At 36.0% G+C, this 461,373-nt stretch carries 399 protein-coding genes, 10 tRNA genes, 1 other RNA gene and 1 pseudogene (1 of these 411 only partly in view); 232 read left to right on the forward strand and 179 right to left on the reverse strand.

Annotated features, from left to right (window positions below; translation table 11 throughout):
- The 3 genes from priA to G7050_RS06185 all read right to left on the reverse strand — a co-directional run.
- A protein-coding gene (priA, locus tag G7050_RS06175; RefSeq protein ID WP_166112696.1) for a primosomal protein N' crosses the window boundary here: on the reverse strand, positions 1–1,095 show its 5' portion. 1,368 nt of this gene lie to the left of the window's left edge; the window shows 1,095 of its 2,463 coding nt (coding positions 1–1,095); its start codon is at positions 1,093–1,095; its stop codon lies beyond the left edge, outside the window.
- Entirely contained in the window at positions 1,092–1,694 is a 603-nt protein-coding gene (locus G7050_RS06180; protein ID WP_166112699.1) for an outer membrane beta-barrel protein, read from the reverse strand. The genes priA and G7050_RS06180 overlap by 4 nt, the downstream gene beginning before the upstream one ends.
- Positions 1,695–1,776: 82 nt before the next feature.
- Positions 1,777–1,848, reverse strand: a tRNA-Arg gene (locus G7050_RS06185).
- 208 nt (positions 1,849–2,056) lie between these two features.
- On the opposite strand from G7050_RS06185, the gene dxs reads away from it, so the two are divergent.
- The 5 genes from dxs to trpS all read left to right on the forward strand — a co-directional run bounded on the left by dxs (position 2,057) and on the right by trpS (position 9,597).
- Complete coding sequence (dxs, locus tag G7050_RS06190) at positions 2,057–3,991, forward strand: 1-deoxy-D-xylulose-5-phosphate synthase (protein ID WP_166112702.1); 1,935 nt, start codon at positions 2,057–2,059, stop codon at positions 3,989–3,991.
- Positions 3,988–5,325 (forward strand): Trk system potassium transporter TrkA, encoded by a 1,338-nt coding sequence (trkA, locus tag G7050_RS06195; protein ID WP_166112705.1) that lies wholly within the window; start codon positions 3,988–3,990, stop codon positions 5,323–5,325. Before dxs ends, trkA begins: the two co-directional genes overlap by 4 nt.
- A gap of 80 nt (positions 5,326–5,405) precedes the next feature.
- Entirely contained in the window at positions 5,406–6,860 is a 1,455-nt protein-coding gene (locus tag G7050_RS06200) for a TrkH family potassium uptake protein (RefSeq protein WP_166112708.1), read from the forward strand.
- A gap of 45 nt (positions 6,861–6,905) precedes the next feature.
- The gene (locus G7050_RS06205; RefSeq protein ID WP_255499269.1) at positions 6,906–7,991 is read left to right on the forward strand and encodes a CapA family protein; all 1,086 of its coding nucleotides are present in this window, start codon (positions 6,906–6,908) and stop codon (positions 7,989–7,991) included.
- Positions 7,992–8,607: 616 nt separating this feature from the next.
- On the forward strand, positions 8,608–9,597 hold the full coding sequence (gene trpS, locus G7050_RS06210; RefSeq protein ID WP_166112711.1) for a tryptophan--tRNA ligase: 990 nt from the start codon (positions 8,608–8,610) through the stop codon (positions 9,595–9,597).
- Positions 9,598–9,785: 188 nt separating this feature from the next.
- Here trpS and G7050_RS06215 read toward each other — a convergent pair whose 3' ends face one another.
- The 3 genes from G7050_RS06215 to G7050_RS06225 form a co-directional block, all read right to left on the reverse strand.
- Positions 9,786–10,928, reverse strand: coding sequence for an acyltransferase (locus tag G7050_RS06215; RefSeq protein ID WP_166112714.1), 1,143 nt, complete (start codon positions 10,926–10,928; stop codon positions 9,786–9,788).
- 163 nt (positions 10,929–11,091) lie between these two features.
- On the reverse strand, positions 11,092–11,655 hold the full coding sequence (locus tag G7050_RS06220; protein ID WP_166112717.1) for a Crp/Fnr family transcriptional regulator: 564 nt from the start codon (positions 11,653–11,655) through the stop codon (positions 11,092–11,094).
- Between the two features lie 162 nt (positions 11,656–11,817).
- Entirely contained in the window at positions 11,818–13,296 is a 1,479-nt protein-coding gene (locus G7050_RS06225; protein WP_166112720.1) for a glycoside hydrolase family 10 protein, read from the reverse strand.
- A 253-nt stretch (positions 13,297–13,549) separates the two neighbouring features.
- Between G7050_RS06225 and G7050_RS06230 the strand changes: the two genes are divergently transcribed.
- The 3 genes from G7050_RS06230 (at position 13,550) to G7050_RS06240 (ending at position 17,056) form a co-directional block, all read left to right on the forward strand.
- Positions 13,550–15,217, forward strand: a complete 1,668-nt coding sequence (locus tag G7050_RS06230; protein WP_166112723.1) for a formate--tetrahydrofolate ligase — start codon at positions 13,550–13,552, stop codon at positions 15,215–15,217.
- 30 nt (positions 15,218–15,247) lie between these two features.
- Positions 15,248–16,096 carry an N-acetylmuramoyl-L-alanine amidase-like domain-containing protein gene (locus G7050_RS06235; RefSeq protein ID WP_166112726.1) on the forward strand — a complete coding sequence of 283 codons (849 nt, stop codon included), beginning with the start codon at positions 15,248–15,250 and terminating at the stop codon, positions 16,094–16,096.
- Between the two features lie 69 nt (positions 16,097–16,165).
- Positions 16,166–17,056, forward strand: coding sequence for a CPBP family intramembrane glutamic endopeptidase (locus tag G7050_RS06240; RefSeq protein WP_166112729.1), 891 nt, complete (start codon positions 16,166–16,168; stop codon positions 17,054–17,056).
- Between the two features lie 200 nt (positions 17,057–17,256).
- Here the strand turns inward: G7050_RS06240 and G7050_RS06245 are convergent, their stop codons facing one another.
- Positions 17,257–17,505, reverse strand: coding sequence for a hypothetical protein (locus tag G7050_RS06245; protein ID WP_166112731.1), 249 nt, complete (start codon positions 17,503–17,505; stop codon positions 17,257–17,259).
- A 307-nt stretch (positions 17,506–17,812) separates the two neighbouring features.
- Between G7050_RS06245 and G7050_RS06250 the strand changes: the two genes are divergently transcribed.
- Positions 17,813–19,225: an undecaprenyl-phosphate glucose phosphotransferase gene (locus G7050_RS06250; protein ID WP_166112734.1), complete on the forward strand. Its 1,413-nt coding sequence runs from the start codon at positions 17,813–17,815 to the stop codon at positions 19,223–19,225.
- A gap of 5 nt (positions 19,226–19,230) precedes the next feature.
- Here the strand turns inward: G7050_RS06250 and mltG are convergent, their stop codons facing one another.
- Entirely contained in the window at positions 19,231–20,262 is a 1,032-nt protein-coding gene (gene mltG, locus G7050_RS06255; protein WP_166112737.1) for an endolytic transglycosylase MltG, read from the reverse strand.
- A gap of 226 nt (positions 20,263–20,488) precedes the next feature.
- Here mltG and G7050_RS06260 point away from each other — a divergent pair.
- Positions 20,489–20,575: transfer RNA gene (locus G7050_RS06260), tRNA-Ser, on the forward strand.
- 143 nt (positions 20,576–20,718) lie between these two features.
- On the opposite strand, the gene G7050_RS06265 is transcribed toward G7050_RS06260, so the two are convergent.
- Positions 20,719–20,791: transfer RNA gene (locus G7050_RS06265), tRNA-Lys, on the reverse strand.
- A gap of 144 nt (positions 20,792–20,935) precedes the next feature.
- Between G7050_RS06265 and G7050_RS06270 the strand changes: the two genes are divergently transcribed.
- The gene (locus G7050_RS06270; RefSeq protein ID WP_166112740.1) at positions 20,936–21,415 is read left to right on the forward strand and encodes an RNA polymerase sigma factor; all 480 of its coding nucleotides are present in this window, start codon (positions 20,936–20,938) and stop codon (positions 21,413–21,415) included.
- 11 nt (positions 21,416–21,426) lie between these two features.
- Positions 21,427–22,020, forward strand: a complete 594-nt coding sequence (locus G7050_RS06275; RefSeq protein ID WP_166112743.1) for a hypothetical protein — start codon at positions 21,427–21,429, stop codon at positions 22,018–22,020.
- A gap of 14 nt (positions 22,021–22,034) precedes the next feature.
- Here G7050_RS06275 and G7050_RS06280 read toward each other — a convergent pair whose 3' ends face one another.
- Positions 22,035–23,129, reverse strand: a complete 1,095-nt coding sequence (locus G7050_RS06280; RefSeq protein ID WP_166112746.1) for a glycosyltransferase family 4 protein — start codon at positions 23,127–23,129, stop codon at positions 22,035–22,037.
- Positions 23,130–23,175: 46 nt separating this feature from the next.
- Entirely contained in the window at positions 23,176–25,914 is a 2,739-nt protein-coding gene (locus G7050_RS06285) for a putative LPS assembly protein LptD (RefSeq protein WP_166112749.1), read from the reverse strand.
- Between the two features lie 372 nt (positions 25,915–26,286).
- Here G7050_RS06285 and G7050_RS06290 point away from each other — a divergent pair, with 372 nt between their 5' ends.
- From G7050_RS06290 to queG, 5 genes are all read left to right on the forward strand, one after another.
- Positions 26,287–27,186 carry a bifunctional 2-polyprenyl-6-hydroxyphenol methylase/3-demethylubiquinol 3-O-methyltransferase UbiG gene (locus G7050_RS06290; protein ID WP_255499270.1) on the forward strand — a complete coding sequence of 300 codons (900 nt, stop codon included), beginning with the start codon at positions 26,287–26,289 and terminating at the stop codon, positions 27,184–27,186.
- Between the two features lie 30 nt (positions 27,187–27,216).
- On the forward strand, positions 27,217–29,742 hold the full coding sequence (locus tag G7050_RS06295) for a YfhO family protein (RefSeq protein WP_166112752.1): 2,526 nt from the start codon (positions 27,217–27,219) through the stop codon (positions 29,740–29,742).
- On the forward strand, positions 29,739–30,647 hold the full coding sequence (locus G7050_RS06300; protein ID WP_255499271.1) for a glycosyltransferase: 909 nt from the start codon (positions 29,739–29,741) through the stop codon (positions 30,645–30,647). Before G7050_RS06295 ends, G7050_RS06300 begins: the two co-directional genes overlap by 4 nt.
- A gap of 38 nt (positions 30,648–30,685) precedes the next feature.
- Complete coding sequence (locus tag G7050_RS06305) at positions 30,686–31,258, forward strand: hypothetical protein (RefSeq protein ID WP_166112755.1); 573 nt, start codon at positions 30,686–30,688, stop codon at positions 31,256–31,258.
- 69 nt (positions 31,259–31,327) lie between these two features.
- Positions 31,328–32,266, forward strand: coding sequence for a tRNA epoxyqueuosine(34) reductase QueG (gene queG / locus G7050_RS06310; protein ID WP_166112758.1), 939 nt, complete (start codon positions 31,328–31,330; stop codon positions 32,264–32,266).
- A gap of 9 nt (positions 32,267–32,275) precedes the next feature.
- Here the strand turns inward: queG and G7050_RS06315 are convergent, their stop codons facing one another.
- Positions 32,276–32,926: a response regulator transcription factor gene (locus tag G7050_RS06315; RefSeq protein ID WP_166112762.1), complete on the reverse strand. Its 651-nt coding sequence runs from the start codon at positions 32,924–32,926 to the stop codon at positions 32,276–32,278.
- A 397-nt stretch (positions 32,927–33,323) separates the two neighbouring features.
- On the opposite strand from G7050_RS06315, the gene ndk reads away from it, so the two are divergent.
- The 8 genes from ndk to G7050_RS06355 all read left to right on the forward strand — a co-directional run bounded on the left by ndk (position 33,324) and on the right by G7050_RS06355 (position 39,877).
- Positions 33,324–33,785, forward strand: coding sequence for a nucleoside-diphosphate kinase (ndk, locus tag G7050_RS06320; protein ID WP_166112765.1), 462 nt, complete (start codon positions 33,324–33,326; stop codon positions 33,783–33,785).
- Positions 33,786–33,814: 29 nt separating this feature from the next.
- Positions 33,815–34,795: a peptidoglycan DD-metalloendopeptidase family protein gene (locus tag G7050_RS06325; protein WP_255499272.1), complete on the forward strand. Its 981-nt coding sequence runs from the start codon at positions 33,815–33,817 to the stop codon at positions 34,793–34,795.
- A 194-nt stretch (positions 34,796–34,989) separates the two neighbouring features.
- Positions 34,990–35,541, forward strand: a complete 552-nt coding sequence (locus G7050_RS06330) for a DUF1599 domain-containing protein (protein ID WP_166117659.1) — start codon at positions 34,990–34,992, stop codon at positions 35,539–35,541.
- A 17-nt stretch (positions 35,542–35,558) separates the two neighbouring features.
- Positions 35,559–36,893, forward strand: a complete 1,335-nt coding sequence (locus G7050_RS06335; RefSeq protein WP_166112769.1) for a BT_3928 family protein — start codon at positions 35,559–35,561, stop codon at positions 36,891–36,893.
- Positions 36,894–36,984: 91 nt separating this feature from the next.
- Positions 36,985–37,740, forward strand: coding sequence for a triose-phosphate isomerase (tpiA, locus tag G7050_RS06340; protein WP_166112772.1), 756 nt, complete (start codon positions 36,985–36,987; stop codon positions 37,738–37,740).
- Between the two features lie 246 nt (positions 37,741–37,986).
- Positions 37,987–38,511, forward strand: coding sequence for an SPOR domain-containing protein (locus G7050_RS06345; RefSeq protein WP_166112775.1), 525 nt, complete (start codon positions 37,987–37,989; stop codon positions 38,509–38,511).
- A gap of 198 nt (positions 38,512–38,709) precedes the next feature.
- Complete coding sequence (folE, locus tag G7050_RS06350; RefSeq protein ID WP_166112778.1) at positions 38,710–39,285, forward strand: GTP cyclohydrolase I FolE; 576 nt, start codon at positions 38,710–38,712, stop codon at positions 39,283–39,285.
- Between the two features lie 64 nt (positions 39,286–39,349).
- The gene (locus G7050_RS06355) at positions 39,350–39,877 is read left to right on the forward strand and encodes an alpha/beta hydrolase (protein ID WP_166112781.1); all 528 of its coding nucleotides are present in this window, start codon (positions 39,350–39,352) and stop codon (positions 39,875–39,877) included.
- A gap of 34 nt (positions 39,878–39,911) precedes the next feature.
- On the opposite strand, the gene pdxB is transcribed toward G7050_RS06355, so the two are convergent.
- The 4 genes from pdxB to G7050_RS06375 form a co-directional block, all read right to left on the reverse strand.
- Positions 39,912–41,024, reverse strand: a complete 1,113-nt coding sequence (gene pdxB / locus G7050_RS06360; protein ID WP_166112784.1) for a 4-phosphoerythronate dehydrogenase PdxB — start codon at positions 41,022–41,024, stop codon at positions 39,912–39,914.
- A gap of 41 nt (positions 41,025–41,065) precedes the next feature.
- Positions 41,066–41,755: an ABC transporter ATP-binding protein gene (locus tag G7050_RS06365; RefSeq protein WP_166112787.1), complete on the reverse strand. Its 690-nt coding sequence runs from the start codon at positions 41,753–41,755 to the stop codon at positions 41,066–41,068.
- Between the two features lie 8 nt (positions 41,756–41,763).
- The gene (locus tag G7050_RS06370; protein ID WP_166112790.1) at positions 41,764–46,233 is read right to left on the reverse strand and encodes a translocation/assembly module TamB domain-containing protein; all 4,470 of its coding nucleotides are present in this window, start codon (positions 46,231–46,233) and stop codon (positions 41,764–41,766) included.
- An 80-nt stretch (positions 46,234–46,313) separates the two neighbouring features.
- Positions 46,314–46,673 carry an arsenate reductase family protein gene (locus tag G7050_RS06375; RefSeq protein ID WP_166112793.1) on the reverse strand — a complete coding sequence of 120 codons (360 nt, stop codon included), beginning with the start codon at positions 46,671–46,673 and terminating at the stop codon, positions 46,314–46,316.
- A gap of 502 nt (positions 46,674–47,175) precedes the next feature.
- Between G7050_RS06375 and hemG the strand changes: the two genes are divergently transcribed.
- From hemG to G7050_RS06390, 3 genes are all read left to right on the forward strand, one after another.
- On the forward strand, positions 47,176–48,537 hold the full coding sequence (hemG, locus tag G7050_RS06380) for a protoporphyrinogen oxidase (RefSeq protein ID WP_166112796.1): 1,362 nt from the start codon (positions 47,176–47,178) through the stop codon (positions 48,535–48,537).
- 122 nt (positions 48,538–48,659) lie between these two features.
- Positions 48,660–49,316 (forward strand): uracil phosphoribosyltransferase, encoded by a 657-nt coding sequence (gene upp, locus G7050_RS06385; RefSeq protein ID WP_166112798.1) that lies wholly within the window; start codon positions 48,660–48,662, stop codon positions 49,314–49,316.
- 69 nt (positions 49,317–49,385) lie between these two features.
- The gene (locus tag G7050_RS06390; RefSeq protein WP_166112801.1) at positions 49,386–50,198 is read left to right on the forward strand and encodes a ThiF family adenylyltransferase; all 813 of its coding nucleotides are present in this window, start codon (positions 49,386–49,388) and stop codon (positions 50,196–50,198) included.
- A 206-nt stretch (positions 50,199–50,404) separates the two neighbouring features.
- Here G7050_RS06390 and G7050_RS06395 read toward each other — a convergent pair whose 3' ends face one another.
- A complete protein-coding gene (locus G7050_RS06395; RefSeq protein ID WP_166112804.1) occupies positions 50,405–51,073 on the reverse strand; it encodes a hypothetical protein in 669 nt (222 codons plus the stop codon).
- A 520-nt stretch (positions 51,074–51,593) separates the two neighbouring features.
- Here G7050_RS06395 and mutS point away from each other — a divergent pair.
- Positions 51,594–54,176, forward strand: coding sequence for a DNA mismatch repair protein MutS (gene mutS / locus G7050_RS06400; protein ID WP_166117660.1), 2,583 nt, complete (start codon positions 51,594–51,596; stop codon positions 54,174–54,176).
- 15 nt (positions 54,177–54,191) lie between these two features.
- A complete protein-coding gene (locus tag G7050_RS06405; RefSeq protein ID WP_166112807.1) occupies positions 54,192–54,719 on the forward strand; it encodes a GNAT family N-acetyltransferase in 528 nt (175 codons plus the stop codon).
- A 9-nt stretch (positions 54,720–54,728) separates the two neighbouring features.
- Here the strand turns inward: G7050_RS06405 and G7050_RS06410 are convergent, their stop codons facing one another.
- From G7050_RS06410 to G7050_RS17970, 7 genes are all read right to left on the reverse strand, one after another.
- On the reverse strand, positions 54,729–55,841 hold the full coding sequence (locus G7050_RS06410; RefSeq protein WP_166112810.1) for a glycosyltransferase: 1,113 nt from the start codon (positions 55,839–55,841) through the stop codon (positions 54,729–54,731).
- Complete coding sequence (locus G7050_RS06415; RefSeq protein ID WP_166112813.1) at positions 55,838–56,902, reverse strand: glycosyltransferase family 9 protein; 1,065 nt, start codon at positions 56,900–56,902, stop codon at positions 55,838–55,840. The genes G7050_RS06410 and G7050_RS06415 overlap by 4 nt, the downstream gene beginning before the upstream one ends.
- A 43-nt stretch (positions 56,903–56,945) precedes the next feature.
- Positions 56,946–57,557: a DUF4254 domain-containing protein gene (locus G7050_RS06420; protein ID WP_166112816.1), complete on the reverse strand. Its 612-nt coding sequence runs from the start codon at positions 57,555–57,557 to the stop codon at positions 56,946–56,948.
- Between the two features lie 188 nt (positions 57,558–57,745).
- Complete coding sequence (locus G7050_RS06425) at positions 57,746–59,287, reverse strand: YifB family Mg chelatase-like AAA ATPase (RefSeq protein WP_166112819.1); 1,542 nt, start codon at positions 59,285–59,287, stop codon at positions 57,746–57,748.
- Positions 59,288–59,430: 143 nt separating this feature from the next.
- Positions 59,431–59,979 (reverse strand): hypothetical protein, encoded by a 549-nt coding sequence (locus tag G7050_RS06430; RefSeq protein WP_166112822.1) that lies wholly within the window; start codon positions 59,977–59,979, stop codon positions 59,431–59,433.
- A gap of 58 nt (positions 59,980–60,037) precedes the next feature.
- Entirely contained in the window at positions 60,038–60,433 is a 396-nt protein-coding gene (locus G7050_RS06435; RefSeq protein ID WP_166112825.1) for a C10 family peptidase, read from the reverse strand.
- Between the two features lie 241 nt (positions 60,434–60,674).
- The gene (locus G7050_RS17970) at positions 60,675–61,787 is read right to left on the reverse strand and encodes a DUF4369 domain-containing protein (RefSeq protein ID WP_166112828.1); all 1,113 of its coding nucleotides are present in this window, start codon (positions 61,785–61,787) and stop codon (positions 60,675–60,677) included.
- A 234-nt stretch (positions 61,788–62,021) separates the two neighbouring features.
- Between G7050_RS17970 and G7050_RS06445 the strand changes: the two genes are divergently transcribed.
- The 4 genes from G7050_RS06445 to G7050_RS06460 all read left to right on the forward strand — a co-directional run bounded on the left by G7050_RS06445 (position 62,022) and on the right by G7050_RS06460 (position 67,981).
- Positions 62,022–64,181 carry a S9 family peptidase gene (locus tag G7050_RS06445; protein WP_166112831.1) on the forward strand — a complete coding sequence of 720 codons (2,160 nt, stop codon included), beginning with the start codon at positions 62,022–62,024 and terminating at the stop codon, positions 64,179–64,181.
- A 495-nt stretch (positions 64,182–64,676) separates the two neighbouring features.
- Positions 64,677–65,789 (forward strand): hypothetical protein, encoded by a 1,113-nt coding sequence (locus G7050_RS06450; protein ID WP_166112834.1) that lies wholly within the window; start codon positions 64,677–64,679, stop codon positions 65,787–65,789.
- Between the two features lie 21 nt (positions 65,790–65,810).
- The gene (locus tag G7050_RS06455) at positions 65,811–66,878 is read left to right on the forward strand and encodes a hypothetical protein (RefSeq protein WP_166112837.1); all 1,068 of its coding nucleotides are present in this window, start codon (positions 65,811–65,813) and stop codon (positions 66,876–66,878) included.
- Positions 66,879–66,910: 32 nt separating this feature from the next.
- Positions 66,911–67,981, forward strand: a complete 1,071-nt coding sequence (locus tag G7050_RS06460; RefSeq protein WP_166112840.1) for a hypothetical protein — start codon at positions 66,911–66,913, stop codon at positions 67,979–67,981.
- 55 nt (positions 67,982–68,036) lie between these two features.
- Here the strand turns inward: G7050_RS06460 and G7050_RS06465 are convergent, their stop codons facing one another.
- The 4 genes from G7050_RS06465 to G7050_RS06480 form a co-directional block, all read right to left on the reverse strand.
- Positions 68,037–69,098, reverse strand: coding sequence for an endonuclease/exonuclease/phosphatase family protein (locus G7050_RS06465; protein WP_166112843.1), 1,062 nt, complete (start codon positions 69,096–69,098; stop codon positions 68,037–68,039).
- A 185-nt stretch (positions 69,099–69,283) separates the two neighbouring features.
- Positions 69,284–70,738 (reverse strand): aminoacyl-histidine dipeptidase, encoded by a 1,455-nt coding sequence (locus tag G7050_RS06470; protein WP_166112846.1) that lies wholly within the window; start codon positions 70,736–70,738, stop codon positions 69,284–69,286.
- 12 nt (positions 70,739–70,750) lie between these two features.
- The gene (locus G7050_RS06475) at positions 70,751–71,275 is read right to left on the reverse strand and encodes a hypothetical protein (RefSeq protein WP_166112849.1); all 525 of its coding nucleotides are present in this window, start codon (positions 71,273–71,275) and stop codon (positions 70,751–70,753) included.
- A complete protein-coding gene (locus G7050_RS06480) occupies positions 71,272–72,285 on the reverse strand; it encodes a lysylphosphatidylglycerol synthase transmembrane domain-containing protein (RefSeq protein WP_255493342.1) in 1,014 nt (337 codons plus the stop codon). Before G7050_RS06480 ends, G7050_RS06475 begins: the two co-directional genes overlap by 4 nt.
- A gap of 290 nt (positions 72,286–72,575) precedes the next feature.
- Here G7050_RS06480 and rsmA point away from each other — a divergent pair, with 290 nt between their 5' ends.
- Together rsmA and corA are read left to right on the forward strand one after the other, a co-directional pair.
- Positions 72,576–73,391 carry a 16S rRNA (adenine(1518)-N(6)/adenine(1519)-N(6))-dimethyltransferase RsmA gene (rsmA, locus tag G7050_RS06485; protein ID WP_166112852.1) on the forward strand — a complete coding sequence of 272 codons (816 nt, stop codon included), beginning with the start codon at positions 72,576–72,578 and terminating at the stop codon, positions 73,389–73,391.
- Positions 73,392–73,469: 78 nt separating this feature from the next.
- Complete coding sequence (corA, locus tag G7050_RS06490) at positions 73,470–74,414, forward strand: magnesium/cobalt transporter CorA (RefSeq protein ID WP_166112855.1); 945 nt, start codon at positions 73,470–73,472, stop codon at positions 74,412–74,414.
- A 339-nt stretch (positions 74,415–74,753) separates the two neighbouring features.
- On the opposite strand, the gene G7050_RS06495 is transcribed toward corA, so the two are convergent.
- The 12 genes from G7050_RS06495 to ribD form a co-directional block, all read right to left on the reverse strand.
- Positions 74,754–76,061 carry a tetratricopeptide repeat protein gene (locus tag G7050_RS06495; protein ID WP_166112858.1) on the reverse strand — a complete coding sequence of 436 codons (1,308 nt, stop codon included), beginning with the start codon at positions 76,059–76,061 and terminating at the stop codon, positions 74,754–74,756.
- A gap of 29 nt (positions 76,062–76,090) precedes the next feature.
- A complete protein-coding gene (locus G7050_RS06500; RefSeq protein WP_166112861.1) occupies positions 76,091–76,297 on the reverse strand; it encodes a hypothetical protein in 207 nt (68 codons plus the stop codon).
- 226 nt (positions 76,298–76,523) lie between these two features.
- Complete coding sequence (locus G7050_RS06505; protein ID WP_166112864.1) at positions 76,524–77,705, reverse strand: ABC transporter permease; 1,182 nt, start codon at positions 77,703–77,705, stop codon at positions 76,524–76,526.
- On the reverse strand, positions 77,702–78,346 hold the full coding sequence (locus G7050_RS06510; RefSeq protein ID WP_166112867.1) for an ATP-binding cassette domain-containing protein: 645 nt from the start codon (positions 78,344–78,346) through the stop codon (positions 77,702–77,704). Before G7050_RS06510 ends, G7050_RS06505 begins: the two co-directional genes overlap by 4 nt.
- 78 nt (positions 78,347–78,424) lie before the next feature.
- Positions 78,425–80,041: a DUF4836 family protein gene (locus tag G7050_RS06515; RefSeq protein ID WP_166112870.1), complete on the reverse strand. Its 1,617-nt coding sequence runs from the start codon at positions 80,039–80,041 to the stop codon at positions 78,425–78,427.
- Between the two features lie 206 nt (positions 80,042–80,247).
- Positions 80,248–80,745, reverse strand: coding sequence for an OmpH family outer membrane protein (locus tag G7050_RS06520; protein ID WP_166112873.1), 498 nt, complete (start codon positions 80,743–80,745; stop codon positions 80,248–80,250).
- Positions 80,746–80,807: 62 nt separating this feature from the next.
- Complete coding sequence (locus tag G7050_RS06525) at positions 80,808–81,323, reverse strand: OmpH family outer membrane protein (RefSeq protein WP_166112876.1); 516 nt, start codon at positions 81,321–81,323, stop codon at positions 80,808–80,810.
- 94 nt (positions 81,324–81,417) lie between these two features.
- Entirely contained in the window at positions 81,418–84,069 is a 2,652-nt protein-coding gene (locus tag G7050_RS06530) for an outer membrane protein assembly factor (protein WP_166112879.1), read from the reverse strand.
- Between the two features lie 22 nt (positions 84,070–84,091).
- Positions 84,092–84,829: an isoprenyl transferase gene (locus G7050_RS06535; RefSeq protein WP_166112882.1), complete on the reverse strand. Its 738-nt coding sequence runs from the start codon at positions 84,827–84,829 to the stop codon at positions 84,092–84,094.
- Positions 84,830–84,908: 79 nt separating this feature from the next.
- Positions 84,909–85,631, reverse strand: a complete 723-nt coding sequence (locus G7050_RS06540; RefSeq protein WP_166112885.1) for a DUF6089 family protein — start codon at positions 85,629–85,631, stop codon at positions 84,909–84,911.
- 111 nt (positions 85,632–85,742) lie between these two features.
- Positions 85,743–87,134 carry a DUF6242 domain-containing protein gene (locus tag G7050_RS06545; RefSeq protein WP_166112888.1) on the reverse strand — a complete coding sequence of 464 codons (1,392 nt, stop codon included), beginning with the start codon at positions 87,132–87,134 and terminating at the stop codon, positions 85,743–85,745.
- A gap of 78 nt (positions 87,135–87,212) precedes the next feature.
- On the reverse strand, positions 87,213–88,280 hold the full coding sequence (ribD, locus tag G7050_RS06550; RefSeq protein WP_166112891.1) for a bifunctional diaminohydroxyphosphoribosylaminopyrimidine deaminase/5-amino-6-(5-phosphoribosylamino)uracil reductase RibD: 1,068 nt from the start codon (positions 88,278–88,280) through the stop codon (positions 87,213–87,215).
- A gap of 81 nt (positions 88,281–88,361) precedes the next feature.
- On the opposite strand from ribD, the gene prmC reads away from it, so the two are divergent.
- The 3 genes from prmC to G7050_RS06565 are packed head-to-tail and all read left to right on the forward strand — an operon-like array spanning position 88,362 to position 90,359.
- Positions 88,362–89,207, forward strand: coding sequence for a peptide chain release factor N(5)-glutamine methyltransferase (prmC, locus tag G7050_RS06555; RefSeq protein ID WP_166112894.1), 846 nt, complete (start codon positions 88,362–88,364; stop codon positions 89,205–89,207).
- Entirely contained in the window at positions 89,204–89,698 is a 495-nt protein-coding gene (locus G7050_RS06560; RefSeq protein WP_166112896.1) for a regulatory protein RecX, read from the forward strand. The genes prmC and G7050_RS06560 overlap by 4 nt, the downstream gene beginning before the upstream one ends.
- Positions 89,667–90,359: a ComF family protein gene (locus tag G7050_RS06565; RefSeq protein ID WP_166112898.1), complete on the forward strand. Its 693-nt coding sequence runs from the start codon at positions 89,667–89,669 to the stop codon at positions 90,357–90,359. Before G7050_RS06560 ends, G7050_RS06565 begins: the two co-directional genes overlap by 32 nt.
- On the opposite strand, the gene G7050_RS06570 is transcribed toward G7050_RS06565, so the two are convergent.
- From G7050_RS06570 to G7050_RS06600, 7 genes are all read right to left on the reverse strand, one after another.
- Positions 90,356–91,534: an MraY family glycosyltransferase gene (locus G7050_RS06570; RefSeq protein WP_166112900.1), complete on the reverse strand. Its 1,179-nt coding sequence runs from the start codon at positions 91,532–91,534 to the stop codon at positions 90,356–90,358. The two genes, G7050_RS06565 and G7050_RS06570, sit on opposite strands and share 4 nt — an antisense overlap.
- Before the next feature lie 69 nt (positions 91,535–91,603).
- Positions 91,604–92,479 (reverse strand): carbon-nitrogen hydrolase, encoded by an 876-nt coding sequence (locus tag G7050_RS06575; RefSeq protein ID WP_166112903.1) that lies wholly within the window; start codon positions 92,477–92,479, stop codon positions 91,604–91,606.
- Between the two features lie 19 nt (positions 92,480–92,498).
- Positions 92,499–93,560 (reverse strand): agmatine deiminase family protein, encoded by a 1,062-nt coding sequence (locus G7050_RS06580; protein WP_255499273.1) that lies wholly within the window; start codon positions 93,558–93,560, stop codon positions 92,499–92,501.
- Positions 93,561–93,725: 165 nt separating this feature from the next.
- A complete protein-coding gene (locus tag G7050_RS06585; protein ID WP_166112905.1) occupies positions 93,726–94,922 on the reverse strand; it encodes an acetate kinase in 1,197 nt (398 codons plus the stop codon).
- A 102-nt stretch (positions 94,923–95,024) separates the two neighbouring features.
- The gene (locus tag G7050_RS06590) at positions 95,025–95,990 is read right to left on the reverse strand and encodes a 3-hydroxyacyl-CoA dehydrogenase family protein (RefSeq protein ID WP_166112907.1); all 966 of its coding nucleotides are present in this window, start codon (positions 95,988–95,990) and stop codon (positions 95,025–95,027) included.
- Positions 95,991–96,098: 108 nt separating this feature from the next.
- Complete coding sequence (gene pta, locus G7050_RS06595) at positions 96,099–97,109, reverse strand: phosphate acetyltransferase (protein WP_166112909.1); 1,011 nt, start codon at positions 97,107–97,109, stop codon at positions 96,099–96,101.
- 304 nt (positions 97,110–97,413) lie between these two features.
- Positions 97,414–98,148 carry a hypothetical protein gene (locus G7050_RS06600; protein WP_166112911.1) on the reverse strand — a complete coding sequence of 245 codons (735 nt, stop codon included), beginning with the start codon at positions 98,146–98,148 and terminating at the stop codon, positions 97,414–97,416.
- 464 nt (positions 98,149–98,612) lie between these two features.
- On the opposite strand from G7050_RS06600, the gene G7050_RS06605 reads away from it, so the two are divergent.
- From G7050_RS06605 to G7050_RS06630, 6 genes are all read left to right on the forward strand, one after another.
- Entirely contained in the window at positions 98,613–100,001 is a 1,389-nt protein-coding gene (locus G7050_RS06605; RefSeq protein WP_166112914.1) for a C10 family peptidase, read from the forward strand.
- Positions 100,002–100,022: 21 nt separating this feature from the next.
- Positions 100,023–100,535: a hypothetical protein gene (locus G7050_RS06610; protein ID WP_166112917.1), complete on the forward strand. Its 513-nt coding sequence runs from the start codon at positions 100,023–100,025 to the stop codon at positions 100,533–100,535.
- A gap of 17 nt (positions 100,536–100,552) precedes the next feature.
- Complete coding sequence (locus tag G7050_RS06615; protein ID WP_166112919.1) at positions 100,553–101,017, forward strand: hypothetical protein; 465 nt, start codon at positions 100,553–100,555, stop codon at positions 101,015–101,017.
- A gap of 91 nt (positions 101,018–101,108) precedes the next feature.
- On the forward strand, positions 101,109–101,378 hold the full coding sequence (gene rpsO / locus G7050_RS06620) for a 30S ribosomal protein S15 (protein WP_050709170.1): 270 nt from the start codon (positions 101,109–101,111) through the stop codon (positions 101,376–101,378).
- Between the two features lie 133 nt (positions 101,379–101,511).
- Positions 101,512–102,930 (forward strand): MBOAT family protein, encoded by a 1,419-nt coding sequence (locus G7050_RS06625; RefSeq protein ID WP_166112922.1) that lies wholly within the window; start codon positions 101,512–101,514, stop codon positions 102,928–102,930.
- Between the two features lie 110 nt (positions 102,931–103,040).
- Positions 103,041–103,940, forward strand: coding sequence for a hypothetical protein (locus G7050_RS06630; protein WP_166112925.1), 900 nt, complete (start codon positions 103,041–103,043; stop codon positions 103,938–103,940).
- Here G7050_RS06630 and G7050_RS06635 read toward each other — a convergent pair.
- Entirely contained in the window at positions 103,933–105,570 is a 1,638-nt protein-coding gene (locus G7050_RS06635) for a mechanosensitive ion channel family protein (protein ID WP_221412826.1), read from the reverse strand. The two genes, G7050_RS06630 and G7050_RS06635, sit on opposite strands and share 8 nt — an antisense overlap.
- Before the next feature lie 509 nt (positions 105,571–106,079).
- Here G7050_RS06635 and G7050_RS06640 point away from each other — a divergent pair.
- The 9 genes from G7050_RS06640 to G7050_RS06680 all read left to right on the forward strand — a co-directional run bounded on the left by G7050_RS06640 (position 106,080) and on the right by G7050_RS06680 (position 117,041).
- Positions 106,080–107,924, forward strand: a complete 1,845-nt coding sequence (locus G7050_RS06640) for a 4-hydroxy-3-methylbut-2-en-1-yl diphosphate synthase (protein ID WP_166112931.1) — start codon at positions 106,080–106,082, stop codon at positions 107,922–107,924.
- A gap of 151 nt (positions 107,925–108,075) precedes the next feature.
- Complete coding sequence (locus G7050_RS06645; RefSeq protein WP_166112934.1) at positions 108,076–109,011, forward strand: type IX secretion system membrane protein PorP/SprF; 936 nt, start codon at positions 108,076–108,078, stop codon at positions 109,009–109,011.
- A 126-nt stretch (positions 109,012–109,137) separates the two neighbouring features.
- Positions 109,138–110,562: an SUMF1/EgtB/PvdO family nonheme iron enzyme gene (locus G7050_RS06650; RefSeq protein ID WP_166112937.1), complete on the forward strand. Its 1,425-nt coding sequence runs from the start codon at positions 109,138–109,140 to the stop codon at positions 110,560–110,562.
- Positions 110,563–110,628: 66 nt separating this feature from the next.
- Positions 110,629–111,744: a gliding motility protein GldL gene (gene gldL, locus G7050_RS06655; protein WP_166112940.1), complete on the forward strand. Its 1,116-nt coding sequence runs from the start codon at positions 110,629–110,631 to the stop codon at positions 111,742–111,744.
- Between the two features lie 63 nt (positions 111,745–111,807).
- A complete protein-coding gene (gene gldM / locus G7050_RS06660; RefSeq protein ID WP_166112943.1) occupies positions 111,808–113,346 on the forward strand; it encodes a gliding motility protein GldM in 1,539 nt (512 codons plus the stop codon).
- Positions 113,347–113,389: 43 nt separating this feature from the next.
- On the forward strand, positions 113,390–114,460 hold the full coding sequence (gldN, locus tag G7050_RS06665) for a gliding motility protein GldN (RefSeq protein WP_166112946.1): 1,071 nt from the start codon (positions 113,390–113,392) through the stop codon (positions 114,458–114,460).
- 116 nt (positions 114,461–114,576) lie between these two features.
- Positions 114,577–115,737, forward strand: a complete 1,161-nt coding sequence (locus G7050_RS06670; protein WP_166112949.1) for a hypothetical protein — start codon at positions 114,577–114,579, stop codon at positions 115,735–115,737.
- Positions 115,703–116,284 carry a non-canonical purine NTP diphosphatase gene (locus G7050_RS06675; RefSeq protein WP_166112952.1) on the forward strand — a complete coding sequence of 194 codons (582 nt, stop codon included), beginning with the start codon at positions 115,703–115,705 and terminating at the stop codon, positions 116,282–116,284. The genes G7050_RS06670 and G7050_RS06675 overlap by 35 nt, the downstream gene beginning before the upstream one ends.
- A gap of 70 nt (positions 116,285–116,354) precedes the next feature.
- Positions 116,355–117,041 (forward strand): helix-hairpin-helix domain-containing protein, encoded by a 687-nt coding sequence (locus G7050_RS06680; protein ID WP_166112955.1) that lies wholly within the window; start codon positions 116,355–116,357, stop codon positions 117,039–117,041.
- A gap of 721 nt (positions 117,042–117,762) precedes the next feature.
- Here G7050_RS06680 and G7050_RS06685 read toward each other — a convergent pair.
- Positions 117,763–119,592: a DEAD/DEAH box helicase gene (locus G7050_RS06685; protein ID WP_166112958.1), complete on the reverse strand. Its 1,830-nt coding sequence runs from the start codon at positions 119,590–119,592 to the stop codon at positions 117,763–117,765.
- Between the two features lie 509 nt (positions 119,593–120,101).
- Between G7050_RS06685 and G7050_RS06690 the strand changes: the two genes are divergently transcribed.
- Positions 120,102–121,145, forward strand: a complete 1,044-nt coding sequence (locus G7050_RS06690) for a bifunctional transcriptional activator/DNA repair enzyme AdaA (protein WP_166112960.1) — start codon at positions 120,102–120,104, stop codon at positions 121,143–121,145.
- A 72-nt stretch (positions 121,146–121,217) separates the two neighbouring features.
- Here G7050_RS06690 and G7050_RS06695 read toward each other — a convergent pair whose 3' ends face one another.
- Together G7050_RS06695 and G7050_RS06700 are read right to left on the reverse strand one after the other, a co-directional pair.
- On the reverse strand, positions 121,218–121,967 hold the full coding sequence (locus tag G7050_RS06695) for an N-acetyltransferase (protein ID WP_166117663.1): 750 nt from the start codon (positions 121,965–121,967) through the stop codon (positions 121,218–121,220).
- A gap of 77 nt (positions 121,968–122,044) precedes the next feature.
- Complete coding sequence (locus tag G7050_RS06700; RefSeq protein WP_166112963.1) at positions 122,045–122,683, reverse strand: hypothetical protein; 639 nt, start codon at positions 122,681–122,683, stop codon at positions 122,045–122,047.
- A 233-nt stretch (positions 122,684–122,916) separates the two neighbouring features.
- Between G7050_RS06700 and G7050_RS06705 the strand changes: the two genes are divergently transcribed.
- From G7050_RS06705 to G7050_RS06720, 4 genes are all read left to right on the forward strand, one after another.
- The gene (locus tag G7050_RS06705) at positions 122,917–124,284 is read left to right on the forward strand and encodes a glycosyltransferase family 39 protein (RefSeq protein ID WP_166112965.1); all 1,368 of its coding nucleotides are present in this window, start codon (positions 122,917–122,919) and stop codon (positions 124,282–124,284) included.
- Between the two features lie 182 nt (positions 124,285–124,466).
- Positions 124,467–125,480 carry an FKBP-type peptidyl-prolyl cis-trans isomerase gene (locus G7050_RS17975; protein ID WP_166112968.1) on the forward strand — a complete coding sequence of 338 codons (1,014 nt, stop codon included), beginning with the start codon at positions 124,467–124,469 and terminating at the stop codon, positions 125,478–125,480.
- Positions 125,481–125,622: 142 nt separating this feature from the next.
- Positions 125,623–128,283, forward strand: coding sequence for a transglutaminase domain-containing protein (locus G7050_RS06715; protein ID WP_166112970.1), 2,661 nt, complete (start codon positions 125,623–125,625; stop codon positions 128,281–128,283).
- 217 nt (positions 128,284–128,500) lie between these two features.
- Positions 128,501–129,565 (forward strand): tyrosine-protein phosphatase, encoded by a 1,065-nt coding sequence (locus G7050_RS06720; protein WP_166112973.1) that lies wholly within the window; start codon positions 128,501–128,503, stop codon positions 129,563–129,565.
- 29 nt (positions 129,566–129,594) lie between these two features.
- On the opposite strand, the gene G7050_RS06725 is transcribed toward G7050_RS06720, so the two are convergent.
- Entirely contained in the window at positions 129,595–130,023 is a 429-nt protein-coding gene (locus G7050_RS06725; protein ID WP_166112976.1) for a bacteriophage CI repressor, read from the reverse strand.
- Between the two features lie 113 nt (positions 130,024–130,136).
- Between G7050_RS06725 and G7050_RS06730 the strand changes: the two genes are divergently transcribed.
- The 6 genes from G7050_RS06730 (at position 130,137) to G7050_RS06755 (ending at position 134,066) form a co-directional block, all read left to right on the forward strand.
- Positions 130,137–130,382, forward strand: a complete 246-nt coding sequence (locus G7050_RS06730; RefSeq protein WP_166112980.1) for a hypothetical protein — start codon at positions 130,137–130,139, stop codon at positions 130,380–130,382.
- 94 nt (positions 130,383–130,476) lie between these two features.
- Positions 130,477–130,788, forward strand: coding sequence for a hypothetical protein (locus tag G7050_RS06735; protein ID WP_166112983.1), 312 nt, complete (start codon positions 130,477–130,479; stop codon positions 130,786–130,788).
- A gap of 218 nt (positions 130,789–131,006) precedes the next feature.
- Positions 131,007–131,678 (forward strand): response regulator transcription factor, encoded by a 672-nt coding sequence (locus G7050_RS06740; RefSeq protein ID WP_166112986.1) that lies wholly within the window; start codon positions 131,007–131,009, stop codon positions 131,676–131,678.
- A gap of 2 nt (positions 131,679–131,680) precedes the next feature.
- Positions 131,681–132,949 (forward strand): cell wall metabolism sensor histidine kinase WalK, encoded by a 1,269-nt coding sequence (locus G7050_RS06745; RefSeq protein ID WP_166112989.1) that lies wholly within the window; start codon positions 131,681–131,683, stop codon positions 132,947–132,949.
- Positions 132,950–133,106: 157 nt separating this feature from the next.
- Positions 133,107–133,544 (forward strand): PepSY-like domain-containing protein, encoded by a 438-nt coding sequence (locus tag G7050_RS06750; RefSeq protein WP_166112992.1) that lies wholly within the window; start codon positions 133,107–133,109, stop codon positions 133,542–133,544.
- Between the two features lie 54 nt (positions 133,545–133,598).
- Positions 133,599–134,066, forward strand: a complete 468-nt coding sequence (locus tag G7050_RS06755; RefSeq protein ID WP_166112995.1) for a PepSY-like domain-containing protein — start codon at positions 133,599–133,601, stop codon at positions 134,064–134,066.
- Positions 134,067–134,250: 184 nt separating this feature from the next.
- Here the strand turns inward: G7050_RS06755 and G7050_RS06760 are convergent, their stop codons facing one another.
- The gene (locus tag G7050_RS06760; RefSeq protein ID WP_166112998.1) at positions 134,251–135,750 is read right to left on the reverse strand and encodes a helicase HerA-like domain-containing protein; all 1,500 of its coding nucleotides are present in this window, start codon (positions 135,748–135,750) and stop codon (positions 134,251–134,253) included.
- Between the two features lie 84 nt (positions 135,751–135,834).
- Here G7050_RS06760 and G7050_RS06765 point away from each other — a divergent pair, with 84 nt between their 5' ends.
- Positions 135,835–136,296, forward strand: coding sequence for a GNAT family N-acetyltransferase (locus G7050_RS06765; RefSeq protein WP_166113001.1), 462 nt, complete (start codon positions 135,835–135,837; stop codon positions 136,294–136,296).
- Between the two features lie 4 nt (positions 136,297–136,300).
- Here the strand turns inward: G7050_RS06765 and G7050_RS06770 are convergent, their stop codons facing one another.
- Positions 136,301–137,491 (reverse strand): hypothetical protein, encoded by a 1,191-nt coding sequence (locus G7050_RS06770; RefSeq protein WP_166113004.1) that lies wholly within the window; start codon positions 137,489–137,491, stop codon positions 136,301–136,303.
- Between the two features lie 158 nt (positions 137,492–137,649).
- Between G7050_RS06770 and G7050_RS06775 the strand changes: the two genes are divergently transcribed.
- The 6 genes from G7050_RS06775 to G7050_RS06800 all read left to right on the forward strand — a co-directional run bounded on the left by G7050_RS06775 (position 137,650) and on the right by G7050_RS06800 (position 141,841).
- On the forward strand, positions 137,650–138,342 hold the full coding sequence (locus tag G7050_RS06775) for a NigD-like protein (RefSeq protein WP_166113007.1): 693 nt from the start codon (positions 137,650–137,652) through the stop codon (positions 138,340–138,342).
- A gap of 267 nt (positions 138,343–138,609) precedes the next feature.
- A complete protein-coding gene (locus G7050_RS06780) occupies positions 138,610–139,221 on the forward strand; it encodes a hypothetical protein (protein WP_166113010.1) in 612 nt (203 codons plus the stop codon).
- Positions 139,222–139,270: 49 nt separating this feature from the next.
- Positions 139,271–140,044: an acetylglutamate kinase gene (gene argB / locus G7050_RS06785; RefSeq protein WP_166113013.1), complete on the forward strand. Its 774-nt coding sequence runs from the start codon at positions 139,271–139,273 to the stop codon at positions 140,042–140,044.
- A 50-nt stretch (positions 140,045–140,094) separates the two neighbouring features.
- Complete coding sequence (gene def, locus G7050_RS06790) at positions 140,095–140,706, forward strand: peptide deformylase (RefSeq protein WP_166113016.1); 612 nt, start codon at positions 140,095–140,097, stop codon at positions 140,704–140,706.
- A gap of 77 nt (positions 140,707–140,783) precedes the next feature.
- Positions 140,784–140,856: transfer RNA gene (locus tag G7050_RS06795), tRNA-Pro, on the forward strand.
- A gap of 370 nt (positions 140,857–141,226) precedes the next feature.
- Complete coding sequence (locus G7050_RS06800; protein ID WP_166113019.1) at positions 141,227–141,841, forward strand: TetR/AcrR family transcriptional regulator; 615 nt, start codon at positions 141,227–141,229, stop codon at positions 141,839–141,841.
- A gap of 59 nt (positions 141,842–141,900) precedes the next feature.
- Here the strand turns inward: G7050_RS06800 and G7050_RS06805 are convergent, their stop codons facing one another.
- A complete protein-coding gene (locus tag G7050_RS06805) occupies positions 141,901–143,067 on the reverse strand; it encodes a VWA domain-containing protein (RefSeq protein WP_166113022.1) in 1,167 nt (388 codons plus the stop codon).
- 153 nt (positions 143,068–143,220) lie between these two features.
- Here G7050_RS06805 and G7050_RS06810 point away from each other — a divergent pair, with 153 nt between their 5' ends.
- Together G7050_RS06810 and G7050_RS06815 are read left to right on the forward strand one after the other, a co-directional pair.
- A complete protein-coding gene (locus G7050_RS06810) occupies positions 143,221–145,014 on the forward strand; it encodes a histidine kinase (RefSeq protein WP_166113025.1) in 1,794 nt (597 codons plus the stop codon).
- A 26-nt stretch (positions 145,015–145,040) separates the two neighbouring features.
- Entirely contained in the window at positions 145,041–145,790 is a 750-nt protein-coding gene (locus G7050_RS06815) for a LytTR family DNA-binding domain-containing protein (protein ID WP_166113028.1), read from the forward strand.
- A 111-nt stretch (positions 145,791–145,901) separates the two neighbouring features.
- On the opposite strand, the gene G7050_RS06820 is transcribed toward G7050_RS06815, so the two are convergent.
- Both G7050_RS06820 and G7050_RS06825 read right to left on the reverse strand, forming a co-directional pair.
- Positions 145,902–147,206: a lipopolysaccharide assembly protein LapB gene (locus G7050_RS06820; protein WP_166113031.1), complete on the reverse strand. Its 1,305-nt coding sequence runs from the start codon at positions 147,204–147,206 to the stop codon at positions 145,902–145,904.
- Between the two features lie 36 nt (positions 147,207–147,242).
- On the reverse strand, positions 147,243–147,434 hold the full coding sequence (locus G7050_RS06825) for a hypothetical protein (RefSeq protein ID WP_166113034.1): 192 nt from the start codon (positions 147,432–147,434) through the stop codon (positions 147,243–147,245).
- A gap of 332 nt (positions 147,435–147,766) precedes the next feature.
- On the opposite strand from G7050_RS06825, the gene G7050_RS06830 reads away from it, so the two are divergent.
- Positions 147,767–148,843 (forward strand): glycosyltransferase family 2 protein, encoded by a 1,077-nt coding sequence (locus G7050_RS06830; RefSeq protein ID WP_166113037.1) that lies wholly within the window; start codon positions 147,767–147,769, stop codon positions 148,841–148,843.
- Here G7050_RS06830 and wzx (G7050_RS06835) read toward each other — a convergent pair.
- Positions 148,840–150,273, reverse strand: coding sequence for an O-unit flippase-like protein (wzx, locus tag G7050_RS06835; RefSeq protein WP_166113040.1), 1,434 nt, complete (start codon positions 150,271–150,273; stop codon positions 148,840–148,842). The genes G7050_RS06830 and wzx (G7050_RS06835) overlap by 4 nt on opposite strands.
- A 44-nt stretch (positions 150,274–150,317) precedes the next feature.
- Positions 150,318–151,154: a class I SAM-dependent methyltransferase gene (locus tag G7050_RS06840; protein WP_166113043.1), complete on the reverse strand. Its 837-nt coding sequence runs from the start codon at positions 151,152–151,154 to the stop codon at positions 150,318–150,320.
- A 316-nt stretch (positions 151,155–151,470) separates the two neighbouring features.
- On the opposite strand from G7050_RS06840, the gene G7050_RS06845 reads away from it, so the two are divergent.
- From G7050_RS06845 to G7050_RS06875, 7 genes are all read left to right on the forward strand, one after another.
- The gene (locus G7050_RS06845; protein ID WP_166113045.1) at positions 151,471–152,370 is read left to right on the forward strand and encodes a class I SAM-dependent methyltransferase; all 900 of its coding nucleotides are present in this window, start codon (positions 151,471–151,473) and stop codon (positions 152,368–152,370) included.
- A gap of 105 nt (positions 152,371–152,475) precedes the next feature.
- Positions 152,476–153,000, forward strand: a complete 525-nt coding sequence (locus G7050_RS06850; protein WP_166113048.1) for a hypothetical protein — start codon at positions 152,476–152,478, stop codon at positions 152,998–153,000.
- A gap of 623 nt (positions 153,001–153,623) precedes the next feature.
- A complete protein-coding gene (locus tag G7050_RS06855; protein WP_185154948.1) occupies positions 153,624–154,673 on the forward strand; it encodes a tyrosine-protein phosphatase in 1,050 nt (349 codons plus the stop codon).
- A gap of 131 nt (positions 154,674–154,804) precedes the next feature.
- The gene (locus G7050_RS06860; protein ID WP_166113051.1) at positions 154,805–155,290 is read left to right on the forward strand and encodes a hypothetical protein; all 486 of its coding nucleotides are present in this window, start codon (positions 154,805–154,807) and stop codon (positions 155,288–155,290) included.
- 314 nt (positions 155,291–155,604) lie between these two features.
- Positions 155,605–156,708, forward strand: coding sequence for a redox-regulated ATPase YchF (gene ychF, locus G7050_RS06865; RefSeq protein WP_166113054.1), 1,104 nt, complete (start codon positions 155,605–155,607; stop codon positions 156,706–156,708).
- Positions 156,709–156,769: 61 nt separating this feature from the next.
- Complete coding sequence (locus tag G7050_RS06870) at positions 156,770–157,183, forward strand: hypothetical protein (protein ID WP_166113057.1); 414 nt, start codon at positions 156,770–156,772, stop codon at positions 157,181–157,183.
- Positions 157,184–157,260: 77 nt separating this feature from the next.
- Positions 157,261–158,052, forward strand: coding sequence for a M48 family metalloprotease (locus tag G7050_RS06875; protein ID WP_166113060.1), 792 nt, complete (start codon positions 157,261–157,263; stop codon positions 158,050–158,052).
- Positions 158,053–158,151: 99 nt separating this feature from the next.
- Here G7050_RS06875 and G7050_RS06880 read toward each other — a convergent pair whose 3' ends face one another.
- The 7 genes from G7050_RS06880 to polA form a co-directional block, all read right to left on the reverse strand.
- A complete protein-coding gene (locus G7050_RS06880; RefSeq protein WP_166113063.1) occupies positions 158,152–158,784 on the reverse strand; it encodes a SagB/ThcOx family dehydrogenase in 633 nt (210 codons plus the stop codon).
- Between the two features lie 21 nt (positions 158,785–158,805).
- Positions 158,806–159,369 (reverse strand): NAD(P)H-dependent oxidoreductase, encoded by a 564-nt coding sequence (locus tag G7050_RS06885; protein WP_166113066.1) that lies wholly within the window; start codon positions 159,367–159,369, stop codon positions 158,806–158,808.
- Positions 159,370–159,513: 144 nt separating this feature from the next.
- Positions 159,514–160,110, reverse strand: coding sequence for an LURP-one-related/scramblase family protein (locus tag G7050_RS06890; RefSeq protein ID WP_166113069.1), 597 nt, complete (start codon positions 160,108–160,110; stop codon positions 159,514–159,516).
- Positions 160,111–160,175: 65 nt separating this feature from the next.
- Positions 160,176–160,955, reverse strand: coding sequence for a radical SAM protein (locus G7050_RS06895; RefSeq protein ID WP_166113072.1), 780 nt, complete (start codon positions 160,953–160,955; stop codon positions 160,176–160,178).
- Positions 160,956–160,972: 17 nt separating this feature from the next.
- Complete coding sequence (locus G7050_RS06900; protein WP_166113075.1) at positions 160,973–161,428, reverse strand: YqaA family protein; 456 nt, start codon at positions 161,426–161,428, stop codon at positions 160,973–160,975.
- A gap of 3 nt (positions 161,429–161,431) precedes the next feature.
- Positions 161,432–163,003, reverse strand: coding sequence for a hypothetical protein (locus G7050_RS06905; protein ID WP_166113078.1), 1,572 nt, complete (start codon positions 163,001–163,003; stop codon positions 161,432–161,434).
- A 118-nt stretch (positions 163,004–163,121) separates the two neighbouring features.
- Positions 163,122–165,890: a DNA polymerase I gene (gene polA, locus G7050_RS06910; RefSeq protein ID WP_166113113.1), complete on the reverse strand. Its 2,769-nt coding sequence runs from the start codon at positions 165,888–165,890 to the stop codon at positions 163,122–163,124.
- A gap of 101 nt (positions 165,891–165,991) precedes the next feature.
- Here polA and G7050_RS06915 point away from each other — a divergent pair, with 101 nt between their 5' ends.
- Together G7050_RS06915 and G7050_RS06920 are read left to right on the forward strand one after the other, a co-directional pair.
- Positions 165,992–166,963: a polyprenyl synthetase family protein gene (locus tag G7050_RS06915; RefSeq protein WP_166113116.1), complete on the forward strand. Its 972-nt coding sequence runs from the start codon at positions 165,992–165,994 to the stop codon at positions 166,961–166,963.
- 140 nt (positions 166,964–167,103) lie between these two features.
- Positions 167,104–167,547 (forward strand): hypothetical protein, encoded by a 444-nt coding sequence (locus G7050_RS06920; protein ID WP_166113120.1) that lies wholly within the window; start codon positions 167,104–167,106, stop codon positions 167,545–167,547.
- 70 nt (positions 167,548–167,617) lie between these two features.
- Here G7050_RS06920 and deoC read toward each other — a convergent pair whose 3' ends face one another.
- From deoC to mnmG, 7 genes are all read right to left on the reverse strand, one after another.
- Positions 167,618–168,490, reverse strand: a complete 873-nt coding sequence (gene deoC, locus G7050_RS06925; protein WP_166113124.1) for a deoxyribose-phosphate aldolase — start codon at positions 168,488–168,490, stop codon at positions 167,618–167,620.
- The gene (locus G7050_RS06930; protein WP_166113127.1) at positions 168,487–168,819 is read right to left on the reverse strand and encodes a nucleotide pyrophosphohydrolase; all 333 of its coding nucleotides are present in this window, start codon (positions 168,817–168,819) and stop codon (positions 168,487–168,489) included. Before G7050_RS06930 ends, deoC begins: the two co-directional genes overlap by 4 nt.
- Positions 168,820–168,834: 15 nt before the next feature.
- Positions 168,835–169,287, reverse strand: coding sequence for a D-aminoacyl-tRNA deacylase (gene dtd / locus G7050_RS06935; protein WP_166113130.1), 453 nt, complete (start codon positions 169,285–169,287; stop codon positions 168,835–168,837).
- Positions 169,288–170,218: 931 nt separating this feature from the next.
- Positions 170,219–170,818, reverse strand: a complete 600-nt coding sequence (locus G7050_RS06940; protein WP_166113133.1) for an HdeD family acid-resistance protein — start codon at positions 170,816–170,818, stop codon at positions 170,219–170,221.
- A 164-nt stretch (positions 170,819–170,982) separates the two neighbouring features.
- Positions 170,983–172,797, reverse strand: coding sequence for an excinuclease ABC subunit UvrC (uvrC, locus tag G7050_RS06945; protein ID WP_166113136.1), 1,815 nt, complete (start codon positions 172,795–172,797; stop codon positions 170,983–170,985).
- A 132-nt stretch (positions 172,798–172,929) separates the two neighbouring features.
- A complete protein-coding gene (locus G7050_RS06950) occupies positions 172,930–173,469 on the reverse strand; it encodes an adenine phosphoribosyltransferase (protein ID WP_166113139.1) in 540 nt (179 codons plus the stop codon).
- Positions 173,470–173,565: 96 nt separating this feature from the next.
- Positions 173,566–175,440 (reverse strand): tRNA uridine-5-carboxymethylaminomethyl(34) synthesis enzyme MnmG, encoded by a 1,875-nt coding sequence (gene mnmG, locus G7050_RS06955; RefSeq protein ID WP_166113141.1) that lies wholly within the window; start codon positions 175,438–175,440, stop codon positions 173,566–173,568.
- A gap of 235 nt (positions 175,441–175,675) precedes the next feature.
- On the opposite strand from mnmG, the gene G7050_RS06960 reads away from it, so the two are divergent.
- The 5 genes from G7050_RS06960 (at position 175,676) to G7050_RS06980 (ending at position 181,785) form a co-directional block, all read left to right on the forward strand.
- Entirely contained in the window at positions 175,676–176,425 is a 750-nt protein-coding gene (locus G7050_RS06960; protein ID WP_166113144.1) for a copper homeostasis protein CutC, read from the forward strand.
- 1,299 nt (positions 176,426–177,724) lie between these two features.
- On the forward strand, positions 177,725–178,441 hold the full coding sequence (gene dapB, locus G7050_RS06965) for a 4-hydroxy-tetrahydrodipicolinate reductase (RefSeq protein ID WP_166113147.1): 717 nt from the start codon (positions 177,725–177,727) through the stop codon (positions 178,439–178,441).
- 114 nt (positions 178,442–178,555) lie between these two features.
- A complete protein-coding gene (gene lepB / locus G7050_RS06970; protein WP_255499300.1) occupies positions 178,556–180,094 on the forward strand; it encodes a signal peptidase I in 1,539 nt (512 codons plus the stop codon).
- 74 nt (positions 180,095–180,168) lie between these two features.
- Positions 180,169–181,122, forward strand: a complete 954-nt coding sequence (lepB, locus tag G7050_RS06975) for a signal peptidase I (protein ID WP_166113153.1) — start codon at positions 180,169–180,171, stop codon at positions 181,120–181,122.
- A 27-nt stretch (positions 181,123–181,149) separates the two neighbouring features.
- Positions 181,150–181,785, forward strand: a complete 636-nt coding sequence (locus G7050_RS06980) for a WbqC family protein (RefSeq protein WP_166113156.1) — start codon at positions 181,150–181,152, stop codon at positions 181,783–181,785.
- A 41-nt stretch (positions 181,786–181,826) separates the two neighbouring features.
- Here the strand turns inward: G7050_RS06980 and G7050_RS06985 are convergent, their stop codons facing one another.
- From G7050_RS06985 to G7050_RS07000, 4 genes are all read right to left on the reverse strand, one after another.
- Positions 181,827–182,396, reverse strand: a complete 570-nt coding sequence (locus G7050_RS06985) for an outer membrane beta-barrel protein (RefSeq protein ID WP_166113159.1) — start codon at positions 182,394–182,396, stop codon at positions 181,827–181,829.
- A gap of 264 nt (positions 182,397–182,660) precedes the next feature.
- On the reverse strand, positions 182,661–183,884 hold the full coding sequence (locus G7050_RS06990; protein WP_166113162.1) for a pitrilysin family protein: 1,224 nt from the start codon (positions 183,882–183,884) through the stop codon (positions 182,661–182,663).
- Between the two features lie 76 nt (positions 183,885–183,960).
- Positions 183,961–185,430: a glycosyltransferase family 39 protein gene (locus G7050_RS06995; protein ID WP_166113165.1), complete on the reverse strand. Its 1,470-nt coding sequence runs from the start codon at positions 185,428–185,430 to the stop codon at positions 183,961–183,963.
- Positions 185,431–185,533: 103 nt separating this feature from the next.
- Positions 185,534–186,235, reverse strand: a complete 702-nt coding sequence (locus G7050_RS07000; protein ID WP_166113168.1) for a DNA alkylation repair protein — start codon at positions 186,233–186,235, stop codon at positions 185,534–185,536.
- A 271-nt stretch (positions 186,236–186,506) separates the two neighbouring features.
- Here G7050_RS07000 and G7050_RS07005 point away from each other — a divergent pair, with 271 nt between their 5' ends.
- On the forward strand, positions 186,507–186,833 hold the full coding sequence (locus tag G7050_RS07005) for a hypothetical protein (protein ID WP_166113171.1): 327 nt from the start codon (positions 186,507–186,509) through the stop codon (positions 186,831–186,833).
- A 125-nt stretch (positions 186,834–186,958) separates the two neighbouring features.
- Here G7050_RS07005 and cysS read toward each other — a convergent pair whose 3' ends face one another.
- From cysS to G7050_RS07030, 5 genes are all read right to left on the reverse strand, one after another.
- Complete coding sequence (gene cysS / locus G7050_RS07010; protein WP_166113174.1) at positions 186,959–188,434, reverse strand: cysteine--tRNA ligase; 1,476 nt, start codon at positions 188,432–188,434, stop codon at positions 186,959–186,961.
- Between the two features lie 222 nt (positions 188,435–188,656).
- Positions 188,657–190,195, reverse strand: coding sequence for a glycosyltransferase family 39 protein (locus G7050_RS07015; RefSeq protein ID WP_166113177.1), 1,539 nt, complete (start codon positions 190,193–190,195; stop codon positions 188,657–188,659).
- 239 nt (positions 190,196–190,434) lie between these two features.
- On the reverse strand, positions 190,435–191,910 hold the full coding sequence (guaB, locus tag G7050_RS07020) for an IMP dehydrogenase (protein WP_166113180.1): 1,476 nt from the start codon (positions 191,908–191,910) through the stop codon (positions 190,435–190,437).
- A 122-nt stretch (positions 191,911–192,032) separates the two neighbouring features.
- Positions 192,033–194,318: a BamA/TamA family outer membrane protein gene (locus G7050_RS07025; protein ID WP_166113183.1), complete on the reverse strand. Its 2,286-nt coding sequence runs from the start codon at positions 194,316–194,318 to the stop codon at positions 192,033–192,035.
- Positions 194,319–194,739: 421 nt separating this feature from the next.
- A complete protein-coding gene (locus tag G7050_RS07030; RefSeq protein WP_166113187.1) occupies positions 194,740–197,052 on the reverse strand; it encodes a two-component regulator propeller domain-containing protein in 2,313 nt (770 codons plus the stop codon).
- Between the two features lie 237 nt (positions 197,053–197,289).
- Between G7050_RS07030 and G7050_RS07035 the strand changes: the two genes are divergently transcribed.
- From G7050_RS07035 to G7050_RS07095, 13 genes are all read left to right on the forward strand, one after another.
- Entirely contained in the window at positions 197,290–198,609 is a 1,320-nt protein-coding gene (locus tag G7050_RS07035) for a UDP-glucose/GDP-mannose dehydrogenase family protein (RefSeq protein WP_166113190.1), read from the forward strand.
- 45 nt (positions 198,610–198,654) lie between these two features.
- A complete protein-coding gene (locus G7050_RS07040; protein WP_166113193.1) occupies positions 198,655–201,066 on the forward strand; it encodes an SLBB domain-containing protein in 2,412 nt (803 codons plus the stop codon).
- A 1-nt stretch (position 201,067) separates the two neighbouring features.
- Positions 201,068–202,153: a Wzz/FepE/Etk N-terminal domain-containing protein gene (locus G7050_RS07045; RefSeq protein WP_166113195.1), complete on the forward strand. Its 1,086-nt coding sequence runs from the start codon at positions 201,068–201,070 to the stop codon at positions 202,151–202,153.
- 326 nt (positions 202,154–202,479) lie between these two features.
- Positions 202,480–203,610 (forward strand): non-hydrolyzing UDP-N-acetylglucosamine 2-epimerase, encoded by a 1,131-nt coding sequence (gene wecB / locus G7050_RS07050; protein WP_166113197.1) that lies wholly within the window; start codon positions 202,480–202,482, stop codon positions 203,608–203,610.
- 23 nt (positions 203,611–203,633) lie between these two features.
- Positions 203,634–204,743, forward strand: coding sequence for a glycosyltransferase family 4 protein (locus G7050_RS07055; protein WP_166113200.1), 1,110 nt, complete (start codon positions 203,634–203,636; stop codon positions 204,741–204,743).
- A 35-nt stretch (positions 204,744–204,778) separates the two neighbouring features.
- Complete coding sequence (locus G7050_RS07060; RefSeq protein WP_166113203.1) at positions 204,779–205,831, forward strand: glycosyltransferase family 4 protein; 1,053 nt, start codon at positions 204,779–204,781, stop codon at positions 205,829–205,831.
- An 8-nt stretch (positions 205,832–205,839) separates the two neighbouring features.
- Positions 205,840–207,345 (forward strand): hypothetical protein, encoded by a 1,506-nt coding sequence (locus G7050_RS07065; protein WP_166113206.1) that lies wholly within the window; start codon positions 205,840–205,842, stop codon positions 207,343–207,345.
- Positions 207,327–208,760 (forward strand): O-unit flippase-like protein, encoded by a 1,434-nt coding sequence (gene wzx / locus G7050_RS07070; RefSeq protein ID WP_166113209.1) that lies wholly within the window; start codon positions 207,327–207,329, stop codon positions 208,758–208,760. Before G7050_RS07065 ends, wzx (G7050_RS07070) begins: the two co-directional genes overlap by 19 nt.
- On the forward strand, positions 208,757–209,857 hold the full coding sequence (locus G7050_RS07075; protein ID WP_166113212.1) for a glycosyltransferase: 1,101 nt from the start codon (positions 208,757–208,759) through the stop codon (positions 209,855–209,857). The genes wzx (G7050_RS07070) and G7050_RS07075 overlap by 4 nt, the downstream gene beginning before the upstream one ends.
- 26 nt (positions 209,858–209,883) lie before the next feature.
- A complete protein-coding gene (locus G7050_RS07080) occupies positions 209,884–211,053 on the forward strand; it encodes a glycosyltransferase family 4 protein (RefSeq protein WP_166113215.1) in 1,170 nt (389 codons plus the stop codon).
- Between the two features lie 6 nt (positions 211,054–211,059).
- A complete protein-coding gene (locus tag G7050_RS07085; RefSeq protein WP_166113218.1) occupies positions 211,060–211,824 on the forward strand; it encodes a glycosyltransferase family 2 protein in 765 nt (254 codons plus the stop codon).
- A 207-nt stretch (positions 211,825–212,031) separates the two neighbouring features.
- Entirely contained in the window at positions 212,032–213,090 is a 1,059-nt protein-coding gene (locus G7050_RS07090; protein WP_166113221.1) for an acyltransferase family protein, read from the forward strand.
- Between the two features lie 89 nt (positions 213,091–213,179).
- Positions 213,180–214,040 carry an NAD(P)-dependent oxidoreductase gene (locus G7050_RS07095; RefSeq protein WP_166113224.1) on the forward strand — a complete coding sequence of 287 codons (861 nt, stop codon included), beginning with the start codon at positions 213,180–213,182 and terminating at the stop codon, positions 214,038–214,040.
- A gap of 58 nt (positions 214,041–214,098) precedes the next feature.
- Here the strand turns inward: G7050_RS07095 and G7050_RS07100 are convergent, their stop codons facing one another.
- Both G7050_RS07100 and G7050_RS07105 read right to left on the reverse strand, forming a co-directional pair.
- Positions 214,099–214,809 (reverse strand): type 1 glutamine amidotransferase, encoded by a 711-nt coding sequence (locus G7050_RS07100; protein ID WP_221412827.1) that lies wholly within the window; start codon positions 214,807–214,809, stop codon positions 214,099–214,101.
- Positions 214,810–216,126 (reverse strand): YihY/virulence factor BrkB family protein, encoded by a 1,317-nt coding sequence (locus tag G7050_RS07105; protein ID WP_166113227.1) that lies wholly within the window; start codon positions 216,124–216,126, stop codon positions 214,810–214,812.
- A 725-nt stretch (positions 216,127–216,851) separates the two neighbouring features.
- On the opposite strand from G7050_RS07105, the gene G7050_RS07110 reads away from it, so the two are divergent.
- The 4 genes from G7050_RS07110 to G7050_RS07125 all read left to right on the forward strand — a co-directional run bounded on the left by G7050_RS07110 (position 216,852) and on the right by G7050_RS07125 (position 218,915).
- Positions 216,852–217,034 carry a hypothetical protein gene (locus tag G7050_RS07110; RefSeq protein WP_166113230.1) on the forward strand — a complete coding sequence of 61 codons (183 nt, stop codon included), beginning with the start codon at positions 216,852–216,854 and terminating at the stop codon, positions 217,032–217,034.
- Positions 217,035–217,102: 68 nt separating this feature from the next.
- The gene (locus tag G7050_RS07115) at positions 217,103–217,282 is read left to right on the forward strand and encodes a hypothetical protein (protein ID WP_166113233.1); all 180 of its coding nucleotides are present in this window, start codon (positions 217,103–217,105) and stop codon (positions 217,280–217,282) included.
- Between the two features lie 83 nt (positions 217,283–217,365).
- Positions 217,366–217,563 carry a hypothetical protein gene (locus tag G7050_RS07120; protein WP_166113235.1) on the forward strand — a complete coding sequence of 66 codons (198 nt, stop codon included), beginning with the start codon at positions 217,366–217,368 and terminating at the stop codon, positions 217,561–217,563.
- A gap of 44 nt (positions 217,564–217,607) precedes the next feature.
- On the forward strand, positions 217,608–218,915 hold the full coding sequence (locus tag G7050_RS07125; protein ID WP_166113238.1) for a lipopolysaccharide assembly protein LapB: 1,308 nt from the start codon (positions 217,608–217,610) through the stop codon (positions 218,913–218,915).
- A 67-nt stretch (positions 218,916–218,982) separates the two neighbouring features.
- Here the strand turns inward: G7050_RS07125 and rnpB are convergent.
- An RNA gene (gene rnpB, locus G7050_RS07130) (RNase P RNA component class A) lies at positions 218,983–219,348 on the reverse strand.
- 208 nt (positions 219,349–219,556) lie between these two features.
- Between rnpB and G7050_RS07135 the strand changes: the two genes are divergently transcribed.
- The 5 genes from G7050_RS07135 (at position 219,557) to G7050_RS07155 (ending at position 224,173) form a co-directional block, all read left to right on the forward strand.
- Complete coding sequence (locus tag G7050_RS07135; RefSeq protein ID WP_166113241.1) at positions 219,557–220,789, forward strand: nucleoside recognition domain-containing protein; 1,233 nt, start codon at positions 219,557–219,559, stop codon at positions 220,787–220,789.
- Between the two features lie 60 nt (positions 220,790–220,849).
- Positions 220,850–221,278, forward strand: coding sequence for an rRNA maturation RNase YbeY (gene ybeY, locus G7050_RS07140; RefSeq protein ID WP_166113244.1), 429 nt, complete (start codon positions 220,850–220,852; stop codon positions 221,276–221,278).
- 5 nt (positions 221,279–221,283) lie between these two features.
- The gene (locus G7050_RS07145; RefSeq protein ID WP_166113247.1) at positions 221,284–222,264 is read left to right on the forward strand and encodes a glycosyltransferase family 2 protein; all 981 of its coding nucleotides are present in this window, start codon (positions 221,284–221,286) and stop codon (positions 222,262–222,264) included.
- 22 nt (positions 222,265–222,286) lie between these two features.
- A complete protein-coding gene (locus tag G7050_RS07150; protein WP_166113250.1) occupies positions 222,287–223,123 on the forward strand; it encodes an alpha/beta hydrolase in 837 nt (278 codons plus the stop codon).
- Between the two features lie 195 nt (positions 223,124–223,318).
- Entirely contained in the window at positions 223,319–224,173 is an 855-nt protein-coding gene (locus G7050_RS07155) for an alpha/beta hydrolase (RefSeq protein WP_166113253.1), read from the forward strand.
- Positions 224,174–224,208: 35 nt separating this feature from the next.
- On the opposite strand, the gene G7050_RS17980 is transcribed toward G7050_RS07155, so the two are convergent.
- Positions 224,209–224,733 carry a methylated-DNA--[protein]-cysteine S-methyltransferase gene (locus G7050_RS17980; protein ID WP_166113256.1) on the reverse strand — a complete coding sequence of 175 codons (525 nt, stop codon included), beginning with the start codon at positions 224,731–224,733 and terminating at the stop codon, positions 224,209–224,211.
- Positions 224,734–225,575: 842 nt separating this feature from the next.
- Here G7050_RS17980 and G7050_RS07165 point away from each other — a divergent pair.
- From G7050_RS07165 to recG, 10 genes are all read left to right on the forward strand, one after another.
- On the forward strand, positions 225,576–226,397 hold the full coding sequence (locus G7050_RS07165; RefSeq protein ID WP_166113259.1) for a helix-turn-helix domain-containing protein: 822 nt from the start codon (positions 225,576–225,578) through the stop codon (positions 226,395–226,397).
- Positions 226,398–226,493: 96 nt separating this feature from the next.
- On the forward strand, positions 226,494–226,862 hold the full coding sequence (locus tag G7050_RS07170) for a VOC family protein (protein WP_166113262.1): 369 nt from the start codon (positions 226,494–226,496) through the stop codon (positions 226,860–226,862).
- 443 nt (positions 226,863–227,305) lie between these two features.
- Entirely contained in the window at positions 227,306–228,070 is a 765-nt protein-coding gene (locus G7050_RS07175) for a ParA family protein (RefSeq protein WP_166113264.1), read from the forward strand.
- Positions 228,071–228,192: 122 nt separating this feature from the next.
- On the forward strand, positions 228,193–229,101 hold the full coding sequence (locus tag G7050_RS07180; protein ID WP_166113267.1) for a ParB/RepB/Spo0J family partition protein: 909 nt from the start codon (positions 228,193–228,195) through the stop codon (positions 229,099–229,101).
- Positions 229,102–229,282: 181 nt separating this feature from the next.
- Positions 229,283–229,993 carry a DUF5683 domain-containing protein gene (locus G7050_RS07185; RefSeq protein ID WP_166113270.1) on the forward strand — a complete coding sequence of 237 codons (711 nt, stop codon included), beginning with the start codon at positions 229,283–229,285 and terminating at the stop codon, positions 229,991–229,993.
- A 104-nt stretch (positions 229,994–230,097) separates the two neighbouring features.
- Positions 230,098–232,167 carry a LysM peptidoglycan-binding domain-containing protein gene (locus G7050_RS07190; RefSeq protein ID WP_166113273.1) on the forward strand — a complete coding sequence of 690 codons (2,070 nt, stop codon included), beginning with the start codon at positions 230,098–230,100 and terminating at the stop codon, positions 232,165–232,167.
- A gap of 138 nt (positions 232,168–232,305) precedes the next feature.
- Positions 232,306–234,549: a bifunctional (p)ppGpp synthetase/guanosine-3',5'-bis(diphosphate) 3'-pyrophosphohydrolase gene (locus G7050_RS07195; RefSeq protein WP_166113277.1), complete on the forward strand. Its 2,244-nt coding sequence runs from the start codon at positions 232,306–232,308 to the stop codon at positions 234,547–234,549.
- Between the two features lie 42 nt (positions 234,550–234,591).
- On the forward strand, positions 234,592–235,611 hold the full coding sequence (gene ruvB / locus G7050_RS07200) for a Holliday junction branch migration DNA helicase RuvB (protein WP_166113280.1): 1,020 nt from the start codon (positions 234,592–234,594) through the stop codon (positions 235,609–235,611).
- Positions 235,612–235,675: 64 nt separating this feature from the next.
- Positions 235,676–237,220 carry a glycosyltransferase family 39 protein gene (locus tag G7050_RS07205; RefSeq protein ID WP_166113283.1) on the forward strand — a complete coding sequence of 515 codons (1,545 nt, stop codon included), beginning with the start codon at positions 235,676–235,678 and terminating at the stop codon, positions 237,218–237,220.
- A 65-nt stretch (positions 237,221–237,285) separates the two neighbouring features.
- Positions 237,286–239,382: an ATP-dependent DNA helicase RecG gene (gene recG / locus G7050_RS07210; RefSeq protein WP_166113286.1), complete on the forward strand. Its 2,097-nt coding sequence runs from the start codon at positions 237,286–237,288 to the stop codon at positions 239,380–239,382.
- Positions 239,383–239,456: 74 nt separating this feature from the next.
- On the opposite strand, the gene G7050_RS07215 is transcribed toward recG, so the two are convergent.
- Positions 239,457–239,837 carry a GntR family transcriptional regulator gene (locus G7050_RS07215; protein WP_166113289.1) on the reverse strand — a complete coding sequence of 127 codons (381 nt, stop codon included), beginning with the start codon at positions 239,835–239,837 and terminating at the stop codon, positions 239,457–239,459.
- Positions 239,838–240,125: 288 nt separating this feature from the next.
- Here G7050_RS07215 and G7050_RS07220 point away from each other — a divergent pair, with 288 nt between their 5' ends.
- From G7050_RS07220 to G7050_RS07235, 4 genes and pseudogenes are all read left to right on the forward strand, one after another.
- Positions 240,126–241,193, forward strand: coding sequence for a lysylphosphatidylglycerol synthase transmembrane domain-containing protein (locus G7050_RS07220; protein WP_166113292.1), 1,068 nt, complete (start codon positions 240,126–240,128; stop codon positions 241,191–241,193).
- Positions 241,190–242,032 carry an alpha/beta hydrolase family protein gene (locus tag G7050_RS07225; RefSeq protein WP_166113295.1) on the forward strand — a complete coding sequence of 281 codons (843 nt, stop codon included), beginning with the start codon at positions 241,190–241,192 and terminating at the stop codon, positions 242,030–242,032. Before G7050_RS07220 ends, G7050_RS07225 begins: the two co-directional genes overlap by 4 nt.
- A 642-nt stretch (positions 242,033–242,674) precedes the next feature.
- Entirely contained in the window at positions 242,675–243,115 is a 441-nt protein-coding gene (locus tag G7050_RS07230; protein WP_166113298.1) for a WG repeat-containing protein, read from the forward strand.
- Positions 243,116–243,405: 290 nt separating this feature from the next.
- Positions 243,406–244,425: pseudogene (locus G7050_RS07235) on the forward strand (dipeptide epimerase); the annotation flags it as partial.
- A 41-nt stretch (positions 244,426–244,466) separates the two neighbouring features.
- Here the strand turns inward: G7050_RS07235 and G7050_RS07240 are convergent.
- Positions 244,467–245,558 (reverse strand): DUF6340 family protein, encoded by a 1,092-nt coding sequence (locus tag G7050_RS07240; protein WP_166113304.1) that lies wholly within the window; start codon positions 245,556–245,558, stop codon positions 244,467–244,469.
- Between the two features lie 261 nt (positions 245,559–245,819).
- Here G7050_RS07240 and xseB point away from each other — a divergent pair, with 261 nt between their 5' ends.
- The 10 genes from xseB (at position 245,820) to G7050_RS07290 (ending at position 254,695) form a co-directional block, all read left to right on the forward strand.
- Positions 245,820–246,017 carry an exodeoxyribonuclease VII small subunit gene (gene xseB, locus G7050_RS07245; protein WP_166113307.1) on the forward strand — a complete coding sequence of 66 codons (198 nt, stop codon included), beginning with the start codon at positions 245,820–245,822 and terminating at the stop codon, positions 246,015–246,017.
- Positions 246,018–246,028: 11 nt separating this feature from the next.
- Positions 246,029–246,691, forward strand: a complete 663-nt coding sequence (locus G7050_RS07250) for a 2-C-methyl-D-erythritol 4-phosphate cytidylyltransferase (RefSeq protein WP_166113310.1) — start codon at positions 246,029–246,031, stop codon at positions 246,689–246,691.
- Positions 246,692–246,696: 5 nt separating this feature from the next.
- A complete protein-coding gene (locus tag G7050_RS07255) occupies positions 246,697–247,113 on the forward strand; it encodes an HAD family hydrolase (RefSeq protein WP_166113313.1) in 417 nt (138 codons plus the stop codon).
- Between the two features lie 646 nt (positions 247,114–247,759).
- On the forward strand, positions 247,760–249,220 hold the full coding sequence (gene rpoN, locus G7050_RS07260; RefSeq protein WP_166113316.1) for an RNA polymerase factor sigma-54: 1,461 nt from the start codon (positions 247,760–247,762) through the stop codon (positions 249,218–249,220).
- 292 nt (positions 249,221–249,512) lie between these two features.
- The gene (locus G7050_RS07265) at positions 249,513–249,956 is read left to right on the forward strand and encodes a hypothetical protein (protein WP_166113320.1); all 444 of its coding nucleotides are present in this window, start codon (positions 249,513–249,515) and stop codon (positions 249,954–249,956) included.
- 104 nt (positions 249,957–250,060) lie between these two features.
- Entirely contained in the window at positions 250,061–250,567 is a 507-nt protein-coding gene (gene purE, locus G7050_RS07270) for a 5-(carboxyamino)imidazole ribonucleotide mutase (RefSeq protein ID WP_166113323.1), read from the forward strand.
- 114 nt (positions 250,568–250,681) lie between these two features.
- Complete coding sequence (locus tag G7050_RS07275) at positions 250,682–251,287, forward strand: SIS domain-containing protein (protein WP_166113326.1); 606 nt, start codon at positions 250,682–250,684, stop codon at positions 251,285–251,287.
- A gap of 62 nt (positions 251,288–251,349) precedes the next feature.
- Positions 251,350–252,291 carry a glycosyltransferase family 2 protein gene (locus G7050_RS07280; RefSeq protein ID WP_166113329.1) on the forward strand — a complete coding sequence of 314 codons (942 nt, stop codon included), beginning with the start codon at positions 251,350–251,352 and terminating at the stop codon, positions 252,289–252,291.
- Positions 252,292–252,444: 153 nt separating this feature from the next.
- The gene (locus G7050_RS07285) at positions 252,445–253,542 is read left to right on the forward strand and encodes a carbohydrate-binding family 9-like protein (protein WP_255499274.1); all 1,098 of its coding nucleotides are present in this window, start codon (positions 252,445–252,447) and stop codon (positions 253,540–253,542) included.
- Between the two features lie 70 nt (positions 253,543–253,612).
- Entirely contained in the window at positions 253,613–254,695 is a 1,083-nt protein-coding gene (locus G7050_RS07290) for a family 10 glycosylhydrolase (protein WP_255493345.1), read from the forward strand.
- Positions 254,696–254,783: 88 nt separating this feature from the next.
- On the opposite strand, the gene G7050_RS07295 is transcribed toward G7050_RS07290, so the two are convergent.
- Together G7050_RS07295 and G7050_RS07300 are read right to left on the reverse strand one after the other, a co-directional pair.
- Entirely contained in the window at positions 254,784–255,791 is a 1,008-nt protein-coding gene (locus G7050_RS07295) for a glycosyltransferase (protein ID WP_166113331.1), read from the reverse strand.
- A 21-nt stretch (positions 255,792–255,812) separates the two neighbouring features.
- Positions 255,813–256,685, reverse strand: coding sequence for an alpha-1,2-fucosyltransferase (locus G7050_RS07300; RefSeq protein WP_166113334.1), 873 nt, complete (start codon positions 256,683–256,685; stop codon positions 255,813–255,815).
- A gap of 855 nt (positions 256,686–257,540) precedes the next feature.
- Here G7050_RS07300 and G7050_RS07305 point away from each other — a divergent pair.
- Positions 257,541–258,980: a lipopolysaccharide biosynthesis protein gene (locus G7050_RS07305; protein ID WP_166113337.1), complete on the forward strand. Its 1,440-nt coding sequence runs from the start codon at positions 257,541–257,543 to the stop codon at positions 258,978–258,980.
- A 9-nt stretch (positions 258,981–258,989) separates the two neighbouring features.
- Here G7050_RS07305 and xseA read toward each other — a convergent pair whose 3' ends face one another.
- The gene (gene xseA / locus G7050_RS07310; protein ID WP_166113340.1) at positions 258,990–260,225 is read right to left on the reverse strand and encodes an exodeoxyribonuclease VII large subunit; all 1,236 of its coding nucleotides are present in this window, start codon (positions 260,223–260,225) and stop codon (positions 258,990–258,992) included.
- 93 nt (positions 260,226–260,318) lie between these two features.
- Entirely contained in the window at positions 260,319–261,938 is a 1,620-nt protein-coding gene (locus tag G7050_RS07315) for a S8 family serine peptidase (protein WP_166113343.1), read from the reverse strand.
- A 192-nt stretch (positions 261,939–262,130) separates the two neighbouring features.
- Between G7050_RS07315 and G7050_RS07320 the strand changes: the two genes are divergently transcribed.
- On the forward strand, positions 262,131–263,984 hold the full coding sequence (locus G7050_RS07320; protein WP_166113346.1) for an ABC transporter ATP-binding protein: 1,854 nt from the start codon (positions 262,131–262,133) through the stop codon (positions 263,982–263,984).
- Between the two features lie 142 nt (positions 263,985–264,126).
- Complete coding sequence (locus G7050_RS07325; RefSeq protein WP_166113349.1) at positions 264,127–265,158, forward strand: rhodanese-related sulfurtransferase; 1,032 nt, start codon at positions 264,127–264,129, stop codon at positions 265,156–265,158.
- A 316-nt stretch (positions 265,159–265,474) separates the two neighbouring features.
- Here G7050_RS07325 and G7050_RS07330 read toward each other — a convergent pair whose 3' ends face one another.
- Complete coding sequence (locus G7050_RS07330; RefSeq protein WP_166113352.1) at positions 265,475–265,996, reverse strand: hypothetical protein; 522 nt, start codon at positions 265,994–265,996, stop codon at positions 265,475–265,477.
- A gap of 145 nt (positions 265,997–266,141) precedes the next feature.
- On the opposite strand from G7050_RS07330, the gene G7050_RS07335 reads away from it, so the two are divergent.
- From G7050_RS07335 to G7050_RS07350, 4 genes are all read left to right on the forward strand, one after another.
- The gene (locus G7050_RS07335) at positions 266,142–267,524 is read left to right on the forward strand and encodes a transporter substrate-binding domain-containing protein (protein ID WP_166113355.1); all 1,383 of its coding nucleotides are present in this window, start codon (positions 266,142–266,144) and stop codon (positions 267,522–267,524) included.
- Positions 267,525–267,590: 66 nt separating this feature from the next.
- Positions 267,591–268,589, forward strand: coding sequence for a M28 family metallopeptidase (locus tag G7050_RS07340; RefSeq protein WP_166113358.1), 999 nt, complete (start codon positions 267,591–267,593; stop codon positions 268,587–268,589).
- Positions 268,590–268,699: 110 nt separating this feature from the next.
- The gene (locus G7050_RS07345) at positions 268,700–269,683 is read left to right on the forward strand and encodes a GSCFA domain-containing protein (protein ID WP_166113360.1); all 984 of its coding nucleotides are present in this window, start codon (positions 268,700–268,702) and stop codon (positions 269,681–269,683) included.
- Positions 269,684–269,793: 110 nt separating this feature from the next.
- The gene (locus G7050_RS07350; protein WP_166113363.1) at positions 269,794–272,265 is read left to right on the forward strand and encodes a bifunctional UDP-N-acetylmuramoyl-tripeptide:D-alanyl-D-alanine ligase/alanine racemase; all 2,472 of its coding nucleotides are present in this window, start codon (positions 269,794–269,796) and stop codon (positions 272,263–272,265) included.
- Positions 272,266–272,366: 101 nt separating this feature from the next.
- Here the strand turns inward: G7050_RS07350 and G7050_RS07355 are convergent, their stop codons facing one another.
- A complete protein-coding gene (locus G7050_RS07355; RefSeq protein ID WP_166113366.1) occupies positions 272,367–272,933 on the reverse strand; it encodes a porin family protein in 567 nt (188 codons plus the stop codon).
- Positions 272,934–273,308: 375 nt separating this feature from the next.
- On the opposite strand from G7050_RS07355, the gene G7050_RS07360 reads away from it, so the two are divergent.
- From G7050_RS07360 to G7050_RS07385, 6 genes are all read left to right on the forward strand, one after another.
- Entirely contained in the window at positions 273,309–274,730 is a 1,422-nt protein-coding gene (locus tag G7050_RS07360) for a TolC family protein (protein ID WP_166113369.1), read from the forward strand.
- Positions 274,731–274,761: 31 nt separating this feature from the next.
- Positions 274,762–275,751, forward strand: coding sequence for an HlyD family secretion protein (locus G7050_RS07365; RefSeq protein WP_166113372.1), 990 nt, complete (start codon positions 274,762–274,764; stop codon positions 275,749–275,751).
- Between the two features lie 74 nt (positions 275,752–275,825).
- Positions 275,826–276,995: an ABC transporter permease gene (locus G7050_RS07370; protein ID WP_166113375.1), complete on the forward strand. Its 1,170-nt coding sequence runs from the start codon at positions 275,826–275,828 to the stop codon at positions 276,993–276,995.
- Positions 276,992–278,212 carry an ABC transporter permease gene (locus G7050_RS07375; protein WP_166113378.1) on the forward strand — a complete coding sequence of 407 codons (1,221 nt, stop codon included), beginning with the start codon at positions 276,992–276,994 and terminating at the stop codon, positions 278,210–278,212. Before G7050_RS07370 ends, G7050_RS07375 begins: the two co-directional genes overlap by 4 nt.
- A 123-nt stretch (positions 278,213–278,335) precedes the next feature.
- Entirely contained in the window at positions 278,336–278,761 is a 426-nt protein-coding gene (locus G7050_RS07380; RefSeq protein ID WP_166113381.1) for a MarR family winged helix-turn-helix transcriptional regulator, read from the forward strand.
- Between the two features lie 47 nt (positions 278,762–278,808).
- Positions 278,809–279,306, forward strand: coding sequence for a hypothetical protein (locus G7050_RS07385; RefSeq protein WP_166113384.1), 498 nt, complete (start codon positions 278,809–278,811; stop codon positions 279,304–279,306).
- An 84-nt stretch (positions 279,307–279,390) separates the two neighbouring features.
- Here G7050_RS07385 and G7050_RS07390 read toward each other — a convergent pair whose 3' ends face one another.
- A complete protein-coding gene (locus G7050_RS07390; protein WP_166113387.1) occupies positions 279,391–281,676 on the reverse strand; it encodes a family 20 glycosylhydrolase in 2,286 nt (761 codons plus the stop codon).
- 171 nt (positions 281,677–281,847) lie between these two features.
- Between G7050_RS07390 and bglX the strand changes: the two genes are divergently transcribed.
- Complete coding sequence (gene bglX, locus G7050_RS07395) at positions 281,848–284,082, forward strand: beta-glucosidase BglX (RefSeq protein ID WP_166113390.1); 2,235 nt, start codon at positions 281,848–281,850, stop codon at positions 284,080–284,082.
- A 60-nt stretch (positions 284,083–284,142) separates the two neighbouring features.
- Here the strand turns inward: bglX and G7050_RS07400 are convergent.
- Together G7050_RS07400 and G7050_RS07405 are read right to left on the reverse strand one after the other, a co-directional pair.
- Positions 284,143–284,216 (reverse strand) — tRNA-Asn (locus tag G7050_RS07400).
- A gap of 32 nt (positions 284,217–284,248) precedes the next feature.
- A tRNA-Asn gene (locus G7050_RS07405) sits at positions 284,249–284,322 on the reverse strand.
- Positions 284,323–284,412: 90 nt separating this feature from the next.
- Between G7050_RS07405 and G7050_RS07410 the strand changes: the two genes are divergently transcribed.
- Positions 284,413–285,384, forward strand: a complete 972-nt coding sequence (locus tag G7050_RS07410) for an adenosine kinase (protein ID WP_166113393.1) — start codon at positions 284,413–284,415, stop codon at positions 285,382–285,384.
- Between the two features lie 231 nt (positions 285,385–285,615).
- On the opposite strand, the gene G7050_RS07415 is transcribed toward G7050_RS07410, so the two are convergent.
- On the reverse strand, positions 285,616–286,878 hold the full coding sequence (locus G7050_RS07415) for a DNA recombination protein RmuC (RefSeq protein ID WP_166113396.1): 1,263 nt from the start codon (positions 286,876–286,878) through the stop codon (positions 285,616–285,618).
- Between the two features lie 190 nt (positions 286,879–287,068).
- Between G7050_RS07415 and G7050_RS07420 the strand changes: the two genes are divergently transcribed.
- The 4 genes from G7050_RS07420 (at position 287,069) to G7050_RS07435 (ending at position 289,817) form a co-directional block, all read left to right on the forward strand.
- Positions 287,069–287,410, forward strand: coding sequence for a hypothetical protein (locus tag G7050_RS07420; RefSeq protein WP_166113399.1), 342 nt, complete (start codon positions 287,069–287,071; stop codon positions 287,408–287,410).
- A 7-nt stretch (positions 287,411–287,417) separates the two neighbouring features.
- The gene (locus G7050_RS07425; protein WP_370521865.1) at positions 287,418–288,383 is read left to right on the forward strand and encodes a bifunctional methionine sulfoxide reductase B/A protein; all 966 of its coding nucleotides are present in this window, start codon (positions 287,418–287,420) and stop codon (positions 288,381–288,383) included.
- A gap of 207 nt (positions 288,384–288,590) precedes the next feature.
- Positions 288,591–289,103, forward strand: a complete 513-nt coding sequence (locus tag G7050_RS07430) for a DUF5606 domain-containing protein (RefSeq protein ID WP_166113402.1) — start codon at positions 288,591–288,593, stop codon at positions 289,101–289,103.
- A gap of 183 nt (positions 289,104–289,286) precedes the next feature.
- Positions 289,287–289,817 carry a hypothetical protein gene (locus tag G7050_RS07435; protein ID WP_166113405.1) on the forward strand — a complete coding sequence of 177 codons (531 nt, stop codon included), beginning with the start codon at positions 289,287–289,289 and terminating at the stop codon, positions 289,815–289,817.
- A gap of 83 nt (positions 289,818–289,900) precedes the next feature.
- Here G7050_RS07435 and G7050_RS07440 read toward each other — a convergent pair whose 3' ends face one another.
- The gene (locus G7050_RS07440; RefSeq protein ID WP_166113408.1) at positions 289,901–291,070 is read right to left on the reverse strand and encodes a hypothetical protein; all 1,170 of its coding nucleotides are present in this window, start codon (positions 291,068–291,070) and stop codon (positions 289,901–289,903) included.
- A 139-nt stretch (positions 291,071–291,209) separates the two neighbouring features.
- Positions 291,210–291,503, reverse strand: a complete 294-nt coding sequence (locus G7050_RS07445) for a helix-turn-helix domain-containing protein (protein WP_166113411.1) — start codon at positions 291,501–291,503, stop codon at positions 291,210–291,212.
- Positions 291,504–291,678: 175 nt separating this feature from the next.
- Between G7050_RS07445 and G7050_RS07450 the strand changes: the two genes are divergently transcribed.
- Together G7050_RS07450 and G7050_RS07455 are read left to right on the forward strand one after the other, a co-directional pair.
- Positions 291,679–292,053 carry a hypothetical protein gene (locus G7050_RS07450; protein WP_166113414.1) on the forward strand — a complete coding sequence of 125 codons (375 nt, stop codon included), beginning with the start codon at positions 291,679–291,681 and terminating at the stop codon, positions 292,051–292,053.
- Positions 292,054–292,143: 90 nt separating this feature from the next.
- A complete protein-coding gene (locus G7050_RS07455; RefSeq protein WP_166113418.1) occupies positions 292,144–292,776 on the forward strand; it encodes a DUF4919 domain-containing protein in 633 nt (210 codons plus the stop codon).
- A 310-nt stretch (positions 292,777–293,086) separates the two neighbouring features.
- Here the strand turns inward: G7050_RS07455 and G7050_RS07460 are convergent, their stop codons facing one another.
- Positions 293,087–293,227, reverse strand: coding sequence for a hypothetical protein (locus G7050_RS07460; protein WP_166113421.1), 141 nt, complete (start codon positions 293,225–293,227; stop codon positions 293,087–293,089).
- A gap of 177 nt (positions 293,228–293,404) precedes the next feature.
- Complete coding sequence (locus tag G7050_RS07465; protein ID WP_166113424.1) at positions 293,405–293,776, reverse strand: hypothetical protein; 372 nt, start codon at positions 293,774–293,776, stop codon at positions 293,405–293,407.
- 370 nt (positions 293,777–294,146) lie between these two features.
- On the opposite strand from G7050_RS07465, the gene G7050_RS07470 reads away from it, so the two are divergent.
- Complete coding sequence (locus G7050_RS07470; protein ID WP_166113427.1) at positions 294,147–294,875, forward strand: GntR family transcriptional regulator; 729 nt, start codon at positions 294,147–294,149, stop codon at positions 294,873–294,875.
- A gap of 472 nt (positions 294,876–295,347) precedes the next feature.
- On the opposite strand, the gene G7050_RS07475 is transcribed toward G7050_RS07470, so the two are convergent.
- Together G7050_RS07475 and G7050_RS07480 are read right to left on the reverse strand one after the other, a co-directional pair.
- Positions 295,348–296,283, reverse strand: coding sequence for a Fic family protein (locus G7050_RS07475; protein ID WP_185154949.1), 936 nt, complete (start codon positions 296,281–296,283; stop codon positions 295,348–295,350).
- A gap of 615 nt (positions 296,284–296,898) precedes the next feature.
- Entirely contained in the window at positions 296,899–297,303 is a 405-nt protein-coding gene (locus G7050_RS07480) for a hypothetical protein (protein WP_166113433.1), read from the reverse strand.
- Positions 297,304–297,457: 154 nt separating this feature from the next.
- Here G7050_RS07480 and G7050_RS07485 point away from each other — a divergent pair, with 154 nt between their 5' ends.
- The 6 genes from G7050_RS07485 (at position 297,458) to G7050_RS07510 (ending at position 305,067) form a co-directional block, all read left to right on the forward strand.
- Positions 297,458–297,853, forward strand: coding sequence for a helix-turn-helix domain-containing protein (locus G7050_RS07485; RefSeq protein ID WP_166113436.1), 396 nt, complete (start codon positions 297,458–297,460; stop codon positions 297,851–297,853).
- Between the two features lie 69 nt (positions 297,854–297,922).
- A complete protein-coding gene (locus G7050_RS07490; RefSeq protein ID WP_166113438.1) occupies positions 297,923–299,854 on the forward strand; it encodes a site-specific DNA-methyltransferase in 1,932 nt (643 codons plus the stop codon).
- Entirely contained in the window at positions 299,851–300,942 is a 1,092-nt protein-coding gene (locus G7050_RS07495; protein ID WP_166113441.1) for an AAA family ATPase, read from the forward strand. Before G7050_RS07490 ends, G7050_RS07495 begins: the two co-directional genes overlap by 4 nt.
- Positions 300,939–301,631, forward strand: a complete 693-nt coding sequence (locus tag G7050_RS07500; RefSeq protein WP_166113445.1) for a DUF4276 family protein — start codon at positions 300,939–300,941, stop codon at positions 301,629–301,631. The genes G7050_RS07495 and G7050_RS07500 overlap by 4 nt, the downstream gene beginning before the upstream one ends.
- Entirely contained in the window at positions 301,628–304,411 is a 2,784-nt protein-coding gene (locus G7050_RS07505) for a DEAD/DEAH box helicase family protein (RefSeq protein ID WP_166113448.1), read from the forward strand. The genes G7050_RS07500 and G7050_RS07505 overlap by 4 nt, the downstream gene beginning before the upstream one ends.
- A 2-nt stretch (positions 304,412–304,413) precedes the next feature.
- Positions 304,414–305,067, forward strand: a complete 654-nt coding sequence (locus tag G7050_RS07510) for a GIY-YIG nuclease family protein (protein ID WP_166113451.1) — start codon at positions 304,414–304,416, stop codon at positions 305,065–305,067.
- Positions 305,068–305,588: 521 nt separating this feature from the next.
- Here G7050_RS07510 and G7050_RS07515 read toward each other — a convergent pair.
- The 6 genes from G7050_RS07515 to G7050_RS07540 all read right to left on the reverse strand — a co-directional run bounded on the left by G7050_RS07515 (position 305,589) and on the right by G7050_RS07540 (position 309,243).
- Positions 305,589–306,053 carry a hypothetical protein gene (locus G7050_RS07515; protein WP_166113454.1) on the reverse strand — a complete coding sequence of 155 codons (465 nt, stop codon included), beginning with the start codon at positions 306,051–306,053 and terminating at the stop codon, positions 305,589–305,591.
- Positions 306,054–306,086: 33 nt separating this feature from the next.
- Positions 306,087–307,328, reverse strand: a complete 1,242-nt coding sequence (locus G7050_RS07520) for a phage integrase SAM-like domain-containing protein (RefSeq protein WP_166113457.1) — start codon at positions 307,326–307,328, stop codon at positions 306,087–306,089.
- 154 nt (positions 307,329–307,482) lie between these two features.
- Positions 307,483–307,565: transfer RNA gene (locus G7050_RS07525), tRNA-Leu, on the reverse strand.
- Positions 307,566–307,573: 8 nt separating this feature from the next.
- A tRNA-Gly gene (locus G7050_RS07530) sits at positions 307,574–307,646 on the reverse strand.
- A gap of 191 nt (positions 307,647–307,837) precedes the next feature.
- Entirely contained in the window at positions 307,838–308,290 is a 453-nt protein-coding gene (locus G7050_RS07535) for a Rieske 2Fe-2S domain-containing protein (RefSeq protein WP_166113460.1), read from the reverse strand.
- Positions 308,287–309,243, reverse strand: a complete 957-nt coding sequence (locus G7050_RS07540; protein ID WP_166113463.1) for an aldo/keto reductase — start codon at positions 309,241–309,243, stop codon at positions 308,287–308,289. Before G7050_RS07540 ends, G7050_RS07535 begins: the two co-directional genes overlap by 4 nt.
- A gap of 208 nt (positions 309,244–309,451) precedes the next feature.
- Here G7050_RS07540 and G7050_RS07545 point away from each other — a divergent pair, with 208 nt between their 5' ends.
- The 3 genes from G7050_RS07545 to G7050_RS07555 all read left to right on the forward strand — a co-directional run bounded on the left by G7050_RS07545 (position 309,452) and on the right by G7050_RS07555 (position 311,229).
- The gene (locus G7050_RS07545) at positions 309,452–310,291 is read left to right on the forward strand and encodes a sulfite exporter TauE/SafE family protein (protein ID WP_166113466.1); all 840 of its coding nucleotides are present in this window, start codon (positions 309,452–309,454) and stop codon (positions 310,289–310,291) included.
- 5 nt (positions 310,292–310,296) lie between these two features.
- On the forward strand, positions 310,297–310,707 hold the full coding sequence (locus tag G7050_RS07550) for a DUF1634 domain-containing protein (protein ID WP_166113469.1): 411 nt from the start codon (positions 310,297–310,299) through the stop codon (positions 310,705–310,707).
- A 63-nt stretch (positions 310,708–310,770) separates the two neighbouring features.
- Complete coding sequence (locus G7050_RS07555; protein WP_166113472.1) at positions 310,771–311,229, forward strand: hypothetical protein; 459 nt, start codon at positions 310,771–310,773, stop codon at positions 311,227–311,229.
- A 98-nt stretch (positions 311,230–311,327) separates the two neighbouring features.
- Here the strand turns inward: G7050_RS07555 and G7050_RS07560 are convergent, their stop codons facing one another.
- Genes G7050_RS07560 through G7050_RS07570 form a run of 3 tightly spaced genes read right to left on the reverse strand, consistent with a single transcriptional unit; the run spans position 311,328 to position 313,685 of the window.
- Positions 311,328–312,515, reverse strand: a complete 1,188-nt coding sequence (locus G7050_RS07560; protein WP_166113475.1) for a class I SAM-dependent rRNA methyltransferase — start codon at positions 312,513–312,515, stop codon at positions 311,328–311,330.
- Between the two features lie 4 nt (positions 312,516–312,519).
- On the reverse strand, positions 312,520–313,113 hold the full coding sequence (locus G7050_RS07565; RefSeq protein ID WP_166113478.1) for a 3'-5' exonuclease: 594 nt from the start codon (positions 313,111–313,113) through the stop codon (positions 312,520–312,522).
- Positions 313,107–313,685 (reverse strand): DUF5063 domain-containing protein, encoded by a 579-nt coding sequence (locus tag G7050_RS07570; protein WP_166113481.1) that lies wholly within the window; start codon positions 313,683–313,685, stop codon positions 313,107–313,109. Before G7050_RS07570 ends, G7050_RS07565 begins: the two co-directional genes overlap by 7 nt.
- Before the next feature lie 432 nt (positions 313,686–314,117).
- On the opposite strand from G7050_RS07570, the gene G7050_RS07575 reads away from it, so the two are divergent.
- Entirely contained in the window at positions 314,118–315,107 is a 990-nt protein-coding gene (locus tag G7050_RS07575; protein WP_166113484.1) for a WG repeat-containing protein, read from the forward strand.
- Positions 315,108–315,176: 69 nt separating this feature from the next.
- Here the strand turns inward: G7050_RS07575 and G7050_RS07580 are convergent, their stop codons facing one another.
- Entirely contained in the window at positions 315,177–316,055 is an 879-nt protein-coding gene (locus G7050_RS07580; protein ID WP_166113487.1) for a beta-1,6-N-acetylglucosaminyltransferase, read from the reverse strand.
- Positions 316,056–316,180: 125 nt separating this feature from the next.
- Complete coding sequence (locus tag G7050_RS07585) at positions 316,181–317,584, reverse strand: DUF6056 family protein (protein WP_166113490.1); 1,404 nt, start codon at positions 317,582–317,584, stop codon at positions 316,181–316,183.
- Positions 317,585–317,791: 207 nt separating this feature from the next.
- Here G7050_RS07585 and G7050_RS07590 point away from each other — a divergent pair, with 207 nt between their 5' ends.
- Both G7050_RS07590 and G7050_RS07595 read left to right on the forward strand, forming a co-directional pair.
- The gene (locus G7050_RS07590) at positions 317,792–319,219 is read left to right on the forward strand and encodes an OmpA family protein (protein WP_166113493.1); all 1,428 of its coding nucleotides are present in this window, start codon (positions 317,792–317,794) and stop codon (positions 319,217–319,219) included.
- A gap of 114 nt (positions 319,220–319,333) precedes the next feature.
- Positions 319,334–320,311, forward strand: a complete 978-nt coding sequence (locus G7050_RS07595) for a Gfo/Idh/MocA family protein (RefSeq protein WP_166113496.1) — start codon at positions 319,334–319,336, stop codon at positions 320,309–320,311.
- A 60-nt stretch (positions 320,312–320,371) separates the two neighbouring features.
- Here G7050_RS07595 and G7050_RS07600 read toward each other — a convergent pair whose 3' ends face one another.
- Complete coding sequence (locus tag G7050_RS07600) at positions 320,372–321,709, reverse strand: dihydroorotase (RefSeq protein WP_166113499.1); 1,338 nt, start codon at positions 321,707–321,709, stop codon at positions 320,372–320,374.
- Between the two features lie 663 nt (positions 321,710–322,372).
- On the opposite strand from G7050_RS07600, the gene G7050_RS07605 reads away from it, so the two are divergent.
- The 6 genes from G7050_RS07605 (at position 322,373) to G7050_RS07630 (ending at position 328,162) form a co-directional block, all read left to right on the forward strand.
- Positions 322,373–323,269 carry a DMT family transporter gene (locus tag G7050_RS07605; protein WP_166113502.1) on the forward strand — a complete coding sequence of 299 codons (897 nt, stop codon included), beginning with the start codon at positions 322,373–322,375 and terminating at the stop codon, positions 323,267–323,269.
- A gap of 191 nt (positions 323,270–323,460) precedes the next feature.
- Entirely contained in the window at positions 323,461–323,901 is a 441-nt protein-coding gene (yiaA, locus tag G7050_RS07610; RefSeq protein ID WP_166113505.1) for an inner membrane protein YiaA, read from the forward strand.
- A complete protein-coding gene (locus tag G7050_RS07615) occupies positions 323,898–324,839 on the forward strand; it encodes an alpha/beta hydrolase (RefSeq protein ID WP_166113507.1) in 942 nt (313 codons plus the stop codon). The genes yiaA and G7050_RS07615 overlap by 4 nt, the downstream gene beginning before the upstream one ends.
- A gap of 96 nt (positions 324,840–324,935) precedes the next feature.
- Positions 324,936–325,883, forward strand: a complete 948-nt coding sequence (locus tag G7050_RS07620) for a nitronate monooxygenase family protein (protein WP_166113511.1) — start codon at positions 324,936–324,938, stop codon at positions 325,881–325,883.
- A 54-nt stretch (positions 325,884–325,937) separates the two neighbouring features.
- Positions 325,938–326,765 carry an MBL fold metallo-hydrolase gene (locus G7050_RS07625; RefSeq protein ID WP_166113514.1) on the forward strand — a complete coding sequence of 276 codons (828 nt, stop codon included), beginning with the start codon at positions 325,938–325,940 and terminating at the stop codon, positions 326,763–326,765.
- Between the two features lie 635 nt (positions 326,766–327,400).
- Positions 327,401–328,162 (forward strand): hypothetical protein, encoded by a 762-nt coding sequence (locus G7050_RS07630; RefSeq protein ID WP_166113517.1) that lies wholly within the window; start codon positions 327,401–327,403, stop codon positions 328,160–328,162.
- A gap of 58 nt (positions 328,163–328,220) precedes the next feature.
- Here the strand turns inward: G7050_RS07630 and G7050_RS07635 are convergent, their stop codons facing one another.
- Complete coding sequence (locus G7050_RS07635) at positions 328,221–329,066, reverse strand: GNAT family N-acetyltransferase (protein ID WP_166113519.1); 846 nt, start codon at positions 329,064–329,066, stop codon at positions 328,221–328,223.
- A 33-nt stretch (positions 329,067–329,099) separates the two neighbouring features.
- A complete protein-coding gene (locus G7050_RS07640) occupies positions 329,100–329,993 on the reverse strand; it encodes a DUF2156 domain-containing protein (RefSeq protein ID WP_166113522.1) in 894 nt (297 codons plus the stop codon).
- A 272-nt stretch (positions 329,994–330,265) separates the two neighbouring features.
- Here G7050_RS07640 and G7050_RS07645 point away from each other — a divergent pair, with 272 nt between their 5' ends.
- The 5 genes from G7050_RS07645 (at position 330,266) to asnA (ending at position 336,436) form a co-directional block, all read left to right on the forward strand.
- On the forward strand, positions 330,266–330,613 hold the full coding sequence (locus tag G7050_RS07645; RefSeq protein WP_166113525.1) for a translation initiation factor: 348 nt from the start codon (positions 330,266–330,268) through the stop codon (positions 330,611–330,613).
- On the forward strand, positions 330,591–333,854 hold the full coding sequence (locus G7050_RS07650; RefSeq protein WP_166113528.1) for an exodeoxyribonuclease V subunit beta: 3,264 nt from the start codon (positions 330,591–330,593) through the stop codon (positions 333,852–333,854). Before G7050_RS07645 ends, G7050_RS07650 begins: the two co-directional genes overlap by 23 nt.
- Positions 333,855–333,861: 7 nt before the next feature.
- Entirely contained in the window at positions 333,862–334,659 is a 798-nt protein-coding gene (locus G7050_RS07655) for a polymorphic toxin type 23 domain-containing protein (RefSeq protein WP_166113530.1), read from the forward strand.
- Positions 334,660–334,661: 2 nt separating this feature from the next.
- Positions 334,662–335,243, forward strand: coding sequence for a hypothetical protein (locus tag G7050_RS07660; protein WP_166113533.1), 582 nt, complete (start codon positions 334,662–334,664; stop codon positions 335,241–335,243).
- A 155-nt stretch (positions 335,244–335,398) separates the two neighbouring features.
- Entirely contained in the window at positions 335,399–336,436 is a 1,038-nt protein-coding gene (gene asnA, locus G7050_RS07665; RefSeq protein WP_166113536.1) for an aspartate--ammonia ligase, read from the forward strand.
- A gap of 212 nt (positions 336,437–336,648) precedes the next feature.
- Here asnA and G7050_RS07670 read toward each other — a convergent pair whose 3' ends face one another.
- Both G7050_RS07670 and G7050_RS07675 read right to left on the reverse strand, forming a co-directional pair.
- Positions 336,649–337,077 carry a hypothetical protein gene (locus G7050_RS07670; RefSeq protein WP_166113539.1) on the reverse strand — a complete coding sequence of 143 codons (429 nt, stop codon included), beginning with the start codon at positions 337,075–337,077 and terminating at the stop codon, positions 336,649–336,651.
- 142 nt (positions 337,078–337,219) lie between these two features.
- On the reverse strand, positions 337,220–337,462 hold the full coding sequence (locus G7050_RS07675; RefSeq protein ID WP_166113541.1) for a GlsB/YeaQ/YmgE family stress response membrane protein: 243 nt from the start codon (positions 337,460–337,462) through the stop codon (positions 337,220–337,222).
- A 198-nt stretch (positions 337,463–337,660) separates the two neighbouring features.
- Between G7050_RS07675 and uvrA the strand changes: the two genes are divergently transcribed.
- Together uvrA and G7050_RS07685 are read left to right on the forward strand one after the other, a co-directional pair.
- Positions 337,661–340,456, forward strand: coding sequence for an excinuclease ABC subunit UvrA (gene uvrA / locus G7050_RS07680; RefSeq protein WP_166113544.1), 2,796 nt, complete (start codon positions 337,661–337,663; stop codon positions 340,454–340,456).
- A 64-nt stretch (positions 340,457–340,520) separates the two neighbouring features.
- Positions 340,521–340,997: a hypothetical protein gene (locus G7050_RS07685; protein ID WP_166113548.1), complete on the forward strand. Its 477-nt coding sequence runs from the start codon at positions 340,521–340,523 to the stop codon at positions 340,995–340,997.
- Between the two features lie 84 nt (positions 340,998–341,081).
- On the opposite strand, the gene G7050_RS07690 is transcribed toward G7050_RS07685, so the two are convergent.
- The 4 genes from G7050_RS07690 to nadA all read right to left on the reverse strand — a co-directional run bounded on the left by G7050_RS07690 (position 341,082) and on the right by nadA (position 345,743).
- A complete protein-coding gene (locus G7050_RS07690; RefSeq protein WP_166113551.1) occupies positions 341,082–341,927 on the reverse strand; it encodes a hypothetical protein in 846 nt (281 codons plus the stop codon).
- Positions 341,928–342,230: 303 nt separating this feature from the next.
- Positions 342,231–343,091 (reverse strand): carboxylating nicotinate-nucleotide diphosphorylase, encoded by an 861-nt coding sequence (gene nadC / locus G7050_RS07695; RefSeq protein ID WP_166113553.1) that lies wholly within the window; start codon positions 343,089–343,091, stop codon positions 342,231–342,233.
- Complete coding sequence (gene nadB / locus G7050_RS07700) at positions 343,088–344,668, reverse strand: L-aspartate oxidase (RefSeq protein WP_166113555.1); 1,581 nt, start codon at positions 344,666–344,668, stop codon at positions 343,088–343,090. Before nadB ends, nadC begins: the two co-directional genes overlap by 4 nt.
- A gap of 67 nt (positions 344,669–344,735) precedes the next feature.
- The gene (gene nadA, locus G7050_RS07705) at positions 344,736–345,743 is read right to left on the reverse strand and encodes a quinolinate synthase NadA (RefSeq protein WP_166113558.1); all 1,008 of its coding nucleotides are present in this window, start codon (positions 345,741–345,743) and stop codon (positions 344,736–344,738) included.
- 301 nt (positions 345,744–346,044) lie between these two features.
- Between nadA and G7050_RS07710 the strand changes: the two genes are divergently transcribed.
- Positions 346,045–348,903, forward strand: a complete 2,859-nt coding sequence (locus tag G7050_RS07710) for a TonB-dependent receptor (RefSeq protein WP_166113560.1) — start codon at positions 346,045–346,047, stop codon at positions 348,901–348,903.
- A 75-nt stretch (positions 348,904–348,978) separates the two neighbouring features.
- Positions 348,979–350,457, forward strand: coding sequence for a hypothetical protein (locus tag G7050_RS07715; RefSeq protein WP_166113561.1), 1,479 nt, complete (start codon positions 348,979–348,981; stop codon positions 350,455–350,457).
- A gap of 114 nt (positions 350,458–350,571) precedes the next feature.
- Here the strand turns inward: G7050_RS07715 and G7050_RS07720 are convergent, their stop codons facing one another.
- The 5 genes from G7050_RS07720 to G7050_RS07740 all read right to left on the reverse strand — a co-directional run bounded on the left by G7050_RS07720 (position 350,572) and on the right by G7050_RS07740 (position 357,129).
- Entirely contained in the window at positions 350,572–351,660 is a 1,089-nt protein-coding gene (locus G7050_RS07720) for an AMP-binding protein (RefSeq protein WP_166113562.1), read from the reverse strand.
- A 2-nt stretch (positions 351,661–351,662) separates the two neighbouring features.
- Positions 351,663–352,718 (reverse strand): o-succinylbenzoate synthase, encoded by a 1,056-nt coding sequence (locus tag G7050_RS07725; protein WP_166113563.1) that lies wholly within the window; start codon positions 352,716–352,718, stop codon positions 351,663–351,665.
- Between the two features lie 793 nt (positions 352,719–353,511).
- Positions 353,512–354,336: a 1,4-dihydroxy-2-naphthoyl-CoA synthase gene (gene menB / locus G7050_RS07730; protein ID WP_166113564.1), complete on the reverse strand. Its 825-nt coding sequence runs from the start codon at positions 354,334–354,336 to the stop codon at positions 353,512–353,514.
- 1 nt (position 354,337) lies between these two features.
- Positions 354,338–356,008, reverse strand: a complete 1,671-nt coding sequence (gene menD, locus G7050_RS07735) for a 2-succinyl-5-enolpyruvyl-6-hydroxy-3-cyclohexene-1-carboxylic-acid synthase (protein ID WP_166113565.1) — start codon at positions 356,006–356,008, stop codon at positions 354,338–354,340.
- An 8-nt stretch (positions 356,009–356,016) separates the two neighbouring features.
- Positions 356,017–357,129 carry an isochorismate synthase gene (locus G7050_RS07740; protein ID WP_166113566.1) on the reverse strand — a complete coding sequence of 371 codons (1,113 nt, stop codon included), beginning with the start codon at positions 357,127–357,129 and terminating at the stop codon, positions 356,017–356,019.
- A gap of 344 nt (positions 357,130–357,473) precedes the next feature.
- Here G7050_RS07740 and G7050_RS07745 point away from each other — a divergent pair, with 344 nt between their 5' ends.
- Complete coding sequence (locus G7050_RS07745) at positions 357,474–357,863, forward strand: helix-turn-helix domain-containing protein (protein WP_166117669.1); 390 nt, start codon at positions 357,474–357,476, stop codon at positions 357,861–357,863.
- A gap of 156 nt (positions 357,864–358,019) precedes the next feature.
- Here the strand turns inward: G7050_RS07745 and G7050_RS07750 are convergent, their stop codons facing one another.
- Positions 358,020–358,478 carry a low molecular weight protein-tyrosine-phosphatase gene (locus G7050_RS07750; RefSeq protein ID WP_221412828.1) on the reverse strand — a complete coding sequence of 153 codons (459 nt, stop codon included), beginning with the start codon at positions 358,476–358,478 and terminating at the stop codon, positions 358,020–358,022.
- Positions 358,479–358,641: 163 nt separating this feature from the next.
- Here G7050_RS07750 and G7050_RS07755 point away from each other — a divergent pair, with 163 nt between their 5' ends.
- Genes G7050_RS07755 through G7050_RS07770 form a run of 4 tightly spaced genes read left to right on the forward strand, consistent with a single transcriptional unit; the run spans position 358,642 to position 362,366 of the window.
- Positions 358,642–359,613, forward strand: a complete 972-nt coding sequence (locus G7050_RS07755) for a PIG-L deacetylase family protein (RefSeq protein WP_166113567.1) — start codon at positions 358,642–358,644, stop codon at positions 359,611–359,613.
- Positions 359,614–359,629: 16 nt separating this feature from the next.
- On the forward strand, positions 359,630–360,637 hold the full coding sequence (locus tag G7050_RS07760; RefSeq protein ID WP_166113568.1) for an ATP-grasp domain-containing protein: 1,008 nt from the start codon (positions 359,630–359,632) through the stop codon (positions 360,635–360,637).
- Positions 360,638–360,677: 40 nt separating this feature from the next.
- The gene (locus G7050_RS07765) at positions 360,678–362,174 is read left to right on the forward strand and encodes a glycosyltransferase family 2 protein (protein WP_166113569.1); all 1,497 of its coding nucleotides are present in this window, start codon (positions 360,678–360,680) and stop codon (positions 362,172–362,174) included.
- 3 nt (positions 362,175–362,177) lie between these two features.
- The gene (locus tag G7050_RS07770; protein ID WP_166113570.1) at positions 362,178–362,366 is read left to right on the forward strand and encodes a hypothetical protein; all 189 of its coding nucleotides are present in this window, start codon (positions 362,178–362,180) and stop codon (positions 362,364–362,366) included.
- Between the two features lie 18 nt (positions 362,367–362,384).
- On the opposite strand, the gene G7050_RS07775 is transcribed toward G7050_RS07770, so the two are convergent.
- Together G7050_RS07775 and G7050_RS07780 are read right to left on the reverse strand one after the other, a co-directional pair.
- Positions 362,385–363,230: a hypothetical protein gene (locus tag G7050_RS07775; protein ID WP_166113572.1), complete on the reverse strand. Its 846-nt coding sequence runs from the start codon at positions 363,228–363,230 to the stop codon at positions 362,385–362,387.
- A gap of 102 nt (positions 363,231–363,332) precedes the next feature.
- Positions 363,333–363,698: a hypothetical protein gene (locus G7050_RS07780; protein ID WP_166113574.1), complete on the reverse strand. Its 366-nt coding sequence runs from the start codon at positions 363,696–363,698 to the stop codon at positions 363,333–363,335.
- 1,436 nt (positions 363,699–365,134) lie between these two features.
- Between G7050_RS07780 and G7050_RS17910 the strand changes: the two genes are divergently transcribed.
- The gene (locus G7050_RS17910) at positions 365,135–365,323 is read left to right on the forward strand and encodes an ATP-binding protein (RefSeq protein ID WP_255499277.1); all 189 of its coding nucleotides are present in this window, start codon (positions 365,135–365,137) and stop codon (positions 365,321–365,323) included.
- Between the two features lie 466 nt (positions 365,324–365,789).
- Here the strand turns inward: G7050_RS17910 and G7050_RS07790 are convergent, their stop codons facing one another.
- Together G7050_RS07790 and G7050_RS07795 are read right to left on the reverse strand one after the other, a co-directional pair.
- Positions 365,790–366,491, reverse strand: a complete 702-nt coding sequence (locus G7050_RS07790) for a response regulator transcription factor (protein ID WP_166113576.1) — start codon at positions 366,489–366,491, stop codon at positions 365,790–365,792.
- A complete protein-coding gene (locus tag G7050_RS07795) occupies positions 366,463–367,791 on the reverse strand; it encodes a sensor histidine kinase KdpD (protein ID WP_166113578.1) in 1,329 nt (442 codons plus the stop codon). The genes G7050_RS07790 and G7050_RS07795 overlap by 29 nt, the downstream gene beginning before the upstream one ends.
- 409 nt (positions 367,792–368,200) lie before the next feature.
- Here G7050_RS07795 and G7050_RS07800 point away from each other — a divergent pair, with 409 nt between their 5' ends.
- The 8 genes from G7050_RS07800 (at position 368,201) to G7050_RS07835 (ending at position 376,752) form a co-directional block, all read left to right on the forward strand.
- On the forward strand, positions 368,201–368,353 hold the full coding sequence (locus G7050_RS07800; protein WP_166113580.1) for a hypothetical protein: 153 nt from the start codon (positions 368,201–368,203) through the stop codon (positions 368,351–368,353).
- 94 nt (positions 368,354–368,447) lie between these two features.
- Entirely contained in the window at positions 368,448–369,680 is a 1,233-nt protein-coding gene (locus G7050_RS07805; protein ID WP_166113582.1) for a DUF6625 family protein, read from the forward strand.
- A gap of 269 nt (positions 369,681–369,949) precedes the next feature.
- Positions 369,950–370,120: a hypothetical protein gene (locus tag G7050_RS07810; RefSeq protein ID WP_166113584.1), complete on the forward strand. Its 171-nt coding sequence runs from the start codon at positions 369,950–369,952 to the stop codon at positions 370,118–370,120.
- A gap of 158 nt (positions 370,121–370,278) precedes the next feature.
- Positions 370,279–370,449, forward strand: coding sequence for a hypothetical protein (locus G7050_RS07815; RefSeq protein WP_166113584.1), 171 nt, complete (start codon positions 370,279–370,281; stop codon positions 370,447–370,449).
- 157 nt (positions 370,450–370,606) lie between these two features.
- Positions 370,607–370,777 carry a hypothetical protein gene (locus G7050_RS07820; RefSeq protein WP_166113584.1) on the forward strand — a complete coding sequence of 57 codons (171 nt, stop codon included), beginning with the start codon at positions 370,607–370,609 and terminating at the stop codon, positions 370,775–370,777.
- Positions 370,778–371,150: 373 nt separating this feature from the next.
- Positions 371,151–372,188, forward strand: a complete 1,038-nt coding sequence (locus tag G7050_RS07825; protein WP_255499301.1) for a radical SAM/SPASM domain-containing protein — start codon at positions 371,151–371,153, stop codon at positions 372,186–372,188.
- 26 nt (positions 372,189–372,214) lie between these two features.
- Positions 372,215–374,410 carry a peptidase domain-containing ABC transporter gene (locus G7050_RS07830; protein WP_166113588.1) on the forward strand — a complete coding sequence of 732 codons (2,196 nt, stop codon included), beginning with the start codon at positions 372,215–372,217 and terminating at the stop codon, positions 374,408–374,410.
- A gap of 26 nt (positions 374,411–374,436) precedes the next feature.
- Positions 374,437–376,752: a TonB-dependent receptor gene (locus tag G7050_RS07835; protein WP_166113590.1), complete on the forward strand. Its 2,316-nt coding sequence runs from the start codon at positions 374,437–374,439 to the stop codon at positions 376,750–376,752.
- 183 nt (positions 376,753–376,935) lie between these two features.
- On the opposite strand, the gene G7050_RS07840 is transcribed toward G7050_RS07835, so the two are convergent.
- The 29 genes from G7050_RS07840 to G7050_RS07980 form a co-directional block, all read right to left on the reverse strand.
- Positions 376,936–377,009, reverse strand: a tRNA-Ile gene (locus G7050_RS07840).
- Between the two features lie 153 nt (positions 377,010–377,162).
- The gene (gene ilvC, locus G7050_RS07845) at positions 377,163–378,209 is read right to left on the reverse strand and encodes a ketol-acid reductoisomerase (protein ID WP_166113592.1); all 1,047 of its coding nucleotides are present in this window, start codon (positions 378,207–378,209) and stop codon (positions 377,163–377,165) included.
- A gap of 65 nt (positions 378,210–378,274) precedes the next feature.
- Entirely contained in the window at positions 378,275–379,006 is a 732-nt protein-coding gene (locus G7050_RS07850) for an acyl-[acyl-carrier-protein] thioesterase (RefSeq protein ID WP_166113594.1), read from the reverse strand.
- 22 nt (positions 379,007–379,028) lie between these two features.
- Positions 379,029–379,571 carry an acetolactate synthase small subunit gene (ilvN, locus tag G7050_RS07855; protein WP_166113598.1) on the reverse strand — a complete coding sequence of 181 codons (543 nt, stop codon included), beginning with the start codon at positions 379,569–379,571 and terminating at the stop codon, positions 379,029–379,031.
- A gap of 19 nt (positions 379,572–379,590) precedes the next feature.
- Positions 379,591–380,109 carry a hypothetical protein gene (locus G7050_RS07860; RefSeq protein ID WP_166113601.1) on the reverse strand — a complete coding sequence of 173 codons (519 nt, stop codon included), beginning with the start codon at positions 380,107–380,109 and terminating at the stop codon, positions 379,591–379,593.
- 3 nt (positions 380,110–380,112) lie between these two features.
- On the reverse strand, positions 380,113–380,781 hold the full coding sequence (locus G7050_RS07865) for a trans-aconitate 2-methyltransferase (protein ID WP_166113603.1): 669 nt from the start codon (positions 380,779–380,781) through the stop codon (positions 380,113–380,115).
- Between the two features lies 1 nt (position 380,782).
- Positions 380,783–382,483 carry a biosynthetic-type acetolactate synthase large subunit gene (gene ilvB / locus G7050_RS07870; protein ID WP_185154959.1) on the reverse strand — a complete coding sequence of 567 codons (1,701 nt, stop codon included), beginning with the start codon at positions 382,481–382,483 and terminating at the stop codon, positions 380,783–380,785.
- Between the two features lie 10 nt (positions 382,484–382,493).
- Complete coding sequence (locus G7050_RS07875) at positions 382,494–383,483, reverse strand: zinc-binding dehydrogenase (RefSeq protein ID WP_166113607.1); 990 nt, start codon at positions 383,481–383,483, stop codon at positions 382,494–382,496.
- 12 nt (positions 383,484–383,495) lie between these two features.
- Positions 383,496–385,325 carry a dihydroxy-acid dehydratase gene (gene ilvD / locus G7050_RS07880; RefSeq protein ID WP_166113609.1) on the reverse strand — a complete coding sequence of 610 codons (1,830 nt, stop codon included), beginning with the start codon at positions 385,323–385,325 and terminating at the stop codon, positions 383,496–383,498.
- A 271-nt stretch (positions 385,326–385,596) separates the two neighbouring features.
- Complete coding sequence (locus G7050_RS07885; RefSeq protein ID WP_166113611.1) at positions 385,597–386,184, reverse strand: hypothetical protein; 588 nt, start codon at positions 386,182–386,184, stop codon at positions 385,597–385,599.
- A gap of 80 nt (positions 386,185–386,264) precedes the next feature.
- Positions 386,265–386,852 (reverse strand): Crp/Fnr family transcriptional regulator, encoded by a 588-nt coding sequence (locus tag G7050_RS07890; RefSeq protein ID WP_255499278.1) that lies wholly within the window; start codon positions 386,850–386,852, stop codon positions 386,265–386,267.
- A 116-nt stretch (positions 386,853–386,968) separates the two neighbouring features.
- Positions 386,969–387,724 (reverse strand): succinate dehydrogenase/fumarate reductase iron-sulfur subunit, encoded by a 756-nt coding sequence (locus G7050_RS07895; protein ID WP_166113613.1) that lies wholly within the window; start codon positions 387,722–387,724, stop codon positions 386,969–386,971.
- A gap of 25 nt (positions 387,725–387,749) precedes the next feature.
- On the reverse strand, positions 387,750–389,708 hold the full coding sequence (locus tag G7050_RS07900) for a fumarate reductase/succinate dehydrogenase flavoprotein subunit (RefSeq protein ID WP_166113615.1): 1,959 nt from the start codon (positions 389,706–389,708) through the stop codon (positions 387,750–387,752).
- A 27-nt stretch (positions 389,709–389,735) separates the two neighbouring features.
- The gene (locus G7050_RS07905) at positions 389,736–390,413 is read right to left on the reverse strand and encodes a succinate dehydrogenase cytochrome b subunit (protein ID WP_166113617.1); all 678 of its coding nucleotides are present in this window, start codon (positions 390,411–390,413) and stop codon (positions 389,736–389,738) included.
- 337 nt (positions 390,414–390,750) lie between these two features.
- On the reverse strand, positions 390,751–392,073 hold the full coding sequence (locus G7050_RS07910) for a hypothetical protein (RefSeq protein ID WP_166113619.1): 1,323 nt from the start codon (positions 392,071–392,073) through the stop codon (positions 390,751–390,753).
- Positions 392,074–392,257: 184 nt separating this feature from the next.
- Positions 392,258–392,602 (reverse strand): 50S ribosomal protein L20, encoded by a 345-nt coding sequence (gene rplT / locus G7050_RS07915; RefSeq protein WP_050708470.1) that lies wholly within the window; start codon positions 392,600–392,602, stop codon positions 392,258–392,260.
- Between the two features lie 113 nt (positions 392,603–392,715).
- Complete coding sequence (gene rpmI, locus G7050_RS07920) at positions 392,716–392,913, reverse strand: 50S ribosomal protein L35 (RefSeq protein ID WP_050708469.1); 198 nt, start codon at positions 392,911–392,913, stop codon at positions 392,716–392,718.
- Between the two features lie 70 nt (positions 392,914–392,983).
- Positions 392,984–393,649, reverse strand: coding sequence for a translation initiation factor IF-3 (gene infC / locus G7050_RS07925; RefSeq protein ID WP_370521866.1), 666 nt, complete (start codon positions 393,647–393,649; stop codon positions 392,984–392,986).
- 79 nt (positions 393,650–393,728) lie between these two features.
- Positions 393,729–395,675: a threonine--tRNA ligase gene (thrS, locus tag G7050_RS07930; protein WP_166113622.1), complete on the reverse strand. Its 1,947-nt coding sequence runs from the start codon at positions 395,673–395,675 to the stop codon at positions 393,729–393,731.
- 653 nt (positions 395,676–396,328) lie between these two features.
- The gene (locus G7050_RS07935; RefSeq protein WP_166113625.1) at positions 396,329–396,919 is read right to left on the reverse strand and encodes a DJ-1/PfpI family protein; all 591 of its coding nucleotides are present in this window, start codon (positions 396,917–396,919) and stop codon (positions 396,329–396,331) included.
- A gap of 56 nt (positions 396,920–396,975) precedes the next feature.
- Positions 396,976–397,770, reverse strand: a complete 795-nt coding sequence (locus G7050_RS07940) for a HEPN domain-containing protein (protein WP_255499279.1) — start codon at positions 397,768–397,770, stop codon at positions 396,976–396,978.
- A gap of 106 nt (positions 397,771–397,876) precedes the next feature.
- Complete coding sequence (locus G7050_RS07945) at positions 397,877–399,943, reverse strand: tetratricopeptide repeat protein (protein ID WP_166113628.1); 2,067 nt, start codon at positions 399,941–399,943, stop codon at positions 397,877–397,879.
- Positions 399,944–400,034: 91 nt separating this feature from the next.
- On the reverse strand, positions 400,035–402,425 hold the full coding sequence (locus G7050_RS07950) for an exopolysaccharide transport family protein (protein ID WP_166113630.1): 2,391 nt from the start codon (positions 402,423–402,425) through the stop codon (positions 400,035–400,037).
- Between the two features lie 15 nt (positions 402,426–402,440).
- Entirely contained in the window at positions 402,441–403,205 is a 765-nt protein-coding gene (locus G7050_RS07955) for a polysaccharide biosynthesis/export family protein (RefSeq protein ID WP_166113633.1), read from the reverse strand.
- 2 nt (positions 403,206–403,207) lie between these two features.
- Complete coding sequence (locus G7050_RS07960) at positions 403,208–403,987, reverse strand: polysaccharide biosynthesis/export family protein (protein WP_166113636.1); 780 nt, start codon at positions 403,985–403,987, stop codon at positions 403,208–403,210.
- A 5-nt stretch (positions 403,988–403,992) separates the two neighbouring features.
- Positions 403,993–404,556: a peptide deformylase gene (def, locus tag G7050_RS07965; protein ID WP_166113639.1), complete on the reverse strand. Its 564-nt coding sequence runs from the start codon at positions 404,554–404,556 to the stop codon at positions 403,993–403,995.
- Entirely contained in the window at positions 404,553–404,984 is a 432-nt protein-coding gene (gene ruvX, locus G7050_RS07970; RefSeq protein ID WP_166113642.1) for a Holliday junction resolvase RuvX, read from the reverse strand. Before ruvX ends, def (G7050_RS07965) begins: the two co-directional genes overlap by 4 nt.
- Positions 404,985–405,019: 35 nt before the next feature.
- Entirely contained in the window at positions 405,020–405,766 is a 747-nt protein-coding gene (gene lptB, locus G7050_RS07975; protein WP_255493350.1) for an LPS export ABC transporter ATP-binding protein, read from the reverse strand.
- Positions 405,767–405,827: 61 nt separating this feature from the next.
- A complete protein-coding gene (locus G7050_RS07980; RefSeq protein ID WP_166113648.1) occupies positions 405,828–406,847 on the reverse strand; it encodes a branched-chain amino acid aminotransferase in 1,020 nt (339 codons plus the stop codon).
- A gap of 316 nt (positions 406,848–407,163) precedes the next feature.
- Between G7050_RS07980 and G7050_RS07985 the strand changes: the two genes are divergently transcribed.
- The 17 genes from G7050_RS07985 (at position 407,164) to G7050_RS08065 (ending at position 424,257) form a co-directional block, all read left to right on the forward strand.
- On the forward strand, positions 407,164–407,514 hold the full coding sequence (locus tag G7050_RS07985) for an NADH-quinone oxidoreductase subunit A (protein WP_166113651.1): 351 nt from the start codon (positions 407,164–407,166) through the stop codon (positions 407,512–407,514).
- Complete coding sequence (locus G7050_RS07990) at positions 407,505–408,068, forward strand: NADH-quinone oxidoreductase subunit B (RefSeq protein WP_166113653.1); 564 nt, start codon at positions 407,505–407,507, stop codon at positions 408,066–408,068. Before G7050_RS07985 ends, G7050_RS07990 begins: the two co-directional genes overlap by 10 nt.
- Before the next feature lie 113 nt (positions 408,069–408,181).
- On the forward strand, positions 408,182–409,810 hold the full coding sequence (locus tag G7050_RS07995; protein ID WP_166113656.1) for an NADH-quinone oxidoreductase subunit D: 1,629 nt from the start codon (positions 408,182–408,184) through the stop codon (positions 409,808–409,810).
- Between the two features lie 143 nt (positions 409,811–409,953).
- Positions 409,954–411,075 carry an NADH-quinone oxidoreductase subunit NuoH gene (gene nuoH, locus G7050_RS08000; RefSeq protein WP_166113659.1) on the forward strand — a complete coding sequence of 374 codons (1,122 nt, stop codon included), beginning with the start codon at positions 409,954–409,956 and terminating at the stop codon, positions 411,073–411,075.
- 2 nt (positions 411,076–411,077) lie between these two features.
- A complete protein-coding gene (locus G7050_RS08005) occupies positions 411,078–411,713 on the forward strand; it encodes a 4Fe-4S dicluster domain-containing protein (RefSeq protein ID WP_166113662.1) in 636 nt (211 codons plus the stop codon).
- A 25-nt stretch (positions 411,714–411,738) separates the two neighbouring features.
- Positions 411,739–412,239, forward strand: a complete 501-nt coding sequence (locus G7050_RS08010; RefSeq protein WP_166113665.1) for an NADH-quinone oxidoreductase subunit J — start codon at positions 411,739–411,741, stop codon at positions 412,237–412,239.
- Positions 412,240–412,313: 74 nt separating this feature from the next.
- Positions 412,314–412,652, forward strand: a complete 339-nt coding sequence (gene nuoK / locus G7050_RS08015) for an NADH-quinone oxidoreductase subunit NuoK (RefSeq protein WP_166113668.1) — start codon at positions 412,314–412,316, stop codon at positions 412,650–412,652.
- A gap of 45 nt (positions 412,653–412,697) precedes the next feature.
- Entirely contained in the window at positions 412,698–414,632 is a 1,935-nt protein-coding gene (gene nuoL / locus G7050_RS08020) for an NADH-quinone oxidoreductase subunit L (RefSeq protein ID WP_166113671.1), read from the forward strand.
- A 64-nt stretch (positions 414,633–414,696) separates the two neighbouring features.
- Positions 414,697–416,166 (forward strand): NuoM family protein, encoded by a 1,470-nt coding sequence (locus G7050_RS08025; RefSeq protein ID WP_166113674.1) that lies wholly within the window; start codon positions 414,697–414,699, stop codon positions 416,164–416,166.
- A gap of 11 nt (positions 416,167–416,177) precedes the next feature.
- Complete coding sequence (locus G7050_RS08030; protein ID WP_166113677.1) at positions 416,178–416,672, forward strand: hypothetical protein; 495 nt, start codon at positions 416,178–416,180, stop codon at positions 416,670–416,672.
- 115 nt (positions 416,673–416,787) lie between these two features.
- The gene (locus tag G7050_RS08035; protein ID WP_166113680.1) at positions 416,788–418,221 is read left to right on the forward strand and encodes an NADH-quinone oxidoreductase subunit N; all 1,434 of its coding nucleotides are present in this window, start codon (positions 416,788–416,790) and stop codon (positions 418,219–418,221) included.
- Between the two features lie 143 nt (positions 418,222–418,364).
- Positions 418,365–419,075: a MotA/TolQ/ExbB proton channel family protein gene (locus G7050_RS08040; RefSeq protein WP_166113683.1), complete on the forward strand. Its 711-nt coding sequence runs from the start codon at positions 418,365–418,367 to the stop codon at positions 419,073–419,075.
- Between the two features lie 61 nt (positions 419,076–419,136).
- Positions 419,137–419,544 carry a biopolymer transporter ExbD gene (locus G7050_RS08045; protein ID WP_166113686.1) on the forward strand — a complete coding sequence of 136 codons (408 nt, stop codon included), beginning with the start codon at positions 419,137–419,139 and terminating at the stop codon, positions 419,542–419,544.
- A 247-nt stretch (positions 419,545–419,791) separates the two neighbouring features.
- On the forward strand, positions 419,792–422,521 hold the full coding sequence (locus G7050_RS08050) for an outer membrane beta-barrel protein (RefSeq protein ID WP_166113688.1): 2,730 nt from the start codon (positions 419,792–419,794) through the stop codon (positions 422,519–422,521).
- Between the two features lie 266 nt (positions 422,522–422,787).
- Positions 422,788–423,237 carry a DUF3836 domain-containing protein gene (locus G7050_RS08055; RefSeq protein WP_166113691.1) on the forward strand — a complete coding sequence of 150 codons (450 nt, stop codon included), beginning with the start codon at positions 422,788–422,790 and terminating at the stop codon, positions 423,235–423,237.
- Between the two features lie 104 nt (positions 423,238–423,341).
- Complete coding sequence (locus tag G7050_RS08060) at positions 423,342–423,770, forward strand: DUF3836 domain-containing protein (RefSeq protein WP_166113694.1); 429 nt, start codon at positions 423,342–423,344, stop codon at positions 423,768–423,770.
- A 37-nt stretch (positions 423,771–423,807) separates the two neighbouring features.
- Positions 423,808–424,257 (forward strand): DUF3836 domain-containing protein, encoded by a 450-nt coding sequence (locus G7050_RS08065; protein ID WP_166113697.1) that lies wholly within the window; start codon positions 423,808–423,810, stop codon positions 424,255–424,257.
- A 108-nt stretch (positions 424,258–424,365) separates the two neighbouring features.
- On the opposite strand, the gene G7050_RS08070 is transcribed toward G7050_RS08065, so the two are convergent.
- Both G7050_RS08070 and cysK read right to left on the reverse strand, forming a co-directional pair.
- Positions 424,366–425,661: an O-acetylhomoserine aminocarboxypropyltransferase/cysteine synthase family protein gene (locus tag G7050_RS08070; RefSeq protein ID WP_166113700.1), complete on the reverse strand. Its 1,296-nt coding sequence runs from the start codon at positions 425,659–425,661 to the stop codon at positions 424,366–424,368.
- A 116-nt stretch (positions 425,662–425,777) separates the two neighbouring features.
- Entirely contained in the window at positions 425,778–426,725 is a 948-nt protein-coding gene (gene cysK, locus G7050_RS08075; protein WP_166113703.1) for a cysteine synthase A, read from the reverse strand.
- Positions 426,726–426,967: 242 nt separating this feature from the next.
- Between cysK and murF the strand changes: the two genes are divergently transcribed.
- The 4 genes from murF (at position 426,968) to G7050_RS08095 (ending at position 432,247) form a co-directional block, all read left to right on the forward strand.
- Complete coding sequence (gene murF, locus G7050_RS08080) at positions 426,968–428,257, forward strand: UDP-N-acetylmuramoyl-tripeptide--D-alanyl-D-alanine ligase (protein WP_166113706.1); 1,290 nt, start codon at positions 426,968–426,970, stop codon at positions 428,255–428,257.
- A gap of 52 nt (positions 428,258–428,309) precedes the next feature.
- Positions 428,310–429,104 carry a S1/P1 nuclease gene (locus G7050_RS08085; RefSeq protein WP_166113709.1) on the forward strand — a complete coding sequence of 265 codons (795 nt, stop codon included), beginning with the start codon at positions 428,310–428,312 and terminating at the stop codon, positions 429,102–429,104.
- A 100-nt stretch (positions 429,105–429,204) separates the two neighbouring features.
- Positions 429,205–431,004 (forward strand): translational GTPase TypA, encoded by a 1,800-nt coding sequence (gene typA / locus G7050_RS08090; RefSeq protein ID WP_166113712.1) that lies wholly within the window; start codon positions 429,205–429,207, stop codon positions 431,002–431,004.
- A 175-nt stretch (positions 431,005–431,179) separates the two neighbouring features.
- The gene (locus G7050_RS08095; RefSeq protein WP_166113715.1) at positions 431,180–432,247 is read left to right on the forward strand and encodes a hypothetical protein; all 1,068 of its coding nucleotides are present in this window, start codon (positions 431,180–431,182) and stop codon (positions 432,245–432,247) included.
- A 79-nt stretch (positions 432,248–432,326) separates the two neighbouring features.
- On the opposite strand, the gene floA is transcribed toward G7050_RS08095, so the two are convergent.
- From floA to G7050_RS08110, 3 genes are read right to left on the reverse strand one after another with little or no spacing between them, the layout of a single operon-like run.
- Positions 432,327–433,319: a flotillin-like protein FloA gene (gene floA / locus G7050_RS08100; protein ID WP_166113718.1), complete on the reverse strand. Its 993-nt coding sequence runs from the start codon at positions 433,317–433,319 to the stop codon at positions 432,327–432,329.
- Between the two features lie 13 nt (positions 433,320–433,332).
- The gene (locus G7050_RS08105; protein WP_166113721.1) at positions 433,333–433,839 is read right to left on the reverse strand and encodes a hypothetical protein; all 507 of its coding nucleotides are present in this window, start codon (positions 433,837–433,839) and stop codon (positions 433,333–433,335) included.
- 29 nt (positions 433,840–433,868) lie between these two features.
- Positions 433,869–435,287, reverse strand: coding sequence for a tetratricopeptide repeat protein (locus G7050_RS08110; protein ID WP_166113724.1), 1,419 nt, complete (start codon positions 435,285–435,287; stop codon positions 433,869–433,871).
- A 421-nt stretch (positions 435,288–435,708) separates the two neighbouring features.
- On the opposite strand from G7050_RS08110, the gene G7050_RS08115 reads away from it, so the two are divergent.
- The 6 genes from G7050_RS08115 (at position 435,709) to G7050_RS08140 (ending at position 442,430) form a co-directional block, all read left to right on the forward strand.
- Positions 435,709–436,392 (forward strand): class I SAM-dependent methyltransferase, encoded by a 684-nt coding sequence (locus G7050_RS08115; protein WP_166113727.1) that lies wholly within the window; start codon positions 435,709–435,711, stop codon positions 436,390–436,392.
- 96 nt (positions 436,393–436,488) lie between these two features.
- Complete coding sequence (locus G7050_RS08120) at positions 436,489–437,049, forward strand: cob(I)yrinic acid a,c-diamide adenosyltransferase (RefSeq protein ID WP_166113730.1); 561 nt, start codon at positions 436,489–436,491, stop codon at positions 437,047–437,049.
- Between the two features lie 63 nt (positions 437,050–437,112).
- A complete protein-coding gene (locus tag G7050_RS08125; protein ID WP_026626020.1) occupies positions 437,113–437,334 on the forward strand; it encodes a DUF2795 domain-containing protein in 222 nt (73 codons plus the stop codon).
- A gap of 495 nt (positions 437,335–437,829) precedes the next feature.
- Complete coding sequence (locus tag G7050_RS08130; RefSeq protein WP_166113733.1) at positions 437,830–439,629, forward strand: hypothetical protein; 1,800 nt, start codon at positions 437,830–437,832, stop codon at positions 439,627–439,629.
- A 12-nt stretch (positions 439,630–439,641) separates the two neighbouring features.
- A complete protein-coding gene (locus G7050_RS08135) occupies positions 439,642–441,429 on the forward strand; it encodes a hypothetical protein (RefSeq protein WP_166113736.1) in 1,788 nt (595 codons plus the stop codon).
- A gap of 104 nt (positions 441,430–441,533) precedes the next feature.
- Entirely contained in the window at positions 441,534–442,430 is an 897-nt protein-coding gene (locus G7050_RS08140) for a DMT family transporter (RefSeq protein ID WP_166113739.1), read from the forward strand.
- Here G7050_RS08140 and G7050_RS08145 read toward each other — a convergent pair.
- From G7050_RS08145 to G7050_RS08170, 6 genes are all read right to left on the reverse strand, one after another.
- Positions 442,411–445,389, reverse strand: a complete 2,979-nt coding sequence (locus tag G7050_RS08145) for a xanthan lyase (protein WP_166113742.1) — start codon at positions 445,387–445,389, stop codon at positions 442,411–442,413. The genes G7050_RS08140 and G7050_RS08145 overlap by 20 nt on opposite strands.
- Positions 445,390–445,535: 146 nt before the next feature.
- The gene (locus G7050_RS08150) at positions 445,536–446,708 is read right to left on the reverse strand and encodes an acyltransferase family protein (protein WP_370521879.1); all 1,173 of its coding nucleotides are present in this window, start codon (positions 446,706–446,708) and stop codon (positions 445,536–445,538) included.
- A gap of 500 nt (positions 446,709–447,208) precedes the next feature.
- Positions 447,209–448,510, reverse strand: coding sequence for a SpoIID/LytB domain-containing protein (locus tag G7050_RS08155; RefSeq protein ID WP_166113745.1), 1,302 nt, complete (start codon positions 448,508–448,510; stop codon positions 447,209–447,211).
- A gap of 542 nt (positions 448,511–449,052) precedes the next feature.
- Complete coding sequence (locus tag G7050_RS08160; RefSeq protein ID WP_166113748.1) at positions 449,053–449,544, reverse strand: DUF4251 domain-containing protein; 492 nt, start codon at positions 449,542–449,544, stop codon at positions 449,053–449,055.
- Between the two features lie 100 nt (positions 449,545–449,644).
- The gene (locus tag G7050_RS08165) at positions 449,645–450,037 is read right to left on the reverse strand and encodes a diacylglycerol kinase family protein (RefSeq protein ID WP_166113751.1); all 393 of its coding nucleotides are present in this window, start codon (positions 450,035–450,037) and stop codon (positions 449,645–449,647) included.
- A 102-nt stretch (positions 450,038–450,139) separates the two neighbouring features.
- A complete protein-coding gene (locus G7050_RS08170) occupies positions 450,140–451,330 on the reverse strand; it encodes an MFS transporter (protein WP_166113754.1) in 1,191 nt (396 codons plus the stop codon).
- A gap of 139 nt (positions 451,331–451,469) precedes the next feature.
- Here G7050_RS08170 and G7050_RS08175 point away from each other — a divergent pair.
- The 3 genes from G7050_RS08175 (at position 451,470) to G7050_RS08185 (ending at position 453,486) form a co-directional block, all read left to right on the forward strand.
- Positions 451,470–451,542: transfer RNA gene (locus G7050_RS08175), tRNA-Lys, on the forward strand.
- A gap of 292 nt (positions 451,543–451,834) precedes the next feature.
- Positions 451,835–453,064 (forward strand): site-specific integrase, encoded by a 1,230-nt coding sequence (locus G7050_RS08180; protein WP_166117674.1) that lies wholly within the window; start codon positions 451,835–451,837, stop codon positions 453,062–453,064.
- Between the two features lie 5 nt (positions 453,065–453,069).
- The gene (locus tag G7050_RS08185) at positions 453,070–453,486 is read left to right on the forward strand and encodes a hypothetical protein (RefSeq protein ID WP_166113757.1); all 417 of its coding nucleotides are present in this window, start codon (positions 453,070–453,072) and stop codon (positions 453,484–453,486) included.
- Positions 453,487–453,765: 279 nt separating this feature from the next.
- Here G7050_RS08185 and istB read toward each other — a convergent pair whose 3' ends face one another.
- The 3 genes from istB to G7050_RS08200 form a co-directional block, all read right to left on the reverse strand.
- Positions 453,766–454,512, reverse strand: a complete 747-nt coding sequence (gene istB, locus G7050_RS08190) for an IS21-like element helper ATPase IstB (RefSeq protein WP_166111946.1) — start codon at positions 454,510–454,512, stop codon at positions 453,766–453,768.
- Between the two features lie 35 nt (positions 454,513–454,547).
- Positions 454,548–456,071, reverse strand: a complete 1,524-nt coding sequence (gene istA / locus G7050_RS08195; protein ID WP_255499085.1) for an IS21 family transposase — start codon at positions 456,069–456,071, stop codon at positions 454,548–454,550.
- A gap of 351 nt (positions 456,072–456,422) precedes the next feature.
- A complete protein-coding gene (locus G7050_RS08200; protein WP_166113760.1) occupies positions 456,423–457,310 on the reverse strand; it encodes a HEPN domain-containing protein in 888 nt (295 codons plus the stop codon).
- A 274-nt stretch (positions 457,311–457,584) separates the two neighbouring features.
- Between G7050_RS08200 and G7050_RS08205 the strand changes: the two genes are divergently transcribed.
- From G7050_RS08205 to G7050_RS08215, 3 genes are all read left to right on the forward strand, one after another.
- Complete coding sequence (locus G7050_RS08205) at positions 457,585–457,977, forward strand: hypothetical protein (RefSeq protein ID WP_166113763.1); 393 nt, start codon at positions 457,585–457,587, stop codon at positions 457,975–457,977.
- Between the two features lie 215 nt (positions 457,978–458,192).
- On the forward strand, positions 458,193–459,014 hold the full coding sequence (locus tag G7050_RS08210; protein ID WP_166113766.1) for a helix-turn-helix domain-containing protein: 822 nt from the start codon (positions 458,193–458,195) through the stop codon (positions 459,012–459,014).
- Between the two features lie 93 nt (positions 459,015–459,107).
- A complete protein-coding gene (locus G7050_RS08215; protein WP_221412829.1) occupies positions 459,108–459,566 on the forward strand; it encodes a VOC family protein in 459 nt (152 codons plus the stop codon).
- A gap of 525 nt (positions 459,567–460,091) precedes the next feature.
- Here the strand turns inward: G7050_RS08215 and G7050_RS08220 are convergent.
- Positions 460,092–460,382, reverse strand: coding sequence for a helix-turn-helix domain-containing protein (locus G7050_RS08220; RefSeq protein ID WP_166113772.1), 291 nt, complete (start codon positions 460,380–460,382; stop codon positions 460,092–460,094).
- Positions 460,383–460,385: 3 nt separating this feature from the next.
- Entirely contained in the window at positions 460,386–460,703 is a 318-nt protein-coding gene (locus G7050_RS08225) for a helix-turn-helix domain-containing protein (RefSeq protein WP_166113775.1), read from the reverse strand.
- Between the last annotated feature and the right edge of the window lie 670 nt (positions 460,704–461,373).

Below are 461,373 nucleotides of genomic sequence, written 5' to 3' on the forward strand. Positions count from 1 at the left end.
GAAGCGAGAATGATACACCAGCAGTTTGTTTCCGAAGACCGATTTCAACCTTTCGGTTATTTGAGTAGTCAATGCTATTTCGGGTAAAAGATACAGAACCCGTTCACCCTTTTCGATAGCATCTTTTATCAGTTGAATATATATTTCGGTTTTACCCGAAGAAGTCACACCATGAAGTAAAACAACCTGCTTTTCTTTGAAATGAGCATATATTTCATCGTATGCTTTCTCCTGAAAAAGGTTCAAAGCATTAGACGAGAGCAAATTTGCATCACCATAATCGAAACGTCCGATTTCATTCTGAAAAGACTCCAAAATACCTCTTTCGATAAGTGCATCAAGCACGGACGGACTAATACCACATTGCTCGAACAATTGTTTTTTTCTAATGAAAAACTCATCTAAATCCCCAGATTTATTTTTTAGCTCTAAAAACAAAAGTAAGGCCTGTTCTTGCTTTTTAGCCCTTTTCAGATTTTCTAGAATGCTAGACAATTCGATTTCGGAGTAATTTTTCGAGAGCCTTATCGAAGTTTCGGTTTTTGCTGAATATCGATTTTGTATATTTTCATTCAGATAGGCAGCCCCCTTATCCGTAAGGGCTTTTATATACGGAATTACATTAGATATTCCGGTTAATTTTTCAATTTCGGCAATACGAAGGGGTTTAGAATCGGAAAGAACATCGAACACTTTTGTTTCATTGGCGGTAAAAGGTTCTTTAGCCTCAAAAGAAGCATCTAAAAAGACTAGCGTTTCGCTTTCTAACTTTAAGGCTGAAGGCAAAGCTGCTTTATATATCTCGCCCAAAGTACACATATAATAAGAAGCAATCCACTCCCAGAAACGCAGCTGCTCGGGCAAAACAATGGGGTGAGTATCTAAAACTGAAATTATTTCCTTTATTCCCGTTTTCTCTTCATCCGATTGATATATCTGATGCACAATAGCTGTGTAGAATTTCTTCTTTCCAAATTGCACAATAACCCTACTACCAACAATAACCCGATCTGCAAGCAGATCGGGTATCTTATAAGTAAACACTCCCGACAAGGGCAGTGGAACTATCACATCAATATAAAGATGTTGCGTCAAAAGAAATAAGTTAAGTTCACACTCCAGTTAGAAGGTCTTTTTTCTAAACGACCTTCAGAACTACTTGAATAATTATCAGTCAAAGCTTTTCTATAATACATACCGATTTCAAGATGTTTGAGAAGTTCAACTCCTGCTCCTGCATCGAATCCCATCCCAAACGATTTCGATTTATATTGTTCTACTATGCTTCCTTTCGATTCAAGATCGCCTCCACTTAGTCTAAATTCGGCATACGGACCAACAATAATGAAGACTCCGAAAAGACCAACTATACTAAATTTCTTCTTCAAACTCACCGGAACCCTCAAATAATTATAATTGGTAAGATTATAATTTTCATTTGTAACATCAAATTTCTGGTGTCCGTAAAGCACAGCGGCTTCTGCTCCCCATCCAACGATAGGAGCCATTACTTCGACAACTCCGCCGACTTGAAATCCTAAGCGGTTGTTTGCATTTAAGATATCTTTGTTGATACGATTATTGCTAACATCAAAACCTCCACGAAGACCAAATCTGACTTGTGATGACGCAAGACCTACATTTAATAATGCAAGAGATAGAATAAGCAGAAATCTTAAGCTTAATTTTTTCATTTTGTAATATTTTAAGTTCTTATGGAATAGAAACAAAGAATGACCTAAAATTGTTTAAGATAAAAGGAAAATAAAAAAATAGTAGCACGACCGGGAATCGAACCCGGATCTAAAGTTTAGGAAACTTCTATTCTATCCATTGAACTATCGCGCCAACTCTGGTATCTGCAAAAGTAATTGATTTTTGTTAATACAGCAATATACCACAGTTCATAAATTTTATTTATTGTTTATTTATAAAGCTATGTAACTGATACTTTTTTATTTTACGCACTAAACATAGGATAAGATATAATTGTTTTATAATTTTGCTCTCTATTTTTCGTTTCTTAAGAAATGATCGAATATTTATACTCACTAATATGTCCGAAAACCAAAATAACAATATATCATTGCTTCAAAGCATTGACTACCCGAAAGACCTTAAAAGTCTTACTTTAGACCAACTGGAAACTCTTTGCAAAGATCTTAGAACTTTCATCATAGATCAACTATCGGCAAATCCGGGTCATTTTGGGTCTAGCTTAGGTACAGTAGAACTTACTGTAGCTCTGCACTATGTATACAATACACCTTTCGATCGTATCGTTTGGGATGTAGGCCATCAGGCATATAGCCACAAGATATTAACGGGACGTAGAGACCAGTTCCACACAAACCGCAAGTTCGGAGGATTGGCAGGATTCCCTAATCCGGAGGAAAGCGAATATGACACTTTCTCGGCAGGGCATGCTTCAAATTCGATATCAGCTGCACTGGGAATGGCTGTGGCATCAAGCTTGAAGCACGAAAACAAGCATGTAGTTGCTGTTATCGGTGACGGATCGCTTACGGGAGGTCTGGCTTACGAAGGTCTGAACAATGCAAGTTCTCAGCCCAACGACTTACTTATTGTACTCAATGACAATGACATGGCAATTGATGACAATGTAGGAGGATTGAAAGATTATTTGGTAAAAATGACAACTTCGCAAACTTATAACAGGATGCGTAATGACGTTTATCAGAAATTCAAAAGAAAGAATCTTATTACCGAGAAAGGCAAAAACTTCATCCTTCGATTCAATAACAGTTTGAAGTCGCTAATCACCAAGCAACAGAATATTTTTGAAGGACTCAACATAAGGTATTTCGGACCTATAGACGGACATGATTTAAAAGGCTTAATCCGTATCATTCAAAATATTAAAGACTTAAAAGGTCCTAAACTCCTTCATATACATACCATAAAAGGAAAGGGTTATAAACCTGCCGAAGAATCGGCTACCGAATGGCATGCCCCCGGCAAGTTCAATAAAGATACCGGTGAAAGAATTATCAATCAGGCAAAAGACCAACCTCAGCTTTATCAGAATGTTTTCGGTCATACACTTGTTGAATTAGCCGAAAAAGATACCCGCATAGTAGGTGTTACCCCTGCCATGCCATCGGGATGCTCTATGACTTTTATGATGAAAGCATTTCCCGAAAGAAGTTTTGATGTAGGTATTGCCGAAGCTCATGCTGTTACTTATGCAGGCGGTTTGGCAAAGGAAGAACTGATTCCGTTTTGTAATATATATTCATCGTTCATGCAACGCGCTTATGATCAGGTGATACACGACATAGCATTACAAAAACTTCATGTGATATTCTGCCTCGACAGGGCTGGGCTGGTTGGTGAAGACGGACCTACGCATCACGGAGCTTTTGACCTTGCTTATATGCGCTGTATACCTAATCTGATAATTGCATCGCCATATAACGAACATTATTTACGCCACTTAATGTATACGGCTACGTATGGCAATGAGGGACCGTTTGTAATACGCTATCCGAGAGGACAGGGTGAATTAAAAGACTGGGAGTGTGAAATGAAGATTCTGCCCATAGGTAAAGGTCGTAAGTTGAAAGACGGCTCCGATATGGCTATAATATCAATAGGCCCGATAGGAAACACGGTCACGGCAGCTATCAAAGAACTCGAAACTCTTGGTTACAATATTGCTCATTATGATATCATATTTTTAAAGCCGATAGATACAGACCTGCTCAACGAAGTTGCTTCGAAATTTACGAAAGTGATGACGGTAGAAAACGGTGTAATAGCAGGTGGTTTAGGATCGGCTATCCTAGAACATTTTTCGGAGAACAATTTTAACAATATAGAAGTTACACGTGTCGGATTACCTGACGAATTTGTAACACACGGTTCGATTGCCGAATTAAACAAGTTATGCGAAATAGACGTAGCGGGAATAAAGAAACGCATCGTAAACGTCCTGACAAACGCAAAAGTTGAAACCCCTATACCATGAGAGTAGTTATCGCAGGTGCAGGTGCTGTAGGAACACATTTGGCTAAGCTATTATCGGGAGAAAATCAGGATGTTATCATCATGGATCCCGATATTGAGAAATTGAATTTCTCGAAAAGCCATTTCGAAATAATGACGATGGAGGGATCATCTACTTCTCTGAAAGATTTGAAAGAAGTAGGAGTTGAAGAGGCCGATTTATTTATCGGTGTAACCCCCGAAGAATCAGTCAACATTACTTCTTGCATGCTTGCCTCTAAGATGGGTGCGAAAAAAACGTTTGCACGTATCGATAACTTCGAGTATTTACTACCCAAAAACAAAGAGTTTTTCGAGAGCTTAGGTGTCGACTCGATGGTTTATCCTGAGATGTTGGCAGCCAAAGAAATTGTATCAGCTATAAAAAGACCGTGGGTAAGACTTTGGGTCGAATTATTTGGTGGTGCTATCATTTTGGTGGGTGCCAAGATCAGAAGTAACTCGGAACTGGTAGGTAAATATCTGCATGAAATATCTGTAAATCCTAAAAAATTTCACATTGTAGCCATAAAACGCAACAACCGGACAATTATCCCCAAAGGATCTGATCAGATAATATCGGGAGATATTCTCTTTTTCACGACAACAAAAGAATTTATAGACGAAATTCCCGCTATTACAGGCAAAAAGAATTTCGAAGTAAAAAATATAATGATAATGGGAGGAAGCCGGATAGCAATCCGCACCTGCCAATATCTACCCAGCGACATGAAAATTAAGCTACTTGAGTCAGACAAAAACAAGTGCTATCAGTTGTTGCAAAAACTACCCAAGAATGTGACGGTCTTCCATGATGACGGTCGTAATTCCGAATTTCTACAAGAAGAAAGTATCAAGGACACAGATGCTTTTATAGCCGTAACAGGAAACTCCGAAGCAAACATACTGGCTTGTCTGGCTGCGAAAAGATTCGGTGTGAGAAAAACTGTAGCCGAGGTTGAAAACATGGATTACATATCTATGGCCGAAAATCTGGATATTGGTTCTATCATCAACAAAAAATTAATTACAGTCAGTAATATATATCGTGTTTTATTGAGTGCAGACGTTTCGAATGTGAAATCTCTAACATTTGCCAATGCTGATGTTGCAGAAATTATTGCACGTCCCAACTCGGCAATTACCAAAAAAGAAATAAAGCGCCTATCTTTGCCAAACAATATGACATTGGGAGGCTTGATACGTAATGGCGAACCCATGCTAATAGAAGGGGATACACAGGTAGAACCTTATGACAATGTTGTTGTCTTCTGTCTGGATGATGCTTTACGTGATGCTGAGAAACTTTTTAATTAGAGTCTCAGACTTATTTTATTACTTTTTTTAAGGTCTAAAGACCCTAACTTTATAACTTTGCTCTGGCTATAATCGTTAAGATGGGAAATTTTAATTTTCGGTTCATCTTTAAAACCATGGGATTCTTACTTATTATAGAATCCATTTTATTGATGATTTCGGCTGCTGTATCATTTTATTACCATGAAATAAGTGGAGATGCTTTTCTTATAAGTGCTTCTATTGCGATTGGTGTGGGGGTGATATTTCGCCTTGTAGGTGCCGAAACCAGAGAACAGTTTATCGGAAAACGCGAAGGATTTCTGGTCGTGGGTCTTTCGTGGGTTATATTATCTGCCTTCGGAATGCTTCCCTTTATCTTTAGCGGAGTTATTCCCAAAGTAAGTGATGCATACTTCGAAACCATGTCGGGCTTCACAACTACGGGCTCTACCATCATTCCCGATGTAGATGTCGTTCCTCTCGGTTTATTATTCTGGCGTTGCCTTACCCAGTGGGTCGGAGGTTTGGGTATTGTTGTATTTGCACTAGCCGTCCTTCCAATAATCGGCGGAAATGCTTCTTTTCTTTTCGATGCCGAAACTACAGGTATAGCCCGCGATCGTTTTCAACCGAGAGTTACTCTAGTTGCCAAAAGATTACTTCTTACTTATGTTACCATAACCGCAATTATAGCCACTCTACTTTGGTTAGGTCCCATGAATGCTTTCGATGCCATTTGTCAGGCTATGTCTACTGCCTCAACAGGTGGTTTCTCTACCAAACAAGATAGTATTGCTTACTGGAATTCGGCATATATCGAGTATGTAATCAGTATATTTATGTTTATAGGGGGAATCAACTTCTCTTTAATTTACTTCTTATTTAAAGGCCAATACAAGAAACTATTTCATAACGAAGAGCTGAAGTGGTATTTTCTTATCTATATTACATTTACCGCTGTTATAACGGCAGGTTTGATATATTCAGGGAAAATAAACATCGCAGAGGATGCTTTCCGAACTTCACTCTTTCAGGTGACATCGGCTATAACCACCACCGGATTTTCGACTGCTGACTTTACCAGTTGGGGACCTTTCTATATGTTCCTCATATACTGTCTGATGATGATTTGTGCCTGTGCCGGCTCTACCTCGGGAGGGATTAAAGTAATCAGGATAGTTGTACTCTTCAAGAATGCTATCAACGAATTTAAACGTCAGGTACACCCCAATGCTATTCTGCCCGTACGTATCAACGATCAGGTACTTCCCGTAGATATAGTAACTAAGATACTTGCTTTTATATTCCTGTACCTATTGATTCTATTTATCAGCTTTTTGGTATTATCGTTTACAGGTATAGATTTTGAGGATTCTATTACAGCTTCTGTATCGTGTTTGGGTAATGTAGGACTAGGAAGCTTAAGCGATAGCGGACACTTTGGTCACCTTTCGGATACTGCCAAATGGTATCTGTCATTCTTAATGTTGACAGGACGTTTGGAGTTGTTTACTATCCTGTCGCTATTCATGCCTGCTTTCTGGAGAAAATAAAATCTCAAAACTTCTGATCAGAACTGACTTCTAATAAACATACTTATGAGAAAATATACTATATTCTTTCTCTTTCTAACTTCAATGTGCTTTTACGGCTTTGGACAAAAGCAGACGGTCAGTTTATTGTTTGCAGGCGATGCCATGCAACATCAGTCGCAAATAGACGCAGCCAAAACAAAAGACGGGTATGACTACTCTTCGTACTTTACTCAAATAGAAGATCAGATAAAAGATGCGGATATCGCAATTGTCAACCTCGAAACAACTCTTCCCGGCAAAGGATATACAGGGTATCCGTGTTTCGGGTCTCCCGATGCTTTTGCATATGCTTTGAAAGATGCCGGATTTGATGTTTTTCTCACCGCCAACAATCATAGTCTGGATAAAAGAAAACAAGGGCTCGAAAGGACTATCACCATGCTCGATTCTATGCATGTAAAGCATTTGGGGACTTATGTTGATCAGGATAAAAAGGATTTGTATTATCCTTTGATGATTATTAAGAATGGCATCCGCATTGCTATGCTCAATTATACTTATGACACAAACGGAATCAGGCTGCAAAAACCCAATATCATAAACCTCATCGACAAAAAGCAGATATTAAACGATATTCAGTGGGCGAAGATGATGAAACCCGATATTATCATTGCCAATATGCACTGGGGTATCGAGCATAAATTATCACCTAATGCCGAACAGAAAGAGTTGGCTCAATTCCTTATAAAAAACGGGGTAAGATTAGTAATTGGCAGCCATCCTCATGTTGTACAGCCTATTGACATACAGAGACAGAATGATTCTATTCAAAATATTATCGTCTATTCACTAGGAAATTTCATATCGGGAATGAAAGGCGATAATGTAGAGGGTGGTATGATGGCTAAAATAGACCTAAGCAAAGATAACGCAGGTGTTGTTCGGATCGACAACTGCTCTTATTCTTTGGTTTGGGTAAATAAACCGATAGAGAACGGAAAACCGAATTTTCAGCTTATACCTGTTGAAAAATATCAAAACGAGGAAGGAAAGTTAAAATTGGGTGAAGAATCTTACCATAAAATGATTCGGTTTTCGGACACAGCCAAGAAAACAATCGAAAGCCTTTGGGGGATTACTGATAGATAATTAAAATCAACTATTTAATGATACGAATCAGTAGTTGATCTGTTATGTTTAATGTTCAATTATTCTAACGCACCCTATTGGGTTTGTTTTTCATTTTGTCTTGATACAAAACGAAACAAAAGATCAAGACTGTGCCTTTTGCTCGACCCGCTACGGTCTCGAAAGCTAAAACAAAAGAAAACATTTATCCTTGATATCCTTTTGTTTCTTAACGCTTTCATTCGCCCTACGGGTACCCCGTGCAACCGTCTAGGTCGGGAAGCCTGACGGGCGAAAGCCACTTACGTGCGTCAGCCCAAGTGCATCAGTGCCACAGCCGTTGGCTGACAAGCGAAGCGGGCGTAAAACTAAACGTGCCGTAAGGCAGTAGGTTTAGTTTAGCCTGTAAGCTTAAGTCAGATAGGCGAGCCACTCAGCACAAAGCCTTTTTGATTCCTTTTGCGGATTTGGGCAAAAGGAATACAAGCAATCTCTGATTGCGCGTAGTAAAAGACAATTTAATAGAATAAACAGTTTCACCCCTACAGCCAAAGCAATAAATAGTTCTGTGGACCTAAAAAGTGCTTAACTCCTGAAAAAATCGCTAACTTTGTATATAGAAACAAAATGATATAGTATGGAAACAGTAGTGAGCGGTATTCGCTCGACCGGTAATCTCCACTTAGGCAATTACTATGGAGCCCTGAAAAACTTTATAAAAATGCAGGAAGAAAACAAATGTTTCTTCTTTATTGCAGATTATCATTCTCTTACGACTCATCCGGATCCGAAGATATTACATGGAAATGTAAAGAATGTGCTAACCGAATATCTGGCTGCGGGTATCGACCCCGATATATCGACTATATACGTACAGAGTGATGTACCCGAAGTATGCGAACTGTATCTATTGCTGAATATGCATGCATATATGGGCGAATTGGCTAAGACCGTATCTTTCAAAGAAAAGGCTCGTAAGCAGCCCGAAAATGTGAATGCCGGTTTACTTACCTACCCTACTCTTATGGCTGCCGATATATTGATGCACAATGCCGACAAGGTACCTGTGGGAAAAGATCAGGAGCAACACCTCGAAATGACTCGCAAATTTGCACGCCGTTTCAACAATTTCTATGGTGTCGAGTATTTTAAAGAACCGATTGCCTACAATTTTGGCAGCGAATTAATTAAAATACCGGGACTGGACGGCAGTGGAAAAATGGGAAAATCGGAAGGTAACTGTATTTATCTTTTTGATGAGCCTAAAGTCATAGAGAAGAAAGTAAAAAGGGCATTAACAGACGAAGGACCTCAAAGCCCTAATTCTCCAAAACCCGATTGTATCGAAAACCTGTTTACTATTCTGCGTGTGGTTTCAACCGAAGAGGTAGTGAAACATTTCGAAGATAAATGGAATTCATGCGAAATACGTTACGGCGATCTTAAAAAGCAATTGGCTGAAGATATTATTGCGGTAACATCACCTATTCGCGACCGTATTCTTCAAATTCAGGACGATGAGGCATACTTACACAAGGTAGTAACCGAAGGTACTGAAAAAGCCCGTGAAAGTGCCCGTAAAACATTACGGGAGGTACGTGAGATAATGGGATTCAAGAATTTCTAAAAAACAATCACGATATATATAATAAAAGGCTGATTTCTTGCGAAATCAGCCTTTTGTATTATTTGGTAGCGTTAAATATTTAATGATATATCTTTATTGGTAGAGGCAGACCTATGTGTCGGTACTAAATAGGTGAACACACAGGTTCACCCCTACAGCCAAAGCTATAAAAAGGTCTGAGACTTTAGTTACATATTGTTTTTGGGCTTTAAAAACCGGTTTGTCAAATATCTTCGTACCGGTATATCGTAAAATTTCAAACAGATATAGGCTACAATAATACTTCCTGCAACAACTCCTGCTGCACCAGGCAATGATTCTTCAAATGTGAGATCATTATTCTTCACCCAAGCAAAATACAGATAAATAAAGGGGTAATGTACCATATACAAAGGATAAGAAATATCTCCCAAGAACTTGCATACACGAGTCGTGTACTTATCGGTAGTATTTCCTGAAGCTCCCAAATAGACTAGAAGCGGAAAAAATACAACACAGCATACAGTATCATATATACCGTTCATCCATAAATATTCGGCTCCACCTATACGTGGTACAGCTAAAAGAGCTACGATAAACAAACTGCATATCCAAAAAGCTCCTTTTATATTAGCAGGCTTGAAGATACGAGAAAGAAGTAGTCCGGCAGAAAATGAGAATAACAAGCGAAAAGAGCCTCCGGTAAATTCTTCTCCTGTCAGTGAAAACCCTACACATATATCACCTAATGGTCCCCATACAGCAAATGAAGCCAAGCCGCATCCGGCAACAAAAACCAATACTGCAAGAGCTTTAGTTGAGAGCTTACGAATAAACAACACATAGAGAATATTACCGATATACTCAAAAAACAAAGACCAACTGGGTCCATTCAATGGGAACATCTCCCCTACACCTCTTATTTCGGTTCCTGTAGTAGCCGGAATCAAAAACATATTCAACAATGTGGCAATAAGCAAAGCCACAACAGGTACTACCGATACATCCCATACAGAGCAGCCTTGGGTATAGAACATGATGGCCCCTATGATAGCTCCCATTACAACCATCGGGTGAAGACGTATAATCCGGCGTTTGATGAAATCTTTGGGTTTCATTGTACCCCAACGATCGTCGTAAGCATAACCGACAACAAATCCTGACAGTATAAAGAAAAAGTCGACTGCTAAATAACCGTGATTGATTCTTTGGTCTAAATGACTGGTCGCAAAGGCTTCAAATATGTGGAAGCATACAACCATGATAGCCGCCACTCCACGTAATCCATCGAGTATGTTGTAATGTGGCTTGGTATCTGCAAATGCAGCGTCAGAGATTTGAGTTTTCAGCATTAAATTTAGTTTTTGAGGAATAAATAACTTTAAAGACATAACAACCTATCGCTGTTTTGCTTTCCAAAGCAATAAATAGTTATGCGAACTTAATGCGGCAAAAATACAACGTATTTCTTTGCAAAAGTTTGTCCTAAATCAAAATTGGCAATCAAGCCTGAAATTAATCATTGGCTCGAAGTCGGCTGAGTGTAGAAAGGGTAATCCCTAAATAGGAGGCAATATATCTTAAATTGGTTCGCTGTTCCACATAAGGAAACTGCTTTTTGAATTCTTCGTACCGTTCTTTGGCAGGTAAAGTCAGACGTTCTTTGTGACTGCGATGCAAGCGTCTGTATTCATTCTGATGAATGATTCGCCCCCAATTACTCAATTCAAGGTTAGTTTCGAAAAGGCGGGTCAGATCAGTTAGCAATATACTGTAAACCTCCACGTCTTCGAGCGTTTCGACAAACTCTTCACTCACTTTTTTATAATACAACTCATCCATACTGAATACAATACCTCCTTCACAGGAAAATGAAGTTGTTATCTCTTCACCATCGACCAACCAGAAAGAGCGTGTCATTCCCTTTTCGAGGAAATAGGCATATTTACAATATATATCTTTCTTTATCAACTGATGCCTTTTAGGAAAATGACACAAAGTGACGCAGGTTTCCAATTCCCCTATGGTTTCATCGGAAATAGGATATAAAGATTTCATATTGTTTATAATATTTTCCATGTTCAATAGCATTTTATCTCTCAATACAAACCTGCATGATATCACATCATATAACAGCACAGAACTTTCCAGAATAGGTTTTGACCTACATTTCAAAGATACAAGTTTTCGATATCAGATCAATTCCTATTTTAACATTTCTGTTTTTCAATAAGGATATCGTTATTTTTCCAAACTGTGGGAAAGTACATAATAAACAGGAAAACAAGGTACACTCTCGTTATGAAAACGGTCGGAAGCTGTTACCGAATAATAAATTCCTTCCTCTATATCGGGGGTCTGAAGTTGTATCTTATTACCTCTTATTCCTGTGGCTACTATGCTTTTAACATTCCTGATATCAAAATCCTCAGTCGATGATTCGTAAACGGTATACACCTGACCTTCCGAAGGATTAGATGATTCCCATTCTAAGGTGGTTGTACCATCGGCAGCACGATAAACCTGCATATTCAGAGGCGAAAGAGGGGCTGTATCATCCAGCCATTTCATTGAAGGTAATTTTGCCGGATAAGTATAATAATGCGTCAAAGCATCTTTCAAACCTTTTGTATTGCTCAACACATTGCCTACCCTGTAATAGGCTGCTCCGGCAGCTTGGCTGGTACGGATAAAATCAACCTGTTGAGTTATATCTTTTAATGGCCAGTTACCTTCTGTAGACATCAACCGATATACTCCAAGACCGGGAACTACAAAGCGTCCGTTACTTGTTTTGACCCACTCATCTACATAGGTTCCAAATTTAGCCTCATTGTAATACATCATCGGGTATATTGCATCCATCTTTCCGTCCATCATCCATTTACCGGCATCCTGATGTACGCTTGAATAGGCTGTCCATGTACCTTTCATCGGATCAAGGTCTTTGTATCTGCCTATCGGGCTGCAACTAACCTGCACCCAAGGTTTTTTCTCTTTGGTCTGATCGTATATATCCGATACTAAGGCATTTATATTCTCGCGTCTCCACTCTTGTAATGACTTTCCACGACCATACTTGGAAAAAGTATCACTATCGGGAAACTTTCCGGCTGCCTCTGGGTAACGGATATAGTCGAAATGAACACCATCGACATCGTAATTGGTAACAATTTCATCGACAACTTTCAGGATATGTTTTCTCGCTTCAGGGTTTCCCGGATCAAGATACCATTCGTCTTTATATAATTTGCAAAGTTGGGGGTATCGCGATACAACTGATGAACGTCCTTGATCTTTGACTTGTTTTTTTGAACCGAGCGGAAAGGTCACAATCCACGCATGGCACTCGAGTCCTCTGCGGTGGCATTCCTGTATAGCATAGGCCAATGGATCGTATGCTGTAATAGCTCCAATGGTTTTATCTTTGGAAATATAAGGGCTCCAAGGTTCTATTTTTGATTGAAAGAAGACATCTCCACGAATTCGCACCTGAAAAAGTATGGTGTTAAAATTTGCCTCCTGTAACTGATCCAAAATCTTGCTCAATTGCTTTTGCTGATTTTCGGGCGATAAAGAGGGCGAAGGCCAGTCGAGATTCCAGTTAGTTGTCAGCCAGGCTGCACGGACTTCCGTATCGGGATTTTGAGCTGTTAATGGTGCTGAAACTAGTCCGCACATAAAAATTAAAAGAAGTGAAAGTATTTGTAGTGGCTTCATATTTCGAAAAAGTATCAAAAATACACATTTTACTGTTTAGTTCACGATTAAGTATCGCAATTTTTTTTGCTCCATCCGAATCTGTCGGAATATACCTATATATCTGTCCTATATTGGCAAACAGGCAAGTTCCCTTTTACTTCAAAACAATAAAAATGCATGTGAGCTTAAACAGCAATTCAATAACAATAAAACATCCTAAAAGTTTACTTATCTTTGTAGAAACCATGATAAAACTACTGAATTTTATTTTATGAAAACAGATATTGAAATTGCCAGAAGTATCAAACTTGAGCCTATCAGTAAAATTGCTCAACAGATAAATATAGCTGATGAACACATCCATAATTATGGGAAGTACATGGCCAAAGTGCCGGCATCGCTTATCGACAATAACAAAGTAAACCAAAGTAATTTAATATTAGTAACTGCCATAACACCGACTAAGGCAGGAATCGGTAAAACAACGGTTTCGATAGGTCTAACTTTAGGCTTAAACAAAATAGGGAAAAAAGCGGTTGTAGCCTTGCGTGAACCCTCTTTAGGTCCTTGCTTCGGCATGAAAGGCGGAGCTGCAGGCGGAGGTTATGCACAGGTTCTCCCTATGGAGGATATTAACTTGCACTTTACGGGAGATTTTCACGCCATTACCTCGGCTCACAATATGATATCGGCTTTGCTTGACAATTATTTGTATCAAAACCGAGCAGCAGGAAAAGGGTTGAAAGAAATCCTTTGGAAAAGAGTACTTGATATTAACGATAGAAGTTTACGATATATAGTTTCGGGATTACATGGTTCTGCAAACGGAATACCCACTGAATCGGGATTCGACATTACTCCTGCATCCGAAATTATGGCGATCCTCTGCTTATCGAAAGATATTGAGGACTTGAGAAGGCGTATCGAAAAAATCATCTTGGGGTATAACTATGACAACACTCCTTTTACCGTAAAAGATCTGGGTATTGCCGGATCGATAGTTGTATTGCTTAAAGATGCCATCAACCCAAATCTGGTACAGACTACCGAACACAATGCGGCGATAGTACATGGTGGTCCTTTTGCCAATATTGCTCACGGATGTAATTCTATTATTGCGACTAAGGTTGCGATGAGCCATGCCGATTATGTAGTTACAGAAGCGGGATTTGGTGCTGATCTGGGTGCTGAAAAATTCTTCAATATAAAGTGCCGGAAAGCAGGATTAACACCCAAATTAACAGTTATAGTGGCTACTGCACAAGGGTTAAAAATGCACGGTGGTGTTGCCATTGAAGATATTAAGAAAGAAAATATCGAAGGCTTGAGAAACGGATTGGCTAATATAGAGAAGCATATCTCGAATATGCAATCGTTTGGTCAGACGGTAGTTGTCGCCTTCAATAAATACGCACAGGATACTCAGGCAGAGCTGGATATCATCACAGATTTCTGTAAGAGCAAAAATATAGGATTTGCTATCAACAATGCTTTTTCGGAAGGCGGTGAGGGTGCTGTGGAATTAGCGAATCTGGTAGTCAAAACAATTGAAAACAGTCCTTCGAAAGCGCTTACATTTACATACGAAGACGACGATTCTATACAACAAAAGGTCGAAAAGATAGCTAAAAAAATATATGGTGCGGATGCTGTTGAATTCAGTGGTAAGGCTCTCAAAATACTACAACTGATTAAAGGTACGGACATGGAAAAATACCCTGTGTGTATTGCCAAGACACAGTATTCGTTTTCGGAAGACCCGAAAGCTTACGGTGTAGCCAAAGGTTTTACTTTGACTATAAATGATATGGTAATCAATAACGGTGCTGAGTTTATTGTAGCCATAGCAGGCACTATAATGCGTATGCCGGGGTTACCCAAGGTACCGCAAGCAAATCATATTGATATTGTTGACGGTTTAATTGACGGTTTAAGCTAAGGTTGCAGACCTTTTAAGACATTATTTCTTATGAAAAAAGTATTCGCCTTGTTTTTACTTCTTGCAATGGTACTCAATACCCGTGCTGCGGTGGTGTATACAAAACAGGATTCGCTTATATATGAGAAATATATTAGTCAATTAAAAGCGGAGGTAACTTTACCAATTGGTGAATTGATTGTAAAAACTGCTTTATTTTTTCGGGATACTCCTTATGTAGCCTCAACTCTCGACAATAATCAAGAGGAACAATTAGTTGTTAATCTGCATCAATTCGATTGCACCACTTTTGTCGAAAACTGTATTGCACTAAGCAGAACGCTTAAAACAGGGAATTATTCATTTTCAAACTTTTGCAACCAGTTGAAATCGATCCGATACAGGGATGGAGAAATAGAAGATTATACTTCGAGACTTCATTATGTAACGGATTGGATATACAATAATTCAAAGAGGGAAATACTGGAAGATAAAACTTTTTCGTTAGGGGGGATAAAAGATACTAAAACAATCCACTTTATGTCTACGCATACCGATGCTTACAAACCACTGCGTAACAACCTGAAACTACAACAGAAAATAGAAGGTATTGAACAGCAGATAAACAATAGAGCTGAGTATTATGTTTTAAAAAAGAAAGACATCAATATAGTCAGCAGTAAAATAAACAATGGTGATATAATAGCTTTTGCAACTGGCATCGAAGGCTTAGATTATACGCATATTGCTATCGCATATCACGACCAAGGAACATTGACTTTTATACATGCTTCAAGTAAAGCAATGAAGGTCATTATAGAACCTCAGTCGCTGTATGATTATTGCCTGAAATCGACAAAATGTACAGGCGTAAGTATTTTCAGGGCAATTGATTTCTAAAAGAAAAACTGATATAACTACCAAACTTTTATACAGACCTAAATAGTAAACAGGTATTAATTTTGAAAAATGAATAAAGAAATATTCCTAAGAATGAGTAGTTGGTCACAACTCTTCTTCCTTTGTCTTTTTAGCTTTGTCGGCTTGATGATAGCCGCTGTTCTTACGGTTGTAATAGGCCAATCGACAGGCACTCTGGGGTCGTTAGACTTTATGAAAGCCATGCAAGTAGTTCAGGTTGTTTTAATCTTCTTAATTCCTTCTTTGTTATGTGCTCATTTATTTCACAAATCGGCTCCTCGATTTCTGAAAATCAATAAACCCATTGATGTTAAGTTCTTACTGCTTTCGATTCTTCTTATTTTTGCAGTTCAGCCTTTTATAGCTTTCACAGGACATTACAACAGTATGATAACTTTACCTGAATCTCTGGCGGGAGTAGAGAAAGTGATGAAGATGATGGAAGAGCAAGCTCAAACATTAATCGAAAAAATGCTTACTACCAATTCGGTTCTTGTCTTATTGATAAACTTGTTCGTTATTGCCATTACTGCGGGTGTCACAGAAGAATTTTTCTTTAGAGGATCTATGCAGCAAACCATCCGGAAAATTTGTAAGAACAGACATCTTGCTGTTTGGATTACCGCCTTTATATTTAGCTTTATTCACCTCCAGTTTTACGGGTTTGTTCCCCGTTTGCTTCTGGGGGCTTTATTAGGATATATTTTTCTTTGGTCGGGCAATTTATGGATTGCAGTAATTGTACATGCCATAAACAATACAATAGCTGTCTTAACTTTTCACTTCTTTCACAATACACCTATGTACGAGAAGCTCGAAAACTTTGGGGTAGGTAATACAATCTGGGCTACAGTTGTAAGTATTATTTTAACGGGAACTATATTGGCAATTCTTTCACGAGAGTATCAAAAAAATAACCCGCAGGATTTTACGATATAATATCTTAGTATTTTGTCCTTAGACAATTTAGTGGGTTTATCTATATATAAAGCGAATGAGGATTAAGATATATGTTCTATTTTACTGCGCGTAATCAAAGATTACTTGCATTCCTTTTGCCCTAAGCCGCAAAAGGAATCAAAAAGGCTTTGTGCTGCATGGCTCGCCTGCCTGACTTAAGCTTGCAACCTAAACTAAACCTACTGCCTTGCGGCACGTTTAGTTTTACGCCTGCTTCGCTTGTCAGCCAACGGCTGTGCCACTGATGCACTAAGGCTTACGCCCGTCAGGTTATTGGCATTACCGATTGTGCGGGGTACCCGTAGGGCGAAAAAAGCGTTAAGAAACAAAAGGACATCGTCGGTTAAACGTTTTTCTTTTGTTTTAGCTTTTAGTCCGTGACGGGTCGGACAAAAGGTACAGCCTTGATTTTTTGTTTCGTTTTGCATCAAGGCAAAATGAAAAACAAACCCATAAGGGTGCGTTAGGAAAAATAGAACGTATAAATTCAGCTACTAATTAGTATAAATAAACAAGTTGAGTAAAGAAAAATAATAAAGCAGAAAAAAGTGTCACTTTTGTAATGTTTGTAATGTTTTTCACAATAAATAACTAACAAACAACGCATTAACAAATCATCAAAATATACACTAAAAGACATATTTTGTAACCTTTGTCCCTCTGAATATACAAGATTGTTACTTAAACGTAACTTTACTCAAGGGCATAAGAATCGACATAATACAATTGTTCTGGATGGAATTAACAGGAAAAAAAGATGGTTTCGGATATCTGATAAAGTGGATTATCAGACTAGGGGATCTGTTGGTTATTAATTTCACTTTAATTCTCTTATCCAAGCTTCTGTTTGCGGACGACGCTTTCACTTCATTTATCAATAATGTCCGTTTAGTTGAAAAACTGCTTCTGATTAACCTCGTTTATTTTGTTGTTGCAAGTATTATTCCGATAAATCTGTCGTCTAATATTATCTTCTTTGACAAGATTGTTCATAGAAGCTTCTCATTTATATCGCTTTACTTCATATTGCTTACAGCAGCAATGCTATTGCTTGGAATAGACAGAATCACTTGGATCGATTGGTCGGTTTATTACATAGGTCTGTCTATTATCTATATAATCTGGCATATAACGGTACGGATCATTTTAAAATGGTATCGCAGCAAAGGCTACAACTACAAACGGATTGTAATAATCGGGAGTGGCAACAGGGCGACGGATGTTTTCAATGAACTAAAGTCGAGCGACTACGGATATAAAATACTAGGGGCTTTTGATGAGATTCCCGACTTATCAAATCCATCCATTAACTATTTAGGGACACTGTCTCAGGTTGAAAAATACTGTATCGAAAACAAAGTAGACGAGATCTATTGTACTTTGCCCAACAGCGAAGAATCGGTTATATTACGTCTGGTGAATTTCTCGGAAAGAAATATGATACGATTCTTTCTGGTTCCCGAATTTTATGAATATATAAAGCGAAAACTTGTACTCAACTCACTTCAATCGATACCTGTTATAGGGATAAGACCCGAACCTCTTCAGCTACTCTATAACAGGGTATTGAAAAGAATATTTGATATCGTTTTTTCCTCTATTGTCTTAATATCAGTCTTTCCTGTTATCTATATCATATTTGGGGTTATTATTAAACTGACATCACGCGGCTCTATTGTTTTTAAACAAAGAAGAACCGGTTTACAGGGTGAGGAATTTACATGTTACAAGTTTAGAACCATGTATGTCAATGATAAATCGGATTCTCTCACAACACAGCAGGTTGATCCACGAATCACGCCCATCGGGAAGTTTATGCGTCGCACAAGCATCGACGAGCTACCTCAGTTCTTCAATGTTTTAATCGGTAATATGTCTGTCGTAGGACCTCGTCCGCATATGATTAAACAGACGTCTTTATACAATGGACTTATCGACAAATTTATGATACGCCACATCGTAAAACCCGGCATTACGGGTTGGGCTCAGATATCGGGATACAGAGGCGAAACCAAAACCATCAAACAGATGGAAGGTCGGTTCAGACGCGATGTGTGGTACATCGAGAACTGGTCTTTTATGCTGGATATTAAGATAATCGTTGTGACTACCCTTCAATTGCTAAGAGGCGATAAGAATGTTTATTAAGCGGTTTAATAAATCTTCCTCTGATTAAGTGCCGCCCGATAACGGTTCGCATTTTTGACATGCTCGGTATGTGTAACTGCAAAGTTATGTCTTCCCGAAAAATCCTCTTTCGCACACATATAAAGATAGTCATGCTCTGCCGGATTCAATACAGCCTCTATTCCTTTGATTGAGGCAACTCTAATCGGCCCGGGAGGTAATCCCAAGTGTTTATATGTATTATAAGGAGAGTCCACTTGTAAATGCTCAAAAAGAATACGTTTCAAGGAGAAGTCTCCTACTGCAAATTTAACCGTAGGATCAGCTTGCAGCAATTGTCCTAATCTCAACCGATTCAGGTATAATCGTGCAACCACCGGATATTCGTCTGAGAAATAACATTCCTCCTCTACGATAGAAGCCAGTATGGAAACCTCAACAGGAGTAAGTCCCACCTTTTCTGCCTTTACTTTTCGCTCATCTGTCCAGAATTTAGAATATTCATCTTTCATCCTTTTCAGAAAACTATCCAATGAGACATCCCAATATACTTCGTAGGTATTCGGTACAAACATACAAAGTATCGTTTCGGTGGTAAAGCCTAATTTAGAACAGCTTTCTTCATTATTAAAGGTAGCCATCAGTTCCTCTTCGGTTATCATCAATTGAGAAGCAAGTCTCTTGGCCAGATCTTCCTTAGTTCGAATATTATTGAACTTCAATTTAACCGGTGCCTGATGCCCTCCTTTCAAGTCACTTATTACTTCTTGAATACTCATATCCGGTGTAATTGCGTATCGCCCGGTTTTCATATTATCTGGATACTTCATATAGGCAGCAAGCCTCTTAAAGGCATTGAGATCCGAAATATGAGCAGTCGTGTCCATCTGTGTGAGTACTGCATCAAAACTTTTCTGCTTATCAACATAAATATAAACAGTACCTTTTATTCCGAACTCGGCATCCAGAAAACTTTTAATATATACAAAGATACCTCCTGCTGCAAGAATTACTACAGCAAGGATTATAAACAAAACATTGCGCTTAGTTTTAGCCATTTTCTTAATTATGATCGTAGACCGTCTTTATTATTCACAAATATGGTAAATAAGCCAGCTAATACTACAATAGGTTAGCTATAACTATTTTACGATATCTTGTGATCAAATCTTCGCCAAAATTAATCATATTATTTAGAAAAAATGAGAGAGTGATCTTGTAAAATCAAAACAAACAGCTATATTTGCATCGCAATTCAGTATTGCCTACGTAAAACCATTGATTGGAAGTGTGGGTGAGTGGCTGAAACCACCAGTTTGCTAAACTGACGTACGGGTAACTGTACCGGGGGTTCGAATCCCCCCGCTTCCGCAAACAAAGCACAATGAATAGAGACTTTCAGAAATGATCGTCTCTATTTTTTTATATAGAACTATCCACTGGACGCATTTATTTTTCACCCATACAAAAAAGAGCAATTACTTACATATAATGTAGATAACTGCTCTTCTAAGTGACCCCGGAGGGGCTCGAACCCTCGACCCATTGATTAAGAGTCAATTGCTCTACCAACTGAGCTACGGAGTCTTTTATTTGGTGGTACAAAAGTAAAACAAAATATTTATTTAAGCCATATTTAATCTGTAAAAATACAGATGATCTTCTATTTTTAAATTCGACTTGTGACTAAATTTACACTTTAGCGACTAATAAATCAATCAAGTAGACGAAATGCATAATAAAGATTTAGAAAAAGATTTTATGAATATGATAAAGCTTCATGAGCGTATCATATATAAAGTCGCATCTTTTTATGCAGATATAGACCAAAGTATTAACGATCTGTATCAAGAAGTCATTCTTAATCTTTGGAAAGCATACCCATCTTTCAGAGGAGAAAGCAAAGTGTCAACATGGATATACCGGATAGCTTTAAATACTTGCATCACTTTTTTTCGTCGTAACAAACGAAAGCCTGATCACACGGATTTAGTAGGTGATATTGCAGATATACCGGATAATAATGAAGAAATAACAGAATTATATAATCTCATAAATAGATTAGGTAAAATCGAAAAGGCTTTGGTTCTTCTCTATTTAGACGAAAAACCTTATAAGGAGATATCCGAAATAACAGGCTTAACGGTAACTAATGTATCTACGAAGATAAGCCGAATCAAAGAAAAATTAAAGAAAATGTCTAATGAATAAAGTTATAAACTATGGACTTGGATAATATAAAAAAGACATGGAATGATAACCTATTCACTCCAAGTCTTACAGACGACAATATACGGCATATAATATACAAGAAAGGCAAAACAGCCCTAGGGCGCCTACTCTGGTTTGAAGTAATAGGACTTATAGTTGTACTGCCTTTTATAGCAGCTCCATATATTCATGCATTGTATCTCCCGAGAGTTCCTTACCCGGCTTTCACAAAATATTTCTTTATTGTTTGTTGTATTATTAGCTTCTGCTGGCAGATATATAAAGTACAACTTTTAAACAAAATTGACCTTAAGCAAATGGATATATTATCAGGACTCAAAATTATTTCCAGATACAAACTTTTTATAAAAAGGGAGCTTTTTGTCGGAGTCGCTTTTGCTTGCATTATTTTAGGGTCATTCTGCTATGAATATATAGACATAATATCCGATCAAGGAAAGGTTCTTTTCTATTTATTCAATATGGCAGTATTAATAATCGTATGCCTTATTATGCTTGTATTCTACAAGTTTTTTTATAAAAAAAACATTGAGAGTATAGAATCTTCGTTGAAGGAGGTAAAGGAAATGGAAACCGACTCATAAGAGACAAGAGAAGCCTATTTACTAATCCAGAAGTCAAGGTATTGTTGTGCTACTTTCATATAATCATGGTGCTTTTCAATAAAAATTCGCCCATCCTTAGCACGTTCTGCAATTGTATTTTTATGGAGGACTAAATCTTCTAATTTCTTATAAATATCCTGTTTTTCGGGATATACATTTACAATGGGACGAAGTTCGGATTCTTGAAGCAAATTATACATATCGGGCTCTCCTCCTCCCACAAGAACTTTCCCTAATGCCATCGTAAGCAAGCCGTTCATTGCAGGCGAATAGGAGTACAACTGATCTAAAACAACGTGTGCATCCTGAATACGGCTTAAGTATTCGGAATACATAACTGATTCAACTTTAGTCACCCGTGCATCATTAGGATAGGTTCGGGCTAGTTGCTGAACAACTTCATACAAGATATCAGTGCCTTTAAATTCATTGCGAGCCTTATTTATACCAATAAAGAAATTTATTTTATCTATAGGAGGAAGCTCTTTCTGTTTAACCTCTCCAATATTTACAGGCAGAGGTATATATGCCAATTTTTCGCTGTAAGATTCTTTATAAGCTTCGTAATATTCGTATAGGCAGGCTATAATACCATTGCATGATTCTGCTATCTCGATGTTAGCATCCTGACGCTTCGTTCCAAGCCAATTCTCTTCCAGATATTCACTCTTGGTTCGCACATTCTTTACATCGCCTATATAAAATTCCGAATATTTATACTTTTGATCCAAGCAAGCCTTTATCCAGAAATAATCATCACCAAAAGCGCCCAGAAAAATTTTCTTATTATGTCGCTTCAGATATCGGTATAGCTCGATATTGACCCGGATATTTTGTGTAGTAAAGCACGGATTGGTTATTTGAACAATATCGTAGCCTTTAAAATTCTTAAGATTAGAGTAAATTGTAAGTAGATTAGAAAGCGTATCTTTCAGGTTAGAACTTTTACGTTTCAGGTCTATATCACGATGATAGTTCTTAAAACCATCTCCATCAGATGCAACTGTTACATCATGTCCCATAAGCCTTAAGCCTTCGGACAATGTGAGGTGTAAACCACTATAATCTCCTAATAACAGTATTCTCATCTAAAACCAGATATATAGGTGAGTCGAGAGACTTCCTTTGATTTGATTAGTTCCATGCCGGATCGTAGCTTGACAAACGGCTACGTTGCTCATATTTAAGATCCTGCAACATAGACGAATTAACCCGCAATGACACATAATATGTCGCATAAGGTCCTATCGGATTAAAACTAGCCGTTATGTTCCAACAGTGTAGATTTCTAGACAAATTACAAGTCATAAAAGAAATCCGGTTATTCGGTACATCATAACTCGCATTAAAGGAAAAATTCCAATTTTTGGTTGGTTGTATCGAGCCGTTAAAACTCAAATTGTGAGTGATAACACCCTTGAAACCTTCCCTCTTCTGATCAAACTGCGAGACATAACTCATATTGTAGTTGATAGACAGGTTCCATTTTATTTCATTCTTTAAGAATCCGTCTTCATCGTATGTACCCCCGTCCTGCTTTTTATTAAAAAGACTTTGACGAGGTCCTCCTTCTTCGGGAATATCTCCATCAGCATCCGACAAATCGGCTTCCGGGTCATCTTTTTTCTTATCATCGGATGTGCTATCCCCTCCTTTGCCAAACCATTTTTTGAACGTATCCTGATTAATCGAAGGCGATATGGTATATCCCGTAGTTACGAGCCGTGCCAGTCCCCCTCCATTTCGAATAAGGAACTCGTTCTGCTTTATCCCTTTCTCATTATATACATACGGGTCCCATACAGCATTTAAATTGACTGTTAAGTTTTTACTTAATTTAAGACGCATATTAGTTCCGATATCGCTTAATTTAAGTGAATCAGCCATCATATTATAGCTGAAATTTATACCTAAATTATCAATCAGACTAATAATCTTAGTAGAATCATTAGCGGTACCCACTTTCATTTCGATGTTATTCTCGAAACTAAAGTTTATGTTACCCTGCCTGCCTGCACTCGAAGGTGTAAATATTTCATTCGCAAAAGGAGAGTATAAATGAGTCTGCAATTCCCCATTGGCATCATAGTACGAATATTTCTTATATGAACCAAAACGAGGATCAGTAAAGTCGGGATTACCGCCAAAGCTAATTGCAGGAGTAAAAACATGTCTTATCTTCTGTATTTTTCCTATTTTAAAAATCGGTTCATAGAAACCATATAACCGTGTTTGGAAGCTTACATTATAATTAAAATCATACGATCGGTTAAAGGAGTAGGTCGTGTCCGCCAAAACATGTTTATTTTGAGCAGGATCCCATTTTTGAGTAATTGATCGTGAGTACCACCTTTCATTATAACTAAATGTAGGTGTTATATTCAAATAATTCAACGCATTGAAAGTAGCAGCTGTTTGTACTCTATGCTGCACTGCATTACGCCAATCTTTTACCAGATTCGACTTAAACAACATATTATCTTTCGTTGTAATACTATTTTTTAATTCACCGGTATAATTCAGAGAGACTTTCTCATACCATTTTTCAGGTCCTATAGCATCTTTTCTTTTGAAAGGAAAAATACGGCTCATCGTAGCCGTGAGGTTGGGCAATGTCAATGCAATAGTTGAATCTCTCATAACCTGATTGGCATTCACGTTGGCTGACAATGTAAATGGCGAATTAGGAAAACGCTGAGTTAAGTTGATAGAAGAACTTCTAGTATTATCTGTTCCGGAACGCGTAAATGCAACATCCAAACTATTGGTATTATATGAGGAAGTACGATAGTTAACACTGGCCGAAAGCGTCCTGTACATATTTGCTTTAGGGTCTTGGGAGTGTTGCCAGCTTATTGACATATCTCGGGACTCACTGAATGTATCGGGTATATCACGATCCCCTCGTTTTGTATATATATAGTTTATATCAAAGGAGCCGCTATATCTATAACGCTTTTTGTAGGACGATCTGGCAGCAAGCCCCCATGATCCTTTCGTATATATTTCTCCTGTTAATGCCAGATCTATATTATCATTTATAGCAAAATAATATCCACCATTACGAAGATTAAAACCACGATCCATATCATCTCCATACGATGGCATTATAATACCTGACGAGTATTTTTCACTAAATGGAAAAAAGCCAAAAGGTATTGCCAATGGTAAAGGCAGATCTTCGATTACTAAATATGCAGGACCTGTTACCACATTTTTTTTAGGACGCACTTTTGCTTTTGTAAGCATCATATAGAAGTGAGGATGCTCGTGATCATCGCAAGTAGTGTATTTTCCGTCACACATAAAGAATGTATCATCAGCATTCTTTTTCGCTCTATCGGCTACAATATAACCTTCGCCTTGTTGGGTTATGACATTTCGGATATAGCCTTTCTTGGTTTTGAAATTATAACTTACCGTTTTCATTTCATATTCGCCGCCATTATCCTTAAATACCGGAAAACCAAATTCCTCCCCTATCGAGTCTAATCCATAGCTCGCATGTACAATGCTGCTATCCATACTCATTGTAATATTCTCCGCCTTTATACTCATTGTCTGATAGTCAACTTTACTATCTCCGTATAAATACCCTCTATTATCGGAAGTAAATACAATAGAGTCATTAGCTGCATAATCAACCGGAGCATCCAATGAAGCTTTTTTACTTTGAGCAGTATCTTGTGCTATTGTATCGTTCGATTGAGGGCGCAAAGTATCTGTCGTAATAGCACGACCGGAGGTTACCGAATCCTGCAAAAACGAGATATTAGAATTACTCCCCATTTGTTGATGTAATTGAGCTCCCCAAAACGGAGATGAGAACAATACAAACAGGAAAGTATATATACAGTAATGAGTCTTCTTCATCAAAAAGGATTCGACCTGATAATTCAAACTGCAAAACTAAGCATTTAATAAAAAAGGAAAAGCTAAAAAAACGAAAATCTATCCCGATTAAGTATCCTTATGAAGAAAAAGATAAACTTTTTAGCATTATTAGTGTTGTTTCTAAGATTCAAGACGTTTTTTGGTATTCGAAATACAAGATTCGCTCTATACCTATCATTTGCAAATAACAATTATTTTAGCCTTCTATTGTAGTTCAATTTTATATTTTTGATAATTACTTTATATCCTGAAATAAGCAACATATAACATTTTTAGTACCTTTGCGAACTATGCGGAGAACTCCGATTCTCAGCATATCTAAATTCAAAGGCAAGAGTATATTAGTTATTGATGATGAATACAGTACACATAGATTTATGTCCGGTCTGCTCCAATGGTGGTTGTACAGAGACTCTTATTTGCAAAGATCATTTGGCTACAGGCGAACTGTTTTCAATATACCAATGTCCGGGTTGTGGTTTTGCTTTTACTCAAAACTTCCCTTGTGAAAACGAGATCGGTAAATATTACGATGCCCCCGAATACATTTCACATTCCGATACCCATCAGGGAATTATCAACTCTTTATACCATTGGGCGAGAAAAATAGCATTAAAATCGAAGACTAAAATAGCATCGAAATATTCTTCGAAGAATGCAGAAACCTTACTCGATATTGGTTCGGGAACAGGGTATTTTCTTCAGGCTATGCGTCTTAAAAAATGGATTGTCACAGGTATTGAGAAATCGAAACCAACACGCGAATATGCACATAAAAAATTCGGACTGAATATTCAGGATGCCGAATACCTATTCGATATGCCTGATAAGATTAAGGATGTAGTGACCATGTGGCACGTTTTGGAGCATATCGAAAAACTCAACGAAACGATGGCAAACCTACATCGAATATTGAAAAACGATGGTGTTTTAATTATCGCATTACCCAATAAAAAATCAGCAGATGCTTTAGCTTACAAAGAAGAATGGGCTGCCTATGACGTACCTCGTCATCTATGGCACTTTTCTCCTGACGATTTTACTTATTTTGCTGAAAAACATAATTTCAGAATCGAAAAGACGAAAGCTATGTATTTCGACCCTTTTTATATAGCCATGTTAAGCGAAAAAAACAAAGGGACATTTGCAGCTAGTTTAGTCGGACTCATAAAAGGAACTGTATATTTTATCCAAAGTCTGTTCAGTACCCGCAGATGTAGTTCTATTATTTATATCCTAAAGAAAAAGTAGGTCTACAGACCTTTTAAATCCATACACAATATGATACAAGAAGAAAAGCCAATACTGAAAAAATTACTACAACACGTTATAGCTATTGTTTGCTTCTTAGCGGTTACCTTCATATACTTTAGCCCTTTGTTAGAGGGAAAGGTTCTCCCGCAAAGTGACGTTCAGCAATACAAAGGAATGTCGCGGGAGTTGGCTCAATATTACGAAAAAGAAGGCCAATCTTCGGCATGGACAGGTTCTATGTTCTCCGGAATGCCTGCTTATCAAATCGGAATCTGGGGTGGATCACCTAATTTCCTTGATTATCTGGAAGCCCCTGTAAAAGCTTTAGGAAGTAGTAGTGCAGGAGCAGTTTTTGCCGGTATGCTTATGGCTTACATCTTATTTTGTGTGATGGGCGTTGGATTTTTTCCTGCCATATTAGGAGCTGTAGCTTATTCTTTATCCTCTTATAATATTATCATACTTGATGCAGGCCACGTTACCAAAGCATGGGCAATAGCCTACCTCCCTCTCATCGTAGCAGGGTTGGCTGCATGCTTTAAACGAAAATATCTCATGGCTGGACTTCTTATGGCTTTGGGACTCGCTTTACAAATAAAGAATAATCACTTACAGATTACCTATTATACAGGAATACTATGTGTATTCTTATACATAGGTCTGCTTATTAATGAAATTCTGAAAAAAAACATATCCGGATTGTTTAAAGCAACAGGTGCTTTGGCCGTTGGTGTCGCAATAGCTGTGCTTTGTAATTTGGGGAATATATACGCCAATTACGAAATGTCGAAAGAAAGTACTCGCGGACAGTCGGAATTAACTCAACCTACACAATCGGAAAAGCAATCATCAGGTCTTGATAAAGAATATGCCTTTGCGTGGAGCTACGGCAAAATGGAAACTTTATCTCTCTTAATCCCTGATATACATGGCGGAGCTTCGGGTGGAATGTTATCACCATCGTCTAACCTTTACAAGGCTATCAGAGCAAATGCCCCTCAGGCTCAGGTTGACTCAGCCGGAATACAGGCACAGACTTATTGGGGAGATCAGCCATTTACTTCAGGCCCGGTTTATTTCGGGGCAATCATTTGCTTCTTGTTTGTGTTAGGACTATTTGTTATCAGACATCCCATGAAATGGGTATTGCTCATCGCAACAGTATTCTTTATATTCTTATCTTGGGGACATAATTTCGAATTGTTCAATGATTGGTTCTTCTACCATTTCCCGATGTACAATAAATTCAGAGCCGTATCCACAGCTCTTGTAATTCCTGCTCTCACCATGCTTATTGTAGCCGTGTGGGGACTGAAAGACTTTTTCGGAGGAGAGATTAAAGAAGAAAAACTAAAAAAATCACTTTATATATCGGCAGGAATAACAGCCGGAATAAGCCTTTTATTATGGTTAGCTCCCGGAATTTTCGGCTTCGAGTTTACTACTGCTGCCGATAGCCAGTGGATGTCTCAAGTACCCGATTGGTACTACTCGGCACTTCTAGCCGATCGTAAAGATTTATTATCTTCTGACGCTATACGCTCATTTTTCTTTATCCTATTAGCAGCAGGAATCTTGTATTCTACCATCGCTTTAAAAGGTGATAAAAACAAGATTACCGTATACTGCTCGGTTGCACTGCTATTATTGGTAATTACCGATCTTTGGGGAGTAGACAAACGCTACCTGAACAACGATAAATTCCAAAGCAAGTTATCATATGATTCAAACCGTCCATTCCCTCAAACGGAAGCTGACAAAGCGATCTTACAGGATAAACATCCGTCGTATCGTGTTTTGAATCTGAATAATCCATTCAATGAAACTAAAACCTCTTATTATCATAAATCTATAGGCGGATACCATGCTGCTAAATTGAAACGTTATCAAGAATTAATTGACTATCGCCTACAAGGAGAAATCAACTCGATAATTAAGTCTTTTGATACTCAGAATATTGACAGTATAATCGGTGCTCTTCAAAAAAATACAGCATTAAATATGCTTAATGCTAAATATATTATATTCCATCCCGAACAAGCTCCATTGCAAAATCCATATGCTATGGGTAATGCCTGGTTTGTGGATAATTACACCTTTGTAGATAATGCCGATAAAGAAATAGCTGCATTAAATACACTTGATGTAAAAACTACCGCTGTTGTAGACAAGAGATTCGAGGATAAGCTAACAGGCTTCTCTATTACTCCTGATTCTACGGCAATTATCGAACTGACCGAATACAAACCCAATGCGTTGAAGTATAAGTCGTCAGCTCAAAGTGAACAATTAGCTGTCTTATCTGAGATATATTACCCTAACGGATGGGAAGCATATATCGACGGAAAGCCTGCTGAATATTTTTGTGCCGACTGGACATTGCGTGCCATACGTATTCCGGCAGGACAACACGAAATAGAATTCAAGTTTGAGCCTCACGGATACAATACTGCCCGTGGTATAGCCTCGGCCAGTAGCGGTTTATTGGTATTATTACTGATTGGAGGTATAGGTTCTATTTTCTACAGAAGAAAAGATAAGCATTTGAAATGATAAGATTTTCGTTCATAACCTGCACCTATAATCGGGATAAATATATTGCACAAACTCTTGAGTCTGTTTGCAAACAAACATTTAGTCCTTTAGATTACGAAGTAATTGTTGTTGACAATAACAGCACTGATTCTACAGCAGGTATATGTGAGGAGTTCAGACAAAAATACTCTGATCGTCAATTCAGATACTTTAAAGAGATTAATCAAGGATTGTCTTTTGCTCTCAACAGAGGAATAAAGGAAGCTCGAGGCGAATATATTATTTTCGTGGACGATGATGAAACCATTATCGCCCAACATTTGGAGCGTTTGGACAACTATCTGAAAAATTATCCGGATGCAGAGCTTGTTGCATCGCCCGTTATCCCTGTATACGAAGAAGCACAACCTAAGTGGATGTCTCATTATACACAACGCCTTATCGGAGGATACTTTGATCAGGGCAATCAACCCAAAAAGTTAGAAGCAAAAAATTATCCGGGTACTGGGCATACCATTATCAAAAGAGAGCTTTACGAAAAGTACGGATATTATAACACCGAACTTGGTCGTAAAGGAAATTCATTGATAGGAGCAGAGGATAAAGACATGTTTAGTCGTCTGAAGAAAAATAATATCGACTGTTATTATTTTCCCGATATTCCGATATATCATCATATACCCGCTCAGAAACTGACTGATGAGTTTTTTCAGAAACTGACTTATTCCATTGGTAAGAGCGAGCGAATACGCACCCTTTCCGTATCAAAAAAAGAATATCAAAGGAGGTTGATGAACGAAAGTATAAAATGGGTGGCATCCTTGGTTTTATGCTTCGGATATACGGTTACTCTTTCGCCTCAAAAAGGAATTCGTTTGCTACAATTCAGATGGAATGTAACTAAAGGTTTATTAGGTAAGTAAATCCAACGACCTACAACAAAAATCAAACTATGTGATTTATGAAAAAGAAGTCCAATAATCGTTTTGCAAAAATATTTCTAATCATTGTCCTCATTCTTGGAGCATTATTTGTTTTTAGAGGAAGTGTATATCGCACAATAGCTACTTATAAAGAAGATGGCAGCAGAAAAAACTATAAAGTAAAAGATAAAAATCTGGCAATTTTTATAGAAAACAATATAAAGAGCAGTCAAGCCGGAGATATAGAATCTATTGTAGATCTTTCTCAGGAAATTACTGACGCAGCCTTATCTTATGATGAAAGTGCCAAGGAAAACGACCCGAATAAAACTGTTTTACTACGCAAAGCAAATGCTGAGGGATATGCTGCTTTTGCTGCAAGTGTAGGAAATTATCTGATCGACAGATATAAGCTTTCGGAAGTATGGGAAGCCAAACCGGTGAAAGGAAAATTACATTTATTGGGTACAGATATGCATTCCCGATTTAAAAATAAGAGTTTTAAAGAATACGATTTCGTTATATTCAGAAACAAAATCACCAAAAAGGAGATAACTATTGACCCTTCCCTATACGCCCGCCGTGGTATAGAGCGTATAACCAAGCAGTAAGATCCGGGTGAAAGGTTATAATTATGTTACAATCTTCGAACACGTTTAGTTACTCAAAACAGATTGGGTATGCACGATAAAAATACAATTTCTCAACAAATTAAAGACTATGCCCTGTCCATAGGATTCGATGCGTGTGGCATATGCCAAGTTGAAGAAATTGAAGTTATAGAAAGCAATCATTACCAAGAGTGGATCGACAAAGGCTATCAGGCTGATATGGACTATATGGCTCGCAATGTCGAAAAGAGATGCGACCCTACCCTATTGGTAGATAATGCCAAGTCGATCATAAGCCTTGCCTTAAATTACTTTCCACACGAGCGGCAACCCGAAACAGCTCCTCAATTTGCATACTATGCATATGGCAAAGATTACCACGATGTAATGAAAGCAAAACTACAGCTTCTGTTTGAATATATAAAGACTCTTATCTCAAATGTTAACGGACGGGTATTTTGCGATACTGCTCCTGTTTTGGAACGATATTGGGCTGCAAAAGCAGGGTTAGGATTTATCGGAAAGAACACTTTACTTATAATTCCTAAACGTGGCTCTTACTTCTTTTTAGGGGAGATTATTATAAATACAGCACTATCGTACGACACGCCTCTCAATCTATCCTGTGGCAAGTGCACACGCTGTTTAAGTGCATGCCCGACCAATGCTATAGAGAAGCCTCATTTGTTAAATGCAAACAAATGTATCTCTTACCAAACTATAGAGAATAAAGGGGAAATAGATAAAACCATAGTCCCTCTACTCAACAACAGAATGTATGGTTGCGATATTTGTCAACAGATATGTCCGTGGAACAGATACGCTCGTCCTCATTCAACGCCTGAGTTTACGCCAAGTCAAGAATTTTTATCGATGGATTATGAAAAGATTGCCTCTATGGCAGTAGAAGATTATCAACGGATATTTAAAGGCTCGGCAGTAAAAAGGGCTAAATATTCGGGACTGATGAGAAATTTTAGGGCATTACAAAATACTTCTGAAGAATAGATTGATTTCTCAAATATAATACTCCGATACATCAACAATTCCGGCCTTCATTGCATATTTGGTTGCCTCATGTACGTTGTTTACTTCCAATTTTCGGAATATATTCTTCCGGTGGGTTATAATGGTGTGAAAACTCAGATTCCTTTCAGCAGCTATCTCTTTGGTTGTTCTTCCTAAAGCTATTTCTTTAAGAATTTCTCGTTCTGTATTCGTCAAATTATGATCAGAGGCTGACTCCAAAGAACGGGTCAAACTTTTGATATGATTATCGACTCTTTTACAAAAATAACTCTCACTAAAAAGAGCCGAGCGAATAGCAGCATCTATTTCATCCAATGAGCTTGATTTCAAAACAACACTAAAAACCAATCCGTTAGCTTGCATCTGCTTTAGAAAAGAATCGCTCAATTCGTCAGAAAAAAGAATCCAGTCTGATTTTGGATAACGTTCACTCAACATTTGCAAATCGTTAATAGATGTGAAATCAAACAAAGTATAATCCAAAACAATCAATCCGTCTTCGTTCTCAGACAACAACTGTATCAAGGCAGATTTAGTATCAACATCATAGATATGAGAGATTTGTTCAAAATCTTTCACCAGATATTTAATCCCTAAACGTGTTATATCTTGCGTATCTGCGATGATCAGGTTTCTCATTTTTAATATCTAAATAGATTATATTACAAAAATAGGAAAAGTCACGATATATATATCCATTAAAATACTTAAAGTAAAAATGACATAAATAAAATACTAATAAACAATTTTTTACAACATAAAATTAGGCAACCGAGACTCTACAGATTAAATAATTCGATACAATAGACCGCTAAAAATAGTTAAGGTTATCAACCTTTTGTTTAATCAGTAAAAATGACGAAATCACAGACGCCTATATATCAATCAATTACATCAATAAGCCATTTTTTAAATTTGTTAAATACATGAAAGCAAAGCACTTTTGACTTGCTATTAACAAAATAATTATGTTATCTTTGAAAAATGCACTTCCAAAATAAAGTGCTTTTATCGTTCAATTTTATCATTTTTATTTATGGAAAAAACCCTTGTTATACTAAAGCCTTCAGCGATTCAGCGAGGACATATCGGAGATGTTATATCTCGATTCGAACGCAAAGGACTACGATTGGCAGGGATGAAAATGATACAGTTGGATGATGCTATTCTAAGTGAGCATTATGCGAACTTAAAAGACAAACCCTATTTTCAACGTGTTAAGAATTCGATGATGGTATGCCCTGTGATTGTTCAATGCTGGGAAGGCGTGGAGGCAATAAAAGTTGTAAGGAGTATTACCGGAGCAACAAATGGACGTGAAGCTGCAGCAGGCACAATCAGAGGAGACTTTTCAATCAGTTCTCAAGAAAACATTGTACATGCATCCGATTCAGCAGAGTCTGCTCAGATTGAACTTGCACGATTCTTTAATGAGAACGAACTATTCGACTACAAACTTTGGGTTCTACCTAATCTGTATGCGAATGATGAGATATAATTCAGTTACAAATCAAAAAGTTATTGAACGTGAATTTAAAAACGATTAAAGCGTACTCCTTAGCGACGCTCTTATTTCTACCCTTGTGCGCTTTTGCCCAAACGCCGCAAGATGACAAAAACGACAGTCGAGTCGAGCTTACCTATAAGCAAAGACACAGTAAACCAGCAAACGATCTCTATGCTGATGGTATAAAAATCAAAAGAGATCTATCCCTTATCAAAGAAGCTCAGGAAGAGCGTATAATGGATATGGATGAAATCCCACAAGACGAGCTATATGGTGGAGTATGGAATAACCGTTATGTAAATGTTTATGGTTCTGTAGAAAACGTGCCAGAAACATTTAAGGTCGACTTATCCAATTTCACAATGCCGACTATGGGTTACACCACATCTAATTATGGACGCCGTGGCAGACGTACTCATCACGGAATCGATCTGAAGGTACAAGTTGGAGATACAATATACGCCGCCTTCGATGGCAAGGTTCGTGTTTGCGAATACGAAAGAAGAGGCTACGGATACTATGTAGTAATTCGCCATCCTAATGGACTTGAAACTGTTTACGGTCACTTATCTAAATTTTTGGTATCAGACAATGATGTTGTAAAATCAGGAGATCCTATTGCTCTTGGAGGAAATACAGGAAGATCTACAGGTTCACACCTACACTTCGAGACCCGCTTTTTAGGCAGATCAATCAATCCGATAGATATTATAGATTTTGAGAATAAAGTATGCCATCGCGATACATACATGGTGCATACTAGCACTTTAGGTACTCCGGGGAGAGCAGCCCGTTCTGTTGCTAATACATCAAGTCGGTCTTCGGCTAAAAGCACAAACAAATATGCCACCGGTACTGTTTCGTATTACCGCATAAAGAAAGGTGATACTTTAGGCCGAATTGCCAAAATACACGGAGTTACAATTAAACAATTGTGTAAGCTTAATAATATGTCGACAACAGAAACTTTGAGGTTAGGAAAAAGCCTGAGAGTATCTTAAAAGTCACGATGTTATAATATACAGAAAAGCATAAGGTAAATCCTTATGCTTTTGTTTTTTTTCATACCTTTGTATATAGCAATTAAAGATAAGTATCTAACCCTGTGTTATAATTATAACCCTCTGTTGGTTTTACACTTACAAAAGCAATAAAAGGTATCAGTCCTAAAAAAGAATTTCAGATAATGACAGAAATGCCAAATACGGAACAACAGTTCAAACATATTATATCGATTTGCAGAACCCTTTTTGAAAAGAAGCTTACCGACTATGGTGCATCATGGCGCATTCTCCGCCCACAATCGGTAACAGACCAGATATTGATAAAGGCAAAACGGATAAGAAGTCTCGAACAAAAAGGCGTAAGCAAAATTGATGAAGGTATAAACTCGGAGTTTATAGGCATTGTCAATTATGGCGTTATCGGGTTGATTCAATTACATCTTAAGGCTACCGACATGGTTGATTTAAACACTCACGAGGCCTTGGAATTGTATGATAAATATATAAACGAGACTACTAATCTTATGTTTGCCAAAAACCATGATTATGGGGAAGCCTGGCGCAGTATGCGTATAAGCTCGTTTACTGATTTAATATTGGTAAAACTATACAGAACGAAACAAATAGAGAACAACGAAGGACAAACATTGGTATCGGAAGGCATTGATGCCAATTACATGGACATGATTAATTATTCTATTTTCGGATTAATTAAACTCGAATTTCCGACAGACAGCGAATAACTTTATAAAATGGGTTAATGGGAAAGACAAAAGATATTATATTAAAAACGGTTGTTGAAATTTCGCGCATTTTACTCGGAATTACATTTGTTTTTTCGGGTTTTGTAAAAGCCATAGATCCACTTGGCACAACCTATAAGATACAAGATTACCTGACCTCATTCGGATTGGTCAATTTCCATGATATTGCATTGCCCATATCAATCATATTATGTGCGGGTGAGTTTTGCCTGGGCATATTTATGCTATTTGGTCTTTACAGGAAATGGACATCCCGCCTTCTGTTTCTAGTGATGCTTTTTATGACTCCCCTCACTCTTTATCTGGCAATAGCTAATCCTGTAAAGGACTGCGGATGCTTTGGAGATGCCCTCATAATAACTAATTGGCAAACTTTCTTCAAGAATATTGTACTATTGGCTTGTGCGATAGTTGTACTCATCTGGCATCAGAAAATTACAAATCTGTTCACGGGAAAATTCTACTGGTTCGTAGGACTCTACATCATTGCATGCAGTATTGCTTTTTGTGTATACAGCATTCTGAATGAGCCCATCATCGATTTCCGACCTTATAAAGTTGGAGCCGATATTCCTAAGCTAATGACCGTAGAAGAGGATAAAGCCCCAGTCTTTGAGAATGTCTTTATTTACGAAAAAGATGGTGTGAAAAAAGAGTTTACAGAAGATAACTATCCTTGGGAAGATTCAACATGGGTATTTGTAGATAGACAAAGTAAGCTGATAAAAGAAGGTGAAGAACCTTTGATTCGTGATTTTTCGATCACACGTTTATATTTAAATCAAGACCGAACCGAAATAGAAGGTGAAGAAGATATTACTACAGAAGTATTAAGTGATAGCAGCTATACTTTCCTTATGATTGCATATTCTCTTTCAGATATGCAAGAAGATTATTTAAGTTCTTTTGAGGATGTGAACAACTATGCAAAAGACCATCAGTATAAGTTTTATTGTCTCACCTCATCTCCTCGCGATCTTATTCTTCAACTGGAGAAAGAAAATATTACTAACTTTGATTTTGCTCTATCGGATGAGAGAAGCCTAAAAACAATTGTACGCTCCAATCCGGGTTTAATTTTACTAAAGAACGGGGTAGTTATCAATAAATGGTCAGACAGAAATGTTCCTACCGAAAGTTATTTAAACAAACCGATAGAGGAGCTTTCGATAGCCAATATGCCCGATACAAAACAAGAAAGCAAAAGGTATTTGTATATTGTTGCTATCATATTATTTACACCATTAATTGTAATTAAATTACTGGATGCATTATTATATCATCGAAAGAGTGTTACAGATAATAATAACACCAACGAAAAGATAAATTAAACAGGTAAAAAGAAATATTAAAAAGGGTAAAACTATCTATCGTTGTTTTGCGAACTTACTAATTTTTTAAACTAAATAATATCATTTCATTATGAGAAAGAACATTGTTGCAGGAAACTGGAAAATGAACAAAACTCTTCAAGAAGGTTTAGCTATAGTGGATGCTCTTAAAACAGCATTAGCAGGTAAAACAATCAATTGCGATGTAGTACTTGGTACTCCATTTATACATTTGGCTAGTGCTTCTGCTGCTATTGGCGATCAAAAAATCGGAGTTGCCGCACAAAACTGTGCTGACAAAGCTTCGGGCGCATATACAGGTGAAATATCTGCAGCTATGGTAGCTTCTACCGGTGCTAAATATGTAATATTAGGCCACTCTGAACGTCGTGCTTATTATGGCGAAACAGATGCTATCCTAAAAGAAAAAGTACTTTTGGCTCTTGCTAACGGACTTACTCCTATTTTCTGTATCGGAGAAGTATTGGAAGAAAGAGAAGCTAATAAACAAGAAGCTGTAGTAAAATCTCAAATCGAGAATGCTCTTTTCGACCTTTCTGCTGCTGATTTCTCTAAACTTGTATTGGCGTACGAACCAGTATGGGCAATCGGAACAGGTAAAACTGCATCTTCGGAACAAGCTCAGGAAATGCACGCATTTATCCGTAAAACTCTTCTTGAGAAATATGGTAAAGAAGTTGCCGACAATACATCTATCCTTTACGGTGGAAGCTGTAATGCATCGAATGCAAAAGAACTTTTTGCAAATGCTGATGTAGATGGTGGTCTTATTGGTGGAGCTTCTCTTGAAGTAGACAAATTTATGCCTATTATCGAAGCTTTTTGAATTGATTCTAATTTAAAATAATATTACACGGGGAGACATTTTAAATCTCCTCCGTGTTTTTCAGTTATAAGTAATTTGTCATCAACGGACTAATTTTATTATCTTGGCAAGTATAATAACCGTAAATAGAATTGTTATGTACAGCAATAAAGACCTGTATTTATCCGGTTCGACATTCTGAACCAAACGATCTCTTTGATTGTTAAACCACTAACACTCCGACAATTATTTATATTTCAACACATTATGAGAAAATCATTTTATATATTTCTATGCCTTTCTGCTATCTGCTTCTATTCGAATGCACAAAGCAGATCTATTGTTGACGACCTTAATACAACTAAGGCGGGACAAGGAAAAATTGTTATATATCAAGACGAAGGTATAAGAAGCCTCATTGGTGCAAATATGATGACTGCCAGCATATCCACCAATCCGACCGCTGTTGCCAGTCAATTATCAACCACAACAGACGTAACCGATGCTCCCAAAAACTTTATAAGAGCAAGAGGATACCGTATACAGGTTTACTCGGGTAATGATCAAAAAGTGGCTAAAAACGAAGCCAATTCGAGAAAAGGAGCCATACAATCATCATTCCCCAACATGGAAGTAACTGTATCGTATAATTCTCCCGTATGGCGTGTCAGAGCAGGAAATTTCAAAACACAAGAGCAAGCTAGTCAAGCGTTAAGTGAATTGAAAGCCAAATTTCCGGGATTCAAGGAAATGCGTGTCGTTGACGATGTCGTTAAAATCCCTGTAGATTAAAGTCTCAAACTCTTTTATTGCTTTGATAAACAAACCTGAAATTGGGCATTTAAGCAACAGATAGTATTTAATGTCGCATCTCAAAACGATAACTCTAAATAAGTTTTATACTTGAGTAAACAACAAATGATCTGAAATCTTGCAGCTTAACGGGCAGCAATAAATAGTTTAAATAACATATTACTAAATTCGAAAAAAATGTCTTCAACAAATAACGAAGAAAACAATATATCGCTACTAGCCAGTCACTATAAATCTGTCATCGATTTATTAGGAGAAGATGCAACCCGGGAGGGTTTACTTGATACTCCGGTGAGGGTAGCCAAAGCAATGAAATTCCTGACTAAAGGTTATAACGAGAGTCCGGAAGATATTCTAAAGAAAGCTCTTTTCAAAGAAGATTATAGCCAAATGGTTATTGTAAAGGATATCGACTTTTACTCACTATGTGAGCATCATATGCTACCATTTTGGGGAAAAGCACACGTTGCCTATATTCCTAATGGGTATATCACCGGATTGAGTAAAATACCTCGTGTAGTAGAAGTTTTTGCCCGACGTTTACAGGTTCAGGAAAGATTGACTACTCAAATAAAGGATTGTATCCAGAAAACTTTAAACCCAATGGGTGTAATGGTTGTAATAGAGGCACAACACATGTGTATGCAAATGCGTGGAGTTGAAAAGCAAAACTCAACAACTACAACTTCCGATTTTACAGGGGTATTCAATACGGCTAAAACACGTGAAGAGTTTATCAATCTGATAAGATAAAGGATAATACCTTTCTTTAATTCTGATATACATATAATCAGACACTTAACTTAATACTCTCTTTATGAATAACTATTTCATTATACCGGGGCTTGGAAACTCAGGGGCAAACCATTGGCAAACTTATTTTGAGAACTCAGGCGAGAATTTTCAGAGAATAAACCAACAGGAATGGAATGCTCCAAACTGTGAAGAGTGGATGAAAAATATTGATGATACAATCAGTAAGTACGATTTATCCACAGTTATTTTAATCGGACATAGCTTGGGATGTGTAACCATCGCCAATTGGGCAAAACAATATGGAAGGAAAATAAAAGGTGCTTTGCTTGTTGCTCCAAGTGATATAGAATCTCCTCTATATACCTTCACTTCCAGTGGATTTACTCCTATCCCTTTAGATAGGATAAACTTTGAAACCGTTGTTGTGGCTAGTTCCAATGATCCTTGGGTATCTATTGAAAGGGTAAAACTCTTTGCTGATAGTTGGGGAAGTAAACTTATCAACATAGGTGCTGCCGGACATATAAACGCCGAATCTGGCTACGGCGAGTGGCAAGAAGGGCTTGATATTTTGAAAGAACTCGATTAACCAACCTCTTCCCGTTTCTTTACTTATTCAGTATTTATTTGAGTATAAAGCCTAATTTCTGCAACAGAGCTTTATCTGTTTCGTTATCTACATTCTTAACTGTATAACTTAAGTACTCCCGACGAAGAGGATAATTACCACGCAAGGTACTAAAGGCATACGGGTTGCTTATTAACCGATTGTGATCGTCTGTGGGATCATAGGTAATCAAAATAGCTTTTTCTAGCTTATTTCCATCTAAAACAGCCCAATCTATAACAGGATTTTCGACCTGAGGTATGACTATTTTACTAAGGGGTTCTTTAGATAAAGCCCAAAAGTCGGCAATAGACGCTAAAGACATTCGGGTAGCATTCCCTTTTCCATCAGCTGAGTAACCCGCAATATGAGGAGTTGCAATATCCACCATATTCATGTAATCAAGATCAATAGAAGGTTCTTTTTCCCAACAGTCTATAATGGCTCCTGCTATCTGCTTATCGGTTAATGCCTTTTTTATAGCAGTTGTATCAATAATCGCACCACGGGCAGCATTTATTATTATGGGAGTTTTACCCAAGCTTTCGAAAAACAGCTGATCTGCCAAATGATAAGTAGCGTGTTCGTCTTCGCGAGTAAGCGGTGTATGAAATGTAATTATATCTGCCTCTTTTTTGATAGTATCCAGATGTACGAATTCATTGCTTCCTTCAACTTTTTCGCGAGGTGGGTCATTTTTTAAGACACGCATTCCTAAAGCTTCACAGACTAAAGCGACTTTTTTACCAACATTGCCTACTCCTACAATCCCTATTGTTTTATCTTTCAATAAGAATCCTTTCCGCTGAGCCATAACAACCAAAACTGAGGCAATATATTGTTCAACCGAACCGGAATTACAGCCCGGAGCATTTGTCCACTTGATATTATGTGCATCACAATACGCTGTGTCGATATGATCATAACCTATCGTTGCAGTACAAATAAGCTTCACACTAGAACCTTCAAGCAAATCCTTGCCAAAGTGTGTTACTGTACGCACAATTAAGGCATCTGCTTCTTTAATGGCTTCTTTGGTAAAGTCGGCTCCCGAAAGATAGGTTACCTCTCCATACGACTCGGCAACGCCTTTTAAAAACGGTATGTTTTTGTCTGCTACTATTTTCATTTTTTTCACCAAGGTCTCAGACCTTTTTATAATTTATTAAATCATTTACAATGGCTATAGAAAAGGTCTCTGATGGATGACACCTCTTGGGCTTTACCATCAAAAACCAAACTCCCTTTATTCAGAATAAGATAACGGGAGGCAATATCGGATACATCATCAAAGCGGTGAGATGAATATAAAATCACTTTTGATTTACCCAACTCAGCAATAAACTCTATCATTTTAGCATGTTGGTTAGGATCCAGTCCGTTAGAAGGTTCATCCAGAATCAAAATATCCGGATTATGGATAAGGGCTTGAGCAAGTCCCACACGACGCTTATTTCCATTGGATAAAGCGTGTATCTTCTTATGATACTCCGATTCGAGACTTACGGTTTGAATCATTTCGTCGACGCGCTCTTTAACCTTCGAATGGGCCAGGTAAATAGAAGCTGCATATTCAAGGTATTCACGCACATACATATCTTCATAAAGGGGATTGTATTCGGGTAAATAGCCTATGTTCTGCTTTACCTCTTCCGGCTTCGCTAAAATATCTTGTCCGTCAATTAATACACAACCTTTAGTCGCAGAGAGAACTCCTGCAATAATATTCATTGTTGTACTCTTGCCTGCTCCGTTAGGTCCCAGAAAAGCAGCTATCTCTCCTTTCTTCAAACTAAAACTCACATCATGAAGAGCCTCAGAGTTTGCATAACTTTTAGATATATTTTGAACTTCTATCACTTCAATAATTATTTGGTACTTTCGGTATGTACTTCCTGAGCAGGACGTTTTCTTCTCTTCTTAAATACTTGAAATAGTTCTTTTATTCTCTTGGCTTCTTTGGTATAAACAAGACCTATACCTTGGGTTGTAGGAGCTTGTCTATAGAGTCGCTCATTGGTTCTATTAAAAACTTTAGCCTTTATATTACGAGTCAGGGCGTATGCAATATCGAAGTCTCCAATAAATGAATTATCGGCGTTTGACTGATCTGTCCGATACCCCACATTACTGTTAAATTCTAATTTGTCTTCCAGAAATTTACGGGACAAACTAACGGTCATATCCATATCAGAGAATGATCCGTCATTCGAAGAAATATTGGTTCCGATAGCCCATTTATCACCCAAGGCATTTCCTAACAAAGCATTTAAGCCGTTAGACAATGCACTCGAAGCTACACTGGTTAGAATTCCGTCAGCCATGTTTCCTCCTACTGAAGAGCCTTCTGAATGGAATGAACCTGTAGCCACAAGGAAAGCAAATTGTATCGTTTTCTGGTTATCGGTAGCAATCATACTCCTTACACGCTGCCTTGTCTCATCAGGGGCATCGGGTAAAGTTATATTATAACTGACATCCATCTTATCCATATTCCCCTTAATAATCAACTCACAATCGACGTTTACACGTGACGGGTTATTCGCGTCTTCACCAAAGCTTCTATCTAACGTAGTAAGGTCAGCTCTTACTCTCCGATATGCTGTAATGTCAAAATTAGTTTTCAAAGGATCTCCATTAAATACCAGCTTACTACCCTCTCTGATTTTAAACTCAAGGGTTTTTATATTCTGTAGCCTCAGTCTTACAAAACCATCCGAAACCGTGTAATCTCCAAAAGCATTCATTGCTTCAGACCTCATATCATATGAGAATTTAATCAGTCCGGAACCTTTTACCTGCATAGCATCTCCTGTGAGCGGGTTAATTATAACACCCATCTGAAAATCGGGCGTAACTGTCAAATCGACTGACAAGCGTAGAGGTAATGTCTTTTGAATTTCTGTTACAACATTGTCCAGATTATCCTGTTCAGGGACATTTATATAAACAATACTCTGATAAACGGTAGCTTGAGAAGTTTGAGGAATTTGTACATTCAGAACTGAATTACGTCCATTTCTGATCTTCATCTTCACATCAATCAGATCATCGGAGCCATTTACATTCACCGTCCCACTTGCAAATACCTTCCCATAGAATAAACTATCGGTTCTACTCGCTGTATTTAGCACCAACAGATTATTTAAGTTCATATCTAATGAGTATCGCATATCTTCAAAATTCGTATGCGTCACCAGTGCATTTAGCGTCCCTTTATTCTTATAACTATCTTCGATAATAAGATTATCAAAACCAATCTTATTAGGTTCGATTTGTATTGTATCCGAAATATGATATGTTACATTGGTGTAATCAATACCCACATATGCATCGTTTACACCCAACCAACCATCAACTAAAGGTGCAGTAATACGTCCCTTAATATTCAAGCCGGTACTGATACTACCCGAAGCCTTATTCAGCATATCTGCAACAAATGGCTGTACCCAGGCAATATCCAATCTATCTAAATTTAATTTTAAATCCAATGAATCACGGGTCGGATATACCCAGCCCCGCAATTGGCTTTTAGAGCTAACTTTCTGTAAATCGGCTTGGAGACCAATCGCCCCAACCTCTTCACTCCAATAGCTTTTTACTGAAAGATCTCCCAGAGTATCATTGAATATGATAATATTCGAGAGAGCCATATTATTGGTATATAACTCAGGTGTCCCCAAGATATTCATTACCCTTATATCTCCATCGGCAATTGCACTCACATTCTTGACATCAAATGCTTCAAATATATCTCCAAGATGAGCATTAAAGAATGATACATTCAGCGTATCGGTTTTCTGATCGGAGATAACGCCGTCAACTCCGAAAAATCGACTTAACATCCTGTTATTACCTACTGTAATTCCAAAGTTCGAGATTGTAGTTTTGACTCCTTCATTTACAATTTCGGCATCCATCAGAGACATTTTGAGTTTGCCTACATTCAAATCGCTAGGCAATAAATGAAGATAAGAGATAAGTTCTCCGCTTTCAGACATTCGCAGGTTTGCCAAGGCTTTTACACTGCCGTCGAAGCTAAAGCTTCCGGTATCTGTTTTAGCTCTTAACAGGGCATTAATAGTATCTGATTCTATATTTGTATTAAGACCTACTTTTATTCTTTCTGAACCATTATAAAGAATTGTGTTACCCACCAGATTCATCAATGTATCGCTATTCCCAATATCAATCCGTGTATTTTGAATACTTAACTCTCCGTATTCAATGAGTGGCACATCTGCCGTAGCTTTAAATATATTTTCTTTCGTATTTACCAATCCGCTTATTATCATCGGCTTAACAATATTAGCCGGAAGATCGAAAGTACGACTCAGATTTTCAGTATTATCTAATGTAAGACTAAAGCTGAAATCATTTTGCATACTTCTTTGACGATAATATTTGGGCTTAGGAAATATACCCGGTAGGTATTGATTCATTATGATACCAACTTCATCCGATAATGTCATAAAATTATATTGCCCCTCAATACTTGCATTCAATAAAGATGAATTCAGGGTTATAAATTTTCTGGACTCATCTGTAAAGCCGGCCTTCAATTCTATTTTACCCGGAATAAAAGATAAGCTATCTCGTGAAAATACAAAGTTTTCAACGATCACATCTCCTTGTATTTTTGCAGGATCTAATCCGATGATATTACCTTTCAATTCGAAAGAGAGTAATGGATTCTTCCATTGTAAGCTGTCAATAAACCGATCGACCTGTAGCTTCTCGACACTCATATCAATATCAATTTTAGGAATCCTATCTTGAGTCATATCGGCTTTTGCCTCAAACTTTCCGGCAGGGAGGTCGGCTTTTATCCATGCTCCCATTTTTGCCGCATTATAATAGGCTGTGAAGGGAATATTATTATAATTCTGCCTATGATATTGCAATGAGTTTACCTGCCCTTTCACGTCCGCACGTAACGACTGTTTGGGTGTTTGAGATGCAGTCAGATTCAAATTCATAGACAAACGTCCCAATTCGGGATTAGCTAATAACCCTCCCAGATTAAAGTTTTGAGTTTGTAATCGGGCTTTCACATTATAATTTTGGAAAGTAGTATCAACCGAACCTGTGGCTAACATTTGTATAGAGCCTTGTTTAGCCCATGCCTCAGCTTTTATATTCAGATCGCTCAGTTTACCATGAAGATTTCCGGTAAGCCTTATATCTCCTAAAGTTTTCAACATATCGGGTGCTGTGAATGTTGAATCGCCTAACTTGGCAAAATCAACAATTGCATCGGGAGTAATCTGGAAACTAGTTATATCCAAATTCAAATCTGCCAGATCGTAACGTTCGTAATTTGAAATCGAGCCATTAGCTTTTATATTCGTCTCATCACCATAACTCAGTAATAGGTTTTCGATATTCACCAAAGGTAGTTTACCTTTGATCGAAGCCTCCAGTATAATATCATTTTGTAAATACTTCAAACCGGGCATAAACGGATACAAATCGAGCTTCGATAATTTCGACTGTTCAGTTACAAGAGCTACTTCATTTGTTGACAGATTATAATGTGCCGATGGTATTTTCAATACTGAATTAGGGAGGCTCAATGATGCATCAGATAAATAATAGGTAGTCTTATCTGAAGTCAAATGTGCTTTCAGCTCCGTAATCTCAATACCTGTTTGCTCTTTAAGTGCGAGTGATACTAATGTTATATTAAGATTTTCGGGGTCTATGGAAGGTAATTTCAAATTGGCATTAAGCTCTGATATATTTATATGTGAAGCATTAAATATTCCCGGCGTTATTGTATCTGAAAGAACATCGTATTTAAGCTTTGCATTTTTAAGAGTGACATCAACAATGTCTATAATCAAACTACTTTTTGTTGTATCGACTACCGTTGTATCACTGCTGCTAAAGGCATCTATTATAAATTGAAAGTTAAAATCAGAACTCGATGTTTGTTGCGATAAATTAGCGGTAACATCCTCCAGTTCTATTTCATTAATCAATAATTTGTTTCTCAACAAAGACCATGGGCTGATATGAACATCTAAATTTCCGGCATAAATAAGAGTATCTTTTGCCTGATCTTCGACATATACCCCTTTTAAGTTCACATGATTGAAAAGCCTGAGACTAACAGCATCTATCCTAACCTCGGTTTTTAAAATTGTTCTTAGTTCACCCAAAGCAAAATCAACCAGTTTACGCTGAACTGCAGGGATGGATAAAATACCGTATAATATGATGATTAATGCAATAAAGCTTAATATTATATAAGTTAAGCCTTTGAATGCTTTCTTTATATAATTCTTTTTCTTTAGAGGCTTATTAATCTCTGTTCCTTTCTCTTCCTGATCCATACTTTAAGGTCTGAAGCCTATTTTTCCCTTTGGCGAATATTTCCCCTAGGCTGTTATAACTCAATAATATTGAGAAAATCTCATTTCAAACGGTCTGCCCACTCATCTTCTTTAAATCCGACAAGTACATAATCATCACCGATGACCAGAGGGCGTTTTACAACCATCCCGTTAGAAGCCAATATTTTAATGAGCTCTTCGTTGGATGCTGTTTTTACCTTTTCTTTTAGATTCTGTTCTTTATAAACATTTCCGGATGTATTGAAAAACTTACTTATAGGTAACTTACTTCTATCGATCCAAGTGGTTAGCTCTTCGATTGTCGGATTATTTTCCACTATATGCCGACTTTCTACTTCTATATTATTTTCCTTAAGCCATTTTGCCGCTTTCTGACAAGTACTGCACTTTGGATATTGTAGAAATAAAATTTTGTTCATATCTGTATATTTTATTAATCAAATTGTCAATTGTATTATATAACCGGGCTAAACACTATACGCAAAGTTAAATTTTCTTTCTTATTTTCTCTCAAATGTAAGTTAATAAGTACGAGGAAAATTTATCGTTAGAGCATCGGATATCAAAAAAAGAGACCGGCTTATAAGTAATATATTCCGGCTTATTACGAATAACTAATCAGTGCATTTTCAGCATTCAAGTAACAAAAGAATATACGACTCTAAATCACTATATCTGGTGATTGTCTCATTCTCTTTATTTCATTACTTTTACTAACACTTTTAGCGAGCGTATTGTTTGCATAAGTAAGCAAAACAGCTATAAAAACTTGTAATCTGAGAATTTAAGTTCTGAGAACTAATTATTAGTTTGATAAGTAAAGCAAAAATAGAGAATTATACTCTTTACATGTTTCATCAATTATTTTCTTTTACTTATCATTAAAAAATTACTTTTGTTTAAAGATCAAAAAACTGTCAAATGAAATACGATGTCATTATAATTGGTGCGGGATTAACCGGACTAAGTACTGCTTTTTATCTGAAACGAAAAGGACTCAATATTGTTGTCCTCGAAAAGGAAAATCGTACAGGAGGATCTATCCGTTCGCATAACGAAAATGGATTTGTATTTGAGGAGGGACCCAATACGGGAGTAATAGGTAATCCTGAAATTGCTGAGCTTTTTGAGCTTTTAAACATTGAACCCGAAATTGCTAATAGTGATGCCGAAAAACGACTTATACTAAAAAATAATACATGGCATCCGCTACCTTCGGGAGCTGTGGGTTTTCTGAAAACACCCTTATTTTCATTGGCTGATAAGATTAAGATTGCGTTTGAGCCATTCAGAAGGAAAGGTACTGATCCGGAAGAAACTATTGCATCACTTGCTTCCAGACGAATTGGTCGGTCTTTTGTTGACTACGCAGTTAATCCTTTTATATCAGGGATATATGCAGGTGATCCAAAAAAACTTGTCACCAAATATGCCCTTCCTAAGTTGTATAATCTGGAACAGAATTACGGCAGTTTTATAGGGGGAGCCTACAAAAAAAGTAAAGAGATTAAAACCGACAGAGAAAGAAAAGCGACTCGAAAAGTTTTCTCAAGTAAACAAGGATTCAGTTCCCTCATTGAAAAATTAGTGGAAGAGATCGGTGCTGAGAACATTATTTGTTCTGCTGAAAAAATACGGATTATACCGAACGAAAAGCAATATGAGGTTACTTTTCTCCAAGAGGGAAATCCCTCTATTTTTACAACAGATAAAGTGGTATTGACAGTGGGGGCTCATGCTCTTCCTCAGATGTTGCCTTTTGTTGATGATTCGGATATGCTGAACATCTCAACGCTCACCTATGCCAAAGTTATTCAGGTAGCAGTTGGGGTAAACAATGAAGCAATTGATGATAAATACATTTCATTTGGAGGATTGATTCCTGAAAAAGAAAAACAGAGAATACTCGGTGTATTGTTTCCTTCTTTTTGTTTCGAGAATCGGGCCCCCGAAGGATATTCTACTTTGGCCATATACATGGGAGGGATTCGAAACCCTGAAATATTTAACTTGAATGACAATGCTATTAAGAATATAGTAAAGGAAGATTTGGATAAGTTATTTAATATTCCACCATCTTCTATTCAATTTATGAAGATATTCCGCCATCCATATGCTATTCCTCAATATGAAAAATCGAGTGGGAAAAGATTCGAAACTATCGAAAAAATAGAAACACAATATCCGGGTCTAATCATAGCCGGTAACTTACGTAATGGCATCGGAATAGCCGACAGGGTCAAACAGGCATATGATATTACCGAAAATATCGTAAAGGCTTAGAACTATTTATTCCTTATAAGAGGTCGCAAGATACTTAATAATGAAGAACTCTAATCTTAAAAATACTTCTCACAAAGAGATTTTCATTTTTTCGATATATCTTTGTCGCCAAAATAATTGGAATGAAAGTAATAAACCTATCTGAGCAAAATTCTATCCTAAATCGTTTTGTCAGCGAAATTCGAGATGTAAATATACAACAAGACAGCATGCGCTTCCGTCGAAATCTGGAACGTATCGGAGAAATAATTGCGTATGAAATTAGTAAGAACCTTTCTTATGAAACGCAAGAAGTTCAAACACCTTTAGGCAGTGCTCCGGCTAACTTGTATCAAGATCAAATCGTATTAGGAACCATACTTCGTGCCGGACTGGGTTTTCATCATGGATTTCTTAATTATTTCGATAATGCTGAAAATGCTTTTGTATCTGCTTATCGTAAATATCGTGAAAATCACGAAAGCTTTCATGTCAGTATAGAATACATTGCTTCGCCCCGTTTAGACGATAAAGTACTTATACTTACCGATCCTATGCTTGCAACAGGAGGTAGTATGGAGCTTTCGTACCATGCTCTTCTAACAAAAGGCTCGCCTAAACATGTGCATGTAGCAACTGTTATTGCCAGTCAGGAAGCAATAGATTATTGCAAAGCAAAATTCCCCGATGCGACTACCACTATTTGGGCTGCTGCTATAGATCCGTTATTAAACGAAAAGGCATATATAGTTCCCGGATTGGGAGATGCAGGCGATTTGGCTTACGGTCAGAAAGATTAAAGTCTGTGACCTTTTCGGTAATCTAAAATAGGATTACGTTACTACAATTTATTATACGAAACTCTAGAAATGGGTATAGAAAAAGGAATATTCAAGCGTACGGAACTTCTTCTTGGTGATACGCTTATGAATAAAATAGCTTCACAACGGGTTATCATATTCGGTGTTGGAGGAGTAGGCAGTTGGTGTGCCGAAAGTTTGGTACGTTCAGGTATCAGAAATATTACTATTGTTGATTCGGATCGTGTCTGCATTACCAATATAAACCGCCAATTACTGGCTACTACAAAAACTGTAGGTAAGGTAAAAGTAGAAGTTTTAAAAGAACGCTTATTGGAGATAAACCCAAAAGCTGAGATTAATGCTCTTCAGCAAATATACAGTCCTGAGACATCGGAATCTTTCCATTTGGACGAATACGATTACATCATTGATGCCATAGACAGCCTTACCAATAAAATGGATTTGATACGTACGGCAACTAAAACTAAAGCTGTACTATTATCATCGATGGGAGCTGCCTTAAAAATAGATCCTACCAAAATAAAGGTTGCCGAATTCTGGCAGGTAAAAGGTTGTCCTTTAGCAGCAGCATTACGCCGCAAATTCAAGAAGAGCGAAAAACCATCCCGTAAATTTCTTTGTGTATATAGTGAGGAGGTTTTAGAAAACAAAGGAGCCAATGAATCGTGTGGAACAGAGAAGTGTCTTTGTCCAAAAGCAAAGAATGGCCCCGGAGATCCTGATCTGGTTAATCACGAGTGGTGCAGTATGAAAGCTCAGATCAATGGAACTTTGGCACATGCTACTGCAATATTCGGTTTTACTTTAGCCGGATTAGTGATGCAAAACATATGTAAAGAAGAAAAAGTATCTGCTTAAAAGTAGGTAATCTAAAGACATCATACATGAAAGACCAACACCTGGCAGGGTATTGGTCTTTTCTATTTTTTTAAAATAATCTAAGTTCGCAAAACTATTTATTGCTTGGGCTGTAGGGGTGAACCTGTGTGTTCACCTATTTCGGACAGACAAACAGGTCTGCCCCTACCAATAGAAATATATCATTAAGTATTTTCTTTTACCGATTATAGAGCGGCTTTGAAAGAAAACCACTTCCACCAGCTATTCTTCTTTTCTTGTACAGGGGTGTTACCATGCATTATATCATAATAAACCGCATCACTGACTACTTTTGCATCGGAAGAAAGATTCTGACCGATAGTAAGTAAAGAAGGCAAGCCCAATATTGAAGTTACACCGGAAGGAATATAACCCAGAAAAAAGTTCCTCTCAGCATGTATTTGTCCCAAAAGACCAGTGATCGTATACTCATCCGTCAGCAACTTTCGCCCCAAATCTAAACCAAATGAGTATGTCAGTGTAGTCAGCAATTTGTCAACCAGCACCACATCTACATTCATATGGTCTGATAAGAAAGAGGCAAACTCTTCTCTCTTACCAAACAAAACTGCACCGCCCAGAGCTGTTGCCGCTTCAATTTTATTAATGTCTGCGTCAGAGTCTAATAAATAAACTCCACACGATTCATTATCATCTGTTTTCGAGATAAAATCCTCAAACATTCTTTCTGTTTCGGCATTATCCCCTTGTGTTAAAAGTCCCCCAAATAATCCGGCAATAATCGGGTCAGATAATTTTATCAATGTTGCTTCATCTATCTCCAATTTAGTAAAAACTTCTTCCAGAAATTGAGGAGTGATTAATTGCTTAATATTTTTAAATATAAGTTCCATAAATATCACTTATTGTATATTTTGGGAACAATATTAAAAAATAATACGATGTAATTTTTATCGTCATTTGTGAATAATATATTTATTATCTGAATTTGTGTGTAAATGACACAAAAATTAAAAACACAAATAAACGCCTGATAATATGTGCAGATAAGGTTTTCTACACAATTATGGATAATAATCAATAGATAAAAAAACTTAACTTTTTTCTCTTTAAAATCTCACCGTCAAACTTTTTGTTGGAATAATTCCCTCCCAAAAAGGAATTTAATTGTGTTTAATTCTAAAAAATTATCTCGGATGACTTTACTTTCGGATAAGTCGAATTTGCATATTTTTTCTAACTTTGTTTACTGAATAAGATATAAGATCTTATTATTGCCTGGGCAAGTATAAATACAACTGACAGTTATAATTAAATCGTGTTATATTAAATACTCATTGCCACTTAAATAGAATAGTTCTAAATAACAAAAACTATACAACCGTGTCGAAAAAAATAGCCGAAACCCCTTTAATGAAGCAATATTTTGAAATCAAGAGTAAACATCCTGATGCAATACTTTTATTCAGGGTCGGCGACTTTTATGAAACATTTTCACAAGATGCAATCGATACTGCCGAAATAGTAGGTATCACTCTTACCCGCAGGGCTAATGGGGCTGCTCAATTTGTAGAGTTAGCCGGATTTCCTCATCATGCGTTAGATACTTATTTACCTAAACTTGTTCGTGCCGGCAGACGTGTTGCTATTTGCGATCAGCTTGAAGATCCTAAGCAGACCAAAAACCTCGTAAAAAGAGGTGTCACCGAACTGGTTACTCCGGGTGTATCTATCAACGATAACATACTTAACCATAAAGAAAATAACTTCGTTTGTGCCATACATTTTGCCAAAAAGAATTTCGGAATATCATTTCTGGATATATCCACAGGGGAGTTTATGATTGCAGAAGGCACAAAGGAATATATAGACAAGTTACTTGCTAATTTCTCTCCGAAAGAGATATTGATAGAACGTGGTAAAAAGAAGTTATTTGACGAATACTTTGGTGCCCGTTTTTTTACATTCGAGTTGGATGACTGGATTTTCACACAAGATGCAGCAAAAGACCGTCTTCTTAAACATTTCGAAACCAAAAACCTAAAAGGGTTTGGTGTCGAACATTTGTCGGATGGCGTAATATCCGCAGGAACAATCCTGCACTATCTCGATTCTACACACCACACACAGATAAGCCATATCACCTCTTTATCGAGAATTGAGGAGGATAGATATGTACGTCTCGATAAATTTACCGTTCGCAGTTTAGAGTTAATCTCGACAATGAACGAAGGAGGTAAATCGCTCTTGGATATTCTTGACAAAACAATATCACCGATGGGTGCACGTATGCTTCGGCGTTGGTTGGTTTTCCCTCTGAAAGAAGTGAAACCGATTAATGACCGCTTGGCTGTTATCGAATATTTTTTCCGTGACCCCGGCCTTAAGCAAGTGCTAGAAGAACAATTGTCTCTTATTGGCGATCTTGAACGAATTATCTCGAAGGTGGCTGTTGGACGTGTTACTCCTCGAGAAGTAGTTCAGCTAAAAGTTGCTTTAAAAGCCATTGAACCGATCAGGGATCTGTTCTTATCTTCGGATGAACCCAGCTTGAAGGAAATAGGAGAAAGGCTCAATCCGTGTCCTATTATTCGTGATAAGATAGAAAAAGAAATACAAAATGACCCTCCTGCTCTACTCAACAAAGGGAGTGTTATCAATAAAGGAGTAAATGAGGAATTAGATAAGCTTAGGGCAATTGCTTATTCGGGTAAAGATTATCTTTTGCAGATACAACAACGCGAAATAGAAACAACGGGCATATCATCTCTTAAGATTAGCTTTAACAATGTCTTCGGGTATTATATCGAAGTCCGCAATTCACACAAAGACAAAGTGCCTGCCGAATGGATACGCAAACAAACGCTGGTAAATGCAGAACGATATATTACTCAAGAGCTTAAAGAATACGAAGAACAGATTCTGGGTGCAGAAGAAAAAATTCTTACGCTCGAAACCACTATATACAATAATCTGGTAGCCGACTTAATTGAGTACATACCGGCCATTCAAGTAAATGCGAATCTGATTGCACGTACTGATTGCCTGCTTTCTTTTGCTAAAACAGCACAAGAGAATAAATATATTCGCCCTACGATTGAAGACTCTGATGTACTTAACATAAAGAATGGACGACACCCTGTTATTGAGAAGCAGCTACCTTTAGGTGAAGCATATATTGCCAATGATGTTTTTCTGGACAGTAATTCCCAGCAAATAATAATCATCACGGGACCTAATATGGCGGGTAAGTCGGCTTTACTACGACAGACAGCATTAATTACCCTGATGGCACAAGCGGGAAGTTATGTACCTGCCGAATCGGCTCAGATAGGTATTGTTGATAAAATATTCACCCGTGTAGGAGCCTCCGATAATATTTCATTAGGAGAATCTACTTTTATGGTTGAAATGAACGAGGCTTCGGATATTCTAAACAACTTATCCGATCGCAGCTTAGTGCTATTTGACGAATTAGGACGCGGTACAAGTACTTACGACGGTATATCTATCGCTTGGTCCATTGTCGAATACATACATGAACACCCTAAAGCCAGAGCAAAAACATTATTTGCAACTCACTATCACGAATTGAATGAGATGGCTAAATCCTTTAAGCGAATCAAGAACTTTAACGTATCGGTAAAAGAGGCTGATAATAAAATTATATTCCTTCGTAAGTTAGTAAAAGGAGGTAGCGAACATAGTTTCGGTATCCATGTCGCTAAAATGGCCGGTATGCCTCAAAGCATTGTGAAACGTGCTGATATTATACTGAAACAATTAGAGACCGATAACCGCAAACAAGGTATTGCTAAGCCTATTGCCGAAATAAACGAGAAGAGAGAAGGATATCAACTTAGTTTCTTTCAGCTCGATGATCCTGTACTTAGTCAAGTCAGAGATGAGATACAATCGTTGGATGTGAATAATCTCACACCGATGGAAGCTCTTAACAAGCTAAGCGATATAAAGAAAATAGTATCGGGGAAATAAAAATTATAGAACGATATGGTCAAAAATACTCTTTCGTCTGACAGAATTTTATTACGAAGTTTTCAAGAAACAGATACTGATGCCATTTTCGCCTATCGTTCATTGGAAGATATTGCTAAATATCAATACTGGGAACCTTATAATCACGAAGATGCCCTGAATTTTATAAAAAGCAACCTCAACTCAGACCTAAGCAGTAAAGAAAAATGGGTTGGACTGGCAATTATTCTCAAAAGTGATCAAAAACTTATTGGGGATTGTGCTATCAGAATTAATAAAAATGATGCAGAAATCGGATGTAATATTTCTCCGGAGTATCAAAAATTCGGATACGCAAAAGAAGCACTCCACTTACTTATAGACTATTGCTTCCAAAATAATGCTATTGATGAAATATTCGGCATTACCGATTCCCAGAATACTGCTTCTATTCAACTAATGCAATCCATGCAAATGGTAAAATCAGATGAATTTGAAGAACAAATAGTTTGCAAAGGAAATATAAGTATAGAGCATAAGTATTTTATAAAACGACCAAGATAAAATACTTATTTAGCGGATAAACTCCTGAAATGATTTCACAAAGGACGACCACGATAAGCGTTTCTTCTCGATCTTTACATTATCAAAGTAATGTTGCTTATCATTATCAAAATAAGTCTTAATACCCTCTGCTATTGATTCCGGAGAAACTTCAACAACAATACCTGTTGAAGAAGATAAAACAGTTTGTCCCAAGGCTCCCGCATTAGTAGCGATTATGGGCACTTCCATCTGATAAGCCACCGCTACAACTCCACTTTGGGTAGCATCCCTGTAAGGCAACATCAATACATCTGCAGCCGAGAAAAGGGTAGATACCATATCATCGGGAATATATTGTTCGAATACTTTTATATTATCCTTAAGAGGAGACGCATCAATTAACTCCTGATATTTTTGAAAATCACCATAGCATTCCCCCCCTATTATCAGTTGGTAGTCTTCATCCAGATGAGACATAGCCTGTATAAGCAAGTCTAACCCTTTATAATCACGAATAAGTCCAAAGAAAAGGAGATTCTTTTTTCGGGAATCTATATTTAATAACCGACAAGCCCTAGATCTATCTATACGCTCCTTATACTGATCATAAATTGGATGTGGGGTTACCAAAATTTTCGCTTTAGGTATAAGCTTCTGTAAATCATCTTTTACAGACTGGCTCAAAACAATAAAACTATCGCATTTTTTAAAGAAGTACTTGGCAAAAACCTTATCAAAAAAACGCTTTTCGTGAGGAATCGCATTATGGATAAGAGCAACAACCTTTGTTTTTTTATTCACAAGGCTGCATACCATACCCAATGCAGGTGCCACAAATGGCATCCAGTAAGCTACAATCAGAATGTCGGGATTATATGCATTAATCGCCTTAGCTGTAGATATCCACGAGAGTGGGTTAATGCTACTAAGAATACGATTCGATTGAGCCGCAAGAACAGGCTCTTCGTCTTCCACATACTGAGTTTTACCGGGAAAAAGGAAAGAAGGATATAACAAAGAGAAAGAAAAAGCCTCGATTTCTATATTTTCCGTTTCACTCAACTCCTTATAAAGACGATTGCTAAAAGAAGCAATTCCTCCCCTATAAGGGTAAAACGGTGATAGAATAGCGATTTTCATTGTTCAACTTCGTCTGAATTATTTACAGATTTTCTATTATATAGAATTTCATCTACCTTTTTCAGGATTACGTCTTCTTCAATCCGATTCAGGCAGGCGATATCTTTTCTAAAGCAGGGTACTTCACCAAAGACCGAGCATGGACGGCATTCAATTTCAGTCTGTACTGCATTTTCGGGGTCTTGTTCAAAGCCATAAAATCCTAAATTGGGATGTGTGGCTCCCCATATCGAAATAGCAGGCACTTGAACTAAAGATGCTAAATGCATATTGGCAGAATCCATAGAAATCATAACATCTAAATAAGATATAAGCAGAAGTTCGTTCTCTAGATTTAATTTGCCTGATATAGTAATCACATTAGAGTATTTATCTGCCCATTTTTGCATCAAAGTACGCTCTTCAGTTCCTGAACCAAAAAGAAATAAGGTAGTATCTAATCGCTGAGAGAGTTTGGCAATAACATTTTCCATTTTCTCTAAAGGATATACCTTTTCTGCATGCTTCGAAAAAGGTGCAATACCTATCCATCGTCCCCTCTTTTCGGTCACGACTGCTCTAAGAGGATATAAGGAGCGCTCTTTAAATACAAAGAAGTTTGTAAACACCATCTCCGCAGGAAATCCTAACTGTTCAAAGACTTCCATATAACGCTCTGTTGTGGGCTTTAATGCAGGAACAACCTCTTTGGTCGAGATCATTCTTTTCTTCTCTTTACGTCCCTTGTCGATATGTGCGACTTGCTTACCTAAAATTGACATATAAGATCGTACAATTTTAGTTCTCAGCACATCGTGAACATCTGCTACATGCGTATATCTATAGCGAGTAACACTTCTCAGTAACCTGAATATTCCGAAGAATCCTTTATGCTGTTTATTTACATCAATAGTAACTGCACCGATATTAAAACCTAAATTCTCAAATAATGGAGCAAAAGATTTACGGGTTAAAACTACAAAACGATCTTGAGGATATCTTGCCGCAACCGAAAATACCACCGGAACCAGCATCGCAACATCGCCAAATGAAGAAATACGAGTAATTAAAACTCTTGCCATTATTATATTAAAAAATTATTGTCGTCATTTATTAAGAGTATTCCTATTTACTCTTCTTTTCGTATAAAACAGGATTTAAATCGGGATCATTATACATTTTCATTTGTTTGTATACTTTCATATACTTCGATCCGTTTTCAATATCTTCCATCAATTCATCTATTGCTTTTGAAAGATCTTTACGTTGCTCCAGCAGAATAGCGAGTTTTTTGGCGCATTGTTCGTGATGCTCCGGGCTTACATCTTTTCGATCAACCTCCTGTTGCATGTGATATAGCTTTAATGCTAATATCGATAAACGGTCTACTGCCCAAGCCGGACTTTCGGTATTTATCTTTGCATCAGCCTTAGGTTGTATGCCCTTATATTTATCCAGAAAATAACTGTCAATTAATTCAACCAGATCAGTACGGTCTTGGTTAGACTTATCAATACGACGCTTTAAATCCAAAGCAGCAACCGGATCAATCTGAGGATCTCTTATTATATCTTCGAAATGCCATTGAACAGTATCAATCCAATTTTTTAAATATAAGTAATATTCTATTGTCTTTACCTCATATGGATTAGAAATAGGTGTATCAACATTATCCGTTATGTGATAATCTTTAATAGTCTGATCAAAGATTGAATTACACAGGCTTGTAAATTTCATCTTAATAATTTTATTGTTAATTTAAAACAAAAAAAGGCACTTTTACTATTCACCTATATTGCATATAACAACAATATCTGCGAAATAAAAATACCTCCAACCAATAACTTACAAATATATATTTTTATTTCTATTTCCTGTTATTTTCTAACAAGAAATATGAAAGTGACACATTAGTATCCATCTTTTCACCTTGTTGCCCAATTTTCTCTATCCAAATTTCTATAATTTATGGCTTCCGCAAGATGTTTTGATAATACTTTGTCCGAATTGTCTAAATCGGCAATGGTACGTGAAACTTTAAGAATCCGATCATAGGCTCTGGCTGAAAGGTTAAAACGATTCATTGCTGTTTTCAATAACTGTAATCCCTCATCATCGGGAGTTGCATATTTACGCATCAATTTAGATGTCATCTGAGCATTGCAATGAATTGAATCCTCATCCTTAAAACGTTTGTCTTGAATCTCCCTGGCTTTAATAACCCTTTCTCTTATTACCGCACTATCTTCGGCAACTCCCGAGCTTGAAATTTTATCGAAAGGAACGGGAACGATTTCTATCTGGATATCAATACGATCGAGTAATGGCCCTGATATTTTATTCAGGTATTTCTGAACAACGCCTTGCGAACATACACACTGCTTTTCTGGATGATTGAAATAACCGCAAGGGCATGGGTTCATAGAAGAAATCAACATAAAACTGGCAGGATATTCTACCGTAAATTTAGATCTGGAGATGGATATCGACCGATCCTCCAATGGTTGCCTCAAGACTTCAAGTACACTTCTGTTAAATTCGGGTAGTTCATCCAAAAACAGCACTCCATTGTGAGCCAAACTTATTTCTCCAGGCTGAGGATAAACACCTCCTCCAACCATGGCAACATCTGATATGGTATGGTGGGGCGAACGAAAAGGACGGGTACACATCAGCGAAGTATCTCCTCCGATCTTACCTGCAACACTGTGTATTTTGGTGGTCTCCAAAGCCTCGTGCAGAGTAAAAGGAGGCAGGATAGAGGGTATCCGCTTTGCCATCATCGATTTTCCGGCTCCGGGAGGACCTATCATTATAATATTATGACCTCCTGCAGCAGAAACTTCAATTGCACGTTTTACATTCTCCTGACCTTTTACATCCGAGAAGTTAAATTCAAAATTCTGATGATTGTTTAGGAATTCGGTTCGGGTATCTATAACAACAGGCTCTAAGTCGGCTTCGTTGTTATAAAAATTTACGACTTCTGTTATATTTTCAACACCATACACCTCCAGATTATTAACTACTCCTGCTTCTTTGGCATTTTTCTTTGGCACAATCAACCCCTTAAAGCCCAGTTCACGAGCCTTAATTGCCATTGATAAGGCTCCTTTTATCGGTAGGATGGATCCGTCCAAAGACAATTCACCCATCAGCATATATTCTTCCAGCTTGTCAGTTTTCAGACTGTCCGAAGCGGCCATAATACCTACAGCAAGAGGTAAATCGTATGCTGATCCTTCTTTTTTTATATCCGCAGGGGACATATTAATAACAACCTGTTGTCGGGGAAATTTATATCCGTTTACTTGTAATGCAGAAATAATACGCTCATGACTTTCCTTTACGGATGCATCGGGAAGTCCGACCAACATAAATTTTATGCCTTTTGAACAATTTACTTCTATCGTTATTTGTGTTGCATCAACTCCTTGTACGGCTGCGCCAAAAACTTTTACTAGCATCGTTTTGTGTTATAAATAATAGATATAAGATTCCTTTTATGTATTTTAAAAACTTAAGGCACAAATATAAAATAAAAAACAGGAAGACTTGACTGATCTCCCTGTTTTCCGTAAAATTGCATATTTTTTACAGCTATATATTACTATAAACATTTATTAATGACCGCTGTCTTTCCATCAAAATAAAATGACCCTTTTGCATTTCGAACTTTATTATTCAATAAAATTTTTGCATGAAAAGAACCTTTTATTTGCGAATCAAAATAAGGATAAGATTCATTTGACGCTTCAAAGTGTTGGACACAGACCAAACCTTTAGTCACCGAATCTTTAACCTGTCCAAAATAGAAAATAAATATAGTATCTGCCTGATTTGTATAATTAATTTGATTAACCCCAAGTGTATCCGGTTTGATTTCAAAATCATTTACATCCCATGTTAATTGAAACTTTGCACTATCATTTTCTGCTTCAATCATCAAAAGCCTTGAACAAATATAAGTTAGCGTAACCCTTTTGTTTAAAACTAGGTTTATTCCATCGACATTCAATACTATAGCATTAGAATCTAAATCTTTATTTAATGTCAAATCATATATTTCTTGTGACGTTTCCTCTTGTTCATTATCGCATGCTATTATAGCCACTAAAAAGAGTATTAAGAATGGCATTGCAAATATTACTTTTCTCATTTTCCTTTATATTTAATTTGTGTAAACAAGCCAAAACCCTTAAACGTATAACCTTCATTTACGGGAGTAAACAAATGATACCACCCAAGTCAGAACTTCCACCCCATCCCCAGTTATTATGTGATTGTGCAAAATTTTGACGCCATTTCTCTATTTCCCAAAACCTTCTTCCTGTCCAGTCAGTCGTCGCTGAAAATGTATATCGATTACGCGATTTCCGATAAAGCCCATCAATAACCCACATATGACCTGCATTTAATTTAATATTTTCAATATTATAGACATATTCACACTCAATTATAACAGGCTGACCTTTAACCCAGTTATTATATAAGTTATCAATTGAAACTTTCTCTCTTCTGTCAAAAGCGTAATTGGCAGCATAGCCCAAACTTTGTAAAGGAGAACAACATTGTATGATTTTATAACGCCTGATGACTTTCCATCTACGCATTTGTAAGTTATTCAAGAGAAGTTTCCAACTGAACTTCGTTGCTACATGAATAAAATATAACAATGCTTGTAAAAAATAAATAAATGGATTTTCTCATAATTAAAACATTTGTGTAGTTTATGCTAAATGCTAAATTTGTATCTGAGGTAAAGATAGTATACAATAAAAAAACGAATAAAAAAAATTTATCCGTTTATTCATAATTTTAGCATATTGCTGATCCTCCCAGAGAGTTATACTATCAGTCTTTTTCTTTATCTTCTTTATATTTTTCAACCAGACTTTCTAACGTCACATTCCTCTCCTCAATCACTCCATCGGGAGAAATAAGTATCATGTAGGGAGCCTCGGTTACATTGTATTTTTTTACAGCTTGCGAATTCCATTTTCTTCCATCCAACAAAACAGTCCAGTCCAAAGAATTAGCTATTTCTACAATTTTGGGATCAGGTGATTTATCATTCTCATCAATTACAATGGCTATAAATTCGACTTTGCCTTTTAATTTCTGCTGAGCTTCTTTCAGTTGATTAAAGTATCCTTCGTTAGATGGAGCATCTTTTAAATCAAAAATCAACAAAACTCTTTTTCCTTTAAAGTCGCTAAGATTGACAGTCTTTCCGCGTGTACTTTTCAGTGTAACATCAGGAGCAACAGATCCTACCATTGAGATTCTGATTCTATCATAGTATTCTCTCAAAGGTGTTGTCAGGTAAAAATTAGCAGCCTCTCCTTTTAATTGGTCAATATCATTTCCTAATAACTCAATAGAAATATTATTAATCGAAAATTCATTCATTAGTATTACCGATGATATTTTAGCCGGATTGCTTTCTACACATTCTCGAACGCATCTAGCCAACTGAAAATTGACATTTTTAAGTTCCGACACATCCATATTTTCATTTTTAGCTAAGATCCGATATCTGGACTGTAATATATTAGCATTCTTTGTTTTAAATTCAGTTAAATCATCATTCACCCTACCACCCCTTATTTCTACCAGATCAGCTTCTAAAGCATTGCCTTTAATACTCACTTTATAATTAGGCTCGAGAAAAAAAGTAATCGGCTTTAAACCTTCTCCTGTAAATAACGAAACTAATGCCTGAGTCTCAACATACCCTTTGTATGTAAATTTACCTCCTTTATCTACTTCAATAGTATCAATAGTCATAGAGTCTTGTGATATTTGTTTTATCGCATAAAGACTCGACACTGACAGATTTTCAAGCTTACCTTCGACAGTAAAATTAATGTCAGATGTATTTGTGCAACTTATGGCAGTAAATAGGATAAGACTGAATACTATCAGCCCTTTTATCATTACAGAAGAGATTTTCAACGTTTTCAATTTCTTGATTTTTTGTATTCTTAATAGGTACAAATATTATACCTATTTTTCTTTTGATTGTTATCTTTGATTAGTTTGACGCAAAGATAGCATTTACGTTTAATTCATTATTGCATATTTTTGTTATTTTTAACAAAAACAAACGCTTTTTGTTCACATAAAAAGACCTTTTTTTGATGTGCTGCAATATGGGATAATAAGTATCTTTGCTTTTCATTTAAATGAAGTGTAACTATGAAGATCCTAAGAGTCTGTTTTATCACAATTTGTACATTATCATCGTTTATATCAATGGCACAAGACGCATCCATTCCACTCACCTTAGAAGATTTGATTCCGGGAGGCAATTCGTATGCTAAATACAGAATTTCATACCCTCAACAGCTACAATGGTGGGGTGATACGCCTGTATATGTCAAGGGAGATTCTATAATGACTGTGGCAAAATCAGAAAAAGAAACAGATATCCTTCTGATTGACAAAAAAACAATCAACTCCGGTTTAGAAGCAAATGGAAAAGGCTCAATAAAGTCTTTAACATCGGTTAGCTTTCCTTATGCCAAAGAGAAAATCGTTATTCTCAATAATGGAGGTGAAACTTTTCTGTACAATATAGAAACGAATCAGATCATTGCCACATATAATTTACCCAAAGGTACTGCCAATCACGATTTCTCCAATGTAAGTAAGACTTTTGCTTATACCAAAGATAACAACCTGTATGTATCGCAATTGGGTAATGAAATTGCAATTACATCAGATTCAGACAAAGGTATTGTAAATGGACAGGCGGTACACCGTAACGAATTTGGGATCAAGAAAGGCACTTTCTGGTCACCTTCGGGCAAGCAGCTTGCCTTTTACCGAATGGATGAAACCATGGTCACCGATTATCCTCTTGTAGATATATCTACACGTATAGCAGAACTAAAAGATATTAAATACCCGATGGCCGGAATGAAGAGCCACCATGTAACGATAGGTATCTTCAATCTCGAAACTCAAAAAACGATATTCTTAAACACTGGAACACCAAAAGAAAAATATCTAACGAATATCGCATGGAGCCCCGATGAGAAATACATCTACCTAGCTGAGCTAAACAGAGGGCAGGATACTTGTAAAGTTATCCGTTACAACGCCATATCAGGGAAGCAGGATGCTACCCTGTTTACCGAAATCCACTCCAAATATGTAGAACCTGAGAATCCGGTATTGTTCTTAAAAAACGATCCTCAGTCATTTTTATGGCAAAGCAAAAGAGACGGGCATAATCACCTGTATCAATATGATGTAAACGGGAACTTAAAAAAACAACTGACATCAGGCAATTGGGATATTACCGAAGTTCTGGGTTTCGACGAAGCAGGCAACAATTTATACTATATCTCAACAGAAGTATCGCCAATCGAAAAGCATATTTATCAGCTTAATCTGAAAAGTGGAAAAAGAACTCAATTATCTAAGGAGGAAGGCACTCACTCGGCAAAGGTAAGTACCTCGGGAAAGTATATCTTAGATCAATACACTTCGCAGTACAATCCGGGAAAAATAGCTATAACTGAAACCAAATCCAACAAGAGCCATACTTTCTTTCAAGCTAAAGATCCTTATGCTAAAATTACAATGCCCGAAATCGTTATAGGATCAATAAAAGCCAATGATGGAAAAACTGACCTGTATTATCGATTAGTTAAGCCTATGAATTACGATTCGTCTAAGAAATATCCTACCATTGTTTATGTATATGGAGGTCCTCACTCTCAGCTAGTAGATAATTCATGGATGGGACAGGCACGCGGATGGGATATTTACATGGCAGAAAAAGGCTACGTTGTTTTCACAATTGACAACAGAGGAACTTCGAACAGAGGGATCGACTTTGAAAACATCACACACCGTCAATTGGGTGTAACAGAAACCCAAGATCAGATGACAGGGGTAGAATTTCTTAAATCATTGCCATATGTTGACACAAATAGAATAGGTGTGCATGGATGGAGTTATGGTGGATTTATGACATTAAATTTGATGCTCCGTCACCCCGAAACATTCAAAGTCGGTGTAGCAGGAGGGCCTGTTACCGACTGGAAGTATTATGAAATTATGTATGGAGAACGCTATATGGATTCACCAAAAGAAAATCCCGAAGGCTATGCTGAAACAAACATGGTAGATCGTGCAGGAGACCTAAAAGGCAGATTACTGCTTATTCACGGAGATGAAGATCCAACGGTTGTATTACAACATAATTTACAGTTTGTAAAATCAGCTATAAAGAAAGGCACACACCCCGATTTGTTCATCTATCCGGGACACGGACATAACATGACGGGCCACGATCGTGTACATCTTCATGAACATATCACACGCTATTTTGAAGATTATTTATAATTTTCGCTACCCAATTAATGATTTTGCGTATTTATTTTCAACAAAAAAATAAGAAAAAAATAAGTCTACGCCTTAAGATCCATACGGGATTTTAAGGCGTAGATCATATTATAGTCCCAAAATTATCCTCCTTTTTTAGTATTTCTTAAAAAAAAAGTTATCTTTGCACATATCAATATAACATTTTATCAACCAACAGCTTATAAACGGAGTTTCTGTTCAAAGAAAACCCGACTGATAGGCGTGTCTTTATTTTAACTAAAAAAGTAAACTAAAAGCAATTTTCCTATCTTTTCTCAAACTTATTTTAAGTTTTCTTGTTTTATTTATTGTACAATTTGCGTGTGATTATTATTTAGAGATAGAATCAATATCATCTATTAAAATTTTATCAAATAGATTATACACTAAATTAACTACTGAACAAATAGGATCCAGATTTACAGAAAGGCTAATAGTATCATATTCTATTACCGCTTATAAAAGTATTAAACTATGGTAAAAAAAATCTTACCTTTGATTATCGTTTGTATCTATGCGATAAATTTCACATATGCCCAAACAACTCATGGAGTTGGAATCGGAACAGCAACAGTTGATCCATCCGCCATTCTTCAAGTAGTAAGCACTAATAAAGGAGTTCTTTTTCCTAAAATCGGCTTAACATCGACTACAGACATAACTACCATTGCCAATCCGTCTGTCGGGCTTCTCATCTATAATACAGGAACGGGAGGATTAGATACGCCCGGATATGTATATTGGACAGGTACAGAATGGGAAAAATTAACCCTTACAACTGTTGTCAATCCTGTTATAACCGGCTTACTCTGCAACAGAGCCGAATTTTCTCCGGCTACGTTTACGGCCGGTGTGCCTTATGATGGTATAATGACTATTCCATATACAGGAGGTAACGGAGGAGCATATAACACAGGTACACCTATGACTTCGTTAGTCAATACAGGGCTGACTGCAACACGTGAGACTGGTGTATTGGCAACAGGTAGCGGACAGTTGGTGTATCGGCTTACAGGGACGCCCGCTTACTCTTCGCCCACAGCAGCTTTATTCAATATTAACGAGTTTGGTTTTAACTGTATAGCTGCATTAAGTGGACAACAAATAGAAGTTGGACAACAGCTATCATTTATAGCGAGTTTAACTCAAGCACAGAATGTAAACGGAACTATTTTATCAACTTATTATCCAACGCAATTGCCTACTGTTGATGGCTTACGTATGGATCTTATCTCAAATGGGGCAGCAACTTATTACCCTAGAGTATATAATGTAAGCTCCGAACAAAAAATTGTAAGTTTCCAAACTTTCTCTGTTGTAGGTCTTCAGAATGTAACAAATCTAAATAGAACTATTTATAGAAATACAGAAGTAACAGCCAGTGATTGGGATTATGTAAATGTAACTGCAAGAACTACCACCCCAAACTTTACGGTTGCCTGGAGCTCCTCAACATCTTCAACCGTTGTTACCGATCTACAGGTACAGGTAAGTCCATCAGTCTGGCGCTGGTATGAAATGACCTGGTGGGCAATGGAGATAAACACTGTGAAAATTATTTTTATGTCATTAGTCAGAAAATCCTAACGGCTATAATCAGTTTTACTTATGAAAAAAAGAATTTTATTTTTTACTTTTTATAGCTTATGGCTATCAACAAGCCTGATATATGCCCAAGTAATAGGAATCGGAACGGAAACACCTAATGCTTCAACAGTACTTGATATAAGCAGTAGTAATCAAGGAGTGTTGTTTCCCAGAATAGCTTTAATATCAGATACCGATCAGACAACGATACCTAACCCCGAAGAAGGGCTTTTAATTTATAATACCGGAACCGGAGGCCTAGTTTATCAAGGACTTGTGTGCTGGGATGGGACAAGCTGGAAAAAGATTAATCTTACAGCTACTGCGTCGCCTGCCATATCATCTTTACAATGTGAAAATGCAAAAATAAGTCCGGCTGTTTTTCAAGCCGGAGTACCTTATAACGGAACCATGACAGTACCCTACACTGGAGGAAATGGAGGTATTTATCCTGCCGGAACCGCCATACCATCAACCGGATACAATACAGGGTTGACGGCAACTTTACAAGCCGGGACTCTTGCATATGGGGCAGGTGAACTAACTTTTACTCTATCGGGAACTCCTTTATACGACTCGCCCGTACCTGCAATGTTTAACATTAACTTTTTAGGACAAAGCTGTAGTGCTGCCGTAAGTGGAGCAACTTTGGGTGTTGGATTATCCCAGACTCTTATTACATCCATACCTACTACAGGTATAACTACCGGAACATACTTATCATCTCTAAAAACCGGTCTGCCGCTTATAGACGGTCTAAGAATGGACTTGATATATTATGATGCCACTTTTTACAGACCCAGAATTATCAATACAAATGCGACCAGCCAACTAATAAGCTTACAATCATTTGCAACACAAGTAAATGAATACAGAAGCAATCTGAATCAAACCGTTACATCTGGAGCCAGCATGCAAGTCGATAATAACGATCTCGTTTATTGGACAACTGCTGCTGCTGAAGTGATAACTGCCAATGTACAGGTACAAATTGTTCCCGGTGTATGGCGTTGGTATGAAATGAAATGGTGGGCAATGCAAATCGGCACTCAAAAAGTAATATTCATGTCAGTTATCCGAAAAGCATAATGTGTTGTCAACCTAATTATAAAACATTACACATGAACAAGAAAATTTTAACATCCATATTATTTCAACTATGCATAGTGGTTATCTATGCACAGGTAGGGATTGGCACCACAAATATTTCCTCTTCGGCGATGCTTGAAGTTACCAGCACAAATAAAGGGGTACTTTTCCCCAGGGTAGCACTAGATTCCAATACAGATCAAACAACAGTTCCTAACCCTGCAGTAGGTCTCACTGTTTACAATACAGCTGCCGGAAATTTCAAAATAGAAGGCTATTTAACGTGGGACGGATCAGTATGGGTAAGACTGGCTTCCGAAGAAATACTGGCTCCCGGTATATCAGGGATACAATGTACAGGAGCAACAATCAACCCTACGACATTCAATGCCGGAGTACCTTATGACGGGATTATGGAAATACCCTACATAGGCGGTAACGGTGCATCTTATCCTGCAGGCTCACCAATCCCTTCAACGGGTAATACAGGGCTTACAGCTACGCTGCAAGCAGGAGTATTACAACAAGGCAACGGCGTATTAAGATATACTTTATCAGGAACTCCTCTTCTTGATTCTCCGGCAACAGCCTATTTTAATATTGATGTCCTCGGCAATACATGTACTGTGGGCGTAAGCGGAAGTTTGGAGTTAAGCATCGGAAGTTTTATTACATTTTCGGGAGTATTCAATACAACAGGGCTTGCAAACGGGGTTCTTTTATCGAGCCAGTTTCCAACTCAGTTACCTATTATTGATGGTTTAAAAATGGACTTGGCATATTATGATGCCACTTTCTATAGTCCACGCATATATAACGTTTCAACACAAAATCAGCTTATCAGTTTACAAACATTTGCGACAGAAGTAAATGAAAACAGAACAGCATTAAATCAGACCGTTACCCCCGGTAGTTTTTTGCAGGTAGATGTTAACAATATCGTTTACTGGACAACTGTTTATGCCGAAGTTATAACTTCGAATGTACAAGTGCAAGTTGCAGCAGGTGAATGGCGCTGGTATGAAATGAAATGGTGGGCTATGCAAACAGCTGTAGGCAGTACCTCAAGAACCGTATTTTTATCGGTAGCACGTAAAGCATAAATAGATATAAAAAAGCAGCCTAAAACTGCCTTTTTCATCAATCAGATTAATACTTTCACTTCTTCTTATTTAATGTAAATGATGCTAATACCGCTTTATGGTCGGTAGGCCAAATTCCCTTGCCTATTCCAAAAGGATCCTGCGTATTGTCTTTTACTCTTTTACTGTATGCAATAGAACCATCAGGTCCCCATATGATAGCATTATCCAATTCCAACCCATCGAAAGGTGCGTAATAAATAAAATCGACACGCTCACGTTCATCGGCATCGGGTGTCCATGTCAGCTTGCTTATATCTACTAATGGATTATCGGCAGGAAAAGTTATACCGGGATGAGTAGCAGGATCAGGATGAGCTTTACGATATGCATCTACATATCCTTCATCAGCAAGCATAGTGCTTACAGTCCAGGGGACAACGACTCCATGTCGGTCAAACATATCTTTTGTGCTTTCAATCCAGTCCTGATGCGATGGTTCATTAAAATCTCCGCCTATAATAACAATCCTATTCTTTGCCCTGTCTTCCTTTGCCTTTTCAAGAATCGCTTTCATACCATCGTCTCTTTTAGATAATACATTATCGGCCAGAATCGAATCTACATCAAGCATAGGGGTACGTTTTTTCCAAGTAGATCCATTATAGCCTTTTACGTCATAATACGTATCATTCAGATAATCCAAGTGAGTAGTATAAACGGCAACTTCCTGTCCATTCATATCCACTAATGCCCGATAGGCACTCCCGTGATCATCTACACATGGATATACGGTTGTTGAATCTATAATCGGATAACGGGAAAGAATACCCGAATCATAACTATAAAAAGAATAGAACACTTGCCCGCTATCTTTTAACGACTGAACAATTCTATCACAGAATCGGGTATCGTTATAATTCCGGACTTCGCTCAATGTCACAAAATCGGCTTTCGAATCGAGTATCTGCTGAACAATAGCCTCGTATCCTCCCGGCACCACGGTACCTTCCTGCCATATATTAAATTGAAGAACTTTAAAGGTTTCAGTATCAGAAACAACATCCGTCTTGTTTGTTTTTCCTACGCAACTGAGTAAAAGAAAAAAAATACAGAATAGATAAATAATCTTTTTCATTAGAGATATTTTTAAGGTTTGCAGAAGTTTGGGACTTCGTTGCATATCTAACAAAGATATCGAACTTAAAAACAACAGTCGAATTTGATCAAAAAAATAACCGTAAAAAATATTTTTTTACGGTTATTAAGGCCTCAGCCTTTTAATATTTTGAAGTTTAAACAACAGTCATTTAAACCAATCTCTTATTTCAATTCTTCAAGAATAGTAATCAGATAGTCATAAAATTTCGCTACTGTATCAATTTCCACAAGCTCATCGGGTGAATGAGGATTCATGATAGTCGGGCCAAATGAAACAATATCCAATCCCGGAGTACTGTCTAAGATGATTCCACACTCAAGACCTGCATGCACAACCTGAACGATAGGGTCTTTTCCGAATTTAGCATTATATACATCCTTCATTACCTGCAAAGTCTTAGAATGTATATTAGGCTGCCACCCCGGATAAGCATTTACTGCTTCAACCTTAGCATCTGCTAAAGAAAATAAGCTTTGGATACTGGAATCAAGTGCCTGTTTTTTAGTTTCGGACGAACTGCGTGTCAGGAATTTTATCTCGACTTTTCCTTCACTTGATTTTACAGAAGCTATATTTGTTGAAGCCTCTACTGTTCCCGGAAATTCCTGTAACATACTTATCACACCATTAGGGCATGCTTCTACAGCATTGATAAGATCGTCTTGAATTTCTTCAGGAATCAACGTTTTGGGCAAGTTGGTTTTCTCTGCTTTTAAGGTCAGATTATTCTCTATATCTCGATACTCTTCATTGTAAATATCATTATATTCATCAACCAAGTCTAAAAGATCATCCACATTTTCGGCAGGAACTGTTACAATTGCAAATGCTTCTCTAGGTATTGCATTACGCAACGAACCTCCGTCTACAAATGAAAGGCGAGCTTCAACTTCGGCTACTGCCTTTTTAAGCAAGCGAAACATCAGTTTATTAGCATTACCTCTTCCTAAGTGAATCTCACCACCGGAGTGACCGCCTTTAAGCCCTGTAAGGCTTATTTTGACAGCAACATCACCTTCGGGAACTTCAACCTCTTTGAACTGCCACGATACATTTTCGTCAATACCTCCTGCACAACCAACACAAAGCTCACCTTCTTCTTCTGTATCCAGATTCAAAAGTATACTTCCTGTTAAGAATCCGGCTTCGAGACCAAATGCTCCTACCATACCTTCTTCTTCGTCGATAGTAAAGAGTCCCTCTATTTTACCGTGCTTAAGGCTATTGTCTTCCATAACAGCCAGAATAGCAGCTGCACCAATACCATTGTCGGCACCTAAAGTGGTAGAACGGGCTTTCACCTTATCTCCGTCAATATAAGCATCAATGGGATCTTTTAGGAAATCATGTTTTACATTCGAATTCTTTTGCGGTACCATATCCAAATGTGCTTGCAGGATTACAGTCGGAGCATTCTCCATACCTTTCGACGCAGGTTTTGTAATAAGTACATTACCTACCTTATCCTGCTTAACGTCTATATTTAGTGATTTAGCAAAATCAACTACATATTTTTCGACAGCCTTGGTATGTCCGGTCGGACGAGGTATTTGAGTCAACTCATAAAAATGTTTCCAAACACTTTCAGGTTTCAGGTTTAATATTTCTTTTGCCATAATAAGTATATTTTATTGTTTTATTTTTCCACTTGGCGACACCAGAACTTTTTTTATAGTTGTATCGGGAGTTCCATAAGCATCATATTGAGTTAATTCAATCACGTGCTGCTTCCGGTATATCTTAGCCGTTGTTGTCCAGGCTCCTTCCGCATTATCATAATAGACTTCCAGAAAGTCGATCAAGTTATAATTTTTATCATAATTGGCTAACCATATAGCAGATTCCGATTCATAGTCTTCATAGATCAAAAAAGACTTGAAAGAGTCTCCCCAATTTACTTCTTCAAGAATATAATATGAGAATTGATCCTGTCCGTCTTTGAGCCTCGTGAAGGCTTCCAATTTATATAAATCTGTATCTGCAATCTCTTTCTTCTTGTTCAGCATATCCCAAACTTGAATATAACCGTAACCAACAAGCAGGGGTTCATCCGTATCCTTTTCTATAGAGTTAAAATCAAGAGATAAAAGATTTTCACTAAATACAGGAAAAAGAAATCCTATACATAAAAATATGCATATTAATCTTTTCATTTATGCCTGCTCTTTACGACCAATGCTCCCATTCCAAATAGTCCACATAATACAATCCACAATGATTGGATCGCAAAAACAGCAAAAGCAAATGCCTCTCCCGAATCTTTAGCAACACCATACAATCCCAGAGATAGCACCACTGCAGCATGCCAAACGCCCATACCTCCATTTGTAGGAATGGCCATACTTAAGCTACTTAGAGCAAAAGCAATGAGACCTGCGGTAAGACCTAAATCTCTTGTGAAATCAAATGCGTAGAAAGTAATATAGAAATATAAAAAATAAGACAGCCAAATGCCAACACTATAGATTACAAAGCGAGACTTTTTCTTCATCTTAAACACAGCCTTCATATCTTGTCCTATCGATTTGAAGAAGCCTTTAACTTTAATGATAGGGGCTGTATTTTTAAATACTGTGAATACAATTATAATGAAAAGAATAACACCAATAATGCTTCCGATAGTCCACAGCGATGAAAACACATTATGTATAGATTGCGATAATGCCTGATTTTCCTTTATATAAGAAAGAAAGAAATCAACATTAAAGCAGCATGCCAACAAAATAATACAAGCAACCATTACAGTATCGCTAACTCTATCAAGAAGCATAGTTCCAAAGAGTTTTGTAAAAGGTATTTTTTCATCTTTCGAAATAACCGCACATCTCCAGACCTCTCCACCACGTGGTATTGCAATATTGACAGCATAGCTACCCAATACAGAATACACTAAGCTTGATGTTGGAGGATGATAGCCCAGTGGCTCTATCAACAACTTCCATCTGAAACCCCGTATAACGTTGCCTAAGGCACCAAAAATAAGGGAAAACAAAAGGATAGCAAAGTTAGCATCCTTGATAGTGATCCACATTTTACCAAAATCCGTGTCACGGTATAAAAGCCACAACACTGCTACCCCTAGAGCTAAAGGGATAAGTACTTTCAAAAATTTACTTATTACTGATCCTTCTTTCTGAGGTTCGTCGGTTTGATTAATATCCATTATGTTTACTTATTCGGTGTAAATGAATAGCATTGATGCGTATTACAATGATAAATTCATTAACTTTGTTCGTTGCAAATATAAGGATATTTAATAAAATGAGGTCTCAGACCTTTTTATTTCTTTAAGTAAGGGTGACGCTGTGTGTTCGCCGATAGACTACAGCCACACATGTACAACCTATAAGTATAAAATATAGCATTAAATAATTTGCATTACTGAATAATAACAAGCTTTGATTGTTACACCAGCCAAAGCAATAAACGAGTCTTAGACTTTAAGATATATAGATGGGAGACGTAAGAGCAAAGAAATTTCTGGGACAACATTTTTTGAAAGATTTGCAAATAGCTAAGCAAATAGCTGATACTTTAGACGATTTTTCGGATGTTCCCATCATAGAAGTTGGTCCCGGAATGGGGGTGCTGACCCAGTATTTGCTCGAAAAAAATCGCGATCTTACCGTTATAGAAATTGACCGCGAATCGGTTCCATATCTCAACCAACATTTTCCTGCTCTAAAAGGACATATCATCGAAGGTGACTTCCTGCAACTGAATCCAACGGATATTTATCCCGATCAGTTTTGCATTATAGGTAACTACCCTTATAATATCTCTTCTCAAATATTCTTTAAAGTTCTCGATTACCGAAAGCATATTCCATGCTGCTCGGGGATGCTTCAAAAAGAAGTTGCCGAACGTATTGCATCGAAACCCGGTAAAAAAGCATACGGAATACTTAGCGTGCTCCTACAGGCATGGTACGATATCGAATATCTGTTTACGGTAAGCGAAACTGTTTTCGATCCACCTCCCAAAGTAAAATCGGCTGTCATACGATTGGTACGTAATAACAGAGAAAGCTTGGGTTGCGACGAGAAACTGTTCAAGACAGTTATCAAGACTTCTTTCAACCAACGCCGCAAGACATTACGTAATTCGATGAAACCGTTGTTGGGCAAAGACAATGCTATATATACAGACCCTATTTTTGAGAGACGTCCCGAACAATTGTCAGTGGAAGAATTTGTATATTTGACAAACCTTACACGTGAACACATGCCGCAAGGTGCAGAAGACGCCGGCATCAGACGTAAAGAATAGGGGTCACAGACCCTGTTTATTGCTTTGGCAAGACAACAGAACAGTTAACAACCAGTAACTCATAACTAAATACTTATTATGTCTGAAGTAAGATTATTCTATCACAAAGACAATGTAATTCGTATCAGTCGCAGTATCGAGTTCTTGAAGACTAATCCAATTAAGAATTTTCTGTGGATAGACTTGAACAACGTTGATGAAGAAATAGAGAACGAATTAGAGGATTATCTGAAAATATATATTCAGGAAGAGGAAGAGATGATAGAGATCGAGATGTCATCCCGATATATAGAAACATACGATTCGCTGGTTGTCAATTTTAACTTCTTACGTCCCAATTTCGAGAAAGAATTGGTCTCATTCATTCTCAAGAATAATATACTGATAACTGTTCGCGACGAGGATCTTACTTCGTTTCAGGAAACAGTAAAGAAGATATCAGCCAACCCACGAAATTACCCTACAGGCTATCATGTGTTTGTTGCATTACTCGAAACACGGGTAGAGGTAGATGCTGATATGATTGAGGAAATGACTCAAAAGATTACCACCCTGAGTAATACGCTGACTATGGAAGAAGCCGACGAAGAGCTGTTGATGGAAATCAAAGACCTTCAGGAAAAGACTATGATGCTGCGCGAAAATATAATCGAAAAGCAACGAGCTGTATCGAGCATGTTAAAGAGTGAATTAATCAACAGAGAGCTGCATGGCAAACTCACCATTATCGTAAAGGATATAAACTCACTACTCGAACATATCAAGTTTAGCTTCGACAGACTTGACTATCTGCAAGATACATTCCTCGGATTTGTTAATATTGAGCAGAATAAAATCATCAAGATATTTACCATTATTTCGGTAATATTTATGCCCCCTACCCTTATTGCGAGTATCTACGGAATGAACTTCGACATCATGCCCGAACTCAAATGGGACTATGGATATGTTGTAGCCATAGGTTTGATGTTAGCTTCATCGGGAGGTATACTTGTTTTCTTCAGGCGGAAAAGGTGGTTATAGAAACAACAGAATATAAGTAGTGACAAAAAGGTTACATCAGTAAATATATTTGTCACTTTTGACCACAAGTTAATCCTCTATAATTAAACACTTTAAATCGAAAAAGATTACAAAAGTGACAAAAGTGACACACAAAATACGCTTTTCAATCCCCACTAATATATTCAGTTAATTTACAAATAGATAGACTATAATAAAAATATAAAAGTGACAGGTATTGTCACTTTTATAATCTTTGTCACCTTTCTATTATCTTAAGGTCTGCTTCAAAGACCGCTTTGTCTATAGATAAATTATGCTACACATCCGTTCAGGCTAAAAAAACAATTGCCATCCTGTTTAGTCATCCGCCAGCATAGACTTGATTTCTGCTTCTATTTGGGGATATTCTTTCCCCATCGAATATATCAAGCCTCTGAGTATTTCATATTTATCTGCACATTCTCTTATTTCAGCTTTATCTTTCTTATGATTCCTCCAAATAAATAGGACAAATGCAAATAGAACACAGAAGACAATTAAGCCGATTATAAGCAAGAAATTAATATGCGACTTGAATTCTTGTACTTCTCTTTCCTTTTTTACTAAGTAGTAGTTTTTGTCAGCAGCTAATAAAGCCGGTGCATCTGCTTCTTTTGCGATCTGCTCTTTTGTTATTTTTTCGAGTTCACTATATTCGAATGCCTGTTTGTAATCGCCTAATTGTTTATAATACTCAGTAAGAGCGGCATACATCTCTTTAGCTGTATATTTATATGTTACTTCGGGAAGATCGGCAATTACCAAATCTGCATATTGTTTAGCTGACTTAGTATCTCCTTTTTTGTTATAAATATCCAAGAGACTGATTCTCATTTTTCGAATATTTTCTTCATCAGTAAAAGATAAGTTTAAAGCCGATTCAAAATATTTTATAGCTTTTTCATACTCCTTTATTTTATAACACAACACCCCTAAGTTTTGCAAAGAAAAGCTTTGATACTTTTCATTATTTACATCGACTGATTTATTTAAAGCTTTATTATAGTAAAAATAAGCACTATCAAATTTATTACTTTCTTCATACGACAGACCTACATTAGTAAATGTCTCTATCTCCAATTGACTTATATTTTCCAACTTACCATAATACGTCAAAGCTAATTTGTAATTACAAATAGCACTATCCAAAAGATTCTCTTTATAATAAATATATCCTACATTATTAAAACTCTTGGCTGCCAATAAATAATTCTGTGATTTGTCGGCTGCGTTGGCACTATACATAAAAGATTCTAAGGATTGAGGTAATTTATTATTCACATAATATACCCATCCTGAATAATAATTGGCTAGTGCCGAGTTCTGAGCATCTCCTTCATTATTAAAATAGCTCTGAGCCTCAAAAATCAAGGTATCTTTGGTTATATCAGCTTTAGTTTCCTTTTTTGCTCCTACATAAGCCACTATATATTTCATATAATCATCCTTATCCATTTTCTCAGGATTCTTAATAGAGTCAAGCAAATTAAGCGTTATATCAGGCTTACCAATAACTAAGCTATTCTGAGCTTGTTCCAATAATTTCTCTTGAGAGTCATCTTTTTGGCAAGAAAACAAGGATAGTCCTATCAATAGACAGAATAAGTATTTAAGTCGTAGTTTCATTAAGGAAAGTTTGAAGTGTAAGAATAAAATTACTGTTTATCAAGGTTTTCATCAACCTTCAAGATGGTATCAGTAACAGGAATAATCCCATTGTCTTCTTGAGGGAGAGTCGATCTTGTGATAGTATTAGCATCCTGCATGCCACCTCCGGCTCCAACTCCTTTATCCATTTCATCTTCACACGAGGTAAATAATAATAAGATAGTTGTACTAATTGCAATCAGTAAAGTTTTCATAGTTTATATTATTTCATGCGTATTTTTGTAATTGGTCAAAAATAAAATAATTATTGTTTCTATCCCAACCTTCTCTTGCGATAGAGTCTTTTTTATAAATTTTCATTTCAATTATTAGATTAATATTAGATTTTAAGAGCAAAATAAAAAAACTTCGCCAACAAGTATCCTTAGACTGCTAAAGAATACCTGTTGGCGAAATATATGATAGTAAAATAGAATAAGCTTATTTCACCTTTCTTCTAATTATCAAAATATTCAACAAAGAGAGTAGTACGAAAATAGTAATTCCTATAAGTAGTGTATATACCGAAAACCGAGCCTCAGCCAAAGGAAGCAGTTTTCCTATAAAATGAAGGTATTGTGCCCTGACAACAAAAGTTATAGCTAAAGACAGAGCCAAAATGACCAGATTGAGACCTACAGCTAACCATTCGTAGGGCTTTACAACAATAGATTTACTATACCCTATCAATCGTAAAGTCCTTAACTTATTCATATTTTTTTCGAGTAACAAATAGATACTCAATACCAATATAAAGAAAGACAATACACATATTAATACACCTACCGAAACCACAATTCCAATTATAATTTTCAGGAAGAAAGACATCTTACTGGCAGTTGTATTGTCTCCACTAATCTCAAAACCTTTATCCTTAAAATACCCCGAGAGGTTAGGATCTGCTATATTAGAAACCTCAATAATCAATCGGGCAGGCTCCGATGGAGTACCTCCATATTGCTGATTTGCCCAAGTCATAAATGTTTCGGGAACCAATATCGAGTTTATCCGGTTCGAAAAACCCACGATACGCCCTTTCATCTGCTGCCTGAGACCGTTTTTTCCTGTTATAGATATATCAAGATTAATCAATCCTATTAATTGTTCCGAAATTCTCGGCATAGAACTAGCTTGTGCAAAGCCGAAATTATACAGGTCTAAATAATTTTTAGGAAGAATAATGGGAACTGTATTGTCAACAGGAGAGAACCTCCAATTGTCGGATGTTACATCGATAAACTGATCGGGAACCGATTCGAAAAACATTTCGGTATTAAATGCAATACCAAGCTTCTGGCTATTAAATCCACCGAATACATTAAATTGCGACGGTGTAAAAGCCCCTACATTTTTCACAAACGACTGTTTCTTCAGATCGTCTATTTCGTTTTGACTAAATCCATTGGATCGTGACGATAAACCGCCCAGAATTCCTACTTTTTTAGTTATCGTCAAATAGTCCTCTTTAAGAAGTTTGTCTTTTCCGGTAAAGAGTGGATTGATATCAAAATAAAACTGAAAGGCCAGTAAAACAATACTCATCCCGATAAGGCTGGCAACTGCAAAACCGATTAACTGGGGTTTACTTATATTTTCCCGCAATAATTTCCAGATCAATTTCATAGAGCAAAAGTTTTAATGTACTCCAATGGCAGATTTTTCCCGATTGATGTTGCTATTATAGCTGCTCCCTGTTGCCATGCCTCTCTCTGAAGCAATACGGCCGCAATAGACGCATTTTCGTCATCCAGATGACTAATGGGTTCGTCCAGTATCAGAAAATCGAATGGTTGACACAAACAACGGATTAATGCAACACGCTGTTGTTGTCCCCAAGACATCTTGCCGACTAAAGAATGTTTTTTATTGGATATGCCCAACATATGGAACATCTCATCAATCTGATTATTTTCTTTATAATGGGTCAGATTATTCTTTAGTTGTACATTTTCAAGTGCTGTCAACTCAGGAAAAAGACAAAGCTCCTGAAAAAGAAGGCTGATATTTGTACAACGAATATTATCCCACTGTTTGGTCTTTAATTTGCGTATGTCTGTATCATCAAACAGTATTTTTCCCGAATAATCATCCCGGTAGCCATATATATAGCTGCAAAGCGAACTTTTCCCTGTGCCCGAGTTGGCTTCGACCAGATAATATTGCCCTTTTTCGAAGCTAAAGTCTTGCAACCAGACATCCGATTGCAAATCTCTTTCATTAGAGAAGATCTTAGGAACTGTATTATGGAAGACTATTTTATCCATCTTAATTTAAATCAGGTAACAGTCAGCAGTGACCAGCCAGCCAGAGTCTTAACCGATCACTGTGTATTGTTTGTTGTTTTATCTGAACATGCCTCCAAAACTGGATATTAACTGATCCAATTGTTTGCAAATAACGGCTAAGCTATTTTTATCTTTAGTAGCCAATTCGAGTCTGCCCACTCCTGTCAAATCTCCGGCACTGGCAAATTCATATTTTCCGAATTCACTCAAGAAGGGCCCGAAAGCCTGAAACGCCATATTATTTGTCATATACGATTGCAATACCTGCAAATCGCCCAACATCACAATAGACTTATCCTTGATAACATTCGAGTAGTTACTAGTCAGATCAGATGCTTTGAGGTTATTGTATACCACTTGGTTATTGGTAAAGAAAAACGTATTGCCGTTTGCTCCCCAATAAACATCTACATTGTTGCTGCTTATTTTAAAGTTGGTTGGCGATAGTTCTGTATATTTCATTTCACCATTAGCCAATTGTTGTTTAATAAAGCCGATCACCTCTTCAGGGTTAGTTATATCGGCAAAGAAAACAAATTCGGGAGTAGGTGCTCCCATGTCGCTAAAGATATCATCTTTCTGCTTCGTGGCAGTTTTAGAAGTTACCGCAAAAGTGATATCTCCATTCAAATCTTTCAAAATTTTCTGGATTTCATCCGATTCAACACCTTCGGGAAGTTCCTTAGTGAGTAATTCGATAAACCCTAATTTCTCTAAATAAGAATATGCACCCTCTCCTTTTACATTGGCTGAAGCCAGAAATAAAGGATCATTGGTAATATATTTCAGTTGATCGCCTTTAATGTTACCACTCAATTGAGCCAACAGGTCTTTAAATTTTTTCTCACTTTCAGGCGAATCATAAAAATATTTATTTTCAAATCTGACCTCTCCATTTTCGAAAGAAGTATATATACCTGTAGATACACCATCAATATCAGATAAGAATTTCTTAAACGGAATGGTTACATCTGTTGCCTTTGCTAACCCCGCTAAATCAGGAAGAGTCTTATCCATGCCTTTCATCGAAAAGAAAGTCGAGATATCTTTTTTGCTTTTCAGAAATTCAACAAATTCCGGATTCGAGTTTATACTTTTATCGGCACCTTGCTTCAATTGTACTCGAGCCAATTCTGCCAGATTAGGAGTTTCCTTCACATCACTTGCATTACCATAGGCTGATGCAATATCAACCAACAGCAACAGTTTATTACCGTTCCATGCTACACAGGTCTGCGATTCGGGAGCAACAGTATATATGCCTCCTTCTTTCTTTATATCTTGTTCTTGTACTAATGAGAATTTCACCAGTGCCTCTTTCACCTTATCGGCATTATTAACACCTGCCACTACTCCATAAACCTTGTAGTTTGTGTAGAAATACAAGTCGCCCTTCAGGTCTAAGCCCAAAGAGTTTGCATCATTCAGAAAGCTATCGAGCAACTTTATTGCAGCTTCGTCTTTCAACGTCACTTTATACATGCTTATAGCTTGTTGAATCATGGGGTTACTGAATATATCATATTCGGATTTTGTAACCAATGATTTGGCATCAACGCAAACAACATAGTTGGCGTCTGCGGGAATAGCATCTTTTGGATCTTTGGAATCGCTGCAAGAAGTGAAGATAAACAATACTCCTAAAAAAAATGAAAGTAATTTTTTACTAGTCATCTTAAGTTTTAATTTAAAATTCTTATTTTAAAAATAAGGCCTCAGACCTTTTTGTTGTTTGGGTGTAGGAGCGAGCCTATCTGATCGACCATCGAAGACAGAGAAACAAAGCTACCCCTCGAAATTGATATAAAACATTAATAGACGAAAGGATGGCATAATCAATAAGCCATCCTTTCTATATTCTGAGATAATCAGTATCTAAATTATTTGATGCCTAATTCAGCTTTCACTAATTTACCTGCATCTACCGCACTTGTCGAAACGTAAGGAATTGCTCCTACTTCGATAATATAAGTATAACCATTTTTATCACCTACAGATTTAATTGCAGCTTGCATTTTTTGTTGTAGTGGAGCTAATAGTTGTTGACGCAAATCTTGGAATTCTTTATCGCTGTTTTCAAGATAAGTTTCATATCTTTCTTGAATTTGTTGTACTTGTTTTTGACGGTCTGTCAATACAGCTTCAGTTGGCTCAGCTGTAGAAGCTTTAAATTCTTCCATTTTTTTGTCGTACTCAGCTTGTATTGCAGCCAAATTCTTTTTAATTTCTTCTTGCTTTGTAGCTAATTTAGTTTCTACATCCTTAATTTCAGGCATTTGAGTGAATACTTCCTGAGTGTTGATATAGGCTAGTTTATCTTGTGCGTATACTCCTATCGGAGCAACAATAAGAAAAAGGATAAATAGTTTTTTAAACATAATGCTTTGGTTTCTTTGTTTTTATTGTTTTTTTTAATTCTTTGATCGCAAATGTATATAATTTATTTTGAATATCCGAGCTTCGATAATACTTCATTACTGATATCAATACGAGGAGATGCAAAAATCACACTACTCGCTGATGCTCTGTCTAATACTAATTGGTATCCTTTAGTATCCGAAATTTCTTTAACAGCATTGTAAATATCATCTTGTATAGGCTTAATCAACGCTTCACGTCTTTTAAAAACTTCACCTTCGGGTCCAAAATATTTACGTTTCAATTCTTGAACTGCTTTTTCTTTCTCAACGATCTCCGCTTCTCTTTTTGCTTTTTGATCTGCTGATAGGAATACAATTTCAGATTGATAAGTTTTATACATGTTTTGAACTTCCTGTTGAGAAGTTTCTACTTCTGTTTGCCATTTCTTTGATATAGCTTCCAACTGTTGATTGGCTGTTTCGTAACTGCTTATATTTTTTAAAATATATTCCATATCAATCAATGCGAACTTCTGAGAATAACCACTTGCTGTAAAGGCAAGGAATAATCCAAAGAATAGAATAAGCTTGTTCATAATGACTGATGTTTATATCTTATATATAAATAGACAACTATTTCGTCAATTAGTTTACTCTATAACTAGTAAATAGTGTTAAAATCAACATTTATTAAAACTCTTGACCGATAATAAAGTGGAATTGGCTACCTCCATATTGGCGGCTACCGTTTACTTTATCGAATCCATAAGCCCAGTCAATACCAATAAGTCCGATCATAGGCAACATAATACGTGCACCAAATCCGGCAGAACGTTTTAAGTCAAATGGATTAAGATCTTTAATATCGCTCCAAGCATTACCTGCCTCTACAAACGATAATATATAGATTGTTGATGAAGGCTCAAGTATCAGTGGATAACGAAGCTCCAAAGCTAAACGAGTATATGCACTTGCATAATATCCGATAGATCCGTTTTCATATCCACGTAATCCTACGATTTCGGTTGCATATCCGGAAGAAGCTCCCGACATACCGTCTCCCCCCATATAGAATGTTTCGAAAGGCGATTTCTTGTGTTTGTTATAATAGCCGACTAAACCATATTCGGCACGTGTCATCAATACAGGAGTCTTCTGTATAGAAGGCATCAGTGACGTAAATGTTTTAGATTTAAATTTCCATTTGTGATATTCTACCCATCTGTATTTCTCTCCTGCATCTAAATCGGGGTTACTGTAATCAACTCCATTCCATGCTGAATAAGGAGGTGTTGCTTGTACGCTCAATGAAAACTGAGTACCTCTACGAGTATAAATCGGATTATCGATAGAGTTACGAGACAAGGTTACAGAAGCACTGATGTTATGACTTTGTCCGTTACGAACCAAGAAATAATCCCAGTTTTTCATGCTATATAATTGGTACGATAAACCTCCTTCTAATTGGAAGTAGTCATCCGGCCAATTCAAACGCTTTCCATATCCAACCGATACACCAAAGGTTTTGATCGATTTATCAGGATCCAGAGAGTTATTCAGATATGATTCTTGAAAACCCGAACTATACTGATTATTATAGAAGTTATTCAAATAGCTATTGTTAAAGAAGCTACTGTTTACACCTGTCTGGATAGAATAGTATGCTCCTACAGATAAGAAGTTAGGACGTTTTCCTCCAAACCAAGGATCTGTAAACGATATTGAATACGATTGGTAGTATTTACCATTCGTTTGTCCACTCAATTGTAAAGTTTGTCCCTCACCTTGTGGTATAATTCCTTTATATGATCCCGGATTTAATAAGTTTTTCAATGAGAAGTTAGTAAACTTCAAACTTAAACGACCCAATATACCTGTTTGTCCCCATCCTGCAGAGAACTCAACCTGATCATTTGCTTTAGACACCAATGGATATCCTATATCTACAGTTCCTGATTCAGGATCTGGCTGAATATCGGGTTGCATTTTCTCCGGATCGAAGTGCCCCATTTGAGAGATTTCACGTAACGAACGCATCAGGTCATCACGACTAAATAGTGCTCCCGGTTTGGTTCTAAGTTCGCGTCTGACAATATCTTCATACAGACGATCATTACCCGAAATCATTACTTTTCGAATTGTAGCCTTAGGACCTTCAACGATACGTATTTCCAAGTCAACCGAGTCTCTGTCGATATTTACTTCTACAGGGTCTGCCTGATAAAATATATAACCATTATTGTAATAGTAGTAATTACCTACGGCATCTTCATCTCCTGTTAAACGAGCTGATAGTTTCTTCTGGTTATAAATATCGCCGGCTCTCATATTCAACACATTGTTCAATTGATCTGTAGAGTATTCAGTGTTACCCACCCAGTTGATACGACGTATAAAATATTGTTGACCTTCGTCTAACTTAATATCTATTTTTACTTTCTTATCATTGTATTTATATACTGTATCCCATAAGATTCGTGCATCACGATATCCTAATTCGTTATATTTTGCAATTAAATTCTCTTTATCCAGCTCATAGCTTTCGGGAACATAGTTTGTAGAACGAAGGAAGTTACGAACTTTGGCAGACATAGTATGTTTATGTCTTGTTTTCTTCATTGCTTTCTCTAAAGCATCATCAGAAACTTCTTCGTTACCTTCGATACTGATGTCATATACTTTAATCTTTTCTTTCTTGTCTATTGCTATATTAAGAATTATCTGATTTTCTTTTGATAAATCGGGATTCTGAGTAACAGTAACTACAGCATTATTAAAACCTTTGTCATCAAAATATTTTTTTATGATACTTTTTGCTCTGTCAACCATATTAGGGGTAATCTGATTACCCTTTACCATACCGATTTTGCTTTCAAGATCTTCTCTTTCTCCTTTCTTTACCCCTTCATAGGATATATCGGAAATACGGGGACGATCTTTTAAATCGATATTCAGCCAAATTTTATCGCCTGATATCTTAGTCGCAGTAATTTTTATATCAGAAAAAAGTCCCTGTTTCCAGAAACGTCTTACAGCATTTGTTACTTCCGTACCGGGTATCTCAATCTTATCTCCTACGGATAAACCTGAAAACCCAATCAGAACAAAATCTTCGTACATCGAATTTTTCACGCCCGTTACTGTTATATCGGCAATCTCATACTTTTTAGGAGTAAGAGTATAGGTTATAACAGGAAGTGGACCATTATCCACAGAACTAGTTGAATTCGCTATTGCTTCATTCACCGCTTTCACCGCCACACTATCCGTCGCTTGAACTTGTGCGTCAATCTTAAATATAAAAGATGATAATAATAAAGCAAATAAACCTCTTTTGAGCATATTCTTTTTTTGTTTAATTCGATTAACGGTTGATTTGTTCGCTTGTCTTTCCAAAACGTCTCTCGCGGCATTGATAATCAACTACAGCTTCATACAAAGATTCCTCACGGAAGTCAGGCCATAACGTTTCTGTAAAATGGAATTCTGCATAAGCAGCCTGCCATAAAAGAAAGTTACTTATGCGGATTTCGCCCCCTGTACGAATCAATAAATCGGGGTCGGGTATACCTTTTGTTGTCAAAAAATCACTTACCGTAGACTCATCAACGTTAGTCAATTCACCAGAGTTTATAGCAGCGGCAATCTTTTTAGTTGCTTCTGTTATTTCCCATCGTGCCGAATAGCTTAAAGCCAAAACCAACGTAAGGCCTGTACTCACAGAGGTTTCCTGAATACATCCGTCAAGTGCCGCACGAGTAGGTGCTGGCAAACGATCCAAATCGCCTATCGCCTTAAGTCTTATATTATTTTTAAGAAGATCGGGAGTTTCTCTTGCTACAGATTCAATCAATAAAGACATCAGAGCCTCAACTTCTTCAGCAGGTCTGTTCCAGTTTTCCGTCGAAAAAGTATATAATGTTATATAAGAAATTCCCAGTCTTGCTGCAGTTTCTATTACATTACGCACAGACACGGCACCTTCTCTATGCCCAAATGTCCTGTCAAGATTGCGTTGCTTCGCCCAACGACCATTGCCATCCATTATAATAGCAACATGGTTTGGTAACTGATCTTTATTTATTTTTTCTAAAAGCGACATCTATTTTGTCTTTTATATATGAATTAAGGTCCAAGACCTTTTTATTGCTTTCGTAAGTATTCATTAGAACCTAAGGTACTCAATAAAGACTATCTACACATGATTTGCTACGTACTCCAAAATCCCAGGTAACAGAAAACATAGTCAAAAGATACCAATCTTTATTCTTGAAAAAACTACTTTCTATTTTATAAGGATCATCCAACGACAAGCCTCCTGTTTTCTTGGTTACATCGAACGAATCTCCAAAAAGCTTTCTGAACGAAAACTCAAAACCCAGATTCAAACGGTCTTTCCATTTATATTTTAGTCCGATTCCTAAGGGTAAATTCATTCCCATAAATGTTTCTTCGCCGGAACCGATTGTCATTCCCAATCCGGTAAAGATATAAGGTGAAAATCGCCTCGTTCCCAGATACTGATACTTATCGCTATAATGAAAGAAATTATATTCAATCTGCCCTCCTACTTCATAAAACGTTCTGCTGAACGAAGTATTTTGTCCATTAGGAAAAACATTTCCCGATTTACGTGTATCGCCCGAAACTCCTCCAACTACAAAATTGGCCTTATAAGCCCATCTGAAGTTGCGATTATATCTTAATACTACCCCCATTGCAAAATTAGGACTCATAAACGGGTTGTTTTTATTAGCATCTCCCATATAGGTCGAGATACCTGTCATTCCTCCTATTTCATACTCATACTCTTGAGCAGATATATTTACAGAAGAAATCAACCCCATGAAAATTAACAGGAGAACATATATCTTGTTACTATTTTCATGTTTGTTTTTTGTCATCAAAATATTTTTGTTCTGCAAATAAGGTCTAAAACCTTTTTATTTTCGATTTAACATAACATCGAAGCACTTTAGACAGTTAAATTACTGATGTGTTACTGCTCAAAGCGATTAGGGGATAAGGCTGTTTAAACGTCCTTTCCATACATCACTCACACCTTTACCACCGGACACTCCTCCGAATATCCAGATATAGTTACTGTCATCAACAATTGCTGTTTGCCCCGTTCTTGCCGAAATCTTAGGGTCTAATTTTTGCTTATTGGGAGCTACTATCCATGACTCTCCCCATAAAGCTGAGATATAGAATTTATTATTACTTAAAGCATATAACTTATCGCCATATACAAAATTAGAAAGCCCGGCTCCTTTAAAAAGTGTATTTTTTATAAATGGAGACATCTCTAACCCGTCATCCGAATCTTTTATAAGCCATGTATAGCTCAATTCTGCTCCTGCGGTATTGACTCCACCGGTTAAAATAAGCATTCTTTTATTCTTATTAGTGCTTACGCTTGTAAAAGATGCCGCTTTCTGCAAAGGAAAGTTTGAGGGAACCTGGTTATCTGTAGGTGAAACACTTATAGTTGAAACCTCTGTGATAGTAACTAAGTCCTTCGTTTTTCCAAAATAGTATTTACCACCATTATTGTATGTAACTAATAACTGATCATCAACCCTATTGGCTGCAGGCAGAACACCTAAAATAGAGATTACCGTTTTGCCGTTCGTTAATTTAGTCCAATCCTTACCATTTACTGACGAGTATGAATTGCCTGTTTTATCTAAAGCATAGAAAACATCATTCCTTAAGAATATACTCTCTGCTTTTACCGCAGCAGGAAAACCTGATAGTGTTTGTTTAGCCCAATTTACAGACCCTTTATCGGCTGTATATAAAAGAGGTGTACTTCCATTGAGACCATAAGTGTAAAATACACTGCTTTTTAGTATCGTTTTAGATTCCCCAAACGTGCTTGGATAAGAAGTCATTTGCTTCCAGAGCATGGTGTCGGGATCTATTTTGTGAGTGCGGATATCAATGTTATAAGATTTAAGAGTTCCTCCCTGTGATGTTACCGTGAACTTTACAGGTAGTTTTCCGAAACTGACAGAATCCGTCAAATTCCAGATATAACCATTAATAGAATCCGGCGTTGTGATCAACACCTGACTTGGTGATGAACTTGGATTAAAAGTTATTGCCACTTTAACCGTATCTAACACTGTGCCAAAAGGCAAAGAATCCGGATTATAAATAACTCCGGCTACCTGATCAATGGCAAATCGAGTCTTGTTTACCTGTATAAATCGAATAGAATCCTGCGCTCTCTTCACCGAGTCTTTGCTTATTGGGGCTATGGCACTAATTCCAAACGAATAGATTTGAGCATCCTTTGATGACGAATTATAGTTAGTAGTAGTGTCATTATCACTGCAAGATGGAAATAAGAGAAAAAGAAGTAAACCCGATAACAGGTAAGTTATATACTTTATATTCATTTTGTTTATACGGTTTTATACAGTATCAGTGTGCAAAAATAGAAAGATTTTCCACTAAAACCCGAAGAAACCTAATATTTATAATATTTTATAATTCTGAGTGTTTACCAAATGTATGGCTTGTGAGTCAATGATTTTTCGATCATCAACAACTTCACCCCGTATGTTGGGGGCTTTTGTTCCCTCTACAAAGCGTCTGTCGGCTATTTCTATATAGGCTTCGTCCCAAGCTCCGAGGTCAATAAAACTCTGTAAAAGAGTTGCTCCACCCTCAACAAGTAACGAATTTATCTTTCTTTTATTTAACTCTTTTAAAACCGAAGGAATCAAATGTTCATCAAACTTAAGAGGAATAAAATTGGTTTTATCGTTTACGATTTTGCTCTCGACTTTTTCGGTAAACAGTATTGTGTTTACACTGTTGTCAAAAAGGTGATAGTTCTCAGGGATTCGCCTGTTTCTATCGAGAATTATCCGATGGGGATTTTTACCAAACCATAAACGGGTAGTAAGTGACGGATTATCGTTTACTGCCGTATTGGTTGCAATCATGATAGCCGAAACCTCTGACCTCAATTTATGAACCAATGTCTTCGTTAAATTATTAGAAATGGGAGTAGGTTCTATAGCCTCACCCTCTTTTCTTTTTTTATCAATAAAACCATCGCTTGTTTGTGCCCATTTAAGGTATATATAAGGTCTGTTTTGAGTTTGCGAAACAAAGAACTCCTTGTTTTGAAACCTTGCTTGCTTTTCCAGTACCCCTATTACAACTTCAATCCCGGCTTCCTGTAACATCTTCACTCCACGTCCCGATACTTTATGGTAGGGATCGAGAGTGGCAATCACAACCCGGGGAATCTGCATATCAATAATTAATTGCGAGCAGGGAGGTGTTTTCCCGTAATGAGAGCAGGGTTCTAAAGAAACGTAAATGGTTGATTCTTTCAACAGATTTTTATCTGAAACACTGTTTATTGCATTCACTTCAGCGTGAGCTTTCCCATACTGACGATGATAGCCCTCTCCTATTATTTTACCATCGTGTACCACTACAGCTCCTACCATAGGATTGGGCGCAACATGACCTTTTCCGTTGGAAGCCAACTGCAAGCAACGTTGCATATATTTTTCGTCTGTTAGCATTTTATTCCTGTTTCTTTACCTTCCGGAAGAAAGATTCAAAGTAAACTTGTCCTTTCCTCTAATTTATTTAATTTTGCCGATATGCAAGATATACTCCAAAATATCCGAAAATCATTATCCGGATTTTATCCAGACAATGAAATATCGGGACTTGTTAGATTATTGATCGAACACGTCACTAAATCTTCTATGCCGGCACTTTTATCTGACAAAAATACGAAAATAACGTCAGAAGAGGTTCTAAAAATAGACAAGATTGTAGAACGTCTTCAAAGATTCGAACCTATACAATACATATTAGGAGAAACCGAGTTTTACGGATTGCGATTTACGGTCAATCAAGATGTCCTTATTCCAAGACCCGAAACCGAAGAATTAGTAGAACTCATTTTGAATGAGAATAAGGGAACCCAACCCCACATATTAGACATTGGAACAGGCAGTGGATGCATTGCCATCTCTTTACAAAAACACCTCCCGAAAGCCTCTGTAAAAGGCTGGGATATATCAGAAAAAGCCTTAGCAGTTGCCACACTTAACAGCAAAAGCAATTCTGTGAATGTATCATTTGATCAGGTAGATATACTCTCTGATTATCCGACTGATCAGCATTTCGATATCACTGTTAGTAATCCTCCCTATGTTTTGGATTCCGAAAAAACGGATATGCACGCCAATGTATTGGATTATGAACCTCATACCGCCCTTTTTGTTGCAGATAACGATCCACTTCTATTCTACAATCGAATTGCCGATGTTGCTATTCAATTATTGACAAACGGAGGTAAGTTATATTTTGAGATCAACAGAGCTAAAGGACAGGAAACCATAAAAATGCTCGAAGACAAAAACTTCTCAGAAATCCGATTGATCAAAGATATCTCAGGAAACGACCGCATGGTAAGAGCCGAATACCACCGCAAATGAAATACTCCGAAACCCAAGCTTTGCCGAAGATTGCCGCTTACTGCTCCAAAGCAGAAAGGGCTGAATCTGATGTACACAAGAAACTGCTAGGGTGGGAATTGGATGGAGAAAGCTCTCAACGAATTATCACCCGCCTGAAAAAAGAGAACTTCCTGAATGAAGAACGTTATTGCAGAAGTTTTATAAAGGATAAAATACAATTCAATAAATGGGGAAAAGTAAAGATTGTCTTTGAATTAAAGAAAAAACGCATTCCGGAATCCATAATCAATTCTTGTTTCGAAGAAATAGAGAGTTCCGATTTTGAAACACCCCTAATGAAAATACTGGTAAACAAGGCAAAAAGCGTGAAAGCCTCCAATGATTATGAGAGGTGGACTAAATTAGTCCGCTTTGGAATGGGGAGAGGATATTCACTGGATCAGATAAAGAAATGCCTCTCAAAAATATTGGATACCAATGGCGAAGACTATTTTGAATCATTTCCTTGAACTGTTTTTCCCCCGATTATGCGTTTGTTGCGAAGACAGACTCATCGAGAATGAAAAATCTATCTGTCTAAACTGTTTACACAAACTCCCCAAAACAAATCATCTTAGCACTCGGGATAATAAACTTGAAGTATTTTTTGCAGGACGCTTTCCCTTCGAACGCATAGCTTCCTTTGCCTATTTCATAAAAGGAGGAAGTATTCAAAAAATTATACACGAAATCAAATACAAGAACAATCCTCAATTTGCCTTATATATGGGTGAGATTTGCGGAAAAGAAATTATAAAAAGTGGATTTTTCGGAGAGATTGACTACATTGTGCCTATACCTTTACACAAGAAAAGATTAAAGCAGAGAGGTTATAACCAGGCTTTGATGATTGCCAGAGGAATATCAGGCAAAACAGGTTTTGAGGTAAGTGAAGACAATCTTATTCGGATTATAAACAATCCGTCTCAAACAAAAAACTCGAGGTTCGAACGCTGGAAAAATACAACAGGTATTTTTGATATAAGCGACAAAAACCTCTTTCAGGGCAAACACATTTTACTTATTGATGATGTAATCACAACAGGCTCTACTATCGAAGTATGTGCAAAACTCATTCTATCGTGCCCCGAGGCAAGGATAAGTGTATTTACGATAGGAGTAGCGATTTAGCGAAGATCCGATTCTTCAAGGATTTGTTCTCTTTCAATTTCGATCTTTTTCTTCTCTACTACAGAAGGTTTAGATATTTGAATTTGCCTTGTACGTCTATATATAAACATATTTATAAGCACCCCCATGCCCAAATCAACTATCAGGACAATATTACAATTGAAATAATGAAGTAAAATCCAATTACTCACAATAAGAGCAACACCTGTTACCACAACAGCAAATACGGTTCTTTTTTTAGAAAGACCGAGATCTATCAGTTTATGGTGTATGTGATTTCTATCAGGAGAAAAAGGAGCTTTCCCCATAGATATGCGAACACACATCACCTTTAATGCATCAAATAAAGGTATAAATAAGGCAACCAAGACCAATAGCAACAAGCCACTCGGAACAACCTCTACACTTGGAGGGTATTTAACCAACCGCAACATCATGAAAGCCAACATATAACCTAGAGTTAATGACCCTGTATCTCCCATGAATATTTTGCGTGTGGGGTGAAAAAAATTATAGTAGAAGAAAGGCATAAGCAAGCCTATCATTATAAATGCAATTCCCGCATATGTCCACATTCCATAAAGCCCAAATAAGATACCATACATCATTAAAGCTACAAGACTTATACCCGAGGCCAAACCATCAGCTCCATCAATAAGGTTTATAGCATTGGTTGTAAACATAATCAGACCAATACTTAACAAGACTCCTATTACAGCAGGAATCTCATGTATTCCCAATAGGCCGTACAGGTTATCGATGTATACACCACTACCTACGATGCAGAGTGAGGCGAAAAATTGTATTACAAATTTCTTTTTGAAACCTACACCAACCAAATCATCCTTCGCTCCTAATAAGTATATGACTAATAATCCACAGACCAAAAGTAAGATTTCGGGTATTCTATAAAAGAATAGCTCCTCATCCCAAATTTGAAATCTGAATCTTAAAAAGAGAGAAAATAAAGCAACTAAAAGAATTACCGGTGTAAACGTAATTCCACCTAAACGAGGTATAGGGCAACTGTGTTTTTTCCTTTTATCGGGTAGATCAAATAATCGTTTTTTCTTAGCAATATAAATGACTCTAGGTAAAAGCATCATTTCAATAATTATTGAAATTACACATGCAATTCCTATGATCAGTACATTATATAGTTTTATTTCTTCCATGACATTATATTAACCTCTGCAAAAAGAAGAACGCAAAGATTTTATAATTATTGTACTAAATCTCAATTTTTAATCAATAAATCTTTTCGTGATCTCCGAAAAGGCATCTATGCGACGGTCTCTAAAGAACGGCCAGATACGGCGAACATCCTCAGATCTTTTCATATCAATTTCAACCAATTGATTTTCCTCCTTGTCATCCGAGCCTCGCCAAAGAATCTCACCTTGAGGTCCGGCAACAAAACTGCTTCCCCAAAACTGAATACCATTAGTTTGATTCGATGGATCAGGTTCATATCCAACCCTGTTAACCGAAATTACGTGTAATCCGTTTGCGACAGCATGCCCTCGTTGAGAAATAGTCCATGCATCTCTTTGTCTGGTCTTTTCATCATCCGAATCAGTTGATTCCCAACCGATAGCTGTGGGATATATAAGAATGTCAGCTCCGGCCAGAGCCATAAGACGTGCAGCTTCAGGGTACCACTGATCCCAACAAACAAGAATACCCAGCTTACCTAAAGAGGTTTCAATCGGCTGAAAACCGAGGTCACCCGGAGTAAAGTAGAATTTTTCGTAATATGCAGGATCATCCGGAATATGCATTTTACGGTATTTACCGGCTATAGAACCATCCTTTTCGAGAACAACTGCCGTATTATGATACAAGCCTGGAGCCCTTTTCTCAAACAAAGAAAGTACAATTACAACGCCCAGTTCCTTAGCTAACAAACCAAACTGATCAGTCGATTTCCCTGGGATTGGCTCAGCCAGATCAAAAACATCCGTATTCTCTGTTTGGCAGAAATAAAGTGAATTGTGTAATTCCTGTAATACTACAAGATCAGCTCCTTGAGAAGCAAGGTCTCTGATATTCGTTTTTAATTTATTTATATTAACTTCTATATCCGAAGTATTTGATTGCTGTACTATTCCTATTTTCATTTTTCTAAATATTAAAAGATTAAAGAAATCCTTCGGGATATTGCATGGTAATACAATGCAACGATCCATGTTGTTTAATTATAGCAGAACAATCTATACCAATTACTTTTCGTGTGGGAAAAGCTTTCTGCAACTGCTCCTGAGCCACTAAATCTTTCGGAGTATTGTAGAATGGAAGGAGAACAATCTCATTCATTATTAAAAAATTGGCATAGGTCGCAGGAAGGCGTTGACCATCTATTATAACCTTATCCGCCATAGGCAGTTTTATGAGTTTATAAGGATTACCTTCGAAATCACGAAATTTTTTAATTTGTTTCTCCATTTGTAAAAGAGCATCATAATGCTCATCAGCCTGATCTTCACACTTTACATAAGCAATAGTATGCTCATCACATAAACGGGCCAATGTATCGATATGGCTATCCGTATCATCACCTGCCAAGTAACCATAGTCTAACCATAAAACCTTTTTTAAACCAAAAACATCCATCAGATAGTTTTCGATCTCCGATTTTGTAAGAGCTGAATTCCGGTTAGGAGACAATAAACATTCAGAAGTCGTAAGCAGTGTGCCTTTTCCGTCCGACTCTAATGCGCCTCCTTCAAGAACAAAGTCTTTCTTATTTACATATTGTACATCTGATTGAAAAACCTTAGAAGCAAAAAGTCCTCTGTTTATCTGATTATCATAATTAGATGGGAACTTAAGTCCCCAACCATTAAATGTAAAATCCAATATGTATTTCTTATTGTCTTCGTCAAAAACTGAAATTCCGGCATGATCTCGTGCCCAAGTATCATTAGTAGGCAACTCTACCAAAACCAAGTTTTTAAGCAGGTTTTCATCCACATTCAGCATCAGCTTAACAGCTGCATCATCGCGACAAACAATGATCAATTTTTGGTATTGAAGAATTATGCGTGCAAGATTGATATAGCACGTAGTTATCTCTTCAAGCATATAATCCCAATCCGTACCATAGTGAGGCCATGTCAATTGAATAGCACTTTGTGGATGCCATTCGGAAGGAAGGGCAAATGATTTATTTTGATCTTTTTTCATTGCTTCTAACATCATAAATTAGAATGTAAAATTACATATTTTACATCATCTTACGCAAACAAGCCGCAATTAAATCGTTAATTGCGGCTTGTTTTAAGGTCTCAGGCCTATTTATTGTTTTGGTAGGTAACAACTAAAAATAACTGATACCTATTTTTTCGACTTAAAGCATATGCTAAATTAAGCACTTACTATTTCCATTGTATCGGAAGCGATCATGAACTCTTCATCGGTCGGAATTACTACGATCTTCACTTTCGAATCGGGAGTACTTATTACAGCCTCATCTCCATGAATTTCGTTATTTTTATCAAAATCAAGTTTCACGCCCATAAATTCCAAGTCCTTACAAACTACTTCTCTTGTTATAGAATGATTCTCACCGATACCTCCTGTAAAGATAAGAACATCCATACCTCCTAAAGCAGCTGCATAAGCACCTACATATTTCTTGATACGGTAAGTAAACATATCGAATGCCAGTTCGGCTCTCTTATCTCCTTTATCCACACCTGCACGTATATCTCTCATGTCTGATGACAATCCCGAAATACCTAACAAACCACTAAATTTATTAACGATAGTAGACATGGTTTGAGGTCCTACATTTTCTTTTTCCATGATGAAAGACAAAACGCCTGCATCAACATCACCCGAGCGGGTTCCCATCAACAGACCTTCAACAGGAGTCATACCCATGCTTGTGTCAACCGATTTACCTTCTGCTACGGCAGCCAAAGAGCCTCCGTTGCCGATATGTGCCGATACTATTTTTTGATTTTCATAAGGCACTCCTAAGAATTCGCAGGCACGACGGGTTACATATCTGTGGCTTGTTCCATGAAATCCGTAACGGCGTATCGCATATTTTTCGTATAATGAATAAGGCACACCATACATATATGCTTTCGAAGGCATAGTTTGATGGAATGCCGTATCGAATACTGCCACCTGAGGAATATCACCCATCAGATCTTTAACGGCATTAATACCTGCCAAATTAGGTGGATTGTGAAGCGGTGCGATATCAATACATTCCACAACCTTTGCCATCACATCGTCAGTGATAAGCACACTCTTGTTGAACTTTTCACCACCATGCACTACACGATGCCCTACAGCATCAATCTCACTAAGAGATTTTATACAACCATACTTCTCGCTGGTCAGAACACCTAATATATATTCTATACCCGATTTGTGTTCTAGAATTTCACCTTCGAGAATAACTTTATCGTTTTTGAAAGGAAATTTGAGAAAAGAACCTTTTAATCCTATTTTTTCGATGGCTCCCTGGGCAACCACATCTTTGCTTTCCATATCGAAAAGCTTATATTTTATGGACGAACTTCCGCAGTTCAATACTAATATTTTCATGATCTTTTACTTAGGTAATTTCAACTATTTATCGCTATACTTCATAGCTATAACCAATTTATTGCCGCCATACCTGCCTAAGCAATAAAAAGGTTTGAGACCTTATATTAAATTGTTAGGTGTCACACGTTTTCCGGCTTCATCATAGATGTAGAAACCTCTTCCTGTTTGCACTCCGTATTGTTTTGAGTGATACAGTCTCCACAAAATGGGTGATGCTTTGTACTTACGGTCTCCATATTCATTGAACATGTCTTCCATCAGCATAACAATTTTCTCAATACCCAAAAGATCCGCTAATTCAAATATGCCATAACGTTGTCCATAAATCACGGTGAATTCTTTATCGATATCTTCCATCGAAGTCAGGTTCTCCATTAATATATGACATGCTTCATTTAACATAACTGTCATCAGACGCATACTAACCAAACCGCTACTTTCGCGAACTTCTATCGGAAGGTGCTTAATAAGATTAGAGAAACGGATTACTTTTTCGACTACCTCGGGAGAAGTAAATGTTCCTTTTACGATTTCGAGTAGTTTTGCATCACTGTGAGGAATAGGAAAATGTAAACTCACGCAACGTTCTTTATACTTGAGGTCTGCCGAAAGTTCACTTATAATTACTGTTGTTGCATTGGTTGCAATAATAGCATCGGGAGATAAAACCTCTTCTAATTTTTTGAATACTTCTTTACGCAGCGATGTACTGCGTGCTCCATTGGCTTCGTAACGAATACATTCTATTACGAAATCACAATCTCTAAGGTCCGAATAATCCAAGGATCCTGTAATACGTCCCATCGTACCGCGTTTTTCGCCTTGAGTCAACCCCCAGTTTTCTATTTTTGTATCTAAACTCTGCTCAATTTCTTTCAGAGCATCTTGTATTTTATCTTCCGATATTTCGATAAATACTACCTCCATACCCGATTGTGCTGTCAGATTAACAATACTGCGTCCATCACGCCCGCAACCGACAACACCTATTTTCGAGAATAATGCTCTCTCCTGATCTTTTTTACTTAATCCGTAACCTTCTATCGGTTCTACTATTTCAGCCATATTTATATTATTTAAACTTCAATAAATTTAGTGTCAGATTAGATTATTAAGTGATAATAAGCTTTGAATTATAACACCTTTCCAAAGCAATAAAAAAGGTCTGAGACCTTATTTCTTTTTTGCAGCTATTGCCTGATTAGCAGTTACAGCTACCATTTTATATATATCGTCTACAGAACAACCTCTCGACAAATCGTTAACCGGAGCAGCCATACCTTGAAGAACTGGACCTACTGCTTCGGCACCCGCCAAGCGTTGTACTAGCTTATAACTGATATTACCCACTTCTAATGTAGGGAATACAAGCACATTGGCTTTACCGGCAACCGAACTTCCGGGTGCTTTACTGTTTCCTACGGATGGAACCAACGCCGCATCGGCTTGCAACTCTCCGTCAATTTCTACAGTCGGGTCTAATTTTTTCGCCAAAGCTGTAGCTTCAACCACTTTGTCTACCATCGGGTCTTTAGCGCTTCCTTTTGTAGAAAAACTTAGCATGGCAACTCTAGGCTCTTCGCCAACCAATGCTCTTGCCGTGTGTGCAGAGGCTATTGCTATTTCTGCCAATTGAGGTGCTGTAGGATTAGGTGTTACTGCACAGTCTGCAAATACGAGTACTCCATTAGGTACATATTGGTTGTTCTCCACAAACATCATAAATGCTCCTGAAACTACACTAATTCCGGGTGCTGTTTTTATGATTTGCAGAGCAGGACGCAAGACATTTCCGGTTGTATTTTGAGCTCCGGCAATTTCGCCGTCAGCATCTCCGTTTTTAATCATCAAACAAGCCAGATACAAAGGGTCTTCAGTCAATGTTACAGCTTGTTCGGGTGTCATACCTTTTGCTTTACGCAATTCGAAAAGCAAATCGGCATATTCTTGTTTTTTAGCATTATTTTTAGGATCAACAATATGAGCCTTATCTATATGGCTTAAATTAAATTTTTCTGCCAGATTTTTAATTTCGGTAGGATTTCCTATCAGAATAATCTCTGCAACTCCATCAGCAAGCAATTGGTCTGCTGCTTTTATTGTTCTTTCTTCTGTTCCTTCGGGCAATACAATGCGTTGTTTGTTTGCTTTAGCTCTGGCAATAATTTCATTAATAAGATCCATAATCTACTATTTATTATTTTACAAGATCGTCTTTAACTTCATTTTAAGTGTTATAACGGCAATCTTTTTATTTAGTTTTTTTATTAACACAAATATAGTAAATTGTAACATGGACTTTACAATTTTAAGCAATAAAAATATCTTGTATTTTAAATAATTATATATCCTCCCACCAAACACACAAAACAGACAAAGTATCTTAACACTCTGCCTGTAGCATATTCTTAGCATAATTTATTCAAAAAACGTTTTTAGTTCCTTGAAATAAATAATTGGCGAAGGATTGGAATCAATCCTTATTCCTTTAGTGATTTTCGAGCCAATATATATATGGTTTTATCCAAAGTTGAATTGATGCTTGAGTATCTTGTTTAAGAAAATCCAGTGCTCCCCGAGAAAACGCATATTGCTTTTCGATCAAAGGGTATACAGTTTCATCAAACAATATATTTTCACGGATTTGTTCAATCTTCAATAAATCTGTTTCTGTAGGCTCATCACAGTATTCTAAATCGGGACTCACTAAATAAATCATTGTATCATACCATTGTGCACTAAGGTCAGTATTCTTTTGCTCTTTTGCCGAACATACTACAATATCTACCATATCCAGCCAAGGCAATTGTGTTACCCCCTGCTTCTCTTCCCCTTCAATTACACCACTATCTACTAGTTTTTGCCAAATCGAACTACCCGCCACTATGTGAAATAAAGGTTTTCCGTTACCCTCTTTTCCTATATCTTTAATTAAAGATTCGTTGTCTAACCAAAACCATGTTTCATTATTTCTTTTAGCCTCTTCTATCTTAGGTTTTAATTTCTCATAATCAGGATGCTTATCTATCGGAATACTTATCAAATAATGATATTTCTTTAAAATATCATATACTCTAAAATATGTATAACCAGTATCAAACATTTTCTGAAACTCATATAAACTATGTATAATATTACGCTTATCCTGCAATTTCAAATCTTTATTATTGTCTATACAAGATACAGAGTCTATTACAACTCCTTCAATTTCGTACATTCCCATCGTGAATTTATTTTTTTGTTAGTGGATTGTAAATATAAGATATTTAATTCTTCTTTTATTTTGACTCTAGCTGTTTGTGATTAAATCTGAACTAAAAAACAGCCAGGCTAAAGTATCACCTCACTATACAGAAACCTTTTATTTTCTGAATACACTTACTACTCGTATTATACATGCCTCCGTTTAACCCTTTTGGTATGTGAATAAAATTCTTAATACATTAAAAAACCTCTTGACATATATCTAAATTATGAATTAAACGAGCGAAAATTGTAAATGAGATTACTTCAATTCAAATTAATTTTGTAATAATTTCTTTCTAAGAAGATCTTATATCATTCACACACAAAAGTGATTGACAATAAAGATTTAGAGCAACACGCTTAACACGAAGAATTATTACTATTAAGATAAGATCCTGTATTTGATATTAAAACAGGACACAAACTTTAAAACACAAAATTATGACGAAATCTTTCTTTTACATGACACTATGTCTTTTTATTTTACTCACTTCGTGTACTGACAATAGCGATTTAGATAGTAATCTATCATCCCACAAGCTAAAACTAGATATGGGAGAAACAAAAATGAAAACACAAGAAGAAGCTATTGATATACTATATTCTTTTATAGATGATTTAAACGCTCAAAATGGGGTATACACCAAAAGCAGTAGGAATAGTATAAAAATAAACGGAATAAAATCGGTTTCCGCATTGTCTTATTCCGGCAAGAGCCAAGTAGCTCTAAACAAGCTTAGATCTGTAGATTCGGCAGACAGTATTCCTGTATATGAATTTAATATTGAAGAAGCTAATGGCAAATCGGGATTTGCAGTGATGCTTGCAGACAAACGATTTGATGATGTGTTAGCATACTCAACGGATGGTTCATTGTCTGACACAACATTTAATGTTGGATTATCCTTGTTGTTATCCCGAATATCCGATTATGTCGAGATTTTAAACGGTGAATCAGTACAAGAATATGCAGATTGGTTATGCAATAGTGTTTCCGGAACAGAAAAATACATCAAGCGATTTGCCAGTGAAGCCGACTACAAGAGCTTTTTTCAAAATAATGGTTATTACGGAGAATGGGACAAAAGAGAATACCAAGCACGCTTTATCCCAGTTAAATGGAAGCAAACAGCCCCATATAACAGTATGGTTTTTACACCTGAAGGTCAACCTGCTAAAGCCGGATGTGGGGCAGTAGCTTTAGGCCAGTTGATGGCATATTATAAAAAGCCTCAAGGATATGACTGGAATTTACTTACTCAAACGCCAACCATAGAAACTGTTGCAAATGGAGGTAGCCAAGCTCGCATAAATGAAGTTTCTCGTTTATTATATGATATAGGTAAAGATGGGGTTGGTTATATAGATTATACTCCTACGGGGAGTAGTATACAAGATTATAATATTTGGAATGTATTAAAGTTATTTGGTTATGTATATGCATATGATTCTTCGGGGAGGTATGCTAATTTTCCTAATGCAACTACTATTTTAACAGAATTAACCGATGGATATCCCGTATTAATAGGGGCTGATGAATATTATAGCAGGATAGATCCAGCTAAAAAGGAATTAGGTCATGTATGGATTATTGATGGAATATTCCGTAAAGAACGGGATCGTTATTTTGTGGAAGATATTTTACCTACTAACAATAATCCATTTTATAGAGAACTCTGGTCTTACAGAGAGCGCTTTACGCAAGTGCATTGTAATTGGGGATGGGGTGGCAGCTCCGACGGATGGTATAGCCACAGGTTGTTTACTCCGATTAATGAACCTTACAAATTCGATAAAAGCTTTGTATTATTTCTTTCAAATCCTCGATAAAACCATTTAAAAGATCAAAAAATGAAAAAAACAATAATATCATTGACGATAGTCGGCTTTCTTATGAGTATCATTTCTTGCAGTAAGGATGACGATATTCAAACAGACCCAAAAGTAGAGAATCCGAATTACTTGAGAGATGTTGCAGGTAATTTTGAAATTAAGAATGGTCTTTATCTCAAGATACGTGGAACCTTGGGTGCTTCCCATACCTCTTATATATTTTCAGCTCAGGAAAATAATATCGGGATATACCTCTGCTGGGAAATACCAACTAATACATCCCAAATAGGAACATTCGATATTAGTTCTGGTTTTTATATAAATCCGAATGAAGTTCTCTTTGGTCAGAGTATAGAAGGTACTGTAACAATAGATAAAATAGATTATTCAGGAATAATACCAGATAAAATAGGTGTACGTCCTGTTCTTTTGGAAGGATCCTATTCTTTTCAGGTTCGTAGCTACAATTTGGTGATGCTGGAGCGAGGCGGTACATTTCATTATGAAGGGGAATATCCTCGCGAATATTGATGATAGTCGGTTTTCTTATGAGTATTATTTCGTGTAGTAAAGATGACGATCTTCAAATAGAGCCAAAAGTAGAGAATCCCAATTATTTGAAAGATGTCGCAGGTCGTTTTGAGATTAAGAGTGGTTTCTATTTTATGAGAACCGGAATTCTGGGGTCTCCTTATACCTCTTACATGTTTTCAGCACAGGAAAATAATATTTGGATAAGCCTAGACTGGGAAGTACCGGATGGCTCTCCTCAAACTGGGACGTTCAATATTAGCAACTGTCTTTATATAAACCCCAATGAAGGTTTCTTTACTCAGGAGATAAGAGAAGGTACTATAACAATAGATAAAATAGAACAAACAGACATATCAGATCAAGGTGTACGCTATATTCTCGTGGAAGGATCTTATGCCTTCAGTGCCCGTAGATATGACTCGTTAATGGGGAAAGCTGGTAAATTTCATTATGAAGGGAAATCCGATTTTTATAGGTAGTTCAAAATCAAAAAACAACATAAACATTTGTTCGTCAGAAAATAACTCTTATCTTTGCAGCGAATTTTTAATCAAAATAAAAAAACGAATTATGTATTTAGATTCGCAAAAGAAAGAAGAAATCTTCGCTAAATACGGAAAGTCTAACACTGATACTGGCTCACCTGAAGCGCAGATTGCATTGTTTTCGTACCGTATTTCGCATTTGACTGGTCACTTAAAGTCAAATCACAAAGATTATAACACTGAACGTGCTCTTAAAATGTTGGTAGGTAAACGTCGTCGTTTATTGGATTACCTGATCGAAGTAGATATCAACAGATATCGTGCTATCATCAAAGAGCTTGGAATCAGAAAGTAAATTCTTTTCCAAAAGAACAAAAGTTACTCCTAAGCAATTAGGCAGTAACTTTTTTTTCTTTTAACATTATTTCCTTCCCCGAATATTAACATTCGCACTACTCTTATATCTTAATTAATTAGCAATCAGTTCAATGCTATTTACAAGTATTCCATTTCTCATTCTATTTATTATAACTTTTACCCTGTATTATTTACCTAAGGTATCTAAGCATCAGGTATCTATATTAGTAATTGCCAGTTTGATCTTTTATGCATACGATCAACCTTGGTTTACACTCTTACTCCTATTTTCTGCCGGAATTAACATTGCTGCCAGTTATTATGTAGTATATGGAGACCCGAAAAAAAGAAAGCTTGTGGCAACAACGGGCGTTGTCCTCAATGTTATCGGTCTGGCTTTCTTCAAATATAGCCCGTTAATATCGGCTACTTTTTTCAATCCGGAAGGTTCAATAGGACATTTTCTCTTAATGATACCGTTACCTATAGGTATCTCATTCTTTACCTTTGAAGGAATCAGTTTATTAATTGATGTATGGAGGGATAAAGAAGCCAATGAGAAAGCTAAAAGTTTTATTCCTGTTTCTTTATCACAACACGCTCAACGGACCTTGTTCTTCATTTCGTTTTTCCCACACCTTATAGCCGGTCCTATATTGAAGGCTCATGACTTTTATCCTCAAATAATGGATAAATATTTCAAAGAAATAAACTGGGAAAGTGCCTTTAAAAGCCTGACTGTAGGATATTTCTTAAAAATGGTTGTAGCGGATAATCTGAAAAATTTCACATTCTGGATCAGCTATCCATTTTTTGAAGCCTATTCATCCATGGACTTACTGGTAATTCTGTTCGGATATACCATGCAAATCTTCTCCGATTTTGCAGGCTACTCACTTATTGCAATAGGGCTTGCCAAACTATTCGGTTACGATTTTCAAACAAACTTTGACTTTCCATACATCTCGACTTCTTTTAAAGAATTCTGGAGACGCTGGCATATATCGTTATCTACGTTTTTGATGCAATATTTATACATACCGCTCGGAGGAAGCCGTAAAGGTAAGTTTATGACTTACTTCAACTTAATGCTCACTATGACATTAGGAGGTATATGGCATGGAGCAGGTTGGGGATTCGCTCTTTGGGGATTCGTTCAGGGAAGCTTACTTGCTATTGAACGTCTGGCAAACGATAATTTCAAACTGAAACGCAGGTTACCTAAATTTTTCGACCCGTTCAAAATATTCATTGTGGTAGGTATGTTTACCTTATCATGGCCATTATTTGTATTACCCAAGTTTGAATATACACTTGGCTATTTTCAGGCAATAGCACATAATATATTTCTCCAGAGTAATGTAAAACTCAATATGTATATATTCTTATATTCTATTCCTGTAATCATTTACCATTTATTGTACCTTTCGAAAGGCACAAAATTTTGGGACGCATTTAAAAAGAAAGAATATATATTTTACGGAATCCTGTTGTTCTTTCTTATAACGAATGCCGGAACCAGCGGTTCATTTATTTATTTTCAGTTTTAAGGTCATGTACCTTTTTGAATTTTAGGAAGCACAACATATACCGACAGGATATTTATGCCACTAAAATATAGTATTAAATATTATTGCTTACTTAATATATTATTCCGATTATGATAAAAAAGGCTTTACTGTCATTCTTTATTATCTTCATGACATATACGATCATAGTCACCTATGTGGTAAATCCACACAAATTTGTTTCGGAGCACCAATGGCAAGACAACCAGATAAAGGCTCAGGAGTACTTGTATTCCAATACCGATTCTATTAAGCATATTATTGTAGGCTCTTCATTGGCCGACAGGCTTGTAGTGGGTTATCTACCTGACATATATAACCTCTCGATGGGAGGATTAGGAGCTTTTGACGGATTACAAACAATAACGAAAAAAGGAGTATATCCCAAAACGGTTTTCATCGAAATGAATAAGCTCGACAGAAAAGCTTCAACAGACTTTACAACATCGTTAAATAATCCGATAATGACTTTCCTGCGCAAGTATTTTATATCTATACGTGATGGAAAACAGCCTATGGGATTCATTGCCATACCTTATGGTGAGAAAGTTACAGCTTATGGATTATACCTTGCACAGACAGCGGTTCATACTATAGCTGGAAAGATCATTGCAAGAGAAAAAGAAGGGTTAGAAGAGGTGGATATGGTTACTAAAATCTTACCCCGATTATTGGAGGAAGAATCACATATACCCAATGCAGCAGACCTGGAAAAAGATGCTCAGAATTTAAAGAAGTATGTTGATATTCTTGAGAAGAATCATGTAACCGTGGTATTTTTCGAAATGCCAATACAGCATCAGCTATGCGGCCTAAGCAAGCCCGAAGCGATACGAAATCAGTTCTACAAAACATTTCCCCGCGATAAATATCAATATATAGATATGCCTGAATGTAACGATTACACAACAACGGACGGACTGCATCTTGACAAAGCATCAGCAGAAAAGTACACGTTCCTTTTTAAGGACGCAATGAGTAAACTTAAGTAGTTTCAGATTCGTCCTCCTGATCGTTAAATTCTTGTGGTACAGGTTCTGTATCATTATTTTTCGGATTAGTACTTCCCTCAAAATTAGTATTGACAACATAACGAGGTGATAGAAGATTAACACCGGCTTGCCTGAAAACCTCTTGTGCATTTTTTCGTAAATCAGAATATATAGTAGCCATTTTATCAGCCTCTTTCGTATACACATTTAGCTGGTATTCGACATCAAAATCATCTAACGAATTCTGCAAAATGAAAGGCTTCTGCTTTTTTAATAAATTGTCAGTACGCGAAGCTACCTTCAATAATAAATCGTGAACCTTTTGCCAAGGCACATCATATCCCACTGTTACTGATATATAGAGAATAAGACCGTACTCGCGGGCTGAAACCGAATAGTTAAGGGTCTTAGAATTCATCACACTGGAGTTGGGAATTGTTATTATTTCATTTTTAAGCGTTCTGACCCTTGTAACAAGAGCCGTTTTTTCAATAACATTACCCACACAATCATCCATCTTAATACGGTCACCTATTCTAAAAGGACGCATGTACGTAATTACCAGCCCGGCAACAAGATTACCTATTATTGAAGTCGAACCGAGCGAAAGCATGATACCGGCAAAAACCGAAACTCCCTGAAAAACAGTCGAGTTTGATTTAGGCAGATACGGAAAGATCAATATAAACATGAATATATACAATACCACATTTAAGATATTATAGGTAGGCGTAGCCCAATCGGGATAAAACCCCTTAATGGTAATCTTACTTGTTGCAATCTGGTCAGCAAAAAATCGGAAAAATTTGCGGATATACATAAAAATTACCATAATAACCAAAATGGTAAAAAACTCTGGCATATAATCAACCACACTGCGTGCTATCGATCTTACAGGAGAAAGAACATATTCCAGTAGCTGGTCTGAAAGACTCATTGTATTCGGAAACACTTTGAATAATGCCCATATACACAGATATAAGGTCATTATTATCAACACAAAACGAATAAACTTAAGCAAAAAGATAAAAAGATTTACCTCGCGGTCTGCATCAATAAGCCCGAATATACCTTTGATCGACTTTCCTCTTTGAAGCCTTATAAAGATCCTAGCTCTTCTAAATAAAAAGAAGATAAGTCTAAAGACTACAAAACCGACAATTAAAATCAAAGCTACCCACCCCGCTTGTATAGCAAGCCGCTTAAGACTATTTTCATCACGATGTTTATTTATTGCATTTACAATCTCATCTTTGAAAATTTTGGCTGTTTCGACTTTCGACTTTCCACCCAATACTGCCTGCATAGTATCTATGCTGGCTATTAATTCTTTCTTATAAACAAGTTTGATGTTATCCTCTATATCCATAAGTTTTATGGAATCTTCATTAAAAAGAGGATCGTCATACAGACTTCTTATGCGCTCACTAATAGCATGAGCCCTTTGCTCCGAGGTAAATGACCCCATGCTCCCATATATGTAAAATATAGTATCATGGAAGGGAACAACAGGTGCTTTTTTAGGAAATAACTTTGCAACCTGAATGGTGTCTATCTTAACAATCTCGACCGGCTTTTTTGGGGTTTTATTCTTTTTTTGCGGTAAAGCAGAATCTGTCGATAATATCATTAACGCAATCAAAATAAATACACGATATCGTATTGAAAATCTTTTATACATATTCTTGAAAAAATAAAGGTCTGATACTTATTATTATTTTATTAAATGTCAGAATAAAATAATATCCGAAACAAATATACTTAAATTCATAAATCTAAAAATCAATCACCCACAGAACTTTTTTAATTATAATATCAAAACATAATACACTGTAAATAAGAACAATAAAATCGACAAATATGTTTACTACTCATAAATATGCTATATGCATCAATTTTGCATATATTTATCCGTTTAATATACAACAATAGAGTATATAATACTGTTTTAGAAAAAGAGAATCATTTATTTAGTATAGGATATAAAATACAGAGAACAAAAAATATCTACCTTTGTTAAGATTTAAGGAATGCAAAATTTTTAATGTCATATTTGAATAATTAAAATTTGCTTTCGTTTTATAATAATCAAAGCAATAAACAGGTCTTAGGCCTTAGTTCAACTAATTAAAACTTCAAATGGATTTTTTCAATTATAAAAGACGAAATTCGTCTATCGCAAAAATAGGGAATACCCCTCTTGGTGGTGACAATCCGATCAGAATACAATCGATGACTAGCACCAACACTAATGATACCGAAAATAGTGTAGAACAAACAATCCGTATCATTGAAGCCGGTGCAGATTATGTTCGCTTAACGGCTCAAGGTGTGCGCGAAGCCGAAAATCTTAAAAACATAAAAGAGGAACTACGCAAAAGAGGTTACAATACCCCACTTATTGCCGATATCCATTTCAACCCACGAGCTGCCGAAGCTGCTGCCAAATACGTAGAAAAAGTACGTATCAACCCGGGAAATTTTGTAGATGGGGCAAAGGTATTTGAAGGTAAAGAATTTACTGACGAAGAATATGCCATTGAAATAGAAAAAATACGAACTAAACTAACTTCGTTCCTCAACATCTGTAAGGAACACAATACAGCCGTGCGTATTGGTGTGAATCACGGATCATTGTCGGATCGTATCCTTACCCGTTACGGAGATACTCCTGAGGGAATGGTAGAATCGTGTATGGAGTTCCTTCGCATCTGCCTCGAACAGAATTTTACGGATATAGCCATATCAATGAAGGCATCCAATACCATTGTTATGACTAAAGCTGTACGATTATTGGTACAGAAAATGGAAGAAGAAGGCTTGTCTTTCCCTCTTCATTTAGGCGTAACCGAAGCCGGAGACGGAGAAGACGGACGTATCAAATCGGCTGTCGGTATCGGTGCATTACTTTCGGATGGAATTGGAGACACTGTACGTGTTTCATTGAGTGAAGACCCCGAATTTGAGGTTCCTGTTGCTAAAAAGATGGTAAACTACATTTTGGAAAGAGCAAACCATCCCGAAATAAAAGCAACCCTCAACCCAAGCTTCTCTCCTTTTTCAACTGTTAAACGCAAAACATATACTATAGAGAATATAGGAGGAGATAAACTACCGATTGTTATATCGAACAGATCGAATGGTAATTTCGAATTTAACGTACATTTCTTACCCGATTACATATATGTAGGTAAAAGCTTACCTGCCGAAGCTCCTCGCTCTATTTCTGCGATAATAGATTTTGAGGGTTGGAAAGACGAAAAAAACACTTATCCCCTATTTAACAAGAACAATTTCGATAAAATAAAGGATAATAAAGCTGCTGTCAAGTTTCTTCAAATAAGCTATCCTGAACTGTCGGATGACGTAATCTCTCTTTTGAAATCGGATAAAAACATTGTAGTAATTATCTCAACCAATCATAAAAACGGTGTGGGAGAACAACGTGCATTTATACATACGTTAATGAATAACGATTGTGCAACTCCCGTTATCCTTAACCGGAAGTATACTGAAAACGAGGCAGAAGACATACAGATAAAAGCTGCTATTGACTGTGGAACCATACTTCTCGATGGCTTTGGTAATGGTATCATGCTCGAAAACGAGGGAAATATTCCTCAAAAAGATATTGATTCTTATTCATTTGGCATCTTACAGGCTGCCAGAGTCCGCACAACCAAAACAGAGTATATCTCTTGCCCCAGTTGTGGACGTACATTATTTGATCTTCAATCGACTGTTGCACGTGTAAAAGAGTCAACCTCCCACCTAAAACATCTGAAAATAGGTGTAATGGGTTGCATTGTTAACGGACCGGGTGAAATGGCTGATGCCGATTACGGATATGTAGGAGCCGAGAAAGGTAAAATCTCATTGTACAAAAGACAAGATCTTATCGAGAAAAACATCCCTTCGGAGCAAGCTGTCGAAAGGTTAGTTCAACTAATAAAGTCTCATGGCGACTGGGTAGATCCTGAGTAAACTGAGCTATAAACCCTTTATTCGTTTACCATATCTGATTATTTAACACAGATATTGTGAAAAAGAATTAAGATTTATTCATATTTTTGGGGGGTACTAAATATTAAATGTACTTTTGCCGAGCTAAATATTTGATTTATAAAAGGTATTGATGAAATTTGGTTACTACTTACTGGCTTTACTTATTAGTTTTTGCTTCTCTTTGGATCTAAAAGCTCAATGGGATGCACAAGTAAGTCAATATTGGAAAGTTAAAACCTTCTTTAATCCTGCCTTTGGTGCCGAAAAAGATTCTATACAAGCAACCTTGCTGCATCGTCAGCAATGGGTCGGAGTAGATAACGCTCCCAAAACATTTATTGTATCGGCAGATATGCCTGTCAATTTTATGGGACGTAAGCACGGAGTCGGTATATTGGCCATGTCAGAGTCGATTGGTTTATTTAAGAATACGTCAATTGGCGCTCAATATGTATATAAAAAACGCTGGAAAAAGAATATCCTGAATGTAGGCGTACAATTAGGATTTACAAGTATCGGATTTGATGCATCACAAATAGACAAAGCCGGACAGGAAGATATTGAAGATATCGGTGCAACTGATCAGACAAAAGTCTTCGACGGTAACATCGGTATAGCGTGGGTAGCCCCGAAGTATTACATTGGGATATCATCCACTCATATCACTCAGCCTAATTTTGACATAGGTGATGATATTACAACATATATTGCCCGTGCATATTACTTTACGGCAGGATACAATATGAGACTGGGCAAGTCATCGTACGAATTACAACCTTCGGTATTGATAAAAGCCGATAATACAGTTGTACAATACGACGCAACAGCAAGACTGGTCTATAAAAAAATGTTCAATGGCGGTGTCTCGTGGAGAAAAGATGACGGATGGGTGTTTTTACTCGGAATAAATATTTTTGGTATTGATGCAGGATATGCTTATGATCTTTCAACATCGGAAATATCCGTAAAAAGTAAAGGGTCGCACGAATTTTTTGTTCGCTATGCAATGCCTATCAAGCTTTCGAAGAATGGACAAACCAGCCATAAAAGCATAAGGATACTTTAAGATCGCAGATCTTTTTATTTTTATTACTTTGGCAAATATGCAACAACCTATTTTTATAGCAATTACAACGAATACAGAAACAAAACTTTTATGATAATAAAGAGATCCGGACTCTCAATAAATTATATGAAGAATTTACTTTTTGCTGCTATCGCTCTTTTAATGCTGACTACCTCTTGTGGAAAACCCGGAGGAGCGGGAAGCGTCGGAGGTGAGCTGACAGGTGTGGGCAGTTCGTCATGGGCAGAATCGAACCCTTACGGTATGGTTATGGTATCTCGCGGCTCTATTGCCATGGGACCGGCCGACAGCGATTCTCTATGGGGAATTACCGCCAATGCCAAAGGTGTATCGGTAGATGCTTTTTGGATGGACGATACCGAAATTACCAACTCGGAATATCGTCAGTTTGTTTATTGGGTACGTGACTCTATTCTTCGCGAACGCCTTGCAGACCCTGCATACGGAGGTGATGAAACGTATAAAATAACGGAAGACCGTTACGGTGATCCGGTAAAACCTTATTTAAACTGGAAGAAGGCAATACCTAAACGTCCGAACGAAGACGAGGAACGTGCTATATTAAGCTTGACTGAAGTAAATCCCATTACAGGCATAAGAGGTCTTGATCCCGAACAATTTAATTTCAAATACGAATGGTTTGATCATACAGAAGCGGCCAAACGCAGAAACAGATTAAACCCTGCTCAACGTATTTTAAATACGGATATTCAGGTTGATCCGAATGAAATAGTGATGATATCAAAAGACACCGCTTTTCTGGACGAAAACGGAAAGCCTGTGAATATGACTATCAACCGTCCGCTTAGTTCACTATTCGATTTTCTAAACACCAAGATTGTTAATATCTATCCCGACACCACGGTTTGGGTAAACGATTTCAATAACGCTTATAACGAACCTTATATGCGTATGTATTTCTCACATTCGGGTTACAATGACTATCCCGTAGTAGGAGTAACATGGGAGCAAGCCACAGCTTTCTGTGAGTGGAGAACCATGTTCTTTAAAATGGGAACGGGAACCAGAGGACGCAATATTGAGCCTTACCGCCTGCCTACAGAAGGTGAGTGGGAATTTGCAGCCCGTAGTGGTAGATCGGAAAACAAATACCCATGGGATTCGGAAAGTACTCAATCCGAAAAAGGTTGCTTTATGGCTAACTTTAAACCGGGAGAAGGTAACTATACCAAAGATGGTAATCTTATAACCTCACGTGTAGGAAGTTATTCGCCCAATGCTTTTGGTTTGTATGATATGGCAGGAAACGTTTCGGAGTGGACATCTACAACATATACCGAAGCAGGAAGCGCGGAAATGAACGACCTCAACCCTCAATACAGATACAATGCAGCCAAAGAAGATCCTTATGCAGCCAAGAAGAAGGTAATAAAAGGTGGTTCTTGGAAAGACGTAGGACGATTTATCCGTGGCGATATGCGTGAGTCTGAATATCAGAATCAACCCCGCTCGTATATCGGGTTCCGTTGTGTAAGAACTCAAATAGGATTTGCCAAATCAAAAAGATAAAACAATAAACAAGCAGACTGGTAAACAAGTAAATATATAGCACTTGTAACTAATATATAAGAAACCATGGGTAAAAAGTACAGACGATATAAAAACTTTCTTGAGAAATATCTGGATAGCAACAGCGGTAAACGATTCTTTAATGTTGTTTATAGCGTAGGAGCAGCCATTGTAATTCTGGGTGCCATGTTCAAGATTCTTCACCTTCCTTTCGGTAATCAGATGCTTATGATAGGTATGATCACCGAGGCTATCGTATTCTTACTGTCAGCGTTCGAAAAACCTGCCAAAGAATACAAATGGGAAGAAGTGTATCCTGCTTTAGTGGACGAAGAAGGCTTTATCCCCAGAGCTGAAAGAGTACAGATGCAACAACAGAATAGCGGACCTGCTATACAACAAACTTCTGTACCTTCGCAACAAGGCAACGCAGGTGCTTCAACCGGAAGTGCCGGTAAAAATAATACGAATACTAGCAATACAGGTAACAACTATGCCAACCAAGCCGGAAACAACGGCGGAGGTGGCTCTACCGGTGGTGGAGGTGGTACAACCATTATAGGAGGAGGAAACTCATCGTCGGGAAGTTCAGGTTATTCGGGAGGCAACCAAGGAGTATCAACAGGCTCAGCAGGCGGAGGAACATCTGTTTCAGGAGGAACGGTTGTTACAGGCGGTGCTGTAGTAATAGATGGTGCCAATGTGGTAGAAGCATCCGCAAAGTATGTAGATCAGATGTCTCACATGTCCGAAAACATGGCTAAGTTTGCTCAGGTAACCGAATCACTTGGAAAAATTTCAGAATCTCTATTAGGATCATTCCAAACCATTATTGATAATTCGGATGGAATAGGTACCAATACTCAAGGATATGTCACTCAAATGGAAACTCTCAATCGTAATATTTCGGGATTAAATACCATCTATGAAATACAATTGAAGGGTGTGAGTGGTCAGATTCATACTATTGAAGAGATTAATGCAGGCTTAGACCGCATCAAAAAATTATACGGAGGATCGCTTGTGGATAGTTCTATCTTCAAAAATGAGACCGAGAAAATGGCTCAACAGCTTACCGAACTCAACAAGGTATATGCTCGTTTGCTGCAAGCTATGACAAGTAACATGAATATGGGCGGAGGCTTTAACCCGAATCCGATAGGAAACGAACCTCAACCTTGATTTGAGGGCTTTACCCTCTAAGAAACAGATTTGTAACTTGTAACTATTAACTTGTAACTACTAATGGCTTCAACTAATCCAAGGTCTCCAAGACAGAAAATGATAAACCTGATGTATCTGGTGTTTATCGCTATGCTTGCTATCAATCTGCCCGAAGAGGTACTTGATGGCTTCGACATGGTAGACGAAGGATTGAATCAAACAATAAAAAGTTCGGAGGCTCAAAACCAACTGACTTTTAAAAGTCTTACAGATATAAACAATCAGAACCCCGTAAAAGCCGAGCAATGGTATGCTCCTGCTGCTCAATTCTCGAAAGCATCAGACGAATTATACAATTATATTCAAGAACTGAAAACTCGTATTGTAAAAAAGGCTGACGGAGAGAAAGGGGATGTAAACAATATCGAAAACAGAGAGAATATTGATGCCGCAACCGATATTATGTTGGTAGGGATCAATAACGAAGCTAAAAAGCTGAAATCTTCCATCGATGTATATCGGGAACAAGCTATCAACCTGATTACAGGTCCATCGAGAAAAGACATTATTAAAAACAGACTGAATACCGACAATCCCAAAAGAGGAAATAAGGATAATAAAAACTGGGAAGAGGCTTTATTTGAACAAATGCCAACCTCTGTAACGGTTACCATGTTAACCAAGATGCAAAGCGACATACGTGCCACTCAGGGTGAAGTATTAGCTGATCTTTATAACCAGATAGGAGCAAAAGACTTTCGTGTAAACAGCTTACAAGCCGAAGTGGTTCCAAAGTCGGAATTTGTAATGGAGGGAGGAGTATACGAAGGGCGTGTAGTACTTACTGCTGTGGATACCACCAAACGTCCAAGCTTTAGCCTACCTTCGATCAACGCAAACGGAGAATTCAAAATCGGAGCAGGAGGCGTAGGAATCAATAAAGTATTTTCGGGAATGGTTACACTCAGTACTCCCGATGGCGAAGTTATTACCCGTCCGTTTAAAAGCGAATACCATGTTGTTCCACGTATGACTACCATACAGGTAAGCGATGCCAATGTATTGTATCAAGGTGAAGATAATAAACTGACTATATCTGTTCCGGGATTGTCAAACGATCAGCTTCGAGTAACTGCTACCAACGGATCTATTACTAAGTCGGGTCAGAACTGGATAGCTAAGCCTACAAAAGCAGGTACTAATATGAAAATATCGGTATTCAACGGAACAAATTTTGTGAGCGATCAGGAATTTAAAGTACGCCTCCTACCCGACCCTGCACCTTATATAGAATATGCTGATGGTGACGGTAATCTTAAAAGATACAAGGGCGGAAGAGTTGCCAAGGCTGTCATAGTTAATGCTACGGGCGTAAAAGCTGCTATTGACGATGGATTAATCGACAGGCAGTTTCCTGTCACCAGATTTACAACTGTATTTTTCGACGGTATGGGAAATGCAATTCGTGAGGTATCTGATGGCAGTAATTTTTCGGAAAGACAAAAAGCTCAAATCAGACAATTGGCCAGAGGAAAGAGTTTCTTTATATCCGAAGTAAAAGTAAGAGGAAAAGACGGTGTGGAAAGAGACCTTACAGCTATAGAAGTAAGAATAAACTAATTTATAAAAAGGTCTGTGACCTTCGATTAGAACAATATTATATATGAAAAGATTATTTCTAACAATTACAATAGGGCTATGTGGTTTGCTAATCACTCAAAATCTCTTTGCTCAACAAGATCAAGGAGAAGCTTTGCGTGAACGTCTTACCAGACGACAAAACCAACAGAACAATTCAGGTGGAGTACCTCCCTTGACTGTTAGAGCTCAAATAATGAACGAATCGCAATCGCAAACTCAGGAAATAGGTAATGCTCCCTGGATACGCGAAATATATCGTTTTATTGATTTGGAAAAAGAAAAAAATGCTACTCTATATTATCCGGTGACACCTATAGGAGATCGCACCAATCTTTTTACGTTGATATTCAGGCTTCTTCAAAACGGAGATATTACCGTTTACAAATACCAATTAAATGATATGGAAGTCTTCAACGAAGATAATAAAGAAACCTTCAAAGATGTATTGGAGCGTTTCGATATTATGAATCGTCAGGAGAACGGAAAATATATCGTAGAAGACATAGATGTTCCAAGCAACGAGGTATTGGGCTATTATGTAAAAGAAGCATGGTACTTCGATAAAAATAATTCGGTTGTAGATATCAAAACACTGGCTCTATGCCCTGTAATTATCAGACAAGATGATTTTGGTGTGGACAGAAGCCGTTATCCGATGTTTTGGGTTCCTTACGAAAACATACGCCCTTATACATCGCGTATGCCTATAATGATATCGAGTTTGAATAACGCTACGACAATGACTATCAACGATTATTTCGTAAAACATTTGTTTCAAGGAGATATCGAAAAAGCAACCAATGTACGCAACCTAAGTTTAGCCCAGCAATATCCGGATGAAGCTAAGCGAAAAGCAGCTCAAAAGAAAATTGAAGAACAGCTAAAGGCATTCAATGCTAATCTTTGGGTGTATAATGACTCTATTGCTGCCAATACCGGAGCAGCTCAGGCAAACAACAAAGGCAAGGGTCCGAGCATAAAGAATGCACCGACAAGCAATAGTACAAATACAACAACCAGAGCAGCAGTACAAAAAGAAGCTAAATCTCAATCGGCACCATCGCGCAGTATGAGAAACCGAAAGAGAAATTAAGGTCTCAGGCTTTTTATTGCTTTGGCAAGCATCACAACTAGGGATAGTTATACTGATAGAATATTGCATTAAATATTTAACGCTAGTTAGGATAACAGACATCAATCTGCAGATTAATGACGAAAAAATATATTTTCGATAATAACTCCCAAAAGGTATTACTATGCCTTTTGGGAGTTATTAATATGTTGTTTGTCGTAAAATACTGCCCTGCCTATTCATTTTTAGCAGCAGCAATTTATGGTATTGTTCTATCTTCATCCTATTGCTATTACAAATACTTCTTACAAGACAAACTGCAAAAGCGACACGTATACATTCTCCTTTTTGCATTAATCGTTTGCGTTACTATTTCTTTATTACTGCTGGTTGATCCATACAGCGTTACTGTAGATCGTTGGTCTGCCTTATACAACTGGTCTGATACACTTTTTCAGGGTAAATATCCCTATGATACACTGACTCATACACATATTCCCGAAAACTACCCGTCACCATTTCCCATATGGCAAATAGTACATATCCCTTTCTACTTTCTTGGCGAAATGGGTATCGGACATTTAGTTACTCTCACATTGGTATGCTATGTCTTATATAAATATCAGAAATCGTTTAACCTGACTCTGTTTCTATTCTTAATACTACTATCACCCTGCTACTGGTGGGAGATAACTGTTAGAAGCGATTTAATGAACAATATGTTCATCTGCCTGCTCTTTATCACCATATTCCATTTTAGCTTTAGAGAGACAAGATATATGCTTCCGTTGGGTATCATTATAGGATTGCTGTTATGCACCCGTTTATTTACAGGAATACCTCTGGCTGTCTATTTTATACCCTATTTTATTAGAAAAAGTACAACAAATAAACTCAAGCTTATTGTGGGTTGCCTCTTAGGTTTTGTTTGCCCGTTTATACCTTTCATGATTTGGGATTTCGACAGGCTGTTTTTTTTCGAGTATAGCCCTCTTATGCTCCAAACCAAACAGGGAAGCATCTATACATTAATTGTAGGACTGATATTTATCGGGATTTTCTCTTTTTGTTGGAAAAACTACAAAGAATACCTTCTCTATATTTCGGTTATACTCTTTAGTTTTATACTTTTGAATTTTATAAAATTCATCTATCACGATGGTTTTATGGCAACTCTTACAAACGATCTTTTCGACATATCTTATTTCAACATTACTATTCCATTTGTTGTTTTAGGTTTATGTCTCTCTAAAACAGACAACAATGAAAATGAGAAAATTAGTCTTTTCGACAAATAACGAACATAAACTCGAAGAAGTCAGAGCCAAACTAGGCAAATACTATCAGGTCATAAGCCTAAAAGATTTAGGTGATGATACTGATGTTCCCGAAACAGGTGATACTCTAGAGGAAAATGCCATGATAAAAGCCGACTATTTGTGGAACACCTATCAGCTAAATTGCTTTGCGGATGATACCGGTCTCGAAGTAGAAGCTTTAGATAATGCTCCGGGAGTATATTCGGCAAGGTATGCAGGCGAACACAAAAGTTCGGAAGATAATGTAGCCAAACTTCTTAAAGAACTCGAAGGTAAAGAGAATCGCAGAGCCCGTTTCAGAACGGTTATCGCTCTTATTATGGGAGGAAAACGTTATCTGTTCGAAGGTAAAATCGAAGGAGTCATAACAACTTCTCCAAAAGGTACATCCGGCTTTGGATACGATCCGGTTTTTCAAGCTGACGGTTACGATAAAACATTTGCAGAATTAACTCTCGAAGATAAAAACAACATAAGCCATCGGGCAAAGGCAGTAGAACAGTTGGTACTATTCTTAAGAAAATAAGGTCTCAAACCTTTTTATTATTTATTTAGAGTGCCATCCAAAACTAATTAACCGTCTAACACAAACTGGTATGTGGAAATGGAAGAAGGAATTCTTTTATTTTTCGAAAGGTGATCGAATTGCCATTATTCTGCTATTAAACTTAATAGTAGTGAGTGGGGGCATCTTTATTTTCATGAATAAATTTACGTTTACGGACGCTGTTTACCGTGATCAGAACGAAGAGGTTCAGAAAGATTTTGTACAATTCGAAAACAACCTTGAAGTTATAGAGCCTCTTAAAGAGGAATCAGCCGATAATAATGAATCGCCCGCAACTCCCCACAGATCGAAAAAAGAAAATAAGCAAAAACTGCAATTGGGTCAAACTATAGATATTAATCTGGCATCTGCCTCAACTCTAACCCGTATTCCCGGCATTGGAGATGTGTTTGCAGAGCGTATAATCGAATATCGGAATTCGCTGGGAGGATTTGCTTCGCTTGAACAATTATACGAGATAAAGGGTATTACAGTTAATAAATTCAGCAAAGTATTGCCTTATTTAGTATTACAGAAAAAACACAAGCTAATAAGAATAAATAAAGTCTCCGCAGATCAACTTATAAGTCACCCTTACTTCGAAGAAAAGCAAATTGAGGCTCTTGCTGAACTAAGAAAAGGCGTAAAAATCAATGATATTTCAGATTTATCAAATAATGAGAGCTTCACCTCAAGAGATATCGATAGGTTGGCTCCTTATTTAAGTTTCGACTAAGGTCAAGGTCACAGACCTTTTTATTACTTTGGCAAGTATATGAGTAAACAAGTATACAAGCCTTGTTTACTTGTCAGCCTGTTTACTCGTTTACTTAAAAAAAGATATACCAATAAATTTTATTCTTTATGCGAATCTGTAGTTGATCTGTTATGTTTAAATGTTCTATTTGATTGTCTTTTTATTCTACGCGCAATCGAAGATTGCTTGTATTCCTTTTGCCCAAAGCCGCAAAAGGAATCAAAAAGGCTTTGTGCTGCGTGGCTCGCCTGTCTGACTTAAGCTTGCGGGCTAAACTAAACTTATTGCCTATCGGCACGTTTAGTTTTACGCCTGCTTCGCTTGTCAGCCAACGGCTGTGCCTCTGATGCACTGGGGCTGACGCCTGCAAATGGCTTTTGTCCGTAAGGCTCCTCGACCTTGGCGTTTGCACGGGGTACCCGTAGGATGAAGAAAGCGTTAAGAAACAAAAGGATATCAACAATAAACGTTTTTCTTTTGTTTTAGCTTTCGAGTCCGTAGCGGGTCGGGCAAAGAGGCTCAGTCTTGATCTTTTGTTTCGTTTTGCATCAAGGCAAAATGAAAAACAAATCCATAAGGGTGCGTTAGAATAATTGAACATTAAACAGATCAACTACTGATTGATATTCTTTACTCAAATACAAAAACGGTTGCCCAAATTGGACAACCGTTTTCTATTTTATAGTCTTTAAGCTTCTAGTTACGAAAACTTTGGTTTGCGACCACCTTTACGGTGTTCTTTTTTGTCTCCACCACCAAAAGAAGAACTGCCTCCTTCGCGTCTTTTAGGAGCTCTGTCGCCACCACCTCCGTAAGAAGATGGTCTTCTGCTGGCACCTTCACGACGTTCTGCAGGAGCACCGCCTTGAGCTTCTTCTACTGAAATACGGCGTCCGTTTTGCTCTTGACCTTTCAGTCCGCTGATTACACGTTGAGCATCACCTTCGGGTACTTCAAAGAATGAGAAGTTAGGAAGTAAATCAATACGACCGATTCTCACTTTTCCCGGAACGAAATCGTTAATCAAGCCCATCAATGTAGCAGGATTTGCATTATCTGTACGTCCTAAATTGATGAATAAACGGGCATATCCTTTTTCTGCTGAACGAGAACCTCCGTTACCTCTTGATTCGAAGCGGTCTTCGCCTCTTCTGCTGTTACGAGATGGCATACCTCTGTCATCACGACTGTTATATCTGTCAGATGGAGCTTCTATTTCGTCTGCTTCGCGGTAATAATCGATCAAACGATTAAATTCCATTGAAACAACACGTTTGATGATATCTTCTTTTTCAAGCCATTCCAAACGACGGTATATCGAAGGTAAAAGACGGGCAATTTCTTCCTCGTTTACTTTTACTTTTTCTATTTTGTCTGCAAAGCTTAACAATTGTTTTTCGCAAATCTCATCTCCCGAAGGAACTGTAGCTGCTTCAAACTTTTTGTTCATTATTTTTTCGATCTCACGGATTTTACCTTTTTCTTTCACGTGTGCAATCGCAATCGAGATACCTGTTTTTCCGGCACGACCTGTACGACCACTACGGTGGTTATACGATTCGATATCGTCAGGTAAACCGTAATTGATTACGTGAGTCAAGCTATCCACATCCAAACCACGAGCAGCAACGTCTGTTGCAATCAATAATTGGATATTGTGCATGCGGAATTTTTGCATTACATAATCACGTTGTGATTGAGATAGATCTCCGTGTAATGAATCTGCACTATAACCGTCTTGTATCAGTTTGTCTGCAATCTCCTGAGTCTCGCGACGGGTACGACAGAAAACGATACCATATATACTTGGATTGTAGTCAGCGATACGTTTCAACGCCAGATATTTATCTTTAGCGTGCACCATGTAATACACATGCTTTACATTGCTCGAACCTTCATTTTTACGACCAATGGTAATATCTTTGGGTTCACGCATGTATTTTTTCGTAATTTTTGCAATTTCGTTAGGCATAGTAGCCGAGAAAAGCAACATAGAACGAGTATCGGGCACTTTGGAAAGAATCTCATCGATACTCTCAGTGAATCCCATATTCAACATTTCGTCAGCCTCATCCAATACTACGTATTTGATGTTTTCAAGATCAACTGTTCTTCTGTTGATCAAGTCGATCAGACGACCGGGAGTAGCCACAATTACTTGTACACCACGTCTCAATGTTTTAATTTGGCTGTCAATACTTGAACCTCCATATACAGGAAGCACTCTCAAGTTGTCAATATATTTAGAATAATCTGCCAGATCACCTGCTATCTGCAAACATAGTTCGCGTGTAGGAGCTAAAATTAATGCTTGTGGTACATTTTTCTTTACATCTACTTTTTGTAGAAGAGGAAGCCCGAAAGCTGCTGTTTTACCTGTTCCTGTCTGTGCTAATGCTATAACATCTCTAACCTCGTCCAATAAATAAGGAATCACTTCCTCTTGTACGGGCATTGGACTTTCATAACCCATTTCTTCGATCGCTCTACGGATTTCCGGAGCAACACCTAATTCTTCAAATGTCTTCATTAAATATTTTTAGAAAATTTGCTGTGGAAGCAATTATTCTGTCCTCTGCCACCATTTTTACACTACGACTAAGAAAAGAGAGAAATAATTGATCCCCATGTTTTAATTCATATTCCTATCAGGAAAGCCTTCAACTCTCACAAGTTTAAAATTTTCCCTCAATTACGTTCTTAACGGAATATAGACCCTTAGCCCTGTTATCTCTGTGACAGATAATTTTGTTTTACGATTCTCTTTTGTAGTAAATTGAAAGAATCTTTATTCGTCTAAAACGCTGCAAAGATAGTAATTTATTTTTGATAACTGCATAACTTTGATATATAATCGTATACATACTCCTAAAAATAAACAACAGGAGCAAAAAAACATACATCCCACAATAATAGCTCATTATCATTACTACATTTAACAAAGTAACAAAAAGGTCTGTGACCTAAAAATAGTTGTCAATTTTTCGGTTGTGGTCTTCATTTTCTAATTATACTTTTGAAGCAGAAAAAATTACAATCATGAAAGACGATACTATATATTACAAGGCTTTGGTAGAGAAAGATAAATCTTTCGAAGGAATATTCATTGTCGGAGTAAAGACCACAGGGATATTCTGCCGCCCTACCTGTACAGCCCGTAAACCCAAGCAGGAGAATGTAGAATTTTTTGCAACCACCAAAGATGCCATACTGAAAGGGTATCGCCCATGTAAGGTTTGCCATCCGATGGAGAATCTCGGCGATACACCCGAATACATTAATAAGGTGATAGAATTATTGGATAAAAACCCATCCATCAAACTAAAGGATTATGATCTGAGACAAATGGGAATCGAACCGAGTACCATTCGCCGATGGTTCCAGAAGAATCACCAGATTACTTTTCACGCTTATCAAAGATTGCATAAGTTAAATACTGCATTTAAGAAATTTCAAACGGGCACAAGTGTTACTGACACAGCGTTTGACTCAGGCTATGAGTCCTTGAGTGGTTTTAACGATTCATTCAAGAAAGTCTTCGGGGTTTCCCCCTCAAAAAGCAAGGCTCAAAACATTGTAGACCTTATGCGACTCGAAACTCCTTTAGGTACTATGGTTGCCTGTGCTACCGACAAGGGTATTTGCCTTCTGGAATTTACCGATCGCAAAATGCTGGAAACCGAACTTAAACATTTAGCGAAATCTTTAAATGCAACCATAGTACAAGGACACAACAAGCATTTCGATTTACTTAAAGAAGAACTCGGAAAATACTTCGAAGGGAGTCTTACTGAATTTACCGTCGCCCTTGATACAGTGGGTACTGATTTTCAGAAAAAAGTATGGGAAATGCTTTTAAAGATACCTTACGGGACAACAGTATCCTACCAACAGCAGGCACATGCCATCAATAATCCGGCAGCGGTAAGAGCCGTTGCCAATGCAAACGGAATGAATAAAATCTCCATTATTATTCCTTGCCACAGAGTTATCGGAACAGATGGCTCTCTTACGGGATATGGTGGTGGTTTATGGCGTAAAAAACGACTATTGGATTTAGAGAAAAAGAAGTTACTACAATAAAAAAGAAGTGTCTCCTAAAGACACTTCTTTTTTATTGTATAAGCCTAATGGATTTTACATTCATATCTAGTTTCACTTTTTGAGTATCCTTTCTAAGTAGGCAACATCCAACAAATTCACGGTCTCAAAATTCCCTTTATAAAATACTCCATAGTTGTTGAAAACACAAGGTAATTCCTTTGCTTTTTGTAGTGTATCCACTTGAATTAAAGATGCACGAACGTCATTCGCGTCACAATACTGTTTGATCATCTCCATATTTTGATAGACAAAAGGGCATTGCATATCATAATAAATTGTCAACTCTTTGCCTACAATTTTTGGGTTCTTTGCATTTGGCGTGAACTTTGGCGTTGTTCCATCAAAAGAAAGGGCAAGTAATTCGTAGCCATAATCAGTACTATCCACAACTTCAAAACCGTACTTCTTCGCAAATGATTGGTCGGAGAGCCATGATTTTTGTTTTTTTGATCCAAGCATACAAATGCCCGATTTACCTTTTTCTTTGGCATCAGCCAAACAATACTCCATCAGCGATTTCGCATACCCCTTTCCTTTGTGATCACCTAAAACCCATAAGCAATACACATACAAATAGTTGTCACCGATTATCGGAACCCAAGCTGTTTCAAGAGGAGCATATTCAATAAAAACAGTAGCTTTTTCATTTAACTTTCTAAAGACATGACCTTCACTGAGTCGGTCAGAAAGCCATTGTCGCTTTGCTTCAACACCGGGATGGGGCTTTTTGCTGCGGATAATGCAGCATAAATGCTCAGTGGCAAGATTTTCGGCTGTTAAGTTTATAAAATCAGTATTCATGATCATTGTGGATAGATTATGAAGTACAATATAGTGAATTGTTCACTTTGTTTCGTCTAAATACAGCACGGGTAAGCTTAATATTTCAGCTCTATACGTATAATATCGTCTTGTATTGTAAGTGAAGAATTAGGGAATCCGCTATTTAGTATTAAAGATTCTAATTCTTTTATCGACGGATAGTCATTCTCACCATTAAATTCTCTGGCATCATCAATTAAAATGATATGCTCGTATTTTGATTTGAATATGGTATTTAATTCTTTAATTATAGGACATTCCGTAGATCCTTTTGCTGTAAAGCCGCCCGAATAATGTCCATCCAACCAGAAAATCGATTTGTTATTTAAGTTCTTTATAATAGAGTCGAGAACCACTCCACTGTCTCCCTGCAAAATTTCTATGCTGGAATATTTTTTGAATCTTTTTACAGCTCTTTCGTGTAATTGCCTACTGAGCTCTATCGAATAAATTTTTTTAAATACTTTTCTCTGAGCATAAACCATATCTCCCAGATAAGTACCTGTTTCGATCAATGTATCAACATGATGTGTTTTTTGATACGATTTTATAACCAACTGCTTTACGATATGAGGGGTCGTAAGAGGGCATCCCTTACTTTTCCACGCATCCAGCTGCTTTGTATATTTGTAGTTAAGATAGCAATCGCTTATAGGTTCCGGAAGAATTGACAGTATATGTTTTAGTGTACTCATTGCTTTATATGAAAAAATTTAGTTTAACTTCCGGATTTTAATTTTGCAAAATTAATTAAATTAGTCTGATTCGTAGAGTAATCGATTAAAAAATCTAATTTTCATCCTTTAATTTGAAACTATTCTGATCATTGAAACAGACACACAACATCGCAAATTATTGGCAATATATTTTGTTCTTAATTACATCATTCTTTTTTTTATGTGTATTCTCCAGTAATACCAGCCTCCTAATGAATTATTACGGAGGGGACAGTGCCGTGTTTATCTTAATGGGGAAGATGTTTAATGCAGGAAAAATTCCATATGTTGAATTTTTTGATCATAAAGGACCTAATTTGATTTTTATTGAAGCAATAGGATTAAAACTAGTCAATAACGAACGATTAAGTATCTTTATATTGCAAGTTATAAATCTGTTTATTACACAAATCCTCATTTATAAGATTGCTAAGACTTATTTACCGCACTTTATAAGCATAGGTATTGTGATGTTGACTTTATTAGCTTTTTCATTTACAATACAAGGAGGAAATTCTACCGAAGAGTGGAGTTTGCCTTATTTGTATCTCTGTTTATTGATAACTATCCGTTTTCAGAATTACTCCGCTAGAAAACAAAAAGTATGCTTTGTGATTATAGGAATGAGTGCCGCCATATTATTCTGGATGCGGTTAAATAATATGGGGATTATTTGTGCTTGTCTTATATTTATAATGATTATAGCCTTACAAAATAAAAACTGGAAACTATTTAGTAATCTTATAGTTTGGTCTACAATAGGATTTTTAATCGTATCAATACCTATAATTATCTATTTCATTCACATAGGGGCATTTTCAGAGATGATTTACGCTAGTTTTATATTTAATTTCAAATATATTCGGTACAACATTGAAAACGACTCTTTTATGATAAAAGATCTTTTTAAAAGATGGCTTAGTTTATTCCTATTTATGATAGGAGCTATTTTATATCACAAAAGATACAGAGACTACAAAATGTTAATATTATGCATTTGCTTATTATTGATTGGCTTCATCACCACTCATATTGGACCAAAATATTTTCATTATATGACTTTAAATCTACCTTTGTATTCATTAGGTATTATACAAATTTTATCTCTATCAAAGGTTCGTTTATTAAAACAAAATTATAATATTGTTATTTTCGTAACAAGTCTACTTCTGTTATTTGGGTATACAATATATAAAAAAAATCTAGATCAATACATTAAAGACCAAGATGAAACTCTATTCATTCAAAACTCACTTGATATTGCTGAGAATATTCCTTACAACCAAAGATCATTGGTTTTTGCATACAATGTACGCCCACAGTTCTGGTTAATAATGGAAGAACTTCCTAACTACAAATATTTTACAACACAAGAATGGCATGGAGAGCATGACAAAAATATTTTAAAAGAAATAAACAGCTTAATTCAAACACATAATATTCAATGGATTGTATTGCCCAATCTTGAGTTTTATGATAAATCTTACAATCCTGAGTTTTACAATATCCTTTCTAAAGATTATAATGAAAGTTACCGAAATGATGATTTAATTCTCATGCGACGAATAACCTCCAATTGAGTGATTATTTACAAAATCTAATTATAGCTGATCTTTAAAAAATCCATAATTGTAGAATAGTTGATAAAAAATATCTATTTTTATTTTTTAATTAAAGTTAGCTCTCTCATATGTCTTTTCAGAGCAACTTGAAGCGGAAAAAATTTAACTATAACTAATTATACTTTACTTAATCATTCAAAATGAAAAAGATCTTTCTATCAGCTCTACTACTAGCATCTATAAGCACTTCGGTGGTATATGCGAAAAAAAACAAAAAAGATGCAGCTCCACAAGCTAATCCTGTTTCGATACAAACTGCAAACGATTCTATCTTATATGCATATGGTGTAAGCCTTGCGGAACAAGGACTCGAACAGTATCTCATGCAATTAAAAGTAATAGCTGATACAACAGAAGTAAGTTCGGAATACAACAACCTAATAGCAGGTGCTACTAATCCGAAAGAAAAAACAAGACTGGAAAATGAGTTGAAATCGAAGCTCGACTCAATCAACATAAGTAATGCTCAAAATATAGAGATGTTACTAAAAGGTATAAGCGAACGCCTACAGACATCCGACCAAAATTTTGCTTACGGTAAAGGCTTGGAAGTTGGTGACCAACTGAACAGAATGACAGTTGAATTTTCGAAACAAGTGCTTGGAAACGACGAATCGGCAGAGCTTAATAAAGAAGCTATCCTTTTAGGACTGACCAATGCGATCAAAAAGCAACCTCTGCTTATTCCCAACAGCAACGAAATGGTTCAAGCCCGCATAAATGCTTTACAGGAAAAAGAACAGGAAGCAAAGAAAGCAGCCAGTGCCGAAGTGATTGCAAAAGGAGATAGATTCATGGCTGAAAATGCGACCAAAGATGGTGTTGTAACACTCCCAAGCGGACTTCAGTACAAAGTTATTACACAAGGAACAGGAGCTATTCCCACAGCCGGAGACCGTGTTAAAGTAAATTATCACGGAACCTTAATAGACGGTACTGTATTTGACAGTAGTGTAGATCGCGGCGAACCAATTACATTTGGTGTTACGCAAGTAATTCCGGGATGGACAGAAGCTCTGCAAATGATGCCCGTAGGATCAAAATGGATTCTGTATGTTCCTTATAGTCTTGCTTACGGCGACAGAGACGGCGGACCTATTCCTGCATATTCGAACCTCATATTCGAAGTAGAGCTGCTTGATATCGAGAAGTAAGGTTCTGTTTTTATAGCTTTGGCTACTTGCCGGAGTTTTAAATTACTTACTTTATTCTGATACCAACTCCCATAAAAACAATCTAGAGAATCTGTAAGTATACGCTGGTATACTTACAGATTTATCCCAATATATATAATCTATGAGAAAAAGAATTTTAAGTGCATTTGCATTGGGTTTTGCATTGGTATGCTCGTCTTTTGGTCAGACACACGACCATTTTCTGACCGACCCTGCATACGCCAAGCAAGTAAACAAACAGTTTTTATCAAGAAAAGACCTTGCTACGAATCGTGAACAGGCACTATTCGGAGTATTTAATCAAAAGCTTACAACTCAAGAAAAAGAAGCTCTGGAGTTTTTATATGCCTATATGCCACTTTCGGACTTAGCCGATTATGATGGCGATTTTTTCCTGAATCAAGTACGCACTGCTTTTAAAGCCCGTGAATATTTCGACTGGGGTAAAACAATACCCGAAGATGTATTCCGTCATTTTGTATTGGTATATCGTGTAAATAATGAGAATCTGGACAATGCTCGTGAAGTATTTTTCAATGAACTGAAAGATCGGGTAAAAGGTATGACTATGGAACAGGCTGCCTTGGAAGTAAACCACTGGTGCCACGAGAAAGTAAATTACCGTGCTACAGACGGACGTACTTCTGCCCCACTCGCCCTGATGCGTACTTCATGGGGACGTTGCGGCGAAGAGTCGACTTTCACCACTATGGCAATGCGTTCGGTAGGTATTCCCGCCCGTCAATGCTATACTCCACGCTGGGCACATACCGACGATAATCATGCTTGGGTAGAAGTATGGATTGATGGAAAGTGGAACTATCTGGGAGCTTGCGAACCTGAACCTGAACTGAATGTCGGATGGTTTAGCGGACCTGCTAAAAGAGCCATGATGGTACATACCAATGTCTTTGGAGTATATGATGGAAAAGAAGAAAAAAACCTTCAGACTGACCTGTATTCAGTTATTAATCTTTTGTCAAACTACACAGATACACGTACGGCAAAAGTAAAAATAGTAAACAAAGACGGTAAGCCCGCTGAAGGGGCAACTGTAAAGTTCAATGTATATAACTATGCTGAATTTTATCCTATCACTACGTATACAACAAAAGCCGATGGAAAGGCATCGGTAATTACCGGAAAAGGAGACTTGTTTGTATGGGCAACCGATGGTACTAATTATGGTTATGCACAATCGCACCCCGATAGCCCCGAACTAACTATTGTATTGGATAAAACAGCCGGAAAAACATATCAGGAAGGAATGGTAATAAATCCTCCTGTTCCTCAAAAGATAAAAGAACTCTCTCCCGAGAAAATCGCAGCCAATGCAGTTCGCCTTGCTTATGAAGATTCATTGCGAAATGCGTACATGAAAACCTTTATAAACGAAGTTGACGCTCGAAAATTTGCTTCCGATAATGGCCTAGATGGTGATAATGCATGGAAATATCTCGAAATGTCGCAAGGAAACTGGCGTGACATAAAAGATTTCATGCTACAAGAAAAAAACAATACGTATCTGTTTCCTTATCTGGCTTCACTTACAGCTAAAGATTTACGAGATACTCCATGCGAATATCTTGTGAGCCATTTAAATTTAGGCGAAAAATCGGGCTTTGAAGCTGCTACACCTCAGGACATGATAGCAGGTTCTGTATTTTCTCCACGCATATCTATAGAACTGATAAGACCTTGGAGAGCATTTCTACAAGAGCGTATAGATGCTCAATATCCTACACAGGAAAGAGCTACGGTGGAACAAATCATCAATTTTATCAATAGTAAAGTAACACTCGATGAAGTTGCAAACTATTATAAATGCCCCATTTCGCCACAAGGATCTGTAGAGTTAGGACGTGCAGACAAAGAGTCTCGCAACAGTTTATTTGTCGCTATATGCCGTTCGGAAGGTATTGCAGCCCGTATAGAGCCGGCAACCTCACGCCCTCAGTATTATGCGAATGGCGGATGGATCAATGTAAATCTGAATGACGAATCGGAGACTCAATATCCTAAAGGTACTATCATATTCAATAATTCGGCTTCTAACATCGTTAAACCCGCTTACTCTACGCATTACACGATTGCGAAATTTATAGACGGAGACTTTGTTACGCTTGATTTTGAAGGTGATGCAGCCCTAAAAACTCTTCCCGGACAAGTAACAGTTGATGCGGGATACTACCGCTTGATCGTAGGCAGCCGTGCCAATGATGGTTCGGTAACCGTAGAAACAAAATACTTCACACTGAATGAAGGTGAAACAAAACCTTTAGACATCATTCTTCCAAAAACCGAAGGTCGTATTCAGATACAAGGTATTGTTGATATGAACAGCCGAATAACCCTTGCCAATGGAACCGATACATCGCTGAAAGATATTGCCAACGGAAAAGGTATTATCATCTGTTTTGCAGATCCCGATAAAGAGCCTACCAAACACGTGCTTCAGGATATTCCTAACCAACAGGCTGAATTGAACGAATGGGGAGGCGGTGTCCTGTTTTTAGTACCCGATGACAAAGTCAGTACAGCATTTGACGCATCGGTATTTAAAAACCTCCCTAACCAATCGGTATGGGGTAGAGACAACAATCGTAATTTGTTAAATGCAGCAACAGATGCTTTGCAAATCGAATTCTCAAATAACTTTCCTTTAACAATTTATCTGTCCGATATAGGAGGTATATTGTATTCATCGGAAGGGTACCAAATAGGTATCCCCGAGAATATATTAAAGACAATTAGAGCCGAGGCGGCAACTAAAAATCCATAAGATTTCTAGAAAAGCAGACAGTTGTTTTAAATAATCATAAAATAAGAAGGATGAAGGCGATTAAGCTTTCATCCTTCTCTATTTTTTAATAAATTGGTGGCGTAGTAAATAACAGAAAGTATTAAATATCGCTTTTCGGCACCATAACTGTCAGTCGATTTTACACTTGGATGGATAAAAAACAGGTCACAGACCTTAGAGTTAGTAAACAGAAGCAATGATTAAAGACATCACCTCATTTTTTATACTTAGCTCGCTGCTAATTACAACAGGATGTACCAAACATCCTGATATTTATTTCTATTGCGATAGGGATAAAGACGGGGGAAACTATGTCTTAAAATGGGAGGTATCGCCAACCAATCCGGAGGATAAAATCAAGATATATATGTCTGATAATGACTCCGTGTTTTTGGAGCCACCCACTGCTGAAACAATGGTCAGCGATTATGTGGCACGTATACCGGTACAAGACTCAATATCCAGAAAATTCTTTCGCCTGAAAGTCAATAAAACATTCTCGGGAATTATCTCCAATCACGTTTTCAAAATGGATAACATGCAAAATCTGCGTGATCTGGGTGGATATTTTACCAAAGAAGAAAAACAGGTAAAATGGGCAAGGGTATTTCGTTCGGGAGATCTGTCCGAAATTACAAGCCGGGACTACAAAATAATTGAATCTCTGGGTATAAAAACAATTATAGATTTCAGGGATGTAGATGAATACGAAAATTTCCCCGATCTGTATACTGCCCCTAATATGGTTCACCTTCCCATAGCATCAGGCAACAGGGCATATATAAGGGATAAAATTTTGGATGGAACTTTTTACAGAGGCGATGCCATTTTGTTTACACAAGATATGTATCGGTCTATGGTCGAAAATTATTCAGACGAATTTGCACGTTTCTTTGATATCCTTTGCGATCCCAATAACTATCCGATTCTTTACCACGGATATTTGGGTAAAGACCGCACCGGTCTTGCCAGCTACTTTCTGCTAAGGGCTTTAGGGATATCCAATGAGGCTAATGAAGACGATTACCTGCTCTCAAACCTATATATCAGCGAACAAATGGTAATGGGTGAAGCGCGCTATTTACCGGAACAGATGCAAGAGGCTGCTACAGTAGTTTGCAAAGCTGACAGATCTTATCTGAGATATGCTATATCGTGTATGGAAAATAAGAGTGGATCTGTAGATAAATATATGGAGAAGGAATTGAAGCTGACCGAGGATAAAAAGGAAAAATTAAGAAAAATACTACTCTATAAATAATGCGCAATCAGTAATTAGAAGTGCGGTTTTTAATCTTCTCTATTTATAACCGGAAAAATAACTTCTCCTCTTTTGATCATCTCGATCATATTCTTATGCCCTTCAATTTCTAACTTAAGAGATTGGATATGATCTTTCAAATCTATTATATACTCATCTTTTAATTTTTCAACAACATCTTCCGCTACCAAGGAATGGGTAGCAGCATCTTGAGGATAAGGTTTAGCAGAATCAGACATATCAATAAACATATCTCCACTACCGGTTAGTAGCCAATGCAAATTGACATTGGGAAATTTTACCCATATTTTGTAAACATTTTTACATCCAGTATCAGTTCCTTCCTTAATTACCTTAGACAAAGTCTTTCTTGAGACTTCAACATGATCCTCAAAAGATGTGATATTCTTAGCTCCTAAAGCAACTATCAAAGAATTTAGCCTTTCTCCAAACGTCATAAAACATTTTGTTTGTAAAATTACCACCAAATGTAAGTTTTGGTGAAAATTTTACTATATTTGTATTCTCATTAACTTTACATGTTACAAAAGTAACTAAATTCGTGAATAATATGGCGATAGAAAAGAAATACTACTCTTTTACTCCCGGATTGGAACTATTATCAAAATCTGATTATGGTAAAATTCAAGGGGAGATTATTGATTTTTTAGGTTGTTCAAAACAAGACTATTACCGAAAACGGACTTGCTATGTAAATATTCCTGCCCATATCAAAGAGGGTATCGAACTAATATTCAAAAAATACGAAATTAATGACCTCAACTCTATTTGGGAAATTAAAGATTCCGAAAAGTAAGATAACTGAACACTCTATTTCGATTAAAAAATAGCATCGATAGATCTTACTCCCTAAGATTTGCAAACTAGCCTGAAACTACAAAACGTTTTTTATGGAAGCTCAAATCCGTGTAGTACACAACGAAGCCTCTATTATTATAGATTCGCCTCAAACATTCATCTCATTCGACCAACGGTATGCTCTCAAAGGATATCCTATTCCCTGCGAACTCTTTTTTAAACCCATACCCGAAGTAATGATGATGATAGAATCGTCCGGAATTGTCGAAATAGATCCCGACTTTACACGCTATTCAACCGAATCGGGGGTTTGCAGCATACTTTTGATACCTCAAACAGGGTATTCAAATGAAAAAATGATCCGATTATTTTCAAACCTACTGGTCAAATTCAATCTCGCTTAATTTTAACAACTACACTACTATTTTATATATCAATCGAGAATGAGCAAAGCTACCAATCTTATTTTGGGAAGCTTTGCTTTCTTTATTAAGAGATCCCCAGTATTTAATGCTATTTTTGTTAAGTTATAACTATCTATTTTTGTTTCACTTACTAAGGTCACCAATAGTTCTGCGAACTTATTATTATCTTGGTCCTCTGTAAATCAATTTATGCCCAAATGAAATTATTAATAATTGAAGACCAAACTGAGCTTCAGAATATAATGAAGCAATCGTTGGAGAAAGAAAATTATATAATAGAAATAGCATCGGATTATGTGTCGGGAATGGATAAGTGCTTCTCGTACGACTATGACTGCATTTTGCTTGACATTATGTTGCCTGATGGCAGTGGAATTGATCTGCTGAGAGAATTAAAAAAGAATAAAGATAAAACACCTATTATAATCATTTCGGCAAAAGACTCACTCGAGGATAAAGTCGAAGGTCTCAATCTGGGAGCTGACGATTATATGACAAAACCTTTTCACCTGACTGAACTACATGCCCGCATAAAAGCTGCTATAAGAAGACGTTCTCAGGATGGTACAAACTCCATCGTCTGGAATAATGTAGAGCTGCTTCCTTCCGAAAGATACGTGGCTGTAGATGGAGTGGAACTGCTTTTGAATCGAAAGGAATTTGATTTGTTATATTATTTTATGACCAACCCAAATCGTTTAATCAACAAAACTTCCATTGCCGAATATGTATGGGGTGATTATACTGATCAGGCAGATAGTCTCGACTTTATCTATTCGCAAATAAAGAATCTAAGGAAAAAATTAAAAGATGCTAATGCCGAACTCGATCTTCAGTCGGTATATGGAATTGGATATAAAATGAGCTGAAAATGAAATTACAACATTACACACTCCGCTATTTAGCAATTGCTATATTATTTATTATTGCAGTGTGGGCAGGCCTCTTCTATGCCTATATTACCGAAGAAGTTTATGATAACATTGATGATGGTCTTAAAAATCTTAAATTACATATTATACGAGAAGCTCAGGTAAATCCCGAAATACTCAATACGCATGAATACGGTATCAACCAGTTCAAGATAACTCATCTTCCAAAAGGCAACTACGTCCTCACAAACACGTTCGAAACCAGCAAAATGTTTATGGAGTATGACGATGATTATGAGCCAATCCGTAAATTAACCTGTGTATTTAATTATAATAACGGGGAAAGCTATCAGTTGGAAATTATAACATCCATGATAGAAGAGGACGAATTGCTCCAAAATATGCTTGTGGGTTTACTTGTCTTGTACATAATGCTTGTAAGCAGTATTATATTACTAAATCATGTTTTACTGAAAAAGATATGGAGATCGTTCTTCGAATTGCTTGATAAATTAAAAAACTACCAAATTACCTCCAATCAATCGTTTGACATTACCCAAAGTCCTATCGAAGAATTCAATAATTTAGGAAGGGAGATGCAGAGCATGATCGTACGTACCGAAAAAACGTTTAAAAGTCAAAAGCTATTTATCGAAAATGCCTCACATGAGCTGCAAACCCCTTTGTCTATTGTTAGAAATAAACTGGAGTTACTGGCCGAAAACAGTAACTCGGAACAACAACTAGCCGAAATATCAACCATTATTGATGCTGTGAACAGAATGATCCAACTCAACAAGTCGCTGCTAACTCTATCGCGTGTCGAAAATCAGCAATATAATAATACTCGGAAAATCGACTTATGCGAAATTACAGATGAATTACTTATCGAATATGATGACCTGATAACCTATAAAAAAGTAAACATTACAAAATCATATACCCAGCATTTCTTTATTGATATTAATGAGACTCTGGCCAGGATGCTTATCAATAATTTAATCAGAAATGCAATTATTCACAACTATCCTAATGGAGATATTATAATATCTTCAGAAAGCAATAAAATTATATTCAAGAATACAGGAATTAACGAACCTCTCGACAAAGACAGTATTTTTAACCGATTTTATAAAGGTACTACAAACGAACAGTCTACAGGTTTAGGACTTGCAATAATTAAATCGATTATAGATAGTTATCCCCATATAGAGATTAATTATTATTACGAAAATGGTCATTGTTTCGAGATCATTTCCAAACAGTAAACAGATATTCCCAATTGTTTCCAGAAAGTGTTCTTTCCTTTGTTTCATAATACGATTAAGGTGTCTGACTTTATTATTGCTTTTATAAGCAAAACTATAGTAAAGGACAACCGGAGAATACAATATAAATATTCATTTTCAATCAATTAGAACAGTTATGAAACAATTAAAAAAAATTACACTTGCACTTTTATTTATAATAAGTGTAACTCAACTACAAGCCAAAGATGTACCGGTAACTTTCCAAGAATTACCCAATAAAGCACAAACATTCTTGAAAACGTATTTTCCTTCGTTACAAACTTCTTATGTAATTCAGGACAAAGGTTTCTTTAGTACCGAGTACGAAGTAACCTTGGAGGATGGGACTCAATTAGAATTTGACGAGAACGGCGATTGGAAAGGTGTAGACGGACAACACAGATCGATCCCTACAGCCTTTATTCCTGCCAAGATAATAAAGTATGTAAAAGCAAAATTTCCGAATATGACTATTTCTAAAATTGAAAAAGATTCGCGAAAATACGATATTGAATTAAATGGTGATCTGGATCTGGAATTTAATTTAAAGGGAGATTTTTTAAGAATGGATTAAGCTGTTGGGCTTACTGAATACAAATTAAACAACACTAATTAAATACTTTCAATAATGAAAAAAATACCTTTAAGCAGTTTACTACTAGTTCTATCAATGTCTTTATTCATTTCATGTAGTGATGACGACGATGACGACATAATCATACAATCATCCGAATTGCCTCAAGCGGCACAGAACTTTGTAACTACTCATTTCAATGGAGCAACTTACCTGCGTATCGAGAAAGATAAGAAGCCCGATGCCGATGGTTCACTTTATGAAGTCTATCTGTCTAATGGATTCAAAGCCGAATTTGATACCAATGGCTTATGGGTAGAGGTAGACGGCGAAATGCAACCTGTACCGTCATCAATTATAAAATTACTTCCTGAAGCTATTCCTAATTATGTTAAAACAACATACCCTGCTCAATATATAGTTAGCATAGACAAGAAAATATATGGTTTTAATATAGAATTAAATTACGATCTGGATTTAGTATTTAACCACGAAGGAAACTTCATTGGTATTGACAGATAATAATGCATCTGATATAAAAATAGCCAAAGATTAAGAAAGTCTTTGGTTATTTTAAGTTCGTAGAACTATTTATTGCTTTGGCTATAGGGGTGAGCCTGTGTGTTCACCTATTTCGGTTAGACACATAGGTCTGCCCCTAGCAATAAAAATATATCATTACATATTTCTTTTAATTATTTATACTCTATTTCTTTTTTCCTTTAAATAACGACTTCACTAATTCGCGGGCAACAGGAATCAGAAATGTGGTTGCTATCGCACCCCAGAATTTAGTACGTTGCTTAGATGCTTGCTGATCGGCTTTCTCCTGAGCTCGTTCCTGTTTTTCTTGCTCTTTGCGGGCTTTTTCATCTGTTTTTGCCTGCTCTGCATTGTCTTTTTCTTGTTGAATACTATTCAGTCGAGCCATCAAAATTTCATAGGCAGATTCTCTGTCTATTGCTTCACCGTAATGGCGATATAATAAAGACCCTTCTATCATCAATTTCCGTTCATCTACAGTAATAGGTCCTATCTGTCCTTCAGGAGGTAAAATAAAAGACCTTTCAACAGGTTGTGGAGCGCCTTTTTCATCCAAAAACGAAACGAGAGCTTCGCCCGTTTCCAATTCCGAAATAGCTTTCTCTGTATCGAAAGCTGGATTAGCACGGAAACTTTGGGCTGCGACCTTCAGTGCTTTCTGATCTTTAGGTGTATATGCTCTCAAAGCATGTTGAATACGATTTCCCAATTGAGCCAATACTGAATCAGGTATATCAGCTGGACTCTGGGTTACAAAGTAGACCCCTACCCCTTTAGAGCGAATCAGCCTCACTACTTGTTCCACTTTATCGACTAATGCTTTGGGTGCATCACTGAAAAGCAAATGTGCCTCATCAAAAAAGAAAACCAGCTTGGGTTTTTCGGGATCTCCTACTTCGGGAAGCACGTCAAATAATTTGGTCATCATCCACAACAGAAAAGTCGAATATACCTTGGGCGAATTCATCAGCTTATCTGCTGCAAGTATATTAATAATACCTTTATTGCCATTGGTTTGAATCAGGTCATCCAGATTAAGGTTAGGTTCACCGAAAAAATGATCGGCACCATCTTGCTCCAATTGAAGCAACCCTCTCTGAATAGCTCCTATACTGGCTGTAGATATATTTCCGTAATTGGTAGTAAACGAATTACTGTTGTTGCCAACATACTCTATTATCTTTTGTAAATCTTTCAAGTCAACTAATTCCAAAGATTCGTCCTTTGCTACCTTAAAAATGATAGATAAGACTGCACTTTGCGTATCATTGAGAGCCAATAAGCGACTGAATAAAAGTGCTCCCATATCGGCTACAGTAGCACGAACAGGCACACCCTGTTGTCCGAATACATCCCAAAACTGAACAGGGAATTCCTGAAATTCAAATCCTTTATCATTCAAGTGGTACGACTCTACCCTCTTTACCACACTTTCTTTATTTCCTCCCGATTTAGCCACTCCTGACAAATCGCCTTTAATATCGGCAGCAAAAACAGGAACTCCCATTTTACTGAAAGTTTCGGCCAGATTTTGCAGCGTCACAGTTTTTCCTGTACCGGTTGCACCCGTTATTAAACCATGACGATTAGCCATTTTAGAGTTTAAGATTATTTCTTTATCTCCCGAAATCGCCACAAACGCTTTTTTATCATTATCAAACATAATTTTTGTGCCTTTTTGTAATAAAATTCGTAACTATACAAAAATAAACATTTAATCTATCTCACCTTATTTTAATATAACTTTATGAATGACCTAGTTATAAAAGTTCTTACCAGTTACAAAGAAGATGCTTTCGAATTATTTCTTCTTGCTGATCCATCTTATAATCAGATCAATAGTTACATTATGGAATCGGTTATATACGGTGCATACTTAGACGACATTTTGATAGCTACCTATGCCCTGCTACCTGTTGATGAACTCACTATCGAGATTAAAAACATTGCTGTCGCGGAAAATGTTCAGAGAAAAGGCGTAGGCACATTATTATTGGATCATGCAAAAGAAACTGCCATATCAATGGGATTTAAACAAATAACAATTGGTACCGCCAATAGCAGCATATACCAATTGTTATTTTATCAGAAATGTGGATTCGAAATTTTTGAATTGAGAAAAAACTTCTTTACAGATAATTACCATCAGCCTATTTTTGAAAATGGCATTCAGGCTAAACATATGATTGTATTATCTTATTCTCTATAAGAATTTAGAAAGTGTAGCCTAATCTCACTTGAATGGTTTTCAATTGATCACCGTTTCTTTTTGCATTATCATATACAACACGGACAAAAACAAATTGTTTCTTATTCACACTCATATCAAGTCCTAGGGCTGCATAATAACCCAAAAAAGAAGTTTCAGGCAAAATATAATTATTCTTTTCAAATGGAGTTACTTGTACTGTTGTTTCATAATAATAAGTACTTGATTTACTAAACAAAGAAGATAGAGTTGCCCCTCCCTCAACTGTAGGCCTATATTTTCCTTTGGGGTAGGTATACTTCATTCCCAATCTTGCGACGAAAGTCAACGCATCAAAATTGAATTTCACTTTAGAAGTATATCCTTCATTACTCTTATAGTTTTTTTCTTCATCTGCTTTTACACTAGATAATGAAAGATCAACTAATAAACTAAAAGATTCGGATGACTGGGGAAGATAAAAATTGACTTGTCCTCCAATAGTTGGCGAAATATACTTGAATGGATTTATAAGTGCCAATCTTTCGTCATAAAATGAATAGCTCTGAAAACCTAAACCTGCATATATTGAATACTTAAGAGCTATAAACTTTTTTTCTTTTTTTGCTTCAAATTCAATACATTGCTCTCCGCTGGGACACATCTCTTCGTGATATTTTTTGGTAAGTTTTTTTATTGACTCACGATTAAATGGAGTTTTATATGCTTCTTGGGCTACCGGATAAGTATCCTTAAATAAATAGAACATAATACCTTTATATTTCTCATCTCCTCGATCCGTTGTTTTGTCATCCGGCTTCTTTGTAATATACGTCTGCTTACCTTTTTCATCCTCGAAAAAATAATATTCCAAATCATCTGCATAAAAATATAAATTCATTGTTCCCTGAAGTAGGTACTCTATAAATACCTTATGTGGAATACTATCTATTTTTATATCTTTAGTCACATAATAACGTCCTTCATCTATAAATCTATAGCCTGCAATTTCTCCCGGAAAATATATTTTACTATTATCAGCCTCTGTCTCTTTAAAGTCACAAGATTTAGCATTCTTTTTATCTGTTCTTAAATTTATTAAGCCTCTGATTGTATCATTTTCATTGGTAATCAAATAACCCTGCTTGTAATTGTTTTGTGCATCAAGCATTGTGGAAAAAAAGAACAAAAACGAAAAAAAGAAAATTGTACGCATGTTTATTAAAATAAAAGATAATTATCTATTGTCTATTTGGGCTGCAAATATAAATCATTAAAAACAAATTTTATATGTTTTTTACATTCTACAAGTGCAACAATTGAGAAACTTCTGCATCTAAAATATAAAGAATAAAAAAGAGGAGGAGTTTTACAATGAAAAAAATAAGATACAGCCTAATTTTGGTAATTAGCTTGATCGCAATTTTCACATTCAATTCATGTAATAATGATGACGGCTATAGCCTTGGAAACTATAGGCTGGATATAGCTACTGTAAATGCAATAGACAGCACTTCGGGTACTTTCTATTTAACATTAGACAATGGCAGTACTTTATTACCGGTAGCATCCGACTCGTATTACAAACCTCAGTTTAATAAAAGGGTAATCGTAAACTATACGTTACTATCCGATAAAACAGGCGTATACGATCATGCTATAAAAATAAATGCGATACAGGATATATTAACCAAAGAGGTAATTGATCTGACTTCCGAAAATGAGAAAGAAATAGGTAAAGATCCCATCAAAATTCTTGATTTATGGACAGGCGACCATTTTCTTAATATTCATTTCGGATACAATACTGGAGGAGAAAAAATACATGTTATCAATCTGGTAAGAAATAAACTGGATAAAGTAACCACTACTCCTAATGGTACGATTGCATTAGAATTCAGACACAACGCTAATGGTGATCCACAAAGATACGGTACTAAAAATTATGTTGCTTTTGATTTGCGACCTTTTCAAACAGAGAATAGAGACTCTATCAATTTTATCATTAAAGTTTTCGATTTCAATGATGAAACCAAAGAGTATCCAATAACGTATAAATACAAATAACGATACAAATTGCAAATTTACCTGTACTATGTATTTTTAATGCAACAGGTATTTTGATAATTACTTTTTGATTTTCCTGGAAAAGAGATCCCTGTGAAGAGGTCTCTTTTTTGTTTTAATGACGAAAAGTATTCAATAGGGCATCTTGTGGCTATTTTTGTGTAAATACAACAGGCTATTTACTTCACATGCCAAGGCAATAAAAAGACTTGAGACATTAAAATTACAAACCAACTTATTATATTTGCAGATAATAAATATCTCAATATGAAAAAGATTATTATCTCACTGGCTATACTATCCACAGGTTTTGCATGCAATAGTGCACCAACTAAAGAGGTATCAAAAGCCGGTTCTGATAACAAGGATACTGTTTCTATAATAGAAGAAAAGCAGGATACAACAACAGAAAATATACCATCAAAAGAGTCTTTGGATCAATATTTCACCAAAGACGGAGAATGGATTCAGATCAAAAATGCATTATCGGCAGATCAGACAGGTATATATGTCTACTTTCAGGCACCTGATGATGTGGCAAAAAATCTAAGAATGCGTATTCAATATGGAGGCGAAAGCGCTTATAAATATACTATTGACGGTGAATCGTTTACCTACAAAGCTAACCGGTCACAAGGTTCTGATAACAGATTTGTCGAAGGATCGTCATTTAGTTGGTACGATAATGATGTGAAAAATAAGGACTATAAATTCCTGCAAGCTCTTAGTAATTCTAAAAATGCCAAAGTAATATTAAGCGACGGCAGTTCTTTTACTATAAGTGACGAAACAAAAGCAGGAATCAAAAGAACTTTGGATTATTTTGAAGCTCTGGATGGATTACTTCCCAAAACCAATATGGTAAACATCAGAAGATAATAAACTGATACCTATTTTACTTAATTAGATACATTTACAATATACATATATGCCATTAAATAAACTTACAATCATAAAAGTAGGAGGTAAAATTGTTGAAGAAGAAGACTCTTTAAAACAATTGCTACACGATTTCTCAAAAATAGACGGTTTTAAAATACTGGTACATGGCGGAGGCAGATCAGCCACCAAAATAGCCGAACGCTTGGGTATAGAAAGTAAAATGGTAGACGGCAGACGTATTACCGACAGCGAAACATTGCAAGTAGTTACGATGGTATACGGCGGACTTGTGAATAAAAATATTGTTGCCGGATTACAATCTCTGGGTGTAAACGCTTTGGGATTAACAGGTGCCGATATGGATATTATACGATCGGATAAACGCCCTGTTAAAGATATTGATTATGGCTTTGTAGGCGATGTAAAAAAGGTAAAAGGCGATGTTTTAAAACTTTTGATCGACCAGAATATTGTACCTATTATAGCTCCGCTTTCACATGACGGACAAGGTAATATGCTAAATACCAATGCCGATACTATGGCTGCGGAAACGGCTCAGGCAATGTCTCAATATTATGATGTAAGTCTGGTATACTGTTTCGAAAAGAAAGGGGTATTGATGAATGAACATGACGATGACAGTGTAATTCCTCAATTAGATAAGGCCAGCTATCAGAAATATGTACAAGAGGGTATTATTCAGGGAGGAATGCTTCCTAAGCTCGAAAATGCTTTTAAATCAATAGAAAAAGGAGTCAGTGAGGTAGTCATCACCAAAGCTTCTGAAATAGGAAAAGGCAAAGGAACAGTAATTATATAAACATCAATTTAAAGAGCAATATCAAGTATTTTTTACTTAAAATATAGTATATGAAACTCTCTTTAGTATTACTAATAGTTTTAACTCTCTTTTCAGTAAAAAGTATGGCACAATTTACCCAAGACGAGAAAGATTTGATAAATAGCGGAACGACAGAAACTCCATTTAGAGTACTGAAGGTTACAGACCAACAAGATTCTATCTTTCTGAGACAAAAATGTTCTGATATTGAAAATATAAACGAGTCGGAAGATCTTCAGTTATTAATAGATCGACTTAAGGCAACTATGGCGGCCGAATCGGGAGTCGGCATTGCTGCACCTCAGGTTGGTATAGCCAGAAACGTATTCTTATTTACTCGCATCGATAAGGCAAATTATCCGGTAATAGTGGCCATTAATCCCAAAATAGTAAATCATCCGGAAGAAACTATATGCTTCGAACGCGACGGTTGCTTATCTATACCCGGAATCAGTGGAAATTCTATCCGTTATCCTTGGGTTGATGTGGAATATACTGACGAAAACGGAAATCTGGTTCAAGAAAGATTGGAGGGATATTCACGCGAAAGTGATTTTACGGGTATTATATTCCAGCACGAATTTGACCATCTGCAAGGGGTACTATTTATAGACAAACTTTGCCCTGAAATAAACGAGTAATCTTATTTTTCGTAACAAAACAGATTCGAAATATTGCTTAAAAACAAGAATTAATTTATTTTTGTAAGGCAATATTTCGGGATGTAGCACAGTTGGTAGCGCGCCACGTTCGGGACGTGGAGGTCGGACGTTCGAGTCGTCTCATCCCGACAGGTTACAAGTATATTTATCCATTTTTCAGTACTTGTACAAAACAAATTAGGGTATCCTAAAGGGTATTATCCAAATCAATACTTGGATTTTCATATCCCAAATATCATTTTTCGTTAACATATGCGGTATTGTTATCGAATAATTCTTATTTTTGTAATGTTGACACACTATATTAAAGTCTCAGAGCTATTTATTGTCCATACAAGTATAACACCCATTGGTAGTTATAGCTTTAAAATACGACATTAAATACTTTTTGTAACTTAATAAGCAATAACATTTGATGCTATGCCATAGAGGCATAACAAAGTATACTTATTTCCCAAATAAGCATTAATAGGTCTGAGACCTTAATAATAATTGATAAATGAATCCCTCGAAGAAAAAAATACTGGAAAACGCATTTAATTTATTCCTCACCGAAAGTTACAGTTCCGTTTCTATGCAAAAAATACAAAATGCCTCCGGGGTTTCGCGGGGAGCTATTTATCATCACTTCAAAAGTAAGGAAGAGATTTTCGAAGAAGTGGTGAATGAGTATTTAATGCCTGCCTTTTCGAGTTATTCTATGATTCAGGAAGATGAAAAATCTTCGTTACAGAATATGATATATGCTTCTATTAAATGCCGTCAGAGCCATATTAACCTGCTGAAAGAGGTAACTTCTTTTAAACTTACTGATTTTTATTTTTTCAAATTCATCTTTCAGGCATCCGAACACTGCAAAGATTTTACGGAGCAAGTGAATGTATTATCCGAAAAAGAGTTTAACGGATGGAGAAACATTATTCAACTGGCTATGAGAACGGGTGAGATAAGATCAGATATCGAACTCGATTATGTGGCACAATCTTTTATGACCATTCCTCTAGGCTTGGGTATATTCTCGGCTTTCAGTAATTATATAAATATAAATACCAAAGATATACGATCGTCTTACCTTCGTTTCTATACCTTGCTTAAGAAACCCGGATTCATGTAAAAAGAGCCAAAGAATAATGCTTATCCTCTGACTCTTTTATAATAAATAGGTCTGAGACCTTAATTCTCGACAGTGTACCCTTTTACTTTGGCAAATGCCAGAAGAGATTCGCTTATCGCTTTCCCTAAATCTTCACCATCCGGATCGTTTTGAGATTGGTTATCAATATATTCCTGACGCTTCTTGGCTAAATCGGCTATTTCCTTTTGAATATCATTCCTTTCTTTTTCTTTTTGAGTAACCAGCTGTTTAATTTCATCTTTCGATTTGCCCTGTAGTCCAGCAGGAAGTTCTTCTTCTTTTATTTTATCCAAAGCTGCACCATCATCTTTCACCATATCCACCAAATCCCATGAGCTGTTTTTGTACACCGATTTTGATTTACTTACGATACGTTCGGCAGAATTAGCCTTAGAGATCGATGCTGCATTTCTATCTTGAGTGACCTGATTCGCCTGTTTTTCATATCCTAATTGTCCATAACTGATATAAGTATCATTCAACCGTTGATTACAACTACTTATACGATCATCGTAAGGAGTTTCTATGTAACGTACTCTGGCATTCGAATCTATATTGAAGAATTTACCTTTTCCTCTGACTGAGGCATCTTTCCACAAATCACGTATGCCCGTTTCGGGGTCTCCGCAATGAATCGTATTTACGTATATATCTTTTCTGAGAGCCTGAGGTATAGATGTTTTATAGGATATTCTGCCTTGTTCAAATATTTCGTTTCCTGCAATATAGATTAGTTTCATATCCGACTCGTTACTCCCCCACTCCAACTCTTTTGTTGCTCGGCTTATGGCAGTTCCGCAATACTCTTCGCTACCGCTCGTTCTAAGTGCAAAGAGTTTTTCTGAGATTAAATCCAGATCGGTTGTCAAAGGAGTTATCTGATACATATAATCTCCTTCATACCTATTACCAGTTCCATAGGCATAGAGGGCAATTTCTATCTGTGGAGACTCTCCTCTATACTTTAGTGTCGTAAGTGTATTAACAATATTCCATAAGCGCGATTTGGCTTGCTCGATCAACCCATCCATACTACCCGACACATCTAAAAGAATGGCTACCTGAATTTTTGTAGCATTGGCAGATTTAACGGGTGCAGCAATTTCCTTCTCTTCCACTATATTTCGTGGAGCTGCCTGTGTACAACTTAAAGCCATAAAAGCAAAGGAAAATAACATTGAACATGACAATAATAACTTTTTCATATCGTAATTAATTTATGTGTTTCTGGTTCAAATGTATATCTTCGGAAAATAATATTTGGATTAGAATGGGTGAACCCCCTCTTTGAATAGGTGAAACATAGAATGTAACTGTTTTAAAAGTATTTACTTTACATTCTAAATCGTACAAAATATATGTATACAAGATATTTAATATACCTGGTCATTACTTTTTTACTGTCACAAGGCTCAATTGAAGCTCAGGATAGCAAAGGGCGTAAGTCGCAAAGCAAAGCCATATTCGACTTAAGTAAGTCGTTGGAAGATGGTGAACCGGACGAAAAGGTTGCATTAGAATACGAAAAGACGGCGAAAGAACAAATTGCTCAGGGAGAATATGCCAAAGCCGAAGATTACCTTAATCGGGCTAAGAAGCTATATGAGAAACTGAAAAATAAGGAAAAGATAGCCTATATAGATAGAGAAATAGCTAAAGTACAAGAGCAGCAAAACAAATTGTCAGAGGCCATATCGAGTTATAATCTGGCAGGTAAAGTATCGGAAGATAAGATTCAACAGGCAATAAATACAAACGATGCCCAACGATTGATAAACAATTCGAACCCGAAAGCAAAATCATCTTATATACAGAGGAATATAAATCTTTTGGAGAAATCTGCCAATACGGAGGATCGTTCCAATGCTTATCAGCAAATGGCAGAGGTGAATCTTGAAATGGATAATAAGGTAGAAGCCATCAATAATCTGGAATACGCTCTGAAGGATGCCAAAAAGCCTGTAGAGATTATAAAGATAAACAAAGACATTGCCAACATATATGCTGCCGAGAATAACCACGACAAGGTTATCGATATCAATAAAAAATTGGTAAAAGAGGCTGAAAAAACACAAGATACCAAGATTCAGGTAGAACAATTACAATCGTTATCGAATGCTTATTTTGAGGGACACGATACAGCTCAGGGAATTTCGTCATTACAGGATGCTTATAATTTAGCCATGGAGGAAGGTCATACTATGGAGGCTAAAAAAAGTGTTGAACTACTTATCGATCAATACAAAAAAGAAAAGAATACGCAAAAAGCCTTAGAATTATATGGTGATTTTATGAATCGGTTAGAAACCACAATTAAATCAGACAGCTCATTCATGGATGCCCGTCTACTGCAATTAAACGAAGATAAAATAAAACAACTGGAGAGAGAACGGTCTTTGAATGAACAGCTTATAAAGAAAAAGAATATTCTGAACTATGCCCTTATCGCTCTGATTGTATTGATTCTTATATTTCTTATTTTCACCATCAAAGCATTGTATTCTATTAAAATAAAGAATAAAAAGATTGCTTTACAATCGTTACGCCGCGAGATGAATCCTCATTTTATCTTCAATAGTTTGAATAGTATCAATCATTTTATTGCACAAAATAACGAATTGGAAGCTAATAAGTACCTTTCCTCGTATTCTAAACTAATGCGTAATATCATGGAGAATTCGAATAAGGATTTCATTACCTTAGCTACCGAAATAGAGCAATTGCAGGAATATCTTGATCTGGAGCATATGCGTTTCCAAGATAAATTTTCATACCAGATACAGATAGATAATTCTTTGGATACAGATAGTATTCTGGTTCCTAATATGCTTATACAACCTCAACTTGAGAATGCTATTTGGCATGGATTAAGGTATAAAGAAAGTAACGGACTACTTATACTCTCCGTAAAACAGCACGAAGGCTATTTACAAGTCATTGTAGACGATAACGGGATAGGACTGAGTAAGAGCAAGGAACTTAAAACAAAGCACCAGAAAATCCATCAATCAAGGGGACTGAACAATACACTCGAACGGATCGGGTTATTAAATAACTTGTATAAAAGTAAAATAACGATTGACATCAGCGAAAAAACAAAGAATGAAACAGGGGTTATTGTTATCATAACTTTTCCTCTAACCTTAAAGTAAGTTTTCAGAACTATTTATTTAAAAATATGCTACAAAAAATAAGAAGTGTAATAGTAGAAGACGAATCGGCAGCTCGTGAAGCTCTCAAAAGTTACTTGGCAAAATATTGTCCGCAAATAGAAGTCGTAGGCGAAGCACACAACAGCAAAGAGGCTATTTCGATACTCCATGAACTACAACCCCAACTGGTTTTTCTGGATGTGGAGATGCCTTTCGGAAATGCTTTTGATGTGTTGGATGAATGTAAAGACCTGTATTTCGAAACTATATTTGTAACCGCCTTTTCTGAATACTCGCTTCGGGCCTTAAACCAAAGTGCAGCCTATTATCTGCTTAAACCTTTAAGCATCGAAGAACTTATTCTGGCAGTCAACAAAGTACAAAAGCACATTATCAATAACGAAATCTTTAATCGCAATAAAATTATTGTAGAAAATTTCAGGGAACCTAAACCCGAAAAGCAACAGGTAATATTACCTACTTTGGAAGGTTTTGAAGTCATCAAAATGGAGAATATAATCAGGCTCCAAGGCAATGGCAATTTTACCGATATTTATTTATCCGACAAAAGTAAAAAGATGGTATGCCGTTTTCTGAAGCATTTTACAGAGATACTTCCCTACCCTTTTATACGGGTTCACAAATCGCATATTATAAATATCCACTTTGTAAAATCGTATCATAAAGGTTCGGGCGGATATGTTGTTTTGGATGATAATACCGAAATAGAAATATCGCCAAGTTATAAAGACGAATTTTTACAAGTATTCAAATAAGTGTGCATTCTTTTAAGTTCTCAGAACTATTTGCAGCTATAAAAATAAAAGGCTGTAGATTACTTAATCTACAGCCTTTTTAATACAAACCTTTTGTTTTCCTATAACTAATTAATCATCTTCATCATCTAATATAGCCGCTATTTCGGCTTCTATATCTTTATATTCGGCGGCCATCGCCAGCAATTGATCTTTTATTCTTCGATACTTCTCTTTTTGAAGTTTTATTTCTTCTTTATCTCTCTTATGTATCTTGAATATACTTGCTGCAAATACTAATAAAATGATACAAATAACTATTCCAACCAAGAGATATAGATATGCATACTTACGTAACTGATCGACTTGTTTATCTTTCTGATCCAAATGAAAATTTTTATCGGCAGTTAAAAGGGATAATGGACGCTCATTTTTTGTGATCACATTTTTAATCGAATCTCCTAGTTCTTTATAATATAAGGCTTGTTTGTAGTCACCTATTTGTTTACAATAATCAACAAAAGAATTATATAAAACTTTTAAAGTTTGGTTATCTCCTATTTCAGCTAAACTTTTTTCTGAAAGATCAATGTAATACCTAGCTGAATCAGGCTGATTTTTAGCATTATATAAATCAGATAAAATAAGATATGTTTTAGCATAAATTTTGGCATCTGAAGTTTGTTTTAGGACATTATTTAGATAATTTAAAGACTTATCATAATCTTTCATACGAAAATAAATATATCCTAAATTATTCGATATAGCAACTTTAAATTCCTTATCACCCAGTGTATCAGCATATTTTTCAGCTTTCTGAAAATAAACATAAGCACTATCTACATCTTTAATTTCATCATAAGCACGACCTATTTCATTTACAACTTGCATCTTATATTTATCTGTATCTTTTTCTTTCTCATAATAACTCAAAGCTTTTTTATAAAGTACAATAGCTGTATCCGTAATTCCTTGCTCATAATACAAATTTCCCATAATATGCACGCCTTTACCTGCCAATACATTGTTACGAGATTGTATTGCATATGGTTCCGACTGCAAAAAAGACTCCAAGGCTTCATCGGACATATTTTTAGCACGGTATACTCTACCCGCAAAATAGTGTGCCAATGCAGCTTGTTCAGCATTATTTTTTTTATCAAAATACCGCTGTGCTTCAAAAATCAGAGTATCGTTTGTAATATCTTGTTTTGATCTTTGTTTTGCTTGTACCTGTATTACAATATATTGCATATAATTATCCTTATCCATATTTTCAGGATTCGAAATAGAATCCAAAAGAGTTAAAGCATAATCAGGGTTGCTTTCAGCTATATTTTGAGCTTGTTTTAATAAATCAATGGAGGTATTATCTTTTTTACAAGAAAAAAATAAACATATAAAAAACAGTAGTAGAAAGTTTGTTAAAGTCCTCATCACAAAAAAGTTTGGTTATAAATAGACTAAACGATATCAGTCGTTTTCAAAAATAGGTGTAGTAATAAATATAGTATCATTTACTTCATTCTGGGTAGATCTATTCATACTATCCGGATCTTTACCACCTACAGTATGCCCCGAATCCATTTCATCTTCACAAGAAGTCAAAAAAAGTCCGCAACAACCAATAAATGCAATGCCTAATAATAAATGCTTAAGTTTCATAGTTTCTAAAATTTTATGATTGGGTGTATTTATAAGCTGAAAATACAAGATAATTACTAATATTCTTCATAGTTTATGTGTATTAGATTCAATATCAAATAGATAATATTTAATGACAGTATTAGCTATTATTTGAATCACAAAGTAAATTTAATTTTTCATTCTCTTATTTACCAAATAATCATTTAACAAAAACAATAGAAAATAATTATAAAAAAAATTATTATTCGTTCCATTGCTTGTAAAATATTCAGATTTATTAATAAATGGTCATCTGTAATAATTTATTATATTTACCAAAACAATAAAAGGTTTAAAACCTGACTATCATAATGGATAATCTTCCTCATATATCAGTTATACTTCCGGTTTATAATGCTGAAAAGACACTATCGAAGTGTATTGAAAGCATTTTAAACCAAGAATTTCTTGATTTTGAATTGATCATAATAAATGATGGCAGTAACGATTTTAGTTTGTCAATTTGTGAAAATTATGCTGCACAAGATAGCAGGATAAAAATAATTAATAAACAAAACAACGGGGTATCAAGTGCACGCAATCTTGGTTTAGAGAATGTCAGAGGAAAATACATTTGCTTCGTAGATGCCGACGATTGGGTTGAAAAGGAATATCTATCGGCTTTTTTCAGAACCAACAAAAACCCTGATAAAGAAATAGTTATTCAAAGCTGTTTTGAAGATACGCAAATAGAATCGGCTATAAAATGTTTACTTCCTGACAAACAATATAATCGGGAAAAATTTGCTCGTGCTTTTCTTCAATTACGCATCTTGGGTTATGGTTATCCTTTTGCAAAACTGTATCAAACGGATGTGATAAATGAGCATAATTTACGGTTTGATACGCATATCCATTTTATAGAAGATCTTCTCTTTTTTCTTAATTACATGCAATACATGCAATCGTTGCGTACAGTTTCGGAAGCTCGATATCACTATACAATTCATTCATCCGATGTATCACTCTCCTATTCTCATAATCCGTATGAATCCGAAATAAAAGCTTATTATGCTGAAAAAGAAATATTAGAAACACTTACTGAAAAATTTAATTTTAGCATTCTCAGTATTTATTATTGGAAAGCTAATAATGGATTTTTATTTTACAGGGCAATACGGACTATTTATCGTCCGCAGTGGAAAAAACCTTTTTCGGAAAGAATATCTATACTAAAAGAGCAGTGGAACAGAGAAAATATTTATTGTTTAAAGGCGTATAGCCGGCAATCGCTCAATGAGCAATTGAATAAAATAGCAGTAATGCTATATGTGAAAAAGCATATTTATCTGTATGATATGTATATGAACTTTTTTGTTTTTATCAGATACAATCTCCCATTTGTCTGGAAATTATTCAGAAAGAGTATAAAGGCTAAAAAGCATTAAGCAGATTGCCCTGAAATATTCCTACATTTTTGCAACAATGAATTATATCCTATTTTATAAATTTGCAGATAAGACACACCTAAATCTCTTGATACTACCAAAGGCCATTTCCAGTTGTGATATACTAATTGCACCATACCCGTCGCCAAAATAATACCATATATTCCCCAATGGAAAACACCCATAAAGAGTGGCGAAAGTAAGGCTATACTAAATCCCGAAAATAACGACGCGTACAGATAAGGTATTCTGTTTTTGGTAGTTAAAAGTAATAAAGGCAGCACATGATTGACATCGAGATAATAAACCACAAATAATAGAACCAAAGGAAGTGTGGGTAAAAAATAGGTTTGACTATGAATGAGTTCTAAAATACGATTGCCAAACAACACTATAATTAATGCAGCGGAAAGATAAGTAAAAGTCATAATAAAGACACTTTCGCTGAATATTTTGCGAATGTCGTTCTTGCGGTTCTCAATCTGAAATTGAGTAAAAAGAGGCATATGTGTCTGAAAGTAAAGTTGCGATATACGGCTTATAAACAATATCAATTGCATGGTTAACCCGTATTGACCGACCACCGATAATGGAAGAAACAGCGAAGCAAAAAAGATATTGCCACGTGTAGTAAAGAATATTGCCAATTCGGCCAATCCCACCTTAGAGGCATTGTATCGTATAATAGGGAGTATGTTTTGTGAATAGTAGGAGCTTTCTCTCAACAGCGTTTTCAATCCGTTTTTAAAAAAGAAACGATGGGCAAAAATTCTATTTACGATGACAGACAGGCATGTGGCAATCGAAACCGAAATAATACCATATCCACACATCAAACCAATAACAGTCACAGCAATATATACCGATTTGGTAATAATAATGAGTATATTATTCTCCTTTATCAGTCCTCTACCCAAAAGTAAAGAGTTATAATAAAGATAGAAAAACTCGATAGATACCGCCACCGAATAAATAAACCAGGCAGTGAGTATATCGTCAGAATTATTAAGAGATGAAGATATATGCAGAATATAAATTGATCCTAAAACGGTAAGCAAACCCAATATGACAAGTGATGCTGCTCCATAAAAAAGTTTCATCCCTTTTATTATACTTTTGAGCAAAGCATAATTAGGTCGATCCATTACAGGTGCCGAAGGGTCGATCCCCTCTTTAAGCAGCGTGGTTGCACCGCCAAAAGCATAAGCTACATTACGGGTAAAGGCACTCTGAAAGCCAAAATCGAGCAGTGCGACAAATGTACCGATAGTGAGGAAAATATACCATATGCCTAAAACATCTTGTGGAAGTGTTTTGAGAATAACAGGTAAAATAATAATACCTGCTCCCATATTAAAAAACTGGGCTACATAGCTCCAGATAATATCGGCTTTGGTTATTATTATTTTATTATGGTTATTTCCGGACATTTTAAATTAAGTAAAAGAGAATATTTAATGATAGTTTTGTAAACTTAAATTTTCTCACTGTCAATAACAGCAAAAGGTATGCTTAGTTTAAAGAAACCTTGATCTTCTGCTATCTTATTCATTTTGTTTTCAATGATTTCGAAAATTTCAGCTTGTTTATCTTCGGATACAATATTTTTCCAGCTATCTAAAAAAGCAAGTCTTATAAAATAGTACTGCAAGACGGTCGATCCATCGGCAAAAGTATAATTAAATTGATCTTTTATGACCTTTTTTACCGAAAATCCGTTTTGTTCGACCAAGCTTACAAGTTCTTCGAGAGGTTTACGCATCCTATAAATGTGATTCCACATAGCATCGATTTCCGTTTGCATGCCGTATTCTTTCAACACTTCTTCCATTATATCATAAAACTCAATCATGGTTTCACTAAGATTCATGGTTTGAATGAATTGTCCCACACTCTTCATTATACGTGAACATTCACTCAGTGTTTTATTCAGATCCGAAACGTTATTTAATCCGTTATTGCTCGTTATTAAATCAACCGATCTATCTCCAAGGGGTATATTTTCGGCTACACCTCTGATAATTTCTACATTGTCGATTCCATAAAAAGCTATTTTCTTTTCAGCTCTTTTAATAGCTGCTTCCCACGGATCTATCCCATATACTTTACTCGATTTACCGAATCTCATAGCCAATTCGGTAAGTGGAAAACCTGCTCCGAATCCGATATCAAGAACAGTGCTGTTTTTTCTCATCCTTACATTTTCGAGTAGTTTCAAACCAAAAGGAGCAGCCCAAAAGGGTAATTCATCGAATAACTCAATTAATTCATCGGAATTAAAATCAAAAGCGGTGACTAAGTGATCGTTCATAATCTGTGAAGTTTAGTAAATATTTATTGTTGTATTTTTCATTTACAAACCAAAAAAATAACAAATCTCAACTATTTTACGGTCTCAGACGTATTTATTGTCCATCCAAGTATAAAAACAATTGGTAATTATAGCTTTAAAATGCAATATTAAATACTTTCTGCTACTTGAAATATGAGTCTTTTCAAAAGTAGATAAATATTACAAATATCGTATCTTTGCCTTGATATTAAGTACTATGTACTATCTATTTATTGCATTTTAGATTCAGTTTTAAATGCTGTACTTAGATATTTTACTAAAAAAACTCCACTTTATGCTTCTTTTAGAACCTCAGCACTGGACAGATTATGAGTTAATAGATTCGGGTAATTATGAAAAACTCGAACGATTCGGAAAACACATCCTGGTACGACCCGAACCTCAGGCAGTATGGCAAAAATCGCTGCCGGAAAAAGAATGGGAAGACATGGCTGATGCTATTTTCAGACGCGAAAAGGGAAAATCGTCACAGGATGGTAGCGAAAGGGGAGAATGGATTCAGAAAAAAGGAATGCCCGATCAGTGGTTTATTAACTATGATTATAAGGATATGCACCTTAAATTTCGTTTAGGCCTTACTTCTTTTAAACATGTAGGTATATTTCCCGAACAAGCCGAAAACTGGAATTTTATTTATGATACCATCAAAAGCTTCGATGTAAGTGAACCCAAAGTATTGAACCTCTTTGCTTATACAGGAGGTGCTTCTATTGCTGCGAAAAGTGCAGGAGCTGATGTTACCCATGTAGATTCTGTTAAACAGGTTATTACATGGTCACGCGAAAATATGGAGGCTTCGAATCTCGATAATATCAGATGGATTGTCGAAGATGCTCTCAAATTTTGCAGACGTGAAATAAAACGAGGCAAAAAATACAACGGTATTATTCTCGATCCTCCTGCTTATGGTCGTGGTCCTGATGGCGAACGATGGATTCTGGAAGAAAACATAGCAGAACTGATGTCGATCTGCCATGAATTACTAGAGAACGAAAATTCATTTCTTATACTTAATCTCTATTCGATGGGATTTTCGCCGGTCATAGCTGAAAACTTAATTAAAAATTACTTTCCTGCTATCAAATCATATCAATATGGAGAACTTTTAATACCCGAAAAATCGGGGAAAAGATTACCTCTAAGCATTTTTATTAGATTCAATAAAATAAAATAAAATAAGTTAGCAGAATTATTTATTATTCAGGTAAGCAAAACAGCTATAAATTGTTATAGTCTTAAAACGCTCATTAAATACGTTCTTTTACTTAAAATAAACATTATGAAAAAGTCTGTTTTTATATTCACATTTATATTTGTGTTTGTGATGGGATTTGCACAAACAAATACTACTCCTAAATACAATGTTCCTGAAGAATACTCTTTTTTGTTACGGGAAGACTACAATAAGTATGAACCTGAAATAAAGGAAGCTATAGACTGGTATTTATGGCGTTCGATGGGTATGGACAATGATAAAAGGCAAAATGCTGCAACTTTTTTCATGCAATGGCTTGTCGGCAGTCCGGCTGTGACAGTAGAAGTAGATACTAAAGTGGTGAATTTCGTAGATACTAATCCACAATTATTGATACCGTTTAGTATGGGATGGAGTAAGTATGCCATAGAAAATGAGAATGCAGACCGTATTAAGGCTTCTGCAGCAGGAATAGAAGCTGCTGTTGCTTATTATAATAAAAACAGAGCCTTTATGAACAAAGATGCTAATATAGAAAAGTACGAAAAAATGATAAAGAATAAGAAGCTTGAAAACTATATAAGTAAAAACCTTCCTCCTAAAAAATAAAAGAGAAAAAGAATGCTTGTCAATAAAGTGTTGATAACTGTTGATAATTTTCTGAAAAATAAAGTTGCAAAGTTGATAGCTCTAATAGTATATAAGATATTCATGAAATACAAAATTATTAAGCATAAATCTTTGTTTTTAATATCATACAGTTATCAACAACTATTAACAATGTGAATAAATAAAACTTTTAAACACTCATAGTTATCAACACCCGTTTAATAAAGTCTATAACAGTCAGAAAACCATACTATATGAGTATGCTAAAAAATGTTGATAAATGTATATAAGTCTGCATAAATTTAATAGTAACTTAAAAAGCAAGAAAAATACGAAATACTAATAAACAGTTTCAACAGGCTATTATTACTACCATATTAGTTTTTAGTTTAAAGAAGAATAAATAATACATAATACAATTGTTGATAACCCATTTTTGGATAACTGTAGATTTTTAAGTAAATTCATCTATTTAAGTTTTCAGAACTATTTATTACTTGGATATGCAAAATAGTCGTAGATAGTTATACCTTTATAAAAGGTGTCGTACATAAATTTTCTTTTACTTATTATTACTTGTATTTATTCAATGAATAAAAGGTCTCGGACCTTACTATATAATTATGAAAAAAATTATTTTAAGTTTATTAGTTATGGGATCGGTTATGATCTCATGTAAAGATTCAAATATGAAAATAGATAAAGCTCAGTATTCGGGTAAAGATGTATCGGGTGAAGCATCTATCATAAGAAATAAAGAAACTAAATCTGCCGAATTGCATATACAATCGTCAGGTAAATGGATATTGTATGCCGGAAGTTCGGTAGAAGATATAGATTTTTCGAAACCTGTAGCAGAAGGGGAGGGTAGCGGTACTTTTTCTTTGAATGTACCTGATAGTATCCGGACTTATTTTCAATTGGTAACTCCCGAAGGTAAAGCCATTCTGGCCGAACGCCATCTACCTATGACAGGAGGATATAATTTCAGGGACTTGGGAGGTATTAAAACTTCAGACGGAAAATATATAAAGTGGGGTAAGATATTCAGGTCAGATGATCTACATACCTTGACAGATGATGATCTTAACTATTTGTCAAGTATTTCTTTGGTTTCGATAGTAGACTTCAGATCGCCTGACGAAATTAAACGTTCTCCCGATAGATTGCCTGCTTCTGTTAAAACGGATTATGCTTATTCTATTACACCCGGTAATTTATTAGCAGCTAAAAGTTTAACCGATCTTAAAGAATCGCAAATGGATAGTGCTATGATGGAAATGAATGTATTGTTGGTAAGCGATACATCTTGTGTAAACAAATATAAAGATTTTTTCACCTTGTTACAAGAGGAAAAAGATGTTCCTTTGATGTTTCATTGTTCGGCGGGTAAAGACAGAACCGGAATGGGAGCTGCTCTGGTATTATTTGCTCTGGGGGTAGATGAAAATACGATTATTGATGATTATTTGTCTTCTAATACTTATCTTGGCGACAAATATGCTCAATACATAGCTCAGAATCCTAATTTGAAACCTTTGTTTCAAGTTAAAAAGGATTTTTTGATGGCAGGTATAGATCAGATAAAAAAAGATCATGGTTCAGTCGAAAATTATTTGACTGATGTTTTAGGAGTAGATATCCAAAAATTCAGAGAAAAGTATCTCTATTAGAATTTTCTATTGTATTGGCTTAAACCTCTAAATTTTAAATTAGATATTTTGTTGACTGTTGTTTTAGGTAATCAGCAACAAAGGTTTGCGGTCTTTATTTAAGGGTAAAAGATTTTTTAATAATGTTATCTATGAATTTTTATAAAAGAATTGTTACTTTAAGTATAGTACTTATTGTATATGTCAATTTTGCTTACTGTCAGTCTAAGAGCGAAATTGAAGATTTATTGATAGAGGTTTCTAAGGTACCGGATTCTAAAGATATAATTAAAAATCAGTCTGCCTTGAAAATTTCTGATTATCACGATGAAGCATTGAATATATTGCCTGATTTTTTTACGGATGATACAAAAACCAATGTTTATTCGAAATGCTTAAAACGAAAGTTAACAAAGGGTGAATTGGCTATTATTTTATGTGATAGAATAGAAATTATACCTTATTTCGAACTGATAAATATGCAAAATTTTACTCTTTTGTTTTGTAAAGACAACCCCAATTTTGTAGAACCTTATTTAGATATTATAAAGAAACAATCTCCTGCAAAATTCAGGGATAAATATGTACAATGGCTTCACAGTGATAAGCGCAGCAGCACCAAAATTTATAATTACTGAATTGGTTTGAAAGAGGTCTGTTTTATCTATAAAGTAAAAGGCCGGAACAGTATGATTGAAGACATAAAAAGTGTGTGTAACTTTTGTCACTTTTGTAATCTTTTTATATCTTAACTATTGATAATCAACTGTTTTTGAAAGTGACAAAAAATGTACAGAAAGTACAAGAAAGTGTGAGTTTTTTGTACTGTTTTGTCACCTTTGTAAAGTAGAATGTAAGTTTATTGAAGGAAAGTAAGTAAAAGTACACATTATTAGTTTGTATAATTTGACTATCTTTGCATCCTTGAAAATTAAAAAATTAAAATAAAATAATGGCTCTACAATGTGGTATAGTGGGACTTCCTAATGTAGGAAAATCGACCCTTTTCAATTGTTTATCGAACGCAAAAGCCCAATCGGCTAATTTTCCTTTTTGTACAATCGAACCTAATGTGGGAGTGATTACTGTTCCTGATGAACGTTTGAACAAATTAGCAGAATTGGTTAAACCAAACCGTATTTTACCCACAACTGTAGAAATTGTAGATATTGCAGGATTAGTTAAAGGAGCCAGTAAAGGTGAAGGACTTGGAAACAAGTTTTTGGCGAATATACGTGAAACAGATGCCATACTTCATGTATTGCGTTGTTTTGATGATGATAATATTACTCACGTAGACGGAACTGTAAATCCTGTTCGTGATAAAGAAATAATTGATACCGAATTGCAGTTGAAAGATTTGGAAACTGTGACAGCTCGTATTCAAAAAGTAGAAAAACAAGCTAAAACGGGCGGTGATAAGGATGCTAAACGCATGTATGACATTCTTATCCAGTTCAAAGAAGCTTTGGAACAAGGAAAATCAGCTCGTACCGTTCAGTTTGATAATAAAGAAGACGAAAAGGCTGCTAAAGAATTATACTTGCTTACTTACAAACCTGTAATGTATGTTTGTAATGTGGATGAAGCAAGTGCAGTTTCGGGAAATAAATATGTAGAACAAGTACGCGATTCGATACAAGAAGAGAATGCACAAATACTTGTGGTAGCTGCTAAGATAGAATCTGAAATAGCTGAATTTGAATCGTACGAAGAGCGTGAAATGTTTCTTTCTGAAATTGGTCTCGAAGAATCGGGGGTTGCACGTCTTATAAAGGCCGCTTATCAACTTTTAGGTCTTCAGACTTACTTCACCTGCGGAGTGCAGGAAGTTCGTGCCTGGACGTTTATTAAAGGTTATAAAGCACCGCAATGTGCTGGTGTTATACATACCGATTTCGAAAAAGGTTTTATCCGTGCCGAAGTTATCAAATACGAAGATTTTATTGCTTTGGGTTCTGAGTCTGCCGTTAAAGAAGCAGGTAAAATGAGCGTAGAGGGTAAAGAATATGTGGCTCAGGATGGCGATATTATGCATTTTAGATTTAATGTATAAAAAATCTATGCTTATTTCAAATCTTATTATATATTAGCATGAAATTTAAATCGTTCATGCTATGAAAGTAATATTTGTATTGGCTGTATTTTGTTTATTATTAACAGGTTGTGATTATACTTATGATTATACCTATGAGATAACGAATTTTACCAACGAAGTGATTACTGTCAAAACCGTTAAAAGAAACAATAGTTGGTCGTTGTATATAAAAGATTCTATATTTGAGATAAAACCGAATGAAACAAAGATTATTATAACCGATGATGGTGGGATATGTGGTAGAAATTATACTCCGCCTTGTGAATATAAATCTACGGATTCTATACCACCGTCTTATATAAAGTTTGATATTTTGGTAGGTGAAAATATACTTTCAAAGAAGTTTAGATTGTTTGAATACTGGACTTACAAGACAGATGAACGTAGCGGCACATATAACTTACAGATTAATAATTCTTTGTTAACAGAATAAATAAATATTAATGAATAAAAAAAGTTTCATTTAGTTTTAGTTACACACTAAAGAATATCACTAATTAAAATAAATGTATGAAAAAGTATTTCTTAGCATTGGCTTTATTGGCCACTTTTAGTTTTGCTGCTAATGCACAATTTGGAAAAATAAATGTAGGTAAAGTAACTGATGCTGCAACAAAAGGAGTGAAGGCTATGACTTTGAGTGATGCTGAAATTTCTCAGTATGCTCAGGAATATATCGATTGGATAGATGCTCACAATCCTGTATGCAGTGTGACAGATACAGACCCAGGTAAAAGAGAAACTGCAGAGCGTTTGGCTAAAATTGCAGCCATGTTTCCTATAGATAATGTTAATGGTAAAAAACTAGATATCAAAGCTCTTTATGTTGTTGATGTAAATGCTTTTGCATGTGCTAACGGTAGTATCCGTGTATTTGCTGGTTTGATGGATATCATGACTGATGATGAAATTCTTGCAGTAATGGGACACGAAATAGGTCATGTGGTAAATAACGATTCTAAAGATGCTTTTAAAACAGCTCTGCTTACTTCGGCTCTTAAAGATGCAGTAGGTTCTACCGGAAATACTGCAGCTGCTTTAACAGACTCTCAATTGGGTTCTTTAGGTGAGGCTTTGGCTAGTGCTCAATTCTCTCAAAAACAAGAATCGGCTGCCGATGATTATGGTTATAATTTATTGAAACAAGCTAATCAGGATCCTAAAGCAATGGCTCAATCGTTAGGTGTGCTATTGAAATTGGAACAAGAAGCGGGTGCCGGTAAAACAAGTAAAGCTACTCAATTATTTTCGAGCCATCCGGGTCTTGAAAAACGTATAGCTAATTTAGAGAAGAAAAAATAATACACTATAAGTGTTTGATAATAAGATTATAATAAAACAACCTGATAGTTTACTATCAGGTTGTTTTATTATTTAGAGGTATCTTAAAGGAAGGATATTTTACTTTAAATATCCTACAGGATGATTAAGCATCAATGTTTGGCTATCACTCAACTTAAGAGCCTTTTTTAGTTCCGCGTGATTCATCTGTGCCCGTGGTTTAGTGCCTAATCCCATTCCTGAACAGAATATAGATATGTTTTGAGATACAATGCCTGCATCTACTTTATTCATATCGGTAATATGTTCTATTGAGTTGTAGGCGGATGGTTTGTATGTTGAAGCATCTGCTACAATATAAAGAATAGAAGGGGGTAGGGGATTATCCTTTTTTCCACCTGCTAATCCTCGGTAATCACCTTCCGATATTAGTATTAAATTGTTTGCTTGAGCATCAAATTTATATACTGCGTTAGGTAAGGCAACGTATACATCGATATCTTGGCTATTTTGAGCCGATGGAGCGGTCTTTTTACCATTCTCGCGGTTAATACCATTGGCAGCCCAAAGTAAGTTCGACAGATCTTGTATACTGAGTTCTTTGTCTGAAAATTCGGATGAAGATTGTCTTTTAGCAAATGCCTCCATTACGCTAATTCCACCTGTTTTTACCGGCTCATTCAGTTTTATGTCTTGAGCATTGATATTTACAAGTGAAGCAAAAGCTAATGCAGCTATTAGAATATATTTCATGTCTTTATGAAGTAGGATTTGTTATGATTTAAAATGGTTCTCTATTTTGTCCAGAAATGCTTTTCTATGCTCATCACTTCCCGATGTAATGTGATCGCAATTGAACCATGTTGCATTCTTTATTCCTACAGAATACAGGCAGTTTTTATTGATGTCATTAACAGGATCACCCGATTCGCTGAAATTCTCTGTAGCTTGTTCTGATGTAGTTATTACAGTAGATTTTTCGATATTGAGAAGTGGATTCCAGCCTTTTTCATAATTATATGCAAATCCATAAAGAAGTACTTTATCAAAGAATCCTTTTAAAATAGCCGGCATATTCATCCACCATATGGGGTATATAAATACTACATGGTCGCTATTTTTGAGTAAGTTTTGATATTTCTCTACTAATGGATCCGAAAATCCACCTTTTGAATATAAAGCTAATTCTGACTCTGTCAGAACAGGGTTAAAATTGTCTTTATGCAGATCTATAACATGATAAGGACGATTATCTGTATCTAATTTGTCAGTAATTGTATCTAAAATCACTTTATTAAAACTACCATGCCAGGGATGTGCTAAAACTATTGTTACCATCTTTTTCTTTTTTTGATTAGTTCTATAAATTTACGCATTTCTTTTTATAGTCTTTTCCGGACTCATTTTTATAAACATTATTTAATATAAAAGAGCTGTAGTTTTAATACTACAGCTCTTTTTATACTAGTTTTGAATTATTTCTTATTTAGATTCTTTCAATACCATATCGATAGTAATTGCAGTAGATACTACAACGATTTTATCTGTATTTTCTTTGTATTCTTCTCTGATAGAAACATTGTATTTATCGGCAGTAGTGAAAATTTCTTTCATTGCACCTGCCCATTTTTTGCTGATTGTTCCGATAGGTTGTCCATTAGCTTCTGATATAGCAAAATTCCATCCTTTCCAGTCTCCTTTTATTTCGGCTATCTTGGTTTTGTTAGCAGCCATAATATGGAAGGTAGGTTTAAGAAATGCCCATTTTTGTTTAATGAATCCAAGAATTTCATGGTGTCCGTTTAATATAGCTATTTCTGACATGAAAAAAGTCCATCCTCTCTTTATTACTGCAAGAGTATTACCTTCTGTATCTACAATTTCCAATAAGAAAGGCATCATTGCTTTACCCAAAAATAATCGAAGGATTTTATGACCTGTAGATATTCGTTGTTTAATAAGGCCTATTTGGTTACCATCTTGACCAAATACTTTATATTCTGCTTCGAATTTAAAGTAATTTACTTTTTGATCTATGAAATACTCATTGGTTTCGAAGAACTTAGGAAAATTATTCATAATACAATATTATAGTTTAGTTATTAGTTAGAGTACAAAAGTAATCCATTATGAGCTAAAAGCAATCAACCTGCTATGTTAATTTTTATTCCGAGTTCTTCAACTCTTTTTCCAATGGTTTTGAGTTCTTCCAAAGGAACTTTTTCCAGATTTTTCTCGGGTGTCTCTCTATCTATAGTGTAAATCATTACTTCTTTTGGATGGGTGGCTTTTATAATGTTCAGCCATCCTTCTATCTCTTTTTCGGTAGTATTATCAACCGTTTTTCCGTTATGGCTACCTCTTACAAACATGGTTTGCAGAATAAAATCGCCTTTAAATTTTTTAAATAACTCAACTTGTTTCTCTATATTATAAGTGGGAGAATTGGGTTGATCTATTAAATTGACTGTATCAATATATGCCGAATCGAGTTTAAGTATATTATTCTCAATCTTTTTAAGAGCATTAAACACACTTTCCTTACCGATATGCATTGCATTGGAAAGAACACTTATTTTAGCTTCCGGAGCGTATTTGTTTCGTAATTCTATGGTGTCATCAATTATTTCTGCAAAATGAGGGTGTAGGGTAGGTTCTCCATTACCGGCAAAAGTAATGACATCTATCTTTACATTTTCTTCTCTTAATTTCAATAATTTGTGTTCCAGAGCAGCCTCGACATTCTTACGATCGGGTAAAGCTGTTTTGGTTCTACCATCCTCATTATATCCGCATTCACAATAGATGCAATTGAATGAGCATACTTTTCCATCGTATGGTAAAAGATTCATTCCTAATGAAGTACCTAATCTTCGACTGTGGATAGGTCCAAAAACTATTTCATCAAATAATAGTGTTGACATGATTTATTTATTACATTTTATCTTAACCATTCAATTCCGTATATAATTCCATATGCAAGAAGTACATAGCGTGCAAATTTACCTGCAAACATACTGATATTTACAATATATACATTGGCTCTCATATAGCCGAGTGCAACTGCAATAACATCTCCCACTATGGGTAAGAAACTGAAAAAAGCCATAATAGCACCTTTACCGGTAAGCCAAAGATGTATTTTTTCAATTTTCTCTTTTTTTATTTTCAAGTACTTTTCTATCCATTCCAGTTTGCCTAATTTACCTAAGTAATAATTGGTCATTCCTCCCATCCAATTACCCACGGATGCTATGATTATACATGTCCAAATATCAAAACCTGCTGCTATAAGAGCAGCAAATACAAATTCGGAGCCAAATGGTAATATTGTGGCTGCAAGAAATGAGGCTAAAAAAAGCCCTATGTATCCGTATTCGGCAAATCCGTCAAGCATATTTTAAGATTGTATTTTATTAAATATCTTTTTTCTAAATGCATAAATTGTTAGAGTAAGAAATGCTACTAACGTAATATATAAGCTATTTTTTTGAATAAAAGTACCTTCAAATTTTACTTTAACAGATCCAGATGTATTAATTGGAATCTCTATGAGACCGTTTTTACTTTTCTGAATATCTATTGTTTCTTTATTATTGTAGGCATAATAACCCTTGTAATAGGTCAAAGGAAGCTCTATGATTTCGTTATGTATTGTATTTATTTCGAATACAATTTCACTTCTCGATCTTTTTATATTATATATTTCAGTATCAGCATGTTTTTTTAATATAACATTACCTCTTTCCACTAAATTATTTACAGTTGCCGGGATAGGGAGGTATTCTATATTATCAGCAAAACCTAGGAAGAAATTATTGGAAGTTCCTCTTTCCGGTAGATTTGTTATTCCCCATTTTGCATGTTTATAGGGCATACTATTTAAGTAAATAGAAGCAAATAATAGGAATATTATTCCCGAGAGAAAGAAGAAAGATTTAGTATTCCCTTTTAAATAATTAGTCACATAATACCCACAAGATAAAGCTAATAGAAAGCTCGAAAATTCAAATAGTCTCCATATAAACTGAGTTCTTCCAAAGATATAGTTAGGATATAAAAAGAGAGGAAGAAGATCCGAAGTATATATAATTATAAGAAAAGCGGCTATAGAAAACAGGTCGATGCTTCTTATCATTTTATCCTTTCTGGATATAAAAAATCGGGCAATTAAAGGTAAAATAAGCGTTATACCAATGCTTGGTAAAAAGCTATAACTTAAAAGAGCCTTTGGTAATTCTTTAGCAGCTATTCTAACAAAAGGGTAATTGCTAAAAGTTTCGTAATTAAAAGAGTCGGATATGGTTTGTTCAAAGAAAGGAAATAAAAAAATTGCAGAACATAATACCGTGAAGCATCCGGCTAAAATTAAATATAGAATTCTCTTTGGTTCTTTTATAAAATCTTTTACAAAGATTAGTAGCGTAACTGTCACAATAATAGATAATAACAAAGTCGAAAGTAAATGCGTCAATATAAATAAACTATATCCAATAGTCAAAATATACCATTTTCTACAATCGCCTTTGATAACCTCATACAATCCCCAAAATACTATGGGAAGAAAAGTAAATGTTATAGCCTCTGCAATAGCAGCTCTTTCGAAATAATCTTGTAATCTATAGAGACAGAAAGTGTATAAAATAGCGCTTATATATGCCGTATATTTATTTTTAAATACTTTGTAAACAGATAGATAAGTAAGTAGTCCTGTTAATAAAGTAAAAACAAAATACATCAATTGGTAGGCTCTGAAAACTCCGATAAGATTACCAATTAAGGTAAAAGGGATAAAAGTGAAGTTTGGATAAAATAAATTTGAAGCATACCCGTAATTATCAATTGCTTGGCTGTCTATATACGTAGGGAATGTCCCGTTTTTCAAAGCTTCCATAAGTATAAGAAATCTATTATAATGGAAGGCTGCATCATGTCCTACGCTTACTAAAGTAAACATAGAATAACGAAACATTGTAAATACTGTCAAGCAGACGAGTAGGACTAAAAATATCCAAAAATGACTCTTTTCATTTTTCAATTTTTCTTTAAATTGAGATAATATATTCATATAACGGGTGTAAAATATCAAATTAATGTGCTTCTAACCAGTTGTTACCTGTGCCGGAGTCAGCTTTAATAGGAACTATTAGTTTATAGGCCTTTTCCATCTCCTCAATAACTATTTGTTCCACGTGCGACAATTCATCATTGAAGGTGTTAAAGTTCAGTTCATCATGTACTTGCAAAATCATCTTAGAACGAATATTTTCATTTCTGAAGCGTTCGAAGATAGTATTCATGGCTATTTTTATGATGTCAGCAGCACTTCCCTGGATGGGTGCATTTATAGCATTTCGCTCAGCATATCCACGTACAGTGGCATTTCTGGAGTTAATATCTGGAAGGTATCGTTTACGTCCTAGAATAGTTTCTACATACCCTTTTTCTTTGGCTGTATTAATGATATTATCCATGTACTCTTTTACCTTTGGATAAGTTTCAAAGTATCCGTCAATCAGCTCTTTAGCTTCTCCCCGAGGTATAGAAAGCCTTTCTGCAAGTCCAAAAACAGATATACCGTATATAATACCGAAGTTAGCCGTTTTTGCTTTGCGGCGCATATCGCTTGTTACATCTTTAATTGCGATTTTATATATTTTGGCAGCCGTTGCAGCGTGAATATCTTCTCCACTGTTAAAAGCATCTATCATATTTGGATCTTGGCTAAGATGTGCCATAATCCTTAACTCAATTTGTGAGTAGTCAGCCGAATAAAAAGTACATCCCGGATCGGCTATAAAAGCTTTTCGTATATCCTTTCCATGTCCCTCCCTGATAGGAATATTTTGTAAATTGGGATTGCTCGAACTTAATCTTCCTGTAGCCGTAACTGTTTGATTATATGATGTATGTATTTTATCATCTCTTTTATTTATCAATAAAGGGAGTGCATCAATATATGTACTTAATAATTTTTTAAGACTGCGATATTCTAATATTTTTCCGATAACGGGATGAGTATCCCTTAGACTTTCCAGTACTTCTTCACTGGTTGTATACTGACCGGTTTTAGTCTTTTTGGGTTTTTCGATGACCTTTAATTTGTCGAAAAGAATTTCACCTACTTGTTTGGTCGAGTTTACATTAAATTCTACTCCTGCAAGTTCAAATATCTCGGCCTCAATATTTAACATTTCTTTGGTCAGATTTTCTGATGACTCTTTCAGAGCCTTGGTATCGAGTCTTACACCTGTATATTCCATATCGGCAAGCACATATACCAATGGAAACTCTATATCATATAGTAAATGGCTTATACCGTTTTTTTCTATTTCTTTTTCAAGAATATTTTTTAGTTTGAGAGTTACATCTGCATCTTCACAAGCGTAGTTGCAAATATCTTTAGGAAATAGATCTCTCATGTTTAATTGGTTCTTTCCACGAGATCCGATTAATTCATCTATATGAATAGTTTTATAATTGAGATAGGTTTCGGCCATATAATCCATATTATGTCTCAATTCCGGATTTATTAAGTAATGGGCAATCATTGTATCGAATAATTTGCCTTTTACTTCTATCCCATATTTTTTGAGGACAATAATGTCATATTTTATATTTTGACCAATTTTAAGAATATTTTCGTTTTCCAGAATTTCTCTGAAAATTTCTACCTGACTTTTCGCTTTATCGAAATCTGCGGAGATAGGTACATAATATGCCTCGCCTTCTTCAACAGAGAATGACATTCCGACTAATTCGGCATCAATAGGGTCAACAGATGTAGTTTCGGTGTCAAATGAACAAAAATCTTTACCTAATAATTTGTCTTTTAATTTGACCATTTCTTCTTCATTATCAATTAAATGATAAGAGTAGACCATGTCTTTTAACTCCATGAGAGTCGAATATTTTTTTTCTTCTGGAGAATCTTCCTTGAATTCTTCAAAGAGAACTCCTTGAGCTTCCTCTTTTTTAGGAACAAATTTTGTCTCTCGTTTTAAAACTCGATTAATGAGTGTTCGAAATTCTAATTCTTCAAAAAGGAGTTCTATTTTTTCGTCATCGATATTTCTTCTTTCAAATTCTTCTTTTTTAAATTCTATAGGAACATCAATTTTTATAGTTGCCAAAAATTTGGAGAAAAGAATTTGCTCTTTGTTATTTTCGAGTTTGTCTTTTAGTGTTCCTTTTATGTTAGCAGTATTTTCAAGAATATTTTCGATAGTCCCAAATTCGGCAATTAATTTTTCGGCAGTTTTTGCTCCGACTCCCGGACATCCCGGTATATTATCAGAAGAGTCTCCCATCAAACCGAGTAAGTCGATCATGAGTAGGGGAGAGGCAATGTTGTATTTTTCCATGACAGCTTTGTCATCTAATACATCGAAACCATTTCCGGCAAATTTTGGTTTGTACATGAAAATCCGATCACTGGTCAATTGACCATAGTCTTTATCGGGTGTCATCATGAATACATCCATATTTTCTTTTTCAGCCTTTTTTGCAATTGTTCCAATTACATCATCAGCTTCATACATAGGTACTTCTACTATTTTTATATTGTATGCTTCTATTATTTGTTTTATAATAGGCACTGCCAATTTGATATCTTCGGGAGTTTCGAGACGTTGTGCCTTATAATGCTCATAGGCTTCGTGTCGGAAAGTTGGTCCTGCCGGATCAAATGCCACTGCAATATGGGTTGGATTTTCTTTCTTTAGAACTTCTTCTAAAGTATTGACAAAACCAAAGATTGCCGAAGTATTCAGACCTTTTGAGTTGACTCTCGGATTTTTTATAAATGCATAATATGACCGATATATAAGTGCGTAGGCGTCTAAGAGAAAGAGTTTCATACCAAAATATTAGTTAAATAGTTCTATTTCTCAGTAAAGTTACAAATAAATGCCTCTAAAAGCTGAATTATTTATAAATTTGCAATTCAACTAATTTTAGTATGGATAAAAAGCTTTTGATAGCTAAGCCAATAGCTTCAGAACTCGAACGTTTTACTTCTTATTTTAGAGAGTCAATATTTTGTAATAATCCTAGAATTCAGGAGATTATAGATTACATAATGAAATCAGACGGAAAGCATATTCGTCCGATTTTGTTATTGTTGGCAGCTAAAGCTTGTGGAGAAATAACAGAGACAACCTACCATTCTGCCGTAACGGTCGAATTGTTACATACTGCATCATTGATACATGATGATGTTGTGGATGAATCGAAGATGAGAAGAGGGATACCTTCTACTAATGCTATTTATGATAATAAAATGGCAGTTTTAGCAGGTGATTACTTCTTGTCAACCGCATTGATCAAGAGTGTATTAACTGGTGATATGGAGATTATTTCAGCTATTTCCGGATTAGGTCGTAGTTTGGCCGAAGGTGAGCTGAATCAGCTATCTTTGGCTAAGGAAATAATTCTGGATGAAGCAGAATATTTCGAAGTCATCAAGAAAAAAACAGCTTCTCTTCTGTCGGTATGCATGAAAATAGGTGCTCAGTCTGTTGGTGCAAGCTCTGATCAGGTTGGTCGTTTTGAAAAACTAGGAGAATATTTAGGTGTTTGTTTCCAATTGAGAGACGATATTTTCGACTATTTTTCGAATAATGTGGGTAAACCTACGGGTAATGATATACGTGAAGGAAAAGTGACTTTGCCTTTATTATATGCTTTAAAAAATACTGATTCCGAAGAATCCCGGAAGATGATGCATATTATTGAGGAAGCAAATTTTTCTGATGCAGATATCTCTGCTCTTATTTCTTTTGCCAAAGAAAATGGAGGGATAGATTATGCCTACAATAAAATAGAAGTATTTAGGAAAAAGGCTATTGAAATAATTGATACATTGGAAAATGGCGAAGTTAAAGATGCCTTGATAAATGCTGTAGAATATGTTGTGGAACGTGTCTATTAAAGATACGGATATGCTGCAATAATAGAAAGTGCTTAATAAGTAAATAAAAGTATTCAATAATATGTTTTAAGAATCCGGCAGTTTGTAATTGTTGTGATGTTCAGAGCGATAATAAGTCTAAGGCTTTACGATATTATTTTATGAAAAAAATACTCTTGCTTTTAGGTTTTGTAGCATTCTTCCATCTTATTTCCACTAATGGGGTATATGCAGCACAGGTCACTTTGGGAGCCCATGATAAGGTTATAAAAATTTGTGATTTGCCTGATACGGAAGATTATACTTCCAGTGACGGTAAATTATTTGATTTTGGTTATAAGTACACTGTATTTGAAGTTATATTTTTACCTATTTTTCAAAAAGGCGAGGGGCAAATTGTAGGCTATATCGATGATGATAATTATGTAGTTTTATCTGAAAGTGATATTCAAAATATTGCTAAAACGAATAAAATTCAGAATCTGGCCGGCTTAGTTAACATTCCGTTTTGGGATGTTTGGGGTGGAAAATTAGTGGCTATTGCGGTTATTCTTCTTCTTGTTTTTTCGATAATCAGAGATAGATATAAGAAAATTGACGAATAAAATAAAGGGTTATAATTTACAGATTATAACCCTTTTATTTTTATATAGTGTAGTAGAACTTGAGCAGTGATTACGCTTTTATTGTATCGAGTAAATTATTTGCCAAGCGACTTGCTCCAAGTCTGAAATATTCGTTATTACACCATTCATCTCCTAGAACCTCTTTCACTACTGTATAGTATTTCACAGCATCTTCGGTGGTAACAATGCCTCCAGAGGCTTTAAAACCGACTTTACGACCTGTTTTCTTGGTATATTCTTTAATTGCTGTACACATTACATAAGTAGCCTCCAGACTTGCACCCTCATATACCTTTCCGGTAGATGTTTTCAGGAAATCGGCTCCTGAGTACAATGACAATACAGATGCTTTCATGATATTAGAAGCTGTTTTTAATGCGCCTGTTTCCAATATAACTTTCAAGTGTGCATCACGGCAAGCATGTTTAATCTCGTCTATTTCCTCGCATAATTCTTCGTAGTTTTCATCTAAGAATAAGCCTAGATTTAAAACTATATCTATCTCATCCGCACCATTGGCTACGGCAAGTGCTGTTTCTGCTATCTTCACTTCCGTAAATGTTTGTGACGATGGAAATCCACCCGATACACAGGCTATTTTTACACCTTGTGCAGTAAGAGCTTCTTTTACCACTTCTGCAAAGTTTGGATATACACAGATAGCCGCAACATTATTTACATCGGGGTATGTTCCATCAAAGTCATTTACTTTTTCGGTAAATTTCCATACATCTTCTTTGGTATCTGTTGTATTAAGCGTAGTCAAATCAATACATGAATAAAGGGTTTTGTATACTTCAACTGTATTGTTTTCTGCAAATTTTTTAGATATAATTTCCTTTACTTTTGCTGCTATATCTTCGTCTTTTATAGCAGTTTTATATTGATTCAGAATATCAATATACTTGTTTGTACTAGTCATGATTGAGTCAGTTTATCGTTATTTATATGTCGGTTTTTATCCCTGTTTGTTTTCTTTTCCATGTTCTTGTTAAAAGCTTCCGTGAGGTCTACTCCGGTCTGGTTTGCCAAACACATAAGTACCCACATTATATCGGCCATTTCATCTGCCAGATTTTTGTCCAGATCAGCCTTTTTAAACGACTGATCGCCATAGGTTCGTGCCATGATGCGTGCCAACTCTCCAACTTCTTCGGTAAGAATGGTCATATTGGTTAATTCGGAGAAATATCTGACTCCGTATGTTTTTATCCATTCGTCTACTTTGTTCTGTGCTTCCTGTATAGTCATATTTCGCGTTTTAAGCTATTCTTTTTCCTTTGAATCAATCCAGATAGTTACTGGCCCGTCGTTGATTAATTCGACCTCCATATGGGCTCCAAAAACGCCCGTTTGGACTTTGTTATCTATTGTTTTTTCTAATTCTTTACAGAACTTCTCATACATGGGTATTGCAATATCCGGTTTCGAGGCTCTGAGATATGAAGGTCTGTTCCCCTTTTTAGTAGAAGCGAAAAGTGTAAATTGAGACACTACAATGACTTCTGCACTTATGTCTTTTAATGAGAGATTCATTATACCTTCCTTATCATCAAAAATGCGCAGATTAGCTATTTTATTACATAGCCAGGCGATATCTTCGGCTGAGTCTGAATCCTCTATGCCTAGAAGCACTAACAAACCTCTATCTATTTTTGATTTTATGCTACCTTCTACGGTTACAGATGCTTGTTTTACCCTTTGTATTATTACACGCATGGTTATTTTTGTTACTTTTTCTTATTTGAAAATCAGCAGTTTAATGATCAGGTGTACTACTTTTGTTACTTTTGTCCCTTATGTGTGTACTTTTATCACTTTCTTAAAATGCTGTATTTCAGATTGTAATGAATAAAAAGGTTACAAAGGTTACAAAAGTGACACTTTTTAACCCCGTTTTTTTATTGTCTCTTATTTTACCTAGTATCGTTATTTATTGATAGATAAACTTGCTGAGATATAACTAGGGTTGTACTTCTTATTAAGTACAAGTAATAAATAGTTCTGCGAACTTTTATTACTTATGTCAATCAGTAGTTGGGATAATATGTTCAATTAAATTGTCTTTTACTACGCGCAATCACAGATTGCTTGTATTCCTTTTGCCCAAATCCGCAAAAGGAATCAAAAAGTCTTTGTGCTGCGTGGCTCGCCTGTCTGACTAAAGCATGCAGGCTAAACTAAACCTACTGCCTTTCGGCACGTTTAGTTTTACGCCCGCTTCGCTTATCAGCCAACGGCTGCACCACTGATGCACTGATGCTGACGCACGCAATGGCTTGTCATCCGTTAGGTTACCGACCTTGCCACTTGCACGGGGTACCCGCAGGATGAAGAAAGCGTTAAGAAACAAAAGGATATCTTTCGTTAAACGTTTTTCTTTTGTTTTAGTTTTCGAGTCCGTAGCGGGTCGGGCAAAAGGCACAGTCTTGATCTTTTGTTTCGTTTTGCATCAAGGCAAAATGAAAAACAAACCCATAGGGTGCGTTAGAATAATTGAACATTTAAACATAACAGATTAACTACTGATTCGCATTACTTATAATCGATTTTATTTTATACAAAAGTAGGAATAAATTTGGGTATGTAGGCAATAAAAAAACAGCACATTGGTCAATGTGCTGTTAGTTGATTTCTATTATTTTTTATCTCATTCTCCTAGACGATGTTCGTCATGATCTTTCGGTAAATATTTAACCAAAGTTTTCAGTTTGAATGCCAGGAATATTCTTAGTATTCCATAGAAAATAAATGCAAAAGAGATAATGTATGCTGCAAACAAACCTGCTATAGCGGGTTGAAACAATAGGATGATAGAGGCAAATACACTAAGTATTGATAATGCCAATACCCATCCCCAACCGCTATTTCTTACTGATTGAAGGTCAAAAGCCATACCTATTCCCCAGATGGATTGAATAAGTATCCAGAAGGCGATAAAATAGCAAAGCATAAGAGGTGCAATATCTAAATTGGCTAATAAGAATACGGCAAATAGCAAATCGATAATACCCATTGCAAGTGTCCATCCCCAATTATGTATTACATTCTTGTTGGAAAGTGCAAATACGATTTCTGAAATTCCTCCAACGAAAAATGAGAAAACGAATAGGAGTGTGATTGCTGCAAATGTGGCAAATGGTGTAAACATACATATAAAGCCAACTACAACGGCTACAATACCGACTAATAGTGATATCCACCAATTTTTAACTGCTCTTTTGAATGTAGAAAGTAAATGATTTTCCATAATGATATAATTTTATATTTTCTACTTATTATAACAAATGAATAGTTAATTATGTTTTGGGAAATTTCTATTTGTTCTTGCCTGCTTATTGTTTAAGTGCTTATTACGTGTTTTTGTGTCAATTTGATACTTTTTGTATCTTATTGCTCTGCTTAACCATTAATTTAGATGTCTGTGTCTTTTTTGTCTTTATTGAAATGTTCACCGATAAGTTTGGCTTTGTGTTTGCCCACAACTTCTTCTATTTCTTCCGATGTGCTTGATTTTATGCGTTTTATGCTTTTGAAATGCTTTAATAACATTTTCTTTGTTTCTTCTCCGATTCCTTTAATACTATCAAGTTCAGATACAATTTGTCCTTTACTTCTTAGGTTTCTGTGAAAAGTAATACCAAAGCGATGGGCTTCATCTCTAAGGTGTTGGATAACTTTTAGAGTATCAGAATTTTTATCTAAATAGAGAGGAATAGAGTCTTCCGGATAATATATTTCTTCTAACCTTTTGGCTATGCCTACGATGGCTATTTTTCCATACAATTCGAGTTCCTTTAAAGATTCGCAAGCCGCACTTAATTGTCCTTTACCACCGTCAATAACAATGAGTTGGGGTAGGGGGGCCTTCTCTTCCTTGAGTCTGTGATAGCGCCTGAATACAACTTCTTTCATGGTCGAAAAATCATCAGGGCCTTCTACAGTTTTTACCATAAAGTGACGGTAGTCTTGTTTGGATGGTTTTGCCATTTTGAATACTACACATGCAGATACAGGGTTTGTTCCTTGAATATTCGAGTTATCGAAACATTCGATATGTATAGGAAGTTCTTTTAAGTGTAAGTCGTTCTGGATCCCTTTTACAATTCTTATAGAGCGTTGTTCGGGATTCAAGCTTTCGGCCTTTTTGAGCTTGTCTATTTTATATTGTTTTACATTCTGAATAGACAGTTTAAGTAGCTTCAGTTTATCCCCTCTTTGAGGTATAGTAAATTCGGTATCCTGAAGAATAAGATCAGGGAGGAAAGGCACTACTATCTCTTTAGCGAGTTTTAGGAATCGGTCTTTCATTTCGAGGATGGCGAGTCCCAATAGCTCTTCTTTTTGCTCATCTAGCTTTTTCTTGTATTCGAAAGTATATGCCCGTATGACCGATCCATTATGCACGCTTAGGAAATTGATGTAGGCTGCCGAACTATCTTCGTCGTAGCCGAAAATATCAATATTGTACATAATGCTCGAAACAACGGTCGATCGCTGTTTGAAGTTTTCTATTAATATATATTTCTCTTTCAATTTCTGAGCTTCTTCAAATTTAAAATCCGCAGCCAGATTTTGCATTTCTTCATAGATTGCTTTACTTGCAATATTTATATTTCCCTTTAGTATCTCGCGTACACTTTCTACATTCTTATTATATTCTTCTAAAGATTGTAAACCTTCACATGGACCTAGGCATCTTTTGATATGATACTCGAGACATACTTTAAACTTTCCGTTTTTTATATTCTCGGGAGTTAAACTTAGGCTGCATGTGCGAATAGGGTAGAGCTTATGAATTGTTTCGAGTAACGCTTTTATACTTCCTCCACTGGCATACGGACCAAAATACTGTGATCCGTCTTTTACTATATTGCGGGTTTGAATTATTCGTGGAAAAAATTCATTTCTGATGACAATAGAAGCATATGTTTTGTCATCTTTTAACATTACATTGTAGCGAGGTTGGTATTCCTTTATCAGATTGTTCTCTAATAAAAAAGTATCCTCTTCGGTATCTACAACAATATATTTTATATCTTTTATTTTACTAACCAGTATACGCGTTTTAGGGCTGTCGTGATGAGTCTTTGTAAAATAAGAAGATACTCTTTTTTTTAGATTCTTAGCCTTTCCTACATATATAATACTTCCTTTGTCATCAAAATATTGATAACATCCAGGTTTATCCGGTATATTCTGTATTATATTTCTTAAGACATCATTCATCTATGTAAGATTTAGTTTCTGTTAATTCGTTATCTCTGTATTCTAATTGGTAGTGGTAGATTTTTGGTTAATCATCGACGAGTAACACAAAATCTACCACTGCTATACTAAGGTAATAAAAAATTCGGGATATTAAATATCGTATTTTATAATTGCTTCCACTTCTACATCATCAGGGAATAGTTTTCGACCCTGAAGTTGTTCTAATTCGATAATGAAGTTTACATATATTTTTTTTACACCCATTCTTTTGATTAATTTATATGCAGCAAGCATTGTTCCTCCTGTTGCAAGTAAATCATCATGAATTAGTACTACATCATCTGGTTCTAGCGAATCTTTGTGTATTTGTATTGTATCTACACCATATTCTTTTTCGTAGCTTTCTTCGTATGTATCTGCAGGAAGCTTTCCGGGTTTTCTGATTGGAATAAATCCGGCATTCATATTTAAAGCTAAAATAGGGCCCATTATAAATCCTCTTGATTCAATTCCTACAACTTTGGTTATGCCCTTGTTTTTATACAAGTCTGTTAAAACTTCTGTCAGGTCTTTCAAGTTTTGAGGAGATTGAAATAATGTGGTTACATCTTTAAACTGGATTCCCGGTATTGGAAAGTCTGGAATATTTCTTACGGATGATCTTAGACTTTCAATTTTTTTGTGTGGCATGATTTTATAAATAACTGTTTTAATGTGCTGTGACGCGTATTTTTGAAATTGTTCCACGTGAAACCGAAATTTGTTCCACGTGAAACCGGTTTCTTTTTATCTTCCCAAAAGTACAAGGAGAATCGAAATGTCATTCGGTGAAACTCCGGGGATTCGACTTGCTTGTCCGATTGTTTCCGGATTTATTTTGGCGAGCTTTTGGCGAGCCTCCGTCGAAAGAGATAAAATGCTTTCGTAATCGATTTTGTCTTTTATCAGAATGTTTTCTAATCTGGTTATCTTTTCAGCGATCAATTGTTCGCGTTTGATGTAACCGTCATATTTGATTCTTATTTCTGTTGCTTCGATGATTTCCTCTTTTCTATTCGGGATTTTATCAATCTCTGCTTTAAATGCAGGAATCGAATCCAGAATGTTTTCGATACTTATTTGTGGACGGGTCAACAAGTCTTTTAATTTGACTCTTTGTTTTAAAGGACTTGTTCCTAATTTCTCCAATGATGAATTTATATATTCCGGTTTCAAAGGATAGTTTGCCGTGAATTCAATCAGTTTGTTTATTTCTTCTTTCTTTTCATTCAGAAGATTTATGCGGTCTTCTTTTACAATACCCAGATCATATCCCAATTGAGTGAGGCGTACGTCAGCATCGTCTTGTCTTAATAAGATTCTATATTCGGCACGAGAAGTAAACATTCTGTACGGTTCATCCACGCCTTTTGTTACCAGATCATCGATCAATACACCTATATATGCTTGGTCTCGTCTTAAGATAAATTCTTTATCACTGTGGCAATTCAAGTGAGCATTTATACCTGCAATCAGTCCTTGTCCCGCAGCTTCTTCATATCCTGTAGTTCCGTTTATTTGACCGGCAAAGAATAAGTTTTTCATTAATTTCGTTTCCAACGTATGTTTTAATTGCGTAGGATCGAAGAAATCGTACTCAATAGCATATCCCGGTCTGTAGATATGAATGTTTCTGAAAGCCGGTATTTTTTCAAGAGCCTCAATTTGGTTGTGGAGTGGGAGAGACGAGGAAAAACCATTTAAGTAATATTCCTGAGTGTTTTCACCTTCGGGTTCTAAGAACAATTGGTGTGAATTTTTCTCCGAAAAAGTTACTATTTTAGTTTCGATGCTTGGACAGTATCTTGGTCCTATACTCTTGATTTGTCCGTTGTAAAGGGGTGAATATTCAAGACCTTCTCTTAGTTTGTCATGAACTTCTTCATTTGTATTGCATATCCAGCAACTAAGTTGTTTAAGGGTTCTAGGTTTGAAATCTAAGTAAGAAAATTTGTGGAAATCTTCTTCACCTTTTTGTTCTTCCATCAGTGAAAAGTCAACGCTTCTACCGTCAATTCTGGCAGGAGTTCCCGTTTTCATTCTGTCTGTAGTAAATCCCGCCTCTCTTAATTGTTCGGTGATTCCGTATGAAGCAGGTTCTGCAACCCTTCCTCCTGTAAGTTGAGTCGATCCGATATGCATCAATCCGTTCAAAAAAGTACCGTTTGTAAGCACTACCGATTGTGCGGAAAATGTTACACCGAGACTTGTTTTTACACCTTTTACTGTTTTATTTTCGATAACCAGGGATGTAACCGCATCTTGCCAGATGAATAAGTTATTGGTGTTTTCGACAATTTCTCTCCATTTTAAAATGAATTGAGCCCTGTCGCTTTGTGCCCGAGGACTCCACATCGCAGGTCCTTTCGACTTGTTTAGCATTCTGAATTGGATGGCAGTTTTATCTGTAACAATCGCCATTTGTCCGCCTAAAGCGTCGATCTCTCTTACTATTTGTCCTTTTGCGATTCCACCCACTGCAGGATTACAGCTCATCTGGGCGATCTTATTCATATCCATCGTTATTAACAGGGTTTTTGAGCCTAAGTTAGCTGCTGCTGTAGCGGCTTCACAGCCGGCATGTCCTGCGCCTACGACTATTACGTCATATTTAAAATCCATTGTTATTTACTTTAAAGTCTCCGACTTATTTGTTTTATTCGAGCAAGTATAAGTGCAACTATCTGTTGTAATTAGAGATATTGCGTTAAATATTTGCTGCTATTTAATTATTGTGCAAAGTTACTATTTTTATATCAGTTCATAACTTGTTTCTTTCCGTCTAAGTTTTCCGATTTCTTCTTTTTTGTCTTATTTTTACTTAAAATATAAACTATACCGAATAATATATTGAAATATGGTAACTGTAGAAGTATGTGCTAACTCCGTTCAATCGGCTATTGAAGCTCAAAAGGGTGGGGCAGTAAGAGTCGAATTGTGTGGTAATTTGTCTGATGGGGGAACTACTCCTGCTAAGTCTCAGATAGAGCTTTCCCGGAATCATATCGAGATTGACCTGAATGTAATTATTCGTCCTCGAGGGGGGGATTTTTTATATGATAATCTTGATTTCGAATCGATGAAAAGTGATATTGAGCTGTGTGGCGAACTCAAATGTGATGGTGTTGTGATTGGTATTTTAGATAAAAAAGGGAATGTTGATATTGAAAGAAATGGTAAGCTGGTAGAACTAGCTAAAAAGCATGGTATGTCAGTTACCTTTCATCGGGCATTTGATCGCGTTCATGACCTATATTCGGCGCTTGAAGATGTCATTCGTTTAGGTTGTGACCGTATTCTAACTTCGGGAGGCTATCAAACAGCGTTTGGAGGTCGAGAAGTTCTTCGGAAATTAGTCGATTTGTCGAATAATAGGATCATTATTATGGCCGGATCAGGTGTGAATGAAACTAATGTTACGGAGTTGGTTCATTCTACAGGTGTGAAAGAAGTGCATGGAACATTTCAAAAGCCAATACAGGGGGGGATGAAATACAATAGTCCTAATTTTCCTGATAATTATAACAATTCGGGTTATTCCGAATATTCTTTTCTTTTATCTGATGCTAACAGGGTGAAAGAAATAGTTAAAAATGCTAATTTATAATCTCTTTATTTAAGGGCTAAATTTGTTGATTTAGTATAGCTGTTTAATCAGATTATTTGATTTTAGATAAGAGCAGGTTTAAAGATTTATCTTTTTTCCTGCTCTTCTTTTTTGATTTTTTCAATCAGATAATTTTAATTTTATTTTCCAAGTTGTGATATTATATATTTTATGTCTTTCTATATTTCAAATTTTTTATTCCAATTTTTTATAAATAGTTATTCAAATATGGTAACTATTTTATCCTATTTTTTATTCTGATTTCTATTTTATTGTAAAATTTCTTGAAATATTTTTCTTGAAATAATCTTAATTATATTCAGAAGTACTATTTTCATATAATCCTATATTTTATATTATTCTAATTATATGAATATTATATTATTATTTATTTAATTATAAATTTTAAATATTGTATATAAGTATAGTAATACGTATTACTAGCGATATAAATGAAAAATTTTAAATAGATAATAGTTTTTGATTTTATAAACTTTGATTTTATATAAAATATTATTTAGAAAACTTTATACTAGATCTATTGTATCATTATTGATTGCTTTATCTTATATATTCATCTTTTTTATTTGTTAGTAAGACTTAATATTTATCCTTATGCCTTGAATTGATAGTTGGCTATTTTCATTATTAAGAGAAAAATGATGAAAATAGCTAGTCTATTAATTTAGAATCCTACGGTTTTTGATTATCTATAATGGGGCATTTTCATGTTATTTATTTGTGTTTTTTAAGGATCGCTTGTTTTATCGATGAAATCTTGAAGTTTGTTCTATTATAAATATATTTTTCTCGATTAAAACGATAATATATAGATCTTATGGGTTGAATATTAGTTTATTACTTATTTTACTAATGCTGTGATTTTTTGTTCTTATATCAGACTGATTATACAATAGGATAAATGAAGCTTTTATTGATAAAGATTCGGTTTGAATATTCTAAGTAAGAGGAAATATTCATTATATCTTTTATAGATATAACTGTCTATATATCTTGTAATTGAAAAATTAATGAATAGTTCTGTGAGCTTAATTAAAAGTAATAACTGCCCATTATATGTATTCAATGGAAAATTAAATGGGCTGATATCTTAAATGGTCTGTTTATCAGAAGATCATATGATCATATGAATTATAATAATTAGTTTTTCTTACATTTGTAATATTTTGGATATAAATGGAGGTTGTCTACTTTTTTATTAATGACTTGTTTTTGTTTTAATATCCTGTAAAACAGAATAGTATATTTTATAAACTTATAATACAGATTTATTTAGATATGAAAATAGCACTTATTGGTTATGGAAAAATGGGTAAGGAGATCGAACGAATTGCCCTTGATCGCGGACATTCTATTGTTTCGATCATTGATGAAAACAATCTTTCCGGTTTTGATTCTGCTGAATTTAAAGGGGCAGATGTTGCGATTGAATTTACAACTCCGGCAAGTGCTATGAATAATTTCAGAAAATGTTTTGCTGCCGGTGTTCCTATTGTTGCAGGTACAACGGGATGGCTCGAAAACATGCCCGAAGTAAAAGATGCTTGTGAAAATAAGGGACAGACTTTCTTTTATGCCTCTAATTATAGTTTAGGAGTAAATATATTTTTCGCAGTTAATAAATATCTTGCGAAGATTATGAATAATTTTCCCGATTATACGGTGAAAATGGAGGAAGTGCATCACATTCATAAATTGGATGCTCCAAGCGGAACCGCAATTACTTTGGCAGAAGGTATTATCGAAAATGTCGATAGAAAGACTAATTGGAATCTCGAAGCAGAGTTGAAACCTTCCGATTTGGCTATACATTGTATCAGAGAAGGAGAAGTTCCCGGTATTCATGAAATATTTTATGAATCGGAGGCTGATATAATCAGTATAAAACATGATGCTAAAAATCGTAAAGGTTTTGCATTAGGTGCCGTTTTAGCCGCTGAATTTACGAATGGGAAAAAAGGATTCTTAGGAATGCAGGATATGCTTAATTTTTAAGGTCTTCAACTATCGTTTTTTCTAAAATGTAATAAATATTTATATTACTAATAATATATGGAAGCAAGAAATAATCAGAACAACCCTTCGGGTAAAAAAAGTCTGAAGGAGAGGCTGTCTCAAGCAACTCGCAAGCAGTGGATAAAATTTATACTAATAACCATATTCTGTATAGCTTTTACTATTTGGACGGGCTATTATGCCGTATTGTTATTAACTATCGTTTTCTTCGATAGTTATATCCTGAAATTTATACCCTGGTCGTTTTGGAGGACTAGTAAAAACGGATCTCTTCGCAAAGTTATGGAGTGGGTCGACGCAATTGGTTTTGCTTTAATCGCCGTGTATGTTATAAATACATTCTTTTTCCAAAACTATCAGATTCCATCGTCTTCTTTAGAAAAATCTCTTTTGGTGGGAGACTTTTTGTTTGTCAGTAAAATGAGCTATGGAACCCGTTCGCCAATGACTCCTTTGTCGTTTCCTTTGGCACAGCATACTTTGCCTGTTTTAAATATCAAGTCTTATCTTGATAAGCCACAATTGAAATACCAACGTTTTGCAGGCTTCGGTCAAATAGAACGAGGCGATATTGTTGTATTCAACTTTCCGGCGGGAGATACGGTTGCTTTGAATATGCAGCAAGCCGATTATTATACCTTATGTAAGCTAGACCCACGAGGTCGTGAGGGGCTATGGTCTAATAAAGAGAAATATGGAGAAATCGTTTATCGTCCGGTAGACAGGCGAGAAAATTATGTAAAAAGAGCTATGGGACTTCCCGGTGAGACCTTAGAAGTAAAAGATGACGAAGTCTATATTAACGGTAAAAAGGTCGAAGCTCCCGAAAATATGCAGTTGAGATATTTTGTTCAGACCGATGGTACTGCTATTTCCGAGCAGGTGTTTGATGAATTGGGTATTAGTAAGGATGACTATGCAGTGGTAAACGAGCGAGGTCAGCTATCCGCTAATTATTTTGATCCATTGAATGAGCTTAGAAGATCAAATCCTCTTTTGAATAAAGGACTGCCTGATGAAGTGAAATTTGCAGCCGATAGTTTACAACTGACTCAATTGGGTTTTGTTGCAAAAGGAAAAACATTCGGTTTGGTTTATACATTACCACTAACTAAAAAGATGGTCGAAACTTTGAAAGCGAAGCCTTTTGTTATCAATGTTTTTAAAGAAAAAGAGCGTATCGAAAGAAGCGAAACCGCCGATGGAAAGATTATAGATTATCCGTTTTATTATCCGATTGATTACCCGACTAAATGGACTCGTGATTCTTATGGTCCTCTTTGGATTCCTAAAAAGGGCGAGACTATTATATTCGATACAGATGTAGATTATAAAGTAGCTGCTTATGAGCGCGTAATCAAAAATTATGAAGGAAACGATTTTGCTTACAAAGATGGTAAAGTTTACATCAATGGAAAGCCTGCCGATTCTTATACATTCAAGTTTGATTATTACTTTATGATGGGAGACAATCGTCATAATTCGGCCGACTCCCGTTCTTGGGGTTTTGTTCCCGAAGATCATATTGTAGGGCAACCTTTATTTGTATGGTTATCTTTGGATAAGGATAAAGGCTGGTTCGACGGAAAAATACGGTGGGACAGAATATTTACAAGTGCCAAAAAGAAATAAGGTATCAAATCTTTCTATCCATTGATAAGTATAAGTACAACTGACAATTTTATTGTACTTAAAAGCATGACATTATGAAGAAAACAAAAATAGTAAGATGGTGGGGCAAGGCGTTCCTTATAGCTTTACTGGTTGTCTTTTGTATTCGGGTTTTCTTTATACAATCCTATACAGTCTCCTCTTCTCAGATGGAGACTGCCTTGCTTAGAGGCGACAGGGTTCTGGTTAATAAGGTATCTTATGGTATCAGAATGCCCATTACTCTGTTAACTATACCGTTTACTTTTGACCATTTATTCGGAATGAAATCATACTCCGACCTGATTCAGTTGGGCTATCACCGCCTGTTTGGAAAGATCGTAGATCGCAACGATGTTATTTTGTTTAATAATCCTTTGGAGGTCGAAAAACCGCTCGATAAACGAAGCCTGTATCTAAGCCGTTGTGTAGCGGTGGCAGGCGATACGATAAAAGTACAGGGGGGCGATTTTTATTTGAACGGCATAAAAACAGTTTCTTCTCCTGATCTTTTACAGTCTTTTCGATTTAATAGAGATTCAAAAGATACCATCTTCGCCGTAATAAAATCTCTCAATATAAATCCCCGTGATTTAAAGATGGATTCGACATCGATATATTCCAGCCTTAGCAGATACGAGGTTTTCCTTATCAATCAGAAATTGAATGACAGTATTCAATTGCAGCTAAGTATTCAGGATAAAGTATCTTATGATCTGCTGATTCCTTCGGCGGGTATGACAATAGCTCTTTCCGAATTTAATATTCCTTTATACAGGCAGATTATTCACGATGAAGTGGGAGCTAACGTGAAAGTTGAAGATCTGAAATCTTATACTTTTAAGTACAACTATTATTGGGTTTTATCCGATAATGCAGAGGATGCCATAGATTCACGAACTTTGGGTTTTATCTCCGAAAAGGATATTATAGGAAAGGCGTCCGTTATCTGGTATAGTTCAGACGAAGAAGGTTCGAGATGGAATCGGTTATTTTCGTGTGTAAAATAGGTCTGAGACCTTCTGATTCAATTTAAAATGAGTACTTATTTATCTACCGCTTATCTTGCTCCTGTCGAGTACTATTCGAAACTACTCAAAGGAGATGTGTATATTGAGCAGCACGAGAATTATATCAAACAAACTTATCGAAACAGATGTACCATACTATCGGCAAATGGTCCGATGGCACTATCTGTTCCAATAGAGAGCGCTGGAGGCAAAAAATGTCCGATAAGGGATGTTCGTATAGCCGACCATGGAAATTGGCGGCATTTGCACTGGAATGCGCTTATTTCGGCTTATAACTCTACACCATTCTTCGAATATTATCAGGATGATTTCCGACCTTTCTATGAGAAGGAGTATAAATACCTTTTTGATTTTAATGAAGAGTTACGAAATTTGATCTGTCAATTAATAGATATAGATACGTCAACTATACAATATACAGATGAATTTCTTTTAGAGGTAGAAGGACTAGATTACAGATCGAAAATTTCACCTAAAATAGATTGGAGGGTTATTGATCCTGATTTTGAATCTATTCACTATTATCAGGTGTTTGAGCACCGTTTTGGGTTTACGGAGAATCTGAGTATTTTAGATCTTCTATTCAATATGGGGAACGAAAGCCTGTTAGTTTTGAGTAAAAGCATAAAAAAAACCTCTTGAGAATTCAAGAGGTTTTTTATTTATTTGATTATATGATCAAATTAGAATTTTAAGTTAACTCCTAATTCGATATTGCTCATGTCAAAGTCAAAACCAAAGCTGTTAGTTCTTGTGTCTTTTACTTTTCCGGTTTGGTATCCTAAGAAACCGAATTTACCTAGTAAAGCAACTTTGTTAGATACATTGATAGCAACTCCAGGTCTCAAACCTACTTCTAGAGTATTAGCTTTGTCTCCTCCGTTAGTTCCTTTTTCCCATCCATAAGCTACACCTCCGTCAAAGAATAAACCACCAAGATCGCTTTTAAGGAATGTATAACGTAAGAAAGGATTTACTTTATATGAATTAACTGATCCTTCATTTACTAAAGCTTTGCCGTCAAAATCAAGACCTCCGTGAGTATGAGCACCACCAAGAGCGATACCGATACCTACATTACTATTTAAGATATATCCGAATTCAGGCATAACTTTGAAGCTAAGTTGGCTATCGCCTCCTTTTACTTTGCTTGACCATACACCTGCTGTTCCTCCAACCCACATGTTACCTTGAGCACTTGCTGCAGAAAATACACCTAGTGCTACTGCAATAGTTAAGAATAATTTTTTCATAAACCTAAATTTTAAATGTGTTACTTTTTAGTTAACCAAAAACGTCACAAATTTATCCTTAATTTTGATAATTGAGGTTTATTTTCCAAATATTAATGTTAAATTAATTAAAATATGTAAGCTGTTTAGAGCGATATTTAGTTAAATGGGATGGTTTTATATTATTAAAATCATTAATATGTAGCATATTGCCTTTCATTATGATAATTTAACTTAATCTTGTCATGTAATTTCTACTGGAAGGGGCTTTTGCTGTTAAACAGATTACTGATAAGTCAAAGAGTTAAGATTTTCTTTGTGAAAAATCTCGTTTGCAACTTCTAATAGATCAGAAGATGTTATTTGTTCTATCCTCTTTATAGTCTCCTCCATGTTGTTGAAATGATTATAATGCATAAAGCTTTTGGCTAAACCTAATGCCAGATTCTCATGATTATCGCCCGAAATTGCAATTTGTCCGATTAATTGTTTTTTCGCTGCAGCCAGCTGTGATGTTGTCAGTTTATTGTCACGGAGCCCTGCTAGCTCTTTATATATTAAGTTGAAGCATTTTTCCGCATTGCGTTTGTCACAACCAAAATAAATAGAGAAGATACCTGTATCGGAATAACATGTCATATTTGAATCTACGTTGTATACATATCCTCTTTTTTCTCGTAAAGAGATATTCAGTCGGCTATTCATGCCCGGTCCTCCCAGAATATTGTTAAGTAAATGCAATACCTTTCGTTTTGGGCTATGTAAATCATAGCACTTTCCTCCAATCAAAGCATGTGTTTGAGAAGTTTCCTTTGCCGTAATCTGCTCTGTTCGTTCAACAGCACCGGGAGCTACTCTTGAATGATTTGGTGAAAGAGTTTCTATTTCCGAAAGATACTTTTCAGCTAGTTTAATGATCTTTTTTATGTCCGTATTTCCCAATGAAAAGAACACCATATTCTCAGGAGAATAATGTTTTTGGACAAAGGTTCGTGCTTTGGCTGTATCAAACTTGGCGAGCAGATCGGGTTCTCCCAATATATTATGACCTAGCTGAGAATTACGGAATATCAGATTTTCGAATTCATCGAAAATTAATTCAGAAGGACTGTCTTCGTACGAATTTATCTCATCCAGAATTACATCTATTTCCTTTTCTATTTCTCTTTCGGGGAATGTTGAATGAAAAGTCAAATCGGTCAGAAGCTCAAAAGCCCGAGAGAAATGCTCCTCGAGAAATATCGAATAAATGACAGTTTCTTCTTTATTTGTATACGCATTTATTTCTCCGCCTACACTTTCCATGCGGTTGATAATATGATGCGAACGGCGTTTTTCGGTTCCTTTGAATAGCATATGTTCTACAAAGTGAGCCATCCCAAATTCATCGGGCTGTTCATCTCTGGTACCTGCATTGACCATAAATCCGCAGTATGAAACTTTACCTGCTAAAGGTTTGTGTACAATACGTAAACCGTTTTTTAGAGTATAGGATTGATATTCTTTCATTTAAATAGTTTTTAGTAAACCGGCTTACCCATAATTGTTAATTGGTATTTGTTTACTATTCGATAGACCTGTGACCTTAATTTGAGTTTTTAGCCTCTATTTGGCTAATAATAATTTTATCTAATTGTAATTTACTTTTTATCCTGTATTTACCGGGTATAACCGTTGAGTCATTGGCTGTTTGAACAAAAAAGAACTCACTTATGTTCGGAAGCATTTCTATTGTTTTAATCTCAAATGGTAAGTAAGTTGTATTGTCATCCGGGGAAAAGAGTAAAAATTCTTTTTTAGACAGTAGAACCGACAGTTCAGCTAAAGTAGGGTATGCCTCCAAAGGTGCTATCATTTTTAGAGATTTGTCTTTCGATTCAACGAATGCCGCTACCTCTGTAAATTTTTTATTTTGAGATATATAATATGCTTTTTCGGAAAAAAAACGAGCTATACTCAACATCGAGAGTAGTATTAAACCGGATATAGCTATTGGTTTTGCCTTCGTTTTATACAATTCTACTCCATAGATTGCTATACCTAAAATTAAAGCTCCCAGCATACAGCTAGTGTAGCGAGGAACACTTATTGGTTTTATCAAAAAAGTGATGGCGAAGGTAATCATTATTGTTGATACAAAAACCAAGATGAAATATGCACCCGCCCTTAATCTTTTATTCGATTTGTCTTGTATATGCATACGTATAATAATGATGGTTAAAGTAAATACCAAACCTAGCATGATTAGTAATGCGGCAGACATGGTCCATATCGAGAATATTGTATAAGGATGGGATGGTTCTTTCGGTGAAAAGAAATAATAACTGAATAGCAAGATATCTTTAAGGGTGGGAGTTTCGACCCAAAAATTCTCATGAACACTGTAAAACTGAGTGGTAAGTATAGGCACCCACGGACTGTAAGCCAAAAGAAATATAATGCTGAAAAGTATGGGACGGACTACTGTTCGTTTTTTATTCAATAAATAGATAGTCAATATTAAGAATATGGAGAAAACAGCGATTAAAGCATAGTAATGAGTATACGCTGCACAGATCCCGAAGAATGTCATTTTAGAATAACAGAATAGCGTTTCTTTCTGAAACACTTCGTAGGCGTATACTGCACATGCCAGCACGAAAAACATAGCCCATGAATACATTCGTATCTCTACACCAAGATATTGGTTTACAGGCATCAGAATCATTAGTAATACGAAGCTGAACATAACCTTCTCTCCGAATAAACGTCTTATTGGAAATATTCCCAACAGACAAGAAGCCATAACCCCGAGATTTGAGAATATTCGCATTACAAATAATGAATCACCAAATATTCCGATAAAAAGCTTCAACATGAAGTAGTAGAGTGGGGGATGCACATCGGTAGCTGTTATTTTCCATATTTCGGAAAACGAATGCTTCATTATAGCTATTGTATAAGCCTCGTCATACCAAAATGTCCGATTGATATAGTTAATATATAGCAGACAGCAAAAGCTGACGAAAATGAGTCCACAGGTTGATAATCTATTTATTCCTTTTGTAAGTTTCATAAAGAAAGCTTATTAAGTAATTGAAAGTATTCTATAATGTATTTCTAAATCATAACAAATTATAGCTGTTATAGTTGGCAAAGTAATAAGAATGTCTGAGGCTTTACTTTTTCATGTAATATGCCTTTTCTTCGGCTGTCAACTTTTCTAGCGAATATCTCAACATGGTACGAGGCATCACTTTATGATGTTTATTCAGAAAATTAATCAATACAGTCTTATCTCTTTTTCCGGCTTCCCGGAGCATCCAGCCTACTGCTTTATGCATAAGGTCGTGCTTGTGTGATAAAAATTGCTCTGAGAGATTGATTATATCGGTAAAATCACTCTTTTTAATAAATGCAAAAGTTGCTATTACTGCAATCCGTTGATCCCATAATAATTCGCTTTTAGCTAATTTGTAAAGAATTTTACGATCTTCTTTATCAATTAAGTATTCTCCAAGTATATCCTTGGAGCTTAAGTCAACTAAGTCCCAATTATTTATGCGATGAGAATGAGCGAGATAAAAATCGACTATTTGTTTTCGATCTGCTTCATTGGCTTTCTTAAATTTCTCAACCAATATAAATAAAGCACACATTCTGCATTCATGGTATTCATTATTTAAAAGATCGGTTAATTCGTTCGATGGAAGCGATTTGTTTGCTTTGGCTATTTTGCGAATATCGGGAACTATTACTCCAATAAATTTATCGCCTTCTCCATAACCTCCTTTTCCTGTTTTAAAAAAGTGTGGTAAGAAATCTCTCTTCTCTGGTGTTGAAGCTTTTTCTAGTTGTAATTGTATCTCTTTTGCAGTCATGGATTTAGTTGTCAGATAAGTAACGATGGATATTTATTGTTGTATTTTATAACCAGAATTGTTTGGTATAAGCAATAAAAAAGGTTTACGACCTTTAAAATACAAATATACAGATTAGTAGATATTTTGTTATCAATTCTAAATATAATTGAGGGTGAAATATGTTTTAATTTCTATCTAAATAGTAGCTACAGATTCTCTTCAGAATTACGAATGTATATTTATCCGTTGAATTGAGATATCACACTAACTAAACAATTAATTTTTAGATATGAGAAAAATACTTTTAATCGGTTTATTAATAACCGGCTTTGCTACGACATATGCAAGTAGCACTTTTGTTGCAGATAATACCTTGGAACAAACTCAGGGTAGGAGATACAAGAGAGGGTATTATAAAGGAAATGTAACATCCGAAGATCTTCCTTCTTCAATTACACGCTACTTGAAAAAGCATTATTCTGATTATGAGATTGTAATATCTAAAAGAAAAGGCAATGGTTATTATTATCTCAAAATAGCTTATGGGGGAAATGCTTACAGGTCTTATTACAGGAGTCTGGTTTTTGATGAGAATGGAGATGTTGTAAAAGGATAAATAAAAACGGCTTAGTTACGTAACTAAGCCGTTTTTATTTATTATTAAGTTCGCAGAATTACTTATTGCTTTGGCTAGTAAAACCGCGATAGATGGTTATCTCTATTAAATTAAAATCTGATATATTACGATTTCAGTTTCCATTCGGCACCGTCTTTGCCGTCTTTTATATCAAATCCGATTTTGTTTAATTCATCACGAATTTTATCAGAAGTTGCCCAGTCTTTATTGGCTTTAGCCTCTGCCCGTATTTGAAGTAATAAATCAATAGCCTTAGAGAAAGTCTCCAGTCCATTTTCATTCGAGCTGGCCTCGTTTTTAATACCGAGAATTTCGAATAAAAAGATATCAAATAAAGCCTTAACTTCATCTATATCACCTTGAGTAAGGGCAGCTGTTCCACCTATTGCCGAGTTTATGGTGGTAGCCACATCAAATAGGTAGGATATTGTTATCGCCGAATTTAAATCATCATTAAGAGCATCGTAGCACTTCTGTCTTATAGAAGCTATGTCAACAGATGAAGTTTCGGATATCGGAACCTTATCAATTCGTGCGTATGCATCGAGTAATCTGTTTAATCCTTTTTCGGAAGCCAATAGAGCATCATTACTGAAATCGACAGTACTGCGATAATGTGCCTGCAAAATGAAAAAACGAACAGTCATTGGTGAAAACGCTTGCGAAAGCAATTTATGTGAGCCGGTAAAGAACTCATTCAATGTGATAAAATTACCAAGCGATTTGCCCATTTTCTGACCGCCTATGGTAATCATATTGTTGTGCATCCAGTATTTTACCACTTGCTTATTTTCGGCTGCTGTATTTTGAGCTATTTCGCATTCATGATGAGGGAACATAAGATCTAATCCACCGCCATGTATATCAAATTCGGTACCCAGATATTTCATGCTCATCGAAGAACATTCGATATGCCAGCCCGGAAACCCCTCACTCCAGGGTGAAGGCCAACGCATAATATGTTCGGGAGATGCTTTTTTCCAAAGAGCAAAGTCAACCTTACTGCGCTTTTCATCCTGTCCATCGAGATCACGCGTTGTATTGAGCATTTCTTCGATATTACGATGCGAAAGGATTCCGTAATTATGCTTTTTGTTATATTTTACAACATCAAAATACACTGATCCATTACTTTCGTAAGCATATCCGTTGTTCAGTATTTCCTGAATAGTTGTAATTTGTTCAATAATATGTCCCGAGGCATGAGGCTCTATAGATGGAGACAGTACGTTTAATGCTTCCATAGCCTTGTGATACCTAATGGTGTAATATTGCACTACCTCCATCGGTTCGAGTTGTTCTAATCGAGCCTTTTTAGCGATCTTATCTTCTCCTTCGTCCGCATCATTTTCGAGATGACCTACATCGGTAATATTACGTACATATCGTACTTTATAGCCTATATGAGTAAGGTAACGAAACAATAAATCGAAAGTGATCGCAGGGCGTGTGTGTCCTAAATGCCCATCGCCATAAACTGTAGGACCACATACATACATTCCTACATGAGGTGGATGAAGTGGTTCGAAAACTTCTTTTTCTCGCTTAAGTGTGTTATAAATCACGAACTTTTGTTCCATATACAGACTATTAAGTAATGTTGAATATCTATTACTGTATTTTCTAAAGTAACTGCCTTTAGTTATCGTATTTACTAAATGAATAATAAGGTTATGATCTTATTATGTACTGCAAAAATACAAATAAGTAACGGAAAATAAATTATGATACATTTTAAAGTTATAACTAACTATAATTGTTTGCCTTGTCAGGCTAATCAATAGGTCTAGTGCTTTAAATGTTTAATGAGTGTTCCGATGTTTTTCTCTTTCTCTGTGTATTGTTCTCATCTGATAAATGACTCTTCCTTCGAGTCTCTGAGGATTCAACCTTTGATTTAACGAATCGGCTATTACATAATCGTTTTTTATGCCGTTTGTAAAATGTTGGTTACCTTTTGATTGGATCGGATTACTGTCATAGGCCTGAGTATAATGAAAGTCAAAATCAGAAGGCAACTTATTTACCTCTATCAAATTAAAAGGTTTATAGCTGACAGGTGTTTTTCGTTCGGAATAAACAAAAAACAGGTTTTCTTTACTCGGATACATAACCGATAGCATCCCTAGCCATCCACAAGCACTGAATGGTGAAATAAATACGGTTTTTTCGGTATTTTTATTTGAAAAATAATTTTGCAATTCAGCATATTCAACATTGCATTTTGCCATATACTGTCTTTCAGAGAAGAATCGTCCAACCGAAAGTATCCATAGCATAAATAAACTACCGAATACAAGTGTTCTCGCACTGTGGCCTCCGGACTCGTAAAGTTCAAAAAGTAATATAGATACACCTAAAACCAAACATCCTAATAAGCATGTCATGTATCGTGGAATCATGATAGGTTTCATTGCATACGATATGATGACTGCCGAAATAACGGGAATGAGGAATAATCCGATAAACACCAGAGCGGTAATTATCTTTGCTTTGTTCAGATTTTTATATTCTCTGATCGTTAATATGGCAATGGCAGCAATGAGTAATAGCATAATTGATAATGCCACCGACATAGCCGGCAGGTTAAATATCATATAAGGATGTGTAGGATCTTTCGGTGAAAAGAGATAATAAGTAAATAATAAAAGATCTTTGGGAGTAAGTGTTGTAATCCAGTAATTATGATTAACAGCTCCAATCTGATAGAAAAGTTCAGGAAGCCAAAAGCTGTAAGCGATAAGGAACAAAAAAATGACGATTAAGGGATTTCTAATCTTCTTTTTAGTAACGATCATAAATAGTAATAAAACACCAAATATAGTAGCTGATCCCATTAACGAGTAATAGTGCGTATAGGAAGCACAAAGTGCCGATAGTAGTAATAGAATATTATTAAATGCATTATTGTTTTTATAGACTTGGTACGCTGCTAATGCATTAGCCAACGTAAAAAACATACTCCATGAGTACATCCTTATTTCACTTGCTAAATACTGACTTACCGGCAGTAGACTAACTATAATAATAAAAAGAAGAGATACTCCGGCTCCAAAGTGTTTGCGTATAGGAAACATTGCTGTGAGAAAAATGGCTAACATTCCTAAAACCGAAAATATTCGTAATGTTAGTAGGTTATCTCCAAATATTTCTGTGAAGATTTTTAAAATGAAGTAGTAAAGTGGTGGATGAACATCGGTGGCTGTGATATTCCAAATGTCGGAAAATGAGTGTTGTATCATTGCCATTGTATATGCTTCATCAAAAACGAACGATTCGTTAAAAGCATCGATGAATATAAACAAAGAAAGGGCCATTAATGTAATAACAATACTAGTCATCCTCTTTTTAGATTCAAATAAAGAGGTTAGATATTTCACCAAATTCATAATAAAATAGTGTCAGTTAATTATACGATTAAGTAGTTTTGTTGTCATTTTTTTATTGCACTACAGATCAAAATCTATAGTTTAGAGTAAAGCTATTTGATAGGCAAAGATAGTATTGTTAAACGTATATGAAACGAAAAACGGCTTCAATTTTAAATTGAAACCGTTTTTCTCTGTCTTTATATCTTTTTTTATTCGCCTCTACTGTAATTTGGAGCTTCACTTGTTATAGCTACATCATGTGGATGACTCTCTGCAACACCGGCATTGGTGATGCGGGTAAATTTGGCTTTGTGAAGTGTTTTTATGTCTTTTGCTCCACAATATCCCATACCTGCACGTAATCCGCCTAACATTTGGTAAACAACTTCAAATAACGTTCCTTTAAATGGTACGCGTGCAGCAATACCTTCGGGAACAAGTTTCTTTATATCGGCTTCCATATCTTGGAAATAGCGGTCTTTAGAACCTTTCTCCATAGCCTCCAATGAACCCATGCCGCGATATGACTTGAATTTACGTCCGTTAAAAATGATTGTTTCTCCCGGTGACTCTTCAACTCCGGCTAATAGCGATCCCATCATTACAGAGTATCCTCCGGCAGCAAGCGCTTTTACTATATCTCCCGAATAGCGAAGTCCACCATCTGCAATTAATGGAACACCTGTTCCTTCGAGAGCTTTGGCTACGTCATATATTGCTGATAATTGGGGAACGCCTACTCCTGCTACTACACGTGTGGTGCAGATTGATCCGGGACCGATTCCTACTTTTACACCATCGGCTCCGGCTTCAACTAAATATTTAGCTGCTTCGCCTGTGGCTATATTTCCGACTACCACGTCTACATCCGGATATGTTTTCTTTACTAGTCTTAATACTTCGGTTACGCCTTTCGAATGACCGTGTGCCGTATCAATTACGATGGCATCTACTCCAGCTTCTACTAAAGCAGTTACACGCTCCAATGTATCATGAGTGACACCCACACCGGCTGCTACTCTAAGACGACCAAATTCATCTTTACAAGCAAAAGGTTTATCTTTTGCTTTGGTGATATCCTTGTATGTAATAAGTCCTATTAATGTATTGTGAGCATCCACCACAGGGAGTTTCTCGATTTTGTGATGTTGCAGTATGTCGGCAGCAGCTTCGAGGTCAGTCGATTGTTTGGTTGTAATCAGGTTTTCACTGGTCATTACATCTGCAATTAACTTGCTCATATCTCGTTGAAAACGTAAATCACGATTGGTTACAATACCGACTAATTTATTGGCCGTGTCAACAACCGGAATTCCTCCGATTTTATACTCAGCCATCAGAGCTAAAGCAGCTCCTACGGTTTTGTCTTTTTCGATACTTACGGGATTGGAGATCATTCCGTTCTCGGCTCTTTTCACATACTTTACCTGCTTCGCCTGTTCTTGTATAGTCATATTCTTATGAATAACACCTATACCTCCCTCACGGGCAATAGCAATAGCTAGCTTGGCTTCTGTAACAGTATCCATTGCCGCTGAGACAAAAGGGATATTCAATGTTATGTTTTTTGAGAACTTTGTCGAGAGGTCGACATTTCGGGGAAGAACATCGGAGTAGGCAGGTATCAACAGTACATCGTCGAAAGTGAGCCCATCCATAACTATTTTATCTGCAATAAATGACATAAGACTATACCTTAAATTTTTATTGCACGCAAATATACTTATATTAAATTAATTGGAACTAATAGTTTTTATTAAAATTTCGCGAGAGTATATTTTTTAATAATTTATATTGAAATAATTTTTTAGAATGGATACCCGATGGCAAAGTGCCAGGCTGTCCTGTTGAGAGCCGGTTTGAAAATAACCCAACGGTCATTTATCGGACGTCCCGGGTCATAGGCTCTGATACCATAGTCGAAACGGATAAGTAAAAATCCCAGATCGAAACGGATACCTGCACCATAGGATAAAGCTATTTCTTTATAAAATTTGTTGAATTTGAATTGTCCATCGGGCTGAGACTCCTTGTAGTTCTTTATAGTCCAGATATTACCGGCATCAAGAAAACCCGCTAGTTCGATATATTCGGAAACTTTGGTTCTGTATTCGATGTTCATATCCAGTTTTATATCACCCACCTGATTCACAAAGTCGTTCACTCCGGAAGTATCGGCAACATACGAACCGGGACCCAAGGCACGTGGAGCCCATCCTCTTACACTATTTGCTCCCCCTGAAAAATAACGGGTTTCGAATGGTAAAACATTTGAATTTCCAAAAGGATTTGCCACTCCTAATCCGATATGATATGCTAATTTATTTTTGGAATTTAAGGTATGAGTTTGTGCAAAACTGATGTCTCCTTTAATATATTCAGCATAAGCAATACCCAATATTTGTTTAGCTCCAGAGATGCTATCGCGCGACGCATTATGGAAAGATGTTGCCAAACGAGGCAAAAGACCACTGACGTCTATTCCGGCCCTTATACTGAATATATTTCGCGGTGTTCTGCGACCTGTTCTGCTGTTGGCATTAGTATAAGTAATATTATAGGTAGTACGTGAAATCAGTTGGTTTTTGTAACTTTCTTTCAGCATAGGATTATTCGTATTGTTTAAGCGTTCTGTGAAGTCTGGAGAAGCCCACGGCATACGGATGTAGTTTATATCCCAGAGATTGAATGTATGGGCAAACTTATTTTGCTTTGACGTCCATCTGTAGGTTAACGTTGCATTAAAAAACTGTCTTGTATATTCTTGTCGATGTTGATTATTTACACCTAATGATACTTGGGTACTAGCCGAAGGCAGGTCTCTCCATTTAGGTTTTAACCACGGAAACAGGAACTGAGGAAATGCCAGTGATGCATCAAAACCAAATTCGTAAAAGTTTTGGTTAACCATGTCAGGATTACTCGAATTTGAGATAAACTCATAAGCTCCTCTTAGTTTTAATTTTAGAATTTCTGCCCCATTGAATAGGTTTTGATGCTGGTAACTTATACTTGGTGCAATACCCAAATCTCCCGCAGAGTTTGTTCCTTGTATTTCTGTTTGAAAGAAGTGTGTATTTCCCGGTGCAATGGTTACTAATGCATCAATATATTGTACGCTGTCATTTGGGTTGCTTACCTCATTAAATTGAATACTTGTTTGTTTAACAACCCCGATACCATTAAAAGCTCCTGTTGTGCGAGTAAATGCCATATCGGAATACATTTTTCCTGGACGGATAGAGTTATTTCTATATAGAGTTGATTTTCTCAGGAACTTATTTTTTCCATAAATAATCCTTATTCCTTTATAATTGACAGTATCAACCTCAGCGAATAATTTTTCGTTGCCTTTGGCCATCGGGTCAAATCCGCTTAAGATACTAACATTTCTTATTTTAAACTTTTTGAATGTAGTGCTATCTCTAGGTGGATAAAGTGATAAGAATAAATCGACCTTATGAGCGTTGAGAGTTGTATCGGCTTTATAATATAAAAGCTCTTTCGAAAACTTATAATATCCGATATTCCTTAAGTAGGAGGTCAGATGATCTCTTGAATCGTCTAAATCAATTTGATTAAAAGCGATTCCCGGTTTTATACTCGTATATTTTTTGGCAGGAGCAAGGCTTCGGGCAATAGTGCCGTTATCAATAGTGTAATCGTAATTACGAATTGTATAGACTCCTTTATTCTGAATGTTATAAGTGACCGATACTTTTTTGTCTTTGACCTTGAGAATCGTATCCACTTCTGCTCTCAAATAGCCCATATTACTCAGCTCTCTGGCTACTTGGGTTGCCGAGTTTTTGGTTTGTTGCGGATTGTATAATATGGGAGCCTGTCCTGCTTTTTGAATGATGCGGTTAAGCCATTTGCTGGTGTCTTGTCCTGCTATATTGTAAATCATTAACCTGATTTTATTATTCGGTTGCTGACGAATAAAGCTCTCGAAGTAGCTTGCATCAATCTCTTTTGTATCTGCTTTTATGTCATATGTTTTTAGTAAATAACTACCATCGGGTATATGCTTTGTAGAATTACAAGACCATAAACATACAATAGCTAAAATGAAATATATGATTTTATTCATTCGTTTTCGAATTAAGGTTCCTGACCTATTTATTGTTTTTTTAAGTCGCATAGAAAATTGTCAGAATTCAAAAAAGTTGATAATTTATCTTTGATTCTTATTAATTGAAAATAAGAGTTGGGATCCAGATCTTTTGATTAGTATACGTGTAACTCTGGTTTATTTCCCGGAAATACGATAATAAATATTTTCTTTTACTTATTATTTACAAAAGTAATAAATTGAACTATTTTATCTAATAAAGATTCTTTTATCTCTCTATAACGGCTAAAGGAATCTCTATGTTTTTGGGAAATGAAATTTTAAGGTTTCACAGACTATACTATTTCTGCAAGTATTATCTTTTACAATGTATTATGATATATCGCAAAATCAATTTTTAATGTTTAGAGAAGAATAGCCTGATCTATTTGACAATTACTTAGTTTACAACCATTATTTTAGTAACAACACCTTCTGATCCATCTTCTGAAGATCCGAATACCAGATAGATACCGCTGTCAACACGCCTACCTCTCGCGTTTTGCATATTCCATGAATATTGTCCCCCCAAAGACCTTCCTTCGTTTATAAGATTACCTTTCAGATCAGTTATTTTTACTCTTGAGTTTGTTTGTAACCCGGTAACAGTAACAGATCCTTCGTAATTAGGACGTACAGGGTTTGGATAAGCATATACATTGGAAAAATTTTCCGAACCTTCTGTGGCAACCCCTCCATATGACATAAGTCCTCTTTCTGTGCCTATATATACAGTACCATTATGAGAATCAATAGCCAAAGATATTACATTATTGGAAGGTAGAGGGCTATTGTCTAAAGTGAAATGTTCCAGTGTTTGCTGATTGTCGGCACTTATTAAATACACACCGGATGTTTGTGTCGCAATCCATTTGCGGTTTGCACCATCTATTGCTATTGCATTTATCACCACACCTTCAAGTAGTCCTGTTACGGCATTGGAGCCTGATTCTCTTTCTATCTTTATTTTACGGAAGAGAACATCTTTTGAAGATATATTGCTGTAATTGTTTACTACAAATGGCCCGATATCGGTTCCCACCCAAAAATTTCCGTTCCCATCTTCTGCTATTGCATATATTGCCGATATGGTTAGTCTTTTTCCGTCTTGGTCTACAAAAGGGGTGTTACTGGTTTTACTGATATATATGGTTTTGTCATCAGATGTATTGCCTATTGTTCCATTGTCATTAAAAATGAACAAATAAGCATCATCGCCAATACTGGTGACCCATTTGTTTGAATATCTGTCTATCACAATGTTTTTTGGGTTTGTAGAAGCCTTTGCAATTTCCGGATAATATAATTGAGTCCATTCACCACTTTTGAGGCGTACTTTTATTATATTTTCGACCATAGAGTTGAGTAACCACAAGTTGTTGCTTTTGTCGAAAACCATTCCGCTTACACGCCTGTAGTTCAGTAATGGAATTGGCTCGATAGTACTATTCGATTCATCATATCTGTTTTGAAACTTAGTTCCTTCAAATTCATACAAGCCTTCTCCCCAACTACTTGCGAATATATGGTTTTGGTTAGTGGGTTCGCTTATGGCATATACAATATCCTGCGAAATAAATCCACTTGGTCCACTTATATCACCCGGATATATGTTGGTCCATTTCGAATCTTTATAAATCGATATACTTGCCGGTTTACCCATTCGGTCGAGGTAAAAACCTCCTCCGGTTACGAGGAGTTGGCGATTTTGAAGAGTTAACGAAAAAGGATAATTCGAGACAGGCCCTGATGGTACTATCCATCTTTTTATATATTCGTAACTGTTTCCATTGAGTTTTATTAATGAAAGGTTATTCCCTGATGATGATGCCCAATATTCACCCGATTTATTGGCATTGGGTATAATACTTGTTATTTCGTCTATATTAATTTTCGTACTTTTATTTATATCCTCAAAGTCCCAAAAAACATTAGTTCCCAATACAATTAAATGATCATTGTTTGTATATTCCATCGAATTTATTCCATTCCCATTTAATACACTTTTTACGGACGTAGAATTCTCCATTCTGAAAATACCTTTTTGTGGAACAAAAAAATGGAGCTGGTTTTTGAAAGCTACAATATCTCGAATCTCACTATCTGTAAATGTGCTATCTTTTTCTGTATGATCAGTATAGTGTATGCTTACCTCCAGAGTACTCCAAGAGCTAAAGTCTTGTACATTATCAGTGAGATTAATGTATAAAATTCCATCTTTGGTGGCTGCGTATAACTTATTTTCATAAGCAAGTATAGAGTAAAAGGGAACATTAAAAACTCCTGATTCTTTGACTTCTTTCTTTGAGAGATTAATTGTCAGAAACCCAAAGTTGGTAGCTATATATGCATAGTCATCATAAAGGGATACTTTATTGATTGTCTTGTCAATATTTTGTGTTGTATTTTTTAAATCGGGGATATTTACATAGGATTTATCATCATAGAGTAATTCAATATTGGCATCAGAGCGTGTTATAACCAAACACTTGTGCTTACTGCTATAGATAATATGTTTTATATCTGTATTTCCTCCATCGATTTTTATGTATGGTTCAATGCTTTCATCTGAATTGTTATAGCTGAAAAGTTTTCCATCAGTAAGGGAATAGATGATATTTCCATTTTGCTCGATGCTTTGGATGTCATTTAAATATGATATCTGAGATGCCCATCTATTTGCTTCTTGTGCTGTAGCAGGAATAAAAAACAAACACAAAATAATAAAAAGGGAGTAAATCCGTTTATTAACCATGACCTTGTATAATATTAAAGGTTATTGATTTAAAATATAAATAATTGACAAAGATAAAATAATACTTTAGTAGTAGATGTCAGAGTTCTCATATTCGTTTAAATATCAACCTTGATATATGTTTATTAAACTTTGTTTTCTATTTATTATATTATACTTTTGTTTTGTTTTTTAAGAAAATTCAAAGAATTATATATGAAAATTGCAATAGTAGGAACTGGCTATGTAGGATTAGTTACAGGTACTTGTTTCGCTGAAATGGGTATAGATGTTCATTGTATAGATGTTGATACAAATAAAATAAAAAATTTAGAAAATGGTATTATTCCTATTTATGAACCTGGATTAGATGAAATGGTTATTCGGAATTACAAAGCTGGGCGACTGCGATTTTCAACAGATTTAAGTGTAATTCTCGATGATGTGGATGTTGTTTTTAGTGCCGTAGGTACTCCCCCTGATGAGGATGGTAGTGCAGATCTGAAGTATGTTCTCGAAGTTGCTCGAACTATAGGTCGAACGTTGAAAAAATATATGCTAGTAGTAACTAAAAGTACTGTTCCGGTTGGAACAGCACAACTCGTAAAACAGACGATCCAAGAAGAATTAAACAAAAGAGGGCTTTCGGATTTAGCTTTTGATGTAGCATCTAATCCTGAATTTCTGAAGGAAGGGACTGCTATTGTAGACTTTATGCAACCAGATAGAGTTGTGGTTGGTATTGAATCAGATCGAGCGAAAGAGGTTATGGATCGATTATACAAACCTTTTACGATAAATAATTATCGCATGATTTATACAGATATTCCTTCTGCTGAAATGATAAAATATGCCGCTAATGCCATGTTAGCAACACGCATCAGTTTCATGAATGATATTGCTAATCTGTGTGAAATCGTAGGAGCAGATATAAATATGGTTAGATCAGGTATTGGTTCTGATAATCGAATTGGTAAGAAATTCTTGTATGCAGGCTGTGGTTATGGAGGGAGCTGTTTTCCTAAAGATGTAAAAGCCCTGATTAAGACTGCAAATGATAATGGTTACAATATGCAAGTATTAAAAGCTGTTGAAGCAGTAAATGAATATCAAAAAGGTATTTTATTTGAAAAATTATTTGAATACTACAATGGAGATTTAGAGGGTAAAACTATTGCACTTTGGGGGCTATCTTTTAAACCTAAAACAGACGATATGAGAGAGGCTCCATCTTTGATTTTGATAAATAAATTGTTGGATGCAGGAGTGAAAGTTAGAGCATATGATCCGGTAGCTATGGAAGAAACAAAGAAGCATATTGGTAATAATATTGAGTATGCAAAAGATTTGTATGATGCCACACTTGAGGCAGATGCAGTACTTTTAGTTACAGAATGGAATGAATTTAGGTTACCATCTTGGTCTGTTATACAAAAGCTTATGAAAAAATCTATAGTTATTGATGGAAGAAATATTTATAATGGAAAAGAGTTGCGTGATATGGGGTTTGAGTATATAAGTATTGGATCAAAATAAAATCAATTATAATCATATAAGCTATTAAATGTGTACATGAACCATATGAAGAAAATTATTTTTTGTTTGTTTCTTTTTTTACTCTCCAGCAATATAATGTTTGCTCAAATGTCAGATGAGCAAATTATTAATTATGTTAAGCAGGAAGTTGATAAAGGAACCTCTCAACAGATTATAGCTACTAATCTGATGAAACAAGGGGTGACCAAAGCTCAACTTGAAAGAATTAAGCAGCAGCAAGAACAGAAACAGACATCAGGAGTAAGCAGTACAAAAAGTAGTGCAGAATTGAGCCGTGATAGAAGAGTTAGTGTTGATGACGAATTGAATCCAGGCGATTTAGATCAGGTTAATACTAATATAAGTCCTGTTGCTATAGATGATTCTGATACAATTGTTGTTTTTGGAAGAAATATTTTTAATGCTAAAAATTTAACCTTCAATCCTAATATTAATATTCCTACTCCAATTGATTATCGACTTGGTCCTGGAGATGAAGTTGTTATTGATATTTGGGGTGCTTCGCAGACGGCTGTTAGGCAGGTTATTTCTGCAGAAGGAAGTATTACTGTTGATCGTTTAGGACCACTCTTCTTGAATGGAATGAGTGTAAAGGAGGCAAATGATTATGTTAAAAGAAGATTTGGTGATATATATTCGGGCTTAGATAATGGAGGCGGTTCTACTCAGATAAATTTAACTCTGGGACAAATTAGAACTATACAGATAAATGTGATGGGTGAAGTCGTTACTCCAGGTACTTACGCCTTGTCGTCTCTGTCTTCGGTTTTTCATGCGTTATATAGAGCAGGAGGGGTAAATAAGATAGGATCCCTACGTGCTATAAAACTTTATAGAAATGGAAAACTTCTAAGAACACTTGATGTGTATAAGTATATATTGGAAGGAAAAATGAATGATGATATCCGAATGACAGATGGAGATGTCATAATTGTTCCTCCTTATATCTCCCTTGTTAATATCTCTGGAAAAGTGAAACGACCTATGTTTTATGAAATGACTTCAAAAGAATCCCTTAAAGATATTATTTCTTATGCGGGAGGTTTTACAGGAGACGCTTATGAAAAGAGCATTAGGGTTGTTCGAGAAACTGGTAATGAAAGTAAAATATTTACATTAGGCGAGGATGAATTTTCCGGATTTACTCTAAGAGATAAAGATGCCATCACTATTGCTGCTGGACTTGACCTTTATGAGAATAGGGTTGAAATAAAGGGAGCTATATATAGAGGCGGTTATTATGAGATTGGTAAAAATATAGCTACTGTTAAACAATTAATTGCAGCAGCAGATGGTATTCGTGGCGATGCTTTTTTAAATAGAGCTCTTTTAACTCGAGAAAAAGAAGATTATACATTGGAAACACTATCAGTTGATATTAGAGAACTATTATACGGTAATGGGGATGATATTGTCTTGAGAAAAAATGACATTCTTTATATACCATCTATTAATGATCTCAAAGAATTTGGAGACTTTATGGTTCATGGAGAGGTTGCGCGTCCTGGAACTTATAAATATTCAGATAATACAACTTTAGAAGATTTAATAATACAAGCAGGGGGCTTGTTGGAGTCGGCTTCTATAGTCCGCGTTGATATTGCTCGTCGAATTATTGATCCTCATAGTCAGACTGTAAATAGAACATTGGCTGAAAATTATACTTTTAGTTTAAAAGATGGATACATTGTTGCCGGAGATCCTGGCTTTGTATTAAAACCTTATGATGAGGTATATGTGAGACGTAGTCCGGGTTATCACGAGCAACAAAATGTTTTTATTAGCGGAGAGTTATTATTTCCTGGTACGTATGCTTTAAATCGAAAAACTGAAAGAATATCTGATATTGTCAAGAGAGCAGGTAATCTTACTACTGATGCATATGCAAAAGGTGCAAGACTTATAAGAATGCGATCAGAAGAGGAGAGGTTTAGATCTCAAGCTGCGTTAAAAGTAGCGAATCAGGGAGGAAAAGACTCCATTTCTGTTAAAACATTAGATTTATCCGATGCGTATAGCGTTGGTATAGAGTTGGATAAAGCATTGATGAATCCGGGATCAGATTATGACTTAGTTTTAAGATCAGGGGATCGTTTGATTGTTCCCGAATATGATAATACTGTTAAAATTAATGGTGCGGTAATGTATCCTAATACTGTTGTTTATAAACATAATGAAAGATTATCATATTATATCAATCAAGCTGGAGGGTACTCCGATAACGCTAAGAAAAACAGATCATTTGTTATTTATATGAATGGAACTGTTAGTAAGGTAAAAGGGGGAGATCGAAATGCTATACAACCGGGAAGTGAGATAATAATCCCGAGTAAAGAACAAGCTCGTAAATTATCATTACCTGAAATCCTTAGTTTGAGTACAAGTGTGGTTTCTATGGCTAGTCTTATTGGTGTATTGATTAATACAATGAAATAATATGGATGCTAATATAGAGAATCAAATGAGTTCAGAGAACGAAGTTAATTTAATGGATTTAGGGAAAAAGCTATGGAAAAGGCGTAAATTTATTTTAAAAGTTTCTCTTGTAGGATTAGTTGTAGGTGTTGTGATTGCGTTCAGTATTCCTAAAGAATATACAACAACTGTAATTTTGGCTCCAGAGGGTAACTCCTCTTCAAGTGCGGGGGGGGTGGGGGCTTTGGCTGCTATGGCTGGTGTAAATCTAGGGGAGGGTACTCTTTCTGAGGGTCAGATGGCTCCGGATTTATATCCCAATATAGTCGAATCTACCCCTTTTATTCTTGGTCTTTTTGATGTGAGAGTAAAAGATATTGGTAGCGAGATAGATACAACCTTATATTCTTATATTGAAAATGACCAGAGGAATCCTTGGTGGTATAAGATAGTAGAACTACCACGTAATATAATCGGGTTGTTTTCAACTCCAGATCCAGATCAAAACCTAACTGTGGTCAATCCTTTTGAGTTGACTCGTGAACAGACAGAAATTTTAGATGATTTAAAAAGTCGAATTACTGTTACAGTTGATAAAAAGACCGGGATAATTACGTTATCATCAACCATGCAGAGTCCTCAAATATCTGCATTTATTGCAGATACGTTAACATCCTATTTACAGTCCTATATAATAAATTATAGAACCCAAAAAGCTCGCCAAGATTTATTTTTTACAGAGAAGCTTTATTTAGAAGCCAAAAATGATTATTTAGAAACACAACGAAAATTAGCAAGATTTTTAGATGGAAACCTAAATGTTGTTTCAGCTAGTTACAGGGTTGATCAAGAGAAATTACAAAATGAGACGGCTTTGGCATATAGTGTTTATAATCAAATGGCTAACCAGCTACAGATGGCAAAAGTAAAAGTACAAGATACTACTCCTGTCTATACTGTAATTCAGCCAGCTACAGTGCCTTTGATTCCTATAAAACCGAATAAAAAATTAATAGTTATTGGTTTCGCTTTTCTTGCAGTTATTGGAATTTGTGCCTGGTATATAGGAAAAGAATATTTAAAGAATGATTTTGAGATAAAAGATTGAAATATAGTATTTTGATAATAGTAAAAAGTGACTGTGTTATTTTCTTTAGGAAACTGATTCTTTCTATATAAACAATATAAGAGATCAAAAGCCGTTCATGTATATAGAATAATGATTTTTGTGTACTTGGAATGTGTAATTTCCTGTATTTTGATAAATTGGTATAGGATTAAGACTTTGGAAATTTATTTTTTAAATTCTAATTATAGAAAACACTTAGAAGATAATATAATTGGGTCTAATAATTTTCACTAATTTAATATGTATAGTTATTATCAGAGAAATTTGAAAGAAATATATAACAATATTATAAATAAGATATAAAGATGAAAAAAGTTCTTATTGTATTTGGAACAAGGCCAGAGGCTATAAAGATGGTGCCTTTAGTTAAAGAATTTCAGAAATATTGTGATCAAATAGAGACAATAGTATGTGTAACAGGTCAACATAGGCAGATGCTAGATCAAGTTCTTGAAGTATTTGATATTAAACCTGATTATGATCTTAATATTATGGCTCCTAATCAAGATCTTTATGATATTACCTCTAAAGTCCTTCTAGGGATGAGAGACGTTATAAAGAAGTGCTCTCCTGATATGATTTTAGTGCACGGAGATACAACAACATCTATGGCTGCTGCAATTGCAGGATTCTATCAACAAGTAAAAATAGGACATGTTGAAGCAGGGTTAAGAACATATAATCTTTATTCTCCATGGCCAGAGGAAATGAATCGCCAGCTGACAGACAGACTGTGTGATTTTTGTTTTGCTCCAACTGAAACATCAAAGAAGAATTTGCTCCAAGAAAAAATAGAAGATACCAAAATTTTCGTTACAGGTAATACTGTTATTGATGCTCTTTTAATGGCAGTCGATATTATAAGAAATAATTCGACTTTGCAAAACAAAATTGTAAATGAGATTAATACCAAAGGCTATACTATTATTGAAGGTAAAAGATATATATTAGTAACAGGGCATAGACGAGAAAATTTCGGTGATGGTTTCCTTAATATCTGTAAATCCTTAAAGGAAATAGCTATTTCAAATCCAGATATTGATATAGTCTACCCTGTGCATTTAAATCCCAATGTTCAAGGTCCTGTTTTTGAGTTGCTTTCTGGTATTGATAATATAACTCTTATCTCTCCACTAGATTATTTACCTTTTATATATATGATGCAGCACTCATATTTAATTTTAACAGATAGTGGAGGTGTACAAGAAGAGGCTCCATCGCTTGGAAAACCGGTATTAGTAATGAGAAATACAACAGAGCGACCTGAAGCTGTAGAAGCTGGAACGGTTAGACTAGTTGGGACAGATGCCCAATCAATTGTAAAGAATGTAAACTCATTACTAAAAGATGAATCACTTTATCTAGAGATGTCCCACGCTCATAATCCTTATGGAGATGGAAGAGCAAGTCAAAGAATTGTTGAAATATTATTATGAGCTTGCAAAAAATAATTATTGTAATGAAAGAGGATATTACTATATATCCTCCGATAATGTCATTGTGTTATATATTGTCTGAGTTAAAATATAAGGTAGTTTATATCGGAGCCTGTAGTAGCGATGTGACAAAGAAAGAACTAGATGATCTGGAGATAAAGTCTTATATACAGCCAATATATAACGGAAATGCTTTAGTAAGATTAAAGCAACAATTATCTTTTAGGTATAATGTGAAAAAAATTATAAAAAGCGAATATGATGAAAATTCTACATTGTGGATAGTAAATTATGAAACTCTTATTTTATTCTCCTCGTTGTTGGACTCTCATAAATTTGTTGCACATCTATTGGAGTTTAGGGATGTAAAGCTAAGTATTGGGTACAGATTATTAGCTCCTTTTTTTTCTTATAAAAAGAAACTAAAATATGCAAAAAAAGTAATTTGTTGCGAATATAATCGTGCACAAATAACTAAGTATTTATTTCAATTAAAAGAAATACCTGTTGTTTTGCCAAATAAACTATATACTAATAATATAATCAAAGAGAATCTCCCTGAAGATGTTCTGAATATTATTTCTAAATACCAAAATAGGAAAATAATATTATATCAAGGAGCATTTCAACCAGAGCGCAAACTTGATGATTTTATTTTGGCAATGGATCTACTTCCAAAAGATTATGTTCTTTTCTTAATGGGGCCTATAAACAAATACAATAAGGCATTGAGAGAAAAATACGTTAAAGATAATGTTGTGTTTGTTCCTTTTATTCCATCACCGCTGCATCTATGTATTACAAAGTTAGCTTATATAGGTATTTTATCTTATATACCACAACCGAATAATATAGGGACGGTTATTAATGCTTTATATTGTGCACCCAATAAAATTTATGAATATTCCCGTTTTTCTATTCCTATGATAGCAAATGAGGTTCCTGCATTAAAATATGCATTTTTGGAAAGTCGAGCAGGGATTTGTGTTGAAAATTTAGCTCCAGAATACATTAGAGATTCAATATTATATATAGATGAAAAATATGAAAACTTTTCAAGAGATTCAAAATTGTTGTATGATCGTATTGATCTTAAAAAGATTGTAGAATCTGTTGTCAACAGTATAACTTGAAAAATATTATTCTAAATAGTAATTGGAGCGTAGGTATGGAAATCGTTATTTTTGATGCAATATATCCTCTTGGGCATAGAGGTTTAAACAAAAAACTAGTATCCATTATGTCTAAAGATTATAATCTTATTCTTTTAAATAATAATAAGTTTTATAAGGATGTGAATTTTGAAAATGTTACGATAAAAAATTCCAGGTTTGTTTCTTATTCAAATAATAATGTATGGAATATATTTCTTTATTTAATAAATGTCTTTATTGCTTGGATAGCTTTATTTCAAAATAAGTTTGATAAAGTTATTTTTTTTACATTTGATACGGTTGGTTTTTTCTTTTGTAGATTTCTCTTTTTCAATAAAAACATTTCTTTATTTCATCATAATAATACAGATCATTTGCAGAATCCAATGAAGAGAAAGATTTTTTCAATGTATATGAATAAAGTTAATCATATTGTATTTGCTGGCTATATAAAAGACTATCTAGTGAACGAAATAAAAGTAGACCCATCAAAGGTATTTGTTTTAACTCATCCTATTATTGATAAATGCTTAGTAGAGAAAGAAAATGATAGGTCACAACAAAAAGAGTCAGAGACTATCTATATAGGTTTAGGCTATTCAAATGATCAAAAGATAATTAATGATATAATTCAATATGAGGAACAGACTAAAATATTGGAAGAGCATAATATCAAACTTATATTGAGATCACAAATTAATGTTTTTGATTCTAAGAATATAAAGGTTATAAAAGGGTTTCTGTCGCGAGAAGAGTATGATCAATATTATAATCAATCGAGTGGTTTGATTGTTTTGTATCCATCTTATTATAAATGTCGTTATTCAGGCTCTATTTTGGAGGCATTTAATTCTAAAAAGCGTGTATTTGGGAATAAAATTCCTATTGTAGACTTTTTTTCAAACAATTATCCCGAAAATTGTATTGAATTTGGTTCAATTAGGGAGCTTTTTGAAAAATTACTGTACTATAGGAAGATATCATTTTCAGAGAAAGAATATAAATCTTTTCTTGTTTTTCATTCAGAAGAAAAAATAAGAAAAGAATTGATAAGTATTTTATTATAATGAGTTTAATGGATGTAAGTCAACTGAAAATAAATAAATTATTTAACGCGAAAATATTTGTTGTATCAATAATTTTATTTTGTGTTAATATTTTATTAGTACAAAGCTCATTTTTAATTTCAATAATTGGGTTAATTCAATTTATTATACTTTTTTATTACGTTTTAAGAAGTGACATAAAGAAGTATTTAATCTACTCTATTATTTTTTTAGTTTCTAGTTTTGATGTTCCATATTTTGTTACAGGAGATCTTAAAAGTGAGGTGTTTTCTGTTTCATCACTACCTTTTTTTAAAGGACATCTTTTTAATCTTACTCTTTATTTACCTATCTTGATATTAGTATTTAATAAAAAACAATTAAAGCAAATTAAAGATTTAAAGTCTGTTTATCCAAATTTATATTTTCTATTTAAATATTTTTCTTTAATATTAATTGGAGGGCTTCTTATTGGAGCAATAGGGTTACTATTAAATGAAAATAATATATTAAGTATCGATTTTCTTAAATATTATGTACGTGATTTATTTGGAATGGGTGGTTTTAGTGTATTTACAATATATTTTATTTATTATTGTCTATTAGATGAAAAATTTCCATTAGAATTAGAAAGTACATTATTTACCTTATTGTTTTCTCTTATTCTATCTTCTGTATTTAGTGCTTGTTCAGGATTAAGAGGTTTTTACGATACTGAAAGAATAATATTAATGCCATTGTCTTTATTTTTTGCACCTTCTATTTTAATTTTTTTATTTTATGAAAGGTATAAAAAATATAGAGTAGTATTAATATTATTGTCTATAACTGCATTGTCTATACAATTTACTTTTTCAAATGCGTTGAGTGGAAAGTCTTGGTTGATGATTATTTATATTTTTTTTGTTTTATTTCTAATTCTATATCAAAAGAAACAACGTATAATTCTTTTTGTTATAGCAGGTTTATTAATTCTCATTCTGCCTTTTATTTCTATTTTTGTTGATGAGAAGAGATCCGAGAAAGATTTGATAGGCAATAAGTTAACACAAGTTGTTTTACTCGCTTCAATTCTAGATGATTCTTGGTATGATATTTTACCTAACTCACCGAAAATAAGAATAGAAGAATTGTTGAACACAATAGATGAATTTAAAGAAAAGCCTTATTTTATGGTTTTTGGAAAAGGGTTTGGCGGAAGTATAAAAGATCATCGCCAGAGTTTTGGTTGGTATGATGAGGGTGCTTTTACTGAAGACCAATATTCCAATAATTCTTTTATTATTTTGCATGAATCTTTTATCGTATTTCTTATGAAAGCAGGTATTTGTGGATTAGTATGCATGATAATTATTTTTTATAGAGGTTTATCTAATGCGAAAAATAATCCATGGATTGTGATTGGAGTATTTTGGTTTATTCTTTTCTGGGGATATTCTTTTTCTTTAGGGATATTTGGTATTCCTTGTTTAGTATTAGGTTTTTATTTTTTAGATGCAAAACCAGAAGATAAAAGATGCAAAAAAATAGTATAAACATAACTAAGAGTGATGTAATATGGAATTACCTGGGATATGGTCTTTCCTTTGGTATTAATATTTTTTTATTACCACTGGTTCTTCATTTTCTACCAGAGAAGGAGATGGGCTTATGGTATGTCTTTATGGCAATTAGTTCACTCATTATTTTACTAGATTTAGGTTTTACACCACAAATATCAAGAACAATTACTTATGTGTATTCAGGGGCAACGAATATAGAGAGGGAAGGGATACAAGATACTGATATAAAAAAAGGTGTTGATTTTAAGTTTTTGTGTAAAATTATTTATACATCCAAGTATATGTATATAATAATTGCTACAATAGCTTTATTCCTTTTGTTAACTGTAGGCACACCTTATATTCAATATGTTTCTGTAGATATATATTCCATGCAGATATTGGTGGCATGGATTATTTTTTCTTTAGCGTGTTTTATTAACTTATTCTTTTCTTATTATACATCAATATTTAAAGGAATAGGAAAGTTTGTCATCTTGAGTAAGGCTGCTGTTTTTTCTAAATTATCTCAAATTTGTGTTGCTTTCGTATTCCTCTATTTCGGATTTGGGATACTAGCTATGTCCATTTCATATTTTTTTAGTGGGATAGTTTATCGATGTATCCTTTACTATTTTTTCCGTTATAAAATAGATATTGGTAAAAAACTAAAAGAATCATCTCTAACAATAAAAAAGAGTGAGATTTTTGAAACTTTTAAAACTATGTCCCATAATGCATGGAGAGATGGTTTGGTTACCATATCTAGATATATTTTCAATCAATCAAATACATTAATATGTTCGGCATACTTAGGGTTAGTTGAGACTGCTTCCTATGCATTATCTGTTCAAATAATAACAGTAATATCATATGTTTCTCTAATATATTATACAACAGTACAACCGGCGATTACGGAAGCAATTTTTAAAAAGGATAAAGAAAAAAGCATAAAAATATTTTCTATGGCTTGGGTCATTTTTATTTTATTTTTTATAATATCAGTTTTTTTAGTTGCTATTTGTGGGAAGTCTATCTTCGTTTTGATAAAATCTCAAACAACTTTTTATGTTAAAATGTTCGTTATAGTAGCCATTTATACTTTTTTAGAAGCTAATCATTCGCTATTTGCTTCCTATATTTCAACATCTAATAGATTACCTTACACAGGTGCCTATGTCGCAAGTGCTATTTTTTCAATTGTGTTATCAATTATATTAGTCACCCAAACACATCTTGGTATTTGGGCTTTGATTATCTCACCTTTAATAGTTCAATTATTCTACAACAATTGGAAATGGCCATACTTTGTATTGAAAGAAAATAATATAAATTTATTGAGGTTAATAAATTTAGGCTATTCTGAAATAACTAGATATTTAAATTTAAATAAAAAAATAATTCAATGAAAATATTAGTATCTGTTCCTGGATACAGTATCCCTGGAGGCAAAACATCATTAACATATGTTCATGTACGAAATTTATATTATAGAAGTCAAGGTATAGATGTTTCGGTACTAAATTTCTCAAGTAAAGAGGATTACTTTCTCGATGATATTCCTGTATTTTCATTAAAATCGATTGAAAATAAACTGAAAATTGAGAATTTTGATATCTTAGTCTGTCATGCTCCAAATATAAGGAATCATTATTTTTTTCTAAAGAAATATGAGAATTGTTTTTCTCATATAGTCTTTGTTTACCATGGACATGAGGTTTTAAATATTAATAAGGTTTATTCAAAGCCTTATGCTTTTGTGAAAAAATCGTCACTAATAAAAAGAATATCTCAAGAACTTTATGATAAATTTAAACTTAGGACATGGAGACTTTATTTGCCTAAATTAAAAAATAAATCTTACCATCTTTTTGTCAGTAACTGGATGCATAATGAGTTTCTTAAATGGACTAAGATTTCTCCTGATATTATTGAAGGAAAATATAGTATAACTTATAATTCGGTTGGTAATCTATTTGCGCAAAATAATTATAATCCTGTAAAAGATATAAAATATGATTTTATAACAATTCGAGAAGGTTTAGATGGTTCTAAATATGCTATAGATATTGTTAATCAGTTAGCATATGATAACCCTCAATTTAAGTTCCTTATAGTCGGAAAGGGCGAATTTTTTAATTATCATAAAAAGGCTGATAATATCATAAGATTAGAAACAAATTTAAATCATACACAAATTATTAATCTTTTAAATGAGTCAAGGTGTGCTTTAATGCCTACTCGGACAGATGCTCAGGGATTGATGATGTGTGAAATGGCAACATTTGGAATTCCTCTTATTACTTCTGATATCCCTGTTTGTCATGAGGTTTTCGCATCTTTTAAGAACGTTGAACTAATTGACAATGAAGAAAAAGGGATTGATCTGAAGGTCATTCTAAATAATTTAGAAAAAGATCTTCCTTATGAAAAGAACACCACCTACTTTATTAAAGATACAACAGAAAAGGAAGTAGCTCTCTTTTATAATTTAATGGAAAAATAAAATATTTTATTATTTCTGATATTCTTATGACTATATTTTTTGCAACAAAAGTTAGAGGTTTTTTTAAACATCTATTTTCAAATAAAAAAATAAATGCGAGTTTTACTTATTCGACTAATCAAGTGTATGAAACAGGCTCTAATGTTTCTAAGCTATTAGCAAAAATGATAAGATTCTCGATTTGTGATTTCTTGGGTATTATTCAAGTTGTAACAAAAAAGAATGAGACATGTGATCTATATGGCAGTTATAATCGTTTTTTAAATACTGATAAGTCTTATTTTATATATGTGGAAAACCCAACAGCTCTTTTTCACTATTCTATAAATAGGAGTAAAACACTATTAGGTAAGAGAAAAGTCTCTAAATGTATAAATGATGTAAATTTGAAAGCTTTAGTTTTTATGTCTAAAGCATGTGCTAATACCTTTGAGTCTGTATGCCACTCTATTCCTTCCAATATTGAAAAGAGAATAATATATCCTTATGTACCCTCTAATTCGCAAATTTCAGTTGAAGATATAAAGTTGAAAAGTCAAACTCCCCAGTTAAAACTCTTATATATTGCTCAAGGAATGCGCTTTACATCTAAGGGTGGATTAGAGGTCATAGATGCATTTGTAAAGCTCTATAGTTTAGGTTACACGGATATTTCTTTGACTATGATTACATCTATTGATGAAATAGATCAGCAACTTAAGGATAGGATAAATAGAATTGAAGGAATAAAATTATATGATTTTAAATTTGATTATCAGCAGATGGAGAGAATGTACGCAGAGTCTCATATATTGCTTCAACCAACAAGTGAGGACAGCTTTGGGCTTACTATATTGGAAGCGATGAAAGCAGGACTGCCTGTTCTTGCTACAAAGTTGTATTCGATTCCAGAGCTAATAGTGCATGGGAAAAATGGGTTTTTGACAGAGCCGCATTATTGGTTTTTCGATCAGAATAATATTCCCAATCCTACAGTCTGGAATAGTCGAAAAGAGACAATATATTCAGAAAAGATATCCGATAGCATAGTCTCTTTTTTATGCAATTCAATTATCAATCTAAATAACGATAGGAGTTTGTTGGAGAAGATGTCTCTATCCTCGTATAGAATAGCTCACAGTTTCCCTTTTGATGAAGAGTCAATTGTTGATCAATGGAATAGTTTGATAGAGAAAATTACTAAAATTTCAGATTAATTTTATATGGATAAATATTTAGTGTCTATAATAACACCAACTCATAATTCAGCAAAATTTGTAGAGAAAACAATTTCTGGTATTCTTGCTCAAACGTATTCAAATTGGGAGTTATTAATTACGGATGATTGTTCAACTGATGATACATGTGCTATTTTAGAGTCTTTTGTCAATTTAGATAGTAGAATAAAACTTTTTAAATTGGACAAAAATGCAGGAGCAGGGGTTGCAAGAAATCATTCTATAGAAAATGCGCAAGGTCGTTTTATCGCTTTTTGTGATAGTGATGATTTATGGTATCCGGAAAAATTAGAGAAGCAAATACAATTTATGCTGGATAAGGATACAGCATTAACCTATACCAATTATGAAGAAATTGATGAGAAGGGTCAGTTCTTAAGAAAGGTATATGCTCCTGATAAAGTATATTATAAACAAATGTTGAAAGTTGACTATGTGGGATTCTCTACAGCTATATATGATGTTAAGTTATTAGGGAAGATTTATATGAATCCTCAAAGGAAGAGGCAGGATTGGATATTATTATTAACTATTTTAAAGAAGACAGATTTTGGTCATGGGCTGTTAGAAACATTGGTTTCATATCGAATAAGAGAGAATTCAATTTCATCAAACAAAATTCTTCTATATCAATATATTTGGAGAGTTTACCGGGATAGTCAAGAGTTTTCAAGATTAAAATCAGGTTATTACTTATTTCTATATACTTTCTCGTACTTCAAGAAAAGATTTAGATCTAAAATTTCATAGAGATATTTGGCATGAATGCTATTATAACACCCACAGATCTGGTTTATAGAGGGTTTCATTAATAAAGGATGTATAACTATTTGGGATCCTACATATTTTATAGTCAAAAGATTATTATTTATGAAACTGTATTAATTGATATCATTCAACCTTATTCAGTAACTAGTTATAATTGAATGAAAATATTAACGTATATATAAGGGTTAGATGCAAAATACTTTATTGGGAAAGTCGCGTTTATTATGGCCAGATTACGCTAAGGCAATAGGGCTTTTTTTTGTAATACTAGGCCATATAAGGTTAAATGAATCCATGATACACAACTGGATATTTTCCTTTCATATGCCTTTGTTTTTCATTTTATCGGGTTATTTTGAGAAGAAAACTTCGTTTAGAGATGTATTAAAGAAAAATACAAGGACTTTATTAATTCCTTATTCTATATTTTATCTAATATCATTTATTTGGTGGTTTTTAAATGAGTATATATTACATTCTAGTACGAACTTTACATTCTATAAAGCAATTGTATTACCATTGTTAGGTATGTTTTTTGCTGAGGGAAGAGATACTTTATTCTCAAAGACAGTTAATGAACCTTTGTGGTTTTTGGTTGGATTGTTCTTTTGCAAATTATTTTTTCATATAAGTTTAAATTTGTCAAAAAAATATTGGATATTAATTCTAATAAATTTTATCGCTATACTTATTATCTTAATGATCAAGTTGCTTAATCTAAATATATTGTTTAGTATTGATACAGCAATTATGGCTTTACCGTTTTATACTTTTGGATATTTTTTTAATAAGATAGGATTAAAAAAAATAATTACTAATCGTACTTTAGCCACTTTATTATCTGCAAGTTTCATAATTGTAGGTTATTTGTTATGTCAAATAAATGGAGAAGTAGATATGAATTATTTAATATATGGAAATAATATCATAGTATTTTATATTAATGGTATTGTTGGCTCTTTAGGTATAATATTATTGTGTATGATTTTTTCTAATACTAAATATAAGTTATTTTTATATTTGGGATCAAATAGTCTAGTAGCATTTGCTTTACATGGTATTTGCATTTTATTGGTTCGAAAGTTATACTTTTCTCTAATACTTCGTACTAAAATGCCTGATTTTAATAGCTTTACTACATCGGAAGGGATCTTAATATCTTTTGTTGTTTTATTTGTTTTAGTAATCCCAATTTATATTATAAATAAATATTTTCCTTTCATAATAGGTAAAGGCTATAAGTTCTAAAGTGCCATTACTGATGGAATTCGGATATTAGAATATATCAATTTATAAATATTAAAACAATAACCATACGTATATAAATGGACTTTATCATGGCAAAACCTAAAATCTCTTGGATAGGATTGGGACACATGGGAACCCCAATGGCTTCAAATCTGCTAAAAGCAGGATTTGATATAGCAGTGTATAATCGTTCAGTTGAAAAATTGAAACCACTGACCGATGCCGGAGCTAAACCTTACGTATCTTTAGATGATGTTCGGGATAATTCGAATGTTATTTTCACAATGTTATCGGATGATTCGGCTGTATCCTCAGTATATGCTGATTTATTGAAAGATTCTGTTTCGGAGAAGCTCTTTATCAATATGAGCACCATTTCTTCAGAACTAACGAAGCGATTAGCAGCAGAAATAGAATCAAAAGGAGGTTATTATTTGGAAGCTCCCGTCTCAGGAAGTGTAAAGCCTGCTATAGACGGAACGCTTATAATATTAGCGGCCGGTAGAGAACCCGACTATGAATTCGCTACAACTTATTTCGAGAAACTAGGTAAACTATCCTTATATTTGGGAGAAGTAGGGCAGGGAGCCAAAGCTAAATTAGCGATTAACTATTATATGTCTGTTGTTATTGAGGGATTAGCCGAAACTGTCCTTTTTGCAGAGAAGAATGGTATTGATAAAGAAACAATGATGTTTATTGTCAATGAAAGTGCTTGTGGTAGCCCTATGTCAAAGATGAAAACACCTTCCATTATACAAGATAACTACCCGGCGGCTTTTCCGCTTAAACATATGGATAAAGATATACGTTTGGCAAAGGCAGAAGGGTTAAATACCGAAACCTCCAATGCGATGAAGAATATCTATCAAGACGCTATGGAAGCAAACTTGGGTGACAATGACCTTATGGCTGTAATAAAGACGGTAAAATCGAAATATTTTGAATAAGATATATATTCCCTTATAAAGAGAGCAGAGAGTCGTTGAAATCGGCTCTCTGCTCTCTTTATTTAGAACTTAACCAATCAAGAATCTCTTCAAGTAAATGATTGCATTGCGGAATGAAATCACTGCTACAATCTTTTATATGCTGTGCTGATTGTATATACTTGCCCTCAGTTAACTCTTCGGCTCCATTTATAAGCATCTTCTCTAAAGAGTCGGAAGTAACTTCTAAGTGAAACTGTAAGCCTAATACTTTTTCATTATATAAGAATGACTGATTAAGACACCCTGTACTAGAAGCTAGTCTGATGCTATCCGGAGGAATGCTGAATGTATCTCCATGCCAGTGAAATACCAAAGGGGCAAGAGCATCTTTCTCTAAAATTGGAATTTCTTTAGCGGCATCAGTCCATCGAATGGGCAACCAGCCTATCTCTTTATAATTATTTGTTGTGACTTTTCCACCCAATACATCGGCTATAAGTTGAGAACCTAAACAAAAACCAATTACCGCTTTATTCGATTCTATTGTTTCCTTAATGAATCTCTTCTCTGTCACTAACCAAGAATAAATACCTTCTTCGTAGATATTCATGGGGCCTCCCATTATAATCAGCATATCAAACTCATCCTGATTCGGAAAATTTGCTTCCTCGAAAAGGTGTGTATAGCTTAAGTGATGTTTATGCTTATTGGCCCATAATTGAATATGTCCGATTCCTTCGAAGCAGACATGGATCAGACAATGGATTCTCAGGCTGTTTGATTTCATTTACAGATCTTTTATCAGCGTATTCTTTTCTTTTTCATGAATAGTATTCCTGATATCATTGATAACATTCCATTCGTCCGTAAACTCGTCTGTAATATCTATATTGAAATCTTCCGAACCAAAACTGTCAACCTTATGGAATAGATAACTTACCGATATTTTGTTAATGTCAAGAGCAGGTATATATGCAGGCACCATGTCTTTCTCCGATGGTGTTTCAACGATAATATTCAGATCAAGTAATAGGTAAATAATATCGCTGGTAAGACGGGTTGGTATTTTATACTTTTCGGATATCTCATTTGCCGTATAAGGCTTCTCGCCTTCCTCGAAACGCTTTACTATAAGCGTTGAAATCAGTAATATGATAAAGTCCTTATATCTACGGGTAATATCTTTGGTTTCTTTCTCGAAATTAAATTTAGCAATATTCTGATGAGAAAAAGATAGCTTTACACCTATTAAAACAATCAGCCATGATATTTGCAGCCATAATAACAACAAAGGAAGTGCAGCGAAACTACCGTAGATGGTATTGTATTTAGATATCCATAACTGTCCGCTGATGTATATTTGTTGGAAAATCTGAAAAGCCACACCGGCAATGATACCGGCAAAAATTGCACTGCTAATTTTTACCTTAGTATTAGGAATGTAAGCATACACAAAAGTGAACAGAAGTATAGTCAGGATAAACGGCAATACCTTGATGAAAGGATTGATAAATACTCCAATGATGTGAGTCTCCAGCGATGAATTTAATATGATAGAAAAACCGGCATTACAAACTAAAAGTACAGGTGCAACAAGAAGCAGCCCGGTATAATCGGTAAATTGACGATAGTACGATCTGCCATTTTTGATTCCCCAGGTAGAATTAAAGTTGTCTTCAATATTCGAAACCAGATTTAAAGCAGTGTAGAGTAACAGCACAAGACCTACACCCAGAAAAACTCCACCTTGAGCATATTCAAGTGATTTATCGATAAATCGCATCGCTGTCGAAAGAGCCTGTTCCTGTCCCTGAAAATAACCGAACAATTGGCTTTGAAGGATATTCTGAAATCCAAAGCCTCTTGCGATGGCAAATAATACCGCAAGTAGCGGAACAATCGATAAAAGGGTGCTATATGTGAGTGCCGAAGCCCGAGTATTAACCAGTGACCAGTTTAGATTTCGATAGGTCAGAACAAACGATTTGATACTATTGTAGGATATAGCCCGGAGTCTTCCCAATCCGTTAGTATCTATCCTCCAGATTCCGATAGATAGAAAATGGAGTAGTCGTTGTATAAATTTTGTTACTTTATCAATCATTTTTTTTCTTTCAAATTTAAGCAATTCATCCCAAGTTTTTTTAACCTTTTCGATACTCGGGTTAGTAAAAAGCAAAAGTAGTTATACCTCTAGAATATGGCAATAAATATCTGATATTACTTGGTTATACAATAAGGTGACATTAGTTACCCAAAATACTCAGTAAAGTGCACAAAGGTGACAGTTTAGTATGGCTAGTGTTACTTTTGTTGTTTTTATTAAACTTTTGTAAATCAATACGTAAACATGAAAAAGGTTACAAAAGTTACAAAAGTAACACTTTTATACTGTTCTTTTTTATTCTTTGCATCAACAGTTAGTATTCTCAATAGATAGATAAACCTATTAATAACTGAAATTCTGTTTGGTATGTTGCCTTATTAATATACTTATCAAAAACATCCGTTGAAGGTAAATTGTTCTTTGACACTCGGCCGTGCATAATCTATTGGCTTATTTTATAGATGATTGGCTTAATATTCTCTTTATACAACACCGAAATTCCTGAAAGTAATTTTGAGACCTTTTCTTCTATTTCTTTTAGTAATAGTTCTGTGAACTTAATATTAGACGAATTATTTATTTTAATCTTATTTTTCTCCTTTATGATAATATAAAATCATTAAAATCTCACTAATTTACTGTTGAAAACATAATGAGCTGTTTTGATAAATATCGTTTGAGAAATTATCATATTTTTGCGAATAAATGTAATAAACAATACAATGAGAAACTTTTTGACGGTAATTAGGATCTTTACTCCATTGTTGTTTTCCTCCTGTGGAAAAGGAGAGACGGGTAGTGGTGTAATGGCGAATTCCTTCAAATCAGTAAACAACTCTGTATCTACGATTAATGATGACCATGTAGATGTTAGTTTTGATATTAAAGAGAAATCTATTAATTAAAATTAGCCTTGTAATCTGAATTTTTCACACACATACAATACAATAAAATAATGAAAACTAAATTTTTAATGATTGCAATTAGCTGTACGACATTGTTATTTACTTCTTGTGAAAAGGAGGAAATGGGTGTTGGAGAAGGTGCTGGTGGTGGGATGCAGGATGCTAATTCTATAGTGAAGTCTACCCCAACACCCACAGGTAGTGTAGAGATTCCTGCTCCTGATAGTATTTTAAAGACTGACGAATAGCTTAACCTTTTTTTGTAAACCAAATTCAATAAGATTAATAATCTAATTACTTCAATTTTCACACACATACAATACAATAAATAATGAAAACTAAATTTTTACTGATTGCAATTAGCTGTACGACATTGTTATTTACTTCCTGCGAAAAGGATGAAATGGGTGTCGGCGGAGGTACTGGCGGTGGGATGCAGGATGCTAATTCTATAGTGAAGTCTACCCCAACACCCTCAAATAGTGAAGAGATTCTTGCTTCTGATATTATATTAAAGGCAGAAGAATAGTCTAACAGGCACCAATGGAATCTTTACACATCAAACTCCCATTAATGAAACTACTACTTAAATATTTATTTTTAATGGTGACAGGAACATTATTGTTCTCATGTCAAAAAGATAACTCGCAAGAAAAATTACTTAAACAAGCTGAAAATAACTTGGTTATTGGTAAGCCTGAAATTACCCTTAATTTATTAGCATCCATTCAAAACCCTGAGAAGATGGACAAGGTCAGTTATATGCAATATATAGTAACCTATGTAGGGGCAAAAAAGGAAACGAAAGCTGATATAACATCAGATACATTGATATTTGAGGCTCAAAACTATTTTAATGACACAAAGGATTATAAAAACTCAGCTTTAGCTAATTACTACGCAGGGTGGGTATTTTATGTAAATAATAAGCTGCCTCAATCCTTAGGATCTTTTATGTACGGTGCTGAGGCAGCTGACAAATCAAAGGATCATTTATTAGCAGCCAAGAGTTTTAATAACATCGGGTATATTTATTTTGGACGGATGCTTTTAGATAGTGCTATTGTTAATTATAAAAAGGCATTAGAGCATTATGACAAAATTGAAAATGTAGACAAGAATAGAATACAAGTGCTTACTAATATAGGATTAGCATTTGAAGGTAATAATAAGTTAGATAGTGCTTATGTATACTTTCAAAAAGGTTTAGACCTTGCTAAACAAACAGGTAATAAATTAGAAGAAAGCCAACTTTATCAGAATCTAGGATTAGTTAGCTTTGGAAAGGGAGAGGACGAAAAGGCAATTGAATATTTCAAATCTGCACTGGCTATGGATATTACGAGTAACGAACAAACAAGGCAAATCAATCTCCAGCTACTTAAAATTTATAATAAAAGACAAGATCTACAGTCCGCCAAAGAATATGCCGTTTTAGTAACAGCAAATCTGTCTGAAGTAACATATAATTATACTATCAAAAAAATGTATGCTGCCTTAGCAGATTATTACCGACAATTAGGTGACTATAAAAAAGCATTAGAATATAGCGATCTGGAGAGAGTAACTAATGAAGAAATTGAAAAAGAAAAAAATGTTCCGGCCTTGTTAGAGGTCGACAAGAGTTTCCATTTAGCAAAAAAAGATCGTGAAGTTCAAGAGCTTAAATCTGATGTTGTTTTCTTTCTTGTAGTGGGAGGAGTTATTATCTGTATTATACTAGTATTTATTTTCTTTGTTTGGAATGATAATAAAAGAGGGAAAGCCGAAATAAGAGAATGTGCTGAGAGGTACGATGAAATCAAAGCATTATTGTTTTCTATGGGTGAAAAATACCCGAAAATAGAAGCTGAAATAAAATCAATGCTCGAAGACGATTGAATGTAAATTGCTTTCCGACAGTAGATGGTACAGAATAGAGAGCAAAAAGTAGTGAGGTTGATAAATAAAATACAGCCGATCTGTAAGCCGGGTTCTGTGCCTCGTAAAACGAAGTGCTTGTCATTTGTCTACTCCTGCTGTTGCCAACAGGCTCTAGCGACCTACCCCCCGACATCGGGCGAGCAGCCCTACATGCGTCGGTATACATGGTCTTGCAACTCATAAGTAGTACGGCTCCCGGTATTGCTACAAGGACCGGTGAGCTCTTACCTCACCTTTTCACCCTTACTCCGATAAATCGAAGCGGTTATTTTCTGTTACCTTACTCTGCCCTCGCGAACAGCTTCCCGTTAGGAAGTATGATGCTCTGTGTTGCCCGGACTTTCCTCTTTCCATCTTTTGCAAGATAGCCAGCGACAAACCGATCTGCTGTATTTCGACTGCAAAGGTAATACAATTTACACCTATTAAGTACATAAAAGTATGTAATGATATATTTTATAGGTGTAATGAATGACTACAGCTGTTATACCGATCAAGCTAACAAGCCATTCTACTATTTTAAAATTGTTTTTGGTTTTGAAAAATGATGGGTTTTGGCAAATAGTCTTAACTTTGACAATATTTTTCCTGAACTCTATATGGTACTTAATTATATTTGGATAGCCTTCTTTCTGGTTGCTTTTGTTGTCGCATTAAGTCGCCTTATCTTCTTTGGTGATTTCGAAACATTCAATGCAACAGTAAATTCGACTTTTGCCTCGGCTCGGTCGGGATTCGAAATATCCATCGGTTTAACCGGAGTTCTTACGCTATGGATGGGACTGATGAAGATCGGTGAACAGGGTGGGGTAATACAACTTTTTTCAAGAGCTATTAATCCTCTGTTTAGTCGGCTTTTTCCCGATATACCGAAGAATCATCCCGCAGGTGGTTCGATTTTATTGAATATTTCGGCTAATATTCTGGGGCTCGATAATGCTGCCACTCCTGCAGGTTTACAAGCGATGAAAGAATTGCAGGAAATTAACCCCGATAAGAGCAAAGCATCTAACCCCATGATTATGTTTTTGGTTATGAATGCATCGGGATTAACGCTGATTCCTGTATCGGTCATGACTATTCGTGCACAAATGGGAGCCGCTAATCCGGCAGATATTTTTGTGCCCATTATGATTGCGACTTTTATCTCAACAATGATCGGTGTATTGGCGGTTTGTGTCAAACAAAAGATTAATATTTTCGATAAAGTTATTCTCGGTACATTTGGAGGCGTTGCATTGCTTATAGGTGCAGTTATTTGGGCTTTCAGTAATATGGGACCCGAAAAAGCCCAGCAAATATCAAGTTTGGTTGCCAGTATAATACTTTTTAGTATCATTATATTTTTCATTCTAAGCGGAGTTCGAAAAAAAGTCAATGTATACGATTCTTTTATCGAAGGAGCCAAAGATGGCTTTTCGACAGCTGTACGGATTATTCCCTATTTAATCGCTATATTAGTAGCTGTAGGTATGTTCAGAGCTTCAGGAGCAATGGACTTTTTAGTTGATGGATTGAAATCCTTTGTCGCTTTCTCAGGCTTTGATGCCAAATGGGTAGATGCAATGCCTACTGCACTCATGAAGCCCCTCAGTGGAAGTGGTGCCAGAGGTATGATGGCCGATACTATGGCTGTTTTTGGAGCAGACTCATTCGCAGGTCGGTTGGCATGTATTTTTCAAGGGTCTACCGACACTACTTTCTTTGTAGTAGCTGTTTATTACGGTAGTGTCAATATAAAAAATAGCAGATATACCGTTCCTTATGCTCTTTTAGCCGATTTGGTCGGGGTTATAACAGCGATTTGGGTGGCGTATATCTTTTTCTCATAATCTGTACAAGTGTAGTATAATTTACTTATCATAAAATAGGTCTCTGACCTTATTCGAAATATGGCAATAATATATCAAAACGAAGGAGTGAAAGCCCCCTTGATAAAGAAGAGGGAAGTAACTAAGTGGATCAAAGATGTAGCAGCATCTTATGACAAAAAAGTAGGAGATGTTTCTTATATCTTTTGTTCAGATGAAAAAATTCTGGAAATAAATAAAGCATATCTGCAACACGATTATTATACTGATATTATAACATTCGATTATACCGATGAAAATATAATATCCGGAGATATATTTATCAGTTTGGACACTGTCGAAAGTAATGCTAAAGAGTTTAATACTGACTATCTGGAAGAGCTTCATCGAATCATAATTCATGGAATACTTCATCTTTGCGGAATAAACGACAAGGGGCCGGGAGAAAGAGAATATATGACCGAGTGCGAGAATAAGGCTTTATCTCTTTTGGGAAATATTATATTGTAACATGAATGAACAATCAAGAATTAATAAGTATAATAGTTCCCGTTTATAATGTTGAGAAATATCTTCCCAAATGTCTTGATAGCATTATTAATCAGTCGTATCAAAATATCGAAGTGTTTCTGATAAATGATGGAAGTACTGATAATTCCCTGTCGATTTGTGAGGAATATAAAAAACGTGATAATAGGATTACTGTTTTTAGTCAGGTGAACTTTGGAATAGCAAGTGCTCGTAATTTAGGTTTGGATAATGCTCGGGGAAGTTTTATAAGCTTTATAGACAGCGACGATTATGTCGGTCCTGATTTTATCTACAACTTATATTCTTTATTGAAGAATACTTCTTCAGATATATCCATGTGTAATTTTTTGGAGGTTAAAGAATCTGATGTAGATTTTACATTTTCACAAAATATCCCTTTAAACATACAGCAATACTCTGGTTGTGAGTATTTACACAAGCTGTATTCTAAGGAATTCGCTGTGGGTAAGATCGTTGTTTGGAATAAATTATATTCGCGAGCCATTTGGGAGGATCTCCGATTTCCTGTCGGGAAATTAAATGAAGATGAGGCCATAATACATTATGTTTACGATAGAGCAAATAAGATAGCAATAACTTCTGAAATTCTTTATTTCTACGTAGAGCGTCAGGGGAGTATAATGAATGTTCGCTTAGACATGCTAATTGAACGCAATCTATATTATTTAGAAGCATTAACTCAAAGGCTTGATTTCTTTGAATTAAGAGGATATTTGAAATTAAGAGGAGAAACATTCGCCCGTAGGGCTAGGCTTGTGAAAAACATATATAAAAATAATAATAAGCTCAATAATCGTTCTCCAAAATTTGATCGACTTGTATACGATGACTTAAAAGGAAATTTGAAACTTTATCTAACAAGTAAATTTATAAAACTAGACTTGAAGCTAAATCTTCTTTATATTTATATGAAGCAACGAGCTTCTGCTAGTTCTAGAATGTAGTGTTTTATTGAAAAACAGATTAATGAAAAAAATTATCTCTTTAATTTTTCTACTAATAATATCAGGTGAATATTTTTATTCGCAAGATGTAATAAAAGTTTGGGGCAGTGTCGACCCGCCTACAACATATAATCTAGACGATGAAGCTGAACTGTTTATATATTTACCCTCTGAAAAAGGTGATCAAAAAACGCCGGCTGTACTCATTTGCCCCGGAGGTGGTTATGCAGGTGTCAGTATGAAGTACGAAGGACATGCTTTTGCTCAGTGGCTAGCCTCTCAAGGTATCGCCGGTATTGTTTTGAAGTACAGATTACCGAATCAACATAAGGAAATTCCTTTTGATGATGCAGAAGAATCTATGCGAATCATTCGTGCCAATGCAGAACGATGGAATATAAATCCCGACAAAGTAGGGGTTTCAGGATTTTCGGCAGGAGGGCATTTAGCTGCAATTTTATCGAATCGTTATTCAAGAGAAGGATTATATACACATCCCAACTTTACGATTCTTTTTTATCCTGTAATATCATTTGAAGAAGTAACTAAGGGAGGAACCCGTACAAATTTGCTTGGAAAAGATCCTTCTTCAACCGAAATTTATTCTTTTTCAGCCGATAGGCAGGTGACGGCCAACACACCTCCGACTATTATTTTTGTAAGTGATAACGATCATTCTGTCCCATCAGTTCACAGTACTATGTATTATAATGCATTGAAGAGAAACGGAATTCCTGCTACTCTTTATGTATTTCCTGAAGGAGAACATGGCTGGGGAATGATCGAATCGTTTAAATATTACGATCAATCCTTATCTTTACTCAAAATGTGGTTGGATACAACCGTCTTTGATCAGTAATTTTAAGTAAGGCGGAATATTCTCTATGGTTTTAAGGTCACAGACCTTTTTATTGCTTTGGAATGTATAACAAATATAGATTGTTATAACTATAAAATATACCAATAAATTTTATTCTTTACTTAAATATAACGAAGGGTCGCAGACCTTGATTTTAATAATAAGTAGGTCGCTGACCTAAAATACAATACTCTTATGAAAAACCTTTTTCTTGTATTTTTATTTTTCTTATCAGTCATTAGTATGGATGCACAAAAAGTAGTAAAGCTTTGGGAGAATACTCCTCCAACCAGTAACGGATTATCAGAAACCGAATTAAATGAAGACGGACGAATCTCTAATGTGACTACTCCCGAATTAACTGCTTATTTACCCGATTCTGCCGTAAATAAAGGAATAGCAGTTATTATTTGTCCGGGTGGCGGATATGCCCGACTAGCTATAGATCACGAAGGACATGATTTTGCAAAGTGGTTGCAATCGCAAGGAATTGCAGGTATAGTTTTGAAATACCGTATGCCTAACAAAGTGAAACAAGTTCCATTAGAAGATTTCAACCAAGCCATAACCTATGTTCGGTCTAAAGCTTCGGAATGGAAGATTTCTAACGATAAAATCGGAGTTGCCGGCTTTTCGGCAGGAGGGCATCTCGCTGCCACAGCATCCACCCATTTTTCCTCAAAGGAATTGAGACCTGATTTTTCGATCTTATTTTATCCCGTGATTACAATGGGTGATTTTACTCACGAAGGTTCACGTAATAATCTGCTTGGCGAAACACCTTCGGCATCAGAAATCATGTATTATTCGAATGAAAGGCAAGTAAATGAATTTACCCCTCCTGCAATATTGTTATTAAGCGACGATGATACGGCGGTTCCACCGAAGAATTCACTAACTTATTATAGTGCTTTAAAAGACAATAAAATCCCTGCAACAATGTATATTTTCCCTTCGGGAGGTCACGGTTGGGGAATGAGAGATAATTTCGAATATCACAAAGAAATGCTTTCTTTGCTTAGTTCGTGGTTAAAAACATTGTCGTTTTAAACAAGATAAATATTAAACAGATTATAGTAAAGGTGTCACGAGAAAAGGTTTTTCTCTGTGATGCCTTTTTCTAAATTTAATAAGAATTGTTTTCGCTCCAATCCACCGGCATATCCTGTCAATTTTCCATTGGTGCCTATAACCCGATGGCAGGGAACTATTATAGCAATTTTATTCATGCCGTTTGCATTGGCAACAGCTCTTATGCTTAAAGGACTTCCCATAGATTCCGATTGTTGCATATAACTCACCGTTTTTCCATAAGGAATAGTTAGTAATGCTTGCCATACCTTTTTCTGAAATTCTGTTCCTACAAGATCGAGAGGTACGGTAAATACTTTCAGTTCACTCTTGAAATAAGCTTCTAATTCTTTTTTAAGAAGATCAAAATGTTTGCACTCCTGTTCTATAATATCTGAGTTTAAATCTTTCGCCAGTTTTTGAAACTGCCCATCCAATTTTTTTCTATCATTAAACTCTAAAAGGCAGATACCCTTATTTGTCGCACATGCAATCATTTCACCCAAAGGGGTTTCTATATAGGCTTGACTTATACTCATTTTGTATCACTTAGTTATCTAAAAGGTTTAAAGATAATTTATTTTGGTTATAGTTAAGGCCTCACGCTTGTTTATTGTTCATTCAAGTATAACAACGATTGATAGTTATAACCCGTGGTGCATTTAAGCGATTCGGATTTTTAAGTTGTTTATATTTCGATCATTTAATTTATTTATCAGTTGTATAGCTGTCAGGACCATAATCTTAGATAATATTCTATTTTTGAATCTATCAAAGGATTTTCATAGTCTTGTTTACAAATATAGTACAGCGAGAGCTTCTACTTAATTTACAAACCTCAAAAGACATGCTGTCCACAATATAATAATTAGAAGAGATAATCTGTGATGCTATTTGTTTACCAAGTTGTCCTCAATAATAAAACAAACCTGTTTTTCTGCGATTATAAGCACTACGCTATATCTTTGAGATTAAAGTAAGCGGAGGCTTTCTAAACAAATCTCGCTCCGAATCAATGCCCATGAACTCAGATGTCAAGTCAATGATGATTAGCTCAATATCGGATACGCTTGGTTTACGTTTTTGATTCAGAAAATTCATTCCTGTTTCTACTCATTGTAATGTTTCCAATATTTTTTCGTAATTTCGAGTGTAGTTGTTGATATATTTAATCGTTTGGTAGACAATTAAATATAGTCATTCAGTTGATAATGAATAACTTCTTTTTCACTTATTCATTATTTATTAATGCACCACGGGTTAATTCATATTGTAATTTTGATTAAAACTAAAAATTCATCTGGCATTTGCTATGATCAGAAACAAAGAAGAAATAGCCGCTTCCCGATGTGAATAATTTCAACCAAAACCTTTAGCAAAAATGCAGTACAAAACATTTGAACCAAGCAATGTCCTTAAATCATTAGTTAAATGTTACTGGACGTTGGAAGTTCCTGCAGACAACAACGCAGACAAACAACGAATTGTACCCGACGGCTGTTTGGAAATGGCTTTTATTCTTGGAGACGATATTAGACGTTTTACTTCCGAATGTGAATTTATCCTTCAACCTCGTGCAATGGTTCTTGGTCAGATCATCGACCCTTTTTACATTCAACCAACAGGCTATGTAAATACTTTTGCTGTTCGTTTCTATCCTTATGGTTTTGCAAATTTTGTAAAAACGCCTATCAAAAATCTTGCAAATAAGGAAACCCCGATCACTGAGCTTTTTGAAGTAACAAAAGCAAACGAGTTGGAACAAAACATCATTCACGCAAGCGACACGCAACAAAGAATTAAGATTGTCGAAACTTTTTTATTGAACAAAATCAACGAGAAAACCACAATCGACAATATTGTAAAATCAACTATTGATACACTTTTCTTAACCAATGGAAATTCATCGATCAGTACAATCCTAAAAGAAAATTTATCCAAACGCAGACAATTGGAAAGAAATTTTATGAAGCAAATCGGAATCAGCCCCAAACAATTAGGAAAAGTAATCCGATTGCAAACTGCCCTGAAAATGTTACTCAACCACAAAACCGAAACACTCACTCAAATCGCTTACGAAAACGAATATTACGACCAGGCCCACTTTATCAAAGACTTTAAAGAATTTACTGGAACCAATCCTAAAGAGTTTTTAGAAGACAGACAAAATGTGCTGTCATCCCTTTTCTACCAAAAAGATTAAAGCTGTCGCATTTTTACAATTTCGAAGATTTACGTTATTTTATCTTTGCAATTTCTAATCAATATAATTAACTAAAATAATAAAAGATAAAAAATTATGCGTAATTTAATTTCAATAGTAGAAATTCCAACAACAGACTTTTCAAGAGCAGTTCATTTTTATCAAACGCTCTTAGGCATTACAATCGAAGAAGTTGACATGGACGGAACACAAATGGGTGTTTTGCCTAGTGACGGAGAAACCGTAAATGTAGTTTTAGTCAAAGGCGATGATTACAAACCGACAAGTGATGGAGCAGTTCTTTATCTGAATGCAGGAAATGACCTACAACCAATGCTCGAAAAGGTAAGCGAAAATGGAGGGCAAATCATTGTACAGAAAACCCAAATCAGTCCTGAAATGGGATTTTTTGCACTGTTCATGGATACAGAAGGAAATAAGCTAGGACTTCATTCAGCACAATAAGCAGATGAAATTTTAATCATTTGGTAGACAGTTGAATATAGTCATTCAGTTGATAATAAACAACTTCTTTTTTACTTATTCATTATTTATTAATTGCTCCACGGGTAATCATAACTTTAAAATACGACATTAAACACTTGCTGTTACCTGAAGTCTATCTAAATTTTCCACAAACCTTTTATTGGTAATAGCAACAAAAGGTAGGATCGCTTTATATGAAAAAAACTTTTACTTTCTATTAAAATGTTTATACCCAAAATAGTGTTAAACGAATATAAAACTGTTTTTAGGTGTATAAATGCTTTTTGTTGAATAATTTATAGATGTTATTAACAAAAAGAGCGAGTTATCAACAATTCGCTTAGTGTTTAACAGCTCAATCTTAATACTGCTATAATTTATTTGTTTCTTTGTAGCCGAAATAAAGAAATAACTAACGAATCATGGGTAAAATAATTGCTCTGGCAAATCAAAAGGGAGGGGTTGGAAAAACTACTACCACAATAAACCTTGCAGCCTCATTGGCTGCCTTGGAAAAGAAAGTATTGGTTGTGGATGCAGATCCGCAGGCGAATGCTTCTTCCGGCTTAGGACTCGATATTAAACATATAAAAACTACAATTTACGAATGTCTTATAGGTGAGGCTACTGCCGATCAGGCAATTGTGCCAACGGCATATGAACGTTTGGATATCATTCCATCGCATATTAATCTGGTTGGAGCAGAGCTCGAAATGCTGAATATCGAAAATCGTGAAAAACGTTTGGCTGCAGTGCTTCAAGCTAAGAAGGCTGATTATGATTACATTCTGATTGACTGTTCTCCATCTTTGGGTCTGATTACCGTAAACTCGCTTACTGCTGCCGATTCGGTAATTATACCTGTTCAATGTGAGTATTTTGCTTTGGAAGGTATCAGTAAACTTTTGAATACAATCAAGATTATCAAATCGAAGCTTAATCCTTCACTAGAGATAGAAGGATTCCTGCTTACGATGTATGATGCACGTCTTCGTTTGGCAAATCAGATATACGAAGAGGTAAAGAAACATTTCCAGGAGCTCGTTTTTACAACCGTAATTCAACGAAATGTGAAGTTGAGCGAATCTCAAAGTTTTGCCCAACCGGTATTGGCTTATGATGCAGCCTCACGTGGTACAGTAAACCACATGCAGCTGGCAAAAGAGCTTATCGAAAAAAATTCTTAACTTTGCTATTTAAGTAAAAGAAAGTAGTGTATACAATAATTGATTTAACTGTCAGTTGTATATATACTCGTCGAAGTAATAAATAGGTCTGTGACCTTAACCGTAAAAAAGAATAATTATTTATGGCAAAAAGACCTGCTTTAGGAAGAGGGTTAGATGCTCTCATTACAATGGATGATGTGAGGACTGAAGGATCTTCGTCTATAAATGAAGTTCCATTGTCACAGATTCAGCCAAATCCTGATCAACCCCGTCATGTTTTTGATGAAGAAGCCTTGCGTGAGCTGGCTGTCTCTATTAAACAGTTGGGCGTTATTCAGCCGATTACTCTGCGTAAGATCGATGATGAAAATTATCAGATCATAGCAGGAGAGCGCAGATACAGAGCATCGATGATCGCTCAGTTAAAATCGATACCTGCCTATATAAAAACTGCAGATGATGAAAACGTCATGGAAATGGCGTTAATCGAAAATATACAAAGAGAAGACCTTAACTCCATAGAGGTTGCTCTGGCTTATCAGAATCTGATTGAAACATACAATCTGACTCAGGAACAGCTGAGCGAGAGAATAGGTAAGAAGAGAACTACCATTGCAAATTATCTGCGATTATTGAAGCTTCCTGCTGAAATTCAAGTAGCTATCAGAGATAAAAGAATAGATATGGCTCATGCACGTACTTTGGTAACTATCGAGAATCCCGAAGTACAGCTCGAGGTGTATAAGCTTATATTAAATGAAGACCTTTCGGTTCGGAAAGTCGAAGAATATGTTCGGGCAATCAATAAAGGAGATACTCTGGAAGAGATTATTCAGGAGAAAGAAGTAGTCAATTTAGCTAAGAAGGGTAATATAAACAAAGCCACTCCTGAAGAATTTGATATTTTGAAAAAACACTTGTCGAAGTTTTTCGAAGCGAAAGTACAATTATCGTGCAATGACAAGGGTAAAGGAAAAATAACAATTGCTTTTAGCTCAGATGAAGAATTGGAAAGAATTATTACTAAATTTGACCAAATAAAAAAATAAACTAACCAAGTTTTTACAAAATTATTTATTGCAGCAGTAACAAGCATAAGGCAATAGATAGTTGTAATCTTAGAATATAGCACTAAATATTTTCTGATTTATATTACGGTTGATAAGTAAACAGATTCTTTGATAACTTTTTGCCGATAACAGTAGAAAAGCTTGGGTTCTTAAAAAATATATGGTAAAGAGATTTTTTGTAAGTATTGTAGCTGTGTATTCCTTGGCATTTCCGGTGCTGGGGCAAATTAATGATAGCGTACAGACTCCTAAAATTTCGCCACGTTCTCAGAATATAACTAAAAGTGATACTATAGCTTGGGTTGATGATAAACTGATGGTAGATAAGTCTGCCGACAAAGTTATCAAGAACTCGATACCCTTTAAGCCCGATCCTAATAAAGCCGTTTTGTATTCGGCTATTTTTCCAGGCTTAGGTCAGATCTATAATCGAAAATACTGGAAACTACCTATTGTATATGGAGGTTTTTTGGGACTTGCGTACGCTATATCTTGGAATGGACGAATGTATAACGATTATACTGCAGCCTATAAAGCCATAAAAAGTAATGATCCAAGAAGCGAAGCAAATTTTCGTATTTGGGGTCCATTTGTTAGACGGATAACAGATCCTTCTCAAATAACAGATTCTGAGATCACTACATATCAAAATTCATTCAAGAGAAATAGAGATTCCTATCGTCGATACCGTGATTTAAGTATTATTGGAGCCGTTGCTCTGTACGGATTGTGTATGATTGATGCATATGTTGATGCTCATTTATTCGATTTTGATATTTCGCCGGATTTGTCTTTGAGGGTAGAGCCTCAAGTGCAAACTGATCCTTTTGCCCAAAAATCTTTTGGGGTTCAATGTAGTTTTAAATTCTAGGTCATTGTTCTTAACTGCTTAACAGCAAGTGTTTAATGCAATTTTTTTATTGCCAAAATAACAAAACAGGTTTCGAATCTTAATGTCCCGAAAAATAATGATTTATGCTAAAAAAACTCTTTATTGCCGGTTTTATTTTAGGGGGTAGTATTACTCTGTATGGGCAGGTTCACAAAAGTGGACTATCTATAAAAGATACTATAACAGATAGAGAACTGACTATCCCGGAAGATATCGAGAGAAATTTTGATCAACTTTTAGTCGATTGGAAAAAAAATCTGAGTCCTTCTCTTTCTTGTAAGTCAAACTTTGATACGGACGTTGCTTATCCTGATTCCGTATATATCAACAGACTCTACTGTTTACCTACCGAAATGGAGTTGGTATATAATCCTGTAGTAAGATCATATATCGATATGTATACAGGACGAATGAGAGGAAGTGTTGAATACTTTTTAGGAAAATCAGATTATTACTTTCCGATTTTTGAACAAGCACTAGATAAATACGGTTTACCACTCGAATTAAAATATCTGCCTATTATTGAATCAGCCCTCAATCCTACAATTGCTTCAAGAATGGGAGCAACCGGACTTTGGCAATTTATGATTGGTACAGGTAAAATGTATGATCTTGAAGTAAATACGCTGGTTGATGAACGACGCGATCCTATAAAATCGACGGAAGCAGCAGCCCGATATTTGCGGGATTTACATAATATTTATGGAGATTGGAATTTAGTAATTGCAGCATATAATTGCGGTCCCGGTAATGTAAATAAAGCCATTAAACGGAGCGGAGGTCAAAGGGATTATTGGGCGATTTATCCCTATCTTCCGAAAGAAACCCGAGGATATGTGCCTGCATTTATTGCGGCAGCATATGTAATGAACTATTACTCGGAACACAATATTTGTCCATTCGAATATAAATACACACACTCTACAGATACTATTCTTGTTGATAAACAACTCCATCTACAGCAGGTTGCAGAGGTATTAAATGTTCCTCTTGACGAATTAAGAACACTCAATCCACAGTATAAGAAAGACATTGTTCCGGGTGAATTTAAATCATATGTCCTGAATCTTCCTTCGATGAATGCGGTTGAATTTGAACTTCAACGCGACTCAATATTTTCTTATAAGGCAACTGAATTTTTAGCTCACCGAAAAGTAGTTACTCCTAGTGGATATACTGCATCTGTTGGAACTAATGCAACAAGATATAAAGTACGCAGAGGTGATAATTTGGCTTCTATTGCCAATAAATATGGAGTTTCCTCAGCTCAGATAAAAAGATGGAACGGGCTTAAATCAAACCGATTAAGAGCCGGTCAGATATTGGCTGTTTCAGCAGGAAAACCTGTTGAAAATGAGACACCTCAAGTAACGAACGAACCGGTAACTCAAAATTTAGCTCAAAATACAAGTTCGGCAGCATCGACCCAGAGTTCATCTTCTTCAAACTCATTGTCTGACTATTTTTCAAAATTGCAGGAATATGCAGCAGGAGCAGAACCCGATCCCGAGCCAATTGTTGAAAAAGTAAAAGAAGCTTCGACTGTTGATACATCAGAGATTCACGAACCACAAATAACTGAAAACAGAAGTCGCGATATACAAAGAGTTCAGACTATTTATCACAAGGTACGTATCGGAGAAACTTTAACTCAGATTGCTTCCAAGTATAATGTGGATAGGAAGGATATTTCTTCTTGGAATAAATTAAAATCATCGGTACCCAAAGTAGGGCAACGATTGGTTATACATCTTCCTGCTGAAAAAGAAAAACTAGTTGCAGAAGAAGTACCATCTATTTCCGAAGAGTCTATCGAAGAAGTTGTTGCTGATGTAAAAACATCGGTTCAAAACAATGCTGCTACTAAGGCATTGGCATCAACAACACCCATGAGTACATCTTCAACTAAAACTGTAACTGTAAAAAAAGAAGAAGTTACCAAGGTTGAAAAGAAAGTAGAGCCAAAGCCTAAACCTAAACCCAAGAAAGAACAGGCAAAACAACCTGCGACTCATGTTGTTAAAAAAGGAGATACTTTAGGGCATATTGCCGTATTGTATGGTGGGAAATTAACACCGGGAGACATAAAAAAGGCAAATAATCTTCGTTCGGATAAATTGAGTATTGGTCAGAAACTAAAGATACCCAGATAACTAACAGTACGTTTAATGCAGTATTGGTTCGATTGATTATAATGATCGGTAATACGCTTGATTAAATAATAAAAAGGTCTGAGACCTTAATTGAAAATTATGGCATTCATTTTTAATTTTACTCTTTTTCTATAATTTATGGATAAAGATACTAAAAAGCAGGACGATGATTTGATGGTCGAAAATGAGTTTAACGCTCTTATTGATGACTATCTTAAAAGTAATCATAGACGAAAAGTCGAGATAATAACGAAAGCTTTTCATCTGGCAAAAGAAGCTCATAAAGGAGCAAGACGTCGATCGGGTGAGCCATATATAATGCATCCGTTGGCTGTGGCGCGTATAGTTTGTAGCGAAATCGGACTGGGGTCTACATCTATTTGTGCAGCACTGCTTCATGATGTGGTAGAAGACACCGATTATACGGTAGAAGATATTAAAAAGATTTTTGGCGATAAAGTAGCCGAAATTGTGGATGGTCTGACCAAAATATCGAGTGGTATGTTTGGAGATCAGGTATCATCCCAAGCCGAAAACTTTAGAAAGCTATTGCTTACAATGGCAGACGATATCAGAGTGATACTTGTAAAGATTGCCGATCGTCTCCATAATATGCGAACATTGGGTTCTATGGCTCCTGCCAAACGCCACAAAATAGCAGGCGAAACAATGTACATATATGCTCCACTCGCTCACCGATTGGGGCTTTTTGCTATAAAAACCGAGTTGGAAGAACTCAGTTTTAAATACGAAAATACCGATGAATACAATGAAATCGTCTCGAAGTTAGAGTCATCATTCAGTAAGAGGAAAGATATCTTCGAACATTTTGCAGATCCGGTTATTCAGAAATTAGATCAACTGGGTTTCAAGTATGAAATAAGAGCAAGAGATAAATCAGTATATTCTATTTGGAATAAGATGAAATCAAAAGGAGTTCCTTTTGAAGAAATCTACGATATTTTTGCTGTTCGTATTATTTTCGATTCCGAACCGGGAGTCGACGAAAAGAAAAGATGTTGGGATATATATTCGGTGATTACGGATATTTACAAGCTTCGTCCCGATCGTATCAGAGATTGGGTGAGTCGTCCCAAATCAAACGGTTACCAAGCTCTGCACCTAACAGTAATGGGGCCTGATGGCGAATGGGTAGAAATCCAGATAAGAAGCCGTAGAATGGACGATATTGCAGAAAAAGGCTTTGCTGCTCACTGGAAATATAAGGAAGGTAAAATCGAAGAAGATAATGAGCTTGATAAATGGCTGAAAACTATTACTGAGATATTGGAACATCCCAATCCCAATGCAATAGATTTCTTGGATACTATCAAATTAAATCTGTTTTCTCAGGAAATATTTGTCTTTACTCCCAAAGGAGATTTGAGGACAATGGCTCAAGGCTCTACAGCATTGGATTTTGCTTATGAGTTACATACCAATATAGGAGATCATTGTATTGGTGCAAAAGTAAATCATAAACTGGTTCCGCTTAGTCACAAACTGAACAGTGGTGATCAGGTTGAGATTTTGACATCCAAATCACAGACTCCACAACCCGAATGGCTTGGTTTTATTACAAGTGCCAAAGCCCGTACTAAACTGGAATCTACTCTCAAAAAGCAAAAGAAAGAGATTGCTAAAAAAGGAGAAGCTATATTTAAAGAAATTGTTGGAGAAACAGAACTTTCGACATCTACTATCGATAAATTACTCGACTTTTATAAAATAAGCAAAAAAGAAGATTTCTTTTATGCACTAGGAAACAAAACAATTGTTCTACCCGCCAATCTCGATAAGCTTTTTAATCAAAAAGACAAGGATAATTCCAGCAATATATTTATGCGATATATGAAGCAGGCCTTCCGAGTAGGTAAGAAGGCTGAGGCTGATTTGGAGCAATTGGATACGGATAATCTGGATACAATAGATAAGAAGAAAACATATATTCTGGAAGAAGATTCTTTTAAGAAGAACTTTAGAATAGCATCGTGTTGTAATCCTATTCCGGGAGATAAAGTTTTTGGTTTTATTACAGATAATAATGAAGTTCAGGTACATGGAGTTAATTGCCCCGTAGGCTTGAAGCTAAAAGCTAGTTTTGGTGATAAAATACTGACTCTTGAATGGGGTAGATATGCACAATACTCGTTTTTATCGACAATAATCATTCGGGGGATCGACCGTGTAGGAATGCTGAATGATATAACCAAAGTTATAATTACAGATTCGGTAAACATCAAAAGTTTGAATATTGAATCGAATGATGGTATCTTTGAGGGAAAGGTCAGTCTTTTTGTGCATAGCGTAACAGATGTACAGAAACTCTGTTCTCAGATTTTAAAGATAGAAGGAGTTCAGTCGGTGAACCGATTGAGTTAAGGTCATAACAGACCTTGTAAAGTTTTAAGATGAATTAAATAAATGGATGCATTCGATATACATGACGAGAAATTAGACGGAACAGAGCGTGAATTTGAAAATGCTTTGAGACCTCTTAGTTTTAATAGCTTTAGTGGTCAGGATAAAGTAGTGGATAATTTGAAGGTATTCGTTGCGGCAGCTCGTATGCGTGGAGAATCTTTAGACCATACCTTACTGCACGGTCCTCCGGGATTGGGTAAGACTACATTATCCAATATTATTGCTAACGAATTGGGAGTGGGTTTTAAAATAACCTCGGGACCTGTTCTCGATAAACCGGGCGATTTAGCCGGCTTGCTCACCTCTTTAGAACCAAATGATGTCCTTTTTATCGATGAAATACATCGCCTTTCGCCTATCGTAGAAGAATATCTATATAGTGCTATGGAAGATTATCGCATTGATATAATGATCGATAAAGGACCAAGTGCACGTTCGGTTCAGATCGAATTGAACCCATTTACGCTGATTGGTGCTACTACACGAAGCGGTTTATTGACAAGTCCTCTGCGTGCCCGATTCGGGATAAATATGCACTTGGAATACTACGATAATGATACTTTAACGGGAATTATCAAACGTTCGGCAAATATATTGGATGTGCCTTGTGATGATGATGCCGCCAAAGAAATAGCATTACGCAGTAGAGGAACACCTCGTATTTCGAATGCACTTTTGAGAAGAGTGAGAGACTTTGCTCAAGTAAAAGGATCGGGAAGTATTGATAAGGAAATAGCCAATTATTCGTTGGAAGCTCTTAATATTGATAAGTATGGTCTTGACGAAGTCGATAATAAAATACTGCTGATTATCATAGATAAGTTTAAAGGAGGTCCGGTTGGTATCTCCACTATTGCCACAGCTTTGGGTGAAGACGGAGGAACAATAGAGGAAGTATATGAACCTTTTCTTATCAAAGAAGGTTTTATGAAACGTACTCCACGAGGCAGAGAGGCTACAGAATTGGCCTATAAACATCTGGGAAGACATAAGGAGACCGAGCAAGGGTTTCTTTTTTGACCTCCTGTCAAGAACTAAAAGTTCGAGATATTGTTAAATTTCTAAGAAACTTATTTCGATTGATATGACAAATGACGACAATAAGCGTTATACAATTATCCTGTATGGGTTATTCCTTATAGGATCTTTTTTCTTTTTATCCCTTGATTTTTATCGGGCTTTTTGGTATGACGAAGCTTATACAATAAATCTTGTACGCCAATCCTTCGGATATTTATGGCATGTAACTGCCAATGATGTACATCCACCCCTTTATTATATTCTGCTAAAACTGTATACCTACATTTGTGGTGATTCGGTAGTAGCCCTGCGTATTTTTTCGGCTTTACCAATGATTGGTATCATGTTGCTTACTTGTACCCATATACGGCAGAAGTTTGGAAATAAGACTGCTTTAAGCTTATTGGTGCTGGTAATTTTAATGCCCGTTAATCAATATTTGGCTTCCGAGATTAGGATGTATTCATTTGGAATGTTTTTTGTCCTTCTGAGTGCTTTGTATGCTTATCAGAGTTATACAACCTTTCGTCGTTCCGATTTAATCAAATTTACACTGTTTTCTCTTGCGGCAGCATATACCCATTACTATGCGTTGTTGGGTGTGTTCTATATTTATCTGTTGTTTTTCCTTGTTGTTGTCTTGAAGAAGAGAGATAAAATACTCCCATTTATCGGTTATTCGGTTCTATTTGTAATCGGCTATTTACCTTGGCTGATTAATTTACCCGGTCAGGTTTCACAGGTTCAGGACGAGTATTGGATTAATGCTCCCCGGTTGAAAGATTTTGTAATCTATTTCTATTATCCATTTGCTCAAGAATTAGATTTGGTTGCAACTCAAATACCTCTTTCACATTTTGCATCTGCATTTTATATGCTTGCTGTTTTTGTAGTTCTATTTGTTTATGTCGTTATTTCCGGAAGAAAGGTAAACTTTACCGATAAGCAATTGTCCGTTAAACGGGTTTACGCTAGCCTCTTGTTTTTAGCTTTCGTACTTACATTAGCTACTGCAATTACATATTCTCTTTTATCGAAGCCTGTATTTGTTACCCGATATATGACACCAATTCTAGGTTTACTTTATCTGGGCTTTGCCATTTTTCTGGCTTCATTCGATTGGAAGAAAACACAGAATAAGGTCGTTCTATTTCTGATGTTCCTTATCCTTGCTTATTTTTCTTTCAATCACTATTCATTGCAATACAGAACGAATCAGTATAATGAACGGGTACAAGCAAAAATAGTAGATTTTGCAGAGGAAAGACTCGATGATAAAACTGCTTTTGTGTATTCCGATACTCGAAGTTTTTCGATAGCAGCCATACCTTTATTCTTTCCCGATTCAAAACATTATATTCGAATACGATTAACAGGTAAGTACTATAAAAAATATTTAGAAAATTTTAAATCTATTCCTATCTTTGATTTTGACGATATTGATACTACTTATACCAAAATTTTGGTAGTAAAGAATATCGATAACGATGATTCTTTTATGAAAGTGGAAGAAGATTCGATTGAAATAGTTAAGTACTTCGATATAATCGACAGACAAGATATTGAAGGGCATGTCGTTTACCAGTTGCAGAGAAAGAATAGAAATTAATAATATAGCTGATTGAAGTACAATTTAGTCAGCAAAACTAAAAAAGTGCTAGACCTCGTTTCATCATGGCTGATATATCCAATACAGACATAAAATACTTACCCGGAGTTGGACCTAAGAAAGCAGAAATACTTAACAAAGAGATTGATGTTTTTTCGGTTGAAGATCTGTTGCATTATTATCCCTACAAGTACATTGACAGGAGCCGTATCTACTATATTCACGAAGTAGATGGCAATATGCCTTATATTCAGCTAAAAGGTCGGATAACGGCTTTTGAAACAATGGGAGAAGGTCGAAATAAAAGATTGGTTGCCCATTTTACCGATGGGACAGGTTTTATTGATCTGGTTTGGTTTCAAGGAGCACGTTATATAGCCGATAAATACAAGGTAAATCTTACCTATCTGGTTTTTGGAAAACCAACCGCTTTTGGTAATAAATTCAATATAGCTCATCCTGATATTGAGCCTTATATTGAAGAGAAGGTAGAGCAAACCAATCTGCTTGGGTATTACAATACTACAGAGAAGATGAAAACGCATTATCTGAATTCAAAAGCAATTCAAAAGATAATGATGAGTGCATTACCCTCGGCACTGCCTCATGTGGTTGAAACTCTTCCTCAGTCGATTATTGATACAGCTAAATTATTACCATTAAAAGAAGCAATACGTAATATCCATTTTCCCCTTAACCCTTCCATTCTAAGAGATGCACAGTACCGCTTAAAATTTGAGGAGCTATTCTATTTACAACTCAATATTTTAAGATATACTTCCGATAGAAGGGCTAAATTAAAAGGGTTCGTATTTTCTTTAGTCGGTGATTACTTTAATTCTTTCTACGAAAAGAATCTTCCTTTCGAATTGACTAATGCACAGAAGCGAATTATCAGAGAGATTCGTCAGGATATGGCTACAGGAGAGCAAATGAATCGTTTGCTGCAAGGAGATGTGGGTAGTGGAAAAACATTGGTGGCACTTATGATTATGTTGATCGCCATGGGAAATGGCTTTCAAGCTTCTATGATGGCTCCTACCGAAATTTTGGCTAATCAGCATTTTGCTACTATTCAGGAATTTCTGTTCGGATTAAATATCAATGTTGAACTCCTGACAGGTTCCACTAAAAAGAAGAAACGTGAAGAAATTCACTCCCGTCTTTTGACAGGAGATATTCACATTCTTATCGGTACGCATGCGTTGATTGAAGATACTGTTCAATTCGGTAACTTAGGATTGGTAGTTATCGATGAACAGCACCGTTTTGGAGTGGCTCAAAGAGCAAAATTGTGGACAAAGAATGTAAATCCGCCACATATGTTGGTAATGACGGCAACCCCCATACCCCGTACATTGGCTATGACTGTGTATGGTGATCTGGATGTGTCGGTAATTGACGAGTTACCTCCCGGACGTAAGCCTATACAAACCATACATCAGTATGATAAAAGACGGGGGGCATTATATAATTCGATCCGCAAACAACTCTCAGAAGGTCGTCAAATATATTTTGTATACCCTTTGATCGAAGAAAGTGAGAAAATAGATCTGAAAAACCTCGAAGAAGGGTATGAGCATATTTGCGAAATTTTTCCCGAGTACACAGTTTGTAAAGTACATGGAAAAATGAAGCCTGCAGAAAAAGATGCCGAGATGGCTCGTTTCGTAAAAAACGAAGCTCAAATTATGGTAGCCACTACGGTTATCGAAGTGGGTGTAAATGTCCCCAATGCATCGGTTATGGTTATCGAGAGCGCTCAGCGCTTTGGGCTGTCACAGCTGCATCAGTTGAGAGGTCGGGTAGGTAGAGGCGCCGATCAGTCGTATTGTATCCTTATAACGCCTTATGAGTTGTCGGCAGACTCTCGTAAGCGTATCAATATAATGGTTGAAAGCAATGATGGATTCGAAATTGCCGAGGCCGATTTAAAACTCAGAGGTCCCGGCGACCTCGAGGGAACACAACAGAGTGGCATTGCTTTTAATTTGAAGATAGCCGACATTGTGAGAGATTCTCAGATAATGGGATATGCACGTGATGTGGCAAAAGAAGTTATGGATAGCGATCCTACTTTTGAGAAGCCTGAAAACCAGATCCTAAAGAGACAATTACGTAAATTAGGCGGTAATCGGTATAATTGGGGCTTGATCAGCTAATGTAAAAAAGAAACAAACCTTTAAGGTTTGCTTCTTTAATTCTTAATGCATAATAACGTAATTCTTGTGTCTGTTTAAATAAGGCTCGACTCATTAGCTCTTTTATTGCTTTTATATAAGTCTATCAGTTCACCTAATGTTATCTTTAAAGAATTCATGGTTGCAAAGAACTCTGGTACTTGATTTTCATAAAATGACCTTCTCATTAGTTCGAGAGCATTCTTGTAAGAATCTTTTGTGAGGAAGAGACCAACACCTCTTTTTGACATTAAAATATCTTCTGATTGCAAAAGTTCGAGTGAGCGCATCAAGGTATTATGATTTACCTCTAATTCTTTTGCAAGCTCTTTTACGGTAGGGATTTTAGTTTCTTCTTTCCATTCTTTAGATACTATTCTTTGTGAGATTACATCCACAATTTGTAGATAGATTGGTTTGTTTTTATGAAATTCCATTGTGTTGTTAATTTAGAGAGTTACAGTACAAATATAGCACTAGTTTTCTATATAAATAGTTTGTTGATTAAAATTTTTGACAATATAAGGATTTTTTAATTGTAAATAATCTGTTTAATTTCAGAATTTTAGATAAAAACAGCACTCTATATATCTGTAATTTGTTGAGGCGTGTTAACTTTTATCCCTTTTTATCGGATAAAATTCAAAATGAGTAATTAACATTAGAATCAAGAATTACGAGCGGTTAAATTAACCAATATTAGTAATTCATAATCGAATATAAATATGACTGAACAGTCAACAAAAGTTAGTACCTGGAAAATACTTATACCCACTCTTCTTGGTGTTGGGGTAATTATTTATATGTTTTCAAAAGACTTGTTGGGAGAAGAAAATGCTGCCCAATTAGCAGAACTTAAAAATATAAGTATTACATGGAATACTGTATTTTGGTTTTTTATAGCCTTGCTTTTGATGGTAGGTCGTGATCTTGGTTTTACCATTCGGTATCGATATCTGACCGAAAAGATGCTTTCATGGAAACAATCATTAAAGATAACGTTGCTTGCCGAATTTGGTACGGCGGTAACTCCATCATCGGTTGGAGGATCGAGTATGGCGGTGCTGTTTTTGTCGAAAGAGAACATACCCGTAGGAAGAAGCACGGCTATGGTTTTTGTAACGATGTTGCTTGATGAAATGTTTTTTGTAGTAACCTTCCCTTTATTATTACTATTTGTTCCCGTTGATACATTATTTCCCGAGATTAACACTATACAAATGGGGGTGATTACCTTATTTATTGCTGCATATATTATAAAGGTGGTGATTTGTATTTGTCTTATCACCGGCCTATTTTTCAAACCTCAAGCGATAAGATGGCTCCTTATCAAAATATTCAGGTTGCCTTTTCTTCGTCGCTGGTATAGAGGAGCCGTAAAAGCAGGAGATGATCTTATTATCAGTGCCAGAGAAATAAGAGGAAAATCATTCTCTTACTGGTGGCCCATAATCCTGGCTACAATTCTGTCTTGGTCTTCCCGCTTTTTGGTAGTTAATGCTCTTTTTATGGCATTTTTCTCCGTATCGGATCATATGCTGATTTTTGCCAGACAATTTGTAATGTGGGTATTGATGATACTTAGCTTTACACCCGGAGCAAGCGGTTTGAGTGAGTTGATATTTAAAAATTATTTAAGTGCTTTAATCCCGATCTCAGGACTTGTTCCCGTTATCATTGTATTATGGCGATTGTTAAGTTACTATAATTACCTTTTTATCGGAGCTATTCTCGTTCCACGCTGGGCAAGTAAAGCTTTTAAGAAAAAAGAAAAAACACAAGAAGTATTATGAAAAACAAAGTTTCGTACCGTTTTGCTTATGTATTATTACTATTAATCATAGGTAACACATTCTCACTATTTTCACAGCAAATAGATACTGTTGAGGTATATAGTCCGAAAATGAATTTGGAGGTGAAGAATGTAATTATTTTACCGGATGGATATGATGCTCAATCAGACAAAACATATCCCGTGGTATATCTTCTGCATGGATATGGAGGTAATCATTTATCATGGCTTAAAACTGTAAAACCAACCTTGCCTCAATTGGCAACAAAATTGGAGTTTATCATAGTTTGTCCCGATGGAAAGAACAGTTGGTATTGGGATAGTCCGGTGAATCCGAAATCTCAATACGATACATATGTCAGTAATGAGTTGGTGAGCTATGTCGATGATCATTATAAAACGATACAATCGCCGAAGGGTAGGGCAATATCGGGTTTTAGTATGGGAGGGCATGGTGCCTTGTGGTTAACCATACAACATCCTGATGTATTTGGTGTTTGCGGGTCGATGAGTGGTGGAGTAGATATCCGCCCTTTTCCCAACAATTGGGAAATGTCTAAAGTTATGGGTCGCTACGCCGATAATAAATCTCTTTGGGATGCGAATACTGTCATTACAAATGTCGATAAGCTGGCAGGTATACCTTTGATTTTTGATTGTGGTCAGGATGACTTCTTTTTGGAGGTGAATGAAAATCTACATAAACTTCTTTTGACGAAGAAAATTCAACACACTTATATTATGACTTCGGGTGAACACAATGCTCAATATTGGAATAAGGCGGTAGAATGGCAGTTGGATTTTTTTGCAAAATTCTTTTCTCTTGAAAAAAGTAATTAAGTTCTCAGAACTATTTATTGCTTTGGCTGTAGGAATGAATGAACCTGTGTGTTCACCTATTCAAGGCAGACACATAGATCTGCCCCTACTAATAAAGATAGATCATTAATATCAATCAGTAGCTGGGATTATATGTTCTATTTGATTGTCTTTTTATTCTACGCGCAATCGAAGATTGCTTGTATTCCTTTTGCCCAAATCCGCAAAAGGAATCAAAAAGGCTTTGTGCTGCGTGGCTCGCCTGTCTGACCTAAAGCTTACAGGCTAAACTAAACCTACTGCCTTACGGCACGTTTAGTTTTACGCCCGTTTCGCTTGTCAGCCAACGGCTCCGCCACTGATGCACTTGGGCTGACGCACGCAAACAACTTTTGTCCGTCAGGCTCTACGACCTTGGCGGTTGCACGGGGTACCCGCAGGATGAAAAAAGCGTTAAGAAACAAAAGGATATCGTTCGTTAAATGTTTTCTTTTGTTTTAGCTTTCGAGACCGTAGCGGGTCGGGCAAAAGGCACAGTCTTGATCTTTTGTTTCGTTTTGCATCAAGGCAAAATGAAAAACAAACCCATAAGGGTGCGTTAGAATAATACAACATTAAATATAACAGATCAACTACTGATTCGCATCATTAAATATTTTTAAGATGGCTGAACAACAAAAAAAAGAAAAATCTACCACTATTTTAGCATCCAAAACGCGAAAATTGGTGGTGTCGGAAGATAACGGTAAATGGGGATTTTTAGATCCCGAAACAGGCGAAGCAGTTGTACCGTTTATATATGAATATGCTCATTCTTTCTCAGTAGAATTGGCATTGGTTCGATTAAATGGTTGGTGGGGTTATGTAGATAAAACAGGGAGGCTGGTTATTCCGTGTATATATAATCCTGCATGGTCGTTTACCAAAACAGGATTGGCTGCAGTATGTATAGAGGGAAAATGCGGTTTTATAGATCAAACAGGTGAAGTTATTATTCCGTTGGTGTATGATGAAGCCCGATATTTTAATAAAGACGGTAAGGCAAAGGTAAAGCTGGACGGCGAAACTTTTTTTATAGATCTGAAAGGAAATCGAGTCGAATAGATGTGAAAAGAAAATGAGTCATACTTTAGGAGTGTATCGCAGACTTATTTATCTATATAACAAAATATTATAATGAAAAAACAAGACAAAGAGTATAACTACAAAAATGGATGTCACTTTTGTCACTTTTGTAATCTTTTTGGGTTTAATTTGTTGATTTACATTATTTTGATTGTTGACAAAAAACTAACGATTTTGTCACCTTTTTGTATATAATTTGTCACCTTTGTTTAATCTTTGTACTAATATGTAGATGAAGTGGAATCCTATAAAAAGCAAAAACTATGAATAGAATAGAACTAGTATACTCACCCTATAATTTGATGTTGAAATATCCGTTTACGATTTCAACATACTCCCGAACTACAACACCTGTGGTTTTAGTAGAACTACATTATGACGGGTATATTGGTTACGGTGAGGCCTCTTTACCGCAATATTTGGGTGAAACACAAGAAAGCGTTATCAGTTTTTTGAAGCAGGTCGATTTGACTCAGTTTTCAGATTTATCTGATATTGATACTATTTTAGATTATGTCGATCATATTGCTATTGGAAATACAGCAGCAAAAGCCTCGATAGATATAGCATTACATGACTTAATCGGAAAAATAAGAAACCAATCGTGGCACGATATCTGGAATCTGAATCCGGAAAATACGCCTAATACAACATACACGATTGGTATTGATACGGATGAAATTGTTAGAAAGAAAACATCTGAAGTGGCTTCCGATTTTAAGATACTCAAAGTCAAATTAGGCGGAAACGATGATAAACGTATGATCGAAGTAATCCGGTCTGTCACAGATCTCCCATTAGCTATTGATGCTAACCAGGGATGGAAAGATCGATCTGAAGCATTAGAGATGGTTTACTGGCTGAAAGAACAAGGAGTTGTACTGATAGAACAACCGATGCTTAAAACCGATTTGGAGGCTAGTGCCTGGCTTACGGCACATAGTCCTTTACCCATTTTTGCCGATGAATCGGTGCAGAGGCTTGCGGATATGGAGAAGATTAAAGGAGCTTTCTCGGGAATCAATATCAAGCTGATGAAATGTACGGGTATGAATGAGGCTCATAAAATGATAAACCTTGCTCCATCTTTAGGCTTTGATGTTATGTTAGGCTGTATGACGGAGACTTCGTGTGCAATATCTGCTGCATCTCAATTATCTCCCGCTGTAAGCTTTGCCGATCTTGATGGTGCTCTACTTATTACGAACGATTGTTTTAGAGGAACCTCAATAAAAAACGGGAAGATTATATTAAATAATCTCCCCGGTATAGGTGTCGAAAAAATATAAGATACAGATTAAGTTCCCTGAAATTAAATATTTTCTTTTACTTAATTAGAATCCTTGTCTCTCATATCTAATAATCTAAAATCGTTGTATCGGATTATTAAATCATCTTTATACTCAGTTGCTCTAATTAGATTTGCAGTATCGACAGTGGTTTCTTCTGTTTTTTCAAACAAATCACAGGAAATTGTTATCCATCTTAAAGCTTCTTTCAGTTCATCAGATAATTCATATGCCAAAGCAATATTATTTGCCAGTCTGGCTTTTTTCTTGATATTTTTTGTTTCTTTCTCATAAGCAGATTTCCATAAAGAAAGAGCACCTGACCAGTCACTGTTGCTTACCATTTTATTAGCTGCTTTTACATCTCCGAAATACCACCTTAATTCGCTACTCCAATAAGGAGCTAGTGCAGTGGCTACCTTTTCGGCCATATATTGAGCAGCTACTTTCATCGCTTGCTCTCTGCTGGGAATGGTGTCTGATAATGGAATATCCTCACTGTAGGTCGCGACCCAGTAAATGCTGTCATTCAGATAAAATGGCGGTGATATGGCTGTTCCTTTATTAGAGTATACTTGAAAGCGTACATCCATTTTCACATCCAGATATTTTATTGTGGTTCCGAATTCGAAATCATCTTCATTAGAAATTGTGCTGACCAGAAACCGATCTATAGAAATTATAGCATCAGCTTTGTTAGCAATACAAATCTCTTTGGCAATTGTTGTATCCAAGGGAAATATATCTCTAAAGTCGCCATTTTCTCTTATAGGTTCGTCATAAAAAATAACATCATCGAAATACTCTTTATCGGCGAGTTCATCGAACAGATTAGCTGCAAGGATATAGTTTACACTGTCTGCATTAACCGATATTTGAGAATTGGTTCTTTTGCCTTTAATATATTCGGCATGCCCTATATCTTCGGGTTGTGGCATTGTATTATCTACAATCACAATATTATCTATGTGATTGGGTAATGTTATCTGTGCAGGCTTTTCTACATTTACTACCAATGTATCCAGACTCGTACAACTCGTTAGCAGGCATAGTCCCGAAAATATCCCCGAATATAAAAATAGTTTGGGGAAGAATGAGGTCATAGACCGGTTTGTTGTTTTAGTAAGTGTCATAAGTAAATTATTTTAGAGCTGAATATTATTAAGAGTAAGTGCTTTTTTACTTCAGTGTTTAAAGTATTTAGTGATATATTTCTGAACTATAAAAGGTTATATTTGTTATGGTTACCAAAGAAATAAAAAAGGTATGCGACATTAAATACTTTTTATTATCTTCAAATTTAAATTTAATTTTCGATATAAGATTATATTTGTTGGATGTAAATTTAAATTTATCTATGTTTAAACCTCTATTTCAAACAAAATGTTCACAGAATGGCAAAAAAAGATCAATCATATACCGATGCAATACAAGAATTGCAGAATATACTCGATAAACTGGAGTCGGGAGACATGGATGTTGATGTATTGACTGAAGAAATAAAAAGAGCCTCCGCTTTATTGAAACTTTGTAAAGAGAAGCTTTATAAAACAGATGTTGAGATAAAGAAAATATTAGATAATTTAGACTAAAAGATTAATATATGAATAATGTAATTATAGTTGCAGGAGGCAAAGGTTTGCGAATGGGGAGTGAATTACCTAAACAATTTCTAAGTATAGGAAGAAAACCTGTTTTAATGAGAACGATCGAAGCCTTCTATAATTTCGATAAGTCGATTCGTATTATTCTTGCATTATCTGCGTCTTATCGCGAGCATTGGTCTAAACTTTGTGAGGGCTATGGCTTTCCAGTGTACCATGAAGTAGTTGATGGTGGAGAAACCCGGTTTCATTCAGTCAAAAATGGCTTAGAACTTGTTGGTGATGGTTTGGTAGCAGTACATGATGCTGTTCGCCCATTTGCCTCTGTATCGTTATTGAAAAGCTGTTTTGATGCAGCAAAAGAATACAAAGCAGTAGTTCCGGTGCTTGAAGTAATAGATAGTTTGCGAGAAATTTTCGATGAAAAGGATAGTAAAATAGTAGACCGTTCCAGATTTCGTTTGGTGCAAACACCACAAGTTTTTGATTCTGCTTTATTGAAGAACGCTTATGAAGCCGATTTTTCCGAATCTTTTACGGATGATGCTTCTGTTATAGAGTCGTATGGACATTCGATACATTTAGTTGCCGGAGAAAGGATGAATATAAAAATAACCACTCCTTTTGATTTAGATTTAGGAGAGGTAATTTTAAGTAAGTAAGAAATATGGATATATGTATTGATTTCGACGGAACATGCGTTACGCATGAATTTCCACGCATAGGAGAAGATATTGGAGCTGTACCCGTTCTTAAAGAATTGGTTGCAGCCGGACATAAGCTTATTTTATTTACTATGCGCAGCGATCGTAAAACAAAAAAGAAGGTGGAAGGCGAGATTGTTGTGGTAGAAGAAAATTTTCTGACAGATGCAGTAAATTGGTTTGCCGAAAATGGAATCGCTTTATATGGTGTGCAGAAAAATCCTAAACAGCGTTTCTGGACGTCTTCTCCTAAAGCTTATGGGCATTTATATATCGATGATGCAAACTTAGGATGCCCCTTAATAGTTCCAGAGGAGGGCAGACCCTATGTAAATTGGGAAGAAATACGTAGTTTACTGGTGGAAAGGGCGATTTTGTAATGATTTATAGCTTAGGGTTCATTTTAAGCATAGATAATGTCTTTTTTGACAAAAGTGAATCACTGTTTATTGTTGAACAGTGATTTTTTATGATCCGTTTATTTACTCTTTTATTTAATTCCTGATGTAATTTTTCTCTGCTTTATATCTATTTAAATATTTAATTTTGTGAGTTTTTCTGTTTGTCATTTTACCTTATATTTCGGTATTTATGGGTAGTTTTTCTTCGTCGTATCTTATCTATATAAACTTAATATCTGTTTAATAGTATTGTTGTCTATTTTAGTATATTATATATAATTCTAATAATTAAATATATAGTTTAATTTTATATATGATTTAAAAGTTAATTTTTGTTGTTAATTATTCTGATATATAATAGTGTGGTATTTTTCATAGCTACTAGAATTACAATCTCACTTTGATTAGAGGAAAATTATTTTTAAATGATATTTTTGTGACTTTCCAGTTTGTTCCCACTCCCGATTATTAACAATAAGCTCTGTTGCATTTTGTGTTTTTACTGTTAATCGAAACTTTTCAATTTTTGTTCTATATAAATAATCTTGAGTTGTATGATTAATATATAAGAGGATACGAAAGTATTTATTATTTTTGTGTATAATATTAATTGTCTAATATAATTATGGCTCTCAAACAACAGCTGCAACAAAAGCAACAACAGCGTTTATCACCCCTACAAATGCAGGTGATAAAGTTGACTGAATTGCCCAATGTGGAATTGGAGGAGAGGATCAAACAAGAACTGGTCGATAATCCTGCTTTGGATGAAGGACGTGAAGAGTCTGATGACCCACAGGATATTATTGATGACGTCAATTACGAAGATTCGGATAATATAACACAAGAAGATATTGCTCTGGGAGATTACCTTACAGAGGATGATATACCTGATTATCGTTTAAATAATTACAGTTCGTCGGATGCAATAGCAAAAGAAGATATACCCTTTTCATCAGCAGAATCTTTACATGAATCGCTGATCGAACAATTAAGGCTTACCGAGCTGGATGAAGAATCTACAAAGGTTGCCGAATATATAATCGGTAATATCGATGAAAATGGCTATCTTGACAGACCTTTGAGTGCAATCTCTGATGATTTACTCTTTCAGCAAAATTTGGATATACCATCTGACCGAATTAAGAAAATTTTGCATGTAATCCAGAATTTTGAACCGGCAGGTATAGGTGCTTGTGATTTACAGGAATGTCTTTTGCTGCAGTTAAAACGGATGAATGAATCGGATGTTGTTAAGCAAGCAATTACTGTAATTGGAAAATATTTTGATGACTTCTCCAAAAGGCATTTCGATAAAATAGAAAAGGGTCTCAATATAGATGAGGATGAATTAAAGCAGATTATTCATCTGATAGTAACTCTGAACCCTAAGCCGGGAAATAATTGGGGTGATGCACTCTCGCTAACGATGAATACGATTATACCCGATTTTATCGTTGAAACCTATAATGGAGAATTATTTCTTAGCCTCAATAATCGCAATATCCCCGAATTGAAGGTCAATAAAGATTATTCGGAAATGCTGAGAGGATATTCCGAAAATAAAAAGAGCATGACATCCGAAGCTAAAAATGCAGCTTTGTTTGTGAAACAGAAGCTCGATTCGGCTCGTTGGTTTATCGATGCTATTAAGCAAAGGCAAGAAACTCTTCAACGTACAATGCAGGCTATTGTAGATCTTCAATATGATTTTTTTCTTACCGGAGATGAATCGAGTTTAAGACCTATGATACTGAAAGATGTGGCAGAATTGGCAGGATATGATATTTCTACCATATCGAGAGTGAGTAACAGTAAATATGTACAAACTAACTTTGGAATTTATCCTTTGAAATATTTTTTCTCTGAATCGATGCAAAACGATGCCGGAGAAGAGATTTCATCGAGAGAAGTAAAAGCAATTCTCAGGGAATGTATCGAGAATGAAGATACAAAGAAGCCTTTGACTGATGATAAACTTACGGATATTCTGAAAGAAAAGGGATATGTAATAGCAAGAAGAACGGTAGCAAAGTATCGTGAACAAATGAATATTCCGGTGGCGCGATTGCGGAAAAATATATAAGGTTTCGGATCTTTCTATGAATGATACCGGTGCAATCGGTAATTATTATAGTATTGAGAAATGCAACATTACAGTTGAAATTACTTAAATTATGTGGAGAATAGGACAAAATATAGCAAAGTTATTTTCAGCGGTTTTTCAACCGCTACTGATGCCGTTTTATAGCTTGGCACTACTGGCTGTGTATACTAACTTTTATCAATTATATGCAGGACAGATTCTGAGGTTTTTGATACCTACTTTGCTTTTTACCCTGTTAGTGCCTGCTCTGTTTATTTTTGTTTTAAGAAAAATGAGATATATAAGGGATTATAATTTAGAATATGGTCCTGACCGAACATTACCTTATATGATATTTGTTATATCGAATATAGGTTTGACGTTGTTTTTCTATAATTCAAATGTATTTTACTGGACACTGGGCTTAATTGCTGCTCCTGTTTTTATAGCATTTGTAGGAATGATTATCAATTTTTTCTGGAAAATAAGTGCCCATATGTTGGGTATAGGCGGATTGGTAGGGGGAGTGTTATCGGTTTGCTTTAATGTCAAAGGATCTAACCCGATGCTGCTTTTTGCTATCTTATTTGTTTTAGCAGGTCTTTTGGGTGTTTGCCGACTATATCTCAGGGCTAATACTGCAGCTCAGGTTTATGTGGGCTTTATAATTGGATTTGTTTTGGCATATGCATCTGTTTTTGGAGGATTGTTGTTGATGCTTTCTTATTTGAAGTAAGGTCACGCCCTTTTTCAATTAGAAATATAGCAATATCAATACGGATTACTTGATTTAGAATGAAGTTCATTTAGTTTAAATAAATATATAATATAGCTTAGTATATGAAACCACTTGTTGCAATTATCATGGGAAGTACTTCAGATCTTCCGGTAATGGAAAAAGCTGCAAAATTTTTCGATGAAATGGAGATTCCATTTGAGATAAATGCTTTATCGGCTCACCGTACACCTCAGGAAGTCGAAGTATTTGCGAAAAACGCAAGAGAAAATGGTATTAAAGTAATTATTGCTGCTGCTGGTATGGCTGCTCATTTACCGGGTGTAATAGCCTCTATGACTACACTACCTGTAATTGGAGTGCCTATTAATGCTTCATTGGACGGATTAGATGCCTTATTGGCAATCGTGCAAATGCCTCCCGGAATACCTGTGGCTACTGTTGGGATAAACGGATCGTTGAATGCTGCAATTTTGGCTTTACAAATTATATCAACGGATAATGCAGAGCTTCAACAAAAATTATCAGCTTACAAGGAAAACCTGAAAAGTAAAATAGTAGAAGCAAATCAAGAATTGTCTGCAATTAAATACAAATTTAAAACAAACTAGGTCTCAGGCCTAGTTGTTTCTTTTAGATTGTAACTATATGATTAGTTATACCTAAAGGAATGAATCGGATATTCACGACTTTAATAATATGTCAAGGAAGTACACAGCGAAAATATGAGTATAGATGATGTAAAAGCGATCTTAAAAAAAGAAGCTGATGCGATTTTAAATATTCCGGTAACTGATGCCTATAATAAGGCAAGTGATTTGATAGTAGACCATGTTCACCGGAAAAAAGGTAAATTAGTGACCAGTGGTATGGGTAAAGCAGGGCAAATAGCTCAAAATATTGCCACTACTTTCTGTTCTACCGGAACACCGGCTATTTTTTTACATCCAAGTGAGGCACAGCATGGAGATTTGGGAGTTCTTCAAGAAGATGATATCATCCTTATGATCTCAAATTCAGGAAAAACTCGCGAAATCATCGAACTTATAGGCTTGGCAAGACATTTAAATCCAACCATTCAGTTTATTGTTATAACAAGTGATCCGGAGAGTGTGTTGGCGCAAGAAGCTGATGTATGTCTTTTGACGGGTAATCCGGCTGAGGTGTGTAAACTTGGACTTACCCCAACTACTTCAACCACGATGATGACCGTGATAGGTGATATCTTGGTTGTTGATACTATGGATAAAATCGGATTTAATGCTGCCGATTATGCAAAACGCCATCACGGCGGATATCTTGGCGATAAATCACGAAGCCTTAGTAAATAGGTCACAGACCTTTTTTAGACTAAATAAGTAAAGACGCTATAGTAAGTTTTAAGTATAAAGAGATGAAAGTATCTGTTTTAATTCCGATGTATAATGCTGAGAAATATATTTCGGCAACTATCGAGAATGTACTGAAACAGACTTGGGCTGATTTGGAAGTAATTATTGTAGATGACGGTTCCACCGATAATAGTTATGATTTAGCGAAGCAATATGAGTCACCTAATGTTCATATTTATAAACAAGAAAATAAAGGAGCAAGTGCTGCCCGAAATCTTGCCTTTGAAAAATCGACCGGAGAACTGATCCAATATCTTGATGCCGATGATTTTTTGTCTTACAATAAAATCGAAGCACAAGTAAAGCTTTATAGCAAAATAAACGATAGAAATGCGATTATTGCATCAGGTATTCTTTTGTTTGATGGTGATTTGATGGATACCATTTGTATTCCCCATCGACAAATGTCTACTAACTCTTATAATAAGCCGGTTGATTTATTGATTGACATTTGTCGTGAAAAATATATTGTACAATCTAGTATTTGGTTGGTGCATCGAGATTTGTTAACCAGGGTGGGAGCCTGGAACGAGAAGCTTACTTTAAATGATGATGGCGAATATTTCTTTCGGGTTGTTGCGCAATCTTCGGGTGTTTACTTCTGTTCTCAAGGAGCAGTTTTTTATAGAAATACGCCGCAAAGTTTAAGTAAACAAGTTTCTCAAAAAGCTATAGAATCTCAGCTATTAGCAACTCAGGTTATGACACAGGTTATAACAGGGCTTGAAAACAGCAAACGAGCCAGAGGTGCTTGTGTGAATTTCTATATGCAATATATTACACGTTTTCATAGTAATTTTTATAACGAGCAGGCGGCAGTAGAAATAAAGAAGCTTGGCTTTAATATTAATACGTTCAAAAAAAGTACTTTGTATAAGATCGCATATGCGATTCTGGGTCAAAAGTTAATTAAGAAATTATCAAAAATCTATTATAAAGAATAATTGCGAATATTTCGCTGTTTTCTATTAATTGATTAAAATGTAAGTGTTTAGTGAGATCGTCAGTTTGTGTTGACTATCTTTTCTATACTTATTCAAGCGACAAATAGGTCTAATACTCGAAAAGTGTAATGACCAATTAAATTTATTTTCGATATGAAGAAACACTATTTTATGACCCTTGTTATAGGGGCCCTTGGGTGTGCATCTGCTATTTTCGCCCAATCGTCCGCGTTTAAGGGGTTAGAGCATCTTTTTACAATGCCCAAAAATTACGTTGCCGGATACACGGCTACACCTCCTGTTATTGATGGTAATATCAATGATCGCGTCTGGCAAAATGCTCAATGGAGCGAATCTTTTGAGGATATTGAAGGAGATCTTAAACCAAAACCTTATTACGATACGAAAGTGAAAATGCTTTGGGATAGTACCTATTTATATATAGCTGCAAATCTGGATGATGAAAATGTATGGGCATACCTTACTGAAAGAGATCAGGTAGTCTTTTTCGATAATGATTTTGAGGTTTTTATTAATCCCGTGAATACTTCACATCAGTACTTCGAATACGAGATTAATGCGTTGAATACGATGTTTGATCTGTTTTTACCGAAGCCATATCGTAGTGGGTCGGGGGCTCTTATCTCGTGGGATAGCAATCGACTGAAACATGGGGTTCATATATATGGTTCATTGAATGATCCCGGTGATAAGGATAAAGGCTGGACCGTAGAGTTAGCTATTCCTTTCAGTGATATTACAGTTGCCAATATACCTAATATTCCGAAGAATGGTGATATTTGGCGGATAAACTTCTCACGTGTTCAGTGGGAAACTGAAGTTTCAGGTGATAAATACGTTAAAAAGTGTGACAGTAATAATAGAGTCTTGCCCGAAAACAATTGGGTGTGGTCTCCACAAGGAATTATTGACATGCATGCTCCTGAAAGATGGGGTTATCTTCAGTTTTCAACTAATGAACCAGGAACTAAACTTCCCGAATTTGTTTTGCCATATTCCGAATTGCAAAGGCAGTATTTGTGGCTTGTTTATTACAAACAACGTCAGTATAGAGGTGTAAATGGTAAGTTTGCTAAAAACTTGAAGGAATTGGGTATCTCCGAGAATATTTCGATTGAAGGGAAACAGAATAAACTAACGATGGAATCGACCTCTTCTCAGTTTTCAGCTATTATATCAGCCGCTGATTCTAAAGAGATACGGATTAACGATGAAGGACTTATACGCTGACTGTATTTTCCAGATTATTTATTAAACCAACAAAAAGGTCTTGTATCTTAACTATTTAAAAATACCAATCATGAAGAACAGAGATTCTAAATTTTTTATAGTTTGCCTTATGGCATTACTATTTACTTTTCCGTCTCAGATATTTGGAAAAGACACTAAAAGTGAAAAATCCCAAACCGAAAAAACTCACAAGTTTTGGGTTTGGCTTAACCCAAACGATAAAGACACCGATGAAGATCTTGCTATCAGGTATAAAAAATACTACGATGCGGGTATAAAAGGTATCTTTTTTGAAGCGGATAACGAACGCCATTTTAGAATTGCAAAAGCGCAAGGTTTAGAAACCCACCGATGGATGTGGATTATGAACCGAGGTGAGCAATATGTAAAAGAGAATCATCCTGATTGGTATGCGATTAACAGAAAAGGCGAATCTTGTTTCGATCAACCGCCTTATGTAGATTATTACAGATGGCTTTGTCCCTCTCGCCCCGAAGTAGTTGACTATTTAAAAAAGGACGTTGAACAGGCACTTTCTAAAGATTATGTGGATGGAATTCATTTGGATTATATCCGTTACAGTGATGTTATATTAGCCGTAAATTTGTGGCAGGTATATGGAATCGTACAGACACAGGAACTTCCTCAATACGATTATTGCTATTGTGATGTTTGTAAGAAAAAATTTCAGGCTGAATATGGTGAAAATATCGATTCTATCGAATATCCTTCTGAAAGCCTGTCGTGGAAAAAATTTAGATACGATGCTGTTACAAATGTAGTGAATGAACTGACTAAAGTGGCGAAAAGTCATGATAAGGCCATTACAGCAGCGGTATTCCCGACTCCTGATGTGGCAAAAAGGTTGGTGAGACAAGACTGGACTAATTGGGATTTGACTGCTATTTATCCAATGATTTATCATGGATTTTATAAAGAGCAAACTCCTTGGATCGGGACTGCTGTAAAAGAAGGTTTGAAAGGTCTTAACGGACGTTTTCCTCTTTATGCCGGATTATATGTTCCCGATTTTAGAGATAAGAATGACTTGCGTGATGGAATCAGATATGCTTTAGATAGTGGAGCGGCAGGAGTTTCTATTTTCGGACAGGTTGATGATGAAATGCTGGCTCTTCTTAAAGAATTTAATTAAGAAATTAAATCTTTAATATAAAACGAAAAAAGAGTGTAATACAATCAGTATTACACTCTTTTTTCGTTTCCATCGTAGTTAATGGAGACTATATTTTCTTTTTTAGGAATATCAGAAGATTAAACGTTCTATAAAGAACTGATAGATTGTAAGAGGCAAATTTAGGCTTCCAGATTTGGTTATACTTCTTTTGAGAGATACAAAGTACAATCCATCTACTCCACAAAAATGCAATGAGAGACGCTTCGTTGTATTTCTGCTTGTTTTTGTTTGAATCTATTATTTTCCAGAACCAAGAATCTAATTGAGAGTAATCTTCAAATTTCTGTTTTACTACTTCTGTTTTTGAATCAAACTGCTGAAAAGTTATTTTGTGTAGGTATAATTCTTTTTCCGAAGGTTGAAGTCCTATATTCTGTAATTCCTTACAGATTATCTTGTTTTTGATATTTTCCTGTATTTGGGAATAGGTCACCGAAACATTGTTCGTATGCCAACGGTATCTCAGTAAATAATCAGGGATATTGGCTATTTTATAATTATTGGCAATTCTGCACCAAAGTTCATAATCTTCCGCATGCTTATATTGGGGATCGAAGTAATTATTTTTCAAAACCTCTCTCCGAAACATCATACTTGGGTGTATAAATGGAACCGAGAAAAGCAGATTTATCTGGAGAAAATCATTTGTTTGAAGGTTTAAAATCTTACCTGTTTCATTGTTATTCTCATCAATCACTTTTGCGTATGATCCGCACATCGCATACTCCTTATTTTCTGCGAGAAAAGCAAGCTGAATTTTAAACCGGTCTTTTTCAGAAATATCATCTGCATCCATACGGGCAATATAATCTCCTGTACAAATATCTATTCCTTTATTAAGAGTTGAGATTAACCCTATATTCTGGTCGTTTCTGTGATATTGAATCCGTTTATCAGTATATGATTGGATGATATTTTCGGAGGAGTCGGTCGACCCATCGTTAATGATAAGCAATTCCCAGTCAGTAAAACTTTGCTGAATAATACTATCAATGGCTTCACGCAGATATTTTTCTGTGTTGAATACGGGCATTATGATAGATAATTTGGGCATATATTGTTTTAAATAACTGTTTTATAAAGTGATCCATTCTTTAGGTAAAAAACCATCAGGATATATTCCAGTATCGCCTTTATACCATTTTTGAGGGGCTACTACCAATTTGCTCGGATTGTTGTTGAGCCATGCCGCCCACCAACTGAACGAGCTATTTGCAATAATGTTGTGTTTGCATAAACTCATAAGTTGCATGTCTCTGTAACTATCCTCATTCATGTTCCAATCAATGAACTCATGGTTGAACTTTGACAGATCCAGATTTGTCTTAACCCACTCAATTCCATCAGAAAAGATAAAGAAATAAGAGCTATCGATTTGAGATGTAATATATTCTATTGCCTTTTTATAATATGATAAATCTAAAACCGGCAAATTAGAGTTGTTATTTATATAGTCGCCTCTTCGTATATGGATAGATACCGAGGTCATTTGCTCTATCTTGTAGCGTATTTTATCGTTTTCTCCGCTTAGTGGTGATCTGAACGTAAAATCTACTTTTAATTGCTCTGAGATCCCTTTAAAATAGTTTTCATTTTGAAAATAGCCGAAAAGAGTCGTATTCTTCGATAGTAATTCAAATCTTTTATCGTAGTACTGTGCCTTTTCATCACGAAATATACCGAATTTATCAAGAAATGAATGCCCTATAGTCTTTGAACGGATAGCTCCGAATACTTTAATTGCTATTTTGTTCAGTATTGATTGGCTGATAGGAGCTTCAATGTTAAAAACAGAAAGTTCGTAACTTCTAATTGTTGCTTTTGTTTTTTTCTGAAGTAGGTATAAATCAACGAATAGGTCGGTGTCGTAACGCATGGATAAAGCTCGCCCGGCAGCATATTCAAACATTTGATTTCCTAATCCTCCCGAAAGAATGAGTTTTATCATCGAATAATTTTATTTCATTATTTAAAGTTTAAGACTTCCTATTCGTCTATTTGGAAGAATGTCTTAATGATTTGCAAATCAATACGCTTTGTTTAGACCTTTATATTTATTTGTTTTCAAAGATAAAAAGAAATTGGAATATAAGAATTGTAATTTTTGAGATATTTTTTCTTTTTCCTTTCCTGACTGTTCAGGTTATAAATTTATTATTTTCGTTTATATTTATCGTTGATTTTATTGGTTGTTTAATAGTTTTAATTTATTGATTATTTTTTGCTGTAAAGACTTATTTTTCGACTTATAATTATCTAAAATAATTATTCTATATTTCCTTATTTCATTTATAATTTCTAAAATTAGATTTTATTTAAGAATAATCATTGTTTATAATGCCTTTTTTATCTCAAATGAATTTTTAATATTTAAGTTAAATATATTATATAAGTATTCTTATATAGAATGTTATATTAGTTAGTATTTTATAAAAGAAATGTTTATGTTAAATATAGTATTTACTATAAAGTTAAATAAGGTATAATATTATAATAATATATAGTGCTATAAATATTTTTATTTTATTGAGGCAATCAATATTTTAAAATTTATTTTTTTATTAATTTTCTATTTAGAAAACTATCTATTAAATATGGATATATAAATATTCTACATTCTACTTTCAAAAAGCTCTTGTTTAACTTTAATTATTGAAGCTGTTTTTTATATTTTGATTCTTTTTATTAGAAATGATTCCTGCTAAAATTCTTCTGATTTTAAAAGAAAAGATTAATTACTCTTTGCGTTTGGGTTGTTTTTTTACCTTTGTTTTTTTAAACTATTTGATAGAACATCGCAATTATGGCTAAAACGTTAAAAGATCAGACGGTTTCAGCTCTTTTTTGGAACTTTATGGATAAGGGGGGACAACAGATTTTTCAATTTGTGTTCATTTTTGTGCTTGCAAGACTCCTTAGTCCCGATGAATTCGGTTTAATTGCTGTATTGACTATTTTTACTACTGTTGCTAATATATTGCAGGAGAGTGGCTTTTCATCTGCCCTTATTCGAAAGTCGGATGTTGATGAAACTGATTATGCATCTATCTTCTATTTTAATGTCTCCATAAGTGTAATTATATACATACTCTTTTTCCTATTTGCTCCTGTCATTGCTAATTTCTACCATAAGCCGGAGCTTCTAACATTATCTCGCTTTTTATTTCTAGCATTCTTTTTTAATGCTTTAGGTGTTGTTCAGAATGTGCATTTGATCCGAGAGATGAATTTTCGTGTTAATACGCAGGTTTCTCTTATTGCTGTTGTGGTATCGGGTGTTATTGCCATTGTGATGGCATATCGCGGATATGGAGTATGGAGTTTGGCTGTCCAACAGGTGATTCAAGCTTTTTTACGTTCGCTTCTGTTGTGGCTTTTTGTAAGATGGTATCCTAAAGCCCGATTTAGCTTTGTAAGAATCCGTTCTATGTTTTCATATAGTGGAAAGTTGCTTCTAAACTCTTTATTTAATCAAATTATTGCAAATATCTATCCATTGGTAATAGGTAAACGATTTTCGTTCTCAGATGCTGGTTTCTATTCGCAAGCTCGCAAGTTGAACGAGATACCTCAGTCAGTTATTGCTTCTACTTTACAAGGTGTCGCGTTTCCTCTGCTAAATAAATTTGATGATTTAAAACGGAAAAAGCGTATTTTCAGGAAAATTGTACGTGTAGTAAGCTTCGTGTGTTTTCCGATAGCTATATTTACTATTATTGCGGCGGAACCGATTGTTTTGATCGTTTTGCAGGAGAAATTTCGAGGTGTGATTCCTCTTCTTCGAATATTGGTCGTAGGAGGATCCGTTTTTCCACTACTTTATATATTATCCTCTTTATTGCAATCATTAGGAAAGTCGGGATTATTACTGACCATTGAGTTTATACGTAACGTCCTCTCGGTATTGGTAATACTTATAACGGTAAACTATGGTGTGAATGCTGTTGTTATGGGTGCGAGCTTTGTGCTTATTTTGTCTTTTGTCATTTGTTATTATATAACAGGAAAGTGTATAGATTATACTTTGACCGAGGTATTTAAAGATATTTATCCATATATAGTTATTGCCTTAATATCTTATGTGCCTGTTCATTTTTTGTCGTATATCATAAACAGTATGCTTCTTCTTGTCATTTTCCAATCATTAATAGGTACTGTTATATACTTGGCTCTTTTGAAAATGTTTGGTTCGAAGGTAATGGACGATTTTCTTCGGATAATCAGGCGTAAACCTTTCCATTGATTGATCGCTTCACTTTACTTCAGAAACTACGTCTCCATCGTAGAACCGGTTGGTAATTGTATCTCCCTCCTTCAGTTCTAGTGAGCTTTTTACAATTTTATTATTTCTTATAGTCAGTGTATATCCTTTTTTGAGGATGTTTTCGGGGGAAATAAGTTTTAGGAATTGTTCTTTGTTAGTTAATCTATGCTTTTCTTCCTGAATGACTCTTTTTGTGGCATTCTTCAACCTCTCTGTAAATGTGTTGATCTTGTTTAGTTGATCCTTTGTGTTATCCTTTATTATATAGGAAAAATGAGTGGCTAATGTATTTAGAAATACCGTTTCTTCCGTCAATTTCCGATTTGTGGATGTAATGATGGATTCTTGTAATTCATACATGACTATAGCTGCTGATTGTATCCTTTTTATCAGAAATTCGGCAACCGCTGTAGGTGTTTTTGCTCGTGTATGTGCTACAATATCCAAGACTGTATCATCTCGTTCATGACCTATTCCTGTAATGATGGGTAAAGGAAATTGGGCACAGTTGGCAGCCAGAAGATACGAATCGAAACTGCTAAGTTCCGAAGTTGCACCTCCTCCTCTTATTATAATTACAGCGTCAAACTTATCAACATGTTCGTAGATTCGGTCAAGTGCCGATATAATTGATTCTTCGGTTCTTTCGCCTTGCATGATTGCCGGAAATAAATGCGCATAAAATACGAATCCATCGGTGTTATTTTCCAATTGATTACAGAAGTCCTCATATCCTGCAGCCGTAGGTGATGATATTACAGCTATGCGATTGGTGACGGTTGGTAACTCTAATTCTTTATTAAGAGTAAGTACGCCTTCTTCTTCGAGTTGTTTTAAAATTAAGGCTCTGTTACGAGCCTGATCACCTAGCGTATATGTCGGATCAATATTATGCACATTGAGGCTATATCCATACAATTCGTGAAATTCAACACTTACTTGTACCAGAACTTTTAGTCCGGAGCTAAAAGCCTGCCCTGTTTCCGATTCGAAATATGCTTTCAGTAATCTGAAAACATTGGCCCAAATGCTTCCTCGTGCCTTTGCTATGATATTGCGATTTTTGCTGTCTTTCTCGATGAATTCGAGATAACAGTGACCATTTTGTGCGACTCTGACATCACTCATCTCGGCACGAATCCAGAATGATTGAGTGAACGTATTGGCTATAACGCCTCTGACCAGATTGTTTAGCTCGTATAAAGAAATTACAGCTTGTTCCATTGGAATGTGATCTTTAAGTAACGGTAAGTGTATAAAGTAACCTATTTAATGATAACATTATACTGTCCAAAGTAATAAAAAAGGATTGAAACCTTAGAATATAATTTTATACGACTCTTTTACTCCTATTCCTGAGATGGCTATGATTTTTACGTGTTTGGGATAATCCGGCAAGTAAAAGCTTTGTTCTTGTTCACGAAGCGTGTCTGTCATTATTACTTTCCCATCGAGAGTAAGTACTCTGATTGTGTATGTGCTATTGATAGTTTCTCTGTTTTTCAAGACACTAAAATGACCGATGCTATCGGACTTTATCTGAAATAAAGGTTCTTTATTTAGAACTTCATCTTCTATTCCACTTGGAGTATTTCCTGCCAGTAAAAAAGCAGTCTTCATATTTGGGATACCATACCCGTATACCCCGTCAGGGGTTGCATATCTATCGGAAGATTTTCTAATAATATCGAGCAATTCAAGGTTGGTTAGATTCGGAGCTGATTGCCATAAACAGGCAGCAAGCCCCGACATAATAGGGCCTGAAAATGATGTGCCGTTTGCGAGATCTACTTCTCCTGTACTTGCTATTACTGCTGTTGAGAACCCTACGGCTACAACATCCGGCTTTATTCTGCCGTCTGCCGTTAGTCCTCTCGAGCTGAAATAAGCTATAGTAGAGTCTCTGGCTATTGCTCCTACAGTGAGCACATTTGCAGCATCGGACGGAAATGCAATTTTTCCCCAAATATTTGCACCATCATTGCCGGCGCTTACTTCTACGAATATTCCCTTGGATGCGGCCATATTGGCTGCTCTTGTTATATACGCGGTCTTTCCGTCAAGTTGTTCATGCGTATAGCTTTTTGCCGGAGCATTAAATGTATGATAGCCGAGTGACGCATTTATAATATCGACTCCTATACTGTCGGCATATTCGGCGGCGGCAGCCCAGTAATCTTCTTCAATCGGGAATTCTGACCGGCTGTCTTCTGAGCGTAATAGCCAGTATTTAGCTTCCGGAGCCGTTCCTACGAAAATATTAGGGCGATTCGAAGCCAATACAGATAATACCTTTAAACCATGATCGCTGCTTTCAAAGATATTATTCCCATTAAAGACAAAGTCTTTAACCCCTTTTATGGAAACATTGTCAAGAAGTAAAATCTCCTTTAGGTTTGTAAACCCGGCATCGATAACAGCTATTTCCATTCCTTTACCTTTGTAGCCTTCTTTATGGAGAAAGTCCCCATTCACCGTTTTTATTTGAACATCTCCGTATCCATATTCGTCTTTCGGTTTTTCTACAAGTCGTTTGCTTCTGGGTAATTCTTTTACAGTTGTCCGCGCGGTGTCCCCTTTCCAAACAAAGGTGGTGCTGTCAACGAAATCGAGGTTGTTTATCTTATCAACAAATAGGCTGTCGGCACAATAGATACTGACAGTTTTAAGCCACTTACTTTTAGCCACTACAGTGCATCCCAGCTTTTCTATTGCGTTGATATATGTCGATGAAATCGGCAAATCGGAATTGTCGATACTTATGTTTTGTCTTTTTCGGCGTTCAATAGCTCGTTTCGAAAGGAACTTTTCAGGCTTGTCTATTGTATAGTTGGTTTGTCCTTTGTCCTTAAGATGTATTCTGAACATATAGCCTTCTGAGGCAAATGTATTTAAGTTACATAGTGTAAATATGATTAGAAATATATATTTAGCCATACGTAGTGGAGATATTTGATCTTGTATTAATTATTTACCAAGTGTATTTATATCAAGATTCTTAATTTATATTATAATTAGAACAAATATATGGATGATTCGTAAGATCGCCAAACTTTGAGTTTTAGATGAGAATAATTATGATTATCTTGCGGGCTTGTTTTAAGGTCACAGAACTGATTCAGATTCTATATGAAAGATTTTTTACGTATTCTTCGTCGATTTATTCCTCCTTACAAGAAAGAACTCATACTGAGTTTTATTTTTAATATTTTGTCGGCATTAATGAATGTGCTATCATTTGCCTTGATAGTGCCTATTCTTAATATTCTTTTTAAAATTAATGAGGATAAATATGAGTTTATGCCTTGGATTAAAGCTGATGCAACAACCTTGATGCAAAAGATCGAATCTATCGTAGATGTTGCCCAAAATAACTTTTATTATTTAAGTACGACTTATATTGAACAATACGGTGCGTCTAACACCTTACTGATACTGGCTTTGTCATTGGTTGTGATGACTCTTGTTAAGACAGGTGTTACTTATTTGAGTTCTTTTTTCCTTATTCCTATACGAACGGGTGTGGTACGTGATATTCGAAATCAAATAAATGATAAGATATTGTCTCTACCCCTGTCTTTTTTCTCAGAAGAGAGAAAAGGGGATATAATCGGTCGTATGACCGGTGACGTTGGTGAAGTGGAGAACTCCATTATGAGTTCTTTAGATATGCTTTTCAAAAACCCGATTCTGATTTTGGTATATTTTACCACGATGTTGGTTATTAGCTGGCAACTGACCATTTTTGTGTTGGTACTTCTCCCTGTATCCGGATTTATAATGGGTAGAGTAGGGAAGACTTTAAAACGTCAGTCTAAAGAGGCTCAGGAAAAATGGGGCGAATTAATGGCACAAATTGAAGAGACATTAGGTGGACTACGCATTATCAAAGCTTTTAATGCTGAAAGAAAAGTAGAAGACCGATTCCATAAAGAAGGAGACGAACTTCGCAGAATGTCAAACCGGATCAATCGTCGTCAGCAATTGGCACATCCTATGAGTGAATTTCTAGGTACGGCAACTATTGCAGTCGTTCTGTGGTATGGTGGCAATCTTATTTTAGGACATGATGCCTCTATTACAGCATCCAGTTTTATGTTTTATCTAGTTATGTTTTACAGTATCATAAATCCTGCTAAAGAGTTCTCCAAGTCAGCTTATGCCATACAGAAAGGATTGGCCTCTATGGAGCGAATAGATAAAATACTGGGAGCTAAAAGTAATATCGTTGATCCCGAAAACCCTGTACAACTTTCTTTTAATAAAGAAATTGAATATAGAAATATTTGGTTTAAATATCAGAATAACTGGGTATTGCAGGACATCAATCTGGTTATACCTAAAGGAAAAACAATTGCTCTTGTGGGACAGTCGGGATCAGGTAAATCTACTATGGTCGATCTGCTTCCACGCTTCTATGACGTTGATAAGGGTGAAATCTTAATTGATGGAGTTAACGTTAAGAATGCCAAAGTAGTAGACCTGCGTTCATTGATGGGAAATGTAAATCAAGAAGCAATCTTATTTAATGATACATTCTTCAATAATATTTCTTTTGGTGTAGAAAATGCTACGCTGGATCAGGTAATAGAAGCTGCCAAGATTGCTAATGCACATGATTTTATCAGTGCTACGGAAAATGGTTATGAAACCAATATCGGAGATCGTGGAGGAAAGCTTTCGGGAGGACAACGTCAACGTGTGAGCATTGCCCGTGCTATCTTAAAGAACCCACAGATACTTATTTTGGATGAGGCAACTTCGGCACTGGATACCGAATCGGAAAGACTGGTACAGGAAGCTCTCGAAAACCTCATGCGTAACCGTACTACCATTGTCATTGCCCACCGCTTATCTACCATAAAAACCGCCGATGAAATCTGTGTAATGCACGAAGGGCGAATTGTAGAAAGAGGTCATCACGATGAATTGTATAACCTGAGTGGTTATTATCGAAAACTATGCGATATGCAGCAGTTCTAAAAAAATAGTACAGCTATAATATATAGATACAATCAATAATTGATAGGCAAAGGAATCCGTTCTTTTGCCTTTTCTTTGCACCCATTCTGAATATTATTTAGAATCATTCTATTTGTAAATATAACTTAAACTATTGTATAATATGCAACTGTACAATTTGATGAGTGCTGACGAAAGAGCTAAATTGATAGATGAAGCCGGAGTTCAGCGTCTTACCCTTTCCTTTTATGCCTATGCGCATATAGCCGATCCGCAAGCTTTTAGAGATGACTTGTTTCTTGAGTGGTCAAAACTGGATGTCCTCGGACGTATCTATGTAGCCGAAGAAGGCATCAATGCCCAACTATCTTTACCTGCGGCAAATATGGCGGCTTTCAAGAGCTATCTGGATACTTATCCTTTTATGAAAGATATTCGCTTGAATGTGGCTGTTGAACATGATAATAAATCATTCTTGAAACTGACTATCAAAGTTCGTGAGAAGATAGTAGCCGATGGGCTTAACGACGATACATTTGATGTTACCGACATAGGTGTGCATCTTAAAGCCAAAGAATTTCATGAAATGATGGCCGATCCCAATACCGTGGTGCTGGATATGCGTAATCATTACGAAAGCGAAGTCGGTCATTTCGAAGGAGCGGTAACGCCTGACGTAACTACTTTCAGAGAATCCCTGCCTATTATCGACAAGATGCTCGAAGAGCATAAAGAAGACAAAAACCTCTTGATGTATTGTACAGGCGGTATTCGCTGCGAAAAAGCAAGTGCCTACTTTAAACACAAGGGCTTTAAAAATGTCTATCAACTCGAAGGTGGAATAATTGAGTACACAAGACAAGTAAAAGCCGAAGGCTTGGAAAGTAAATTCATCGGTAAAAACTTTGTGTTCGACAATCGCTTAGGCGAACGTATCACCGAAGATATCATTGCCCATTGCCATCAATGCGGTAAACCCTGCGATACCCATACCAATTGTGCTAACGAAGGTTGTCACCTTTTGTTTATACAATGTCCCGAATGTGCCGAGTCGATGAAAGGATGTTGTTGCAACGATTGCAAAGACATAGTTATGTTGCCCGAAGAACAACAAAAAGCACTTCGCAAAGGCAGGCGTAACGATGCCATGATTTTTAGAAAAGGAAAATCCCAAAGCTTATTTATATCTAAATAACAAGCCAAAGATAATAATTGCATAAGATAACAAAGGTGACAAGCGTAACGCTCGATTGTCACTTTTGTTGTTTTGTTAAGTTGTTGTTTGACAGTGTTTAAATGCCTAAAACATTACAAAAATGACAAATATTACATTCGTAATCCGTTTTGTTTGTTGGTTTATTGTAAGTTGTTTGTTGTTAATGTTTTAATCTGTTTTTTTTGACTAAAACATGACACTTGGTGTCACCTTTGTTATCTTCTTGTTCCTGTTTTGTAACTTTATTTCAACTTGCTTCAAAGATCGCTTCATGATATAGATAAACTGTATTTTCCTATTTGAATATGTCTTTGAGCCGACTCCAAAAACTCTTTTTTGTATGTGGGTTTGCCAAGTTATGATTATCAATTTCTTGATCTATTGTATTTTTGTTCTCTTGTCTCTTTAACTCTTCAAGAAATTGGGAGGCGTCTTCAATCAGCATCTCTCTTGTATATTTCATTTGGTCGTCCATATAATAAATCAATGCTCTGCTTTGATCTATTAGTGCAATAGATATGAGTCCAATACAAAGTCCTGCCGCAAAATCTGATCCCCAAATAAATGAAATTGCGGAATCTTCATTTGTCAAGTCTTTTTGAATCCAATTTTCATCAATTTCATCTACATTGGCAAGATAAGTTTCAAAATAGGTCTGGTGTCCATTAATGCTACAACTGAGTCCCTCTTCATCGATTTTTTTATCAAGATTTTCACCTATTTTGAAGTCGTAACCCATATTTTGGATAGTTTCCTGAAGTTGTCTGTTCGTTGGTATTTCTGCTTTTCTTAAAAAAGCCATTTGAGTCATTGACATAATAATAGTTTATTTAAATAATTAGGATAGGTGTTATGCTTTTATTGTAAAGGTAAATAATATTTTCTTCGATTACTTAAACTTGAAATTATGGTCTAAAAAATAGTATATTTGCCCCTAAAATATACACTATAAGCTAGATATAATGTCGAGGATTAGCTGTTTTGTTATCTTGATTGGTATTATTGCAATGTTTGGCAGCTGTGCCGAAAAGAAACTGCAAACCCGTGATTTTGAAGAAATAAAACAATCGGGCGAATTAACCATTATTACCTTAAGTAGTTCTACGTCCTATTTTATCTACAAAGATGAGCCGATGGGTTATGACTATGATCTGGCAAAAGATTTTTGCGATCATTACGGTCTGAAATTAAATGTAAAAGTAGCGGAGAATTCTACCCGCCTACTTGAAATGCTCGAAAATGGAGAAGGAGACCTCATAACCAGCCCTATCTCTGTTCAGAATGAGCTGAAAGATTCTATTTTATATTGCGGATTAGAGCAAGTATCTCATCAGGTATTAGTCCAAAGAACCAATAAAAAAGACTCGATGGTTACCGATGTTACTCAACTGATCGGAAAAGAAGTTTATATTAAACACAATACAAAATACCACAAGCGTCTACTCAATTTAGATGCCGAACTCGGAAATGGTATCATCATCAAAGATGTAGAGAAGGATACGGTTACAGTAGAAGACCTTATCGAAATGGTCGCTCAAAAAAGAATCGATTATACTGTGGCAGATGAATACATTGCAAAACTCAACAAAACCTATTATCGCAATATTGATGTGTCTATGGCTCTTAGCTTCGAGCAGCGTTCTTCGTGGGCGGTTCGTAAAGACACACCCGAATTGGCAAAAGCATTAGATGAATGGTTTGCTGATAATAGTAAAACCCGTGAATATAAATCGATCTTGAAAAAATACTTTGAGTTAAGTAAACAACCCGATTTTGACGCCAATGTTTTAGTAAACTTACCGAAAGGAAGTGTTTCTCTTTATGATGCCCTTTTCAAAAAATATGCCGCTGTTTCGGGCTATGACTGGCATCTATTAGCATCGGTTGCTTATCAGGAATCACGTTTCAAACCCGAAGTTGCTTCGTGGGCGGGTGCAGTAGGATTAATGGGGTTAATGCCCCGTACTGCCCAAGTCTTCGGTGTGTCGGGTGATGAACTTAAAAATCCCGAACTCAGTATAAAGGTAGGAGCCGAATTAATAAGTAAACTGGATGATATGTTTGCAAAAGTTCCCGACTCCGAACAACGCCTTAAGTTTATATTGGCAGCTTATAATGGAGGAAATGGACATGTTACCGATGCTCAGGCGTTGGCTCGAAAATACAAGGATAACCCGTATGTATGGGATGGGCATGTCGAAAAATACATTGAATTGAAAAGTAAACCCGAATATTATAATGATTCTGTCTGCAAAAACGGTTACCTTAGAGGGTCGGAAGTGGTAAAGTATGTAAAACAAGTTACCGCTAATCGCGAGAGATTTAAATCTATTGAAACTAAGTAAGGTCATGCAGACCTGTTTTTGTTGTATTTAGGGATGAAATTTATTTGTCCCGATAATTTGTGTATCATGAAAATTTATTTGTCGATCTTTTTATTAAGTATTTCATTAGGGTCTATTTTTGCTCAAAAACCCGTTGAGAAAGGTCTGAACTCAATCACCGAAAGAGATGCGAAAGCCTCTGTCGGCTTTTTGGCAAGCGATGCCCTTCAAGGGCGTGGAGCAGGAGCTTTAGGAGGAGAAATAGCATCCGAATATCTGGCTTCATACCTAACCTCTTTAGGGATTCAACCTTTAGGCGATACTTATTTTCAGCCTTTTGAAGCATATAGCGAAGACTTTAAACAAAAGAAAAGATATCAGGTAAATCCCGATTCGATAGCTAAATATAAACAGGGTGTACACAGGGTACTGAATCTTAGAAATGTGCTGGGAATGATTCCCGGTGTCAATACAAATGAATATGTAATAGTGGGTGCCCACTTCGATCATTTAGGGATGGATCCTAATTTAGTGGGCGATCAGATATACAATGGTGCAGATGATAACGCTTCGGGAGTATCGGCAGTAATGCAGATAGCAAAAGCTTTTGTTGAAAGCGGTGTTCAGCCTCAACGAAATGTGATTTTTGCATTCTGGGATGGCGAAGAAGAAGGATTATTAGGCTCGCGATACTTTGTCCAGAACTGTTCCTTTATCAATCAGGTAAAAGGATATCTAAATTTCGACATGATAGGTCGTAATACAGACGAAACCAATCCCACTCATGTAGTTTATTTCTATACGGAAGCAAATCCCGCTTTCGGGCAATGGCTCAAAGATGACATTCAAAAATACAATCTGCAATTGAATCCCAAGTATCATCCGTGGGATAATCCGGTTGGAGGAAGCGATAACGGTTCGTTTGCTAAAGCCGGCGTTCCTATTATCTGGTATCATACCGATGGGCATCCCGATTATCACAAACCCAGTGATGAGGCTTCGAAAATAAACTGGAAAAAGTTAGTTGAGATAACCAAAGCTTCTTATTTGAACTCGTGGAATCTCGCAAACGAAAAAACATATTAAAGCCACAAGGTAAGTTCGCAGAACTATTTATTGCTTTGGCAAGTTAAAAGTAATAGGTAGTTATGATTTTAAAATGTGTTATTAAATAGTTGCTTTCACTTAGTAGTACAATGGAATTCAGAAAAAAGGTAGAAGTGCCGAAATCGGAATTAAGAATTACCCATCAAACCAAGATGGTTTTGTTCGGGTCTTGTTTTGCCGAAAATATAGGTAAACAGCTTCTCGAAAATAAATTTCCCGTCAATGTAAACCCCTTTGGAGTTCTTTACAATCCGGCTTCTATATCTCAGGCAATAAAATTGTTACAGGAAAATAAGGTTTTTACAGAGGAAGATATCTTCCTCAATCAAGGAGTTTTCCGTACCTATTTTCATCATAGCCAGTTTTCGAGTGCCGATAAAGATAAATTCCTGCAAACGATAAATGAAAAAAGAGACAAAGCATCTGCCGATTTAAGAGAAGCCGAAGTACTTCTTATCACTTTCGGGACAGCGTATGTGTTTAACCTCAAAGAAACTGCTCAGGTTGTTGCCAATTGTCATAAACAGCCCTCTCATATTTTTAATCGAAATAAACTTTCTGTATCGGAAATTGTTTCTTCTTGGACTGAACTTATAGAAGAGTCTATAAGGATTAATCCCGATCTGAAAATCGTATTCACAGTAAGTCCTATACGCCATTGGAAAGACGGAGCTCACAACAATCAATTGAGTAAAGCTACATTGCTTTTAGCAATGGATGAGCTGGTAAATAAATTCCCGAATTTGTACTACTTTCCCTCCTACGAAATAGTGTTGGACGAATTGAGGGATTATAGGTTTTACAGCGAAGATATGATTCATCCCAATGATATAGCTATACGATATATTTGGGAAATTTTCAGTGATACATATTTCGAGGAAGAAACTAAAAAACTATGTGGTCAATGGCAGAATATAGCTCGGGCAATTGCCCATCGTCCTTTTAATGAGGATACTGAGGAGCATAAACAATTTTTAAAACAAACTTTGTTAAAGCTCCAATCTATCCGAAATAATTATCCTTACTTTGATTGCGAAAACGAACTTCTACTGCTGGAGAGTAAGCTTTCTTGAAGGAGCAATAGCAACTAAAAGAGTGTTGATTATAGATCAATTGATTACATGCTTTGGTTAAGCAGAATTAAAGAAATAAAAGGGTTTCGAACCCACAACTAAAAATAGAAATGGCATACTCTATCTCTGAAATAGCAAAGGTCTTAAAAATAAAAGATATCCATAATCCCGATTCGTCTATCACACATTTGCTTACTGATAGCCGAGAGGTGTTTAATCCCGAACAGACACTGTTCTTTGCACTGAAAACTCCCAATAACGATGGGCATAAATTTGTAGACGAACTTTACATTCTGGGAGTGCGTAACTTTGTTGTGCAGACCATACTTCCCGAATGGAAGAACCTCAAAGGTATTAACCTGCTCCATGTAAAAGACTCTTTGCTGGCTTTGCAGAAGGTGGCTACTTTTCATCGCGAACATTTCAAAATACCCGTAATAGCCATAACTGGCAGTAATGGTAAGACCATTGTTAAGGAGTGGATTTATCAAATGCTCGGCTCAGAGAAAAATATTACACGGTCGCCCCGAAGTTATAACTCACAATTGGGAGTGCCTTTGTCGGTTTGGCAATTGAATGAAAATTCGGAGCTGGGACTTTTCGAAGCCGGTATCTCTATGCCCAATGAAATGACCCGCTTGCAAAAAATAATACAGCCGACCATCGGAGTATTTACCAATATTGGAGATGCACATCAGGAAAACTTTAGGGATCTGAAGCAAAAATGCCTCGAGAAATTAGAGTTATTTGTCAATTGCGATGTTATAATTTGTGAAGAGGGTAATAAACTTCTTGATGAATGTCTGGAGGCTACCTGCCTTTCTCAAAAAAGCTTTACCTGGTCTTATAACAATCGGTCGACCAGTCCTTTGCTTATTCTCAAAGTAGAGAAGCTCGAAACAAAATCGCTTATTACCTATTCTTTTCTCGGTTTGCCTTTTACTGTAGATTTGCCATTTACGGACGATGCTTCTATCGAAAATGTAACCAGCAGCATAGCAGTAGCTTTGTATCTGACTACATCTATCGAAACAATAAAAGAAAAGGTCAAAGAGCTTGAGCCCGTTGCCATGCGTCTGGATGTGCGTAGAGGGAAGAACAACAATATAATTGTCAACGATACATACAATTCGGACATTAATTCGCTGAAAATTGCCTTGTCTTTTTTAGGACAACAATCCGCTGAAGATTCTCCAAAACGTACACTTATTCTTTCCGATATATTGCAGTCGGGTTTTTCGGATGAGGCACTTTATCAGTCTGTTTCCGATTTAGCCGATTCAGCTAATATTGGTCGTATTATCGGTATAGGTCATCACATATCCGATCAGCAGAAATTATTTGCCAATATTCCGCATATATTCTTCGATTCAACAGAAGATTTTATCAGTTCGGGAATCTGGAATGAGTTTCACGAAGAAACAATTCTTTTGAAAGGCTCGCGTCACTTTGAATTCGAACGAATAACCGAGCTTATTGAGCAAAAGAACCACGAAACAGTATTGGATATTAATCTGGATGCTATACTTCATAACTATAAGTTCTATCGCTCGCGGATGAATCCCCAAACGAAAATCATCTGCATGGTTAAAGCAGACGCTTACGGTTCGGGTTCGGAAGAAGTTGCCAAGATACTTCAATATCACAAATGCGATTATTTTGCTGTTGCCATTGCCGAAGAAGGAGTAATTCTGAGAAAAGCGGGAATAAAGACTCCCATAATTGTACTTAACCCCGAAGTCGCAGGTTTTAATCAGTTATTCGAATCGTATCTAGAGCCCGAAGTCTATAATTTCAGAATTTTGGATGCCTTTATAAAAGAAGCACAACGCAGAGGAATTTCTGATTTTCCGATTCATATAAAAATGGATACAGGCATGCATCGTCTGGGCTTTACCGAAGAAGATCTGCCTTTATTGCTCGATCGTTTGAAGTCTCAGCAAGCTTTGAAAGTAAAATCGACTTTCTCGCATTTGGCAGCAAGCGAAAGCTGGGCATTTGATGATTTTACTACAGAACAAATTTCACTTTTCAAGAAACTGGCTTCTACATTGCAAAGCGGTTTGGATTACCCTATTTGGCGTCATATTCTTAATTCGGCAGGAATAGAACGTTTCCCCGAGGAGCAAATGGATATGGTACGTTTAGGCATTAGTCTCTATGGTGTAAGTGCCAGTGGGCAAGATGGCTTGCGTAATGTTTGTACTTTAAAGACAACTATCCTGCAAATAAAGCACCTCAAAAAAGGCGAAACCGTAGGCTACGGTAGGAGAGGACAGCTCGATCATGATGCCTCTATAGCTACTATTCGTATCGGGTATGCAGATGGGGTGAGTCGTCAATTTGGCAATAACACAGGACATGTGCTTGTAAAAGGCAATTTAGTGCCGATTATTGGAAATATTTGCATGGACTTGTCGATGATAGAAATTACAGGACTCGATATTAAAGAAGGAGATGAAGTGGTTATTTTTGGCGATCAACTATCGGTTATTGATCAGGCAAAGAAAATAAATACAATTCCGTATGAGATATTAACTTCAGTATCAGCTAGAGTTCGGAAAATTTATTTCAGAGAATAATAGACTGTATTACACATACATTCGAAAGAATCGCCACTGCTTTAAATCAATTTTTTAAAGCAGTGGCGATTTTCGTATAGCAATGTTTAAGCAATTTTTCTTTAGAAGATATATCCAACACCAAATCTCAGATTTGAGATTTTAGCACTACGATCTTCATAATAGTTATCATAGCCTCTCAGACCTTTTTTATAGTTCGTATATATATTTATTTTCTTGATTCTATAAGAAACTTCAAATTGCATACCTAAATCGATTCTATTTTCTGCATCAAACTTTATATTCTGCTTATCGGAAGAACCTGACTCATTATCTCTGCTTCCTGATATCGCATATGCTATATAGGGACCAGTTTTTAAAGACAATCCTTTAATAAAGCCATTAGAGATTGTATATTTAGCCAATACAGGAAGTTCAATATACGAGAGGCTTAAATTATAGAAATATTGGGCATGATGGGCACCTTCCTTCGAAAACAAAAGCCCTGGTTCCATTGAGAAATTATCATTAATATTAAACCCGTACATAACTCCAAAATGATAGCTTAACCTATTACTTGCTAAATAATTAGTCAAAGTAGATGAGCCAAGACCGCCTCTCACTTCAATTTGCGAAAAGAGACATACGGGAATCAATAAAAACAAATATAAGCTAAGAATTTTCTTCATTTGAATAAGATATTAAAAAGATAAGGGTAAATAAATAGTGAAAAATGTGTTTTTTTCATACTTCCTTTAATTTAATTAAAGAATGTGCAAGCCTGAGAATGTATGTAAATATAGAAAGAAAACCTGATAGTTTGTTCTCCTTAATTAATCCCTTCTTTTAACTCAATTTAAATATTCCTAGCCAAAAGAGGTATTTAAGTGTTGTATATGTAGTCTAAACAATGTATTTTTGCCTCAATTTATTGTCTAAACAACTAAGTGGGTTGGTTTTTATTTATTGCATTGGTAAGTATTTCTATAAAAGTTAATTATAATTAGAAATAGTATGCAATAAATGTTTTACTTTACGTTACCTATTTAAAATGTACACAACACATGAGTAAAAGAAATTTTCTCTGGATTTTGTTTTGCGTTGGAGCCTTAAGCAGCAATATATCAGCACAAAGAACACTAAGTCTTGAGGATGCCCGAAATCTGGCAATCCAGAATAATAAACATCTGAAGATGGCTTCCGAAGAAGAAAAGGTGGCCTTTTATGAAAAGAAGGAGGCTTATTTAAAGTATTTTCCTAAATTTTCGATTGACGGACTTTATATTCGAAATCAAAAGAATCTAAACTTGATAGGCTCCTCGGCTATTCCGGGATCTATTACCCTTCCCGATTTGTCAGGTTTAGGAATCCCTATTCCTCCCGGAACTCAGGTTCCCATCCCTCAGGAGTTTTCCGATAAAATACGATCTATAGGTGAGGTCGATATAAAAAACATCTGGCTGGGTGCTATATCGTTAACCCAACCTCTGTTTATGGGTGGACGCATTGTCGCTTATAATGATATAATGAAAAATGCTCAGGAGTTGGCAAAGTCAAAAAAAGATACTGAGCTTCAAGATGTTATTGCCGAACTGGATGCTTCTTACTGGCAGATTGTCTCTTTAGCATACAAAAAAGATCTTGCCGAATCGTACCTCAAACTATTGCAAAAAATGCATTCTGATATCAGCATAATGGAATCGGAAGGGGTTGCTACGAAAGCAGATGTATTATCGGTATTGGTCAAAGAGAATGAGGCAGATATGACCTTAACAAAGGTTGAGAATGGATTGAGTTTGGCCCGAATGTTTTTTAATCAGTTGTGTGGGCTTGAAATCGAAGATAAGATAGCATTAGCAGATGAAAATAGAGAAATGCTGATTTCGACAGAAGCTCCCGTTGCTCCTTCGATTGAAGAAGCATTTCTGAACCGACCCGAAATAAAGAGTCTGGAGCTGGCAACCAAGATATATAAAGGCAAAGAAAAAATTGAGAGAGCCGAATTTTTACCCGAACTAGGCTTAATTGCAGCATATACATGGACTAATCCCAATGGTTTCGATGGTCTCCAAAATACATTTGGCGGAATGTGGAATGTAGGAATAAAGCTTAGCGTACCGCTTAATTTTATGTCGAGTTCTGCGAAGCTGAGTGCTGCAAAAGCTCAAACCCGAATTCAGGAATATCGAGTGGAGGAGGCGAAAGAAAAAATCGAACTCCAAATCAATCAATCGGCTTTTAAATTGAATGAAGCTCACAAGAGGTATGTCTCTTCAGAGAAGAATATGGAAAAAGCCAATGAAAATCTTAGATATGCTACCGTTGGTTTCGAAGAGGGAGTTATCCCTGCATCCGATGTCTTGGCTGCAAATGCCGCATGGCTATCGGCACACTCTGAAATGATAGACTCACAAATTGATGTGAAGCTATGCAACGTATACTTAAATAAAGCATTGGGTAGAAGTTTAACCGATATAAAACAGTAAAACAGGTTTGTTACCTTAAACAAGATAGAATATGAGTAGAGAAGATAATAAATCAGGATCAAAACTTATTCCGATTCTCGGTTTTGCAGCAGTTATAATTGCTGTTGCCATATATGGTTTCTTTTTTCTGAATCAGGAAGACAATACATTGCAGGGGGAAGCTGAGGTTACCGAAGTACGTATTTCGAGTAAAGTGCCCGGTCGTATCGAAAAATTCTTTGTAGAAGAAGGCGATTCTGTTCGTAGAGGCGATACTCTCGCTATACTAAGTGCCCCCGATGTGTATGCTAAACTGTCGCAAGCTACTGCTGCCGAACAAGGAGCTGCTGCACAAAGTAACAAAGCTCAAAAAGGAGCCAGAGTGGAGCAGATTAATAGTGCTTATGAAATGTGGCAAAAAGCAAAAGTAGGAGTCGACATAGCTCAGAAGTCTTTTACACGTGTTCAGAATCTCTATAATAAAGGAGTAACAACCGCTCAGAAACGAGATGAGGCAGAAGCAAATTATAATGCAGCCGTGGCTACCGAAAAAGCGGCTAAATCTCAATATGATATGGCGAAAAACGGAGCCGAACGTGAGGATAAAGAGGCAGCATTGGCTATGCTAAACAGAGCTAAAGGTGCTGTTGCTGAAGTTGATTCTTACATTACCGAAACATATCTTATTTCGCCTGTTGACGGACGTGTTTCAGAACGATTCCCTAATGTGGGAGAATTGGTTGGCACAGGCGCACCTATTATGAATGTCACTGATCTTTCTAAAAAATGGGGAACTTTCAATGTGAGAGAAGATCGTTTGGAAGATTTCAAAATCGGACAAACCCTCACAGCTTTTGTTCCTGCTATAAATAAGGAAGTAAAGCTAAAAGTATATTATATGAAAGATCTGGGTTCATACGCTGCATGGAAGGCAACTAAAACCACAGGAGGGTATGATCGTAAAACATTTGAAATAAGAGGTCACTTTGTCGAAAATCAGCCGGATATTTTACCCGGAATGTCACTTATAATAAAAGAATAGAAGTAGGGGCGTATTGCATACGCCCGAAAAATAAATGGGCGTATGCAATACGCCCCTACAACACTAAATAAAGAATGGCTTCAGAAAAAGGTATGTGGGTAGTATTCATAAGGGAATGGAAACGTATATTATCTTCCAAAATATGTATTTGGGGGATGATTATAGCTCCATTGCTTACTTTTGGGTTGCTTATGTATATGATGAATGCCGGTTTACCGACTCAAATTCCTATTGCGGTAGTAGATTTAGATAATTCTGCCACTTCACGATCATTAGTTCGTCAATTGGATGCCTTTGCTAAAACGGATATTAAATTTAAAAGCCTTTCTTTTAAAGAAGCACGTACCGAAATGCAGCGGGGACAAGTATATGGCATATTTACGATTCCACGTAATTTTGCAAAAGATGCCGTTTCGGGCAATCGTCCCAAAATAGTATTTTATACCAATAATGCTTTCCTTATATCGGGTTCACTGCTGTTTCAGGATATGAAGACGATCAGTGTATTGGCTTCTGCCTCGGTTGGTCTTCGGATGGGTGAAGCCAAAGGATATACTCAGGGGCAATTAATGCCTATATTGCAGCCGATAAGTATAGAAGCTCATCCTATAGGAAATCCAAGCCTTAATTATTCAGTATACTTGAATAATGTGCTTACTCCCGGTATTATCTTTCTGATCTTGGCGATGTTTACTATTTCGAGTTTCGGATCAGAAGTGAAGATGGGTACCGGACGACAGTTTCTTGATTTAGCCGGAGGCTCTACGGTGAAAGCTGTTTTTGGGAAAATATTACCTTACACGATTCTGTTTTTTATATTGTCCCTCTTTTTCATGTCGATACTTTACAAATACAATAATTTTCCGTTAAACTCAGGTTTCTTTCCTATGTGTTTTGCTTACCTGTGTCTGATATTATCGGCTCAGGGATTTGGATTGATGCTGCTGGCTGTTTTCGGAAATTACCGCCTGTCGTTGAGTGCTGCCAGTTTGCTGGGGATGATTTCGTTTTCGATAACAGGATTCTCCTTCCCGTCGATAGCGATGAGTCCGGTTCTTTATGGACTAAGCTTTTTGTTTCCGCTCCGCCATTTTTTCTTGATCTATATCGATCAGGCACTTAATGGAATAGCATGGCAATATTCGGCTTACCACTATGCCGCTCTACTTGGATTTTTCCTTTTAGGATTAATATGTATGGGGCGGATTAGAAACTTTATGTACGAAAATGTATACGAAGAATGAAAAAACTACTGCTTGATATATATTATGTGTGGCTAAGCGAATTGAAGGTAGTCTTTCGCGATCCGGCGGTAGTTCTGCTGTTTCTGATTGTTCCGCTTGCCTATCCGGTGTTATATGCCTTTTTGTATAATAATGAAACTGTTCATGAAGTAAAAGTTGTTGTAGTAGACGAATCTAATACAACTCTTTCTCGTGAATTCACCCGAAAAGTGGACGGTGCTGCCGATGTAAATGTAGTTGCACATGTCTCCAATATGGAAGATGCCCGCGAGGCTTTAAGACGTAAAGAGGCTTATGGAATTATTTATATCCCTAAATCATTCAGTACCAATTTGAATAGGGCAGAGCAAACTTCTGTATTAGTTTACTCCGATATGAGCAGTATGCTTTTTTATAAAGCCATGTTGCTGACCTGTACGGAAGTATCTTTGGAGATGGGAGCAAATATTCGTGTAAATGATATGGGGCATGGTACACAGGAGCAGGATGCTTCGACTATGAAGGCTGTCGACTATGAATGGATATCTTTATATAATGTGTCTAATGGTTTTGCCAGTTTCCTGGTTCCGGCTATTCTTATATTGGTTATTCAGCAAACCCTTCTGTTAGGAGTAGGAACCCTTGTGGGTACGCATAACGATAAGAAACGTTTTACGGTTGCCTCACATACCGGAGACGGGCGAAATGTTCATCCGTTGAAGCTGACTATCGGAAAAGCATTCTGTTACAGTACGCTTTATATCGTTACATCAGCCTGGGTACTGAGGGTAGTTCCCTATTTGTTTCATCTGCCTCAGGTAGGCGATCCGCTAACAATAGCTGTATTTCTCTTTCCGTTTATACTGGCTGCAACCTTCTTTGCGATGACTCTTTCGTACTTCTGTTCTCAGCGTGAATTTGTGATGCTGCTAGTTGTATTTACCAGTGTACCCTTTCTGTTTATGTCGGGTATTTCATGGCCTTGGGTATCTATACCTCCTATGCTGAAAGCAGTTGCTTATATATTGCCGTCAACACCCGGTATACATGGTTTTGTGAGTATTAATACCATGGGAGCCTCTCTAACCGATGTTTGGTTCGAATTCGTAGTACTGTGGGTGCAGGTTATCTTCTATTGCGTAGCTGCAACTGCCATGTATTATTGGTGGATAGATAATTACGATCCTAAATATAAAGGAAAACACCCTTCTATAAGTAAATTCTCAGATCATATTTAGACTTGTTTCTATCATATAGCCAACTTAAAAGTCAAGTATTGAACTCTTAAGTTGGCAGATTATTTTTTTTTAACTATTGATTAGTCAATAGTTTTTCATATTTTTGCAAAAAGCATATTGATTATGGATAGTCTGTATTCACTCGGATTTTTATTAAACAGAGCTTCGTTCTCATTGGATAAAATGTTGAGAGTTGAGCTTAAACGTAATAACTTAGAATTGCCTCACTCGCAATTTATCGTATTGCGTTGCTTGTACTATAAAGATGGATTGAATCAGCAGGAGATAGCGACTTTGCTTTGCAAGGATGCAGCTGCGATAAAACGTACTATTGATAATCTCGAAGACAGAGGCTTGGTGTCCCGTGTGCATGTTTCGCAGAGAGAAAACTCGATCCGGATTACAGAGGACGGAAAAAACTTGATGCCTTTGGCTCTCAAGTGTGGTGATTTAGCTCTCGATAAAGTGCTGAAAGATATAGAGACAGACGATTATGAACTACTCAAACAATTACTGCATCGTATTTATTTGAATGCTGAACAAACTTGATATTTTTTTACTGCAAATATTGACTAATCAATTATTGAAATCTGGATATGAAAAAATTAGGATCAAAAGGACTTAAAGTATTAAAAACACTTCACCTCATATTTGCCATGGTATGGACTGCCGGAGCAATTGCCATGGTATTAATCACTTTTTTGATAAAAGCCCAGTCGGGAGATGAACTGCATGTAAAATACAGTATACTGCTTTTGATTGATAACTGGCTTATAATTACAGGAGCAATGACCAGTTTGGTTATTGGTATTGTGTACGGAGTATTTACCAACTGGGGTTTCTTTAAACAGCGATGGATTGTGGTGAAGTGGATAATTACCGTAGCACAAATATTATTCGGGACATTTGCCTATCATCCATGGCTTACCAGAAATCTGGAAATTATAGGTGAATTGAAAGAACAGGCTGTGTACCATACTGAATTTATGGCTAATAACAGATGTATGGAAATCAGTGGTTTTTTTCAGTCTGGCTTGCTGTTGTTTATGATTGTAATTTCTGTTTTCAAACCGTGGAAGGCTAAAAAGCGTTAGACTTAATTGATTCTATATATAAATAAAGAGCTCACAGAATGTGAGCTCTTTATTTGTTTTAATATACTGAAAAGGTATAATGCCTTAATGTTTGAACCAGCTGTCCGGGATATCTTGTATGCCGCCTCCGTTTATGCTGTACTGAAGTTTAAGAGTATAACCACCTCCGCCTTCAAGAAAATCGATTTGGAAAGGATGCATACCTTTTTCCAGAGCTATTTGTCCGCTTTTCATTACAGCAGAATGTTGTCCGTCATTATCGACAACAGGTTCTCCTGCAATATATAATACACCTCCATCATCACAATTGAAGAAGAAGCTGTAAGTTCCGGTTTCAGGAACATCAATATATCCATTGAATTTTAAACCGAATGAATTGGTTTCTTTGGGAGCTTTGATATTGGTAACTACGAATGTTTCATCAGGAGTACCTTGTATTTCCGATGTGTTTTTGTAATACTTATCGAAGAAACCGCAAAGAAGCCCTTGCAATGGGTTTTCTACAAGTACCGCCTTCTTTAAAGTAGAAGGTTTGAAGTTTAAAGTATATATCTCACCTCTTACGCCGCTTGAGCTGAATAGAGCCATTTTAAGTAGTGTAGGTTGAGATATTGTAAGTGGTTGCAGTAACTTGGCCGAATTGACAGTTGGCGTGCTGCCATCGGTCGTATAATGTATAGTCATGCCGGCAAGTGGACTCTGTACAAAAAAGTCTGTCGCATCAATAAATACATTTTCTTGAGCAAAACCTTCAATATCGGGCAGCCTGTAATTTACACCCATAGCATCCAGTCTTGGATACTGTTTTAATAAGCGTTGAGAAAAATCATCGAATCTGCTTGTGCTGTTTGTCCATACACGTTCGGCCAGTGCAATCATACGAGGATACATCTGAAACTCGGCTTGTTGTTCTGACGGGATCATTTCTGTCCATAAATTGGCCTGAGCTCCTTTTATGAGATGCGCTTTGTCTGCAGGTACATCACTTGGAATAACCTCCATGTGATAAACATTATTTACGCTGATATTATTATTTACATAATCGAAGTACAGAGGATTGGTTGGAGTCATAATAACTTCACTGTTTCCTAATACTGCTTTTTTTGGTGAGTCTTTTACCCAGCCTCTCCAATACATTACTGTAACATTTGGGTTTGTTCCTCCATCAAGAATCTCATCCCAGGCAATTATTTTTTTGCCATGTGCTTCAACAAACTCTTGCATTTCATGTACGAAATGGCTTTGCAGCTTTTCTACATCCTCAATGTTATTAGCTTTCATAAACTCTTTACATAATGGAGAATCTTTCCACGACTTTTTGTCAACCTCATCTGCTCCTATATGTATATATTTTGATGGAAATAGATCTATAACTTCCTGTAATACATCTTTAGTAAAAGTATAAGCCTCTTCTTTGCAGGCACAAACCGGTGTGGAAAAAAGTTCTCCCCACTCTGATTTTTCTCCCTCAATAAGATACGGATATGCATTTATAGCCGCCATCATATGGCCGGGAACATCTATTTCGGGAATAATTTCTATGTGTTTCGATTGTGCATAAGCTATAAGATCTTTCATTTCTTCCTGAGTATAGAACCCACCATAAACGGTTTTACCATCTTTTTCATGAATAAAACGAGGGTCTATTTTGAAATTTGGATTCTCTTCCGCTTTTTTCATGCAAGCAGAATCTTGATTGTTGAAAGTACGCCAAGCCCCTTCATTGGTAAGTTTGGGGTACTTTTTTATCTCAAGACGCCATCCTTGGTCATCAGTTAAATGTAGATGAAATTTATTGAATTTGTAAAGAGACAATCTGTCGATATGTTTCTTCAAGTAGTCAAGTGTGAAAAAATGGCGTGATACATCCAGATGCATTCCTCTCCAATCAAAAGCAGGGCTATCCTCTATCCGAAGGCTTGGGATCGAAGCAGATGCGGGTACATTATAACTCGCCGATTCAATATTTGCAGGCAGTAATTGTCTGAGAGTTTGTAATGCATTGAATGCTCCATGTCCGTCACTCGCTAAGATTTCAATTCTGTTGGGACTAACATTCAGAATATATGCCTCGGCTTTTTCCAATTGAGAACTGTATTTTATCTCGATCACATTTTTAGAACCTTTTTTAACAATGGGAATGTTTTTTCCGATAGCCGATTTTAGCAGCTCCTGTAAATAAGTGGCTTCATTGTTAAATTTGTCCATATCTGAAACGACAATTTTAGTCTTATCGTTGATGACAAAATTTCCATTATCTATTTTAATATTCGAAGGGTAGGGAATAAGAGGTAATTCTTGTGCATTCGAATTTTGTGCACAAAGAATAAATCCACTTATCAAAAGTAAAAACACGTAAAACTTTTTCATGATTGGTAAATAGGTTTATAGTATGATTATGTAAATATACGATTTTTGCCCAAAAGGCAGACTTAACTATATCGGTCTTTTGATTTTTATAGTTAGTGTTATTTTGACAAATAATCAATATATTTGAAGTCCGAATAGTCAAATGTTACACTATATAAAATATTAATATCGATGAAAAAAACATTCGCAACAGCTTTTGTTATGGCGTCGGCCGTTTTAAACCTGATGGCTCAAAATCCGGCGATAGAAAAACGGGTAGATGACCTGCTTAAACAAATGACGCTCGAAGAGAAGGTCGGACAATTGAATCAGTATACAGGAGATTGGTCTGCTGCTACAGGTCCTATTACTAAAGATGGTGATAAACAAAATCAAATTCGCACAGGACAGATTGGTTCTATGCTGAATGTAAAAGGAGTGGAGCATACACGCCAGTGTCAGGAAATGGCAATGCAATCGAGATTGAAAATTCCATTGCTTTTCGGACAAGATGTAATTCATGGTTATAAAACAACATTCCCTATTCCATTAGCAGAAGCTGCCAGTTGGGATCTGGATGCAATTGAGCTGGGGTCACGTATTGCTGCTGTGGAAGCTGCCGCAAGTGGGATACACTGGACTTTTGCTCCTATGGTTGATATCAGTCGCGATCCTCGTTGGGGACGTGTGATGGAAGGAGCAGGAGAAGACCCTTATCTGGGTTCGTTGATTGCTAAGGCAAGAGTTAAAGGCTTTCAGGGCGAAAAGCTCGGCGAAACGAATAGTGTAATGGCTTGTGCCAAACATTTTGCAGCCTATGGTGCTGCTGTTGGCGGACGCGATTATAACTCGGTTGATATGAGTGACCGTATGCTTTGGGAAGTATACCTTCCTCCCTTTAAAGCGGCTTTGGATGCGGGAGCTGCTACCTTTATGAATTCATTTAATGACCTCAATGGTGTTCCTGCAACAGGTAATGCCTACTTGTTACGCGATATTCTCAAAGGTAAATGGGGCTTTACAGGCTTTGTTGTATCGGATTGGGGATCGGTTGGAGAAATGATACCTCATGGTTTTGTAAAAGATGGAAAAGACGCAGCTTTAGTAGCTCTTACCGCAGGGAGCGATATGGATATGGAGAGCAGATGCTACAAAAATAACTTGGCTGATCTGGTTAAAGAGAAAAAGGTAGACATTGCTTTGGTTGATGATGCGGTAAGACGTATTTTATACAAGAAATTTGAATTGGGTTTATTCGAAGATCCTTATAAATATAGTGATCTTAAAAGAGAAAAAAGGGAACTTAACAACCCCGAGCATACTAAAGCTGCCAGAGAAATAGGAGCTAAAAGTATTGTACTATTGAAAAACGAAAATAATGTTTTGCCTCTGTCTAAAGAAACTAAAACAATTGCTTTTATAGGACCTTTAGTAAAAGAGTACAGACAAAATCTAGGTTTCTGGTCAGTGGAACTGGATGATGTAGACTATGATAAATTTATAGTATCTCAATGGGATGGGCTTCAAAATAAAGTGGGTAAGACCTCGAAGTTGCTTTATGCTAAAGGCTGCGAAATAGAAGGTGACGACAAAAGCGGATTTGCAGAAGCTGTATCAATAGCTAATCAAGCCGATGTGGTAATACTAAGTATCGGTGAAAGACGTGATATGAGTGGTGAGGCAAAAAGTCGTAGCGATATTAGCCTTCCCGGAGTTCAGGAAGAGTTGGTAAAAGCTATCCAAGCCACAGGAAAGCCTGTAGTTGTTTTAATTAATGCAGGTCGTCCGTTGGTGTTTAATTGGACTGCCGATAATGTTCCCGCTATTCTTTATACATGGTGGTTAGGATCAGAGGCAGGTAACTCTATTGCAGATGTATTGTTTGGAGATGTAAATCCTTCGGCTAAATTACCTATGACTTTTCCTCGATCGGTGGGTCAGATACCTATTTATCACAGTTACTTTAATACAGGTAGACCTGCGAAAAATGAGAATGACCTGAATTATGTATCAGCATATATTGATTTGCCTAATTCTCCTAAATTTCCTTTCGGATACGGACTGAGCTATACAACATTCGGATATTCCGATTTGAAACTATCTAAAAAACAAATCAAAAAAGGTGAAACTATCGAAGTTACTGCCCGTATAACCAATACCGGAAAATATGCAGGTGAAGAGGTTGTACAATTGTATCTACGAGATAGGGTAGGATCGGTTGTTAGACCTGTGAAAGAATTGAAAGGCTTTGAAAAGATAAAATTAAATGCAGGAGAGAGCAAAACGGTGACTTTTGTTATTGATAACGAAAAACTATCTTTCTACAATCAAAAGCTGGAATTTGATTCAGAACCGGGCGAATTTGATCTTATGATTGGTTCATCGGCTGAAGACATCAGATTGAAGTCAGAATTTGAACTGCTTTGATCAGTTGGATATGGAAAAAAGAAAAAGTCTGAAGATATCTTCAGACTTTTTCTCTTTTTGCTCTCCCTCTTGGACTTGAACCAAGGACCCTCTGATTAACAGTCAGATGCTCTAACCAACTGAGCTAAGGAAGAGTATAAACTCTTAGATAATACAATAAAAAAAGCTCTCCCTCTTGGACTTGAACCAAGGACCCTCTGATTAACAGTCAGATGCTCTAACCAACTGAGCTAAGGAAGAATGTTTTTTTGTTGCTTTTCTCCAAAAGCGTAGCAAAAGTAGGGCTTATTTCCGAATTATGCAATATCTTTGCATGAAAATTTAAGAAAAATGAAGGTATTAGGAATGGGAAACGCCTTAGTGGACGTTTTAGCATTGATAGACAACGATATTCTATTAGAAGAATTGGGGCTTCCAAAAGGAAGTATGCAGTTAATTGATGAGGCAAAAAAAGAATCTTTGCATCTAGCAATGGCTGACAGAGAAAAATTTGTGGCTTCGGGAGGTTCTGCCTCTAATACAATAAATGGTCTTGCCCGCCTCGATATTGCAACCGGTTTTATCGGACGTGTAGGTAAAGATTTCTACGGAACCTATTATAAACACGATCTTGACAAATGTAAAGTAACATCACATCTGATTATAACCGATGATGAAGCTTCGGGTATTGCAACTACATTTGTTTCGAAAGACGGACAACGTACTTTCGGTACTTTCTTAGGTGCAGCTGCAGGGTTAACTGCTGAGGACTTGAAAGAATCGGATTTTGTAGGATATGACTATTTCTACATTGAAGGATATTTAGTTCAAAATCTCGATTTGATTCGCAAAGCTATAACATTGGCTAAAGAAGCAGGATTGAAAGTTGTTCTGGATATGGCAAGTTATAATGTAGTAGAAGCTAGTCGTGATTTTCTGCTTGAGATTATTCCTAACTATATAGATATTGTTTTTGCTAACGAAGAAGAAGCCGAAGCATTATTTAATTTGGATGCAGAGCAATCATTAGACCTTTTGGCAAACGATGTGGAGATTGCTATCGTGAAAGTAGGAGAGAAAGGTTCATGGATAAAGAGAGGCGACGAAAAAATATTTGTGCCTGCTTTGAAAGTAAACTGCATTGATACTACCGGAGCCGGTGATTTGTATGCTGCCGGATTTTTATATGGTTTGATTAAAAATCAATCTTTGGAGAAAAGCGGAGAAATGGGTACATTACTTGCCGGAAACGTAATACAGGTAGTAGGTCCTAAAATGGATGACGCCAAATGGGATGAGCTGATTATTGAGTTAGCGAAATAAGTTTTAAGCGAAATATTTTTTACTTATATATAATAAAAGGGGGAAGGAATTTCTCCTTTTTTTGTTTCTGTAATGAGGGAAGGGTATAAAGCAAAAAAAGGTTGTCATCACGACAACCAATCTTCATTGTTAACCTTAAATCTAATACCATGAAAAACACAGTACAAATATAATGGCTTTTATGTTATAAAACATACTTATAGATCATTATTTTGTCGTCATTAATGTTATTTAACGATTTTCGGTGTTTGGAAGCTCTTTTTGAGGCTTTATTCCTAGTTCCTTTAACATTTCTGCTTGCCTTATTAAGTTTCCGTTACCATCTTTGAGTTGTATAAAAGCTTTATCGTAGCTTTTTTGTGTACGGTCTATATTCTTTCCTATTTCTTGAAGGGTCTCTACAAATCCTGCGAATTTATCATATAAAATAGCACCACGTTTTGCTATTTCCTGAGCGTTACGGCTCTGTGCTTCTCTTTTCCAAAGGTCGGCCACTACTTTAAGCGATGCGATGAGATTGGTAGGACTGATTAGCAAGATGCGCTTGCGGTAAGCATAATCCCAAAGCCCCGAATCTAATTGCATAGCCAATATATAAGCCGGCTCGTTGGGAATGAACATCATGACAAAATCCAGAGATTCGATATAATCCTGATACGCCTTACTGCTAAGTTCATCAATATGTTTCTTGATGGAGATAATATGCTCTTTCTCGGCAATAATTCTCATCTCATCCGTATCAGCCTCTACATATCTGATATAGCCATTGAGAGAAACTTTGGAGTCTATTACAATTTTTCGACCACCCGGATATAGAATAACAATATCGGGTTGAAGAGCTTTATTTTCACTATTCAGTATCTTTTGCCCGTTTTCGTCGGTAAGCATATCCTGCGAGAAATACTCCTCCCCCTTCTTTAAGCCCGATTTTTCGAGTATAGACTCTAATATCATTTCACCCCAATTGCCTTGTATTTTATTATTTCCTTTGAGAGCCTTAGTCAGATTATTGGCATCTTCACTGATCTGATGATTGAGTACTACCAGTTCGCGGATACGTTCTTCGAGCGAGAAACGTTGTTTCGATTCTTTGTCATAAGTTTCTTCTACTTTCGTTTTGAATTCTGTTAATTTCTCACCTAAAGGCTTTAATATCGATTCCATATTCAACCTGTTGATGTCAGTGAAACGGCTCGATTTTTCTTCCAGAATCTGATTGGCTAATATCTGGAAATCCTTATTCAGTTGTTCCCTTGTATTTATAAGTTCCGATTGTTGATGCTTTAGTTGCTCTTCTTTGGCTTGAAGATTAGCTTTTAGGTTTGCCGATTCGTGTACCGCCTCAAGTTGTTTAGTCTGTAAGTTGGCTACCTCCGAGTTGAGGTGTTGATTTACACTCTTTAACTCCTTTATCTCTTGTTTTCCGGTAGAATATATCCACCAAATAATAAAAATAGAAAAAACTACAATTATTGTGATATAAATAAACTCCATGGCACTTTTTTTGTTCTAATCTATATGTTGAAAATTATAGGCAAAGGTAATAAGTATAGAGGAGTAAGCGTTTAATGCAACAGAATTTAATTACAACCGTCTGCTGTATTCATGCTTGCCGAGGTAATAAATAGGTCTGTGACCTGAAAGATCCTTTATTGTGATTACTTTTGTTTCAAATTAGCTGTTGATGAAGATATATTATAGTAACTATTTTCCACCTAAAGGTTTTGCCGCAATTAATCTGTTTGGCATTATAATCGGGCGGAAAGAATATGGCAGTTTGTCAAAGTATGAACTGAATCACGAAAAAATACATTCCAGACAAATAATAGAGATGCTATGGGTCTTTTTTTATTTAATTTATCTTCTTGAATGGCTTTTTCGTTTGATTCAATATCGTGACAGAGTTGCAGCATATTATAATATCTCGTTTGAAAGAGAAGCGTATGATAATGATACAAATCTTAATTATCTGGACAATAGAAAATGGTATGCATTTTTAAATTATATGTATAAAAAAGAAAGGTAGGTAAACCATGTCAAACTCAAATAAACGTGTAAATACGATTTTAAAATATGCAATTGCACTGGCTTGTTTCATGACGATGCAGGTTTCGTGTGCACAAAAAAACGAAAATTTAAAACAAGACAATATGAATTATAATAAATTGACCTCCGAAGAAGAGCGGGTGATTATCCATAAAGGAACCGAGTATCCTTATAGCGGTGAATATGTAAATAATAAACAATCGGGAACATATGTTTGTAAAAGATGCGATGCGCCTCTTTATAAATCGGCTGATAAGTTTGATTCACATTGTGGTTGGCCGTCTTTTGACGACGAAATTCCCGGAGCCGTAAAACGGGTTCCCGATGCGGATGGTATGCGTACCGAGATCATCTGTACCAATTGCGGTGCCCATCTCGGACACGTATTTCTTGGCGAAGGTTTTACCGCAAAAGAGACTCGTCATTGTGTAAACTCTATTTCTCTGAAGTTTATCCCTGATGTAAATAAAAATATCCGTAAAGCATACTTTGCTTCGGGCTGTTTCTGGGGAACAGAATACTATTTTATGAAAGCCAAAGGAGTAAAACATACCAACGTCGGTTTTATGGGCGGGCATATAGATCATCCTACATATGAACAGGTTTGTACAGGAAAAACAGGACATCTCGAGCTGACAGAGGTTGAATATGATAGTAAGCAAACCACTTATGATGAAATGGTGAAACTATTCTTCGAAACTCACGATTTTACGCAAACTAATGGGCAAGGACCGGATATTGGTTCTCAATATCTATCTTGTATATTTTATAGCAATGAAGAAGAGAAAGAAATTGCTCAGAAATACATTGCAATACTAGAGAGTAAAGGCTTTAAAGTAGCTACTATGTTGAAACCCGTATCTACCTTCTGGAAGGCAGAAGATTACCATCAACAGTACTACGAGCATAAAGGAACAACTCCCTATTGCCATTCTTATAAAAAAATATTTTAATAATGTGTTGACTACTAGATGATTGATGTTTTTGTTTGCTTGGAGTGTTTTTATATTACAACAATCCCATTATTTTTGTGATTCGTTATAATGCATAATAAGCAAATAAAAGCATATAATGAACTATTTAGGAGCTGACAACCCAGGGGTGTAATAGCTGCCAAAGTATGAAGATGTGATTAAACGGTAAAACTAAAAATAAAGATTATGTTGAAAACTATTTTATCTGTATCCGGTAAACCGGGATTATTTAGACTCGTGTCAAATGCTAAGAATATGGTTATTGTTGAGTCATTAACAGATAAAAGAAGACTTCCTATCTATGCAAGAGATAAGGTTGTTTCTTTAGGTGATATTGCAATGTATACCGATGAGGGAGAAGTTCCTTTGAGTGAAGTATTGACCAAGATTCAAGTGAAAGAGAATGGAGCACAAGCTTCTGTCGCTACTAACTCTAAACCTGACGTATTAAAGAAATATTTCGCAGAGATACTACCTACTTATGACAGAGATAGAGTTTATGATACCGATATCAAGAAATTGATCAGCTGGTACAACCTTTTATCTGCTGCAGGAATCGCTTTTGCAAGTGAAGAAGAAGCCGCTACCCCTGAAGTAAATGAAGAAGCTCCGGTTGCCGAAGTTGCCGCTAAAGAAGAAGAGGCTCCTCAAGAAGAAAAACCAAAACGTAAGCCAAGAGCAAAAAAAGAGGATAAATAAGGTTGCAAACCTTTATCCTGTATTTATCTTGCTTAAGATTGATATAATGAGAAGTCGCTGTCTAACTTTAGATGGCGACTTTTTTTATGTAACAAAGGCTAGAGATTTTGTATAAAGATACTGCACACGAATGTCTTTTTTCTTAACTTTAGCTTATCATTTAACTGACTAACATTTTTTATTATGAAAGCTAACGCAGAAGAAACCTTGCTTGTCAAAAGGATACGGCTACTTATAATCTTTTTTATTTTTGCACTTATAGTTTCCGGTATAACCGCTTTTCCTTTGGAAACCGAAATGAGAATAGCTTGTGATATATTAGGAATATCACAGACTGCCCCTGTAGAAAATTATACGGGACTGCATTATTGGATTGCGAAAGTAAACAACGCTTTGGTGAATACAAATCGCGATTACCCTTTCCTTGCCTATGGTTACGATTGGCTGGCATTTGCTCACATTGTTATTGCTGTCGCATTCATAGGGCTTTATAGGAAGCCTGTTCAGAATATATGGATTGTCTATTTTGCAATGATTGCGTGTGTGGGTATTATCCCATTAGCTTTGATTTGTGGCGAAATCAGGCAGATTCCCATTTATTGGCGATTGATAGATTGTTCTTTTGGTGTATTTGGCATTATTCCTCTGTATATTCTCCATATTTATATAAAGAGGCTGGAGACTTTAATGGGGTATGAGGAAAGGAAATACTGAGATTATGGCTGCAATATTAATATTGCAGCCATAATCGCTTTTAATGAGCCACTCTTACAGATGATGTTGATTAAGAAGTAAGATCAATCCTTGTATGCAGATACCCGGGTTATACTTTGGATGGTAATTGTAAGTCTTACATCGGTAGTTAACAGTATATTATATCCGCTTCCGGTACCTAACGGAGGAGGAAGACTTGCCTGATCTGCAATGGTAATGAAGTTTAGTGTAAAATTTGCACTGGTAGTATTTGTCTGGCATGGAACATATTGCTGTATTATAAAGCCTGAAATTGGATTTGTCATGCGGACAGTAATAAAGCCACCTGTACCCGATGGTTTATCTGCGAATGTTGCGTTGATACGCCATGTGTGAACTTGACCTATAACAGAGTTTTCTACAAATGTAGTGTTGCTATTATATGTACTTACTATATTGGCATCTGTAATAGGCGGTGTTATGTTTTCAGGCCAAAATGCAAAAGGTCTGGCAAGAGGTGTGGTGTAATTTATATACTTATATGAACCGAGTTCCGCGTTTGTGAAGGCTATTACAGGTTTGTTATTTGCATTTCCGCTTGAACCGTCTATCCTTACTACACCTTCATTTTTGCCTCCAAAGCTATTTGAAGCAATAGTTTGCCATGTTGTGCCATCATAATATTCGAGAGTATTAGTGGTAGTATTAAACCTTATCATACCTTTAAAAGGAGTTTCACCCACGATGGGTGGTGTTACAATGTCTTTTCTTAAAGAGTATACCGAGCGTTTTTTTACTATTCCACTAGCATCGATTGAAACAAGGCTATCTGTGGTGGTTCCTGAGGATAAACCTTGAATCCGAATCGGATTACTTAAATCAAATATATGAAGTTTATTTGTCGGAATATTAGTTCCTATACCCACATTTCCCATCTGGTATATATTTTCTGTATTTGAGTCTGCTTTGTTGGTTGTCCCCGATACCATCCAAGGCTCTAATTGAGGGTTTTTCCAAGCTGTTCCATCAAAATACTCAACATAGTTATTGGTGGAGTTGTAAATTATCATACCGGCTTTAGGCAGGACAACATTGGTTGCTGGGTTAATGTTTCGAGGGAGTATTATTGCCGAATTAGAAGAGACAACGTCAAGAACTCCTTCCGGATTTGTTGTGTTGATACCGACTGTACCTTGAGAATGTATGAAGCAGTTGGCTGTATTAATTGTAAACAGCATAACAAGAACTGCTGTTCGAGCTGTTAAGTGTGGCATATTGTAAAAATGTTTGTGTTATTGTACTACAAAATAATATATTTTTATTTTTATTTCAAAATAAAAATATATAAAAAACATTTGTATTCCGTTAAATATTAAGAGTGTAGCTTTGGATTTACAAACAATTCGGTCTGTATCACTTACTTTTTTCTATCCTCTTTACTATGTCCTTAAGTCCGTCTAGTGTATCGGCTTTGTAGAAAGTGTTTTTATATTCTATAAGTGCAGTAAGCTCACTTCTGGAAGTGTCGGAAGTAAATAGCTCCCAAAATTCAACATTTAAAGCATTAGCTATCTTTTCTAGTGTTTCAATAGTGGGATTACCATTGACATTTCGAGTGAGAGTATTTGGTGTAATATTAAGACTATTCGCTAACTGCTCCATTGTTAATCCTTTGTCTTTGCAAATTTCTTTTACTCGTAGATTCATTATTGTATACTAAATGTTTAATTACAAATATAATGATTATACGTGAAATTGTATATTTAATTATTTGTTATTCATTATGATGTATATTTCGTTCTCTTTTTTCTTGTTTAATTTGCATTTTAGTGTATATTTGTATTGTCAAATCTAATAGTATAATGTATATAAATGTAAAAGCATGGAAACAAAAGAATTCGATTTTAATAACTCCCACCGAAAATTTGTAAATAATACGCAGCAGTACCATCGGCGGCAGGCAATTTATATTGATAAAGATGATTTCTGTAATGAGGTCGAAAATCGGGTTGCTGTTTTAGGACAGTTGAGCGATTTGCTTTCTTATATTTCGGGCAAATCGTATTGCCTGATAAATGTATTTTCAAATTCCTTGAAAAATGCTCCAGGAGGTTCTTTGCTAATAGATAAGGAGGTCGAATTATTTACTGATGTTATCTCATCTCTTCTGAATTTGATGAGCTACAGGGAGGATATTCGTAAATGGTGTTATGAACTTCTTGTAGAACAGAAGCATCTTAAAGATCTTCACAAATAGCAACCGAATAAAAGAGTGTGGCAAAAGTTGCAGAGGATTTTTTCGTATTTTAGCAGAAAATAAGGTTTCATAAACTAAAAAAACACAATAATGAAAAGAATTTTGATTTGTTCAATACTATCTCTTATGGCAATTACTCTGTTTGGACAATCAGAAGTAGTTGTTCCGGCTTTCGATGATACCTATAGTGAATATGTAAAGAAGCTCGAATCGGGCAATACAGATATCGATTATCAGGATTTCAGATTTAGCTTTATGAAGAGTAAGCAGTTTAAGATAGCATCCCAGAAATTAAAAGATATCAGCCAATTGAAAAATGCGATGTCTGAACAAATGGATCAGCTGAATTATGATGGGATAATCTCATTGGCAAAGCAAATATTAAGTATCGACTATACCAATATGATGGCGCATAAAATATTAAGTCAGACTTATGATATGATGGAAGATGCTGATAATTCGGAAAAATACGATACTATCGGAATGGGATTATTGAAATCTATTATTCAGAATGGAGATGGTAAGTCGTGTGAAACGGCATGGCCTGTGATTCAAGTTTCAGAAGAATATTTTATTTTGGAAATGCTTGGTGTAGAGGTCAAACAGCAAAGTATTATAAACAGTAAAGGACTATGCGACAGGATGGATGTGACCGATGAAGGTGTGCCTGCAACTTACTATTTTGATATAAGTAAAATTTTTGAGAACCGCGATAAATACTGAGTAAAGAGTAGTTGGTCTGTTATGTTTAATGTTCAATTAAATTGTCTTTTACTACGCGCAATCGAAGATTGCTTGTATTCCTTTTGCCCAAATTCGCAAAAGGAATCAAAAAGGCTTTGTGCTGCGTGGATCGCCTGTCTGACCTAAAGCTTACAGGCTAAACTAAACCTACTGCCTGTCGGCACGTTTAATTTTACGCCTGCTTCGCTTGTCAGGCTTCCCGACCTTGACGGTTGCACGGGGTACCCGCAGGGCGAATGAAAGCGTTAAGAAACAAAAGGATTTCAATAATAAATGTTTTTCTTTTGTTTTAGCTTTCGAGTCCGTAGCGGGTCGGGCAAAAGGTACAGTCTTGATCTTTTGTTTCGTTTTGCATCAAGGCAAAATGAAAAACAAACCCAAAGGGTGCGTTAGAATAATTGAACATATAGTCCCAACTGCTGATTGACATTCGTTATTAAGTTAATCTTCAAAATTTCATATAAATATGGTGCTAGTCTTCAAAACCATATTCAAGCCATAAAGAAAGGATATAAAGAAGCCTGAGAACTTATATATGAGATGTTCCTCTGATGCTCAACCGGTCATACAAAGAGAAGAATTGGTATAATCAAGGTCTATTTTAACTTTATAAGTCTCTTTTATTTTTGATATTTGAAATATTATCATTTATAAGGTAACAATAATGATAATAGTGATATTGCAATGACTGCTGTTTTTTTACGCCCTTGTGTTGTATGGAAACAGGTTCTTTAATGTCATCAATTCCCAATCCATGCACTTCCTGACGGCGAAATCTTTGGATTATTTCCCAGTGAGCCATATCTATATAAATAATATATGCCGATTCGGAAACAACCAATGAAGAGCCACTGCCAATAACAATAGCTGAACCGCTGTATTTGTTAATTTCGAGTTTCGCTTTTTCAAGTTTCTCTTTATCAGAGTAATCAATCAGTGATAAGTTGGTTACATATCCAAACAGAATATCCTTTGTCATGAACCTCTCTGTCATTTTTAATACTTCAGATTCTGACTTAAATATATCTCTAGTATTGTATAATAGCCCCAGAGTGATTTTAGTGACTTGAGAGATAATTTCTTCTTCTATTACGCCTGAATATAATTCAATAGCTATTATAGAGTAAGTCTTTGTCAACTCCTTTAATTTGCTTAGGATATCGTGCCATCCATCTTAGTCGATGGGAATTTTTCATAATTATATTTTTTCATTTTCTTTATAAATAGTATTTGAATATATAATTAATGTTCGTACATTTATTATATGTTCAAATGTATTTTTTTATTTGTCGGATATTTTTTGTAATCTTTTTTATTTATTAACTTTGAAGTCTAAATTCACAAAGCTAATGAAACTAGAAATTAACCATAAAAGCTCAATACCACTCCATCAGCAAGCAGAAGAGCTTCTTCGAAAGATGATCGAACAAGAAGATTATAAAAATGGAAAGTTGTTACCTAATGAAGTGACATTGTCCGAACAATTAAAAATTTCTAGAAATACATTAAGGCAAGCTATTAACAAACTCGTTTTTGAAGGTTCGCTTTCTCGTAAAAAAGGATATGGAACTAAAGTTGTGCGTAAGGGTGTTGCAAGTGGTATAAAAAATTGGCTCAGTTTTTCTCAAGAGATGAAAATGTTGGGAATAGAGGTTCGGAACTTTGAGCTGCACCTGAGTTATAAAAAGGCTACAGACGAAATTGCTAACTTTTTTAATATTGAAGCTAACGAAAGGTGCCTGACGCTAGAGCGTGTAAGAGGAAATCAGGAGTATCCTTTTGTGTATTTTATCTCTTACTTTAGTCCTCAGATATCATTAGATAGTGATTGTAATTTTAATCGCCCATTATACGAGTTGCTCGAAAAAGACCTTAATATTATAGTGAAAACTTCAAAAGAAGAGATTTCGGCATCGCTGGCAAATGACTTTATTTCAGAGAAATTGGACATTAAGCCGCATGATCCTATACTTATACGTAAACGATTTGTGTATGATGTAAATGATGTGCCAATTGAATACAATGTGGGTTACTATAGGGCTGACAGTTTTACGTATACTATTGAAGCTCAAAGATAAATTTCTGGTGGTAGAGTTGGTAGGTTTATCGGATGATTCATTCTTTAATAAATTTGCAGAAATGTAGATCGGAGAATTAATAGTCTTTTTTACTATTTGTTGTGCAAATCAATAAAAGAAAAAACTCTAACCGATTGATGAATCAATGATTAGAGTTTTTCTTAGTACTCGGAGCGGGACTTGAACCCGCACAACCTAATGGTCACAAGATTTTAAGTCTTGTATTTGTTATATGATTATCAGTAGATTACTGTATATCTGTGAGCAGTCTGTGAACGAACGCCTTTTACCCTATAAATTTACAAAATTAAAACTGATCGTCGGCATCATTAAATACCTTTTTTTGTTGATTTAATTGTTAAATCTTTTATTTCGTAAACATATTATGTGCAGATAATAACGAATAAAAGATATTAAGAAAGTAGTTAAAATCAAAAACATATTTATTTGCATTTGAATAAAATATATCCTGTTATTCCACTATCTTCCAATATCCGCTTCGGGCTGAACCATTGCGAACAATAACACCTTCTTTCGTCAACTTTTGCAAATGATACTTAGCACCATCAGGCGTTAAACCCAATGCACCCGCTAATTCGTTACGGGTTATTTTAGGATTATTGAGTATTTGTGCCAAAATCCTATCACGCATAGTTTGTGGTGTGTTTTGTTCAGTAGCTAACGTTTCATCAATCACGCCCAAAATAAACTCTATGAAAGGCGTACAACCATTTTCACCGCCACTTATAGCAATAGCATGATAATATTCTTTCCTGTACTTATAAACGATATTTTCAATCGGCAGATTCTTAAAGATAGAACGCCATTTACTTAATATCAGCGTCTGCCAAAGTCGCCCAGTACGCCCGTTGCCATCCGAAAAAGGATGAATAAATTCAAATTCGTAATGAAATACACAACTCTTTATCAATGGGTGTTCTTCGGTTTCATTCAACCAGTCGAACAATTCTTGTATCAAATGGGGTACTCTTTCAGCAGGCGGAGCATAATGGACAATCTCTTCGCCCGAAGCAACCCCGACACCCTGCGTCCTGAAACGTCCTGCATCGTCAATTAAGCCCCCTTCCATTGCAAGGTGGGCTTTCAATAGGTCGTTAATGCTATTCGGGTTTAACTCATCAAGCATTTGATAAGCTTTAATAGCATTGCGTACCTCCTGAACCTCATTTATCGGCGCAATAACAGGTTTTCCTTCCAATATAGCCGTGATTTGATCGGTAGTCAATGTGTTACCTTCAATGGCAAGCGAACCCTGAATTGTTTTGATCCTGTTTATCCTGTGAAGTCGTAAATCTTCATAGACATAAAAACTACCTATTGCTTCGCTTATTTTAGAAACAAGACTAACAATTTTTGCAGTTATTTTATATGGCGGAACGTATGACATAATCATACAAAAATAGAGATTATTTTTGATTAGGGTAGTTTATTGGGTAGATTTTTATCCAAAGACTACCCTAAACAAACTATCTACATACAGCGAACCCTTTTCCACCATATTTATATATAGTTGATTAAAAAATAAAGAAAAACAAGGGTTAAATTATAATCGACCGATTTTTTACACCCTTTTTGCTTCCATAACAAGCTGTTTTTCAAAATCTTCAGAGTTCAACACATACGCTTTCCACGACGACCTTACTTTTGTGCACTTTCGTGATATGGTGTTGCCTGTTGTCGGTTCGTGAGACAGAGCAGGACATTTGTAAGGGTGTTGCCACTCGGATTGCTGCTAATTCAGTAACAGCCACGTTCTAATTATCTCCCCAGAACTTTTGACTAAGAGGGTGTCCTTTTCGTAATCTTTTGTAATTTGAATATCAGCAGCGTAGATATATTTTGGCTGATATTTTTAGTATTTTGCGGTATATAAATGTAGTAATAAAAAATGTGGTACGCAAACAATCACGCACACAGTCGATAAAGGTAAACATTTAAAGGACGCAATTCTCTCCAATTCAGCTCTGTATAAGGGATAAAAGGGTGGTATAAAGGGTGGCAGTTAGTCCAGACGATTGGCAAAAAAACCGAAATATTTGTCGCCTTCCCTTTCAAAATACATGATAAAAGACGAGCATAATTTCCACCTTTTCGCATTCGGGCAATACTCAAAAAGCTTGTTGCATAATTCAAGATATGTGCCAACCTCATCTATACTATCAAAATGCACATAGCACACATCACAGTTCCCGACTTCATCAAAATAACATACCAATGTACCCTTATCACCCCGAACCTCTAAAACATCTTCGTGTACATTATCTTTTTGGTGGTAATAACGCATCTCACAATAACTATTATTCGGAAATAGCCCTATTATCAACTCTTTCGAGCAATTCAGAACCGCATTGCCATAACTCACAAAGTTGATAAAATTAGCTTTTACTGTTGGACTTATATTTTGCATCGTGTTTTTTATTTACAAAAATCCGACAATCAGGCTGTATATTCTAAACCTTTTTGTTCTAAAGCAAGAACATTATTATAGTAAAATATATCGCCGATGTTTTTATTTTTGTATTTTTGATAGATAAACAATTTTCGTGAAAAATTAAATAAATATGGATACAGCTTTCGAAACCAAAAAGCGCAATGACGGATACAGTGTAAAACGCCTACGCGAAATTCTTGGCAAAAAACAAGAAACTTTAGCCGAACAACTTGGAGTGTCGCAACGTACTATTTCTAAGCTCGAAAGTAAAGAGATTATTGAAGATGAAATGCTTGATAAAATAGCTGAAGCTTTAAATATTTCGACTGATACTATTAAAAATTTTAGCGAAGAAGGAGTAGTAAATATTATTGCTAACACATTTCAAGATGAAGCGGTTAGTTATGCTGTTCATTATAAATGTACATTTAATCCGCTCGACAAAGTTGTAGAACTTTATGAACGTATGCTTCAAACAGAACGAGAAAAAGTCGCCCTACTTGAAGAAGTGCTTAAAAAGAAATAAACTAAATACAACAATAGCAATATAAAAAGCTCTCTCCTAAAAAGATAGGGCTTATTTTATCTTAACAATATGGACGGTAAAAGCTTAGATATAGTACAAGACAATATAGAAAAACTAAAACAACTGTTCCCTAACATCTTTTCGGAGGGTAAGATTGACTTTGCCCGATTGAAACAGGAATTAGGCGAAGACGTATTGACAAAAGGCGAACACTACGAATTATCGTGGGCAGGAAAAAGTGAAGCACGCCTCGAAATACAAAAGCGAACCACCGCCACACTTATTCCCGACAAGGAAGGAAGCGTTGATTTCGACACGGCACAAAATATATTTATCGAAGGCGAAAACCTCGAAACCCTGCGTGTATTGCAGCAATCGTATTTCGGACGTGTGAAGATGATATACATCGACCCGCCTTACAACACGGGTAACGATAGTTTTGTATATCCTGACGACTATAGCGAACGTCGCGACGATTATCAGAAGCGTACCAATATAATTGACGAAGAAGGCTACCTGAACAAGCAAGACCTTTGGCGCAAAAACACCAAAGAAAACGGACAATATCATTCAGCTTGGCTTTCGATGATGTATCCTCGCCTTTACATTGCCCGCAATCTATTGCGCGAAGATGGGGTTATTTTTATCTCTATTGGTGAAGATGAAATTTCAAATATAAAGTTACTTTGTGATGAAATATTTGGTGAAGAAAATTGTATTACAATATTTTCTCGTCTTATGAAGTCTGGAGGTGCAAAAGGACGATTTATAACTCCGAATATAGATTATATTCTTGCTTATACTAAGAATATCTTATTGACAAATGATTTTAGAAGTATCTTAAAAGAAGACCAAATTGAACGTTACTATAATAAAACAGAAATATCAGGGGCAAGGGAAGGTCAGGTTTATGGAGAAGAGAGGCTCTATAAAGCAAGTCTTGACCCAAGAGCTAACCAGAGATATTGGATAAAATGCCCTGATGGCACATTTGTAATTCCTCCAGGAGTAAGTTTCCCTGAAAGATTAGAAGAAGGAGAAAAAATCGCTCCCACATCAGAGGATGGGGTTTGGAAGTGGATTTATGACCGTTATAAATCAGAATATAATTTAAATAATATTGTATTTAAAGAAACTTCTACATCGGCTCTTATTGATTCAACAGGTAAACAATCAAAATGGAATATTTATAATAAATTATGGTTAGAAGAACAAAAAGAAAAAGGAGTAGTTCCGTCTAATTTTATAAGTGAATTTGAGAATCGTCAAAGTGCGAAAGAACTGAAAGACCTTGAAATACCTTTTGATTTTGCAAAGCCAAAAGATTTAATAAAATATTTACTCCAAATCTCTAAAACAGATGAAGATGCTTTAATCCTTGACTTCTTTGCAGGTAGTGGTACAACAGCACAAGCCGTAATGGAACTGAACGAAGAAGACGGAGGTAATCGTCGCTTTATCTGTGTACAAATGCCCGAATTGTTGGAAGAAAAAGACGAGGCTTACAAAGCAGGCTACCGCACTATTGCCGATATTTGCAAAGAACGTATCCATCGCAGTATTGCCAAAATAGAAAAAGAGCGCGAGGGCAAATTGGAGTTCGAAACCAAACAAAAACTCGCCTTTGCCGCTTACAAGCTTAAACCAAGCAATTTCAAAATATGGCAATCCGATGCCGACAAAATGGATTTGGCACAACAGCTTATCGACTTTACCCAGTCGGAACGTGCCGAAAGCCTACCGCAAAATATGCTGATAGAACTTTTGCTCAAAAACGAAAAAGAAGCCCTTACCATCAATTACTCTTTTGAGGATGGCTTCTACAAAACTCAGAAAACATGGTTCTGTTTCGAAGCATACGTCAAGCAACAAAAAGAGCTGCTCACAGCAGGCAAGCCACAAGAAGTGATATACCTCAATTCGTGCTTCACGTCGGACGAAGATTTGACTAACCTCAAACTCGAATTGCAGGAAAACAATATTAAACTGACATTGGTATGATAAACAATATACAGATAGAAAACTATAAGTCTATCCGTGAGCTTAATCTCGATATGAAGCCAATCAACGTATTGATAGGCTCTAACGGTGCGGGTAAAAGTAATTTTATCAGCTTCTTCAAGTTTTTGAAAGCAATCTACGACCGCAATCTGCAAATCCATGTTGCAGAAGAAGGTAGTAGCGAAGATATATTGCATTTTGGTTCTAAAGTATCGGAATATGTGTGGGGATGGATAGAGTTTGATAGTGTTACTCCGACAACAAATGCTTATTCTTTTCGTTTAAAACCAGATTCAGATAGTGATTTTTATTTTGACCGTGAAGCAATTGCATTTCATGACAAAGTAAGATATTCTGAACCTTATATTGATACAATCGGAGTAGGAGGGCATAACGAAAGTTTTCTTCCTAAAAGTACTAATTCTATTGCAGGACATGTAAGAAAATATATGAAGTCTTTTCGTGTATTTCATTTCCATGATACCAGTAAGACATCAAAATTGCGTAAACCAGCACAATTAAACGATAACGATTTCCTTCGCGAAGATGGTTCTAACCTACCCGCTTTTCTCTATTGGATGCAGGAAAAGCACCCCAAAGATTTCAAGAAAATAGAAATGGTGGTGCGTTCGGTTGCTCCCTACTTTGATAGCTTCAACCTTGCACCCGATAAACTAAACGAAGACCAAATCCGTTTGCGTTGGAAAGAAAAAGGCTCGGATGCTTATTTCGAAGCCAAACACCTTTCGGATGGTACATTACGTTTTATAGCACTCACAACCTTACTTCTTCAACCCGAAGCCCCCGAAGTAATCATTATAGACGAACCCGAATTGGGATTGCATCCGTTTGCGATCAACAAACTGGCAGGACTGATAAAGAAAGCTTCGGCACGCACACAGATTATTGTATCCACCCAATCGGTTAACCTTGTTGACAACTTCACGCCCGAAGATATTATCACAGTCGACCGTGAAGACAACCAATCGGTCTTCAAACGTCAAGATTCAGATGAGTTAAAAGACTGGCTCGACGATTACAGTATCAGCGATTTGTGGAACAAAAATGTAATAGGAGGTAGACCATGAAGCGATTGATTTTTATAGTAGAGGGGGATAGCGAAGACGAGTTCGTAAAGAGAATATTGAAACCTTATTTTGTTTCAAAAGGAGTTCCCGAATATTTAGTAAAATCTTATATAATAACTATGAGTGGAGGCGGGCATGGTTTCAATAATATTGAACATTTTAAAAATACCATAGAACCTGTTTTACATTATAAGGATGAGCCTGTTATTACAACTCTAATAGACCACTATAGATTAAATAGTGAGAAAAAGCTTACAGGATATAACCAATGTATAAAAGAAAGTGATATTGAAAAACGACTTGCGAAAATGGAAGAAAAGCTGAACGATGCAGTTCAGTCGATTAAAGCCTATCGTTTCTTTATTCCTTATATTCAACGCCATGAATTTGAAACCTTACTGTTTGCCGACCCCGAACAAGGGTTTGATTTAGAAAGTGAAGAACGTATAAAGCAAGATATTATTGATTTATGTAATTCTTTTGCGTCTATAGAAGATATTAATTGCACACCTGAAGGTGCGCCTTCGGTTAGGTTGAAAGAAATATACTCGAAGTATAAAAAGAAATATGAAAAAGGGGCTGAGGCTGTAGATATTGCAGAACTTACAACAATAGAAAAGATACTTGACAAATGCCCGCGTTTTAAGAACTGGATTGATACACTAATTACAGAAGTTTTGAAAGCATGAAAATAAAATTTGAAAGTAATCAAGACTATCAGCTACAAGCGGTTCAATCAGTAGTAAACCTTATTGAAGGGCAGGCACTTGCTGATTCCAAATTCGAAATATCTTTCTCCCGAAATGGTAAAAGTATAGCTTTTTCCGAAAAAGGAGTAAGCAACAATATGATGCTTTCGGAAGCTAACTTGCTAAAAAATGTACAAGCCGTACAGCAGGCAAACGGAATAGCATTGTCTGATAAGCTCGAAGTTTTAAAGGGCGATAAAGGAATTTGGTTTCCAAACTTCACCGTCGAAATGGAAACGGGAACAGGGAAAACATATACCTACCTGCGTACCATCTACGAACTGAACGAAGTCTACGGCTTCAAAAAATTTGTGATTGTAGTTCCCAGTATAGCAATCAGGGAGGGTGTTGTTAAAAACTTGCAAATTACGCACGACCATTTCCAAGACTTATATAAAAATCCTGCTGTTAACTTCGTGATGTATGATAGTAAGAATAAAAGCACCTTACGCAATTTTGCCGTTTCGGATGCTATCCAGATTTTGGTTATCAATATTGACAGTTTTACAAAGGATAACAATATAATCAATACAATGAGCGAAAAAGGCATAAAGCCAATTGAGTTCATTCAAGCAACTAATCCGATTGTCATTATCGACGAACCGCAAAACTTCGAAACAGAAGTAAGGCGGCAGGCAATAATAAATTTGAATCCTGCATTTACACTTCGTTATAGTGCCACACACAAGAATTTGTATAATCTTGTTTATTCGCTCAATCCTGTGCAAGCTTACGATTTAGGCTTAGTAAAGCAAATAGAAGTAGACGGAATAACCAGCGATAACAATTATAATTCGGCTTTTATTCAATATAAAGGTGTTACGAATGAGAAAGCCAATTATAAAGCAAAAATAGTTATTCACGTAAACGACAAAAACGGGGTAGTTCAGAAAGAAATAAAAGCAAAAGTAGGCGACGACTTATACGAACTATCTAATAAACGTGATATTTATCAAGGCTACACCATTACGGGAATAAGCAGGCAGGATGAATATATCGAGTTTGACAACGGTATTGTAGTAACTGAAGGGCAAACACAAGGAGGCATGACCGACGATGTGATGAAGTTTCAGATTGAACGTACTATCAGACATCATTTTGCCAAAGCCCGCAAACTGAAAAGCAAACGAATAAAAGTACTATCCTTGTTTTTTATCGACCGTGTAGCCAATTATCGGAACTATGATAACCCCGAAGATATGCGAGGTAAATTTGCTGTTTGGTTCGAAGAAGCTTTCAATCGAATACAGGCTTTACCCGTTAATAAAGATGTTATACCTTACGATAGAAAGCAAGTACACAATGGCTATTTTTCGTCTGATAAAACAGGTAAAGGGGCAGTTAAAAAAGAAATTTGGATTGACAGTAAAGAAGGAAATACTAAAAAAGACGATGAAACATTTAAGCTTATAATGCAAGAAAAAGAACGTCTTTTGAGTATGGATGAACCATTGCAATTTATCTTTTCACATAGTGCTTTGCGTGAAGGTTGGGACAACCCGAATGTATTTCAGATATGTACCCTCAATGAAACAAAAAGCGAAATGAAGAAGCGACAGGAAATAGGGCGCGGATTGCGCCTTCCTGTAAATTCAGACGGGGTAAGGATTCAGGATAAGAATATTAATATCTTGACTGTAATAGCTAACGAAACTTACGAAGATTTTTCGAAAGCTTTACAAACTGAAATACAAACTGAAACAAGTGTAGACTTTAGCGGTAGAATAAAGAACACCAGAGAAAAAGCAAGGGTTTCTTTATCAAAAGAATTGACTATCGAAAATTATCCGCTATTATTTGATATTTGGGAACGGATAAAATATCGGACAACCTATTCTGTCGAATTTGAGACAAAGAAGCTTATCTCTAAAACGATAGAGGAGCTTCAAGATTTCAACTTAGTACCTAAGGTTAAACAACCGATACTTGAAAGTCGAACAGCTCGTTTAGAGTTCATAAAGGACAAAGAGGATAATGTTATCGCTTTAGAAGGTACATTGCAAGATTCAGCAATGACACGAATAGAAGCCGCAGATTATCCTATACCTGATATATATGCTTACATACAGAATAAATTAAATATTACAAGGAGCACTATATATCAGATATTAAAAGGCTCAAATAGATTGGATGAATTGAATATTAATCCACAAATGTTCCTTGATAGTTTAATTGCAGCTATACAACGCAACCTTAACGCTTTATTGGTCGAAGGAGTGAAGTATAAGGCAATTAATGGAAGTGCTTATGAAATGACGTTACTTAATAATGAAGAAGTTACGTACTTATCAAGTTTGTTTCCTAAAAAAAATAATCAAAAGTTATCTGATAAAACCATCTATAAGGCTACACCTATAGACGAAACAGGGCAACCAACAGGCATAGACGATTTTATTTGTGTAAATACAGATAGTGATATTGAATGTGACTTTGCGGAAGGTTGTAATGCTGATGAAAATGTAAAATTCTTTTTCAAGCTACCAAAGAAATTTAAAATACCTACTCCTATTGGTAATTATAATCCCGATTGGGCTGTAGTCCTCGAAGAAGAAGGAAAATCTAAGGTGTATTTTGTTGCTGAAACGAAAGGAACTCGCGATTGGCAAGCATTACGTCCATCAGAAGCAATGAAAATAAAATGTGGAGAAAAGCACTTCGAGTTATTTAAGGACAAGAATATTGAATATAAATTAGCAATAACAGCTAAAGATTTGTACTGATTATGGCAAAAACAACCGACAATTACGGAATAGTATATGTATTGAGCAACCCTGCAATGCCCGATTTAGTAAAAATCGGTATGACGACCCGTAACGAAATAGACAGCCGTATGCGAGAACTATTTAGTACAGGTGTTCCTTTTCCCTTCGAATGTGAATATGCTTGTAAAGTATTAGCTTGCGATTGTGCTAAAATAGAAAAAGCTTTACATATTGCCTTCCATCCATATAGAGTAAATGCAAGCCGTGAGTTTTTCAAGATTTTACCCGAACAAGCTATCGCAATACTGAAATTATTGGATAGAGGCAGCGATATAACCAGTGAAGTTACTGCTGAAATAAACGACGATGTTACAGTAGGCGATAAAGTAGCAGCACAAAAATTCAAACAAAATCGACGCCCACCGCTTAATTTTCGTGAAATGGATATCTTTGTAGGTTCAAGATTGCAATTTGCCAAAGACGAACAAAATATAGAAGTTGAAGTTTATACCGATAAAAAAGTATTATTCAATAATCAGGAACGTTCATTAACATCGGTTACACAAGAATTACTCGGCTTGGATTATAACGTCCAGCCAACCCCTTATTGGACTTATAACGGAAAAAGTCTAAGTGATATCTATAATGAAACCTATACCATAGAAGACGTGTAAATAAGCTAAACAATATATATATGGCATATAGGGAGCAAAATGTTGTTCCCTTTATTTTTTTACGAAAACTAATTCCTGTTTTACGAAAACTATTTGACAAAACCCATTGAAAGCAGTATCGTAGTCTTTATTTTTGCAACATAAAACGTTGTGAAACGCAAAGAAGATGCTGATAGCGCAGCACCTTCCTTAATTAAGGCAACACGGTCTTCGTAATCGCTCCGTGTTGCTTGCGGTAGCAGAGGAGTAAGTTTTTGCTCCTCTGTTTACTTTATACAAAGATAAAAATAAATGGAACTTTATAATTATCAATCAAAATAATATGCTCATTTCGTAGACAAAATATGCACGAATCGAGCATATTTATTTCACTTATTTTTCTGTATATAAGTATTATATAGAAAAACATCTACATATCTTATATAAAGACATATAAAAATCAGAACCAAAAAATTTTTATGGAACGAGATTGTGTTTTGTGACTTCCGTTTAGCGGGTGGGGGTTACCCTTTTCTTCCCATCTAAGTTAATAGTGCTCCCTTCGCTTCTTTTGCAGCTTTGTACAATGAACACACATTACATCTTAATGGTAAATAATATCTGATTGTATCGTCTTGTGTTTGCTCCTTTTCTTTCTTCCATCCCTCAAGATCGCTAAGTTTTAGCAATATTTCAGCTTTCAGTTTTGTGTCGTTTGTAAGGCTTACCAATTTGTTTAATTCGCGGATAGTGTCCGCTTTGCTTCGGTTTTCAGTATCTTCAATAAGGGCTGCTTTACGTCCTCTTTCAGCCTCCAAAAAGGCTTGTACAGGCTCACTGTTTATCCAACGTGAAGCCATTGCTATTAACGACTGGTTATTAGCCGAAACAGGTTTTCTACGGCTGCAAATATAGGCTGTAAGTTGGTCGCCTGTCTGTAAATAGGCAATCATACAAAAACGCTCCCTGTCTGATAGTTTATTTATTAGTTGTTCTTTGGTTAGCATAGGATTGTAAGTTTGTGTTAAAGTAGTTTTCAGTTATGAAAACAAAGATAATTGTGCTTGTTCTTTTGGCTTCTCAGTCTTCTTGTTACTCGTTTTTTTCTCTATTTTAGCTTTTAGGATAAAATCAATCACTTTATTATTTAGTTCGTCTATTCGGGTAAACGACTTTTTGATATACCCTATAGTTACTTTATGAGCCGAACCATGATTTAAACAGAAAGCTATTTGTTCATCACTCGCCCCGCAATCATTATGGGCGATTGTAGCCCATGAGTGCCGAAAGGTATATGTATCTACAGGTGGCAACCCTAAGTCTTTGCATATTGTTTTCAGACCAATGTTTATATGCTTATTGAAAGAACGGTCATTGCTATAGCCAAACTCTAAAAGCCTTTTCTCACCTCTATATTTTTTGAATAAATGTTTGATGTCAGGATGTATACCAATTTCAATATATGCTTTATCGTCGCGGGTATCTTTTGTTTTACTGCGGTTATAACAAATCTTTCCCTTTTTTAGATTCTTTTCTTCCAAATTGAACAGATCAACCGTATTCATACCCACTAAATAAATAATCAATTTGGCTACATCTTGCGCTTTCTCTGTCTGTTTTGTCTTAGCGTCATATTGTAATATAGACTTTATACTGGCTGCGTCTATTGCTCGTTTTTGCGGTAAATCGTGTTTTGGTATTTTTACCCCTTTAAAAGGCTGTGAGTGAATATAGATATTATTGCGATCATAATCGTTAAACTCTAAACAACCCGCATCAAAAATAGCTTTAATAGCCTTTGGATATGTTTCTTTTGCTCGGGCAGTTTTCTTTAATGATTTTATCCACTCAGTCAAGCCATACGAAGTTATTCCTTGAAAAGTAATATCCTTACCGAAGAAAGTTTCAAATGATTTTTTGGCACATTTATAATTTGATGCGCTTTTTTCCCTTCCTTCATTTACCATCTTATCAATAAATTTCTGGCAGTAGGGAATAAATGGAATTTTTGAGTATTCTGTTTTTAAGAAATCGACCACTTCTTTGACAGACCAAGAATTTACATCCTCGGCATTATTCAGTTTATCCAAGTAACCTTTTATCTTTATCGCGCATTGACCTAAAACAGTCTGATCGGTTATTACTCCTTCTTTTACTTTAGAACTACGAACATACCAATCTGTTTTTATGTACGCATTCTTTCGATTATGTGTCACACGGATGTATACAAGATACAGTCCGTCAGTCCGTTTTGTCCTAATTTCAGCCTTAAATGTAGCCATAAAAATTACTTAAATTAACTGTGAACTATTTGTGAACATTTCGTACACACCATGACACAGATATACAAAGCAGGTCTATTTTCAGGACTGATATAAGACGTATAAACACAAAAAAAGGATTACGTTTTATATCGTAATCCTTTAATAATCAATGTACTCGGAGCGGGACTTGAACCCGCACAACCTAATGGTCACAAGATTTTAAGTCTTGCGTGTCTACCATTCCACCATCCGAGCAGCCTATGAGCGAAAGACGGGATTCGAACCCGCGACCCCGACCTTGGCAAGGTCGTGCTCTACCAACTGAGCTACTTTCGCAAAATATAGATCTACTTTCGTTTGTCGTTACAAACTACTTCGGTAAATGCGAGTGCAAATGTAGAATCTTTTTTTGATTTGACAAACAAATTCCGCACTTTTTAGCCATAGATAGCTATTTATTATTTCGGTTGTCAACGTAAATAGCCTTTACTGTGCTATTTTTCAAAGCAATAAATGGAATGGTTTTTCTAATTTCTTATCCTGAAAAAACTACCATCTTTCATTACCCTATAGGAACGTAAGCGTTCGGTCGAAGGGCCCGATGTAACTCTGCCCGTTCCGTCTGCTATTTGATAAATTGATTTACATTTTGGACATTGTGCCTGTAAGGAGCTTATGACTTCTATTTCGTTTATCAAAGGAGCTTCATGAGGACAGCAAAGGTCATAAGCATATATCCAAGATGCTTCGGCATTACTGATCGCTAAAACTCCTCCGTATCCGGCATATTTAACCGTGCCTGTATTGTTGTAATATTTTTTTGAATAAAAAGGATTCTGGAATTGATGTTCCAGAGTAATATTAATATTTATTTCAACAAGTTTTGTTGGTACAGTACTGTTTTGGCTTTCTTCTTTAGCACAAGCTGATAATAAAGAAATAACTGTAATAATAAATATGTATTGAAAAGCTCTAATCATTTCTTTAGGATGTTGTCGATCAATTGTAATTCTTGTGCCGAAAAATCAGGATTGTTCAGGGCAGCAATATTATCTTTAAGTTGTTTTACTGAACTTGTACCCAATATGACTGAGGTTATATAAGGATTGTGTAAAACCCATGCTAAAGCCATTTCGGCAAGAGTTTGGTTACGGTCTTGAGCCAGTGAGTTTAAAAGCTTCGATTTCTCCACTGCTTCAGCAGTTACCTGATCTTGTTGAAGAAAACCGCTTGCTTTGGCTGCACGTGAATCCTTTGGGATTCCGTTGAGGTATTTATTAGTAAGTAGCCCTTGAGCTAAAGGTGAAAATGCTATAAAACCACTACCTTCTTTATGTACAAGTTCGAACATTTCTTCTTCCGGATTGCGGACAAACATATTGTAACGATCCTGATAGATGAGGCAGGGTACTTTGTTCTCATTAAGTATGCTGAATGCCTTTTTTGCCATTTCATACGGATATTTTGATAATCCGATGTATAAGGCTTTACCTTGTCGTACAATATCTACCAATGCCATCATGGTTTCTTCCACGGGAGTTTCGCTATCATAACGATGACTGTAAAAAATGTCGAAGTATTCTAAGCCTGTTCGTTTCAGGCTTTGGTTAATACTAGCCATAATATATTTGCGAGACCCTCCATCTCCGTAGGGACCCTCCCACATCAGATGCCCTGCTTTAGACGAAATAATCATCTCGTCACGGTGTGCGGACAAGTCATTTTTCAATACTTTTCCGAAAGTTTCCTCTGCACTTCCGGGAGGAGGTCCGTAATTATTAGCTAAGTCGAAGTGTGTAATGCCTTGCTCGAAAGCATATAATAACATTTCGCGAGAATTTCCGTAATCGTCAATTGCTCCAAAGTTATGCCACAAACCTAAAGAAAGGGTAGGAAGCTTTAATCCACTGTTTCCGCAAAATTTATATTCCATATATTTTAGTTGTAAGTGATGACAAATGTAAAAAATCTAAATAAGAAGGCTACGGCGAAGATATTTAAAATAGATTAATACCGTTAATTTAGCAAGACTTAATATCTTTGTATTCAATAAAATTAAGGTTAATAGCTTGTTATTCGTCTTTTTTGTGTCATTCAAAAAAAGAATAATCACAAACAAACTTTCCATTATTAAGATAAATATGTCATTAGAATTATTTACGATTGTATTATTTCTGGGAGCTATTGCAGCCGGTTTCCTCGGTTCGCTTACAGGATTAGGTGGTGGTGTAGTAGTAATCCCTTTGCTTACACTGGGTTTTGGAGTTGATATGCGTTATGCCATTGGTGCTGCATTGGTTACGTCAATAGCTAGTTCGTCTGGAGCGGCGGCGGCATATATCAAAGAAGGTATTACTAATGTTCGGATTGGTATGTTTCTCGAAATAGCAACCACTACGGGAGCTGTTCTGGGGGCTGTGATTGCTATTTGGCTCGATAAAAAATATATTGCGCTGATTTTTGGTTGCGTACTTATATTCTCAGCTATCCGGACAATAACAAAAAAAGAAGAGAAGATCGACCCTCTCGCTCCAAGCGATAAGTTAGCCGAGAAGCTTAAATTGAATGGCTCTTATCCGACTAAAGAGGGTCTAGTAAACTATAAAGTACAAAATGTTGCTGCCGGTTATTCGCTAATGACTGTTGCAGGCGTTTTATCGGGATTGTTAGGGATTGGTTCAGGAGCCCTAAAGGTGTTGGCTATGGATACTGCCATGAAAATACCATTTAAAGTCTCTACAACCACAAGTAACTTCATGGTGGGGGTAACTGCTGCTGCCAGCGCTGTTATTTACTTACAAAGAGGTTATATTGATCCCGGATTGGCAATGCCTATTGTGGTAGGTGTTTTGTTGGGAGCCTTTTTCGGTTCTAAGCTATTGCCTAAGATAAATGTTAAGAAACTGCGAATGATATTTAGTATTGTAATTTTCTTCTTAGCAATATCAATGATGTATAACGGTTTAACCGGTAAGTTATAAAAAGCATGAAACATATATTTTCAAGAGAATTTTGGGGCGAACGTGATGTCGAACAATACATCGGCAAACTATTACGCTATGGAGTGATGCTATCGTGTGCAATTACATTGTTTGGTGGAGTTATATATTTATTCCAACATAAAGGAGTCATGGTTGACTACAGCCCTGTTCCTACGGGAATGGCTTTCGGGGTAGAGGATTATTTACGCGAACTGAACACTATATTTCCCCGTATGCTCGATTTCGATGGAGCTGCCATTATTCAATTTGGGGTTCTTGTTCTTATTGCAACACCCATTATTCGGGTTGCTTTCTCGGCATTCTCTTTTTTGATCGAGAAAGATTATTTGTATGTTGTTATAACATTAATCGTTTTATCAATTATATTGGCCAATATGCTTTTAGGACTTCATTAAATGTCAAAAAGTATTATTCTATCTGTCGCTTAATGAGATTAATCAAATTAAAATATTAATATAATGAAAAAGATATTAGTTGTATTTGCGGTTATTAGCATCTTTTTGATGGTGTCGTGTCGAAATACAATTGCGACACAAGAAAGTACGGAGAATGTTCCTTATGAAACTGTTCAAGGTTACTTCGTGAAGAATGATGCAGATCTGTCGAAGTTGAAAAATGGAAAGATTGCAACAGAGGTGGAGTTTTCTACGATTTTTGGACCTGCTGCAGTGATGGGACTTAATGGTATGCCTACAACCGTCGATTTTTCTAAACAATATATTATTGCAGTAGTTGGTAATAAAACGGATTCGGCGGTAACTATTGTTCCGGTAAGCTTAGTGAAAAGAGGTGATCGCTTAACTTTTACATATGAGTATAAAGTTGGAGACAAGCAATCTTTTACAATTCAGCCATCACTTGCTATAGTTGTTGATTCTAAATATGCAGGCGATCTGGAGTTGAAAGAAGTAGAATAATAGATTGATCTGTTTAAGAAAGATGTCATAAAAATATAGAGGCTTATTCCGAAAAAGAATAAGCCTCTATATTTTTATGTTTATTTAGCTGTAGTAATTTATTCTACATACAATACCAATCCTTTCAAATATTCACCTTCAGGATGATAAATGTTGATAGGATGATCAGCAGGCTGAGTTAATTGGTGTAATATTTTCACACTTCTGCCCGTTTGAGCAGCAGCACTGAACACAGCCAGTCTGAATGCGTCTTTAGATATTACCTGAGAGCATGAGAAGGTAAATAAAATACCTCCCGGAGCTATCTTCTCAAAAGCTGTGGCATTTAGTCTCTTGTAGCCTTGCAGTGCATTTTTTATTGCACCTCTATGTTTAGCAAAAGCAGGTGGATCTAAAACAATAAGATCATAATCCCCTTTATTGATTTTTGCTAAATATTTGAATGCATCTTCAGCATATGCCGAATGTCTGCTGTCATTAGGGAAGTTTAGTTCAACATTATTTTGTGTGAGCATAATTGCTTTGGCTGAACTATCTACCGAGTGTACCAATTTTGCCTCACCACGCATGGCGTAAAAAGAAAAGCCTCCTGTGTAGCAAAACATATTCAGCACAGATTTACCTTTCGAATATTTTTCGATTAAAGCTCTGTTATCTCTTTGGTCAACAAAGAACCCTGTTTTTTGCCCTTTAACCCAATCGGGTTGAAATTTCAAACCATTTTCAATTGCTATATCTTCTACATCTTTTCCTCCAACAAGGTAACCATTTTCGGCACCTAAATCGGCTTTATATGGTAAGGTTGTTTCCGATTTGTAGTATACATTCTTGAGGGTAGATCCCAATACCTCAATTAAGGCATTGCTGATTTCTATTCTTGATTCATGCATTCCTACAGAGTGTGATTGCATGACAGCCGTATTGCCGTATATATCTATTATTAATCCGGGAAGGTTATCTCCTTCGCCATGAATCAGTCTATATGCAGTGTTGGTTTCAGAAACTACTCCTATCGATTTACGAAGGCTGAATGCTGTGTTGAGTTTTTCTTTCCAAAATGCAGCGTCTATATTTCTTTCCTGAAAACTAAGTACACGAACTTCTATACTGCCGATTTGGTAATGTCCTACGGCTATAAAATCGTTATTGGCAGTGTATACATTTACAACTTCTCCTTCGGTCAGGTTGGAATCTTTTTGTGCAACTGCTCCCGAAAAAATCCAGGGATGAAAACGGCGAAGCGATTCTTCTTTCTTCGGTTTTAGTGTAATTTTTTTATAGCTCATATGTTTATTTTTCTTCTGATAAGGCTGGGTTGAGACGTATTAATTTATTATATATTTTCAGACATGCCCATGCATCAAGCGAAGCATATTTTTGTTGTGCCTCGGTTAATACATCAGCTTCCCAATTCGAAAGTCGTTGGCTTTTTGATATTTTTTCTCCGAAAAGTATGGCGTAGATACGTTGTAGTCCATTGTCCTCTATTCCGAATTTTTTCACAAAAGCTTGCAGTTCAATAAAATTTTTAGGCTCTAATTGCATTCGTTTCCGTATTGCCGAGAAATCATCTTTAAGAGAAAGTCCGATTTTTTTTATATCAGGATTTATTAGAATATGGTTAAGACATTCGGGTATATTTATAAAATTCAACCGGAACAAAAAACAAGTGTCTTCTGTCGAAAGTTGCATCAATGCAATTGTTCTGATGAGTCCTTTTTTGAATGATGGGCGTGTTTCGGTATCAAAACCAATAATAGGGTGTTGCTCTAAAAAAGAAGTTGCTTTTTGTGCTTCTTTCTCTGTTTGTACCACAATTATCCGTCCGGGAAAAGTTGCCGGTGGCAAAGTTGCTATTTCTTCTTTTGATATTGTACTTACCACTCTTCTTGAATATTATCGGAATCCAAACCATTGTCTTCCATATTTTCTTCATCTATTGCATATCTTAAAGAATGAAGTGCTCTAAGAACATTTACTAATTTTTGTCCCCAGTAAAGTTTGAAGTTCTCGAAACAAGTGTATAAACCTTCGCTCATATTTTCTTCGATCCCTTGCTCATATATGGATATGAAATTTTTAGTATCCTGATATATATCTGCAACATCTTCGGATATGCTTGCAGAAATAGGCGTGTCGCTATATTTCATGTCTTCGACAAAAACTTCCAAGTAAGTGTCATTCTCTTTGTATGCTGTATATAGCTTAGAAACTATATAATTATAGTCGTCTTCGGTAACGGTAACTTCCGGGTATATCTCGTCCTCTATCTCTATTTCGGGCAATAAGGATGCCTTCAGATAGAGTAGTGGCAATAATTTTGTTAATTTATCGGTGTACTCTTTACTTGTAATGTTCTCAGGATTCTCTAAGAATGTGCAATATTGTACAGCAACTGTTACAAATTCAACTACATTTTTTGAAAATACGATATTGCTTGCCAGCTCTTTTCCCATTCTGAATATTTTTTTGTCTTATCTCTATTTGTGATCTATCCAAGTATAACTGCGAATATTTGTTATGACTTTCAAATATGATCTTTTATATTATCAATTACTTAACTTTATTTCGATACTACAAATTTAGGAAATAATATTGAAACATAGTTCTTGTATATTATATCTTGTAATAACACTCATTATATTGGCTTTATGTTTGTATTCTGATAACTAAGTACTACATTTGCAGTGAATTTTAAAGTCACAGACTTTTTTTATTACTTGTTCACGAATGATCACTACAAATAGATATAGTTAAGAGGTAAAAGCAAAAATGTTACTTTAGTAAAAGTAACTAACTCTGGTTTTTGCACTTATAAAAGCACTGAAAACTGTGTGAGCTTGCCTACAATAAAAAGATAACTAACAATAAAAGATTTAATATACTTGATGAAGACAATTGCATTTCTACTAACCGTTTTTTTATCAGTAAGCAGTGTGGCTTATGCTCAGAAAGCCGAAATCTATCAAAACAAAGATAAGTTTGGTATAAAACAAGGTGATAAAACTTTAGTTAAAGCCCAGTATGAGGCAATGGAATTTCTTGAAGAGGGATTTTTTGCGTTTAAGAAAAAAGGAAAATGTGGCGTCATAACGAAAAGCGGAACTATTGTTATCCCGGATGCATACGATGGTGTAAAATCTTATGGCAATGGATTGTTTTTGGTGAAAGATGGAAAAGCTTGGGGATTAGTAGATCGAACCAATAAATTGGTGTTGCCTATAAGTTATACAAGTTTCAAATTTGTGAATGACCATCTTTGTGAAGTTAAATCTCAAGGAAAATTTGGTCTAATAAATAAATACGGGGAAATTGTTATTCCTGCTCAGTATGAAGGGGTAGCACCTTTTAATGATACATTTTTTTTAATCGAAAAGGGCGGTAAATCGGGACTTATTGATGACAATGGTAAGGTAGTTGTCGAAGCACAGTATGATGGCTTTGATAAAATCGCAGACAAGGATCTTTATAATGTACGATTGGGTAATAAGATTGGATTGATGACTGCCGAAGGGCAAGTTCTTTTAGATCCTGTATATGATAATATAGAAGATGATGCATGTATCGGCATGAAGTTAACCGAAAATGGGAAAATCGGATTTTATACTAAAACCCGTCGTCTTGTAGCTCCTGTATACTCAAGGGTGCTATTTTATCAACCCGAATTGGGATTGGTTGTAGTAGAAGAGGGTGGTAAGTTTGGTGTGGTAACTTCTCGTGGTACAGTTACTCCTTCAGCTTATGAGAATATAAGTCGTTTCTCTCCAAGAGGTATTGCCTTTGTTGAGAAATCGGGTAAATTGATGGCTATAAATTCCGAAGGTCGTGAGATGATTCTTCAGGAAATTATGGGTGCAGGTAATCAGCCTCCTCAGTAAATCTAAATATAGAATATAACAAAAGGTCATCTGAACGGATGACCTTTTGTGTTTTTATAATAATGAAGATTATGATCTGCTTATGTTTTCTTTGATCTTTTTCAGTAAATCCTCAGAGACGGGATATTCAAATTTTCGTGCAAAAAGGGCGTCAGATTTTAGTATATCATTGTAGTCATTGCAGTCTAAATTAGCCGGGAAATTTCCATTCCTCTCTTCCCAGATGATAAACCTCATATTGTTGTTTATGATATTCTCTTTTATGGGCGAATTAAGAAGAATGGTTTGAAAAAAAATCTCTTCGGAACAAAACGAATACTTGAATCTTTTTAAGAATCGAGGATGATTCTCCATGTATTGAAAAACATATTCTAAAGATTCTCTTTTTAGAGACCAATAGGTTGATCCTCCATGTAATGGGGGGAAGTCTTTGCTAAAGCTCCTTTTGAATCCGATTTTTTTCTGAAGTTTAGAAAATCCTTTGATTAGTCTTTCATTTAACCCCGTTCTTCCATCTATCAGATCATATATGTTATACCTTGACAATCTATCCATCCCATCCTCGGGCCAAGCAGGGTAGGGAAGCGGGAAATATTCCATAAAATCCTTATCTCGGTTTGTTTCCATAAAATCGTTTAGCCTATCTCTTGAAACAATCGGATAGTCATGTCCTGTAATGAGATGAAAGTGTTTGTTGGCCGAATCTCCTATAGCCTTTTCCGCTAATTCCAGTATAGCTCTTAGGTGATTGATACCTCCCCAGTTGATTTTATACGTTTGGGATACATATTGTACCCTTTCTTTTGAAGACAGCTTCTGTATATCATTTTTAGAAATTGAGCTTTTACGGTCTATGTGGATATATATGTTGAATTTATCATCGAAAAAATTGACCAGATCTTCGAGGTGATTATAATTCTTATATGCTGTAATTAAAATGGCTTGCATTGGCTTTATTTAGAGTTTGAAAAACGAATGTAAATAAAAGCTTTTAGTTTTGCTCTTAAAGTGTATCATTAAATATTTTCTTTTACCTGATATTATCTGTAGTAGCATAACAGGAGCAGATGTCTTTACTTTTCGAGCTGAAAGTCAATTCCGTAATACAAAGACATATATGGTAAAGCGTACGGTGTATCCCCTAGTCCAAATTTGGTTCTGGCCTGATATTCTTTGAATACTACCGTTTTAGCATTATTCTCCTTCATCGTTTTTATTACGGTTATTCTCTCTTCCCATATATCACTTATTGCCGTAACATCTTTGTAGGCATCGTAATAATTGGTCGAAAAGCTTATCAGGCAAAAGAAAAGAAAGCAATATTTCATTTGTTTTATAATAGACGATGGGTTGCTCGTTATCTTGTTATAAAGTATTCCGAAAGCAATAATGTTGAGGGTAATAGTGCCAAACCAAGCTCGTGCCGGAAATCCCGGTGATACAATCATTATGTAGATTGATATAAATAAGCCGATAAAATAAATCAGGATGTAGGAGAGTGTCGCTTTCCTGTTATTCGGTTTGGTGTTTATATACATTATCATTAATAATGCAATACCAAGGTTGAGAAGTCCCAGATAATTGATGAATCGTTGGCTGTAAGTTAAAAACCTGTATAAGATAAGAAACGGACTTATAGATGTGCCTTCGGCTCTGACAAAATTTCCGGGAGCAGCTATCATTATAATATACCCTGTGATTGCCCCAAGAAGACCTGCGTACATCCATATCGGGGTTGCTTCTTTATTGAGTTTGTGATATATAATAAAGCAAATTATCATAACTATCATTGCAGCAGCAGTATTTTCATTTGTCCATCCGGCTATAACTCCCCCTATAAACATGAATAAAGATGCTGTGATACTTTTGAAAAGAGATAGTTCTTCATCTTTGTATAAACGATAAGGGAGCAAGAACAAGAGAATAAGGAGAGTTCCCCATAAATAATTAGAACTGCCTGTAATCCATAAAGCAGTTTCAGCAAATACCGGTTGCAAAAACCATGTTAAAGAAAACGATATGATGAGAATGCTTATGTTATTTTTTAAACTTCCTGTGATATGATAGTGCATAGCTAGTATAAAGCCTATAAATCCCGCAGAGTTTATAATGTCGATTACAAGTGCATTATCAGTTAAAAGCAATGACTGGGTGATAAAGTGCACAACACTGCGACCTCCCCACTTGTAATAATGTAGATATTGGGAATAAAATACGTCGCTGATGGATGTTAGACGATGCTCGGTTTGGTATATGAAAGAATAGACAAAGTCATCCCCGATTAAAGGGGTTTTGATATTAAGAAATAGAATAGATCCGAAGAATACAAATAGAATAAACGTAAACAGAGAATTATATATATATTTATTCTGAATGATTAAATTCTCAAAAAGAATGGCTTTTATTCCAAGCTGATTTAGTTTGTTTTTTGCCTCCAATATCCTTTTTTTGAAAAGAAAGGGTAATTTATTTAACATTTTGCTTCGTCTTCTTTTTAAGAGTTTTATTTATATACAAATATAAAAAATTATATATTCTTTTGATAAAAAAGTGCTTATTTGTATCTCTAATGTGTTGTTAAAAAACTCTTTTATGCTGAAAAAAAGAGGTTTAATGTTTTTCTCTAAAAAAAAACTCTTATATTTGCACATTATTACGAATTAACATTAATCAATGTTTCAGATATGAACAAAAAGGTTTTCTTCACTACATTTTTATTTATTGCCAGCCTTTTTTCATTAACAGCTCAAGAAGAGTCGAGCCGTACTCTTATTGTTGATGAAGTCGAATATGGTCAACCGAATCAGACCTATAATACATATAAGACTACTTGGAAAAAGAATCGCTTTAAAGATAACTGGATTATCTCTCTTGGAGGTGGTGCTCAGACGTATTTTGGAATTGATGACAGTAAAGGTCCAACACAAGATCGTGTAACATTTGCTCCTCAATTTTCGATCGCTAAGTATTTTTCTCCAATTTGGGGATTAAGATTAAACTTTACCGGAGGTTCTCTCCATGGCTTTAACGATGGTAGTTTTGGAACGTATGTAAAATGGAATCACGGTACTAAAGATTATATGGGGCAAAGTGTAGTCGGTACTCCTGGTTACCCCAATACAAGTCCATCTGCTTCTATGCTAACATGGGATCCTGCGTGGAATCACATGTTTGATTTGACTCTGAAAGATGCAAATGGAAATACTATTCCTGGTTATAATACTGATATTATTGGCCTAGACGGAGATAATTACTATTGGAGACCTGGTAGAGAACAAGGTAAGCTATATATGCAACATATTAAGTATGTTCAAGCTAATATTGACTTTATGTTTGATTTCTTCAACTTGGTAGGTAATTATAATCCAAAACGTTTCTTTGAAATTACTCCTTTTGGTGGTATTGGTATATATAATGCATTCTCTAATATGGGAAGTGTCAATATGTTGGTTGCCGGTGTTCATGGAGGACTTATTACCAAATTTAGGTTAAGTGAAAGACTGGGATTAAATGCAGAGTTTTCAGGTTCTGTAGTTCCAGATTCATTTGACGGTCAAATAGGTGATACTAAATCGATGGAAGGTATTGGTCAGGCTACATTGTCTGTTGCTTACAAATTTGGAAGAACAGATTGGGAAGTTGCTGAACCTATGGATTATGAATTGGTAAATCGTCTAAACGATGAAATAAATACATTAAGAGAACGTAATGCTAAACTGGCTGCGAAAGAGTGTCCTACCTGTCCTCCTCCACCCCCAGTTGTAAAAGCTGAACCTACTTCGGATGTTAAATTCTTACCTGATCCTGTATTCTTTAGACTTGACAAGTCGGTAATAGATCCATCTGAATGGGCTAGAATCGATAAGGCAGCTACTTACTTAACTGAACATCCTGATGTGAATGTTGTAGTTACAGGATATGCTGATAAGAAAACTGGTAATCCTCAGTATAATATGAAACTTTCGGAGCGTCGTGCCAAGACAGTAGCTCAAGCATTGATCGAACAATATGGCATCAATCCTCTAAGAGTATCTATTAACTGGTCGGGGGATAAGATCCAACCATTTAAAATAAATGAATGGAACCGTGTTGTAATATTTGTTATTGAATAAGTAAAGAATAAATATCATAAAATATAAAGCGTCTCTTAGTGAAAACTAAGGGACGTTTTTTTATATTTGTCTTTATTGTAGAGACTTAATCGTAAATCGAATAATTAGTATAATATGAAAACAATTAATTGGGGTATTATAGGTTGTGGAAATGTTTGTGAAAAAAAGAGCGGACCTTCTTTCTATAAGATAGAACATTCGAATCTGGTGGCGGTGATGAGACGAGATCTGGATAAGGTAAAGGATTATGCCATGCGACATAAGGTCGATAAATATTATACAGATGCTGATCAGTTGATTGCCGATTCTCAAGTGGATGCTGTGTATATTGCAACACCTCCTAATACTCATATGCAGTATGCAATTAAAGCTATGCAGGCAGGTAAGCTGGTATATGTTGAAAAGCCCATGGGGATGAACTCAGCCGAGTGTGAAGAGATGATCCGAACTTCGGAAACCACTAATCAGAAGCTGTTTGTTGCTTTTTACCGTAGAGCACTGCCTTACTTCTTAAAAGTGAAAGAATTGCTGGAGAGTGGAGTTATAGGTAACGTTTTAACTGTTGAGGTAAAGCAATACCGCTCTCCGAGGGTTTCTGATTTAACTTCTTCCGATCATACATGGCGAGTAGACAAAGATATAGCCGGTGAAGGTTACTTTTACGATCTGGCACCTCATACCTTAGACATTCTAGATTTTTTGTTGGGAGAGATTACCGATGCTAAAGGTTTCTCTGCAAACCTGGGTCAATTCTATGAAGTGAAGGATACCATTTCAGCCATTCTTAAATTTAAGTCAGGAATCATAGGTAGTGGACGTTGGTGCTTTGTTACTTCGGCTCAAACAGATGTAGACTCTATTATTATTACCGGAACTAAGGGCGAGATAAGATTCAGTACATTTGCCTTCTCTCCTATCTTATTACTCTCGGATACAGCTTCAGAGAGCTTTGATATACCCTCACCTGAACACATTCAGCAGCCATTGATTCAAACAATAGTAGATGAACTGAGAGGTGTTGGAAAATGCCCCTCGACAGGTGTTAGCGGTGCTAGAACCTCGCGTGTAATGGATATGATTCTCAATGCTTAAATAGATAAACTATCACCTTAAAGTCAAATATGGTTTAAGGTGATAGTCTTATATTTGATTTTAGTTGTTGAAGGTCAGAGCTTGCCCTCTTACTTCGTTTACCTGTCCGTTTTCAAAAGCAATTTGTCCGTTAAGGAATGTTTTCTCAATAGATGTCGATACCGTCTCGTTTTCGAGTGGAGACCATTTGCACTTATATAGAATATTCTCTTGTGTAATAGTATAATCCTTGTTTGGATTTACAAGAACCAGATCGGCAAAATAACCTTCACGAATATATCCACGCTTGTTTATCCTGAATAAAGTTGCCGGAGCATGGCACATTTTGTTAACTACTTCTTCTTTCGATATTTTTCCTTGTTTAGACATCTCTAGCATCATTTGCAATGAATGTTGTACTAGTGGACCTCCCGATGCCGCTTGAAGACATCCACCTGTTTTTTCCTCCAATAAATGTGGAGCATGGTCTGTCGCTATAACATCCAGTTTGCCTTTGAGAAGCCCCTGTAGAAGAGCATCTCTGTCTTCTTTTGTTTTTACTGCCGGATTCCATTTGATACGATTTCCGTATTTCTCATAATCTTCATCGGAGAACCAAAGGTGATGTACACAAACCTCTCCCGTTATTTTTTTATCTGTCAGTGGTTTCACATCAAACAGGCTGATTTCTCTTTCTGTTGACAGGTGTAATATGTGAAGTCTTGCACCATACTTATCCGCAAGCTCTACCGCTTTGGCTGACGATTGATAGCAGGCTTCCGCACTTCTTATCAATGGGTGATACTTAACGGGGATATCGTCACCTAACAGATCTTTGTAGTATGCGATATTTTTTTGTATGATTTCTTCCTCTTCGCAGTGAGTGGTTATGATCATATCAATCTCTGCAAATATAGCTTCCAGTGCTTTGCGTTTATCAACCAGCATATTGCCGGTAGAAGAACCCATGAATATTTTGACACCGCAAGTATTTTTTTTGTCGATTTTACGAAGTTCAGCCAGATTATCGTTGGTAGCTCCCAAATAGAAAGAATAGTTGGCATATGATTTTTGTGATGCTACTTCAAATTTGGCGTCGAGTGCTTCAATTGATGTTGTTTGAGGCTTAGTATTAGGCATTTCCATGTACGAAGTCACTCCCCCCGAAATCGCAGCCTTACTCTCGGAGGCAATATCGCCCTTATGGGTCAGTCCCGGATCTCTAAAGTGTACCTGATCGTCTATGACACCCGGTATTAACCATAATCCTTCGGCATCGATAATGGTTGCCTTGTTAAGGATTTCAGACGGAACACTATTCTCTTTGTAAATAGCCTTAATGATTTCTCTCTCTATAAGAACAGAACCTTTAATCGATTCACCCTCATTTATTATGGTTGCATTTTGAATAAGGTACATATTTGATATTTTTCGGGTTATTTATTCCTTGTTTTTACACTCTTATACAAAGATAACGGTTTTGCTGATATGTATTGTAGAATAATAAAACAGCCTTGTTATTAAAGTGATAGCAAGTATTAATAGGTCTGAGGTCTTAAACCTGTAACCCAAGTGTACAAAAAGTACTACAATCTAAACAATTACTATACAAAAAAGTGACATTTTATACCCTTTTTGTTTATTTGTTAACTTTCAGTATGTCAGTATTTAATGTCGGAAAAGATTACAAAAGTGACAAAAGTTACACCTGCTTTATTTTCCCTCTTTTTTTCATTGTTCTGTTTCTTTTAATAGATAAATTTGTGATAATTTCAACCGAATAAACCGAACGGTCGGTTTGTCTGGTTGGTAATTTTATTTTGATATGTTCTGTTCAATAAAATATTACTTTTTTTATTTAATGTTCAATTTAGGAACGCATCCTATCGGGAGTTTTGTGGATGAGATTAATGCAGATAAAACCATCCGTTTCGATTAGTAAAGTATTGCCTTTTTTCCTTAAATGAAACATTGTACCTTTGTCAGGTTTTAAGGTGATGTGGTTGTAATTGTATCTGTCGGTATGTTGAATATCGGCAGTAGGGTACAGTCAGAGTAACAATTTGTAAAAAGAATATGGCAATGAAAAGTTTTAAAGGAGTTATTTATGCACTTGTTTCATCGGGTACTTTTGGTTTGATACCTTTGTTTTCGATTCCTTTAATGACCGATTCCAATATGGGATTGCCTTCGATTTTATTTTATCGTTTTTTGTTTTCGACTTTGCTGATGGGGGCTATCTGCTTGTTTAAAAAAGAAAATTTCAGAATATCAAAAAAGAATCTAGTGACGATTGGATGGCTAGGGGTGCTTTATGCCGCAACAGCTATGTGCCTTATTTATTCATACAAATATATACCGAGTGGATTGGCTACTACAATTCATTTTCTCTATCCTATTGCGGTTAGTTTCTTGATGGTTGTCTTTTTTAAAGAACGAAAATCCATAGTGCTTTTTCTGGCAGCCGTTTTGTCACTTATTGGAGTTGCCCTGCTTTGCTGGAGTGGCGAGGGCAGTATTAATCTGATTGGTGTTGCAATAGCCTCCCTTACCGTAATAACTTATTCGGTATATATAGTAGGGATCAATCAATCATCTGTAGGAAAGATGAATGCCGAAATTCTTACATTTTATATACTCCTGTCGGGTGCTGTCTTATTCTTTATATTTGCTGCCACTTCTGACGGGGGAGTCGAGTTAATACCTGATACCACAGCCCTTTGGAGGTTGTCGTTGCTGGCATTTCTGCCCACCGTAATTTCTGATCTGACTTTGATTTTAGCTATAAAATATGCAGGTTCTACCATTACGTCTATTTTAGGTTCTATGGAACCACTGGTTGCAGTACTGATCGGCGTGCTGTATTTTTCCGAATACTTTAATTTAAATAGTGGTTTTGGTATATTGCTGATATTAGTTTCCGTGAGCTTAGTTATTGTCTTTGGCAAGCAAAAGAAAGAGTCTATGTTGGGCGACTAATTGATCTTCTATCTGTTTGTTTAGGCTCTTTTGTCCTTTAGTCAGTAATTTGCTGTTTTTCTGTAATTAATGTTCGTTATTAAATAAATATAATTATTTTTGGCGGTTAAACGTTAAATTGATTGAAAGTCTTTGATTTATTTAACTTGAAAGAACATCATTAACTATTACTTAATATTGAAAATGTAATTATGGAAGAAGAAACAGTAAAGCCGGATGCTACGCCTAGAATAAAAAGAAATAAAGAAGTTCCTTCGGCAGCTTTTGTCGGAGCCGCTTGGTTCGTCTTGTTTGTAGGGGTAATTGCTTATCTCATTGGTTTGTGGAATGCCGAAATGCAATTAAACGAAAAAGGATATTATTTTACAATACTATTGTTCGGTCTGTTCTCTGCAGTAACGCTTCAAAAAAGTGTAAGAGATAAACTCGAAGGAATTCCCGTAACCAATATCTTTTTTGCTATTAGTTGGTTTGGTACAATTGTTTCGATATTGCTATTGGTTGTTGGATTATGGAACGCTGAGTTAGCATTGAGTGAAAAAGGCTTTTATGGTATGTCTTATACCTTAAGTTTATTTGCAGCCATATCTGTTCAGAAAAATATTAGAGACACAGCTGAATCGGAAAGATGAAAAAAGTAAAAATATTTTTAGCCGTATTTGTAGTATTACTCGCTATCGTTGTTGGTGGAGGTATTTACATGTTTGGCGTTTCGTTGGATAGAAAAGTAACACCAACGGACGAAGAAGATGCTTATGCTTTTCTTTATGATCACGATCCTAATCTGAAACTCTGGGTAGATAGCCTACGCCGGGAATCAGCCCTGAGGGATACATTTATCGTTGCCGACGATGGCAGTAAACTTCATGCGTTGTATGTTCGTTCGGCCATTGAGTCGCCTAATACAGCACTTATTATTCATGGATATACCGATAATTCGATTCGTATGTTGATGATTGGTCATCTGTACAATAAAGAGATGAACTATAATATCTTGCTTCCCGATTTGAGAGCACATGGAAAAAGCGATGGTGAATATATTCAGATGGGTTGGAAAGATCGTTTGGATATTCTGAAATGGATAGATGTTTCTAAAGGCATATACGGAGATACTACCAATATGGTTATTCACGGTATATCGATGGGAGCAGCCACCACGATGATGACATCGGGAGAAGATCTGCCCGAAAATATCAAATGTTTTGTTGAAGATTGTGGATATACCAGTGTTTGGGACGAATTTAAGCACAAGCTTAAAGATGAATATGGATTACCTGCATTTCCTATATTGCCAGTAACCTCTTTATATACTCAAATGAAGGTCGACTGGAATTTTAAAGAAGCATCATCCTTAGAGCAAATCAAAAAAAGTAAGTTACCTATGTTTTTCATTCATGGCGATAAAGATACCTATGTACCCACATGGATGGTGAATAAGCTTTATGAAGCCAAACAAGGTGATAAAGAACTATGGGTTGTACCCAATGTTGAACATGCTAATGCTTATTGGGATTGTACTGATGAATACGTAACCAAAACCAATAACTTTGTAAGTAAATACATCAATTAAGGTCACAGACCTTTTTATAATATAGTAAAGGCGTGTTATAAACTCGCCTTTCGTCATTTTTAGTATCTTTGTAAAATATGAGCTAAAATTAGAGTCATGGAAAATAGAATAACAAAACTTTTTAATATAAAATACCCGATTATATCGGGAGGTATGGTTTGGTGTAGTGGCTGGAGATTGGCTTCTGCCGTAAGTAATGCCGGAGGACTTGGTCTTATAGGTGCAGGATCTATGTATCCTGAAGTACTCAGAGAGCATATCCAAAAATGCAAAGCAGCAACCAATAATACATTTGGGGTGAATGTGCCTCTACTGTATCCTAATATTGAAGAGATAATAAATATTATAATCGAAGAAGGAGTAAAAGTCGTATTTACTTCTGCCGGAAACCCCAAGACATGGACTAAGAAATTACAGGAGCATGGTATTAAAGTAGCCCATGTAGTATCCAGTTCTAAGTTTGCAGTTAAATGTCAGGAAGCTGGCGTTGATGCAGTTGTTGCCGAAGGATTCGAGGCCGGAGGGCACAACGGAAGAGAAGAAACCACAACTTTGACTTTGATTCCTCAAGTTCGTAAAAGTATCGATATTCCTTTGATTGCTGCCGGAGGTATTGCAACAGGTAACACCATGTTGGCTGCTTTGGCTTTAGGAGCCGAAGGGGTGCAAATAGGAACCCGTTTTGCATTGACTCAGGAAAGTTCGGCTTCTGCTGAATTTAAAAATCTGTGTGTAAGTCTTAACGAAGGAGATACATTGCTGTCTCTTAAGAAAGTAGGGCCAACCCGCATGATAAAAAATGAATTCTACAAACAAGTACAGGAAGCTGAAGACAGAGGAGCCTCTGCCGAAGAAATAAAAGCTCTTTTGGGTAAAGGACGCTCTAAAAAAGGAATATTCGAAGGAGACCTTGTGGAGGGTGAACTCGAAATAGGGCAAATTGCTTCCTTGATTAAAGACCTGCCTTTGGCCGGAGATGTTGTAAAATCAATTATCACAGAATTCAATACAAGTGCAAAAGCTCTGTCGGGAATTTCTTTCTAAGAGCTCAGATCTTTTGAATCTATTCTGTTACTTAATTACTTGTAACTACTTAAAATGCAATACGATCTTTTTGCACCCATACCAAAATATAAATTAATAAGCCTTTCGAGTGGTAGCAGTGGTAATTGCTACTACTTGGGAACTTCTCAGTACGGTATCCTTATCGATGCTGGTATTGGGATGCGTACTATAAAAAAATACTTGCGTGAATACGGTATCGCTATGGAAACCATCATTGCAGTATTGGTTACGCACGATCATGCTGATCACATAAAATCAATCGGAGGTTTCGGCGGGAAATTGAATATTCCGGTGTATGCTACAGAAACCGTTCATGCAGGCATCGAGAGAAGCCGTTTTGTCGAAGAAAAATTTACGGGAGCTAAGCGAATCGTTGAAAAAGAAAAAACATTTGAGATAAAAGAGTTTCAGATAACAGCTTTCGATGTTCCGCACGATACGATTGAAAACGTAGGATATCAAATCAAGATTGCAGATAAAACCATTGTTTTGGTTACCGACGTAGGTCGTATCACCGAAACAGTCTCTAAATATGCCCGATCGGCAAATCACCTGATTATTGAAGCCAATTACGATGAAGAGATGCTTAGTTGCGGACGTTACCCTGCTTATCTCAAGCAGCGTATTACTTCGGGAATGGGACATTTGAGTAATCGCCTTACAGGAGAGCTGTTAACTTCCATCTATCACGATAAGATGGACGAGATATGGCTCTGTCATCTCAGTCAGGATAATAATCACCCCGACCTTGCTTACAAAACAGTAGAATGTGCTTTAAATTTACAAGGGATAAAGGTGGGTAAAGATGTCAATCTTAAAACTCTCAGTCGGGGAAAACCCTCAGGATTAATTGAGTTTTAAGGTCACAGACCTTTTTGGCACTTTGGTAAGTATAACAAATATAGATTGTACAACGATAAAATATACCAATAAATTTTATTCTTTACTTAAATAGTAAACCTATAAAATGAATCAGTAATTGCTCTATAGTTGTAATTACTGATTTTTTATTATATTTGTGAAACATAAAAGCCTCTTTTTGAAAGATATGTCAATGCAATTAACAAATACATTTGTTTGTAATAATCTAAATTTTAACTATTTAGATTTGTCTGCTTGCGTTGAAATATTAGAGAGAGAGAGAGAGAGAGAGAGAGAGAGAGAGAGAGAGAGAGAGAGCTAAATAATGCCTCTTCGCATGTATTAATTCCTATTTTATTCCTTTATTTTCCAGGCGGCAAATTTTGTCTGTCTGCTTCATTGTGTATTATCGACTCGTATATCTTCTGCACCAGAGTGTTTCCTGAAAAACATTATTTAAGTTGTCTCCCAACAGTTTACTATTCAAATGATTTATTTTTTTTGTTGTCGTTTAAAATCTGTATAGTCAGACTGTTAAAGGCGCAACTTTCACGGGTAGAGTCATGTAGTGATTACATGTCTCTGCCTTTTTTGTCATACAACCAACTAACTGATATATCTAAATTATAAAACAAATGAGAAAGAATTTATTGTTATTATTCGGATTGTTTTTTATTGCTTTTACGTATGGACAGGTAGGAATTAATACCGAAAGTCCTTTAGGTTTATTACATATCGATGCCGGAGTTGCCGGGGTTACATCTGATGATGTGATAATATTGAACGATGGTAAAGTCGGGATAGGTACAACTACTCCTTCTAATAAACTTTCGATTGTAAATACAGGGGGCGACACGGGGTTGCATTTACCTAATGGAGCAGCATCCGGCAGAGTCTTAACGTCCGACACTCAGGGGAATGGAGTTTGGATATCTGGTGCGGTTCAATATCAAACATCAGTCTATGGGGTTGGAAACCAATTGCTGGTAAATGGTGCGGTTTTCCCGAATTTTGCAAAACTAACCAGTTTGAGAGGCGTTCTTTTTGATCGCGCAAAAGATATATATGGGGCAGCTTATGGATGGGATGTAAACAATCAGCAATATGTTGCACCGGTATCAGGGGTTTACAGAATAGCCTACGGTGTATATTTTCAGACCAGAGGTAATATCGGGGAAAATTTCCGAGCCTATATATTTCGTAATGGGACTCAATTTATAAATAGCGGGCTGGTTTCCGTTACAGATGCAGGATATGATATTGCCAGTTTTGTTATGGGGCTTACCAATTTGGCTAAAGGAGATGTGATAGATTTGAGGGTCTCATGTCAACCATCGGGAATATTAGCTTATTGGGCAGGCGTAGGACACACTTTTTTAATCATAGAGTCACTGTAATTTATAATTTTTATAAGATAACAACAATGCAGACCAACTGGTCGGTTTGTGTTGTTGTTTATTCCAGCATCAAATTAAGAACAGGCTGATGTTCTTCGAAAAGAGAAGAATATTCTACCGTTAATTCATTGGTGTGAAATCCGAGAAGCAAGCGAGTCAGCATATTTATATTCACTTCAATATTCGGATTTGATTGGCAGTGTTTTACATGTCCACCGCTAATTTGATAAATCTGGTTCTCAACTTTGATTGTGAAATCTTTATCTGTATTTTTTTGTGCGTATAATCCCAGCATAAATAGAGGATCTATTACACAAGACATACCTCTTAAATTGAACTTAGGAGGTTTACTATCTAAGATATATTCTTTGACAATTGTCTCAAAATCGTACTTCGATTTCAAAACGCAGAAATCTCTTTGCTGATATTCTTTATCGAATGCTTTATATATTTCCTCAGAATCGCCTGTATGTTTATCTAAGAAGCTTTTGAATCCTATATCTTCGGAGCTTTCTTCGAATGTCGTTTCGAATCCGTATTTCTTGTAATACCCGAAAAGCCAGTCTTCGGCAGGAACCAAGATCGAAAGAGGTATATTCCTTTCTTTCATTACAGCAAAAGACTCTTTGATTAATTGTCCCATATACCCTTTACCCCTGTATTCGGGTAAAGTGCATAATCCTGCCAGATAATAAAAAGGTATTACTTCACCATAAAACCGAATAGAGTAGGGTAGCATTTGCAAAGAAGCCACAGCCTTATTGTCGATCCAATATATAAGTGTGTTTTCGTCCCTGTATTGTCGGGAGAAATACAGATTCATATATTCATCGGTATCTTCGAAGCAGATTTTCCACATCGAACGAACTTCAGCGGCTGTGTTTTTATTTGCAAATTCAATCATATTCTATTTAAGTTGTTTACTGCATTATTTCGCTCAGCAAGGTACCAATACTCCTTCCTCTAATAAAATATCGGGCTGATACGAAAGCTTGGCTTTTCTCAATGGTTCCAATCCCATATCTTCCTCACGATTGATATATTTGAATTTAGAAGCTTCGTGTTCTATAAATTGCTGATTAATTATGGTGTAAGCTCCGTTAATTTCACCGAAAGCCTTTTCAACATGTACTACAAAAGTATCTTCCGTTAACTTTTCGCCAATTGTAAAGGCTATGATTTTTCCGTTTACACGGATAGCTCCTCCAGTCAATTGCAGTTCGTCGAAATGCTCTAACATCAATCGAGTTGCAATATAATCATATTGGAGCGATCTGTCTTTATCCTCTTTAATGTTTTCCCACTCATTGAGCATGGTCACACATTCGCTCAGATCTTTTTTGCTTGTTATGGGGAAGTACTGCCAATCGGGATTATCAATTTTAAATCGGTTGATATGGTTGCGTTTGCTTTGAAGCTTCTTGCCCGAAAGCGAAATTAATTTCGAAGAAAGGTAGATGTATTCGTCGTTGTTGCGTTCGTGTATATATTTGAATTGATTGGGCATTTTTTTATTGATCATTTCCCACATTTCGGCGGTGATGCCCTTCATCTGAAAAGGTCTATTCGAAGCTTTCGCATCTGCCTGTAATATTTGTATCGATTCATTAACAGGCATCGGGCCAATAGGCATCATATAATATGTCTCACCATCTATTTCCTGAAATTTAAGAAATAAAGTTTTGTGTTGAATGTCGTATTGAGTTTTGAATTTAGCATTCCATGCAAACATATTGGTAAAGCTGAAATCGCATGCACGGAAAGTGTTGCCATCCAGACAAGCATCTATTTGGGGCTTATCGGATAGTTCTATGGTTTTAAAGTGAATCATAACTACTTAATTAAACTAGTGTTAAATGTTTATTACTATCCTTTTTATCAAAGTATAGTTGAGTAATATAACCGATCAAAATAGTAAAAAGGTCTGCGACCTTAGTCTATCAAACAATTGGTATTCTTGTTATGTTCATATCTCTACAAAAAGCACGCCGAAAATTTCAGATGACAGATTTCTCTTTCAATCTGACAATTTTTAAGTATATTTGATTCAGTAATTAAGGTCACAGACCTTACGTATTTGGCTTATTTACATACTTAATTGTTATGAAAACGAATAATGACTGGAAAGACCGCTTAAATGTGGTTTATTCGACCAATCCCGATTATAAATATGATTCGGAAGACGAAGAAGAGGTAGTTGCCTTACCCAAAGAAAAGCAACTTCTCAGAATAGAACTTGATAAGAGAAACCGCAAAGGTAAATCGGTAACACTGATTACTAATTTTGTAGGATCGGATGACGATTTGCAGGACTTGGCAAAATCGCTTAAAACCCGTTGTGGGGTGGGAGGTTCTGCCCGTGACGGAGAAATTCTTCTTCAAGGCGATTTCAGAACCAAAGTTTTAGAGCTGTTACAAAAAGACGGATATGCTAAGGCACGAATCATCTGATAGTGCAAACCTGACCGTTTATAAAGCTTCTGCCGGATCGGGTAAAACACACCGACTGACGGAGGAGTACCTCTTGTTGCTTTTTTCTTCCCCTTTTTCGTACAAACATATTCTGGCCGTAACCTTTACCAATAAGGCTACCGAGGAAATGAAAAGCCGTATTATCGAAGAACTGGCAAAACTGGCATCGGATAAACCTTCCGATTATGTAAAGACGCTGACCAAAGAATACCGCAAACCCGAAGAGTGGGTGAGGGCACAGGCTCGAAAGATATTGATTAGTATACTTCACGACTATTCGTCTTTTTCGATCAGTACCATTGACCGATTCTTTCAACAAACCATGCGGGCTTTTACCCGTGAAATTGGTTTGGGGGGAGGGTATAATGTCGAACTCGATACAGGTAAAGTTCTGGGCGAAGCCATCGACTCAATGCTTTACGATCTGGAACGAGCCGAGAATGAACAGTTACTCGATTGGTTGATACGTTTCTCCGAAGAAAAAATAGAAAGTGGCGAAACGTGGAATATCCGAAATGATATTCAATCGCTATCCACCGAAATTTTCAAAGAAACCTACAAAGCTTTCAGCGATCAGATACAAGCCGACATTGCTGATAAAACCCTGTTGGACGATTATAAAAAAACGCTGATAATCTATATTCAACAATACGAAAAAAGGTCGAAAGAAATTGCTGAGAAGGCACTTAATATAATGGTGAGGTTCGACCTTCGGCCTGACGATTTTAAAGGAGGAGCACGATCTACTTTCTTTAGCTTTCAGAAGTGGGCAACAGGCGAAATTAAAGAACCTACCGATACTTTCCGCAAACTCCCCGATGATGTATCGGGCTGGTATACAAAAACTACTCCTGTCGATGTGAAATCTAAAATAGAAGATGCATTTGGCAATGGCTTGAATGATTGTGTAAATGATATTATTGCTCACTATGATAACTCGATAACCTATCAGACAGCTTATGAGGTAAACCGTTACTTTTTCACATTGGGAATATTGGGCGATGTCGATAAAAAAGTAAGGGAATATGCAGCAGAGAATAACGTGATGCTTATTTCGGATACTACCGAATTACTCAATAAGATTATTGAAGGCACAGATACTCCGTTTGTATATGAAAAGGTGGGTACCCGTGTAGATCATTATATGATAGATGAGTTTCAGGACACATCCAATATGCAGTGGAAAAACTTCTTGCCTTTGGTGAGAGACAGTCTTTCTGCCGGAAATAAGAATCTTATTGTAGGTGATGTAAAACAAAGTATCTATCGCTGGCGTAATTCCGATTGGAAACTTTTGGATGAGCAACTCGATATCGATTTTAAAACCAACGGTGTTATTCATAAATCGCTCGATACGAACTGGAGAAGCGGCGAAAACGTCATCAACTTTAATAATGCTGTTTTCGAAATAGGTTCGAAGTTATTGCAAAACCTGTTTAATGAAACTTTAGCCGATATAACGTATGACGAGGCTTTAGCTCCTTTGTATACACGTATCGAAAACGCTTATAAAGATTCTTATCAATACCTTCCCGAAAAAAAGAAAGGTAATCTTTCGGGACATGTAAAAGTTCATTTTGTAGACACCGAAGAAAATAGCAACTGGCAGGCTTATGTTTTAGATCAGTTGCCACATACTATAGAAGAACTTCAGGATAAAGGATATTCGTTAAGAGATATTGCCATATTAGTTCGTACCAAGAAAGAAGGAGCAGAGGTGGCAAACCGACTTTTGGAATATAAAAACTTACAGAAGCATTCGAAATACAGATACGATATTATTTCCGATGAAGCCTTGTTTATCAGAAACTCGAAGAGTATAAAGTTGGTTGTTTCGTTATTGAAATACTTGCGAAATCCATCCGATTTCACATTGAGGACATTGGCTATTTACGAATATTTCAAGTTTAAAGATCAGCTAACCCCCGAAGAAACAATATGTACACACCTTTCTAATTCCGATGATTTTCCCGAAGAAGTCTCTGTTGAATTGAATCGGATTAAAGAACTTCCCCTCTATGAAATGACCGAAGAGATTTTCGATCTTTTTAAAGAAGCCATGGAAAGTAACGAGAATATCTATATACAAGCGTTTATGGATATGGTTCTCGATTTCTCGGTGAAGCATTCGTCCGATCTTGATTCCTTCCTTCAATGGTGGGACGAAAGCGGACAGACCAAAACCATATTCACACCCGACGGGCAGGATGCCATACGAATTATGACTATCCATAAATCGAAAGGACTGGGTTTCGAAGTCGTACTTCTTCCTTTCGGGCATTGGGATATAGACCATAAGATGCCTACTATCCTTTGGTGTCAGCCCCGGTTTGAGCCTTTCAACCAATTGCAGCTTGTCCCCGTAAAATATTCTCAGAAGCTAAAGAATACCATCTTTGCCTATGAATATTTTGATGAAAAACTGCATGCCTTTATCGATAACTTCAATGTTCTTTATGTAGCCCTTACCCGTGCTAAGAACGATCTGATTATATTTTCGCCCAAGCCTAAAGAAAAGCAAAAGGGAATCAATTCGATCTCGTCTCTTTTGTGGACTTGCATTCATGCAGAAGCAAAACCACAAGAGGGTAAAACCTTTGTGTCGTTGCAAGAATCAATGGATCAGGAATCCGATTGCTTCGAATTGGGCGAGAGCAAAGGCGATTCCTTGTCACAAAGAGGCTCAGATACTTTATCGGACGATGAGGTCAGTATCGGCACATTAGCAAGTATTTCTTTTGATGACAGGCTGAAATTACGATTAAACAACAAGTATTTCTTTTCCGAAAACGGACAGCGTGAGTATGGTACTCTTATGCACGAAATTGTAAGTAAAGTAACATCGTTGGCAGATTTAGATAGAGTGGTAGAGACCTATCAATTATCCGGTGAAATAACTGAAGAGGAGAGAACCAAAATAACTCTGCTTTTGAATGACTATTTGTCTAATCCGCAGATAGAACCTTGGTACACCGAAGAATATAAGGTGTTGAATGAGGTGGAAATATTACAACCCAATGGTACATTTATCCGTCCCGACAGGGTCATGATGCAGGCGGGCGAAGTTATAGTTATAGATTATAAATTCGGAGAAAAAGAAGAAAAAAAATACCTCAAGCAAGTGAAAAACTATATGACCCAGATCAAAAAAATGGGTTATAATAACGTCAAAGGATTCGTTTGCTATATTACGTTGGGATTGGTGATTGAAGTAGAATAACCTTACTATGTACCATTACTTTATCAGTTTATCTATTCTTTTATTTAGCATTGTACTCAATGTGCAATCTCAGGTAGTAAATGATAATGATTACACTTCACTTTATATTTTCAATGCGGATAGAAATAACGGTTTTGAAGTAAAGGCTTCAATCGTAGCCTTGTTTACTGCTGGATCGGCTGATAGAAACGGTTTTCGCTTGGGTGGTTCGTTAACCGTATCTAAAACGATTGGGGACTGGACATTTTCAACAGGGCTGGATGCCTATAAAGCCAAAGAAAAATTCGGACTGGGTACTACCTTTGCCAGAGTGGATTATGACGATGGCAGATACGGAGCTTCGTATTTGGTCAATAAATATTATCAAGGCGGCAAACAAGTCTCTGGAATTGTAGGTCTCAGGTTAGATAATTTCAGCCTAAAATTCGAAGATGATATTCTGGCTCTCCCTTTTACCGGATTTACGATTTATGACAGATACCGGACGGCTGCTTTAGAACTTCGATACAAACACTTCATGGTCGGTACAAATGTATATACGACCGAAATAAACGGTTTAACAGATGCGTCACCCTATAATCGAAAAGGTACATACCTGGGTGGAAAGCAAATATCAAGCCCGATTTATGTCGGCTATACAAATAAAGACCTGATACTCCGTTATGGTTTAAACAATCAGACGGGAGGATACCTCGGACAAAATCTGTGGCATCGTAAGTTTTTCGATACAGGCGATTTCAAATCGGCAGGATATCGGAATCAGTTTCTTCAAGTTGGTACTTATCAGCCTTATACCCTATATTGATAATGAGAAAATTTTACTTTACAATATGTATATTCATAATTGGCTTATCAGCTTGTGTAACCGTTAAGCCGAAAGATTTTACCTATCCATATACAAAGGAATATACAGGTCTCGATACATTGATTAATATAAATGGCTATTACGTTACCGAGAGAGAATGTGATTCTACGTTCTTTTCTGTCTTTATGTTTTATCCCGATGGCTTATTCACGATTGCAACTGCGAATAATATTTCTGATCTGACCGATTGTTTTGAGAATGGAGGCAAGTCTAATTTTTGCCAATACGCTTCTTGGGGTACTTATCGGGTAACGGGAGATACAATTAAGACGCAAACGATCAGGCAGGAGGGAATGGGTATCTGTACTGTTTTTCGTGATTACGAAATTAAAGGAGCTGAAATCTTAATTAACATAAGTGATTATGTATATCCTCACAATACTAATCTGGGGTATATGAAAGACTATCCGTCTTTTCAAAAGAATAAATGTGCCAAGGCTGCGGTCTTCTATCCTTTGGCTAAAAAACGTAATAGCGAGGATTGTTCATTTATAACGAAAAAATGGTTTAACCCTAACAAATAAAGGGTTTTTGAAAATTAATATATAATCTTTTGTTAATGAAATGTTATATATATTATCAAATTGTATAAAATAAAGCTATAAATGTTTTCAGGATAACACAAATAGGTTAACTTTGCCAATTGTTTAATAAAAAGGAAACACTTAGCTATCTTTATATGAGTTATTTAATAAAACCGGATCAATATCATGCTTTGCTCGATTTGCAACAAACAGAATTGGGCATAAAACAAATAAAAGATTTCTTTCAACAAAATCTTGCATCCGAACTTAGACTTAGAAGAGTTACTGCTCCCTTATTCGTATTAAAGGGAATGGGAATCAATGATGATTTGAACGGAGTAGAGCGTGCAGTTACTTTTCCTATCAAAGATATGGGAGATGAGTATGCCGAGATTGTACATTCATTAGCAAAATGGAAACGATTGACTCTTGCCGATTATGGTATCAATGACGGATATGGAATATATACCGACATGAATGCTATCCGTGCAGATGAAGAATTAGGTAATTTACACTCTCTGTATGTGGATCAGTGGGATTGGGAAATGGCGATATGTCCTCATAACCGTACGATCGATTTTCTGAAAGGAATTGTAAGACGTATTTATGCAGCATTGGTTCGCACCGAATTTTTGGTTTATGAAATGTTTCCTCAGATAAAGCCGATTCTTTCGAATGAAATTAAGTTTATCCATTCCGAAGAACTATTGCAATTATATCCTGATCTTACCACTAAAGAAAGAGAAGATAAAGTCGCAAAAGAATACGGCGCTGTTTTTATCATAGGTATTGGCGGTGTATTAAGTAACGGAGAACCACATGACGGACGTGCTCCCGATTATGACGATTGGACTACTGTTGGAGAAGACGGATATAAGGGATTAAACGGAGACCTTATTGTTTGGAATCCTGTATTGGGACGTGCTATGGAATTATCTTCCATGGGTATTCGTGTGAACAAAGAGGTTCTTCTGGAACAATTAAAAATAAAAGGACAAGAGTCTAAAAAAGACTTATATTTCCACAAACGTTTGATCGAAGGTTCATTACCTTTATCAATAGGGGGAGGTATCGGGCAGTCGCGTCTTTGTATGTTCTTCCTTCGTAAAGGACACATCGGTGAGATACAAGCAGGTATTTGGCCGGGAGATATGCGTGCGGAAGCTCAAAAATTGGGAATGCCATTAATCTGACAAGATAAACAGACACTATAAAATGATAACCGCCGATAGTTCTTCACTATCGGCGGTTATTTTTTATTATAATAGTTTTACAAAAATTCTCCAGTAAATTTTGATATTTGTATTCATCCAATTAGCGTTAAATATTTAATGCGATATTTCATTAGTATAACTATTTCTATTTGTTATACTAGCCAAAGCAATAATAAGGTCTGTGACCTTATTTATAGATCGAACATCAATGCTATTCCTAAAATCCCAATGAATGTAAGAGTAAGTCCAATTAAGCTAATTATAATCACTCGACCCCATTTGTAAACTTGCCCTCCGGATTCAATGTGAGATTCAATTTCTGTTCCTTGATAATGCTTAAGGATATAATACGCAGCTGTTGTATAAATTAATGGGATAAGTTGATTAGGTATCTTTACATTATCTGGAATTAAAAATATTCCTCCAAAAATTATAATTGTCGATACAATAGTAATTAACCAAGTTTTCTGGGCATTACTAGATTGGTTAAATGCTTTGAAATTTTCAGCAATAATATACCCTGCTACTAATGGACCACCAATAAATGATCCAACCCACAATGCTCTGTTTTTATAAATTTTTCTTTCGGTTATTTGTGTGTCTAAATTTTCATTTGTCATAATAAATATTTTCTTGCCATTTATACGATGGTTTGTAATAAGTGTGATTTGCTGTATAAAGGTATTAAAAATATTTATAGTAAAACCAAAAGTACATTTGAGTCTGATGACCTGATAAAACAAGATTCTTACGGGTGTTGTTTTATTCTCTCTTAAACAAAGATATTATCCAGAGTAGAAGTAGTGCACCTACTGTTGACATGACCAGATTTCCGATAATACCGTTGGCGCTAATGCCCAGAAGAATGAAAAGCCATCCACCCAATACTCCCCCGATAATACCTACAATAAGATTGACAATTAAGCCAAATCCTTTCCCTTTAAATATTTTCCCGGCAGCAAACCCTGCTATAATTCCAATGATGATTGACCAGATAAATCCCATATTCTAAATTTATTAAATGGTGTATTTCATATATAAACAAATATTAAAGTGATATTGTTTGAGCAATAAATGCGGTGTATTTTTTGTACCTTTGTGCCTCCAAAAAGGTATCCTACCTTTTAATAATTTGCAAGTATGCCAACACTTAGTTGTTGTATTGCCGAAATAGATCATTAAACACTGTCATTTACTTAATACATGTCAGAAGAAAAAAATATACTCATAAAAGGAGCAAGAGTCAATAACCTCAAAAATATTGATGTCGAAATTCCCCGCAATAAGTTTGTTGTTATCACAGGATTATCGGGGTCCGGTAAATCCTCTTTAGCTTTCGACACTTTATATGCCGAAGGACAAAGGCGTTACGTGGAAAGTTTATCTTCCTATGCCCGTCAGTTTTTGGGAAGGATGAACAAGCCCGAATGCGACTATATCAAAGGGATTCCGCCGGCTATTGCTATCGAGCAAAAAGTAAGCTCACGCAATCCTCGTTCTACTGTCGGAACATCTACCGAGATATATGAATACCTGCGTTTGTTGTTTGCCCGTATAGGAAAAACCATATCGCCTATTTCCGGAGAGATTGTAAAGAAGCATCAGGTAAAAGATATTACCGATAAGATGCTTACTTATCCCGAAGGTACCCGACTGGTTGTTCTTTCAAAAATTATTTTACGCGAGAATCGTAAAATGGAAGAGCAATTGGACATTCTTCAAAAAGAAGGATTTTCGCGGGTAGAATCTAAAGGAGAGTTTATTCGAATAGATGAATTGCTTAAATCTAAAGAAGTTCTTGATCCCTCTCAGGTTTTACTGGTGATAGACCGTTTATCGACATCGGCAGATAAGGCAACATTAAACCGATTCTCAGAATCAGTCGAAACCGCTTTCTTTGAAGGAGAAGGAGAATGTATAATTAAGTATTATACAGAATCGGGAATCGAAAGTTACGATTACTCAAAACGCTTCGAAGCAGATGGAGTTCAGTTCGAAGAGCCAACCGATATGATGTTCAGTTTCAACAGCCCAGTAGGAGCATGTCCTCATTGCGAAGGATTCGGATTGGTGCTTGGAATTGATGAAGACCTCGTGATCCCCAATAAAGGATTATCCGTATATGACGATGCTGTTTTCTGCTGGAAAGGCGAGAAGATGAGCGAATGGAAAAACGAATTTATACATTCAACGGCGAGCCGTGATTTTCCCATTCATCGTCCTTATTTTAAACTGACCGAAAAAGATAAAGATTTACTTTGGCACGGAGCACCCGGTGTAATGGGTATCGATGCATTCTTTAAAATGCTCGAAGAGAATCAATATAAGATACAGTATCGGGTAATGCTGGCCCGTTATCGTGGGAAAACGACTTGTCCGACCTGTAAGGGTTCACGTTTGAAGCCTCAGGCTTTATATGTGAAAATCGGAGGAAGTTCTATTGCCGATTTAGTCCTTATGCCGGTGTCTGAATTAAAAATATTTTTCGATCAGCTGGAGCTGGATGAAACAGATGCAGCAGTGGGAAAACGTTTGCTTACCGAAATTCGTAGCCGTATACAATTCCTTCTGAATGTAGGTTTAGGATATTTGACACTTAACCGTCTGTCTAACTCTTTATCGGGAGGAGAAAGCCAGCGTATCAATCTCGCAACTTCTCTGGGAAGTAGCTTAGTGGGGTCATTGTATATATTGGATGAACCCAGTATCGGATTGCACTCCAGAGATACCGATTTGTTGATAAAGGTATTACGTGATTTACAAGGGTTGGGAAATACGGTTGTCGTTGTAGAACATGATGAAGAGATAATCCGTGCAGCCGATTATATTATAGATATCGGTCCTCAGGCAGGGCGATTAGGCGGAGAACTTGTTTATCAGGGTTCGTTAGCTAACCTTGATAAAAATAGTAACAGTCATACTGTACGCTATCTCAATGGCGAAGAAACTATAGCTGTACCTGCTAAAACACGTAAATGGAATAATTTTATTGAAATAAAAGGTGCTAGACAAAATAATCTTCAAAACGTAGATGTTAAGTTCCCTCTGAATGTGATGACTGTAGTTACAGGAGTCAGCGGATCGGGAAAATCTTCATTGGTTTGTGATGTATTTTACAATGCACTTCAAAAACATTATAAGGGATCGAGTGACCGTATCGTTCAGTTTAATGAGTTGGTAGGTGATCTGAAGATGATCAAGAATGTCGAAATGGTTGACCAGAATCCTATCGGTCGATCGTCACGATCCAATCCTGTTACTTATATCAAAGCATACGATGAGATAAGGAAGCTTTTTGCCGATCAGCAATTGTCGAAACAAATGAGTTTTACACCTGCTTTCTTCTCCTTTAATGTCGAAGGTGGTAGATGCGAAGAATGTAAAGGAGATGGTAAAACTACCATCGAGATGCAATTCATGGCAGATATTACACTCGAGTGTGAAGCATGTAAAGGAAAACGCTTCAAACAAGAAATACTCGAAGTTGAATATCGTGGTTCTAGCATCTATGATGTATTAGAGATGACGGTAGATCAAGCGATAGAATTCTTTGAAGAGGGTAAAGGCAGCACCGAGAAAAAAATCGTAAAACGTCTTAAAACGCTTCAGGAAGTAGGACTTGGATATATAAAGATGGGGCAGGCTTCCTCTACACTTTCGGGTGGAGAAAACCAACGGGTAAAACTGGCTTCATATCTGGGTGAAGAGAAAACCGAGCCGACTCTGTTTATCTTCGATGAGCCTACAACAGGACTTCACTTTCACGACGTAAAAACTTTATTGAAAGCATTCGACTCGTTGATTGCAAGAGGTCATACTGTAATAATCATCGAGCATAATATGGATGTCATCAAATGTGCCGATCATATTATCGACATAGGTCCCGAAGGCGGAAAAGAAGGTGGAAATGTGGTTTGTGAAGGTACACCTAAACAAATAGCGAAATGTGCCAAGTCGCATACAGGTCATTTCCTGAAAGATAAGTTGAATGTAGGATAGGGTTGTGTTGATTTTATAAAAATCAAACCTCTTTGTCCTTTAATAATATTCTAAATCCTAAGAAATGGGAAAAAAGAAAAATCTAAATGGAATTCCTAACAGTCTAATACAGCAGTATTTCAGTACACTATTTTACTGTGAAAAGGGATACATGGCAGATTGGATCTGGAATGCTGCTGACGAAAAAAATGTAAAGGATATTCAGATTGACATTATAAATCAAAAAGTATTTCCTAAAGAACTCCAAATAACGCAGATCACAAGTCAATTACGTTTTCTACAGCAAACGATTAAGAAAGAATTGATAAACAATGGATTTCCTGACGACTTTATCGTGAAAGCGGTCTTTGAAATTTATATCTCACCGGAAAATAAAGTTCGGAAAATTTTCGGATGTTTAGCTATATTGGAAGACAGAGATGGGAATGTATATAGAAGCCGACCATACGCTGAAATGGCATATGGAAATAATTTTCAAGTGTATAAGCCAACTTTATCAGAGAGGTTAAGTAGAATTTATTTACAAATAAAATCGAAGTAGGATTGATGATATATCGGATATTTCTTGAAAGATAAATTAATTAATTAACAAGCAGATAAATCTAGTTTATTCGTCACCTATTCCTTACAACCGTCCTTTTGATTTATGGTATGCAATAAGTCCGTTAATCGGATTATCGTGTATGAAGTCTATCTTAACACCTAATTCCTTGGCAATTTCTTTAAGTAGCTTAGCATACATATTGGCTAATGATCCCACAAAACGTACAGGGTAATTCTTATAATCGTATTGCAGAATATTTCTCACGAAAAACGATTTCAAATTCTGATAAACTAAATCTTTCACATAAGGATGTTCGAGATGCTCATAAAGAAAGAGCGAAAGCACCGAAAGCAGTTTGTTGGGAGAAGGTTTAGTATAGATGTAATCCATGATCTGCTCAGGATCAATTCTGTATTTCTCGAAAAAAGGCAAGGCCAGTTCTTCCGGAGCCAATCCTTTTAAACAATCAGCTAAAAAAGCTTTACCTAATGAGGCTCCACTACCTTCGTCTCCTAAAATATATCCGAGTGATTTTACATTCTTTACAATTGTATCTCCGTCGTAAAAGCAAGAGTTCGAGCCTGTTCCCAAAATACAGGCTATTCCTTGCTCATTACCGAAAAGAGATCGTGCAGCACCTACAAGGTCGCTTTCAACTATCGCCGGAGTTCTGAATTGTGCTTCTAAAGAAGCTTTTACAATATCTTTCTTTTCCGTTGAAGAGCAGCCGGCTCCGTAGAAATAGATGGTATTTGATTTTAATTTGAAAAATACAGGAGGTAACTGTAAACGCACAATATGGCTAATCTCCCTTCTCGATTGAAAGTAGGGGTTAATACCATCTGTTAAGTAACGTTCAATTATTCCATCCTCATTTACCAGACACCATTCTGTTTTTGTAGATCCGCTTTCTGCTAATAGTATCACTTTTTTAGGTCTTTAAGTAAAAATTAGAATTTAATCTTATACTTTAAAGTTATAACTTGCATTCATAGTTATACTTAGATCGATAATGAAAAAACCAGAGACTTTAAAGTGTAAAGATACACTTATTTGGGTTTCATTATAAAAATATAAAGAATTTCTAATAATTAATCTTTTATGGATAGAAATATCTGTTATTTATCCTAATTGACCTGTTTAAATCATTTGAGTTAGCAGAACTAGTTGTTGCTTTGGTATGCAAAACAGTGATAAGCAGTTATATTTTATGAAAAGAACCCTAAGATCTTAAAATGCTTTCAGACTGAGATCGATATTAGGAGCCGAATAAATGATCGATCCTGAGGATATAAAATCGACACCTGTTTTTGCAATAGCCAGCACCGATTCTTTGGTTATACCTCCCGAAGCTTCGGTTTTAGCTTTGTTGCCTATCAGTTTTACAGCCTCACTCATCTGGTCGATAGTCATATTATCCAACATGATGATATCTATCGAATTGGTTGCAAGGGCTTCTTTTACTTCTTCCAGATTACGTGTTTCAACCTCAATCTTTAACGACTTGTTATTGTCCTGTAAATATTTCACAGTCGAAGCCACCGCTTGAGTTATACCTCCTGCATAATCGTTGTGATTATCTTTAAGCATAATCATATCATAGAGACCATAACGGTGATTGGTTGCCCCACCGATATATACAGCCCATTTTTCGCACATACGGAAATTGGGGGTAGTTTTGCGTGTATCTAATATCTTTGTGTTTGTTTCAGATACAAGCGAAGCCATTTCACGTGCAGACGTTGCAATACCGCTCATGCGTTGCATGCAGTTCAGAACGAAACGTTCCATACTTAAAATAGAGCGTGCCGATCCTTCTACAATTAAAGCAATATCGCCTTTATAGGCTTGATCACCATCGTTTTTAAGTACTTCTATTCTGAGGTTTTTATCGTAATAATGAAATATTTCTTTAGCTAGCTCAACACCTGCAAGTACACAGTCATCCTTCACCAAAAGTCTGGCTCTTTGTTGCAGATGCTCAGGTACACTTGCCAATGTAGAATGGTCTCCGTCTCCGAGATCTTCTTTTATAGCTTCAGAAATGAAATGCTGTAATCTCTCATCGGTTACGTATATCGGTCTGTTCATTTTTTATCTAAGCTTTTGTTGTAAAATGCACCTCTGTTCTCTTTCTGTTCTATACTTTGTGTGATAATCAGGTAGGCTACACTTACTAAGTTTCTTAATTCTGACAGTTGAGGTGATAAAAACGAGAAATTATATATCTCTTTTACTGCCCTGTATATCTCTTCTTCCTTTTGTTTAGCCATTTCGAGGCGGCTGTTCGAGCGTACAATACCTACAAGATCACTCATCAAAACCTGTAGCTGTTTACGGAGATAGTTGAGAAGAACCATTTCTTCATTTACCTTCAGCCCCTTTTCATCCCATTCGGGTACTTTGTTGAGGTTGGTATAATTGAACTGATCTTCGTTTAATCGTTCAACCGTTTTGATAGCTGCCCGATGTCCGAATACCAATGCTTCAAGCAAAGAGTTTGACGCCAGTCGGTTTGCACCATGTAATCCTGTGTTGGAACATTCGCCAACGGCAAACATATTTTTAATAGTACTTTGTCCGAATGTATCCACATCAATACCTCCGCATAAGTAATGGCTCGCGGGAACAACGGGTATGAGATCTTTAAACATATCGTATCCTTCGTCCAGACATTGCTGGTATATATTGGGGAAGTGTTTCAAAAATTCTTCTCTGTCGAGGGATCTGCAATCCAAACATACATAATCGTCACCTAACAGCTTCATTTCGCTGTCGATGGCTCTGGCAACAATATCACGTGAAGCGAGTTCTTCCCTTTCATCATATTTGTGCATAAAAGGTTCGCCTGCAGCCGTCCGCAATTTTGCTCCGAATCCTCTTACAGCTTCCGATATAAGTGATAATTGTCCCGCCCTATTGCTGTAAAATGCAGTAGGATGAAACTGGATAAACTGCATATTGCTGATCTTGGCTTTTGCCCGATGTGCCAACCCTATGCCGTCTCCTGTAGCTATAATCGGGTTCGTTGTATTTTTATATACGTGCCCGCATCCACCTGTTGCCATTAGGGTGATTTTTGCCGACATTTTTTTGACCTGCTGTGTTTTGATGTCTAAAACATAAGCACCATAACAGTTGAGGCTGTATTTGTCGAAAGGCTCATTGGGAATATGATGTTCGGTAATAAGGTCTATTACGTAGTGATGATTCAATAGTTGAGTATTCTCCAGTTTATTGATGGCATGCAGGAGTGCACGTTCTATCTCGGCTCCGGTTATATCCTTGTGGTGTATAACACGGTTTTCGGTATGTCCGCCTTCTCTCCCTAAATCGTATGTGTCGCTGCTGTTTTTGTCGAAGTTAACGCCCCAATCAATAATCTCCTTGATCCGTTGAGGGCCTTCCTTAATCACAATTTCGACTACTTCTCTATTGCATAATCCTCCGCCTGCACGCAGTGTATCTTCGATATGCTTCTCGAAGCTGTCTTTTTCGAAGTTGGTTACTACTGCAACCCCTCCCTGTGCGTATTTGGTATTGGACTCTTCGTCGTCCGATTTGGTTATGATTGTAATTTTGGCGTCAGGTCTTTCCTGTGCTACTTTAAGAGCATACGATAAACCCGATATACCCGATCCGATAACTAAGATATCTGTGTAAATCATCTTTTAAATCTTTATAACTGCCTACGGTTATTATATTTGCCCAAAGCAATAAAAAGGTCTTCGACCTTTACTTAATGGCTTTCGACATTTCGAGCATTCTGTTGATGGGTTGAAGTGCTTTTATGCGTAAATCTTCATCCAATGTTATCTCGGGCAACTCATATTTCATACATAAGTAAAGCTTTTGCATGGTATTGAGTTTCATAAATGCACACTCTCCACAATTGCAGCTCTTGTCGTTCACTAAGGCAGGAATAAGCTTCTTATTAGGAGCTTTTTTCTGCATCTCGTGTAGAATACCTTCTTCGGTGGCAACAATATATTCAGTGCCGCTGTCTTCCACTACATACTTCAGTAGATTAGAGGTCGATCCCACATAGCTGGCTACTTTCAGAAGAGGAGCTTTAGCTTCGGGGTGAGCTATCAATTTTGCTTTGGGATTATCAAGCATTTGTTGACCGATTCTTTCTAATGAGAATGCTTCATGCACATAACAAGCACCATCCCACAAAATCATTTTCCGACCTGTTACCTGATTCAAGTATGCTCCGAGATTTTTATCCGGTGCAAATATTATTTCCTGATCCATGGGCAGTGCATTTATGATATGCTCCGCATTGGATGAGGTTACTATAATATCGCTTTCGGCCTTTACCGTCGAATCGCAATTAATGTAACTGATTACTATCGCATTGGGATATTGTTTCCGCATTTCTCTAAGACCTTCACCCGAGCATGAGTCGGCTAAAGAGCATCCTGCCAATGTATCGGGAAGTACCACTTTTTTGGTTGGATTTACAATTTTTGCAGTCTCAGCCATAAAATGCACACCGCAGAATACAATCATATCGGCATCTGTTTTTTCGGCAGCACGAGCCAATTGTAAACTATCGCCCAAATAATCGGCTATATCCTGAATATCTCCAGTTTGATAATAGTGGGCAAGTATAATTGCATTCTTTTCTTTACGCAGTTTGTTTATTTCTGCTATCAAATCTATTCCTTTCGGAATTTCCATATTTAAATATCCCTTTTGAGATAATGTTGCTATGGCGTTTTCTAGTTGTTGAGGCATAATAAGTAGTTACAAGTAATTAGTTACGAGTTACATGTTTTTTAAGGGTATAAAGATAAGTCTTTCTGTAATTCTATTCGATAATACAGATAGAATAAGTTTCGAAGAATTCTCCAAAACGTCATAAATAATAAACAAAGATGGCAAATATTATTAAAGGACACCCCTGTTCTGTGTTTTTGTGTCGGTGATGTATTTCTCTTAAGATAAATGTCATGATTTTGTTGCTTAACCTTATCTCTATCTCTATTATTCTGTAACAATAAAGAAGGTGCTTTGTGTAGAGAAAATTAGAATTTATATGCACAACAAAAATTATCTTATTTCGGAAGTGAAGAATTACGTATTAAAATCGACCTTAACAATTTTCGCACTACTTGTTGCCGGTGTACTATTTTCCCAAACATCTATTAAAGGAGTTGTAACAGATGCTAAAACGGGGGAGACTTTACCCGGAGTAGCTATTTCGCTAAAGAACACAACTCAGGGAGTAATGAGCGATATGGATGGAACTTATCAGTTGAATGTTGGTCCCGGAAAGCATATCATTACAGCATCTTACCTTTCATATGGAGCTTTGGAAATAACGGATGTAGAGGTTAAGAAGGGAGAAGTAACCAGCTTGGATATACCGATGAAAGAGTCGCTCACCGCATTGAATGAAGTGGTTGTAGTAGCCATGGCTAGAATTAACTCGGAAGTATCGTTACTCAATTCGATGAAGAATGCAAATGGTATTGTAAGTGGTGTTTCATCACAGCAAATATCGAGAAACCAAGATCGTGATGCTTCGGAAGTTATCAGGCGAATTCCCGGAATATCTATTATGGATAATAAATTTATAGTTGCCAGAGGATTGTCTCAACGGTATAATAACGTATGGATCAATAATAGTGCAACGCCCAGTTCTGAAGCCGATAGCCGTTCTTTCTCGTTCGACCTTATTCCCAGTTCGCAGATTGAGAATATTATGATCGTAAAATCTCCACAACCCGAACTTCCCGCCGATTTTTCGGGAGGTTTCGTAAAAGTGGCAACCAAAGGTATTCCGAATGAGAATTCGATGGAGATCAGTTATGGAACAGGTTTCAATACAGAAACGCAATTTAAAGACTTTAAATATAACCCCGGAAGTGCTACCGATTTTCTGGGATTTGATAACGGACATAGAGCTTTGAGAGATATTGTTCCATTCAGACTCGATGGCGATAATACCGATATGGTGGATGCTGTAACTAAAAACGGATTCAATAACAACTGGAATATAAAGACCAGAAGTCCTTTGCCCGATCAACGTTTCTCTTTTGCCATGAGCAGGCGTATCAATACCGAAGGCGGGCAACAATGGGGATTGACCAGTGCCGTCAATTACAGTTATACAAGCCGTACTCTAATGGGTATGAGGAATGCACAGTATGAAGTGTATAATGATATAGCAGATATAGCTGAACCAGATAATGATTATACTGACGATCAGTATAACCGGAATGCTCGATTGGGAGCTATGGTTAACCTATCCTTTATTTCGAATAAAAATAATCACTACGAATTTCAGAATATTTTCAATCAGTTAGGACAGGATCGCTATACATTTCGTGAGGGAACGGACTATACCAGCGGACGTTCGAAAAGACAAGAAAAACAGGAATATTTATATTCAAGCCGAACTACCTATTCGGGGCAGTTTACAGGAAAGCATACTCTGCCTTTTGCCGATAAGCTCGATTGGACTTTAGGCTTTTCGTATGCCAATAAAAATCAGCCCGACCGAAGGATGATCAATCGTACTGAAAATGCTTCTACACCCGAAGACCCGTTTAATGGGCAGATGTATATTTCGCAGGCTGATATCGAACGAAATTTTATAGACCTGAGTGAATATACATATAATGCAGGAGCAAATTATTCGCATGATCTGAAGATCAATTCATCAATAACTTCGACCTTGAAGGGAGGCTTTTATGGAGAATATAAAGTGAAAGATTATAATACACGAGACTTTGACTATCTATATAATGAAAATTATTTCCCTTATAGCTTTCGCTTTGGTGATGTTGTGAACGACATTCTTATCCCTGAGAATTTTGGAGCAGGCAGGTTATATATTAATGAGTCTACTAATAATGTAGATAGTTACGATGGAAATAATAAATTATTGGCGGCTTATTTAGCCATAAACATTCCCTATAATAAATTTAATATTTATGCAGGAGCACGTTTCGAGCATGATATTATGACCTTAACCAACTTTATATCACCCGTCGGTTTTGAGACGAAAGATTCGGAATACAAAACGACAGATGTCTTTCCCTCATTAAATGTGAGTTATAATCTCGATAAATCCAATATCCTGCGATTTGCTTATGGAATGTCGATCAATCGTCCCGAGTTTAGAGAGGTTTCACCCGCTTCATTTTATGACTTCGACCTGTTCAACCGAATACAAGGTAATCCCGATTTGAAAGCAGCCTATATTCAAAATATAGATCTTAGGTACGAACTTTATCCATCTTCGGGTGAGCTAATATCTGTAGCACTATTCTATAAACATTTCGACAATCCGATTGAATGGACTTTTGTTAATACAGGAGGAGGAAGCCGGATATTCACTTTCGAAAATGCTTTGTCAGGGCAGAATCTAGGGATTGAGGTAGACCTGAAAAAGCGTCTTGACTTTATTGGACTGAAAGATTTCTCGGCAGTTGTCAACGGGTCATTAATCAAGAGTAAAGTCAAATTTGATGAAAGCAGTACCGAAGACGAGCGTCCGCTACAAGGACAATCTCCCTTCTTGGTAAATGCCGGACTTTTTTACCAGAGTGAACCCATGCAACTGACAGCTGGACTTATGTATAACATCATCGGTAAACGGATTGTAGGTATAGGACTTAAAAGCAAAAGCGAGAACAGTACTGTGAATGACGATATACCCGATATGTATGAAATGCCACGAAATGTGCTTGACTTTACGGTAACTAAACGAATTGGTAAACAGGTCGAAATTGCAGCAGCTGTAAAAGATATATTTTCTCAGGATGTCGTTTATAAACAGTTCCCCAAATTTATAGATAGCGACGGGGTGATGCATGAAAGAGAGCAAACAACGAGGCGATATAATCCGGGGCGGAACATAAGTATCTCTGCCAAATTCAATTTTTAAGGTCTCTGACTTTTACTGTTGACTTGACTAAAATTAATAAATATTGTTAGCAACTAATTTTTAAATATTTACACAATGAAACTTTTCAAATTATTTAATTTAGCATGGATAGCAAGTAGCATCATGCTCTTTACGAATTGCAGTAGTGATAACAATTCGTCTACTGATCCTGATCCGGTGCCTGTTGTAGGAGTAATTGGCGACGGAAGTACAACCGGCTATGAAATAAAAAAAGATACTGTTTTCGAAAAAGGAACATATACACTCAAAGGCTGGGTATATGTCGTGAAAGGTGCTTCGGTAACGTTTAAACCGGGAACCATTATTAAGGGGGATAAAGCAACCACCGGTAGTTTGATTATTGAGCCGGGAGCTAAAATTTATGCACAAGGTACAGCCAGTAATCCTATTGTATTTACATCGGCTCAGGCGAAAGGTAGCCGTAAACCGGGAGACTGGGGAGGACTTATCATCTGTGGTAATGCCAAGACCAATAATGGCGGACAACTTCAAATAGAAGGCGGACCAAGAACAAAATACGGTGGCGACAATGATGCTGATAACTCAGGTATATTGAGCTATGTACGTGTTGAGTTTGCAGGATACCCCTTCGAAGAAAACAAAGAAATAAATGGTATTACTTTTGGTGCTGTAGGTAGTGGTACGAAGGTGGATCACTTGCAGGTTTCTTATTCCAACGACGATTCTTATGAGTGGTTTGGTGGATCGGTTAGTGCTAAATATTTAGTGGCATATCATGGATGGGACGACGATTTTGATACAGACTATGGTTTCTCCGGAAAACTGCAATATCTTTTGGCGGTTCGTAATCCGAAGATTGCCGATACTTCTCTTTCGAATGGATTGGAGTCAGACAACAATGCTTCGGGAACAAATGGTACTCCCAAAACATCTGCCGTATTCAGTAACGTAACCTTGGTAGGTCCGATAGGTCAGGCAGCAGACTTTGTGAATACTTTAGAGTATATCAATGCAGGAAATTACAGACCTAATAATAACTCTAAGACAGGCTTATTTCAAGCTGCTATGCAAATTAGACGTTATTCGCAGTTGAGCTGTTTCAACTCTGTGGCGATGGGATTTCCTGTAGGATTGCTTCTTGATAATCAAAAAGGAAATACGCAAAGTTTAGCAACCAATGGAACATTGAAAATCAATAATGTATTCTTTGCTCAAATGGGTGTGGTAGGATCGGATGTAAATAATAGTTTTGCCGATAAATATTCTACTAACGGAACGGATATGACCGATGCCCAATCTTTCTCTCATACCTATTTTACATCTCAGGCTAGCAATAAAGTATTGGCTAATATCTCGGATTTGAAATTGAAACAACCTAGTAGCTTATCATCTAATCCTAACTGGGGACCTGCAACAGGTAGTCCATTATTGGGTGCTGCATCATTTACTGATCCATTACTACAATCGGGATTTGATAAGGTTGATTATGTAGGTGCATTCAAGAGTGATTCAGATGTTGATAACTGGATGAAGGGATGGACTAATTTTGATCCTCAAAATGCTGATTATTAAGAGACAATATAAAGTAGATATTGTTTTTTAATAAAGACTAAGTTGCATATAAATTCTGAAAAATAATACTCTACTAAGTGTGCAAGCGGCTAGTGATTAGTCGCTTGCACTATTTTATTGGGAGTTGGCGGACTTGTTTAGAACAAGCTGTTTTAATGCGACTCTGCTTATTTTACCTGTTTCGGTTAAGGGTATTTTATTTACCCGAATTATTTTTTTAGGCATAAAATATACAGGCAATAAATTCGAGATTAAATTCTCGTCAATTTCCCTCTCGATGGCTAATACCACAATCTCTCCAAATTTAGGATCGGGTAGGGATGTGATGGCAAAGCCGTTGTTTAATGCAGGTTTTAGTAAAGCTTCTACTTCTTCTATCTGAATTTTCACTCCACCACTATTGATTATATTGTCTTTCCGTCCGATAATACGAAAACTCTTGTCCTCATATATTTCCACTATATCATTTGTGTAGAGGCGTTCATTTGAAACCAATGGAGCATCTATAATCAACGCATTGTCTTCTGATATAGATAAAATAACCGAGTCGAAAGGGTAATAATGATCCGAAGCTTTATTGCAATTCAATTGCCGCAAGGCAATGTGAGAAAGCGTTTCGGTCATACCATAAGTAGAATATACCTTGTGAGAAAAACTCTTTATCGCTTTTTCTATCTGAGGATCAATTGAACCTCCCCCGATAATGAGGTTCTTGATATTGCTTAATCGTTTTTTCTCTGTATCCGATTGCAAACTATTGAATACCTGCAAGGGAATCATTGCCGCAAAACAAAATTCCTTGTCAGTATCTTTTAATGGATTGCCCGATGGTGGAATAGGATATAAATCTAATCCTGCGACCAACGCACGAACCACTACCATCTTACCTGCAATATAATCCAAAGACATACAAAGCAGAGTAGAATCTCCCTTTTTTAAGCCAAGAAAAGAGCAGGTCAATTGTGCGCTTTGCATCATCCTGCTTTTTTCGACAAGCATTTCTTTAGGAATACCTGTTGACCCCGATGTCTGAACCTTTAATGTTGGAGAATCGGAAAACCAATCTTTCAAGAACAAAAACAAATCGTTATGAAAATCGGATTGAGAGATAAATTCAGGTGAATTTTCATCCAAGAATACATCAGGCAAATATGCCTTTTCCTCAATCGTTATTGTCTGTTTTGTTCTATCTAATTGGTACATAATTATATCAGATTGTCTAGTGTGGGAAACTGACCGTTCGGATTGCTCCACAAACAATCACCTTTGATAGTTAGTGGCATTTCGATGTTATTGGTGTAAAGACCACCTGTTCCCAAGCCTTGCGGTAGAGGGTTATCAAAAGTAGCACACCATTGAGCGATGGCATTTAAGCCAATATTAGATTCTAAGGCTGAGGTTATCCACCAGTCGATTTTTAATTCTTCGGCTAAGTTTATCCATTCCTCAGAACCACTGATACCACCATGTAAAGTTGGTTTCAGAATAATATATTGAGGTCTGATCGTTTCGAGCAATCGCCTTTTTTCTTCGGGTTGATGAACGCCTATAAGCTCTTCATCCAATGCAATAGGTAAAGGAGTTTCTTTGGTTAATCGAGCCATTTCGTCCCATTGACCTGCACGTATAGGTTGTTCAATGGAATGTAAGTTCAGTTCCGAAAGGCGTTTCAATTTATCCAAAGCCTCATCAGGTGCAAAAGCTCCGTTTGCATCTACCCTTAAAGTAATTTGATCTGCTGAAAAATGCTTCCGTATGTGTTGGAGAAGTTTGATTTCATCCTCGAAATTGATAGCTCCTATTTTCAGTTTGATACAGTGAAAACCTTGTGCCATCTTGGCTTCTATCTGTTCGTGCATATACTGAAAATCGCCCATCCAGATTAAGCCATTGATCGGAATACCTTTCTTACCTTCTGTGAACGAATTATCCCAAAGCTTAAAACTTCGGCTTTCGTAATGGCGTAAAGCAGTTTCTAACCCGAATAGAATAGAAGGGTAGGGACGCAAAGCCTCCGTATTCAAGGTTTTACTTTCTTCTAGTTCCTTACAAAACCGTTCCAATGTTTGTTTGTAATCCTCATTATAATCACAGCTCAGATCGAATAAAGGTGCACATTCTCCAATTCCCCAATGTTGAGGATCGGAGGGCGAATAAATCACTACATACCAGATTTTATGGTCGTGATATACTCCTCGTGACGTGCCTGCCGGTCTTTTAAACTGTAAGGTATAAGGTATTATTTTTATCTTAAATTCCATTCGGTAATGTTCCATAAAGTATCACACAAGTTACACAAAGTAATCAGTAAAGTGACAAAGGTGACAAAAAAGTGTAACTTTTATGGTTCTTGTAAAAATCAAGTTATCAATGCTTAACATGTAAAAAGGTTACAAAAGTGACAAATGTTACACTTTTTTGCCTGCTGTTTTTTTGTTACCTTTTTTGATTGTTGTAACTTATTTATGCGAATCAGTAGTTGGGATTATATGTTCAATTATTCTAACGCACCCTTATGGATTTGTTTTTCATTTTGCCTTGATGCAAAACGAAACAAAAGATCAAGACTGAGCCTCTTTGCCCGACCCGCTACGGACTCGAAAGCTAAAACAAAAGAAAAACGTTTATCGATAATATCCTTTTGTTTCTTAACGCTTTCTTCGCCCTGCGAGTACCCCGTGCAAACGCCTAGGTCGGAAGCCTGACGGACAAAAGCCATTTGCAGGCGTCAGCCCCAGTGTATCAGAGGCACAGCCGTTGGCTGACAAGCAAAGCAGGCGTAAAACTAAACGTGCCGCAAGGCAATAAGTTTAGTTTAGCCTGCAAGCTTTAGTCAGACAGGCGAGCCACGCAGCACAAAGCCTTTTTGATTCCTTTTGCGGCTTTGGGCAAAAGGAATACAAGCAATCTTCGATTGTGCGTAGAAGAATAATTTAATAGAACATTAAACATAACAGATCAACTACTGATTCGCATTATTTATATATAGATAAAGTGCTTCAATATTGGGCGTATGATTATACGCCCCTACATACTTTACTTTATCAGATAAACTTAAGGAAACTTAGGGAATTTCTTAAAATCGGGTTTACGTTTTTCTAAGAAAGCGTGTTTACCCTCTTGAGCTTCATCGGTCAGATAATAAAGAAGTGTTGCATTTCCTGCAAGTTCCTGTATCCCTGCCTGGCCATCGAGTTCGGCATTCAATCCCATTTTTATCATACGCAATGCCATTGGGCTATGTTGCATCATTTCATGTGCCCATTTTACAGTTTCATCCTCTAACTGATCGAAAGGAACAACTGTATTTACCAATCCCATTTCCAAAGCTTCTTGAGCTGAATATTGACGGCAAAGGAACCATATTTCGCGAGCTTTCTTCTGACCTACAATACGAGCCAGATAAGAAGACCCGAAACCTGCATCGAAACTACCTACTTTAGGGCCTGTTTGTCCGAAAATAGCATTCTCTGAAGCAATTGATATATCGCAAATAACTTGTAAAACGTGTCCGCCACCGATTGCAAAACCGTTTACCATGGCGATAACAGGTTTAGGCATTGAGCGAATTTGTTTCTGTACTTCAAGAACTTGTAAACGAGGTACACCATCTTTTCCGATGTATCCGCCTTTGCCTTTTACATTCTGATCGCCACCCGCACAAAACGCCTTGTCGCCTGCACCTGTAAGGACTACTACATAAATATCTTGATTTTCGTGACAAATGCGTAAAGCGTCACTGATCTCCATAGTGGTTGTAGGAGTAAACGCATTGCGGTAGCGTGGACGATTGATAGTGATTCGACCTATTCCCTCAAAATAATCAAATAGAATATCTTCGTATTCTTTGATGGTTTCCCATTGCCTTGTAGTTGACATATTATATTATTGTTTTTAGATTATGATAATATTCCTGAAAAGCTTTTTTGCTAATCTCCATATTTGTAGATACTTCCAGTAAAACCGATTGGTCGGTTTTGGTATCAATGAATGCTTTAAGGCTTTCTTTCAGGTCATTTCTATTCTCTGCATTCAAGTATTTTAATCCTGCTGCTAAAGCCCAGTCTTTTGCTTGTGTAGTATGTTCTGCCGACACATATTCTTTTAACGAAGCAGCTTTATTTAAGCCCGGAAGCAGATGGAAGATTCCACCACCACCATTATTGATTAAGAGTATTCGTAAATTTTTGATGTGTTGTATATTCCACAAAGCATTCAGTCCATAAAAGAAACTAAGATCCCCTATAATTAAATAGACAGGATCTTTGTAAACGGAAGCGAATCCGATTACAGAGGGTAGGGTACTTTCTATACCATTCACACCTCTATTGCAATATACTTTGATTGATTTATCCAATTGAAACAACTGCACATTCCGTACCGTAGAACTATTGGCTAGGTGCAAAACCGAATTTTTCGGCATTACCTTTAAAAAATCACCCGTAACCGATATATCCGAGAAAGGTATATCTTCTTTTGGTTCGGGTATGAGTAGAGAGGTATTCTTCCATAAATCGAAGAATGGTTTTTCTCTATTATCTTGGACTTCTGATGACAATTTAGAAAAGAATTCAATAGCTTCTGTTTCCACTAAATCGGTCAATGATTGAAACAAGTCTACTACTTCGCCCGACTCAGTCAGATGCCAGTGATTCTTAGGTTTATGTTGTCTGATAAAGTGCTTCAATCGTTTCGAAACAATATGCCCACCGAGTGTGATAACCAGATCAGGCGAAAAGCTTTCTTTATCCTCTTCAGATATGGTATATAGTAAAGCATCGAAATTGCTGATAAATAAAGGTGAAACACTATTCGATAGATTTTCAGTAAAGACTATACAGTCGGTTTTCTCTGCTAAACCTTCAAGTAGTTCAGTTAGTTTGGGAGTTTGAAACAGTTGTCCTACAATGATTAAACGTTTAGGCATCTTGTGCCACTTTTCAACAAAAGAGCTTATTTCAACAGATTTTCGAGGTCTTGCATAATCGATCTTTCTTACTTCGGGAAGAGATTCTTCCGAATAATCAAAAAGAGGTTCGTACAATGGTATATTTATATGTACAGGACCCGAAGCATCGGCAGTGCAAGCTATCAAAGCTTCATTGATTAACCGATTGCAAAACCATTCGTCTGTTTCGTTATTAATCTCAGGTAGGTGAACCGATTTTTTCGATAACGAACCGAATACTCCTGCTTGAGGTAAAGTCTGTCCGTCCATTTGTCCGATCCACTCGGGAGAGCGGTCAGCCGAAACTACTATCAAAGGCAATTGTTGGTAATAGGCTTCGCTTACTGCCGGAGCATAGTTTAGCAATGCAGAACCCGACGTACAACAAATAGCAACAGGTTGTTGCAAAGCCTGTATTATTCCCAAAGCATAAAAAGCTGCATTTCGTTCATCCACAATCGTGTGGCACTCAAAAAACGCATCTTGCGAAAAAGTCTGCATCAATGGAGCATTACGCGATCCAGGCGAAAGTACAATTTGCTTTACTCCATAAGCCTTGAGTAAAGCTACTGTTTGTAATACATTTTTCTTTACTGAAAACATATGCTGGGCTATTCATTTATTATTGATAATATGGTTTGAAGCTTATATTCGGTTTCTTTCCATTCCGATATAAGTTCAGATGAAGGAAGTATTCCTCCTCCTGCAAATAATCTCAGGTTTTGTTTGAATATTTGCATGCACCTCAAATTTACGAATAAATCTGTTTTGTTATCTACATCCAGGTAACCTAAAAAACCGGAATAGTATTTTCGGTCGTACCCTTCGTTCTTGGTAATGAAGTCAAATGCTTCTTTTTTGGGGAAACCACAAACGGCAGGACTTGGGTGAAGCAGGTTCAATAAACTTCCGATTTTGGAGGAATCATCTATATGAAAAGAAAATTCACTTTTGAGATGTGCCAGATTTCCCGACCGAATAGTCTTGGGCTCACTGTAAGTTGATTTTATACCCGCCTTTATCAGTTGTTGCTGCATATATTCAACCACAATCTGTTGTTCGAGGCGGTTTTTATCATCCCAGATTACGGCATCATCCTTAGATATTTTCTTGGTTCCGGCTAATGCGTCGGTCTTCCAGTTTCCGTTTTTTCCCGACACTAGTATTTCGGGAGAACAGCCGAGCCATGTTCCTGATTCGGGAGTATGGCATAAGAAGATGAAATTATCGGGATATTTTTTACATGCATTTAGAAAGGATAGTCCGCCAGAGAACTCTTCGTTCCGAGCAAGTTCGAAAGTACGTGAAAGTACCAGTTTTTTTAATGTATCACCAATTAGCGACTCATGGAATGCAGTATACCCTTTCTGATAATGATCGAATGATGTGGCTTTGGATGGTTCGAAAAAGCTAGAGGATGGCTCATTTGTATGCTTTTCGAAGGCTGAGTTGGAAAGATAGCTGAAAATAGCTTCTTCTCCCGTCAATACTACCTCAGGCTGAATTAATACTATTGGAGCTGCCTTTGATATCTGAAAAGGTGCAATAACAAATCCTCTTCTGTTATTCAGTTCTAATAGGTTCGTGAATGTTTCGGATTGGTCTGAGGTTTGTAATACCAAACGTATGTCGTGCTCGCCCGGTAAGCGGTATAGGGCAAAACTAATATTCTTATCGATCAGTAAATCAAAAAAACTATATTTTAGATGTTCTCTAAATTCCATGATTAAAAATTCAAACTAAGGTCTCAGACCTTTTTATACTATTCAGGTAAGATATAATCGCTGCAAATGGTTGTTAATCTTGAAGTATATCAGTAACTACTTATATTTACCCATTCTTTGGATTACGGCGATCCGTAAAAACATGCTAAATTAGAGTTTATTCTATTGAAAATTGTATTTTTTTCCTTAATAAATACTCTAAAAGTTAAATGAGTGCTTAATATAGGGAAAAGGTGCTGATGTTATTACTCTGATTTATGGTAAAATATTAGGAATTTAAAAACATGCTATTGATAAATTTATTTTCCTATTTTTGTAATATAGAAAACTTTATAATGAAAACAATGGAAGCAACCACAGTTAAAGGAAATAATCACGGAGCAAATGTAAGACGCTGGAGAGAGTGGAGAAACGTAAAACAGGATGTTCTGGCTGATAGTATAGGTGTATCACAAGCTACACTGTCGAGTTATGAAAAAAAAGATAAACTGGATCAGGAAATCTTGGTAAAAATAGCCAAAGTCTTAGATATTCCTGTGGAAGCTATTACTGAGATCGGTTCTGATACTTCTGTGAATATTTTCTCAGGTAGTTGGAATGATAATTCAGTTGCTCAAAATATTAATCCAACTTTTAACCCGATTGATAAAATCGTTGAACTTTATGATAAACTTCTAGAAACTGAAAGAGAAAAAGTGAAATTACTTGAAGAGGTATTGAACGGGAAAAAGTGAATTCTCTGATGGTGCTGATATAGCATAACTTAAACACAAAGTTCACAAAGGTGTTTTTTATAAAGAACACCATTTAAATATAAGCTCTAATCGAAAAAAGCACCTGTAATTAATAATTGCAGGTGCTTTTTTGATTTTCGAAGGGTGTGTTATTTTTTAGGCTTTAAACTGTTTTTCTATGATTTTTTCACAAGCTAATAAAATAAGATCGTAAGCATAATCAAAATCTTTCTCTTCGCCATGAAAGGGATCGGGAACATCCTGACTAACTGAAGGATTAACCTCGTTCATTAATAACCTTAATTTATGATGTTTGTCTTTTGGAGCCATTTCTTGCATAAAATCAAGTATATCTTGAGACATGGCATAGATGATATCAAAATCGTCAAAATCCTCTGTCGTTAATAGTCTGCATTTATGGCAACTGATATCTATATTGTGTTTTTGGGCTGTATGAATAGCACGCGAATCGGGTGCTTTACCAATATGAAATGCTTTAATAGCAGCACTATCAATCTCCCAGTTGAGTTTATTACTAGCTGATAATTCTCTTAAAACCCCTTCCGCTAGAGGTGAGCGGCAAATATTACCTTTGCAAACCATTAATATTTTCATTTCTTGTATTTTTAGTATTATACGTTGCTAAATATTTAAAATAATAGTAAATGTAACATAATTTTGTGTAAACCAGATAATTTACTACTTTTAGAAATCCTAATCTAGAATTCTATTTTGATTAGTATATGTTAGTATCAGCACAATCTTATTAATAAAACAAATGGAGATCATATTAATTGGCAGTCAAGCTGACACCCAAACGCTATCAACTATTATAAACGAAGAGTTACATCTTCAATGTTGTTCTATGAGTTTTGAAGATATCTCTACAAAAAGGCCTTGTGAGAGTAACGATCAGGTTTTTATCCTTGCTGCCCGAAAACCCTCTTTTCAAGCAGCAGCAAATGCATTGGCATATATCAAGACGCATAAACCTACAGCTTATATCATGCTACTAGCCGAAGATAAAGATGTGGAGCTAATGGGAGCGGCTTTGGAATATGGAGTAAATAATTTCTGGGTATTAACTGTAATCAGCGAAAGCGTCAGAGATAAAATTGTAGATCAGCTTAGAACACTTGCTCAGCAGAAAAAAAGAAAAAAGATACTTGCTATCGGAGCACATCCGGATGATGTAGAGATTGGCTGTGGAGGAACTATGCTCAAGCATATTGCTAAAAATGATGAAGTGATGATCTTAACATTAACCAGAGGAGCAGTAGGTGGTGATACGGAGAAACGTTATCTGGAGGCAAAAGCTGCGTCCGCATTTCTTCATGCTACTTTGATAATCAGTAATCTCGAAGATACATCCGTTTCGGAAGGACCTAAAACTATTCGGGTTATAGAGGAGGTTATCCATAATTTTCAACCGGATATTATTTATACTCATAGTGTAAATGATAATCATAAAGATCATAGAAACACGCATTTGGCTACTATAATAGCTGCCCGAACGATAGATGAGGTGTATGCATATCAGGCTCCCTCTACCAATATAAATTTTCATCCTCAGAAATTTGAGAGCATTGATAATTTTTTAGATTTAAAGTTACAGCTCATCGCTTTCCATGAAACACAAAAAAGTAAAGCTGTTTATCTAAAAGACGAGATAATAAAAGCTACTGCTATTTATTGGGGACGTTATGCAAACTATAAAGCAATAGAACCTTTTGAGATAATTAAATCTTAACCAAATAATTTAGAATATGGCTGTAAAAATATTAATTACAGGCGCCGGAGGCCCCGCCGCAATTTGTGCTTACAAAGCATTAAAAGACAAATCCTATGATTTCTTTATGGCCGATATGGACCCCTTGGCAACAGGTCTTTATTTTGTAGAACCGGCCAAAAGATTGGTTATTCCGGGAGGAGTTACACCCGGGTTTAATGAAGTTATTTTGCGTTTATGTAAACAGCATCAGATAGATATACTTATTCCTACCGTTGATGTTGAGTTGGTGCCAATAATGAAAATAGAAGAATCTTTTAATGCAATAGGCTGTCGTATAGTTAGCTGTAGGGCAGAAGTATTAGATGTAATTCTGGATAAGCTCAAACTAATGGAAAAATGTAACGGTAAAGTTATTTTACCTGAATTTCAGTCGTTGGAAGAGTATTTGATAAACCCACAGATCAGCTCAAATAAACTTGTATTTAAGCCACGAAGCGGTAGTGGTTCGCGAGGTATTATTATTACTTCTGCTCCTGATCGCAATATTTTGGAAAAGCTGAGGATGGAAAATTACATGGTTCAGGAATTTATTGGAGGAAAAGAATATAGTATCGATGTAATGCTTAATAACGATAGCTCGGTGGCTGCAGCAGTAGTTCGAGAGCGTCTCAAAGTAGATTCGGGGGTAGTTGTTGCTTCTAAAACTATTAAAAATGAAGCGATACAAGATTACTGTATAAAAATAGCTCAAGCAGTAGGAGTTACATACGGGGCAAACATTCAGGTAATTGTAGATGAAAAAGGAACCCCTTATTTACTTGAAATTAATCCTAGATTTTCAGGAGGATTGAGTTTGGTTGTAGAAAGTGGCGCTAATATTCCGTTGATGTGCGTTGAACATGCACTTTCGGGTGAGCCTATACCCTATTCCGATTATAAAGAATTAGCTATGGTTCGTTATTATGAGGAAATATATATGGCCGACTCTGAGTTTGGCAAGCACCAGAAGGCACTCGTGTCAAAGGCACTGGAAGTCTCATAACAATGGTATTGTTTAAAAAAAGTTGAAGTAAATTATAAATATGATTATAGGTCTAAAAATTCTTTTGACTTTTTTTGTCCTCTTAGGTGCTCTTCCTTTATTTGCATCTCTATATCAGTTTTTTTTGGTCATTTTTCATTCAAAACTTAATCATTATAAACTGGCTAGGCCTATTACGCCTAAAGTAGCGGTGGTGATTCCTTGTTGGAACGAGGCTGATGTGATAGGAAATACGATAGAGCACTTGTTGTCTATGGATTATCCACTTGAATCTTTAAAACTTTATGTAGTAGATGATGCAAGTACGGATAATACTTTCGAAATAGTGAATGAAAAATTGAAACTATATCCTGACAATATACGCTATGTAAAGAGAGAAAAAGGCGGTGAAGGAAAGGCACATACGCTCAATGCCGGAATTAAAGTACTATTAGAAGAGGATTGGGCCGAAGCTGTTTTAATTATTGATGCGGATATTCTTTTCGAGGAAAAAACCCTTAGGAAGATGGTTCGACATCTTGCCGATCCGGATGTAGGAGCTGTAATGGCCTATATAAAAGAAGGGTCAGTATCTAACACGTTAGTCCATAAATTTGTAGCATTTGAATATATTTGTGCACAAGCTGCCAGTCGGAGAGCGCAGAATGTATTAGGGGTTACCGCATGTCTGGCAGGAGGGGCACAGCTGCTTACTAAGGAAAATCTGATAGCGATAGGAGGGAAGATCGATACTTCATCTCTGGCTGAAGATACTTTTACTACTTTCAATACCCAGCTGACCGGGCGAAAAACCATTTTTGATCCTTATGCTATTGTTTGGGCAGAAGAGCCGAATTGTTTAGTCGCATTATGGAAGCAAAGGCTGCGGTGGGCAAGAGGTAATGTTCAGGTGACCAAAGCTTTTAAGCATATATGGCTTAATAAGAAAATTGGAAACCTGGGTTCTTTTAGCTTTTCTTTTATCTGGTTTACGATTATGCTCATGCCTTTGTTGATGATATTGTCATCGATAGGACTTACGGGTTTATTTTTTCTTGACTTCCCTTATTCATGGTTCATATTTAAACAATTTTGGATACTCAATACCTTTACGGATCTGTTTATTATTTTGACTTGTAATTTTTTAGACCCGAAAACAGCGAAAAGAACACGGCTCGAAGGGCTTTTGTTTCCCGGTATAATATCCCTGTGTTTAATTATTCTTTCCGTTTATCCTAATCTTCTGGATAAATTGTTGGATATAATGGTTCTTGCGAATGATGGAAATCATCTTTATTTCGGGCTTGATTTCAAATCATTTATTATTGTTTTCTTCCTGTATCTTTGGGTTGCTCTATGTATGGTTGTATCTTTTATGGCATATTATACCGAGAAAAAAGGTTTTCCATTATTTATCTCACGTACACTCTTGCTTATTGGTGGGTATGGTCCTTTCTTATGTGCTGTCACATTTGCTTCTTACATAAAAGAAATAACCAAGTCGGAAATGAAATGGGATAAAACTCGGAAAACAGGTAACTTACAGAAAAATGGCTGATTAATGAAGAAAGAAGAAAAAGATAAGATGGACAATGATGCTCGAAAAGAATTAGCGAGGGAAAGAAAAATAACTTACCTACAGATTATCTCAATCGTAATTCTTTTGATTCTCGGTACTTTACTGGCTCTCTTTTCAGACGATGAAGCATATATAGCAATCTGTATACGAGAATTATTTGGTAGGCAGTAGAATGTAGATGTTGCTGTTTTATAGAAGTTTATAGCTGATGCCTAAGCTGGCAATATGTAAATTCCAACTACCGACATTATCATTTTTCTTAAAATGATTGTAAGTATAGTTAACGCCTAGATATAGTTTTTTCGAAATAGGGAATGTTGTGTTAAAATTGAATCCATAGTATTTCTGGTATTGCTTAAGTGTTGTTACATTCGGAAGATTTCTAAATTCGGGGATAACGTTATTATCTCCAGTGAGTAAATTAAGTGAAATTACCGAGTTTTCATTGAAATAATATCGGTATCCTAAAATAAAATCGTTATTAGATATGCCATTGTTGAGATATATCCATTTTGCCAGAAATAGATTTTTATGTACAGCATAACTTGCTCCTGTATTTATCATCCAAATATCTTTCTGTCCTGAAAGGGCTATATACTTTACTCCGTTTTCAATTTCCAACTGTTTAATCCCTATGTAGTAGTTTGAAATAGCAGCAGTAAAATTAGGGTACCATGCTGTGTTCGAAAAAGAAAGGGAAGCGTATTGGTAGGTTTTCTTTTTTTTAGGAGTATAATAAAACTCATTCGCTGATTGCCATCCTGTTTTGGTGGTATTATTATATGCCATCTGGAAGTTGCTTATCAGCGTATATTGTGCCTTCTTTAGTTTTATTCCTGCTGAAGACTGGTTTAGGTTCATTGTGCCGAAGTCAGTATACTGTTGCTGTGCACTAATGTATAGAGAGGTACTGTCGGCCTTTCTTAATGCAAGATCTTTTCCGATAAGTGATTGCGTTTGGGCATTGAGTGTTTGATGAGAAGAAAAATAAAACACAGGTACTAATAGTAGCAATAGTGTGGAGAATTTTCTCATATTAGAACTTGTTTAGTTAAGATTATTTTTTCAAATCAAAGCAGTAGAACTATTATCCCCTAATTATAGCTGTTGACTGTTATTTTTGGTCAGCAGGCTGCTTTACTTTTTACTTTTTATTTTTTCTCTGTATTCTTTAATCAGAATTTCACTTTGAGTGAGACTTTCCTCCAGATTTAAAATAGCTTCATTGAGTAGAACGGGGTCTGTGTTATTTTTTATTTTCTCGTCAAGAAGTTCTATCTTAGCCGAAATAGCCGGAAGACCTATCATGTTGAAAGATGATGTAAAGTTGTTTAGAAATTCGATTTTCGAAGCTAAACTTTCCTCTTTATTACTGTTTAGAAAACTGGTAATTTTAGGAAAAGTTTGTTCTTGCATCAAACTCATCATTTTATCGACCATTTCATTATCGGAGCCTCCGTATAATTCAATTAAATCTTTTTCGTTAATACTGATATATTCCATAAAACTTGAAATGAATAAAAGTATAAATGTTTCTTCTTCAAAGATATAAATTTATCTTATTATTTGTGTCCTTTATAAGAAATTATTATAGGAATGTCTTTTTTTCTTTAGGAAGTGGTTCCACCTGAGATATTAGTTTTATCTCTCTAATTGATAACTTGTCATCAATTTATTAATACGCTAAGATACTGTGGTAATGACTTGGGAACGATTTAATTTCCATATAACGTTAACTTCTTCAAATTCAAAGTGCTTAAACCCAGAATCTTTGATGAATACTTTGCACAAATTTTTTTCATCTAATTAGATATTTTGATAAACAAAAGAATAGACCCGAAATTCTATTATGTATTGAGATCGAGTATTTATAAATTCAAATTTTCTATACAAATGACTCCTTTAAAGTGTATTGGCTCTTTGAAAAATAAATGTTTAAACTTTATGTGATGATTAATTTCATGCGATTTCCCTAAATTCGGGTTTTTGTCTTTCTTGTCTGTTGTTTTTTTGCAAAATATGCTGGAAGATTCGATTTAAACTGCCGCCTTCTGCCTAGGTAAACTGACCTCTTGGAACCGAAGTAAACTACCGCCTTGAAAAAGGTAATAAAGTACTTGTCATATTCGAGCATATGAGTTACTTTTCGTTTAGAAACAGATAAACAAAAAGTGAAATAAGTTGTCCGCCTTTACGTATAAGTCAAAGGCACCAAAGCCATTTCCATCACAGCAGATTGAAGTCTATTGGGGTTATGGAATGATAGCCTAGCACACCCGTTCATACAGAAGACATCAATATACTACGTACGAAGAACACGTGTTTTCAAAACACAGGTTTCAGACCGAATGGTGTACGGAGAATTTTATCAAGAAAGGAGCGATATACAGGAAAATATAGGCTATTACATCGGTAAGGTTTTTGAGTATAAGCCTAATGTCGAGCAACCATGTAAATCTTATTCGGGTGTACTGAGCTTCGCTTGCAGAGTTGAGTAGGAGCGTTTGTTTGGCATGTACGATGCTTTTAAAACCAATCCAGAGACATCTATTAAAGAAACTTACACCGAACCAATTAATAGCCTGTTAGTGAATAATGAATAGGATGACCGTAAGAACATAATGGAAGACAGAGTCCTCAAGTAATCCAACTTCCGTAACAAGGCATCCTTGGAACAGTTAGACTACTCCATTGAAAGAGATTAGACAAAACTCAGATACATAGGTTAGCCAGCCTAGATTTTATCAAAGAACATAAGGAATTGTTTATACCAAGCAACACAGGAATCAGAAAGAGTTATTTGGCAAAAGCTATCGGTTTATCATGCCTGTCAGATGAGTTACCGAGTCTTTTATATATCGACCTCTAAGCCGTTGGATCAACTTTAATTGGCTAAAATGTAAGGAACTATACTAACTGATCTTAAAAGGATATATAGGATGGAGCTGCTTATACTTGATGATTTTCGACTGCAACCTTTTGACTCACAATCAAGGATTGTTTTATTAGATATTATTGAAGATAGGCATGAGAAAAGGTCTACAATCATAACTTCTCAGATTCCTATCAAAGGGAGGTATGATATTATTGGAGAAAAACAATTGCGGATGAGATATTGGAACGAATAGTTCATCATTATTGATGTTTTCAAACATAACTAATTATCATCCATAATTTATAAACGATATTTAGACAAAGAGTCTAGTTTTTGATAAATATTTCTGCATTACAGAAATAGCCAATGGAGATTGTTTCACAAAAAACTTACTTTAAATAACATAATGATAACATTCGAATTAATAAAATCTCTTTTTCTTTGTTCTGAATATTTTAAAGAGAAAAATAGAATGGAAATATTGGATAAGAGGTACGAAAAAGAGTTTTATGAACAAGTGTATCTGTTAGCATTTGGGAAAAGTAGAATATTTTTCTACCAAAGTGATATTAAGGATATTATGATTTTTCTTGAAGGTAATTTTTGCGGGGATAATTTAATATTTAAGACAAGGCTTCTATGTCGGTTACTTTATTATGATGCATTTGTCAACCTCTCAATTAAAAAGCAACTTATCCAGAAATCCAAGGAGTTATCAATTAATTGCCAGTAGATGATAAAATTAGTCCCAAACCTCTTATTGTCTTTATTTCAACAGATGTATCTTTTGATAAGTAACGCCTCATTTTACTAATAAAGACATCTAAACTTCTGGAGGTAAAGTAGTCATTTGTACCCCAAAATTTAAGAAGAATATCATCTCTTTTAACGAGTTCTCCTCTGTTCTCGCATAGCATCTGTAAAATTCCTGATTCACGTGAGGTTAGTAATTGCTTTTGTGAATTATATCCGAGTGAATATTTTTCAGGATCAAATGTATAAAGACCCAGATTATATATTTTAGTTATAGTCTTTGTTTTAGTTTTATTTCTCAAATTCATCAATGCCTTAATATGGGCATCTAATTCTTCCGGAAGAAATGGCTTTTTTATGTAATTATTTACACCAGAATTATAACCAGAAGTAACATCTTTAGAGGTGTTTCTTGCTGATGCAAAGACGATTGGAGTCTCTACGTCTGACTGGCGAATAATGCAAACCATTTCTAATCCACTCATAATAGGCATCTCTACATCGGATACAATAATCTCGGGATTATGCTCCTTCCAGGCTTTTAAACCGTCTTTCCCATTATTAGCTAGAATTATTTCGTATCCTCCTATTATTTCTTCTAGGCTTCCTTTTATTATGTAGCCAAGATTTATATCATCTTCAACTAATAGTAACTTTATCTTTTTCATCTTTATTGGGTATACTAATTGTAAATTCACTAAAAGATCCCAGGATACTATTTACTATGACCTCACCTCCATGGGCTGTAATTACTCTATAAACATAATTGAGTCCTAAGCCAAAGCCTGTAGGCCCTGCTGAACTGTTTGTGAAGGAAGCACGCTCAAATTTATCAAAAATCTTTTTCTGATTTTTCAATGATATTCCAACACCATTATCCCAGACTACTATTTTTGTATATTGTCCGTCAGAAATAGAACTTATATTAATGCGAACAGTTTCCCTTGAATATTTAATTGAGTTTTCAATTAAATTTCTGATAATTTCTGATAAATATTCAGGATCGGCATAAACATACTCTACATTATTAAAGTTTGTATGAAAATCAATGCACTTCCGAGGCTCAATATTAAATTTTTCTATTAAGCTGTTAATCATTCTGGGTAAATCAATTAATTGCTTTGTCAGCTTCATTTTATTGTGCTCCAATCTTGCAATTGTTAATATTCTATTGGAAAGTGTTAGTAGATGATTGCTTTCATCTACAAGGATATTAAAATATTGCTCTTTTAGATCTGGTTTATCATCTAGTTTTCCTGTTTTTAAGGTTTGTGCTCCCATTAATATCGTTGTAAGTGGATTTTTCATATCGTGAATCATAGCATATGTAAAATCTTTTCGTATTTCAGCGATTCTATTCTGGCGGATAATGATTTTTACTTGTAGAAAAATACAATATCCAATAATGATAGCGATTAAGCCTGATCCAATAAGTAAAAGGGTCATCTTCTCAAATATCATTTTGTATGGAGAAATAACAACAACTTTTATAGATTCTGATTTATCCATTCGTATTGGCATAGTTTTAGTATAAAAAATAGGGCTAGCATCTTTGGATATGCCATGTTCTATAATCACTGATGTTTTATCTGTATTATTAATCTTCTCTAAATAATAGTCAATCTTTCCGACATTTTTATTTGCTATACTATAAAATACACTATCTAAACGAGTGAAATTAAGAGGAGATCCTTCTGAATATAGAAATTCCTGAAAGGCTAATGCATTTGTCTCCGGATCATTCTCCGGATGCGCCCCTTCAACTATTTTCCCATTATCCTTATGTTTTCCGGGAGACTTTAAACGTAAATAAACTTCTTTTTCAATTGATAGGCTTAAAACATTATCCAATCTTTCTACTAGTTCTTTTTCAAGAAGAGTATAGGTATTATATAACCAAATACCTTGTAGTACGAGTATCGAGATAATAGCAATGCAGGTAATTATTTTTATAAACTGATTTTTCATTGTAAAGCGCGTGATCATTGATTCACAAATATAATAACATTTAGATAACATTATATATGATTTCGATAACTTATTAAATAAATCGATGAGCTTTACTTTGCAGTATCAAAATAAGTAAGCAAAATAGATCTTAGCGCAAAAAGCTATTTGCAAGCAATTGTTAAAACTATTAAACTTTAAATAAATGAAAAATCTTTTAGCAAATACTCAAATAAGAATATTGACAAATAAGGAATTAGTAAAGATAACCGGAGGGGGACGCTGGGTCGTTGTTGATGGAGAATTGGTCTTTGTGAATAATTAACCCTGTACAAAAAAATAACATAATGATGGCAATCTGATAACCTAATTTACTCCTAAAGAAATCTAGATTTGAAATCTCAAATAATAAGCAAAAATGAATCATGTTATGGAATGGAAAGATCGACACGATTTAAGCTTGGATACTCTTTGTGAGATAGCTATAGATAAAATAAAAGAGGTAAGGAGGAAAGAGAAAATTGGTGTAAAAGAAGAAAAAATCAAATGTACCCTTTTAATGATGGACGAAAAACTCTCTTAAAGCACTTTTATTCATAGGGATTTATATTGATAAATTATAACTAAGTGAAAGTAGGAAATCTTTGATTACGTATACATTTAAAATGTTCGATAATATGAAACAGATAGAAACTTATAAGTATAAAATAGCTTTGGTAATATGTTGGTATGGTCAACTCCCTTGGTATTGGAAATATTTTGTTCATAGCATGCAATATAACTCAACTATAGACTGCATATTAATCACCGATGAAAAAATAGAAGAGCTACTACCTTCTAATATTAAACAAGTACAGATGTCCTTATCAGAAATCAAGACTTTGGCTGAATGCAAATTAGGATTTCCTGTATCATTAGACTACCCATATAAATTATGTGATTTTAAGCCGGCATATGGATTGTTGTTCGACGAATTACTGACCGAATATGACTTCTGGGGGCATGGGGATTTAGATGTGATTTTCGGAAATATTCGGAACTTTATAACAGATCCCATACTAGATAATAACGATATAATTAGTGTGAGACGTGATTTTCTAACTGGTTATTTCATGCTTTTTAGGAATAATATATATATAAATAATCTATTTACAAAAAGTAAAGATTATAGGAAAGTATACGAAAGTCCAAGGAGTTGGTGTTTTGACGAATGTAACCATATGCATTTAGAAATAGGATTCAATAAAAATAGCATATTGAATATAGACTGTGATATTGACAGTATGGAGCATGTAGTCCAAAGAGAAATAGAGAGTGGAAATATTAAAGTGTTTTTCGACTTTATGGTAGTCGAAGGTACACCAGGTAATATTAAATGGGAAAAAGGTTCTTTATTCTATAAAAATGAATATGAAATATTGCTATATCATTTTATAGCAATGAAATCAATTAAAAACCTTTATCTCCCATTATGGGAAAAGCTTCCGGATATTATAGAAATTGGTGAAAACTTTATAACAAGTCCTTCCTCTGGATTTGTAGAGAGGTTGAAGTTAACAGCCAGATTAAAGCTTGATAGAATTAAATGGTCGACTCAAATACTATTTAGGAAGAAAATAGTAGATGTGATTTCCTATTTAAAGAAAAAAAATGAAATTCTAAATTATAATGCTTTTATAGGACATTATAGAAAGAGCCATCTATCTGTTATCTATGAAGTATTGATAAATAAAGAATATTTAGTTCTACGGCACTCGCATCATAATGGGGCAATTTTCAGGCATATATGGGGTAATGTATTTATAACGCCGGATCTCAGAACAATAGTCAAAGGTAAAAATATTGAAGGGAAATTTGTTCTGGAGATAAAAGGATTAAATAGGAAGATCGATTTATTCGTGAAAAAATAATATGAAAAAATAATATGAAAGTAAAAAGAAAAATTTCAGAAATGTTGACATTCTTAGAGTCTGAGGATAATCAGTTAAATAAAATAGAACTCCTCCTGGAAGATGCCACAAATATATGTGGGGGTACTGAGGACACAATAGTTTACTCCTCTTCTCCCCGGAATTATTGTTCAATCTTATTAAAGGAAAGTTCTAATACGTTTAAGCTATAAGTAACAAGGAAAGATTTAAATCAATCAATAAAATTATTAATTAAAAAAACAAAAATTATGGAAAAGAAAAAGATTTCAGAGCTAGTAAATCAATTGGAAAATGAGTCTAATTCTATTGCGGAAATAAACGGATTCGAAGTTCTTAACTCTGAATTGCAAGAGATGTATGCCGGAAGTGATACAAACTATGTCCTTTGTGGTGGTAACGGATATTGCCCCGGGAAATAAATTCATCTGTAGTATAATGTCTTAGTCTCTTTAATAAATTAAAACAGTTTAACTGTTCAGATAACACTATATTTTCTAAGGATGAGGGATGATGAACTTATACTTACAAAGCACTTATACTCTAATAATAAAGTAATTAATTAAAAAAAACAAAAACTATGGAAAAGAAAAAGATTTCAGAGCTAGTAAATCAATTGGAAAATGAATCTAATTCTATTGCGGAAATAAACGGATTCGAAGTTCTTAACTCTGAATTGCAAGAGATGTATGCCGGAAGTGATACAAACTATGTCCTTTGTGGTGGTAACGGATATTGCCCCGGGAAATAAATTCATCTGTAGTATAATGTCTTAGTCTCTTTAATAAATTAAAACAGTTTAACTGTTCATAACACTATAATTTTCTAAGGATGAGGGATGATGAACTTATACTTACAAAGCACTTATACTCTAATAATAAAGTAATTAATTAAAAAAAACAAAAACTATGGAAAAGAAAAAGATTTCAGAGCTAGTAAATCAATTGGAAAATGAATCTAATTCTATTGCGGAAATAAATGGATTCGAAGTTCTTAACTCTGAATTGCAAGAGATGTATGCCGGAAGTGATACAAACTATGTCCTTTGTGGTGGTAACGGATATTGCCCCGGGAAATAACTATTAGTATTAATCTAGAGAGGTCTTAAGATCTCTCTAGATCTCTCTATCTTTTTCAATAATATTATACTTTAACGATATGAAATTTAGTCAATTTAACTCAATAATCCAATTCGGAGACAAATTCTCAATATATAATTCTCTTACAAGAAGGTATATGTTAATAAATCTTTTTCTTAAAGAATTAATTGAGACAACTGTGAAAAATAATCAGCTCGCAGTGTTGGAGAAGAACTATACGTCTCTATATCAGGAGTTGTGCTTGAATGGTTTTTTGGTGGATAGTAAGGACAATGAGGTTAATAAAGTAATAAATATATTGAATCGGGTCGAGAATAATAATGACCACTTTGTGCTAACGATAAATCCCACAATGAACTGTAATTTCAAATGTTGGTACTGTTATGAGAGTCATATAAAATCTTCGAAAATAAATCATCAAACCCTAAATAAGATATTGGCATATCTTCAGCATATTTTTGAGCAGAATCAACATATGAAGTCTTTTAGTTTGAGATTTTTTGGAGGAGAGCCTCTATTATACTTCTATGATTCTTGTTATCCTATAATGAAAACATTTCAGCTTTTGTGCAATATGCATAAGGTAAAAGGAAACATTGGTTTTACTACTAATGGATTCTTAATAAATGATGAGATGGTCTCTAAATTTAAAGAGTTTAATGACTTGTTTTTTCAAATAACATTAGATGGTTATAAAGATGAGCATGATTCTGTTCGATACACCTCTAGGCAAAAAGGTTCATATGATAGAATCGTAAAGAATATAACAACATTAGTTAATAATAATTTTGTTGTCCTTCAAAGAATTAATTATACTCCAGACAAGTTGAATAATTCCCATAAAATATTAGCTGATTTAACTAATATAGAATGTGACAAGAGAAAGAATATTGTGACTTCGTTTCACTGTGTTTGGCAAACTAGTAAGTTAGCATATAACACAAATAATTATAATAATTTATTAGATCAGATGGATTTGTTTGAAGCAAATAAGATACCAACCGATAGTCATTTAAGGCTGCATAAAGTTCAAGAGGTCTGTTATGCAGATATTCAGAATAGTGCAGTCGTTAATTTTAATGGAGACCTCTTTAAATGTACAGCTCGAAATTTTGATACGGTTAATAGGGTAGGTTATTTAGATGAGAGCGGTATACCTGTTTGGGATTCAGACAAAATAGAAAAGAGAGAGAGAGCTAAAGTCTTAAATAAGAAATGTTTATCCTGTCGTATATTACCTGTTTGCAAAGGAGGTTGTTCTCAACATAGGTTAGAGGCAGACGGAGGCGAGTATTGTATTTATAACTTTGATGATAACCTGATTGATCAAACAATAGAAATGAATTTGAACAGGCTTGTCAATCTAAAATCAAAAAGAGGAGTTCTATAATATTATTTGCCAAAAAGATATAATATATGAAATTTAGATACTACAAACAATTAGAAGAAAAGGATTGTGGTCCGACTTGTTTGAAAATGATATGCAAACATTACGGAAAAGATTATTCTATACAATCCATCCGAGAATTATGTGACATCACAAAGGTTGGTACCTCAATGGAGGATTTAAAAAATGCAGCGGATAAAATTGGATTAGACACATTAGCACTTAAGCTAGATATAGAGAATCTAAAAACGATTCATCTTCCTGTTATCTTGTATTGGAAGTCATCTCATTATGTCATCTTATACAAAATCACCTTGAAGAAAGGTAAGTATTATTATTATATAGCAGATCCGGGTTTTGATAAAATAAAATTAAGTGAGGATGATGTCATAAATAGATGGAGCCTAAATGACAATAAAGGGTATGCTATGATGTTTGAACCGAGCCCGCTTTTCTATAAAGAATCGGCTGCTTCAAAAGAATCAGGTTGTGGATGGTTAAATGGGCTATGGGGAATGTATCGAAACAAGATATCAGAGTATAAACATAAGTTTAGTTTAGCTTTGTTACTAGCCTTAGTGGCTATGATTACTTCCTGGACATTACCATTCTTTTTTCAAAAAATTGTCGATGATGGAGTTGTTGGTAAAAATATTCAACTAATATGCTGGATATTAATCATACAATTTATAATTGCAATAAGTAATTTTTTATCGAACTCTTTCAGTTCCATATTTTTAATGCAAACAAATTTTAAAATTAGCATACAAATGTTTACTGATTATTTGGTGAAAATAATCAGATTACCTATTGCCATGTTTGATAAAAAACAAAACAGTGATTTTGTTGTCCGGATGGATGATATTACTAGAATACAGAATTTTATCACTTCTGCAGGAATAGAATTTTTCCTCCTTTTTAGCAATCTTGTGGTATTTTCTGCTCTTTTGATATATTTTAATTTATATATATTTCTTGTTGTTATATCATTAGGTATTATGGGAGTTGTCTGGGCATCATTATTTCTGAAGAAGAGGAGGCATTTAGACTATCAATTAGTCACATTAAATGCTGAGAATCATTTAAGTGTCTATGAAATGATAACTGAAATGACTGAGGTAAAAGCAAATAATGCTCAGAATACCAAAGTTGGTCAATGGCGAGAGATATATGATAAGCAGGCGAAAACGTTTTTATCTTCTTTGTATTTAAATTATTGGCAGGTTCTTGGTCCACAATTTTTCAGCCGCCTGGAGAACTTATTCACAACAGCTATCTGTTCTTATCTGGTAATCTCTGGGAGTATGACTATTGGTACAATGTTAAGCATCTCATTCATCACTGCCCAGCTAAGTGCTCCAATGGATCGATTTATATATTTTCTAAGAAACTTGCAGGATGTTTCTCTATCAAGTGAAAGGGTTGGTGAAATACAAAGTATAGAAGATGAGGATTTCAATAGATGCACTAACCCTCCTGAAAGACTTGAGAAAGGAATCATTTTCGATCAAGTTTCATTTAAGTATCCTGGTGGTGGCAAACGCTGCATATTGAGAGATATCAGTCTTTTTATACCTAAAAATAAAATTACAGCGATTGTTGGGATAAGTGGTAGTGGTAAAACCACTTTACTAAAACTAATACTTGGATTTTATTCTCCGAGTTCAGGAAATATATATATAGATAATTTAAATATGGATCAGGTTATTCAAAATTCATGGAGGGATAAGATCGGAGTTGTAATGCAGAATGGCTATATATTTAGTGGCACTATTGCCGAGAATATAGCATTGGCAGACCCGTCCCCTGATATGGATAAAGTGAGACATGCTGCAATGATATCGTGTATAAGTGAATTCGTAGAGGAGTTGCCTCAAAAATACAAAACTAAAATTGGAAAAAATGGAGTGGATTTAAGTGGAGGGCAAAAACAACGAATTTTAATAGCAAGGGCACTTTATAAAGATCCGGAGGTACTCCTTTTAGACGAGGCTACTAGTGCTTTGGATGCGAATACAGAAAAAGTTATTGTTGAGAACCTGAATAGTTTATTTAAAGATAGAACTGTCGTAATTATAGCACATCGGTTTAGTACTATAAAAGCTGCAGATCAAGTGGTGGTAATTGATAATGGAATTATTACAGAAATAGGGACACATCGCGTTTTGACTGAAAGCCAAGGTGAATATTTTAAATTAGTGAGAAATCAATTGGAGTTAGCATAGAAATTCTATAGAAAAACAATAATGGTATGAAAAAAATGCTTTTTTATTTTCTTATGACTGTTTATTCGTCATATTTATTCTCTCAGAGAGACCATGTTAGTGTTATGGGTAGCTTAATTGATGCAACAAATACACCAATTGAATATGCCAATGTATCTCTTCTGTCTAAAGATTCAACATATATATTGGGGGGCAACTCTACTAGTGACGGACAATTTAGAATATCGCCAACATCCCAAGGCGATTATATTGTTAAAGTAAGCTATGTCGGTTATCAAGATACATATATTAATGTTCCTCAATTAATGGAGAAGCGTGATATCGGAATTGTTGTTCTACAAGAGAATACACATAATCTTAAAGAGATAGAAGTAACGGCTGATCGCGTAATAAATAAGGTTGACAGACAAATTACATTGCCAACTGATTTTCAGATCAAAAATTCTGTGCAAGGAATTGATTTACTAAACAAAATGGCAATTCCTGAAATCGCTGTTGATCCAGTCAATAGAACTGTTATTGCTACCGACGGAGGAAGTGTACAAATTAGGATTAATGGGGTTAGAGTTAGCTCTGTTGAGTTAATGGGAGTAAAGGCCGATGACGTTCTGCGTGTTGAAACCTATAATGCTCTCGGAGCACGCTTTGGAGGTGAGGATGCTACAGTTATTATTGATGTTATTCTGAAGCAAAAAAAAACTGGGGGCTATGTTATGACCGATCTTATGAATGCTCCATTTGTTGGATTTGGTGATAATCTGGTCGTAACAAAAATGAACTATAAAGATTCACAGTTTGGAGCTTTATACTATCTCAGTTATCGTGATTATAAAGATCGCTTCATAAATCGAAAAACAGAATTTAATAATCCTGACGATTCTTTTTATCGTCAGCAAGATGGAATAAAAACTCCATTCAATTATCAGACTCATAATGTCAACTTTTCATACAATTTGAGATCTTCGGATAAATATCTGTTGAATGTTGAATTTAGAAATGAAATTCTAAATGTAAATAACAATTATAGGAGTAGGTCTTATTATTCTAATACAGGATTGACTACTTTTAATAATACCTTAAATAGAAATTCACGTTACAGTCCTACACTTGATCTGTTTTTCAAATATAATCTATCAAAAAAACAATCATTAATGACAAATATTGTAGGTACCTATATTAAAACAAATAATAAGAGGGATTATAAAGAATATGATGACGAAGTAATATTCGTAGATATAAGCAATAGGGATAAGGGAAATAAATATTCTTTAATAACAGAAGTTGTTTATGAGAACCAGTTTAATGATAAATTAGGTTTTAGCACAGGGATTAACCATACACAGGGATATATAGAGAATACGATTATACAGGCGACAGCGGAGAAGATGAATCTGCGTAATACAAATACATATTTATTTTCCCAACTGCAAGGAACAATTCAGAAGTTCAATTATTCATTAGGCGTAGGTATTACTCGTATATGGTTTAATGAAGCAAAAAATGGATTTACTTTTTATGCATTTAGACCATCGTTGCAATTAGCATACAAAGCAAAAGATAACTTAGCTATACGATATAACTTTTCAATTGAATCTCAAGCTCCATCTCTAGGGCAACTCAATGGTGTAGACCAAAGAGTCGATAGTATACAAATAAGTAGAGGAAATCCAAACTTGCGGCCTTATAATTTATATAATAATATCTTAACTTTGAGTTTTAGTCGGAATAATATCAGTGCGAATCTGAATTTCAGGTATAATTATTTTGACAGTCCTATTATGGATGTCACATATCTAGAGAATGATATGTATATAAATACATATGCCAATCAAAATAATCTAGTAAAGTATGGTGTTTTTGCTAATATGAAGATCCAGCTCATAAAAGATATTTGGAGTATTGGAGTAACTGGAGGTGTAGATCGTTTTCATAGTCAGAGTAGTACTTATTCACACTACCATACCGCTTATTGGGGCAATATTAATACCAATGCATCTTATAAGAAATTTGATTTAAACTTTGCAATCAATTTTAGGACAAGTAGTTTGTGGGGCGAAATTATTAGTTATGGAGAAGATTGGCAATCAATAGATCTCGGTTATAGATATAGAGCGTTTAGATTTGGAGCAGGGATGAGTTATCCATTCAAGAGTGAATGGAGTGCAGGATATAAGAATCTTTCAAAAATAAGAACAGAGAATTCATGGACATATATTCCTGACAATGGACATATGCTATTCCTGCGTTTCTCTTGGGATGTGTCTTTCGGGAAGAAATATCAGTCTGTAAGTAAATCTTTAAATAATTCGGATAGAGATACGGGTATTCGGGGGATTGATTAAGTTGTTGATAACGAGGTTTTTTTTTGATTGAATATGTCTTGTTCGGGATAACCGATTCATCAAATTATTACTTGTTATATGTAAAGTAGATCTTTGATTATTACATTTTAAGAATGTGTGCAAATTTATGGTGCAAATAAAGAAGCAGTTAAGCGAAAAATGCTTAACTGCTTAGTTCTTAAGTGGTCCCACCTGGGCTTGAACCAGGGACCCCCTGATTATGAGTCAGATGCTCTAACCAACTGAGCTATAGGACCTGATTGAGATGTTCTCTCGAAATCGGATGCAATATTACTGCTTTTTGTTTATATATGCAAGTATTGAGACGAAAAAGCATCACCTAAATTAACGAAAAAAAGAAAACCTGCACGATATATGCAGGTTTTCAGTATTATAAGGCTAATCAGAGATTAGTTGTTTTCTGGTCTAAGCTTTCTTACAACAGCACCAGTACGCCACATTTCGCTTTCACGAAGAGCTTGTAGTTCTTTCTCAAGACCTTCACGGTAGTCTGGTTTTGAATTTGTGTCGATAGAACGTTGAGCTTCGTTTCCACAAGCTACCTCTGCATATAATTTAGCGAATACAGGTTTAGTTGCATCATGAAAAGGTCCCATCCAGTCTAAAGCACCACGTTGTGCAGTTGTAGAACAGTTTGCATACATCCAGTCCATACCATTTTCAGCGAAAAGAGGCATCAATGATTGTGTAAGCTCTTCTACGGTCTCATTGAATGCCTCCGAAGGGCTATGTCCATTCTCACGTAGAACTTCGTACTGAGCCAAAAGAATACCTTGTATAGCACCCATTAGAGTACCACGTTCTCCTGTAAGGTCAGAATATACTTCACGTTTGAAATCTGTTTCGAATAAATATCCCGAACCTACACCAATACCTAGAGCGATTACACGTTCTTTAGCACGTCCTGTAGCATCTTGGAAGATAGCGTAACTTGAGTTCAAACCACGTCCTTCTAAGAACATACGACGAAGGCTTGTTCCCGAACCTTTAGGAGCAACAAGAATTACATCAATATCAGCAGGAGGGATAATATTTGTACGTTCTTTGTATGTAATACCAAATCCGTGAGAGAAATACAATGCTTTACCTGCTGTCAAATATGGTTTAATACGAGGCCACACTTCGATTTGAGCTGCATCTGATAAAAGATATTGAATAATAGTACCTTTTTCAGCAGCTTCTTCTATATCAAAAAGAGTTTCACCCGGTACCCAACCGTCAGCGATAGCTTTTTCCCAAGTTTTACCACCTTTACGTTGACCGATGATTACATTGAAACCATTGTCACGAAGATTCAATGCTTGACCCGGACCTTGAACTCCATAACCGATTACAGCGATTATTTCGTTTTTTAATACTTCTCTTGCTTTTTCCAAAGGAAATTCTTCACGAGTAGCAACTTGCTCTACTACTCCTCCAAAATTCATTTCTGCCATTTTCTTTTTTTGTTATATATGTAAATAGTATTATTAATTAATCTGATATATAAAGGTTTGCAACCTTATTGCCAAGTAACTCTGGCTAAGCAAATTGTTTTGTCATGATGCTTCATTTCTAAAACAGATTTATTCAGTTCCGTTTTGCTTTGTAAGATATCAAGAGTTGTCCCATATTGACCTTCTGCAATATAGTTAATTTCGAAGGTTTTAATTTCTTTCTCCTGAAACATTTCCAGAGGGAATACATCTATAAAGTGTTCTATATATTTCATGCTGTTCAGATGTTCGTTTATATCAATATCGCTGTACTTTACAGTAAAGGATGTTGTAAACTCAACGTCTTTGATCGATGGTATTTTAGCTGCACTTGGAATAGGGCAAACTCTGTCCGATTTGAGTTCAACCATTCTTTGTAAGTCGAGAATATTGGTTGGACGTCTTGTTTCAAGATCAATAGATGCCCACATTGACCGTGCATAACCAATATAATTACCTTCCTGATCTTCGAAAGCAAAGCATCTTTCAGAAAATAATTTATTGATATCCGACACCCATGTATGCAACTTAATGGTAGTGTCATTGCGCGGATATTCGGATAATTCAATAGTCATACGCATCAATACCCATGCTCGCTGTTGATCGGTCATAAAAGAGTAGCCAAAATTTCGTTCCTCGGCATGTCTTGTTGCAGCTTGCAGCAAGAAACCTCCCAGCATCGGCAATGTGGCTTTTCCCCTGAAATCGGTGAGGTAGGCATCAATTGTATATGTATATATTCCTTCTTTAGGTGACATGTGTATATTTTAAGATGAAAGCTTATGAATTCTTTTTTTCACGCTCCTGTAGCATGTCACTTAATCGTTCGATCTTTGAGGTTGTAATAGCAACCCGTCCGGAACGGATGAATTGAAGTACACCGATCATTTCACTTAATTCTTCAAATAAAGCTTGAGTCTCAGCGTAATGTCCTGTTTTTTGAATAACCACACAATTTTCGTTGATTTCCAAAATTTGAGCATGAAATTTCCGGATAAGAGCTTCTGCTGATCCTATTTTTAAGAAATCAGGCGTCGAAAGTTTATATAAGGCAATTTCCTGATGTATTAGTTCTTCGTCTGTATTGAAGTACGATTTCAGTACATCTACACGCTTATCTATTTGTTTAACTACCTTTACAATATCTTCTCTGTTAGAATATACTGTAATTGTAAATTTATGGATTCCCTTAATTGCCGAAGGAGATACCGAAAGTGTTTCGATATTTAATTGGCGGCGTGTAAATACACTGGTTACCTGACTTAACAGCCCCACTGTATTTTCCGAAAATATTGTAACGGTATATAATGTTTTATCTTCCATAACTTCAATTGATTAAAATTTATTTCCACATACCTATAAATAATGACTGTTGCATTCTTTCGCACAATTTCTCCGAACTTAATATGGTATCGCTCGATTCATAATAGAGCTTCATCTCTCCCATATTGCGAACTCGTAACCATTTTCCCGCACTTTCCGACTTAAATACTTCAACGGTGTATTTGTTATTGGTTAAAGTATCGCTTTTGTAATAACTGATTCGCAATTTGTGAAGATTATCAACAAAATTACTATCCGGAAGGGTATTTGCATCTAAATATTTAAATATATAGAGGTTTGAATCGTTCAATATCGGTTTTGTATCTTGTAATTTGAATACATCATTCACATAAAATGAACTGTATTTATTACAAACTTCTTTTTTGAACATTGCTTCCAGATCTTTGTCAAAGCCTACAGTTTCTATATAATAATACTCCATTTTCGCCTGAGATTTCGAACTCTCCTCTTTAGTAGATTTCTTGCATCCGGCCATAGTTATGGCAATCAGTATTATTATTAATAATATCTTCTTCATAAATTACTTTCGACCATAAAGAACTGCAAAGTCATAGTATTTGTACAAGCAATCGACTTCTTTAAACCCTGCATCTCTTAACCATTTTATCTGGGTTGAAACGGGAGTCCTTTTATCTAGCTTTATCCTTTCGTAAGATGCGTCAATATCCTCTCTGTTTAAATCACTGGCTTCGACCTTTTCACGCCATTTCTTATCATATAATCGACTGAAATACTCACTTTCTCCGGCAACTTGTTCTGCGTTAATAAATATTCCCTCAGGCTTCAGAAGGCTGAAAATTGTGTTATATAACTCGGCTTTCGCTTGGTCTTCTAAATGATGAATGGCTAGAGATGAGATTACAGCATCGTATAGTTTTTCGCCCTTAAAAGTAGTAAAATCCTGTTGGATTATGTTGATATTTTTATTTGACGAAAATCTTTTTTTAGCAACATCTAACATTTTTCGCGACAAATCGACAAGAGTGATCTTTGCATTCGGATATTTTTGTAGAACAAATTCAGAAAATAATCCGGTGCCTGCTCCTAAATCCAGAATTTCGGGAGAAGTTATCGATAAATTAAGATTATCAATGGCTACTCCATAAAAATCCGATAAGCAGGGAATCAGAGATGGTCTCTGCTTATCGTAGAGTTGGGCAATCGAATTGAATTGTGATTCTACGGTCATCTTATTCGTTTCCTAATAATATGTTTGTAACGCAAGTTCCCGAAGGAATCATCGGATATACCATTCCTTTGGCTTCTACCTGTACATCTAAAAGGTAGGAACCTTTGTGATTTATCATTTCGGCAATAGCATCATCCAATTCTTCGCGTTTGTCTACAATCTTAGATTTAATATTGTAAGCATTGGCAATCATACAGAAGTTTGGATTCTTCATTGTGGTCTCGGAATATCTTTCGCTAAAGAACAGTTCCTGCCATTGACGCACCATCCCTAAGAAATGATTATTCAGGATAATGATTTTTACATCCACATCGTACTGCATAATGGTTCCTAATTCCTGTATGGTCATTTGAATACCACCGTCACCCACAAATAAACAGACTGTACGGTTAGGAGCACCTATTTTGGCTCCAATGGCTGCCGGTAATCCGAATCCCATAGTACCAAGACCACCTGATGTAACCACACTGCGTGATTGTTTGTATTTGAAATAACGAACAGCCATCATTTGGTGCTGACCTACGTCGGTAACTAGTACGGCATCATCATTTGTGGCTTCTGAAACTTTGTGGATTACTTCACCCATTTTCAAACTACCCGAAGTCGGAAACAATTCGTCTTTGATGACAACGTTATATTCCTTCTCTTCACATGATCTGAATTCTGCCAGCCAGTCTGCATGAGTGGTCGTATCAATTAACTTGGCTACTTCTGCCAGAGATTCTTTTACATCGCCTAATACCCGAACAGTAGTTTTTACGTTCTTATCTATTTCGGCAGGGTCTATGTCAAAATGAATAACTTTAGCTTGCTTGGCATACGTATTCAGATCACCTGTTACACGATCGTCAAAACGCATTCCGATGGCAATAAGTACATCACACTCGTTTGTTTTCAGATTAGGACCAATATTACCGTGCATTCCCAACATTCCAACATTAAGCGGATGATCGGAAGGAATAGCTGATAGTCCTAATACTGTAAGTGCAGTAGGTATTCCCGATTTTTCAAGAAAAGCTTTAAGTTCTTCTTCTGCAGATCCAAGTACTACACCTTGCCCAACTAATGCCAGAGGTTTTTTAGCGTTGCTGATTAGTTCTGCAGCAGCTTTTATTTCTTCTGGATTTATTTCGGGTTTAGGAATATAGCTTCTGATGAAGGTGGCTTTTTTATATTCGTATTCTATTTTTCCGAACTGCGCATCTTTGGTGATGTCTAGTAATACGGGACCCGGACGACCGGATGCTGCGATATAAAACGCACGTGCTACTGCCGCAGGAATGTCTTCTGCACATCTTACCTGATGAGCCCATTTGGTTACAGGCTGTGAAATACCTACCACATCGGCTTCCTGAAACGCATCACTGCCCAATAGGGTAGAGGCTACCTGTCCGGCAATAACTACCATAGGGGTGCTGTCCATCATTGCATCGGTTATGCCGGTTATGGCATTTGTAGCACCGGGTCCTGAGGTAACAAATGCTACTCCAACTTTTCCCGAAGTACGTGCATAACCTTGTGCGGCATGGGTTGCTCCTTGTTCGTGACGAACTAATATATGGTCTACCTTGTCTTTATAATCGTATATAGCATCAAATACGGGCATAATAGCTCCTCCGGGATATCCGAAGATAGTGTCTACGCCTTCATTTATCAATGACCGTATAAGAGCTTCACTTCCTGTTATTTTTTCACTCATGATTAGTAAATGCTTATGAAACTTTAATTAAGTACTTTGTTTGAATATTATTAGCTTTCATTTCAGCTAAATGCTTGGCGAGGTTATCGAATGTTTCGACTTTGTTATCCCTTATTCTGAGGGTTCCGCTCGCTATTTTATGGAGGAGTAATTCTCCTTGCTGCATCAGTTCTGATATCTGTTGAGGCGATCCGTATTTATGAAATGCCCCTAACGCTACTTCGTGTAGCGATATACAGGTGGTGAATGCAGGTAAAGGAGACTGCCCGACTCGATCTTGGATAGCTACCAAATGTCCGTAGTATCCGATTAGAGAAGCCATTCCTGTTGCATGCTCTCCACTTACAGTATCGATTATGGCTTCAAATGAATCTCCATTCAAATGATTCTTTATCGTTCTTTTCCAGTTATTATCTTTATAATCTATAGCTTGTATAACACCCATTTTGAGGAATTCAGCATGGTGTTTCTCGCTTGCTGTAACATAGACTCGTGCATTGGCTTCGAGTAATAATTGAGTGAGGAAATATCCCACTGATCCGCCTGCACCGCTTACTAAAACTTTTTTACCTGCTATATTTGGTATCTTTTGGAGAGCTTGCCAAGCTGTAAGTGATGGGCAGGGAAAAGACGCTGCTGCTGTATCACTCAATTTGTCGGGAACATACATAAGTGCATTCCCTGAAACAATTGTATGTGTACTGAAACTGCCGTCTTTCGAAAGATCGGTATGATAACATACTCTGCTGCCTATACGCAAGTGAGTCATGTTTCGTCCAACTTTGAGAATAACTCCCATTCCGTCAACGCCGGGAACTGAATCGGAACTCCATGCAGGATGTCCCCATTCTATTAATTTCCAGTCGACAGGATTTAGTCCTATTACACTGTTCTGAATAAGGACTTCGTTATCCCCAATTTCTCTTATCTCCTTTTCTTTGAGAATAAGATCAGTTGGTTCACCTTTCTTTTGCCAACACCAAAATTTAGCTTTTGTCTCCATCTTTCGGATGTTTTAGTCTATCAATCTGACCGCACCTAAATCAGCCGAACTTACCATACTTGCGTATGCTTTTAAGGCTTTAGATATATTTCTTACACGGTTGGGTTTGAATGCTTCATTGCCTTTAGCAAGTTCTTCTTGACGGCGTTTTTCTAACTCAGCATCCGATACTTTTACATTGATAGATCGGTTGGGGATATCTATTTCTATAATATCACCATCTTTTATCAGACCGATTGCTCCGCCTGCTGCGGCTTCGGGTGATACGTGACCTATCGAAAGTCCTGAAGTACCTCCTGAAAAACGACCATCGGTAATCAAAGCACATTCTTTTCCTAAATGTTTTGATTTTATGTATGAAGTAGGGTAGAGCATTTCCTGCATACCGGGACCTCCTTTTGGGCCTTCGTATGTGATAACTACTACGTCTCCTGCTTTAACTTTGTCTCTCAAAATTCCATCACAAGCTTCATCCTGAGAATGAAATACTTTGGCAGTGCCCGAAAATTTGAATATACTTTCGTCAACACCTGCAGTTTTAACCACACAACCATCTAAAGCGATGTTTCCTTTCAGAATAGCCAAGCCGCCATCTTTGGTATATGCATGCTCATAATCACGGATACATCCGTTTGCCCTGTCGCTATCAACTTCTTTATACATGTTGGTTTGCGACCCCATTACTAAATTGGGTTTATTTCCGGGAGCCGATTTATAAAGCTCAAGAGCTTCAGCCGATGGATTTGCAGATGTTATATCGTATTTGTCGATTGCTTGTTGAAGAGTAAGACCATCTACGCGAGGTAGAGAAGTATCTATTAAACTGGCTTTAGCCAATTCTCCCATGATACCTAATATACCACCGGCTCTGTTTACATCCTGTATGTGGTATTTATCGGTATTGGGTGCTACTTTACAAAGACATGGAGTCTTTCTCGAAAGTTGGTCTATATCGGTCATTGTGAAGTCTACTTCAGCTTCGTGAGCTATTGCTAGTAAGTGAAGTATTGTATTGGTAGAACCTCCCATGGCTATATCCAAAGTCATTGAATTGAGGAAGGCTTGTTTTGTAGCTATTGTACGGGGAAGTACAGTGTCGTCACCATCTCGATAGTATTTGTAAGTGCTTGCAACAATCATTTTAGCTGCATCCTGAAACAGTTTCAAGCGGTTTGCATGGGTGGCAAGAATAGTTCCGTTTCCGGGTAATGCCAAACCTATAGCTTCGTTCAAACAGTTCATTGAGTTTGCAGTAAACATTCCTGAGCATGATCCGCAAGTGGGACAAGCGGCACGTTCGATAGCTGATACTTCTTTATCCGAAACATTGCTGTCTGCTGCTTTTATCATGGCATCTATCAAGTCGAGATGTTTGTTATCTAGCTCTCCTGCCTCCATTGGACCTCCCGATACAAAAATGGTCGGGATATTCAATCGCATGGCTGCCATTAGCATTCCGGGAGTGATTTTGTCGCAGTTGCTTATACATACCATTGCATCCGCTTTGTGGGCATTTACCATGTATTCGATGCTGTCTGCAATCAAATCACGAGAAGGTAGGGAGTAAAGCATTCCATCGTGTCCCATTGCAATACCATCGTCAATGGCTATTGTATTGAATTCGGCTGCAAAGCAACCCAATGCTTCGATTTCCGCTTTTACTTGTTGACCTATATTATGTAGATGCATATGCCCGGGTACGAACTGAGTAAACGAGTTCACCACCGCAATGATTGGTTTACCCAACTGTTCCTCTTTCATACCGTTTGCTCTCCAAAGAGCTCTGGCTCCTGCCATTCTTCTGCCTTGTGTGCTGGTAGAACTTCTTAATTCTATTGCCATCTTGATAGTTTTTTGATAAAAAAAACCTTTCTCATCTAATGAGAAAGGTTTATATCTAGTGATTACATTTAGCTATTTTAGTACACGATTATCGTTATACATACCTTCCTCATTTACTCTGTCCGACGAGCAGAATATCAAGAATGAGGACATGTAAAATACAATTTGACATAAATAATGATACTGTGTATTTCACAAAGATATAAATGTTTTTTTATTTACAAGCTTTTTGCCTGTATATTTTATTCATTGCTTTAAAAAATAAGAATCTCTATTTACTCCAAAGTCTTACTCCCAAACGGAGTACAGGAGAAAAATCAATATTAGAAATATTATATTTAGTACCTTCAAAGTCTAAACTATGGTCTTTTCTGCAATAAATATGTAAGGCGGGTTGTATATAAAAATAACGTCCAATGAAGAACTGATAACCTACACCACCTCCAAGGTCAACAGTATGTATGTCTTTTTCTATTCTGGTACTTCTTTGTTGTATACTGAAAGTATGGAATTCGGCAAACCCGTAAAGCTCAAGATTCTTCCAAACGTTATATCCTAAAAAGATTCCGGGTGATGTTTTGTAAAAACGTTTAAAGTCATCAGAGTGATTATTTATGCCTGCAGTTTCCGCATTATAGCTTCCTCCGTTTATTACGCTTGCACGTACTCTAAACTTATCGTATCTATATCCAATGGCGAAGTGATATCCTCCAGTAAAGAACATGGGAACAAGGCTTTCGACCTCAAAAGCTTGTTTTACCTCATAACTGCGAGGCTTTATTATTGTCGACTGATCTTGTGAAAACACCATGGTTGCTATGCTTACCAGCATCATTAAAGAGAATAATTTCTTTTTCATTTTATTCGGAAATTTGCATTTATTGTTTCTGCAAAGGTCAGAATAGAATGAAGATCAATTAATCCACATTTGTTACCAAATTAGTCTTTATTGAAGATTTCACCTCTAATCCTACTCAGCGATTTGGCAGCTATGCCTAAGTAGTTAGCTATATGGTATTGGGGGATTCGTTGAAATATCTCCGGATGATTCTTTAGTAGTTTAAGATAGCGATCTTTAGCAGATAGTGTTTGTAGATCAATATTGTGTTCCACCATTTTTAAGAAGAAACGTTCAGTCACTTCTCTTCCTAATTTCTCTAAGGAGGGAATCTTCTTATAAAGTTCTGTTAAGTCTCTATTCTTTAGAATGTATAATTGAGATTCTTCTATAGTTTTGATATTTATTAGTGAAGGGCAATTATTCAATCGACTGTAGTTATCGGTTACCCAATCACCTTCGAAGGCAAAATCAGTAGTCATTTGATCGCCATTTTCGAGATCTTTATAATAAATAAGAGCTCCACTACTTATAAAAGCAATAGAGTCAGATACTTCTCCTTCTTTTAGTAGATGAGTATCTTTAGCTAATACTTTGCTTTTTAGTACTTCTAATACTAATTCCCATTGATTATCTTCCAGTGAGATAATCGAATTAATATATTCTTGTATGCTAATAGCGTTTTGCAAAATATTTTTATTTATCTGAGTTTGTTTCTGATAACGAATATAATAAATATACTACAAACAAAAAACGGCTACTTATAAAGTAGCCGTTTTTATAGAATTATATCTTAAGATATTTATCAATCTTTAAATTTAGCTGTGATAAATTCACGATTCAAACGAGCGATATTGCTGATCGAGATGTTTTTAGGACATTCAACTTCACAAGCACCTGTATTGGTACAGTTACCGAAGCCTAATTCATCCATTTTAGACACCATTGCTTTAGCACGTTTTGCAGCTTCTACACGTCCTTGTGGTAATAAAGCAAGCTGACTTACTTTAGCCGAAAGGAATAGCATTGCCGATCCGTTTTTACAAGCTGCTACGCAAGCTCCACAACCGATGCATGATGCCGAGTCCATAGCCTCGTCTGCATCTTCTTTCGAAATTGGAATTGCATTAGCATCCTGTGCACCACCTGCGTTGATTGAAGTATATCCACCTGCCTGAATAATTTTATCGAAAGCAGTACGGTCTACGATCAAGTCACGGATAACAGGAAATCCTGCTGAACGCCAAGGCTCGATTGTGATAGTTTCGCCATCTTTAAATTTACGCATGTGTAATTGGCATGTAGTGATATCTTCGTCCGGTCCGTGAGGGTGTCCGTTGATATATAAGCTACACATACCACAAATACCTTCGCGACAATCGTGGTCAAATACGATAGGCTCTTTTCCTTGGTTGATAAGTATTTCGTTTTGAATGTCTAACATTTCAAGAAAAGAAGTGTCTACCGATATTCCGTCCAATTTGTATGATTCAAAAGCTCCTTTTTCCTTAGGACCTCTTTGACGCCAAACTTTTAATGTTATATTTATTGTCTTATCCATTTTTGTTACTCTTTTACTAATTGGGTTATGCTTTATAGTTACGTTGTTGTCTAACTACAAATTCGTAGTCAAGAGGTTCTTTAATTAATTCAGGTTCTTGATCTTCACCTGTAAACTTCCAACATGAAACGTAAGCGTATTCATCATCACGGCGAAGAGCTTCACCTTCGGGTGTTTGGTACTCTTCACGGAAGTGTCCACCACAAGATTCGTTTCTTGTCAACCCGTCAATAGCCATCAAATAGCCAATTTCAAGGAAGTCAGCTAGACGAAGAGCCTTATCTAACTCAACATTTAATGTATTAGCTTCACCCGGTATGCGTACATTGCTCCAGAATTCTTTTTTCACTTTCTTGATATCTTCAATAGCTTTCTCCAAAGACTCTTTAGAACGAGCCATTCCCACAAAGTCCCACATAATAAGACCTAGTTCTTTGTGGATAGAATCTACAGAACGAGTTCCTTTAATGCTCATCAGTTTGGCGATCTTTTTATTTACATCGTCTTCTGCTTGTTGGAATTCAGGAAGTTCAGTACTGAAACGAGGTACAGTAATCTGATCAGCCAAATAGTTCTGAATAGTATATGGTAATACGAAATATCCGTCGGCAAGACCTTGCATAAGTGCAGACGCTCCCAAACGGTTAGCTCCGTGATCCGAGAAGTTAGCTTCTCCGATAAAGAAACATCCTGGGATTGAAGTCATCAATTCATAATCAACCCAAACTCCACCCATTGTATAGTGGATAGCAGGGTAAATCATCATCGGTGTTTCGTACGGATTTTCATCTACAATCTTGTCGTACATTTGGAAAAGGTTACCATATTTAGCTTCTACTACATCTTTACCTAGACGTTTGATAGAATCCGAGAAATCAAGATATACGGCTAAACCTGTATTACCTACACCAAAACCTGCATCGCATCTTTCTTTAGCAGCACGAGATGCAACGTCACGAGGTACAAGGTTACCGAATGCAGGGTAACGTCTTTCCAAGTAGTAGTCACGATCTTCTTCTTTCAATTGAGTAGGTTTAAGTTTACCTGCTCTGATAGCTTCAGCATCTTCTTTTTTCTTAGGTACCCAGATACGTCCGTCATTACGAAGAGATTCCGACATCAAAGTCAATTTTGATTGGAACTCGCCATGAACAGGAATACAAGTAGGGTGAATCTGAGCGAAACAAGGATTCGCAAAGTAAGCTCCTTTTTTGTAACATTGGATAGCAGCTGAGCCATTAGAACCCATTGCATTTGTAGAAAGGAAGAATGCGTTTCCGTATCCACCTGTTCCAACAACTACTGCATGAGCCGAGAAGCGTTCGATCTTACCGGTTACTAAGTTACGTGCGATAATACCACGAGCTTTGCCATCAATGATAACAAGGTCTAGCATTTCGTAACGAGTATATAATTTTACAGAACCTTTTTGTACCTGACGGCTCAATGAAGAGTAAGCACCAAGTAAAAGTTGTTGTCCTGTTTGTCCTTTAGCATAAAAAGTACGAGATACCTGAGCACCACCGAATGAACGGTTGTCTAACAAACCTCCGTATTCGCGAGCAAAAGGTACACCCTGAGCCACACATTGGTCGATGATGTTGTTCGACACTTCAGCCATACGATATACGTTTGCCTCACGTGCACGGTAGTCACCACCTTTGATTGTATCATAGAATAAACGGTAAACCGAGTCTCCGTCGTTTTGATAGTTTTTTGCAGCATTGATACCTCCTTGAGCAGCGATAGAGTGTGCTCGGCGAGGAGAATCCTGAATGCAGAAGTTAAGGACATTGAATCCCATTTCTCCAAGAGATGCAGCAGCCGAACCTCCTGCTAAACCTGTACCTACAACAATAATATCAAGACGACGTTTGTTAGAAGGATTCACCAGTTTTTGGTGGGCTTTATAGTTTTTCCATTTGTCAGCCAAGGGACCTTCAGGAATTTTAGAATCTTTTTTTGGATCTAATATAGTAGCCATATCTGTTTTTTTCTTTTAGCGGTTAAATTATATACAAGAAGAACAAAGGAAATGCTTCGCCAGGAAGAAAATCGGCACTATAGCAAAACCTAAACAAATGATGGTTGCTACTGCATAACCGATAACTTTGAAACGAGGTAACCATATTCTGTTGTTGATACCTACTGACTGGAACATACTCCAGAAACCATGTGCAAGGTGAAACCAAAGTGCTGTGATACCAATAAGATAGATAAGCACGTGCACAGGATTACTGAACAAATCGATTGCAATTACCGATCCGTGAGGTTCAGCACCTTCTAAATGGAAAAGTTCAGAGAACTGCATTTTATACCAGAAATCGTAAAGGTGCAATACAAGGAAAGCAACAATTACTAATCCCAATACGAACATGTTTTTAGATGACCATTCTACAGGAGAAAGGTTGGATGACGCGTACACATCGCCACCTCTGGCTTTTCTGTTCTGTAATGTCAATACTACAGCATACAGAATATGTACGATAAACAATGCAGCTAAACCCATAGAAGCTACAATCGCATACCAGTTTGTTCCAAGGAAATCGCAGATCATGTCATAAGCTTCGACCGAAAAGATCAAGACTAAGTTCATGCTCATGTGAAACAGAAGGAACAAAATCAACGCACAGCCGGACAAAGCCATGATGAATTTGCGGCCAATAGAAGAATTAAGTAACCAACTCATAAGATTTAATAGTTTTTTAGTTATTTAATGGTTATTGATTAGACTCTTATAAATAAAAGTAATAGTGCATCTTTTTTATCAATGATTCGCACTGCAAAAATAGAGTAAATAACCTAGTAAAGAAAGTAAAATGAGACTTTTTTGTGTATTCACACATCGTTATATAGGTTAATTACATTTCGTTGTGAATATTGCAGATTGTTTTTTATTATTTTGATTTTCATTTTTTTTTTACTAAAATGACTATAAGTAATTGGCGGAAGAGAGATGTATTTTATCATTTTTAAAGGCTAAGCCGTTTTCTTAGAATAAATAATGCATCCTGAAAATTACAAATTCAAAACATTTTTATATTATTATCCTTGTCTAACCAACCTGGAATCTCAACCCCTTTAGCATCCCTATGTTGTTGGAATATTTTTCTTAATGATTTGATTGATAGGTAAACATCTGTAATCATATTCTTTTGCTTCTCAATATATTTTTTATCATATTCATTTTCATTTATTTTGTGTGCAGGATTTTGCCTTTCTTTTCTTACATTTTTTAGTGGCTTAAATACTTCTTGGATCCCTGATTGACTGCCATTATCTATGGTAAATTGAGAAAGTAACCATTCTTCAAAAAGTCTCAAAGTTCCTTTAGGTATCTTTTCAGACACATTATTTCCCTTATTTCGTATCTCAAACAAGTCTATTCTGTCTTTAAAAAAACCTTTATTGATATTTTCCGAGATCATCTTATCTAATAATGAAACAAAACTCTCATAGTTTTTTAATGTAGGAGTAAAGAAAAAAGTAAATTCTTTGGGACGTTTCTCATCTTTAAACGTATTTGAAAACAGTTGGATACCAAATATGTGTGAAGCCAAATTATTTAGGCTTTCTATTTCACCAAGAAAAGCAGAAAAGATTGAATGAGAAAAAGCCCAGTCTCCTATTATTGTATTTTTATAGTATTCTTCTAATATTTTACAATTACCTTTTATCTCCTTGCCTTTCCAAAATATTTGATGTTCAGTAGTTAGATTCTTTAAATATCTCAAATACACTACGGCTAGCCTATTGCCATTGTCGTCAAAGCCCAATCCAAAAGTCTTTATGAATATTTGATCCTCCTCTCTTAGTAAAGCCTTCCCTTCTTCATCATATTTACAATAAATTCTTCCTGAATAGTCATTGAATATAGTGTCATATCTGGGGTCACTAAAATAGCGGTCTATCACTTCTATATCAAAAAAAAGTGGTTTTAACTGAGGTTCTCCTAGGGCTAATTGTTTTGTATAATCTGCATATCCGTACTGAGTCAAATCTCTGTTCTCTTTTAAATAATTTTTTGTGGGATATAAGCAGATAGGAAACTCGGTGTCTTCCACAGCGAAGTTAAACTCCCCAATCTTGCTATACGTTATCTTGGTATTTTTTGCATCTTCCAATATAGATAGTTGATTTTTAATAGGATAATGTTGTGTTCTGATTATGTGGGGATTTGTACTTGACTGAATAGTGATTATTTCATTTAATACCAGCTCTTTTATTAAATCTATTGATTTAGTGTACTCTATTTTTAACTCTTCTGAAATTCGTCTTAATGGGATGCCATTAAAATCTGTAGAGCTTAAAAAAAAATCATATACAATTTCCTCTATCTTCTTTTTCATATTCACTAAACTATAAATTAAATGCGGAATTGTAAAAATACAAATATAAATCGTAGCAGAGCTTGACTTTTTAATAATGCAGATGATGATTGATGCTTAGTGACTAAATTTGCATCAATAAAAAAGCCGGACAAATTATTTGTCCGGCTTTTTTAATATGTAAGAAGTTGAAAAAGTACTAGCCTTATTTCACTTTATTTACAATAGCTGTGAATGCTTCTGGATGATTTAATGCAAGGTCAGCTAGAACTTTACGGTTAATTTCGATCCCTGCTTTGTGAAGAGCACCCATTAAACGAGAGTAAGACATTCCTTCTGCACGTGCAGCTGCATTGATACGTTGTATCCAAAGTGCACGGAAGTTACGTTTTTTAGCACGACGGTCGCGGAATGCATATGTTAGACCTTTTTCCCAAGTGTTTTTGGCAACTGTCCAAACATTTTTGCGGGCACCGTAGTATCCTCTTGTTAGTTTTAATACTTTTTTTCTGCGGTTGCGCGAGGCAACATGATTGACTGATCTTGGCATAATTGTAAGATGTTTTGAATGTTAGCGGTTCTCCTTTTATTTATAAGAACTCTTTTGATGCATACATTCGGTTAATAAACCTAATTGAAAATTTGCTTTAAAAAACGTTGAAATTATTTCAATCTAAGCATTTGCTTAACATTGTTCTCATCAGACTTGTGAACAGTAGCTGAGTGAGTTAAATTTCTTTTTTGTTTTTTAGTTTTCTTAGTCAGGATGTGACTTTTGAAAGCATGTTTTCTTTTGATTTTTCCTGATCCGGTAAGGCTGAACCTTTTTTTGGCACCGGAATTAGTCTTCATTTTTGGCATCTTATTAAACTTATATTTAATTATTTAAAATAGCACCATTACAGGTGTTTTCTTCTAGTGTCTCTTGGGATTACTCTGCTGCGGGGGTATCCTGAATCTGAGTTTCTCCCTCAGGTTCTGCTGTTGCCTGCTCCTCAGTTTTTGGTTTCGCCTCTTTTACCTTATGTGGCTTTTCTTCCGCAGGTTTTGGTTTTGGCTGTACCTTTTTAGGAGATAGCATAATGATCATCTTTTTACCTTCTAATTGAGGTAGCTGATCTACTTTTGCATGATCTTCTAATTCTGTGGCAAAACGAAGCAGTAAAACTTCTCCTTGTTCTTTAAATAAGATCGAACGACCTTTAAAGAACACATAAGCTTTCACTTTGCAACCTTCTTCCAGAAAAGATTTGGCGTGTTTTAATTTAAAGTTGAAATCATGATCATCAGTTTGAGGACCAAAACGAATTTCTTTTACCACCACTTTTACTGTCTTCGCTTTTTGCTCTTTCAGTTTTTTCTTTTGTTGGTATAAAAACTTCTGATAATCAGTGATTCGACAAACAGGAGGATCTGCACTTGGAGAGATTTCGACTAAGTCTAAGCCTTTCTCATCGGCGATTTTCAAAGCTTCGTGTGTTGAGTAAACTCCTTGCTCAATGTTTTCTCCAACCAGACGAACTTGAGGCACACGAATTTTTTCATTAATTCTGTGAAGTTCTTCTTTTTTGTTGTTATTTATTCTGTTGTTCCTCATTAAAAAAGATTATTTCCTTTCTGTTTTGTTTTTTATTTTTATCCTGTTGATTATTCGTTTCATCATAATGAACAGTGAATCAATGATTCCAAGCATTCATCATTTTCTCAACTTCTTGAGTAATTTGATCGGCAAAGGTAGTAAATTTCATTGAACCTTTATCACCTTCACCCTGTTTTCTTACAGAAACTTCTTCACTCTCTGCTTCTTTCTCTCCAACAACGAGTAAATAAGGGATTCTTTTCAATTCGTTGTCACGTATTTTTCGACCGATTTTTTCGTTTCTGTCATCTACTTGCGAACGAATATCTTTGCTTTTCAAAAATGCAGATACTCTGTAAGCATAATCATTGAACTTTTCGCTGATAGGCAGAATAACTACCTGATCGGGTGTCAGCCAAAGAGGAAATTTTCCTGCAGTATGCTCTATAAGTACCGCAATGAAACGTTCCATAGAACCGAATGGTGCACGGTGAATCATTATAGGGCAATGTTTTTGATTGTCGGCACCTGTATATTCAAGTCCGAAGCGTTCAGGTAGATTGTAATCTACTTGTATAGTCCCAAGCTGCCAGCGTCTGCCGATAGCATCCTTCACCATAAAGTCAAGTTTGGGGCCATAGAAAGCTGCTTCGCCAAGTTCTACTTTTGCAGGTAGGCCTTTTTCTTCACAAGCCTCTATGATTGCACGTTCTGCCTTTTCCCAATTTTCTTCAGTTCCGATATATTTTTCTTTATTATTCGGATCTCTTAAAGAGATTTGAGCTTCGAAGTTGTCAAAATCAAGAGCTTTGAAAATAATAAAGATAATATCTACAACCTTCAAAAATTCAGCTTTAAGTTGGTCGGGAGTACAGAAGATATGTGCATCATCTTGAGTAAATCCTCTAACCCGAGTTAAACCATGAAGCTCTCCACTTTGTTCGTAACGATATACAGTTCCAAACTCAGCCAAGCGAAGTGGAAGGTCTTTGTAAGAACGAGGTATTACCTTATATATCTCACAATGGTGAGGGCAGTTCATCGGTTTTAATAAAAACTCTTCGCCTTCTTCGGGTGTGTGGATAGGTTGGAAAGAATCTTTTCCGTATTTAGCATAGTGACCCGATGTTACATATAGTTGCTTGCTTCCGATATGAGGGGTCATTACTTGTTCGTAGTCGAATTTCTTTTGGATTTGTTTCAAGAAATCCTCCAGTTTAAGACGCAGCTGTGTTCCACGAGGTAACCAAAGCGGTAATCCCTTTCCTACATTCTCAGAGAATGCAAACAATTCAAGCTCTTTTCCTATTTTTCTATGATCACGCTTTTTTGCCTCTTCCAATAATACCAGATATTCATCAAGCATTTTTTGTTTAGGAAAAGTGATTCCGTATAAACGAGTCAATTGTTTTCTCTTTTCGTCACCACGCCAGTATGCACCCGCTGCACTAAGTATTTTTACAGCTTTGATGTAAGAGGTGTTTGGTAAGTGAGGACCGCGGCATAGGTCGGTAAACGATCCTTGCGTATATGTAGTGATGGTTCCGTCTGCCAAATCGTTGATAAGTTCAACTTTATAGCCTTCGTTACGTTCGCCAAACATTTTTATAGCATCGTCTTTGGAAATGCTCTTACGAACTATTTCTTCTTTTTGAGCGATAAGGTCTTTCATTTTTTTCTCGATAGCCGGAAATTCTGCATCTTTTACAGATGTATCACCAAAATCGATATCATAATAAAAGCCATTTTCGATAGCCGGACCAATTCCGAATTTAGCATGAGGATACAACTCCTGTACTGCTTCGGCCATTAAGTGTGCTGAGGAATGCCAAAATGCGTGCTTGCCCTCCGTATCATCCCATTTCAAAAGACTTACCGTAGAATCTTCTTCTATCGGACGTGTTAAATCCCACGTTTGTCCGTTGACGCTAGATGCCAATACATCTTGGGCCAATCTTGAGCTAATACTTTCTGCAATCTGCATGGATGTTGTTCCTTTGGGAAATTCCCGCACCGAACCATCAGGAAATGTAATTTTAATCATTAGTATACTTGTTTTATTTGCCTCCATACAAGCGAAGACAATGTTTTATGATTTTAACTTGCAAAATTAAACATTTTATAGACTCTACCATCTCTTATCGTAAAAAAGTAATTATTCTATTAAATATTATTAGAGTTTATATTCAATAACAGTATATAGAATTGAAATAGTAGGGTTTAAACACAACGGATTCAAAGGGATTTTTTCTCTGAGAACATTATTTTTAAGTACCTGCATGCTTATTCTGTAGATGGCCTTAATGGCTTTTTGTAAGGTGGCATTCATGACAAAAAGGAGTCATAAAAGTGACAAAACTATACAAAAAGTGTGAGTTTTCAATTGCCTGTGAATGAGTCGATAACTGTTGAAAAGGTTACAAAGGTTACAAAAGTGACACTTTTTACCTGCTTCTTTTTACTGTTACCTTTTTTCTGTTTAGAGATGTATTATATACGCTTGATTAATAAGGAATTTTTCTAAATGGACGTACGAAATGTTCCCCCCCCACAGTTGTAGTCAGTAACAAAGTTTATAAATAGATAAAATAGACTGTTTGTATTATCTTCGTATACTCTATGATTTTCTTTTCACAGATAGATTTAGTTATGTCTCTTAATAATTCTACTTTGGTGTCAACGCTTTGTTGTGCTCAGTTAATTTTGTCTATCATCAAATCCCATTAATTGGCGAATTTTGTCAGCATTACTTTTTGTCGTTAAATTCTCCAATAATAATAAAGCAACATCTATAGCTGTTGACGGATTCCATGAAGTAATGATATTGTCATCTATTACAATTGGTTGATGCAGTACATTAACACCGAATCCTTTTAATGCTTCTCTTCGAATCGGGTTATTATAAACAGTTCCATTCTTATTTTTCAAAATACCACTCTTACCCACTGGCAAGGCTCCAACACAAATAGATGCAATAATTTTATTATTTGTTTTAAACCCTCGAATTAAATCTAAGAATTTATCATCGTAAGCATCGTTGTAAAATCCATAAACCTCAAATCCGCCCGGAATTGCTAATGCGTCGAATGTAGAAATATCGATATCTTCAACCAGATAATCTACAATAAACCGTTGGTTAAACGAACTTTTAATTTCCTTTTTTAATCCGCAAGTAAATAATTCGGTAGAGTTATCACCTTCAACAAGATTCCAGCCTATAACATCAATAAATACACTTGCTTCAAATATTTCAAATCCATCCGCTAATAACAATAATACTTTTTTCATTTTTAATCATTTGGTTATTATTTGAATCTAAGTCATTATTAAAGATTAGCTTTATGCTAGTTTCTCTCCCCGTATTCCTTGATCTTTTCCTCGCAAATCTTTTTGGTAATATCCCTCAGCAACTCCACTTTTGGAACCAATGCATCAACATCTTCCTTGGTTACTACAAAATCGGGATCATAGCGACCATTTACATAAGCAGCTTTGATAAGCTCGAAAAGGCGTTTTTCTTCAGGCGTATCTTGTGGGAAGACATTTATAAACTCGACTGAATATTTCTTTACCGAGTTTAATAGCTTTGATAGGTTATGTTGTTTGGGATTTTCTAATGTGAAAACTAAGCGGATGGCATAAATATAACTTTCACAGGCTTGATGAAGCATAAAAGATGATTTTTTATACCATTCTTTACTATAATTAAAATTAGCATTTTCTAGAAATTTATTAGCACTCTGGAATTTATCATTAAAATATTCCTCAGCTTGTTGCTTTATTTCTTCAAAGCTAAGTTTTCGCCTTCGTGCTAATTTATGCTTTCCGCTATCATATAGTATAACACCTTCTTGTTTTATTTGGGTATAAAAATATCTACCTTCTTTCAGATATTTATTCAGCTTTTTCATATCCTCGCTGATAAACTGAACAGGAGGTTGTCTGTCCGGGTCTTTCGCCCTATCGTAATATAAATCTTCTATATTACCGAGGGCTTTAATTGCCACGCCATCTGATACTCCGCTTGTAACAACCAATATATCATAATCGCTTACATAGAACTGTATTTTGCCAAACTCATATTTTTCATCATACGCCACATAATCATTACGGGCATAACTACCGAAAAGAATTATCATTTCGGTCTGCTTGATCCGTGTCAGGATAGATTCAACAATATAATGCTAATCTCGTTGATTAGTAGGCGGCAAATAGGATATAGACTTTTTCATTCGATCAGTTTACTTATTCGGTCATCCTTTTTATGATACTGTATGCACTCACTATGCCTAGTTCTCCTGCTTTGCGAAGATCGTCAAGTCCTCGGTCGGTATCCTTTATTTGCAATCTGTTTAAGCCTCTGTTGTAATAAGCTTCGCCAAATTCAGGATCACGTCTAATTATTTCGTTATAGTCTAAAATCGCTGCTCTGTAATCTTTTTGCATCGATTTTATCTCGGCTCTGTTGTAATATGCAAAAGTAAAATCAGGAGACAACTCTATGATTCTATTGTAGCTTTTCAGTATAGATTCGTATTCGAGCCTTGCACGAATTGCTTTTGCATCTATATCCGAATTACTTCCTGACGATGAAGATGCCGGCTTATTGTCAATACCGGTTTGCATGCTGATGCTTAATTCGGTTTGAGGCGTTTGACTATACAATTCGGGCAGAATATCTTTCGATTTTAACTGTTTGGTATAAGCTACAGCCAAATTAAAGTAAGCAAGTGTAAATTTCGGATCTATAAGAGTTGCTTTCGTAAAATCTTCGATTGCGCTGCTGAAATCCTGAACCAGCATATAATCAATACCTCGGGCAAAATAGAATATCGCATTTTCAGGTTGTTGGTCAATGAGTGTCGAATATTCATTGATCGATGCAAAATGGATGGCAACCTGAGTACTGTCTAATGCTATTTCCTGATTTGTGATGATTAATTTTCGGCTGAGTGTATTACGTTTATTGATATTCTCCAGATCTTGATTGTAATGAGTATATTTCTGGTAATCATTTACTTTCTCATAATAGGATACAATAAATGTCGGAGCCAATTCAATATTAGCTTGTTTATTTTGTACTTTACCACGAGTTTCGCTGTTGTACTTGCTCTTTTCGGTCTCTTCCTTATCGGCTACAACAAGTAAGTTGAATTTATCAATTGTTTTATCTGATTTCTCACGAGTTTTGGTTGTACTCTCTTTTCCGGCAAATGCATCTTTTTTAGTTTGCTCTTCTTTCTTTCGGGCATACAGGTAATCCTGTTCCGCACTTCGTAAATCATTTTGTTTACGTTTGATTTCCGATCGCAAGTAGTACCCCTGATAAAAATCGGGATATTCTTTCAGCACTATATTCAGATCGGCTAATGCACCTTTTATATCGCCAATATTGTTCTTCAGTAATGCTCTGTTCATGTATGCGGTATAATTGTCGGGATCATTCGCCAGAACGAAATCAAAGTCTGCTATCGCCTTGTTGTCATCTCCTACCTGAGCTCTTAGAAGGGCTCTGTTGAAATGGGCTATGTGGTTGCTAGGCTCTATCTCGATAACGTGATCGTAGTCGGCCATAGCTCCCCGCAGATCGTTTTTATAATATCTGGCAAGTCCGCGATTTATATAATTTCCCGTTAAGATAGGATCAAGCTTTATCGCTTCGTCAAAATCGGCGAGTGCCTTGTCGTATTCTTTTTGAGAAAAATAGGTAGAAGCACGCATAGAATAAGCCGGAGAAAAATATTTGTCTTTCTCGATAGCCAAGTTGTAATTTTCTAAAGCTTTAATCGTATCTCCTCTTTCAAGATACAAGCTTCCTCTGGTTAATATTCCTTGTGTATAGTTTGGGTTCTTCTGAACGAGTTTATCTAAATATTTCTCAGCTTCATCGTAATCTTTCTTTTCAATGTTGACTATACCCATGTTGATCAGGATAAATTTATCATCCGGATTATTCTTAAGGCTGGCTTTGTAATCTTCTAAAGCACCATCATAGTCTTTTTGATTCTGGCGGGCATCGGCACGTAGCTGATATGCATTTGTATAGAACGGATTTCGCTCCAGACATTGTGTACAGTCTTCGCTCGCACCTTTAAAATCATCGAGGTAATATTTTGCTATTGCCCTGTAATAATAAGGTTCAGCCAAATAGGGTTTCGATTTTATTACCTGATTAAAATATTGTATGGCAAGGATGTAATCCTCAAAATACAAAGCGTTACGCCCGATTAGTGTAACTCTCTCTGTATTTATTTGTGCAGAGATTACTATCGAATAAAAGAGCGTAAAAACGATCAATATATATTTCTTCACGATTCAATAAAATATTATTCTGGGCAAATATATAAATTCTATGTATATAAACTAAAAGAGAGGCAGTTGAAGCCTCTCTTTTTATATATTTTTATTTTTCAAAATAATCATCGTGATAATATGAATTTCGTTTCAGGTAATATGATTTGTCTCCATAATATCTGGATGTTCCATAATAACCCTCTCGTCCCTTCACATCGTTGAAGACTAAAGCTGCATGCTCAAGTCCATCATTACGCATTTGGTTAACAACGCTTTTGAAAAAGGCTTTATTTGTTTTAGCTCTACGAACAACAAACAAAGTTGTATCTACATATTTAGACAGGATATATGCATCGGACACGAGACCTATAGGGCTACAGTCTACGATAACATAATCATATTTGGTCTTCAGATAATCTATCAAGTCCTTTGTTTTCTTCGTCTTAATCAATTCACTGGGGTTTGGAGGTAATGTTCCGGCAGTGATAATATCGAATTCATATTCAGGGTGAGTCAACGTGATTTCGTCAAGAGTCACTTGACCAATCAAAAAGTTAGAAACACCTTTCTTGCTTTCAATATTAAGTAATTTTGCAACCGAAGGACGTCTTAAGTCAAAGTCTATTAAAACTACTTTTTTACCAGTTAATTGATACACCGAAGCTACGTTACCTGCAATGAATGTTTTTCCATCTCCGGGCTCTGCCGATGTGATCAGTATTGAAATTCCCGATTCTTTTTGAGCCATATACTCAATTCGAATTCGCATATTTCGAAACGACTCTGCAAAACTTGATTTCGGAAAATTCTTCACCAGAGTAGTTGATCCGGCAGAAGATATCTTTTTGGAGATATTTTCTATTGTACCGATTACCGGTAGACCCGATAAGCGTTCGCAATCTTCTTTTGTCGATATAGCATGATTGAATATCTCTTCTTTACATACAACAAATGCAAGGGGTAGAGCAAGTCCAATCAAGAAAAAGAATGTATAGTTTTTAGACTTTTCGTCACCATTTACAGGACCACCTTTTTGTCGGGGTTCTTCCATTATAAAGTTATCCGGAATATTGGATGCCTTCTGTATGGTAGCTTCATATCGTCTCTGTCTTAGATATGTATAATACGCATCATTGACCTGATATTTTTTCTCATATCGAGCATATTCCCTTTCCTGTGCAGGTAAAGTCGACATTCTACTTTCTATTTCTCTAGTGCTATTATTCAGATCTTCCTTTTTATTTTGGATTCGATCCTGAAGCCCTCTTAACTCTTCAAGTATTTTAATTCGAAGATTTGTCAGTGATTGTTCGCTTTTCGCATACATAGGATGTGCAGAACCCATACTCGCCAGTTTGTTAATAAGGCTATTGTATTCTCCTATCGACTGAGTCAGTTTTGCTTCTGTTATACCCAACGCTGATGGTTCTACAAGTTCCGTCCTGTTTAATATTGAACTGTTGATTTCATCGGTTAGTCGCAATATCATATCTTCTTGAGCTTTTACCTCTCCTATTGATTGCATTACAGACTCTAACTCAGATCTGCCATCTGTTTTAGTCAATCGGTATAATCCTGTTTCATCCTGAAAATCTTTAAACGATGCTTCCGATTGTTGCAATGAATCTGCGATTATGCCCATTTGTCTATCGATGAAAGCAATGGTTCTATCAGCAGCTTCATTTTTTAATGTTAAGTTGTAATCTTCAAATTCTTTGAGTAATGCTCGTAAGAAATCAACATCTTGTGCTGGGCTACTTCCATATATTGATACTCCCAATGCTGTAGAGCCCTCTCTAATCATCCCTGTAGATATTCTGCCTGAATAGCGACCGATTAGTTCTTCTTTCGAAACAAACCGAAAACTGAAAGGTTCAAAATTGGCAGCAAATCGAGGGGATTTGTTTATTTTTATATAAAAGCGTTGCTCTTGTACAAACTGTCCATAAGGTACTTCCATCGAAAACGGAGCAGTAGTTTCTGATCCGGGATAGAATATTCTGCATTTTTCGGAATTGATAGGTTCTATTTCAAAAACGATACTATATGCACTTGGGGCAACATATTTAGCTTCAATAGTTACAGGAGTCAAACCGTACCAGTTGTCTGCTTTAAATTTCCCTTTTTTGAAGTAGTCTACGCGCATTTGTGGAAGTTTTGCAATAGTACGAACCACCATGTCGTACGAATTTAGAATCATTTGCTGATTGACCGAATTCTGAACTAAACTTCCTAATTGAACAGCGCCCATGGCAACACCGGAATTACCTCTTTGTTCCATCATCAAAACGGCTCCCGACTGATACAAGGGAGTCCAGCTTTTATTCTTAAGATAAGCGTATCCCAAAAACAATGCTAAAGATATAGCAAATAAGTACCAGTATTTGAGGATTCGATAGAACCAAAGCACAAAATCAAAAGAGAATTTTGTCTTTGCTTGGACTTCGTCAAAGTATGGGTCTGTACTGAAGTCCGGCGATCTGTTTATATTTTGTTCCATAATTTACAGAATCCTTTAGTTTATACTGTTTACTATACCTATTACTGCAAATACAGTGGCTATTGGTGCTATAATAGTAGTTATCAGCCCTGTGAAAGAATTTATCCGGAAGAATGCTCTCTTACTTGTCGAATAATAGATTAAATCATTTGGCTTTATATAGTAGAACTCCGATTCGATAATAGATTCGGATCTGAGATCAAATTCTTTAATAATTGATCTGCCTGTTTCATCAAGTCGGATGATTTTTACTTTCCCTAATTCTAAATCGGGCCCAGGCTCACCATTTATGGCTAAAGCCTGAAATATGGTCATGTTATCTTTGTAGATATTTTGTCGCCCATTTTGTGATTCAGAAACAACATAATAATAATTGTTTTTTAGAAATATTTTTACCTGAGCGTCAGGTATAGCCTGTCTCATTTTGTTCTGGATAACTTCTTCCGCCTCAGGTATAGTCAATCCTAAAATCTGAATATCTCCAAAAAACGGAATCGAAATATTGCCACTTTCAAATATGGCATAGGAAGCTTTAGTCGATAAATCAGTGCTTGATAATACTCCGTTGAAAACGTCAGAAAAATCTTTGTTACTGGTTAATATAGAACAATATATCTCATCATTAATTTGTAATTGATAGTCCTTGAAAGGTTTTGATGTATATATAGGACTTTTATCCTGTAATAAATTCGTTGCTTTAGGAGATGTACACGAACTGTACATCATTATAGCAAAACCTATAAATAGGCAGTATATAAAGTATTTAAATCCTGTTTTCATCTTTAAAAGTTATTTTTAATAACAAAGTATGCTCCTACAACTGTTCCTACGAGACTAACTAAACCTAGAATTCCGGTAAATGAAGTTACACGTCCAAAGAAGGTTCTGTTCATCTCAGGTACATATATAACATCATTGGGTTGAATATAGTAATATTCAGAATCGACAATATCTTTAGATCTGATGTCGAAAGTCTTTACTTCTGTTCCATTAGGGGTTTGCCTAACAATTTTTACTTTTGTTCTATCCCCAAATGTTTGAATTGGACCGGACATGGCTAATGCTTGAAATATCGTTAACTTAGGTAGAGGCATAGCTATACGGCTTTGTCCGGCTTCACCTAAAACACTAAAAAAACGATTTTGAAGATTTAGCTCTATGACTATGTTGGGTGAAAATGTAGAAAAACGTTCCTCTATAATTTTCTTCGCTTCTGTAGTAGTATAGCCTTCTACCGATATTTTTCCTAAATAGGGTATTTTAACAGTACCGTCGGAATAAACATTAAGAACATTCGCTCCCGTTTGATCAGTAGCTGCTGCACTTAGTCCCGAAGACTGATCTACAATATATACGGAGAAAAGTTCTTTCATACTTTCGTCCAATGTATAAATTCTGAGCGTCAATTGATCCCCCAGAATAATTTTGTAATCATTGTTAAGATTCACATCAATGGGATAATCCTTCTTTATATCCTGCAAAAGATTTGTGTCACGAGGGGTAACACATGAACTTAATATTGATATTATCACTATTTGCAACAATAGTAGTTTAATTTTCATACGTCTCAAGGTTTGTTTTGAATGGCTTTTGTTCTATAAGAACAATTTACTCGCCCCTTTGTTAGATTATTTAGTTTCGATTTTATCAATTGTTTTCTGATCCCTGAAATTTTGTCTATAAATAGCTTGCCATCTATATGGTCGTATTCGTGTTGAATACAACGTGCAAAAAAATCAGAATAAACTTCTTCATGTTCAACGAAGTTTTCGTCGAAATATTTGATTTTAACAGTTTCTTCTCTAGGGACATTTTCATTAATTCCGGGAATGCTAAGGCAGCCTTCCTGTGTGGAGACTATCTCTCCGGTGCGTTCAATAATTTCGGCATTAATAAAAGCTTTCTTGAATCCGTGATACTTTTCATCATCTTCAGCAAGAGGCTCTAAGTCAATTACGAATAAACGGATATCTAAACCTATTTGTGGTGCAGCCAGTCCAATGCCATCGGCATTATACATGGTTTCGAACATGTTTTGGATAAGCTCATTCAGATTAGGATAATCTTTATCTATGTTATGAGCAATTTTTCTCAATACCGGTTGACCGTAGAGATATATGGGAAGTATCATAAATTCTTATTTTTGTATGTAAGACTCTCCATGTAGTCTTGTAATATAATAGTTGCACTTATTTCGTCAATCGTCGCCTTATTCTGACGGTTTTTCTTTTTCATACCACTCTCTATCATAGAACGTTGTGCTATTACTGATGTAAATCGCTCATCATAATACTCAATAGGAGTGTTGGGGAATTGAGCACAGAACTTTTTCACAAAGGGTTCTATATGCTTCATATTTTCGGAAAACTCATTATTCATTTGTTTAGGCATACCAATAATCACATATTCGACAGCCTCTTTAGCGAAATACTCTTTTAAATATGTTAATAGTGTATGGGTTGGAACAGTCGTAAGGCCTGTTGCAATAATTTTTAAAGGATCTGTAACGGCTAAACCGGTACGTTTTGTTCCATAATCTATTGCTAGCAATCTACCCATGAGCGGCAAAGATATAGTTTTTTTTTAATATATAATTATTTTGGTCGTTCTATAATACGTCTTTTTAACTCAAAGTCGCGACCTAGATACTTTTCTTTAACTGTTTCATTGGCTGCGAGTTGTTCGGGTGTACCTTGAAATAGAACTTTACCTTCGAACAGTAAATAGGCCCTGTCGGTGATACTAAGCGTTTCATCCACATTGTGGTCGGTGATTAATATTCCGATGTTTTTATATTTTAGTTGAGCAACTATTTCCTGGATATCCTGAACGGCTATAGGGTCTACTCCCGCAAAAGGCTCATCGAGCATTATGAATTTAGGATTAATCGCAAGGCATCGAGCTATCTCAGCTCGCCTTCTTTCTCCCCCCGAAAGTCTGTCTCCCAGATTTTTACGGACTTTATGTAGTCCGAATTCCGAAATTAGACTCTCTAGTTTTTCTTTTTGATATTCTTTTGATTGTCCCGTCATTTCGAGGACAGATCTGATATTGTCTTCTACAGTAAGTTTTCGGAATATGGATGCCTCTTGTGCGAGATATCCAATTCCGTTTTGAGCCCTTTTGTATACGGGGAATTTTGTAATTTCCTGATTGTCAAGAAATATTCGCCCTTGATTTGGCATGACTAATCCTACAGTCATATAAAATGTCGTAGTTTTGCCTGCTCCGTTTGGACCAAGTAAACCTACTATTTCTCCTTGCTTAACTTCAATGGAGACATGATTAACAACTGTCCGGGATTTGTATTTTTTTACCAAATCCTCGGTCCGTAATACCATCTGTGAGTGCTCTGCTGACTGCATTAATTTAACTTAGTTGAGTTGTTGGATAGTTAAATATTTATTCGATTATAGTAATCCAATTGTGTGTGTCGGGCTCATTTCCATACTGTATAGCTCTCAATTTGTTGTATAGGAGAGTAGATGTTGGACCGGCCTGTCCGTCTTTAACAAACGAATACGATTTGTTTTCTTCTAGATCATCAATACGCTCTACCGGACTGATTACCGCTGCTGTTCCGCAGATACCTGCTTCCTCGAAAGAGCTTAACTCTGTTTCAGGAATGGGGCGTCGTTCAACTGTCATTCCTAAATCTTTGGCCAACTGCATTAGGCTATCATTTGTGATAGACGGGAGTATGGATGTTGACTGAGGGGTTATGTATGTATTGTTTTTTATTGCGAAAAAATTGGCAGGTCCACCTTCGTCAATATATTTCTTTTCTTTAGGATCAAGATATAATACTGCCGAATACCCTAATTCATGAGCTTTGTTTCCTGCAACAAGACTGGCTGCGTAGTTGCCTCCTATCTTATATGTACCTGTGCCTAGAGGAGCAGCTCTGTCAAAACTTCTGAATATAACAAGAGGTGTAGGTTTGAAGCCTTCTTTGAAGTAAGGTCCTACTGGAGTAACAAAAACCACAAACAGATATTCTTTAGATGGTTTTACTCCTACTTGTGGACTGGTGCCTATAAGAAGTGGACGTATATATAGAGATGCTCCACTTTCGTATGGGGGAACAAATTTTTCGTTAAGCTTGACTGCCTTTAATACTGTTTCTTCAAATATTTCAATAGGAAGCTCTTCCATCATAATGCCTCGACAAGATGATTGCATACGTAATGCATTCTCTCTCATTCTGAAAATTCTGATTTTTCCATCTTTTCCTCTAAAGGCTTTTAGACCCTCAAAGGCTTCCTGTCCATAATGCAAGCAAGTTGCAGCCATGTGAAGTTCGATAGTTTCGGATGAAGTTTCGGTAGGTGTACTCCATTTTCCGTCTTTGAAATAGCTCCGAACATTGAAGTCGGTTTTTAAATATCCGAAAGATAAATTTGTCCAGTCAATCGTACTCATATCTTATATTCTATTAATATTAACTCTAAATAATGATAATATGCGCGTGTTCCCCGAAAGCGTATTCACAAAAGTACAATTTTAGTTTAATTAGTTGATTGTTTTGCTTTAAATATTATTTGTATAAATGTTACTTACATATATTTTGCTTAGATATAGATTGAATCTATCAGAGATGTACTTTTGTTGGTATTTCTTTTGTTCATTAAAAAAAAACTTTACTTTTGCATCGATTATGACAAGTGGACTTGATAATTTTGCCTTTCATTTGTCTTTTCAGTCTTATAATGTGTAGCCTTTTTGAATAATCACGTATATGAATTCTGCTTTATTTTTAGTTGTTTTTGTCACCGGACTAGTTTTGGTCTGTGCTGGTTTGGGTATGGCTATTTTGTTGTCTCCAAGTTCTTTTAATGCACAAAAGGGACAGGCGTACGAATGTGGTATACCAACAAAAGGAACATCTTGGATGCAATTCAGGGTGGGTTACTATTTGTATGCGATACTTTATTTAATGTTTGATGTCGAAGCGATCTTCTTATTTCCTTGGGCTAATGTTGTTCGGGATTTGGGAATGGCCGGTTTGTATAGTATATTATTTTTCTTGTTAATTCTAGGTTTAGGGTTAGCTTATGCCTGGAGGAAAGGAGCATTGCAATGGAAGTAAAGAACGTATATATAAAAGGAATACCTAATGAGGAATTCCGGGACAATGAATACCTTGAGAATTATGTTAAGGAACTTCAGGCGAATGGAGTCGGCATAGTTGTCGGTAAACTGGATGACCTTATAAATTGGGGTCGCTCAAATTCAATCTGGCCTTTAGCTTTTGCAACCAGTTGTTGTGGTATTGAATTTATGGCAACGGCTGCAGCCAAATACGATATAGCTCGTTTCGGGATGGAGGTTACCCGTAATAGTCCCCGTCAGGCAGACTGTATTGTGGTGGCCGGTACGATTGTTCATAAAATGGCTCCTTTGTTGAAGCGTATATATGATCAGATGGCCGAGCCTAAATATGTTGTTGCCATGGGTAGTTGTGCTATTTCGGGAGGACCTTTTCTTGATTCTTACCATGTGGTGAGAGGAATTGATGAATTTCTTCCGGTAGACGTATATATACCCGGTTGTCCACCTCGTCCTGAATCATTACTTTATGGATTAATGCAGTTGCAGCGTAAGATAAAGCTGGAGCGTTTTTTATTTAAAGTGAAAAAATAAATTCGAGAGACTTGTTCTTAAGAATGATAAATGTCGATAAACGATTAATTATAACAGGCTTTAGCCACGTTATTTACCAAAGCAATATAAAGGTCTGAGACCTTCAGAGATCAATGGAAAATATCAAGAATGTAATCTTAAATGCGGTACCCGAAGCAGTTATCGAAGACAAGAAAGTCTTAACCGTAACTGTGGAGTCGGACAAATTGCACCATTTAGCTAAAACGTTACGTTATAATGCTGAATTTCCTTTTGACTTTCTTGTCCAATTGACAGGAGTAGACAGAGGTGAAATGCTGGGTGTAAATTATTTGCTGTCATCTTCTAAAGATTTATCAGTAGAAGTCCTTCTTAAAACAAGCACCGCAGATAGAGTAAATCCTTTATTGTATACCGTTACCGATTTATGGGCAACTGCCGATTTTAATGAAAGAGAAGTATATGCTTTATTGGGGATAAGATTTATAAATCACCACGATATGCGTAAATTTTTCCTGAATCAGGATTGGAGAGGTTATCCTTTAAGGAAAGATTATGATGCCGATCCGGCGTTAAATCCTGTTACGGTTGAAAGTAAGGATATGGTTGATACCACTCCTCGTATTTATGAAACTCCTCAAGGTTTGAAAGAGGATGTTGTTAAAGTATTCGAGGATGATGATTATATTATAAACATTGGTCCGCAACACCCTTCTACTCACGGAGTAATGCACTTTAGAGTTTCTCTTGAAGGTGAAATCGTGAAAAAAATAGATGTTCACAGTGGATACATACATAGAGGTATCGAAAAATTAAGTGAAAATCTTACTTATCCTCAAATACTTCACTTTACAGATCGTTTAGATTATCTTTCTTCAAATATCAACCGCCATGCCTTGTGTATGTGTGTTGAAAAAGCCGCAGAAATAGAAGTTCCTCAAAGAGCACAATATATACGTACTATTATGGATGAATTGAATCGTATAGATTCTCACCTGATAGCATGGGGTACTTTGTGTATGGACTTAGGGGCTACCACTGCTTTTATTTATGGAATGCGTGAGCGTGAGCGTATACTCGATATTTTCGAAAAAACATCGGGAGGTCGTCTTATAATAAATTATAACGTTGTCGGCGGAGTAATGTTCGATATTCATCCCGATTTTCAGAAAGATATCAAGGCTTTCATTATCGAGATGAGAGAACGTTTAAAAGAATATGATAAATTAGTTACAGGTAATCCTATTATTATTGGCAGGCTTAAGGGAATAGGTATTCTTTCTAAAGAAGACGCTATTTCATATGCTGTTACCGGACCTGCAGGTCGTGCTTCGGGATTTGCTTGTGACCTTAGAATACATCACCCATACGCACTGTATAACAAAGTAACTTTCAAAGAAGTGATTCGTTACGAATCAGATTCATATGCCCGTTACTTAAATCGTTTGGATGAAATCGAAGAATCTTTACAGATTCTAGAGCAATTGGTTGACGATATACCTGACGGAGATTTCTTAGCCAAAGTAAAAGCTATTATCAAATTGCCCGAAGGAGAATACTTCCAACGAGTGGAAGCTGCGCGTGGAGAATTTGGTGTGTTTATTGAAAGCCGCGGAGATAAAACTCCATACCGTTTGAAATTCAGATCGCCATCTATGGCTTTAGTTTCGGCAATGCCGACACTTTGTGCAGGTGAGAAACTTTCGGATTTGATTGGTATAGGTGGATCAATGGATTATGTGATACCCGATATTGACCGTTAGGTCGTACCCTTTTGTCGAGTTGGATTAAGTAAATTATCCTATTTAATGATACATAAGTTATAACAAATTGTAGTTGTTATACTAACCAAAGCAATAAAGAGGTTTGAGACCTTTAATAGATTAGTTATTATATTTAAAGATATATGTTAGAACTTTCACGTTTGACTGCCTTAATCGATAGCTTACTTCGAGAAACTTGGGGATTATCTGAGTTTTGGGTGTTGTTTATCGAGTTTGTATTAGTAGGTGCTGCTTTATTGACAGCATATGCAGTATTAGCTCTGATCTTGATTTATGTAGAACGGAAAATTACCGGATTTTTTCAATGCCGTTTAGGTCCTAATCGTGTAGGAAAATATGGTATGGTGCAGAGTGTTGCCGATATGGTAAAGATTCTTCTCAAAGAAATTATCCATATCGATAATGTCGATAGATTCCTTTTCTATGCTGCTCCATTCTTTATGATTGTGGCTTCTATGCTGACGTTTGGAGCTATTCCTTTCGGAAGAGGATTGCAAGCTGTCGATTTTAATATCGGAGTATTTTATGTAGTTGCTGTATCATCTCTTGGTATTATTGGTGTTTTACTGGCAGGATGGTCAAGTAACAATAAATATTCGATGATTGGTGCTATGCGAAGCGGTGCCCAATTTATCAGTTATGAATTGTCTGCCGGATTTGCTCTGATAACCATGGTTGTGCTATCGGGATCAATGCAGTTTTCTACAATTATTGAAAATCAAACGTATTGCTGGAATTTATTCAATGGTCATATTGCTTCGGTAATAGCCTTTGTTATATATCTTATATCGGGACATGCCGAAACAAACCGTGGTCCTTTCGACTTGCCGGAAGCTGAATCGGAACTTACAGCCGGATACCATACTGAGTATTCAGGGTTGCAGTTCGGATTTTTCTATTTGGCCGAATATCTGAATATGTTTATTGTTGCAGCCATTGCTACTACCATTTTTCTTGGAGGCTGGATGCCTATCCAACTAAAAGGATTTGATGGCTTCAACGAAGTGATGAATTATATTCCATCTTATATATGGTTCTTCGGTAAAGCCGGATGTTTAGTGTTCCTAAGTTTATGGGTTCGATGGACATTCCCTCGCTTACGTATCGACCAGTTATTGAATCTGGAGTGGAAGTATTTACTGCCTATTAATATGTTTAATCTTCTGCTTATGGTAGTCATCGTATTGGCAGGTTTGACATTAGAAGATATATTTCCTAGTATATTTAAATTTATAGCTGAATAAAGATGAGTTCTGTATCACAATATTTTAAAGGTTTATTCCAAGGTATTGGCGGACTGCTTACGGGTATGTCTGTTACTTGGACAGAGCTGTTTACTAAAAAGATTACACAACAGTATCCTGAGAATAGAAAGACTCTGGTTATTTCGGATCGTTTCCGAGGCGAATTGGTTATGCCTCACGATGCAAATAATGAGCATGCCTGTACTTCTTGCGGTATCTGTCAGATGAATTGTCCAAACGGAACAATTGTAATAAAGTCTAAAACAATAGAAACAGAAGACGGCAAAAAGAAGAAAATTCTGGATGAATATTATTACAATCTAGGTTCATGTACATTCTGTAACCTGTGTGTGTTGACATGTCCTTCCGATGCTATCAAATTTGATAACACATTCGAAAGTTCGGTATTCACCAGAGGTAAACTGAATATGAAGTTAAATCAATTGGGATCGAAACTTCGTGAAAAGAAAAAGCCCGAGCCAAAGCCTGTTGCAGAGAAACCTGCCGCAGTAGAAACAGCTCCGGCTGCACCTAAACCTGCTGCTGCACCTGCATCGGTAGAAACAGAAAAGAAAGAGAATATCACAAGTCAGGATAGTGCAGACAGTGCAACTTCTGATAATGTAACAAAAGAATAATAATCAAAATACGTAAAGGTTGATTATGGCAGAGTTTATTATATTTGGAGTACTAGCAATCGTAATTGTCGTTTTTTCATTATTGGCGGTTACCACTCAAATGATTATCCGTTCGGCAACTTACTTGCTCTTCGTATTGATTGCAACAGCAGGTCTGTATTTATTGATGGATTATCAGTTTCTTGCAGCAGTGCAGGTGGCGGTATATGCAGGCGGTATTATGGTCTTGTATATATTTTCGATATTGTTGACTAACGATCCCGGGATAGAAGTGAAATACGAAAAACCCGGTCGAATGATATTAGCAGCTCTTGTAGCTGTAGTTGGTTTGGGCATCTGTGGTCATATCATCTATTACAATGTTTCCCGCATTTATACATATGCAGATTCGGCGATAGATATGACTCAACTGGGTACTACCATGATGGGTACCGAGAAATACCAATACTTACTTCCTTTCGAAGCTATCAGTTTATTGCTTTTGGCTTGTATAATAGGAGGTATAATGATTGCCCGTAAACGATAACGGTCTCAGACCGCTTTGTAACAGGTTTGTTGCAGAAAGAAAAAAAGAGTTATATAGCTTAATAATATACAATTATGAATGAATTTCTAGTAGAAACCTTTTCCGTTCCCATGGAAGCATATTTGACTGTAAGTACACTTATGTTTTTTATTGGAGTATATGGTTTTCTGTCTCGAAAAAACATGTTGATGGTATTGATGTCAATGGAATTGATGCTGAATGCCGCAGACTTGAATTTTGTGATTTTTAACCGGTTTTTATATCCCGGTCAATTCGAAGGGCTTTTCTTTGCTCTGTTCTCTATTGCCATAGCAGCAGCCGAAACAGCCATTGCTATTGCCATTATCATCACTATATATCGTAATGTGAAGAGCGTATATATAGATGAGAACATAACAAACATGAAACACTAATAAGGTCGTTGACCTAATTTATAAAGAATAAATAACGATATAGATATGTCTTATACATTATTAATAATCGTACTACCGGCAATAATGTTCCTTATTCTGGGATTGTTGGGAGGAAAAATGAAACCAATCATTGCCGGAACTTTGGGTACCCTGTCTCTGGCGGTTATGACAGCATTGTCGTATTTTACAGCTTACGAATACTTTTTCAAAATAGGAAAAGGAGCTTCGGGAGCCTACGAAACAATAATGGCTGTTGAGCCTTACCAATGGTTGAAATTCACCGATAAACTGCATATCGATTTGGGGATCATGCTTGATCCTATTTCGGTGATGATGCTTGTGGTAATTACTACCGTTTCGCTGATGGTACACATATATAGTTTAGGCTATATGAAAGGCGAAAGAGGATTTCAACGTTACTATGCTTTCCTTTCACTGTTTTCATTCTCTATGTTAGGATTGGTAGTTGCTACTAATATCTTCCAAATGTATATATTCTGGGAGTTGGTAGGAGTTTCTTCTTACTCACTTATCAGTTTCTACTATACTAAACCAAGTGCAGTGGCTGCTTCTAAGAAAGCATTTATTGTAACCCGTTTTGCAGACTTATTCTTCTTAATAGGTATATTGATATTGTCTTATTACTCGGGAACATTCGACTTCCAAACATTAACGGCTTTGGACGCTCCCTATTTATCGAGCTTTGTTGGTGCATCATTCTTAGGAATATCGGCATTAACTTGGGCAATGTTATTTATATTTATGGGTGGTGCCGGTAAATCGGCAATGATGCCTTTCCATATCTGGTTACCCGATGCAATGGAAGGCCCAACACCTGCCTCAGCATTAATCCATGCTGCAACGATGGTTGTTGCAGGTGTATTTCTTGTAGCACGCTTATTCCCGATATATCTTTTCGGTACACCCGAAGTTCTTACTATTATCGGATACGTTGGAGCAATAACCTCCGTGTATGCAGCTATTGTGGCATGTACTCAGACGGATATTAAACGGGTTTTAGCATTCTCAACTATTTCGCAGATTGCATATATGATTACAGCCTTAGGCGTATCGGGTTATTCCGGTCACGATGGATTAGGTTATATGGCATCTATGTTCCACTTATTTACACACGCATTCTTTAAAGCATTGTTATTCTTAGGAGCAGGAGCTATAATTCATGCTGTACATAGCAACGAGATGGACGATATGGGAGGATTGAAGAAGTTCCTACCAATCACGCACATCACATTCCTGATTGCATGTTTGGCTATTGCAGGTATTCCTCCATTTTCAGGATTCTTTAGTAAAGATGAGATTTTAGCTGCAGCTTTGCACCACGATAAGTTCTTGTTCGCATGCTTATTCCTATGTGCAGGTCTTACAGCATTCTACATGTTCCGTTTGTATTACAGAATATTCTGGAACGACACAAATAAACATTATCACCATGCTCCTCACGAAGCAGGTCCTACAATGACAATTCCATTAATTATTTTAGGAGTGTTTTCAATATTTTCGGGATTTGTTCCCTTTGCCGACTTTATCTCAGCAGACAGAATGCCTTTCGAAGCACATATAGATATGGCTGTTGCCGTATCGAGTGTAGCTGTAGCCCTTCTTGGTATAGGAATCGCAACAATGATGTACTTCAAGAAAACAGATATGCCGGACAAAGTATCTAACGGAGTTGGCAACTTTTATAAATGGGCTTATCATAAATTCTATTTCGATGAATTATGGTTGTTCGTTACACGCAAAATAATATTTAACTGCATATCTAAACCTATTGCATGGTTTGACCATACTATTGTTGATGGCTTTATGAATGCTTTAGCTTTTGTAACCAATAGTACTTCGGATAAGATTAAAGGATTGCAATCGGGCAGAATACAACAATATGCCGGTGTTTATTTATCGGGAGCTTTAGTTATTGTTGCAGTCTTTGCTTTCTGTTTGGTGTGTTATATCTGTGGTTAAGTAATTATATATTTGACGAAAAATTAAAATTAAATAGGTCTGTGACCTCTTAAATTATAAAACAATGAATATTCTTTCATTATTTGTCCTGATTCCTGTTTTAATGTTGATTGCATTTATTCCATGCAAGAACATCAAACAAGTAAGAACTGTTGCTGTTTTAGGAACGGCTATTGAACTGATATTTTCGGTGGTCTTTTTATTTATGTTCTTAGGAGCAAGAGAAGCCGACCCAACCAGTGCGATGCTATTCCAACACGATATAGTTTGGTTTAAAGCACTCAATATTCATTACGCAGTAGGTGTCGATGGTATATCGGTATTGATGTTGTTGCTAACAGCTATCATTATGTTTACCGGAGTATTTGCGTCATGGAATATGGATCCGCTTCCTAAAGACTTCTTTATGTGGCTTACCCTGCTTGCTGTAGGAGTATACGGGTTCTTTATTTCGCTGGATATGTTTACCATGTTTTTCTTCTACGAAATAGCTTTGATACCGATGTACTTGTTGATAGGTCTATGGGGTACGGGAAGGAAAGAATATTCGGCAATGAAACTGACTCTAATGCTGATGGGAGGATCTGCCTTTCTTTTAGTAGGAGTTTTTGGAATTTATTTCAACTCGTCTGAAACAGGCGAATATACATTTAATATATTGCAGATTGCTCAAAACAATGTTATTCCTGTAGAAGCTCAACGATGGATATTCCCGTTGACATTCTTAGGATTTGGTGTGCTGGGAGCATTATTCCCATTCCATACTTGGTCGCCCGATGGTCACGCTTCGGCACCTACAGCAGTATCGATGCTTCACGCAGGGGTATTGATGAAATTGGGGGGATACGGATGTTTTCGTATTGCGATGCATTTATTGCCTGAAGCAGCAAGTGAACTTTCTTGGATATTCTTAATTTTAACCGGTATAAGTGTTGTTTATGGAGCGTTCGGTGCAATTGCTCAAAACGACTTGAAATATATTAATGCATACTCTTCGGTAAGCCACTGTGGATTGGTATTATTTGCTATCCTTATGATGAATAATACGGCAACTACAGGTGCTGTAATGCAAATGCTTTCTCACGGATTGATGACAGCATTATTCTTTGCATTGATCGGTATGATATACGGACGAACTCACACACGTGATATCAGGCAGTTAGGTGGTTTGATGAAAATTATGCCTTTCCTTTCGGTTTGTTATGTGATTGCCGGTTTGGCTTCATTAGGACTTCCCGGATTGAGTGGATTCGTTGCAGAAATGACTATATTCGTTGGATCATTCCAACATCAAGATATGTTCCACAGAGTATTAACTGTAATGGCATGTTCATCAATTGTTATAACTGCAGTTTATATACTTAAAGTTGTTGGAAAAATATTATACGGTCCCGTCGTAGATGACCATCACTTAGAGCTTACAGATGCAGTTTGGTATGAAAAAGTTGCAGTTGTGGGATTAGTTCTTAGTGTTGCCGGAGTAGGATTATTTCCCGGGTGGATCTCCGATTTAATTCATACATGCTTACACTAAAAATTGACGCGATGAAAACGATTGTAAAATTATTTTTTCTAATTGCATTTATATCCGTATCGGCTTTTGCTTCGGCTCAGAGCTTTACTATAGCAGAGTTAATAGATTTGGCTCCAAATGGAAAAGAACATTTCGAAAGTGTTGTCACAGCAAAAGGATACAGCCATCAAGATAGTCCTGTAAGTGACTTATCTAATAACTTTATTTTTACTCATTCGGGAAACTCTAAAATAACATTGATTACTCCATCTTTTGAGAGCGATGTAAGAATGGTTTCTTGGGAGTTTAATTCTGCTGCTGTTTTCAACAGTTTGAAAAGTGAGTTAGTGGCCAATAAATACAGATTGAATAATACCGAAAGACGAAATGGTGGCAAATACGTGTCATTATTTTATTCAAGACCGGGTATTGAAGTTATATTGACAACAGATAAAACTGTTGATCCTAACGGTGTTTATATTGCTTCAGTAAAGTATACCAATGCAGCGAAGTATATTGTAAAATAAGGTCTGAGACTAGTTTGTAGCTTTAATGAGAATTATTTATAACGCCTGTTAAAATTGGAAAATACTGTATCATCATTATTTTCCTGTACTTTAAATAAATAAAGAGATTTACGAAATGAATTTGAGCAATTATTTGTTGATGAAGCCCGAATTGTCACTTATAGTGGTATTTCTGTTATTGATCTTTTACGATCTATTTGCTTCTAACAACGCAAAAAAGTATTATTTCCCTGTAGCTTGTTTGCTATTTCTGGTACATACGCTTTACTGTTTCTTTATAGATAAAGGTGTTACTACATCTTTCGGAGGAATGTATGTTTCGGGAGCGGCTCAAATAACAATGAAAAGCGTACTGAATATAGGTGTATTTCTTATATTTCTGCAAGCTAATGAATGGTTGAAAAAGCCTGAATCGATATTTAAACGCGGAGAGTTTTTTATGCTTTCGATACTTACTCTGTTGGGTATGTATCTGATGATATCTGCGGGAAGCTTTATGATATTCTATATCGGATTAGAAACGGCATCATTACCTATAGCTGCATTAGTTGCTTTTGATAAGTATAAGAGTAACTCGGCAGAAGCAGGAGCTAAATATATCTTTAATGCAATATTCTCATCAGCCATAATGGTTTTTGGTATCTCGTTCCTATACGGAGCTTGCGGAACATTGTATTTTGAAGATATGGCTCAAAATATCTACTCATCGCCATTGGTGATTATGGCTATGATATTTTTCTTATCAGGATTATTCTTTAAAATATCGTTGGTTCCCTTCCATTTGTGGGCACCCGACGTATATCAGGGAGCACCCACAAATGTTACACTTTACTTGTCGACAATATCAAAAGGAGCAGCAGTGTTTGCGTTAATGATTATTCTCTATAAAGTATTTCCTGTTTTAGCAAGTATCTGGCAACCCATTATATGGATACTTATCTTGTTGACTATAACAGTTGGTAACTTGTTTGCTCTAAGACAAAAGAATTTGAAGCGTCTGCTTGCATTCTCTTCGATCTCTCAGGCAGGTTATATAATGTTGAGTGTCTTCTCAGGCTCATCAGCAGGTATGGCAGCCACTATATTTTATGTGTTTGTTTATGTTTTCTCTAACTTGGCAGCATTCGGAGTTATTTCAGCAATTGAAAACAAAACAGGTAAAGTGAATATGGATGACTATAAGGGGCTTTATCTAACTAATCCGAAATTGGCTTTAGTGATGATGATCTCTATGTTCTCATTGGGAGGTATACCATTTACAGCAGGATTCTTTAGTAAATTATTTGTCTTTATGGCAGCAATGGAATCGGGTAATCCATGGAATACTGTATTGGTATTCTTAGCATTGGTTAATACAGTAGTGTCATTGTATTATTACTTGCTTGTCGTAAAAGCGATGTTTATAGAGAAAACCGATTCACCAATCGAAACTCTGAAAACTGATAGCTATTTGAAGATATCGTTGGTGGCTTCTGTAGTCGGAATCTTCTGTGTTGGCGTTATTAGTTGCTTCTATGAGTATATTAATACAGTAAGCTTTGGTTTTTAACAATATTTGTTCAAAATAAAACTAATTCGATAAACACTTAGTCTTAACTTTGCGTTTATCGAATTAGTCGTTTATAACAATCGATATATACTTATTTTGACAAAGTGATAAATAGGTTTTGGAACTTAATCCTCTTTTGAAATATGAATTTATTTATTTTATTACAATCTGTTACTACAAATCTGGAACAAGTAGCGCCCGCACCAGCTGAAAACTACTTCAGTCTGATACTTAAAGGCGGTTGGGTTATGTTACCTATAGCTATTCTTTCGATATTAGCTGTTTACTATATTATTGAACGAACTTTGATTATCAGGAAAGTCGGAAAGTCCGATTCGATCTGGCAATCACGCATCGTTGAACTTATCTCTGAGAATAAGATTGAACAAGCTCTTAAATTTTGCTTTGAGAAGCCTTATATTCTAGGAAAAGTTATTTCTGCCGGATTAAAGGAGAAAACAGATACCATCGAAGAGATAGAAGAAACGATGGAGGTTGAAGCCCGTCAACAAGTTTCGAAGCTAGAGAATCATATGAATTATTTAGGTATAATTGCTTCCATAGCTCCCATGTTGGGATTCTTAGGAACTATCTTCGGGGTAATCAATATCTTTTACAATATTTCTCAAACAGCAGACTTAGATATTGCAACCATCTCCGATGGTTTATATCAAAAGATGATATGTTCGGGAGCAGGTCTGCTTGTAGGTATCGTGGCCTATGCTGGATATTATGTTTTAAACGGTAATATCGATAAGATCGTTACTAATCTCGATAGAGATTCCAACGAAGCATTAAGAGCTATCAGAATGTATAAAAAGAACCAAAACACAATGAATCTTTCAAAGGATTAATGTGTTTTTTAAGAAGTGCTAAAATTGGGTCTGAGATGATGACCTTAAGAGCCGAAAAAATATGAAGATTCAACGTCGTAAAAATAGAGCCGCAGAGGTTTATACAGCATCACTGAATGACATTATGTTTTTCTTATTGTTGTTCTTCCTTATTGTTTCAACAATGGTGACTCCTGCAGCTATCCGTGTTTTATTACCCAATTCGTCGACAGCCGAAAAGGTTGCCACTAAGAAAAATATCAATCTGATTGTTACCTCAGATCTCACCTATTACGTAAATGATAAACAAGTGCCTTTTGAAGCACTTGAAGGAGAATTAGCGAATACAATAGGAGAACGTCAGGAGGGAGATGATGTTAATGTGCTTTTACAGGCTGATAGAAGTCTTAATTTACAGGACATTATTAATGTAATAGATATCGGGAATAAGCTTCGTGTAAAGATGGTACTCTTTACACAAAAGGATTAGAACTAATCTGCCTGTACCGAAAATAAGATTATAGAAAAAAGAGCTGCCATAATAGAAGCTCTTTTTTTTCGTTATATAGCTGAGTAGATAAGTAACTATTTATTGGCAGTAATAATTTACAGACGTATTTATTCTTGCCGAAGGAATAAAAGGTCTTCTTGTAAAATAGTTATTTTTGTATTATTCAACATGATGGATTCTACGACATATTGTACTTATAAAAAATAATGAATAGGTTTGTGATTTGATGTTTCACAGAGCCTTAAATAAAAGTAAACGGTATTCATTGGGACGTTTTTATTGTCTTTTTATCTTATTCTGTATAGCTATAAGCTCTTATGCCCAGAATGTCACAGGAATTGTATGTGACAGTCTGAATCGTGAAGCCATTGGCTATGCTTCAGTGCGTATACTCAATATAAAGGACAGTACTTATATTAAGGGAGCCGTCACTTCTTCAAACGGAAAATTTACAATCAATCAATCTAAAGGAGATTATATAATTGACATCTCCTACATGACAAATACCCGATACACAAAACAAATCAGGCTCGAAGACAAACAGACTCTTGATCTCGGAACTATTTATCTTGGAGAAGCCAGTTATATGCTGGGTGAGGCTGTAGTTGTAGCACCGGTTCCAGATATTGTTGTTAAGGGAGATACCATAGAATATAATGCTGACGCATATAGGGTGGGAGAGGATGCTCTCCTTCTCGACTTAGTGAGAAAGATGCCCGGTATTGATATTAGTTCCGATGGAAAATTGATGGCCAATGGAAAGATCATCTCAAAGATACTTATCGATGGTAAAGAGTTCTTTGGTAATGACATTGATCTGGCATTGAAAAACCTACCTGCGTCGATGATCAATAAGCTTCAATTATTTAAGGAACAATCAGAAATGTCGAGAGTGACAGGCTTTAATGATGGTAATGCAGAACAGGTGTTGAACTTGACGGTTAAAGAAGCTTTGAAGCAGAGTATATTTGGAGAGGGGCGGTCGGGCTATGGTAGTAATGGACGATACTCCAATAAACTGAATGCTCATTATATGTTAGATGATAATCAGTATTCTCTTATTGCAAATTATAAAAATATAACGGACGATTTTGAGTATAGCGGTTCTTCCAGTCAATACGATGGTATTACTAAAAATGCTGAAGTTGGTTTTAACTTTAATGCATTAAGAAGTGATAAACTGAATGTCGGCGGTAATTTGCATTATGACAATAATAATAATGTATTTGAAATGGATAGTAATACTAAGACCTTTATCGAAACTGGTAATAGACTTAGCACCCAATCATCAGCCACTCAAAGTATAAAAAGGGATCTTTCTCTTGGTCTGAATATGAAATGGACTCCGGACTCATTAACTACTATTTATGCCCGGATGAATGTGAATACAGGTACAAGTGACGATATACGACACAGTACAAATTTTTCGTATGTTCAAGGCTTGCAGGATACAACTTCAGGATGGACTGATTATAAAACGAGTGGTGATACCCATAACCTTAATGCCTCAATTATATTCGGACGAAAGTTGAATAGTGCAGGCCGAACCATAAGTGCCAGCTTGAACGGAGCTACCAGAGGAGGACGGAGTTATGGTACCAACTACTCTCCTGTTTTTTATCAGGCATCAAATAAGACCACAGTTATCGATCAGGAACTTTCTATCGATAATACGGGAAACAACTGGGGGTTTATGGTCTCCTATGTAGAGCCCATAACCAAAAATAACTCAGTAAAGGTAGCCTATACCTATCGGCGCGATTACTCGGACAGAAACAGGCTTACATTCAGGAGGGATGGCGAGGGTGAATATACGATTGTGGATACAGCCTTTACCCGAAAAACGACTTCAGACTATACAACTCAAAGAATAAATGTAGGATTCCAGTCAGCAATGGAGAAGTATGAGTACAATATTGGTTTCAATGTCGATCCCTCAGTATCTTCTTCAAAAACAATGATGCAGGATTCTATTATCGAAAATCAGAAACAAAGTGTAGTTAATTTTTCTCCCACATTTAAATTTACATACACACCTAAGAATAATGTAACTTTCGATTTTGATTATTATGGGGCGACAGAGCAGCCTACACTGAAACAGATTTCGTCTGATACAATTGTAATAGATGCCTTAAATCGTACGTATGGAAATTTGGATTTAAAGCCCAGTTTTGATAATACTTTTAGTATGTATTTTCAGAAATCGAATTATGAGAAGGGATCTTTTTTTATGATTACCGGTGGAGGTAATTATATTTTCAATAAAATAGTAGATTATACTACCATTGACGAATTCGGAAACGTAGAATCATCGTATCGAAATGTTACCGGAAACTGGGGTTTGAATGGTGGAATAATGTTTAATACCCCATTGAGAAATAAAAAGTTTACAATCGATAATAGCTCTTTCGGTTATTTTGTTCGAAATATAGGATATTCAAATAGTGTGAAGAGTATAACCTATAATCTGACAATGAGCGAATCGTTCTCGATAAGCTATCGCTCGGATAAGTTTGATCAGCGTTTACAGGCTAATATATCATATAATATAACAAGGAACAACCTTCCTAACCAAGAAGGGATGAATACGTCTAATTACGGGCTTAAATCATCTACCTTATGGAAACTGCCTTATGATTTTGCAATCCAGAATGAAATAAGTTTCACCTATAATAAAGGATATGCTGAAAATTTTCAGAAATCCGAAGTGTTGTGGAATCTTTCTGTCGCGAAACAGTTCCTTAAGAAGAAACAAGCCACAGCTAAATTCCAATGTTATGATATATTAGACGATCGTAATAACCTGATGCGTGTTGTTTCCGGAAATTATATATCAGATACAAGGACTAATATGATTGGTCAATATTTTATGTTTAGTTTTGGATATCGATTTAACATTACCAATAAACCTGCTCGAAACGTTTCGGAAACGCAAGGTGCAGATGATTATAATTAATTATAATCCAGGATTAAGATAATTTAAAAAAACGGGTACTAATTTTATAATTAGTACCCGTTTTTTGTTTTTGTTGCTTCTTGAAATAGGTACATAAAAAAGCGGGATGTAAAATATATAGATATAGTGTGTAAATAAATTTTACATACAGTGAAACTTTGGGTTTGTATTTAGTTCTTGTTTTTCAGCGTTTTATGTTCTTTGGCACGCCTTTGGCTTAATATATAGTAGAAACGTAAACAAAAAACAATATAAAATAAAACATTATGAAAACAACAATTATCACATTGGCAGCACTAGCATTATTATCAATCGGGAATGTATTTGGAAAAGATCAGTTATATAAAAGTGTAGAAACGAATAACGAGGCTCATTCTACGACAACGACTATTTGTAAAGGTGTAAATGAAAAATATTTGTCACCAATGAAGCGCTATATTGTAACTTCTGACTTGAATGGTAATCCTGTTGAAAAGGCAATCTATGTATGGAATGATGATAGTAGAAGCTGGGAGGCTTTTCAAAAATATAATTATGATTATGCTATGGATGGGCAACTTCTTTCTCTTGCTTTTACTGAATGGGATAAAACAGCTGATTCATGGGGTGAGAGCGTGCAATATGCTATGCTTATCAATAATAAATCAGAAGATATAAACTTCTTAAGCATTGAGTTAATAGATTCGAACTTAAACCCGAAACAAAACTTTAATTAATCAATGCAATCGAATATTAAAATTAATATTCTTAAAGTTGTAACCAAAGATACTTATCGTTCGTCTTATTATTATAACACCAAAATTAGTAAATAAATAGCATAATGAAAACAACAATTATAACAACAGCAGTCGCCATTTTATTATCAATAACAGCTCCTGTTTTAGGAAGTGATAAATTATATAAAAATGTAGTTGGAGATAAAGAATCGGGTATAGTTACCTCTACAGTATGTAAAAGCTCCAGTAATGGCAGTTTGACTCCGCTAAAACAAACTGTATTCTATTATAGTTCCGATAAAAGTCTAAAAGAAAGAACTTCATATATATGGGATTCGAATACCCAAGAATGGGTTGTAGTTGGGCAACACAGATACGAATATAATTCCGAAAGTAAATTAATGAATATATCCTACCTGTGCTGGAATAAAACTACCAAATCATGGCATAAAGATGTTCGGTATGCTATGTATGTGTATGATGCGAATAATATTGACCATCCTGTGAAATATTTATCTGTGAATGCGAATTAAACGAAATAGTATCAATAAACATCAAAATTATAAGATAATGAAAACAATTATAGCCCTTTTTATAGCCGTAATCTTTTTATCAACAGGAAACTCTTTCGCAAAGGGTGATGATAAATTGTACAATAATATAATCGTGAATAAAGAAAAGCAAACAGTAACTACAACTATCTGTAGAGGACAAGATGATATGAATTTGGTCCCGTTAACACAGCATGTTCTTAAAAAGGATATAGCAGGAAAACCTCTCGAAAGGATTTCTTACAAGTGGGACGCTCGTAAAAAAAGATGGATTGCTGTTCAGAAATACACTTATGCATACCATGATAATGGAAGTCTGGCTACTATTTATTATTCCGAATGGAATAAGTCAACCAAATCGTGGGGTGGCGATATCCAATATGCAACGTATGTATATGGTTCGAATGATAACCTTACATCTGTTCTGGGAACTAATCGGGTTGAAGATTTCGATTTAAGTTTGAAGTAATTTTGGCAGACTAAAAAAACAAACCCTTAGATAAACTAATTTATCTGAGGGTTTGTTTTGTGATATAAATATACCTGTTAAGTATATTATATGGCTCAAAGCTGAATATTACAGTTTTTTGAATGCCTGCTCTAAATCGGCTTTAATATCTTCTATGTTTTCGATTCCAACAGAAATACGTAACAAACCGGGGATTGCACCTGTTGCGATTTTGTCCTTTTCTTCAAGCTGTTCGTGGGTTGTAGCTGCCGGATGTATGATTAACGATTTGGCATCCCCTACGTTTGCAAGGTGGCTAATCAGTTCGAGGCTGTTAATAAGCTTGTCGGCTTTCTCGGCACCACCTTTTATTTTAAAAGATAATACACCTCCAAAACCTTTCTTCAAATATCTTTTAGCAAGTTCGTGATATTTGCTGCTCTTCAATCCCGGATAATTCACATATTCCACTTGTGGATGTTTTTCGAGCCACTCGGCAATGGTAAGAGCATTCTCAACATGGCGATCAACACGTAACGAAAGCGTTTCGAGTCCTTGTATCAATAGCCATGAATTTAGAGGGCTTATTGTATTTCCCCAATCACGTAAGCCTTCTACACGGGCACGTATGATAAATGCAATATTTCCGAATGGGCTGTTAGCACCAAAAGTATCCCAGAATACCAATCCGTGATAACTATCCGATGGTTCTGTAAATTCGGGGAATTTACCATTGCCCCAATTAAATTTTCCACTATCGATAATTACACCACCTAGCGAAGTACCATGTCCGCCAATCCATTTGGTCGCACTCTCAACAACGATAGTCGCTCCGTGTTCCAATGGACGGAACAAATATCCGCCTGCACCGAAAGTGTTATCTACAATCAAAGGAATATTATGTTTATCAGCAACAGCAGCTATAGCTTCAAAATCGGGAATATTTAGATCGGGATTTCCGATTGTCTCTAGATAAATAGCTTTTGTTTTGCTGTCGATTAATCTTTCGAACTCTTGTGGAGTATCATCCGGAGTAAATTTTACTTCAACTCCTAAACGTTTAAATTGATTTTTGAATTGATTGTATGTGCCTCCATAAAGATGCGAAGTAGATACAAAATTATCTCCTGCCGATACTATATTATTCAGAGCAATAAATTGAGCCGATTGACCCGAAGATGTTGCCAGAGCAGCTATACCTCCTTCAAGAGCAGCAATACGTTTTTCAAAAACATCGGTGGTTGGATTCATCAAGCGAGTATAGATGTTTCCGAATTTTCTTAATCCGAATAAGTCTGCACCATCTTGTGCGTCTTCAAACACATATGAACTTGTTTGATAAATGGGTACTGCACGTGAGTGAGTTGTGGGATCTACTTCTTGTCCGGCATGTACTTGTAGGGTTTCAAATTTATAATTGCTCATAACTCTTTAATGTTTAATGAAAGGGTGAAAAATAGAGAGCTATTTATACATAGCTCTCGGATATAACTTAATAAGACACTTTATTGATTGCAATCAAAGGTCACAGACCTTTTTTATTATAATGGATATTCTTCAAAAGAATAAAGAACAGTCGATAAGTAACGCTCTCCTGTATCGGGAAGTATTACTACAATGTTTTTACCCTTATTCTCAGGGCGTTTAGCTAATTCGGTTGCGGCATGTACTGCAGCACCACATGATATACCAACCAATAAACCTTCTTCGCGTGCTAAGATTCTACTGGTAAGAATAGCATCGTCGTTTTTAACTTGGATAACCTCGTCTACTACCGATGCATCGTAAGTTTTAGGGATAAAGCCTGCACCTATTCCCTGTATTTTGTGAGGCCCTGGTTTGCCACCCGATAATACAGGTGAGTCTATCGGTTCTACAGCAACAATCTTAACATTCGGATTGCGTTTTTTTAATACTTCACCTACACCGCTTACAGTACCACCTGTTCCCACTCCGGCAACAAATATGTCGACCTGCCCGTCGGTATCTCTCCAGATTTCTTCGGCAGTAGTCGTACGGTGAATAGCCGGGTTAGCGGGGTTTTCGAATTGTTGAAGTATAATTCCGTTAGGTGTACTTTCTTTCAATTCTACAGCTTTTGCAATAGCTCCCTTCATTCCTTCAGGTCCCGGAGTCAAAACTATATTTGCACCTAAAGCTTTCAATAAATTTCTACGCTCGATACTCATCGTTTCGGGCATTGTAAGAGTCAGTTTATACCCCTTTGCTGCAGCAACAAAAGCTAAACCGATCCCTGTATTTCCACTCGTAGGCTCTATGATAACACTATCAGCCTTTAATATTCCTTTTTCTTCAGCATCTGTGATCATTGCAAATGCAATACGATCTTTTACACTTGATGCGGGATTAAAATATTCTAACTTTGCAATGATTTTTGCATCGATATGGTGATTTTTTTCGTAATTCGATAGTTCTAATAAAGGAGTGTTACCTATAAGATCAGTAAGTTTTTTTGCTATTTTAGTCATGACCAATATATTTTTTTGTTTTATTATTAATTAATACAAAAATACGAGCTTAAAATCATTTATAAAATACCATAAATGGGGTATTTTTGTGTAATCGAAAGATACGAAATATTTATAAGTATCTAATGCTATATAATCAGCAATTTTTAAGGAACATTAGTGTCTTTCTTGACAACAAAACAGGTGGTTTATATGTTTCTTATCAAGCATAAGTTTTATTTATTATTATATATACGCAATTTATGGAAATTTCTCAATTGTACGAAATATTCAAACAATATCCGTCAATAACTACCGATACTCGTAATTGTGCCAAGGATTCTATATTCTTTGCATTAAAAGGTGCTAATTTTAATGGCAATCAATATGCGAAAAAAGCATTGGATCTGGGTTGTAAATTTGCAATCGTAGATGAAGCCGAATTTGCCGATGAATCTCAGAATATCTTTTTAGTAGATGATTGTTTGACCACATTACAACAATTAGCAAGCTTTCACCGAAGCAAATTATCGATACCCGTAATTGGTGTAACCGGTACTAACGGCAAAACAACCTCTAAGGAATTAATTACCGCAGTGCTTTCTCAGGAATTTAATGTCCTATCTACCCATGGTAACCTTAATAATCATATCGGAGTACCATTGACCCTTTTGAAAATGACTAAAGCTCATGAAATTGCTGTCATTGAAATGGGTGCTAATCACGTGGGTGAAATAAAAGTGTTGGTTGAAATAGCAAAACCGAACTATGGTCTTATTACAAACGTTGGGCATGCACATATCGAAGGGTTCGGCTCGTTTGAGAATATTATCAAAGCGAAAGGTGAGCTTTATGATTTTTTGAGAGGACAGAAGAACAGCAAGATATTTATTGATAACGATAATCCGTATTTGAAAAATATATCTGAAGGAATAGCTACGATAAGTTATGGTAACGACGAATCGCTATTTGTTTGCGGTAGAGCGGTGGCGAATGATCCCTACTTGAGTTTTGTATGGAAATTCTCGAAAAATGATCATCTCGTACAAACGAACTTGATAGGGGAGTATAATCTTTCGAATGCTTTAGCCGCAGTAGCAATAGGTAAGTATTTTGGGGTGAAAACCGCTAAAATATGTAAAGCTATTGAAGAGTATGTGCCGACTAATAATCGCTCTCAGTTGAAAAAGACCAATAAGAATACATTGATTATAGATGCTTACAATGCCAATCCGACAAGTATGAGTGCTGCTTTGCAGAATTTTACGAAGATGGATGTTCCCAATAAAACGCTTATTTTAGGAGATATGCTCGAATTGGGGAGCGATAGCATTGCAGAACATCAGAAGGTAGTTGATTTGATTGTGTCAAATGATATTGATAAAGCTTTTCTGGTGGGTGATCATTTTTCAAAAACAAAGACATCCTATCCCTGTTTTACGTCATTAGATGACTTTTCGAAATTTCTGAAAGAGAACCCGATGGAAAATCGCTATATACTAATTAAAGGATCCAGAGGTCTACAATTAGAAAAATGTGTAGATTTGTTGTGATTTTTTAATTGTAAAAACATAAAAACAAGGTCTGCGACCTTAAATATCTCAAATGAAGAAATTCTTAATCCTTAGTATTCTTGCTGTTTCTGTTTTATTGCCATCTCAATTGTTAGCGTGGGGCATGACCGGTCATAGGGTTGTAGCTCAAATAGCCGATCAAAATATCAAATCGGGCACACGTAAGAAAATTAATAAATTGTTGGATAATATGCCGATTGCCTATTGGGCAAACTGGCCTGACTTTATAAAATCGGATACAACAGGAGAATACGATCATACGGGAATCTGGCATTATGTGAATGCTCCAGGTAATTTATCAAAAGAAGATTTTACAGCGTATATTAAAAATATTAAGCAGGATAATGTTTATAGTGAGATACCTAAATTGGAACGCATTATATCTGATAATGTATCATCGGTAGAACAAAAAAGAGTTGCACTTTATTTCTTGGTACACCTTATGGGCGATGCTCACCAACCAATGCACGTAGGTCGTGAGGATGATTTAGGAGGTAACCGTATCTCTGTATTATGGTTCAATGACAAAAGTAACCTTCATTCGGTTTGGGACGGAAAGTTGATTGACTACATGAAGTATAGCTATACTGAATATGCTAATCTTTTGAATACTATATCGAAAGAAAAAAAGAAAACTTTGCAAGCCGGTACTTTAGAGGATTGGTTGTATGAATCTCACTGTCTGGCTAATGAAATTTATTCGTCAGTAAATAACGAAGACAGGCTGTCATATGATTATGCTTATAAATATACCGATGTTGTAGAACTTCAATTGCAACGTGGAGGTTTGCGTTTAGCTGTAATTTTAGATCAGATATTTCAATAAAGAAATAATCATTATAAATGAATTAAATATCGACAGTATTCTCATAGAATGAGAAGATTGTCGATATTTTGTTGTATCTTTGCAGCCTCAAAAATTAGGTATGCAAAATATTAGAAATATCGCGATTATCGCACACGTTGACCACGGCAAGACTACAACGGTAGATAAATTATTACTTGCTGGGCAGCTTTTCAGAGACAATCAAACTGCGGGTGAATTAATTCTAGACAATAACGACTTGGAGCGAGAAAGAGGAATTACTATTCTTTCTAAGAACGTTTCGATAAATTATAAAGGAACAAAAATCAACATTATTGATACTCCGGGTCACGCTGACTTTGGGGGAGAAGTAGAACGAGTATTGAACATGGCCGATGGCTGTTTACTATTGGTTGACGCCTTTGAAGGTCCAATGCCTCAAACTCGATTTGTGCTTCAAAAAGCAATCGAAATCGGCTTGAAGCCCATTGTTGTAATAAACAAAGTTGATAAACCCAACTGTCGTCCTGATGAAGTGCACGAAATGGTTTTCGATCTAATGTTTAGCTTAGATGCTACAGAAGAGCAACTTGATTTCCCCACAATTTACGGTTCAGCTAAAAATGGCTGGATGTCGAATGATTGGAAAACTCCGGCTGAAGACTTTACTGCATTGCTTGATGCTATTGTAGAGCATATTCCTGCTCCCGAAATTCTACAGGGAACACCTCAAATGTTGATTACATCACTTGATTATTCAAAATATGTAGGTCGTATTGCAATCGGACGTGTACATCGTGGCGAAATAAAAGAAAACATGGATGTTTCTTTATGTAAGCGTGATGGCACGATTGTAAAATCTAAAATCAAAGAACTTAATATCTTTGAAGGTTTAGGTAGAGCTAAAGTTTCTTCTGTACAATGTGGTGATATTTGTGCCTTGATTGGTATTGAAGGTTTCGAAATTGGTGATTCTATTGCAGATATTACAAATCCCGAACCTCTTGAACCGATTGATATCGATGAGCCAACCATGTCAATGTTGTTTACTATAAACGACTCTCCATTCTTTGGTAAAGACGGTAAATTCGTTACGTCTCGTCATATATATGAGCGATTGATGAAAGAATTGGACAAGAATCTTGCTTTACGTGTAGAACCTACCGAAACTACAGACTCATGGATCGTTTTTGGTCGTGGAGTATTGCACTTATCTGTATTGATCGAAACAATGCGTCGTGAAGGATATGAGCTTCAGGTTGGACAACCTAAGGTTATTATCAAAGAAATTGATGGCGTGAAATGCGAACCGATCGAACAACTTACAATAAATCTTCCAGAGGAATATTCAAGTAAAATTATCGACCTTGTAACTCGTCGTCGTGGTGAGTTGACAATGATGGAATCGAAAAACGGAAGAGTATTCTTAGAATTTACAATACCTTCGAGAGGAATTATCGGTATCAGTAATGCTGCTTTGACTCTTTCGGCAGGAGAAGCTGTTATTGCTCACCGTTTCTTGGAATTCCAACCTTGGAAAGGAGATATTGAAAAACGTCAGAATGGTTCTATCATTGCAAGTGAATCTGGTAATGCCTTTGCTTATGCCCTAGATAAACTACAAGATAGAGGACGTTTCTTTATTGAAGCTCAAACCGATATTTATATGGGTCAGATCGTAGGAGAACACTCAAAAGAAGGCGACTTAGTTGTGAACTTGACTAAATCGAAGAAATTGACCAACGTACGTGCTTCAGGAACTGATGATAAGGCGAAACTTGTTCCGGCTATTATCTTTAGTTTAGAAGAATCTCTCGAATATATCAAAGAAGACGAATATGTAGAGGTAACTCCATCTGCAACACGTTTGCGTAAGATATATTTGGATGAGAATGAGCGTAAACGTTTCACAAGAAAATAAGAAGATTATAAATCTGATATATAAAAAGCCTCTGAAATTATTTATTTCAGAGGCTTTTACTTTTTATATCATCCATGAAAATGAGTATGTCAAAAAATGCCGCAGTATTTACAAATTATATAAATTGGATTAACTTTGTAACCTTCTCGAGAATGTAATAAAGAGACCTAGTATTATGATAAAAACTGTATTATCGCTCCTCCTTATTTTATTTGTGGTTAAGGTATTCGCACAAAACAATGTGAATGTTGATAACTATCGTTTCAACTATACTTATCGGACATTGCCTACAAAGCCTCAGGTACCCCTGTTTTTTTACTACGGGGTATATATTAATATGCCTAACAGTGTTGCTCAGGTTGTTGATGTGGATATGTTGTATGATCAGCTTAGTATTGAAGGACAACGGCGAACCGATGAAATTAAACAGGGCGATATATCTGTAAATTTAGATATGGGTTTTGTTGAGATTGTTAGTAGTGATGTGAAAGAAAGAGAAGGTGATTCGAAAGATAAGGACTCACAGAAACGAGGTAAGGAAAAGGATAATAAATATTATTCTATGGTGATAACTTATACTTTTGAATCTAAAGTTGTTGTAACTAAAAATGGGAAAAATATAGATTATTACCCTTTATATAATCGAATTAATAAGCTGACTTTTCAGACAAGGGAATATAGTTCACGCAGGGATTTATCGGAGTACTGGAAAAATAATAGAGAGAATCTGAGAGAGGCTTTTACCCGAGAGCTGGTTGCTGCCTCTGTTAGCAGGGCTGCTGCAAGGATTACTTCATTATATGGGTTTCCTACAACTAAGGCATCAGATATAATAAAAACGATTAATGAAAAAAAGCATCCCGAGAATATTCCTTTCAGAGCGGCAAGTGACAATTTGAAGTTGAAGCTGGAAATAATAAATGCTTACACTCCACTGGTAGAGGATGATGTTACGGATTTGATCGATTATTATGAAGGTATTCTTAAGAGATATACCGATCCAAAACTGAATGCTGATATCAGATTGCGTTATGCTGCTTTATACAATTTGTGCAAAATATATTTATATCTAGAACAGCCTGAAAATGTAAAACAGTATGCTGACTTAATTCTTGAGAATGGATATGATAAAGGGGATTGTAAGAAAATGAATGAAGCAGCTCAAAAGCTAGAATTGCTGTTTAACTCTTCCGATAGGATTAAAACAAGGCATTTTGATCCTGATACTTTTTTTGAAGACTAATTTTGAAATCTATATAAAAACAAAGGCTGATTGTAGAAATACAATCAGCCTTTGTTTTTATTGTTAATCAGTTAAGCAATTATTTCTTATCTGTTTTACCACCACCTGAATTACCGGTAGGACGTGCTATTGAATCACGCATATCAGTATCTGCTTGAATGTTTTGCATCTTGTAATAGTCCATTACACCTAAATTTCCACTGCGAAGGGCTTCTGCCATAGCGATTGGAATTTGTGCTTCTGCTTCTATTACTTTTGCACGTGCTTCCTGAGCTTTCGCTTTCATTTCTTGTTCAAGAGCAACAGCCATCGAGCGGCGTTCTTCGGCTCTTGCTTGAGCAATGTTTTTATCAGCTTGAGCTTGGTCGATCTGAAGTACTGCACCAATATTCTTACCTATGTCGATATCTGCGATATCAATAGACAGAATTTCGAATGCTGTACCTGCATCCAAACCTTTCTTAAGAACCAGCTTAGAGATAGAATCAGGATTTTCCAGCACTGATTTATGACTTTCGGATGAGCCGATAGACGACACAATACCTTCGCCTACACGAGCCAAGATTGTTTCCTCACCTGCACCACCGACTAGCTGTTTGATGTTGGCACGCACCGTTACACGGGCTTTAGCGATCAACTGGATACCATCCTTTGCAACCGCAGTTACAGGAGGTGTGTCGATTACTTTCGGATTTACCGACATTTGTACTGCTTGCAATACATCACGTCCGGCAAGGTCAATGGCTGTTGCCATTTGAAACGACAGATCGATATTTGCTTTAGAAGCAGAAACAAGTGCATGAACTACTTTTTCGACATGTCCGCCGGCAAGGAAGTGAGCCTCCAATTCGTCACGTGTAATGTTTTTCAGACCGGCTTTGTGTGCTTCGATCATGGCATATACAATGGTACGGGGCGGTACTCTACGCAATCTCATCAGGAATAACTGAACAAGAGATATACGCACGCCTGCCGAAAGGGCATTGATCCATAGAAAGAATGGAACATAGTAGAAAAAAATGAGTAGAAGTATAATTGCTGCTACTGCAATTGCAACTACGAGAATTGGCATAATTATTAATTTATTAGTTAATACTTGTTTGATTTTCGGTTTGAGGTACGGTTTGTACCATAACACTTGATTGTTCTATTTTTACGATTTGGACGTCTTCTCCTTCGTCAATAAATTCACCCGTAATCGATTTCACTTCTACAATGTATTGGCTGTCGAATTCGGCTTTCCCGATTGGATTAAGACGAGATAGAGTAACTCCGATTTGTCCTGTTTGAAGCTGTCTGATCTCTGTTTGATCTACTGTTGCTTCAATGTCTGTTTTTAGAGCAATATGATTCAGCGCATTCGATTTCATGATGAATATAAAAGCCGCTACCGTAATTATCACATTTGCTGCAATAGTTATATAACCGGCAGTTTCCCCCATGTAGTAAAAGGCGTATGCAATGCTACCTATAAGCATAACTCCCCCTGCAATACCTGCTATTGTAATACCCGGTAAGAGAAAAACTTCTGCTAGGAAAAGCCCGACTCCCAGTAGGATTAAAAAGGTAATAATTATAATTTCGATTGCCATTTAATTTAAAGTGCTATGAGTGTATGTGGTTATTTCAAATTCTTAATTTCTTCATTGCGAGCTTTAATCTCCAATTCTTGAACCTCTTTGTAGAGTTGGGCTTGTCTGGTCTCCAGATTCTGGATTATACTAGCCAGGCTTGAACGTTGGTTGCCCGAAACTGTGATATACTCAGTTCTTTTATCCTCCAACTCTTTTTCTGTGGAAACAAGGGCTTTTCTTTTCTCATTGGCCTCGAAGTATAAATTGCGGGCACTCGTGCTTTTGAAATCGGTGTAAGCATTGTAAGTATATCTGTCATTGATTACAAACGTAAAGTCTGCCACTTTTTTTGCGGCTACCACTGTTTCTTTTCGAGCATTTGCAATCAGAGTCGAATAATTCTTTCCAGGCTTCCATGTGCTTTTGATGGATGCAATCTTAGCTCTGTTTTCTTTATATATTTCGTCATCGCTTTCTACTAAAGTAACTTCTTCGTTAGGAATAAAGGTGTAAACACAAACCCGTCCTTCGGGTTGAAAACGGTCTGTTGCAAACCATCCGATACCTTTTTCTTCATCAAATACATAGAGATAATCATTGGCTGTTGAATTGAACGGCATATTAAGCAGTTCAGGTGTCAGATAAGTATCGTTATTCAGATTGTATCTGGTGACATAAATATCGTAGCCCCCTAATCCGTTTTCGTCTTCAGCTGCGAAATAGATGGTCGACCCGTCTGTTAAAACAAAAGGATAATTGGTGTTTCCGGTAAGCCCTAAATTATTATTTGATATTTTTTTCTCATTGCCATATCCGTTTAGGAGTTTATCCATTGAGAATAAGCTTATCTTGTCATTTGCTGGTTGTCCGAAATATAATTTAGAACCTTTTCCATTTGTGTAAACGGTAGATTCTATTTTTCTATTTGCTTCAAAAACATCATTAAATGCAGATAATGATCCTGCATCGGGCGAGAGTTTGTAAGCGGATAAAAAGGCATCTTTGTTCACAATCAAACTATCGATGATCTGTATATCCTCGGTTCTTGATATGGCTCTCTGTAATTTATCCAGATATTGATTCCGATTGGCAAGAGTAGTCTCCTTCTCTTTTGGACGTGCTTTTGCATATCGGTCATATTGAGCTTTTGCTTCACTTACCCTGTATTGTTTCACGTAAATATCCCCAAGATACAGATAAGATTCAGGTAAATTCCTTTTTGAAGCAGTCAGTAGATATTCTTCTGCTAATTTTATATTACCTCCTGTTTCAAAGATACATACACCCGTCCATAAGTTGAGGGACGGATCAGTCGGTTTGCTGCTTAGCTCTCTTTCAAATACAGGTAAGGCTTTTGAAAACTCACCATTTTTATAATCAATTTTAGCTTGAGACAAATCGTTCTTTGTTTGAGCTGCAATTGTCAAACAAAAACATAACGATAGTATAAAACTAATGTATTTCATCTATTACAATCTATTAAATAACATTTAAAAATTCAAGCTATATTGTATAATTATAGCTATCTCTGATTGTCTTTTACCAAAGTAATAAAATGGTTTAAGACGTTAAGTACAAAAATATATTCTTATCTTTCTAATTGAAAATATTCAGATTATATTATCGGTAAAATTAATACACCAATCACGAATAACCTCAGATAACCAAAGATAAAAATAATATGCGAATGTTGTAGTGTTTGACTTTAATTTTAGGATGAATGAGTATTATTATATGCCGAATGTTTTGATTTTATTTTTAAGGTTCTATTTTTGTGAAAATTTAAGGTCTTAGACCTTTCTTGCTATTCGATAATAGCAGTGGTTACAGAATTGCTATCAATCTGAAATGTATTCAATACATAGTATCATTTACTAATAAAACGGTATGCCCAAGATATTTCATTTGTCAAAAGCCGGAGCTCGATTGTTGTATAAAGTACGGCATCATAAGGGGCATGGTATACATTCACCATTTGTTTTTAACTTTATAACCAAAGTAATTGAAGAAAAAACTCAATACCATGCGTATGATGATGTTCGCAATTATCTGAGTCATTTTCCCGATTTATCTTTTCGGGAGAATAAGACACATCGTCTGCTTCTTAAAATTGTTAATTATTTCAATATAAAGAAAATCGTTGAGTTGGGAGGCGGTACGGGAATTAATACTTTGTACATGACAGTGACTGCGTCGGATATAGAATGTTTAAGCGTAGAATTGTCACCTTTAAAATTCAGTAAAGCGCAAATGCTTTATAATGAGTGGAATCGAAACATATTACAATCAAATGAGCCGTTTCCACCTATAAACGAAAAAAAAGATTGTATCTTCGTTGATCTGAAAAACTACAAGGTGTCTCATAATGAGATGGTTACTTATTTGATGTCTTTGACACACAAAGATTCTGTAATTATTATTGATGGAATCCGAACAAATCGAAAGCTACAAACGTTATGGAAAATGTTAGTTCAGCAAGATGATACAGTAGTGTCTCTGGATTTGTTCCATCTTGGAATATTATTTTTTGATAAAAAGTATTATAAACGCAATTATAAGTTAAGTTTTTAAGGATAAGGTCTGCGACCTTTTTGTTACTTTGGTAAATATGATGATTACAGCTGTTTACCATAGAATCTCGAAAAAGATATTTAATATTACTGATTGATGAAAAAAAGTTTAGTATATACAAAAACGGGGGATAAGGGAACTACTGCTTTGGTTGGAGGGATGAGAGTTCCTAAATCGCATGTTAGATTAGATGCCTATGGTACTATTGATGAGTTAAATTCATTTTTAGGATTGCTTATTTGTGAGATCAAGGAAGAAGACATTCTGAAAATCCTTTCCATTATACAGCACAAGTTATTTACTGTAGGGTCGTATTTAGCTACAGAGACCGAGGCTATTTCGCCTAAAGCAGCAAGTATTATAACAGAGGAAAATATTTCGTTACTAGAAAACGAAATGGATCGTATGGATAGCGAGTTACCTTCTCTGCGACAATTCGTATTGCCCGGAGGAAGCGAAGCCGCAGCACGTGCTCATATTTGCCGTACCGTAGCACGCCGTGCGGAACGTTGTATTTATAAGGTGAAGTCTGATTATCCTGTAGAGGACAATATTCTGAAATTTGTAAACCGTTTGTCTGATTATTTTTTTATATTAGCAAGAAGAGAGTGTAACAAGAATGGGAAGGATATTTTTTGGGATACGACTTGTTCCTAACAAATATTCTGTTATTTTTGCCGCAAATAAGAATTTAAAAGAACTATAATAAATACATTATCTATGTACTGGACTCTAGAATTAGCATCGAAGTTAGAAGATGCACCATGGCCTGCTACTAAGGACGAGTTGATTGATTATGCTCAACGCTCGGGTGCGCCGTTAGAAGTTATAGAAAACCTTCAGGAGTTGGAAGATGAGGGCGAAATTTTTGATACCATCGAAGATATTTGGCCTGATTACCCAAGTAAAGAAGATTTTTTCTTTAACGAGGATGAATATTAACTCTAAAAAGGAGTAAAACGCTTTAAAGAGAAGCAGATATAAAGGAGATTAGGTAGAATTACCCTAATCTCTTTTTTATATGTCTAAATTTGACCTTAATCTTTTTCTATGCTTCTCATTTTCTATTCGAAAGTTGTGTTTTTTATAATTTTTCATCACAAATATGTTAACACTCTTGTTCTTTTTGACAAGACTCTGTATTTATTGTAATTTTGTATTTAACATGTTTTTAACGAAAAAAGAGGTGCTTTTTTTAAGGTATTTGGTATAACACATTAATTACAATTCTACTATTTTCCCTTTATTTTATATTAAAGTTTATCTGGTTTAGACCTTATTATCTACTCTTTTACTAATACATTCATGTGAAAATTTATCTTATATATAAAACAAACTAACAAAATTCCGGATATAATATCTTTCCTAAAACTAGCTAGCATTTGCAATTCCTTATGGTATTATATCCTATTATTAATTATTTATACACACAACGTTATGAAAAAAATTCCGTTATTTATGTTATTCCTGATCATCGCCTTATTGGCTTCTTGTTCAGATGAATCGAGATCCGATTCGGAAATTGATGTCGGATCTACCGGATCGAAGAGAAGCTATGTATTTGCATACAAACAGGATGCTGATGAAGCTAAACTAGAAACAAGAGCTGGCGTATTGACGAGTAGACGTTGGACTACTGGACAAACAATTCGGATTAAATTCTTAAATGGAAGCGCTGCTGCACAAGCTAAAGTGAAAGAGGTTGCAGATACGTGGCTGAATTATGCCAACCTAACCTTTGAGTATGTTAATGCTTCAGAAAATGCAGATGTTAAAGTTGCTTTTCAGTGGGAGAATGATCATATCACTTGGTCAAAAATAGGAACAGACTCTAAAGCTGTTTTGCAAACAAAGCCTTCGGTGAACTTAATGTTGTATAATCAGAATGATATTGATGAGATCAATTCTGAGGATTTTTCAGCAAGTATACTTCGTGAGTTTGGTCATGTGCTGGGCTTAATATATGAACATCAAGGTCCTGATGCAAGTATTAATTGGGATGAGAACCGAGTTGTAAATTATTTCAAAGCTCAAGGCTGGAGCTTAAATCAAATCGATATGGTGTTTGATTCCTATAATAAGAAGCAAACAAACTATACTGAGTTTGACGGTGAATCTATTATGTTACTTTACTTTCCTGATTTCTTGACTACAGATGGAAAAGGTACTAAATGGAATACTAAACTATCCGAAACAGATAAGCAGTTTATAAGCACAGTCTATCCGGGAAAAGCTCCTGTTACACCGGTTTTGCCGATGACTGTTGCATTGCAATATACTCAGAATGGAGGATCGACCTACTTTCCTTATACAGGAGTACGTATTGGGGAGTATTACTGGGTAAATAATAACTTTTATCATGAAGTACCCAGAAATGGTAACAATCTGGAGGGATGGGAAAACGATTATCCCATCACACAAGCACGATTGGATAAATACTTACCCTATGCCCGTCTTGATGTATCTCAATATCAAATTAATATTGATGATTTCAAGAAATATTATGGTATCTACTATAATAGACAAAGTGTTGATTATATGACTACAAAAGGTAAAGTGTATGAGGGAGAAGATCGTAAGCTGACAAGTTGGGGACTGCCTGCGGCGGCAGATTATCAACAATTGTTTGCCATGTGTCCTTTTTCCACAGATCAGCATACAGCCCTTAATGAGCGCGATGTTCGTTTTGCCTTAAGTGCAAAAGCCGGAGATAACCCTTTAGCTTTTAATATATCTGATCCTAATAATGGACCATACAAGACCTACTGGTTTTTGACAGGAAACAATATTAATATTTATAATTTTAATATGATGCCGGGCGGAGCGAAGTTAAATGGATCAGGTACTTGGACAAATGGGGTTGATGATCCTCATTCTGGTAATGTAGGTGATATCTATCATTTATTCTATACAGTAGGATTTCATACAAAAGAATCTAACATCTATATACACGATTTTCTGGATACACGTAATTCATTCAGTTACCATTGGTATAATGTACGCTGGTGCCGTCAGCTAACCGATGTCGAGTTAGGATATAAACTGTATATAAATACAGCTAAAACAGATATTAAGAAATTGGGTGTTTATGATGCAGCACCTTCCGGATATACTGAATTGGCAAAAGGATATTTAAGAGGGTTTTATGTACAATACATCTTGGATAACCCTACTCCTAAATATACCATTGCCAATATTGTTGAATTTGCTAATAAAGTTGAAGATCATACACTCTAAAATAACTAAATTATGAAGAATATTCCTTTTATAATCATATTATCAATTCTAGCCTTTTTGACCTCTTGTAGTAATGAGGATGAGTCGATAGGTACAAAGCAAGATCCCAATTCGAGTTCGAAAGAAAGAAATTATGTTTTTGCTTATAAAACCAGTCCTGCATCAGGTCTGGAGACCAGAGCCGGAGTGAATAAAAGAAAACTTTGGGATAATGGAGAAACTGTCCGTGTGAAGTTTCTTAATGGTACGCCAGCCGCACAAAATAAAGTGAAAGAAGTTGCCGCAGAATGGTCGGAGTATGCAAATATCGATTTTGAATATGTTGGAGTTGCTGATGAGGCTGACGTAAAAGTTGCGTTTCAGTGGCAAGGAGACCGGGTTACTTGGTCTTATTTAGGAACCGATTGTCTTGATGTAGATCAAGATCAACCATCTATGAACATCATGTTGTTTAACGGTAATGATTTATCTGAGATAAATTCCGCAGATTTTGCCGCATTGATATTACGTGAATTCGGGCATGTGCTAGGTCTTATCTATGAACATCAAGGACCAGAGTCGGGGGTTGATCTGGATGTGAATAGAGTATATTCCTATTTTCGTCCTTTCGGATGGAGCGATGCTCTTATCTCGGATGTGATATTAGATACATATAGTAAGTTTCAAACCAATTATACCGAATTTGATGCGAATTCTATTATGTTATTATTCTTCCCTCCACATTTAACAACAAATGGGGTAGGCAGTAATAAATGGAATACTAAACTGTCGGATACCGATAAAGCTTTTATAGAAGAAGTTTATCCGGGAAGAAAAATATATCCCGATCCTTATGAGCGAGGACCAGTAGGATCTGTTTATATGACAATGCCTACTTATTACAGTGGTGGTTATGGAACATTAGGCTATAATTACGATACAGGCGTGGAGCAAGCCGGAGGGCTTATCGAGAAAACCTACAAGACAATAGTTGTAGGGGAATATGAGTGGACAGCCGAAAATCTTAGAATTAAATACCGTAACCTATGGGGTACGCTTTATGAATTCATGAATCATTCAGAGGCAAAAATCCATGCTTTAGCCGATGGGAATAATTGTCCGTTGCCAGCATTTGAACAGGCATTTGGAACTTGGGTTACCGAGTACGGTGAGGCTCGTGCTTATAGAGACAATTATAAATTCTATAAAGCAAAGAATGGCGAAGAGGTATCAGGATTTGAACTACCGGCTACGGCAGATATATGTCAGTTATTGGGTACTGCTCCTGTGAAGCCGGGCAATACAGTATATGGAAATGTTGAGACCTTTCTTTATGCATCGGATTCTGATATACCTGCGGCAGTTAAGCCTTTGGTTGATATGAAATTCTATAACAATACTTCTGGTTTGAGTATGACTCCCCTTGGGTTCAAAGGAAATAATCCTGATGATAGCGGTGTTCACTATTCATTTGGCTATGGCTTTGGATTGCGTATGAAGAATTATGCAAGAATATTTGCATTCAGCCATATTTCAGGAATAAAAGTGAATACCGAACTTTATCACTTTACTCAAGCTCGTTATTGTAGAAAGTTGACCGATGCCGAATTGGGTTATAAATTATATATAGATACAACTAACGATAAGGTTTTAATGTTAGGTGTTGCTGACAACGCTAACGGTTTAGCAGAGCTGCCCAAAGGTTTAGAGCGAGGTATTGCTTTACGCTATGCGAACAAAGAGAAAAAAGTAATTACGAAGAGCTGGACTGATATAAAGAATGAAGCAGCTGAAATGAAAAAGAGCATATCAATAGAATAGGCTATTATTCTTTGATGATAATGTTTACATAATAGAAAGACTGCCTTTTGGGCGGTCTTTCTTAGTTATATATTATCTTTACTCAATTTTTTAGAAAATCGATAATGAAACAGGCATTTATTAAGTTGCATCTATCTATATTGATAGCTGGATTTACAGGAATCTTTGGCAAACTTATCTCTTTAAATGAAGGGGTATTGGTTTGGTACAGAGTTTTGATTACTTCTATCGTTTTCTATTTTATCCTTTTAGCGACTAAAAAGCTCCCTCGAATATCGAGACAGGAAATTCTTAAAATTGGAGGGGTAGGGGTTCTGTTGGTACTGCATTGGATTTTTTTTTATGGAAGTATCAAAGCCTCCAATGTTTCTGTTGGAGTTGTTTGTTTTTCGGCAGTTGGCTTCTTTACAGCTATGCTTGAACCTCTGATCAATCGCCACAAAGTTTCGTATAAAGAACTACTCTTTAGTCTGGTTACTGTATGTGGTATTTTACTTATTTTTCAGTTTGATGTTCAATACCGTATGGGGATTATCTTCGGGATAATATCTTCAGCTTTTTGTGCCCTGTTTACTATCATGAACAAGAGAATTGGAGCTAACCATAACTCTTCGTCCATGTTGTTGTATGAGATGATTGGCGGCTTTGTTTTTATGAGTTGTATCTTACCGTTTTACCTTCATTTTATTCCTGTGGAGTCGCTTATTCCCAGCATACCCGATTGGATATATTTATTTCTTTTATCTACCGTATGCACCATTGGTCTATGTCTTTTGCAGATACAGGCACTGAAACATATTTCTGCTTTTACAGTCAATCTTAGCTACAACCTCGAACCGATATACAGCATAATTCTTGCCATAATAATCTTTGGTGAAGCAAAAGAATTGACTATCACTTTCTTTATCGGATTAGGAATAATTATTCTATCGGTTCTGATGCAAATGTTTGATGTTTCACGCCAGAGAACAGATAAAAAACTTAGTCCTTCCGAAACATAAACGATAAGATTCCTTTCATCAAATCATTTCTTTGATCTTCCTCTTCGATCACTTCAAATGGAAACCCTAAGACGCATGTCTTATAATTTGTCTGTGAAGCTATCCCTGCACTGAGGTTGTTCTCGGGATATCTGAAAATCGTATAACTGTTATCTCCCGAAGGCTCTATTGCATCAGGTGACTCTACACCATATGAAGTTGTATTCGGCCTGTTGTAAAACTCTAATTCGCCTTTGTATATAGGAAATGGAGAGGCAACGCTATTTGCATTTCCCGTAGCAGATGCCCTACCTGCTTGCCATTTGTACTTTAATATGTTAGACGCAAAATCGATATCTTCTCTTTGAGGATTTCCATTGTTCCAAAGGTCTGAGCCGACAAATGCCCCACTAACCAGAATATTACCTCCCTGTTTGCAGTAGTCTGTTATTTTGGATTGTAGTTCTGCCGGGAATGTTTTGAAATCGGGAATAAAGTAACCTCTGCCGATATCAGTTTGCCTTTGTTTGCCGAGAATAAGGTCTACCAATGGATAGTTGTTCAGATTTACTTGTCCATTTATCACAGCATCACGGCTGGTAGATATAAAAGAATACCCTGCTTTTACTATTGCTTTGCCATGTACATAGGGATAGTCGAATGTATTGCCTGCAACTACAGTTGTTTCGAAATCGGCATTACTGCCCCCGAAACCGGGAGTATCATTACCCATATAAGGCATATCCCTGCGGAATTCGTATTGGCTGCCTGTATAATTATATTGAGACTTATCGGGAACACCATGGTCTATACCATCCCAGAATCCGGCGATACTATCCTGCATTGTAAAGCTTGCCGGAGCAGATATCCGATCGAATCCGTTAACGACAAGGACACTGCCTTTTTCATTCGATTTTCGGCAAACCGACAGTATTTCGGAAGGGAAACTTTCACCGCCATCATTAACGGCAGCTACCTTGAAACTATATATTTTATCTTTCTGTATCTCTATTTGAGCATTGCTGTAAGGTACAATCTCTCCATTATCAAAGTCTCCATTGTCGACACGCATGTACACAACATATTTAGTTGGTTTTGCAGTCGGTTCCGTATTGTCAAGAGTCGGAATCCAATTTAAGCGGACTTTGGTATCGGTTACAAAGTCTAAGCTGAAACCCGTTACAGGAAGAGGTTGTACTGCATAATCGTAGTCGTATTGATGTGCCACAAATTTAAGTATTCCTTTGTATACAGATCTGCTGACCGTAAACTGAAACTGAGGATCGAGCCCGTAACGCATATCGGCGAAGTTCTGGTGCGATAATAATTCCAGCAGCATAGTGGGAACTTCGGGCACACGAGCCTCACTGTAAGAACGGTTCCATATAGGTCGCCGAGTCCAGTTGGGTTCGTAGTTCTGACGAATATCAGTAATTATTTCATCCGTAATCATATCAGCTAAATGTCGTGAAGCTAAACGGGGTTTTCCGTTTTCGAACTTTTCATCATTGATATGTGTCATACAGATTCCTAAAGTACCAATTATGGAATCGTTGGGAGTTATTCCTGCATCGGAGTGAAACGCCATTGCCAGATCAATAGGAATATTCAATCCGTCTTTTGCGGGCAGTACGCTAGATCCTCCTGCAATGTAATTAACCCAAAAGCCACGGCTTTGGAAATCGTCCGAATAGTCATTCTCTCCCGCTGTACGGCTGTAAATCGTATCGGGAACACCTGCCCACTGTAACCAATATCTGGCTCCTTCCGTATATCGGGGGTAGTTGCTTGTTGTAGGTTGATAATTGATTTTATTCGTTTCTTTGGGAAGTGGCGATCGGGCAATATTTCCCATACCTCCGCCTATCTTAACGGCGTCAGCAGTAAGAACCCGCCCCGACTTGTGACTCTTGTTAGATAAGACTACCTTGCAGTTGTCGTTATTTCCTTCTTCGAAACTAAAGAAGCCAAGAAATATCCACGTACCTCCACCCATTGTTTGATTTATCTTAAACTCGGTTTCTCCCCCCAGATGATATACCGTGTAAAGGGCGTCATCGGTACTGTTTTCGAGAGTTTGGTAGGAGATGTATACTCCGTATTTTCCTGTTTCGGGAATGTTGGGTATCCATTCACAAAAGCTTTCTTTTCCTTTCGATATAGTTGTCGTTTGGCGGAATGTACCGGTCTTAAACGGATTTTCACCATCCTGATAAGTTCCCTTTAAATTTGCGAATCCGGGAGTTTCTCCTTCTACCCACTTTTCTTTGCCTTTCTTCTCTTTGTAGGTCGATTGGTTTCTGTTATGATCATTGTCGATGATTATCTCACGTAATTGAGTATCACGTTCGCGAGGAAGCAAAACATTTGCACCGGCATTTTCCAGCATAGGCACAAGGTATGGTAATACATAACTTTGTGTATAAAGATCTTCGACTGTTTGAAATATACGTGCTCGTTGCCATTGCCATCTGCCTAGTTTTTGCTCATAATACCAGCCGTGACTTTGCCACAGGGCCAGATGATGCCCTAGCAAACCTCTGTCGGCCTCGAAAGGGCGTGATGTGTTTGTTATCAAAGGCTTGTCCAGGCGGTTTGTAAAACGGTCGTTAAGACTCGACGGTATATAGTCTTCTATCTTGTATTTATCTGTGTAGATTGCAACAGCATAATTTTTATATTCTTTGGGTAAACGTCTTTTTACTTGTGCATAAATTTCGTTCACATTCTTCTTTCTGAAAGGTATGTAAGATAACTCTACTCCCGCATAGAGGTTGATTGTTTTTTTTGCGATGATAACCGAATCGATAGCGATTGCCTTTCCGGCTACTTCCTGTCGAGCAACGGAGGTCAGGTATTTACTGATATCGGCTGTTACAGCTTTGGGCAGATTTTGAGCTTTAAGTTCGTGAAAAGAGAGACACGTGATAAATATAAATAGTAGCGCTGTCGATCTGTTTATTATTTTAGAGAAGCTCATTATTTGCTGAAATTTTAATTTAATGAAAAACAAGGCAAGTATTAAGAACGTTTAAAGGCTTACTTATGTTCTGCCACATAATAGAAGCAAATCCATTTTGAGAGGATGTACCTTATCTGATAAGCTCCGGTTATCTGCCGATAGTATCATATTTTGATATAGATTTTTCTTTTGTATAATATGTTTCCTACAAACCAGGTAACAGTTACAAATAACATGGCGAAAACCAATGAGCTTAAATAATCTCCCAGATATGGCTGTAGAATCTGGTCGTATATAAATCCGTGTAAACTGATATTTTCGCCGTGATATGTAAATGTAATATTACCTGTTAAAATAGATAAAACTCCTGCAAGAACGTATATAAATAAAGGGTTTACTCCGAATGATTCAAAGAACACACTCCATTTCTTATAGCCTTTAATATCAATAATCCATATGAGAAGAGCAAGAAAACTAGATGCCAGACCACAGGTTGCCAATACAAATGTAGGTGACCAGATTTTCTTGTTGATAGGACATCCGTAATTTAGAAGGAAGCCCATAAAAGTAAGTATTGTGCCTATGATGAATAATCGGGTAATTCGTACTTGATTATCCTTAACCTCCATCAGTATCTTTCCGCATAAAAATCCGACTAATACATGGCATGTTGCCGGAATGGTACTTAGCAACCCTTCGGGGTCAATAACTACACCTGCATCTTTATATAGATGGTTTACCCCCAATATTCCTCTGTCTACCACTGAAATTATATTGTTTTCGCTAAATTTAAAACCATTGCCAAAAAGTAATAGTAAGAAATAAGCTGATAGAGTGACAACAATTATGTAAGGGATGTATTTGTGTTTAACAAAGACTGCAATAAGTGATGTGATACCATATGTGATTGCCAGCCGTTGCATGACTCCTAGAATGCGTATATGCTCGAAATTGGTAATGGATTGGAATAGACGTTCGAAAAAGCCTAATCCATCTTCCGGTAAATCTCTGAAGGTGCTGAAAGAAAGACCAAACCACGCTAAACCCAACCCGATAAGAAAGATGACTACGGTGCGTTTTATTATTTTTTGGACAGTTGCCTTGCTGTACTCAAAATTAAACTTGCGTAATGATATATAAGTAGAGATTCCCATGATAAACATGAAGAACGGGAATATAAGGTCGGTAGGAGTCAATCCGTTCCATTCAGCATGTTGTAATGGAGCGTAAACTGATCCCCATGATCCGGGGTTGTTCACCAGAATCATTCCTGCTATAGTGATTCCTCGTAATATGTCAAGCGAAAGTAGTCGGTTGGATGTTGTTTGTTGAATCATGGTAAATTATAAGTTAAGCATCTCACAAAATTAATCTTTCTTCTCTGTTAAATATGAATAAGCAAAAGAAAATATTCGATGTCCTATTTTATGTCAGCTACTTCAACTCTTGTAAAATCAGAGGGTCGAAAAGGTGACAAGCCGATTGCAAAAATGTTACAAACATGACCATTGTAGGGTTACTGAATGTTCATTTTTGTAATCTTTTGTATGGTCTGATTATCAATGGTTAATGACTGAAAAGATTACAAAAATGACAAAAGTGACATCTTTCTGCTGTTTTTTATTTTTTCTTATCCAATGAGCTCTTTATCTGTTTGATAGATAAACTTTCGACCGGAAAATCAAAATACGACATTAAATCCTCACCATTGCTTATGTATCGGCAAAACAATAAAAAAGAATAGCATTAAGTAAAGAATAAAACTTATTGGTCTATTCTATAGTCATAACAATTTGTATCTGTTATACTTGCCAAAGCAATATAAAGGTCTGTGGCCTTAGTACAGATGCTTAATATCTGCACCTACATAATAATGCAATAATATTTTGTCATACGAATACCCTTTTTCGCCCATTACAGCCGCTCCTATTTGGCATAAGCCTACACCGTGTCCCCAACCTGCTCCGATGATTGTAAACTGTTTGCCTTCTCTCTCTACATAAAAGGCCGAACTATAGAGGTGAGAGTTTGACAATATACGGCGTATTTCGAGTTCTTTACCTACTATCAGAGTCTTTTTAGAACCTACAATCTTCAGTTTTATTAATCTGCCCGAAGTTCCGCGTTGTATAGGAATAAGCTCTTGAATTACTCCAAAGTCTATACTTGAGCGTTTTAATATAAGAGCAGATAATTCTTCCTGAGTATATGTGACTTTCCATCTGTAAAAATCCATTGTCTCCTGATCGTAATTATTGAGAACCTGACTTAATATTTTTTTATCCTGAGTATTACAGAATGCTGTAGGGCGTGTTTTTATCCATTTCAAAGATTCTGCTTCTATGGTTAAGTCAGGCAAATCGTTTGGATTCACATCATCTCTTAATTTTACAAGGTATGAGAATTTTGTATCTTCCCAACAGTTCTGAAACTCTTCCACGGCTCCTCCGCAACACTTCGAAAAACGAGCATCGCATATCTTATCCTCTGAGGTTAGTACTTGTCCCCGGGTTTCAGCAATAGCCTGTTTTACAGTGTCGATATTGGATGATGCTCTGGTTATACCCTGATAGCGTTGGCAATGATCGTCTGCACATACATCAAAATGAATATGGTCTTCGCGGTCGTACCATCGGATAAACTCATTTTCGGTTTCTTGAAATGCCGAATAATCAGTTTTATCGGCTATTATTTCTTTATTCTTTTGGATCTGTGCCAGAAGCCAGCTGCGGGATATTACAGCATGTGCCTTTAATAATTCGAGAGATGCTGTTGCACTCATTTCAGACGAAATTACGCTGGTCAGATAATCCTCAATTTTGATGAGGTTTATAGCTGTTATCTGGTCGTCTTCAATAATCAGTTTTAAGGCTCCCTGAAATTCTTGATCTTCTTTTCGTTCCCAATGAAAATTAATTCCGATGATTACATCTTTTATTACAAAGGATGCATTTTCTTTTGTGGGTTCAAATAATAATTGTTCGTAAAGCATCCCGTTCCAAAGTATCTTTCCATCTTGATAAGCTACCGAGTTTTCGCTCTTAACTTCTTTTTCAAGATGTTTGTAATCAGAATGGAAGCTAAATGTGATGGTTTTACTTGATAAAATACCAACACTTACATTGGGTTCTGTTGACATATATTATTTGTTTTAAATTTGCTGAATTTTGTCTAATTATTGAGCGAATAAAATCGCACTTCTATCGATTAAAACTAAATTATTTGCTTTAATCGGATGCAACTTCCTTTGTTTACGAGGTAGTGTCTTTGCTGTCTTAGATATTGGTTTCATACTCTTGAGCAGAGTGGGTTTGTTTTAATAAGTAAAAGAAAATATTAAAATTGCATAACTGTCTATCGTTGTTTTGCTTACCAAAGCAACAAATAGTTCTGCAAACTTATTTTAAACACCACTAAAGATAATCAACTATTTTATATTGTCTAATATGTTATTTAGCATATCCAGCTAAGGGGACGAGAGTCTGATTATTTACTTCATTTTTCGAGCTGCTGGATTTTATGACTAATGTTTTGTTTATTAGCGTTTTTCTATTTGAATTATATTGTTCTTAGTTTAGTCCAGTCTTCTTTTATCTGTGATTGTATTAGGTTTTGATTTATTATATTTAGATAATTTAACTGTCTTGGGTTTTAGTCTGGATCTCCTGAAAAGATATCAAGTCACTCAACTGTACCATAGAAAGAGATACTTTGTCTATTGGTTGGCAATGCATTTAATGTTGCGTATCCATCAGGACTGATTTTTAACAAAAATGAAATACCTTCATTTTCTCGGTTCGTGATATCTTTGGGTACTATCTTTATTTCATATGCCCCATCTTTCTTCTTGTTTTCGGAATAAAGAAAATTTGTACTGGTAAAATCGATACTAATATCCCTTGGATTTATTGGTGCAACATACGAACGTCCGTAATAGGGAAGGTTGGCAATGACTGTATCTTTGCTTACTTTTAGATAATAGTTGTAGTTTAAATTGATAGATCTTCCCGACATCGGTTGGGCACTGTTTGCATTGAATATGAAATTTCGGCTTTCGATCTTGTCTACATATTCCTGTGCTTTGATTTGTTGCTCAGGACTTAACTCTTTTGTTTTACATCCGATAAATAATATTATCAGAAAGAGGCTGATTATTCCTAATATCTTTTTCATATCTGTTTTCTTTTTTATTAAACATACAGAGATAATAATTGGTTCAGGTATAGAATGTTTTCAGGTATAGACAGATTAGTCGGTTTTGAGCGAGGATTATCTATAGGCCGAATAAATGAGCTATTTTAGGCAAAAAAATGAGAATGCCTATGACTACGGATGATATAGTACAAACGAGTACTGCAGCAGCAGAAAGGTCTTTCACTTTTTTGATTAATTTGTGATGTTCTGGAGATACAAAGTCCGAAAGATTTTCAATGGCTGAGTTAATAATCTCCATTGAGATGACTAGTCCTATTGCAAAGCAAATAATTATCCATTCCACAGTAGAAATATGGAATATAAAACCGCATGCTATAACAATAAGTGATACTATAAGATGTATGCGTGCATTATGCTCTTCTATGAATACAATCTTTAATCCATTTAAAGCGTATTTGAAGCTTTCAACTCTTTTTTCTAAAGAGAATTTCTTATGTGGCTTGTTACTCATTATTAAGCAGATTAAGTTAGCAGAATTATTTATTTCTTCTCTACTCCAAAATAACAACTTACAGTTGAGCTTTTTATTAAAGTGACAAAAAAAAATGTGGATTTATTTCATTTTACGAGAAAATATTAAATGTACAAGCAAAAGTACTATAACAAATATTCCGCCTGTAAGTACCACTCCATTCCAGCCCATATGTTCCCAGGCTTTCCCTCCTACAAAAGTTCCGAATGATCCTCCTATGAAATAGCTGGTCATATAAACGGTATTTAATCTGTTTGTAGCATCAGGATTAGTTGAAAATACGATAGTCTGATTGCTGACATGTATTGACTGCAGTCCGACATCCAGAACGAAAATACCGACAATAAGACCCGCATAGGTAAATCCCCAAATGCCGAAAACTCCCCATGATAATATCATTAAGATAGCGGCACAAGTAATTAATGTGTTTTTGTTGACGCGGTCGGCGATCCGTCCTACCATGGCAGCAGCCAAAGCTCCCCCAATACCCACAGCTCCTAGTTCTCCTGCAATATCACTGCCTGCAAAAAAAGGAGGTCTTTCGAGGTGAAAGGTAAGCGTAGTCCAGAAGGCTAAGAAAGAGCCCAAGGCTAAAGCTCCTCTTATTGAAGCTAAACGCAAACTAGGCACAGCCTTTATATAGTGAACGATAGATTTCATGAGCCCCCAATAGCTTCCGGTAAAAGTAGGTTTGATATCAGGAAGTAAGAAGAATATTAATACCCATAAAATGAATATAATTCCTGCTGCTATATAATACACTTCTCTCCATCCGAGGTATTCACCTAATACCCCACTAAATATTCGTGAGGCCAGAATCCCGATTAATAATCCGGTCATAACCATTCCTACGTTTTTTCCTTTTTCTTTAGGGTCTGATAGTTGTGCAGCTAAAGGGACAAACATTTGAGGGACAACAGAGCTTAACCCGATAAAAAAGCTGGAAACAATCATTGTTGTGATATTTTGGCTGAAAGCAAAAGCTAGAAGTGATGCTATAATAAGTATAAAATCTATAATTATGATTTTTCTTTTTCTGAACATATCACCTAATGGAACGAGAAGAAATAATCCTGCTGCATATCCAACTTGAGTGACCATGGCTACATTATTTGCCGAAGCCTCTGAAATATTTAACTCTCTGGCTATTTTTCCTAATAAGGGTTGGTTGTAGTAGTTGTTTGCAACTACCAAACCTGCTCCTATTGTCATGAGCCAGAGTGTAGTTTTGGTTAATTTTGTTTGTTGATTATTAGGGTGTATATCTTTCATTTATTACAAATATTTTACGCATCTATTGCTTCTTTAATAGAGCTATTCTAAACAAAGTTAGAATTTTTCTTCCTAAAATTTCATTTTTTAAATAATAATACTACCTTTGCACTCGCTTTGAAAGAAAAGCAAATAGGTAGATTCCGTAGCTCAGTTGGTAGAGCACATCACTTTTAATGATGGGGTCCTGGGTTCGAGCCCCAGCGGGATCACTGAAAGATCAGCAAATAAGCGACTTATTTCTGACAAAACAAGACAAAACTCTCTAAGATAGATTCTTAGGGAGTTTTTTTTATTTCCTCCCTCAGACATAATCAGTCATCAAAATGCCGATATTGGACAGTCATTCGTTACGGAATCGTTACGGATTTCACGAAAGACAAAAGCCGTAACGATTTGGAATGTAAGATTCTCATTTGTCGTAAATTGGCAGTCTTTTGTCCGCCTGACTTCTAACAATTAACAATAGTTTTGAACACTAAAAATTTATGCGTTATGAATGTTATGAAGTCAACTTTTCGTGTGTTGTTTTATCTCCGAAAAAATGAAGTGAACAAATCGGGTAATTCTTCGATTATGGTCCGGATTACTGTAAATGGGGAGCAAGTGCAATTCAGTTCCAAGTTACAAATCAAACCCGAACTCTGGGATACCAAGAATGGAAAAGCTATCGGCAAGAGTGCAGCAGCAATGAATACCAATCGCTTGTTAGAAGCTATCAGTGCAAAGGCAAATGAATTGTATCATAAGCACCTAAGCGAGTATGGATATGTCCTGCCTGAAAAAATAAAAAATATCATTCTCGGTGTTGACTCTGATAGAAGGAAGATGCTGTTGGAGCATTTTGCCGAACACAATGAGTTCTATGTATTAAAGATTGGCAAAGACACCTCTCAAATAACAGCGAATCGTTATAAGCTGACTATGCTTCGTTTGCAAGAATTTCTAAAGGTTGAATATAATCTTTCGGATATTCCTGTATTTGAATTAACCCCTGTGTTTGTGGAGAAGTTCTTTTTGTTTCTTAGGAATACCCATGATTGCAGTAATAATACCGCTTTGAAGTTTATTCAACGATTTCGGGCAGTTTTCTATTACATCAAGAATACAGGGGCAGATATTAAAATCAATCCTTTCGGTAGTTTTAAGTTCCGCACAACTAAAGTCGTTCGGGAAATACTTACCCAAGAAGAACTGGATATTATCTACAAGAAAGAGTTCTTAACCGAAAGATTAGGACAAGTAAGGGATATCTTTATTTTTATGTGCTATACCGGGCTTAGTTACATTGATGTAGCACAATTGACAGAAGATAATATCAAAACGGCTTTTGACGGACATCAATGGGTAATGACCAAACGCCAGAAGACAAGCGTACCCTCTAATATTCGTCTGCTTGAAATTCCATTAGCAATTATAGAGAAGTATAGAGGACAACAAGTCAATGGTAAATTATTTCCGATTTGTTCCAATCAAAAGATGAATGAATACTTGAAGGAAATCGGTATAATCTGTGGAATAAATAAGGTAATCACCTGCCATATAGCACGTCATAGCTTCGGGACGACCGTTACACTCGCCAATGGAGTACCTATTGAAACAGTATCGAAAATGCTCGGGCATACAGATATCCGGACTACTCAGATTTATGCCAAAATAGTCGATCAGAAGCTTAGCACAGATATGGATAGCTTGGCTAAAAACTACAAAAGACGGAAATACACTAATAAATAAACTCTATGGAAACAGGATATATAAAATTCACAGACATAGAAACTGATAAACCCATTATTGAAGTAAAAATCATTCGTGGTACAGTTTGGATGACGGTAAATGAAATAGCTGATTTGTTCGGGGTGTATTCCCCGACAATCAGCAAGCACCTAAAGGCTATCTTCAAAGATAATCTATTAAGAGAAAGTGATGTTACAAAGGAATATGTATATACGGCAGATGATGGAGAATATATTCGCACTTATTATAATCTTGAAACGATTATCTTTTTAAGTTTTCGTATCCAATCGCTCTACACAAAAGCCTTTCGAGAATGGGGATTTAATGCTTTTTGTGAATACAGCAAAGAGAATAAAAACCATGAGGTTATTGTGATATTCAATACGAGTACAAGAAAACATTCACTTAAAACTTTGAATTAATATGGAATTACAAGTAATACAGAATAAGATATTTGAAGTTCGGGGCTTATGGAAAAAACGGTAAAATAGACCCCTTAAAAACGGAGGAAAGTGCCCCCCTAAAGTTATGTGTTCAAAACAGTCAAAAGTTATCGTCGGTTTCAGGGTCTTGAAGTTGCAGATTTTGCCCGAGTTAAACTTTTCTTTCTTTTCTTAGTTTTCCTGTTTTTAGGTCCACTTAAGTTTTTACAAACTTAGTAATAAGTCTCTATATTTAGATAGGACCTACTACTGTTTTAATTATAGATAGCTATTTTCATTCTTCGATTTTCTTTTTCTGATTGATTCTCCAATTAATTCTACTCTTAGTGAGTCATGTACCAGGCGATCGAGTATGGCATCTGCTACAGTTTTTTCTCCTATGGCATCATACCAATCTTTAACAGGTACTTGTGAGGTTATCATTGTTGATTTTTTCTGATGCCGATCCTCTATAATATCCATCATTATACCTCTGGACTGAGAGTCAAAGGCTTGCATTGCAAAATCATCAAGGATTAGAAGATCCACCCTTTCGATACGTTTAAATTCATTTAGTATAGTCCCTTTTACTTTGGCTATCTTTAAGCTGCTCATCAATTTAGCGGTATTGGCATAAAAGACCTTATATCCATCTTGGCAGGCTTTGTTTCCTAGTGCAGTAGCCAGATAGCTTTTTCCTGTCCCGGTGGGTCCTGTAATAAAGATATTCTTGTTGTCTTTGATAAAATCCAAGCCCGCCAAGCGTTCTACCTGATTACGATCCAAGCCTCTTTCGAAGCTATAATCAATCTCTTCCAAGAAAGCAGTGTACCGAAACGCTGCCAGCTTGGTTGCTCTTTTGATGGCACGATTGCGACGATTATCCCATTCACTGGATACCAAATGGAAGATAAATTGATCTTGTGTCATCTGCTCTTTTAAAGTGTTCTCTAAAGAAGTTTTAAAAGCATCGTGCATCCCTAAGAAACGCATCTGACGCAGTTTCTCTAATGTTTGATTGTTCATGTTGTTCATTGTTTTTTAATAATTAATTTGTTTGTCTATTTATAATAATCTTTGCCTCTGATATTTTCATGTTCGGGTATATCCACTGTTTCTTCAGGTACTTCTACAAACTCAGATTTAGTTTTAAGGATATCCTGGATCTCGTTATAACTGTATCTGTCATAACTCTCAGCCAATCGGCAGGCTGCCGTCAAACGAGCCGCTCCGACCTTCCTGGCCAATAAAAGGATACCCGAACAACTCTTGTTAGCCTGATCCACATAGCGTTTCTTTTCCATCACTTTACGGATGTAACGCTCCACATCCTCATGGATGTCGGCTGCTTCTTTGATAAATACTTCAGGGGACCATTCCAATACGGCTTTATGTTTGGGATGCAGATGATCTGTATTGGTGGTATGCTTAAACTGCAAACGACTGCGGGTATGAGATGCCACAAGGCTATAGCCGTCAAAGATATGCACATCATCCGCTGAGTAAGAGAGCTTAAGCCTTTTACCGATATACGTGTGAGGTACACTGTAATAATGGATATCCTCACTCAAGCGGATATAACCATCTTTACCTACGGTAGCCATCGCGTGTTTTTTAATCTGATAGCGGATTGGATTCAATGGTCCTAAGGATTCTTTTTCAATCTCTTCAAAATAGGAACGACGAGAGTAGTTCCGATTAGTCAACAGATTATTGTTATGCAGGTCTAAAGCAGACAGGATAGCTGCATTTAAACTCTTTAGATCAGGGCAATGAAGATGACTGGTGCGAGTGTAAATATCCTTATAGGTTAGTTTAACGGCATTCTCCACAGGAGCTTTGTCTCGGGGTTTACGAACACGAGCGGGGAACACTGTGACTCCATAATGTTCAGCAAAACGCTCAAACTCTTCATTCAAGATAGATTCATGGCGAGAAGCTTTGGTTACAGCAGCTTTTAGATTGTCAGGAACAACAGCTTGAGGAACACCTCCATAAAAATAAAAACTGTTCTCACAGGCAGAGATAAAATCTTCTTTGCTCTGCCCTGATACTGCTTCCACATAAGTCAACAAGCTACAACCCAAGATTGCCACAAATACATCCACCTCACGAGGGGATTCACCATGAGGATAAATCCAAAGCTTATCTCCTGTATAATCTACAAACATTTTATCCCCTGCTTTATGTTCCATACGCATAGAGGGGTTATTAATCATTCGATAACGTTGAACTGAGATGCGAAACTGAGTTAAGCCATACCCATCGGGGTGTTCTTTGATATACTTTTGCCATTGCTGCATCGTAGTCATCCCTTTACGACCAAGGTCCTTACTGATGCTCGGAAGAAGAGACTCCAGTGTATCCCGACGTGGGTTAGGCATACCGGGAGCATCTGTAATACAAAATAACGCGTGAAGTTCCGTATCACTCTTAGACACAAAATCATCAAAACTAATCTTTAAAGAGTTCCATTTATGGATATACTTCTTAACAGTATTGCGGGAGGTGCGAGCCATTACGGCAATAGTTTTAAGACCCATATGGTCCTCATACAAACGGATAATCGTTCTTAATTTGGTCATTGTTATAAATTTGTTGGGCATAATATTAGATCGCTTTTAGTTAGTCTGAACATCAAACTAACTAAATCAAAGCCCATCAATAACAAGAACTTTAAAACTATTTTAAGAACACAATCACAGGGGTCACTTTCCTCTGGCTTTAAGGGGTCATTTTCAAGCGTTTTAGGGTGGTCAATTTCACCCGTTTTTCGCTGCTCACTTTCCTCCGTTTTTAAGGGGTCATTTTATCCGTTTTTTCCAACAGCCATAGTTCATTATTTTTTAAGTTGTTATATTTTGGCGCATTCAAATACTTGTTGCATCAATGAGATTTTAACAACACAAAACGCACAATTGTTTTATATTAGCTTTTCATTCCATCTCCCCATACTCCCTAATCTTCGCCTCACAAATCCGTTTAGTAATATCCCTCAGCAACTCCACTTTAGGTAAAAGAGCATCAATATCCTCTTTTGTCACCAAGAACTTAGGGTTATAGCGAGCCTCCACATAAGCATCCTTTAAAAGTGTAAACAGCCTCTTTTCCTCCGGCGTATCACGAGGAAAAACCTTAGCCAATTCATCAGAATGCCGTTTAACCGATGCCGAAAGTTTAGAGAGATTATGTTGTTTATTACTTCTCAATGTAAAAGCCAAGCGAATAGCATAATAAAAATTCTCACTGGCTTGATGAAGTTGAAAAGCAGTGTTTTTATAGAACTCGTCATCATCTTTAGTGTATGTGAATTTAGCAGTTTCTAAAAATACATTAGCTTTCTTAAACTTATCATTAAAATACTCCTGCGCCTGTAGTTGTATCTCCTTAAAATTAAGTTTGCGTCTTCGTGCCAGTTTAAACCTGCCACTATCATACAACACAATCCCCTCTTGCTTTAACTGTGTATAAAAATACCGACCCTCTTCCAGCTGCCTGTTCAACGTTTTAATATCATCATTAATAAACTGTGCAGGCGTTTGCGATTCAGGGTCTTTATAATACAAATCATCAATATTATCCAGTAAGTTTCCCACCTTCTTATCCGAAATACCACTTGTTACCACCAATATATCATAATCCGACATAAACGAAGTAGGAATACCGAACTCCACACGCTCGTCATACACCACATACTTACCTGTGGCATAACTACCGTATAAGATAATAAATTCAGTCTGAGGCAAACGCTTCGTAATCTCACGCACAAGAAAATACAAATCCTCCTGTTTACGTTTTGGCAGATGCAATATAGATTTCTTCATAAGAAAGAATTTTAATACGAACAAAAATAGTTAATAATCGGCAAACAACCCTTTGCCTAAACCCTATAATTTTCAAAAGTATTCAAAAAGCACAAAAAGCAATATAATACTAAAAATAACCCCTATATTTGTGATAATAAACTCCGTACTGTGATTTTATGTACCCGACACCCCATTATGGGTATATGAGCCAAAGCACACAGACGAGCAAGAAGCTAAAAAATGAATAATCACAACGGCTTGCTACCCATAGCAGGCTAAAAAGCGGACGTTTATGAATCAAAAAAATAATAATTTCAGACATCTGGTCGAACACGCCTGTTCAACCCTCAGCCTGGCATATTTAGCAGTCAAAGAGAAATACAAGGACTGTCCCCTGTGCCTTATCCAATACATGGAAAAAGGTAGCAGTTTAGATTATATGGAAGTCAGTTTTGATAATCAGAACGCCTCCCTGACCTTTATTATGAACAAAGAATATATCTGTGTCTCCGCATCGATTCATTTTTACGACGTTAAAGATGAGACCTTGTTTATCATTTTCTTACGGGTGTTTGCAAAATATTACACTTACAGAAAAAAATGCTGGGTATTAAAAGACGGTTTCTATGTTAAGCTAAATGAAAATGAAGGCTCAGGCACGCACTTCTGTTTCTACAAACTGTAATTATTGATAAATAATATACCGAAAAACGAGCCGGATAAACTTATGTTCCGGCTCGTTTTTAGTATATTAACTATACAATATTTGATATATAAATAGATACCATATTATTTGAAAACAAATTTTAAATAATGTTTTGTAATTAAAAAATGATTTAATACTTTTCAAAAATAAAACACAAAGTAGTGTTTGCAAGGCTTAAAAAGGGAATTGGCAAAATGAACTATCAAACTTATAAACCAAGCGAAGAGCTATCTGCACTTGTTCAATGTTATTGGACATTGGAAGTTCCTGCCGAATATAGTTCCGAAAAACAAAGGATTGTTCCTGACGGTTGTATTGAAATGGCGTTTATTCTTGGGGGCGATATTAAGCGGTTTACTTCCGAAACAGATTTTATACTTCAACCCCGTTCAATGGTTCTCGGACAAATAATAGAACCTTTTTACATTCAACCAACAGGATATGTAAATACCTTTGCAATTCGGTTCTATCCTTATGGTTTCGCAAATTTTGTAACTATACCAATCAAAAATTTAGCAAACAAAGAAACGCCAATCGCTGAACTTTTTGAGCAATCAACAGCCGATGAATTGGAAAAAAAAGTCATTCACGCAACCAATACACAGCAACGAATTGAGATTGTTGAAACTTTTCTATTAAACAAACTCAACGAAAAAAACACGATTGACAATATTGTAAAATCTACTATTGACGCACTTCTTGCAACAGGTGGAAGTTCGCCAATCAATGTTATTCTCAAAGAAGATTTATCAAAACGCAGACAGCTTGAAAGAAAATTTTTAAAGCAAATCGGCATTAGCCCAAAGCAATTAGGTAAGGTTATCCGGCTACAAACCGCCTTAAATATGTTGCTTAACCAAAAAACGGAAACGTTTACCCAAATCGCATACGAAAGCGAGTATTACGACCAAAATCATTTCATCAAGGACTTTAAGGAATTTACAGGAACAACCCCAAAAGAGTTTTTAGAAGATGATACGTTGATACTTTCCTCCCTTTTCTATGGGAAAGGCTAAGGTGTCGCATTTTTACTATTTCAGCACTTAAAGAAGTGCTAATTTTGCTCCCGAATACATAAGGTGAGTAAAATGAAAAAAATAACAATTGGTATGATAACGTTTTTTGCAATCGGATTTTCGGCTTGCAATAACACAACGACCGGGCAAGACAATTTAAACAAAACTCAAAAAACAGATAAGATGAATAATTTAATTTCAATAGTAGAAATCCCAACAGCCGACTTTTCAAGAGCGGTGAAATTTTATCAATCAATTTTAAATGTAAGCATTGAAGAAATTGATATGGACGGAACTCAAATGGGCGTTTTGCCAAACGAAGAAGGAACGGTAAACTTATGTTTGGTAAAAGGAAACGATTATAAACCGACAACAGACGGTACAGTCGTCTATCTAAATGCAGGTAATGACTTGCAACCAATGCTGGACAAAGTAGAACAGAATGGCGGACAAGTAATCGTGCCGAAAACTGAAATCAGTCCTGAAATAGGTTTCTTCGCACTGTTCATTGACACCGAAGGAAATAAATTAGGATTGCATTCGATCAACTAATTTTATCCGAAAATAACTTTAACGAGAAATCAAAGCCCCGAAAATGAAGTGAACCCCATTATATGAACAACGGCAGCGGATAAACTGCCGTCTATATTTTGAAACTTAGGAAAGAGTAACCTCTCTTTGTACCTTCTCTCCCTGCACTGGAAATTAAAGAAATATATGGCAAATTAGTGTCTGATAAAGATGGAACTATAAAGTCTCCCATGGAAAAAATTGAGAGACTAAAGAAAAAATATAATAACACGAACAGGATAAATATATCAATCTCCTTGATGTTTCAAGGGGATTTTTGGTTTAGCTGTTTTCTCTTTTTTTCATCTGAACACGAAGGTATATTCCGAGAATAAAACAGCAAGGCTAAACCTTACAGGTTTTTGCTTAAATCTTCCTTTTTCTGCCGAAAAAGTGTATTTAAACAAAAAGCCTTGCTTTATTTATTCTCTTCATAAATTGGGTGTTTATCAGATGTAAAAAGGGAAATAATATTCAAGGGCTGCTGGTTTGTATTCAACCTTTAGCTTACTGCCAAGCCTTGCAATAGTTCTCTTCCAGCATCTTTACGATATCGCTTTCCCTGTAAAGGATTTTGCCGCCCATGTGGATAAAAGGTATCTTGCCCTGATTGCGGTAATCCTGTAAAGCCCTGCGGCTTATTTTCAACTTTCTTGATAGTTCGTGATCTGTGAGATAGTGTTCTCCGTTCAAAGACGGCTTATGATTATCCATCACATTCTCTATTGCTCCCAGCAATTCATCCAGAACTGCAAGGAAAGCGGTTACGCTTTTGTTCTTTTTAGTAATCAGATCCATAACTTATTTTTGTTTTAATTTGATGTTATCGATATTGCCGTTATTTATATCCGTGTCGGGCTGCAAGAACTTTTGGATATCCGAAGCTGTATAATATATTTTATGGTTAATCCGGGTAAACCCGATCTTGCCGTTGTTCCTGTAGGTCTGTAAGGTTCTGGAGGAGATGTTCAAGAGTAAGCATACGTCCTGATTATCGAGCCAGTCGTTCATCTGGTTGCTTTTATGTTTATGACAAAGGGCTAAAACCTTATCCCTAAAGCTTTGAAACCTCGAAACAATTTCATCGAATGCCTCACTGCTTATATTGATTATTTCCATGAGCTTTAATTTAAAAAAGTGAATAATTCAGGTTTATGATTTATAAATCGGAAATGAATATAGATGTGAAAGGTTAATATTTTGGAGGGGTGTCATTTCATTTCTATGGATTTCATCATTTAACACTTTGGTTTGTCTTTAATTGTTGTTATCAAAAGTGTTGATTTATTTTGATATCAGGGAGAGAACTTTCAGCACACTTGTGGGATAATCCAATAATTGTATTAGTTAATTATCCATTAGCCTATCAAATTATCCAACTATCTACCTATCCATATATCCAGTTATTGGGTTATCCATATATCCACCTATCCAATCATCCGATTATCCAATAACTTGATTATCCACTAATCCTGTAATTGGATAATTTAATAATCCATATATCCGATTATCCATATATCCATATATCCACCTATCCATTAATCCAACCATTTAATAATCCATTAATCCAATTTAAATATACCCATGTCACTCGCCTTCACTTCCTTTCATTAGATTTCACGAACAAAGTTCTTTTATTCAACCACTTCAGAATATAACTTTGTCACTTCAGAATTACTGTATCATTCTTTATCCGATCCAAACCAAAATGACGGATAAATAAAATACGGAGTACACCTGAATTTTTACAGGTATGAAATGTCTTCGCTTTTTTTTAGGGACGAATAAA

Source organism: Dysgonomonas sp. HDW5A (assembly GCF_011299555.1).
Classification (GTDB): domain Bacteria; phylum Bacteroidota; class Bacteroidia; order Bacteroidales; family Dysgonomonadaceae; genus Dysgonomonas_A.

What these genes read in the sequence shown, in the direction of transcription:
- G7050_RS06180 (WP_166112699.1), bottom strand. Translation starts at nt 1,694, where the DNA reads ATGAAAAAATTAAGCTTAAGATTTCTGCTTATTCTATCTCTTGCATTA.
- dxs (WP_166112702.1), top strand. Translation starts at nt 2,057, where the DNA reads ATGTCCGAAAACCAAAATAACAATATATCATTGCTTCAAAGCATTGAC.
- trkA (WP_166112705.1), top strand. Translation starts at nt 3,988, where the DNA reads ATGAGAGTAGTTATCGCAGGTGCAGGTGCTGTAGGAACACATTTGGCT.
- G7050_RS06200 (WP_166112708.1), top strand. Translation starts at nt 5,406, where the DNA reads ATGGGAAATTTTAATTTTCGGTTCATCTTTAAAACCATGGGATTCTTA.
- G7050_RS06205 (WP_255499269.1), top strand. Translation starts at nt 6,906, where the DNA reads ATGAGAAAATATACTATATTCTTTCTCTTTCTAACTTCAATGTGCTTT.
- trpS (WP_166112711.1), top strand. Translation starts at nt 8,608, where the DNA reads ATGGAAACAGTAGTGAGCGGTATTCGCTCGACCGGTAATCTCCACTTA.
- G7050_RS06215 (WP_166112714.1), bottom strand. Translation starts at nt 10,928, where the DNA reads ATGCTGAAAACTCAAATCTCTGACGCTGCATTTGCAGATACCAAGCCA.
- G7050_RS06220 (WP_166112717.1), bottom strand. Translation starts at nt 11,655, where the DNA reads ATGGAAAATATTATAAACAATATGAAATCTTTATATCCTATTTCCGAT.
- G7050_RS06225 (WP_166112720.1), bottom strand. Translation starts at nt 13,296, where the DNA reads ATGAAGCCACTACAAATACTTTCACTTCTTTTAATTTTTATGTGCGGA.
- G7050_RS06230 (WP_166112723.1), top strand. Translation starts at nt 13,550, where the DNA reads ATGAAAACAGATATTGAAATTGCCAGAAGTATCAAACTTGAGCCTATC.
- G7050_RS06235 (WP_166112726.1), top strand. Translation starts at nt 15,248, where the DNA reads ATGAAAAAAGTATTCGCCTTGTTTTTACTTCTTGCAATGGTACTCAAT.
- G7050_RS06240 (WP_166112729.1), top strand. Translation starts at nt 16,166, where the DNA reads ATGAATAAAGAAATATTCCTAAGAATGAGTAGTTGGTCACAACTCTTC.
- G7050_RS06245 (WP_166112731.1), bottom strand. Translation starts at nt 17,505, where the DNA reads ATGCAAAACGAAACAAAAAATCAAGGCTGTACCTTTTGTCCGACCCGT.
- G7050_RS06250 (WP_166112734.1), top strand. Translation starts at nt 17,813, where the DNA reads ATGGAATTAACAGGAAAAAAAGATGGTTTCGGATATCTGATAAAGTGG.
- mltG (WP_166112737.1), bottom strand. Translation starts at nt 20,262, where the DNA reads ATGGCTAAAACTAAGCGCAATGTTTTGTTTATAATCCTTGCTGTAGTA.
- G7050_RS06270 (WP_166112740.1), top strand. Translation starts at nt 20,936, where the DNA reads ATGCATAATAAAGATTTAGAAAAAGATTTTATGAATATGATAAAGCTT.
- G7050_RS06275 (WP_166112743.1), top strand. Translation starts at nt 21,427, where the DNA reads ATGGACTTGGATAATATAAAAAAGACATGGAATGATAACCTATTCACT.
- G7050_RS06280 (WP_166112746.1), bottom strand. Translation starts at nt 23,129, where the DNA reads ATGAGAATACTGTTATTAGGAGATTATAGTGGTTTACACCTCACATTG.
- G7050_RS06285 (WP_166112749.1), bottom strand. Translation starts at nt 25,914, where the DNA reads ATGAAGAAGACTCATTACTGTATATATACTTTCCTGTTTGTATTGTTC.
- G7050_RS06290 (WP_255499270.1), top strand. Translation starts at nt 26,287, where the DNA reads ATGATGAATACAGTACACATAGATTTATGTCCGGTCTGCTCCAATGGT.
- G7050_RS06295 (WP_166112752.1), top strand. Translation starts at nt 27,217, where the DNA reads ATGATACAAGAAGAAAAGCCAATACTGAAAAAATTACTACAACACGTT.
- G7050_RS06300 (WP_255499271.1), top strand. Translation starts at nt 29,739, where the DNA reads ATGATAAGATTTTCGTTCATAACCTGCACCTATAATCGGGATAAATAT.
- G7050_RS06305 (WP_166112755.1), top strand. Translation starts at nt 30,686, where the DNA reads ATGAAAAAGAAGTCCAATAATCGTTTTGCAAAAATATTTCTAATCATT.
- queG (WP_166112758.1), top strand. Translation starts at nt 31,328, where the DNA reads ATGCACGATAAAAATACAATTTCTCAACAAATTAAAGACTATGCCCTG.
- G7050_RS06315 (WP_166112762.1), bottom strand. Translation starts at nt 32,926, where the DNA reads ATGAGAAACCTGATCATCGCAGATACGCAAGATATAACACGTTTAGGG.
- ndk (WP_166112765.1), top strand. Translation starts at nt 33,324, where the DNA reads ATGGAAAAAACCCTTGTTATACTAAAGCCTTCAGCGATTCAGCGAGGA.
- G7050_RS06330 (WP_166117659.1), top strand. Translation starts at nt 34,990, where the DNA reads ATGCCAAATACGGAACAACAGTTCAAACATATTATATCGATTTGCAGA.
- G7050_RS06335 (WP_166112769.1), top strand. Translation starts at nt 35,559, where the DNA reads ATGGGAAAGACAAAAGATATTATATTAAAAACGGTTGTTGAAATTTCG.
- tpiA (WP_166112772.1), top strand. Translation starts at nt 36,985, where the DNA reads ATGAGAAAGAACATTGTTGCAGGAAACTGGAAAATGAACAAAACTCTT.
- G7050_RS06345 (WP_166112775.1), top strand. Translation starts at nt 37,987, where the DNA reads ATGAGAAAATCATTTTATATATTTCTATGCCTTTCTGCTATCTGCTTC.
- folE (WP_166112778.1), top strand. Translation starts at nt 38,710, where the DNA reads ATGTCTTCAACAAATAACGAAGAAAACAATATATCGCTACTAGCCAGT.
- G7050_RS06355 (WP_166112781.1), top strand. Translation starts at nt 39,350, where the DNA reads ATGAATAACTATTTCATTATACCGGGGCTTGGAAACTCAGGGGCAAAC.
- pdxB (WP_166112784.1), bottom strand. Translation starts at nt 41,024, where the DNA reads ATGAAAATAGTAGCAGACAAAAACATACCGTTTTTAAAAGGCGTTGCC.
- G7050_RS06370 (WP_166112790.1), bottom strand. Translation starts at nt 46,233, where the DNA reads ATGGATCAGGAAGAGAAAGGAACAGAGATTAATAAGCCTCTAAAGAAA.
- G7050_RS06375 (WP_166112793.1), bottom strand. Translation starts at nt 46,673, where the DNA reads ATGAACAAAATTTTATTTCTACAATATCCAAAGTGCAGTACTTGTCAG.
- hemG (WP_166112796.1), top strand. Translation starts at nt 47,176, where the DNA reads ATGAAATACGATGTCATTATAATTGGTGCGGGATTAACCGGACTAAGT.
- upp (WP_166112798.1), top strand. Translation starts at nt 48,660, where the DNA reads ATGAAAGTAATAAACCTATCTGAGCAAAATTCTATCCTAAATCGTTTT.
- G7050_RS06390 (WP_166112801.1), top strand. Translation starts at nt 49,386, where the DNA reads ATGGGTATAGAAAAAGGAATATTCAAGCGTACGGAACTTCTTCTTGGT.
- G7050_RS06395 (WP_166112804.1), bottom strand. Translation starts at nt 51,073, where the DNA reads ATGGAACTTATATTTAAAAATATTAAGCAATTAATCACTCCTCAATTT.
- mutS (WP_166117660.1), top strand. Translation starts at nt 51,594, where the DNA reads ATGAAGCAATATTTTGAAATCAAGAGTAAACATCCTGATGCAATACTT.
- G7050_RS06405 (WP_166112807.1), top strand. Translation starts at nt 54,192, where the DNA reads ATGGTCAAAAATACTCTTTCGTCTGACAGAATTTTATTACGAAGTTTT.
- G7050_RS06410 (WP_166112810.1), bottom strand. Translation starts at nt 55,841, where the DNA reads ATGAAAATCGCTATTCTATCACCGTTTTACCCTTATAGGGGAGGAATT.
- G7050_RS06415 (WP_166112813.1), bottom strand. Translation starts at nt 56,902, where the DNA reads ATGGCAAGAGTTTTAATTACTCGTATTTCTTCATTTGGCGATGTTGCG.
- G7050_RS06420 (WP_166112816.1), bottom strand. Translation starts at nt 57,557, where the DNA reads ATGAAATTTACAAGCCTGTGTAATTCAATCTTTGATCAGACTATTAAA.
- G7050_RS06425 (WP_166112819.1), bottom strand. Translation starts at nt 59,287, where the DNA reads ATGCTAGTAAAAGTTTTTGGCGCAGCCGTACAAGGAGTTGATGCAACA.
- G7050_RS06430 (WP_166112822.1), bottom strand. Translation starts at nt 59,979, where the DNA reads ATGAGAAAAGTAATATTTGCAATGCCATTCTTAATACTCTTTTTAGTG.
- G7050_RS06435 (WP_166112825.1), bottom strand. Translation starts at nt 60,433, where the DNA reads ATGCGTAGATGGAAAGTCATCAGGCGTTATAAAATCATACAATGTTGT.
- G7050_RS06445 (WP_166112831.1), top strand. Translation starts at nt 62,022, where the DNA reads ATGAAGATCCTAAGAGTCTGTTTTATCACAATTTGTACATTATCATCG.
- G7050_RS06450 (WP_166112834.1), top strand. Translation starts at nt 64,677, where the DNA reads ATGGTAAAAAAAATCTTACCTTTGATTATCGTTTGTATCTATGCGATA.
- G7050_RS06455 (WP_166112837.1), top strand. Translation starts at nt 65,811, where the DNA reads ATGAAAAAAAGAATTTTATTTTTTACTTTTTATAGCTTATGGCTATCA.
- G7050_RS06460 (WP_166112840.1), top strand. Translation starts at nt 66,911, where the DNA reads ATGAACAAGAAAATTTTAACATCCATATTATTTCAACTATGCATAGTG.
- G7050_RS06465 (WP_166112843.1), bottom strand. Translation starts at nt 69,098, where the DNA reads ATGAAAAAGATTATTTATCTATTCTGTATTTTTTTTCTTTTACTCAGT.
- G7050_RS06470 (WP_166112846.1), bottom strand. Translation starts at nt 70,738, where the DNA reads ATGGCAAAAGAAATATTAAACCTGAAACCTGAAAGTGTTTGGAAACAT.
- G7050_RS06475 (WP_166112849.1), bottom strand. Translation starts at nt 71,275, where the DNA reads ATGAAAAGATTAATATGCATATTTTTATGTATAGGATTTCTTTTTCCT.
- G7050_RS06480 (WP_255493342.1), bottom strand. Translation starts at nt 72,285, where the DNA reads ATGGATATTAATCAAACCGACGAACCTCAGAAAGAAGGATCAGTAATA.
- rsmA (WP_166112852.1), top strand. Translation starts at nt 72,576, where the DNA reads ATGGGAGACGTAAGAGCAAAGAAATTTCTGGGACAACATTTTTTGAAA.
- corA (WP_166112855.1), top strand. Translation starts at nt 73,470, where the DNA reads ATGTCTGAAGTAAGATTATTCTATCACAAAGACAATGTAATTCGTATC.
- G7050_RS06495 (WP_166112858.1), bottom strand. Translation starts at nt 76,061, where the DNA reads ATGAAACTACGACTTAAATACTTATTCTGTCTATTGATAGGACTATCC.
- G7050_RS06500 (WP_166112861.1), bottom strand. Translation starts at nt 76,297, where the DNA reads ATGAAAACTTTACTGATTGCAATTAGTACAACTATCTTATTATTATTT.
- G7050_RS06505 (WP_166112864.1), bottom strand. Translation starts at nt 77,705, where the DNA reads ATGAAATTGATCTGGAAATTATTGCGGGAAAATATAAGTAAACCCCAG.
- G7050_RS06510 (WP_166112867.1), bottom strand. Translation starts at nt 78,346, where the DNA reads ATGGATAAAATAGTCTTCCATAATACAGTTCCTAAGATCTTCTCTAAT.
- G7050_RS06515 (WP_166112870.1), bottom strand. Translation starts at nt 80,041, where the DNA reads ATGACTAGTAAAAAATTACTTTCATTTTTTTTAGGAGTATTGTTTATC.
- G7050_RS06520 (WP_166112873.1), bottom strand. Translation starts at nt 80,745, where the DNA reads ATGTTTAAAAAACTATTTATCCTTTTTCTTATTGTTGCTCCGATAGGA.
- G7050_RS06525 (WP_166112876.1), bottom strand. Translation starts at nt 81,323, where the DNA reads ATGAACAAGCTTATTCTATTCTTTGGATTATTCCTTGCCTTTACAGCA.
- G7050_RS06530 (WP_166112879.1), bottom strand. Translation starts at nt 84,069, where the DNA reads ATGCTCAAAAGAGGTTTATTTGCTTTATTATTATCATCTTTTATATTT.
- G7050_RS06535 (WP_166112882.1), bottom strand. Translation starts at nt 84,829, where the DNA reads ATGTCGCTTTTAGAAAAAATAAATAAAGATCAGTTACCAAACCATGTT.
- G7050_RS06540 (WP_166112885.1), bottom strand. Translation starts at nt 85,631, where the DNA reads ATGACAAAAAACAAACATGAAAATAGTAACAAGATATATGTTCTCCTG.
- G7050_RS06545 (WP_166112888.1), bottom strand. Translation starts at nt 87,134, where the DNA reads ATGAATATAAAGTATATAACTTACCTGTTATCGGGTTTACTTCTTTTT.
- ribD (WP_166112891.1), bottom strand. Translation starts at nt 88,280, where the DNA reads ATGCTAACAGACGAAAAATATATGCAACGTTGCTTGCAGTTGGCTTCC.
- prmC (WP_166112894.1), top strand. Translation starts at nt 88,362, where the DNA reads ATGCAAGATATACTCCAAAATATCCGAAAATCATTATCCGGATTTTAT.
- G7050_RS06560 (WP_166112896.1), top strand. Translation starts at nt 89,204, where the DNA reads ATGAAATACTCCGAAACCCAAGCTTTGCCGAAGATTGCCGCTTACTGC.
- G7050_RS06565 (WP_166112898.1), top strand. Translation starts at nt 89,667, where the DNA reads ATGGCGAAGACTATTTTGAATCATTTCCTTGAACTGTTTTTCCCCCGA.
- G7050_RS06570 (WP_166112900.1), bottom strand. Translation starts at nt 91,534, where the DNA reads ATGGAAGAAATAAAACTATATAATGTACTGATCATAGGAATTGCATGT.
- G7050_RS06575 (WP_166112903.1), bottom strand. Translation starts at nt 92,479, where the DNA reads ATGAAAATAGGAATAGTACAGCAATCAAATACTTCGGATATAGAAGTT.
- G7050_RS06580 (WP_255499273.1), bottom strand. Translation starts at nt 93,560, where the DNA reads ATGATGTTAGAAGCAATGAAAAAAGATCAAAATAAATCATTTGCCCTT.
- G7050_RS06585 (WP_166112905.1), bottom strand. Translation starts at nt 94,922, where the DNA reads ATGAAAATATTAGTATTGAACTGCGGAAGTTCGTCCATAAAATATAAG.
- G7050_RS06590 (WP_166112907.1), bottom strand. Translation starts at nt 95,990, where the DNA reads ATGGCTGAAATAGTAGAACCGATAGAAGGTTACGGATTAAGTAAAAAA.
- pta (WP_166112909.1), bottom strand. Translation starts at nt 97,109, where the DNA reads ATGGATCTTATTAATGAAATTATTGCCAGAGCTAAAGCAAACAAACAA.
- G7050_RS06600 (WP_166112911.1), bottom strand. Translation starts at nt 98,148, where the DNA reads ATGGGAATGTACGAAATTGAAGGAGTTGTAATAGACTCTGTATCTTGT.
- G7050_RS06605 (WP_166112914.1), top strand. Translation starts at nt 98,613, where the DNA reads ATGACGAAATCTTTCTTTTACATGACACTATGTCTTTTTATTTTACTC.
- G7050_RS06610 (WP_166112917.1), top strand. Translation starts at nt 100,023, where the DNA reads ATGAAAAAAACAATAATATCATTGACGATAGTCGGCTTTCTTATGAGT.
- G7050_RS06615 (WP_166112919.1), top strand. Translation starts at nt 100,553, where the DNA reads ATGAGTATTATTTCGTGTAGTAAAGATGACGATCTTCAAATAGAGCCA.
- rpsO (WP_050709170.1), top strand. Translation starts at nt 101,109, where the DNA reads ATGTATTTAGATTCGCAAAAGAAAGAAGAAATCTTCGCTAAATACGGA.
- G7050_RS06625 (WP_166112922.1), top strand. Translation starts at nt 101,512, where the DNA reads ATGCTATTTACAAGTATTCCATTTCTCATTCTATTTATTATAACTTTT.
- G7050_RS06630 (WP_166112925.1), top strand. Translation starts at nt 103,041, where the DNA reads ATGATAAAAAAGGCTTTACTGTCATTCTTTATTATCTTCATGACATAT.
- G7050_RS06635 (WP_221412826.1), bottom strand. Translation starts at nt 105,570, where the DNA reads ATGATATTATCGACAGATTCTGCTTTACCGCAAAAAAAGAATAAAACC.
- G7050_RS06640 (WP_166112931.1), top strand. Translation starts at nt 106,080, where the DNA reads ATGGATTTTTTCAATTATAAAAGACGAAATTCGTCTATCGCAAAAATA.
- G7050_RS06645 (WP_166112934.1), top strand. Translation starts at nt 108,076, where the DNA reads ATGAAATTTGGTTACTACTTACTGGCTTTACTTATTAGTTTTTGCTTC.
- G7050_RS06650 (WP_166112937.1), top strand. Translation starts at nt 109,138, where the DNA reads ATGAAGAATTTACTTTTTGCTGCTATCGCTCTTTTAATGCTGACTACC.
- gldL (WP_166112940.1), top strand. Translation starts at nt 110,629, where the DNA reads ATGGGTAAAAAGTACAGACGATATAAAAACTTTCTTGAGAAATATCTG.
- gldM (WP_166112943.1), top strand. Translation starts at nt 111,808, where the DNA reads ATGGCTTCAACTAATCCAAGGTCTCCAAGACAGAAAATGATAAACCTG.
- gldN (WP_166112946.1), top strand. Translation starts at nt 113,390, where the DNA reads ATGAAAAGATTATTTCTAACAATTACAATAGGGCTATGTGGTTTGCTA.
- G7050_RS06670 (WP_166112949.1), top strand. Translation starts at nt 114,577, where the DNA reads ATGACGAAAAAATATATTTTCGATAATAACTCCCAAAAGGTATTACTA.
- G7050_RS06675 (WP_166112952.1), top strand. Translation starts at nt 115,703, where the DNA reads ATGAAAATGAGAAAATTAGTCTTTTCGACAAATAACGAACATAAACTC.
- G7050_RS06680 (WP_166112955.1), top strand. Translation starts at nt 116,355, where the DNA reads ATGTGGAAATGGAAGAAGGAATTCTTTTATTTTTCGAAAGGTGATCGA.
- G7050_RS06685 (WP_166112958.1), bottom strand. Translation starts at nt 119,592, where the DNA reads ATGAAGACATTTGAAGAATTAGGTGTTGCTCCGGAAATCCGTAGAGCG.
- G7050_RS06690 (WP_166112960.1), top strand. Translation starts at nt 120,102, where the DNA reads ATGAAAGACGATACTATATATTACAAGGCTTTGGTAGAGAAAGATAAA.
- G7050_RS06695 (WP_166117663.1), bottom strand. Translation starts at nt 121,967, where the DNA reads ATGAATACTGATTTTATAAACTTAACAGCCGAAAATCTTGCCACTGAG.
- G7050_RS06700 (WP_166112963.1), bottom strand. Translation starts at nt 122,683, where the DNA reads ATGAGTACACTAAAACATATACTGTCAATTCTTCCGGAACCTATAAGC.
- G7050_RS06705 (WP_166112965.1), top strand. Translation starts at nt 122,917, where the DNA reads ATGAATTATTACGGAGGGGACAGTGCCGTGTTTATCTTAATGGGGAAG.
- G7050_RS17975 (WP_166112968.1), top strand. Translation starts at nt 124,467, where the DNA reads ATGAAAAAGATCTTTCTATCAGCTCTACTACTAGCATCTATAAGCACT.
- G7050_RS06715 (WP_166112970.1), top strand. Translation starts at nt 125,623, where the DNA reads ATGAGAAAAAGAATTTTAAGTGCATTTGCATTGGGTTTTGCATTGGTA.
- G7050_RS06720 (WP_166112973.1), top strand. Translation starts at nt 128,501, where the DNA reads ATGATTAAAGACATCACCTCATTTTTTATACTTAGCTCGCTGCTAATT.
- G7050_RS06725 (WP_166112976.1), bottom strand. Translation starts at nt 130,023, where the DNA reads ATGACGTTTGGAGAAAGGCTAAATTCTTTGATAGTTGCTTTAGGAGCT.
- G7050_RS06730 (WP_166112980.1), top strand. Translation starts at nt 130,137, where the DNA reads ATGGCGATAGAAAAGAAATACTACTCTTTTACTCCCGGATTGGAACTA.
- G7050_RS06735 (WP_166112983.1), top strand. Translation starts at nt 130,477, where the DNA reads ATGGAAGCTCAAATCCGTGTAGTACACAACGAAGCCTCTATTATTATA.
- G7050_RS06740 (WP_166112986.1), top strand. Translation starts at nt 131,007, where the DNA reads ATGAAATTATTAATAATTGAAGACCAAACTGAGCTTCAGAATATAATG.
- G7050_RS06745 (WP_166112989.1), top strand. Translation starts at nt 131,681, where the DNA reads ATGAAATTACAACATTACACACTCCGCTATTTAGCAATTGCTATATTA.
- G7050_RS06750 (WP_166112992.1), top strand. Translation starts at nt 133,107, where the DNA reads ATGAAACAATTAAAAAAAATTACACTTGCACTTTTATTTATAATAAGT.
- G7050_RS06755 (WP_166112995.1), top strand. Translation starts at nt 133,599, where the DNA reads ATGAAAAAAATACCTTTAAGCAGTTTACTACTAGTTCTATCAATGTCT.
- G7050_RS06760 (WP_166112998.1), bottom strand. Translation starts at nt 135,750, where the DNA reads ATGTTTGATAATGATAAAAAAGCGTTTGTGGCGATTTCGGGAGATAAA.
- G7050_RS06765 (WP_166113001.1), top strand. Translation starts at nt 135,835, where the DNA reads ATGAATGACCTAGTTATAAAAGTTCTTACCAGTTACAAAGAAGATGCT.
- G7050_RS06770 (WP_166113004.1), bottom strand. Translation starts at nt 137,491, where the DNA reads ATGCGTACAATTTTCTTTTTTTCGTTTTTGTTCTTTTTTTCCACAATG.
- G7050_RS06775 (WP_166113007.1), top strand. Translation starts at nt 137,650, where the DNA reads ATGAAAAAAATAAGATACAGCCTAATTTTGGTAATTAGCTTGATCGCA.
- G7050_RS06780 (WP_166113010.1), top strand. Translation starts at nt 138,610, where the DNA reads ATGAAAAAGATTATTATCTCACTGGCTATACTATCCACAGGTTTTGCA.
- argB (WP_166113013.1), top strand. Translation starts at nt 139,271, where the DNA reads ATGCCATTAAATAAACTTACAATCATAAAAGTAGGAGGTAAAATTGTT.
- def (WP_166113016.1), top strand. Translation starts at nt 140,095, where the DNA reads ATGAAACTCTCTTTAGTATTACTAATAGTTTTAACTCTCTTTTCAGTA.
- G7050_RS06800 (WP_166113019.1), top strand. Translation starts at nt 141,227, where the DNA reads ATGAATCCCTCGAAGAAAAAAATACTGGAAAACGCATTTAATTTATTC.
- G7050_RS06805 (WP_166113022.1), bottom strand. Translation starts at nt 143,067, where the DNA reads ATGAAAAAGTTATTATTGTCATGTTCAATGTTATTTTCCTTTGCTTTT.
- G7050_RS06810 (WP_166113025.1), top strand. Translation starts at nt 143,221, where the DNA reads ATGTATACAAGATATTTAATATACCTGGTCATTACTTTTTTACTGTCA.
- G7050_RS06815 (WP_166113028.1), top strand. Translation starts at nt 145,041, where the DNA reads ATGCTACAAAAAATAAGAAGTGTAATAGTAGAAGACGAATCGGCAGCT.
- G7050_RS06820 (WP_166113031.1), bottom strand. Translation starts at nt 147,206, where the DNA reads ATGAGGACTTTAACAAACTTTCTACTACTGTTTTTTATATGTTTATTT.
- G7050_RS06825 (WP_166113034.1), bottom strand. Translation starts at nt 147,434, where the DNA reads ATGAAACTTAAGCATTTATTATTAGGCATTGCATTTATTGGTTGTTGC.
- G7050_RS06830 (WP_166113037.1), top strand. Translation starts at nt 147,767, where the DNA reads ATGGATAATCTTCCTCATATATCAGTTATACTTCCGGTTTATAATGCT.
- wzx (WP_166113040.1), bottom strand. Translation starts at nt 150,273, where the DNA reads ATGTCCGGAAATAACCATAATAAAATAATAATAACCAAAGCCGATATT.
- G7050_RS06840 (WP_166113043.1), bottom strand. Translation starts at nt 151,154, where the DNA reads ATGAACGATCACTTAGTCACCGCTTTTGATTTTAATTCCGATGAATTA.
- G7050_RS06845 (WP_166113045.1), top strand. Translation starts at nt 151,471, where the DNA reads ATGCTTCTTTTAGAACCTCAGCACTGGACAGATTATGAGTTAATAGAT.
- G7050_RS06850 (WP_166113048.1), top strand. Translation starts at nt 152,476, where the DNA reads ATGAAAAAGTCTGTTTTTATATTCACATTTATATTTGTGTTTGTGATG.
- G7050_RS06855 (WP_185154948.1), top strand. Translation starts at nt 153,624, where the DNA reads ATGAAAAAAATTATTTTAAGTTTATTAGTTATGGGATCGGTTATGATC.
- G7050_RS06860 (WP_166113051.1), top strand. Translation starts at nt 154,805, where the DNA reads ATGAATTTTTATAAAAGAATTGTTACTTTAAGTATAGTACTTATTGTA.
- ychF (WP_166113054.1), top strand. Translation starts at nt 155,605, where the DNA reads ATGGCTCTACAATGTGGTATAGTGGGACTTCCTAATGTAGGAAAATCG.
- G7050_RS06870 (WP_166113057.1), top strand. Translation starts at nt 156,770, where the DNA reads ATGAAAGTAATATTTGTATTGGCTGTATTTTGTTTATTATTAACAGGT.
- G7050_RS06875 (WP_166113060.1), top strand. Translation starts at nt 157,261, where the DNA reads ATGAAAAAGTATTTCTTAGCATTGGCTTTATTGGCCACTTTTAGTTTT.
- G7050_RS06880 (WP_166113063.1), bottom strand. Translation starts at nt 158,784, where the DNA reads ATGAAATATATTCTAATAGCTGCATTAGCTTTTGCTTCACTTGTAAAT.
- G7050_RS06885 (WP_166113066.1), bottom strand. Translation starts at nt 159,369, where the DNA reads ATGGTAACAATAGTTTTAGCACATCCCTGGCATGGTAGTTTTAATAAA.
- G7050_RS06890 (WP_166113069.1), bottom strand. Translation starts at nt 160,110, where the DNA reads ATGAATAATTTTCCTAAGTTCTTCGAAACCAATGAGTATTTCATAGAT.
- G7050_RS06895 (WP_166113072.1), bottom strand. Translation starts at nt 160,955, where the DNA reads ATGTCAACACTATTATTTGATGAAATAGTTTTTGGACCTATCCACAGT.
- G7050_RS06900 (WP_166113075.1), bottom strand. Translation starts at nt 161,428, where the DNA reads ATGCTTGACGGATTTGCCGAATACGGATACATAGGGCTTTTTTTAGCC.
- G7050_RS06905 (WP_166113078.1), bottom strand. Translation starts at nt 163,003, where the DNA reads ATGTTTCGTTATTCTATGTTTACTTTAGTAAGCGTAGGACATGATGCA.
- polA (WP_166113113.1), bottom strand. Translation starts at nt 165,890, where the DNA reads ATGAAACTCTTTCTCTTAGACGCCTACGCACTTATATATCGGTCATAT.
- G7050_RS06915 (WP_166113116.1), top strand. Translation starts at nt 165,992, where the DNA reads ATGGATAAAAAGCTTTTGATAGCTAAGCCAATAGCTTCAGAACTCGAA.
- G7050_RS06920 (WP_166113120.1), top strand. Translation starts at nt 167,104, where the DNA reads ATGAAAAAAATACTCTTGCTTTTAGGTTTTGTAGCATTCTTCCATCTT.
- deoC (WP_166113124.1), bottom strand. Translation starts at nt 168,490, where the DNA reads ATGACTAGTACAAACAAGTATATTGATATTCTGAATCAATATAAAACT.
- G7050_RS06930 (WP_166113127.1), bottom strand. Translation starts at nt 168,819, where the DNA reads ATGACTATACAGGAAGCACAGAACAAAGTAGACGAATGGATAAAAACA.
- dtd (WP_166113130.1), bottom strand. Translation starts at nt 169,287, where the DNA reads ATGCGTGTAATAATACAAAGGGTAAAACAAGCATCTGTAACCGTAGAA.
- G7050_RS06940 (WP_166113133.1), bottom strand. Translation starts at nt 170,818, where the DNA reads ATGGAAAATCATTTACTTTCTACATTCAAAAGAGCAGTTAAAAATTGG.
- uvrC (WP_166113136.1), bottom strand. Translation starts at nt 172,797, where the DNA reads ATGAATGATGTCTTAAGAAATATAATACAGAATATACCGGATAAACCT.
- G7050_RS06950 (WP_166113139.1), bottom strand. Translation starts at nt 173,469, where the DNA reads ATGCCACACAAAAAAATTGAAAGTCTAAGATCATCCGTAAGAAATATT.
- mnmG (WP_166113141.1), bottom strand. Translation starts at nt 175,440, where the DNA reads ATGGATTTTAAATATGACGTAATAGTCGTAGGCGCAGGACATGCCGGC.
- G7050_RS06960 (WP_166113144.1), top strand. Translation starts at nt 175,676, where the DNA reads ATGGTAACTGTAGAAGTATGTGCTAACTCCGTTCAATCGGCTATTGAA.
- dapB (WP_166113147.1), top strand. Translation starts at nt 177,725, where the DNA reads ATGAAAATAGCACTTATTGGTTATGGAAAAATGGGTAAGGAGATCGAA.
- lepB (WP_166113153.1), top strand. Translation starts at nt 180,169, where the DNA reads ATGAAGAAAACAAAAATAGTAAGATGGTGGGGCAAGGCGTTCCTTATA.
- G7050_RS06980 (WP_166113156.1), top strand. Translation starts at nt 181,150, where the DNA reads ATGAGTACTTATTTATCTACCGCTTATCTTGCTCCTGTCGAGTACTAT.
- G7050_RS06985 (WP_166113159.1), bottom strand. Translation starts at nt 182,396, where the DNA reads ATGAAAAAATTATTCTTAACTATTGCAGTAGCACTAGGTGTATTTTCT.
- G7050_RS06990 (WP_166113162.1), bottom strand. Translation starts at nt 183,884, where the DNA reads ATGAAAGAATATCAATCCTATACTCTAAAAAACGGTTTACGTATTGTA.
- G7050_RS06995 (WP_166113165.1), bottom strand. Translation starts at nt 185,430, where the DNA reads ATGAAACTTACAAAAGGAATAAATAGATTATCAACCTGTGGACTCATT.
- G7050_RS07000 (WP_166113168.1), bottom strand. Translation starts at nt 186,235, where the DNA reads ATGACTGCAAAAGAGATACAATTACAACTAGAAAAAGCTTCAACACCA.
- G7050_RS07005 (WP_166113171.1), top strand. Translation starts at nt 186,507, where the DNA reads ATGAGAAAAATACTTTTAATCGGTTTATTAATAACCGGCTTTGCTACG.
- cysS (WP_166113174.1), bottom strand. Translation starts at nt 188,434, where the DNA reads ATGGAACAAAAGTTCGTGATTTATAACACACTTAAGCGAGAAAAAGAA.
- G7050_RS07015 (WP_166113177.1), bottom strand. Translation starts at nt 190,195, where the DNA reads ATGACTAGTATTGTTATTACATTAATGGCCCTTTCTTTGTTTATATTC.
- guaB (WP_166113180.1), bottom strand. Translation starts at nt 191,910, where the DNA reads ATGTCATTTATTGCAGATAAAATAGTTATGGATGGGCTCACTTTCGAC.
- G7050_RS07025 (WP_166113183.1), bottom strand. Translation starts at nt 194,318, where the DNA reads ATGAATAAAATCATATATTTCATTTTAGCTATTGTATGTTTATGGTCT.
- G7050_RS07035 (WP_166113190.1), top strand. Translation starts at nt 197,290, where the DNA reads ATGAAAATTGCAATAGTAGGAACTGGCTATGTAGGATTAGTTACAGGT.
- G7050_RS07040 (WP_166113193.1), top strand. Translation starts at nt 198,655, where the DNA reads ATGAAGAAAATTATTTTTTGTTTGTTTCTTTTTTTACTCTCCAGCAAT.
- G7050_RS07045 (WP_166113195.1), top strand. Translation starts at nt 201,068, where the DNA reads ATGGATGCTAATATAGAGAATCAAATGAGTTCAGAGAACGAAGTTAAT.
- wecB (WP_166113197.1), top strand. Translation starts at nt 202,480, where the DNA reads ATGAAAAAAGTTCTTATTGTATTTGGAACAAGGCCAGAGGCTATAAAG.
- G7050_RS07055 (WP_166113200.1), top strand. Translation starts at nt 203,634, where the DNA reads ATGAAAGAGGATATTACTATATATCCTCCGATAATGTCATTGTGTTAT.
- G7050_RS07060 (WP_166113203.1), top strand. Translation starts at nt 204,779, where the DNA reads ATGGAAATCGTTATTTTTGATGCAATATATCCTCTTGGGCATAGAGGT.
- G7050_RS07065 (WP_166113206.1), top strand. Translation starts at nt 205,840, where the DNA reads ATGGATGTAAGTCAACTGAAAATAAATAAATTATTTAACGCGAAAATA.
- wzx (WP_166113209.1), top strand. Translation starts at nt 207,327, where the DNA reads ATGCAAAAAAATAGTATAAACATAACTAAGAGTGATGTAATATGGAAT.
- G7050_RS07075 (WP_166113212.1), top strand. Translation starts at nt 208,757, where the DNA reads ATGAAAATATTAGTATCTGTTCCTGGATACAGTATCCCTGGAGGCAAA.
- G7050_RS07080 (WP_166113215.1), top strand. Translation starts at nt 209,884, where the DNA reads ATGACTATATTTTTTGCAACAAAAGTTAGAGGTTTTTTTAAACATCTA.
- G7050_RS07085 (WP_166113218.1), top strand. Translation starts at nt 211,060, where the DNA reads ATGGATAAATATTTAGTGTCTATAATAACACCAACTCATAATTCAGCA.
- G7050_RS07090 (WP_166113221.1), top strand. Translation starts at nt 212,032, where the DNA reads ATGCAAAATACTTTATTGGGAAAGTCGCGTTTATTATGGCCAGATTAC.
- G7050_RS07095 (WP_166113224.1), top strand. Translation starts at nt 213,180, where the DNA reads ATGGCAAAACCTAAAATCTCTTGGATAGGATTGGGACACATGGGAACC.
- G7050_RS07100 (WP_221412827.1), bottom strand. Translation starts at nt 214,809, where the DNA reads ATGAAATCAAACAGCCTGAGAATCCATTGTCTGATCCATGTCTGCTTC.
- G7050_RS07105 (WP_166113227.1), bottom strand. Translation starts at nt 216,126, where the DNA reads ATGATTGATAAAGTAACAAAATTTATACAACGACTACTCCATTTTCTA.
- G7050_RS07110 (WP_166113230.1), top strand. Translation starts at nt 216,852, where the DNA reads ATGAGAAACTTTTTGACGGTAATTAGGATCTTTACTCCATTGTTGTTT.
- G7050_RS07115 (WP_166113233.1), top strand. Translation starts at nt 217,103, where the DNA reads ATGATTGCAATTAGCTGTACGACATTGTTATTTACTTCTTGTGAAAAG.
- G7050_RS07120 (WP_166113235.1), top strand. Translation starts at nt 217,366, where the DNA reads ATGAAAACTAAATTTTTACTGATTGCAATTAGCTGTACGACATTGTTA.
- G7050_RS07125 (WP_166113238.1), top strand. Translation starts at nt 217,608, where the DNA reads ATGAAACTACTACTTAAATATTTATTTTTAATGGTGACAGGAACATTA.
- G7050_RS07135 (WP_166113241.1), top strand. Translation starts at nt 219,557, where the DNA reads ATGGTACTTAATTATATTTGGATAGCCTTCTTTCTGGTTGCTTTTGTT.
- ybeY (WP_166113244.1), top strand. Translation starts at nt 220,850, where the DNA reads ATGGCAATAATATATCAAAACGAAGGAGTGAAAGCCCCCTTGATAAAG.
- G7050_RS07145 (WP_166113247.1), top strand. Translation starts at nt 221,284, where the DNA reads ATGAACAATCAAGAATTAATAAGTATAATAGTTCCCGTTTATAATGTT.
- G7050_RS07150 (WP_166113250.1), top strand. Translation starts at nt 222,287, where the DNA reads ATGAAAAAAATTATCTCTTTAATTTTTCTACTAATAATATCAGGTGAA.
- G7050_RS07155 (WP_166113253.1), top strand. Translation starts at nt 223,319, where the DNA reads ATGAAAAACCTTTTTCTTGTATTTTTATTTTTCTTATCAGTCATTAGT.
- G7050_RS17980 (WP_166113256.1), bottom strand. Translation starts at nt 224,733, where the DNA reads ATGAGTATAAGTCAAGCCTATATAGAAACCCCTTTGGGTGAAATGATT.
- G7050_RS07165 (WP_166113259.1), top strand. Translation starts at nt 225,576, where the DNA reads ATGCAGTACAAAACATTTGAACCAAGCAATGTCCTTAAATCATTAGTT.
- G7050_RS07170 (WP_166113262.1), top strand. Translation starts at nt 226,494, where the DNA reads ATGCGTAATTTAATTTCAATAGTAGAAATTCCAACAACAGACTTTTCA.
- G7050_RS07175 (WP_166113264.1), top strand. Translation starts at nt 227,306, where the DNA reads ATGGGTAAAATAATTGCTCTGGCAAATCAAAAGGGAGGGGTTGGAAAA.
- G7050_RS07180 (WP_166113267.1), top strand. Translation starts at nt 228,193, where the DNA reads ATGGCAAAAAGACCTGCTTTAGGAAGAGGGTTAGATGCTCTCATTACA.
- G7050_RS07185 (WP_166113270.1), top strand. Translation starts at nt 229,283, where the DNA reads ATGGTAAAGAGATTTTTTGTAAGTATTGTAGCTGTGTATTCCTTGGCA.
- G7050_RS07190 (WP_166113273.1), top strand. Translation starts at nt 230,098, where the DNA reads ATGCTAAAAAAACTCTTTATTGCCGGTTTTATTTTAGGGGGTAGTATT.
- G7050_RS07195 (WP_166113277.1), top strand. Translation starts at nt 232,306, where the DNA reads ATGGATAAAGATACTAAAAAGCAGGACGATGATTTGATGGTCGAAAAT.
- ruvB (WP_166113280.1), top strand. Translation starts at nt 234,592, where the DNA reads ATGGATGCATTCGATATACATGACGAGAAATTAGACGGAACAGAGCGT.
- G7050_RS07205 (WP_166113283.1), top strand. Translation starts at nt 235,676, where the DNA reads ATGACAAATGACGACAATAAGCGTTATACAATTATCCTGTATGGGTTA.
- recG (WP_166113286.1), top strand. Translation starts at nt 237,286, where the DNA reads ATGGCTGATATATCCAATACAGACATAAAATACTTACCCGGAGTTGGA.
- G7050_RS07215 (WP_166113289.1), bottom strand. Translation starts at nt 239,837, where the DNA reads ATGGAATTTCATAAAAACAAACCAATCTATCTACAAATTGTGGATGTA.
- G7050_RS07220 (WP_166113292.1), top strand. Translation starts at nt 240,126, where the DNA reads ATGACTGAACAGTCAACAAAAGTTAGTACCTGGAAAATACTTATACCC.
- G7050_RS07225 (WP_166113295.1), top strand. Translation starts at nt 241,190, where the DNA reads ATGAAAAACAAAGTTTCGTACCGTTTTGCTTATGTATTATTACTATTA.
- G7050_RS07230 (WP_166113298.1), top strand. Translation starts at nt 242,675, where the DNA reads ATGGCTGAACAACAAAAAAAAGAAAAATCTACCACTATTTTAGCATCC.
- G7050_RS07240 (WP_166113304.1), bottom strand. Translation starts at nt 245,558, where the DNA reads ATGACACTTACTAAAACAACAAACCGGTCTATGACCTCATTCTTCCCC.
- xseB (WP_166113307.1), top strand. Translation starts at nt 245,820, where the DNA reads ATGGCAAAAAAAGATCAATCATATACCGATGCAATACAAGAATTGCAG.
- G7050_RS07250 (WP_166113310.1), top strand. Translation starts at nt 246,029, where the DNA reads ATGAATAATGTAATTATAGTTGCAGGAGGCAAAGGTTTGCGAATGGGG.
- G7050_RS07255 (WP_166113313.1), top strand. Translation starts at nt 246,697, where the DNA reads ATGGATATATGTATTGATTTCGACGGAACATGCGTTACGCATGAATTT.
- rpoN (WP_166113316.1), top strand. Translation starts at nt 247,760, where the DNA reads ATGGCTCTCAAACAACAGCTGCAACAAAAGCAACAACAGCGTTTATCA.
- G7050_RS07265 (WP_166113320.1), top strand. Translation starts at nt 249,513, where the DNA reads ATGAGATATATAAGGGATTATAATTTAGAATATGGTCCTGACCGAACA.
- purE (WP_166113323.1), top strand. Translation starts at nt 250,061, where the DNA reads ATGAAACCACTTGTTGCAATTATCATGGGAAGTACTTCAGATCTTCCG.
- G7050_RS07275 (WP_166113326.1), top strand. Translation starts at nt 250,682, where the DNA reads ATGAGTATAGATGATGTAAAAGCGATCTTAAAAAAAGAAGCTGATGCG.
- G7050_RS07280 (WP_166113329.1), top strand. Translation starts at nt 251,350, where the DNA reads ATGAAAGTATCTGTTTTAATTCCGATGTATAATGCTGAGAAATATATT.
- G7050_RS07285 (WP_255499274.1), top strand. Translation starts at nt 252,445, where the DNA reads ATGAAGAAACACTATTTTATGACCCTTGTTATAGGGGCCCTTGGGTGT.
- G7050_RS07290 (WP_255493345.1), top strand. Translation starts at nt 253,613, where the DNA reads ATGAAGAACAGAGATTCTAAATTTTTTATAGTTTGCCTTATGGCATTA.
- G7050_RS07295 (WP_166113331.1), bottom strand. Translation starts at nt 255,791, where the DNA reads ATGCCCAAATTATCTATCATAATGCCCGTATTCAACACAGAAAAATAT.
- G7050_RS07300 (WP_166113334.1), bottom strand. Translation starts at nt 256,685, where the DNA reads ATGATAAAACTCATTCTTTCGGGAGGATTAGGAAATCAAATGTTTGAA.
- G7050_RS07305 (WP_166113337.1), top strand. Translation starts at nt 257,541, where the DNA reads ATGGCTAAAACGTTAAAAGATCAGACGGTTTCAGCTCTTTTTTGGAAC.
- xseA (WP_166113340.1), bottom strand. Translation starts at nt 260,225, where the DNA reads ATGGAACAAGCTGTAATTTCTTTATACGAGCTAAACAATCTGGTCAGA.
- G7050_RS07315 (WP_166113343.1), bottom strand. Translation starts at nt 261,938, where the DNA reads ATGGCTAAATATATATTTCTAATCATATTTACACTATGTAACTTAAAT.
- G7050_RS07320 (WP_166113346.1), top strand. Translation starts at nt 262,131, where the DNA reads ATGAAAGATTTTTTACGTATTCTTCGTCGATTTATTCCTCCTTACAAG.
- G7050_RS07325 (WP_166113349.1), top strand. Translation starts at nt 264,127, where the DNA reads ATGCAACTGTACAATTTGATGAGTGCTGACGAAAGAGCTAAATTGATA.
- G7050_RS07330 (WP_166113352.1), bottom strand. Translation starts at nt 265,996, where the DNA reads ATGTCAATGACTCAAATGGCTTTTTTAAGAAAAGCAGAAATACCAACG.
- G7050_RS07335 (WP_166113355.1), top strand. Translation starts at nt 266,142, where the DNA reads ATGTCGAGGATTAGCTGTTTTGTTATCTTGATTGGTATTATTGCAATG.
- G7050_RS07340 (WP_166113358.1), top strand. Translation starts at nt 267,591, where the DNA reads ATGAAAATTTATTTGTCGATCTTTTTATTAAGTATTTCATTAGGGTCT.
- G7050_RS07345 (WP_166113360.1), top strand. Translation starts at nt 268,700, where the DNA reads ATGGAATTCAGAAAAAAGGTAGAAGTGCCGAAATCGGAATTAAGAATT.
- G7050_RS07350 (WP_166113363.1), top strand. Translation starts at nt 269,794, where the DNA reads ATGGCATACTCTATCTCTGAAATAGCAAAGGTCTTAAAAATAAAAGAT.
- G7050_RS07355 (WP_166113366.1), bottom strand. Translation starts at nt 272,933, where the DNA reads ATGAAGAAAATTCTTAGCTTATATTTGTTTTTATTGATTCCCGTATGT.
- G7050_RS07360 (WP_166113369.1), top strand. Translation starts at nt 273,309, where the DNA reads ATGAGTAAAAGAAATTTTCTCTGGATTTTGTTTTGCGTTGGAGCCTTA.
- G7050_RS07365 (WP_166113372.1), top strand. Translation starts at nt 274,762, where the DNA reads ATGAGTAGAGAAGATAATAAATCAGGATCAAAACTTATTCCGATTCTC.
- G7050_RS07370 (WP_166113375.1), top strand. Translation starts at nt 275,826, where the DNA reads ATGGCTTCAGAAAAAGGTATGTGGGTAGTATTCATAAGGGAATGGAAA.
- G7050_RS07375 (WP_166113378.1), top strand. Translation starts at nt 276,992, where the DNA reads ATGAAAAAACTACTGCTTGATATATATTATGTGTGGCTAAGCGAATTG.
- G7050_RS07380 (WP_166113381.1), top strand. Translation starts at nt 278,336, where the DNA reads ATGGATAGTCTGTATTCACTCGGATTTTTATTAAACAGAGCTTCGTTC.
- G7050_RS07385 (WP_166113384.1), top strand. Translation starts at nt 278,809, where the DNA reads ATGAAAAAATTAGGATCAAAAGGACTTAAAGTATTAAAAACACTTCAC.
- G7050_RS07390 (WP_166113387.1), bottom strand. Translation starts at nt 281,676, where the DNA reads ATGAAAAAGTTTTACGTGTTTTTACTTTTGATAAGTGGATTTATTCTT.
- bglX (WP_166113390.1), top strand. Translation starts at nt 281,848, where the DNA reads ATGAAAAAAACATTCGCAACAGCTTTTGTTATGGCGTCGGCCGTTTTA.
- G7050_RS07410 (WP_166113393.1), top strand. Translation starts at nt 284,413, where the DNA reads ATGAAGGTATTAGGAATGGGAAACGCCTTAGTGGACGTTTTAGCATTG.
- G7050_RS07415 (WP_166113396.1), bottom strand. Translation starts at nt 286,878, where the DNA reads ATGGAGTTTATTTATATCACAATAATTGTAGTTTTTTCTATTTTTATT.
- G7050_RS07420 (WP_166113399.1), top strand. Translation starts at nt 287,069, where the DNA reads ATGAAGATATATTATAGTAACTATTTTCCACCTAAAGGTTTTGCCGCA.
- G7050_RS07425 (WP_370521865.1), top strand. Translation starts at nt 287,418, where the DNA reads ATGTCAAACTCAAATAAACGTGTAAATACGATTTTAAAATATGCAATT.
- G7050_RS07430 (WP_166113402.1), top strand. Translation starts at nt 288,591, where the DNA reads ATGTTGAAAACTATTTTATCTGTATCCGGTAAACCGGGATTATTTAGA.
- G7050_RS07435 (WP_166113405.1), top strand. Translation starts at nt 289,287, where the DNA reads ATGAAAGCTAACGCAGAAGAAACCTTGCTTGTCAAAAGGATACGGCTA.
- G7050_RS07440 (WP_166113408.1), bottom strand. Translation starts at nt 291,070, where the DNA reads ATGCCACACTTAACAGCTCGAACAGCAGTTCTTGTTATGCTGTTTACA.
- G7050_RS07445 (WP_166113411.1), bottom strand. Translation starts at nt 291,503, where the DNA reads ATGAATCTACGAGTAAAAGAAATTTGCAAAGACAAAGGATTAACAATG.
- G7050_RS07450 (WP_166113414.1), top strand. Translation starts at nt 291,679, where the DNA reads ATGGAAACAAAAGAATTCGATTTTAATAACTCCCACCGAAAATTTGTA.
- G7050_RS07455 (WP_166113418.1), top strand. Translation starts at nt 292,144, where the DNA reads ATGAAAAGAATTTTGATTTGTTCAATACTATCTCTTATGGCAATTACT.
- G7050_RS07460 (WP_166113421.1), bottom strand. Translation starts at nt 293,227, where the DNA reads ATGTCAATCAGCAGTTGGGACTATATGTTCAATTATTCTAACGCACCC.
- G7050_RS07465 (WP_166113424.1), bottom strand. Translation starts at nt 293,776, where the DNA reads ATGACAAAGGATATTCTGTTTGGATATGTAACCAACTTATCACTGATT.
- G7050_RS07470 (WP_166113427.1), top strand. Translation starts at nt 294,147, where the DNA reads ATGAAACTAGAAATTAACCATAAAAGCTCAATACCACTCCATCAGCAA.
- G7050_RS07475 (WP_185154949.1), bottom strand. Translation starts at nt 296,283, where the DNA reads ATGTCATACGTTCCGCCATATAAAATAACTGCAAAAATTGTTAGTCTT.
- G7050_RS07480 (WP_166113433.1), bottom strand. Translation starts at nt 297,303, where the DNA reads ATGCAAAATATAAGTCCAACAGTAAAAGCTAATTTTATCAACTTTGTG.
- G7050_RS07485 (WP_166113436.1), top strand. Translation starts at nt 297,458, where the DNA reads ATGGATACAGCTTTCGAAACCAAAAAGCGCAATGACGGATACAGTGTA.
- G7050_RS07490 (WP_166113438.1), top strand. Translation starts at nt 297,923, where the DNA reads ATGGACGGTAAAAGCTTAGATATAGTACAAGACAATATAGAAAAACTA.
- G7050_RS07495 (WP_166113441.1), top strand. Translation starts at nt 299,851, where the DNA reads ATGATAAACAATATACAGATAGAAAACTATAAGTCTATCCGTGAGCTT.
- G7050_RS07500 (WP_166113445.1), top strand. Translation starts at nt 300,939, where the DNA reads ATGAAGCGATTGATTTTTATAGTAGAGGGGGATAGCGAAGACGAGTTC.
- G7050_RS07505 (WP_166113448.1), top strand. Translation starts at nt 301,628, where the DNA reads ATGAAAATAAAATTTGAAAGTAATCAAGACTATCAGCTACAAGCGGTT.
- G7050_RS07510 (WP_166113451.1), top strand. Translation starts at nt 304,414, where the DNA reads ATGGCAAAAACAACCGACAATTACGGAATAGTATATGTATTGAGCAAC.
- G7050_RS07515 (WP_166113454.1), bottom strand. Translation starts at nt 306,053, where the DNA reads ATGCTAACCAAAGAACAACTAATAAATAAACTATCAGACAGGGAGCGT.
- G7050_RS07520 (WP_166113457.1), bottom strand. Translation starts at nt 307,328, where the DNA reads ATGGCTACATTTAAGGCTGAAATTAGGACAAAACGGACTGACGGACTG.
- G7050_RS07535 (WP_166113460.1), bottom strand. Translation starts at nt 308,290, where the DNA reads ATGATTAGAGCTTTTCAATACATATTTATTATTACAGTTATTTCTTTA.
- G7050_RS07540 (WP_166113463.1), bottom strand. Translation starts at nt 309,243, where the DNA reads ATGGAATATAAATTTTGCGGAAACAGTGGATTAAAGCTTCCTACCCTT.
- G7050_RS07545 (WP_166113466.1), top strand. Translation starts at nt 309,452, where the DNA reads ATGTCATTAGAATTATTTACGATTGTATTATTTCTGGGAGCTATTGCA.
- G7050_RS07550 (WP_166113469.1), top strand. Translation starts at nt 310,297, where the DNA reads ATGAAACATATATTTTCAAGAGAATTTTGGGGCGAACGTGATGTCGAA.
- G7050_RS07555 (WP_166113472.1), top strand. Translation starts at nt 310,771, where the DNA reads ATGAAAAAGATATTAGTTGTATTTGCGGTTATTAGCATCTTTTTGATG.
- G7050_RS07560 (WP_166113475.1), bottom strand. Translation starts at nt 312,515, where the DNA reads ATGAGCTATAAAAAAATTACACTAAAACCGAAGAAAGAAGAATCGCTT.
- G7050_RS07570 (WP_166113481.1), bottom strand. Translation starts at nt 313,685, where the DNA reads ATGGGAAAAGAGCTGGCAAGCAATATCGTATTTTCAAAAAATGTAGTT.
- G7050_RS07575 (WP_166113484.1), top strand. Translation starts at nt 314,118, where the DNA reads ATGAAGACAATTGCATTTCTACTAACCGTTTTTTTATCAGTAAGCAGT.
- G7050_RS07580 (WP_166113487.1), bottom strand. Translation starts at nt 316,055, where the DNA reads ATGCAAGCCATTTTAATTACAGCATATAAGAATTATAATCACCTCGAA.
- G7050_RS07585 (WP_166113490.1), bottom strand. Translation starts at nt 317,584, where the DNA reads ATGTTAAATAAATTACCCTTTCTTTTCAAAAAAAGGATATTGGAGGCA.
- G7050_RS07590 (WP_166113493.1), top strand. Translation starts at nt 317,792, where the DNA reads ATGAACAAAAAGGTTTTCTTCACTACATTTTTATTTATTGCCAGCCTT.
- G7050_RS07595 (WP_166113496.1), top strand. Translation starts at nt 319,334, where the DNA reads ATGAAAACAATTAATTGGGGTATTATAGGTTGTGGAAATGTTTGTGAA.
- G7050_RS07600 (WP_166113499.1), bottom strand. Translation starts at nt 321,709, where the DNA reads ATGTACCTTATTCAAAATGCAACCATAATAAATGAGGGTGAATCGATT.
- G7050_RS07605 (WP_166113502.1), top strand. Translation starts at nt 322,373, where the DNA reads ATGAAAAGTTTTAAAGGAGTTATTTATGCACTTGTTTCATCGGGTACT.
- yiaA (WP_166113505.1), top strand. Translation starts at nt 323,461, where the DNA reads ATGGAAGAAGAAACAGTAAAGCCGGATGCTACGCCTAGAATAAAAAGA.
- G7050_RS07615 (WP_166113507.1), top strand. Translation starts at nt 323,898, where the DNA reads ATGAAAAAAGTAAAAATATTTTTAGCCGTATTTGTAGTATTACTCGCT.
- G7050_RS07620 (WP_166113511.1), top strand. Translation starts at nt 324,936, where the DNA reads ATGGAAAATAGAATAACAAAACTTTTTAATATAAAATACCCGATTATA.
- G7050_RS07625 (WP_166113514.1), top strand. Translation starts at nt 325,938, where the DNA reads ATGCAATACGATCTTTTTGCACCCATACCAAAATATAAATTAATAAGC.
- G7050_RS07630 (WP_166113517.1), top strand. Translation starts at nt 327,401, where the DNA reads ATGAGAAAGAATTTATTGTTATTATTCGGATTGTTTTTTATTGCTTTT.
- G7050_RS07635 (WP_166113519.1), bottom strand. Translation starts at nt 329,066, where the DNA reads ATGATTGAATTTGCAAATAAAAACACAGCCGCTGAAGTTCGTTCGATG.
- G7050_RS07640 (WP_166113522.1), bottom strand. Translation starts at nt 329,993, where the DNA reads ATGATTCACTTTAAAACCATAGAACTATCCGATAAGCCCCAAATAGAT.
- G7050_RS07645 (WP_166113525.1), top strand. Translation starts at nt 330,266, where the DNA reads ATGAAAACGAATAATGACTGGAAAGACCGCTTAAATGTGGTTTATTCG.
- G7050_RS07650 (WP_166113528.1), top strand. Translation starts at nt 330,591, where the DNA reads ATGCTAAGGCACGAATCATCTGATAGTGCAAACCTGACCGTTTATAAA.
- G7050_RS07655 (WP_166113530.1), top strand. Translation starts at nt 333,862, where the DNA reads ATGTACCATTACTTTATCAGTTTATCTATTCTTTTATTTAGCATTGTA.
- G7050_RS07660 (WP_166113533.1), top strand. Translation starts at nt 334,662, where the DNA reads ATGAGAAAATTTTACTTTACAATATGTATATTCATAATTGGCTTATCA.
- asnA (WP_166113536.1), top strand. Translation starts at nt 335,399, where the DNA reads ATGAGTTATTTAATAAAACCGGATCAATATCATGCTTTGCTCGATTTG.
- G7050_RS07670 (WP_166113539.1), bottom strand. Translation starts at nt 337,077, where the DNA reads ATGACAAATGAAAATTTAGACACACAAATAACCGAAAGAAAAATTTAT.
- G7050_RS07675 (WP_166113541.1), bottom strand. Translation starts at nt 337,462, where the DNA reads ATGGGATTTATCTGGTCAATCATCATTGGAATTATAGCAGGGTTTGCT.
- uvrA (WP_166113544.1), top strand. Translation starts at nt 337,661, where the DNA reads ATGTCAGAAGAAAAAAATATACTCATAAAAGGAGCAAGAGTCAATAAC.
- G7050_RS07685 (WP_166113548.1), top strand. Translation starts at nt 340,521, where the DNA reads ATGGGAAAAAAGAAAAATCTAAATGGAATTCCTAACAGTCTAATACAG.
- nadC (WP_166113553.1), bottom strand. Translation starts at nt 343,091, where the DNA reads ATGAACAGACCGATATACGTAACCGATGAGAGATTACAGCATTTCATT.
- nadB (WP_166113555.1), bottom strand. Translation starts at nt 344,668, where the DNA reads ATGATTTACACAGATATCTTAGTTATCGGATCGGGTATATCGGGTTTA.
- nadA (WP_166113558.1), bottom strand. Translation starts at nt 345,743, where the DNA reads ATGCCTCAACAACTAGAAAACGCCATAGCAACATTATCTCAAAAGGGA.
- G7050_RS07710 (WP_166113560.1), top strand. Translation starts at nt 346,045, where the DNA reads ATGCACAACAAAAATTATCTTATTTCGGAAGTGAAGAATTACGTATTA.
- G7050_RS07715 (WP_166113561.1), top strand. Translation starts at nt 348,979, where the DNA reads ATGAAACTTTTCAAATTATTTAATTTAGCATGGATAGCAAGTAGCATC.
- G7050_RS07720 (WP_166113562.1), bottom strand. Translation starts at nt 351,660, where the DNA reads ATGTACCAATTAGATAGAACAAAACAGACAATAACGATTGAGGAAAAG.
- G7050_RS07725 (WP_166113563.1), bottom strand. Translation starts at nt 352,718, where the DNA reads ATGGAATTTAAGATAAAAATAATACCTTATACCTTACAGTTTAAAAGA.
- menB (WP_166113564.1), bottom strand. Translation starts at nt 354,336, where the DNA reads ATGTCAACTACAAGGCAATGGGAAACCATCAAAGAATACGAAGATATT.
- menD (WP_166113565.1), bottom strand. Translation starts at nt 356,008, where the DNA reads ATGTTTTCAGTAAAGAAAAATGTATTACAAACAGTAGCTTTACTCAAG.
- G7050_RS07740 (WP_166113566.1), bottom strand. Translation starts at nt 357,129, where the DNA reads ATGGAATTTAGAGAACATCTAAAATATAGTTTTTTTGATTTACTGATC.
- G7050_RS07745 (WP_166117669.1), top strand. Translation starts at nt 357,474, where the DNA reads ATGGAAGCAACCACAGTTAAAGGAAATAATCACGGAGCAAATGTAAGA.
- G7050_RS07750 (WP_221412828.1), bottom strand. Translation starts at nt 358,478, where the DNA reads ATGAAAATATTAATGGTTTGCAAAGGTAATATTTGCCGCTCACCTCTA.
- G7050_RS07755 (WP_166113567.1), top strand. Translation starts at nt 358,642, where the DNA reads ATGGAGATCATATTAATTGGCAGTCAAGCTGACACCCAAACGCTATCA.
- G7050_RS07760 (WP_166113568.1), top strand. Translation starts at nt 359,630, where the DNA reads ATGGCTGTAAAAATATTAATTACAGGCGCCGGAGGCCCCGCCGCAATT.
- G7050_RS07765 (WP_166113569.1), top strand. Translation starts at nt 360,678, where the DNA reads ATGATTATAGGTCTAAAAATTCTTTTGACTTTTTTTGTCCTCTTAGGT.
- G7050_RS07770 (WP_166113570.1), top strand. Translation starts at nt 362,178, where the DNA reads ATGAAGAAAGAAGAAAAAGATAAGATGGACAATGATGCTCGAAAAGAA.
- G7050_RS07775 (WP_166113572.1), bottom strand. Translation starts at nt 363,230, where the DNA reads ATGAGAAAATTCTCCACACTATTGCTACTATTAGTACCTGTGTTTTAT.
- G7050_RS07780 (WP_166113574.1), bottom strand. Translation starts at nt 363,698, where the DNA reads ATGGAATATATCAGTATTAACGAAAAAGATTTAATTGAATTATACGGA.
- G7050_RS17910 (WP_255499277.1), top strand. Translation starts at nt 365,135, where the DNA reads ATGGAGCTGCTTATACTTGATGATTTTCGACTGCAACCTTTTGACTCA.
- G7050_RS07790 (WP_166113576.1), bottom strand. Translation starts at nt 366,491, where the DNA reads ATGAAAAAGATAAAGTTACTATTAGTTGAAGATGATATAAATCTTGGC.
- G7050_RS07795 (WP_166113578.1), bottom strand. Translation starts at nt 367,791, where the DNA reads ATGAAAAATCAGTTTATAAAAATAATTACCTGCATTGCTATTATCTCG.
- G7050_RS07800 (WP_166113580.1), top strand. Translation starts at nt 368,201, where the DNA reads ATGGAATGGAAAGATCGACACGATTTAAGCTTGGATACTCTTTGTGAG.
- G7050_RS07805 (WP_166113582.1), top strand. Translation starts at nt 368,448, where the DNA reads ATGAAACAGATAGAAACTTATAAGTATAAAATAGCTTTGGTAATATGT.
- G7050_RS07810 (WP_166113584.1), top strand. Translation starts at nt 369,950, where the DNA reads ATGGAAAAGAAAAAGATTTCAGAGCTAGTAAATCAATTGGAAAATGAG.
- G7050_RS07815 (WP_166113584.1), top strand. Translation starts at nt 370,279, where the DNA reads ATGGAAAAGAAAAAGATTTCAGAGCTAGTAAATCAATTGGAAAATGAA.
- G7050_RS07820 (WP_166113584.1), top strand. Translation starts at nt 370,607, where the DNA reads ATGGAAAAGAAAAAGATTTCAGAGCTAGTAAATCAATTGGAAAATGAA.
- G7050_RS07825 (WP_255499301.1), top strand. Translation starts at nt 371,151, where the DNA reads ATGAACTGTAATTTCAAATGTTGGTACTGTTATGAGAGTCATATAAAA.
- G7050_RS07830 (WP_166113588.1), top strand. Translation starts at nt 372,215, where the DNA reads ATGAAATTTAGATACTACAAACAATTAGAAGAAAAGGATTGTGGTCCG.
- G7050_RS07835 (WP_166113590.1), top strand. Translation starts at nt 374,437, where the DNA reads ATGAAAAAAATGCTTTTTTATTTTCTTATGACTGTTTATTCGTCATAT.
- ilvC (WP_166113592.1), bottom strand. Translation starts at nt 378,209, where the DNA reads ATGGCAGAAATGAATTTTGGAGGAGTAGTAGAGCAAGTTGCTACTCGT.
- G7050_RS07850 (WP_166113594.1), bottom strand. Translation starts at nt 379,006, where the DNA reads ATGTCACCTAAAGAAGGAATATATACATATACAATTGATGCCTACCTC.
- ilvN (WP_166113598.1), bottom strand. Translation starts at nt 379,571, where the DNA reads ATGGAAGATAAAACATTATATACCGTTACAATATTTTCGGAAAATACA.
- G7050_RS07860 (WP_166113601.1), bottom strand. Translation starts at nt 380,109, where the DNA reads ATGAAGAAGATATTATTAATAATAATACTGATTGCCATAACTATGGCC.
- G7050_RS07865 (WP_166113603.1), bottom strand. Translation starts at nt 380,781, where the DNA reads ATGACCGTAGAATCACAATTCAATTCGATTGCCCAACTCTACGATAAG.
- G7050_RS07875 (WP_166113607.1), bottom strand. Translation starts at nt 383,483, where the DNA reads ATGGAGACAAAAGCTAAATTTTGGTGTTGGCAAAAGAAAGGTGAACCA.
- ilvD (WP_166113609.1), bottom strand. Translation starts at nt 385,325, where the DNA reads ATGGCAATAGAATTAAGAAGTTCTACCAGCACACAAGGCAGAAGAATG.
- G7050_RS07885 (WP_166113611.1), bottom strand. Translation starts at nt 386,184, where the DNA reads ATGAAAAAGAAATTATTCTCTTTAATGATGCTGGTAAGCATAGCAACC.
- G7050_RS07895 (WP_166113613.1), bottom strand. Translation starts at nt 387,724, where the DNA reads ATGGATAAGACAATAAATATAACATTAAAAGTTTGGCGTCAAAGAGGT.
- G7050_RS07900 (WP_166113615.1), bottom strand. Translation starts at nt 389,708, where the DNA reads ATGGCTACTATATTAGATCCAAAAAAAGATTCTAAAATTCCTGAAGGT.
- G7050_RS07905 (WP_166113617.1), bottom strand. Translation starts at nt 390,413, where the DNA reads ATGAGTTGGTTACTTAATTCTTCTATTGGCCGCAAATTCATCATGGCT.
- G7050_RS07910 (WP_166113619.1), bottom strand. Translation starts at nt 392,073, where the DNA reads ATGAAAAAGAAGATAGAGGAAATTGTATATGATTTTTTTTTAAGCTCT.
- rplT (WP_050708470.1), bottom strand. Translation starts at nt 392,602, where the DNA reads ATGCCAAGATCAGTCAATCATGTTGCCTCGCGCAACCGCAGAAAAAAA.
- rpmI (WP_050708469.1), bottom strand. Translation starts at nt 392,913, where the DNA reads ATGCCAAAAATGAAGACTAATTCCGGTGCCAAAAAAAGGTTCAGCCTT.
- infC (WP_370521866.1), bottom strand. Translation starts at nt 393,649, where the DNA reads ATGAGGAACAACAGAATAAATAACAACAAAAAAGAAGAACTTCACAGA.
- thrS (WP_166113622.1), bottom strand. Translation starts at nt 395,675, where the DNA reads ATGATTAAAATTACATTTCCTGATGGTTCGGTGCGGGAATTTCCCAAA.
- G7050_RS07935 (WP_166113625.1), bottom strand. Translation starts at nt 396,919, where the DNA reads ATGAAAAAAGTATTATTGTTATTAGCGGATGGATTTGAAATATTTGAA.
- G7050_RS07940 (WP_255499279.1), bottom strand. Translation starts at nt 397,770, where the DNA reads ATGATAATTCTTTTCGGTAGTTATGCCCGTAATGATTATGTGGCGTAT.
- G7050_RS07950 (WP_166113630.1), bottom strand. Translation starts at nt 402,425, where the DNA reads ATGGAACAAAATATAAACAGATCGCCGGACTTCAGTACAGACCCATAC.
- G7050_RS07955 (WP_166113633.1), bottom strand. Translation starts at nt 403,205, where the DNA reads ATGAAAACAGGATTTAAATACTTTATATACTGCCTATTTATAGGTTTT.
- G7050_RS07960 (WP_166113636.1), bottom strand. Translation starts at nt 403,987, where the DNA reads ATGAAAATTAAACTACTATTGTTGCAAATAGTGATAATATCAATATTA.
- def (WP_166113639.1), bottom strand. Translation starts at nt 404,556, where the DNA reads ATGATACTTCCCATATATCTCTACGGTCAACCGGTATTGAGAAAAATT.
- ruvX (WP_166113642.1), bottom strand. Translation starts at nt 404,984, where the DNA reads ATGGGTAGATTGCTAGCAATAGATTATGGAACAAAACGTACCGGTTTA.
- lptB (WP_255493350.1), bottom strand. Translation starts at nt 405,766, where the DNA reads ATGGTATTACGGACCGAGGATTTGGTAAAAAAATACAAATCCCGGACA.
- G7050_RS07980 (WP_166113648.1), bottom strand. Translation starts at nt 406,847, where the DNA reads ATGAGTACGATTGACTGGACAAATTTATCTTTCGGATATTTAAAAACC.
- G7050_RS07985 (WP_166113651.1), top strand. Translation starts at nt 407,164, where the DNA reads ATGAATTCTGCTTTATTTTTAGTTGTTTTTGTCACCGGACTAGTTTTG.
- G7050_RS07990 (WP_166113653.1), top strand. Translation starts at nt 407,505, where the DNA reads ATGGAAGTAAAGAACGTATATATAAAAGGAATACCTAATGAGGAATTC.
- G7050_RS07995 (WP_166113656.1), top strand. Translation starts at nt 408,182, where the DNA reads ATGGAAAATATCAAGAATGTAATCTTAAATGCGGTACCCGAAGCAGTT.
- nuoH (WP_166113659.1), top strand. Translation starts at nt 409,954, where the DNA reads ATGTTAGAACTTTCACGTTTGACTGCCTTAATCGATAGCTTACTTCGA.
- G7050_RS08005 (WP_166113662.1), top strand. Translation starts at nt 411,078, where the DNA reads ATGAGTTCTGTATCACAATATTTTAAAGGTTTATTCCAAGGTATTGGC.
- G7050_RS08010 (WP_166113665.1), top strand. Translation starts at nt 411,739, where the DNA reads ATGGCAGAGTTTATTATATTTGGAGTACTAGCAATCGTAATTGTCGTT.
- nuoK (WP_166113668.1), top strand. Translation starts at nt 412,314, where the DNA reads ATGAATGAATTTCTAGTAGAAACCTTTTCCGTTCCCATGGAAGCATAT.
- nuoL (WP_166113671.1), top strand. Translation starts at nt 412,698, where the DNA reads ATGTCTTATACATTATTAATAATCGTACTACCGGCAATAATGTTCCTT.
- G7050_RS08025 (WP_166113674.1), top strand. Translation starts at nt 414,697, where the DNA reads ATGAATATTCTTTCATTATTTGTCCTGATTCCTGTTTTAATGTTGATT.
- G7050_RS08030 (WP_166113677.1), top strand. Translation starts at nt 416,178, where the DNA reads ATGAAAACGATTGTAAAATTATTTTTTCTAATTGCATTTATATCCGTA.
- G7050_RS08035 (WP_166113680.1), top strand. Translation starts at nt 416,788, where the DNA reads ATGAATTTGAGCAATTATTTGTTGATGAAGCCCGAATTGTCACTTATA.
- G7050_RS08040 (WP_166113683.1), top strand. Translation starts at nt 418,365, where the DNA reads ATGAATTTATTTATTTTATTACAATCTGTTACTACAAATCTGGAACAA.
- G7050_RS08045 (WP_166113686.1), top strand. Translation starts at nt 419,137, where the DNA reads ATGAAGATTCAACGTCGTAAAAATAGAGCCGCAGAGGTTTATACAGCA.
- G7050_RS08050 (WP_166113688.1), top strand. Translation starts at nt 419,792, where the DNA reads ATGTTTCACAGAGCCTTAAATAAAAGTAAACGGTATTCATTGGGACGT.
- G7050_RS08055 (WP_166113691.1), top strand. Translation starts at nt 422,788, where the DNA reads ATGAAAACAACAATTATCACATTGGCAGCACTAGCATTATTATCAATC.
- G7050_RS08060 (WP_166113694.1), top strand. Translation starts at nt 423,342, where the DNA reads ATGAAAACAACAATTATAACAACAGCAGTCGCCATTTTATTATCAATA.
- G7050_RS08065 (WP_166113697.1), top strand. Translation starts at nt 423,808, where the DNA reads ATGAAAACAATTATAGCCCTTTTTATAGCCGTAATCTTTTTATCAACA.
- G7050_RS08070 (WP_166113700.1), bottom strand. Translation starts at nt 425,661, where the DNA reads ATGAGCAATTATAAATTTGAAACCCTACAAGTACATGCCGGACAAGAA.
- cysK (WP_166113703.1), bottom strand. Translation starts at nt 426,725, where the DNA reads ATGACTAAAATAGCAAAAAAACTTACTGATCTTATAGGTAACACTCCT.
- murF (WP_166113706.1), top strand. Translation starts at nt 426,968, where the DNA reads ATGGAAATTTCTCAATTGTACGAAATATTCAAACAATATCCGTCAATA.
- G7050_RS08085 (WP_166113709.1), top strand. Translation starts at nt 428,310, where the DNA reads ATGAAGAAATTCTTAATCCTTAGTATTCTTGCTGTTTCTGTTTTATTG.
- typA (WP_166113712.1), top strand. Translation starts at nt 429,205, where the DNA reads ATGCAAAATATTAGAAATATCGCGATTATCGCACACGTTGACCACGGC.
- G7050_RS08095 (WP_166113715.1), top strand. Translation starts at nt 431,180, where the DNA reads ATGATAAAAACTGTATTATCGCTCCTCCTTATTTTATTTGTGGTTAAG.
- floA (WP_166113718.1), bottom strand. Translation starts at nt 433,319, where the DNA reads ATGCCAATTCTCGTAGTTGCAATTGCAGTAGCAGCAATTATACTTCTA.
- G7050_RS08105 (WP_166113721.1), bottom strand. Translation starts at nt 433,839, where the DNA reads ATGGCAATCGAAATTATAATTATTACCTTTTTAATCCTACTGGGAGTC.
- G7050_RS08110 (WP_166113724.1), bottom strand. Translation starts at nt 435,287, where the DNA reads ATGAAATACATTAGTTTTATACTATCGTTATGTTTTTGTTTGACAATT.
- G7050_RS08115 (WP_166113727.1), top strand. Translation starts at nt 435,709, where the DNA reads ATGCCCAAGATATTTCATTTGTCAAAAGCCGGAGCTCGATTGTTGTAT.
- G7050_RS08120 (WP_166113730.1), top strand. Translation starts at nt 436,489, where the DNA reads ATGAAAAAAAGTTTAGTATATACAAAAACGGGGGATAAGGGAACTACT.
- G7050_RS08125 (WP_026626020.1), top strand. Translation starts at nt 437,113, where the DNA reads ATGTACTGGACTCTAGAATTAGCATCGAAGTTAGAAGATGCACCATGG.
- G7050_RS08130 (WP_166113733.1), top strand. Translation starts at nt 437,830, where the DNA reads ATGAAAAAAATTCCGTTATTTATGTTATTCCTGATCATCGCCTTATTG.
- G7050_RS08135 (WP_166113736.1), top strand. Translation starts at nt 439,642, where the DNA reads ATGAAGAATATTCCTTTTATAATCATATTATCAATTCTAGCCTTTTTG.
- G7050_RS08140 (WP_166113739.1), top strand. Translation starts at nt 441,534, where the DNA reads ATGAAACAGGCATTTATTAAGTTGCATCTATCTATATTGATAGCTGGA.
- G7050_RS08145 (WP_166113742.1), bottom strand. Translation starts at nt 445,389, where the DNA reads ATGAGCTTCTCTAAAATAATAAACAGATCGACAGCGCTACTATTTATA.
- G7050_RS08150 (WP_370521879.1), bottom strand. Translation starts at nt 446,708, where the DNA reads ATGATTCAACAAACAACATCCAACCGACTACTTTCGCTTGACATATTA.
- G7050_RS08155 (WP_166113745.1), bottom strand. Translation starts at nt 448,510, where the DNA reads ATGTCAACAGAACCCAATGTAAGTGTTGGTATTTTATCAAGTAAAACC.
- G7050_RS08160 (WP_166113748.1), bottom strand. Translation starts at nt 449,544, where the DNA reads ATGAAAAAGATATTAGGAATAATCAGCCTCTTTCTGATAATATTATTT.
- G7050_RS08165 (WP_166113751.1), bottom strand. Translation starts at nt 450,037, where the DNA reads ATGAGTAACAAGCCACATAAGAAATTCTCTTTAGAAAAAAGAGTTGAA.
- G7050_RS08170 (WP_166113754.1), bottom strand. Translation starts at nt 451,330, where the DNA reads ATGAAAGATATACACCCTAATAATCAACAAACAAAATTAACCAAAACT.
- G7050_RS08180 (WP_166117674.1), top strand. Translation starts at nt 451,835, where the DNA reads ATGAAGTCAACTTTTCGTGTGTTGTTTTATCTCCGAAAAAATGAAGTG.
- G7050_RS08185 (WP_166113757.1), top strand. Translation starts at nt 453,070, where the DNA reads ATGGAAACAGGATATATAAAATTCACAGACATAGAAACTGATAAACCC.
- istB (WP_166111946.1), bottom strand. Translation starts at nt 454,512, where the DNA reads ATGAACAATCAAACATTAGAGAAACTGCGTCAGATGCGTTTCTTAGGG.
- istA (WP_255499085.1), bottom strand. Translation starts at nt 456,071, where the DNA reads ATGACCAAATTAAGAACGATTATCCGTTTGTATGAGGACCATATGGGT.
- G7050_RS08200 (WP_166113760.1), bottom strand. Translation starts at nt 457,310, where the DNA reads ATGAAGAAATCTATATTGCATCTGCCAAAACGTAAACAGGAGGATTTG.
- G7050_RS08205 (WP_166113763.1), top strand. Translation starts at nt 457,585, where the DNA reads ATGAATCAAAAAAATAATAATTTCAGACATCTGGTCGAACACGCCTGT.
- G7050_RS08210 (WP_166113766.1), top strand. Translation starts at nt 458,193, where the DNA reads ATGAACTATCAAACTTATAAACCAAGCGAAGAGCTATCTGCACTTGTT.
- G7050_RS08215 (WP_221412829.1), top strand. Translation starts at nt 459,108, where the DNA reads ATGATAACGTTTTTTGCAATCGGATTTTCGGCTTGCAATAACACAACG.
- G7050_RS08220 (WP_166113772.1), bottom strand. Translation starts at nt 460,382, where the DNA reads ATGGATCTGATTACTAAAAAGAACAAAAGCGTAACCGCTTTCCTTGCA.
- G7050_RS08225 (WP_166113775.1), bottom strand. Translation starts at nt 460,703, where the DNA reads ATGGAAATAATCAATATAAGCAGTGAGGCATTCGATGAAATTGTTTCG.